This window comes from Streptomyces sp. NPDC016309 (assembly GCF_043077235.1).
GTDB lineage: Bacteria > Actinomycetota > Actinomycetes > Streptomycetales > Streptomycetaceae > Streptomyces.
Window position 1 is genome coordinate 169,781 of sequence record NZ_JBIBSG010000004.1, and the last position, 433,101, is coordinate 602,881.

Annotated in this window: 371 protein-coding genes and 10 pseudogenes (1 of these 381 running past the window's edge); 176 read left to right on the plus strand and 205 right to left on the minus strand. The window is 72.9% G+C overall.

Features of this window, described 5'->3' with window-relative positions; all coding sequences use genetic code 11:
* Window positions 1–292, minus strand: the beginning of a protein-coding gene (locus tag ACF068_RS11610; RefSeq protein ID WP_392274009.1) for a TIGR03086 family metal-binding protein. It extends 296 nt beyond the left edge of the window; only the first 292 of its 588 coding nucleotides appear in the window; its start codon is at window positions 290–292; its stop codon lies off the left edge, out of view.
* 274 nt (window positions 293–566) lie between these two features.
* On the opposite strand from ACF068_RS11610, the gene ACF068_RS11615 reads away from it, so the two are divergent.
* A complete protein-coding gene (locus ACF068_RS11615; protein ID WP_392274010.1) occupies window positions 567–2,075 on the plus strand; it encodes a bifunctional phosphatase PAP2/diacylglycerol kinase family protein in 1,509 nt (502 codons plus the stop codon).
* Between the two features lie 42 nt (window positions 2,076–2,117).
* Here the strand turns inward: ACF068_RS11615 and ACF068_RS11620 are convergent, their stop codons facing one another.
* The 10 genes from ACF068_RS11620 to ligD all read right to left on the minus strand — a co-directional run bounded on the left by ACF068_RS11620 (window position 2,118) and on the right by ligD (window position 7,513).
* The gene (locus ACF068_RS11620; protein ID WP_392274011.1) at window positions 2,118–2,873 is read right to left on the minus strand and encodes a L,D-transpeptidase family protein; all 756 of its coding nucleotides are present in this window, start codon (window positions 2,871–2,873) and stop codon (window positions 2,118–2,120) included.
* Window positions 2,874–3,069: 196 nt separating this feature from the next.
* The gene (locus ACF068_RS11625; RefSeq protein ID WP_392274012.1) at window positions 3,070–3,345 is read right to left on the minus strand and encodes a gas vesicle protein K; all 276 of its coding nucleotides are present in this window, start codon (window positions 3,343–3,345) and stop codon (window positions 3,070–3,072) included.
* Window positions 3,342–3,566 (minus strand): gas vesicle protein, encoded by a 225-nt coding sequence (locus tag ACF068_RS11630; protein ID WP_392274369.1) that lies wholly within the window; start codon window positions 3,564–3,566, stop codon window positions 3,342–3,344. The genes ACF068_RS11625 and ACF068_RS11630 overlap by 4 nt, the downstream gene beginning before the upstream one ends.
* A 5-nt stretch (window positions 3,567–3,571) precedes the next feature.
* Window positions 3,572–4,408, minus strand: a complete 837-nt coding sequence (locus ACF068_RS11635; protein WP_392274013.1) for a GvpL/GvpF family gas vesicle protein — start codon at window positions 4,406–4,408, stop codon at window positions 3,572–3,574.
* The gene (locus ACF068_RS11640) at window positions 4,405–4,725 is read right to left on the minus strand and encodes a gas vesicle protein (RefSeq protein ID WP_392274014.1); all 321 of its coding nucleotides are present in this window, start codon (window positions 4,723–4,725) and stop codon (window positions 4,405–4,407) included. The genes ACF068_RS11635 and ACF068_RS11640 overlap by 4 nt, the downstream gene beginning before the upstream one ends.
* Window positions 4,722–4,958 (minus strand): gas vesicle protein GvpG, encoded by a 237-nt coding sequence (locus ACF068_RS11645; RefSeq protein ID WP_392274015.1) that lies wholly within the window; start codon window positions 4,956–4,958, stop codon window positions 4,722–4,724. The genes ACF068_RS11640 and ACF068_RS11645 overlap by 4 nt, the downstream gene beginning before the upstream one ends.
* Window positions 4,959–5,046: 88 nt before the next feature.
* Window positions 5,047–5,763, minus strand: coding sequence for a GvpL/GvpF family gas vesicle protein (locus ACF068_RS11650; protein ID WP_392274016.1), 717 nt, complete (start codon window positions 5,761–5,763; stop codon window positions 5,047–5,049).
* Complete coding sequence (locus tag ACF068_RS11655) at window positions 5,760–6,170, minus strand: gas vesicle structural protein GvpA (protein WP_392274017.1); 411 nt, start codon at window positions 6,168–6,170, stop codon at window positions 5,760–5,762. The genes ACF068_RS11650 and ACF068_RS11655 overlap by 4 nt, the downstream gene beginning before the upstream one ends.
* Before the next feature lie 18 nt (window positions 6,171–6,188).
* A complete protein-coding gene (locus ACF068_RS11660; RefSeq protein WP_392274018.1) occupies window positions 6,189–6,530 on the minus strand; it encodes a gas vesicle protein in 342 nt (113 codons plus the stop codon).
* A gap of 71 nt (window positions 6,531–6,601) precedes the next feature.
* Window positions 6,602–7,513: a non-homologous end-joining DNA ligase gene (ligD, locus tag ACF068_RS11665; protein WP_392274019.1), complete on the minus strand. Its 912-nt coding sequence runs from the start codon at window positions 7,511–7,513 to the stop codon at window positions 6,602–6,604.
* Window positions 7,514–7,596: 83 nt separating this feature from the next.
* Here ligD and ACF068_RS11670 point away from each other — a divergent pair, with 83 nt between their 5' ends.
* On the plus strand, window positions 7,597–8,169 hold the full coding sequence (locus ACF068_RS11670) for a GNAT family N-acetyltransferase (RefSeq protein WP_392274020.1): 573 nt from the start codon (window positions 7,597–7,599) through the stop codon (window positions 8,167–8,169).
* A 111-nt stretch (window positions 8,170–8,280) separates the two neighbouring features.
* On the opposite strand, the gene ACF068_RS11675 is transcribed toward ACF068_RS11670, so the two are convergent.
* Entirely contained in the window at window positions 8,281–10,143 is a 1,863-nt protein-coding gene (locus ACF068_RS11675) for a transketolase (RefSeq protein ID WP_392274021.1), read from the minus strand.
* Window position 10,144: 1 nt separating this feature from the next.
* Window positions 10,145–11,491: an NAD(P)/FAD-dependent oxidoreductase gene (locus ACF068_RS11680; RefSeq protein ID WP_392274370.1), complete on the minus strand. Its 1,347-nt coding sequence runs from the start codon at window positions 11,489–11,491 to the stop codon at window positions 10,145–10,147.
* A gap of 348 nt (window positions 11,492–11,839) precedes the next feature.
* Between ACF068_RS11680 and ACF068_RS11685 the strand changes: the two genes are divergently transcribed.
* The 13 genes from ACF068_RS11685 (at window position 11,840) to ACF068_RS11745 (ending at window position 19,253) form a co-directional block, all read left to right on the plus strand.
* The gene (locus tag ACF068_RS11685) at window positions 11,840–12,646 is read left to right on the plus strand and encodes a methyltransferase domain-containing protein (RefSeq protein WP_392274022.1); all 807 of its coding nucleotides are present in this window, start codon (window positions 11,840–11,842) and stop codon (window positions 12,644–12,646) included.
* A 116-nt stretch (window positions 12,647–12,762) separates the two neighbouring features.
* Window positions 12,763–13,110 (plus strand): VOC family protein, encoded by a 348-nt coding sequence (locus ACF068_RS11690; RefSeq protein WP_392274023.1) that lies wholly within the window; start codon window positions 12,763–12,765, stop codon window positions 13,108–13,110.
* Window positions 13,111–13,205: 95 nt separating this feature from the next.
* Entirely contained in the window at window positions 13,206–13,535 is a 330-nt protein-coding gene (locus ACF068_RS11695; protein ID WP_392274024.1) for a gas vesicle protein, read from the plus strand.
* Between the two features lie 46 nt (window positions 13,536–13,581).
* A complete protein-coding gene (locus tag ACF068_RS11700; protein WP_392274025.1) occupies window positions 13,582–14,040 on the plus strand; it encodes a gas vesicle structural protein GvpA in 459 nt (152 codons plus the stop codon).
* Window positions 14,041–14,043: 3 nt separating this feature from the next.
* Window positions 14,044–14,757 carry a GvpL/GvpF family gas vesicle protein gene (locus tag ACF068_RS11705; RefSeq protein WP_392274026.1) on the plus strand — a complete coding sequence of 238 codons (714 nt, stop codon included), beginning with the start codon at window positions 14,044–14,046 and terminating at the stop codon, window positions 14,755–14,757.
* 13 nt (window positions 14,758–14,770) lie between these two features.
* Window positions 14,771–15,022 (plus strand): gas vesicle protein GvpG, encoded by a 252-nt coding sequence (locus tag ACF068_RS11710; protein ID WP_392274027.1) that lies wholly within the window; start codon window positions 14,771–14,773, stop codon window positions 15,020–15,022.
* A 36-nt stretch (window positions 15,023–15,058) separates the two neighbouring features.
* Complete coding sequence (locus ACF068_RS11715) at window positions 15,059–15,745, plus strand: hypothetical protein (RefSeq protein ID WP_392274028.1); 687 nt, start codon at window positions 15,059–15,061, stop codon at window positions 15,743–15,745.
* Entirely contained in the window at window positions 15,742–16,947 is a 1,206-nt protein-coding gene (locus ACF068_RS11720; protein WP_392274029.1) for an SRPBCC family protein, read from the plus strand. Before ACF068_RS11715 ends, ACF068_RS11720 begins: the two co-directional genes overlap by 4 nt.
* 27 nt (window positions 16,948–16,974) lie before the next feature.
* Window positions 16,975–17,421, plus strand: a complete 447-nt coding sequence (gvpJ, locus tag ACF068_RS11725; protein ID WP_392274030.1) for a gas vesicle protein GvpJ — start codon at window positions 16,975–16,977, stop codon at window positions 17,419–17,421.
* On the plus strand, window positions 17,418–18,311 hold the full coding sequence (locus ACF068_RS11730; protein WP_392274031.1) for a GvpL/GvpF family gas vesicle protein: 894 nt from the start codon (window positions 17,418–17,420) through the stop codon (window positions 18,309–18,311). Before gvpJ ends, ACF068_RS11730 begins: the two co-directional genes overlap by 4 nt.
* Window positions 18,308–18,559 (plus strand): gas vesicle protein, encoded by a 252-nt coding sequence (locus tag ACF068_RS11735; RefSeq protein WP_392274032.1) that lies wholly within the window; start codon window positions 18,308–18,310, stop codon window positions 18,557–18,559. The genes ACF068_RS11730 and ACF068_RS11735 overlap by 4 nt, the downstream gene beginning before the upstream one ends.
* A complete protein-coding gene (locus ACF068_RS11740; protein WP_392274033.1) occupies window positions 18,549–18,950 on the plus strand; it encodes a gas vesicle protein K in 402 nt (133 codons plus the stop codon). The genes ACF068_RS11735 and ACF068_RS11740 overlap by 11 nt, the downstream gene beginning before the upstream one ends.
* A 129-nt stretch (window positions 18,951–19,079) precedes the next feature.
* Entirely contained in the window at window positions 19,080–19,253 is a 174-nt protein-coding gene (locus ACF068_RS11745; protein ID WP_392274371.1) for a CsbD family protein, read from the plus strand.
* A gap of 9 nt (window positions 19,254–19,262) precedes the next feature.
* Here the strand turns inward: ACF068_RS11745 and ACF068_RS11750 are convergent, their stop codons facing one another.
* From ACF068_RS11750 to ACF068_RS11760, 3 genes are all read right to left on the minus strand, one after another.
* Window positions 19,263–19,829 carry a GNAT family N-acetyltransferase gene (locus ACF068_RS11750; RefSeq protein WP_392274034.1) on the minus strand — a complete coding sequence of 189 codons (567 nt, stop codon included), beginning with the start codon at window positions 19,827–19,829 and terminating at the stop codon, window positions 19,263–19,265.
* Between the two features lie 171 nt (window positions 19,830–20,000).
* The gene (locus ACF068_RS11755; RefSeq protein ID WP_392274035.1) at window positions 20,001–20,603 is read right to left on the minus strand and encodes a hypothetical protein; all 603 of its coding nucleotides are present in this window, start codon (window positions 20,601–20,603) and stop codon (window positions 20,001–20,003) included.
* 170 nt (window positions 20,604–20,773) lie between these two features.
* Window positions 20,774–22,231, minus strand: a complete 1,458-nt coding sequence (locus ACF068_RS11760; protein ID WP_392274036.1) for an MFS transporter — start codon at window positions 22,229–22,231, stop codon at window positions 20,774–20,776.
* A gap of 241 nt (window positions 22,232–22,472) precedes the next feature.
* On the opposite strand from ACF068_RS11760, the gene ACF068_RS11765 reads away from it, so the two are divergent.
* From ACF068_RS11765 to ACF068_RS11780, 4 genes are all read left to right on the plus strand, one after another.
* Window positions 22,473–23,234, plus strand: coding sequence for a GntR family transcriptional regulator (locus ACF068_RS11765; protein WP_392274037.1), 762 nt, complete (start codon window positions 22,473–22,475; stop codon window positions 23,232–23,234).
* A 180-nt stretch (window positions 23,235–23,414) separates the two neighbouring features.
* The gene (locus tag ACF068_RS11770; RefSeq protein WP_392274038.1) at window positions 23,415–24,512 is read left to right on the plus strand and encodes an adenosine deaminase; all 1,098 of its coding nucleotides are present in this window, start codon (window positions 23,415–23,417) and stop codon (window positions 24,510–24,512) included.
* A 180-nt stretch (window positions 24,513–24,692) separates the two neighbouring features.
* The gene (locus ACF068_RS11775) at window positions 24,693–25,769 is read left to right on the plus strand and encodes an AI-2E family transporter (protein ID WP_392274039.1); all 1,077 of its coding nucleotides are present in this window, start codon (window positions 24,693–24,695) and stop codon (window positions 25,767–25,769) included.
* A 200-nt stretch (window positions 25,770–25,969) separates the two neighbouring features.
* Window positions 25,970–27,343, plus strand: a complete 1,374-nt coding sequence (locus ACF068_RS11780; RefSeq protein WP_392274040.1) for a serine/threonine-protein kinase — start codon at window positions 25,970–25,972, stop codon at window positions 27,341–27,343.
* A gap of 52 nt (window positions 27,344–27,395) precedes the next feature.
* Here ACF068_RS11780 and ACF068_RS11785 read toward each other — a convergent pair whose 3' ends face one another.
* Genes ACF068_RS11785 through ACF068_RS11800 form a run of 4 tightly spaced genes read right to left on the minus strand, consistent with a single transcriptional unit; the run spans window position 27,396 to window position 32,487 of the window.
* A complete protein-coding gene (locus ACF068_RS11785; protein ID WP_392274041.1) occupies window positions 27,396–28,328 on the minus strand; it encodes an LD-carboxypeptidase in 933 nt (310 codons plus the stop codon).
* Entirely contained in the window at window positions 28,325–30,307 is a 1,983-nt protein-coding gene (locus ACF068_RS11790) for a prolyl oligopeptidase family serine peptidase (RefSeq protein WP_392274042.1), read from the minus strand. The genes ACF068_RS11785 and ACF068_RS11790 overlap by 4 nt, the downstream gene beginning before the upstream one ends.
* A 13-nt stretch (window positions 30,308–30,320) precedes the next feature.
* Complete coding sequence (locus ACF068_RS11795; RefSeq protein WP_392274043.1) at window positions 30,321–31,661, minus strand: M20/M25/M40 family metallo-hydrolase; 1,341 nt, start codon at window positions 31,659–31,661, stop codon at window positions 30,321–30,323.
* A complete protein-coding gene (locus tag ACF068_RS11800; protein WP_392274044.1) occupies window positions 31,654–32,487 on the minus strand; it encodes a M55 family metallopeptidase in 834 nt (277 codons plus the stop codon). Before ACF068_RS11800 ends, ACF068_RS11795 begins: the two co-directional genes overlap by 8 nt.
* A 161-nt stretch (window positions 32,488–32,648) precedes the next feature.
* On the opposite strand from ACF068_RS11800, the gene ACF068_RS11805 reads away from it, so the two are divergent.
* Window positions 32,649–33,392: a 2OG-Fe dioxygenase family protein gene (locus tag ACF068_RS11805; RefSeq protein WP_392274045.1), complete on the plus strand. Its 744-nt coding sequence runs from the start codon at window positions 32,649–32,651 to the stop codon at window positions 33,390–33,392.
* On the opposite strand, the gene ACF068_RS11810 is transcribed toward ACF068_RS11805, so the two are convergent.
* Both ACF068_RS11810 and ACF068_RS11815 read right to left on the minus strand, forming a co-directional pair.
* Window positions 33,379–34,512 (minus strand): glutamate--cysteine ligase, encoded by a 1,134-nt coding sequence (locus ACF068_RS11810; RefSeq protein WP_392274046.1) that lies wholly within the window; start codon window positions 34,510–34,512, stop codon window positions 33,379–33,381. The genes ACF068_RS11805 and ACF068_RS11810 overlap by 14 nt on opposite strands.
* Window positions 34,513–34,576: 64 nt before the next feature.
* A complete protein-coding gene (locus ACF068_RS11815; protein ID WP_392274047.1) occupies window positions 34,577–35,107 on the minus strand; it encodes a hypothetical protein in 531 nt (176 codons plus the stop codon).
* A 197-nt stretch (window positions 35,108–35,304) separates the two neighbouring features.
* On the opposite strand from ACF068_RS11815, the gene ACF068_RS11820 reads away from it, so the two are divergent.
* On the plus strand, window positions 35,305–35,868 hold the full coding sequence (locus ACF068_RS11820) for a hemerythrin domain-containing protein (protein WP_392274048.1): 564 nt from the start codon (window positions 35,305–35,307) through the stop codon (window positions 35,866–35,868).
* A gap of 306 nt (window positions 35,869–36,174) precedes the next feature.
* Here ACF068_RS11820 and ACF068_RS11825 read toward each other — a convergent pair whose 3' ends face one another.
* Together ACF068_RS11825 and ACF068_RS11830 are read right to left on the minus strand one after the other, a co-directional pair.
* On the minus strand, window positions 36,175–38,523 hold the full coding sequence (locus tag ACF068_RS11825; RefSeq protein WP_392274049.1) for an MFS transporter: 2,349 nt from the start codon (window positions 38,521–38,523) through the stop codon (window positions 36,175–36,177).
* A gap of 818 nt (window positions 38,524–39,341) precedes the next feature.
* Window positions 39,342–39,785 carry an SRPBCC family protein gene (locus ACF068_RS11830; RefSeq protein WP_392274050.1) on the minus strand — a complete coding sequence of 148 codons (444 nt, stop codon included), beginning with the start codon at window positions 39,783–39,785 and terminating at the stop codon, window positions 39,342–39,344.
* A 141-nt stretch (window positions 39,786–39,926) separates the two neighbouring features.
* On the opposite strand from ACF068_RS11830, the gene ACF068_RS11835 reads away from it, so the two are divergent.
* From ACF068_RS11835 to ACF068_RS11850, 4 genes are all read left to right on the plus strand, one after another.
* Entirely contained in the window at window positions 39,927–40,979 is a 1,053-nt protein-coding gene (locus tag ACF068_RS11835) for an Rv2578c family radical SAM protein (RefSeq protein ID WP_392274051.1), read from the plus strand.
* Window positions 40,980–41,087: 108 nt separating this feature from the next.
* The gene (locus ACF068_RS11840) at window positions 41,088–42,680 is read left to right on the plus strand and encodes an alpha/beta hydrolase (protein ID WP_392274052.1); all 1,593 of its coding nucleotides are present in this window, start codon (window positions 41,088–41,090) and stop codon (window positions 42,678–42,680) included.
* Window positions 42,681–42,710: 30 nt separating this feature from the next.
* A complete protein-coding gene (locus tag ACF068_RS11845) occupies window positions 42,711–43,124 on the plus strand; it encodes a RidA family protein (RefSeq protein ID WP_392274053.1) in 414 nt (137 codons plus the stop codon).
* On the plus strand, window positions 43,121–43,666 hold the full coding sequence (locus tag ACF068_RS11850) for a GNAT family N-acetyltransferase (protein WP_392274054.1): 546 nt from the start codon (window positions 43,121–43,123) through the stop codon (window positions 43,664–43,666). The genes ACF068_RS11845 and ACF068_RS11850 overlap by 4 nt, the downstream gene beginning before the upstream one ends.
* A 4-nt stretch (window positions 43,667–43,670) precedes the next feature.
* On the opposite strand, the gene ACF068_RS11855 is transcribed toward ACF068_RS11850, so the two are convergent.
* Entirely contained in the window at window positions 43,671–44,300 is a 630-nt protein-coding gene (locus ACF068_RS11855; RefSeq protein ID WP_392274055.1) for an adenylosuccinate lyase, read from the minus strand.
* A 384-nt stretch (window positions 44,301–44,684) separates the two neighbouring features.
* Here ACF068_RS11855 and ACF068_RS11860 point away from each other — a divergent pair, with 384 nt between their 5' ends.
* The 9 genes from ACF068_RS11860 (at window position 44,685) to pssA (ending at window position 55,614) form a co-directional block, all read left to right on the plus strand.
* Window positions 44,685–46,466: a 3-hydroxyacyl-CoA dehydrogenase family protein gene (locus ACF068_RS11860; RefSeq protein ID WP_392274056.1), complete on the plus strand. Its 1,782-nt coding sequence runs from the start codon at window positions 44,685–44,687 to the stop codon at window positions 46,464–46,466.
* 103 nt (window positions 46,467–46,569) lie between these two features.
* A complete protein-coding gene (locus tag ACF068_RS11865) occupies window positions 46,570–47,400 on the plus strand; it encodes a TetR family transcriptional regulator (RefSeq protein WP_392274057.1) in 831 nt (276 codons plus the stop codon).
* Window positions 47,401–47,881: 481 nt separating this feature from the next.
* Entirely contained in the window at window positions 47,882–49,219 is a 1,338-nt protein-coding gene (gene ccrA, locus ACF068_RS11870) for a crotonyl-CoA carboxylase/reductase (protein WP_392274058.1), read from the plus strand.
* Window positions 49,219–51,240, plus strand: a complete 2,022-nt coding sequence (locus ACF068_RS11875; RefSeq protein ID WP_392274059.1) for a protein meaA — start codon at window positions 49,219–49,221, stop codon at window positions 51,238–51,240. Before ccrA ends, ACF068_RS11875 begins: the two co-directional genes overlap by 1 nt.
* Window positions 51,237–52,199 carry an HpcH/HpaI aldolase/citrate lyase family protein gene (locus tag ACF068_RS11880; protein ID WP_392274060.1) on the plus strand — a complete coding sequence of 321 codons (963 nt, stop codon included), beginning with the start codon at window positions 51,237–51,239 and terminating at the stop codon, window positions 52,197–52,199. Before ACF068_RS11875 ends, ACF068_RS11880 begins: the two co-directional genes overlap by 4 nt.
* 5 nt (window positions 52,200–52,204) lie before the next feature.
* The gene (locus ACF068_RS11885; RefSeq protein WP_064072293.1) at window positions 52,205–52,717 is read left to right on the plus strand and encodes a MaoC family dehydratase; all 513 of its coding nucleotides are present in this window, start codon (window positions 52,205–52,207) and stop codon (window positions 52,715–52,717) included.
* A gap of 2 nt (window positions 52,718–52,719) precedes the next feature.
* On the plus strand, window positions 52,720–53,934 hold the full coding sequence (locus ACF068_RS11890; RefSeq protein ID WP_392274061.1) for an acyl-CoA dehydrogenase family protein: 1,215 nt from the start codon (window positions 52,720–52,722) through the stop codon (window positions 53,932–53,934).
* A 167-nt stretch (window positions 53,935–54,101) separates the two neighbouring features.
* Window positions 54,102–54,758, plus strand: coding sequence for a phosphatidylserine decarboxylase (locus tag ACF068_RS11895; RefSeq protein WP_392274062.1), 657 nt, complete (start codon window positions 54,102–54,104; stop codon window positions 54,756–54,758).
* Window positions 54,751–55,614, plus strand: coding sequence for a CDP-diacylglycerol--serine O-phosphatidyltransferase (gene pssA / locus ACF068_RS11900; RefSeq protein WP_392274063.1), 864 nt, complete (start codon window positions 54,751–54,753; stop codon window positions 55,612–55,614). The genes ACF068_RS11895 and pssA overlap by 8 nt, the downstream gene beginning before the upstream one ends.
* A gap of 80 nt (window positions 55,615–55,694) precedes the next feature.
* Here pssA and ACF068_RS11905 read toward each other — a convergent pair whose 3' ends face one another.
* The 6 genes from ACF068_RS11905 to ACF068_RS11930 are packed head-to-tail and all read right to left on the minus strand — an operon-like array spanning window position 55,695 to window position 61,083.
* The gene (locus ACF068_RS11905) at window positions 55,695–56,246 is read right to left on the minus strand and encodes a GNAT family N-acetyltransferase (RefSeq protein ID WP_392274064.1); all 552 of its coding nucleotides are present in this window, start codon (window positions 56,244–56,246) and stop codon (window positions 55,695–55,697) included.
* Window positions 56,247–56,300: 54 nt separating this feature from the next.
* Window positions 56,301–57,572, minus strand: coding sequence for an ABC transporter substrate-binding protein (locus ACF068_RS11910; RefSeq protein ID WP_392274065.1), 1,272 nt, complete (start codon window positions 57,570–57,572; stop codon window positions 56,301–56,303).
* The gene (locus ACF068_RS11915) at window positions 57,569–58,639 is read right to left on the minus strand and encodes a branched-chain amino acid ABC transporter permease (protein WP_392274066.1); all 1,071 of its coding nucleotides are present in this window, start codon (window positions 58,637–58,639) and stop codon (window positions 57,569–57,571) included. The genes ACF068_RS11910 and ACF068_RS11915 overlap by 4 nt, the downstream gene beginning before the upstream one ends.
* Window positions 58,632–59,522, minus strand: a complete 891-nt coding sequence (locus ACF068_RS11920; RefSeq protein WP_392274067.1) for a branched-chain amino acid ABC transporter permease — start codon at window positions 59,520–59,522, stop codon at window positions 58,632–58,634. Before ACF068_RS11920 ends, ACF068_RS11915 begins: the two co-directional genes overlap by 8 nt.
* Window positions 59,519–60,289: an ABC transporter ATP-binding protein gene (locus tag ACF068_RS11925; RefSeq protein WP_392274068.1), complete on the minus strand. Its 771-nt coding sequence runs from the start codon at window positions 60,287–60,289 to the stop codon at window positions 59,519–59,521. Before ACF068_RS11925 ends, ACF068_RS11920 begins: the two co-directional genes overlap by 4 nt.
* Window positions 60,286–61,083, minus strand: coding sequence for an ABC transporter ATP-binding protein (locus tag ACF068_RS11930; protein ID WP_392274069.1), 798 nt, complete (start codon window positions 61,081–61,083; stop codon window positions 60,286–60,288). Before ACF068_RS11930 ends, ACF068_RS11925 begins: the two co-directional genes overlap by 4 nt.
* Before the next feature lie 182 nt (window positions 61,084–61,265).
* Here ACF068_RS11930 and ACF068_RS11935 point away from each other — a divergent pair, with 182 nt between their 5' ends.
* Both ACF068_RS11935 and ACF068_RS11940 read left to right on the plus strand, forming a co-directional pair.
* A complete protein-coding gene (locus tag ACF068_RS11935) occupies window positions 61,266–62,453 on the plus strand; it encodes a PucR family transcriptional regulator (protein WP_392274070.1) in 1,188 nt (395 codons plus the stop codon).
* Between the two features lie 262 nt (window positions 62,454–62,715).
* Window positions 62,716–63,006, plus strand: a complete 291-nt coding sequence (locus ACF068_RS11940) for a hypothetical protein (RefSeq protein ID WP_392274071.1) — start codon at window positions 62,716–62,718, stop codon at window positions 63,004–63,006.
* Between the two features lie 138 nt (window positions 63,007–63,144).
* Here the strand turns inward: ACF068_RS11940 and ACF068_RS11945 are convergent, their stop codons facing one another.
* A complete protein-coding gene (locus tag ACF068_RS11945; RefSeq protein ID WP_392274072.1) occupies window positions 63,145–64,299 on the minus strand; it encodes a glycerate kinase in 1,155 nt (384 codons plus the stop codon).
* A gap of 137 nt (window positions 64,300–64,436) precedes the next feature.
* A complete protein-coding gene (locus tag ACF068_RS11950) occupies window positions 64,437–66,029 on the minus strand; it encodes a TROVE domain-containing protein (RefSeq protein WP_392274073.1) in 1,593 nt (530 codons plus the stop codon).
* Between the two features lie 528 nt (window positions 66,030–66,557).
* On the opposite strand from ACF068_RS11950, the gene ACF068_RS11955 reads away from it, so the two are divergent.
* From ACF068_RS11955 to ACF068_RS11970, 4 genes are all read left to right on the plus strand, one after another.
* Complete coding sequence (locus ACF068_RS11955) at window positions 66,558–66,848, plus strand: hypothetical protein (RefSeq protein ID WP_392274074.1); 291 nt, start codon at window positions 66,558–66,560, stop codon at window positions 66,846–66,848.
* The gene (locus ACF068_RS11960) at window positions 66,845–67,939 is read left to right on the plus strand and encodes an ADP-ribosylglycohydrolase family protein (protein WP_392274075.1); all 1,095 of its coding nucleotides are present in this window, start codon (window positions 66,845–66,847) and stop codon (window positions 67,937–67,939) included. Before ACF068_RS11955 ends, ACF068_RS11960 begins: the two co-directional genes overlap by 4 nt.
* 4 nt (window positions 67,940–67,943) lie before the next feature.
* A complete protein-coding gene (locus tag ACF068_RS11965; RefSeq protein WP_392274076.1) occupies window positions 67,944–68,435 on the plus strand; it encodes an NUDIX domain-containing protein in 492 nt (163 codons plus the stop codon).
* A 106-nt stretch (window positions 68,436–68,541) separates the two neighbouring features.
* Window positions 68,542–69,261 (plus strand): NAD-dependent deacetylase, encoded by a 720-nt coding sequence (locus ACF068_RS11970; RefSeq protein WP_392274077.1) that lies wholly within the window; start codon window positions 68,542–68,544, stop codon window positions 69,259–69,261.
* Window positions 69,262–69,286: 25 nt separating this feature from the next.
* On the opposite strand, the gene ACF068_RS11975 is transcribed toward ACF068_RS11970, so the two are convergent.
* Together ACF068_RS11975 and ACF068_RS11980 are read right to left on the minus strand one after the other, a co-directional pair.
* On the minus strand, window positions 69,287–69,841 hold the full coding sequence (locus tag ACF068_RS11975) for a methylated-DNA--[protein]-cysteine S-methyltransferase (RefSeq protein ID WP_392274078.1): 555 nt from the start codon (window positions 69,839–69,841) through the stop codon (window positions 69,287–69,289).
* A gap of 12 nt (window positions 69,842–69,853) precedes the next feature.
* Window positions 69,854–71,329 (minus strand): AlkA N-terminal domain-containing protein, encoded by a 1,476-nt coding sequence (locus tag ACF068_RS11980; RefSeq protein WP_392274079.1) that lies wholly within the window; start codon window positions 71,327–71,329, stop codon window positions 69,854–69,856.
* Window positions 71,330–71,487: 158 nt separating this feature from the next.
* On the opposite strand from ACF068_RS11980, the gene ACF068_RS11985 reads away from it, so the two are divergent.
* Window positions 71,488–72,702, plus strand: a complete 1,215-nt coding sequence (locus tag ACF068_RS11985) for a cytochrome P450 (RefSeq protein WP_392274080.1) — start codon at window positions 71,488–71,490, stop codon at window positions 72,700–72,702.
* A 307-nt stretch (window positions 72,703–73,009) separates the two neighbouring features.
* On the opposite strand, the gene ACF068_RS11990 is transcribed toward ACF068_RS11985, so the two are convergent.
* The 6 genes and pseudogenes from ACF068_RS11990 to ACF068_RS12015 form a co-directional block, all read right to left on the minus strand.
* Entirely contained in the window at window positions 73,010–73,516 is a 507-nt protein-coding gene (locus ACF068_RS11990) for an O-acetyl-ADP-ribose deacetylase (RefSeq protein WP_392274081.1), read from the minus strand.
* Window positions 73,513–74,934, minus strand: a complete 1,422-nt coding sequence (locus tag ACF068_RS11995; RefSeq protein WP_392274082.1) for a phytoene desaturase family protein — start codon at window positions 74,932–74,934, stop codon at window positions 73,513–73,515. Before ACF068_RS11995 ends, ACF068_RS11990 begins: the two co-directional genes overlap by 4 nt.
* A 119-nt stretch (window positions 74,935–75,053) precedes the next feature.
* Entirely contained in the window at window positions 75,054–75,899 is an 846-nt protein-coding gene (locus ACF068_RS12000) for an inositol monophosphatase family protein (protein ID WP_392274083.1), read from the minus strand.
* A gap of 64 nt (window positions 75,900–75,963) precedes the next feature.
* A complete protein-coding gene (locus tag ACF068_RS12005) occupies window positions 75,964–76,980 on the minus strand; it encodes a gamma-glutamyltransferase (RefSeq protein ID WP_392274084.1) in 1,017 nt (338 codons plus the stop codon).
* Window positions 76,981–77,006: 26 nt separating this feature from the next.
* Window positions 77,007–77,795: pseudogene (locus tag ACF068_RS12010) on the minus strand (gamma-glutamyltransferase); the annotation flags it as partial.
* A 156-nt stretch (window positions 77,796–77,951) separates the two neighbouring features.
* Window positions 77,952–78,305 carry a MerR family transcriptional regulator gene (locus tag ACF068_RS12015; RefSeq protein WP_392274085.1) on the minus strand — a complete coding sequence of 118 codons (354 nt, stop codon included), beginning with the start codon at window positions 78,303–78,305 and terminating at the stop codon, window positions 77,952–77,954.
* A gap of 698 nt (window positions 78,306–79,003) precedes the next feature.
* Here ACF068_RS12015 and ACF068_RS12020 point away from each other — a divergent pair.
* The 5 genes from ACF068_RS12020 (at window position 79,004) to ACF068_RS12040 (ending at window position 83,538) form a co-directional block, all read left to right on the plus strand.
* Window positions 79,004–79,207 (plus strand): cold-shock protein, encoded by a 204-nt coding sequence (locus ACF068_RS12020; RefSeq protein WP_385391974.1) that lies wholly within the window; start codon window positions 79,004–79,006, stop codon window positions 79,205–79,207.
* 285 nt (window positions 79,208–79,492) lie between these two features.
* The gene (locus tag ACF068_RS12025) at window positions 79,493–80,974 is read left to right on the plus strand and encodes a DEAD/DEAH box helicase (protein ID WP_392274086.1); all 1,482 of its coding nucleotides are present in this window, start codon (window positions 79,493–79,495) and stop codon (window positions 80,972–80,974) included.
* Window positions 80,975–81,024: 50 nt separating this feature from the next.
* On the plus strand, window positions 81,025–81,336 hold the full coding sequence (locus ACF068_RS12030) for an SCO5918 family protein (protein WP_392274087.1): 312 nt from the start codon (window positions 81,025–81,027) through the stop codon (window positions 81,334–81,336).
* A 158-nt stretch (window positions 81,337–81,494) separates the two neighbouring features.
* Window positions 81,495–82,550, plus strand: a complete 1,056-nt coding sequence (locus tag ACF068_RS12035; protein WP_392274088.1) for a biotin/lipoate A/B protein ligase family protein — start codon at window positions 81,495–81,497, stop codon at window positions 82,548–82,550.
* A 292-nt stretch (window positions 82,551–82,842) separates the two neighbouring features.
* On the plus strand, window positions 82,843–83,538 hold the full coding sequence (locus ACF068_RS12040; protein WP_392274089.1) for an esterase/lipase family protein: 696 nt from the start codon (window positions 82,843–82,845) through the stop codon (window positions 83,536–83,538).
* 77 nt (window positions 83,539–83,615) lie between these two features.
* Here the strand turns inward: ACF068_RS12040 and ACF068_RS12045 are convergent, their stop codons facing one another.
* The 5 genes from ACF068_RS12045 to ACF068_RS12065 form a co-directional block, all read right to left on the minus strand.
* Entirely contained in the window at window positions 83,616–84,617 is a 1,002-nt protein-coding gene (locus ACF068_RS12045) for a TIGR03842 family LLM class F420-dependent oxidoreductase (RefSeq protein WP_392274090.1), read from the minus strand.
* 9 nt (window positions 84,618–84,626) lie between these two features.
* Window positions 84,627–86,036 carry a dihydropyrimidinase gene (gene hydA / locus ACF068_RS12050; RefSeq protein ID WP_392274091.1) on the minus strand — a complete coding sequence of 470 codons (1,410 nt, stop codon included), beginning with the start codon at window positions 86,034–86,036 and terminating at the stop codon, window positions 84,627–84,629.
* A 27-nt stretch (window positions 86,037–86,063) separates the two neighbouring features.
* Window positions 86,064–87,362 carry an aspartate aminotransferase family protein gene (locus ACF068_RS12055; protein ID WP_392274092.1) on the minus strand — a complete coding sequence of 433 codons (1,299 nt, stop codon included), beginning with the start codon at window positions 87,360–87,362 and terminating at the stop codon, window positions 86,064–86,066.
* Window positions 87,359–88,201 (minus strand): nitrilase-related carbon-nitrogen hydrolase, encoded by an 843-nt coding sequence (locus tag ACF068_RS12060; RefSeq protein WP_392274093.1) that lies wholly within the window; start codon window positions 88,199–88,201, stop codon window positions 87,359–87,361. The genes ACF068_RS12055 and ACF068_RS12060 overlap by 4 nt, the downstream gene beginning before the upstream one ends.
* Before the next feature lie 180 nt (window positions 88,202–88,381).
* Window positions 88,382–88,771, minus strand: a complete 390-nt coding sequence (locus ACF068_RS12065; protein WP_392274372.1) for a PPOX class F420-dependent oxidoreductase — start codon at window positions 88,769–88,771, stop codon at window positions 88,382–88,384.
* 132 nt (window positions 88,772–88,903) lie between these two features.
* Here ACF068_RS12065 and ACF068_RS12070 point away from each other — a divergent pair, with 132 nt between their 5' ends.
* The gene (locus ACF068_RS12070; RefSeq protein WP_392274094.1) at window positions 88,904–89,269 is read left to right on the plus strand and encodes a hypothetical protein; all 366 of its coding nucleotides are present in this window, start codon (window positions 88,904–88,906) and stop codon (window positions 89,267–89,269) included.
* Between the two features lie 163 nt (window positions 89,270–89,432).
* Here the strand turns inward: ACF068_RS12070 and ACF068_RS12075 are convergent, their stop codons facing one another.
* Together ACF068_RS12075 and ggt are read right to left on the minus strand one after the other, a co-directional pair.
* Entirely contained in the window at window positions 89,433–90,290 is an 858-nt protein-coding gene (locus tag ACF068_RS12075; RefSeq protein ID WP_392274095.1) for a GNAT family N-acetyltransferase, read from the minus strand.
* A 378-nt stretch (window positions 90,291–90,668) separates the two neighbouring features.
* Window positions 90,669–92,471, minus strand: a complete 1,803-nt coding sequence (gene ggt, locus ACF068_RS12080; protein WP_392274096.1) for a gamma-glutamyltransferase — start codon at window positions 92,469–92,471, stop codon at window positions 90,669–90,671.
* A 104-nt stretch (window positions 92,472–92,575) separates the two neighbouring features.
* Between ggt and ACF068_RS12085 the strand changes: the two genes are divergently transcribed.
* Window positions 92,576–93,355 (plus strand): hypothetical protein, encoded by a 780-nt coding sequence (locus ACF068_RS12085; RefSeq protein ID WP_392274097.1) that lies wholly within the window; start codon window positions 92,576–92,578, stop codon window positions 93,353–93,355.
* Window positions 93,356–93,412: 57 nt separating this feature from the next.
* Here the strand turns inward: ACF068_RS12085 and ACF068_RS12090 are convergent, their stop codons facing one another.
* Window positions 93,413–93,928, minus strand: a complete 516-nt coding sequence (locus ACF068_RS12090) for a DinB family protein (RefSeq protein ID WP_392274098.1) — start codon at window positions 93,926–93,928, stop codon at window positions 93,413–93,415.
* Between the two features lie 170 nt (window positions 93,929–94,098).
* Here ACF068_RS12090 and ACF068_RS12095 point away from each other — a divergent pair, with 170 nt between their 5' ends.
* Both ACF068_RS12095 and ACF068_RS12100 read left to right on the plus strand, forming a co-directional pair.
* Window positions 94,099–95,283, plus strand: coding sequence for an Ig-like domain-containing protein (locus ACF068_RS12095; RefSeq protein WP_392274099.1), 1,185 nt, complete (start codon window positions 94,099–94,101; stop codon window positions 95,281–95,283).
* Window positions 95,284–95,415: 132 nt separating this feature from the next.
* Window positions 95,416–97,086: an alpha/beta fold hydrolase gene (locus ACF068_RS12100; RefSeq protein WP_392274100.1), complete on the plus strand. Its 1,671-nt coding sequence runs from the start codon at window positions 95,416–95,418 to the stop codon at window positions 97,084–97,086.
* Window positions 97,087–97,250: 164 nt separating this feature from the next.
* Here the strand turns inward: ACF068_RS12100 and ACF068_RS12105 are convergent, their stop codons facing one another.
* The 10 genes from ACF068_RS12105 to ACF068_RS12150 form a co-directional block, all read right to left on the minus strand.
* Window positions 97,251–97,682, minus strand: a complete 432-nt coding sequence (locus tag ACF068_RS12105; protein WP_392274101.1) for a DUF6278 family protein — start codon at window positions 97,680–97,682, stop codon at window positions 97,251–97,253.
* Between the two features lie 48 nt (window positions 97,683–97,730).
* Window positions 97,731–98,510 carry an exodeoxyribonuclease III gene (locus tag ACF068_RS12110; RefSeq protein WP_392274102.1) on the minus strand — a complete coding sequence of 260 codons (780 nt, stop codon included), beginning with the start codon at window positions 98,508–98,510 and terminating at the stop codon, window positions 97,731–97,733.
* A 79-nt stretch (window positions 98,511–98,589) separates the two neighbouring features.
* The gene (locus ACF068_RS12115) at window positions 98,590–99,222 is read right to left on the minus strand and encodes an MBL fold metallo-hydrolase (RefSeq protein WP_392274103.1); all 633 of its coding nucleotides are present in this window, start codon (window positions 99,220–99,222) and stop codon (window positions 98,590–98,592) included.
* A 78-nt stretch (window positions 99,223–99,300) separates the two neighbouring features.
* The gene (gene pcaC, locus ACF068_RS12120) at window positions 99,301–101,001 is read right to left on the minus strand and encodes a 4-carboxymuconolactone decarboxylase (RefSeq protein WP_392274104.1); all 1,701 of its coding nucleotides are present in this window, start codon (window positions 100,999–101,001) and stop codon (window positions 99,301–99,303) included.
* Between the two features lie 36 nt (window positions 101,002–101,037).
* Window positions 101,038–101,601 carry a hypothetical protein gene (locus tag ACF068_RS12125; protein WP_392274373.1) on the minus strand — a complete coding sequence of 188 codons (564 nt, stop codon included), beginning with the start codon at window positions 101,599–101,601 and terminating at the stop codon, window positions 101,038–101,040.
* A gap of 11 nt (window positions 101,602–101,612) precedes the next feature.
* A complete protein-coding gene (locus ACF068_RS12130; protein WP_392274105.1) occupies window positions 101,613–102,785 on the minus strand; it encodes an ROK family glucokinase in 1,173 nt (390 codons plus the stop codon).
* A 184-nt stretch (window positions 102,786–102,969) separates the two neighbouring features.
* On the minus strand, window positions 102,970–103,749 hold the full coding sequence (locus ACF068_RS12135; RefSeq protein ID WP_392274106.1) for an ATP-binding cassette domain-containing protein: 780 nt from the start codon (window positions 103,747–103,749) through the stop codon (window positions 102,970–102,972).
* Window positions 103,746–104,801: an ABC transporter permease gene (locus ACF068_RS12140; RefSeq protein WP_392274107.1), complete on the minus strand. Its 1,056-nt coding sequence runs from the start codon at window positions 104,799–104,801 to the stop codon at window positions 103,746–103,748. Before ACF068_RS12140 ends, ACF068_RS12135 begins: the two co-directional genes overlap by 4 nt.
* A complete protein-coding gene (locus tag ACF068_RS12145) occupies window positions 104,798–105,823 on the minus strand; it encodes a sugar ABC transporter substrate-binding protein (protein ID WP_392274108.1) in 1,026 nt (341 codons plus the stop codon). Before ACF068_RS12145 ends, ACF068_RS12140 begins: the two co-directional genes overlap by 4 nt.
* A 287-nt stretch (window positions 105,824–106,110) precedes the next feature.
* The gene (locus ACF068_RS12150) at window positions 106,111–106,830 is read right to left on the minus strand and encodes a GntR family transcriptional regulator (protein ID WP_392274374.1); all 720 of its coding nucleotides are present in this window, start codon (window positions 106,828–106,830) and stop codon (window positions 106,111–106,113) included.
* A gap of 165 nt (window positions 106,831–106,995) precedes the next feature.
* Between ACF068_RS12150 and ACF068_RS12155 the strand changes: the two genes are divergently transcribed.
* Entirely contained in the window at window positions 106,996–108,003 is a 1,008-nt protein-coding gene (locus ACF068_RS12155; RefSeq protein ID WP_392274109.1) for a Gfo/Idh/MocA family oxidoreductase, read from the plus strand.
* Here the strand turns inward: ACF068_RS12155 and ACF068_RS12160 are convergent.
* The 4 genes from ACF068_RS12160 to ACF068_RS12175 are packed head-to-tail and all read right to left on the minus strand — an operon-like array spanning window position 107,992 to window position 111,552.
* Window positions 107,992–108,420 (minus strand): PaaI family thioesterase, encoded by a 429-nt coding sequence (locus ACF068_RS12160; RefSeq protein WP_392274110.1) that lies wholly within the window; start codon window positions 108,418–108,420, stop codon window positions 107,992–107,994. The two genes, ACF068_RS12155 and ACF068_RS12160, sit on opposite strands and share 12 nt — an antisense overlap.
* A gap of 4 nt (window positions 108,421–108,424) precedes the next feature.
* Window positions 108,425–109,603 (minus strand): cytochrome P450, encoded by a 1,179-nt coding sequence (locus tag ACF068_RS12165; RefSeq protein WP_392274111.1) that lies wholly within the window; start codon window positions 109,601–109,603, stop codon window positions 108,425–108,427.
* A 9-nt stretch (window positions 109,604–109,612) separates the two neighbouring features.
* Window positions 109,613–110,293 (minus strand): response regulator, encoded by a 681-nt coding sequence (locus tag ACF068_RS12170; protein WP_392274112.1) that lies wholly within the window; start codon window positions 110,291–110,293, stop codon window positions 109,613–109,615.
* Window positions 110,290–111,552 (minus strand): sensor histidine kinase, encoded by a 1,263-nt coding sequence (locus ACF068_RS12175; RefSeq protein WP_392274113.1) that lies wholly within the window; start codon window positions 111,550–111,552, stop codon window positions 110,290–110,292. Before ACF068_RS12175 ends, ACF068_RS12170 begins: the two co-directional genes overlap by 4 nt.
* A gap of 146 nt (window positions 111,553–111,698) precedes the next feature.
* On the opposite strand from ACF068_RS12175, the gene ACF068_RS12180 reads away from it, so the two are divergent.
* The gene (locus ACF068_RS12180) at window positions 111,699–111,917 is read left to right on the plus strand and encodes a hypothetical protein (protein WP_392274114.1); all 219 of its coding nucleotides are present in this window, start codon (window positions 111,699–111,701) and stop codon (window positions 111,915–111,917) included.
* A gap of 67 nt (window positions 111,918–111,984) precedes the next feature.
* Here the strand turns inward: ACF068_RS12180 and ACF068_RS12185 are convergent, their stop codons facing one another.
* A complete protein-coding gene (locus ACF068_RS12185) occupies window positions 111,985–112,605 on the minus strand; it encodes a dihydrofolate reductase family protein (RefSeq protein WP_392274115.1) in 621 nt (206 codons plus the stop codon).
* A gap of 201 nt (window positions 112,606–112,806) precedes the next feature.
* On the opposite strand from ACF068_RS12185, the gene ACF068_RS12190 reads away from it, so the two are divergent.
* Complete coding sequence (locus ACF068_RS12190) at window positions 112,807–113,541, plus strand: SDR family oxidoreductase (RefSeq protein ID WP_392274116.1); 735 nt, start codon at window positions 112,807–112,809, stop codon at window positions 113,539–113,541.
* A gap of 99 nt (window positions 113,542–113,640) precedes the next feature.
* On the opposite strand, the gene alc is transcribed toward ACF068_RS12190, so the two are convergent.
* Together alc and allB are read right to left on the minus strand one after the other, a co-directional pair.
* Window positions 113,641–114,753 carry an allantoicase gene (gene alc, locus ACF068_RS12195; RefSeq protein ID WP_392274117.1) on the minus strand — a complete coding sequence of 371 codons (1,113 nt, stop codon included), beginning with the start codon at window positions 114,751–114,753 and terminating at the stop codon, window positions 113,641–113,643.
* A gap of 5 nt (window positions 114,754–114,758) precedes the next feature.
* Window positions 114,759–116,087 (minus strand): allantoinase AllB, encoded by a 1,329-nt coding sequence (gene allB / locus ACF068_RS12200; protein ID WP_392274375.1) that lies wholly within the window; start codon window positions 116,085–116,087, stop codon window positions 114,759–114,761.
* 420 nt (window positions 116,088–116,507) lie between these two features.
* Here allB and ACF068_RS12205 point away from each other — a divergent pair, with 420 nt between their 5' ends.
* Complete coding sequence (locus ACF068_RS12205) at window positions 116,508–117,317, plus strand: IclR family transcriptional regulator (RefSeq protein WP_392274118.1); 810 nt, start codon at window positions 116,508–116,510, stop codon at window positions 117,315–117,317.
* A 103-nt stretch (window positions 117,318–117,420) separates the two neighbouring features.
* On the opposite strand, the gene ACF068_RS12210 is transcribed toward ACF068_RS12205, so the two are convergent.
* Window positions 117,421–118,098, minus strand: coding sequence for an ABC transporter ATP-binding protein (locus tag ACF068_RS12210; protein ID WP_392274119.1), 678 nt, complete (start codon window positions 118,096–118,098; stop codon window positions 117,421–117,423).
* Window positions 118,095–119,159, minus strand: coding sequence for an FtsX-like permease family protein (locus ACF068_RS12215; RefSeq protein ID WP_392274120.1), 1,065 nt, complete (start codon window positions 119,157–119,159; stop codon window positions 118,095–118,097). The genes ACF068_RS12210 and ACF068_RS12215 overlap by 4 nt, the downstream gene beginning before the upstream one ends.
* Window positions 119,160–119,270: 111 nt before the next feature.
* On the opposite strand from ACF068_RS12215, the gene ACF068_RS12220 reads away from it, so the two are divergent.
* Window positions 119,271–120,449 carry a sensor histidine kinase gene (locus tag ACF068_RS12220; protein ID WP_392274121.1) on the plus strand — a complete coding sequence of 393 codons (1,179 nt, stop codon included), beginning with the start codon at window positions 119,271–119,273 and terminating at the stop codon, window positions 120,447–120,449.
* Window positions 120,446–121,066 (plus strand): response regulator, encoded by a 621-nt coding sequence (locus ACF068_RS12225; RefSeq protein WP_392274122.1) that lies wholly within the window; start codon window positions 120,446–120,448, stop codon window positions 121,064–121,066. The genes ACF068_RS12220 and ACF068_RS12225 overlap by 4 nt, the downstream gene beginning before the upstream one ends.
* A gap of 237 nt (window positions 121,067–121,303) precedes the next feature.
* Here the strand turns inward: ACF068_RS12225 and ACF068_RS12230 are convergent, their stop codons facing one another.
* Together ACF068_RS12230 and ACF068_RS12235 are read right to left on the minus strand one after the other, a co-directional pair.
* Window positions 121,304–121,615, minus strand: coding sequence for a DUF5955 family protein (locus tag ACF068_RS12230; protein WP_392274123.1), 312 nt, complete (start codon window positions 121,613–121,615; stop codon window positions 121,304–121,306).
* Window positions 121,616–121,707: 92 nt separating this feature from the next.
* A complete protein-coding gene (locus ACF068_RS12235) occupies window positions 121,708–123,684 on the minus strand; it encodes a serine/threonine-protein kinase (RefSeq protein WP_392274124.1) in 1,977 nt (658 codons plus the stop codon).
* A 153-nt stretch (window positions 123,685–123,837) separates the two neighbouring features.
* Between ACF068_RS12235 and ACF068_RS12240 the strand changes: the two genes are divergently transcribed.
* Complete coding sequence (locus ACF068_RS12240) at window positions 123,838–124,464, plus strand: NTP transferase domain-containing protein (protein ID WP_392274125.1); 627 nt, start codon at window positions 123,838–123,840, stop codon at window positions 124,462–124,464.
* A 229-nt stretch (window positions 124,465–124,693) separates the two neighbouring features.
* Window positions 124,694–126,316, plus strand: coding sequence for a malate synthase A (aceB, locus tag ACF068_RS12245; RefSeq protein WP_392274126.1), 1,623 nt, complete (start codon window positions 124,694–124,696; stop codon window positions 126,314–126,316).
* Between the two features lie 69 nt (window positions 126,317–126,385).
* Here the strand turns inward: aceB and ACF068_RS12250 are convergent, their stop codons facing one another.
* Both ACF068_RS12250 and ACF068_RS12255 read right to left on the minus strand, forming a co-directional pair.
* Window positions 126,386–127,348 carry a fibronectin type III domain-containing protein gene (locus ACF068_RS12250; RefSeq protein WP_392274127.1) on the minus strand — a complete coding sequence of 321 codons (963 nt, stop codon included), beginning with the start codon at window positions 127,346–127,348 and terminating at the stop codon, window positions 126,386–126,388.
* A 66-nt stretch (window positions 127,349–127,414) separates the two neighbouring features.
* A complete protein-coding gene (locus tag ACF068_RS12255) occupies window positions 127,415–129,607 on the minus strand; it encodes a hypothetical protein (protein WP_392274128.1) in 2,193 nt (730 codons plus the stop codon).
* 157 nt (window positions 129,608–129,764) lie between these two features.
* Here ACF068_RS12255 and ACF068_RS12260 point away from each other — a divergent pair, with 157 nt between their 5' ends.
* The 3 genes from ACF068_RS12260 to ACF068_RS12270 all read left to right on the plus strand — a co-directional run bounded on the left by ACF068_RS12260 (window position 129,765) and on the right by ACF068_RS12270 (window position 131,802).
* A complete protein-coding gene (locus ACF068_RS12260) occupies window positions 129,765–130,508 on the plus strand; it encodes a hypothetical protein (protein ID WP_392274129.1) in 744 nt (247 codons plus the stop codon).
* Window positions 130,509–130,575: 67 nt separating this feature from the next.
* A complete protein-coding gene (locus tag ACF068_RS12265) occupies window positions 130,576–131,181 on the plus strand; it encodes a TIGR03086 family metal-binding protein (protein WP_392274130.1) in 606 nt (201 codons plus the stop codon).
* Window positions 131,182–131,214: 33 nt separating this feature from the next.
* Entirely contained in the window at window positions 131,215–131,802 is a 588-nt protein-coding gene (locus ACF068_RS12270; RefSeq protein WP_392274131.1) for a 3'-5' exoribonuclease domain-containing protein, read from the plus strand.
* A 63-nt stretch (window positions 131,803–131,865) separates the two neighbouring features.
* On the opposite strand, the gene ACF068_RS12275 is transcribed toward ACF068_RS12270, so the two are convergent.
* The 8 genes from ACF068_RS12275 to ACF068_RS12310 all read right to left on the minus strand — a co-directional run bounded on the left by ACF068_RS12275 (window position 131,866) and on the right by ACF068_RS12310 (window position 139,248).
* The gene (locus ACF068_RS12275) at window positions 131,866–133,341 is read right to left on the minus strand and encodes a nucleobase:cation symporter-2 family protein (protein ID WP_392274132.1); all 1,476 of its coding nucleotides are present in this window, start codon (window positions 133,339–133,341) and stop codon (window positions 131,866–131,868) included.
* A 274-nt stretch (window positions 133,342–133,615) separates the two neighbouring features.
* The gene (locus tag ACF068_RS12280) at window positions 133,616–135,016 is read right to left on the minus strand and encodes an 8-oxoguanine deaminase (RefSeq protein WP_392274133.1); all 1,401 of its coding nucleotides are present in this window, start codon (window positions 135,014–135,016) and stop codon (window positions 133,616–133,618) included.
* A 75-nt stretch (window positions 135,017–135,091) separates the two neighbouring features.
* On the minus strand, window positions 135,092–136,492 hold the full coding sequence (locus ACF068_RS12285; RefSeq protein ID WP_392274134.1) for a nucleobase:cation symporter-2 family protein: 1,401 nt from the start codon (window positions 136,490–136,492) through the stop codon (window positions 135,092–135,094).
* A 70-nt stretch (window positions 136,493–136,562) separates the two neighbouring features.
* Complete coding sequence (gene pucL, locus ACF068_RS12290) at window positions 136,563–137,486, minus strand: factor-independent urate hydroxylase (RefSeq protein WP_392274135.1); 924 nt, start codon at window positions 137,484–137,486, stop codon at window positions 136,563–136,565.
* Between the two features lie 7 nt (window positions 137,487–137,493).
* Window positions 137,494–137,898 carry a hydroxyisourate hydrolase gene (uraH, locus tag ACF068_RS12295; RefSeq protein ID WP_392274136.1) on the minus strand — a complete coding sequence of 135 codons (405 nt, stop codon included), beginning with the start codon at window positions 137,896–137,898 and terminating at the stop codon, window positions 137,494–137,496.
* Complete coding sequence (uraD, locus tag ACF068_RS12300; protein ID WP_392274137.1) at window positions 137,895–138,440, minus strand: 2-oxo-4-hydroxy-4-carboxy-5-ureidoimidazoline decarboxylase; 546 nt, start codon at window positions 138,438–138,440, stop codon at window positions 137,895–137,897. Before uraD ends, uraH begins: the two co-directional genes overlap by 4 nt.
* A 152-nt stretch (window positions 138,441–138,592) precedes the next feature.
* The gene (locus ACF068_RS12305) at window positions 138,593–138,970 is read right to left on the minus strand and encodes a helix-turn-helix domain-containing protein (protein ID WP_392274138.1); all 378 of its coding nucleotides are present in this window, start codon (window positions 138,968–138,970) and stop codon (window positions 138,593–138,595) included.
* The gene (locus ACF068_RS12310; RefSeq protein ID WP_392274139.1) at window positions 138,967–139,248 is read right to left on the minus strand and encodes a hypothetical protein; all 282 of its coding nucleotides are present in this window, start codon (window positions 139,246–139,248) and stop codon (window positions 138,967–138,969) included. The genes ACF068_RS12305 and ACF068_RS12310 overlap by 4 nt, the downstream gene beginning before the upstream one ends.
* Window positions 139,249–139,642: 394 nt before the next feature.
* On the opposite strand from ACF068_RS12310, the gene ACF068_RS12315 reads away from it, so the two are divergent.
* From ACF068_RS12315 to ACF068_RS12325, 3 genes are all read left to right on the plus strand, one after another.
* Entirely contained in the window at window positions 139,643–140,482 is an 840-nt protein-coding gene (locus ACF068_RS12315; RefSeq protein WP_392274140.1) for a TIM barrel protein, read from the plus strand.
* A 34-nt stretch (window positions 140,483–140,516) separates the two neighbouring features.
* Entirely contained in the window at window positions 140,517–141,407 is an 891-nt protein-coding gene (locus tag ACF068_RS12320) for a 2-hydroxy-3-oxopropionate reductase (RefSeq protein ID WP_392274141.1), read from the plus strand.
* A 180-nt stretch (window positions 141,408–141,587) separates the two neighbouring features.
* Window positions 141,588–143,045 (plus strand): catalase, encoded by a 1,458-nt coding sequence (locus ACF068_RS12325; protein ID WP_392274142.1) that lies wholly within the window; start codon window positions 141,588–141,590, stop codon window positions 143,043–143,045.
* 593 nt (window positions 143,046–143,638) lie between these two features.
* On the opposite strand, the pseudogene ACF068_RS12330 reads toward ACF068_RS12325, so the two are convergent.
* A pseudogene (locus ACF068_RS12330) lies at window positions 143,639–144,014 on the minus strand (flavoprotein); the annotation flags it as partial.
* Between the two features lie 202 nt (window positions 144,015–144,216).
* Here ACF068_RS12330 and ACF068_RS12335 point away from each other — a divergent pair.
* From ACF068_RS12335 to ACF068_RS12345, 3 genes are all read left to right on the plus strand, one after another.
* Complete coding sequence (locus ACF068_RS12335) at window positions 144,217–144,573, plus strand: hypothetical protein (protein WP_392274143.1); 357 nt, start codon at window positions 144,217–144,219, stop codon at window positions 144,571–144,573.
* Window positions 144,574–144,826: 253 nt separating this feature from the next.
* Window positions 144,827–145,180 (plus strand): hypothetical protein, encoded by a 354-nt coding sequence (locus ACF068_RS12340; protein ID WP_392274144.1) that lies wholly within the window; start codon window positions 144,827–144,829, stop codon window positions 145,178–145,180.
* A 47-nt stretch (window positions 145,181–145,227) separates the two neighbouring features.
* Window positions 145,228–145,704 carry a hypothetical protein gene (locus ACF068_RS12345; RefSeq protein WP_392274145.1) on the plus strand — a complete coding sequence of 159 codons (477 nt, stop codon included), beginning with the start codon at window positions 145,228–145,230 and terminating at the stop codon, window positions 145,702–145,704.
* 177 nt (window positions 145,705–145,881) lie between these two features.
* Here the strand turns inward: ACF068_RS12345 and ACF068_RS12350 are convergent, their stop codons facing one another.
* Entirely contained in the window at window positions 145,882–146,043 is a 162-nt protein-coding gene (locus ACF068_RS12350) for a hypothetical protein (RefSeq protein WP_392274146.1), read from the minus strand.
* Window positions 146,044–146,323: 280 nt separating this feature from the next.
* Complete coding sequence (locus tag ACF068_RS12355; protein ID WP_392274147.1) at window positions 146,324–146,944, minus strand: endonuclease VII domain-containing protein; 621 nt, start codon at window positions 146,942–146,944, stop codon at window positions 146,324–146,326.
* 119 nt (window positions 146,945–147,063) lie between these two features.
* On the opposite strand from ACF068_RS12355, the gene ACF068_RS12360 reads away from it, so the two are divergent.
* Window positions 147,064–147,984 carry an N-acetylmuramoyl-L-alanine amidase gene (locus tag ACF068_RS12360; RefSeq protein WP_392274148.1) on the plus strand — a complete coding sequence of 307 codons (921 nt, stop codon included), beginning with the start codon at window positions 147,064–147,066 and terminating at the stop codon, window positions 147,982–147,984.
* A gap of 75 nt (window positions 147,985–148,059) precedes the next feature.
* Here ACF068_RS12360 and gcl read toward each other — a convergent pair whose 3' ends face one another.
* Window positions 148,060–149,844 carry a glyoxylate carboligase gene (gene gcl, locus ACF068_RS12365; RefSeq protein ID WP_392274149.1) on the minus strand — a complete coding sequence of 595 codons (1,785 nt, stop codon included), beginning with the start codon at window positions 149,842–149,844 and terminating at the stop codon, window positions 148,060–148,062.
* Window positions 149,845–150,041: 197 nt separating this feature from the next.
* Between gcl and ACF068_RS12370 the strand changes: the two genes are divergently transcribed.
* Window positions 150,042–150,848, plus strand: a complete 807-nt coding sequence (locus ACF068_RS12370; RefSeq protein ID WP_392274150.1) for a hypothetical protein — start codon at window positions 150,042–150,044, stop codon at window positions 150,846–150,848.
* Between the two features lie 126 nt (window positions 150,849–150,974).
* On the opposite strand, the gene ACF068_RS12375 is transcribed toward ACF068_RS12370, so the two are convergent.
* Both ACF068_RS12375 and ACF068_RS12380 read right to left on the minus strand, forming a co-directional pair.
* On the minus strand, window positions 150,975–152,579 hold the full coding sequence (locus tag ACF068_RS12375) for an AMP-binding protein (RefSeq protein WP_392274151.1): 1,605 nt from the start codon (window positions 152,577–152,579) through the stop codon (window positions 150,975–150,977).
* Window positions 152,576–154,255, minus strand: coding sequence for an AMP-binding protein (locus tag ACF068_RS12380; protein WP_392274152.1), 1,680 nt, complete (start codon window positions 154,253–154,255; stop codon window positions 152,576–152,578). Before ACF068_RS12380 ends, ACF068_RS12375 begins: the two co-directional genes overlap by 4 nt.
* Before the next feature lie 110 nt (window positions 154,256–154,365).
* On the opposite strand from ACF068_RS12380, the gene ACF068_RS12385 reads away from it, so the two are divergent.
* From ACF068_RS12385 to ACF068_RS12395, 3 genes are all read left to right on the plus strand, one after another.
* Window positions 154,366–155,232 (plus strand): response regulator transcription factor, encoded by an 867-nt coding sequence (locus tag ACF068_RS12385; RefSeq protein ID WP_392274153.1) that lies wholly within the window; start codon window positions 154,366–154,368, stop codon window positions 155,230–155,232.
* Between the two features lie 258 nt (window positions 155,233–155,490).
* Window positions 155,491–156,141, plus strand: a complete 651-nt coding sequence (locus tag ACF068_RS12390; RefSeq protein ID WP_392274154.1) for a LysE family translocator — start codon at window positions 155,491–155,493, stop codon at window positions 156,139–156,141.
* A gap of 114 nt (window positions 156,142–156,255) precedes the next feature.
* Complete coding sequence (locus ACF068_RS12395; protein ID WP_392274155.1) at window positions 156,256–156,780, plus strand: VOC family protein; 525 nt, start codon at window positions 156,256–156,258, stop codon at window positions 156,778–156,780.
* A gap of 89 nt (window positions 156,781–156,869) precedes the next feature.
* Here the strand turns inward: ACF068_RS12395 and ACF068_RS12400 are convergent, their stop codons facing one another.
* Window positions 156,870–157,970 carry a winged helix DNA-binding domain-containing protein gene (locus ACF068_RS12400; RefSeq protein WP_392274156.1) on the minus strand — a complete coding sequence of 367 codons (1,101 nt, stop codon included), beginning with the start codon at window positions 157,968–157,970 and terminating at the stop codon, window positions 156,870–156,872.
* Between the two features lie 113 nt (window positions 157,971–158,083).
* Here ACF068_RS12400 and ACF068_RS12405 point away from each other — a divergent pair, with 113 nt between their 5' ends.
* Entirely contained in the window at window positions 158,084–159,220 is a 1,137-nt protein-coding gene (locus tag ACF068_RS12405; protein WP_392274157.1) for a magnesium and cobalt transport protein CorA, read from the plus strand.
* A gap of 416 nt (window positions 159,221–159,636) precedes the next feature.
* Window positions 159,637–159,780: a hypothetical protein gene (locus tag ACF068_RS12410; RefSeq protein WP_392274158.1), complete on the plus strand. Its 144-nt coding sequence runs from the start codon at window positions 159,637–159,639 to the stop codon at window positions 159,778–159,780.
* Window positions 159,781–160,756: 976 nt separating this feature from the next.
* Here the strand turns inward: ACF068_RS12410 and ACF068_RS12415 are convergent.
* The 4 genes from ACF068_RS12415 to ACF068_RS12430 form a co-directional block, all read right to left on the minus strand.
* Entirely contained in the window at window positions 160,757–161,164 is a 408-nt protein-coding gene (locus ACF068_RS12415; protein ID WP_392274159.1) for a hypothetical protein, read from the minus strand.
* Complete coding sequence (locus tag ACF068_RS12420) at window positions 161,149–161,322, minus strand: hypothetical protein (RefSeq protein ID WP_392274160.1); 174 nt, start codon at window positions 161,320–161,322, stop codon at window positions 161,149–161,151. Before ACF068_RS12420 ends, ACF068_RS12415 begins: the two co-directional genes overlap by 16 nt.
* Window positions 161,323–161,425: 103 nt before the next feature.
* Window positions 161,426–161,725, minus strand: coding sequence for a hypothetical protein (locus ACF068_RS12425; RefSeq protein ID WP_392274161.1), 300 nt, complete (start codon window positions 161,723–161,725; stop codon window positions 161,426–161,428).
* Window positions 161,726–161,813: 88 nt separating this feature from the next.
* Window positions 161,814–162,068 (minus strand): hypothetical protein, encoded by a 255-nt coding sequence (locus ACF068_RS12430; protein WP_392274162.1) that lies wholly within the window; start codon window positions 162,066–162,068, stop codon window positions 161,814–161,816.
* 922 nt (window positions 162,069–162,990) lie between these two features.
* Here ACF068_RS12430 and ACF068_RS12435 point away from each other — a divergent pair.
* From ACF068_RS12435 to ACF068_RS12455, 5 genes and pseudogenes are all read left to right on the plus strand, one after another.
* The gene (locus ACF068_RS12435) at window positions 162,991–163,542 is read left to right on the plus strand and encodes a hypothetical protein (protein WP_392274376.1); all 552 of its coding nucleotides are present in this window, start codon (window positions 162,991–162,993) and stop codon (window positions 163,540–163,542) included.
* 159 nt (window positions 163,543–163,701) lie between these two features.
* Window positions 163,702–165,765, plus strand: coding sequence for an FG-GAP-like repeat-containing protein (locus ACF068_RS12440; protein WP_392274163.1), 2,064 nt, complete (start codon window positions 163,702–163,704; stop codon window positions 165,763–165,765).
* Window positions 165,766–166,503: 738 nt separating this feature from the next.
* A complete protein-coding gene (locus ACF068_RS12445) occupies window positions 166,504–170,346 on the plus strand; it encodes a polymorphic toxin-type HINT domain-containing protein (RefSeq protein WP_392274164.1) in 3,843 nt (1,280 codons plus the stop codon).
* Window positions 170,343–170,723 carry a hypothetical protein gene (locus ACF068_RS12450; protein WP_392274165.1) on the plus strand — a complete coding sequence of 127 codons (381 nt, stop codon included), beginning with the start codon at window positions 170,343–170,345 and terminating at the stop codon, window positions 170,721–170,723. The genes ACF068_RS12445 and ACF068_RS12450 overlap by 4 nt, the downstream gene beginning before the upstream one ends.
* Window positions 170,724–171,965: 1,242 nt before the next feature.
* Window positions 171,966–172,151 (plus strand): annotated as a pseudogene (locus ACF068_RS12455) (CorA family divalent cation transporter); the annotation flags it as partial.
* Window positions 172,152–172,209: 58 nt separating this feature from the next.
* Here the strand turns inward: ACF068_RS12455 and ACF068_RS12460 are convergent.
* The 4 genes and pseudogenes from ACF068_RS12460 to ACF068_RS12475 form a co-directional block, all read right to left on the minus strand.
* Entirely contained in the window at window positions 172,210–172,767 is a 558-nt protein-coding gene (locus tag ACF068_RS12460; RefSeq protein WP_392274166.1) for a hemerythrin domain-containing protein, read from the minus strand.
* Between the two features lie 244 nt (window positions 172,768–173,011).
* Window positions 173,012–173,504: pseudogene (locus ACF068_RS12465) on the minus strand (hypothetical protein).
* A 191-nt stretch (window positions 173,505–173,695) separates the two neighbouring features.
* On the minus strand, window positions 173,696–174,421 hold the full coding sequence (locus ACF068_RS12470; protein ID WP_392274167.1) for a DUF6766 family protein: 726 nt from the start codon (window positions 174,419–174,421) through the stop codon (window positions 173,696–173,698).
* A gap of 87 nt (window positions 174,422–174,508) precedes the next feature.
* Window positions 174,509–174,931, minus strand: a complete 423-nt coding sequence (locus ACF068_RS12475) for a hypothetical protein (protein WP_392274168.1) — start codon at window positions 174,929–174,931, stop codon at window positions 174,509–174,511.
* A gap of 225 nt (window positions 174,932–175,156) precedes the next feature.
* On the opposite strand from ACF068_RS12475, the gene ACF068_RS12480 reads away from it, so the two are divergent.
* Both ACF068_RS12480 and ACF068_RS12485 read left to right on the plus strand, forming a co-directional pair.
* Entirely contained in the window at window positions 175,157–175,708 is a 552-nt protein-coding gene (locus ACF068_RS12480; protein WP_392274169.1) for a phosphatase PAP2 family protein, read from the plus strand.
* A gap of 127 nt (window positions 175,709–175,835) precedes the next feature.
* Window positions 175,836–176,096 carry a GlsB/YeaQ/YmgE family stress response membrane protein gene (locus tag ACF068_RS12485; RefSeq protein ID WP_392274170.1) on the plus strand — a complete coding sequence of 87 codons (261 nt, stop codon included), beginning with the start codon at window positions 175,836–175,838 and terminating at the stop codon, window positions 176,094–176,096.
* 79 nt (window positions 176,097–176,175) lie between these two features.
* On the opposite strand, the gene ACF068_RS12490 is transcribed toward ACF068_RS12485, so the two are convergent.
* From ACF068_RS12490 to ACF068_RS12505, 4 genes are all read right to left on the minus strand, one after another.
* Window positions 176,176–176,373, minus strand: coding sequence for a hypothetical protein (locus tag ACF068_RS12490; protein ID WP_392274171.1), 198 nt, complete (start codon window positions 176,371–176,373; stop codon window positions 176,176–176,178).
* A 5-nt stretch (window positions 176,374–176,378) separates the two neighbouring features.
* Window positions 176,379–176,579 (minus strand): hypothetical protein, encoded by a 201-nt coding sequence (locus ACF068_RS12495; RefSeq protein WP_392274172.1) that lies wholly within the window; start codon window positions 176,577–176,579, stop codon window positions 176,379–176,381.
* A 132-nt stretch (window positions 176,580–176,711) separates the two neighbouring features.
* Window positions 176,712–177,017 carry a hypothetical protein gene (locus tag ACF068_RS12500; RefSeq protein ID WP_392274173.1) on the minus strand — a complete coding sequence of 102 codons (306 nt, stop codon included), beginning with the start codon at window positions 177,015–177,017 and terminating at the stop codon, window positions 176,712–176,714.
* Window positions 177,014–177,592: an RNA polymerase sigma factor gene (locus tag ACF068_RS12505; RefSeq protein ID WP_392274174.1), complete on the minus strand. Its 579-nt coding sequence runs from the start codon at window positions 177,590–177,592 to the stop codon at window positions 177,014–177,016. The genes ACF068_RS12500 and ACF068_RS12505 overlap by 4 nt, the downstream gene beginning before the upstream one ends.
* A 399-nt stretch (window positions 177,593–177,991) precedes the next feature.
* On the opposite strand from ACF068_RS12505, the gene ACF068_RS12510 reads away from it, so the two are divergent.
* From ACF068_RS12510 to ACF068_RS12520, 3 genes are all read left to right on the plus strand, one after another.
* Window positions 177,992–178,795 carry an ABC transporter ATP-binding protein gene (locus ACF068_RS12510; protein WP_392274175.1) on the plus strand — a complete coding sequence of 268 codons (804 nt, stop codon included), beginning with the start codon at window positions 177,992–177,994 and terminating at the stop codon, window positions 178,793–178,795.
* Window positions 178,796–178,891: 96 nt separating this feature from the next.
* Window positions 178,892–179,884, plus strand: coding sequence for an ABC transporter substrate-binding protein (locus tag ACF068_RS12515; protein WP_392274176.1), 993 nt, complete (start codon window positions 178,892–178,894; stop codon window positions 179,882–179,884).
* Window positions 179,884–181,956 carry an iron ABC transporter permease gene (locus tag ACF068_RS12520; RefSeq protein ID WP_392274177.1) on the plus strand — a complete coding sequence of 691 codons (2,073 nt, stop codon included), beginning with the start codon at window positions 179,884–179,886 and terminating at the stop codon, window positions 181,954–181,956. The genes ACF068_RS12515 and ACF068_RS12520 overlap by 1 nt, the downstream gene beginning before the upstream one ends.
* A 132-nt stretch (window positions 181,957–182,088) precedes the next feature.
* Here the strand turns inward: ACF068_RS12520 and ACF068_RS12525 are convergent, their stop codons facing one another.
* Window positions 182,089–183,603, minus strand: coding sequence for an MFS transporter (locus ACF068_RS12525; protein WP_392274178.1), 1,515 nt, complete (start codon window positions 183,601–183,603; stop codon window positions 182,089–182,091).
* Window positions 183,604–183,815: 212 nt separating this feature from the next.
* On the opposite strand from ACF068_RS12525, the gene ACF068_RS12530 reads away from it, so the two are divergent.
* From ACF068_RS12530 to ACF068_RS12600, 15 genes and pseudogenes are all read left to right on the plus strand, one after another.
* The gene (locus ACF068_RS12530) at window positions 183,816–185,642 is read left to right on the plus strand and encodes an IucA/IucC family protein (protein WP_392274179.1); all 1,827 of its coding nucleotides are present in this window, start codon (window positions 183,816–183,818) and stop codon (window positions 185,640–185,642) included.
* On the plus strand, window positions 185,639–187,177 hold the full coding sequence (locus ACF068_RS12535; RefSeq protein WP_392274180.1) for a pyridoxal phosphate-dependent decarboxylase family protein: 1,539 nt from the start codon (window positions 185,639–185,641) through the stop codon (window positions 187,175–187,177). Before ACF068_RS12530 ends, ACF068_RS12535 begins: the two co-directional genes overlap by 4 nt.
* Window positions 187,174–188,970, plus strand: a complete 1,797-nt coding sequence (locus tag ACF068_RS12540; RefSeq protein WP_392274181.1) for an IucA/IucC family protein — start codon at window positions 187,174–187,176, stop codon at window positions 188,968–188,970. Before ACF068_RS12535 ends, ACF068_RS12540 begins: the two co-directional genes overlap by 4 nt.
* Entirely contained in the window at window positions 188,967–189,554 is a 588-nt protein-coding gene (locus tag ACF068_RS12545; RefSeq protein ID WP_392274182.1) for a GNAT family N-acetyltransferase, read from the plus strand. The genes ACF068_RS12540 and ACF068_RS12545 overlap by 4 nt, the downstream gene beginning before the upstream one ends.
* Window positions 189,551–190,876 carry a lysine N(6)-hydroxylase/L-ornithine N(5)-oxygenase family protein gene (locus tag ACF068_RS12550; protein ID WP_392274183.1) on the plus strand — a complete coding sequence of 442 codons (1,326 nt, stop codon included), beginning with the start codon at window positions 189,551–189,553 and terminating at the stop codon, window positions 190,874–190,876. Before ACF068_RS12545 ends, ACF068_RS12550 begins: the two co-directional genes overlap by 4 nt.
* A gap of 231 nt (window positions 190,877–191,107) precedes the next feature.
* The gene (locus ACF068_RS12555) at window positions 191,108–191,611 is read left to right on the plus strand and encodes a GNAT family N-acetyltransferase (protein ID WP_392274184.1); all 504 of its coding nucleotides are present in this window, start codon (window positions 191,108–191,110) and stop codon (window positions 191,609–191,611) included.
* 587 nt (window positions 191,612–192,198) lie between these two features.
* Window positions 192,199–193,026 (plus strand): helix-turn-helix domain-containing protein, encoded by an 828-nt coding sequence (locus ACF068_RS12560; RefSeq protein ID WP_392274185.1) that lies wholly within the window; start codon window positions 192,199–192,201, stop codon window positions 193,024–193,026.
* Between the two features lie 47 nt (window positions 193,027–193,073).
* A complete protein-coding gene (locus ACF068_RS12565) occupies window positions 193,074–193,958 on the plus strand; it encodes a sterol desaturase family protein (protein ID WP_392274186.1) in 885 nt (294 codons plus the stop codon).
* Between the two features lie 324 nt (window positions 193,959–194,282).
* Window positions 194,283–194,822, plus strand: a pseudogene (locus tag ACF068_RS12570) (sensor domain-containing protein); the annotation flags it as partial.
* Between the two features lie 16 nt (window positions 194,823–194,838).
* Window positions 194,839–195,567: a sensor histidine kinase gene (locus ACF068_RS12575; RefSeq protein ID WP_392274187.1), complete on the plus strand. Its 729-nt coding sequence runs from the start codon at window positions 194,839–194,841 to the stop codon at window positions 195,565–195,567.
* Entirely contained in the window at window positions 195,558–196,205 is a 648-nt protein-coding gene (locus ACF068_RS12580; protein ID WP_392274188.1) for a response regulator, read from the plus strand. Before ACF068_RS12575 ends, ACF068_RS12580 begins: the two co-directional genes overlap by 10 nt.
* An 82-nt stretch (window positions 196,206–196,287) precedes the next feature.
* Entirely contained in the window at window positions 196,288–196,977 is a 690-nt protein-coding gene (locus ACF068_RS12585; protein ID WP_392274189.1) for a hypothetical protein, read from the plus strand.
* A gap of 85 nt (window positions 196,978–197,062) precedes the next feature.
* Window positions 197,063–197,806 carry an ABC transporter ATP-binding protein gene (locus ACF068_RS12590; protein ID WP_392274190.1) on the plus strand — a complete coding sequence of 248 codons (744 nt, stop codon included), beginning with the start codon at window positions 197,063–197,065 and terminating at the stop codon, window positions 197,804–197,806.
* Complete coding sequence (locus tag ACF068_RS12595) at window positions 197,800–200,340, plus strand: FtsX-like permease family protein (protein ID WP_392274191.1); 2,541 nt, start codon at window positions 197,800–197,802, stop codon at window positions 200,338–200,340. Before ACF068_RS12590 ends, ACF068_RS12595 begins: the two co-directional genes overlap by 7 nt.
* A 136-nt stretch (window positions 200,341–200,476) precedes the next feature.
* Window positions 200,477–201,127 carry a phosphoribosyltransferase gene (locus tag ACF068_RS12600; protein ID WP_392274192.1) on the plus strand — a complete coding sequence of 217 codons (651 nt, stop codon included), beginning with the start codon at window positions 200,477–200,479 and terminating at the stop codon, window positions 201,125–201,127.
* Between the two features lie 58 nt (window positions 201,128–201,185).
* Here ACF068_RS12600 and ctaD read toward each other — a convergent pair whose 3' ends face one another.
* The 15 genes from ctaD to ACF068_RS12675 all read right to left on the minus strand — a co-directional run bounded on the left by ctaD (window position 201,186) and on the right by ACF068_RS12675 (window position 219,206).
* On the minus strand, window positions 201,186–202,928 hold the full coding sequence (gene ctaD / locus ACF068_RS12605; protein ID WP_392274193.1) for a cytochrome c oxidase subunit I: 1,743 nt from the start codon (window positions 202,926–202,928) through the stop codon (window positions 201,186–201,188).
* Window positions 202,929–203,155: 227 nt separating this feature from the next.
* Entirely contained in the window at window positions 203,156–204,091 is a 936-nt protein-coding gene (locus tag ACF068_RS12610; protein WP_392274194.1) for a glutaminase, read from the minus strand.
* An 18-nt stretch (window positions 204,092–204,109) separates the two neighbouring features.
* Complete coding sequence (locus ACF068_RS12615; protein ID WP_392274195.1) at window positions 204,110–206,272, minus strand: xanthine dehydrogenase family protein molybdopterin-binding subunit; 2,163 nt, start codon at window positions 206,270–206,272, stop codon at window positions 204,110–204,112.
* A 114-nt stretch (window positions 206,273–206,386) separates the two neighbouring features.
* Entirely contained in the window at window positions 206,387–207,403 is a 1,017-nt protein-coding gene (locus tag ACF068_RS12620) for an FAD binding domain-containing protein (protein WP_392274196.1), read from the minus strand.
* Window positions 207,400–208,059: a (2Fe-2S)-binding protein gene (locus ACF068_RS12625; protein ID WP_392274197.1), complete on the minus strand. Its 660-nt coding sequence runs from the start codon at window positions 208,057–208,059 to the stop codon at window positions 207,400–207,402. The genes ACF068_RS12620 and ACF068_RS12625 overlap by 4 nt, the downstream gene beginning before the upstream one ends.
* Complete coding sequence (locus ACF068_RS12630) at window positions 208,059–208,538, minus strand: DUF5709 domain-containing protein (protein WP_392274198.1); 480 nt, start codon at window positions 208,536–208,538, stop codon at window positions 208,059–208,061. Before ACF068_RS12630 ends, ACF068_RS12625 begins: the two co-directional genes overlap by 1 nt.
* A gap of 173 nt (window positions 208,539–208,711) precedes the next feature.
* Window positions 208,712–208,879: a hypothetical protein gene (locus tag ACF068_RS12635; protein ID WP_392274199.1), complete on the minus strand. Its 168-nt coding sequence runs from the start codon at window positions 208,877–208,879 to the stop codon at window positions 208,712–208,714.
* Window positions 208,876–209,661 (minus strand): phosphodiesterase, encoded by a 786-nt coding sequence (locus tag ACF068_RS12640; protein WP_392274200.1) that lies wholly within the window; start codon window positions 209,659–209,661, stop codon window positions 208,876–208,878. Before ACF068_RS12640 ends, ACF068_RS12635 begins: the two co-directional genes overlap by 4 nt.
* Window positions 209,662–209,765: 104 nt before the next feature.
* Window positions 209,766–210,863, minus strand: coding sequence for a glutamate--cysteine ligase (locus tag ACF068_RS12645; protein ID WP_392274201.1), 1,098 nt, complete (start codon window positions 210,861–210,863; stop codon window positions 209,766–209,768).
* 173 nt (window positions 210,864–211,036) lie between these two features.
* Complete coding sequence (locus tag ACF068_RS12650) at window positions 211,037–212,251, minus strand: GNAT family N-acetyltransferase (protein ID WP_392274202.1); 1,215 nt, start codon at window positions 212,249–212,251, stop codon at window positions 211,037–211,039.
* 142 nt (window positions 212,252–212,393) lie between these two features.
* Window positions 212,394–213,533 carry an XdhC family protein gene (locus ACF068_RS12655; RefSeq protein WP_392274203.1) on the minus strand — a complete coding sequence of 380 codons (1,140 nt, stop codon included), beginning with the start codon at window positions 213,531–213,533 and terminating at the stop codon, window positions 212,394–212,396.
* A 48-nt stretch (window positions 213,534–213,581) separates the two neighbouring features.
* Window positions 213,582–215,024, minus strand: coding sequence for an NCS2 family permease (locus ACF068_RS12660; RefSeq protein WP_392274204.1), 1,443 nt, complete (start codon window positions 215,022–215,024; stop codon window positions 213,582–213,584).
* A gap of 266 nt (window positions 215,025–215,290) precedes the next feature.
* Window positions 215,291–217,699: a xanthine dehydrogenase subunit D gene (gene pucD / locus ACF068_RS12665; protein WP_392274205.1), complete on the minus strand. Its 2,409-nt coding sequence runs from the start codon at window positions 217,697–217,699 to the stop codon at window positions 215,291–215,293.
* Window positions 217,700–217,701: 2 nt separating this feature from the next.
* Window positions 217,702–218,313, minus strand: coding sequence for a (2Fe-2S)-binding protein (locus ACF068_RS12670; RefSeq protein ID WP_392274206.1), 612 nt, complete (start codon window positions 218,311–218,313; stop codon window positions 217,702–217,704).
* Between the two features lie 2 nt (window positions 218,314–218,315).
* The gene (locus tag ACF068_RS12675) at window positions 218,316–219,206 is read right to left on the minus strand and encodes an FAD binding domain-containing protein (RefSeq protein ID WP_392274207.1); all 891 of its coding nucleotides are present in this window, start codon (window positions 219,204–219,206) and stop codon (window positions 218,316–218,318) included.
* A gap of 350 nt (window positions 219,207–219,556) precedes the next feature.
* Here ACF068_RS12675 and ACF068_RS12680 point away from each other — a divergent pair, with 350 nt between their 5' ends.
* Window positions 219,557–221,290: a PucR family transcriptional regulator ligand-binding domain-containing protein gene (locus ACF068_RS12680; RefSeq protein WP_392274208.1), complete on the plus strand. Its 1,734-nt coding sequence runs from the start codon at window positions 219,557–219,559 to the stop codon at window positions 221,288–221,290.
* Between the two features lie 65 nt (window positions 221,291–221,355).
* Window positions 221,356–222,207, plus strand: a complete 852-nt coding sequence (locus ACF068_RS12685) for a pentapeptide repeat-containing protein (protein ID WP_392274209.1) — start codon at window positions 221,356–221,358, stop codon at window positions 222,205–222,207.
* On the opposite strand, the gene ACF068_RS12690 is transcribed toward ACF068_RS12685, so the two are convergent.
* The 4 genes and pseudogenes from ACF068_RS12690 to ACF068_RS12705 all read right to left on the minus strand — a co-directional run bounded on the left by ACF068_RS12690 (window position 222,173) and on the right by ACF068_RS12705 (window position 224,877).
* On the minus strand, window positions 222,173–222,634 hold the full coding sequence (locus tag ACF068_RS12690; protein WP_392274210.1) for a lasso peptide biosynthesis B2 protein: 462 nt from the start codon (window positions 222,632–222,634) through the stop codon (window positions 222,173–222,175). The genes ACF068_RS12685 and ACF068_RS12690 overlap by 35 nt on opposite strands.
* Window positions 222,631–222,885: a lasso peptide biosynthesis PqqD family chaperone gene (locus tag ACF068_RS12695; protein ID WP_392274211.1), complete on the minus strand. Its 255-nt coding sequence runs from the start codon at window positions 222,883–222,885 to the stop codon at window positions 222,631–222,633. Before ACF068_RS12695 ends, ACF068_RS12690 begins: the two co-directional genes overlap by 4 nt.
* Window positions 222,886–222,920: 35 nt before the next feature.
* Window positions 222,921–224,741, minus strand: a pseudogene (locus ACF068_RS12700) (asparagine synthase-related protein); the annotation flags it as partial.
* A 25-nt stretch (window positions 224,742–224,766) separates the two neighbouring features.
* Window positions 224,767–224,877, minus strand: coding sequence for a keywimysin-related RiPP (locus tag ACF068_RS12705; RefSeq protein ID WP_392274212.1), 111 nt, complete (start codon window positions 224,875–224,877; stop codon window positions 224,767–224,769).
* A gap of 638 nt (window positions 224,878–225,515) precedes the next feature.
* Between ACF068_RS12705 and ACF068_RS12710 the strand changes: the two genes are divergently transcribed.
* Window positions 225,516–226,277, plus strand: coding sequence for a hypothetical protein (locus ACF068_RS12710; protein ID WP_392274213.1), 762 nt, complete (start codon window positions 225,516–225,518; stop codon window positions 226,275–226,277).
* Between the two features lie 127 nt (window positions 226,278–226,404).
* Here the strand turns inward: ACF068_RS12710 and ACF068_RS12715 are convergent, their stop codons facing one another.
* Complete coding sequence (locus ACF068_RS12715) at window positions 226,405–227,799, minus strand: WD40 repeat domain-containing protein (protein WP_392274214.1); 1,395 nt, start codon at window positions 227,797–227,799, stop codon at window positions 226,405–226,407.
* Between the two features lie 305 nt (window positions 227,800–228,104).
* The gene (locus ACF068_RS12720; RefSeq protein WP_392274215.1) at window positions 228,105–228,893 is read right to left on the minus strand and encodes a GntR family transcriptional regulator; all 789 of its coding nucleotides are present in this window, start codon (window positions 228,891–228,893) and stop codon (window positions 228,105–228,107) included.
* Window positions 228,894–229,044: 151 nt separating this feature from the next.
* Here ACF068_RS12720 and ACF068_RS12725 point away from each other — a divergent pair, with 151 nt between their 5' ends.
* Together ACF068_RS12725 and ACF068_RS12730 are read left to right on the plus strand one after the other, a co-directional pair.
* Window positions 229,045–229,908, plus strand: coding sequence for a (2Fe-2S)-binding protein (locus ACF068_RS12725; protein ID WP_392274216.1), 864 nt, complete (start codon window positions 229,045–229,047; stop codon window positions 229,906–229,908).
* Window positions 229,909–230,115: 207 nt separating this feature from the next.
* Window positions 230,116–231,216 (plus strand): DUF2637 domain-containing protein, encoded by a 1,101-nt coding sequence (locus ACF068_RS12730; protein WP_392274217.1) that lies wholly within the window; start codon window positions 230,116–230,118, stop codon window positions 231,214–231,216.
* A 60-nt stretch (window positions 231,217–231,276) separates the two neighbouring features.
* Here ACF068_RS12730 and ACF068_RS12735 read toward each other — a convergent pair whose 3' ends face one another.
* The 3 genes from ACF068_RS12735 to ACF068_RS12745 form a co-directional block, all read right to left on the minus strand.
* The gene (locus ACF068_RS12735; RefSeq protein WP_392274218.1) at window positions 231,277–231,747 is read right to left on the minus strand and encodes an ATP-binding protein; all 471 of its coding nucleotides are present in this window, start codon (window positions 231,745–231,747) and stop codon (window positions 231,277–231,279) included.
* A 339-nt stretch (window positions 231,748–232,086) separates the two neighbouring features.
* Window positions 232,087–233,829 carry a pyruvate dehydrogenase gene (locus ACF068_RS12740; RefSeq protein ID WP_392274219.1) on the minus strand — a complete coding sequence of 581 codons (1,743 nt, stop codon included), beginning with the start codon at window positions 233,827–233,829 and terminating at the stop codon, window positions 232,087–232,089.
* A gap of 27 nt (window positions 233,830–233,856) precedes the next feature.
* Window positions 233,857–235,101 carry a protein phosphatase 2C domain-containing protein gene (locus tag ACF068_RS12745; protein ID WP_392274220.1) on the minus strand — a complete coding sequence of 415 codons (1,245 nt, stop codon included), beginning with the start codon at window positions 235,099–235,101 and terminating at the stop codon, window positions 233,857–233,859.
* A 280-nt stretch (window positions 235,102–235,381) separates the two neighbouring features.
* On the opposite strand from ACF068_RS12745, the gene ACF068_RS12750 reads away from it, so the two are divergent.
* Window positions 235,382–236,380 carry a helix-turn-helix domain-containing protein gene (locus tag ACF068_RS12750; RefSeq protein ID WP_392274377.1) on the plus strand — a complete coding sequence of 333 codons (999 nt, stop codon included), beginning with the start codon at window positions 235,382–235,384 and terminating at the stop codon, window positions 236,378–236,380.
* 120 nt (window positions 236,381–236,500) lie between these two features.
* On the plus strand, window positions 236,501–236,983 hold the full coding sequence (locus tag ACF068_RS12755; RefSeq protein WP_392274221.1) for a DUF456 domain-containing protein: 483 nt from the start codon (window positions 236,501–236,503) through the stop codon (window positions 236,981–236,983).
* Window positions 236,984–236,997: 14 nt separating this feature from the next.
* Here ACF068_RS12755 and ACF068_RS12760 read toward each other — a convergent pair.
* Both ACF068_RS12760 and rsgA read right to left on the minus strand, forming a co-directional pair.
* A pseudogene (locus ACF068_RS12760) lies at window positions 236,998–238,314 on the minus strand (DNA-3-methyladenine glycosylase 2 family protein); the annotation flags it as partial.
* A 149-nt stretch (window positions 238,315–238,463) separates the two neighbouring features.
* Window positions 238,464–239,567 carry a ribosome small subunit-dependent GTPase A gene (rsgA, locus tag ACF068_RS12765; RefSeq protein ID WP_392274222.1) on the minus strand — a complete coding sequence of 368 codons (1,104 nt, stop codon included), beginning with the start codon at window positions 239,565–239,567 and terminating at the stop codon, window positions 238,464–238,466.
* A 406-nt stretch (window positions 239,568–239,973) separates the two neighbouring features.
* On the opposite strand from rsgA, the gene ACF068_RS12770 reads away from it, so the two are divergent.
* A complete protein-coding gene (locus ACF068_RS12770) occupies window positions 239,974–240,387 on the plus strand; it encodes a VOC family protein (RefSeq protein ID WP_392274223.1) in 414 nt (137 codons plus the stop codon).
* Here the strand turns inward: ACF068_RS12770 and ACF068_RS12775 are convergent.
* Both ACF068_RS12775 and ACF068_RS12780 read right to left on the minus strand, forming a co-directional pair.
* On the minus strand, window positions 240,312–241,064 hold the full coding sequence (locus tag ACF068_RS12775) for a helix-turn-helix domain-containing protein (RefSeq protein WP_392274378.1): 753 nt from the start codon (window positions 241,062–241,064) through the stop codon (window positions 240,312–240,314). The two genes, ACF068_RS12770 and ACF068_RS12775, sit on opposite strands and share 76 nt — an antisense overlap.
* A gap of 1 nt (window position 241,065) precedes the next feature.
* Window positions 241,066–242,304 carry a YihY/virulence factor BrkB family protein gene (locus tag ACF068_RS12780; protein WP_392274224.1) on the minus strand — a complete coding sequence of 413 codons (1,239 nt, stop codon included), beginning with the start codon at window positions 242,302–242,304 and terminating at the stop codon, window positions 241,066–241,068.
* Window positions 242,305–242,321: 17 nt separating this feature from the next.
* Between ACF068_RS12780 and ACF068_RS12785 the strand changes: the two genes are divergently transcribed.
* From ACF068_RS12785 to ACF068_RS12850, 14 genes are all read left to right on the plus strand, one after another.
* On the plus strand, window positions 242,322–243,962 hold the full coding sequence (locus ACF068_RS12785; RefSeq protein ID WP_392274225.1) for an acyl-CoA dehydrogenase family protein: 1,641 nt from the start codon (window positions 242,322–242,324) through the stop codon (window positions 243,960–243,962).
* Between the two features lie 607 nt (window positions 243,963–244,569).
* Window positions 244,570–245,850: a GAF domain-containing protein gene (locus ACF068_RS12790; protein WP_392274379.1), complete on the plus strand. Its 1,281-nt coding sequence runs from the start codon at window positions 244,570–244,572 to the stop codon at window positions 245,848–245,850.
* A 38-nt stretch (window positions 245,851–245,888) separates the two neighbouring features.
* The gene (locus ACF068_RS12795) at window positions 245,889–246,458 is read left to right on the plus strand and encodes a GNAT family N-acetyltransferase (protein WP_392274226.1); all 570 of its coding nucleotides are present in this window, start codon (window positions 245,889–245,891) and stop codon (window positions 246,456–246,458) included.
* Window positions 246,459–246,581: 123 nt separating this feature from the next.
* Window positions 246,582–246,665: a putative leader peptide gene (locus ACF068_RS12800; RefSeq protein ID WP_312846103.1), complete on the plus strand. Its 84-nt coding sequence runs from the start codon at window positions 246,582–246,584 to the stop codon at window positions 246,663–246,665.
* A gap of 126 nt (window positions 246,666–246,791) precedes the next feature.
* Entirely contained in the window at window positions 246,792–248,489 is a 1,698-nt protein-coding gene (locus ACF068_RS12805) for a nitrite/sulfite reductase (protein ID WP_392274227.1), read from the plus strand.
* Window positions 248,486–248,665, plus strand: coding sequence for a hypothetical protein (locus ACF068_RS12810; protein WP_079136917.1), 180 nt, complete (start codon window positions 248,486–248,488; stop codon window positions 248,663–248,665). The genes ACF068_RS12805 and ACF068_RS12810 overlap by 4 nt, the downstream gene beginning before the upstream one ends.
* Window positions 248,662–249,363 carry a phosphoadenylyl-sulfate reductase gene (locus ACF068_RS12815; RefSeq protein ID WP_392274228.1) on the plus strand — a complete coding sequence of 234 codons (702 nt, stop codon included), beginning with the start codon at window positions 248,662–248,664 and terminating at the stop codon, window positions 249,361–249,363. The genes ACF068_RS12810 and ACF068_RS12815 overlap by 4 nt, the downstream gene beginning before the upstream one ends.
* Window positions 249,363–249,920 carry an adenylyl-sulfate kinase gene (gene cysC / locus ACF068_RS12820; protein ID WP_392274229.1) on the plus strand — a complete coding sequence of 186 codons (558 nt, stop codon included), beginning with the start codon at window positions 249,363–249,365 and terminating at the stop codon, window positions 249,918–249,920. Before ACF068_RS12815 ends, cysC begins: the two co-directional genes overlap by 1 nt.
* The gene (gene cysD, locus ACF068_RS12825) at window positions 249,917–250,852 is read left to right on the plus strand and encodes a sulfate adenylyltransferase subunit CysD (protein WP_392274230.1); all 936 of its coding nucleotides are present in this window, start codon (window positions 249,917–249,919) and stop codon (window positions 250,850–250,852) included. Before cysC ends, cysD begins: the two co-directional genes overlap by 4 nt.
* A gap of 2 nt (window positions 250,853–250,854) precedes the next feature.
* Entirely contained in the window at window positions 250,855–252,198 is a 1,344-nt protein-coding gene (locus tag ACF068_RS12830) for a sulfate adenylyltransferase subunit 1 (protein ID WP_392274231.1), read from the plus strand.
* 200 nt (window positions 252,199–252,398) lie between these two features.
* Window positions 252,399–253,505, plus strand: a complete 1,107-nt coding sequence (locus ACF068_RS12835; RefSeq protein ID WP_392274232.1) for an aliphatic sulfonate ABC transporter substrate-binding protein — start codon at window positions 252,399–252,401, stop codon at window positions 253,503–253,505.
* A gap of 47 nt (window positions 253,506–253,552) precedes the next feature.
* Window positions 253,553–254,341, plus strand: coding sequence for an ABC transporter ATP-binding protein (locus ACF068_RS12840; RefSeq protein ID WP_392274233.1), 789 nt, complete (start codon window positions 253,553–253,555; stop codon window positions 254,339–254,341).
* Complete coding sequence (locus ACF068_RS12845; protein ID WP_392274234.1) at window positions 254,328–255,221, plus strand: ABC transporter permease; 894 nt, start codon at window positions 254,328–254,330, stop codon at window positions 255,219–255,221. Before ACF068_RS12840 ends, ACF068_RS12845 begins: the two co-directional genes overlap by 14 nt.
* Before the next feature lie 10 nt (window positions 255,222–255,231).
* Window positions 255,232–256,011: a sirohydrochlorin chelatase gene (locus ACF068_RS12850; protein WP_392274235.1), complete on the plus strand. Its 780-nt coding sequence runs from the start codon at window positions 255,232–255,234 to the stop codon at window positions 256,009–256,011.
* Between the two features lie 20 nt (window positions 256,012–256,031).
* On the opposite strand, the gene ACF068_RS12855 is transcribed toward ACF068_RS12850, so the two are convergent.
* The 6 genes and pseudogenes from ACF068_RS12855 to ACF068_RS12880 form a co-directional block, all read right to left on the minus strand.
* The gene (locus ACF068_RS12855) at window positions 256,032–256,583 is read right to left on the minus strand and encodes a DUF1697 domain-containing protein (protein ID WP_392274236.1); all 552 of its coding nucleotides are present in this window, start codon (window positions 256,581–256,583) and stop codon (window positions 256,032–256,034) included.
* A gap of 73 nt (window positions 256,584–256,656) precedes the next feature.
* Complete coding sequence (locus ACF068_RS12860) at window positions 256,657–257,856, minus strand: S8 family peptidase (RefSeq protein WP_392274237.1); 1,200 nt, start codon at window positions 257,854–257,856, stop codon at window positions 256,657–256,659.
* Window positions 257,857–258,112: 256 nt separating this feature from the next.
* Window positions 258,113–259,364 (minus strand): annotated as a pseudogene (mgt, locus tag ACF068_RS12865) (macrolide-inactivating glycosyltransferase).
* A 20-nt stretch (window positions 259,365–259,384) separates the two neighbouring features.
* A complete protein-coding gene (locus tag ACF068_RS12870) occupies window positions 259,385–260,740 on the minus strand; it encodes an ABC transporter substrate-binding protein (protein ID WP_392274238.1) in 1,356 nt (451 codons plus the stop codon).
* Window positions 260,740–261,603, minus strand: coding sequence for a carbohydrate ABC transporter permease (locus tag ACF068_RS12875; protein ID WP_392274239.1), 864 nt, complete (start codon window positions 261,601–261,603; stop codon window positions 260,740–260,742). Before ACF068_RS12875 ends, ACF068_RS12870 begins: the two co-directional genes overlap by 1 nt.
* Window positions 261,600–262,535, minus strand: a complete 936-nt coding sequence (locus ACF068_RS12880; protein WP_392274240.1) for a carbohydrate ABC transporter permease — start codon at window positions 262,533–262,535, stop codon at window positions 261,600–261,602. The genes ACF068_RS12875 and ACF068_RS12880 overlap by 4 nt, the downstream gene beginning before the upstream one ends.
* A gap of 131 nt (window positions 262,536–262,666) precedes the next feature.
* On the opposite strand from ACF068_RS12880, the gene ACF068_RS12885 reads away from it, so the two are divergent.
* Entirely contained in the window at window positions 262,667–263,518 is an 852-nt protein-coding gene (locus tag ACF068_RS12885) for a phosphotransferase enzyme family protein (protein WP_392274380.1), read from the plus strand.
* Between the two features lie 118 nt (window positions 263,519–263,636).
* On the opposite strand, the gene ACF068_RS12890 is transcribed toward ACF068_RS12885, so the two are convergent.
* A complete protein-coding gene (locus ACF068_RS12890; RefSeq protein ID WP_392274241.1) occupies window positions 263,637–264,359 on the minus strand; it encodes a 3'-5' exonuclease in 723 nt (240 codons plus the stop codon).
* Window positions 264,360–264,464: 105 nt separating this feature from the next.
* Window positions 264,465–265,706: an SAV2148 family HEPN domain-containing protein gene (locus ACF068_RS12895; RefSeq protein ID WP_392274242.1), complete on the minus strand. Its 1,242-nt coding sequence runs from the start codon at window positions 265,704–265,706 to the stop codon at window positions 264,465–264,467.
* A gap of 478 nt (window positions 265,707–266,184) precedes the next feature.
* Between ACF068_RS12895 and glgX the strand changes: the two genes are divergently transcribed.
* From glgX to ACF068_RS12920, 5 genes and pseudogenes are all read left to right on the plus strand, one after another.
* Window positions 266,185–268,308, plus strand: coding sequence for a glycogen debranching protein GlgX (gene glgX / locus ACF068_RS12900; RefSeq protein ID WP_392274243.1), 2,124 nt, complete (start codon window positions 266,185–266,187; stop codon window positions 268,306–268,308).
* 115 nt (window positions 268,309–268,423) lie between these two features.
* Entirely contained in the window at window positions 268,424–270,769 is a 2,346-nt protein-coding gene (gene treY, locus ACF068_RS12905) for a malto-oligosyltrehalose synthase (RefSeq protein WP_392274244.1), read from the plus strand.
* A gap of 22 nt (window positions 270,770–270,791) precedes the next feature.
* Window positions 270,792–271,120, plus strand: a pseudogene (locus ACF068_RS12910) (transposase); the annotation flags it as partial.
* A gap of 188 nt (window positions 271,121–271,308) precedes the next feature.
* Window positions 271,309–271,485 (plus strand): helix-turn-helix domain-containing protein, encoded by a 177-nt coding sequence (locus ACF068_RS12915; RefSeq protein WP_392274245.1) that lies wholly within the window; start codon window positions 271,309–271,311, stop codon window positions 271,483–271,485.
* Window positions 271,482–272,754: pseudogene (locus tag ACF068_RS12920) on the plus strand (tyrosine-type recombinase/integrase). The gene ACF068_RS12915 and the pseudogene ACF068_RS12920 overlap by 4 nt, the downstream one beginning before the upstream one ends.
* 108 nt (window positions 272,755–272,862) lie before the next feature.
* Here the strand turns inward: ACF068_RS12920 and ACF068_RS12925 are convergent.
* The 4 genes from ACF068_RS12925 to ACF068_RS12940 all read right to left on the minus strand — a co-directional run bounded on the left by ACF068_RS12925 (window position 272,863) and on the right by ACF068_RS12940 (window position 285,340).
* Entirely contained in the window at window positions 272,863–273,300 is a 438-nt protein-coding gene (locus ACF068_RS12925) for a DUF4259 domain-containing protein (protein WP_392274246.1), read from the minus strand.
* Between the two features lie 19 nt (window positions 273,301–273,319).
* Window positions 273,320–280,294, minus strand: a complete 6,975-nt coding sequence (locus tag ACF068_RS12930; protein WP_392274247.1) for a polymorphic toxin-type HINT domain-containing protein — start codon at window positions 280,292–280,294, stop codon at window positions 273,320–273,322.
* Window positions 280,295–280,436: 142 nt separating this feature from the next.
* Entirely contained in the window at window positions 280,437–283,988 is a 3,552-nt protein-coding gene (locus ACF068_RS12935; RefSeq protein WP_392274248.1) for a LamG domain-containing protein, read from the minus strand.
* 803 nt (window positions 283,989–284,791) lie between these two features.
* Entirely contained in the window at window positions 284,792–285,340 is a 549-nt protein-coding gene (locus tag ACF068_RS12940; protein ID WP_392274249.1) for an FHA domain-containing protein, read from the minus strand.
* A 195-nt stretch (window positions 285,341–285,535) separates the two neighbouring features.
* Here ACF068_RS12940 and treZ point away from each other — a divergent pair, with 195 nt between their 5' ends.
* Entirely contained in the window at window positions 285,536–287,281 is a 1,746-nt protein-coding gene (treZ, locus tag ACF068_RS12945; protein ID WP_392274250.1) for a malto-oligosyltrehalose trehalohydrolase, read from the plus strand.
* An 86-nt stretch (window positions 287,282–287,367) separates the two neighbouring features.
* On the opposite strand, the gene ACF068_RS12950 is transcribed toward treZ, so the two are convergent.
* Window positions 287,368–288,507 (minus strand): M24 family metallopeptidase, encoded by a 1,140-nt coding sequence (locus ACF068_RS12950; protein ID WP_392274251.1) that lies wholly within the window; start codon window positions 288,505–288,507, stop codon window positions 287,368–287,370.
* Window positions 288,508–288,611: 104 nt separating this feature from the next.
* A complete protein-coding gene (locus ACF068_RS12955) occupies window positions 288,612–289,238 on the minus strand; it encodes a nucleoside/nucleotide kinase family protein (RefSeq protein ID WP_392274252.1) in 627 nt (208 codons plus the stop codon).
* A 65-nt stretch (window positions 289,239–289,303) separates the two neighbouring features.
* Here ACF068_RS12955 and ACF068_RS12960 point away from each other — a divergent pair, with 65 nt between their 5' ends.
* Both ACF068_RS12960 and ACF068_RS12965 read left to right on the plus strand, forming a co-directional pair.
* Window positions 289,304–289,693, plus strand: coding sequence for a VOC family protein (locus tag ACF068_RS12960; protein WP_392274253.1), 390 nt, complete (start codon window positions 289,304–289,306; stop codon window positions 289,691–289,693).
* 53 nt (window positions 289,694–289,746) lie between these two features.
* The gene (locus ACF068_RS12965; protein ID WP_392274254.1) at window positions 289,747–290,301 is read left to right on the plus strand and encodes a GNAT family N-acetyltransferase; all 555 of its coding nucleotides are present in this window, start codon (window positions 289,747–289,749) and stop codon (window positions 290,299–290,301) included.
* Here the strand turns inward: ACF068_RS12965 and msrB are convergent.
* The 4 genes from msrB to ACF068_RS12985 form a co-directional block, all read right to left on the minus strand.
* Window positions 290,253–290,660: a peptide-methionine (R)-S-oxide reductase MsrB gene (gene msrB / locus ACF068_RS12970; RefSeq protein ID WP_392274255.1), complete on the minus strand. Its 408-nt coding sequence runs from the start codon at window positions 290,658–290,660 to the stop codon at window positions 290,253–290,255. The genes ACF068_RS12965 and msrB overlap by 49 nt on opposite strands.
* 9 nt (window positions 290,661–290,669) lie before the next feature.
* Window positions 290,670–292,082, minus strand: coding sequence for a UDP-N-acetylmuramate--L-alanine ligase (gene murC / locus ACF068_RS12975; protein ID WP_392274256.1), 1,413 nt, complete (start codon window positions 292,080–292,082; stop codon window positions 290,670–290,672).
* Between the two features lie 42 nt (window positions 292,083–292,124).
* Window positions 292,125–292,610: an indole-3-glycerol phosphate synthase gene (locus tag ACF068_RS12980; protein ID WP_392274257.1), complete on the minus strand. Its 486-nt coding sequence runs from the start codon at window positions 292,608–292,610 to the stop codon at window positions 292,125–292,127.
* Between the two features lie 106 nt (window positions 292,611–292,716).
* Window positions 292,717–293,490 carry a pyrimidine reductase family protein gene (locus ACF068_RS12985; protein ID WP_392274258.1) on the minus strand — a complete coding sequence of 258 codons (774 nt, stop codon included), beginning with the start codon at window positions 293,488–293,490 and terminating at the stop codon, window positions 292,717–292,719.
* A gap of 58 nt (window positions 293,491–293,548) precedes the next feature.
* On the opposite strand from ACF068_RS12985, the gene zapE reads away from it, so the two are divergent.
* The 3 genes from zapE (at window position 293,549) to ACF068_RS13000 (ending at window position 296,596) form a co-directional block, all read left to right on the plus strand.
* Window positions 293,549–294,604 carry a cell division protein ZapE gene (gene zapE, locus ACF068_RS12990; RefSeq protein ID WP_392274259.1) on the plus strand — a complete coding sequence of 352 codons (1,056 nt, stop codon included), beginning with the start codon at window positions 293,549–293,551 and terminating at the stop codon, window positions 294,602–294,604.
* A 53-nt stretch (window positions 294,605–294,657) separates the two neighbouring features.
* Window positions 294,658–295,083, plus strand: coding sequence for an OsmC family protein (locus ACF068_RS12995; RefSeq protein WP_392274260.1), 426 nt, complete (start codon window positions 294,658–294,660; stop codon window positions 295,081–295,083).
* A 154-nt stretch (window positions 295,084–295,237) separates the two neighbouring features.
* Window positions 295,238–296,596 carry an alkaline phosphatase PhoX gene (locus ACF068_RS13000; protein WP_392274381.1) on the plus strand — a complete coding sequence of 453 codons (1,359 nt, stop codon included), beginning with the start codon at window positions 295,238–295,240 and terminating at the stop codon, window positions 296,594–296,596.
* A gap of 79 nt (window positions 296,597–296,675) precedes the next feature.
* Here the strand turns inward: ACF068_RS13000 and ACF068_RS13005 are convergent, their stop codons facing one another.
* Window positions 296,676–297,899, minus strand: a complete 1,224-nt coding sequence (locus ACF068_RS13005) for a cytochrome P450 (protein ID WP_392274261.1) — start codon at window positions 297,897–297,899, stop codon at window positions 296,676–296,678.
* A 112-nt stretch (window positions 297,900–298,011) separates the two neighbouring features.
* Here ACF068_RS13005 and ACF068_RS13010 point away from each other — a divergent pair, with 112 nt between their 5' ends.
* Window positions 298,012–298,968, plus strand: a complete 957-nt coding sequence (locus ACF068_RS13010) for a polysaccharide deacetylase family protein (RefSeq protein WP_392274262.1) — start codon at window positions 298,012–298,014, stop codon at window positions 298,966–298,968.
* 51 nt (window positions 298,969–299,019) lie between these two features.
* The gene (locus ACF068_RS13015) at window positions 299,020–300,048 is read left to right on the plus strand and encodes an aldo/keto reductase (protein WP_392274263.1); all 1,029 of its coding nucleotides are present in this window, start codon (window positions 299,020–299,022) and stop codon (window positions 300,046–300,048) included.
* A 31-nt stretch (window positions 300,049–300,079) separates the two neighbouring features.
* Here ACF068_RS13015 and ACF068_RS13020 read toward each other — a convergent pair whose 3' ends face one another.
* From ACF068_RS13020 to ACF068_RS13035, 4 genes are read right to left on the minus strand one after another with little or no spacing between them, the layout of a single operon-like run.
* A complete protein-coding gene (locus tag ACF068_RS13020) occupies window positions 300,080–300,271 on the minus strand; it encodes a hypothetical protein (RefSeq protein ID WP_392274264.1) in 192 nt (63 codons plus the stop codon).
* Between the two features lie 14 nt (window positions 300,272–300,285).
* The gene (locus ACF068_RS13025) at window positions 300,286–300,954 is read right to left on the minus strand and encodes an ABC transporter (RefSeq protein ID WP_392274265.1); all 669 of its coding nucleotides are present in this window, start codon (window positions 300,952–300,954) and stop codon (window positions 300,286–300,288) included.
* Window positions 300,951–301,775 carry an ATP-binding cassette domain-containing protein gene (locus ACF068_RS13030; RefSeq protein WP_392274266.1) on the minus strand — a complete coding sequence of 275 codons (825 nt, stop codon included), beginning with the start codon at window positions 301,773–301,775 and terminating at the stop codon, window positions 300,951–300,953. The genes ACF068_RS13025 and ACF068_RS13030 overlap by 4 nt, the downstream gene beginning before the upstream one ends.
* A 44-nt stretch (window positions 301,776–301,819) precedes the next feature.
* A complete protein-coding gene (locus ACF068_RS13035; RefSeq protein WP_392274267.1) occupies window positions 301,820–302,497 on the minus strand; it encodes an AIM24 family protein in 678 nt (225 codons plus the stop codon).
* Between the two features lie 70 nt (window positions 302,498–302,567).
* On the opposite strand from ACF068_RS13035, the gene ACF068_RS13040 reads away from it, so the two are divergent.
* The 6 genes from ACF068_RS13040 (at window position 302,568) to ACF068_RS13065 (ending at window position 308,194) form a co-directional block, all read left to right on the plus strand.
* Window positions 302,568–303,236 carry a peptidyl-tRNA hydrolase gene (locus tag ACF068_RS13040; protein ID WP_392274268.1) on the plus strand — a complete coding sequence of 223 codons (669 nt, stop codon included), beginning with the start codon at window positions 302,568–302,570 and terminating at the stop codon, window positions 303,234–303,236.
* Window positions 303,237–303,302: 66 nt separating this feature from the next.
* Window positions 303,303–304,067, plus strand: a complete 765-nt coding sequence (locus ACF068_RS13045) for a DUF4142 domain-containing protein (RefSeq protein ID WP_392274382.1) — start codon at window positions 303,303–303,305, stop codon at window positions 304,065–304,067.
* Window positions 304,068–304,198: 131 nt separating this feature from the next.
* Window positions 304,199–305,680 carry a DUF692 domain-containing protein gene (locus ACF068_RS13050; protein ID WP_392274269.1) on the plus strand — a complete coding sequence of 494 codons (1,482 nt, stop codon included), beginning with the start codon at window positions 304,199–304,201 and terminating at the stop codon, window positions 305,678–305,680.
* Complete coding sequence (locus ACF068_RS13055) at window positions 305,680–306,681, plus strand: TIGR04222 domain-containing membrane protein (RefSeq protein WP_392274270.1); 1,002 nt, start codon at window positions 305,680–305,682, stop codon at window positions 306,679–306,681. The genes ACF068_RS13050 and ACF068_RS13055 overlap by 1 nt, the downstream gene beginning before the upstream one ends.
* A gap of 104 nt (window positions 306,682–306,785) precedes the next feature.
* Window positions 306,786–307,385: a DUF4142 domain-containing protein gene (locus ACF068_RS13060; protein WP_392274271.1), complete on the plus strand. Its 600-nt coding sequence runs from the start codon at window positions 306,786–306,788 to the stop codon at window positions 307,383–307,385.
* Window positions 307,386–307,429: 44 nt separating this feature from the next.
* A complete protein-coding gene (locus tag ACF068_RS13065; protein ID WP_392274272.1) occupies window positions 307,430–308,194 on the plus strand; it encodes a TIGR04222 domain-containing membrane protein in 765 nt (254 codons plus the stop codon).
* 182 nt (window positions 308,195–308,376) lie between these two features.
* Here ACF068_RS13065 and hemQ read toward each other — a convergent pair whose 3' ends face one another.
* Both hemQ and hemG read right to left on the minus strand, forming a co-directional pair.
* Window positions 308,377–309,090, minus strand: a complete 714-nt coding sequence (hemQ, locus tag ACF068_RS13070; protein ID WP_392274273.1) for a hydrogen peroxide-dependent heme synthase — start codon at window positions 309,088–309,090, stop codon at window positions 308,377–308,379.
* 4 nt (window positions 309,091–309,094) lie between these two features.
* Window positions 309,095–310,540, minus strand: a complete 1,446-nt coding sequence (gene hemG / locus ACF068_RS13075; RefSeq protein WP_392274274.1) for a protoporphyrinogen oxidase — start codon at window positions 310,538–310,540, stop codon at window positions 309,095–309,097.
* Window positions 310,541–310,619: 79 nt separating this feature from the next.
* Between hemG and ACF068_RS13080 the strand changes: the two genes are divergently transcribed.
* The gene (locus ACF068_RS13080; protein WP_392274275.1) at window positions 310,620–312,008 is read left to right on the plus strand and encodes an FAD-dependent oxidoreductase; all 1,389 of its coding nucleotides are present in this window, start codon (window positions 310,620–310,622) and stop codon (window positions 312,006–312,008) included.
* Between the two features lie 62 nt (window positions 312,009–312,070).
* Here the strand turns inward: ACF068_RS13080 and hemE are convergent, their stop codons facing one another.
* Window positions 312,071–313,135 (minus strand): uroporphyrinogen decarboxylase, encoded by a 1,065-nt coding sequence (gene hemE, locus ACF068_RS13085; protein ID WP_392274276.1) that lies wholly within the window; start codon window positions 313,133–313,135, stop codon window positions 312,071–312,073.
* A gap of 91 nt (window positions 313,136–313,226) precedes the next feature.
* Here hemE and ACF068_RS13090 point away from each other — a divergent pair, with 91 nt between their 5' ends.
* The 5 genes from ACF068_RS13090 (at window position 313,227) to ACF068_RS13110 (ending at window position 319,988) form a co-directional block, all read left to right on the plus strand.
* On the plus strand, window positions 313,227–313,901 hold the full coding sequence (locus tag ACF068_RS13090) for a DUF3000 domain-containing protein (RefSeq protein ID WP_392274277.1): 675 nt from the start codon (window positions 313,227–313,229) through the stop codon (window positions 313,899–313,901).
* A gap of 430 nt (window positions 313,902–314,331) precedes the next feature.
* Window positions 314,332–314,997: a response regulator transcription factor gene (locus tag ACF068_RS13095; protein WP_064068756.1), complete on the plus strand. Its 666-nt coding sequence runs from the start codon at window positions 314,332–314,334 to the stop codon at window positions 314,995–314,997.
* Between the two features lie 78 nt (window positions 314,998–315,075).
* Window positions 315,076–316,371 carry an HRDC domain-containing protein gene (locus tag ACF068_RS13100; protein WP_392274278.1) on the plus strand — a complete coding sequence of 432 codons (1,296 nt, stop codon included), beginning with the start codon at window positions 315,076–315,078 and terminating at the stop codon, window positions 316,369–316,371.
* Between the two features lie 276 nt (window positions 316,372–316,647).
* A complete protein-coding gene (locus ACF068_RS13105) occupies window positions 316,648–317,862 on the plus strand; it encodes a thiolase family protein (protein ID WP_392274279.1) in 1,215 nt (404 codons plus the stop codon).
* A complete protein-coding gene (locus ACF068_RS13110) occupies window positions 317,859–319,988 on the plus strand; it encodes a 3-hydroxyacyl-CoA dehydrogenase NAD-binding domain-containing protein (protein WP_392274280.1) in 2,130 nt (709 codons plus the stop codon). Before ACF068_RS13105 ends, ACF068_RS13110 begins: the two co-directional genes overlap by 4 nt.
* A 111-nt stretch (window positions 319,989–320,099) precedes the next feature.
* On the opposite strand, the gene recQ is transcribed toward ACF068_RS13110, so the two are convergent.
* From recQ to ngcE, 10 genes are all read right to left on the minus strand, one after another.
* Complete coding sequence (gene recQ, locus ACF068_RS13115; protein WP_392274281.1) at window positions 320,100–321,950, minus strand: DNA helicase RecQ; 1,851 nt, start codon at window positions 321,948–321,950, stop codon at window positions 320,100–320,102.
* Between the two features lie 84 nt (window positions 321,951–322,034).
* Window positions 322,035–323,546: an amino acid permease gene (locus tag ACF068_RS13120; RefSeq protein ID WP_392274282.1), complete on the minus strand. Its 1,512-nt coding sequence runs from the start codon at window positions 323,544–323,546 to the stop codon at window positions 322,035–322,037.
* 158 nt (window positions 323,547–323,704) lie between these two features.
* Complete coding sequence (gene dxs, locus ACF068_RS13125) at window positions 323,705–325,618, minus strand: 1-deoxy-D-xylulose-5-phosphate synthase (protein WP_392274283.1); 1,914 nt, start codon at window positions 325,616–325,618, stop codon at window positions 323,705–323,707.
* Between the two features lie 163 nt (window positions 325,619–325,781).
* Window positions 325,782–327,068 (minus strand): sugar ABC transporter permease, encoded by a 1,287-nt coding sequence (locus ACF068_RS13130; protein WP_392274284.1) that lies wholly within the window; start codon window positions 327,066–327,068, stop codon window positions 325,782–325,784.
* Window positions 327,065–327,859, minus strand: coding sequence for an ATP-binding cassette domain-containing protein (locus tag ACF068_RS13135; RefSeq protein ID WP_392274285.1), 795 nt, complete (start codon window positions 327,857–327,859; stop codon window positions 327,065–327,067). Before ACF068_RS13135 ends, ACF068_RS13130 begins: the two co-directional genes overlap by 4 nt.
* Window positions 327,860–328,135: 276 nt before the next feature.
* Window positions 328,136–329,230, minus strand: a complete 1,095-nt coding sequence (locus ACF068_RS13140; protein WP_392274286.1) for a substrate-binding domain-containing protein — start codon at window positions 329,228–329,230, stop codon at window positions 328,136–328,138.
* Window positions 329,231–329,351: 121 nt separating this feature from the next.
* Window positions 329,352–330,551: an ROK family protein gene (locus ACF068_RS13145; RefSeq protein ID WP_392274287.1), complete on the minus strand. Its 1,200-nt coding sequence runs from the start codon at window positions 330,549–330,551 to the stop codon at window positions 329,352–329,354.
* A 206-nt stretch (window positions 330,552–330,757) separates the two neighbouring features.
* Entirely contained in the window at window positions 330,758–331,687 is a 930-nt protein-coding gene (locus ACF068_RS13150; protein ID WP_392274288.1) for a carbohydrate ABC transporter permease, read from the minus strand.
* 10 nt (window positions 331,688–331,697) lie between these two features.
* On the minus strand, window positions 331,698–332,621 hold the full coding sequence (locus tag ACF068_RS13155) for a carbohydrate ABC transporter permease (RefSeq protein ID WP_392274289.1): 924 nt from the start codon (window positions 332,619–332,621) through the stop codon (window positions 331,698–331,700).
* Window positions 332,622–332,686: 65 nt separating this feature from the next.
* Entirely contained in the window at window positions 332,687–334,165 is a 1,479-nt protein-coding gene (gene ngcE, locus ACF068_RS13160; RefSeq protein ID WP_392274290.1) for an N-acetylglucosamine/diacetylchitobiose ABC transporter substrate-binding protein, read from the minus strand.
* A gap of 418 nt (window positions 334,166–334,583) precedes the next feature.
* Between ngcE and ACF068_RS13165 the strand changes: the two genes are divergently transcribed.
* Window positions 334,584–338,426 (plus strand): GH92 family glycosyl hydrolase, encoded by a 3,843-nt coding sequence (locus tag ACF068_RS13165; RefSeq protein WP_392274291.1) that lies wholly within the window; start codon window positions 334,584–334,586, stop codon window positions 338,424–338,426.
* 69 nt (window positions 338,427–338,495) lie between these two features.
* On the opposite strand, the gene ACF068_RS13170 is transcribed toward ACF068_RS13165, so the two are convergent.
* Both ACF068_RS13170 and ACF068_RS13175 read right to left on the minus strand, forming a co-directional pair.
* Window positions 338,496–341,291, minus strand: a complete 2,796-nt coding sequence (locus tag ACF068_RS13170) for an aconitate hydratase (protein WP_392274292.1) — start codon at window positions 341,289–341,291, stop codon at window positions 338,496–338,498.
* A 202-nt stretch (window positions 341,292–341,493) separates the two neighbouring features.
* Complete coding sequence (locus ACF068_RS13175; protein WP_392274293.1) at window positions 341,494–341,925, minus strand: protein-tyrosine phosphatase family protein; 432 nt, start codon at window positions 341,923–341,925, stop codon at window positions 341,494–341,496.
* Window positions 341,926–342,281: 356 nt separating this feature from the next.
* On the opposite strand from ACF068_RS13175, the gene ACF068_RS13180 reads away from it, so the two are divergent.
* Window positions 342,282–343,811 (plus strand): helix-turn-helix domain-containing protein, encoded by a 1,530-nt coding sequence (locus tag ACF068_RS13180; RefSeq protein ID WP_392274294.1) that lies wholly within the window; start codon window positions 342,282–342,284, stop codon window positions 343,809–343,811.
* Between the two features lie 111 nt (window positions 343,812–343,922).
* Here ACF068_RS13180 and ACF068_RS13185 read toward each other — a convergent pair whose 3' ends face one another.
* Window positions 343,923–345,176, minus strand: coding sequence for an McrC family protein (locus ACF068_RS13185; protein WP_392274295.1), 1,254 nt, complete (start codon window positions 345,174–345,176; stop codon window positions 343,923–343,925).
* Complete coding sequence (locus tag ACF068_RS13190; RefSeq protein ID WP_392274296.1) at window positions 345,173–347,026, minus strand: DUF4357 domain-containing protein; 1,854 nt, start codon at window positions 347,024–347,026, stop codon at window positions 345,173–345,175. The genes ACF068_RS13185 and ACF068_RS13190 overlap by 4 nt, the downstream gene beginning before the upstream one ends.
* Window positions 347,027–347,213: 187 nt before the next feature.
* On the opposite strand from ACF068_RS13190, the gene ACF068_RS13195 reads away from it, so the two are divergent.
* The 4 genes from ACF068_RS13195 (at window position 347,214) to ACF068_RS13210 (ending at window position 357,535) form a co-directional block, all read left to right on the plus strand.
* Complete coding sequence (locus ACF068_RS13195) at window positions 347,214–347,903, plus strand: hypothetical protein (protein WP_392274297.1); 690 nt, start codon at window positions 347,214–347,216, stop codon at window positions 347,901–347,903.
* 107 nt (window positions 347,904–348,010) lie between these two features.
* On the plus strand, window positions 348,011–349,300 hold the full coding sequence (locus ACF068_RS13200) for a protein kinase (protein WP_392274298.1): 1,290 nt from the start codon (window positions 348,011–348,013) through the stop codon (window positions 349,298–349,300).
* Window positions 349,301–349,383: 83 nt separating this feature from the next.
* Window positions 349,384–352,338: an SNF2-related protein gene (locus tag ACF068_RS13205; protein WP_392274299.1), complete on the plus strand. Its 2,955-nt coding sequence runs from the start codon at window positions 349,384–349,386 to the stop codon at window positions 352,336–352,338.
* Between the two features lie 13 nt (window positions 352,339–352,351).
* Window positions 352,352–357,535 (plus strand): class I SAM-dependent DNA methyltransferase, encoded by a 5,184-nt coding sequence (locus tag ACF068_RS13210; protein ID WP_392274300.1) that lies wholly within the window; start codon window positions 352,352–352,354, stop codon window positions 357,533–357,535.
* A 50-nt stretch (window positions 357,536–357,585) separates the two neighbouring features.
* Here the strand turns inward: ACF068_RS13210 and ACF068_RS13215 are convergent, their stop codons facing one another.
* Window positions 357,586–357,789 (minus strand): DUF397 domain-containing protein, encoded by a 204-nt coding sequence (locus tag ACF068_RS13215; RefSeq protein WP_392274301.1) that lies wholly within the window; start codon window positions 357,787–357,789, stop codon window positions 357,586–357,588.
* On the minus strand, window positions 357,755–358,657 hold the full coding sequence (locus tag ACF068_RS13220) for a helix-turn-helix domain-containing protein (RefSeq protein ID WP_392274383.1): 903 nt from the start codon (window positions 358,655–358,657) through the stop codon (window positions 357,755–357,757). Before ACF068_RS13220 ends, ACF068_RS13215 begins: the two co-directional genes overlap by 35 nt.
* 140 nt (window positions 358,658–358,797) lie before the next feature.
* On the opposite strand from ACF068_RS13220, the gene ACF068_RS13225 reads away from it, so the two are divergent.
* From ACF068_RS13225 to ACF068_RS13235, 3 genes are all read left to right on the plus strand, one after another.
* Entirely contained in the window at window positions 358,798–359,238 is a 441-nt protein-coding gene (locus tag ACF068_RS13225) for an ATP-binding protein (RefSeq protein ID WP_392274302.1), read from the plus strand.
* 104 nt (window positions 359,239–359,342) lie between these two features.
* Window positions 359,343–359,768, plus strand: coding sequence for a hypothetical protein (locus tag ACF068_RS13230; RefSeq protein WP_392274303.1), 426 nt, complete (start codon window positions 359,343–359,345; stop codon window positions 359,766–359,768).
* Window positions 359,765–363,640: an AAA domain-containing protein gene (locus tag ACF068_RS13235; protein ID WP_392274304.1), complete on the plus strand. Its 3,876-nt coding sequence runs from the start codon at window positions 359,765–359,767 to the stop codon at window positions 363,638–363,640. The genes ACF068_RS13230 and ACF068_RS13235 overlap by 4 nt, the downstream gene beginning before the upstream one ends.
* Window positions 363,641–363,659: 19 nt before the next feature.
* Here the strand turns inward: ACF068_RS13235 and ACF068_RS13240 are convergent, their stop codons facing one another.
* Window positions 363,660–364,700: a hypothetical protein gene (locus ACF068_RS13240; RefSeq protein ID WP_392274305.1), complete on the minus strand. Its 1,041-nt coding sequence runs from the start codon at window positions 364,698–364,700 to the stop codon at window positions 363,660–363,662.
* A 214-nt stretch (window positions 364,701–364,914) separates the two neighbouring features.
* Between ACF068_RS13240 and ACF068_RS13245 the strand changes: the two genes are divergently transcribed.
* Together ACF068_RS13245 and ACF068_RS13250 are read left to right on the plus strand one after the other, a co-directional pair.
* Complete coding sequence (locus tag ACF068_RS13245; RefSeq protein WP_392274384.1) at window positions 364,915–371,883, plus strand: DEAD/DEAH box helicase; 6,969 nt, start codon at window positions 364,915–364,917, stop codon at window positions 371,881–371,883.
* On the plus strand, window positions 371,880–374,153 hold the full coding sequence (locus ACF068_RS13250; RefSeq protein ID WP_392274306.1) for a UvrD-helicase domain-containing protein: 2,274 nt from the start codon (window positions 371,880–371,882) through the stop codon (window positions 374,151–374,153). The genes ACF068_RS13245 and ACF068_RS13250 overlap by 4 nt, the downstream gene beginning before the upstream one ends.
* A 277-nt stretch (window positions 374,154–374,430) precedes the next feature.
* Here the strand turns inward: ACF068_RS13250 and ACF068_RS13255 are convergent, their stop codons facing one another.
* A complete protein-coding gene (locus tag ACF068_RS13255) occupies window positions 374,431–375,303 on the minus strand; it encodes an SGNH/GDSL hydrolase family protein (RefSeq protein ID WP_392274307.1) in 873 nt (290 codons plus the stop codon).
* Between the two features lie 359 nt (window positions 375,304–375,662).
* On the opposite strand from ACF068_RS13255, the gene ACF068_RS13260 reads away from it, so the two are divergent.
* The 3 genes from ACF068_RS13260 to ACF068_RS13270 all read left to right on the plus strand — a co-directional run bounded on the left by ACF068_RS13260 (window position 375,663) and on the right by ACF068_RS13270 (window position 377,330).
* Window positions 375,663–376,085 (plus strand): cupin domain-containing protein, encoded by a 423-nt coding sequence (locus tag ACF068_RS13260; RefSeq protein WP_392274308.1) that lies wholly within the window; start codon window positions 375,663–375,665, stop codon window positions 376,083–376,085.
* Between the two features lie 54 nt (window positions 376,086–376,139).
* The gene (locus ACF068_RS13265; protein WP_392274309.1) at window positions 376,140–376,694 is read left to right on the plus strand and encodes a TetR family transcriptional regulator; all 555 of its coding nucleotides are present in this window, start codon (window positions 376,140–376,142) and stop codon (window positions 376,692–376,694) included.
* A 315-nt stretch (window positions 376,695–377,009) separates the two neighbouring features.
* On the plus strand, window positions 377,010–377,330 hold the full coding sequence (locus ACF068_RS13270; protein ID WP_392274310.1) for an alpha-amylase: 321 nt from the start codon (window positions 377,010–377,012) through the stop codon (window positions 377,328–377,330).
* A 42-nt stretch (window positions 377,331–377,372) separates the two neighbouring features.
* Here ACF068_RS13270 and ACF068_RS13275 read toward each other — a convergent pair whose 3' ends face one another.
* The 13 genes from ACF068_RS13275 to ACF068_RS13335 form a co-directional block, all read right to left on the minus strand.
* Entirely contained in the window at window positions 377,373–379,679 is a 2,307-nt protein-coding gene (locus ACF068_RS13275; RefSeq protein ID WP_392274385.1) for a bifunctional polysaccharide deacetylase/glycosyltransferase family 2 protein, read from the minus strand.
* A gap of 2 nt (window positions 379,680–379,681) precedes the next feature.
* Window positions 379,682–379,867, minus strand: coding sequence for a hypothetical protein (locus ACF068_RS13280; protein ID WP_392274311.1), 186 nt, complete (start codon window positions 379,865–379,867; stop codon window positions 379,682–379,684).
* A 58-nt stretch (window positions 379,868–379,925) separates the two neighbouring features.
* Window positions 379,926–380,993, minus strand: a complete 1,068-nt coding sequence (locus ACF068_RS13285; RefSeq protein ID WP_392274312.1) for a chitinase — start codon at window positions 380,991–380,993, stop codon at window positions 379,926–379,928.
* Window positions 380,994–381,628: 635 nt separating this feature from the next.
* On the minus strand, window positions 381,629–382,318 hold the full coding sequence (locus ACF068_RS13290; RefSeq protein ID WP_392274313.1) for a GntR family transcriptional regulator: 690 nt from the start codon (window positions 382,316–382,318) through the stop codon (window positions 381,629–381,631).
* Between the two features lie 39 nt (window positions 382,319–382,357).
* Window positions 382,358–383,359 carry a proline racemase family protein gene (locus tag ACF068_RS13295; RefSeq protein ID WP_392274314.1) on the minus strand — a complete coding sequence of 334 codons (1,002 nt, stop codon included), beginning with the start codon at window positions 383,357–383,359 and terminating at the stop codon, window positions 382,358–382,360.
* Between the two features lies 1 nt (window position 383,360).
* The gene (locus tag ACF068_RS13300; protein ID WP_392274315.1) at window positions 383,361–384,269 is read right to left on the minus strand and encodes a dihydrodipicolinate synthase family protein; all 909 of its coding nucleotides are present in this window, start codon (window positions 384,267–384,269) and stop codon (window positions 383,361–383,363) included.
* A complete protein-coding gene (locus ACF068_RS13305) occupies window positions 384,269–385,996 on the minus strand; it encodes an NAD(P)/FAD-dependent oxidoreductase (RefSeq protein WP_392274316.1) in 1,728 nt (575 codons plus the stop codon). Before ACF068_RS13305 ends, ACF068_RS13300 begins: the two co-directional genes overlap by 1 nt.
* Window positions 385,983–386,279, minus strand: a complete 297-nt coding sequence (locus ACF068_RS13310; RefSeq protein WP_392274317.1) for a (2Fe-2S)-binding protein — start codon at window positions 386,277–386,279, stop codon at window positions 385,983–385,985. The genes ACF068_RS13305 and ACF068_RS13310 overlap by 14 nt, the downstream gene beginning before the upstream one ends.
* A gap of 26 nt (window positions 386,280–386,305) precedes the next feature.
* On the minus strand, window positions 386,306–387,478 hold the full coding sequence (locus ACF068_RS13315) for an NAD(P)/FAD-dependent oxidoreductase (protein WP_392274318.1): 1,173 nt from the start codon (window positions 387,476–387,478) through the stop codon (window positions 386,306–386,308).
* 77 nt (window positions 387,479–387,555) lie between these two features.
* Complete coding sequence (locus ACF068_RS13320; RefSeq protein WP_392274319.1) at window positions 387,556–390,018, minus strand: collagenase; 2,463 nt, start codon at window positions 390,016–390,018, stop codon at window positions 387,556–387,558.
* A gap of 103 nt (window positions 390,019–390,121) precedes the next feature.
* Entirely contained in the window at window positions 390,122–390,892 is a 771-nt protein-coding gene (locus tag ACF068_RS13325; RefSeq protein ID WP_392274320.1) for a class I SAM-dependent methyltransferase, read from the minus strand.
* Window positions 390,893–391,008: 116 nt separating this feature from the next.
* Complete coding sequence (locus ACF068_RS13330; protein ID WP_392274321.1) at window positions 391,009–391,407, minus strand: RidA family protein; 399 nt, start codon at window positions 391,405–391,407, stop codon at window positions 391,009–391,011.
* Window positions 391,404–392,516, minus strand: coding sequence for an acyl-CoA dehydrogenase family protein (locus ACF068_RS13335; RefSeq protein ID WP_392274322.1), 1,113 nt, complete (start codon window positions 392,514–392,516; stop codon window positions 391,404–391,406). The genes ACF068_RS13330 and ACF068_RS13335 overlap by 4 nt, the downstream gene beginning before the upstream one ends.
* Before the next feature lie 97 nt (window positions 392,517–392,613).
* Between ACF068_RS13335 and ACF068_RS13340 the strand changes: the two genes are divergently transcribed.
* Window positions 392,614–394,251: an AMP-binding protein gene (locus ACF068_RS13340; protein ID WP_392274323.1), complete on the plus strand. Its 1,638-nt coding sequence runs from the start codon at window positions 392,614–392,616 to the stop codon at window positions 394,249–394,251.
* A 4-nt stretch (window positions 394,252–394,255) separates the two neighbouring features.
* Entirely contained in the window at window positions 394,256–395,068 is an 813-nt protein-coding gene (locus ACF068_RS13345) for a PaaX family transcriptional regulator C-terminal domain-containing protein (protein WP_392274324.1), read from the plus strand.
* Here ACF068_RS13345 and ACF068_RS13350 read toward each other — a convergent pair.
* The gene (locus ACF068_RS13350) at window positions 395,052–397,382 is read right to left on the minus strand and encodes a bifunctional salicylyl-CoA 5-hydroxylase/oxidoreductase (protein WP_392274325.1); all 2,331 of its coding nucleotides are present in this window, start codon (window positions 397,380–397,382) and stop codon (window positions 395,052–395,054) included. The two genes, ACF068_RS13345 and ACF068_RS13350, sit on opposite strands and share 17 nt — an antisense overlap.
* 6 nt (window positions 397,383–397,388) lie before the next feature.
* Window positions 397,389–398,216, minus strand: a complete 828-nt coding sequence (locus ACF068_RS13355; protein WP_392274326.1) for an enoyl-CoA hydratase family protein — start codon at window positions 398,214–398,216, stop codon at window positions 397,389–397,391.
* Between the two features lie 403 nt (window positions 398,217–398,619).
* Between ACF068_RS13355 and ACF068_RS13360 the strand changes: the two genes are divergently transcribed.
* Window positions 398,620–399,042, plus strand: coding sequence for an ATP-binding protein (locus tag ACF068_RS13360; protein ID WP_392274327.1), 423 nt, complete (start codon window positions 398,620–398,622; stop codon window positions 399,040–399,042).
* On the opposite strand, the gene ACF068_RS13365 is transcribed toward ACF068_RS13360, so the two are convergent.
* From ACF068_RS13365 to ACF068_RS13415, 11 genes are all read right to left on the minus strand, one after another.
* Window positions 399,014–400,486, minus strand: a complete 1,473-nt coding sequence (locus ACF068_RS13365) for an amino acid permease (RefSeq protein ID WP_392274328.1) — start codon at window positions 400,484–400,486, stop codon at window positions 399,014–399,016. The two genes, ACF068_RS13360 and ACF068_RS13365, sit on opposite strands and share 29 nt — an antisense overlap.
* 130 nt (window positions 400,487–400,616) lie before the next feature.
* Window positions 400,617–401,678 carry an ornithine carbamoyltransferase gene (gene argF / locus ACF068_RS13370; protein WP_392274329.1) on the minus strand — a complete coding sequence of 354 codons (1,062 nt, stop codon included), beginning with the start codon at window positions 401,676–401,678 and terminating at the stop codon, window positions 400,617–400,619.
* 105 nt (window positions 401,679–401,783) lie between these two features.
* Entirely contained in the window at window positions 401,784–403,022 is a 1,239-nt protein-coding gene (locus tag ACF068_RS13375) for an arginine deiminase (RefSeq protein WP_392274330.1), read from the minus strand.
* A 78-nt stretch (window positions 403,023–403,100) separates the two neighbouring features.
* Complete coding sequence (locus ACF068_RS13380; protein ID WP_392274331.1) at window positions 403,101–403,844, minus strand: class I SAM-dependent methyltransferase; 744 nt, start codon at window positions 403,842–403,844, stop codon at window positions 403,101–403,103.
* 226 nt (window positions 403,845–404,070) lie between these two features.
* Window positions 404,071–406,629: a polynucleotide kinase-phosphatase gene (locus ACF068_RS13385; RefSeq protein ID WP_392274332.1), complete on the minus strand. Its 2,559-nt coding sequence runs from the start codon at window positions 406,627–406,629 to the stop codon at window positions 404,071–404,073.
* Window positions 406,626–408,161, minus strand: a complete 1,536-nt coding sequence (locus ACF068_RS13390; RefSeq protein ID WP_392274333.1) for a 3' terminal RNA ribose 2'-O-methyltransferase Hen1 — start codon at window positions 408,159–408,161, stop codon at window positions 406,626–406,628. The genes ACF068_RS13385 and ACF068_RS13390 overlap by 4 nt, the downstream gene beginning before the upstream one ends.
* Window positions 408,162–408,226: 65 nt before the next feature.
* Window positions 408,227–409,150 (minus strand): LLM class F420-dependent oxidoreductase, encoded by a 924-nt coding sequence (locus ACF068_RS13395; RefSeq protein ID WP_392274334.1) that lies wholly within the window; start codon window positions 409,148–409,150, stop codon window positions 408,227–408,229.
* A gap of 161 nt (window positions 409,151–409,311) precedes the next feature.
* Window positions 409,312–409,779: a DUF6099 family protein gene (locus tag ACF068_RS13400; protein WP_392274335.1), complete on the minus strand. Its 468-nt coding sequence runs from the start codon at window positions 409,777–409,779 to the stop codon at window positions 409,312–409,314.
* 125 nt (window positions 409,780–409,904) lie between these two features.
* The gene (locus ACF068_RS13405) at window positions 409,905–410,285 is read right to left on the minus strand and encodes a nucleotide pyrophosphohydrolase (protein WP_392274336.1); all 381 of its coding nucleotides are present in this window, start codon (window positions 410,283–410,285) and stop codon (window positions 409,905–409,907) included.
* Complete coding sequence (locus ACF068_RS13410) at window positions 410,282–411,448, minus strand: AAA family ATPase (RefSeq protein WP_392274337.1); 1,167 nt, start codon at window positions 411,446–411,448, stop codon at window positions 410,282–410,284. The genes ACF068_RS13405 and ACF068_RS13410 overlap by 4 nt, the downstream gene beginning before the upstream one ends.
* A gap of 75 nt (window positions 411,449–411,523) precedes the next feature.
* Window positions 411,524–411,922: a cell division protein SepF gene (locus ACF068_RS13415; protein WP_392274338.1), complete on the minus strand. Its 399-nt coding sequence runs from the start codon at window positions 411,920–411,922 to the stop codon at window positions 411,524–411,526.
* A gap of 341 nt (window positions 411,923–412,263) precedes the next feature.
* Between ACF068_RS13415 and ACF068_RS13420 the strand changes: the two genes are divergently transcribed.
* The 8 genes from ACF068_RS13420 (at window position 412,264) to ACF068_RS13455 (ending at window position 420,332) form a co-directional block, all read left to right on the plus strand.
* The gene (locus ACF068_RS13420; protein ID WP_392274339.1) at window positions 412,264–413,529 is read left to right on the plus strand and encodes an ABC transporter substrate-binding protein; all 1,266 of its coding nucleotides are present in this window, start codon (window positions 412,264–412,266) and stop codon (window positions 413,527–413,529) included.
* Entirely contained in the window at window positions 413,526–414,710 is a 1,185-nt protein-coding gene (locus tag ACF068_RS13425) for an ABC transporter permease subunit (RefSeq protein ID WP_392274340.1), read from the plus strand. Before ACF068_RS13420 ends, ACF068_RS13425 begins: the two co-directional genes overlap by 4 nt.
* Window positions 414,710–415,513, plus strand: a complete 804-nt coding sequence (locus tag ACF068_RS13430) for a carbohydrate ABC transporter permease (protein WP_392274341.1) — start codon at window positions 414,710–414,712, stop codon at window positions 415,511–415,513. Before ACF068_RS13425 ends, ACF068_RS13430 begins: the two co-directional genes overlap by 1 nt.
* On the plus strand, window positions 415,510–416,217 hold the full coding sequence (locus tag ACF068_RS13435; protein ID WP_392274342.1) for an amidohydrolase family protein: 708 nt from the start codon (window positions 415,510–415,512) through the stop codon (window positions 416,215–416,217). The genes ACF068_RS13430 and ACF068_RS13435 overlap by 4 nt, the downstream gene beginning before the upstream one ends.
* Before the next feature lie 8 nt (window positions 416,218–416,225).
* Window positions 416,226–416,978 carry an amidohydrolase family protein gene (locus ACF068_RS13440; protein ID WP_392274343.1) on the plus strand — a complete coding sequence of 251 codons (753 nt, stop codon included), beginning with the start codon at window positions 416,226–416,228 and terminating at the stop codon, window positions 416,976–416,978.
* Entirely contained in the window at window positions 416,975–418,114 is a 1,140-nt protein-coding gene (locus ACF068_RS13445; protein WP_392274344.1) for a DegT/DnrJ/EryC1/StrS family aminotransferase, read from the plus strand. Before ACF068_RS13440 ends, ACF068_RS13445 begins: the two co-directional genes overlap by 4 nt.
* Window positions 418,115–418,341: 227 nt before the next feature.
* Window positions 418,342–418,977 carry an ArsR/SmtB family transcription factor gene (locus ACF068_RS13450; RefSeq protein WP_392274345.1) on the plus strand — a complete coding sequence of 212 codons (636 nt, stop codon included), beginning with the start codon at window positions 418,342–418,344 and terminating at the stop codon, window positions 418,975–418,977.
* Complete coding sequence (locus ACF068_RS13455) at window positions 418,974–420,332, plus strand: MFS transporter (RefSeq protein ID WP_392274346.1); 1,359 nt, start codon at window positions 418,974–418,976, stop codon at window positions 420,330–420,332. Before ACF068_RS13450 ends, ACF068_RS13455 begins: the two co-directional genes overlap by 4 nt.
* Window positions 420,333–420,338: 6 nt before the next feature.
* Here the strand turns inward: ACF068_RS13455 and ACF068_RS13460 are convergent, their stop codons facing one another.
* Complete coding sequence (locus tag ACF068_RS13460; RefSeq protein WP_392274347.1) at window positions 420,339–421,307, minus strand: LLM class flavin-dependent oxidoreductase; 969 nt, start codon at window positions 421,305–421,307, stop codon at window positions 420,339–420,341.
* Between the two features lie 97 nt (window positions 421,308–421,404).
* On the opposite strand from ACF068_RS13460, the gene ACF068_RS13465 reads away from it, so the two are divergent.
* The gene (locus ACF068_RS13465; RefSeq protein WP_392274348.1) at window positions 421,405–422,367 is read left to right on the plus strand and encodes a dihydrodipicolinate synthase family protein; all 963 of its coding nucleotides are present in this window, start codon (window positions 421,405–421,407) and stop codon (window positions 422,365–422,367) included.
* A 380-nt stretch (window positions 422,368–422,747) separates the two neighbouring features.
* Here ACF068_RS13465 and ACF068_RS13470 read toward each other — a convergent pair whose 3' ends face one another.
* Genes ACF068_RS13470 through ACF068_RS13485 form a run of 4 tightly spaced genes read right to left on the minus strand, consistent with a single transcriptional unit; the run spans window position 422,748 to window position 427,522 of the window.
* Window positions 422,748–424,850 (minus strand): hypothetical protein, encoded by a 2,103-nt coding sequence (locus tag ACF068_RS13470; protein ID WP_392274349.1) that lies wholly within the window; start codon window positions 424,848–424,850, stop codon window positions 422,748–422,750.
* Window positions 424,851–424,884: 34 nt separating this feature from the next.
* Window positions 424,885–425,643 (minus strand): amidohydrolase family protein, encoded by a 759-nt coding sequence (locus ACF068_RS13475; RefSeq protein ID WP_392274350.1) that lies wholly within the window; start codon window positions 425,641–425,643, stop codon window positions 424,885–424,887.
* Window positions 425,643–426,401 carry a hypothetical protein gene (locus ACF068_RS13480; protein WP_392274351.1) on the minus strand — a complete coding sequence of 253 codons (759 nt, stop codon included), beginning with the start codon at window positions 426,399–426,401 and terminating at the stop codon, window positions 425,643–425,645. Before ACF068_RS13480 ends, ACF068_RS13475 begins: the two co-directional genes overlap by 1 nt.
* Entirely contained in the window at window positions 426,398–427,522 is a 1,125-nt protein-coding gene (locus tag ACF068_RS13485; RefSeq protein ID WP_392274352.1) for a DegT/DnrJ/EryC1/StrS family aminotransferase, read from the minus strand. The genes ACF068_RS13480 and ACF068_RS13485 overlap by 4 nt, the downstream gene beginning before the upstream one ends.
* A gap of 156 nt (window positions 427,523–427,678) precedes the next feature.
* Between ACF068_RS13485 and ACF068_RS13490 the strand changes: the two genes are divergently transcribed.
* The 3 genes from ACF068_RS13490 (at window position 427,679) to ACF068_RS13500 (ending at window position 431,753) form a co-directional block, all read left to right on the plus strand.
* Window positions 427,679–428,956 carry a hypothetical protein gene (locus ACF068_RS13490; RefSeq protein WP_392274353.1) on the plus strand — a complete coding sequence of 426 codons (1,278 nt, stop codon included), beginning with the start codon at window positions 427,679–427,681 and terminating at the stop codon, window positions 428,954–428,956.
* 159 nt (window positions 428,957–429,115) lie between these two features.
* Window positions 429,116–430,210, plus strand: coding sequence for a mandelate racemase/muconate lactonizing enzyme family protein (locus ACF068_RS13495; RefSeq protein WP_392274354.1), 1,095 nt, complete (start codon window positions 429,116–429,118; stop codon window positions 430,208–430,210).
* A 208-nt stretch (window positions 430,211–430,418) separates the two neighbouring features.
* Window positions 430,419–431,753, plus strand: coding sequence for a heparan-alpha-glucosaminide N-acetyltransferase domain-containing protein (locus tag ACF068_RS13500; protein WP_392274355.1), 1,335 nt, complete (start codon window positions 430,419–430,421; stop codon window positions 431,751–431,753).
* A gap of 73 nt (window positions 431,754–431,826) precedes the next feature.
* Here ACF068_RS13500 and speB read toward each other — a convergent pair whose 3' ends face one another.
* Both speB and ACF068_RS13510 read right to left on the minus strand, forming a co-directional pair.
* Window positions 431,827–432,816 carry an agmatinase gene (speB, locus tag ACF068_RS13505; protein WP_392274356.1) on the minus strand — a complete coding sequence of 330 codons (990 nt, stop codon included), beginning with the start codon at window positions 432,814–432,816 and terminating at the stop codon, window positions 431,827–431,829.
* 136 nt (window positions 432,817–432,952) lie between these two features.
* On the minus strand, window positions 432,953–433,101 hold a 149-nt coding region (locus ACF068_RS13510; protein ID WP_392274386.1), incomplete at its 5' end, for a carboxyl transferase domain-containing protein.

The following is a 433,101-nucleotide window of genomic DNA, read 5'->3' on the forward strand; positions in this document are numbered from 1 at the left end:
CGGCGCGCGACTCCGCCGCCGCCCGGTCCCACACGGCGATTGGGTCGTCGCCCAGGACGTCACCCGCGAAGGCGTCGCCGACCTCCTCGCTGGTGCGCCGTTCCCGCACCAGCGGGGCCACCCACAACTGCTCGACGGTCAGATGGTTGACGAGGTCCCGTACCGACCAATCGGTGCAGGGGGTCGGGGCGTCCCACTGGTCGGGGCGGACGGCGTGCACCCGCTCGCCGAAGAAGTCGAGCGCCTCGCCGTGCCGGGTGAGGAGCGTGCTGGGCACATGGGGGTTCGGCACCGTGGGTCACCTCCGTGGATGGGTCGGCGTCACCCGCCCACTCTTCCCGGCCCCGGCGAAGGACGCCAGGCGAGTGACCCGGCCGGGAACGGGTGCCCCCGGAGCCGGGCCGTCCCGGGAGCCCCCGAGCGGTGCTTCGGAGCGGGTGACCCGGAGCCGTGGCCCGGAGCGCTGTCGCGTACGGTCGGCGGTACGCCCGGCCGGGGAGCCGCCCCCGCACCGCCGACCGGGGGGTCTACGCGTGGGGGACGACCGGAAAGGGTACGCGCGCAGCATGTTCGATACTTCCGCCCCGCCGGCCGCCGAGACCGTACGTGGCCGGGTCACCGCCCGGTTCAGCGCCTGGGACCGGGAGGTCTTCCACCGTGTCGCGACCCGGCACTGGCCGGGGGGCGACCAGGTGCTGCCCCGGCTGAGCCATGCGGCCAACCACGGACTGCTGTGGTTCGGCGCGGCGGCCGGCATGGCCGTCCTCGGGCGCGGCGCCCGGTCGCGCCGGGCGGCGGTGCGCGGCGTGGCGTCCCTGGCGCTGGCGTCGGCGGCGATCAACACGGTGGGCAAGCGGTCCGTGCGCCGGGCCCGCCCGGTGCTGGACGCGGTGCCCGTGGTGCGGCGGCTCAAGAAGCAGCCGTTCACGACGTCGTTCCCGTCCGGTCACTCCGCGTCCGCCGCCGCCTTCGCGGCCGGCGTGCTGCTGGAGTCGAAGGGCTGGGGCGCGGCCGTGGTCCCGGTGGCCGGCGCGGTGGCGCTGTCCCGGGTCTACACGGGCGTCCACTACCCCAGCGACGTGCTCGTGGGCGCCGCGCTCGGCGTGGGCGCCGCCTTCGCCGTACGCGGGATCGTGCCGACCCGGTCGCAGTTGCCGGCCCCGGGGCGGCCGCACGCCGACGCGCCCGCGCTGGCCGGCGGTGAGGGCCTGGTGGTCGTCGCCAACCGGGGCTCGGGCTCCGGCGACACGACCGCCCTGGTGCGGGACGCGCTGCCGGGCGCCGAGGTGCTGGAGTGCGACCCGGAGGACATGGCGGCGGCGCTGGAGAAGGTCACCTCGTCCGGGCGGTGCCGGGCGCTGGGGGTCCTGGGCGGGGACGGCACGGTCAACCGGGCCGCGGCGACGGCCGCCCGGCACGGCCTGCCGCTCGCGGTGTTCCCCGGCGGCACCCTCAATCACTTCGCGTACGACCTCGGCATCGAGTCGGTGGACGACACGTGCCGCGCGCTGGCCTCGGGGGACGCGGTCCGCGTCGACCTGGGACGGTTCACCCCCGGCCCGGACGGCGCCCCGCACGGCTACTTCGTCAACACCTTCAGCCTGGGTGTCTACCCGGAGCTGGTGCGGCTGCGGGAGCGCTGGTCGCCCCGGATCGGCGGCTGGCCCGCGGGGGTCCTGGCCGCGTGGAAGGTGCTGCGCGGGGAGCATCCGCTGGAGGCGGAGGTGCACGGCCGGCGGCGCCCGATGTGGCTGCTGTTCGCCGGGAACTGCGTCTACCGGCGCATGGGGCCCACCCCGGGCCGCCGCTCCGACCTGGCGGACGGCCTGCTGGACGTGCGGGTGGTGCACGGCGGCCGACTGCCCGGGCTGCGGCTGCTGGCGGCGGCGCTGGCCGGGCCGCTCAGCAAGTCCCCGGTGCACGCGGCCGAGCAGTTGCGGCGGGTGCGGATCTCGGGCCTGGCGCCCGGGACGCCGCTGGCCTACGACGGCGAGGTGACCGGGGCACCGCCGGAGCTGTACGTCGACAAGGAGGACGAGGCCCTGACGGTCTACCGTCCCCAGCAGGGCCGCTGAGGCTCCCGGCCGGGGCCGCCCCGGGGGGCGTGCCTGCCGGGCTCACCGCCCGAGCGTCCCCGCGTCCCCCATCACGATCACCGGCTTCTTCGCCGGGTCCAGGGCGCGCAGTAGCTGCCGCATGTCGTCGCGCCGCAGGGCGATGCACGCGCGCGTGGGCCCGCCGTGGTCGACGTGGATCCACACGCCGCCGCCCTTGCCGGGCCCGAGGGGCCGGACCTTGTCGAGCGGCGACGTGCCGGGGACGCGGTTGTAGTCGATGGCCACCACGTGGTCGAAGGATCCCTCCAGCGGTTCGCCCAGGAAGCCGGTGCCGGGCATGTCGAACTCGTCGCTGCGGTCGTAGGGCAGCAGGGTGCCCGGGTCGGGCAGGCGTCCTCCGGCGTCCCCGAGGGTGAACACCCCGATGGGCGTACGGAGGTCACCGGCGCGGTGGTGGGCCGTCCAGCCGCGGAGCGCGTTGTGGGCGGGCCACGGCTGGCTGACGGTCTTCCACCCGGTCGCCGGGTCGCGCTCGTACAGGACGGCGGTCGACTGGTAGGCGTGCGGCCCGTCGCCCTTGACCACGAGCGCCTGGGACGTGGTGGCGGGAATGCGGGCGCGGGTGGCGGGGCCCAGGCCGGGGATCCGGGCCGGCGGGGCGGGTGCGGGCGCGCCGTGCGCGGTGCCGGCGGTCGCCGAGCCGGGCCGGCCGGCGGGTTCCGGTGCCGTGCGGGCGCCGGCGCATCCCGTGAGGAGAAGCCCGGCGCACATCGCGCCGATGAGCGTGCGGCGTCCCGTTCGGTTGACGACGGACATCTCGGAACCTTTCCCTCATCGCCGGGGCCGTACGGCGTGGACTGCGGCCACCAGGCGATGATCTGCTGATCCGGTCGTCCGGGCGCGGTGATGAGGGGGCGACGCGCGTGAAGTTCCCCCGGTCCACCTAGGGCGTGCGGCGAAAGCGGCGCCGTCCGCCCGGGGCGGGTCCGGGGCGGGGCTCGGGCGGACCGGGTCAGAGGAGGGGCCCGAGGGGTCCCAGATCGAGGTTGAGGTCCTCCGGTTCGAGTCCGAAGCGCGTGCGGAGGAGCTCCATGCGGTCCTCCAGCAGCATCAGGGTGAGCCCGATGCGCTCCTCCTGGTCCTCGGTGAGGTCGCCGCCCTCCACCCGCCGCAGCGCCTGGCGCTCCATGAGCTGGCGCAGCAGTTCCACCACGGTGAGGACCAGCCGGGCCAGGTCGCGTTCGACGGTGTCGGGGTCGAGCTCCACCTTGCGGTGCGACGCGGTCACAGGCGCACCTCCCGTGCCGCCGGCCGCGGGAGCGCCTCCCCGGGCCCCCAGGGTGAGGGCACGTCCTCGTTCACCGAGCTGATGAGGGCCTTGAGGTCGACGCGTACGAGATCGACGTCGGCGATCCGGAGGGTGAGGTCACCGGTGAGCACCACGCCGCCCGCCAGCAGCCGGTCGAGCAGGTCGACCAGGGCGATACGGCGTTCGGACAGGGGTTCCACGGCGGTCACCGGCCGGCCTCCTGGCTCTCCCGGACGCCGTCGGGGGCGGGCGCGGGGGCGTCACCGTGCGCCTCCTCGTCGGCGATGCCGGCGAAGGAATAGGGGGCCCAGGGTCCGGTGAGCTCGACGCGGACACCCGGTTCGGGGGTCTCGTCGACCAGGGCGACGAACCGCTGGCTGAGCGCGCGGTCCACCAGGTAGGCGGCGTTCAGCACGTTGACGCCGGACGCTCCGGAGAGCCGGGCGTCCTGCGGCCGGTGGACGGTGGTGGCCTCCGCGTACCGGGACAGCTCGTCGTGGAGCCGCCGGCACAGCGCGTCGGCGCGCTGCCAGTCGCCGTCGCGGGTGCGGCGGGCCTGGAGCCGGCGGCGCAGGTAGTCGCGGCCGGCGGCCCCGGTGGCGGGCGCCTCGGGGGCGGGCTCGGGTGCCGTTCCGGCGCCGGGCTCGGCGTAGACCTTGACGCCCCATTCGACCCGGCCGTCCAGCCGCTCCAGGGCCCGTACGAAGCGGTCGTGGCCGTCCTCCAGGAGGCGGCGCACCCCGCTGTCGTCGCGGCAGACGGTGGCGAGCCGCAGCGGGAGCGGGCAGGTGACGGTGGACAGGGCGGCGACCACCGCGTCGTGGGCGCGCGCGGTGGCGGCGAGCCAGTCGAGGTCCTCCAGCCGGGCGCGCAGCGGTCCCTCGTCGAACTCCTCGGGGGCGACGGAGCCGGTGACGGCGACCAGGTCGCCGTGGCGCAGCAGCCGGGGCGGTTCGCCGCCGATGCCGTGGGTGCCCTCGGGGAGGACGCCGTCGAAGGGGCGCGTGACGGCGTAGACGTAACGCAGCCGGTCGGTGCTCATGCGGTGCGTCCCTCCAGTTCGGCGATGCGGCGCCGCAGTTCGGCGTTCTCCTGGGACAGTTCGCCGCCGCGGGCGCGGGAGGAGAGCGCCGGGTCGCTCTCCCACCAGTCGATGCCCATCTCCTTGGCCCGGTCGACGGAGGCGACGACGAGGCGCAGCTTGATGGTGAGCAGTTCGATGTCGAGCAGGTTGATCTTGATGTCGCCGGCGATGACGACGCCCTTGTCCAGGACGCGTTCCAGGATGTCGGCGAGGTTGGCGCTGCTGCCCTCGGAGGCGTACGGGCTGGGCAGGCCGCTGGGGCGTGGGGTGCTCATGACGTTCTCGGGCCCTTCTCCAGGCGGTCGAGGAGCTCGTCCTCCCGGCGGTCGAATTCCTCTTCGTCGATCTCGCCCGCCTCGAGCTGTTCGTTGAGCCGGGCGAGTTCGCGTTGTACGGCGGCGGGGTCGTAGTACTGCCGCTCTGCCTCCGTCACCACCTGGCGCAGCACCCAGGCGGTGCCGCGCAGGGGCGCCGCCGGCAGGAGCAGCAGCTCTCCCAGCAGGCCCATGCCCGGTCCTCCCTCTCCGTCGTTCCTCCGGCGCGTCCCGCGCCGCGTTGTGCCACGTGACCGGTCGTACGGCCCGTGACGGGGTGGGTCACTCCACGAAGCTGTAGGGCGGCAGCGGCCCGTTCACCTGGAGCACGAGGTGGTGGTGGGCCTGCTGGAGCTTGTCGATCGCGGCGACGAAGGCGTCGGCCCGGTCGCGCTCCACCAGGAAGGAGATGTTGGCCAGCCAGCCGCCGCTCTCCGGGCCGGGGCGGACGTCGGCGGCCTCGGTCTCCAGCGACTGCTGGATGTGGACCGCGTCGCTCGACTCGCGCTGCTGGACGGCCGCCGCGACGCGTTCGCCGAGAGCCAGCTTCTGCTCGTAGGTGCCGCCGCCCGCCGCGCGGTTGGCCTCGCTGAGCTTGCGCAGCTCGGGGTTGTCGGCGAGGACGCGGTGCAGGACGGCCTCCTCGTCGTGGCTGGCCTTCACGTTGTACTCGACCTTGTCGTCGAGGGTGCGCAGCCGTTCGAGGTAGTGCTCCTCGCGCTCGCCGAGGACGGCGAGGACGGCGTCGTCGTCGGGCGAGACGCCGCCGAAGCGCATGGGCAGGACCGCGCCGGCCGCGCCCGCCTCGGCGAGGACGTTCTGGTGGGCCATCAGGTCGCGCCGCTTGGGCCTGAGGTCGTCGGGGGCGTCGCTGACGAGCGCGGCGAGCGCGCCGTGCTTGAGCACCCGTACCGGCTGGGCCGGTTCGCCGATGCCGCCCATCTTCTCGGGGAGGCCTGGATGTGAGCTCCGGGCGATTCCGTAGACGTACGTGCTCACTCCGTTTCCTCCTTCTTACGGGACGACGAGCGGCTGCTGGACGAGCCGCTGGACGAACTGCCGGACGAGCCCTTGAGGGCGTCGGATATGGTCTCGGCGGCGCCGGACAGCGCCCCCTTGGACTTGCCGCGGGCACCGGACTCGGTGATGTCGCCGACGAGGTCGGGCAGTCCGGGGTTCTTGCGGGGGCCGGCCTCCAGGTCGAGGCGGTTGCAGGCCTCGGCGAAGCGGAGGTAGGTGTCGACGCTGGCGACGACGACCCGGACGTCGATCTTCAGGATCTCGATGCCGACCAGGGACACTCGGACGAACGCGTCGATGACGAGTCCGCGGTCCAGGACGAGTTCGAGGACGTCGTACAGGCCACTGCTGCCGCCGCCGCTCTGCTGTGCCGGAACTACGGTCATGGTGGGGTGCCTCCCTCCCTAGGAACGGTCGGACCTGCCGCGCTCGTAGCGGCGGACGCGCCGGTAGCCGCTGAGCTCGCCGTTGGCGTCGAGTTCGACCTCGTACGAGGCGAGCAGGCTCATCGTGTCGGGGACACGTGCCAGTTCGAGCACTTCGACGTTGAGCGTCCAGCCGTCCTCGGTGCGTTCGAACGACGACACCGACTCGGTCTCCATGCCGGTGAGTTCGGCGAGCTGGGCGCATGCGCCGCGCAGTACCTGCATGGGGCTCGGCGACTGTTCCTGGGGCTGTTGTCGTGCCCGGGCGCTTGTCGCCCGGGCGCTGCTGTTCTTCTCTGTGTTCTCTGATGTGTTCGCCATGGATGCCTCGCTCTCCTGGTTGCCGTGACTCGGATCCGCAAACCCTTGGCCCGTGGTGGGTTGAGGCCGGATCAGCGCAGTGCGTCCAGACGCCGCCGCGCCGGCCCGAGGGCGCGCGGGCGGGCCGCCGCACCGTCCCACGGGGTGCTGCGGGCCTGTTCGAGGACGTTGGTGACGGTCCAGCGGCGGGCGTGCGTGGCCGGGTCGTCGAGCTGGTCCCAGCGCAGCGGGGTGGCGACGGGGGCGCCCGGCCGGGCGCGTACGGAGTAGGGCGCCACGGCGGTCTGGGCGTAGCCGTTGCGCTGGACGTCGAGATAGAGGCGGTCGCCGCGGGGCTGTTTGCGGGCCTCAGTGGTGAGTTCGCGGGGGTGGGCGGCGGCCAGGGCCTCGGCGACGTCGTGGGCGAAGGCGCGTACCTCGTCGAACTCGCTGTGCCCGTCGAGCGGGACGATGACGTGCAGGCCCCTGGAGCCGGTGGTCATCAGGGCGGAGGGCAGCCTGAGGGCGTCGAGGAGTTCGCCGAGGAGGTGCGCGGCCCGGCGTACGGCGTCGAAGTCGTCCTCCGCGGGGTCGAGGTCGAACACCATGCGGTCGGGCGTCGTGGGCCGGTCGGCCCTGGACTGCCAGCGGTGCAGCGTGACGCAAGCCTGGTCGGCGAGGTGGACCAGCGTCGCGGTGTCGTCGCACACGGTGTGGGTGACGGTGCCGCCCTCCTTGGGGAGTTCGGCGCGGTGGACCCAGTCGGGGTAGCCGGCGGGCGTCTCCTTCTGCATGAAGCGGGGGCCGCCGATGCCGTCGGGGAGCCGTTCGAGCATCAGGGGCCTGCCGCGCAGGTGGGGCAGCATGAAGGGCGCGACGGAGCGGTAGTGGTCCACCAGGCCGGCCTTGGTGATGCCGTCGTCGGGGAAGAGGACCTTGTCCGGGCGGTGGATGTCGACGGTCCGGCGGCCGGCCCGGACGGCCCGGGTGCTGCTCGTACTCATCGCGTGCGTCTACCCGGGCGGGCCACCGCCACACGCCGTAATCCCGTTGCGGGAGCGGGGCGGGCGGGCGCAGCATCCGGGCCATGAGTGTCTTCCTGCGAACGCCCCGGCTGGTCCTGCGCCCCGTGACGGAGAACGATCTGGACGAGGTGTGGGCGCTGGACAACGATCCCGAGGTGATGCGGTACCTCAACGGCGGGCGGCCGGTGTCGCGCGAGGAGGTGCGGTCGGGGGCGCTGCGGCGGCTGCGGGGGCCGGGGTTCTGGGCCGCCGAGGCCCGTGACTCGGGCGAGTGGCTGGGGTGGTTCTCGCTGGAGCCCGACCCCGTGCGGGAGGCGGGCCGGTGGGAGGTGGTGGAGCTGGGCTATCGGCTGCGCCGGTCGGCCTGGGGCCGCGGGTACGCGACCGAGGGGGCCCGGGCGCTGGTCGACAAGGGCTTCCGGGAGCTGGGGGTGCGGCGGGTGGTCGCGCGGACGATGACGGTCAACGCGGGCTCGCGGCGCGTGATGGAGAAGTGCGGGCTGCGGTTCGTGCGGACGTTCTTCGAGGAGTGGCCGGAGGTGATCGAGGGGTCCGAGCAGGGCGATGTGGAGTACGCGTTGTCCCTCGAGGAGTGGCCGGGCGGCCGCGGGCGGGAAGCCGGAGCGGGCGGGTGACCCCGCCGGGGTGCCGCTCCTGGCCGCGCCGGGGTCCGGTCACGGGGCGCGCGCGGCCGCCGGCCCCGGGGCGCGGGCCCCGGGGCCGGTCGTGGGCCGCGGCCGGGCCGTTCAGGGGGTGACGGCCCGCTCCACCAGGAGCTGGACGGCCGCCACGATCGCCTCGGCGTCGATGCCCGCCTTCCGGAGCTGTTCCTCGGGGGTGGCGGAGGCCGGCATGTCGCGGACCGCGAGCCGTGCCGTGCGCGGGGCGGGGCGCCCGTCGGAGAAGGCCTCCGCGACGGCGTCGCCCAGCCCGCCCTCCGGGTGGTGGTCCTCCACAGTGAGGAGGCAGCCGGTGGCGGCGGCCGCGTCGGCGAGCGTGTCGGTGTCCACCGGCTTGAGCGAGTACAGGTCGATCACCCGCACCGGGATGCCCTGCTCGTCGAGCAGGTCGGCGGCCTTGAGCGCCTCGTGGACCGTCACTCCGGCGGCGACGACGGTCGCCCGGTCGTCGTCGCCGTGGGTGCGCAGCACCTTGGACCCGCCGACCGGGAACGTCTCGTCCGGCCCGTACAGGACGGGCATGTCGGCGCGCGAGGTGCGCAGGTAGCGGACGCCCTTGAGGTCGGCCATGGTGGCGACCAGCCGGGCGGTCTGGTTGGCGTCGCACGGGTACAGCACGGTGCTGTCGTGGACCGAGCGGAACATGGCCAGGTCCTCCAGGCCCATCTGGGAGGGCCCGTCCTGGCCGATGGCGACGCCCGCGTGCGAGCCGACGAGGTTGATGCCGGCCCGGCTGACGGCGGCCATGCGGACGAAGTCGTACGCCCGGCTGAGGAAGGCCGCGAAGGTCGAGGCGTACGGCACGTAGCCGCGGGTCTGGAGGCCGACCGCGGCGGCCACGAGCTGCTGCTCGGCGATGTAGCACTCGAAGTACCGGTCGGGGTGGGCCTTGGCGAAGAACTCGCTCCGGGTGGAGTCGCCGACCTCCGCGTCCAGCGCGACGACATCGGCGCGGGCGGATCCGAGGGCCTCCAGGGCGTGTCCGAAGGCGGTGCGGGTGGCGACGGTGTCGCCGATGTCGAAGCGGGGAAGCTGGGGCTCGGGCGGCTCGCCGTCGCTGTTGAGGGTGGCCTTGCGCCCGGTGGCCGCCGCCGGCTTCTGGACGTCGACGTGCAGGGAGCGGGGCCCGCCCAGTTCCGCGATGGCGGCCTCCGGGTCCTTGAGGGGCTTGCCGTGGAATCCCTCCAGGTCCTCCACCGCGGTGGCGCCCCGTCCCTTGCGGGTGGCGGCCAGGATGACGGTGGGCTGCCGGATGGTGGACCGGGCCTCGGCGAACGCCCGGTCGAGGGCCTGGACGTCGTGGCCGTCGACCTCGATGGTGTGCCACCCGAAGGCGTGCAGCCGCCGTTCGTACGCGGCGAGGTCGTGCCCGTGGCGGGTGGGGCCGCGCTGTCCGAGCCGGTTGACGTCGACGATCAGGGTGAGGTTGTCGAGGTGGTTGTACGCCGCGTGCTCGACGGCCTCCCACACCGAGCCTTCCGCCATCTCGCTGTCGCCGGACAGGACATACACGCGGTAGGGCACCTCGTCGAGGCGTTTGCCGGCCAGGGCGATGCCGACGCCGACGGGCAGGCCCTGGCCGAGGGAGCCGGTGGCGACGTCCACCCACGGCAGCCGGGGCGTCGGGTGCCCTTCGAGGCGGCTGCCGAGCTTGCGGAAGGTGAGCAGTTCGTCGTCGTCGACCGCCCCGGCGGCCTTGTACATGGCGTACAGCAGCGGTGAGGCGTGCCCCTTGGAGACCACGAACCGGTCGTTGCCGGGGTGTTCGGGGTGGTCGAAGTCGAACTTCAGGTGGTGGGCGAGGAGGACGGCGGCGATGTCGGCCGCCGACATGGACGAGGTGGGGTGGCCGGAGCCGGCGGCGTCGGCGGCGCGTACCGCGTCGACGCGCAACTGCTGTCCGAGAGTGGCCAGTTGTTCGTGGTGCATGTCACTCCTTGCCGTCGCGGCCGTGGTCGCCGCCGTAGCTGCCTCGTCCGCCGCCCGGTCCTGCCGGGATGCGGGCCAGCTCGGGCGAGGCGGTGTCGAGCGGTACCTGCCAGGACCGGAGCAGGCCGAGCTGCACGGCCTGCCGCGGCAGAGCGGCGTCCAGCAGCCAGTCGGCGGCGACCCGCACCCGGTTGCCGGGCATCGCGGCGAGGTGGTAGCCGCGGGTGACGGCGCCCGCGACGGGGCCGGACAGCTTGACGCCCATGGGGTTGGCGGCCGCCTTGACCCCGCCGAGGTCCACGGCGAAGCCCAGGTCGTTGTGCTTGTACGGGGCGGCCTCGCCGAACCCGAGGGAGGCGGCGACGTTGCGGGCGGCGACCTTGCCCTGCCGGGCGGCGTGCTGCGCCGTCATGGGCGTGAACTCGCCGGGCCGGGTGAGGTCCGGTACGGCGGCGGCGTCACCGCACGCGAAGACGTCGGGGTGGCCGGGGACGCCGAGCTGCGGGGTGACGACCAGGCGGCCGCGTTCGACGGGCAGGCCGAGCTGGGACACGAGCGGGTCGGGGCGTACGCCGACGCACCAGATCAGCGACCGGGTCTTCACGAACTCGCCGTCGTCGAGCAGCACCCCCTCCGCCGTGGACTCCTTGACGGACGTCTTGGTGCGCACGTCGACGCCGCGGGCGCGCAGCACCTCGTCGGCGGTGCGGGAGAGCTTCTCGTCGAGGCCCGGCAGGACGCGGTCGGCGACGTCGAGGAGCATCCAGCGGGGCTTCACCCCGGTGGGCCAGGCGGGCTGCTTGCGGACGAGGGCGTCGGTGAACATCTTGCCGTGCGCGGCCAGTTCCGTACCGGTGTAGCCGGCGCCGACCACCACGAAGGTGCAGCGCGAGGTGCACTCGGCGGGGTTGCCGGCGGCGGAGGCCAGCTCGATCTGGCGGGTGATGTGGTCGCGCAGGTACAGCGCCTCGGGCAGGCCGCGGAAGCCGGTGGCGTTCTCGGCGACGCCCGGGATGGGCAGCAGCTTGCTGACGCTGCCGACGGCGAGCACGAGCCGGTCGTAGGTGAGGGTGCCCTCGGTCCCCTCGGGGTCCGTGTAGTGGACGGCGCGCGCGTCGAGGTCGACGTGGTCGGCCTGGCCGAGCACCAGCCGTACGTGGCGGAGGGTGCCGGGGAGCGAGACGGTGATCCGGCGCGGTTCCAGGACACCGGCGGTGACCTGGGGCAGCAGCGGCAGGTAGAGGAAGTAGTCGGTCGGGTTCAGCAGCACGATCTCCGCGCGGCCGCGCAGGCTGCGGGAGAGGTTTCGGGCGGTCTGGTACCCGGCGAAGCCGGCGCCGACGATCACGACGCGCGGCAGGGCGCGGGAGCCGTCGGGGCGGCCGGGGTGGCCGGCGGGGCCGGGGCCGGGGAACGGGCCGGACGGGCTGACGGACGGGGTCACAGGGCCTCCAGCGTCATGTCTGCGTGCGTGCACGGCCGCGTGATGCGGACGGACCTTCCCGGTGCCCCGGAGCCTGCCGCCCAAACGCGGCATTCCGGTCGCCGCACGGGTCCACGGCGGGTCACTCGCGATCGGGCGGATGTCGCCGCACCGCACCCGCGTGTCTCATTTGGTGAGAACCGCGTATCACTATGCGACACGGTCGCGTACGGTGGCGGGACCAACGACCGCTGGACCAGAGGGAGTACGGCCATGGCCGACGCTGTCTACACGCACGGGCACCACGAGTCGGTGCTGCGCTCGCACCGCTGGCGGACGGCCGCCAACTCCGCGGCGTACCTGGTCGGCGAGTTGCGGCCCGGGCTCGACGTCCTGGACGTGGGCTGCGGCCCCGGCACCATCACGGCGGACCTGGCCGCGCTGGTCGCTCCGGGCGGCCGCGTGACGGCGGTCGACGCGGCCGGTGACGTCCTGGAGCAGGCCCGCGCCACCGTCCGCGAACGGGGCCTGAACAACGTCCGCTTCGCGGTCGCCGACGTCCACGCGCTGGACTTCCCGGACGACTCCTTCGACGTCGTCCACGCCCACCAGGTCCTCCAGCACGTGACCGACCCCGTACGGGCGCTGCGCGAGATGCGGCGGGTGTGCCGCCCCGGTGGCGTCGTGGCCGCCCGCGACAGCGATTACGCGGCGTTCGCGTGGTACCCGGAGGTACCGGTGCTGGACGACTGGCGGCGGCTGTACCGGCGGGTGGCGCGCGCCAACGGCGGCGAACCGGACGCGGGCCGCCGGCTGCTGTCCTGGGCGAGGCGGGCCGGGTTCACGGACGTCACCGCCTCCGGCTCCACCTGGTGTTACGCCACCCCCGAGGAGCGCGCGTGGTGGAGCGGGCTGTGGGCGGACCGCACGACCGCCTCGGTGTACGCGCGGCTCGCGGTCGACGGCGGACACGCCACGGAGCGGGACCTCGCCGCGATCGCCGAGGGCTGGCGGGAGTGGGGCCGGCGCGAGGACGGCTGGTTCCTGGTCCCGCACGGCGAGGTGCTGTGCCGGGTGTGACGCGGCGGGGCGCGGGCCCGGAGCTCCGGGGACGGCGGCGGCAGGGCGCGGGCCCGGAGCTCCGGGGACGGCCGAACCGATCTCACTCCCCCGCGCCGTCAACTACCCTCCCCCGTATGGAGATCCTCGGCACCACGCTGCGTGTCTGCGTCGACGACCTGGAGACCTCGGTGGTCTTCTACGAACGGCTCACCGGCAGCCGCGCGCTCCGTTTCGAGCGCGGCGGCGTGTCCGTGGCGGCCATCGGCTGCTTCCTGCTGATGAGCGGCCCCGAGAGCGAGCTGGAGATCCTCCGCAAGGTGGCGGCGACGATCGCCGTCGAGGACGTGGACGCCGCGCACGCCACGCTCACCGAGGCGGGCGCGAAGGTGCTCGCGGGCCCCGTGCCGACGCCCGTGGGGCGCAACCTGATCGCGGTGCACCCCGACGGATCCGTCTTCGAGTACGTCGACCAGCGCCGCTGACACCGTGCCCGCAGGACACCGAGCACCAGTCCGATATGCTTAGTTAGACGGTTTATAACGCCTTTGTCTGTTATGGCAGCAGGTGAGTATCGACGATGCCTTCGGAACGACAGAACGACGGACCACGGCGCGCGCCCCGCGGTGGCGGGGACGACCGCCCGCGACGCCTGTCGGCGCCGAAGGCCATGCGCTCCGCCTCCCAGCAGTTGCAAGAGCTGCTGGGCAGGCCGCCGGAGTCGATTTCCGCGCTCCGGCCCACCGATGACGGGTGGGAGGCCGAGGTGGAAGTGCTCGAACTCGAGCGGATCCCCGAGACGACCAGTGTGCTGGCCAGCTACCGGGTGACGCTCGACGCGGAGGGTGAGCTCATGGCGTACGAACGGATCCGGCGCTACACGCGCGGGCAGATCGACCGGCGCGCCTGAGCATCGGATCCGGACCGCGCAGAGGCGGTCCGTGAGAGGAGGCACCATGACGGTGGTGCCGCAAGGAGGCGGAGGCCCCGTCGCCCGTGGCGGAGGCGGCGGCGGGTCCTCGTCATCGTTGTACGACGTGCTGGAACTGATTCTCGATCGCGGGCTGGTCATCGACGTCTTCGTCCGCGTCTCCCTGGTGGGCATCGAGATCCTGAAGGTCGACGCCCGCATCGTGGTGGCCAGTGTGGACACCTATCTGCGTTTCGCCGAGGCGTGCAACCGACTCGACCTCGAAAGCGGGCGCAAGGCCCCGACGCAGTTGCCCGAGCTGGTGGGCGAGATGACGGAGGGCGGGGCCCGGGGCAAGAGCAAGGGAGCGCTCACGGGGGCGGTGGAGGCCTTCTCCGATTCGTTCCGGAAGGGACGCGACGACGAGTCCGAGGAAGAGCCAGAACCGGTAGAGGAGCGGGAGAGGTCACGGCCGCGCCGTCCTCCCCGGCGCCGGGAAGAGTGAGTCATGGCGGTCTACGTCTATGCGATCACAGCGGCGAGCCACCCCCTGGGGCTGGACGGGGTCACGGGCGTCGGTGAGCCGGCCGAGGAGCTGCGCGTCGTGACGGAGGGCGACCTCGCCGCCGTCGTCAGTGACGCCCCCGACGGTCTGCGCGCCAAACGCCGCGACGTCCTCGCGCACCAGACCGTCCTCCAGGAACTGCTGGGCCAGGCCGGTGTGCTCCCCCTGCGCTTCGGCGCCCTGGCACCCGACGACGACGCGGTGCGTGACGCCCTGAAGGAACGGGCCGACAACTACCGTGAGCGGCTCGCGGCCCTGGACGGCTGTGCGGAGTTCCACCTGAAGGCGTCCTGCGACGAGGACCTCCTGCTGCGGCAGGTGCTGCGGGAGTCCGAGGAGGCCCGGCGCCTGAACGAGGAGATCCGCAGCGGGCAGGGCGGTCAGGACCTGAAGATCTCCCTCGGCGAGCTGATCGCGACCGAGGTCACGGCCCGGCGCGCGGCCCTGGCGTCCGCCGTCACCGACGCGCTGCTCCCGCTGGCCCGGGAGATCCGGGAGTCGGAGGCCGCCGGCGACGACTTCATCAGCACGTCGTTCCTCGTGGAGCGGGCCCGTGAGAGCGCCTTCCTGGAACGGCAGGCGGACCTCACCGCGGAGTACGGCGAGGACTTCGAATTCCGGCTGCACGGACCGCTCCCGCCGTACAGCTTCGTCTAGGGGGTGCGCGGACATGGGCCTCATCACCCAGTTGATCACCCTGCCCCTCGCCCCCGTCCGGGGTGTCGGGTGGGTCGTGCAGAGAGTCACCGAAGCGGCGGAGGAGGAGTACTACGACGCCCGGCCGGTCGTGCGGGCGCTCGCGGATCTGGAGCAGGAACTGATGTCCGGAGAGATCGACCAGGAGACCTTCGACCGGCGCGAGGACGAGCTACTGGACCGGCTCGAGGAGATCCAGAGCTTCTGGGACGGCCGCCAACCATGACGGCGCAGAAATGACGGGCGAGGAGGACTCCCCACGATGAATCACGCGACGACCGGTGCGGCACTGCTCAGCGGCTATGTGCTGGGCCGGACCAAGAAGGGCAAGCTCGCCATCAGCGTGGCGACCTGGATGCTCAGGAAGAAGATCAATCCCAAGGAGATCGCGTCGGCGGTCACCGGGTCACCGGCCATGGACGCCCTCAGTGAGCGGGTACGCAACGAGCTCCTCACCGCCGGCAAGGAGGCCGCGGCCACGGCCGTCGCCGCCCGCGCGGACAAGCTCGCCGACACCCTGCACTCGCGGACGACCGGGCTCCGGCAGACCCTCCCCGACGTTCCCGGTGCTCCGGGCGGCGAGGACGGGGACGGCGAGGGCGAGGGGGCCGAGGAAGCCGAGGAGAAGCCGTCCCGCAAGGGCCGCAAGGCCAAGAAGCAGCAGGAGGACGAAGGCGCCGAGGACCGGGACGAGGAGACGGACGAAGAGACGGACGAGGACGAGGACACGGCGGAGGACACGGACGGCGACCGGGGCGGCGGGGACGGCGACGAACCGGCCGCGGAGAAGCCGGCCGGCAAGGCGAGGAAGCCCAAGGGCGAGTCCGGCCGGGCAGGCCGCGCGCCCGCCCGCAAGGGAGGCGGAGCGGCCCGCGAGAAGAAGGGCGACACGTCCACGTCACGGCGTGAGGGGCGTGGCACCGGCACGGCGAGGAGGTCCGGGTCATGACCGACACCACCAAGGGCACGGGCGCGGTGGCCGGTGTGGGTGACCGGCTCAAGGACGAGCTGCGCCAGTACGTGGAGGCCCGGGCCGAGCGGGCGGTCAGCACCATCGGCGAACGCCTGGGAGAGGCCACCAAGCAGCTCGGCGAAGGCGGCGGGTCCCTGGGCAACGTCATGGGCACGCTCGCCAAGGGCGGTGAGGCACTCGGGCAGGGCAAGTCGCCAGGCGGCGCCGCCAGGTCGATGGCCATGCACCAGGTGACCGGGGGCATCAAGGACAAGATGAAAGGCCTGGTCGGCAAGATCACCGGTAAGGGAGGCAAGGGCGGCAAGGGTGAGACGCGGGGCAAGAGCGTCGTCATCATCGAGGACGTGGACGTGGGTGTCCCCGTACGCCAGGCGTACGACCAGTGGACGCAGTTCCAGGAGTTCTCCCGCTTCGCCAAGGGTGTGGTGAACGTCGAGAAGTCCGACGAGACGACCTCCTCCTGGCAGACGAAGGTCGCCAAGTCCAACCGGAGCTGGAAGGCGCAGACCGTCGAGCAGCTTCCGGACGAGCGCATCGTCTGGAGCTCCGAGGGCCCCAAGGGCACCACCAAGGGTGTGGTGACCTTTCACCCCCTGGGCGACAACCTCACCAAGGTGCTGCTGGTCCTGGAGTACTTCCCCAAGGGCCTGTTCGAGAAGACCGGCAACATCTGGCGCGCGCAAGGCAGGCGGGCCCGGCTGGACCTGAAGCTCTTCCGGAAGTTCGTCACGATGAAGGGCGAGCCCGCCGAGGGCTGGCGCGGTGAGATCCGCGACGGCGAAGTGGTGCGCGAGCACGACGACGCGGTGAAGGAGGAGGAGGAACAGAAGGCCAAGGAGGACCAGGAGGACCAGGAGGGCCAGGAGAGCGACGAGGACGAGGGCGGGCCCGAGGACGAGGAGGGCTCGGAGGACTCGTACGACGAGGAGGAGGACGTGGAGGAACCCGAGGACGAGGACGAGGAGGACGAGGACCGCGCCCCCGCGAAGGGCGGCCGCGGCAGGCAGGCCGACCGCTACGAGGACGACGACGAGGGCTACGAGCGGGACGCGGACGACGCGGAGGACTGGGACGAGGAGGACGACGAGGCCCGGGACGACGAGGAAGGCTGGGACGACGAGGAGGAAGAAGCCGCCGAGGAGCAACGCCCAAGCCGCCGGGCCGGAACCCGGGGCTGACCGACGCCGAATCGAGGTCGACCCGCCGTGACCGAACCCGTCTCCAGCAACCCCGGCTCGTTCCCGTCCCGGGCGGCGCCCGCGTACGGCCAGGGCTCGTCGGCGAACCTCGCCGACATCCTTGAGCGCGTGCTCGACAAGGGCATCGTCATCGCGGGTGACATCCAGATCAACCTCCTCGACATCGAACTGCTGACCATCAAGCTGCGGCTGCTGGTGGCGTCGGTGGACAAGGCGAAGGAGATGGGCATCGACTGGTGGGAGCACGACCCGTCGTTGTCCTCCCGCGCGGACGACCGGCCCAGCCTCGCCGAGGAGAACCGGCGCCTGCGCGAGGAGGTCGAGACCCTGCGCCGCGACGGTACGCGGGCGCTCGACCGGGCCGAGCCCACCCGCGAGGCGGCCGAGGGCCGGCGCCGTCCCTCGTCCCGCTCCGGCCCCACCCGGCGGCGGCCCCCCGAGGACGACCGATGAGCGGGAGCGTCAGCTACCTGTACGGCGTCGCGGAGACGGCCCCCGCGCTGCACGAGGCGGTGAGCGGCCTCCGGGGCGTCGCCGGGGCGCCGGTGCGCGTGGTGGCCGACGGGGAGGTGGCCGCGTTGGTGAGCAGCGTGCCCGCCGCGGACTTCGAGGAAGGGCCGCTGGCCGCTCACCTGGAGGACCTGGACTGGCTGGAGGCCGTCGCCCGGGCCCACCACGGGGTCGTCGACGCCGTGGCGGCCCGGTCCACCGTGCTGCCGCTGCGGCTGGCCACCATCTACCGGGACGACGAGCGCGTGCGGGCCATGCTCCTGGCGGGCCGGGCCGCGTTCCGCTCCCGCCTCGCGCGGCTGAGCGGGCACGTCGAGTGGGGCGTCAAGGTCTACGCGGAGCCCTCCGCGGCGGCGGAGGCGCGGGCGGACGGAACCCCCGGTGACGCGGGGGCGGCCGCGCCGGAGCTGACCCCGGGGCGGGCCTACCTCCGCGGCCGGAGGCATGAGCGCACGGCCAGGGACGAGGCGCACCGGGCGGCCGCCGAGGCGGCGCTGCGCATCCAGGAGGCGGCCCGCGCCCATTCCGTGGAGCACGTGCGGCACCGGGTCCAGCAGGGCCCGCTGGTACGGGGTACCGGCGAGAACGTCAGCAATGACGCGTTCCTGGTCCCCTCCTCGGGGTCCGAGGCCTTCCTGGCGGCCGTCCGGGAGGCGGAGGCGGCCGGCGGCGCACTGGTGCGGGCCCAGATCACGGGCCCCTGGGCGCCCTACTCGTTCGCCGCCGACGCGGTTCCGGACGCCGCCGACGCGGTCCCGGACCAGGAGGCGGTTCCGGCACCGGGCCAGGAGGGGGCTCCCGCACCGGGCCAGGAGGGGGCGAGGCCGGGATGACGCGTCCAGCACCGCCCCCGGAGCCGGGCTCCGCCGAGCTGCCGCAGCGGCAGGTGGCCCTGATCGACCTGCTGGACCGGCTGCTGACCGGTGGGGTCGTCCTCACGGGCGACGTCGTCCTGTCGATCGCCGACATCGATCTCGTACGGATCTCCCTGCGGGCACTGATCGTGTCCATCAGCGCCGAGAATCCCGCCCCCTGGGGGAACTCCGGCACGGCATCCGCACCCGGTCGTCATGGCGCCTGACCGGGACCGGTACGAGGAGGTCGCCGACGCGGCGGCCCGGGCGTTCCGGCTCCTCCCGGCCGCCCCGGGCGAGCTGCCCCGGCCGGGCGGCTCTCCCGCGTCCCGCCCGGCGCGGCGGATCAACGCCGACCCGGACACCGTGGAGCGGGACCTGATGAAGCTGGTGCTGACGCTGGTGGAACTGCTGCGGCAGCTCATGGAGCGGCAGGCCCTGCACCGGGCCGACGCCGGGGACCTCACCGAGGAGGAGGAAGAGCGGCTCGGCTCCACCCTGATGGTGCTGCACGACCGGATGACCGGGTTGTGCGCGCGGTACGGACTGACCATGGCGGACCTCAACCTGGACCTCGGCCCGCTGGGCACACTGCTCCCGCCCGACGAAGCACCCTGATCGTACAAACCTCCAATATCCCAATTCTTCCCGCTTCGCCCCCTTTCCAGGCGGGTAGAGCTTGTCATGAGGCGGGTTCCGCACCCGGCGCACCGGCCGCTGCGGGCGACCGCCCAGGAGGTGACGCACATGGCCATGAGCAAGAAGGCCAAGAACGTTGCGCGGACCGCCAAGGGCAAGGCGAAGGAAGCCACCGGAAGGGCGTCCGGCAACGAGAGCCTGGAGGCGAAGGGGCGGGCCGAACAGATCAAGGGCGACGCCAAGCAGACGGTGCAGAAGGGCAAGGACACGCTCAAGCACTGACCCGCCGCGTCAGACCGGTCGGGCGATCACCTCTCCGGAGGTGATCGCCCACCGTTCGTGGTCGCGCCAGTCGCCGTCGACGAGGAGGAACGCCGGGGAGTAACCCTCGTGACGGAAGCCGGCGCGGCGCACGAGCGCCAGGGACGCCTCGTTGCCCGGCTGGATGTTGGCCTCCAGCCGGTGCAGGCCGAGCGGGCCGAAGGCGTGGCGGACGACGAGACCGAGGCCCTCGCCCATCAGACCGCGTCCCGCGGCGTGGGCGAAGGCGCCGTAGCCCAGGGTGCCGTTGAGGAAGCCTCCGCGAACGATGTTGTTGATGTTGATGAACCCGGCGATCGCGCCGCCCGCTCCGCGCTCGCAGACCAGGAACGGCTCGGTGGCCGGGCTTTCGATGCGGGGGCGGGCGTAGGCGTCGTACGCCTCGGCGGTCTCGGGAGGGAAGAGCCACGGCCGGTGCAGGTCCCTGCTCTCCCGCGCCCGTGCGGTGAACTCCTCGGCGTCCTCGGGGGTGAAGTGCCGGATGCCGACGCGCGGCCCCTCGGCGAGGTACGGGACGTGGGAATCGTTCGCGCGCATCCGCTCAGGCTAGGGCCTGTCTTTCGGATCAGGCCGGAGCAGGGAGCGGGGTCTGGTGCGTGCGGATGCAAGGCGGAGGAGAGAGCCACTGCGGAGCATTGGCGACCGACGACAACGCGGCAGACGCGCGTGCCAGGGCACGCGAGCCCGGCTAGATCCGGAAGACAGGCCCTAGGTCGTGGGGTTCGGGGCGCCCGGTGGGACGTGGGGGCTCACGGCGCCCTCCTGGGGCACCCGCTCCCCCCGGTCCCGCGCGTTCTCGCGGTCGCGCGTGTCCGGCCGGTCCCGTACGTCCCGCCGGTCCCACGCGTCTTCCCGGTCGCGCGTCTCCTCCCGGTCGCGCGTGTCCTTCGGGCCCCGGGAGTCCTTGGGTCCCGGCGAGCCCTCCGGACCGAGTGCCTCCCTCGGCCCTCCGGATCGTCCGGCGTTCCGGGTGGTCTCGGGGCGGCGGGGGCACTTCTCCCCCTTCTTCATCACGTCCACCGAGAAGGTGCGGCCGCCGAGGTCCGTGCCGGGGGCGGGGTGCTGGGAGCAGACCTTCCAGTTCGACGGCCACAGCACCGTGCGGCCGTACCCGCTGGCGTCGTACACCTCCACCTTGGTGCGGTGGTCCAGCGTGGTGAAGACGGTCATGAGTCCCTTGCCGGTGAAGTCCGGCACGGGCCGGCCGGCGGCCGCGCCGGCCGTGGCGCCCGCCGCCGTGCCGCCCATGGCCGTCAGGGCGAGGACCAGCCCGATCGCCGGTCCCGCCGTCACCGTGGCCACACGCTTCACTTCTGCCTCCTGGGGGTGGAAAACGCCGCCGCCCCCGGCGACCAGGATGGGGGGTTCCTGGCCACCGGGGGCGGTGAGGCGGTCCGTACGGGTGAGGCTCCCCCGTCCGGCGGCACGCTCGGCGTGCTCGGCGTGCTCGGCGGGTCCGCGTGCTCGGCGGGTCCGCGTGCTCAGTGGTGGGCGACGACCGGCTGCGGCTCGTCGGTGGCGACCTCGGCCGGGTCGGGCCGCTGGATGAGCAGGGCCGTCACGACGCCGATGCCGAGCAGCGCGAGCGCGGCGTACATCGCGTGCTGGTAACCGGCCTCGGTGACGCCCCCGGCGTCACTGCCCGCGGTGATCATGGCGGAGGCGAGGGCGATGCCGAGCGAGGCGCCGATGCCGAAGCAGGCTCCGTTGAGGCCGGAGAGGGAGCCCGGCTTGTCCTTGGGGGCAGTGGTGACGGCGAGGCCGTTGAGGCCGGTGAGCATGAAGCCGCCGTAGGTGACGCCGAGCGCCGCGAGGGCGGCGACGAGGATCCACTCGTTGTGCAGGAACAGCGTGGCGAAGACGAAGATCGCGAAGTTGGCGACGGCTCCGGTCACCACGACCGTGCGCCAGCCGACCTTCGGGCCGATGCGGCCGGTGAGGGGCGCGGAGATCACACCGATGAGCTGGATCGGGGTGAGGAAGAGGACCGCGGCGGTGACGGCGCTGAGGCCGAGGCCCACCCGGGCGTCCTGGGAGAACAGCGGGATGGTCAGCGCGATGGCGCCGAAGGCGCCGCCGAGGGTGCAGACCGTGGTGAGCAGCAGCGGCCAGGCGCGGCGGGAGGCGAGGACGTCGAGGTCGATGACCGGGTTGGGGGCGCTCTTCTGCGAGACGACGAAGAAGACGAGGGAGGCGAGGCCGCCGAGCAGGAAGAGCAGCGTCAGGGCGGAGGTCCAGCCCCAGGCGCCGCCCTGGGCCAGGCCGACGAGGACACCGGTGAGGCCGAGGGCGAGGGCGGCGATGCCCCGGGAGTCGAAGCGGGCGCCGGCGTCGGTGGTGGGCGGCACGTCGGGGACGTACCGGCGCACGCCGATGAGGCCGGCCACCGCGATCAGGGTGGAGCACACGAAGATGCCGCGGAAACCGATGGTGTCGGCGATCTGACCGCCCGCGATGGCGTCGACACCGGCGAGGCCGCCGTTGACGGCGGTGATGATGCCGGCCGCCTTGCCGAAGCCGGCCGGCGTGAGGAGCTGGTTCAGGGTGAGGAAGGCGAGGGTGAACATCGCGGCCGAGATGCCCTGGAGGATGCGGCCCGCGATGAAGACCTCGATGCTGGGCGCGAAGACGCACAGCAGGTTGCCCGCGATCAGCACGACGGCGCAGACGAGCATCATCGGCTTGCGGCCCCGCTGGTCGCTGAGGCGGGCGAGGGTGACCTGGCCGATGGCGGCCATCAGGAAGAACAGGGTCTGCGACAGACCGGCGGCGGCGGTGGTCGTGCCCAGGCGCTCGATGACGTCCGGCAGGGCGGGGCTGAGCATGGTCGCGTTGATCTGGTAGCCGAGGACGGCCAGCACCATCGCCAGCAGCATGGGGCCGCGGCCCGCGAGATCGGATCCGGCTCCGGAACGTGTCCGGCCGAGCGAAATGGACATGTCGGCCCCTTTGCCTTGGATGTCATGCCGTGTTCGTGGACAACGGGCCCTTGCTTGTCAGACAAGTGCCGCTGAGACAGATTGGAATCTACGCGCGTAAACGTCAATACCTTCCCGCCAACTTTTCCGTTGCGGCTGGATCTGTGCAGCTCAGCGCGGCTGAATCGAGACCTCGGCACCGTTGCCCGGCCCTCCGAGGTGGGCAACACTTGCCGACAAGTGAGCGGACGGAGGGGCAGTGGTGGTCAGCAGCAGCGCACAGCAGCGGAGACCGGTGGTGGTGCTGTACGAGCGGATCGTGGACGCCATCCACGCCGGCACCTACCCGCCCGGGTCGACCCTCCCCTCCGAGCCCCGGCTCGCCACCGAACTGGGCGTGAGCCGCCCGGCGCTGCGCGAGGCCCTGCTGCTGCTCCAGGAGGACGGCCTGCTGTCGGTGCGCCGGGGCGTCGGCCGGACCGTCGCCGACCGCCCGCCGCGCCGCGGGTTCGAGCACATCCAGCCGCTGGAGGAGCTGATCGGCGCGGGTGTCCCGGTCCGCGTGCGCGCCCTGCTGCGGACGGTCGAGGAGCCGACCGACTTCACCGCCCAGCACCTGCTCGCGGCCTCCCGCGCCCGGCTGCGGTTCTGGGAGTCGCTGCTGGCGGCGGACGGCACGGCGGCGGCGCTCAGTCAGGAGTGGGCCGCCGCGGAGGACGTCCTGGAGGCCGCCCACCCGGCGTTCGCGCGGGCGCTGAACGCGGTCGCGGACCGGCCGGAGGCGGGCCGTACGTCGATGCTCGCTGTCCTGGCCGGGGCCTCGCGCGGAGTGCCGCTGAGCGCACACAGCGGCGTGACCGCCACGCTGGTGGGGCAGCGGCGCGGCGAGCAGCTCGGCCGGCCGGCCGACACCCCGGCCGTGCTGGTCACCCAGGTCGTCCGGGCCGGGGACACCCCCGTCCTGGCGGCCAAGCACATGCTGCCGACGGGCGCCGCGGCCCTGCCGGTCCTCCAGTCCAACTAGGTCGTGTTTCGAAAGTGGCGCCGTCCGCCCGGAGGGCGGGGCCGGGGGCGTCCGGTGCGCGGTGCCGGGCCTGCGTGCGGGAGGCCCGTCCGGCGGGGATCACCGCCGGCAGCGGCCCTCCGGAAGGGCTGTCGTCTGCGTCACGGCGCCGCCCCACGGCGTGGCGTACACTCCCGCAGCATGCACTTGTCTGACAACGTCCCCGCCGACGCTCCCGCCACCGCCGACTGGATCCGCCGCGCCCCGAAGGCGGTCCTCCACGACCACCTGGACGGCGGTCTGCGTCCCGCCACGATCATCGAGCTGGCCCGTGAGTGCGGCTACACCGGACTGCCGACCGAGGAACCGGCCGCCCTCGGTGAGTGGTTCCGCGACGCCGCCGACTCGGGTTCGCTGGAGCGCTACCTGGAGACGTTCGCCCACACCTGTGCGGTGATGCAGACCCGCGAGGCGCTGTTCCGCGTCGCGGCCGAGTGCGCCGAGGACCTGGCGGCGGACGGGGTCGTCTACGCCGAGGTGCGGTACGCCCCGGAGCAGCACCTGGCGGCGGGCCTCACCCTCGACGAGGTCGTCGAGGCCGTCAACGACGGCTTCCGGGAGGGCGAGCGCCGTGCGGGCGGCCGGATCACGGTCGGCACGCTGCTGACGGGCATGCGCCACACGGACCGCTCACTGGAGATAGCCGAGCTGACCGTCGCCCACCGCGAGCGCGGCGTGGCCGGGTTCGACATCGCGGGCGGCGAGATCGGCAACCCGCCCTCCCGTCACCTGCCGGCCTTCCAGCACCTCAAGCGGCACAACTGCCACTTCACCATCCACGCGGGTGAGGCGGTCGGCGCGGAGTCGATCCACGAGGCCGTGCAGGTGTGCGGTGCCGAGCGGATCGGCCACGGCGTGCGGATCACCGATGACATCCAGGTGCACGAGGACGGGACGGCCACGCTCGGCCACCTGGCCGCGTACGTGCGCGACAACCGGATCGCGCTGGAGGTCTGCCCGACCTCCAACCTCCAGACGGGCGCCGCGAAGGACTACGCGACGCACCCGATCGACCAGCTTCGCCGCCTCGGCTTCCGCATCACCCTCAACACCGACAACCGCCTGGTGTCCGGCACGACCATGAGCCGGGAGTTCCAGCACATGGTGGACGCGTTCGGCTACGGCCCCGAGGTCTTCGAGGAGTTCACCGTGGCCGCCGTCGAGGCCGCGTTCCTGCCGCTGCCGGAGCGCCGCCGGATCATCGACGAGGTCATCCGCCCGGGCTACGCGGCGCTCTAGGTCCGGACACTCCCTAGCCGCACGGCGCCCCGGGGCCGCACGGCGCGGTCGGCACCGGGGCGACGACGGGAGGCGTCTCCGCGGCCGCGGAGGCGCCTTTCGTCGTCGCGCCGGTACGGCCCCCGGGCGGGCGAACGTCCGGCCCCGGGCGTGGCGGGGCGGCCGTGCGGTGGTACCTCGATGGGCATGGAGCCCCAGGTGTCCCCGTTCCTCCGCACGGCCGCGGCCCACGCGTGGCGCCTGCTGGTCGTCGGCGCGGCCGTGTACGGCGTCTTCGCCGTACTGGGCCGCTTCCACGAGATCGGGGTCGGGCTCTTCCTGGGCCTGGTGGTCACCGCGATGCTGCGGCCCGTCGCCGATCTCCTGGCCCGCCGGCTGCCCCGCGGGGTCGCCGTGGCGCTCACCCTGCTCGCCGGGATCGCGCTGGTCCTCGGGGTGCTGGCGTTCGTCGGTGAGGCGGTGGCCGGCGAGACGACCACCCTGGTGCGGGAGTTCCGCCAGGGGGTGGACCGCATCGAGGGGTGGCTGGAGAAGCCGCCGTTCCGGCTGCGTCCGGACACGCTGTCCGACCTGCACTCCCGGATCGCCGAGTTCCTCTCCAGCCATCGCTCGGCCCTCCTCAGCAAGGCGGTCAGCGGGGCGAGCGAGGCGGTGCACGTGCTGACCGCCCTGGCGCTCGGCCTGTTCTCCTCGGTGTTCTTCATCCACTCGGGCGACCGTCAGTGGAGCTGGTTCTGCGCCCAGCTCCCGGAACGGCTGCGGCCGCGCTGGACCCTGACGGGCCGTGCGGCGTGGCGTACGTTCACCGGCTACACGCACGGGATCGTGCTGGTCGCCGCGACCAACGCGATCCTGGTCGGGATGGCGCTGTACTTCCTCGGGGTACCGCTCGCCGTGCCGCTGGCACTGCTGGAGTTCGTCGCCGCGTTCGTCCCGCTGGTGGGTTCCCCGGTGGCGCTCGCGGTGGCGGCGGTGGTCGCCCTGGCGGCGAAGGGGCCGCTGACGGCTGCCGTCGTCGTCGCGCTGATCGTGGTCATCGGACAGATCGAGGGGCATCTGCTGCACCCCCTGGTGATGAGCTGGGCGGTCCGTCTGCACCCCCTGGTGGTGGCGGTGTCGGTGATCGCGGGAGCCGTCGCGGCCGGTGTCGTCGGCGCGGTGGTGGCCGTGCCCCTGGTGTCGGTGGCGTGGGCGGTGTTCACCGCGCTGCGGGACGCCCGGCGGGCCCGGCCCGTGGAGGCTCCGGGCACCTCCTGAGCCCGTTCCCGGCCCGCCGCCGGTGGCCGGGATGCGCCGGTACGGCACGTGGCACGGATGTCCGGCCGCTGACGGGGCAGGCGTACACAATCCGTGCGTGCGGCGATCCGGTCGTATCCGTGCCGGGTGGGTGCGCGGATGAACACGCGGACGTGCACAGGCGACGTGGACAGGCGGCGACAGGAATGCGGGGAGTGCTGATGAGGGTCCGCCCGTGGTCGGTTCGACCGGACTTCCGGCTCACGGCCCATGTGGTGGCCGGCCGCTACCGGCTCGACGATCCGCTGGGCCGCGGGGGCGCGGCCGATGTGTACGGAGGCCTGGACCTGCGGCTGCGGCGGCCCGTCGCGGTGAAGGTGTTCCGCCCGGAGGGGGACGCCGAGGCGGAGGACCGCTTCGACGGCGAGGCCCGGCTGCTGGCGCAGCTCCAGCACCCCGGCCTGGTCACCGTGTACGACTGCGGCCGGGACGACGGCCGGCCGTTCCTGGTGATGCAGCTCGTCAAGGGCACCACCCTGCGCCGGCGCATAGCCCGGGGTCCCCTCACGCCCGCCGAGGCCTGCCGGATCGGCTCCGCCCTGGCGTCGGCGCTCGGGCACGTGCACGCGGCGGGAGTGGTCCACCGTGACATCAAGCCGTCGAACATCCTGGTGGACGAGACGGGGGTCCCCTACCTGACCGACTTCGGCATCTCCCGGCTGCTCGACAGCACCGTCCACACCGCCACCGGCGCGCTGATGGGAACCGCCGCGTACATGGCGCCCGAGCAGGTGATGGGCAGGGGCGCGGGGCCGGCCGCCGACGTGTACAGCCTCGGGCTGGTCCTCATCGAGTGCCTGAAGGGCGAACTGGAGTACGGCGGTCCCCCGCTGGAGTCCGCGATAGCCCGCCTCCACCGGGAACCGGTGATACCGCCGGACCTGCCGCCGGAGCTGGTCGAGCTGCTGGTGGCCATGACGGCCGCCGACGAGAACGACCGGCCGGACGCCATGACCTGCTGCCGGGCGCTGGCCGCCCTGGCGCCGGGCGGCGACTCCGGCCCGCCGGTGGCCCGCCCGGCCGACGCCCACGTCCCCCCGCACGACACCCTGTCCTACCAGGCCGGGCACCGGGCCGAGCACGTCGGCCCCGCGGACACCGGAACGCCGGCCGAGGGGCCCGCGGCGCCCGGACGCGCCCCCCGTCGCACCGGCCGGGCCCTGCTCACGGCGGGCACGGCGCTGGCCGCGCTCGGCGTCGCGCTGACCGGTTCCACCGTGCCCCCGGGCGACGGGCAGAACGTGGCCTCCCGTCCCCCGCACCCGGCCCCGACGGACCGCGCCCCCGCAGCCCCCGCGGCCCCGGCCGCTTCCGCCCCTCCGGCGAGCCCGGCCTCCGCCACCGCGCCGCCCGCCGGCGCCCGCGGGAGCGCGGTGAGGGTGAACCCGGTCGCCGAACGCGCCGAGGCGCACAACCCGGCTCCCTCCCCGGAGGCGCCGGCCGCCTCGCGGGGCCGGTCCGGCCAGGAGCCGGGCCACGGCAAGGCGAAGGGCCGTCCGGCGCACGCGAAGCCGAAGAAGAACCACCACCGCTGACCTGACGGGCTCCGTGCCCCGCCCGACCGCGCCGCCCGGAGCCGGGGTCCGGTCAGCGCAGGGCGGGTGCGTCCAGGGTGAGGGTGCGGGCGTCGGCGTCCAGCGTGGCGGGCAGGCCGAGCGGGACGGTCAGGTTGGTGGGGCCGTGCCCGAAACCGAGCTGTTCGACCACCGGTATGCCCAGCGGGGCCAGGCGGTCCAGCAGGGTGGCGCGGACCTCGGCGTAGGGGCCGCACTCCTCCCAGGAGCCGAGGGCGATGCCCGCGACGCCGTCGAGGTGACCGGCACGGAGGAGGTGGGTGAGGATGCGGTCCAGCCGGTACGGCTCCTCACCGACGTCCTCCAGCAGGAGCAGGCCCCCGCGCGCGGAGGGGCGGGCGTACGGCGTGGCGAGCTCGGCGGCGAGCAGGGCCAGGCAGCCGCCGAAGGTGACCCCCCGCGCCCGGCCGGGGACCATGGTGCGGGCGTCCGGGAGGCCGAGGGTGAGCACCGTCTCGGGTTCGAGGAGGGTGGCCCGCAACGACTCCTGGGTGGCGGCGTCCTGGAGGAAGGTGACCGCCCCGGCCATCGGGCCGTGCAGCGTGGCCAGGCCCACCCGTACGGCGAACGCCTCGTGGAGCGCCGTCACGTCGCTGTAGCCGACGAACACCTTGGGCCCGGCGTCCCGTATGGCCGTCCAGTCGAGCAGATCGGCCATCCGCTGCACCCCGTACCCACCGCGGGCGCAGACCACCGCGGCGACGGACGGGTCGCACCACGCCTCCGTGAAGTCGCGGGCGCGGTCCTCGTCCCTCCCGGCCAGGTACGGCAGTTCCGGGTGGACGTCCAGGACGTGCGGCATGGCCACGGGGTCGAGGCCCCAGCCGCGCAGGACGTCCAGGCCGGCCTTCAGGCGATCCTCGGGAACGGGGCCGCTGGGGGCGACGACGGCGACCCGGTCGCCCGGCCGCAGACGCCGGGGCCGGGTCAGCGGGGTCACTGTCATTTCCTCAGCTCCAGTGGGGGGACGTCGTCCCGGGTGATGCCGAAGACCCGCACGTAAAGGCCCAGTTCGGCTTCCAGGGCCCGCACCAGGGTGTCCGCCCGCCGGAAGCCGTGACCCTCGCCCTCGAAGGCGAGGTACGCGTGCGGGACGCCGCGGCCCGCCATCGCCGCGAGGAACCGCTCGCACTGGGCGGGCGGGCAGATCACGTCGTCGAGTCCTTGCAGCAGCAGGAAAGGGGAGGTGATCCGGTCGACCTGGGCGAGCGGGGCGCGGTCCCGGTAGCGGCCGGGGACGTCCGCGAGCGGTCCGATGAGGGACTCCAGGTAGCGGGACTCGAAGTCGTGCGTCTCCTCGGGCCACGCGGTCAGGTCCAGGACCGGGTAGAGGAGGGTGCCGCAGGCGTACACGTCGGTGGCGGCGAGCGACGCTGCGGCGGTCCAGCCGCCCGCGCTGTCGCCGCGGATCGCCAGGCGGTCCGGGTCGGCGGTGCCCTCGGCGGCAAGCGCCTCCGCGACGGCGGCGCAGTCCTCGACGTCCACGACGCCCCACTGCTCCCGCAGCCGGTCGCGGTAGTGCCGGCCGTAGCCGGTGGAGCCGCCGTAGTTGACCTCGGCGACGCCGATGCCGCGCGAGGTGAAGTAGGCGATCGCCAGGTCCAGGACCAGGGGGGCGTGCCCGGTGGGTCCGCCGTGCGCCCACACCACGTAGGGCGGCAGTTCGTCGTCGGGGGCGATCCGGTCGGGGTTGTGCGGCGGGTAGACGTGGGCGTGGATCTCCCGGTTGTCGGGGCCGGTGAAGGTGCGGATGTGCGGCTCCGGGTAGTACGCCGGGTCCACCTGGTCGTCGTGGGCGGCGCCGACGACCCGGGTGCGTCCGGTGCTGGTGTCCAGCTCCACGACCTCGTAGCCGCTGCGGGGGCTGGCCGCCACCCCGATGACGCGCGTTCCGTGGCCGGCGAGGGTGGGAGCCCATTCGGTCCAGGGGCCGGGGGCGTCGACCACCTCGCCGGTCTCCGGGTCGAGTATGCCGAGGCTGGTGGTGCCCTTGCCGTGGATGACGGCGATGGTCCCGTCGTCCAGCGGCTGGAACCACTTCAGTCCGATCTTCCACAGCGGCCCGCCGAACTCCTCGGACCGCCCGGTGCACAGGGGGGCGGTCACGCCGTCCGGCCCCGTCCGCCGCAGCTCCCACCAGCCGCCCGCGTCGGAGACGTACAGCAGGGAGCCGTCCAGCGCCCAGTCGGCCTGGCAGACCGACTCCTCGGTGCCGCCGGCGACGGCGCGGACACCGGTGAACGGTCCGTCGTCCGTGACGTCGCCGGTCATCACGACCGTGCCGTCCCACGGCATCCGGGGGTGGTCCCAGGCGAGCCACACGGCCCGCCGGCCGTCCGGCGAGAGCCGGGGGCCGGTGACGAACCGGTGCCGGTCGTCGGTCAGCTCCCGCACCGCCCGCCGGTCCCCGGCCGCCGACCCGTCGAGGGGCACGGCGGCGACGACCCGGCGCACGTCGCCCGGGCCGGGGCCGGTGAACTCCTCCAGGACGCACCACACCTCGTCCCGGTCCGGGTGGATCACGGGGTCCACCCAGCGCAGCCCGCCGCCCACGCCCGACACCGGGGTGAGCGGCACCGGGTCACCCGCGCGGTCCGGCTCGTAGGCGTACAGCCGCTGGTCGGGGAAGTGGCTGAAGACGACGAGCGGCCCGCCGCCCCGCTCGCGCACCGCGCCCGCCCACGGCTGCCCGCCGTACTCGACGACCCTGCTGCGGACGTTCCACGGGGTGGGCAGCACCTGGTCCTCGGTGCCGTCGGGGCGACGGCGCACCAGGGCGCGTCTGCCTCCCTCGGCGGGGCGTGGCTCGGTCCACCAGACCTCGTCGCCGACCACACCGACGTACTCCGGGCGTCCACCGTGCGCGGCGGCGAGACGCGCGCCGATCGGTGACGGCCAGGTTCCGTATGCCCCCGTGGGTACCATCGCGGATTCCCCCCTACGCGGTCTGAAGGTAGTGGTCGAGGACGCGGATGCCGAAGTGCAGCGCCTCGACCGGGACGCGCTCGTCGACGCCGTGGAACAGCGCCTGGTAGTCGAAGCCGATGGGCAGCCGCAGTGGCGAGAAGCCGTAGCCGGTGATGCCGAGCCGGGCGAAGTGCTTGGCGTCGGTGCCGCCGGACATGCAGAACGGCACGACGTGGGCGTCCGGTTCGAAGTGCTCCAGCGCGGCCCGGAGTTTGGCGTACGTCGGTGAGTCGACGGGTGCCTGGAGGGCGATCTCCTGGTGCGCGAACTCCCAGTCGACGTCCGGCCCGGTGAGCATGTCCATGGTTTCGGCGAACTCCAGGTCCGAGCCCGGCAGCACCCGTCCGTCGATGTGGGCGGTGGCGACGCCGGGGATCACGTTGACCTTGTAACCGGCGTGCAGCATGGTCGGGTTGGAGCTGTTGCGGACCGTCGGCTCGACGAGCGCGGCGGCGCGGCCGAGCTTCGACAGCAGGACGTCGGCGTCGAAGTCGTCCGCGTCCAGGTCGGGCTGGAGGCCGTGCAGCGCGGCCAGTTCGGTGAGCGCGGCGCGCACCGTCGGCGTCAGGCGCACCGGCCATTCGTGCGCGCCGATGCGGGAGACGGCGTGGGCCAGCCGGCTCACCGCGTTCTCCCGGTTGACCTTGGAGCCGTGGCCCGCGCGGCCCTCGGCGGTCAGCTTGAGCCAGGCCGTGCCACGTTCACCGGCGCCGATCGGGTAGATCTCCAGGTCGGGTCCGGCGTGGAAGGTGTAGGCGCCGGACTCGCCGATCCCTTCCGTGCAGCCCTCGAAGAGGTCCCGGTGGCGGCGCACCAGGAAAGCGGCGCCGTCGGCGGCGCTGGCCTCCTCGTCGGCGGTGTAGGCGATGACGATGTCGCGCCGCGGCCGGATCCCGTGGCGGGCCCACTCGCGGACGACGGCCAGGACCATCGCGTCCATGTTCTTCATGTCGACGGCGCCCCGGCCCCACACCAGCCCGTCGCGCACCTCCCCGGAGAAGGGGTGGACATCCCAGTCGGCGGGGTCGGCCGGCACCACGTCGAGGTGGCCGTGCACCAGCAGGGCGTCGGCCGAGGGGTCGGTGCCCTCGATACGGGCGACCACGTTGGTGCGGCCCGGGGTGCGCTCCAGCATCGCCGGTTCCAGCCCGGCCTCGGCGAGCCGCTCGGCCACGTACTCGGCGGCGGGGCGCTCCCGGCAGTCACCGCTGCCGTGGTTGGTGGTGTCGATGCGGATGAGCTCGGAGGTGAAAGTGACCACCTCGTCGAGCGCCTGCGAGTCCGTGTCGAACGGTGCCGTCACGTCAGCCATACTGCTCCTCCACTGCGGCCGAGACGATCGTGGTGACCGCCTTGAAGGCGCGGATGGCTTCGTACATCGTCTCGCTGGTGTACGCGACGCGCCGTTCCCCGCTGGGCGCCACGCCGGGGACGACGGTGGCGGCCGCCGCGAGGTGCTCCGCGTCGAACTCCAGCTCCACGGTGAACGGTCCGCCCCGCACCGGTTCGTACCGTACGGCGAGAGCGGTCGCGTCCTTGGCTGCGGCGCGGATGTCGGCGGCCGTCCGGGTGGGGGTGCGGCACACGGCCGCGTACCGCGACACATGGTCCTTGACGGCGACCTTGCGGGCCTCGGGGGCGTACCCGAGGGCGTCCTCGCAGGTCAGGTCGTCGCCGGTGACGAGGATGACGGGCACGCCGTGCTCGGCGACGACATGGGCGTTGAGCATGCCCTCGCTCGCCCGGACCCCGTTGAGCCACACGCCGGTGATGGAGTTGGCGAGGTAGGTGTGGGCGAGGACCCCTTCGCTGCCCGCGCCCGTGTGATACCCGACGAACGCGATGCCGTCCACGTCCCCGTGCTGGACGCCCTCGACCATGGAGAGGGACTTGTGTCTGCCGGTGAGCATCTCGACGCGCTCGTCGAGTTGCTCCAGCAGCAGGTTGCGCATGGTCCAGTGCGCCTCGTTGACGAGGACCTCGTCGGCGCCGCCGTCGAAGAAACCCAGCACGGCCGCGTTCACGTCGGAGGTGAACATGGACCGGCACCGCTCCCACTGGGGCGTGCCGGGCAGCACGTCGGCCGGCCAGGTCACACCGGTGGCGCCTTCCATGTCGGCGCTGACAAGGATCTTCATGCCTCGAAACCGTACGCGGTCCCGCCCCGCCTGCCCAGGCCTGTGGATAACGGTCGGCCGGGGGGCGGGCGGGCGGCCCCGGAACATGCCCCGGCGTGCGCCGGTCATGCGCCTGCCATGCGCCGGATGCGGAGCGCGGGCCGCCGCCGGACCATGGACCCATGGAAGACCTGGCCGATGACAGGACCGCGGCGCACGCCACCCCGGTCGCCGCCGCCCACCGTGCCCTCACCTCCGAGGGCGTCCACCTGATGTCCCCGGCGGCCCTCTCGGAGTGCCTCGGCACGGACGAGCACGACTGGGCCGCCTTCGCCGCCCATTGGGAGGACCTCGTACCCGACGCGTACGCGGCCGAACGGGGCACGCGCCGGCTGCGCCGCTACGGGCACTTCTCGCTGTCGCGCACCGGGGAACTGACGCCCCGGCCGCACGACACGTTCGTGCAGCCCGAGGACTCCAATCCGCTGTACGTGGACGTGGACCGGCACTTCGAGCCCCTGACGGACACCTTCGTGGCCGACCCGCTCCTGACGCCGCTGCTGCGGATGCTGGGCGACGTGGCGGCCTGCCTGGACGGCACGGACGAGTGGAGCGTCAAGGTCCACCCGTTCCGGGTGATCGCCACGGCCGGCGGTCAGGGCGCGCCCACCCCGGAGGGCCGGCACCGCGACGGCGTCACCCTGGTGACCTCGCTGCTGATCGGCAGGGAGAACGCCACCGGCGGCGAGAGCACCGTGTACGACGCGGACGGCCGGGAGTTGCTGACCACCACGCTCGACGCGCGCGGGACGCTGCTCCTGGGCGACGACCGCTCCACCCTGCACGGCGTGTCGCCCATCCGGCCGCTCGACGCCGGCGGGCCCGCCCGCCGGGACGTGCTGGTGACCACGCTCACGGCCCGCTGACCCGGCCGGTGGCGCGTACCAGCGCGTCGACCACCCCGGCCGGGCCGGCTCCGTCGCGGGCCCAGGCGCGCTGCCGCTCGGCGCCGGTGCCCCGGGCCGCCAGGCGCCGCAGGAACGCCGACACCTCGCCCATGTCCCCGTACGCCTCCAGCACCGGCCGGACGTGCCGCACCAGGCGCTCGGCCTGCTCCGGCACGGGCAGGACCCGCCCGCTGAGCGCGTCCACGCCGCTGCCGGGCCAGCCGTCCCGGGCGGCGCGCCAGTAGGCGGCGCGCAGCACTTCGGCGTCCGGGCGGGGTCCGGGGTCGCCCCGGACGACCCGGTCCGCACTGGTCACGACGAGCGCCCTGACCAGTGCCGTCAGGGCCACCGTGTCGTCGACGTCCGCCAGGACGTCCATGGAGCGGACCTCCAGCGTCGGCAGGCGCGGGTTGGGCCGCAGGTCCCAGAAGGGCATGCCGGGCTCCAGCATCGCCTCCGACTCGGCCATGGCGACGGCCACCCGCTCGTGGTGGTCGAGGGACTCGGCGTACGGCGGCGGGCCCAGGCAGGGGAAGCGTGACCGGATGATGGACCGCCAGCTTGCGTAACCCGTGTCGTACCCCTCGTGGAACGGCGAGTTCGCGCTGAGCGCCACCAGGAGCGGCAGCCAGGGCCGCAGGTGGTTGCCCGCCATGACGGCGAGCTCGCGGTCGGGCAGGTGCACATGGACGTGGAGGGCGCTGATGGAGAAGTCGTCGAGCATGGCCCGGTACTGGTCGGCCCCGGCCCGGTAGCGCGGGTGGTCGCCGATCTCGGTGCGGGAGGAGGCGTCCCGGGGGGCGCCCAGGACGGGTGTGCCGGACGCGCACAGGTGGAGGCCCTCCGCCCGGGCGGCGGCGACGGCTGCCGCCCGAACCCGGTGGAGCTCCCGGCGGAGGTCCTCGGTGCCGGGGCAGGGCGGGGTCTTCCCCTCGATCTGGTACTCGGTGAACTCGCCGCACACGAGGTCCCCGACCATGGCGCGGGCCCTGGCCACCACCTGGGTGCCGGCGGGTTCCACGCCGCGGGTCTCCGGGTGGACGAGGAAGTACTCCTCCTCGACGCCGACCGTGGGCGCGCTGTTCTCCCAACCGTTCACCGCTACAGCATCACGCCCCCGGCGGGCCGTGTCTCGGGGAACGGCGGTGCGAGGGTGCCCGGGCTCAGGCGGTCAGCGGTGCCGGTCCGGCGGCGAGCCGGTCGAGGAGCAGGTCGCGGTGGAGCTCCGCCACGGGCGCGAGCAGGTCCGGGTGGCGCAGCAGCGCGGCGGCCCGGCGGTCGCGCTCGTCCGGGTCCACCAGGCGCCGGAAGTCGACGGGGGCGCCCGCGGTGTGCGCGGATCCGGTGAGGGCCTCCGCGGCGGTGGCGGCCAGCTCGGGCGCGCCGAGCAGGGCGGCGGCCCAGCTCGCGACGACCTCGTCGACCCAGGTCCGCCACGCCTCACCGTCCTCGTCCCCGGCCGCGTCGGCCCCGGTCACCCCGTCGAGCCGGGCGGCCCCGCCCGGTCCGGCGACGGCGACGAGCGCCGCGTCCATCGCGGTCGGGTAGCGCAGCCACGCGGCGACCGTGACGGCCTGCCGCGCCTGGGCCTCGGCCAGGGCGTGGTCGAGTGCGCCGCCGCCCGCCGGATAGGCGCGGGTCAGCCACCGCGCGGTCGCCGCTATGAGCGGGGAGAGCGAGAAGTCTGCGGGCACGGCTGGTCCATTCCGGATGTACGGGTGCGAGCGGACGGAAAACGTACCCCTGGAGCCCGAGGACCGAAATGACGCAGCTCACGCACGGCCGCACATGGGGCCGGGCCCGACACGCTGGGCGGACGGCAATACGCCCGGCACCGGCGCGGCGGCGTTTCATGGGGGATCCGTACAGCACGCGCGTGAGGAGCGACGGCATGGCACACGGTGGAGACGTCGTCACCGAACTGAGCAACGACCACCAGGAGGTGGAGGAGCTCTTCACCACCATCGAGGAGCTGCCGCCCGGCGACGGCCGGCGCAAGCAGTACGCCGACCAGGTCACCATCGAGCTGGTCCGGCACGCGGTCGCGGAGGAGACCTACCTGTACCCGGCGGTGCGCGAGCACGTGCCGGGCGGTGACGCGCTCGCCGACAAGGAGCTGGGCGATCACGCGGCCGCCGAGCGCGTCATGAAGGACCTGGAGGGCTGCGAGGCGGCGGACCCGCGGTTCGACGTGCTGGTCGACCGGCTCATGGCGGAGATCCGGTCGCACATCACCGACGAGGAGAACAACCTCTTCCCGCGTCTGAGGGAAGCGTGCTCCGCCGAGGTGCTGGCGGAGCTGGGCGACAAGGTGCGGCAGGCCAAGCGGACGGCGCCGACCCGCCCCCACCCCTCGGCCCCGGACCGGCCCCCGGCCGACAAGCTGCTCGCCCCGGGCGTCGGCATGATCGACCGCCTGCGCGACGCGATGACGGGCCGCGGCAAGGACGCCTGACGGGAGCGGCGGCCCGGCCCACGGAGGGGAGGCCCTCCGCCGTCACCCCGGCCGGCCGGCGACCCGCCAGGGCGGAGGGCAGGTCGATACGCGTGCCGTCCGGCGCCTGCTCGGTGGCGGGCAGCGGCATCCTGCCGGAGGCGAGCACGTCGGGGCCCGCCGTACGGAAGTGCTCCGGCAGCTCGGCGCCGGCGACCGGGGCCGGGGCGATGCCGTGGCGGAGGACCGGCAGGACCTTGGGCGGCGGGCCGCCGGGGCCGCTCCCGTGCGCCGTTGCGCGCCGGGCATCCACCGGACCGACCGCCGTCAGTCCTCGTGGCCCAGACGGAGATCCCGCTCGGTGCGTCCGCCCCCCGCGACCTGGAAGACGGTGGCCACCGGCGCGTACCCGGCGGCGATGACGGTGTACTCGCCGGACGCGAGGTCCACGAAGCGGAACGTGCCGTCGGGGCCGGTGGTGAGCGTGTCGACGACCGTGCCGGCGGCGTCGAGCAGGGTCACGCGCGCGTCCTCCACGGGCCGTCCGCCGGGCGCCCGCACCGTCCCGCGCAGCACCGCTGTCCCGGCCAGCTCGATGTCCCGCCGGGTCTCACGGGCCGCCTGGACGCTCACGGGCAGGGCGGCGGGCCGGAAGCCCGGGGCGCTCGCGGCCAGGGTGCACTCCCCCGCGACCGGCGCGGTGAGGAGGTACCCCCCGTCGGGGCCCGTGCGGGTGCTCGCGACGACTTCTCCGCAGGCGTCGGTGAGGGTGACCGACGCCTCGCGCACGGGCGTGCCGTCGGCGGTGCGCACGGTCCCGGCCAGCCGGCCCGCGCAGCCGAGGACGACGTCGAGCTCGACGGGCCCTTCGCCGACGGTGACGGGTACGGCCCGGGGCTGGTGCCCGCCGGCCGCCGCGATCAGCACGTACGACCCGGTACCGGGCACGCCGAGCGCGTACCGCCCGTCGTCGCCGCTCGCCGCGCGTCCGATCTGCCGCCCCTGGTCGTCGACGAGGGTGAGGGCGGCGCGCGGCACGCACGCCCCGTCGTGCTGCCGGACGGTCCCCCCGACCGGTACGTCGCCCCGCCGGCCCGGCTCGGTGCGGGGCGGGGGCACGGCGGCCGTGGTGGCGGCGCCGGCCGTCAGCGGCTTCTCCCTGAGGAAGAAGGCGATGACCAGGCCGAGCCCGAGGACCGGCACCAGATGGAGGAAGGTCCGGGGCATCGCCTGGGAGCACGCCTCCAGGTACGCGTCCCGGAGGGTGGCCGGCAGGGCGTGCAGGGTGTGGGCCGTGTCCGCCCAAGGGCCCGGCAGGCCGGAACCGGCGGGGGGCCGGCCGGTGAGGGCCCGGTCGAGGCGGTGGGTGAACAGGGCGCCGAGGGCGGCGGTGCCGAGACAGGTGCCGACCAGCCGGAGGTGGAAGTGGGCGCCGGTGGCGGTGCCCAGGGCGGCGGGCTGCGCGGCGTTCTGGACGGCGAGGACGAGGGCGGGCAGGACGAGTCCGATGCCCACACCGAGGACGGCCTGCCAGACGCCGTGGGTGAGGCGCGGTGTGTCGGGTCCGAGGCGGGACAGCAGCCACATGCCCACCACCGACACGGCGCCGCCGAGCACCGGGTGGACCGTGTGGCGGCCGGTGCGGGTCATGAGGTGTCCGGAGACGAGGGAGGCGACGGCGATGCCGCCCGCCAGCGGCAGCACCAGCAGCGCGGCCCCGGCCGCGTCCGTACCGGCGGTCAGCCGGAAGTAGGCGGGCAGGCAGCCGGCGACGACGTGGAGGGCGACGCCGGTGGTCACGCCCACGAGGCCGCTGACGGCGAAGGCGGGGTCGCGGAACAGCGCGAGCGGGAGGATCGGCTCGGGCGCGTAGTTCTCCACCACGACGAACAGCAGGGCGGCGCCGGCCGCCCCGCAGGCGAGGCCCAGGACGACGCGCGAGTTCCAGGCGTGCTCGGTGCCGCCCCAGTCGGCCAGCAGCACCAGGAAGGTGGTGGCGGCCGCCACCAGGACCGCACCCAGGACGTCCAGGCGCCCCCGGGCCGCGGGGGCGAGCGGGGTGAGGGCGGCGCCGACCAGGAGCAGGGCCAGCAGCCCGGGAGGCACGGTGAGCCAGAAGCACCAGCGCCAGGAGAGGTGGGCGGTGACGAGTCCGCCGAGCAGCGGGCCCGCCAGGGTGGCGAGGCCGAACACGGCGCCGAGCACCCCCATGAAGCGCCCGCGCCGGGTGGCGGGGACCAGGGCGGCCGTGATCGCCGGGGCGCCCGCCAGCAGGCCGCCGGCACCGGCGCCCTGGAGCGCGCGGAAGGCGATGAGCTGGTCCATGCCGCGCGACCAGCCGGACAACGCCGAGCCGGCGAGGAAGACGACCAGGGCGAGCAGGAAGAGCCCCTTGCGGCCGCGGAGGTCGCCGAGCCTGCCGTGCAGGGGCAGGGTCACGGCGGCGGCCAGGAGGTAGGCGGTCGCCACCCAGGGGGCCCGGCCCTCGCCCTGGAGGTCGCGGGTGACGGAGGGGAGGGCCATGGCGGTGACGAACTGTTCCAGCACGGCGAGCAGCAGTGCCAGGACGAGCCCGCAGAAGACGACGCGCACGCGCGCGGGGCTGTGGCCGGCGTCCGTCGGAGCGCCACCGCCCGGGGCTCCGGACTCGCCGACCTGCTCCGCTCCCCGTGCCATGTCCGGCCCCGGATCCTTGGGGACGCTGTCCCCGGGAGAGGCCTCGGGCACCCGGCGCGCGGCGACCCGTGCGCCGGGCAGGGACGTGGCGGCGGCGCCTTCCCAGGTGACGGTGTCGGGCCCCCACCCCCCGTCCGTCCCGGGGACCGCTCCCCGGCCCGGCCCGGGAGCGCCCTCCTGGTGGAGCCCCGCGCCACCGCCGGGTTCCCCATCGCCCGGTCCCGCACCATCGGGCCCTACGCCGCCCGGCCCCAGGGAAACCGGCCCCATGACGCCCGGCCGGGCAGCCGTACGGCCCGTGGCGCCGGACGCGGAGACGCCGTGCGCCGGAACACCGGGACCGGACGCGGCGACGTCGTACGCCGGGACACCGGAACCGGACGCCTCTCCCCCGGCCGCTCCGCTCCCGAACCCCTCACCGCCCGAGGCGGGCCGGCCGGCCCGTCCGGGGCTCACCGGCCCCGGGCCGGCGGCGGGGTCCGGGGGCGGGCCGGCCGCCGCGTTCCGCCAGGTGGCCGGGCCGGACCGGCCGCGGGCGGGTGGTGTGGTGTAGCCGTCGTTCGCCAGCGTGTTCCCACCCACGAACCTGCTCCCCTCGGTCGCGCCAACGCGGGGCGCCATTCTTCGCATTGCGCGCCGAGGGGGAGCAAGCGGGGCAATGCGAGGTCACGAGGGTGGGCGCCCGTTGCGCGCCGGGGCGCCCCGGCGCTCACCAGCGGCTTTTCCGTGGCCTACGGTGCGCCGGGCCGCCCTCACGCGCCGGGGAGCCGACGGGAAGACCACCCGAACCAGTGACCATGGCCGGGCGGCCGCGGGTCCTACTTCTCGACCTCGGCGGCGAGGTTGGCGAGCATCTGGTCGTAGATGCGGCCGAGCCCCTTGGGCGCGAAGGTCTTCTCGAAGAACCCGCCGATGCCGCCCGCCCCGTTCCACACGGTGGTGACGACGGCCTTGGAGCGGCCCTCACCGGCCGGGGTGACCGTCCAGGTGGTGACCATGGACGAGTTGCGGTCCTTCTCGACGAGCCGGCCGTCGGTCGGCTCGGTGACCTCCAGCAGGCAGTCGCGGATGCGCTTGCTGGTGGCCTGGAGCTTCCAGTGGACGAGGGTGCCCTCGCCGTCGCCGCCCTCCCGGACCTCGTACTCGCTGAAGTGCTCGGGCAGCAGCTTCTCGCGGGTCTCCTTGTAATCGGCCAGCGCGTCGAACACCGTCTCCGCGTCCGCCGCGATGACCCGCTCCGTCGTGGCCTCGACCTGCGCCATGCCATGTCCTCCAGCACTCGTTCCTAAGGGGGCACCAGCCAACCACTTGCGCCGTGACCGCCCAAATCCGCGGGAGTGGCCCGAGGCGATCATGGGAACACTTGTTCTATTGTGTGGGCGAGTACTACCGAGGAGGCGTCCATGCGCTGGGACAACCTGAGCGACCGGCCCGCCGGGGCCACCAGGGACACCGTGCTGTTCGGTACGGACGCCGTGACCACGCGAACGTTCGACACCCCCGAGTTCCGCGGGATCACCTTCCACGAGGTGCGCGCCCGCACCGCCCTGAACCGGGTCCCGGGTGCGTCGCGCATGCCGTTCGAATGGACCGTCAACCCCTACCGGGGCTGCACGCACGCGTGCGTCTACTGCTTCGCCCGCAAGACCCACAGCTACCTGGACCTCGACACCGGCCTGGACTTCGACTCCCAGATCGTCGTCAAGACCAACGCGCCGGAGCTGCTGCGCCGGCAGCTCGCGTCGCCGCGCTGGCAGGGCGCCCACATCGCCATGGGGACGAACGTCGACTGCTACCAGCGCGCCGAGGGCCGCTACCGGCTGATGCCGGGCATCATCGCCGCGCTGCGCGACCACGCCAACCCGTTCTCCATCCTGACCAAGGGGACGCTGATCCTCCGGGACCTCGACCTGCTGGTGCAGACGGCCGAGGTGACGGACGTCGGCATCTCCGTCTCGGTGGGCTTCACCGACCGCGAGCTGTGGCGGACCGTCGAGCCGGGCACCCCGTCCCCGGAGCGCCGCCTCGACGTCGTCCGGACCCTGACCGACCACGGCATCGGCTGCGGGGTGCTCATGGCCCCGGTGATCCCGTTCCTCGGCGACCACCCCGACCAGTTGCGCGCCACCGTGCGTGCCGTCGCGGCCTCCGGGGCGACGTCGGTGACCCCGCTCGTGCTGCACCTGCGGCCGGGGGCGCGCGAATGGTTCATGGCCTGGCTGGGCCGGCACCACCCCCACCTGGTGCGGCGCTACGAGCGGTTGTACGCGGAGGGCGCCTACGCCCCGAAGTGGTACCAGCGCCGGATCACCCGTCAGGTGCACGAGCTGGCCGACGAGTTCGGCATGGGACCCGCCCGGCGGGGAACGCCCCGCCGTGTTCCGGCGCCGCCCGTACCGCCGGAGCACCGCCCCACCGGCCCGGGCTCCGGCCCCGAACAGCTCACCCTCCTCTGATCGGGTCAAGTCTCACCCGTACGTGCCCCACCCGGCCGGATTGCGGGGACGATCCGCCGAGGGCCCCCGCGCCCTCGCCGCCATCGTTCCGCTCGCTCGGGAGGCCGTATGCAGAAACGCGCAGGAGTGCTGATCGCCACCGGGGCGCTGGTGGCGGGCGCGGTCGCCGCCGCCCCGTCGGCGGCGCGGCCGGCCGTGCGGGACCCGGCCGCCGCTCTCGTGTGGAAGGCGTGCGCCACCAAGGCGTACCCCAGCCTCCAGTGCGCGACCGTGCGGGTGCCGCTGGACCACGACGATCCGGACGGCGAGCGGATCACCCTCGCGCTCTCCCGGGTCCCGCACACCGCCAAGGCCTTCCAGGGTCCCCTCCTCGTCAACCCGGGCGGTCCGGGCGCCGGCGGGCGCTCGATGGCCGGGTTCGTCGCGGCGTCGCTGCCGGAGCGGGTGGCGGCGCAGTACGACGTCATCGGCTTCGACCCGCGGGGCGTCGGGGCGAGCCGGCCCGCCCTCGACTGCAAGCCGGGCCACTTCACCCCCGTACGGCCGGACTCCGTCCCCCGCGACCAGCGGGACGAGCGGGTCAATCTGGCCAGGGCCGCGTCGTTCGCCAAGGCCTGCGGCGACAAGTACGGCGGCCTGCTGCGGCACATGAGCACGGTGAGCGCCGCCCGGGACCTGGACGCCATCCGCCGGGCGCTGGGCGCCCGGCGGATCAACTACTTCGGCTACTCGTACGGGACCTACCTCGGCGCCGTCTACGCCAAGCTGTTCCCGCACCGGGTGCGGCGGGTGGTGCTGGACTCGGTGGTCGACCCGAACGGCGTCTGGTACCGGCTCAACCTGGAGCAGGACCTGGCCTTCGACGCCCGCCACAAGGCCTTCATGGCCTGGGTGGCCAAGCACCACCGGACGTACCGGCTGGGGACCGGCCCGGCGGAGGTCGAGGCGCGCTGGTACGCGATGCGCGAGGCGCTGCGGAAGAAGCCGGCGGGCCACAAGGTCGGTCCGGCCGAGCTGGAGGACACCTTCCTTCCCGGCGGGTACTTCAACGGCTTCTGGCCCACGCTCGCCGGGGCGTTCTCGGCGTACGTGAACGACCGGGACGCAAAACCCCTGGTCGCGGCCCACCGGACGCTGGCGGCGTCCGACGCGGCGGACGACAACAGCTACTCGGTCTACGCGGCCGTCCAGTGCCGCGACGCGCCCTGGCCGAGGGACTGGGGGACCTGGCACCGGGACAACTGGACGGTCTACGGCAAGGCCCCCTTCTCCACCTGGAACAACGCCTGGTACAACGCGCCGTGCGCCTTCTGGCCGGTCCCGTCGGCGGCGGCGCCGGACCTGGCGAACGACGCGGTGCCGCCGGTGCTGCTGTTCCAGGCGACGGAGGACGCGGCCACCCCGTACGAGGGCGGCGTCGCCGTCCACCGCAAGCTGCGGGACTCCCGCCTGGTGGTCGAGCGCGGCGGCGGCAACCATGCGGTCACCCTGGGCGGCAACGCCTGCCTGGACGCGCATCTGGTGCGCTACCTGGAGACGGGTGCGCTCCCGCGGGGCGGCGGGCAGAGCGAGGCGGACGCGGTCTGCCCGGCGGTGCCCGACCCGCGGCCGGCCGGGACGGCGGGTGGAGCGGGGGCGGCGGCCCGGGTCGGCGGAATCGCGCTGCACGGGCTGCTGGGTCACGGGGGGACCCGGCACTGACTGTCAGTGGCGTGCGCGAGGATGAGGCGCATGAGCAACCACCTCACCCACGTACACGCCCCGGACGGGGTCGCCCCCGGTTCCGGTTACAGCCATGTCGTCTGGGGCAGCGGCCGGTTCATCGCTATATCCGGCCAGTGCGCCTTCGACGCGGACGGCTCCGTGGTCGGTGAGGGGGACGCCGGTGCCCAGGCCCGCCAGGTCTTCCGCAACCTGCGGCGTTGCCTGGCCGCGGCGGGCGCCGGCTTCGACGACGTACTGAAGCTGACGTACTACGTCACGGACGTGGCGCACCTGCCGGCGGTGCGGGCCGCCCGGGACGAGGTGATCGACACCGCGCGGCCGCCGGCCAGCTCGGCGGTGCAGGTGGCGTCGCTGGTCCGGCCCGAGCTGCTGGTCGAGATCGAGGCGTTCGCGGTCCTCCCGGAGGGCCCCCGGCCGTGACGGACGCCGTGCGCGTGCGCGAGATGACGGAGGCCGACTGCGAGGCCGTCGCCGAGGTGCGGGTGCGCGGCTGGCGGTTCGCCTACGACGGCCTGCTGCCGGCGTGGTACCTGAAGGCGATGAGCGTCGAGGCGGACGCGGAGACCCGGCGCCGGCACTTCGCCCGGGACGCGGCCCGCCACGTCAACCTCGTCGCGGAGCGCGCCGGTGAGGTGGTCGGCTGGGCCTGCTACGGGCCGTACCGGACCGGGCAGGGCGGGACCGGCGGGCAGGGGACGACGGGTGAGGGGGAGCTGTACGCGCTGTACGCCCGGCCGGACCAGGTCGCGACCGGGGTGGGGCGTGCGCTGATGACCGAGGTGGTGGCCCGCGCGGCGGCCGACGGGTACCCGGTGCTGCGGCTCTGGGTGCTGCGGGACAACACCCGGGCGCGGCGCTTCTACGAGCGGGCCGGTTTCGTGCCGGACGGCCTGGAGGAGCCGTGGCACGTGGCGGGCGTCACGCTCTCCGAGGTGCGCTGCACCCGGCGCCCGGCCGCCTGACGGTTCAGCCGGGCGGCGCCGGGGCCGGCGCCAGCCGTGCCAGGGCCGCCGCGGCCGCCCGGGCGAGGCGCGGGTGGGCGAGGGCGGCCTCCAGGACCGGGCGGGCCCGGGGGTCGCCCAGGGCGCCGAGCCCTTCCGCGCAGGCCACGCCGACCCGCCAGTGCGGGTCGCCCACCGCCAGGCGCCGCTCCAGGACGGTAACCAGCGCCGGGACGGACTCCGGGGCGCGCAGTTCGGCGAGCAGGCGGACCGGCATCAGGGCGTAGGCGACGCGCAGCTCGTTGGTGGCGAGCGCCGCCGCTGCCCTCGGTGTGCGCGGGTCGCCCAGCCGGGCCAGGGCGTGGGCGGCGGAGACGCAGCGCTCGGGGTCACGGTGGTTCAGCAGCAGGACCAGCGCCTCGAAGGCGCGCCGGTCTCCGGCGAGCCCGAGCCGGAAGGCGGCGGTCTCCCTGGCCCACAGCTCCTGCCCGGGCCGGGTGAGCACGCCCGCCAGTTCCTCCGCGTCCCGGGTGGTGACCAGCCGCTCGAAGGCGGCCGCTCCCCCGGCCTCCCCGCGCAACCGGTGCACGAGCGACCGGAACTCCTCGTCCGCCTCCGTGCCGCGCCGTCCGCCCATGGCACCCGCCCCCTCCATGCCCTCACCGGACCCCTCGCCGCGGCCCGCCCCCGCACGGCGGGCACCGGCCACCGCCAGTATCCGGTCCGGGCGCGATCCACATCACACGTTCCACCCACTTCCCAGGACTGGCGCGCTCGTTACCCGCCGGTTAATCTCAGGTGAGCGGGTCACATCCCGCACTTCTCACGGCGGCCTGGTGACGCAGCCGCCGCGAGTGCCTTGTCGGTTCGGCACTTATACGGCGTGACTCCGGGACAGAGTCGGCCGGTTCTCCTCCACCGCGACAGCACGGCCGCGCAGCACGCCTGCGCGCGATCCGCTCGCACCGCGTACACCGCCTCCCGGTCGTACCCCCGCGCGCGCCCCTCATCAGTCGTCACTCATCCCTGGAGTCCCGTGATGGACACCCCTCTCTCCACCATCGCCGTCGTCGGTCTCGGCACGATGGGCACCGGCATCGCCGAGGTCCTGGCCCGGGCCGGGCGCGAGGTCATCGGCATCGACATCAGCGAGGCCGCCGCCGCCCGCGCGTCCACCGCCCTGGAGGCCGCCACCGCCCGTTCCGTGGCGCGGGAGCGGATCACCGAGAAGGAGCGGCGCGACATCCTCGCCCGTTTCCGTACCTTCTCCGACCTCCAGGCCGCGGCCGAGGCCGACCTGGTCATCGAGGTCGTGCCCGAGTCGTACGAGGTCAAGCAGCAGGTCTTCCGCGCGCTGGACGGGATCGTGCGCCCGGAGGCGATCCTGGCCACCGGCACCAACGCCCTGTCGGTGACCCGGCTGGCCGCCGACTCGGCGCGTCCCGAGCGCGTCCTCGGTCTGCACTTCTTCAACCCGGCGCCGGCGATGAAGCTCGTCGAGGTGGTCTCCTCGGTGCTGACCTCCCCGCAGGCCGTCGCCGCCGTCACCGACCTCGCGCAGGCGCTCGGCAAGGAGCCGGTCGCGGTCGGCGACCGGCCCGGTTTCGTCGCGGACGGCCTGCTCTTCGGCTACCTGAACCAGGCCGCCGCGATGTACGAGGCGAAGTACGCCTCCCGCGAGGACATCGACGCCGCGATGAGGCTGGGCTGCGGCCTGCCGATGGGCCCGCTCGCGCTGCTGGACCTGATCGGCATCGACACCGCCCGCACCGTCCTGGACGCGATGTACACCGAGTCCCGTGACCGGCTGCACGCGCCCGCGCCGATCCTGAAGCAGCTCAGCGAGGCGGGGCTGACCGGCCGCAAGTCGGGGCGGGGCTTCTACACCTACGAGGCGCCGGGCAGCGGCACGGTCGTGCGGGACGCGCTGACCCCGCTGGAGGCGGCCGCCACGGGCGCGTCCCGGGAGGTCCGCTCGGTGGGTGTGGCCGGTTCGGGCACCATGGCGAGCGGCATCGCGGAGGTGTTCGCGAAGGCCGGGTACGACGTGGTCCTCGCGGCCCGCTCGCCGGAGAAGGCGGAGACGGCCAAGGCGCGGATCGCGAAGTCCCTGGCGCGCTCGGTCGACAAGGGCCGGATGACCGCCGAGGCGCGGGACGAGGCGCTGGCCCGGGTGACGCCCGCCGGTTCCCTGGACGCGTTCGCCGAGGTCGACCTGGCGGTCGAGGCGGTCGCCGAGGACCTGGAGGTCAAGCAGCAGCTCTTCGCGACCCTGGACAAGGTCTGCAAGCCGGGCGCGGTGCTGGCCACCACGACCTCGTCGCTGCCCGTCGTCGCCTGCGCCCGGGCCACCTCGCGCCCGCAGGACGTGATCGGGATGCACTTCTTCAACCCGGCCCCCGCCATGAAGCTGGTGGAGATCGTCCGTACGGTGCTGACGGCGGACGACGTCCACGCCACCGTCCGCGAGGTCACCGCGAAGATCCGCAAGCACCCGGTGGACTGCGGCGACCGGGCCGGTTTCATCGTGAACGCGCTGCTGTTCCCGTACCTGAACAACGCGATCAAGATGGTCGAGCAGCACTACGCCTCGCTCGACGACATAGACGCCGCGATGAAGCTGGGCGGCGGGTACCCGATGGGGCCGTTCGAGCTCCTCGACGTGGTCGGGCTGGACGTCTCGCTGGCCATCGAGCGGGTCCTGCACCGCGAGTTCCGCGACCCGGGCCTGGCGCCGGCGCCCCTCCTGGAGCACTTGGTGGCGGCGGGCTGCCTGGGCCGGAAGACGGGACGTGGCTTCCGCGAATATGCCCGGCGCTGAGCCGTACGGGGAGTGGGGCGGGTTGCTCGACCGGGCCGGCGGCCCGGCGGGCGACCCCGCCCCACAGGCGCGGTCTCCTGCACGGATGCAGTACGTTCAGGTCATGTCCCAGCCCGCTGACCCCGCCCGACGGCCTCCCCGTGCCACCGCCACGCCCGACGCCCCCGAGAGTTCCGCGGGCAGCCGCGCCGCCGCGCAGCGGCTCAAGATGCGCCGCGAGCTGGCGGCAGCGGCCATGGAACTGTTCGCCACCAAGGGGTACGAAGCGACGACGGTCGACGAGATCGCGGCCGCGGCCGGGGTCGCCCGGCGCACCTTCTTCCGCCACTTCCGCTCCAAGGAGGAGGCGATCTTCCCGGACCACGACGACACCCTGGTGCGGGCGGAGGCGGTGCTGAACGCGGCGCCGGCGCACGAGCACCCGCTCGACACGGTCTGCCGGGGCATCAAGGAAGTCATGAAGATGTACGCGGCCTCGCCGGCGGTCTCGGTGGAGCGCTATCGCCTCACCCGCGAGGTGCCGACGCTGCGGGAGCGGGAGATCGCCTCGGTGGCCCGTTACGAGCGGCTGTTCACCCGCTACCTGCTGGGCCACTTCGACGAGCGCGACCACCACGACGGCAATGACGACCCGCTCCTGGCCGAGGTGGCCGCGTCGGCGGTCGTCACGGCGCACAACCACGTGCTGCGGCGCTGGCTGCGGGCGGGCGGGCAGGGGGACGTGGAGGCCCAGCTGGACCACGCCTTCGCGATCGTCCGGGACACCTTCGGCACGGGGATAGGCGCGGGGCGCGCCGCCGGTGCGACGGCCCCCTCCAAGTCCCCCGCCGTGGCGGCGAGCACCTCCGGTGACGTGCTGGTCACGGTGGCCCGTACGGACGCGCCGCTGGACGAGATCATGCGGACCATCGAACGGACCCTCAAGGCCCGCTGACCCCGCGGACACCGCCGGCCCGGAGCCCCGCCGGCCCCCGCCCGGCGCGGCGGCGCCCGCGCCCGTCGCCACCGCCCGTCGACGCCCGCCGACCTGACGAATTCGCCAGCGATTCGCCGGGATCGGCGGGCGTTTCGTCGTGTTCGGGGGTCTACTCGATCGATCATCGCTCATGTGTGAACGGCGGATTGCATTTGAGAAAAATTGTTGGCACTCAGTGCCTTGCGGCCTGACACGCGGTGTCATACGTTGATGTCGTCCGGGCGGCCGGCGTGCAGAGACATCTCGTACGCCGGCTGTCCCCGCAAGGCCGATCGCGCCGCGCGCGCCCGGACGCCTGCGTCACAGGCAACCCCCGCGCTCCACCCAGCGCTGCCAGCACCACCCGGCCGAACCGACGGCACACCTCCACACCAGCAGCACTTCCCCGACGTTCCCCTCAACGTCTGCCCTGAAGACGTATTTCGCCGGAGGCAACACCGTGAAGGAAATCCTGGACGCGATTCAGTCGTCGGACACCACGTCCGCGGACTTCGCCGCCCTGCCGCTCCCCGAGTCCTACCGCGCGGTCACCGTGCACAAGGACGAGACCGAGATGTTCGCCGGTCTCACCACGCGCGAGAAGGACCCGCGCAAGTCGCTGCACCTCGACGAGGTGGCGCTGCCCGAGCTGGGCCCGGGCGAGGCGCTGGTGGCCGTGATGGCGTCCTCGGTCAACTACAACTCCGTGTGGACCTCGATCTTCGAGCCGGTCTCGACCTTCAGCTTCCTGGAGCGGTACGGCAAGCTCTCCGAGCTCACCAAGCGCCACGACCTGCCGTACCACATCATCGGCTCCGACCTGGCGGGCGTCGTCCTGCGCACCGGCCCGGGCGTCAACGCCTGGCAGCCCGGCGACGAGGTCGTCGCGCACTGCTTGTCGGTCGAGCTGGAGTCCTCCGACGGCCACAACGACACGATGCTCGACCCCGAGCAGCGCATCTGGGGCTTCGAGACCAACTTCGGCGGCCTGGCGGAGATCGCGCTCGTCAAGTCCAACCAGCTCATGCCGAAGCCGGACCACCTGAGCTGGGAGGAGGCGGCGGCCCCCGGCCTGGTGAACTCCACCGCGTACCGCCAGCTCGTCTCCCGCAACGGCGCCGGCATGAAGCAGGGCGACAACGTGCTCATCTGGGGCGCGAGCGGCGGCCTCGGCTCCTACGCGACGCAGTTCGCCCTGGCCGGCGGCGCCAACCCGATCTGTGTCGTCTCCAGCGAGCAGAAGGCGGACATCTGCCGGTCCATGGGCGCCGAGGCGATCATCGACCGCAGTGCCGAGGGCTACAAGTTCTGGAAGGACGAGCGGACCCAGGACCCGAAGGAGTGGAAGCGCTTCGGCAAGCGCATCCGCGAGTTCACCGGCGGCGAGGACATCGACATCGTCTTCGAGCACCCGGGCCGTGAGACCTTCGGCGCGAGCGTCTACGTCACCCGCAAGGGCGGCACCATCACCACCTGCGCCTCGACCTCGGGCTACATGCACGAGTACGACAACCGCTACCTGTGGATGTCGCTGAAGCGCATCATCGGCTCGCACTTCGCGAACTACCGCGAGGCGTGGGAGGCCAACCGCCTGATCGCCAAGGGCAAGATCCACCCGACGCTGTCGAAGACGTACGCGCTGGAGGACACCGGCCAGGCCGCGTACGACGTGCACCGCAACCTGCACCAGGGCAAGGTCGGCGTCCTGTGCCTGGCCCCCGAGGAGGGCCTGGGCGTGAAGAACCAGGAGATGCGCGACAAGCACATCGACGCGATCAACCGCTTCCGGAACATCTGATGACCCAGCGGAAGAAGGACCGCCCCTGGCTCATGCGGACGTACGCCGGTCACTCGACCGCCGAGGCGTCCAACGAGCTGTACCGGCGCAACCTCGCCAAGGGCCAGACCGGTCTGTCGGTCGCCTTCGACCTGCCGACGCAGACGGGCTACGACCCGGACCACATCCTCGCCCGCGGCGAGGTGGGCCGGGTCGGGGTCCCCGTCTCGCACCTCGGTGACATGCGCCGGCTGTTCCAGGACATCCCCCTGGAGCAGATGAACACCTCCATGACCATCAACGCCACCGCCATGTGGCTGCTGGCGCTGTACCAGGTGGTCGCGGAGGAGCAGGGCGCGGACATCACCAGGCTCCAGGGGACGACGCAGAACGACATCGTCAAGGAGTACCTGTCGCGCGGGACGCACGTCTTCCCGCCCGGTCCGTCGCTGCGGCTGACCACCGACATGATCACCTACACGGTGAACCACATCCCCAAGTGGAACCCGATCAACATCTGCAGCTACCACCTGCAGGAGGCGGGCGCCACTCCGGTCCAGGAGATCTCGTACGCCATGTCGACGGCCATCGCGGTCCTCGACGCGGTATTCGCCTCCGGACAGGTGCCCGAGGAGCGCAAGGGCGAGGTGGTCGCGCGCATCTCCTTCTTCGTGAACGCGGGTGTCCGCTTCGTCGAGGAGATGTGCAAGATGCGGGCCTTCGGCCGCATCTGGGACAAGATCACACGGGAGCGATACGGGATCGAGGACCCCAAGCACCGCCGGTTCCGCTACGGCGTGCAGGTCAACTCCCTCGGCCTCACCGAGGCGCAGCCGGAGAACAACGTCCAGCGCATCGTCCTGGAGATGCTCGCCGTGACGCTGTCGAAGGACGCACGCGCGCGTGCCGTCCAGCTCCCGGCCTGGAACGAGGCCCTCGGCCTCCCCCGGCCGTGGGACCAGCAGTGGTCGCTGCGCATCCAGCAGGTCCTGGCGCACGAGAGCGACCTGCTGGAGTACGAGGACATCTTCGCGGGCTCGCACGTCGTCGAGGCCAAGGTGGACTCCCTGGTCCAGGAGTGCCTGGCGGAGATCGACCGGATCCAGGAGATGGGCGGCGCGATGGCCGCCGTCGAGTCGGGCTACCTCAAGTCGCAGCTCGTGTCCTCGCACGCCGAGCGGCGGGCCCGCATCGAGGCCGGCGAGGAGAAGATCGTCGGCGTCAACATCTTCGAGACGACCGAGCCCAACCCGCTCACCGCGGACCTGGACACCGCCATCATGACGGTGGACCCGGCCAACGAGGCGCGAGTGGTGGCGAAGCTCCACGAGTGGCGGGACAACCGTGACGAGACCCGCGCCCAGGAGGCGCTGGCCCGTCTGAAGGCGACCGCGGCCGGGGACGGGAACCTCTTCGAGTCGACCCTGGAGTGCGCCCGCGCGGGCGTCACCACCGGCGAGTGGTCCTGGGCGCTGCGCGACGTGTTCGGCGAGTTCCGGGCGCCGACGGGCGTCTCGTCCGCGCCGGTCGCCGTCGCCGCCGAGGAGGGCACCCCGCTGGCCGTCGTGCGCGAGAAGGTGGCGCGCACGGCCGAGGAGCTGGGTGCCGGGCGGCTGCGGCTGCTGGTGGGCAAGCCGGGCCTGGACGGGCACTCCAACGGGGCCGAGCAGATCGCGGTGCGCGCGCGTGACGCCGGGTTCGAGGTGGTCTACCAGGGCATCCGGCTGACCCCTGAGCAGATCGTGAACGCCGCGCTGGCGGAGGACGTGCACTGCGTGGGCCTGTCGATCCTGTCCGGTTCGCACGCCGAGCTGGTGCCGGACGTGCTCGCCCGGCTCCGCGAGGCGGGCGCCTCGGACATTCCGGTCATCGTCGGCGGGATCATCCCGAGCGCCGACGCCGCCGAACTGAAGCGCGCGGGTGTGGCCGCCGTCTTCACCCCGAAGGACTTCGGTATCACGGAGATCATCGGCCGTATCGTCGACGAGATCCGTAAAGCCAACAAGCTCAACGCTGTAGAAAGCACGGAGGTCCCCGCATGACGACCGTCAACCGTCTCCGCCCGCGCCGCTCCTGCCTGGCGGTCCCCGGCTCCAACCCGCGCTTCCTGGAGAAGGCCCAGGGCCTGCCGGCCGACCAGGTCTTCCTGGACCTGGAGGACGCGTGCGCGCCGCTGGCCAAGCCCGAGGCGCGGCACACCATCGTGAAGTTCCTCAACGAGGGCGACTGGACGGGCAAGACCCGGGTCGTGCGGGTGAACGACTGGACCACCCAGTGGACGTACCGCGACGTCGTCACCGTCGTCGAGGGCGCGGGTCCGAACCTGGACTGCATCATGCTGCCGAAGGTGCAGACCGCCGAGCAGGTCGTGGCGCTGGACCTGCTGCTGACCCAGATCGAGAAGACGATGGGCTTCGAGGTCGGCCGGATCGGCATCGAGGCGCAGATCGAGAACGCCCAGGGCCTGAACAACGTCAACGCGATCGCCCAGGCCTCGCCGCGCATCGAGACGATCATCTTCGGCCCGGCCGACTTCATGGCGTCGATCAACATGAAGTCGCTGGTCGTCGGCGAGCAGCCGCCCGGCTACCCGGCGGACGCGTACCACTACATCCTGATGAAGATCCTGATGGCGGCCCGCGCCAACGACCTCCAGGCGATCGACGGACCCTACCTCCAGATCAAGAACGTGGACGGCTTCCGCGCGGTCGCCGGCCGTGCCGCCGCGCTCGGCTTCGACGGCAAGTGGGTGCTGCACCCGGGTCAGGTGGACGCCGCCAACGAGGTGTTCTCGCCCTCGCAGGAGGACTTCGACCACGCCGAGCTGATCCTGGACGCGTACGAGTACTACACGTCCGAGGCGGGTGGCAAGAAGGGCTCCGCGATGCTCGGCGACGAGATGATCGACGAGGCCAGCCGCAAGATGGCGCTCGTCATCTCCGGCAAGGGCCGCGCCGCCGGCATGACCCGTACCTCCAAGTTCGAAGCCCCGGAGGCCTGATCACCATGCAGTTCGGACGCACTTACGAGGAGTTCGAGGTCGGCGCGGTCTACAAGCACTGGCCCGGGAAGACGGTCACCGAGTACGACGACCACCTCTTCTGTCTGCTCACCATGAACCACCACCCCCTCCACATGGACACCAACTATGCGGAGAAGACGACGGACTTCGGCCGGAACGTCGTCGTGGGGAACTACATCTACTCCCTGCTGCTGGGCATGTCCGTGCCGGACGTCTCCGGCAAGGCGATCGCCAACCTGGAGATCGAGTCGCTGCGCCACGTGGCGCCGACCTTCCACGGCGACACCATCTACGGCGAGACCACCGTCCTCGACAAGACCCCCTCGAAGTCGAAGAACGACCGCGGGATCGTGTACGTCGAGACCAAGGGCTACAAGCAGGACGGCACGCTGGTGTGCGTGTTCCGCCGCAAGGTGATGGTCCCGACCGAGACGTACATCAAGGAGCGCGGCGGCGAGCAGCCCGGCCGCCCGGAACTGAAGGCGCAGGAGAAGTAGTCATGGCCCGACTCGCGCAGACCCACGGTCTGACGGACGTCCAGCAGGAGATCCTGTCCACGGTCCGGGACTTCGTCGACAAGGAGATCATCCCGGTCGCGACCGAGCTGGAGCACCGCGACGAGTACCCGCAGGACATCGTCGACGGGCTCAAGGAACTGGGCGTCTTCGGACTGATGATCCCGGAGGAGTACGGGGGTCTGGGCGAGTCCCTGCTCACGTACGCGCTGTGCGTGGAGGAGATCGCGCGCGGCTGGATGTCGGTGTCCGGCATCATCAACACGCACTTCATCGTCGCGTACATGCTCAAGCAGCACGGCACGCAGGAGCAGAAGGACACCTTCCTGCCCCGGATGGCGGCCGGCGAGGTGCGGGGCGCGTTCTCGATGTCGGAGCCGGCGCTCGGCTCGGATGTGTCGGCCATCACGTCCAAGGCGGTCAAGGACGGCGACGAGTACGTCCTGAACGGCCAGAAGATGTGGCTGACGAACGGCGGGACGTCAACGCTCGTCGCCGTTCTCGTCCGAAGTGACGAAGGACTCACTCCCGAAGAAGCAGCCGCCAAGCCCCACAAGTCGATGACGACCTTCCTGGTGGAGAAGGAGCCCGGCTTCGGCGAGGTCCGTCCCGGCCTGACCATCCCCGGGAAGATCGACAAGATGGGTTACAAGGGGGTCGACACCACCGAACTCATCATGGACGGACTGCGCATTCCGGCCAATCGTGTCCTCGGCGGGGTCACCGGCCGAGGGTTTTACCAAATGATGGACGGTGTCGAGGTCGGCCGCGTGAACGTAGCGGCCCGTGGTTGCGGCGTGGCGCAGCGTGCGTTCGAGCTGGGTGTCTCGTATGCCCAGCAACGCCACACTTTCGGCAAGGCGATCGCTCAGCACCAGGCGATCCAGTTCAAGCTGGCCGAAATGGCTACCAAGGTCGAGGCCGCTCATGCGATGATGGTCAACGCAGCACGCAAAAAGGACTCCGGGGAGCGAAACGACCTGGAAGCAGGGATGGCGAAGTACCTCGCCTCCGAATACTGCAAGGAGGTCGTCGAGGACGCCTTCCGTATCCATGGCGGCTACGGGTTCTCGAAGGAGTACGAGATCGAGCGTCTCTACCGGGAGGCGCCGATGCTGCTGATCGGCGAAGGTACCGCCGAGATCCAGAAAATGATCATTGGGCGTCGGTTGCTCGAGGAGTACCGATTCCAGGGGTGATTGTCGCTTTTGAGCCGGTTCGGCCGCGAAGAAGATCACACCCTGTCATCGTCTTCCGGCCGCCGACTCGGCTTCTGGCTTGCCCAGTTGCGGCCCGCAACCGATAGCATCGCCAAAAAGCCGCCGTCCCCCGCACTCGCGCGGCATCACCGCTACGAAGGTCATCCATGCCCCACAGCCAAACCTCTGCACCTCGCGACAGCCTCCTTGGCGTACGTATCGCTCGCGGAGCATCGCCGTGGCTTCTGCCGACCGTCGCCACCGCTGCACTCAGTCTTGCCCGCTCGCGCCGTTCCAAGCGCGCCGCGGCCATCGCTGTGCCCACCACCGCTCTGGCGGCGGGCATGCTGTGGTTCTTCCGCGACCCCGAGCGCGAGATCGCGCCGGGCAGGGTCATCTCGCCCGCGGACGGGGTGGTGCAGAGCATCATGCCGTGGAAGGACGGACGTACCCGGGTCGCCATCTTCATGAGCCCGCTGAACGTCCACGTCAACCGCGCCCCGCTGGCGGGCACGGTGACGTCCGTCGAGCACGTCCCGGGTGGGTTCGTGCCGGCGTTCAACAAGGAGAGCGAGAACAACGAGCGCGTTGTCTGGCACTTCGACACCGAGCTCGGTGACATCGAGATGGTGCAGATCGCGGGTGCGGTCGCCCGCCGCATCGTGCCGTACATCCCCCAGGGGACCAAGGTCGAGCAGGGCGAGCGCATCGGTCTGATCCGCTTCGGATCGCGCGTTGACATCTACCTTCCGGAAGGTGTCGACGTCGCTGTCGAGGTCGGTCAGACCACGACCGCGGGGGTGACTCGAATTGACCGTGATTGATCCTGACACACGCGCCGACTGGGTCGCCGACGCCGAGGTGGACATCGTCGAGGAAGCCGAGGAGATGCCGCTGTCGCTGCGTCTCTCGATAGCGGACACCCTCACGCTGGGTAACGCCACGTGCGGCTTCATGGCGGTGTACTTCACCACCACCGGCATCCTGATCCCGCACCTCACGGGCAGCCAGGAGACCGGCATGGCCCGGCACAGCGCCGCCACGGCGGTCATCCTGATGCTCCTCGCGGCCATCTTCGACCTCTGCGACGGGCTCGTGGCGCGCAAGCTGCGCAGCTCGCCGATGGGCGCGGAGCTGGACAACCTGTCGGACCTGATCAGCTTCGGACTCGCCCCGGCGTACTTCGTCCTGGTGTACGGCATGGTCGCCGACGACGCGCACCAGAAGGTGTCGGCGGTGGCCGCGATCGTGGTGCTGCTGGCGGTGGTGCTGCGGCTCGCCAGATTCAGTTGCGTGACCATGAAGGACGGCATGTTCCAGGGCATGCCGAGCCCCTTCGGAGCGCTGACGGTCGTCTCGATCGTGCTGCTGGAGCTGCCGTTCATCCCGACGCTGCTGGCGATCATCGGTACGGCGTGGCTGATGGTGAGCCGCGTGGAGTACCCGAAGCCGCGGGGCGTCCTCGCGGTGGCGATGCTGAGCTGGATCGTCGGGGCGATGGGCCTGCTGGCGGCCTGGGCGTTCGACGCCCCCGGCGGTCAGCTCCTGCTCCAGACCGGGTGCGCCCTCCAGGTGGTACTGGGCGCCGTGATCCCCCTCTTCGCGACGGCCCGCCGGGTGAACACCTTCCGTGACAACCGGCGCGAGAGCCGGGAGGCGCGGGCGGCACAGCTCCCGTAGGCCTCAGGCCTCGGTGCAGGCATGGATGTCGACAAGGGCCCGGGTGCGGGAAACGCACCCGGGCCCTTGTCCATGCGCGATCACGCTCCGCCGAGGAGCTTGTAGTAGTAGGTCGTGGCGTGGGAGGCGCCCGTCGGGGTGAGCGCGTAGTGCGGGATCGTGCCGGCGCGGGTCCAGCCCGCCCGGCGGTACAGGGCCTCGGCCGCGCTGCCCGTCTCGGTGTCCAGCACCAGCAGGGTCAGCCCCTCCCCCGCCGCGGCCTCCTCCGCCGTCGCGAGCAGCCGGGCCCCCAGGCCGCGGCCGCGGGCGTCGCGGTGCACCAGGAGCTTGGCGATCTCACCGCGGTGCGGCTGGTTCGGCATGGCCGCCCGGACGAGGGTGACCACGCCCGCCACCCGGCCGCCGGGACCGTACGCCGCCCAGACGCTCCGTGCACCGGTGGCCGTCTGCTCGGCCGCCCCCCGCCACCAGGCCGCCGCCTCGGCGGGGTCCAGCGGGGCGAGGAAGCCGACGGAGGCGCCGCCGTCGACGGCGTCCACGAGCAACGGGGCGAGCCCCTCGGCCGCCAGGTCGTGGACCCGCCGGGCGGTGAGGGGCTCGATCCGGTGGCCGGTGCGGAGGTCTTCGCTCATGCACGGAGCTTCACACGGCGGCGTTACGCCGGGATGACGGGGCCGTCCCCGCGGTCAGCCGCCGGGTGTGAAGGCCTTCGCGGCGTCGGAGACCTGCGGCCCGCGGACCACGCGGGAGCCTCCGGGGGCGGACGCGGCGGGCTGGATGATCGCGCTCTGCCGGGACGAGGGCGCCTGGGGGTCGGAGAAGTCGTGCGTCATGCCGAAGCCCGCGTCGTGGGCGTTCAGCGTCAGCAGCGCCTTGCCGACGCCCTCGCGGGTCAGGTCCTTGTCCGCGCACGCCTTCTTCAGCGCCTCGCCGAAGACCTGGGCGGCCGTCCACCCGGCGACGACGCCGTTGTCGAGGGCGTCCTTCGGATAGGCGGCGCGGTAGTCCGCGACGAGTTTCCTGGCGGCCGGGGTGTCGGCGCCGATCGGCAGGCTGGGCGTGGCCACGTAGTACATGCGTTCCAGCGCCGGGCCCGCCTGGGTGGCCAGCAGTTGCGGGGCGTACGCCGAGTTGTTGCCGATCACCGGGACGGTGAGCTTCACCGCGGCGGCCACGCCGACGAGCGAGGCCGCCTGGCGCGGTCCGGCGCTGACGACGATCGCCTTGACCCCGGCCTGCTTGAGGGCCGCCACCTGCGCCGTCATGTCGTTGTCGGTCGGTTTGATCTTCTGCTCGACGACCGTGAGGCCGGCCTTCCCGGCCGCGTACTTCGCCCCCTTCAGCGCGTTCTCGCCGTAGTCGCCCTCGAAGTAGACGTGGCCGAGCTTGTCGCCCTTGCGCAGACCCTTCTCCTTCAGCAGGAAGTCGACCGCGTTGATGGTCTCGATGTCGTACGTGGAGCCGATCACCCGGATGTGCCGGCTGCCCAGCAGCGACGCCGACCAGGCCTGCGGCAGGACGAGGCCCTTGTCCCGGCCGTCGATGCGCTGCTTGACGGCCGCCACGAAGGGCGAGCCGATGAACTGCGGGAAGCCCAGGACGTCGGGTTCCAGCTCGGTGTAGGCGGCGAGCGCCTTCTGCGGGTCGTAGCCGTGGTCGCGGACCGTGAGCTCCACCGTGCGGCCGCACACGCCGCCGGCGGCGTTGAGCTGCTCGACGTACAGCCGCTGGGCCTGGGTGACGCTCTTGCCGAGGGTGGCGTACACCCCGGTCATGTCGGTGAGGACGCCGAGCCGGATCGTCTTGGCGTCGACGCCGGTGCCGGTCTTCACCCCGTCCGCGCCCTGGCCGCCGGAGTCGTCGCCGGACTTCGCCTTGGAGCTGCAGCCGGCCGCCGCCGTCAGGGCGACGAGCGCGGCGAGGGTGGCGGCGAGCCGCCGGTGTCTGCGCATGGTCATCGTTCCTCCGCTGTGGTACCTGAGGGTTGTGCGGGACGCCGGGCGGCCGACCGGACCAGGCCGCCGGGCAGGAAGAGCACGACGGCCACGACCGCGGCGCCGTACAGGTAGCGCGACGCCTCGCCCGGTGCGATGCCGCCCGTGCCGGGGGCGGACACCAGGGGCAGCGCGTCGCTGTACCGGCCGAGGACCTGCGGCAGCAGGGAGACGAAGACGCCCCCCACCACCGCGCCCGCCACCGAGCCCAGCCCGCCGATGACGATCATGGCGAGGTACTCGAGGGAGAGCAGCATGCCGAAGTACTCCGGCACGGTCCGCTGGAACACCAGCGCCAGCAGGACGCCGGCGAGGCCCGCGTACATCGAGGACAGGACGAACGCGGCGGCGCGGTAGCGGGCCACCGGGATGCCCAGGACGCCCGCCGCCACGCGGTGGTCGCGGATGGCGTTCAGGGCCCGCCCCGGCCGCCCGCGCAGCACCCCGCGGGCGAACAGGGCGGAGGCGAGGAGCAGGGCCAGACCCAGGTACCAGAGCTTCTCGGCGGCGCCGAACGGCACCTGGGCCACCAGCAGCTCGCTGTCGTCGAAGGTGACGCCGAGCAGGCTCAGCGGCGGGACGGCCCGGCCGTTGAAGCCGCCGGTCAGGTCGTGCGCGTTGAACAGCACGTGCTGGCCGATGAAGATCAGCGCCAGGGTGGCGATGCCGAGATACGCCCCGCGCAGCCGGCCCGCGATCGGGCTGAACAGCCCGCCGGCGGCGCCCGCCAGGGCCACGGCGCCCACGGCGGCGAGCCAGCCGGGCAGGCCGAGGCCGGCCAGTCCGTCGCTCCCGTCGCCGGCGAACGCGCAGTAGCCGTAGGCACCGACGGCGAGGAAGAAGGCGTGGCCCATGGAGAGCTGGCCGGTGGCGCCGGTGAGCAGGTTGATGCCGATCGCCCCGACGGCGGCGGCCATGGCGAACAGCCCGGCCTGGAGCCAGAAGCGTTCGAGGTAGAACGGCAGGGCGAGGAGCAGCACCGCGCCGAGGGCCCAGAGGTACGCGCGGGGGCGGGTGAGCGTGTCAGACACGGGCGAGCTCCTTCGTACCGAAGAGCCCGGCGGGGCGGACCAGCAGGACCGCGACCATCACCAGGTAGGGCGCCAGGTCACCGATGCCCCGGCCGAGGAAGGTGAGGTCGCCCTGGTAGCCGGTGGCGAGGGACTCGGTGATCCCGACGAGCAGTCCGCCGACGAGCGCGCCGGTGGTGGAGTCCAGGCCGCCGAGGATCGCGGCGGGAAAGGCCTTGAGCGCGGCGAGGGAGGTGGAGCGTTCCAGGCCCGGGGTCGGGAAGACGGTGAGGAAGAGGGCCGCGACGGCGGCGAGGCCGCCCGCGACGGCCCACGCCCCCAGCGAGACGCGGCCGAGCCGCACCCCCATCAGTGCGGCGGTGGACGGGCTCTCGGCGGCGGCGCGCATCGCGACGCCCCAGGAGGTGAACCGGAAGGCCAGCAGGAACGCGGTGATCAGCAGGGCGGCGGCGAGGAACGCGGCGATGCGCGTCTGCGCCAGGGTGACGGAGCCGATCGTGACGACCGCGTCGCCCCACGGGTCGCCCGGCGAGAGCACGTCGGTGCCGATCCTGCGGGCGAGTTCGGTGGTCAGCAGGATGTCCACGCCGATCGTCACGATGGCGAGCACGCTGTGGTCCCGGCCGCGGTAACGGCGCATGACCAGGAACTCGACGGCCGCGCCCACGAGGGCGGCCCCGGCGACGCCCGCCGCGAGCGCCGGCCAGAAGCCGATGTCGTCGTGCAGGACGGCGGTGACGTACCCGCCCGCGAGGAGCAGGGAGGCGTGGGCGAAGTTGACGACCTCGGTGGCGCGGAAGATGACGACGAAGCCGAGGGCGATGAGGGCGTAGACGGAGCCGAGGGACACTCCGCCCAGGAGGAGTTCGGCGAAGGTGGTCACTCGGGGGTCTCCTGTCCGAGGTAGGCGCGGACGACCGCCGGGTCGTTCTGTACGTCGGCGGGTGTGCCGTCGGCGATGCGGCGGCCGAAGTCGAGGACGGTGACGTGGTCGGCGAGCCGCATCACCACGCCCATGTCGTGTTCGACCAGGACGACGGAGATGCCGAGGCTGTCGCGGACGCCCGCGATGACGGCCGCGGTGCGGCGGCGCTCGTCGCCGGTCATCCCGGCGACGGGTTCGTCGAGCAGCAGCAGCTTCGGCTCCATGCACAGGGCGCGGGCCAGTTCGGCGAGCTTCTGCTGCCCGTACGGGAGGGAGGCCGCCGGGTGGTCCAGCTTGTCGGCGAGGCCCACGAAGTCGGCGATCTCCCGCACCCGGGCGCGGTGGCGGGCCTCCTCGCGCGCGGCGGACGGCAGGCGCAGCCCGGTGGCGAGGAACCCGGCGCGGGTGAGGCGGTGGCGGCCGAGCATCAGCGCCTCGGCGACGGTGGCGTACGGCGGCAGGGCCAGGTTCTGGAAGATCCGGGCGACGCCGAGGGCGGCGATGCGGTGCGGGGGCAGACCGGTCAGTTCCCGGCCGTCGAACCGTACGCTGCCGGAGGTGGCGCGGTAGACGCCGGACAGCACGTTGAAGGTGGTGGACTTGCCGGCGCCGTTGGGGCCGATGACGGCGTGGACGGTGCCGGGGCGGACGGTGAAGCCGACGCCGTCGAGGGCGGTGAGGCCGGCGAAGCGGACGGTGAGGTCGCGTACGTCGAGGGTGGTCACGCGTCCTCCCAGCGGGCCAGGCGGGGCACCTCGGCGGGAGCCGCGTCGGCGGCCGCCTCCTCGTCGACGACGCCGAGGTAGCGGCGGCGCACCTCGTCGGAGGCGGCCAGCTCCTCGGCGGATCCCTCGGTGGCGACCTCGCCGACTTCCAGGACGTAGGCGTACGAGGCGAGGCGCAGCGCGAGGGCGGCGTTCTGCTCGACGAGCAGGACCGAGGTGCCCTGGGCGTTGATCTCCCGGACGGTGTCGGCGATCCGGGCGGCCATCAGCGGGGCGAGGCCGAGGGACGGTTCGTCCAGCAGCAGCAGGCGGGGGGAGGCCATCAGAGCCCGGCCGACGGCGAGCATCTGCTGTTCGCCGCCGGACAGCAGGCCGGCGTGCTGGCGGGCGCGTTCGGCGAGGACGGGGAACAGCTCGTGGACGCGGCGGAGGGCGGCGGCCCGGCCCGGCCGGGCGGCGGTGAGCGCGCCGGCGCGGAGGTTGTCCTCGACCGTCATCCGGGCGAACACCTCGCGCCCCTCGGGGACGTGGCACACCCCGGCCGCGACGACCCGGTCGGGCGGTACGCCGTGCAGCGGCCGGCCGGCGAAGGTGACCGTGCCGGCGGTGGCGGCGCCGCCGTGGAAGGCGAGTGTGCGCGAAAGGGCGCGCAGCAGCGTGGACTTGCCGGCGCCGTTGCCGCCGAGGACGGCGACGCAGGCGCCTTCCGGTACGTCCAGCGAGACGTCGCGGAGGGCGGTGACGGGCCCGTACCCGGCTGTCAGCCCCCGCACGTGCAGGGCGGCAGCGCTCATGTGTTTCCCCTCGTCCGTCTGTTCGGTGGCGCTCACCCCAGCACCGGTTCCGGCCGCCCGTCCACGCCGCCGCCGGGAATCGCTGCCGGTGCCCAGCGGGCGTGCCGGCGGGTTGTGCACCCGCACAACACCGCGTGTCAGGGGCGTGCACGCGGGGCCCGGGCGGTGGCATCCTCCGGGCCATGGGAGCGCGACGACCGCGTACGGGGGACGACTGGAAACTGCTCGCTCAGGCGTGCGCGGCGCTGCTGGAGCGGCTGCCGGAGCTGGTGGACGAGCACGTGCGGGAGCTGCACGCCCACTCCCCCGCGTACGGCCGGGTCATCGGCTACGACCAGCACTGGCAGGAGGCGCGGGAGGCGATGCGGATCGGCATCGAGACGATCTCGGCGCCGAGGGCGTCGCCGCGCCGCGACCTGGAGCACGCCGAGTGGCTGGGGCGGCGGCGGGCGGAGCAGGGGCTGCCGCTGGAACTGGTGGTCCACGCCTACCGGCTCGCCGGGCACCAGGTGTGGGACGCGCTCCTGGAGGGCGCGACGGCGGACGCGCGGCGGCTGGCGGTGCTGATGCAGTCGGCGACCATGGTGTGGTCGGCGGTGGACGCGCAGGCGGACACGGCGTCGGAGGCGTACCGGGCGACGGAGCTGGAGCTGCGGCGCCGGACGGACGAGCAGCTCCAGGCGCTGCTGGACGCGCTGCTGGAGGGCGGCCGCTCGGCGGAGGTCGCGGCGCGGGCGGCGGCGGGGCTGGACCTGCCGGAGCGGGGCCGCTACGCGGTGGTGGTGCTGCGCACCGCCCGGCGGGACCTGACGCACCGGCGGCTGCGGGCGGAGGGGCTGCGGTTCGTGTGGCGGATGCGCACGGACTGCGAGGTGGGCGTGGTGTCGCTGGACGAGGACACGGGTCTCGACGCGCTGGCGGAGCTCATGGAGGGGCGGTGCCCGGGGCCGGGCGGGATCAGCCCGGTGGTGGTGGGTCTGACGGAGCTGGGGCGGGCGCGGCGGCTGGCGGAGCTGGCGCTGCGTACGTGCCCGGCGGACGCGCCCGCGATCGTGCGGCTGGACCGCCGGATGCCCGGCGCCCTGGTGGTGAGCCAGCCGGAGCTGTCGTCCCTGCTGGTCTCGGAGGTGCTGGGGGCCCTTCTGGAACTGGACCCGGCGGACCGGGCGGTCCTGCTGGAGACCCTGGACGTCTGGCTGGACTGCGAGGGGTCGGCGGGCCGGGCGGCGGGCCGTCTGTACTGCCACCGGAACACGGTCTTCAACCGGCTGCGCCGCCTGGAGCAGCTCACGTCCCGGTCCCTGTCCCGCCCCCGGGACCTGACCGAGATGACGCTCGCCCTGGACGCCTTCCGGCTGACGGCGAGCTGACGGGGCGGGCCGCCCGCCGGCGCCTGTGGCTGCTGCGGGAGCCCGTCCGGCGGCCGGGCCTCGGTTCCGGTTCCGGTTCTGGTTCCGGTTCTGGTTCCGGTTCTGGTTCCGGTTCCCCCGAACGGGTGCAGTCGCCCGGAGCCCCGGTGGCGTTGAACCGGTGCGGCCCCCGCGCACCGTGGGGAGCCGCACCGGCACGGTACGCCCCTGACGGGGCATACGGGGCCCGACGGCCGCCACTCATCGATCGGGGGATCCGCCCATGACGTCCGACCTGCTGCTCGCCCTGTCCGTCCCGGCCCTGGTGGGCGTCTCGGGGCTGTACGCGCTGGGCGAGGCGTGGTGGCGCCGCCGCCACCCCGGTCCGCGTCCTGTGCCGTACCTGCCCGGACGCGGGCCGGTCGCCGGGCACGAGCAGGTCGCCGTGGCGGAGGCCATCGTGGCCGAGGCCTACGCCCGCTACGGCGCCCTGTACGACACCCCGGCACCCGGTGGGGACGGGGAGCGGGGCGCCCTGGCGGGCCCGGCCCGCGGAGGCGGCGCCGCCGGGTGACGCGCCCGGACGGCCGCGCCGCCACGGGAGGACGGCGCGGGCGCGACGGCGAGGGAGCGACGGGCGCGGGTGGCGCGGGCGCGGGTGGCGACGCGCCGTCGCCGAACCGGGCCGTCGCCGAACCGGGCCGGGCCGGGCCTACGACAGGAAGTCGCGGGCGATGTTCGCCGCCTGGCGCTCCAGCAGCGGGCCGGCCTCGGCCATGCACCTGGCCGGGTCCGGCTCCAGCTCCAGCAGCGGGTAGGCGCGGCGGATGCCCGCCCGGCCCAGTGCCTCGGGCGGCAGGGCGAGGCGACCGCAGACCGCGACGACCTCGATGCCCGCCGCTCGGGCCGCCGCCGCGACACCGGCCGGGGCCTTGCCGTGCAGGGTCTGCTCGTCGAGGGAGCCCTCGCCGGTGATGACCAGGGTCGCGCGGGACAGGGCGGGGCCGAAGCCCAGGACGTCGAGCATCACCTCGATGCCCGGGCGGAAGCTCGCGCCCAGGGCGACCAGCGCCCCGTACCCGATGCCGCCGGCGGCGCCGGCGCCCGGGGACTCGGCCAGCTCGGCGGCCCGGGGGCCGATCGCGCCGGCGAGGACGGCGGCGAAGTGCGCCAGCGCGGCGTCCAGCTCCGCGACGTCCTCCGGCGAGGCGCCCTTCTGCGGCCCGTACACGGCGGGCGCGCCCTTCGGGCCGGTCAGCGGGTTGTCGACGTCGCTGGCGAGGACCAGGTCCACGTCCGCGAAGCGGGCGTCCAGGCCCGACAGGTCGGCGGTGGCGAGGTCCGGCAGCCCGCCGCCGCCCGGTCCGACGGGCTCGCCGTCCTTGTCGAGGAAGCGGGCGCCGAGCGCGGCCAGCATGCCGGCGCCGCCGTCCGTGGTGGCGCTGCCGCCCACGCCGAAGACGATGCTGCGCGCCCCCGCGTCCAGCGCGGCGCGCAGCAGCTCGCCGGAGCCGTACGTGGTGGACGTCAGCGGCGCGAAGACGCCCTCGGGGAGGAGCTGAAGGCCCGAGGCCTCCGCCATCTCCACCACGGCCGTCCCGTCGCGCAGCGCGTACGCGGCGGTCACGGGCGCGCCGAGCGGGCCGGTGACCCGTACCTCACGCCGTTCGAACCCGGCCGCCACCGCGGCGGCGACCGTGCCGTCGCCGCCGTCGGCCACGGGCAGGGTCTCCACCTCGAGTCCCGGGACGACGTGCCGGAGCCCCGCCGTCACCCGCTCCGCGACCTGTACGGCCGTGAGCGACCCCTTGAACTTGTCAGCCGCGACGAGCACGCGCGCGGCCGTAGTTACTGCTCCGTCCGTCACCTTGCATCCCTTGCTATCGAACAGGCAGTCGCGCCGGGGCCGACCCTATCCGGAGGGTGAGACGCTGTGCCACCCCTGTCCGGCGTGCGGACCCGCTGGTCAGCACGCCGGTGGGGTACGCCGGCGCGGGACGCGACTCAGGCCGCCCAGGGCCAGTCCGCGGCCCGCCCGGCCTCCAGCAGCGGCACCATCCGGAACGCCGCGTCCGTCAGGCCGCCGAACGTGTGCCGGCCGGCGCCGCCGGAGGGGGCGTGGCCCGGGCGGTAGCCGGCGAGGTTCCAGGTGTAGACCGGAACGTGCGCCGGGACCTGCTGTGCCGGGTCGCCGTGGTGGCTGTACGCGGCCTGCTCGTCGGTGACGATCAGAACCCGGTCGTGGCCGCGGTAGTGGGCGCGTACCGCCTCGGTGGTGTGGGTGCCGCCCAGGCTGTGGAAGCGGTCCAGGACCTTCAGCACCGACTCGCCCGCCCGGTAGGGGACGGGCGCGCTGCTGGTGCCGAACTCGACCAGGTCGGCGTCGGCGGCCCGCAGGGCCAGCGCGGCACCGAAGACGGCCGCCGCGTCGGCCCGGTTGAGCTGGGAGCGCTGGGAGAGGGGCGCCCACATGGAACCGGAGCGGTCGACCAGGACCAGGGTCCGGCCGGACAGGGCGGGCACGTTCGCCAGCGAGTGGCCGAGCGCCCGCTCCAGCGGGTAGGACCAGCGCAGCGACGGCGCGTGCTGGTACGCGGCCAGGTAGCGGAACGGGAACTGGCGGGAGGCGGCCACGGCCTCCGGGTCGGAGATCCGCGCGGCGACGCGGGCGGCGGCCTCGTCGCTCACACCGGCCTCGTCGAAGTTGCGGAGGTTGCGCAGCAGGGCCATGGCGCCCATGGACGGGATGACCGCCTCCCAGGCGGCCGCGTCGAGCGGCCCCTGGAGCCAGCCGGCCAGGGATTCCCAGGTCATGCCCGCCTCGGCCAGCCGCTCGGCGCCGTCCGGACCGGTGACCACGGCGCGCCGTTCGGCGACCGGGAGCTCCATCAGCACCCGGTGGGCGGTGAGCATCCGGTTCGAGGCGGGCGGCAGCGCGGTGCCGGGGCGGTGGCGGCGGTCCAGGGCGTACCGGAAGAGCTCGCCCTGCCAGGGCTGCTTCGCCGGGTCGGGGGCGGCGTGCACCAGGTTGAGGACGTCGCCGAAGCGGTAGCCCTTGCCGGCCGCGTCGTACTTCAGGAGGGACCGGGCGGTGTAGAGCCGCTGGACGGCGTCCGCGATGCCCCGCTTGACCGGCTTGGGCACGTTGCGGCCGTACCGGGAGGTCCAGTAGCCGAGGAGCTCGCCGGGTTCGTCCGCGCGCTGGAGGACGGAGGCGATGACCCGGCGGTTGGCGGGGCCGTCGGTGGCGGAGGCGGCCAGGCGGGCGTGGACGTACTCGGCGGCGCCGACCAGGGAGGCGGTGCGCATGCCGCCCTCGCCGCGGAGCCAGCCCAGCAGGCCGGCGGTCCACTCGGGGTCCTCGACGGCGAGCTCGCGCACCAGAGCGGCGAACCGGTCGTCGCGGTCGCCGGCCGACTCGTGGAAGGTCGACTGGGTGACGAAGTTGGCGACGGCGAGGAGGAAGAGCTCGGAGCGCGGGTCGCGCAGCACACCGGTGCCGCCCAGGTGGGTGGTGGTGCGGCCGGTCGACCGGACCGGCGAGACCGCGCGGCCGACGGCGGTGGCGGCGGTCCGGCGGATGTTGAAGCGTGCCATGTGAATTCCCCCCGAATTCGGTGGGGACGCACGGCGGAGGGGGTGCCCGAGGTCGCATGCCGGCGACGGCCGTCATAACAGCCGCTCCACCTCGCTGAGCCACACCGGCGCGGGGCCGGTGGCGGGATTCGAACCCGCGCCCTGCTGTCCCCTGAGAAGTACCCGTCACCTTCGCACCGGGCACCCCGTCCGCCGCGCCTCCCGAGATCAAGGTGGCGGCGGCGTGATTTCGTGGGAAGGAAGTAGCCGCGGCCGGCGCACCGGGAGGTGCGTTCCGTACAGGTGTCCAGAGTTCAAGGCCGGCGGAACCGACAAGGTGCTCTACCGACTGAGCTACACCGACCCGAAGTCGATGACGGGACTCGAACCCGCGACCGCCCCATTAGCAGTGGAAGTAGGTCCTGCCTTCGCACCTGGACGACGTTCACTCTAGGGAGGCGAACTGTCCTGCCGCCACGGATTATTCGCGTCCCCGGGTGGCTATGCGCCCGAGTCGCGGGTGTCGGCCATTCGTGTGACGCTCGCATCATGACATGGGCATCGTGGACGACAACGGAGGTGTACACGGGTCGTGGCGGGGTTCGTACCGACGAGCTCGGGATCGTCACGGGCAATGTCTCCGTGCACACCACATGGGCGGGCGGCGAGGCACAGATCGCCGTCCAGTACACCGGGGCATCCGACTGGTTCACCATGACGGGCAGCCCCGTGGCGTGCCGTTCGGAGAGGGACAGCAGGGATCTGCACGAGGCCGTGGTGGAGGCCGTGCGGGCGGGCGGCGGTGCCGTCGTGCCGTCCCCCTCGCTGCCGTCTGCGTGACGGTGACCGTGACCGCGCGGGAGGCGTCGGTGCCGGCCCCGGGCCCGGACCTGGCGGACCGGATCCTCGGCGGCTGGTCCGGGCGCATCGCCGGGAACATGCTCGGCAAACCCGTCGAGCGTGGCGACTACTGGACACGCGACCGGATCGACCGCTACCTGCGGGCCACCGGCGCCCTCCCCCTGACCGACTACCTCCCCGGGCCGCCACCGGACGGTGACGCCGCCGGGTTCGAGCTGCGGCCCGAGTGGCGCGACTGCGTGCGGGGCCGCATCCACGGCAGTTGCCGGGACGACGACGTCGACTACGCGATCCTGGCCCTGCACCTGCTGGAGACCCACGGGCCGGACTTCACCACCGAGCAGGTCGGCGAGCTGTGGCTGCTGCGCCTGCCCTACCTCCAGACGTTCACCGCCGAACGGGCCGCCTACCGCAACCTCGCGAACGGTGTGCGGCCCCCGTTCACCGCCACCCGCGACAATCCGTACCAGGAGTGGATCGGGGCCCTGATCCGCGCGGACGTCTTCGGCTGGACGTCCCCCGGCGACCCGGCCCGCGCGGCAGCGCTGGCGCGCCGCGACGCGGTGCTGTCCCACACCGGCAACGGCGTGTACGCGGCGATGTGGGCGGCGGCCCTGGTCGCCGCGGCCTTCACGGCGCCCGGTCCGCGTGCCGCGGTCGAGTCGGCCCTGGGGCGCGTCCCCGCGAACAGCCGCCTCGCGCGCGTGGTGCGGTACATGTGCGCGCTCTACGACGCGGGGGTGACCTGGGACGACGCGCTGACGGAGGTGGAGCGGGAGCTGGCCGGGCTGCACTGGATCCACGCCGTGCCCAACGCGGCCGTCCTCACGGCGGGTCTGCTGTACGGGGGCGGCGACTTCACCCGCACCATCGCCTTCACGGTCCGGGGCGGCCTCGACACCGACTCCAACGGCGCCACCGCCGGGTCGGTCGCGGGCGTGCTGTGCGGGGCGTCGGGCATCCCGCGCCACTGGACGGACCCGCTGGAGGACCGGGTGCGCAGCGCGGTGTTCGGCTTCGACGGCGTACGGATCGGTGAGCTGGCCGCGCGGACCCTCGCACTAGGCTGACGCCGTGACCACCACCGATTACGCCACGTACATCGCGGGCCTCCCCCGCGTCCTGGCCGGCGCCGCCGCGCTCTTCCGCGACGGGGAGGGCCGGGTCCTGCTGGTCGAGCCCAACTACCGGGAGGGCTGGGCCCTGCCCGGCGGGACCATCGAGTCGGACGCCGGGGAGACCCCGCGGCAGGCGGCCCGGCGCGAGACACTCGAGGAGATCGGCCTCGACGTGGAGCCCGGCCCGTTGCTCGCGGTCGACTGGGTGCACGGGGCGGGACGTCCGCCGATCGTGGCGTACATCTACGACGGTGGCGTGCTGAGCGGCGAGCGGTTCCGGGAGATCCGGCTCCAGGAGGAGGAACTGGTCTCCTGGAAGCTGGTGGAGCCCGAGGACCTGCCCACGTACCTGCTGGGTTCGCTGGGTCCGCGCGTGGCGGCCGCGCTGGACGCCCTGGCGGCCGGCCGGGGTGCGGTGGAGCTGGAGAACGGCCGGCCGGTCGGCTGAGGCGGACGGGCGGGCGGCGGGTACGGCGGGCGGCACGGGGCGGGCGGCGGGCGGCGGGCGGCAACTCGTTCGCGTGTGCGGGCGGACGCTGCGTAACCTCGGCCGCATGACTCTCGTCGCGTTCCTCACCGGTGCCGGCATCTCCACGGACTCCGGCATCAGTGACTACCGGGGACCCAGCGGCCTGTGGCGGCGCGACCCGGAGGCCGAGAAGCTGGTCACCTACGCGTACTACATGGCCGACCCGGAGATCCGGCGCCGGGCGTGGCTGATGCGGCGCGACGCCGCGACACCGCGGCCGGAGCCGAACGCGGCGCACCGGGCGATCGCCGCGCTGGAGCGGAGGCCGGGTTTCGCGGTCCGGGTGATCACCCAGAACGTGGACGGACTGCACCAGCTTGCCGGGACCCCGGTGCGCAAGGTGCTGGAACTGCACGGCACCGCCCGGGCGGTGGTGTGCACCGGGTGCCACACCCGCTCCTCGATGGAGGACGCGCTGGCCCGGGTGGAGGCGGGTGAGGCCGACCCGGCGTGCGAGGCGTGCGGGGGGATCCTGAAGCCGGCGACGGTGATGTTCGGGCAGCGGCTGGACCCGGTGGTCCTGGGCGAGGCCCTGTCGATCGCCAAGGCCGCCGAGGTGTTCGTCGCGGTCGGCTCGTCGCTCCAGGTGCAGCCCGCCGCGTCCCTCGCCGGTACGGCGGCGGAGCACGGAGCCCGGCTGATCGTCGTGAACGCCGAGCCGACGCCCTACGACGAGCTGGCCGACGAGGTCGTGCGCGAGCCGATCGGCACGGCGCTCCCGGAACTGCTCCAGCGGCTGGAGTGACCGGGCGCCGGCCTCGGCGGCCGGGCTAGAACAAGGTTTCCGCCACGGGGCCGGCCGGGGGCGCGCTCGCGGGGCCGCCGTCGCGGGCCCCGTGGAGGGCTCCGTGGAGGGCGCCTTCGAAGGCCAGCAGCCGCTGCTTGCGCTCCAGGCCGCCGCCGTATCCCGTGAGCCCGCCGCCCGCGCCGATGACCCGGTGGCACGGGACGATGATCCCCACCGGGTTCTTGCCGTTGGCGAGCCCGACGGCCCGGGAGGCGCCGGGTTTGCCCAGGAGCTCGGCGAGTTCCCCGTACGAGCGGGTCTCGCCGTAGGGGATCTTCCGCAGCAGCTCCCAGACGCTGCGCTGGAACGGTGTCCCGGCCAGGTGCAACGGCAGGTCGAACTCGGTCAGTTCACGGGCGTGGTAGGCGTCGAGCAGGCGGACGACCTCGGTGAAGGGGCGCGGGTCGCGGTCGCCGAAGGTCTCCTCCGGCGGGCGGTGGCGCTGTCCGGTCATGTAGAGCCCGCTGAGGACGCCGTCGGTGGCGACGAGGGTGAGCGGGCCGTAGGGGCTGTCGGTGACGGTGTGCCGGCGGTTCATCGGCGGACTCCCTTACGCGGGCAGGTGGTTGACGGGGTGGCTGTCGGTGGCCCACAGGTACTGGACGGCGTAGGCGCGCCAGGGCCGCCAGGCGGCGGCGCGGGCGGTCAGCGCGGCGGGGGTCGCCGGCAGCCCGAGGCCGGCGGCGGCGCGCCGGACGCCGAGGTCGGTGGGGAGGAAGGCGTCGGGGTCGCCGAGGGCGCGCATCGCGATCACCTCCACGGTCCACGGGCCGAAGCCGGGGAGCTCACGGAGGCGGGCGCGGGCCTCGTCCCAGTCGCTGTCCGGGCCGAGCGTGAGCGTGCCGTCCGCGAGGGCGCCGACCAGGGTGGTGAGGGTGGTGCGGCGGCTGCGCGGCAGGGCGAGCGACCCGGGGTCGAGGGCGGCGAGTGCCGCGGGGGCGGGGAAGAGATGGGTCAGCCCGCCCTCCGGGTCGTCGACGGGCGTGCCGTACGCGGTGACCAGGCGGCCCGCGTGGGTGCGGGCGGCGGCGGTGGAGACCTGCTGGCCGAGGACCGCGCGGACGGCGAACTCGGCGGCGTCGGCGGTACGCGGGACGCGCCGGCCGGGCGCCTCGCCGACGAGCGGCGCGAGGAGCGGGTCGCCGCGGAGCTGGTCGTCGACGGCCACCGGGTCGGCGTCCAGGTCGAGCATCCAGCGGCAGCGGCTGATCGCCAGGGTGAGGTCGCGCGGGTCGGTGAGGGAGAGCCGGCAGGCGATGTGGTCGGGGCGCGGGGAGAGCGCGACGACGCCGTGGCCGTGCGGGAGCGCGAGGGTGCGCCGGTAGGCGCCGTCCCGCCATTCCTCGACGCCGGGCACGGCGGTCGCGGCCAGGTGTCCGAAGAGGTTGGAGGGGTTGAGGGGTGCGCGGTACGGCAGCCGGAGGGTGAGCACGCCGGGGGTGGGCGGGGTCTTCTCGGCGGTGCGCGCGGCGCGGGCGCGCAGTGCTCCGGGGGTGAGGGCGAAGACCTCGCGGACGGTGTCGTTGAAGGTGCGTACGGAGGAGAAGCCGGCGGCGAAGGCGACGTCGGCCATCGGCAGCGCGGTGGTCTCGATGAGCAGGCGGGCGGTCTGGGCGCGCTGGGCGCGGGCCAGGGCAAGCGGGCCGGCGCCGAGTTCGGCGAGCAGTTGGCGTTCGATCTGGCGGGTCGAGTAACCGAGCCGGGCGGCGAGCCCGGGCACCCCTTCGCGGTCGACGATTCCGTCGCGGATCAGGCGCATCGCGCGGGCGACGGTGTCGGCGCGGGCGTTCCACTCGGGCGAGCCGGGGCTGGTGTCGGGGCGGCACCGCTTGCAGGCGCGGAAGCCGGCCTGCTGGCAGGCGGCGGCACTCGGGTAGAACACCATGTTCTCGGGCTTGGGCGGCACGACCGGGCAGCTGGGCCGGCAGTAGATGCGGGTGGTGAGGACGGCGGTGAAGAACCATCCGTCGAAGCGGGCGTCCTTCGACCGGACGGCCCGCACGCAGCGCTCGGTGTCGGTGTGCATGGCTCCAGCATCGGGGAGCGGGGGCGGGGGCCGCTGGCGAGAATGCGACATCAGCCTCGCGCTGCCTGCGCTGCCCCGATTCCCCGGCGCCGCGCGGTGACGGTGTGGGAGCATCTGGTCACGTCACGTCGTGGTTCCAGGACCTCCCAGGGGGACGCATGATGACCGAGCGGGTGCTGCTCGACCCTCACAGCCCGGACCTGCGGGCCCAGGCGGAGGAGTTGCGGAGGTGGGGCCCGGTCGCGCCGGCGGAGTGGCCGGGCGGGGTCCCCTGCTGGGCGGTCGTGGGCCACGCCGAGCTGGAGACCGTGCTGACCGACGGGCGCTTCGCCCGCTCCCCCGCGCACTGGCGGGCCCTGCGGGAGGGCGAGGTGCCGCCGGACTGGCCGATGCTGGCGCACCTGACGCGGAAGTGGATGCTGACCGCCGACGGCGCCGACCACCGGCGGCTGCGGCGGGTGGTGGCCGCCGCGTTCACCCCCCGTCGGGTCGAGGGCCTCGCGCCGGCGATCACGCGGACCGTCGGCGCGCTGCTGGACGCCATGGAGGACGCGGCCGGTGCCGGGGCGCCGGCCGGTCGCCGGCCGGTCGACCTCCGCCCGGCCTTCGCGCTGCCGCTTCCGCTGCGCACGCTGTCCGACCTGTTCGGGGTGCCCGCCGAGGACCGGCCGGCGGTCGTGGAACTCGTCGGCCGGGCGTTCTCGCGGGCGGCGCTCGGTCCGCGGGAGTCGGCCCGGCTGACCCGCGACATCAACGCCTACCTGCGGAAGCTGGTGGAGAGCCGGTCGGCCGCGCCCGGCGACGACCTCGTCACCGACCTGATCCACGGGGACGGCGAGCGCCTGACGGACGGCGAACTCGTCGACATGCTGTGGCTGTTCCTGGGCGCGGGGTTCGAGACCACGGCCGGCGCCCTGGTCAACACGGTCGGCGCCCTGCTGGCGCACCCCGGGGAGCTGCGCCTCGTCCTGGACGGGCGGGCCGACTGGGACGAGGTCGTGGAGGAGGGCCTCCGCCACGATTCGAGCGTGTACGCCCTGCCCTTCGCGTTCCCCACCGAGGACGTGGAGCTGGGCGGCCGGCCGCTGCGCGCGGGGGACGCCCTGCTGCTGTGCTTCGCGGCGGCCAACCGCGACCCGCGGCACGGCCCGGGCCGGTTCACGCTCGGCGCGGGCGGGCAGCGCCCGCGGCAGCTCGGGTTCGGGCAGGGGCCGCACTTCTGCGTGGGCGCCCCGCTCGCCCGGCTCCAGTTGCGCATCGCGCTGGCCGCGTTGTTCGAGCGGTTCCCGGGCCTCCGGCCGGCCGGTCCGCCCGGCCCGCCGGTCCCGTCGCTGATCGCCAGCACGCCCAGCGCCCTGCCCGTCACCTGGTAGCGGGCGGGGGTGCGGGCGCCGGGCCGGCGCGGGTGCCGCCCGGCCCGGAGGGGGTGCCCGCCGGGCCCGTGCGGCCACCCGAAGGAAGTCCTGATTCCGCAGGTGTGAGTCCGCGGAACCCGGGCAGATGATGATCAGGGCCCCGTCGTGTCTCCCCCGTCGCGACGGGGCCTCCCCCTTTCCGGTGCCGGGTGGCGCACGCGTCGGCGACCGGTGGGCCGGTTACCGCGGAGGAAGGCGGCGGAGTACCGCGGCCGGTTCCGCCGCTCCGGCCGGGGCCGAGCGGGCGGAGTCGCGGTGGACCGCGTCAGCCGAGCCGTTCGGCGAAGGCCCGGTACGCCCGCTCGTCGAAGAGCACGAAGCGGACCTCCTCCACCGACGTGGTCGCCGCCCGTACGGCCTCGACGGCGATGCGGGCGGCGTCCTCCACCGGCCATCCGTAGACGCCCGTCGAGATGGCGGGGAACGCGACGGTGCGGGCGCCCAGTTCGTCGGCGACGCGCAGGGACTCGCGGTGGCAGGAGGCGAGCAGCCCGGAGCGGTCCTCCTGCTCGGAGTGGACCGGCCCGACGGTGTGGATCACCCATCGGGCGTGCAGGCGGCCGGCGGTGGTGGCGACGGCCCGTCCGGTGGGCAGGCCGCGACCGTACCGGGAGGCGCGGAGTTCGCGGCACGCGGCGAGGATGGCGGGGCCGCCCTTGCGGTGGATGGCGCCGTCGACCCCTCCGCCGCCCAGCAGGGAGGAGTTGGCGGCGTTGACGAGGGCGTCCGCGTGCTGCTCGGTGATGTCTCCGCGTACGAGCGTGATGTTCACCGGCGGGTCTTCCTCAGGTGCCGCCACACGGCCTTCGCCGCGTTGTGCCCGGACATGCCGTGGACGCCGGGGCCGGGCGGGGTCGCGGAGGAGCAGAGGAAGACGGCCGGGTGCGGGGTGTGGTACGGGAAGAGGGACAGGCGGGGCCGCAGCAGCAGTTGGAGGCCGCTGGCGGCGCCGCAGGCGATGTCGCCCCCGACGTAGTTGGCGTTGCGGGAGGCGAGTTGCGGCGGGCCGGCCGTGGCGCGGGCGAGGACCAGGTCGCGGAAGCCGGGGGCGAACCGCTCGATCTGGCGCTCCATGGCCTCGGTGAGGTCCCCCTCCCAGGCGTGCGGGACGTGGCCGTAGGCCCAGAAGACGTGCTTGCCCTCCGGCGCACGGGACGGGTCGACGAGGCTCGGCTGGGCGGTGATCAGGAAGGGCGTACGGGGAGGGGTGCCGCGGTACACCTGGTTCAGGGCGGTGCCGATCTCGTGGCTGCTGGGGCCGATCTGGACGGTGCCGGCGCGGCGCGGAGCCTCGGCGGTCCAGGGGACGGGCCCGTCCAGCGCGTAGTCGATCTTGAAGACGGAGGCGCCGTAGCGGTAGCCGTCGTAGTGGGAACCGAAGCCCGCGATGCGGGCGAGGGCGGTCGGTGAGGTGTCGAAGACGTACGCGCGGGCGGGCGGCAGGTCGTCGAGCCGCTTGACCTCGTAGGAGGTGTGGACGACGCCGCCGAGGTCCTTCACGTACGCGGCCAGGGCGTCGGAGATCGCCTGGGAGCCGCCGCGCGGGAGCGGCCAGCCGCCGGCGTGGGCGGCGAGCGCGAAGACGAGGCCGATGGCGCCGGTGGCCAGTCCGCCGAGCGGGGCGATGACATGGGCGACCAGTCCGGCGAACAGGGCGCGGGCCCGGTCGTCGCGGAAGCGGCGCATCAGCCAGGTGGAGGGCGGCAGCCCGTCTACGCCGAAGCGGGCGAGCGTGACCGGGTCGCGCGGCAGGGCGGTCAGCGGCAGCGACATGAAGTCCCGCACGAGGGTGTCCCACTTGCCGAGGTAGGGCGCGACCAGCCGGCGGTACGCGCCGGCGTCGCGGGGCCCGAAGGAGGCGGCCGTCTCGGCGACGGAGCGGGACAGGACGGCGGCGGTGCCGTCGTCGAAGGGGTGCGCCATGGGGAGCTCGGCGTGCAGCCACTCCAGGCCGTACCGGTCGAGGGGCATGGCCTTGAAGGCGGGCGAGCCGATGCCCAGCGGGTGCACGGCGGAGCACGGGTCGTGCCGGAAGCCGGGCAGGGTGAGTTCCTCGGTCCGGGCCCCGCCACCGACCGTGTCGAGTGCCTCGAACACCGCCACGGAGAGGCCGCGGCGGGCCAGTTCGGCGGCGGCGGTCAGTCCGTTGGGCCCCGCTCCCACGACGACGGCATCGAACATCGACGGCACCTTCGGACTCCTTCGTCAGCCGACGGCCAGGTCACTTAAGGATATTGAACCGGTGGGCGGCTCCGGGCGGGGGGTGGGGCGATGTCCGGACCCGCCCGCACCCGCCGTCCGAAAACCGTCTACCGGGTGGCCAGCAGGGCCCGGACGCGGTCGGCCGTGGCCCGGTCGCGGGCGGCGGTGAAGGGCAGGGCGTTGGCCCCGGTGACGCGGAAGGGGTCGCCCGCCAGGGTGGTGTGGGCGCCGCCCGCCTCCTCGACCAGGAGCAGGCCCGCGGCATGGTCCCAGGCGTACTCCCAGGAGAACGCGACCGCGTCCAGCTCGCCCTTGGCCACGGCCAGGTACTCCAGGCCCGCCGAGCCGCAGGGGCGGGCCTCGACGCCCTCGGTGTACAGGCCCAGGAGCGCGGCCTTCTGCTCCTCGGTGGTGTAGTCGGGGTGGGAGGTGGCGACCTTGAGCGCCGCGCCCGGCGCGGGCGCCCCCGCCCGTATCGCCTCGCCGTTCAGCCGGGCGCCCCCGCCGCGCACCGCCACGGCCATCTCGTCCCGTGCCGGGGCGAACGTCCAGGACGCCAGGACCTCGCCGCGCAGCGCCAGCGCGACGAGCGTGCAGAAGCCGGGGTCGCCGTGCGCGAAGTGCCAGGTGCCGTCGACCGGGTCGACGATCCAGACCGGCGCGTCGCCCTTGATCTCCTCGTACACCGCGGGGTCGGCGTGGACGGACTCCTCGCCGACCACCACGGAACCGGGGAGCAGTCGGGTGAGCGAGGCGGTGAGGTGGGCCTCGGCGGCCCGGTCGGCGACCGTGACGAGATCGTGGGGTCCGCTCTTCTCGACGATCTCGTGCGTGGCGAGCTGCCGCCAGCGCGGCACGATCTCGGCGGCGGCCGCCGCGCGCACCGCCTCCTCGACCGCGGCGGAGGCCGTGGTGGACAGGGACCCGGAACCGTCGAGAAGTTCATCGATCATGCGTCCAGCTAAGCATGACCCGCTGACAGCGCGGCCCCCCGCCGGGTGAACCGGTGGGGCCGGGTCAGCGGCCGACCGCGTAACCCTGCGCTCCGCGCGGGTCGGCCGCCGCCGAGAGGATCCCGGTGCGCGGGTCGCGGGCCACCGCGCACAGCCGTCCCTCGGACCAGGGCCCGGCGACCGTGACGTCATGGCCGCGGCGGCGCAGTGCGGCGATGACGGCCGGGTCCGTCCGGGACTCGACGGTGAGGGAGCCGGGCCGCATGCCGCGGGGGTGGAAGGAACCGGGGAAGGCGTCGTGGTGCCAGTTCGGGGCGTCGACGGCCTCCTGGAGGTCCAGTCCGCCATGGGTGACGGCGAGGAAGAAGTGCAGTTGCCACTGGTCCTGGTGGTCGCCGCCCGGTGTGCCGAAGGCCATGACGGGCACGCCGTCGCGCAGCGCCAGCGACGGACTGAGCGTGGTGCGGGGGCGCCGGCCGGGCGTCAGCGTGTTCGGCAGGCCGGGGTCCAGCCAGGCCATCTGGAGCCGGGTGCCCAGCGGGAAGCCCAGTTCGGGGACCACGGGGTTGGACTGGAGCCAGCCGCCGCTGGGCGTGGCGGCGACCATGTTGCCCCACCGGTCGACGACGTCGATGTGGCAGGTGTCGCCCCGGGTGGACCCGTCGGTGGCGACCGTCGGTTCACCGGCCCCGGGGGCGTACGGCTCCCCCGCCGCTCCCGGCCCCTGCCCGCTCCCGCTCCTGCTCCTGCTCCTGCTCCTGCTCCGGGCGGCGACGGCGAGGGCGTGGGCGTGGGCACTCAGGCGCGGCGTACGGCCGCCGGGGCTGCCGGGGCGCAGTTCGCGGGAGGCCGTGTCCCCGACGAGCGCGCGCCGTCCGGCGTTGTACGGCCCGGAGAGCAGGGCGTCGAGCGGGACGTCGGCGGCGTCCCCGTACCAGGCCTCGCGGTCCGCCATGGCGAGCTTGCCGCCCTCGACGAGGAGGTGGACGTAGTCGGCCGAGCCGTGGGCGGGCAACCGGTCGGGCAGCAGGGCGAGTTGCTGGAGGAACACGGGCCCTGGCTCCAGCCGCCCGGCTTGCACACGGTCCAGCCGTCGTGGTCGTACCTGACGGGGTCCTCGTAGGTCGCGGACCAGCCGGCCAGGTCGGCGGCGGTGAGGGTGCCGGTGTGGCGGGCGCCGCTGGTGTCCGTGGTGGGGCGCCCGGACTGCCGTACGAGCGCTTCGGCGATGAAGCCGGTGCGCCAGACGCGGCGGGCCTCCTCGATCTGGCCGGTCCGGTCGTCACCGGCGGCGGTGACCGCCTCGTCGACCAGGCGGCGCCAGGTCCGGGCGAGGGCGGGGTTGCGCAGCAGCCGCGCGGGGGACGGGGGCCGGCCGTCCGGGAGGTAGACGTCGGCGGAGGAGGTCCACTCGTCCTCGAAGAGCGCGCGTACGGTGCCGACGGTCTCGGCGATCCGCTTCACGGGCGGGTGCCCGTCCTCCGCGTACGCGATGGCGTACCGCAGCACCTGGGCGAGGGTCATGGTGCCGTGGTCGCGCAGCAGGAGCATCCAGGCGTCGAACGCGCCCGGCACGGCGGCGGCCAGCGGGCCGGTGCCGGGGACCAGGTCGAGGCCGAGGGCCCGGTAGTGCGCGACGGTCGCCCCGGCGGGCGCGGGGCCCTGGCCGCACAGCACCCGCACCCGGCCCCCGGCGGGCGCCAGGAGGACGGGGACCTCCCCCGCGGGCCCGTTGAGGTGCGGCTCGACGACGTGGAGGACGAACCCGGCGGCGACGGCGGCGTCGAAGGCGTTGCCGCCGTCCTCCAGGACGGCCATGGCCGACTGGGAGGCCAGCCAGTGCGTGGACGAGACCATGCCGAAGGTGCCGCGGAGGGTCGGCCGGGTGGTGGACATGCGCCCTGTCACCTCACGGTTCGGATGCGGTGGGGATCCCGGGCGGGTGCGGCCGGGTCGGCCGGGCGGGTGCGGCCGGGCCGGGTGCGGCCGGTCGCCGGGCCGGGTGCGGCCGGTTCGCCGGGCCGGTGCGGCCGGTCGCCGGGCCGGGTGCGGTCAGGATCCGGCGGACGGGGCGGAGCCGGTCGACGAGCGGCGCAGTTGCTCGTTGAGGCGCAGGGCCTCCTGGAGCTGGTCCTCGAGGATGATGATGCGGCAGGCGGCGTCGATCGGCGTGCCCTGGTCGACGAGTTCGCGGGCGCGGGCGGCGATGCGCAACTGGTAGCGGGAGTAGCGGCGGTGGCCGCCCTCGGACCGCAGCGGGGTGATGAGGCGGGCGTCGCCGAGGGCCCTGAGGAACGCGGGTGTGGTGCCGGTCAGTTCGGCGGCGCGGCCCATGGTGAAGGCGGGGTAGTCGTCGTCGTCGAGCCTGTCGGCGGTGGGGTGCGGGGTCTCCCGGGTCACTGGCACCTCTTCTTCCTTTGCCGGACGCGTCGCTCGTCGGACGCGCGTCGAGGGGCCCTGGCGCCGTACGGCACCAGGGCCCCGAGGGGTTTCAACACCATCTACCGGCGCTCGGCGCCGTTCTTCGGTTTCCGCACGCCCGACCGGGTGGAGGGGGATGCGGGGATCGTTGCTGCGTGACCGGGGACCACCTTCCCATCCGGGGCCGGCGAGTCCGGGCGGAGTCGTTCCTCGCCCGGGCGATCCTGATGGCGTCTGCTCCTCTCTCGTGCTTCTGGGTACGACTGAACCCTAGCTCCGTTATGAGCCAATGTCTATAGCGGCGAGGACAGGTTTCCCTCGTTCGGAGGAGCAGCTTCCCGGCGAGTCCTCCGCCCCTCCCCGGGCGCCGCACCGGCGGGCCGCCGGGGAGCGGAATCGGGGTGTCGCCCTGCCGATGGCGAATACCTGCCCCCGCAACAGGAGAATTTCCGGCTCGGCATTTCGCGCGCCGCAAACAATCCGCGCACACCTGACCGTTCCGTGCTACTGTCGATTTCAGTTGCAGTTGTGGTTCCCAAAGACTTCAAGTGCCCTCGCCGGATCCAACGTCGGCGGGAGCACTTTTGTATTTCCGGTGCTTTTTTCCGGACGGGGCGATCATCGCGGCGACTCGGGGTCCGCACAGTGCGGGCCCCAGGGCACTGCCCCGAAGGAGATATGACATGGCTACTGGCACCGTGAAGTGGTTCAACGCGGAAAAGGGCTTCGGTTTCATCGAGCAGGACGGCGGCGGCCCCGACGTCTTCGCCCACTACTCGAACATCGCCTCTTCCGGCTTCCGTGAGCTCCAGGAAGGCCAGAAGGTGTCCTTCGACATCGCGCAGGGCCAGAAGGGCCCGACCGCCGAGAACATCGTCTCGGCCTGACGTCGCAGACGCAGCGCACCATCACGTAGCTGGGGCCCGCACCTTGGGGTGCGGGCCCCGGCTCGTTGGTTTTCCGTACGGCTCTGCCGCACGGTTCCACGATTTCGACCACGACGCGCGCCGCGCCGGCCGATGCCGGACGCACGGCCCGCCGCGTCCCGCACCGGCCGCGCCGAATTCACGGCCCGCCCGGTCCGCATTTCCCTACGGCTCGATCTTGCGATTCTCTCCGGGCCGCGGCCCGGGAATTTTCCTCGATACGTGCCGCATCGAGGAAGGTTCCGCATGAACCGCACGTCCCGCTCGAACGACCGCTACTCCCGCAGCCGCACCGCCGGCTCCGCCCCCTCGGGGGGCAACGCCTTCCGCTCCGGCGCGCCGAAGCGGTCCGCCGCTCCCGGCCGCGTCCGCGGCCACGGTCGTCCCGCGGCACCTCGGGGCGAGTTCGCCCTGCCCGTCACCCTGACCCCGGCCCTCCCGCCGGTGGAGGCCTTCGCCGGGATGGACCTGCCGGCGCCCCTGCTCGCGGCGCTCGCGGCCGAGGGTATGACCGTGCCCTTCCCGATCCAGGCGGCGACCCTGCCGAACTCGCTGGCCGGCCGGGACGTCCTGGGCCGTGGCCGCACCGGCTCCGGGAAGACCCTGGCCTTCGGTCTCGCGCTCCTGGCCCGCACCGCCGGGCGGCGTGCCGAGCCCCGTCGGCCGCTGGCCCTCGTCCTCGTACCCACCCGGGAACTGGCCCAGCAGGTGTCCGACGCGCTCACCCCGTACGCCCGCTCGCTGCGCCTGCGCCTGACCACGGTGGTCGGCGGCCTGCCGATCGGCCGCCAGGCGGGGGCGCTGCGCTCCGGCGCCGAGGTCGTCGTCGCCACGCCCGGCCGGCTCAAGGACCTCATCGACCGGGACGCCTGCCGGCTGGACGACGTCGTCACCACCGTCCTGGACGAGGCCGACCAGATGACCGACATGGGCTTCATGCCACAGGTCACCGCGCTGCTGGACCAGGTGCAGTCCGGCGGCCAGCGGATGCTGTTCTCCGCCACCCTGGACCGCAACGTCGACCTGCTCGTCCGCCGCTACCTGCACGACCCGGTGGTCCACTCCGTCGACCCCTCCGCCGGGGCGGTCACCACGATGGAGCACCACGTCCTGCACGTGCACGGCGCCGACAAGCACGCCACCGTGACGGAGATCGCCGCCCGCGACGGCCGGGTGATCATGTTCCTCGACACCAAGCACGCCGTGGACCGGCTCACCAAGGACCTGCTGGCCAGCGGAGTGCGCGCGTCCGCCCTGCACGGCGGCAAGACCCAGCCCCAGCGCACCCGCACCCTGGAGCACTTCAAGACCGGGCACGTCACGGTGCTGGTGGCGACCAACGTCGCGGCGCGCGGCATCCACGTCGACAATCTCGACCTGGTCGTGAACGTCGACCCGCCGACCGACCACAAGGACTACCTGCACCGGGGCGGCCGCACCGCCCGCGCGGGCGAGTCCGGCAGCGTGGTGACCCTGGTGCTGCCCAACCAGCGGCGTACCGTGACCCGGCTGATGGCCGACGCCGGGATCACCCCGCGGACCACCACCGTGCGCTCCGGCGAGGCCGAGCTGAGCCGCATCACCGGGGCCCAGGCGCCCACGGGCGTCCCCGTCACCATCACGGCGCCCGTCGGCGAGCGGACCAGGACCGGCGGTGCGCCCTCCGGCCGCCGTGGCCGCCCGGGCCGGGCACGCCGCCGCCCGGTGCGCAACGGCACCGCCGCCTGACCGGCGTCCCGCCCGTCCCGTCCCGCCCCCTCCTACCCAGCCGAGGCCCCATGCGCTGCGTCATCGCCCGTTTCCCGTTCGACCTCGACAAGCACCAGGTGCAGCAGTCGATGAAGGGCGTGAAGCCCGAGCCCATCACCGGCGGGTCCGTGCTCATCGGGCGCCGTCACTACCCGGTCAAGCAGGTCGGCGAGGTCATCACGCGGCAGGACCGCCGTGACTTCACCGCCGCCGAGGTGACCCGGGCGCTCACCCGCCTGGGGTTCACCTGCACCACGGCCACGGCCGCCCCGGCCGCCGCCCTCAGCCCGGTCCAGGCGGCGTCGGCGATGCTCGGCGCACCGGACGGCGTCGCGGTCTGACGGAGGAGCGGTGGCCGGGGCACCGTCACCGGCCGCCCCGGCCACCCTCCGGCTCCTCCCGCCGTGATCCGGCTCCTCCCGCCGTGATCCGGCTCCTCCCGCCGTGATCCGGGCATAGGCTGACATGACGGTCGGTTCGGGGACGGGAGGCGGCGGACGTGCACGGTGAGTACAAGGTTCCGGGCGGCAAGCTCGTGGTGGTGGACCTCGACGCGGAGGACGGGGTGCTGCGGCGGGTGCGGGTCGGCGGGGACTTCTTCCTGGAGCCCGACGAGGCCCTGGTCGCCATCGACCGTGCCCTGGAGGGCGCGCCGGCGGACACCGACGCGTCGGGGCTGGCGGCCAGGATCGACGCGGCGCTGCCGCCCGGGACGCAGATGTTCGGCCTCACCACCGAGGGGATCGGGGTCGCCGTACGGCGTGCCCTGGCGCACGCCACCGACTGGACCGACTACGACTGGCAGCTCGTCCACGACGGGCCCCAGCCGCCCGCCCTGCACATGGCGCTCGACGAGGTGCTCACCGGTGAGGTGGCCGCCGGGCGCCGGCCGCCGACGTTGCGGGTGTGGGAGTGGGGCGCGCCGGCGGTGGTGATCGGCAGCTTCCAGTCGCTGGGCAACGAGGTGGACCCGGAGGCCGCCGAGCGGCACGGCATCACCGTGGTGCGCCGGATCAGCGGCGGCGGGGCCATGTTCATCGAGCCCGGCAACACCATCACGTACTCGCTGTCCGTGCCGGAAGCACTGGTCCAGGGCCTGTCGTTCACCGACAGCTACGCCTATCTGGACGACTGGGTGCTGGGGGCGCTGGGCGACATGGGCATCAAGGCCTGGTACCAGCCGCTCAACGACATCGCCACCGAGGCGGGCAAGATCGCCGGGGCGGCGCAGAAGCGGGTGGTGGGCGGGGCGGGGGCCGTCCTGCACCACGTGACCATGGCGTACGACATCGACGCCGACAAGATGACGGACGTCCTGCGCATCGGCCGGGAGAAGCTCTCGGACAAGGGGACGAAGAGCGCCAGGAAGCGGGTCGACCCGCTGCGCCGCCAGACGGGGCTGCCGCGCACGACGGTGATCGAGAAGATGATCGGCTCGTTCCGCGAGCGGTACGGGCTGTCCGAGGGCGCGGTCACGGACGACGAGATGGCCCGCGCGCGTGAGCTGGCCCGGACGAAGTTCGGCTCCCCGGAGTGGACCGCACGGGTCCCGTGACCCGGGTGCCCCGCCGGGGCCGCTGACAGGGGCGGGCCGCCGGTGGCGGGCCGCCTTCCGCTTTTTTCGCGCACACCTCTTGCCCTTCGCCGTCTACCAGGCAGTAACCTCCTCGCACCCTCATCCGGTACCGGTGCCGCGTTCCTCCCGTGCCCGCGGTCTCCCGGTCCGCCGGCCGCTTCCTCGTGCCCTCCCGCGATCCGGGACGAGCGACACGACGCTCCCGAGCCCCCCTCCGGCGTTGCCGCGCCGTTCGTCCCCTCCGCTCCGCACGACTCGTGAGGTCATCATCGTGAGAAGACACCTGACCGTGGCCGTCATGGCCGCCCTCCTGCTGTCCCCGCAGGTCCTGTCCCCCGCCGGCGCCGCCGACCCGGCCGCGGCGGCCCCGGGCTTCGGCGCGGGCAGCCACCCGGTCCTGTTCGTGCACGGCTACAACGGCAGCGCCGCCAACTGGGACACCATGGCGGGCCGGTTCCGGGCCGACGGATGGCCGGCCTCGCACCTCGACCAGTGGGCGTACGACTCGCGGCAGTCCAACGCCACCACCGCCGAGCGGCTCTCCGTCGAGGTGGACCGGCTGCTGGCCGCGACCGGGGCGTCGAAGGTCGACGTCGTCACGCACTCGATGGGCGGGCTGTCCTCGCGCCACTACGCCAAGAACCTCGGCGGCGACGCGAGGATCGACGCCTGGGTGTCGCTCGGCGGCCCCAACCACGGCACGGACTGGGCGAACAACTGCTTCGACACCTCCTGTTACGAGATGCGCGCCGGTTCCGCCTTCCTGACCGCCCTCAACTCCGGTGACGAGACCCCGGGGGCGCCGCGCTACGCGACCTGGTGGTCGCCCTGCGACACGATCATCAACCCGGACAGCAGTGTCGCCCTGTCCGGGGCCACCAACACCCAGACCTCGTGCCTGAGCCACAACGGACTGCTGACCGACGCGACGGTCTACGCGAAGGTGCGCGACACGATCAACCGCTGACGGGACCGTGCGGGGGCGGCCGCCGGCCCTCCGTCCGGCGCCCGCCGCCCGGGCGCACGCCCCGCGAGGATTCGTCCCTAGGAGTTCAGCGCGGGAATGATCTCGGCGCCGTACGCGTCGATCGTCGCCTCCTTGGCGTCGTGCATGTCGTAGAGCGCGAACTGGTCGACGCCCAGGTCGCGCAGCGCCTCCAGCTTGGCGATGTGGGCGGCCGGCGGGCCCAGCAAGCAGAAGCGGTCGACGATCTCGTCGGGCACGAACGCGGTGGACGGGTTCCCGGCGCGGCCGTGGTGGCTGTAGTCGTAGCCCTCGCGGGTCTTGATGTACGAGGTGAGGGCCTCGGGCACCAGGCCGGAGTGCTCGCCGTAGCGGCCGACCAGGTCGGCCACGTGGTTGCCGACCATGCCGCCGAACCAGCGGCACTGGTCGCGCGCGTGCTCCAGGTCGTCCCCGACGTAGGCGGGCGCGGCCACGCAGACGGTCAGCGAGGCCGGGTCGCGGCCCGCCTCCTCGGCCGCCCTGCGCACCGCCTTGACCATCCACTCGGTCAGGAACGGGTCGGCGAGCTGGAGGATGAAGCCGTCCGCCTTCCGCCCGGCGAGCGCCAGGGCCTTCGGCCCGTACGCCGCCATCCAGACGGGCAGTTTCCCGTCGCGTACCCAGGGGATGCGCAGCGGCTGTCCGTCGACGACCGCCTCGCGCCCCTCCGCGAGGTCCCGGATGACCTCGATGGCCTCGCCGAGCCGGGCGAGGGTGTTGGGCTTGCGGCCGGCGACGCGCATCGCGGAGTCGCCGCGTCCGATGCCGCACACGGTCCGGTTGCCGTACATGTCGTTGAGGGTGGCGAAGGTGGAGGCGGTGACCTCCCAGGTCCTGGTGCCGGGGTTGGTGACCATGGGGCCGACGGTCAGCTTGCTGGTGTGCTCCAGGATCCGGCTGTAGATGACGAAGGGTTCCTGCCACAGCACGGCGGAGTCGAAGGTCCAGCCGTAGCGGAAGCCGTTGCGTTCCGCCCGCCGCATCAGACCGACCACGGCGGAGCCCGGTGGGTCGGTCTGGAGGACGAGTCCGAAGTCCATGACGGGCTCCTAGTTCAGGTACTGGCAGGTGGAGCGGGGGGTGTAGACGCCGTGACCGGCCCGGCCGGTGTAGGTGCCGCGGTCGATCACGACCTGGCCGCGCGACAGGACGGTCTCGACCCGCCCGGTGACGGTCTTCCCCTCGTACGCGGAGTAGTCGACGTTCATGTGGTGGGTGGCCGCGGAGATGGTCTGCACGGTGTGCGGGTCGTAGACGACGACGTCGGCGTCGGCGCCCGGCGCGAGGGTGCCCTTCTTGGGGTGGAGCCCGAACATCCGGGCCGGGGCCGTGCAGGCGATCTCGATCCAGCGGCGGCGGCTGATGTGTCCGTCGACGACCGCCTGGTGGAGCAGGTCCATGCGGTTCTCCACGCCGGGCAGGCCGTTGGGGATCTTGGAGAAGTCGCCGCGGCCCAGCTCCTTCTGCCCGCTGTAGCAGAAGGGGCAGTGGTCGGTGGAGACCACCTGGAGGTCGTTGGTGCGCAGGCCGCGCCAGAGCGCCGCCTGGTGCTCGCGCGGCCGCAGCGGTGTGCTGCACACGTACTTGGCTCCCTCGAAGCCCGGCTCGGCGAGGTTGTCGGTGGACAGGAAGAGGTACTGGGGGCAGGTCTCGCCGAACACGTCGAGGCCCTTGTCCCGGGCGGCGGCGATCTCGGCCACGGCCTCCTCGGCGGAGACGTGCACCACGTACAGCGGAGTGCCGCCGGCGACCCGGGCGAGCTGGACGGCGCGGTGCGTGGCCTCCGCCTCCAGCAGCACCTTGCGCACCTCGCCGTGGTGGCGGGGGTCGGTCTCGCCGCGGGCGAGCGCCTGTTCGACGAGGACGTCGATCGCGATGCCGTTCTCCGCGTGCATCATGACCAGTCCGCCGTTGACGGAGGCGCGCTGCATCGCACGGAGGATCCGGCCGTCGTCGCTGTAGAACACGCCGGGGTAGGCCATGAACAGCTTGAAGGAGGTGACGCCCTCCTCGACCAGCAGGTCCATCTCCTTGAGGGAGGCTTCGTTCACGTCGGAGAGGATCATGTGGAAGCCGTAGTCGACGGCGCACTTGCCGTCGGCCTTGGCGTGCCAGGCGTCCAGTCCGTCGCGCAGCGCGTGCCCCATCGACTGGACGGCGAAGTCGACGATGGTGGTGGTGCCGCCCCACGCGGCGGCGCGGGTGCCGCTCTCGAAGTCGTCGGAGGCGAAGGTCCCGCCGAAGGGCAGTTCCATGTGGGTGTGGGCGTCGACGCCGCCCGGGATGACGTACTTGCCGGTGGCGTCGATGGTCCGCCCGGCCGTCCAGGACTCGCTGATGCCGGAGCCGTGGGCGGCGAGGGCGGCGATGCGGCCGTCCTCGATGAGGACGTCGGCGTGGGTCTCGTCGGTGGCGGTGATGACGAGGCCGCCGCGAATGAGGGTGCGCGTGCTGGTCATGGTGGTTCGGCCCCCTTCGGCCAAGTCCTAGATGGAGCGCAGGGCCCGTTCGAGGATCGCGGCGCCTTCCTCGGCCTCGGCGACGGTCAGGGAGAGGGGCGGGGCGATCCGGAGGGCGCTGGTGTTGTGGCCGCCGCCCTTGCCGATGAGCAGTCCACCGTCACGGGCGGCCTCCAGGACGGCCGCGGCCGCCCGCGGGTCGGCCTCGTCGGAGCCGGGCCGCACCAGTTCGATGCCGAGCATCAGGCCCCGGCCGCGGACCTCGCGCACGTGGTCGAGGCCCGCCCCGATGGCGCGGAGCCGCTCGGCGAGCAGTCCGCCGACGCGCCGGGCGTTGCCCTGGAGGTCGTGTTCCAGGAGGTACGACAGGTTGGCGAGGCCGGCGGCCATGGTGACGGGTGAACCGCCGAAGGTGGAGATGGAGTTGGCGTCCAGGCAGTTCATGACCTCGGCCCGGGCGACGACCCCGCCGATGGACATGCCGTTGCCGATGCCCTTGGCGAAGGTGAGCACGTCGGGCGGGCCGCTCGCGGCGTGCGCCTGCCAGCCCCAGAAGTGCTCGCCGGTGCGGCCCCAGCCGGTCTGCACCTCGTCGGTGATCCACAGGATGCCCCGGGGTGCGAGGACCTCGCGGAAGGCCGCGTACAGCCCGTCGGGCGGGGAGGTGAAGCCGCCGACGCCCTGGATGGGTTCGGCGATCAGCGCGGCGACGTCCCCGGTGTGCCCGAGCAGGTCCTCCAGGTCGGCGACGCACGCCTCGATGAACCGGGCGTCGGACAGGTGGGCGTAGGGGCCCCGGGAGCGGACGCCGCCGTGGACGTACAGCGTCTGGAGCGGGGAGAGGGTGGTCGGGGTCCAGGCGCGGTTCCCGGTGATGGAGACGGTGGAGAAGGACCGGCCGTGGTAGCTGTTGCGCATCGCCAGGATCTGGTTGGTGCGGCGGTGGGCCGTGGCCAGCAGCAGCGCGGTGTCGTTCGCCTCCGTACCGGAGGTGGTGAAGAAGACCCGGGCGTCGGGGATGCCGGAGAGGCGCGCGATGCGCTCGGCGAGCTCCACCATGGGGCGGTTGAGGTAGAGGGTGGAGGAGTGGATGATCCGCCCGGCCTGTTCGGTGACCGCCTTGGTGACCTCGGGGAGGGCGTGGGCGGTCATGGTGGTGAGGATGCCGCCGAAGAAGTCGAGGTAGCGCTTGCCGGTGGCGTCCCAGACGTACCGTCCCTCGCCGTGGGTGATCTCGATGGGGTCCTGGTAGTAGAGGGAGACCCAGTCGGGGATGACGGCCCGGTGGCGGGCGAGCAGGTCGGCCGCGTGGAGGTCGTGGGTCATGGCTTCATCAGTCCCTCGTACGCGTCGGGGCGGCGGTCGCGGTAGAAGGCCCAGGTCTGCCGGACGTCGTCGATGAGCCGGAAGTCGAGGTCGCGGACGAGCAGTTCCTCCTGCTTGTCGGAGGCCACGTCACCGACGAACTGCCCGCGGGGGTCCACGAAGTAGCTGGTGCCGTAGAAGTCGTTGTCGCCGTACTCCTCCTGTCCGACGCGGTTGATCGCGGCGACGTAGTAGAGGTTGGCGACCGCGGCGGCGGGCTGTTCGAGCTGCCAGAGGTGGGAGGACAGGCCGCGGTGGGTCGCCGAGGGGTTGTACACGAGCTGGGCGCCGTTGAGGCCGAGTTGGCGCCATCCCTCGGGGAAGTGGCGGTCGTAGCAGATGTAGACGCCGACGCGGCCGACGGCGGTGTCGAAGACCGGCCAGCCGAGGTTGCCCGGCCTGAAGTAGTACTTCTCCCAGAAGCCCCTGACCTGGGGGATGTGGTGCTTGCGGTACTTGCCGAGGTAGGAGCCGTCGGCGTCGATCACGGCGGCGGTGTTGTAGTAGAAGCCGGGGCCGTCGACCTCGAACACCGGGACGACGATCACCATGCCGGTCTCGCGCGCGAGGTCCCGCATCCGCCGGACGGTCGGGCCGTCGGGGACGGGTTCGGCCCAGCGGTGGTGCTCGGGGTCCTGCACCTGGCAGAAGTAGGGGGCGTTGAACACCTCTTGGAAGCCGATGACCTGGGCGCCCTGCCGGGCCGCCTCGCGGGCGTGCTCCTCATGCTTGGCGATCATGGATTCGGTGTCGCCCGTCCAGGTCGCCTGGACGAGGGCGGCGCGCACGATGTGGGACATGAGCTGCTCCTTCGGCACGGCGTCAGAGCCTCTACGCACGTAGACGAGGTGCGTAGAAAGCGAACGTAAGCCTCGTCACACCCCTGGGCAAGACCGCCGCCAGCAACCGCCGGAGTCGATCATGTTTCGTACCCGAGTGGTCCACACCGGGCAGGGAAGCGGCCCGGACCGGACAGCGGATTACCGGGGACTTTCGTCCGGGAACCGCACCGCTATCCCGACGTGCGGCCGCCTGCCCCGCCGCACCAGCGCGGCCGGCAGGTCGACGAGCCAGAACTGCACGCCGTACTTGCGGGCCAGCAGCCTGCGCACGCCTTTGACGTCGTCCAGCAGCCGCGCCGTGCCCTCGGCGCCCGCCGCGCCGTCCGCCACCCGGCCGCGCACGTCGCAGGGGGTGACGACGACCCGGCTGTCCCGGCGCAGCCGTTTGACCTTCCAGGAGTCCTCGCGGGTCCAGACGTACAGTTCACCCCCGTCCACCGCGTACCAGACCGGTGTGGCGACCGGCGTCCCGTCCTTGCGGAAGGTGGTCAGGCTGACGTAGCGGCCGTGCCGCAACCCCTCGGGCATCACGGCCGCGAGCCTACGGGACCGGCGCGCCGCGCCACAGCGGGTCCGGCGAAGAAGCCGGGGCGTCGCCGGGCGCTGTCCACTTCACGACGGGCCGGTTCCCGGACGGCTCCGGGCGGGCACCCCGCGGGCATGACACCACCGTGCCGCATCCCTCCCGACCGGGACCCCGAGGTCACCAGGACGGTGTACGCCGTGGGCCGCGACCTCGGCGTCTCGGAGAAGGTCATGCCGGCCGCCTTCGAGGCCGGCTGGGTCGAGTCGCACATGAACAACCTGGACTGCGGCGACAAGGACTCGCTGGGCGTGTTCCAGCAGCGCCCCAGCCAGGGCTGGGGAACCCCCGAGCAGATCATGCGCGTGCCGTACGCGGCGGAGCGGTTCTTCCGGCGGGCGGTCGACGTCGAGCGGCGCGCGCCCCACCTCACCGCGGGCGGCACGGCGCAGGAGGTGCAGCGCTCCGGACACCCCGACCGCTACGACGCGGCGGAGGCGTAGGCGCGGGCCCTGCTGGAGGAGGCGATGGCCCCGCCCGGCGGCCGCTAGGGAGTGTCCGGAAAGTATCGGCGTCCGCCCGGAGGGCGGGGGCCGCGGTGTACGGACGGGGGCCCGCGCGTGCTGACGGCCCTGTGAGCCCGTCGTACGGCGTGGGCGCGGGCCGTCAGTAGAGGATGGACGGCAGGTAGGCCCCGGCCGGCTCGTTGTAGAGGCCGACGGTCATCAGGCTCATGAGCTGCTGGACCTTCAGTCCCTTGCCGAGGCACCACTGCAACAGGGCGCTGTCCCGCGCCGGTACGAGGATGCCGGGACCGCCGAAGGAGGGCGCGGCCGCGATGAGCGCCCGGACGTCCTCGGTGGTCTCGCCGACCGCGTGGGCGAAGAACGACAGGTCCGTGGCGTACCCGGTGATCCGGCCGCCATGCTCGGTCACCCGTGCCGTGCCCGCCGTGACGGCGTCGGCCAGTTCACCGCCCCGGTCGACGCCGTGGACGCGGCGGCACAGGTCGTCGCAGGCCGCCAGGTCCGCCTCGGTGGCCGCGCGCACCTCGTAGCCGGGCACCACCCCGCCGATCGGCGGGCCCTGGAGGCAGGCCACCGTCTCGCGGAACACGAACCCGAGCCCGGCGTACAGCGCGAACGAGCGGCAGTGGTAGCCGCTCTGCAACAGCCGGATGCCCGGCGCCCGGCGCTCGGTCGCCCGCCGCAGGACGTCCAGCATCAGCCGGCGCCCGATGCCCCCGTCCTGGACGACCGGGTCCACGGTGATCGGCCCGACGCCGGCCACGGGGGACCGTTCGTCGAGGCAGTTGCTGCCGACGATCCGGCCGCCGGACTCGGCGACGACGGTGTAGAAGCCGGGGTGGCCGAGCACCGTACGGAACATGTCGGTGGCCGGTCGGGCGCCCGGCATGTCGGACGCGAAACCGTGCGCGCGGGCGATGCCGTCGAAGGCCTCGAAGCAGATCCTGCCGCACTCCTCGGCGTCGCCCGGCCGTCCGGGCCGCAGTACCACGTCCATGACCACCGCTCCTCCCGCCCGCCGACGGCCCGGTGGGCTCTCCTTCCATCCAACGGGTCCCTCACCGCTCCGGCAAGACGACCATGAGCCGACGAGACGCACGCGGTGCTCCGGGGCGTGGGGGCCGGTGGTCCGGGACACCGCGGACCGGTGGTCCGGGGTACGGGCCGGCGGAACCGGACCGTACGCCTCGCTCGGCGCGATGGCTTGCTCCCCGCCCACCTCCGCGAGCGGGGCGCCCGGCACCCGGCCTGCTCATCGGCGCCGGATCACGGCACTCGGCCGTCGGCGCCCGCACCTCGCCGCGGCCACGTCGGCGATCGCGGCGAGGCGCGGTGCCGGGCGTCGAGAGCCCGGCAGGATCGGCCGGATCACCCCCTACGGGCGGCCGGCCGGGTGGACGACCATGGCCGAGCCGCCGCCGCGGCGGGTCTTCTCGGCGGCGGCGAGCCACCGGCCGTCGGGGAGGCGCTGGACGCCGGTGGCGGCGCCGATCTCGGGGTTCTCGCGGAAGGCGTGGCCCAGGGCCTCCAGCCGGGCGCGCACCGGGCCGGCGTAGAGCGCCGGTTCGAGTTCCGTGGTCGGCTGGTTGCGCTGGCTGGCGCGCGGGGCGGCGATGGCCTCGACGAGCGGGAGGTCACGGTCCAGGACGCCCGTCAGGGTCTGGAGGACGGTGGTGATGATGGTCGCGCCGCCCGGGGAGCCGAGGGCCAGCACGGGCCGGGCGTGGTCGTCGAGGACGATGGTGGGCGACATGGAGGAGCGGGGCCGCTTGCCGGGACCGGGGAGGTTCGGGTCGTGGACGGCCGGGTTCGCCGGGGCGAAGGAGAAGTCGGTCAGCTCGTTGTTGAGCAGGAAGCCGCGCCCGGGCACGGTGATGCCGCTGCCGCCGGTGGACTCGATGGTCAGGGTGTACGCGACGACGTTGCCCCACTTGTCGGCCACCGTCAGGTGCGTGGTGTTCTCCCCCTCGTACGTCGTCGGCGCCGCCGTCCCGCCCGTGGCGCACGGCTCGGGGTGGCGGGGGTCGCCGGGGGCGAGCGGGCTGGTGAGCGCCGCGTCGTCGCGGACCAGGCAGGCGCGCGAGTCGGCGAACCGCTGGGAGAGCAGCCCCTTGACGGGGACGTCCTCGAAGGCGGGGTCGCCGACCCAGCGGCCCCGGTCGGCGAAGGCGATGCGGCTGGCCTCGATGAACCGGTGCAGGTACTGGGCCTCGGTGAGGGACGACAGGTCGGTGCGTTCGAGGATGTTGAGCGCCTCGCCCACGGTCGTGCCGCCCGACGAGGAGGGCGCCATGCCGTACACGTCCAGGCCGCGGTAGGAGAGCTTGGTGGGCTTGCGCCGCACCGTGTCGTACCGGGCGAGGTCACGCTCCGTCAGGTCACCGGGGCGGACCTTGCGGGTGGCGCCCTGCCGGACGGGCGGCTCCTGGACGGTGCGGACGATGGCACGGGCCAGCTCGCCCCGGTACAGCGCCCCGGAGCCCTGGCGGCCGAGCTTCTCGTACGTCCGCGCGAGGTCGGGGTTCTTGAAGACGGAGCCGACGGCGGGCAGCCGGCCGCCCGGCAGGAACAGCTCCGAGGAGGCGGGGAAGTCCCGGAACCGGGCCTCGTTGGCCTGGGTCTGCGCGCGGAAAGTGGCGTCGACGGTGAACCCGTCGCGCGCCAGCCGTTCGGCGGGCTTGAGCAGTTCCCGCAGCGACTTGCTGCCCCAGGCGTCGAGCGCGGCCTCCCATGTCGCGGGCGTGCCCGGGGTGCCGACGGACCGTCCGCTGGTCATGGCCTCGTCGAAGGGGATGGGCTTGCCGTTCTCCACGAAGAGCGAGGCGTCCGCGGACAGCGGGGCCGTCTCGCGGCCGTCGATGGTCCGCACGGTGCGGGTCCTGGCGTCGTAGTGGACGAAGTAGCCACCGCCGCCGATGCCCGCCGAGTAGGGCTCGGTGACGCCGAGGGCCGCCGCGGTGGCGACCGCCGCGTCGACGGCGTTGCCGCCGCGCCGCAGCACCTCGATGCCGGCGGCGGAGGCGTCCGGGTCCACGCTGGAGACGGCCCCTCCGTAACCGGCCGCCACGGGTTGCTTGACGGGAGCGGTGCTCTCCGTCGGCGGTGCCGCGGCACCGACCGACAGGACCGTGGCGGCGACAGTGGCGAGCGAGACGTTACGTACGTGGGACCGACGCATCCGTACCTCCAGTCAACGACCGTCCGGGCAGCCTAACTTCGCGGACAGCCCGTCGCCAGGACCGCCTCGAACGACGTTTCGCTCCCCCGCTACCATGCGCGCCCATGTATGAAGACCTGCTCAACATCCTGCTCGGCGTCATCGCCACCGGGGTCAGCGCGTCGCTCGGCTGGATCGCCCGCACCGCGCTGTGGCGCCGCAAACTCCGCCGTAAGCAGGCCTTCTACGGGCTGCCGGGGAACGCCGAGTGCCTGCTGGTGGTCAACCGCGACTCGGGCAGCGACGGCGCCGTGCGCCGCTTTGACGTGTTCGCGCTGCTGGAGCTGTCGGCCCTCATCAAGGACTGCGGCGCGCACGCGCGGATCGTCCCGCACGACGTGGCGCAGCAGGGCTTCGGCGAGCGCACCGAATTCTGCCTCGGGGGGCCGGCCTCGAACAGACGCATGGCCGCGCACCTGGCGACCCTGCTCCCCGGTGTGCAGGTCAACGTGGACGTGGAGCCGAGCCCCGAGCGCGGCGCGTTCAGGATCGGCCCGGACCTGTACCCGGTGGACGGGGGGACGACGGAGTACGCCATCGTGGCCCGGCTCACCGCCGGGGAGGGCGCCCGGCCGGTGTTCCTCTTCTGCGGCCAGCGCGCGATCACCAACCAGGCGGCCAGCCGCTACCTGGTCCGCCACCAGGAGAAGCTGGCCCGGAAGTACGGGACCGACGGCGCCTTCGTCCTGCTGCTGAAGGTCGTCAATTCCGAGGCGTACGGTCCCGACGTCGTCGAGCTGGTCGCCGACGTGACCCGGGCGGCGCGGTCGGCGCCCACGCCCACGGCCACGCCCGCGTCGGCAACGGCACCGCTGCCGGACGCCGGTGAGCGGCGGCGCGGTTAGCGGCGGGCGCGGGCGGTCGGCCGGGCGGGGCCGAACGGGCGGGGGCGGGGGCGGGGGTCAGACGCCCGTGCGGCCGTCGAGGAGTTCCCGGAGGACGTCGAGGTGGCCGTTGTGGCGGGAGGTCTCCTCGATGAGGTGGAGGAGGATCCAGCGGAGGTTCGGGTGGCGGCCGTCGCGGATGGAGCGCCGGGCCGTCGCGTCCAGGTCGTGTTCGGCCACGAGGCGGCGGTAGCGGGCGCTCTGCTCCTCGTACTCGGCCAGCAGCGTGGGCAGCGGGATGTCGACCGCTGTCCGCATCTCGGGGTCCGGGTCGTCGTCCGTGGCCTCCGTGAGCGGCCCCTCGGGCTCCTCGCCGAGGAACACCACCTGGATCCAGTGGTGCTCCACCCAGCGGAGGTGGCTGATCAGCCCGCACAGCGTCATCAGCGGTGAGCCGGGGAGCGGAGCCTTGCGGGCGTCCTCGGCACGGACGCCCTCGCACTTGGCGAGCGCCGTGGCACGGGCGTAGTCGAGGAAGGTGGCCAGCTGCGTACGCTCGTCCCACGCGGGAGGCGTATCGGTTCGTGGTGTCATCGCGGGAAGTGTCCAGCACCCGCACGGGGGTGTCGAGCGATTAAGCGCGGGAGCGGGCCGGGCGGCGCGCAATACGGCACGAGGGGAAATTTCCGGCACCCTCCGGGCAACCCGCGGCCTCCGATCACCCTCTCAGCAGGGGACGAGCAATCGCATCGGAGGTTTTCCAGGTGACCCGCACACGCCCGCGCAGCCCCTTCCGCACCGCCGCCCTGTCCGGCACCGCGGTCCTCGCCGCGGCCGCCCTGACCGCGTGCTCGGGCGGCTCCGGGACGGCGGAGGCCGACGGCAAGGACGCCCGGCCGGAGACCCGGATCTCGGTGAACCTGTCCGGCAAGCAGGCCAGGGCGGGCGAGCCGGTGAAGGTGACCCTCGCCGAGGGCCGGCTCCAGCAGGTCACCGTCACCGACTCGAAGGGGGCCACGCTCAGCGGCTCGGTCTCCGCCGACGGGCGGACCTGGACCTCTGCCCGCGCGGCCGCGCCCGGCACCGGGTACACGGTGGAGGCGCGGGACGCGGAGGGCGGCAGCGCGAAGGCGGAGTTCGCGACGGCCGCGCCCGCCAAGGTGAACAAGCTGACGCTGGCGCCCGGCAAGAACAGCACGGTCGGCATCGCGCACCCGCTGTCGGTGGTCTTCGACCACCCGGTGAAGAACAAGGCGGAGGTGGAGAAGCACCTCAAGGTGACCACGTCGGACAACACGGCCGGCTCGTGGGGCTGGATGGAGGACTGGTCCGGCAAGGACCGGGTCGACTGGCGGCCCCGCGCGTACTGGAAGCCCGGCACCAAGGTGACCCTCCGGGCGGAGCTGAACGGCGTCGACTCGGGGGAGGCGGGCGGCTGGTTCGTCCGCGACTACACGACCACCATGACGATAGGGAAGAACCAGGTGGTCAAGGCCGACCTCGACACGCACCGGCTGACGCTGCTGCGCGACGGCCGGGAGATCAGGGACATCCCGATGTCGGGCGGCACCCCGGGCGGCGACAAGGCCTCCTGGCGCGGGAAGACGGTGCTGATGTCCAAGGAGGGCACGATCAACATGCGCTCCGAGACCGTGGGCCTGGGCGACGCGTACGACAAGATGGTCGACTATTCGATGCGCCTGACCTGGTCCGGGATGTACGCGCACGCCGCGCCCTGGAACGCCCGTTACATGGGCAGCGCCAACAAGAGCTCCGGCTGCCTGGGCATGGACACCCCGGACGCGCGCTGGGTGTACGAGCAGGTGCAGGTGGGCGACCCGTTCGAGGTCACCGGGGGCGACGCCAAGGGCACCCAGGCGCTCAACAACGGCTACGGCGAGTGGAACCTGTCGTGGGCGGAATGGCAGGCGAAGAGCGCGCTCCGCTGACATCTCGTCCCACGACCACGCGACCCACAATCGTTACCGGCGCGTAACTTACCCATGGGTTACCTCCGGTAAGTCCCCTGTGTTTTCCTTCGGTTGACCATTCAAGCGATCACCGCGACGGGGGAACGAACCGTGGGCAAGCAGCGCGCATTCCTGCGTACGACGACGACCGGCGCCGTTTCGGCCGCCCTGCTGGCCGGGACGGCCCTGGGGTTCGCCCCCGCCGCCGCGGCCGGAGAGTCCGGCGCCACGACGGCGACGGGCGCCACGACGGGCGGCGCCACGACGGCGGCGGGCGCCACGACGGGCGGCGCCACGGTGGCCGGCGTCACCGGGACGACCGGCGGGATCCGGTTCGTCGACATCCTCGGCGACGGCGGCACCGTACTGAAGGCCAACGTCGTCACCCCCGCGGACGCCGACGGGACCCGGCGGTACCCGGTGATCGTGCTGCCCACCAGTTGGTCGATGCCGCAGATCGAATACGCCGCCCAGGCCAGGAAGCTCGCCGACGCCGGCTACGTCGTCGTCAGCTACAACTCCCGTGGCTTCTGGCAGTCGGGCGGGAACGTCGAGGTCGCCGGTCCGCCGGACGTCGCCGACGCCTCCAAGGTCATCGACTGGGCACTGGCCCACACCCCCGCCGACCCCGAGCGGATCGGCATGGCCGGCGTCAGCTACGGCGCCGGCATCAGCCTGCTCGCCGCCGCCCACGACCCGCGCGTCAAGGCGGTCGTGGCGATGAGCGGCTGGGCCGACCTGATCGAATCGATCTACAGCGGCCGTACACAGCACCTCCAGGCGGCGGCGATGCTGGGCGGCACCGGCTACCTCACCGGGCGGCCGAGCCCCGAACTCCAGCAGACCCTCAAGGACTTCCTCGCCTCCAACCTCGACAAGGAGGAGGAGATGATCGCGTGGGGCGCCAAGCGCTCCCCCGCCTTCCAGCTCGACCGGATCAACGCCAACGGCACGGCGGTCATGCTGGGCAACGCCTGGGGCGACACCATCTTCCCCCCCAACCAGTACGCCTCCTTCTACGAGAAGCTGACCGGCCCCAAGCGCCTGGAGCTGCGGCCCGGCGACCACGCCACCGCCGAGGCGACCGGTCTGCTCGGCCTGCCCAACGACACCTGGACCAGCGCCCACCGCTGGTTCGACCACCACCTCAAGGGCGTCGACAACGGCATCGACCGCGAGCAGCCGGTCCAGCTCGCCCCACGGACCGCCGGCGGCTACGAGGGGTATCCCGACTGGAAGTCGGTCGGCGCGGCCGAACGCAAGATCGCGCTGGGCGGGACGAAGAAGGTGTACGCCAACGTCGACTCGGGCGCCAACGGCGGCATCGTGATGCTCTCCAGCATCCTCGACCAGTTCCTGAAGCTCCCGCCCACCGCCTCCATCCCCCTCCTCCCCCGGCCCTTCGCCGCCGTGTGGCAGTCCGAGCGGTACGGCTCCGCGCAGCGGGTGCGGGGAACGGCGAAGCTGCACACCACCGTCACCAGCACCGACTCCAGCGGGACCCTGGTCGCGTACCTCTACGACGTGGGCCCGCTGGGCATCGGCAAGCTGGTGAGCAATGCGCCGTACACCTTCCACGGCAAGACGCCGGGCCGGCCGTTCGCCGTGGACCTGGAGCTGTTCTCCACCGCCTACGACGTCCCGGCCGGGCACCGGCTCGCCCTGGTCGTCGACACCGTCGACCCGCTGTACATCGAGCACAACCCGTCCGGCGCGCGGCTGACCTTCTCCTCGCCGGCGTCCGACCCGTCGTACGTGTCGGTCCCGCTGCGCGAGGAGTGATCTCCGGCCGCCACCGGGCGGGCCCGGCCCATCGGGTCCGCCGGCGCCGCCCTGCCCCCTTCTCCGCTGTGTCGAGGTCAGCGCAAACTATCCAGCCCGAAAAGGGACTTAACCTCTCGACACGCATAAAGGCGGCATAAGCCGTATAACCACCCTGTCACGGGTCAGCCCTCGGCGGCCTCCCCGTACATCTGGGACAGCTCCGGAGAACCGCTGATCGCCCAGTCCAGACCGGCCTCGACGACATGGATCTCCCGGCCGGAGACCAGCCGGACGACGGGGTGGCCGCTCGGCCGCAGGTGCCACTGCGCGCCCGGCACCGTCCGTACGATGACCGTACCGAGGTACAGGCCCGCGTCGTTGCCCAGCCAGGGCAACTCCTCCGGGTCGTCCCGCCAGCGGGGCAGGAGCTGGTCGATGGCCTCCAAGGAGCGGGGCGTGTCGTCCAGTTCGACCCCGAACGCCTGCATCCGCGCGCGCAGCAGGTCGCACTCGGCGAGCATGTCGGCCACCGCCTCCGGGTCGCGCTCCACCGCGGAGGGGGCGTGCCCACCGCCGTACCGCTTGCGCCAGGCGTCCAGGAAGGGGATGTTCATACCGCCCAGCGTCGCACCGAACCCACCGGGCGCACTACAGGACACCCCCTAGACGTCGAGGTCGACGACGACCGGGGCGTGGTCGGAGGCACCCTTGCCCTTGCGCTCCTCGCGGTCGACGTAGCTGTCCTTGACCGCGTCGGCGAAGGGCTTGTTGCCGTAGACCAGGTCGATGCGCATGCCCCGGTTCTTGGGGAAGCAGAGCTGGCGGTAGTCCCAGTAGGTGAACGGGTGGTCGTACTTCAGCGGACGCGGCACCACGTCGGCCAGCCCGGTGTCCCGCAGCCCGGCGAGCGCTGCGCGCTCCGGATCGGTGACGTGCGTGGAGCCCTCGAAGAAGGCGCGGTCGAAGACGTCGTCGTCGGTCGGGGCGATGTTGAAGTCGCCCAGCACCGCGAAGGGGCGGGGCCCGGCCGCGTCCTCGGCGACGGCCGTCTTCAGCGCCTCCAGCCAGCGCAGTTTGTAGGCGTAGTGCTCATGGGCCACTTCACGTCCGTTGGGCACGTACACCGACCAGGCCCTGAGGGGGCCGCAGGTCGCGGAGATGGCCCGCGGCTCGGCCACGCCGTCGTACTCGGGACCGCCGGGCAGGCCGTGGACGACGTCCTCAAGGCCGACGCGGGAGACCAGGGCCACGCCGTTCCACCGGCCGGTGGCGTGCACCGACGAGGCGTACCCCAGCTCGCGCAGCTCGTCCGTGGGGAACTGCTCCGCGGTGCACTTGGTCTCCTGGATGCACAGCACGTCCGTGCCGCTGCTCTCCAGCCAGGCCAGCAGCCGCGGCAGCCGGGCGGTGATCGAATTGACGTTCCAGGTGGCGATGCGCATGCCCCACAGCCTAATGCGGCCCTGTGACAACCACGGGCCGTACGTCCGGCGCGGCCGGGGCTCCCGGAGGGCCGGGGCGTCAGACGTCGCGGGAGTCCCCGGGGGTGAGCCGGCCGTGGTCGGCGCCGCCCAGTGCGCCGATCTGGCGGTCGTAGATCGGCCGGGCGAGGTCGGTGAGCAGCGCGTCGTGGATGTCGATGGCGCGCCGCGGCTTCACCTCGCGCACGTAGTCGATGACCTCGGAGATCTTGTTCCAGGGGGCCATCACCGGGAGCATCAGGGTCTCGACCGGGTGGTCGGGGACGGTGAGCGCGTCACCGGGGTGGAAGAGGGAGCCGTCGACCAGGAAGCCGATGTTGGTGATCCGGGGGATGTCCGGGTGGATCACCGCGTGCAGTTCGCCGTGCACCTGGACGTCGAAGCCGGCCGCCGAGAAGGTGTCGCCGTGGCCGACCGTGTGGACCCGGCCGGGGAACGCCGCCGAGAGCTGCTCCGCGACGCTGCGCAGCGTCCAGACCTCGACGGCGGGGTCGGCCTCCAGGGCGGCCCGCAGCCGCCCCTCGTCGAAGTGGTCGGGGTGCTCGTGGGTGACCAGGACGGCGTCGGCGCCCAGGGCCGCGTCCTGTTCGCTGAACCCCCCGGGGTCCACGACGAGGGTGCGCCCGTCCTTCTCCAGCCGGATGCAGGCGTGGGACTTCTTGGTCAGCTTCATGGGGCGTCCTCTCGTCAGGGAGTGTCCGCGAAGTGTCGGCGTCCGCCCGGAGGGCCGGCGAGACTGTGCGGGCACCCCCTAGGCCTCGGGGGTGGTCTCCTCCAGGATCACCTTCCGGGCGACCGCGAACGCCGAGTTGGCGGCCGGGACCCCGCAGTAGACCGCCGTCTGGAGGAGGACTTCCTTGATCTCGGCGGGTGACAGGCCGTTGCGCAGAGCGGCGCGGGTGTGGAAGGCGAGTTCGTCCAGGTGGCCGCCGGCGACCAGGGCGGTCAGGGTGACGGCGCTGCGGGTCCGCCGGTCCAGGCCGTCGCGGGTCCACACCTCGCCCCAGGCGTAGCGCGTGATCAGCTCCTGGAAGTCCCCGGTGAAGTCGTCGGCGGCGGCCAGGGCGCGGTCGACGTGGGCGTCGCCCAGCACTTCGCGCCGGACCTTCATCCCGGCGTCGTACGGGTCGGGCCGCCCGCCCGGGACGGGCCCGCCCGCGCCGGTGGCGGGCGGTACGACACCGGTGGCGGGACCCGGCGGTACGGCACCTGTGGCGGGGCCCGGCGGCACGGTACCGGCAACGGGGCCCGGCAGGACGGCGCCGCTCGGGACGGGGATCCGGGGTACGGGGATCCGGGGTACGGGGCCGTGCGGGGCGTGGGCGTCGGACACGGCGCCGTGCGGGACGTGGCCGTTGGACACGGCGCCGTGCGGGACGTGGCCGTTGGACACGGCGCCGTGCGGGACGTGGCCGTTGGACACGGCGCCGTGCGGGGCGTGGGCGCCCGGGACCGGGCCGGGCGCGGTGGGGTCGGCGGACGGGCCCGGCGGCACCGCGACCGGCGCGACGGGATGCGCGGCGGGGGCGGCGGGGCCCGGGGCGACCACGGCCGGAGCGGCGGGCCCCTGCGGGACCGCGGCGGCGATGGCGGGGACCACGGGCGGCGCGGCGAGGGCGGCCATCCCGGTCGAGGAGTCGGACACGGCCTGCCAGGAGGTGGTGAAGTGCCGTACCAGCAGGTCGGTGACGGCCCCGGGCTGCTCCACCGGCGCGAGGTGGGACGCCCCCGGCACCACGGCGAGGCGGGCGTCGGGGATGCCGGCCACCAGGTGGCGGGCCTCGGCGGGGCCGGTGACGCGGTCCTCGGAGCCGACCAGGACGAGGGTGGGGACGCCCACGCGGCCGAGGTCGGCCCGGACGTCGAAGGCGGCGAGCGCCTCGCAGGCGGCGACATAGGCGCCCGCGTCCGTCGTGCGGACCATCTGCACGGCCCATTCGACGATGGCGGGCTGCGCGGCGGCGAACCCGGGGGTGAACCAGCGCTCGGGCGCGGTGCGGGCCATCGGGTCCAGCCCGTTGGTGCGGACGATCACGCCGCGCTGGCGGAACTCGTCGGCGGTGCCGAAGCGGGGCGAGGAGGCGATCAGGGCGAGCGAGGCGAGCCGGTGCGGGGCGCGCAGCGCCAGGTCGGTGCCGATGGCGCCGCCGATGGAGCAGCCGGCGTACCCGAAGCGGTGGACGCCGAGGTCGTCGAGGGTGGCGAGGAGCCGGTCGGTGAGCTCGGCGACGGAGGTCGCCGGGTGGGCCGGGGCGCCGCCGTGGCCGGGGAGGTCGAAACGGATGACCCGCCACTGCCGGACGAGTTCGGGTATCTGGCGGTCCCACATGTGCCAGGTGGTCCCGAGCGACGGGCCGAGGATGAGGACGGGTGCGTCGTCGGGGCCGTCGGACCGGTACTGGAGGGTGAGGGGGCCGGCGGGCTGCGGGTCGGTCGTCTGCGTCTGGCTCACTCGCTCCAGGGTAGCGAGCGGAATGACCCCCTCCGGTCAGGGGGTCGCGGTCGAGACGACGTACACGCGCGGGGCCGCGGGGTCGCTGAGGTCGACGGTGATGTCCTGGGTGGGGCGGGGGTCCTTCTGCCGGTGCGTGGTGGCGGACCAGTCGCGACCGGCCGGGAACTCCCAGCCCACGGTGCGGGCGTCGCGGTGGCTGATGCTGACGTCCCGGGCGTCCAGGGCGGCCCGGGACGTGCCGACGTCGTTGAGGAAGTCGTCCAGCCCCGTGCCGCTGGTGGTGAACTCGACGTACAGCCGGCTGGACTTCCAGTTGCTCGTCTCGAAGTAGGCGACCTCGGTGGAGCCGCCCGGGATGGGGACCTCGAAGACCCGGCGCTTCATCTTGGACGGCCAGCTGTCCTGGAGGCCGGTGACGGAGGACTCGGCCTCCTTGTCCCGGCCGCTGGCACGGCTCTGCTGGGCGGAGATCACCAGGTAGCCGGCCGGGATGCCGATCAGCAGGACGATGACGACGGCGGTCAGGACGCGCCGGCGGATCATGCGCCTGCGCTCCTCCGGGGACGCCGGGCGGTTCAGTACGGACATCGCTGACATCACTGGCATGACTAGGGTTCCTGGGGGGGTCGGGTACCGCGGCCGGTGACGCCGCCGTTGCGGATGGCCTGCGCGTACCGCTCGTACTTCTCGTAGCGCTCCAGACGGCGGCGGTTGGCGCGGCGGAAGCGGCGCGCGACGAGCCGGGCGAGGTCGGCGGCGCCGACCATGCCGGCCTCGGGGCCGAGCTGGGCCTTGGCGATACGGGCCTCGGGGCGGTAGCCGCGGCCGGTGAGATGGCGGCGGAAGGCGTCCCGGGCCGGGCCGATGAGCAGGTCGTCGGCGGCGCTGACGCCTCCGCCGACGACGAAGCAGGACGGGTCGAGGGCGGCGGCCAGGTTGGCGATGCCGACGCCGAGCCACTGGCCGATGTCCTGGAACAGTTCGATGCACATGGCGTCGCCCTCACGGGCGAGCTCGGTGATCAGCGGGCCGGTGATGTCCGGGACGCTGCCCTTGACGCGCTCGATGATGTTGTACGCCACCGGCGAGTCGGCCGCCGCCAGCTCGCGGGCCTCGCGCACGAGGGCGTTGCCCGAGCTGTACTGCTCCCAGCAGCCGCGGTTGCCGCACGGGCAGCGGTGGCCGCCCGGGACGACCTGCATATGGCCGAACTCGCCGGCGACGCCGTACTTGCCCCGCTTGACCTGGCCGTCCTCCAGGATGGCGCCGCCGATGCCGGTACCGAGGGTGATCATGACGAGGTGGTCCTCGCCCCGGCCGGCGCCGAAGCGCCACTCGGCCCAGGCGGCGGTGTTGGCGTCGTTGTCGACCATGACCGGGACGGCGAGCCGGGCCTGGAGCGAGTCGCGCAGCGGCTCGTTGCGCCAGGCCAGGTGCGGGGCGAACAGGACGCGGCTGCGGTCGGCGTCCACCCAGCCGGCCGCTCCGATGCCCACGGCGTGCACGTCGTGCCGGTCGGAGAGGTCCAGGACCAGCTCCGTGATGGTGTCCTCGACGACCTTGGCGCTCTTGGACTTGTCGGGCGTCTCGGTCTTGATCTGCTCCAGGATCTGTCCGTCGGCGTCGACGACGCCCGCCATCACCTTCGTCCCGCCGATGTCGATGCCGACGGTCGGGACGCGGGGCGCGGTCAGGTGCGAGCGGCGCTCGCGGGCCGAGACGGTCCGCAGGACGGTGGCGCGGGCGGAGCCCCGGTGGGGGTAGTCGCGGTACGTGCTCACGAGTCCTGTCGTCCCTGGTGGTGGGGGGCCGGGGGGTGGGGCTCCGGCGGCGGACGGCGCCCGCCGCCCTCGATTCTGCCAGGTACGGGGCGGGCGGCGGTGGCGCGGCGGGGTCGGGTGGCCGGGTCCGGCCGCCCCGGGGGGCCGCCGGCCGGTGCGGGGGCGCGGCGGTCCCGGGAGGTGCTCAGCCGGATCTTTCCAGCTCGTGGCGGAGGTCCTCCAGCTCGCTGCCGCCCGCCATCTGGCGGGTGAGTTCGTCGAGCGTGACGGAGTCCTTGGTGTGGCTCGCCGCCATCACGCCGCGCTTCAGCAGCACGAACCGGTCGCCGACCAGATAGGCGTGGTGCGGGTTGTGGGTGATGAGCACCACCCCCAGGCCGGCGTCGCGGGCGGCCGCGACGTACTTGAGGACCACCCCGGACTGCTTGACGCCGAGGGCGGCGGTGGGCTCGTCGAGGACGAGGACCTTGGCGCCGAAGTGGACGGCCCGGGCGATCGCCACGCACTGGCGCTCGCCGCCGGACAGGGTGCCGATCGGCTGGTCGACGTCCCGCAGGTCGATGCCCATGCGCAGCAGCTCGGCGCGGGTGGTCTCGCGCATCAGGTCGACGTCGAGGCGCTTGAAGGGGCCCGCGCCCTTGGTGGGCTCCGAGCCGAGGAAGAAGTTGCGCCACACCGGCATGAGCGGGACCACGGCCAGGTCCTGGTAGACGGTGGCGATCCCGCGGTCCAGGGCCTCGCGCGGGGAGGAGAGGGAGGTCTCCTCGCCGTCGACGCGGAAGGTGCCGCCGTCGTGGGCGTGCAGCCCGGCGATGATCTTGATGAGGGTGGACTTGCCGGCGCCGTTGTCGCCCAGGACGCAGGTGATCTCCCCCGCCCGGACCTCCAGGGAGACGCCCTCCAGGGCGCGGATGTTGCCGTAGTACTTGCTGACGTCGTCGAGCTCGACCAGTGGCTCGCTCATGTCGTTGCCTCCGCGCGCTTGCGGACCCAGGCGTTGAGCAGGGTCGCGAGAAGGAGCATCGCCCCGAGGAAGAACTTGAACCAGTCGGGGTTCCACTCGGCGTACACGATGCCCTTGCTGGTCATGCCGAAGATGAACGCGCCGACCGCCGAGCCGATCGCCGAGCCGTAGCCGCCGGTGATCAGGCAGCCGCCGATCACCGCCGCGATGATGTAGATCAGTTCGTTGCCGACGCCCTCGCCGGACTGGACGACGTCGAACGAGAACAGCAGGTGCTGTCCCGAGACCCAGGCGCAGAACGCGACGCCCATGTAGAGGCCGATCTTCGTGCCGCGGACCGGGACGCCGACCGCGCGGGCCGCGTCCGCCCCGCCGCCCACCGCGAAGATCCAGTTGCCGAAGCGGGTGCGCAGCAGGATCCAGGTGGCGACGGCCACCAGGGCGAACCACCACAGGATGGTGACCTTGATGTCGATGCCGCCCAGGGAGAACTGGGAGGCGAACAGGGTCCGGGCCGAGGAGAAGCCCTCCATGTCGGCGATGGTCTTGGTCGACACGGTGCCGCTGATCAGCTTGGTCAGACCCAGGTTGAGGCCGGTCAGCATCAGGAACGTGCCGAGCGTGATGATGAAGCTGGGGAGCTTGGTACGGGTGAGCATGACGCCGTTGAAGGCGCCGATGGCCAGCGTGACGAGCAGCGAGACCAGGACGCCGACCCAGGCGTTGGCGGTCATCTGGAAGCTGAACATCGAGGAGACGAGCGCCGCGCTCGTCACCATCACACCGGCCGACAGGTCGAACTCGCCGCCGATCATCAGCAGGGCGACGGGGACGGCCATGATGCCGATCGTCGAGGCGGCGTACAGGACGGTGCCGAAGCTGGAGGCCCGCAGGAAGCCGTCGGCGACGACCGCGAAGAAGAGGAAGACGGCGGCGGCCCCGACGACGGACCCGAGTTCCGGGCGGCCGAGCAGCTTGCGCAGCGGCGAGGTGCGCAGCAGACGCTCGTCGCCGGGGGCGCCGTCCTTGGCGGGTGGTGCGGTCGTGGTCACCGGGTACCCCGCTCCGTGAATTCCGCGAGGGCGGCGGCGTCCTTCTCGGTGATGATCTGCGGCCCGGTGAGGACGGGCCGGCCGCCGCCGAGTACGTCGGCGTTGTAGCGGTACAGCCACAGCAGGTCGACGGCCTCGTAGCCCTGGAGGTAGGGCTGCTGGTCGACGGCGAAGCCGAGCTGCTTGCCCTTGAGGCCGGCGGCGACCTTGGCGTTGAGGTCGAAGGTGTCGACCTCCGCGTCGGACCCGGCGGTCTTCCTGGCCTGGACCGCCGCGTCGGCGAACGGCGCGCCGAGGGTGACGACGGCGTCGATGGCGGGGTCGGTCTGGAGCTTCGCCTCGATCGAGGCCTGGACGTCGGGCATGTTGGTCCCGTCGACGTACAGGTTCTGGAGGGTTCCGCCGAAGGTCTTCTTCACCCCGGCGCAGCGCTGCTCGTGGCCGACGTTGCCCTGTTCGTGCAGCACGCACAGGGCCTTCTTGCGGCCCCTTCGGTCCAGCTCGTCGCCGACCGCCTCGCCGGCGATCGTCTCGTCCTGCCCGATGTGCGTGAGGGCGCCGAAGGCCTTGGACTGATCGGATCCGGAGTTGACGGTGATCACCGGGATGCCGGCCTTGACGGCCCTGGCGACGGCGGCCTTCATGGCGTCGGGCTTGGCGAGGGTGACGATCAGCCCGTCGACCTTCTTGTCGACGTAGGAGTCGACGAGCTGCGCCTGCTGCTGGCCCTCGTCGCTGTGGGCGTACAGGAAGTTGATGTTGTCCTTGACGGCGGCCTGCTTGGCGCCGTTCTGGACGATGTCCCAGAAGGTGTCGCCGTCACCGGAGTGGGTGACCATCGCGATCGTCCACTTCGGGGTGTTCACCGCCGCCCGGCCCTCGGCGGCGGCGGCCTTGCGGGCGTCCTCGGCCCGCTTGCCGCCCGTGGCGCTGCATCCCGCCACGGCTCCCGCGAGGGAGATACCGAGCACCGTCGCCAGCACCGCGCGGAACGCGCGTGCCCCTGTCCGAACCCTTGCCACGACGCCGTGCCCCTCTTGATCTGCCGGTGTGCCTGCTGTGGTCGCTGTGCCTGCCGGTCGTGCTCGCGCACGACCGGCCCAGTATCGGTCATGGTGATGTGCCCGGTTTTCACCGGGTACCGGCGGGCCGCCGGACGGGCCGCCCGCGGCCGTTTCTACGGGGGCGGGGCGGCCACGTCAATGGTTTGTCCGAACATCCTTACGCAATGACGTGAAGACGTAAGGGCATTGGCGGGATGCCGTCGCGGTGACATCGCCGCGCCACGGCCCTTCGGGTTTTACGGGCGCTACGGCCGGACGAGGAGCTGGAACTCGAACGCGTACCGCGACGCCCGGTAGACGTGGGAACCGAACTCCACCGCGCGGCCGGTGTCGTCGAACGTGGTCCGTTCCATCGTCAGCAGGGGGGCGCCCTGCGCCTCGGTGAGCAGCTCCGCGTCCAGCCCCGTCGCGGCGCGGGCCCCGACCTTCTGGCGGGCGCTGTGCAGGGTGATGCCCGCGCCGCGCATCAGCCGGTACAGGCCGGTGCCCTCCAGCAGCTCGGTGTCCAGGTCCAGCAGGCCGAGCGGGAGGTGGTTGCGCAGCCGCGCCATCGGCTCGTCGTGGGCGAACCGGAGCCGTTCCACGTACCGCACGTCGGTGCCCTCCGGGAGGCCCAGCGCGGCGGCGACCTCGGCGGGGGCCGGCTCGACGCGGTTGGCGAGGACGAGGGTGGCGGGGCGCTGGCCGGCCGCCTCCAGGTCGTCGTAGAGGCTGCTGAGCTCCAGGGGGCGCTTGACCTGGCTGTGCACCACCTGCGTACCGACGCCCCGGCGGCGCACCAGCAGGCCCTTCTCGACGAGGGCCTGGATGGCCTGGCGGACGGTCGGCCGGGACAGGCCCAGGCGGCCCGCCAGCTCGATCTCGTTGCCGAGGAGGCTGCCGGGGGTGAGCGTGCCGCGCTCGATCGCGGCCTCCAGCTGCTGGGAGAGCTGGAAGTAGAGCGGGACCGGGCTGGTGCGGTCCACGCTCAGCGGCAGGCGCACGACGGAACCGGTCTCTTCTCTGGCTGCTCGGGTCTGCTTGGGCACGGGCCGAGCCTATCCACCGGGAATGATGACGGGAAGTTGTGAAGTCCTGTTGTCAGGACAAAAGCTTGACATGATGACGGCCCCGGCATCACCTTGGGGGCCATGCGCATCGGACTCATCGGAACGGGACGTATCGGGAGCTTCCACTCGGGCGTGCTCAGCCGCCACCCGGAGGTGGGGGCCCTCGTGGTCGCCGACGCCGACCCCGGCCGGGCGGCCCAGGTCGCCCGTCTCACCGGCGCCACGGCCGCGCCGACCGTCGACGACGTCTTCGCCTGGGGCGTGGACGCGCTGGTCATCGCCTCGGCGACCGCCTCCCACGCCGAGCTCATCGGCCGCGCCGCCCGCGCCGGGCTGCCCACCTTCTGCGAGAAACCCATCGCCCTCGACCTGCCGGGCACCCTCGGCGCGCTCCGCGAGGTGGAGGCGGCCGGCACCCCACTCCAGCTCGGCTTCATGCGCCGCTTCGACGCCGGCTACCGGGCGGCCCGTGACGCCGTCCGCTCCGGGCGCATCGGCCGGCTGCACACCGTCCGGACCATCACCTCCGACCCGGCACCGCCGCCCGCCGCCTACCTCCCGCTCTCCGGCGGCCTCTACCGCGACTGCCTGGTGCACGACTTCGACATCCTCCGCTGGGTCACCGGCCGCGAGATCACCGAGGTGTACGCGACCGGCGCGGACGCCGGCCCCGCGATGTTCCGCGAGGCCGGCGACGTCGACACGGCCGCCGCGCTCCTCACCCTCGACGACGGCACCCTCGCCACCGCGACCGCCACCCGCTGCAACGGCGCCGGCTACGACGTACGGATGGAACTGGCGGGCGAGCGCGACCAGATCGCGGTGGGCCTCGACGACCGGACGCCCCTCACCTCCACCGAACCGCTGGGCCCGCCCGCCGCCGACAAGCCGTGGCCCGGCTTCCTGGAGCGGTTCGCCCCGGCGTACGAGGCGGAGCTGGACGCCTTCGTGCGCCTCGCCCGCGGCGAGCAGGCCAACCCCTGCGACGGCCGGGAGGCCCTCCAGGCGCTGCGCGTGGCCGAGGCGTGCGAACGATCACGCCGTGAGCGCCGCCCCGTCCGGCTGGACGAGGTGCCGTCAGCCCTCTGAGGCGCCCGGCGCCGACAGGACCGTGCCCTGGGCGACCGCGCACAGGGTCTCGGTCCCGTCGGCGTCCACGGTCAGCAGATCGCAGCGCACCACGGCCTGCCGCCGGCCCGCGTGGACCACCGACGCGCGGGCCCGCAGCGCGAGGCCGGTCGCGGGGCGGACGTACTGGATGGAGAACCCGGCCGTCAGCACCGCCGGCCCGAGGGCGCTGCCAGCGGCGAAGGTGATCGCGTTGTCGGCGGCGTACGAGAGGACCCCGCCGTGCAGGAAGCCGTTCTGCTGGCGCAGGTCGTCGCGGACGTCCACCTCCAGGACGGCGCCGCCGTCACCGAAGGCGGCGAGGCGGGCGCCGACGAGCCGGCTGAAGGGCTGGTCGTCGAGGACCGCGCGGGCGCGCGCGAGGTCGAGGCCGGTCATCGGGTCACCACCTGACGGGAAGGCGGCGGACGCCGCGGATGAGGAGGCCGGGCAGCCAGTCCAGCGGGCCGGCCGAGGGGTCGAGGGACAGGCCGGGGAAGCGTTCCAGCAGGGAGCGCACCGCGACGCGGCCCTCCAGGCGGGCCAGCGGGGCGCCGAGGCAGTAGTGGATGCCGTGCCCGAAGGCCAGGTGCCCGCCGGTGTCGCGGCGGATGTCGAACCGGTCGGGGTCCGGGAACCTGGCCGAATCCCGGTCGCCCGCACCCAGCCCGGCCAGCACGGCGGCACCCCGCGGGATCACCGTGTCGCCCACCGGGACCGGTTCGAGGGCGAACCGCACGGTGGCGGTCTCGACGGGGCCGTCGTAGCGCAGCATCTCCTCGACCGCGCCGTCGAGCAGGCCGAAGTCGGCTCGCAGGGCGGCAAGTTGGTCCGGGTGGGTGAGCAGGGCGCGGACGCCGTTGGAGATCAGGTTGACCGTCGTCTCGTGCCCGGCGATCAGCAGCAGGTAGGCCATGGCGCACAGTTCCGCGGCCGACAGGCGGTCGCCGTCCTCCGCCCGGGTGCGCAGCAGGGCGGAGAGCAGGTCGTCGGCGGGCCCGGCCCGGCGTTTGTCCTCGACGAGGGCTTCCAGGTAGCCGCCGAGCGCGTACACGGCGGCGTTCCCCGCCTCGGTGCTCGTCGGCGCGACGATCTCGGTGGACCAGGTGCGGAAGGTGTCCCGGTCGGCGGTGGGGACGCCCAGCAGCTCGCAGATCACCGTGATCGGCAGCGGGAAGGCCAGCGCCTCCACGAGGTCGGCGTGGCCGTGCGGTTCCATGGCGTCGAGCAGTTCGTCCGTGATGGCCTGGACGCGCGGGCGGAGGGCCTCCACGCGCCGGCCGGTGAACTCGCGGGCGACGAGCTTGCGCAGCCGGGTGTGGTCGGGCGGGTCGACGACCAGCAGGTTGGGGCCGATGACCTCCTCGTCGAGCATCTGGACTCCGGCCGCCGCGGGCGACTTGGACAGCCGCGGGTCGGCGAGCGCCGCGCGCGCCTCGGCGTGACCGACGACGATCCAGAGCTCGTCCCCGAGGGGGGTGCGTACGTGGTGGACGGGTCCGCTCTCGCGGAGCTTGGCGTAGTACGGGTAGGGGTCGGCGGTGAAGTCCTCGCCGTACTCGCTCAGTTCGACCGTGATCATCGGCTCAGCCTAAGCTCCTTCCTCCCCGTCGAGCAGCCCCGAGTCCTGTACCAGGAGGGCTATCTGGACACGGTTGTTGAGGCCGAATCCGGCCAGGATGCGTGAGACGTGCGTCTTGACGGTCGGCACGCTCATGTACAGGTTCGCGGCGATCTCGGCGTTGGACAGGCCCCGGCCGACGGCGAGGGCCACCTCCCGCTCGCGCGCGCCGAGTCCGGCGAGCCGGGCGGCCGCCGACGCCCGCCGGCCGGTGCGGTGGTCGTCCGCGTGGTGTGCCACATGGGTCATCAACTGGCGGGTGACGGCCGGGGAGAGCACCGGGTCGCCGGCCGCCACCCGGCGTACGGCGTCGACGATCCGGTCCGGCGGGGTGTCCTTCAGGACGAACCCGGCGGCACCGGCCCGCAGCGCCCGCAGCACCTGTTCGTCGGCGTGGAACGTGGTGAGGACGACGACCTCGGGGGCCCCGGGGCGGGCGCGGAGCCGTTCGGTGGCGGTGAGTCCGTCGACGTGCGGCATACGGATGTCCATGAGGACGACGTCGGGGGCGGTACGGGCCACGAGCGCGGGGACGTCGGCGCCGTCGGCGGCCTCCCCGACGATCTCGATGTCGTCGGCGCCGCCGAGCATGAAGGTGAGTCCCGCGCGGACGAGGGGGTCGTCGTCGACGAGGAGCAGCCGGATGGTCATGAGGGCCACGGTAGCCAGGCGTGGAGCCCGAACCCGCCGCCGGGCAGGTGCCCGTGGGTGAGGCGGCCGCCGGCGAGGGTGGCCCGTTCGGTCAGCCCGATGAGTCCCTGGCCGGATCCGGGCACGTGGGGGACGGGGCCGGTGGGGGCGGGGTTGCGGACGTCGACGGTCAGCCCGTCCCCGGGGCGGCCGCGGACGGTGACGGTGACCCGTGTGCCGGGGGCGTGCTTGCGGGCGTTGGTCAGGCCCTCCTGGGCGATGCGGTAGACGGTGCGGCCGGTGGCGGCGGGGACGCCGGCCGGGTCGTCGACGGTGGTGTCGAGCGTGACGTCCATGCCGCCCCGGCGGGACTCGCCGACCAGGGTGCCGAGGGTGGCGAGGGTGGGCTGCGGGCGGTCGCCGTCCTCGCGGTCGCCGGGGGCGCGCAGTACGCCGATGATCTCGCGCAGGTCCTGGAGCGCCTCGTGGGCGCTGTCGCGGATGACCCCGGCGGCACGGGCGACCTGGGGCGGGGGCGCGTCCGGCCGGAACTCCAGGGCACCGGCGTGGACGCTGAGCAGGGTGAGGCGGTGGGCCAGGACGTCGTGCATCTCGCGGGCGATGGCCTCGCGGGCGGCCCGCTGGGCGCGTTCGGCGCGGAGCCCGGCCTCGGCCTCGGCGCGCCGGGCGCGTTCCCGCAGGGCGACGACGAGTTGGCGCCGCGAGCGGACGAGCATGCCCCAGGCGGTGACCAGCAGGACCAGGACGACACCGACGGCGATCCCCGCGACGGGGTGCAGGGTCGGGTCGGGGCGCACGAACACCTGGACGACGCCGCAGACGAGGGCCAGACCGCCGACGTACGCGAGGCGCCGGAACGGCACCCGTACGGCGACGCCGAACAGGGCCACCAGCAGGGCCCCGCCGGCGGTGGGCGCGACCGTGCTCAGTACGGACAGGGCGACGGCCAGGCCCACGGGCCACCGGCGGCGCAGCCAGAGCGCGCAGCAGGCGGCGGCGCCGAGGAGCTGGTCGGCGACGACGGCGGCGGGCGCGTTGCCCAGCGCGCTGGAGGCCTCGGCGGCGAGGACCCCGACGAACGCGGCGAAGAGGAAGGCGGTCGTGTCGACGACCCAGTCCCGTACGGTACGCCGGTGCCGCGCCGGGCGGCCCTGCCCGCCGCCGGGGCCCTCCGGGCCGCCGGGCCCGTCCGTGAGCGCCGGGCCGGCGGGTTCGGCCAGGTCGGAGGGGAGCAGCCAGGGGTAGTCCGCACGCGTCATGCCGCCCAAGTTATGCGGGCGCCGGGCGCCGCGCGGCCCGGGAGGGGCGGTCCGCTACCGAAGTCGCCGAGACCGATACTTCCGGACCCGGCGCCCATACCGAGGGGGGAGGCGGTGGTCCGGCGGCGGGGCCGAGGCTTCCCGGTATGAAGAAGATCCTGGAAGTCATCGGCACCCTGTCCCTCGTCGTCGGCGTGTGCGGGGTGCTGCGTGAGCTGACCGGCTGGTTCCGGTTCCTGGGGTTCACGCGGTACCTGACGGACCGTGTGGGGATCCTGCACGGGCGGGAGCTGTTCGCCCACATCGTGCTCGCGGTGACCGGGTTCGCCGTCCTGATGATCGCGGACCGGCTGCGGCGGGCGTAGGGGGTGGGCGGACGTCCCGGGCCGGGGGGTGCCCGGCCGCCCGGGGCCGGTCGGGTGCCCCGGGTCGTCAGTCGCCGGGGGCGAAGGTGCCGAACCGGGCGGGGCCGGCGACGCGGTAGGTCTGGATGGTGACGCCGGTGGTCGTGGCGCGGTGGCCGGTCAGCTCGAAGGCGGTGGGCGCGCCGCCGTCGGGGAAGAGGCGGCGTCCCTTGCCCAGGAAGACCGGGTAGACCAGCAGGTTCAGCTCGTCGACCAGGCCCAGGGCGATGAGGCTCCGGGCGAGCCGGGCGCTGCCGTGGACCTGGATCTCGCGGCCGGGCAGCCGCTTGAGGCGGTCGACCTCCTCGGCCAGGTCGCCCGTGAGGACGGTGGAGTTGTGCCACTCGGCCGTGCCGAGGGTACGGGACACCACGTACTTGGGCAGGGAGTTGAGCCGGCCGGCGACCGGATCGTCCTCGTCGGTGACGTGGGGCCAGTACGCGGCGAAGATCTCGTACGTCCGGCGGCCGAGCAGGAAGCCGTCCACCCGGCCGAACACCTCGTCCATGAACCGGCCGAACTCCTCGTCCACGTAGGGGACGCTCCAGCCGCCGTACGCGAAGCCGTCGGTCCGGTCCTCGTCGGGGCCGCCCGGAGCCTGCATGACTCCGTCGAGCGTCATGAAGGTGGTGACGGTGAGCTCGGCCATGGCCGGCGCCTTCCTCCTGGAGCGGTCGGTCCTTCATCGTGTGCCATGACGACGGACCGTGCCTCCGCACGGAACGCACCCGGGCGCGGGCCTCCCGGTCTCGGGGTCCGATTCCCGCCAGCGCCCCGGCCGCCCCTCCGATGTCATTGAACCCGCAACCACTTTGGACGTACCACGGTGGACGAAGGCTCGGAGGGGCACATGAACGGCAGGACAGCTCTGGTCACCGGCGGCAGCCGCGGCATCGGGGCGGCGGTCGCGCTGCGGCTGGCCCAGGAGGGCGCGGACGTCGCGATCACCTACGTGCGGGGCGAGGAGCGGGCCCGGGAGGTCGTCGCCAAGATCGAGGCGACCGGGCGGCGCGGGGTCGCGCTGCGCGCCGATTCCGCGGACGCGGCCGAGGCGGCGGGCGCCGTGGAGCGCGCGGCGGGCGCCCTGGGCGGGCGGCTGGACGTGCTCGTCAACAACGCCGGCATCGGGGTGCTCGCCCCGCTGGAGGACCTGACGGACGGCGATGTGGACCGGGTGCTGGCGGTGAACGTGCGCGGCGTGTTCGTGGCGTCGCGGGCGGCCGCGGCGCGCATGGGGCGGGGCGGGCGGATCATCACCGTCGGCTCGTGCATGACGCAGCGCGTGCCGGGCCCCGGCGGGACGCTCTACACGATGAGCAAGTCGGCGCTGACCGGCCTGACCAAGGCACTCGCCCGGGAGCTGGGCGGGCGCGGCATCACGGCGAACATCGTCCACCCGGGGCCGGTCGACACCGACATGAACCCGGCGGACGGCCCGTACGCGGACGGGCAGCGCGCGCTGACGGCACTGGGCCGCTTCGGCGTGCCGGACGAGGTGGCGTCGATGGTGGCGTTCCTGGCCGGTGAGGAGGCGGCGTTCGTGACGGGCGCCGAGTTCGCGGTGGACGGCGGGCACGCCGCGTAGGGCGTGCGCGGACACGCGGGGGGAGGGCGCGAGGGCGCACCGGTGCTGTCGGGCCGGGGCGCCCCCGCGTACGGGCAGGTGTCGTACTGCCCGGGTCGGTCAGCCCAGCTCGTCGTGGCGGGCGGCGAGGCGCTTGGCGCCCAGTGCCGTCAGCGAGCCGAACAGGCGGAGGCGGGAGATGCCGCCGTCCGGGTAGATGTCGACGCGGACGTGCGTGCCGACCGCCGGCTCCGGCAGGACGAACCGGTGGTTGGTGTCCGGCTGGAGGCGGGTGCGCGGCAGGACCTCGGTCCACTCGCCGCCCTCGCCGTCGCGTACCGAGAGGGCGGCCCAGCCGGCGCTGTTGCCCTTCAGGTAGGCCGTGTCGATCTCGACCGCGCGGACGGCGGACTGCTCGACGAGCCGGTAGCGGATCCAGTCGTTGCCCTTGTCGCGGCGGCGGCGGGTCTCCCAGCCGTCGTCCATCTTGCGGGAGCGGCCCGGCTGGATGGTGTTGGTGGCCGGGGAGTAGAACCGGTCGGAGGCGTCCTCGACGTGGCCGCCGTTCTCCAGCGCCACGACGTCGAAGGTGCCGAGCACGCCGAGCCAGGCCGGGTCGGGGGCGACGTCGCCGTACACGCGGAGGCGGGCGATGCCGCCGTCCGGGTGCTGCTTGACCCGCAGGTGCGTGAAGCGCCGCTCGACGTCGACGGCGAAGCCGTTGGCCGCGTGGCCGCCGATGGCGGTGCGCGGGACGAGGGTCGTCCACTCGACGTCGTCGGCGAGGAGCTGTTCGGGCGACGGGGAGCCGGCCGCCGCGGTCGCCTCGACGGAGACGGCCTGCGGGTAGTTGCCGCGGAAGTGGGCGGTGTCGACGACGATGCCGCGGACGACGCCGGGCGCGCCGAGGCGCACCAGGGCCCAGTCGTGGTCCTCGTCCGTCGGGTGGGGCTCGGTGGCGGAGACGCCGCGGCGGCGGCGCGTCTCCCAGCCGTCCATGATCTTGCCCTTGTGGCCGAAGTGCTCGGGGTCGAACTCGGCGGGCTCGGGCTTGAGCATGTTCTCGCGCTCGGCGAAGAACTCGTCGTTGGCGGCGATGACGCCCGCGCCGAGGCGGCGGTCGGCCAGGTCGACCAGGCCGGTGAAGGGGAAGTCCGCGGTGCGGTAGTCGGCGTAGGGGTCACCGCCGCCGTACGGGCTGGCGTCGCCGGTGAAGGACGGTATGGCGGTCACGGGTGTCACTTGTTCCTTTCGAGCAGCCGGCCGGTGGGCTCGGCCGGGATGCCGTTGTCGGCGATGCGCACGCCGCGCAGCCAGGTGGACCTGACGACGCCGTGCAGGGTCTTGCCGGCGTACGCGGTGACCCGGTTGCGGTGGTGCAGCTCGGCCGGGTCGACGGTGAAGCTCTCGTCCGGGTCGAGGACGGCGAAGTCGGCGTCGCGGCCGGCTTCGATGGCGCCCTTGCGGTCGAGGCCGGCGAGGCGGGCCGGGCCGGCGGACATCCAGCGGACGACGTCCTCCAGGGTGTGTCCGCGGCGGCGGGCCTCGGTCCAGACGGCGGGCAGGCCGAGCTGGAGGGAGGAGATGCCGCCCCAGGCGGTGGAGAAGTCGGGGGTCTTGAGGTCGGCGGTGGAGGGCGAGTGGTCGGACACGATGGCGTCGATCGTCCCGTCGGCGAGGCCCTCCCACAGCGCGTCCTGGTTGGACGCCTCACGGATGGGCGGGCAGCACTTGAACTCCGTGGCGCCGTCCGGGACCTCCTCGGCCGTGAGGGTGAGGAAGTGCGGGCAGCTCTCGACGGTGATCCGCACGCCCTCGCGACGGGCGGCGGCGATCATCGGCAGCGCGTCGGCGGAGGACAGGTGGAGCACGTGCACGCGCGCGTCGAGCCGCCTGGCCTGGTTGATGAGGTTCTCGATGGCGGTGTTCTCGGCGTCGCGCGGCCGGGAGGCGAGGAAGTCGGCGTACTTCGGCGAGCTCTTCTGCGGGGCGGCGTCCAGGTGGTGCGGGTCCTCGGCGTGCACGATCAGCAGGCCGCCGAAGCCCGCGATCTCGGCGAGGGACGCGGTGAGCTGCTCCTGGTCGAGCGAGGGGAACTCGTCGACGCCGGAGGGCGACAGGAAGCACTTGAAACCGAAGACGCCCGCGTCGTGCAGCGGCCGGAGGTCCTTGACGTTGTCCGGCAGGGCGCCACCCCAGAAGCCGACGTCGATGTGCGCCTTGGCGCGGGCCACGTCCTGCTTGGTGCGCAGGTTGCCGACCGTGGTCGTGGGCGGCAGCGAGTTGAGCGGCATGTCGATGAGGGTGGTGATGCCGCCGGCGGCGGCCGCGCGGGTTGCGGTCCAGAAGCCCTCCCACTCGGTGCGGCCGGGGTCGTTCACATGGACGTGGGTGTCGACGAGGCCGGGGAGGACGACGTGGTCGCCGACGTCCTCCAGCCGGGCGCCGGCGGGCACCTCGGCGTCGTGGGGCAGCACCGCCGCGATGCGGCCGCCGGCGACGGCGACCGAGGCGGGGCGGGTGCCCTCGGGGGTGATCACGCGCGTCGAGCGCAGTACCAGCGTCACCTCCGCGTCCGTGTCGACGCCGGCGACGTCGACGTCGCCACCCTGTTGCGCGTTGCCGTTCAGGTCCACGTTCCCGTCCACATCGCCTTCCACATCGCCGGTCGGATCATCGTTTTCACGAGTTTTTCAACGAACTGTTGAAGGAGTCTTCACTCCGGACCCCACCTCGTCAAGGGTCCCCCGGTTCCTCGCCGGGTGGCGGACGGGCGACTTGGATGTTTCCATGAAGTGGAAACATAATTTCACCCAGGAGAACGTAGCTCTCCACATGAGGAGCACCGGCAGACCTTCGCGCACCCCCGCGGACACCCGGACAAACAGCGCCTGACCGGCCAAGACGTCCCACCGAGGGCGATGTGCCCGGAGGAAGGGCCCGGTAGGCTGCTGACTTGCCGCATCCGCCTCGAAAGGACCGTTGACGTGCCGACGTCCAGCGCCAGCACCACCGACGCCGCCAAACCCGCCGCCGCGACCGGCGGTGTCCAGTCCCTGGAGCGTGCCTTCGACCTTCTGGAGCGGATGGCCGATGCCGGGGGCGAGGTCGGGCTGAGCGAGCTCTCGTCCAGCAGCGGACTGCCGCTGCCCACCATCCACCGCCTGATGCGCACGCTGGTGGCCTGCGGTTACGTACGCCAGCAGCCCAACCGCCGGTACGCGCTGGGCCCCCGCCTCATCCGGCTCGGCGAGTCCGCCGCCCGGCTGCTGGGCACCTGGGCCCGCCCCTACCTGGCCCGGCTGGTCGAGGAGACCGGCGAGACCGCGAACATGGCGCTGCTCGACGGCGACGAGATCGTGTACGTGGCCCAGGTGCCGTCCAAGCACTCGATGCGGATGTTCACCGAGGTCGGCCGGCGCGTGCTGCCGCACTCCACGGGCGTGGGCAAGGCGCTGCTGGCGCACACCCCGCCCGAGGAGGTCCGGGCGCTGCTCGCCCGCACCGGCATGCCGGCCGCGACGGAGAAGACGATCACCACGCCCGACGGCTTCCTGCACGCCCTGGAGCAGGTGCGTTCGGCGGGGTACGCCGTGGACGACAGCGAGCAGGAGATCGGCGTCCGCTGCATCGCGGTGTCGGTGCCCGACTCCCCCACCGCCGCCGCCATCTCCATCTCCGGCCCGGCCGGCCGGGTCACCGAGGCCGCGACGGAGCGGATCGTCCCGATCCTCCAGGGCATCGCCAAGGAACTGTCCACGGCGCTGGCGAACCCCGCCAACAACGGCCAGGCCTGACCCGGACCCGGACCCGCCGGTACCGCCAGCTCCTCCCGGCCTCGCCCCGGGCCGGACCCGGGGCAGCCGGGGGCGCGCGCCCGGAAGCCGGCGGGCCGGCGGGTCAGGGTGCCGGGCGGGGGGCCGAGAGCTTGCCGTCCTGGACGGTGACCGTGCGGTCCGCCCGGTCCGGATGGGCGCGGTCGTGGGTGACCAGCACCGTGGCCGTGCCGCGCTCCCTGGTCAGCACCGCCAGCAGGTCGAGGACCGCCGCCCCGCGCTCGTGGTCCAGCGCGCTGGTCGGCTCGTCGACCAGCAGCACGGCCGGGTCGTTCATCAGCGCCCGCGCGATGTTGACGCGCTGGCGCTGACCGCCGGAGAGCTGGTGCGGGCGCCGCCCGGCGAGGTCCGCCAGGCCGACCGCGTCGAGCAGGTCCATGACCCGCCCTCCGGCCTGCCGGCGGCCCGACAGGTGCGCCATCACCCCGAGCTGCTCGGCGGCCGTCAGCGACGGCAACAGGTTCGGCTGCTGGAAGACGATCCCGATCCGCTCGCGCCGCAGCGCCGCCCGCCCCGCCGCGTCCAGCGCGCCGGTGTCCGTACCGGCCACCACGACCCGTCCCCGCTCGGGCGTCACCAGGGTCGCCGCCACGGCGAGCAGGCTGGACTTGCCGGAGCCGGAAGGGCCGACGACCGCCGTGAGAGTGCCCGGCGGGACCGTCAGGGAGACGGCGTCCAGCGCGGTCAGCCGCCCGTCACCGTCCGGGTAGGTCAGGGTGACGTCGTCGAGGTGCAGGCTCATCGGACGCTCCCGAGCGCGGTGAGGGGGTCGACGGCGGTGATCCGCCGGATGGACAGGGCCGCGCCGAGCATCCCCAGCACGACCATCACGGCGGCCGGGACCAGCACGGTCGGCGGTTCGAGGACGAACGGCACGTCACCACCGCCCACCAGCGCGCCGACACCGACCGCGAGACCGCTGCCGAGCAGGATCCCGCCGCCCAGCATCAGCGCCGCCTGCCCCAGCGCGTCCCCGAGCAGGTAGGGCGTCGAGGCGCCGAGCGCCTTGAGCACCGCCACGTCGGCGCTCCGCTGGATCGTCCACACCGTGAAGAAGGCCCCGATGACCAGCGCCGAGATCACGAAAAGGAAGCCCCGCATCAGTTGCAGGCTGCCGTTCTCGGCCCGGTAGGACCCGATCGCCGTGAGGGCCCCGTCGACGGTCGTGCTCCGCGTCCCGGCGGCCCGGTCCCCCGCCGCCGCGTCGATGCCCTCGCCCCGCAGCACGACGACCGTCGCCCCGGTGTGCCCGAGCGCGCGCCAGTCGGCCAGCGTCGTCCACACCACCGGGGTGTGGCTGTACGAGGCGTCGCCGGCGACCGCGGCGACCGTGACCTCCAGCCGGCCCAGCCGCAGCCGGTCGCCGGCCCGGACGCCCAGGTCATCGGCGGCCGGGCCGGCGAGCACCACCTTCCCGGGGCGCAGTTCCGCGCTGCGCGGGCCGATCCCGGCGCCCGGCTCGGCGGCGAACACCGAGAGCGCCGCCGTACGGTCGCCGGCCACCGCGTCGAGCGTGCCGATGCCGAGCGGCCGGGCGGCGGTCACGCCCGGTTGCCGCGCCCAGGTCCGCCACGCCTCCTCGGGCAGCACCGAGTCGGTGAACGACACCGGCCGGCCGGGCGGCAGGGCGGCGAAGGCCAGCCGGTCGGCGGGCAGACCGGTGACCGCCGAGACGTTCTCCCGCGCCAGCCCGGCCGTCAGCCCCGACAGCAGTCCCACCAGCAGGGTGATCAGCACGATCACCATGCCCATCAGCGCGAACCGCCCTCGGGCGAACCGCAGGTCTCTCCATGCGACGAACATGCGGCCAGCCTGCCGAGGGGCGGCCCGCCGGGGCATCGCACGCCGGATGGGCCCGTCATCCAACTTTCGGTTGAGTCCCCGGACGCCGGGCCCGCCTACGCTGGACGCGACATGGATCCACGCTCGCTCACCCCCGCCCTGCGCGTCCTGCGCGTCTGCCTGCACCTGCTGGTGGCCGGACTGCTGGTGCTGGCCGCGCTGCGCTCCCCCAGCCCGGCCGCCGTCGCCGCGGCGGTCGCGACGGGCGGGGTGTACGCGGCCGGGTCGGCCCTCCGGGCGGTGCGGGAGTCCCGGACCGCCGCCGCGGTCTGGCTGGGCGCCCTGTCCGCCTCCTGGCTGGTCCTGCTGGCCCTGACGCCCGACGGACTGTGGCTCGCCTTCCCGCTGTACTTCCTGCTCCTGCACCTGCTGCCCGCCCGCTGGGCCCTGCCGGCCGTCGCGGCCACGGCGGCCGCCGCGATCATGTCGTACGTACGCCATGGCGCACCGCTGAACCCAGGCGCCGTCATCGGCCCGCTGCTGGGCGCGGCCGTCGCCGTGGCGACCGTCCTGGGCTACCAGGCGCTGTACCGGGAGAGCGAGCGGCACCGGAGGCTGGCCGAGGAGCTGACCTCGACGCGGGCGGAGCTGGCCGCCGCGGAGCGGCACGCGGGGACGCTGGCCGAGCGGGAGCGGCTGGCCCGGGAGATCCACGACACGCTCGCGCAGGGCCTGTCGTCCATCCAGTTGCTGCTGCGGGCCGCCGGGCGGGCCCTGCCGGACGGCTCCCCGGTGGCGGCCGGCCACATCGAGCGGGCCCGGTGGACCGCCCAGGACAACCTCGCGGAGGCGCGGCGGTTCGTCCGGGCGCTGGCGCCGGCCGACCTGGAGCGCGGTTCGCTGGCGGCGGCGCTGGAGCGGCTGTGCGACACCGGTGGGCCAGGCCCGAGGGCACGGTTCTCGGTGAGCGGCACGCCGGTGCCGCTGCCCACCCCGTACGAGGTGGCGCTGCTGCGGATCGCCCAGTCGGCGCTGGCCAACACCGTGCGGCACGCGGAGGCCGCGCGGGTCGAGATCACCCTGACCTTCATGGACGCGTCCGTCAGCCTGGACGTGGTGGACGACGGCAAGGGCTTCGACCCCGGCTCCCCGGCACCCTCGCCGGGCAGTGGCTTCGGGCTCCGGGCGATGCGCTCGCGCGCACGGTCCCTGGGCGGGACGTTCACCGTCGAGTCGTCGCCCGGCCAGGGGACCGCCGTCGCGGCGGCCCTTCCGCTGCGTACGCTCCGGACGGAGGACCAGCCGCTGTGACCATCCGTCTGCTGCTCGCCGACGACCATCCCGTCGTACGGGCCGGGTTGCGCGCCGTCCTGGATACCGAGCCGGACTTCACGGTGGTCGCCGAGGCCGCCACCGCGGAGCGCGCGGTGGAACTCGCGCACGGCGTGGACGTGGTGCTGATGGACCTCCAGTTCGTCTCCGGCATGCACGGCTCGGAGGCGACGGCCGCGATCACCGCCCGCCCGGGAGGACCGCGGGTGCTGGTGCTCACCACGTACGACACGGACGCCGACATCCTGGCGGCCGTGGAGGCGGGCGCGAGCGGCTACCTGCTCAAGGACGCCCCGCCGGAGGAGCTGTCGGCGGCGGTCCGGACGGCCGCGGCCGGCCGGTCGGCGCTCGCCCCGGCGGTGGCGCACCGGCTGATGGACCGGATGCGGACGCCGGCCGAGGCGCTGACCAAACGGGAGCTGGAGGTGCTCCAGCTTGTCGGCGAGGGGCTGTCGAACCAGCAGATCAGCAAGCGGCTGTTCCTCAGTCAGGCGACGGTGAAGTCCCATCTGGTGCACGTGTTCGCGAAGCTGGGCGTGGACTCGCGGACGGCGGCGGTGGCGGCGGCGACGGCCCGCCGTCTGATCCGCCGCTGACCGCCCCTCCTGTCCGGCCCGTACCGCTAGGGAGTGTCCGGAAAGTATCGGCGTCCGCCCGGCGGGCGGGCGGGGGCCGCGGTGTCCGGTGCGTGCGATCGCAAGGCGGAGGGTGGGGGCACCTCCCGCGCCGCCAGGCGCAGGGGGAGAGAGCGCAGCGGGCTGCGCCGACGACCGACAACGCGGCGAGCGAGCGTGCCGGACGCCCCCGGCCAGACGGGAATTTCGACACACGCCCTAGCGGGGCTGTTCGGCGAACAGCTCCACCGCGTGGCGCAGGCCGGTGAGCGCGGCGCCCAGTGCGCTCACCGAGCCGATCGCGCCCGCGATGAGCAGTAACGACCGGCGCAGCCGGCGCACTTCGGGCACGCCGGTGAGGGTCATCGCGGCGAGCGCGGCCAGTTCGTCGTCGGCTATGCCCCGGTCCGCGAAGTCGGCCGGATGACCGGCGAGTTCGCGGCGGAGGCGGGCGACGGCGGCGCGCAGCTCCGTCACCCTGGGGTCCTCGCCGCCGTCGGCCGCGTGCCTTCGTCCGATGCTTCGCAACAAAAGCTCTCCCGCCCCTCACCCGCACTACGTTGTGCGCCCGCCCCTGTACTTAACGCCATCACGGGCGGGGAGCGCCACTCCTCCGACGAAAGTCAGGAGGTGCCTTCCGGGGCGATCGCGCCCCGCCATACGGTCACGTCGAGCGTGACGTAGTGACTGGGGTCGGACTCCGGCGACTTGCCCTGGTACGTGACGAGGCCGACGTGGCCCCCGTTCGTCAGGACGCAGAGCTGGGACCCCTTGGACAGGGAGTCGAGGTCGACCCGGTCGGCGTACCGGGTCTCGGTGCGGCAGGTCTCCAGGTCGCCCTTCTGACCCGCCCGGAGGAGGATGAGGCGGCCGTCCTCGACGTGGATCTTCTCCAGGTTCCAGTCGTAGGCGATGTCCACGTTGGCGTCGTCGGCGAGCGGCTTGACGGGATCGTCCGCCAGCGTCAGGTGGTAGCCGTCCGTGAGGTCGATGCCCTGGTAGGTGGCGGGTTCGGGGTTGGCGACCGGCTCCGGGGGCCGCTCGGAGGAGGGCGTGTCGGGCGACGCGGTGGCCTGGTCCTGGCCCTGGTTCTGGTCCTGGGTGCCGTCCGCGGAGCCCTCGGGCGCGGGCGTGGAGCCGCTCGTGGTCCGGCCGCCGCCCTGCGCCCGGCTGCCGCCCTTGTCGTCGTCGCCCGACATCAGGACGTACACCCCGCCGCCGGCGAGGGCGGCCACGAGGAGCGCGGCGGTGAGGCCGAGCAGCAGGTTCCGCCTGGTCTTCCGGCGGGGCTGCGGGGTGGGCACGGAGGCGGTGACCGGGGCCGGTCCGGCGTGCGGGGGCGGGGTCGCGTGCGGGGGCGGGGTCGCGTGCGCCTGCGGGTAGCCGTACCCCGGGGTGGGCGCGGGGACGGGCGCCGGGGTGTGGGCGGCGCTCTGGGTGGGCGGCGGGCCGAAGCCGGGCGGCGGGGTCGACGGAGCCGCGTGGGCGGTCGGGGGGTGGGGCGCCGGGGCGGGCTGCTGCGGGTACGCGGCCGGTGCCTGGGCGGGCGGCGTGTGGCCGGGCGCGTGGGGGTGGGCGGCGGCCTGGCCGTGCGCCTGCGCCGGGAAGGGCGGGGGCGTCGCCGGGGCGGCCGGGGCGGCCGGGGGCTGTGCGGGCGGCGGGGGCGTGGTGGCCGCCGCCGGGGCGGGCGCGGCGGCGCGGGTGGTGATGTCCGCGGCGACGGCGCCGGGCAGCCACTCCTCCGGGCGGCGCAGCGCCGTCTGGTCGCTGGCCGTCTGACACAGGGTCAGGATGTCGGCGACGGAGGGCCGGCCGGCCGGGTCCTTGGTCAGGCAGCGGGTCACCAGCTCCCGCAGCCGGTCGGGGAGCCCGTCGAGCCGCGGCTCCTCGTGGACGATCCGGTACAGCACGCCGTGGGAGGTGCCCTCGCCGAACGCCGGGCTGCCGAGGGCCGCGTACGCGGTGACCTGGCCCAGCGCGAAGATGTCGGTGGCCGCGGTGACCGTGCGGCCGGCCGCCTGCTCGGGGGACATGAAGGACGGGGTGCCGATGGTCACGCCGCTGCCGGTGAGCGAGGTGGCGTCGGCGGCGCGCGCGATGCCGAAGTCGATCACGCGCGGTCCGTCCGCGGCGAGCAGGACGTTGGCGGGCTTGAGGTCGCGGTGCACGATGCCGGCGCCGTGGATGACCTGGAGGGCCTCGGCGATGCCGGCGACGAGCAGCAGCACCGTGTCGACGGGCAGCCCGCCGTGCGCCTGCACGGCGTCGGCGAGGGAGGGGCCGGGGACGTACGCGGTGGCCAGCCAGGGCTGGCGGGCGTCGGTGTCGGAGTCGATGACGGGCGCCGTGTACAGGCCCTGGACGCGCTGCGCGGCCTGGACCTCCTGGGCGAACCGCCGCCGGAACTCGGCGTCTTCGGCGAAGTCGGGACGGATCACCTTGATGGCGACCGGCCGGCCGCCCGGGGTGTACGACAGGTACACCTTGCCCATGCCACCGGCGCCGAGCCGGGCGGCGAGCCGGTAACCGGCCACCGAGCGCGGATCGTCGTCCTCGAGCGGCTGGAAGACCGTTCCCTGGCGTGCCGGACCACCACTCATCAACCCATGTCCCCCGTAACGGACTTCATACTGTCCTTGCTGATCACCGCGGATCACCGTCGGATCGCTTCGATCCCGGACCCGCACCTTATCCAAGGCGGAGCCCCGTCTTCACCCGCGCGCGGGAGTCCGCGCATGCGGTATGCACTCCACATGGGACATACGACGACAGACGCACCACGGATCGCCGGACTCCTCCTGGCGGCGGGCGGCGGGCGGCGGCTCGGCGGCCGCCCGAAGGCGCTGCTGGAGCACCGGGGCCGCCCGCTGGTCGAGCACGCGGTGGGCGTGCTGCGGGCAGGCGGCTGCGCGGTGGTGCACGTGGTGCTGGGCGCCGCCGCCGGGGCCGTCCGCGAGCGGGCCGCGCTGGAGGGGTGCGTCCTGGTGGACAACCCGGACTGGGAGGAGGGCATGGGGTCGTCGCTGCGCGCGGGCCTGGCGTCCCTCGCCCCGTCGGGCGGCGCGGACGCGAGCGGCGCGGACGCGGTCGTCGTGGCGCTGGTGGACCAGCCCGGGATCGGGCCGGAGGCGGTACGGCGGGTGGCCGCCGCGTACCGCTCGCGCGACGCGCTGGCGGCCGCCGCGTACGACGGGAGGCGCGGCCATCCGGTGCTGATCGGGGCGGACCGCTGGGCGGACGTGGCGCGGAGTGCGGAGGGCGACCGGGGGGCACGCGCCTATCTGAGGGAGCACGAAGGGGCGATCGTCCTCGTCGAGTGCGGGGACGTGGCCGAGGCGTACGACATCGACCGGCCGGAGGACCTGGCGCACCTGGAGTGAACGGCGTGGCACCGAGCGCCATGTTCTGTCGACCCGGAGAATCTCGACATCAACAAACCATTGAACTTCCACCATGAGGAAACTAGTATCCACTGTTCAGAAGCACCCGATCGTCAGAAGGCGCCCGTGACCGTATCTCGGCTCCCGCGGCACTCAGTGCCGCGCGCGTACGCCCGGCGGCCGCTGCACGGCGCCGTGCCACAGTCCCCGCTGAAGGAAGTGACAGCTCATGTCCGCACCAGCGCCGTCCCCGCTGGCCATCGTCGAAGCCGAGCCCCTGCCCCGGCAGGACGAGGTCCTCACCGACGCGGCCCTGGCCTTCGTGGCCGAGCTGCACCGGCGCTTCACGCCGCGACGTGACGAACTCCTCGCCCGCCGCGCCGAGCGCCGTGCCGAGATCGCCCGCACCAGCACGCTCGACTTCCTCCCGGAGACCGCACAGCTCCGCGAGGACGACGGCTGGAAGGTCGCGCCGGCTCCGGCCGCGCTGAACGACCGCCGCGTGGAGATCACCGGTCCGACCGACCGGAAGATGACCATCAACGCCCTCAACTCGGGCGCCAGGATCTGGCTCGCAGACTTCGAAGACGCGTCCGCCCCCACCTGGGAGAACGTCGTCCTCGGCCAGCTCAACCTGATCGACGCGTACGAGCGGAAGATCGACTTCACCGACCCGCGCACCGGCAAGTCGTACGCGCTCAGGCCCGCCGACCAGCTCGCCACCGTCGTCATGCGCCCTCGCGGCTGGCACCTGGAGGAGCGCCACCTGCGCTTCGACGGCCGCCCGGTCCCCGGCGCCCTGGTCGACTTCGGCCTGTACTTCTTCCACAACGCGCGGCGCCTCATCGACCTCGGCAAGGGCCCGTACTTCTACCTCCCGAAGACGGAGTCGCACCTGGAGGCCCGCCTCTGGAACGACATCTTCGTCTTCGCCCAGGACTACGTCGGCATCCCGCAGGGCACCGTCCGCGCGACCGTCCTGATCGAGACGATCACCGCCGCGTACGAGATGGAGGAGATCCTCTACGAGCTGCGCGACCACGCCTCGGGCCTGAACGCCGGCCGCTGGGACTACCTCTTCTCCATCGTCAAGAACTTCCGCGACGGCGGCCGCAAGTTCGTCCTCCCGGACCGCAACGCGGTCACGATGACGGCGCCGTTCATGCGCGCGTACACCGAACTGCTGGTGCGCACCTGCCACAAGCGCGGCGCCCACGCGATCGGCGGCATGGCGGCCTTCATCCCGTCCCGCAAGGACGCCGAGGTCAACAAGGTCGCCTTCGAGAAGGTCAAGGCGGACAAGGACCGCGAGGCGAACGACGGCTTCGACGGCTCCTGGGTCGCCCATCCCGACCTGGTCCCGATCGCGACGGCCTCCTTCGACGCCGTGCTGGGCGACAAGCCGAACCAGAAGGACCGCCTCCGCGAGGACGTCTCGGTGGCCCCCGGCGACCTGATCGCCATCGACTCGCTCGACGCCGAGCCGACGTACGAGGGTCTCCGCAACGCCGTCCAGGTCGGCATCCGCTACATCGAGGCCTGGCTGCGCGGCCTCGGCGCCGTCGCCATCTTCAACCTGATGGAGGACGCGGCCACCGCCGAGATCTCCCGCTCGCAGATCTGGCAGTGGATCAACGCCGGTGTCGTCTTCGAGAACGGCGAGCGGGCCACCCCGGAGCTGGCCCGCGAGGTCGCGGCCCGTGAACTGGCCGCCATCCGCGCCGAGATCGGCGAGGAGGCCTTCGCCGCCGGCCGGTGGCAGCAGGCCCACGACCTGCTCCTGAAGGTCTCGCTGGACGCCGACTACGCGGACTTCCTCACCCTCCCCGCGTACGAGCAGCTCGTCGGCTGACCCGCCCCGCACCCTCCCCGCGGACCACCCCCGCCCCCGGCGTCGCACTGCGCCGGGGGCGGGGGCGTCTCAGCGGGTCACCACGGTGCGCTGGGCGGAGAAGTCGCCCCAGGTGCCGTCCGGGAGCCTGGCGCGGAGCTTGACGGTGTAGCGGGTGCCGGGGCGGTCGGTGACGGTGAAGGTGTAGTGCACCGGGCCGGGAGGTGGCTGGGCACCCCAGACGATGGTGGTGGCGAGGGCGCCGTCGAGGAAAAGCTGGTGCTCCTTCACGGGGGCGCCGGTGGCGGGCGGGGTCCAGGACAGGGCGACGCCGCCCGGGCGGGCCGTGGCGGTCAGGCCGGTGGGGGCGGTGCTGGGGCCGGAGCCGGCGGCCGGGGCGGTGGTGAGGTCCACGGAGGGGCTGTCGGGCGAGGAGTTGTCCGCCGCGTCCCGGGCGCGGACCGTGAAGGTGTAGACCGTGCCCGGCCGGAGGTGGGTGACCCGGGCGGTGGTGGCCCTGCCCGGGACGCTGTGGACGCGGGAGTCGGCCTGGTAGACGTCGTAGGCGGTGACGCCCGCCGCGTCGGCGGCCCGCCCCCAGGTGAGGGTGACCGCCCCGGTGCCCTCCACCATGCCGCGGAGGGCCGGCGGGCGGGTGGGCGGGGTGCGGTCGTCCCGCACGGACGGGGGTGTGGTGACGGACACGGCGGCGCTGGGCGCGGACAGGTTGCCGGCGGCGTCCCTGGCGCGGACCGTGAAGCGGTACGCGGTCGAGGGGGCGAGCCGCTCGACGTCGACCATGTTCCGGGCGGCCGGCACCGACGCGACCCGCCGCCCGTCGTGGAGCACCTCGTACCCGGTGACCGCCGTGTCGTCCGTCGAGCGCTCCCACATGACGTGCGCGGACGTGGCGCTGCCGGCCTGGGCGGTCACCCCGGTGGGGGTCGTGGGGCGCGCGGTGTCCTTGGCCCGGTCCGCGTCCGGGCCGCCGCACGCGGTGAGCAGGAGGGCGGCGGTCACGCTCAACGCGGCGGCGGTCGGGGGACGGTGCACGATCGGCCTCCACACGGACGGCTGGGAATTGGTCCAGACCTGTATGGCACACCGGGAGGGGACGCTTCAAGAGTGGGGACGATCCCGGCTGGTGCGGTTCCGGCGGAGGCGGTTTCCGGAGGATCCCCGCGGGGCCGTCCGTGCGGCCCCTTTCGCCGCGGCCCGCGCGGCCCGTGAGGCGAGGGCCGCCGTCCCCGGGTCCGGGTGGTGGCCGGCGAGGGACTGGAGGACCCGCAGGGCGGTGGCACGGTCGGTCCCGGTCAGGGCCCGGACCAGAGCGGGCGCGCCGCCGGGCCAGGCCGAGGAGGCGGCGTCGAAGGCGCCGGGGAGCGCCGGGACGCCCGCGTCCCCGTGCTCGGCGGTCGTGCGCCGGTCCCGGGCCCGGAGCTCCTCCAGCGTCTCCAGGGTGAGGACCGCGCGGGCGCTCTCGGGGACCCGGTCGGCGTCGGCGGGGGTGGCCTCGCCCCGGGCCGTCAGCAGCCGGTGGGCGTGGGCGCCGACGGCCGGGTGGGTGAGGGCGGCCCGCAGGGCCTCGGCCGGTACGGAGGCCAGGTCGAGACGGGCGAGGAGCGCGGCGGTGTCGAGCCCCTGGAAGTCGGCGGCCTTGGCCGCGCCCGCGGCGTCGAGGAGCTCGCTCCAGGCGGCGACGCCCCGGCCGGCCGTCCACCGGGTCAGGGTGCCGGCGGCGGTGTCGGCGGGCCAGCTCTGGACGGCGGTGACGACCTCGGCGGCCTCCCACTCGGAGACCTCCTCGTCCCCGGGGGCCGCGACATGACCGGCGGTCAGGACGTGGCGGAGCACGGCACGGCCGAGCGGGGTGAGGCCGTACGCGTCGCCCGCGCGGAAGACGCAGCCCGTCGCGGCCAGCCGGTCGACGACCTCCGCCAGGGCGTGGGCGTGCGTCTCCAGTCCGGCCCGGTCCTCCTCGGTGAGGGAGGGCATGCCCAGGAGGGCGGGGAGCCGGTCCGGGGACGGCATGGCGTACGGCCGGTACGAGGTGTCCTCCGGTAGCGGTACGGGCGCGTCCTCCAGGTCCGGGTCGACCGGCAGGCCTCCGCTCTCGGCCGCCTTGCGGACGACGGAGTCGGCCGTGCCGCCCCGCTCGTACAGCGCGTAGAGCAGGTGGGCGGCGTCCTGCGCGTACTCCGATGCGGAGGTGAAGCCGATGCTGTCGACGACCGCCGCCAGGACGTCCGCGGCGAGTTCGGTGAGTTCGGCCGGCGTCCCGTCGGCCCAGACGGCGGCCGCCGGGCCGGGGAAGCAGCGTTCGGCCAGTTCGGGCGGGACGTCCGCGGAGCCCGCGGCGAGGGCGGCGGGGAGCGGGGCGGCGTGCAGCAGTTCCTTGATCGCCTCGGGGGCGGGCAGTGCGGGCGGCGGGGGGAGGGGACGTGCGGCGTCGCCGTAGTAGTCCAGGTGTTCGCCGAGCAGCCGGTCCGCGAGGGCGAAGTGCGGGATCGACTCCGGTCCGGGCGCGAGGGAGGCGTGCGGGCCGTCCGGCTCGGCGAGCGCGGCGGCCAGGCCGGCGGCCGTCCAGCGGTCGACGAGCTCGTCGGCGAGCCGCTCCAGCCCGGCGGGCACGTCCTCGTCCGGGCGGCCGGCGGGCCGTGGCGGGACGGGCAGCAGGGGGCCGGCCGGCGAGGGGGCCTCGGCGTCCCGGGCGGAGGCGGCCAGCAGCAGCTCGTCCAGCCGCGCCCGGACGGCGAAGGTGCGGGCGGCGACGTCGGAGCGGTGCAGCGGCGCCGGGAGGGCGGGGCGCTCGGCGCGCGGGGTGTTCTCGTGGGCGGCGAGCCAGGCCCGTACGGCGCCGGGGTCGTCGGCGTCGACGCCGTCGGAGCGCAGCAGGGAGGCGTACCAGCGCGGCCAGGTCAGGTTCCACGGGTCGGCCATGGCCCGGCGGTGTTCCGGCACCGCCTCGTCGAGCGCGGCGAGCAGCCGGGCGTGCCGCTTGGCGTTCAGGCGGCCGGACGCCCGCGCGAGGTCGGCGAGCGCGGCGACGACCTCGGGCACGGCGTCGGCCTCCGGCGGGGAGCCCCACAGCAGTACCGGCAGGTCCTCGTGGAGCACCGGGCCCAGCAGCCGCGCGGTCGGCTCGGGCACCCCGGTCCGGCGGTCGGCCCCGTGCAGGGCGAACAGGGTCAGGACGGCGTCCGCGGTACGCACGGGGAGGGGGGCCTTCCCGCGGGCCTCGCGTTCCTTGCCGGCCCAGGCCAGGAAGGTGTCGAGTCCGGTGTTGGGGGCGGGGGTACGGATCACGGTCACTCGGGGAGCGTATGGGCCGCGCCCGGGGTGCGCGGGGGTCGGCGCGGCTCGCGCCCGGGCGGGTAGCCCGATCAGGGGACGCCGGGGCGGGGCGCCGTTGTCAGTGGGGTGCGCTTCACTGGTTCCATCACTCTCCGTGACGAGTGCTGGGGGGATCATGACGGAGCGTTTGACGTACCTGACGCCGACCGGGCTGCGGCAGCGCGGGTGGACCGACGCGATGGTGCGGCAGTTGCTGGGTGAGCCGGACGTGCAGGGGCGGGACCCGCGGCGGTGGTCAGTGGCGCCGGTCCGGCTGTACCTGCTGGCCAGGGTGGAGGCGGTGGAGCGGACACCGGAGTTCGCGGCGTGCTCCGCCTCGGCGGGGCGCAGCCCGGCGGCCGTGCGGGCCGGGGCGGAGCGGCGGCGGGCGGCCGTGCTGGCGGCGATCCGGGCGGAGCCGATCCGGGTGCCGCTGCTGCCGGAGGCGGAGCTGGAGCGTCGCGCGGTCCGGCACCGGCGGTCGACGGGCGCCGGTGCGGGCGGGGGCGGCGGGCCGGGGAGCGCGGGTTCGGGCGCGGGAGGTCCGGGGGCCGGCCGCCCGGTGGGGGCCGGCCGCCCGGGCGCGGAGGCACGGGGCCAGGAGGCGCCGGGCCCGGAGGCACCGGGCCAGGAGGCGCCGGGCCCGGGGGCGCCGAGGGCGGGGGCGCCGGGCCCGGAGGCGCCGAGGGCGGGGGCGCTGGTGCGGTGGCAGGTGGACTACCTGCGGTACACCCTGCGCCGGTACGACGCGCTGCTGGACGGGCTGTACGGGGCGACCGGGCGGGCGGAGGCCGAGCGGCTGCTGCGCGAGCGGGTGTACGGGGCGATCGCGCGGGCGTACCCGCGGCTGGCCGACGAGTGCGCGCGGCGGCGGAAGTGAGGGGGCACGATGAGTTTCCGGGCCGCCGGCGGTCTGCCCCCCCATGGACGTACACACGGAGGAGCGCATGCTCGATCTGGGACCCGCGACCCGCGGTGTGGCCCGGCTGCTGGACGGGATCGGTGACGACCGGCTCGGCGACCGGACGCCCTGCCCCGAGTACGCGGTACGGGACCTGCTGGCCCACCTGCTGGGACTGGCGGTCGCGTTCCGGGACGCCGGGCGGAAGGACCTCGGGCCCACCACGGACACGGACCCGCGGGCGGGGCTGCCGCCGCTCGCCGAGGACTGGCGGGCCGCGCTCCCCCGCCGGCTGGACGAGCTCGCGGCCGCCTGGCGGGACCCGGCGGCGTGGCAGGGCACCACCCGGGCCGGGGGTGTCACCCTGCCGGGCGAGGTGGCCGGGCTGGTCGCGCTGAACGAGGTGCTGCTGCACGGGTGGGACCTGGCGCGGGCGACCGGCCAGGAGTACGCGCCGGACGAGGCGTCGCTGGAGGCCTCGTACGCACTGCTGGCCCCCACCGCCGACGACCCGGACCAGCGGGGGCCGTTCGGCCCGCCGGTGCCGGTCCCGGAGGACGCGCTCCTGCTCGACCGGGTGATCGGCCTCAGCGGTCGCCGCCCCGGCTGGCGTCCGGACGGCGGGCCGGGGGCCGGTGGGAAATCCGGGTGACCGGCGGGAGGTGGTGTGCGATGCTCCCGGGCCATGGCCCGCAGACTCCGCCCCAGCGTGTACATCTCCGTCGACATCGAGGCCGACGGCCCCATCCCGGGGCCGTACTCGATGCTCAGCGTCGGCGCAGCCGTGGCCGGGCGACAGGACGCCGACGCGTACGAGCCGGCCGACCCGGAGGCGGACACCTTCTACCGCGAACTGCGGCCGATCAGTGACGCGTTCGACCCTGAGGCGCTCGCGGTCAGTGGACTGGACCGGGAAGTGCTGCTCAGGGACGGCGCGGACCCGGTGGTCGCCCTGGCCGAGTTCAGCACCTGGGTGAGGGAGGTGAGCAGGGGCGCGCAGCCGGTGATGTGCGGATATCCGGCCTCGTACGACTGGACGTTCCTGTACTGGTACCTGATGCGTTACACGGGCGCGAGCCCGTTCGGACATTCGGGGTGCATGGACATGAAGACGCTGTACGCGACCAAGGCGCGGCTGCCGCTGCGGGCGGTCGCCAAGGGCACGATGCCCCGCGAGCTGCTCTCCCGGCGGCGTCACACGCACCACGCCCTGGACGACGCGATCGAACAGGCGGAGCTGTTCAGCAATCTGATGGCCTGGCAGGGGGCCTGAACACGGCACGGCGGGCGCGCACGGCACCCGCCGGTGCCGTACGCGCCCGGTCGGCCCGGTGCGTCAGTGGGCCGGGGCCGCCTTGGTGGCCCTGGTCCCGGAGATCTCCTCGCCCGGTTCCATGGGGGCGGTGACCTCGTCGGCGTCGCGTCCGCCGTTGCCCAGGTGGTTGAAGACCAGGTTGAGCAGGACGGCGGCGACACAGCCGGTGGAGATGCCGGAGTCCAGGATAATCTTCGCGGTCTCCGGGAAGGCGTGGTAGAACTCCGGCGCCGTGATCGGGATGATGCCGACGGCCAGCGAGACGGCGACGATCAGGACGTTGTTGTCCTTCTCCAGGCCGGCCTTGACCAGGGTCTGGATGCCGCTGGCCGCGACCGACCCGAAGAGCACGACGCCCGCGCCGCCCAGGACCGGGCGGGGCACCACCGAGATCAGCGAGGCGGCGACCGGGGAGAGGCCCATCAGGACCAGGAACCCGCCGCCGCAGGCGACCACGAACCGGCTGCGGATCCTGGTCATGGCGACCAGCCCGATGTTCTGGGCGAAGGCGCTGCACATGAAGCCGTTGAAGAGGGGGCTGAGGGCCGAGCCGAGGGTGTCGGCGCGGAGTCCCGCCGCGATGGTCCTTTCGTCGGCCGGCCGCTCGACGATCTCGCCGAGCGCCAGCATGTCGGCGGTCGACTCGGTCATCGACACCAGCATCACCACGCACATCGAGACGATCGCGGCGAGGGCGAACTGCGGGGCGCCGAAGTGGAACGGCGCCGGGAAGCCGACCACGTCCGCCTCGGTGACCGGGCTGAAGTCGGTGACGCCGAACGGTACGGCGACGAGGGTGCCCAGCACCAGGCCTATGAGGACGGCGATCTGCTTGACGAAGCCCCGGGTGAACCGCCGCAGCACCAGGACCAGGACCAGCGTGATCGCGGCCAGGGTGAGGTAGGTGGTCGAGCCGTAGTCGTCGGCGGCGGGGTTCGGCCCCTGGGCCCATCCGAAGGCGACGGGCAGGAGGGAGACGCCGATCAGGGTGATGACGGTGCCGGTGACGACGGGCGGGAAGAAGCGGACCAGTTTGCTGAAGTAGGGGGCGGCGATGAAGCCCAGCAGACCGGCGACGATGATCGCGCCGAAGATGACCGGCAGGGCGTCGGCCTTGTCGTCGGTGGTGTCGACGATGGCGAGCATGGGGGCGACCCCGGCGAAGGTCACGCCGTTGACGAACGGCAGCCTGGCGCCGATCTTCCAGACGCCGAGGGTCTGGAGGAAGGTGGCGAGCCCCGCGGTGAACAGGCTGGCCCCGGTGAGGAAGGTCAGTTCGGTGCCGGACAGCCCCACGGCCGCGCCGACGATGAGCGGCGGGGCCACGACGCCCGCGTACATGGCGGCCACGTGCTGGAGGCCGCTGGTGAACATCTTGAAGGGCGGGAGCTTCTCGTCGACCGGGTGCTTACGGTCGTCGGGCGCGGCTCCTGCGTCGGCGACGTCGGTGGCGTCGGTGGCATCTGGGTCGTTGCGAAACCTGGGCTTGGCGGCCACGTGGGTTCCTCCGGTCGGTTACACGTGCTCGGGGACGTGGGTTTCATGGAGGTGTTGCAGGTGTTGCGCCCGGGGGGTGTGTCGTCAGGGTGGGGGTGCCGACATCCTTCACCGTTCCGGGGGGCGCGGTACCTCCTTGCGGTACGGCGCCCCCCGGTCCGGCTGCCGCGGGCCCCGCTCGGGTCCGCGGCGACCGGTCGAGGGCCGTCCCCCTCGACCGGACTTCGTGGATCGCCCGGCCGCGGCGTGCGCGGCCGGCGATGTGGCCCGGGGGTCAGCCCTGGGCGGCGATCCGGGCGAGGCGCTGGGCCTCTTCCCGGGTGGTACGGGCGATGGCGTCCTCGTCGACCGTCAGCAGGCGGTTGTCCTCGACGATCTGCTTGCCGTTGACGAACGAGGCCGTGACCGGGGCCGCCGCGCCGAAGACGAGGGCGGTCACCGGGTCGGCGATGGAGGCGTGGGCGAGCGTGTCCAGCTTCCACAGCACCAGGTCGGCGAGCTTGCCCGGCTCCAGGGAGCCGATCTGCCCGGCGCGGCCGAGGACCTGGGCGCCGCCGTAGGTCCCGAGGCGCAGGGCCTGGCGGGCGTTGAGGGCGGCCTCGCGGTGCTCGCGGTTGAGGCGGTTGATCAGCAGGGCGTTGCGCAGCTCGGTGTGGAGCTCACCGGACTCGTTGGAGGCGGTGCCGTCGACGCCCAGGCCGACGGGGACGCCCGCCTTGAGCATGTCGGGGACGCGGGCGATGCCGGCGGCGAGGCGGGCGTTGGACGACGGGCAGTGCGCGACGCCGGTCCTGGTACGGGCGAAGGCCTCGATGTCGGAGTCGTTCATGTGGACGCAGTGCGCCATCCACACGTCCTCGCCGAGCCAGCCGGTCGACTCGAAGTAGTCGGTCGGGCCCATGCCGAACAGTTCCTTGCAGAACTGCTCCTCCTCCACGGTCTCCGAGCCGTGCGTGTGCAGGCGCACCCCGAGGCGGCGGGCCAGTTCGGCGCCCTGCTTGAGCAGTTCGGTGGAGACGGAGAACGGGGAGCAGGGCGCCACGGCGACCTGGGTCATGGCGTCGAAGGAGGCGTCGTGGTGCTTCTTGACGGTCTCCTCGGTGGCGGCGAGGGCGCCGTCGAGGGTCTCGACGGCGAAGTCCGGCGGCAGGCCGCCGTCCTTCTCGCTGCGGTCCATGGAGCCGCGGGCCAGGGTGAAGCGGACACCCATCTCGGACGCGGCCCTGATGATGGCGCCGGACAGGTCGCCGGAGCCCTTCGGGTAGACGTAGTGGTGGTCCATGGCGGTGGTGACACCGCCACGGGCCATCATGGCGAGGGAGCCCTGGGCCGCCGTGTAGCCCATCCGCTCGTCGATGCGCGCCCAGGTCGGGTAAAGGGCGACGAGCCAGTTGAAGAGGTTGTGGTCGGTGGCCAGGCCCCGGGTGATCCACTGGTAGAAGTGGTGGTGCGTGTTGACCAGGCCGGGGGTGACGAGGTGGCCGGTGGCGTCGATGCGCCGTACGACACCGTCCAGGCCCTCGGGGGCCTTGCCCGCTCCGATGGACTCGATCCTGTTGTCCGCGATGACCAGGTGACCCGAGGCGTACTCGGTGTCGTCGGCGTCGACGGTCGCGATCGCGCAGTTCTCGATCACGATGCGCCGGGGGGCGCTCTGGGCTGCCGAAGGTGCCATGGTGCTTCCTTCTTCTTTCGGTGGTGGCTTCGGGTTCCCCTGGACGGAGTCCGTGGGGGAGGGCACGGCAGGACCCTAGGAGGATTTGAGTGCCGGGACCGTGTGACGGCTCCGGGTGCCGAGATGGTGGAAGAACAGGTTGAGCAGGACCGCCACGAGTGCTCCGGCGCTGATGCCGGAGCCGAGCACGGTCTGTGCCCAGGCCGGGAACTCCGCGTAGAAGGTGGGAGCGGCGAGCGGGATGATGCCCGCTCCGAGGGCGACGGCCACCAGGATGATGTTGGAGCTGTCGTCGAGGCCCGCCTCGGAGAGCGTACGGATGCCGCTGACCGCGATCGAGCCGAACAGAACGATACCGGCGCCGCCCAGGACGGGCATCGGGACGAGGGAGACGACCGCTCCGAGCGCCGGGAAGACCCCGAGCACCAGGAGCACGCCGCCGGCGACCGCGACGACGTACCGGCTGCGCACCCGGGTGAGGGAGACGACGCCGACGTTCTGGGCGAAGGCCGAGGTGGGGAAGCCGCCGAAGACGGGGCCGACCAGGGTGGCGATGCCGTCCGTGCGGAGGCCACGGGTGATGGTCCTGCCGTCGGTGCGGCGCTCGCAGATCTCGCCGAGGGCGAGCATGCCGGCGCTGGACTCGGTCATCAGCACCAGCATCACGATGCACAGGGAGAGGATCGCGGCGGGCTGGAACTCGGGGGCGCCGAAGGCGAAGGGCGAGGGCAGCGCGGCGAGGGGCGCCTCCCGCAGGCCGGCGAAGTCGGCCATCCCGAAGGGGATCGCGGCGAGGGTGCCGATGAGGAGGCCCAGCAGCAGGGCGATCTGCTTGACGAAGCCCTTGCCGAAGCGCTGGAAGAGCAGGATCACCACGAGGGTGAAGGCGGCGAGCGCGAGGTACCGCATGGCGCCGAAGTCGGCGGCGTCCTTGTCACCGCCCTGGGCCCAGCTCACCGGCACGGGCATCAGGGTCACCCCGATCAGGGTGATGACGACTCCGGTGACGAGGGGCGGGAAGAAGCGCAGCAGCCGGCCGAAGAAGGGACCGACGGCGAGGCAGAAGACTCCGGCGACCATCACCGCGCCGTAGATGGCGGGCAGTTGCCGGCCGGGCGCGCTGGTCTCGGCGATGGCGAGCATCGGCGCGATGCCGGCGGAGGAGGCCGCGTTGACGAACGGCAGCCGGTTCCCGGCGACGCCGGAGACGCCGAGGGTCTGGAGGAGGGTGGCGAGGCCCGCGATGAGCAGGCTCGCCGCGATCAGCCGGGTCATCCCGGCCGCGTCCAGGCCGACGGCCTGGCCGATGATGAGCGGAGGGGTGACGACGCCCGCGTACATGGCGGCGATGTGCTGGAGTGCGGCGGGGACGAGCCGCGAGAAGGGGAGCTTTTCGTCCACCGGGTGACAGGGGATCTTCTCCGGTGGGGTGGAACACGGGCCTTCTGGTGCCGGCCCCGATGCAGGCTGTGCCATTGCTGGTCCCTCCGGTCCGGTGCCGCCCCGTCCTCCGTGAGGGCGGGCGGGGCGGTCATCGGCCTGGCAATCAGAGGTTGGTCATGTCGACCGGGATCTTGGGCTCCACACCGTCCCGGAGGATGGTGGCCTCGATGAGGCCGTAGGGGCGGTCGGCCGCGAAGTAGACCTCGTTGTCGTTCTTCAGCCCGAACGGTTCGAGGTCGACCAGGAAGTGGTGCTTGTTCGGCAGGGAGAAGCGCACCTCGTCGATCTCCGACCGGTTGTTGATGATGCGCGAGCCCATCTGGTACAGCGTCTGCTGGAGCGACAGGGAGTACGTCTCGGCGAAGGCCTGGAGCATGTGCTTGCGCACCTGCTCGTAGGACTTCTCCCAGTTGGGCATCCGCTGCTCGTCGTCGGTCCAGTTGAACCGCCAGCGGCCGGAGACCTGGGTGGCCAGGATGCGGTCGTACGCCTCCTGGAGGGTGGTGTACTTGTCCTTCACGTACCCCCAGAACTCGGAGTTCGTGGAGTTCATGACGACCAGGTCCTTCAGGCCGGATATGACCTGCCAGGCCTCACCGTCGTAGGTGATCTCCGTGACGCGGGTCTCCTGGCCCTTGCGGACGAAGGAGTGCTTGACCTCGTCGGCGCCGATGAACTTGGAGTTGGCGTCGGAGGTCTCGATGCGCTCCCAGGCGTACTCCTCGATGCGGATGCGCGCCCGGTGGATCGGCTCCTGCGAGGTCACGAAGTGACGGGCGAGGTGGATGCCGAACTGCTCGGCGGACTCGATGCCGTACTCCTTGGCGAACGCGTACACCGTGTTCTTGGTGGTGTCGGTCGGCAGGACGTTGGCGTTCGAGCCGGAGTAGTGGACGTCGTCCATGTCGCCGGAGAGGGCGACCGAGACGTTCAGGTCCTTGATGTGGTGGGTGTCGCCGTCCCGCGTGATCTTGACGACGCGGTTCTCTGCTTTGCCGTACTGGTTCTGGCCGAGAATCGTGGGCATGTGTCTGCTAGCTCCCTCGGTAAACGGAGTAGCCGAACGGGTTGAGCAGCAGCGGTACGTGGTAGTGCTCGCCCGGGACGACGGCGAAAGTGATCGCCACCTCCGGGAAGAACGCGCCGCTGTCCCTTACGCGGGGGGCGTCCTGCTGCGCCTCGGCTTGCTTCACTGTGGTGTTCGAACGCGTGAAGTACGCCTCGGTCTCGAAGCCGAGGCGTACGTGTGTGGTGCCTTCCGGCAGGGCCGGCAGGTCCTTGCAACGCCCGTCCGCGTCGGTCGCCGAAGCCCCGAGCGCCACCCATTCCGCGCCGGACCCGCTGCGGGCCGACAGGGAGACGGCGACGCCCTCGGCGGGGCGTCCGATGCTGGTGTCCAGGATGTGCGTGGACACCGACGCGGTGGTCTCGGTGCTCATGCGGCGCTCTCTTCCTCTACGAGACGGGTCAGCCGGATGCGGTTGATCTTGCCCAGTTCGGTGCGGACGATCTCCCGCTCCCGCTCGGGCGAGTTCCCGATCCGGGTCCGGACCGCGTCGCGCATCTGCTCGCCGGTCCTGCCGGTGGCGCAGATCAGAAAGACGTGGCCGAACTTCTCCTGGTAGGCCAGGTTCAGTTCGAGCATCTCCGCCTTGAGGTCCTCGGAGGCGCCGGCCATCCCGCTCTGTTCGCGGGACGACGTCGGATCACCGGGCTTGGGGCGGCCGATCGGCGGGTGGCCCGCCATCGCCTCGGCCAGGTCCTCCGCCGTCAGTTCGGCCATGGCGGCGTCGCTGGCGAGAAGGAGGGCCTCGGTGGTGGCGTACGGGCGCCGGGCGAGCAGCTTGCTCCCCCACGCCGAGCTGGCGCACACCTCGTGCAGGGCGGCGAGCGCGTCGCCGTCCGCCGAGGTGTTGAACCGGGTGAGGCCCGTGGTGGGTTCGGGGGTCTCCCCCGAAAGGCGCTGTGTACTCGAAGTCACGGGAGCCTCCGTGGCTGTTTTCCTGTGCTTGGACGGGCTGCGGATAGCTAACGCCCTGGCGCGACGCCCCGTCAACAGTTTGTTGAAACTTCGGGGACACAAAAGCCGCCGTCCCGACATGCGGACGGCGGCCGGCTGCGCACTGTGCTCAGCTACTCACCCTTCGCGGCATTCTCCCTGTTCAGGTAGTTGTAGACGGTGAACCGGCTGACACCGAGGGCGCCCGCGACCGTCTCGACGCCATGCCGGACGGAGAACGCACCACGCGCTTCCAGCGTACGCACGACGGCCTGTTTGGTCTTGCGGTCCAGCTCCGAGAGCGGCTTGCCGTGGCGCCGCTCCATCGCCACCAGGATGTGGTCCAGCGAGTCGGCGAGCTGCGGCAGCCGTACGGCGAGGACGTCCTCGCCCTCCCAGGCGAGGACGACGTCGTCGTCGGTGGCCTGCTCCGGCCCCAGGATCTGTGCGCCCATCGCGTCCACCAGCGGCTTCACCGCGGTGACCAGGGGGTGGTCCGCCGGCTCGGTCACTTGTCGCCCTCCTGGGTCGTCGCCGCCGCGCCGGTCCCGCCGATCACGTTGACCTGCAACGACACGCGGGTGGCGCCCGCACCGAGGGCCTGCCGGAGAAGGGCGTCGACCGCGGTGAGCACCGCGTCCGCGCCGCCTTCGGCCGTGTTGCCGAACGGGCCCACGTCCACGGCGTCCAGATCGGCCGCCCGGAGGACCTCGCGGGCCACCACCGCGTGGGCGGGTGCCTCGTCGAGATCGAAGGGCTCTGTCGTGAACTCCACTCTCAGTCGCTGCATGCCCCCACGGTAAGCAATGCCGGCTCCGGCCCGCGACGGACGCCCGCCCTTCCCGCGCGGGGGAAGGGCGGCCGGGAGGGCGGGTCGCCCGGGCCGGTCGCCCGGCGGGCCCCGGCACGGACACCGGAGGACGAGCCGGGGGTGGAGGGCAGGGCCCTGGTCCTGGACGCGGACCCGGGCGACCCCGCGCACGGAGCGAGGCGAACGCGCAGGTCACGGAGGTGGTGGGCGGCGGGCGACTGTAGCGCCGTACGAGCGCGCCGGGTGCGTTTCGGGGCATCGCCCGGAAGGCGCCTTTTTTGAGCGGCGCTCTTGACAGCCTTCCCCGGCGCCAGGCAATCTTCCGTTAAGCAGAAACGAACTTCCGCAATACGGAAGGAGCGCCGAACCCCTCATGGGATACACGGACCAGCGCTTCAATGTGAACCTGTCGATCCTCTTCACCGAACTCCCGCTCCTGGAGCGTCCCGCGGCCGCCGCCGCGGCGGGCTTCACCGCGGTCGAGCTGTGGTGGCCCTGGATCGAGACGCCGACGCCCGACCGGAGCGAGCTCGACGCCCTCAAGAAGGCCCTGGACGACGCCGGCACCCGGCTGGTCGGCCTGAACTTCTACGCCGGACAGTTGCCCGGCCCGGACCGCGGCGCCCTGTCCGTCCCCGGCGAGGAGTCGGAACGCTTCCGCGCCAACATCGACGTGGCCGCGGACTTCGCCGCCTCCGTCGGCTGCAAGGCGCTCAACGCCCTGTACGGCAACCGCGTCGACGGCGTCGACCCGGCCGCCCAGGACGAGCTGGCCCTGGAGAACCTGGTCCTGGCGGCCCGCGCGGCCGACCGGATCGGCGCGATCCTGCTGATCGAGGCCCTCAACAAGCCGGAGTCGCCGCGCTACCCGCTGGTGAGCGCCCCGGCCGCGATCGAGGTCGTCGACAGGGTCAACGAGGCCACGGGACTCGGCAACGCCAAGTTCCTGCTGGACCTCTACCACCTGTCGATGAACGGCGAGGACCTGCCCGAGGTCATCGCGAAGTACACCGCCAAAACCGGTCACGTCCAGATCGCCGACAACCCGGGCCGCGGCGCGCCGGGCACCGGCGACCTCGACCTCGCCGACCTGCTCGGCCGCCTGAAGAAGGCCGGATACGAGGGCTGGGTGGGCCTGGAGTACAAGGCCGGCGACCGCCCGAGCGCGGAGAGCTTCGAGTGGCTCCCGCGGCCGCAGCGCGCGGCCAACTGACTTCACGTACAACAGTTTTGAGAGAGGTACCCTCATGAGCACGCTCCCCAGGATCGCGTGGATCGGTCTCGGCATCATGGGCTCGCCCATGTCCGAGAACCTGCTGAAGGCCGGCTACCCGGTCACCGGCTACACGCTGGAGCAGGACAAGCTGGACCGGCTGGCGAAGGCCGGCGGCACGGCCGCGGGGTCGATCGCCGAGGCGGTCGCCGACGCGGACGTGGTCATCACCATGGTCCCCGCGTCCCCGCAGGTCGAGGCCATCGCCTACGGACCCGAGGGCATCCTCGAGAACGCCAAGCGGGGCGCCCTGCTGATCGACATGTCCTCGATCACCCCGCAGACCTCCGTCGACCTCGCCAAGGCCGCGGCGGACAAGGGCATCCGGGTGCTCGACGCCCCGGTGTCCGGCGGTGAGTCCGGCGCGATCGAGGCCGTCCTGTCCATCATGGTGGGCGGCGAGCAGGCCGACTTCGACGCGGCGCTGCCGATCCTGGAGGCGCTCGGCAAGACCATCGTCCTGTGCGGTCCGCACGGCTCGGGCCAGACGGTCAAGGCCGCCAACCAGCTCATCGTGGCGGTCAACATCCAGGCGTGCGCCGAGGCCGTGGTCTTCCTGGAGAAGTCGGGCGTGGACCTCACGGCGGCGCTGGACGTCCTCAACGGCGGTCTGGCCGGCTCGACCGTGCTGACCCGCAAGAAGGACAACTTCCTGAACCGGGACTTCGCCCCCGGCTTCCGGATCGACCTGCACCACAAGGACATGGGCATCGTGACCGACGCCGCCCGCAACGTCGGCGCGGCCCTTCCGGTCGGAGCGGTGGTCGCCCAGCTCGTCGCCTCCCTGCGCGCCCAGGGTGACGGCGGCCTGGACCACTCCGCGCTGCTGCGCGCCGTCGAGCGCCTCTCCGGTTCGCAGGTCTGAGCCTGCCGGCTCCCCAGATCTCCGGGCGGTGTCGTCGCTGACACCTGTCCTGTCGCGCCCAGGCGACGGCGCCGCCCGGAACACCACAGCTTCACTTTCAACAAACTGTTGACGTGAGCTCGAGGGCCTCCTTACGCTCCTCGCACCGCCAGCAGCTCCCGTACGTATCGGAAGGTCACGATGTCGAAGCGCGTGCTTACGACCGAGTCCGGCGCCCCTGTCGCCGACAACCAGAACTCCGCCACCGCCGGCGTCGGTGGCCCGCTCCTCCTCCAGGACCAGCACCTGCTGGAGAAGCTCGCCCGCTTCAACCGTGAGCGCATCCCGGAGCGCGTGGTGCACGCCCGCGGTTCCGGTGCGTACGGCTACTTCGAGGTCACGGACGACGTCACCGCCTACACCAAGGCGGACTTCCTGAGCGAGATCGGCAAGCGCACCGACCTGTTCCTCCGCTTCTCGACCGTCGCCGACTCGCTGGGTGGCGCGGACGCGGTCCGCGACCCGCGCGGCTTCGCGGTGAAGTTCTATACCGAGGAGGGCAACTACGACCTCGTCGGCAACAACACCCCGGTGTTCTTCATCAAGGACCCGATCAAGTTCCCCGACTTCATCCACTCCCAGAAGCGCGACCCGTTCACGGGCAAGCAGGAGCCGGACAACGTCTGGGACTTCTGGGCGCACGCCCCCGAGGCCACGCACCAGATCACCTGGCTGATGGGCGACCGCGGCATACCCGCCTCGTACCGCCACATGAACGGCTACGGCTCGCACACCTACCAGTGGACCAACGAGGCGGGCGAGGCCTTCTTCGTCAAGTACCACTTCAAGACGAACCAGGGCATCCGCTGCCTGTCGTCCGAGCAGGCCGCCGAGGTCGTCGGCAAGGACGCCAACTCGCACCAGACCGACCTGCTCCAGGCCATCGAGCGCGGTGTGAACCCCTCGTGGACCCTGTACGTGCAGATCATGCCGGCGCACGAGGCGGCGGACTACCGCTTCAACCCGTTCGACCTCACCAAGGTGTGGCCGCACGCCGACTACCCGCTCCAGCGCGTCGGCCGCCTGGTCCTCGACCGCAACCCGGACAACGTCTTCGCCGAGGTCGAGCAGGCCGCGTTCTCGCCGAACAACTTCGTCCCCGGCATCGGCCCCTCCCCGGACAAGATGCTCCAGGGCCGCCTCTTCGCCTACGCGGACGCCCACCGCTACCGCCTCGGCGTCAACCACACCCAGCTCCCGGTGAACGCCCCGAAGGCCACCGTGGCGGACAACTACGGCCGCGACGGCTTCATGGCCACCCGCAACGGCTCGCGCCACGACAAGAACTACGAGCCCAACTCGTACTCCGGCCCGGCGCAGACCGACGCGGCGCTCTCCGCCCCGCTGGCCGTCGCCGGCTACACCGGCGCCCACGCGGCGCCGCTGCACGTCAAGGACGACGACTTCTTCCAGGCGGGCGAGCTCTACCGCCTGATGTCGGAGGAGGAGAAGTCCCGCCTCGTGGCGAACATCGCCGGCGGCCTGTCCCAGGTATCCCGCGAGGACGTCGTCGAAAAGAACCTCGCTCACTTCCACGCCGCCGACCCGGACTACGGCAAGCGCGTCGAGGAAGCCGTCCGCGCGCTCCGCGAGGACTGAGCACCAGACCGCGTACGGCTCCGACGGGAGGTCGGCAGCCGTACGCAGTCCGTACCGCGGGCCCGGATGAGGGGTGGCCAACGGTACGGACGGCGTGAGGACCGCGGCGGCGAGCGTGCCAGTGCGGTGGTGAGGACTTCCGGCCCCCTTCTTGACCTGAAGGAAGGCCGGGCCGGAACTCCGTCGCCCGCCGCCGCGGTCCCAGCGCGACACCTCCCCCACAGACCCCCGTCCGGCGGCGCGAACGTCCTGTCGCGCCAGCCTCGCGCCGTCGGACGGCCACAACCGCACACCGAGGAATGAGCCAGAGCGCGGAGTCGGGGTTTACGGTCCCCCGACTCCGCGCTCTTCTTTATAAGCCGTGATCTGCATGTGTGGTGTTCTCCGCGGGCTCCTGAATTTAATGGGAACACGATGGGAACCGAAGCCATGCCCGCCGGGCGAGCAGGGACCCCCGGGCCCGTCGGCCCGACGGGCGAGGATGGCGAGGACGGGCGGAGCCACCCACCCGGCTACTCCTGGCAGGCACCGATCGACGACCCGGACGCGCTGATCTGCCGTCAGGCCGGGAGGGGGCTTTCGTTACGTCCGGGTCAGTCCCGAGGCGGCCGGACGGCACGGTCCACGGCGTCCAGGGCGAGGCCCCACGGATACTCCGCCGGCTTCCCCTGGCCCGGCTGGTTCGGCACGAACCCGCCCTCGCCGTACAGCATCGTCACACCGAGCCCGCGGAGCGTCTCCACGGACCGGTCCAGCGCCGAGTGCCGCGCGTAGGCGGCATTCACAGCACGGCATGGCGACGATCGGAATGCCCTTGCCGATGCCCTCGGCCACGACGCCGATAGCCCACTTCGAGGTCAGCCCAAGCGCCCACTCGTTGACCGAGTTGAAGGTCATCGGCGCGAACAGGACGGCGTCCGCCCTGGGCCACACGTCCGGCTCCCCAGGCATCCCGTACTCGGAGCGCACCTCCTCGTCATGGCCCCATCCGATCACAAGCGATCGCCCCCATCCCGGGTGGGACAGGGGCGGTCAAGGGTCCGCCGCGGGTGTCCGCCGGTACCGTTCCGGATGACGAGTCAGGAACTGGAGACGAGGATGTCCAACCGGGACGACGACCACACGGGTGCCCGCATCAAGGAGCAGCGGAAGCTCGCCCGCCTGGCACCGAGTGACCGACGCTCACGTCGACCCGCGCGGGCTCCTGACGCTGGGCTTCGCGCTGTACGCCGACACCCGGCTGCCGGGCGTGCGGATGTGGCACGCCAACCGGCCGGGCGGCGCCGAGGTGTGGCTCCAAGACCCGGACGGCTCCGCGGCATCGGCCGCCACCGGTGAGGCCGCGCACGAGTACGGCGCGCGGAGTCTCTGGCAGGAGGTCGAGCGGGTGCACGACGAGTACGCCGCCCTCGGCTCGCCCGAGTCCCGGGACTTCGGGCTGACGGTGACGGCCCGCCGGCACCAGACGTGGCTGCACCACCCCGAGCGGATCATCGAGCCCGCGCCGGTCCGCGAGGCCGCCCGGTGAGACCGCCCCGGCAGGCCATGACCGCCCCCGCCGCGGCCGGTCCCTGATGGGCCCCTCCGGTACCTCCACCGGGTGCCTGACCGGCCGGGATGCATCTGGACAGCGTTCACGCACGTCCCATCAGGCCGAGCGACAGCGATCGGTTCGGATGACACGTTCAGGGGACGAACGCCGTGAACGCCCGTAGCCGGCAACTGTCGAGCGGTACGTTCGCCGCCCCCGTACACCGCCGACCCACAAGGGGGCCACCCGCATGACCAGCCCGTACGATCCCCACCCGTACATCAGCACACCCGTCGCCACCGGCGGTCGGCCCCGGATGTTCCACAGCACCGCAGCGAAGGTGCTGTGGCTCCTCGTCCCGATCGTCACCGTCAGCATCGCCGCCGCCGTCCCGTTCGTCGTGGCGGCGGTCAAGGGCGTGATCAAACCGTGGGTAGCCGTCGTGTACGTCGTCGTCGAAGTTCTGATCCTCGGCGTCGGCACCGTCGTCGTCGGTCCGGACGAGGAAAGCCCCTTCGTGGGCTTCCTCATCGTCATGCTGATCGTCACCGCCGCCACCCACACCGCGCTGCTCGACAACGAGAGGGTCACCATCGGCAAGTAGAGGCCCATGCCGTGCGCGCCGCGGCGGCCACTGGGCAGGATGGGCGCATGGTCGACGACGAGCGCACGGGATGCGCGCTGCCGCGGGGGGCGACGGGTTTCCTCCGGCCCGGGGACGGGGCCCTCCCCGACACCGATGTGCGGGGCTTCCGCACCGCGCTGTACGAGGCCGCGCGGGTCGCCGGGGGCAGGGTGGGCGAGGTGGAGGAGCGGACGTACCCGCTCACCTTCCACACCGCGTCGGTCATCGACCGGGCGGGCGAGCACGTCGTCCTGTGCCACGCCCACCTGCCCTGGGTCGCGTTCGGCCGGGACCGCCGGAACTGGTACGACGAGGAGTTCCTGGACCCGCCGGCCTGGGCCTCCGCCTTCACCCACGTGGGGTTCACCGTCCTCGACCGCGAGCGGCTCGCCACACCGCTCACCGACGTGGACACCTCGGGCTTCACGCGGGACGAGTGGCGTGCCGTCCGCCTCTACCGCGTCACCACGCTGGGCGGTGTGCTCTTCAACACGTGGGCCTGAAGAGCGCTGGACGGGGCGGCACCGGCCGGCGTTGTCAGTGGTGCCCCCTACCGTGGAACACGTCCTTACCCGCGCTGCTGGCTGCCGCGTGCTGCGGACCGCGATCGGCCCCGCCCGGAACAGCGCCCGGGCGGGGCCGTCGGCGAGCCGTCCCGGCCGCCAGGTCGTGTCCGCGACCTAGCCCGACGACGGGTCGATCAGCTTGTCCAGGGACCTCCTCACCGCCTCGTACGCCGCTGCCGTCATCTCGTCCGGTGCCTGCTGCTCCTGCCGGTGCGCCCAGTCCCGGGTGACCCGGATGCGGCGGAGCAGTTCGTCGGCGTCCACTACATCTGCCATGGGGGCCGGGTACCCCGATTCGGGCGTTGCGCGCATGGGTGTTCGTCACTATCCGTGGGTATCACCTCACTGGACGTACACCACGTGCACGTACGAGAGCTCCGGAAAGGGGGGCCATGGCGTGGTATCCCGCTGCGACGCGCATGGAGTTGCAGCCAGAGTCGGACGCCCAGGCGGCTATCCGGCCCACCCAGTTCATCCTGCACAGCATCGCCGCTCCCTGGACCGCACGCCCGATGTACGCATACGGAGGCGTAGGCCAGGGTTGCTCCTCACAGGGCTACCGGGAGGCGTGGCGCTCCAGGTACGCCGCTGCGGCACGCAGCAGTTCGGGGCTGTCGCGGAACTTCCCCAGTCCGTGGTTGCACGCGCTGCACACCAGACCCCGGACACATCTCCCGCAGGTCCGCGCAGCGTCCGGGCAGCAGCCATGATCGTGGTCGACGCACAGGGCGAGCCCGTTGCCGTCGGGCTGCTCGCAGATGGCACAAACGCCTCCTTGGGTCGCCAGCATCTCGGCATAGCGGCCCGGCGCCAGCCGGTACAGCGCCTTGCGCTGCGCGTCCCGTGCGCAGGTTCGGCAGCTTCCCTGCAACCCATCCTTGGTCCTGGCATTGCGGTTGAACATGTCCGGGCGAAGCCAGAGGAGGCAGGTACGACACTGCTTCTCGCCACGCGAGTTCCGGTCATGCGGCTTGGCGAGCCGCCGGTCCGGCAGCGCAGTCAGTTCGCGCCCCGCATTGCGCTGCCAATTGTGGCTCGCGCACAGGCCCTTGCTGACGTACGTCCGCGTGCAACCGGGAAATTCGCATCGCCGGGTCTCCGTCGCCGTAGTGCCGTGCATACGATGCGCGGCCCCAGGACCGGTGTCTCCCTTGCGCTGCCACCGCTGGTAGTGCATGGCGCACCACCCTCGGGAGCGTACGCGTACAGGGCGACCACACCCCTCGACCCCACAGGTGAGTTCGTTCATGCCGATGTCCCCCGAAAGGACGTTCCCGAGGCAAAGGAGGCACCCTGATGGCCTGGTGCCCGTTCGCGAGAAAAATGGAGCTACAGCCTGAGAGCGATCAGCAACCCGCCATCCGGCCCACACAGTTCATCCTGCACAGCCTTGCCGCACCATGGACCGCCCAGAGGATCTACGAGTACTGGCAGACTAGCTCACTCGAGTCGCACTTCGGCCTCGGGTACGAGGGCGACCTCGGGCAGTACGTCGGCACCGAGACCCGCGCGGACGCCAACTACCAGGCCAACCGCCGCCCGGACGGCACCGGGGCGGTGTCCATCGAGACGGCGTCCAACCTCCAGCACACCGACCCCTGGACCGACCGGCAGGTCGAGCAGCTCATCCGGCTCGGGGTGTGGCTGCACCAGCGGCACGGCATCCCGCTGCGGATCTGCCGCAGCGCCTCCGATCCGGGGTACGGCTACCACCGGCTGCACGCCGCGTGGTCGAGCGGTGGTACGGCGTGCCCCGGTGACGCGCGGGTGCGCCAGTTCAGGAACGTCGTCTTCCCGGGGATCGTCGCCCGGGCCAACGGCCAGTCACAGGAGGACCCCATGCCGACCGTCATCAACGAGACACAGGAGGGCGGCCCCGCCCTGGAGGCCGGCACGTACAAGCAGTTGGCCATGGCCAACGACGCCGCGCTGCTCCAGGGCCCGTGCGCCTACTCCGCGACCACGTACGCCACGGTCAAGGGCCAGGCGGGCACGCGCATCACCATGCGGTTCTACGACTACCACCTGGGCACCAAGCACCGCTCCTACGACCTGCCCATGGACTGCGGCACCGTCGGCGCGAACGGGGTCCTGAACGTCGCCGTGACCCGCAACGGCCTCCTGGACACCAACGAGGTGTTACGGGTGGAGATCCTGGCCGACCGGCCGGCGACGGTCACCTGGCGGGTGCTGCGCGCCCTGCGCTGGTCCTCCTGAGGACACGGGACGGCCCCCGTCCCGGGGTTCCGGGGCGGGGGCCGTCCGGTGGTACGCGCCGGACGCGGGGCCGGGTCAGACGAGCGGGCGGATCGCCGTCGGGGCGTGGCCCGGCTCGGTGGCGAGCTCCTCGAACTCGGTGACGTTGCTCATGTCGACCGTCTTGCTCATCGAGATGTTGGTGACGCGCTCCAGGATGGCCTCGACGACCACCGGGACGCTGTACTCGGCGGCGAGCTTCTTCGCCTCCTCCAGCGCGGCGCCCAGCTCGTTGGGGTCGGTGACCCGGATGGCCTTGACGCCCAGGCCCTCGGCGACCTTGACGTGGTCGACGCCGTAGACGCCCAGTTCCGGGGTGTTGATGTTCTCGAACTCCAGGTTGACCTGGAAGTTGATGTCGAGGTTGATCTGCGCCTGGCGGATCAGGCCCAGGTAGGCGTTGTTCACCAGGACGTGGACGTAGGGGACCTTGTGCTGGGCCGCGACGGCCAGTTCCTCGATCATGAACTGGAAGTCGTAGTCGCCCGAGAGCGCGACGATCGGGGTCTCGGGGTCGGCCACGGCGGCGCCGATCGCGGCCGGGATGGTCCAGCCGAGCGGGCCGGCCTGGCCGCAGTTGATCCAGTTGCGCGGCCGGTAGACGTGCAGGAACTGCGCGGCGGCGATCTGGGAGAGGCCGATGGTGGTGACGTAGCGCGTCTCGGGGCCGAAGGCCTTGTTCATCTCCTCGTACACGCGCTGCGGCTTGATCGGGATGTTGTCGAAGTGCGTGCGGCGCTGGAGGGTGGCCTTGCGCTCCTGGGCGGAGGCGGCCCAGGCGCCGAAGTCCGGCAGCTCGCCCGCGGCCTTGAGCTCCTTGGCGATCTCGATGAAGAGCTCCAGGGCGGCCCGGGCGTCGGAGGCGATGCCGTAGTCCGGGGCGAAGATCTTGCCGATCTGGGTCGGCTCGACGTCGACGTGGACGAACTTCCGGCCCTTGGTGTAGGCCTCCATGTTGTAACCGGTGTGACGGTTGGCCCAGCGGTTGCCGATGCCGAGGACGAAGTCCGACTCCAGGAAGGTCGCGTTGCCGTAGCGGTGCGCGGTCTGGACGCCGACCATGCCGGCGCTCAGCTCGTGGTCGTCGGGGATGGTGCCCCAGCCCATCAGGGTGGAGATGACGGGGACGCCGGTCAGCTCGGCGAACTCGACCAGCAGGTCGGAGGCGTCGGCGTTGATGATGCCGCCGCCGGCGACGATCAGCGGGCGCTCGGACTCCAGCAGGAACCGGAGGGCCTTCTCGGCCTGGGCGCGGGTGGCCCGCGGCTTGTGGACCGGCAGCGGCTCGTACGTCTCCGGGTCGAACTCGATCTCGGTCTGCTGGACGTCGATCGGCAGGTCGATGAGGACCGGGCCGGGACGGCCGGAGCGCATCAGGTGGAAGGCCTGCTGGAAGACGCCCGGGACCTGCGCGGCTTCCAGGACGGTGGTCGCGGCCTTGGTGACCGGCTTCGCGATCGAGGCGATGTCGACGGCCTGGAAGTCCTCCTTGTGGAGCTTCGAGACCGGGGCCTGGCCGGTGATGCACAGGATCGGGATCGAGTCCGCGATCGCCGAGTACAGACCGGTGATCATGTCGGTGCCGGCCGGGCCGGAGGTGCCGATGCAGACACCGATGTTGCCGGCTTTGGCGCGGGTGTAGCCCTCCGCCATGTGGGACGCGCCCTCGACGTGGCGGGCGAGCGTGTGGTTGATCCCGCCGCCCTCCTTGAGGGCCTTGTAGAAGGGGTTGATCGCCGCGCCCGGCACACCGAACGCGTTGGTGACGCCTTCGCGCTTGAGGATCTCAACTGCCGCTCGGGCGGCGGTCATACGAGGCATTGGGTGCTCCTGCTTCGGCCAGCGGATTCGGCTCTGTCGCGCCACCTGAGAGCTTCGATTCCGTAATGCGGAAGTTTAGTTCTGCTATACGGAAGCAATGTAGGGTGTGGCAGAGATGCAGTCAAGGGATGGCCGAAGTCCCTCCCCAAGAGGGCGCCCTTCATGGACCATGGGTCACGGAACGAAGGGGGTCATACGTGGGAGAGAACGTCCCGGTACGCTGCCCGGCCTGCCGCCGGACCCACGGCTACGTGCCACCCGTCTACCCCTGCCCGTGCGGCGCCTGTGTCGTCCCGCCGCTGCTCAGGGGCGCGCCCGCCGAGCCGATCACCCACCGCACCTGGACCGACGAGTGGGTCACCGTCCGCTGCGCCGCGTGCGGGCGCCAGGACCAGTGGCCGCAGCCCGAGCTGGGGTGCCCCTGCGGGACGGTGCTGCGCGTCCCGGTGCGGCCGGTGACCGCCGTACCGCCGCCGGTGGCCGACCCCGGCGACACGGGCCCGCCGGCCCCGCCGCCCGGACCGACCACGGCCATCACCGGGGTCTCCACGGTGCCCGCCCACATCCCGCTGCCCCGCACCGCCGCCGTACCGCGCCCGTCCTTCCGTCCGGTCACCATCCGGACGGCCCGCGACGCGGTCACCACCGCCGCGCTCTACCTCCGCTGGCTCGGCTTCCGCGACGTCGTGCAGCCCGAGGAGAACGCGGGAGCCGGGTCCGGCACGGGCGCCGGGTCCGGCTTCGGGGTGGACCTGCGCGGTCCCGGCCTGGTCGCCCAGGTCGACCCGACCACCCGGCCCACGTCCCTGCGCGCCGTCGAGTGCCTGTGGCTGACCGGGCTGGCGGCGTCGGCGACCAGCGTGTCGTTCTCCCTCGCGGGGTACGAGCAGCGGGCGCGCGCCCGCGCCGACCGGCTGCGGCTGCCGCTGTTCGTCATGGACCTCACCGGCACCCCGCAGCCCGTCAACGGCGCCGCGGACGAACTCGTCGCCCGCGGCGCCTGACCCGGCACCCCCGGCCGTCCCGGCACCGGGCCGTCCGGCTGGCGGGTGCGCCGACACGCGGGCGGCGCCCGGCCGTCCGGCGGGCGGGGCCCCGGAGGCCCGGCGGCCGGTCCCCGTAAGCGCGCGCTAGCCGCCGTACGTCCGGCGCAGTTCCACCTTGCGCACCTTGCCGCTGACCGTCATGGGGAAGGCGTCGAGGACCTCGACCCGGCGCGGGACCTTGTAATGCGCCAGCCGGTCGCGGCAGTACGCGGTGATGTCCTCCAGCGTCGGCGGGTCGGCCGGGTCGCGGGGGACCACGCAGGCGAGGATCTCCTCCCCGTACCGCTCGTCGGGAACACCGACCACCTGCACGTCGGCGATCTTGGGGTGGGTGTACAGGAACTCCTCGATCTCGCGCGGGTAGACGTTCTCCCCGCCCCTGATGATCATGTCCTTGATCCGGCCGACGATCCGGACGTACCCGTCCTCCCGCATCTCCGCCAGGTCGCCCGTGTGCATCCAGCGGCCCGCGTCGATCGCCTCGGCGGTCCGCTCCGGCTCGTCCCAGTAGCCGAGCATCACGCCGTAGCCGCGGGTGCACAGCTCGCCCGCCTCGCCGCGCGGCAGGGTGGTGCCGGTCACCGGGTCGACGATCTTCACCTCGACGTGCGGCAGCACCCGCCCCACCGTGCCGGTGCGGCGCTCCAGGTCGTCGTCGCGCCGCGTCTGGGTGGAGACGGGCGAGGTCTCGGTCATGCCGTAACAGATGGACACCTCCGCCATGTGCATCTCGGCCACGACCCTCTTCATCACCTCCACCGGGCACGGCGATCCGGCCATGATCCCGGTGCGCAGCGAGGACAGGTCGTACGTGGCGAAGTCCGGCAGGTCCAGTTCGGCGATGAACATCGTCGGCACGCCGTACAGCGAGGTGCACCGCTCCCGCTGGACGGCGCGCAGGGTGGCGGCCGGCTCGAAGGAGGGGGCGGGGATCACCATGCACGCCCCGTGGGTGGTGGCGGCCAGATTGCCCATGACCATGCCGAAGCAGTGGTAGAAGGGCACGGGCAGACAGATCCGGTCCCGCTCGGTGTAGCCGAGCGTCTCCCCCACGAAGTAGCCGTTGTTGAGGATGTTGTGGTGGGTGAGGGTGGCGCCCTTGGGGAAGCCGGTGGTGCCGGAGGTGTACTGGATGTTCATGGGGTCGTCGCACGACAGCGCCGCCTCCCGGGCGGCGAGTTCGGCGTCCGGGACGGTGCCGGCCAGCAGCTCGTCCCACGAGGCGTCGCCGATGTGGTGAACGGCCCGCAGCCGCGGGCAGTCGCCGCGCACCCGGTCCACCAGGGCCCGGTAGTCGCTGGTCTTGTGGGAGACGGACGCGATGAGCAGGGAGACGCCCGCCTGGTTCAGGACGTACGCCAGCTCGTGCGCCCGGTACGCCGGGTTGATGTTCACCAGCACCGCGCCGATCCGGGCGGTGGCGTACTGGGTGAGCACCCACTCCGGACAGTTCACCGCCCAGATGCCCACCCGGTCGCCCTTGCCGACCCCGGCCGCGAGCAGCGCCCGCGCCAGCCGGTCGACGTCGGCGCCGAACTCGGCGTACGTCCAGCGCCGGCCCGAGACGGCGTCCACCAGCGCCTCGCGGCCCGGGTGACGCGCCACCGTCCGCGCCAGGCCGGCGCCGATGGTGTCACCGAGCAGAGCGGTGGTGCTCACGCCGTGCGCGTACGACAGGTCCGGGCTCATCCCAGGTCCCCCTCGGTGTACTCGGCCGACGACCCGGCCGCCGTGCGCTCACGCAGTTCGATCCGGCGGATCTTGCCGGACACCGTCTTGGGCAGGTCGGCGAACTCGATGCGGCGGATCCGCTTGTACGGCGCCAGCACGGCGCGCGAGTGGGCGAACAGCGCCTTCGCCGTCTCCGGGCCCGGCTCCCAGCCCTCGGCCAGGACGACGTACGCCTTGGGCACCGCGAGCCGCACCGGGTCGGGCGCCGGGACGACCGCCGCCTCGGCCACCGCTTCGTGCTCCAGCAGCGCGCTCTCCAGCTCGAACGGCGAGATCTTGTAGTCGGACGCCTTGAAGACGTCGTCGCCGCGGCCGACGTACGTGACGTACCCGTCGGGGTCGCGCGCGCCGATGTCCCCGGTGCGGTAGTAGCCGCCCGCCATCGCCTCGGCCGTACGCTCCGGGTCGCCGTGGTAGCCGGTCATCACGCCCACCGGGCCGGTCGACAGGTCGACGGCGATCTCGCCCTCGTCCGCGCCCGGCTTGCCCGTCACCGGGTCGAGCAGTTCGATGCGGAAGCCGGGGCTCGGCCGCCCCATGGAGCCCGCCTTCAGCAACTGGCCCGGGCTGTTGGAGACCTGGACGGCCGTCTCCGTCTGACCGAAACCGTCCCGGACGGTCACGCCCCACTCGCGCCGGACCGTCTCGATCACCTCGGGGTTCAGCGGCTCGCCGGCGGCGACGACCTCCCTGGGCGGGGTGCGCAGGGCGGACAGGTCCGCCTGGATGAGCATCCGCCACACGGTGGGCGGGGCGCAGAAGCTGGTGACCCCGTGCCGGTCCATCTCCGTCATCAGGCGGGCGGCGTCGAACCGCGTGTAGTTGTGGATGAAGACGGTCGCCTCCGCGTTCCAGGGCGCGAAGAGGTTGGACCAGGCGTGCTTGGCCCAGCCGGGCGAGGAGATGTTGAGGTGGACGTCGCCCGGCCGCAGCCCGATCCAGTACATCGTCGACAGATGACCGATGGGGTACGAGGTGTGGGTGTGCTCGACGAGCTTGGGGCGGGCGGTGGTGCCGGAGGTGAAGTACAGCATCAGTGGGTCGTCCGCCCGGGTCTCCCCGTCGGGCGTGAAGCCGGCCGGGGCGTCGCGGGCGTCCTCGTACCGCAGCCAGCCGTCCGCCGCCGCGCCGCCGACCGCGATGCGGGTGTACTCCCCCGGTACGTCGTCGAACTTGGCCGTGTCCTCCGCCCGTACCAGCACATGGCGGACCCGCCCGCGCTCGACCCGGTCCCGCAGGTCGGCGGCGCCGAGCAGCGGGGTGGCGGGGATGACGACGGCGCGCAGCTTCATCGCCGCCAGGGCCGTCTCCCACAGCTCGGCCTGGTTGCCCAGCATGACCAGCAGCCGGTCGCCGGCCCCGACGCCCTGGGCGCGCAGCCAGTTGGCGGCCCGGTCGGAGCGGTCGGACATCTCCGCGAAGGACAGCCGGGTCCCGGTGCCGTCCTCCTCGACGATGTGCAGCGCGGTGGCGTCGTTGCCCGCCGCGATGACGTCGAACCAGTCGAGCGCCCAGTTGAACCGGTCGGGCCTGGGCCAGGTGAAGCCCTCGTACGCCGCCTCGTAGTCCTCCCGGTGCCGGAGCAGGAAGTCCCGGGCCGACCGGAATTCCTCCGTCGCGCCGCTTGCCGCCATGTGTCCTCCTCGTTGCCGCGCGTCGCCGCGCATTGCGGGACCCGTCGCCGACATCGTGTAATCGGTGACCCAGGTCTCACTACCCCCGGACGGGGGTGAAGGAGCGGCGTGTGTCCGAGCGGGTCGAGGAAGCGGTCGACGTACGCGGGGCGTTGCTGCGGCTGCGCCGTACCACCGGGGTGCACACCGCGTTCGGCGGGCTGCTGCTGGACGGGCGGCGGCTGCGGATCGCCGAGCAGACGGGCGCGGTGACCGGTGCCCTGCCGGGCCTGGTGATCGGCGCGGGCAGCGGGCTGGGCGGCAAGGCCATCGCGCTGGCCCGCCCTTGCGCGGTGACGGACTACCCGGTGGCGCGCCACATCAGCCATGAGTACGACGGGCCGGTGGCGGCGGAGGGGTTGCGGTCGGTGCTCGCGGTGCCGGTGGTCGTGCGCCGGCGGGTACGGGGGGTGCTGTACGGGGCGCTGCGCGAGGCGTCGCCGCTGGGCGGGCGGGTCTTCGACGCGGCGGTCGCGGCGGCGCGGGACGTGGAACAGGCGCTGGCGGTACGGGACGAGGCGCGGCGCCTCCCGGCAGCGGGCGCGGGAGGAGGGCCGGCCGGCCGCGCCCCGGCGGGGGCGGCACCGGACGGGGAGGGGCGGGGCGCGTGGGAGGCGGTGCGGGAGGCGCACGGGGAGCTGCGGGCGCTGGCGCCGCGGATCGCGGACCCGGCGCTGCGCGCGGAGCTGCTGGCGGTGTGCGGGCGCATCGCCGCCGCCCAGGCGGGGCCGGGCGCTCCGGTCGTGTCCCTGGCGCCGCGGGAGGTGGACGTGCTGGGGGCGGTGGCGTCGGGCGCGACGAACGCCGGGGCGGCGGAGCTGCTGGGGCTCCGGCCCGAGACGGTGAAGGGCTACCTGCGGTCGGCGATGCGGAAGCTGGGCGCCCACACCCGGGGGCAGGCGGTCGTCGCGGCCCGCCGGGCGGGGCTGCTGCCCTGAGGTGCGCCGGGTGCCGGGTGCCCGGCGGGGGCGGCGGGGTGCGGCGGGGTGCCGGGTGCTCGCCGGGGCCGGCCGGGGGCGGCGGGGGCCCGGGTGCTCGGCGGGGCGGGGGCGGCGGAGAGCGGCGGGGTGCCGGGTGCTCGCCGGGGCGGGTGCTCGCCGGGGGCGGCGGGGTGCCGGTGGAGGGCCGCTCGGGGGCGGGCGGGTGGGGGTGGCCGGGCCTGTCGCGCGGGTCCTCGCGTGCGTAGGGTGTGGGCCATGGTGTCCACCGACCGTGTGCTGGCCTTCGCGGCCATGTCCGTGCTCGTGATCGTGATTCCGGGCCCGAGCGTCCTGTTCGTGATCGGCCGCGCTCTCGCCCACGGCCGCCGTACCGCGCTGGCGACGGTCCTCGGCAACGTGCTGGGCTCCTACGTCCTGGTGGTGGCCGTGGCCCTGGGCGTGGGGGCGGCCGTGGAGCGGTCGGTGGCCGTCTTCCTGGCGGTCAAGCTGGCGGGCGCGGCGTACCTGGTCCTCCTGGGGGTGCAGGCGTTCCGGCACCGCAAGGAGATGAAGGCCGCCCTGCTGGACGCACCTCCCCCGGCCGCGGCGGCCCGCGGTGACCTGCGCACGGTGGTGGACGGTGTCGTCGTGGGCGTCACCAACCCCAAGGGCATCGTCTTCTTCGCGGCGGTGCTGCCCCAGTTCGTGGACCACGCGGCCGGCGGGGTGGCGGCGCAGATGCTGCTGCTGGGCCTGGTCCCCATCTGCATCGGCCTGATCACCGACACCCTGTGGGGCCTGGGCGCGGCCGCCGCCCGCGGCTGGTTCGCCCGCTCGGACCGCCGGCTGTCGATGGTGGGCGGCGCGGGCGGCTTCGCGATGATCGGCCTGGGCGTCACCGTGGCGGCGACGGGACGGGCCGACTAGGCGTGCCCCGGTCGGCCGTCCGGTGCTGATCTCGCGGCGATACAGGACCGTACTCGTCCTGATTCGGTCCTAGGCTCGGCACCTCGCGAAGGACCGGACGAGGGGACGAGACCGATGAGTCACACCGCACCCGAGGGCTACACCAGCGTCGCACCGTGGGTGGTCACCGACGACACCGGCGCACTGCTCGACTTCATCACCGCCGCGTTCCACGGCGAGGAACTCGCCCGGGTGCCGGTCGAGGACGGCACCATCGGCCACGGCGAGATCCGCGTCGGCGACACGGTCGTGCTGGCCTTCGACCGACGGCCCGACTGGCCGGTGATGCCCTCCCTGCTGCGGGTCTACGTCCCGGACGCGGACGCCGCCATGGCGGCCGCGGTCAGGCACGGGGCGCAGGTGATCACCGAGGCCGCTGACAGCGCGTGGGGGGATCGCGGCGGCCGGGTGCGGGATCCGTTCGGCAACATCTGGTGGGTGATGAGCCGGGTCGAGGACGTCGCACCGGACCGGGCCTGGGAGCGCATGTCCGAGCCGAGGTACGCCGAGGCGATGCGTATGGCCCAGGAAACGCTGGATGCCGCGCTGAGCGGCCGGAAGTCAGGGGTGGCGAGTGCCCCGCGGCGTCCGGCCCACTGAGACCGGCCCGGCTTCATGGGCATGTTGCCCGCCCCTCATCCCCGCCCCGCGCCAGGCCCGGCCAGGGCTGCGCGTCCTCGTACCGGCTACTAAAGAGTTCCGAACCGGACGTCGCACGGCTTGCCCGGGGCCAGCACCGTCATGGTGTGCTCGGTCTCCTCGGCCACGGCGGTGCGCTGCTCGCGGGTGAGGTTCCCGAACGGCTGCACGGTCACCGTCACCGCGTCCTTCGTTTCGTCCGGCCGCCAGATCCCGGCGAGGAAGCCGTCGACGAGGAAGGTGCGGTACGCCTGGTTGCCCTTCCAGGTGCGGTCCTTGTACTCCGCCGGGACGACCCGGGTGCGGTCGGCGTGCGAGAGCAGCAGGTTGTCGAACTCGGGCAGGAGTCGGGGCGGGGCCGGGGTGTCCGGGTCGGGGCGGGGCGCGTCGGGCAGGTCGAAGAGCTCGGTGCCGTCCTCGTCCCGGAAGGTGAGCAGCCCGGGCCGCAGCCGCTCGAATGCGTCCCGCAGCCGGGTGAGGCCGGACCAGGTCTGCATGTCCTTGACGGAGGCCGGCCCGAAGGCGGCGAGGTAGCGCAGGACGGTCTCCTCCCGGCCGGCCGGGTCGGCGGTCCGCCCCAGCCAGGCCTCGGCGGTGGTGAGGGCCACCTGCCCGCTGCGTCCCCAGAGGCCGCGCGGGGTGACCTGGACCAGCGGCAGCAGGCACCGGGCGGCGACGGTGAGGGCGAGCGGATCGGCGTCGGGCCACTCCGCCAGCAGCGCCTCGCGGATCTCCTTGGGCGTACGGGGCCGCTCCTCCACCAGGTCGCGGGCCAGTGCCGCCAGCCGCTCCAGGTCCACGCCCGCCAGGCCCTTGCGGAAGGCGGTGACCTCCCGGTCGCGCGCGGCCTGGACGAGTGGCCGCAGTGCCAGGACGTCGTCGGCGGTGTGGGTGTGGATGGTGGACCGCATGGTGACGATCCGTGCCACCGCGCGGGTCTCCATCAGCGCGGACAGTTCCTCGGGGCGGAAGTCCGCGAGGCGGGCGGCGAGCGCGACGTAGGGCGGCTTGGTGTTCTGCGCCTGGAGGCCGACGAGGTGGGCGACGGCGTGTTCCGCCGGCATCGGGGTACGACGCAGCAGGAGCTGCCGCGCCAGGGTGGCTCGGTTCAGGGCGCGGGTGGAGAGGACGGGCTTCGTGACGGAGACCATGCCCGGCACGCTACGCACCCTTGAGGACAGCGGCTGTCCTCAAAACGTTCCGCCGGCCGCCATGCCGGGGCAAACCGGGACGTATATCGTTCGACCCGGGAGGTGAGCCCCGCATGACCCTGCCCTCGAAGAAGCCGAACCGGCGCCGGCGGCCCTTCGGCGCCGCACCCGCCGCCGATCCCCCGCCCGCGCTCGCGGCAACCCCGGCCCCTGCCCCGGCGTCCGACCGGGGCAGCGTGGTCCAGGCCTCCCTCTACCGCGACGGCCGTGAGGTCTCCTCCCCCGCCACCCTCGCCGAGACCTTCCGCCGGCTGCGCGACACACCGGACGGCATGGCCTGGATAGGGCTGCACCGCCCGTCCGAGGCGGAACTCCTCTCCCTCGCCGCCGAGTTCGACCTCCATGAGCTGGCCGTCGAGGACGCCATGGAGGCCCACCAGCGCCCGAAGCTGGAGCGGTACGGCGACACGCTCTTCGTCGTCCTGCGGGCCGCCCGGTACCTCGACGCCCAGGAGGAGGTCGACTTCGGGGAGCTGCACGTGTTCCTCGGCCCCGACTTCCTGATCACCGTCCGCCACGGCGCCGCCCCGGACCTCTCCGCGGTGCGCCGCCGCATGGAGGAGACCCCGGAGCTCCTGGCCCTGGGCCCCGAAGCGGTGCTGTACGCGATCCTCGACGCGGTCGTCGACGGCTACGCCCCGGTGGTGGCCGGCGTCCAGAACGACATCGACGAGATCGAGACCGAGGTCTTCCGGGGCGACCCGGAGGTGTCCCGCCGGATCTACGAACTCTCCCGCGAGATGGTCGAGTTCCAGCGCGCCACCCGCCCTCTCGTCGGCATGCTGCACAACCTGATGGCCGGCTTCGCCAAGTACGGCACGGACGAGGAACTCCAGCGCCATCTGCGGGACGTCGCCGACCACGTCACCCACACCAGCGAACGCGTCGACGGCTTCCGCCAGGCCCTCACCGAGATCCTGACGGTCAACGCGACCCTGGTCACCCAGCAGCAGAACGCGGAGATGCGCGCGCTGGCGGAGGCGGGTTTCGAGCAGAACGAGGAGATCAAGAAGATCTCCTCCTGGGCCGCCATCCTCTTCGCCCCCACCCTGGTCGGCACCATCTACGGCATGAACTTCGACCACATGCCGGAGCTGCACTGGGTGTACGGCTACCCCTTCGCGATCCTGCTAATGGCGGTGGTGTGCACGAGCCTGTACGTGATCTTCAAGAAGCGCGACTGGCTGTAACCAACAGACTGGGAATATTGATCGACTTCACGAGTGCGAATGGCCCCAGAGGGTCGTTTCATGGTCCTGGGGAGAATCTGGGGAGAATGCGCCGGGCTGGCTGGAGTGTCCGAGCCACCGGGCAGGCGTGACGACGGACTCACCCGCTTCGAGGACGACGCTTCCCTGCAGCGGGACCTGGTCGCCCGGCCGAAGTGAGTGATCGACGGGAACTACAACTCGACCCTGCAGATCCGGCTCAATGCCTGCGACACGGTGGTCCTGACGGACGTCTCGACCGTGGCCGCACTGTACGGGATCGTCTCCCGGCAGATCCGGCACGGGGCTGGGCACAAGGGCAACGGAGTGCACAACCGTATCTACTGGGGCGTGACAGGTACGTGGCGACGTACCACCGCACGATGCGCCCGCGAGTCATGGCGAAGATCGAGGAATTCACCTCGGGCCGTGTCGACGTGGTGCTGCTGTCCAACCGGCGGCAGACGCGCCACTGGCTGCGGAAGGTCTCCGCCGCGCCACAGCTGAGCGCTCCACGCCGCCGAGGCGAAGGTGCGGCATGAGCCGCGCAGCCGACCCGCGATCTCCCTGTCACTGCTGACGCGGCCGGCACAGACGATGGCGTGACTGCCGCACTCAGAACGCAGTTCGTCCTGATGAGCCGGCCACGGAGTGTCCCAGCGGTCCTCGGAAGGGGCCGGGAAGCATGATGAGGCATGACGTACGACGGTCACCAATGGTGTGAAACGGCCATCCGGAGCTCCATGTGCGCGACGCCAACGGGACGGCCGCAAGGCGGCTACTGGGCTGGCAGGGGGTTCTGCCACTTCCCGTGATCTGGTCCGTCATCCTCCCAGTACCGGCACAGCAACCACCACCGTCGAGTGTGTCGCCTGGCCGCGCCCGACGCTCCGCTCGCGGTTCCTCCGGCCGGGCTAGCCACGGCTAATCGCGGTGTCCGACCGTGCCAGCAGCGCGCCGAAGCCAGTAAGCACTTGCCGGTCGACCTCGTGCTGGATCAGGGCGGTCTTCTTCATCGGCGAAAACCCTGAACTTGATTTAACCCGCGCATCGCCGCGGCGATCGCCAAGGGAGTCGAGGTCGGTGAACTGCCGACCGTCCCACGGCTGAACCACAACGCCCCTCGCCGCTGAGCACTCAGCCACATAGACGCGGAAGCGGACCGCTCGCAGCGAGCCGCGAGGGCAGTTCAGTCGCCGCTCGTCCTGATCTGCGCTCCGCGTGCGTTGCGCTCGTACGTACGCCGATCTTCTGGGCGACCTCCCGTTCCAGGTCCAGCCCGTTCATCTCCGCCACGGCGGTCAGGTAGAGGAAAATGTCGGCCAGCTCTTCTCCGAGGTCGGGAAGGCCCTTCCGCCAGGCGGTAAAGGCTTTTCCGATTTCGGCCGTCAGGAGTCCGAATCCAGGGCCACGTCGGTGGTGTTGCAGCCTTCTACGAGCTTGTTCTCCCAGGCGAGCTTCTGGGCGGATGAGATGTCCACGACTCCTCCGGGGCGGTACAGCGGGAGCTGCCGCAGCCTAGCGGGCCAGGCTGGCGGCTTTCCCGTCGCGGGCGAGGAGTCGCTGACGGATGACGGGCGGGGGCGCGGTCAAGTGGACAAACAGGCCCACGCGGTCGATCACGCTCTCGGCCAGGTCGAAAGCCTCGCTCCAGGTAATGCGTGACCTGCCGCGATGCAGCGGTCCGTAGACCAGGTCAGTCACGAAGCAGCGGTCGAAGAGGATACGGCCGGCACCGTCGAGGATCTCGCGGTACCAGTTGGCCCGGTCGAGACGATCCGGCGTTCGGGAGGAGTCGATCACCCGGAAGCCGTGCTGTGCTGATAGGCGCTCCGCGAGCGTGCTCTTGCCGACCCCGTCAGGACCTTCGAGGACGAGGGTGTCGTGGGCGGTGGCCATCTCGTCGAGGTTCACATCGCCAGCCATGCCTGCACCGCCTCCATGTCGTCGAGATGAGCGTGGACGGCGCACTGGATCATGAGGTTGCGCCAGTTCGGCTCGCGGCCGGAGGCGTGGGTATACGTCGGGCGAAAGTGGACAGCGGCGATCCCCACGCCGGACGCGAGGGCGGCACCGATCAGCAAAGCGGTACCGGGAGGGGCCCACGGGCGGGGGACGTCCGCCAGGAGCCGCGACGCTCTGCACGCCGCGGAGAGATCGTCGAGGGCGCCGATGATCGGGTCGGTGTCAGTGAACCGCCGGGACAGCACCACCTCGTGGCCGGCGTCCAAGCAGGGGGCGGGCCAGGTAGTCGTGGCCCGGCGCCGCGTACGGCGACCCCTCGACATAGACGAGTCCGCCATCACTGTCGGCGTGGAGATCGGAGATCGGCAGCCCCGCATTCATCAGGATGGTCAGCATCTCCACCGCCAGTGGGCGGCGCCCGTCCGGTACCCCCGAGGTCGTAATCACCGCCCGCTTCAGAGCGTTTGCGGCCTTCGCCTGCCACAGGTCATCGGTCGGGTTGCTGGCGTACGATTCGGTCACGGTGGTGCTCCTGGCGCTGGGGATTGCCTTTCGTACGCCAGCTTGCCCAGGGGTCTCGCGTCAAGACCGTTCCGTAGCCCGTTCGGCCTCACCTTGGCGATACCCGTGCAACGGGCGGGGCGTCAGACCGCAGTCCGGTGCAGGCCCCCTCCGGTGCGGTGGCGTAGGAGGGACTGAGGTTGTACTCGAGGGTCTGGATGTAGTCGGCCACGTACGGCGCGAGCGAGAGCACGTCGCCGGTGAGAGTGGCCGGATGGCGCCAGGTCGTCGTTCGTTCACAGCGCCGACAGCGGCGGGCGGCCAGTTCCACCGCGCGGTCGCGGATCTCATGGTCTTCTTCCACGGGCCCGGGCCCTATCCACGCCGTTGAGTGTGCTGTCCTCACTTTCCATGGCTGGGGTGCCGAAGAAGGGATGGTCCGGTTTCTGAGTGCTCGGGCCTGCAGTTGGATGGTGGGCCATGCCGGAGGCAGTCGGGAAGATCGGAAACGTCAGCCAGTCCCGTTACGAGTAGATCACGGCCGACTGCGGCACGTGATCGAACAGCAGACCCGCTGGCAGTTCACGATCGGCGACCGCTCCTTGGAGATCGAGCCGATGCGGATCCGCAGCGGACGGTCGCGGAGTCGCTGCGGCGGCTGGTCGAGGACATCGACCTGAGGGCCAGCAGAACGGTGAAAACGGCCAGGTAGGTGGCCTCCCGGAAAGACAACGGCTTCTGAGCGCCGTGCTGGCGTCCCGCTGCTGCCGTGCCACTGCCGCGCTTCCGCCAACGCTTGCTGCGGTTGTGGCCCGTTGGGGTGTCGTCCCGCTGGCTTTGAGGGCCCGGCCGTTGGTGCAGGCGCTTCGAAAACTGCGGCAATGCTCGGGGTTCGCGGTGAGGTGAGACATCCGCACGTGGGCGGCGAGGCGGTAGGTGATCACGGGTGGATGGTGTGATGTAGATCACTGAACCAGTGAGCCGTTTCTGTGCGAAGTCGTACAACCTTTTGGGCGAGTGGCGAAGATCACGGCGGAATACCATATTCCGCCCGTTTCCGGGTGATTGGCGGGTGGACAGTGATCCGTCGAACGAGGTTCGATTTCCGAGGCCGGAGCAGCTCCAATCGAAGCACTCCCTCTGCGCAACGCCGAAGGTGGAAGCCGTCGGAGACGGCAATGTTCCGGCCGGGCAGTGGGGGACTGCACTCGCATTCCGGTCACCTTCACGCCCGTCTTGAACCACGTTCCGGTCAGCTGGCCGGTACTGACGACCCTAGGACTGTGATGAAGGCACGTACCGCCCACGTGGCGAAGCCGCAGCGGAAACGATTCATGGCGCGTACGCTCGGCGCCGCAGCCGCCGCTGGCGCCTTGGTGTGGCTCGCGCTCGCGGGCAGTGTGCCCACCGAGAGTGGAACGAAGACCCAGGCGATCGCGCCTGTCGCGGTCGAGGGACCCGGCTACGCGATCGAGGACTTCAACTACCCGGGGGCCGACAAGATCCTGGCGGAGAAGAACATCGTTCTTAAGCGCGGCGACGGCCACATCACCCTCGTCGACTGTTCCAGCGGCCCTGGACTTCTGGAGGTCTGGGCCCGCGAGCAGGCGGGGGCGAAGTTCTGCTTCGAGGTCGTGGGCAACTCCGGCTGGCTGACCCTGGAGATTCCCTCGGTCGCCCTCATCAAAGGCAACGATTACACGACCGAGGTCGACATGACCGTGGGCGCGGAGGAGAAGACGTTCGACATCGCCAAGAACGCGTGGACCTCGGTGGGTGAGAGCGCGGAGGAGCAGGGCCGCCAGCACATGCTCGTGGAGATCAGGTCCACTAAGTAACACTCGGTCAGCTCACCCACTGTCCACACCTGCGCCCCGCTGAAACGGAAGCGCGAACCTCCCACCAAGGAAACCAACATCTTGCGACACCCCAGACCCCACCGCCTCGCCACACTCACCACGGCCCTCGCAGCGGCACCTCTGGTGGTGTTGGCCACCATGCCCGCCCACGCTGTCACCGGCCCTGCCGCCACGGACAATGCCTACGCGTTCGCCGCCAAGGTGGAGATCGGTGAGGGAGACAGCAAGCGTGCTTGCTCCGGTGCCCTGATCGACACCCGCTGGGTGCTGACCGCTGCCTCATGTTTCTCCGGCGGGCTCACCGAGCTCGCGCCCGGCAAGCCGGCCGAGAAGACGGTCGTCACCATCGGCCGCACCGACCTGACTGCCGCCACAGGGGGTCATGTCAGCGAGGTCGTCGATCTCGTACCGCGGGCGGGCCGTGATCTGGTCATGGCTCGGCTGGCCCAGCCTGCCACCGGTATCGCACCGGTCAAGATATCCACGACCCCGGCAGCTCCGGGCGACACTGTCACGGTCGCCGGATACGGTCGCACCAAGGACGAGTGGTCGCCGCTCAAGCTCCACACCACCATGTTCGCGGTGGGCTCCGTCACCGACGCAGATGCGAACATCGCCGGCAAGACGGCGAGCGATGCGATCTGCAAGGGCGACACCGGCGCTCCCCTCCTGCGCGTAAGCAACGGCAAGCCGGAACTCGTCGCCGTCGCCAGCCGCTCCCAGCAGGGCGGATGCTTCGGCACCGACACGGCCGAGACCCGCACCGACGCGATCGCTGCACGAGCCGACAACATCAACCTCGGCAACCGCATGGCCGCCGGCCACCAGCTCCTGCCCGGTGACAGCCTCACCTCCGCTGCGGCACGCCTGACCATGCAGACCGACGGAAATCTCGTCATCGCTTCAAACGCCGGCAAGGCCCTGTGGTCCACCGCCACCAGCGGCAACCCGGGGGCCACTGCCAAGTTCGACACCAGCGGCAACCTGATTATCCGTAATGCCGCCGACACCGCGACCCTGTGGGAGACCAAGACGACGGCGGCCGGTGGCCACGTCGTCCTGCAGGACCGCGGCAACCTGGTCCTCTACAACGCCAAGAACGAGTCCCTGTGGTCCAGCAACACTGTCGTCCGCAACGACATCAACGGCGACGGGCGCAGCGACATCGGCACCTGGTACACCTTCAGCGCCGGAACTGACGCCACGTACACGTTCTTCGGCCAGGGCGACAATGGGGCACTCAGTGCGCCCTTCAAGTCATACGCCGCCCCGGTGGGCGAGTGGGACGCGAAGTACATGAAGTTCGTCTCCGGCGACTTCAACGGTGACGGCCGCGGCGACATGGCGATGATCCGCGGCTACGGCGACACCAGCGTGAAGGCCTTCGTCGCCCTCGGCAAGGTCGATGGAGGCTTCGCAACCCCCGTCCAGGCGTGGAGCTCGCCCGCGAACGGTCCGTTCCACTACAGCTACATGACGCCACAGGCCGGTGATTTTAACGGCGACGGCCGCGACGATATGGCGGTCTGGTACGCCGGCGCCGACGGAACCACCAAGCTGTGGACGTTCACCACCAAGGCCAACGGCACCTTCAACACACCCATCGCCTCGTGGTCCGCACCCAAGGACACGTGGCTCCGCACGAACACGAAGTTCGTCACCGGCGACTTCAACGGCGACGGACGCGAGGAACTGGGCGTCTACTACGACCAGGGCGGTACCGGAATGAAGACCTACGTCTTCACTACTCAGCCCAACGGCACCTTCGCCAACCCCACGCCTTGGTGGGAGACCACGCTCAAGTGGGACCAGGCCACCCCGCAGGCCGGTGACTTCAACGGCGACGGACACGACGACACCCTGATCTGGTACGACTACGCCGACGGCAGCGACAAGACCAGCACCATGCTGTTCGAGAAGGTGGACGGCAAGAACAAGTTCGGCTCCGCCAAGATCACCCTCAACAGCTCCGGCAGCCTCGACGTCAAGCGCCTGCAAATGGCAACCGGCGACTACAACGGCGACGGCCGCGACGACCTCGCCATCATGAACCACCAGAACGACAACGTCGTGAAGATGTGGACCTGGACCGCCCGGCCCGACGCCCAGTTCAACGGCGCCCAAGCCGGCTGGGCATCCGCACCCGGCGCCTGGAGCTACGCCTCCACCAAGCTGGTCAGCATCTACCACACCGGCAACTGACCATCACACCAGCAGCGGGGGTGCCCGTGCCGCCGAGCGACCGGACACCCCCGCTCACACGAAAGCGCATGGGCCGCTAAGGGCCGCCAACGACGGAATCTCGGAGTCGGCCCCAGACAGGGGGAGCAACGACGGACAGACAGTTGATCACCATGCTGACAGGCGCTCGGAGCAAGACATTGCAGCGGACCGGTGAGGGGGCGCTTCGGCGGCACTCGGCCCAAGCGGGTGCTTTGGAATCGGCCCTTGAAGGGGAGACCCATGGTGCGGGTACAGACCCAATCCGGTTTCAATGCCCGTAGCAGGCCATTTCTTCAGCGTAACGAGCGAGTGACCTGAAGCGGACCCAAAAGGCGTCTGCACCTATCCGTGATCACGACGACCACGAGAAGCACGACCTCACCGCCATGAATCACGGCAGTAGCCGCGACGCCCCAGGAGGATCCCCTCCCCGTTCCAGACCGGCGTTCGGCCCGTCGGAGTGCAAGGCGACGCACGACTCCGGCAGGCCCATGTACCCCCGGATTGTCTGCAAGCGGCACCTGCGCACGACCGAAGCCGGAGCGAGCCACCCCTGAAAGAGATCACGGCCAATCTCGACGGGTGATACGCACGAGGCGTCCGGGCAGAAATCTCCGTCGCTGGGGTGGGGTTGAGAGAGTTTCTTGAATGACAGTCAAGTAGGGAAGTGACAACTTGAATGCCAGATTGCGAGCCGCGCCTGGATGGCGCGGTGTCGTGGCAGCGCTTGTAGCCCTGGGGATGGTCCTGGGGGTCGATCTGAGTCCTGCCAAGGCCGAGGACAAGGCGCGGGTGTACTACAGATCCGATGTTCTCCTGGAATGGGAGTACGGAGGTCCGGGCGTGCGCCGGGCGGCCGAGGCTGCCCTGGCGGGGTCGGACGAGGACGTCCAGACATTCATGGTCCAGGACCTACCCAACCTTTCCCTGGATGATCTGCGGGTGCAGGTCGCCCAGGTCATGGCCATGGGCGGTCCGGGCGTGCGCAAGGCTGCAAACGCGGCCCTCGACGGTGGTAAGGAGGAGCTGCAGGCCTTCCTGAACAAGGACTTCGTCCCTGCCTACGAAGACGATCTCCGCGTCCAGGTGGCGCAGATCATGGCCTTCGGTGGACCGGGGGTGAAGAAGGCGGCCGGCAAGGCGCTGGACGGCACGCCGGACGACTGGCGTGCGTTCGTGCAGGAGGGCCAGCACCGGGCCCGGGAAGACGACAACATGGTGCGTGTCGGCCAGTTGATGTTCTCCGGCGGCCCGAATATCAAGAAGCTCGCCGGACAGGCCCTGGACGGCACGGCCGAGGACGTCCAGGAGTTCTTGGACGACGGATGGGCGATCGCCGCCGCGCGTGATCAGGAAACGCTCAGCGTCGCACAACTGGCCGACCTCGCCGATGCTGCGCAGAAGCGGGCGCATGAGCTGACCGAGACCGCCAAGGAGGAAGCGGCCAAGGCGGAGAGCGCCACAAAGGCAGCCAAGGAAGCGGCGCTGCTCGCGGCCAGCGAGGCTTCGAAGTCGAAGGCATCAGCAGGGAAGGCAGCGGCGGCAGCGTCCCGGGCGGCGGCTGCCGCCGATCGTGCAGCCCAGTCGGCCCGTACGGCGGTGTCCGCGGCTGCGGCCGCGAACGCGACGGCACGTGTGGCCGCGACTGCGGCAGCGCAGGCTGCTTATGCCGCCAGCCGGGCCGGTAGCGCAGCCTCCTCGGCGAGGTTTGCCGCCGCTGCCGCGGCCAAGGATGCCTCTCGGGCGCAGCAGGCCCGGTTGGCCGCGCAGCAGGCCCGTGACGCCGCGAAGGGGGCCAAGAAGGCGGCGGCCGCCGCTGAACAGGCCGGTGTGGCAGCCGACAATGCCGCGAAGGCGGCCGGAGCCGCGGCGAGCGCGGGTGCCAACGCCGCTGCTGCCGCCGCGGCGGCAGCTGACGCCGGGCGCTGGGCGGGCGAGGCGGGGTCCAAGAGCAATGAAGCGGCCGCAGCGGCGGCGCGGGCCAAGCGGCTCGCTGGCCAGGCTACGCGCGCGGCGGGTGCCGCGCAGGCCAACGCCAGTCAGGCCGCCACTGCCGCCAGGCAGTCGCGACAGGCGGCCAACGACGCCGCCGCTCACGCCGAAGCCGCAGCGGCGGCCGCGGACAAAGCCGCCGACGAGGCAGGCAAGGCGGTCGACGCTGCCAAGCAGTCGACCGCCGCGGCGAACGCCGCCACCCAGGCCGCCAACAACGCGCTGACGGCAGCCGAGCAGGCCTCGAGTGTGGCGGGCCTGGCTCGTAAGGCCGACGCAGAGCGTCTGGCTCAGCAGCAGGACAACGCTGTTCTGGCTGCGGAAGAGGCCAATCGTGCCCATGACACCCGCGTGGCCGCTGCCCAGTGGGAGGTCGGCCGCCTCCAGAAGCTCAGCATCCAGACCGAAGAACTACTGGCACAGGCCGCAGCATCAACGGACCCAGCGGTCACGACCGCCAAGGGCCGGCAGGCTGCCGTCAACCTGCTGGGCAGCGGCGGAACCTGGGTACGCGTCGCCGCCCAGGAGGCTCTGGCCGGTACTGACGCAGACATCGCCGAGTTCGTGCGCACCAGGCTCACGGTGGCCATGGAGCAGGACGACCGCGCCAGCGCGGCACACATCGCCGCAACCACCAGCATTCCCGCGCAGCAGCAGGCTGCCCTGGACGTTGTCGACAAGCCGATCGTCCAGGTGCGGGAGTTCCTGCGCACCCGCGCCTACCCGGGCAAGGCGGACGACGACCGGGTCACCGTCGGCAAGATCATGGCCAAGGGCGGTCCGGGGGTGAAGGCTGCCGCCAGCAAGGCGCTGGACGGGACCGCGGCCGACCTGCACCAGTTCCTGGAGGTCGGACAGTACAAGGCCCGTGAGGACGACGACCGCGTGGCGGTCGCCCAAGCCCTCGCCACCGGCGGCGCTGAAGTCCAGGCCGCGGCGCAGGCCGCGCTGTCAGGGCCTCCGTCCGGGCTGCGTACCTTCCTGGAGATCGGGCTGCACAAGGCGCGCCAGCGTGACGCCAACGCCGCCGCCCACATCGCCGAGATCAACATCCTGCTCCAGGCCGCCTACAAGTCGGCAGCGCTCGCCCACAAGGACGCCGCGGAAGCCCAGAGGGTAGCCGCGGATGCCCGCGACGACGCCACCGAGGCCCTCAGGTGGGCGGAAGCGGCTAGAAAATCAGCCCGCGAGGCGGACCAGTACGCCGAGCAGGCGAACAACTCGGCCAGTCAAGCGGCCCAGTCCGCCAACCGCGCCGCCGAGTCCGCGAAGACGGCCAGAAACGCAGCTGCGGCCGCCCAGCAGGACGCCCAATCCGCCGCCCGATCCGCCGAACGCGCCCAACGCTCAGCCAGTAGCGCCAGCCACTACGCCCACCAGGCTAACGTGGCCGCCTATCGGGCCGGCATATCCGCTGAGGCCGCGGGCAAGGACGCCGCAGCAGCCGCCAAGGCCTCGACCGAAGCCCTGAAGGTCGCCGCGGACAAGCTCGTGGCGGAACTCAAAACACAGATTCAGAAGGAAGCCCAGGAGGCCAGCAAGCCGCTGTCCGACGATGAGCTCCGAAAGTCTCTGGAAAAGCGACTGGTCGAGTACCGCAGCAAGTACATCATGGGCAACCCAGACTGGTCCGGCGACCTGCTGGTCTGCGGCGGCGACGGAGCCGGCGGCATGGCATGCATCACCAGCACCTACCTCGACCGCCTGATCGCCTGGTACATCGGCGCCGACGAGATCGAGAAGTGCCTCACCGGCAAGTCGAACTCATGCCTCGGCGACCTCGCCTTGGCCGCCCTCAAGCTCAAAGTGCTCAGGAAGGCGCCGTGCGAGAAAAACAGCTTCGTCCCGGGAACCCGGGTCCTGATGGCCGACCGTCGTGCCAAGGTGATCGAAGACATCCGCGTCGGCGACCAAGTCTTCGCCACCGACCCGCAGACCGGCCGCACGGAGGCCAAGGCTGTTCAGGCGACCATCGTCGGCGCCGGATCGAAGAACCTGGTCGAGATCGGCGTCGGCGGATCCGGTACCTCCCGCAAGGGTGCGGTGGTTTCCACCGACGGGCACCCGTTCTGGGTGGCGGGCACGAGTAATACCTGGAAGAAGGCCGCCGACGTCAAGGACGGCATGCCGCTGCGGACCGCCGCCGGCGAGAACGTGCCGGTCACCTCGATCCGGGCGTGGACCGTCCCCGAGCAGCGCGTCTACAACCTGACGGTCGCCGACCTCCACACCTACTACGTCCTCGTGGGGACCACTCCGGTACTGGTCCACAACAGCAATGAAGCTTGCGGTGTAACGGGCATCTCCAACCTCCATGGGAAGAGTTTGGCTGAGGCTGAGCAAGAGATACTCGGTCGAGGTTTTACCTTCACGTCGGAAACCAAGGGTGGATACCGCCGCTATGATCACTCGGACGGCAGTCAGATCTGGATCAGGCCGAACGGAGAAGTGATGAGGCTCGGCCCCACAATTGATCCTGGTCCGAATCAAAAGAACTACCGTCCTAGGTATGCCCCGGATGGTCAGGTTACGCAGCAGCACTCGACTGGTGAGATGGTGAATCGGTGAGTTCACTTCGCAAGTTCCTCGAAGTCGCCCCTCGTTGTCAGGGATACTTCCTGGATCGGCTATCGCTAGAGCGGATCGACGGCTCCGACGCGCTCGAGCTCGGGCTACACTGGGGACCGGAGAAGCCGGATATTACGCTCGCCTTTCGTGACGTCTACTTCTGTGCGATCGAACGACCGGCGGACCCTGGTGACGCGCCACTGGATCAGGTCGCGGCAACGCTTCTGGAGCCGAGTGATTCGCCATGGCCGGAAGAGTTGTCACTGGAGCTGATCCGCTCATCGTCGCTTCCGACATTGATCTGGTTCAGAACAGAAGGGCCAGTTCAGGTCAGCGTCCTTGCTGCGATTGCAAGCGTGTCACTTGAGGTCATATAGCCTCGATCTTTCGTGACGGGTCGTCGGGTTAGCCGGCGGCCCGTTTCGGTTCCTTGGACGGTTCGCGGGCTGGCGAGGTCCCAGATGTCGCGTCTGGTGTGTGCCGGGTCCCACGGTTCCGGCGGGTCGTGTTTGCTCGCAGGGGCGGGAAGTGCTGCTCAGCGACGCTGCCTCCGCCAGTGCCGCCCGCCCGGGTGTTCGCCGCCTGTCCCCTGCCGCCGTGGCGGGGCGGCCTGGACGCCGCCCCGCAACTGGCGCCGGCGCCGCTCCCGTTCCCGTCGCCCTCGCAGCCCGCGGCCGCCCGCGCCCCGTTTCACGGACTGATGTCGACCCGGGCCCACCACCGGGGCGCCTTTGCCAGCGAGGCCCTCGTGCTGCGCGTCCTGCTAGAACGGCAGGCTCTCCGCGAGGACCATCCTGAGCCGCGCTGGGCTGTGCGGGACCCGCGGCCGGTGGTGGGATTCGGGCAGATGGCGCTTCACCTCGGAGACGGCCCTCCGGGGCCCGATGGAGGGGTCGCCGAGGACCTGAGCGGCGTGGGCCGACTAGGACCTGTCCGGTCGATCGGGTTGCTGGTTACTAGGGTGCGAGCGTGTCCAAGACGAGCGTGAGCCACGAGACCAGCAGCATGGTGTGCCCGTGGGGTCGAGCCGTGGGGAACCGATCACTGGATGCGTCCGGGTGAGGAGTTCACTGTGGTGACCGAGGCTGAGCCGGAGCAGTCGCCGTTCAACGTGGTCATGCATGATCAAGGCATCACGGTGTGGGTGAACTCGGGTCATGACGCCGAGTCTTCGACAAAGACGGTGACGTGGTGCCGTGCGGGCACCAGCGGCCGCCGAGGGCGGTCTCTGAGCTGCGTCGATCGTCAGGTCATGAGCCAGACGACCAGGGCTGCCGCACCATGGGCCAGGCTGGTGACTGCGGCTCGAGGTCGCAGCCACCTCCGCGCTGGGCACTGCGAAGCCGTCGAGGCGGGCGCCAGTAACGTGCCCGCTCGGTCTCGGAACGCTATGTAGTCGACGTTCGCACGGCAGGACGACGGCCCCACCAGTGGCTGCTCCCTCTCAGCGCAGCTCTCGCTGGGGAGAATCTGGGGAGAATGACCACCGCTGGGGAGCGTCTGGGGAGAATCGACCGCGCAAATCTGCGGCACGGTGCAAGCCCCGGAAAGATGCAAAGCCGCAGCTCAGGATGCCTTCCGTAGCTATCTGCGCAGGTCAGCGCCCCGAGGACGACAACTTCAAGAAGATCTCCGCTTGGGCCGCCATCCTCTTCGCCCCCACCCTGGTCGGCACCATCTACGGCATGAACTTCGACCACATGCCGGAGCTGCACTGGGCGGGCGGGTATCCGTTCGCGGTGGTGCTGATGGCGGTGGTGTGCACGAGTCTGTACGTGGTCTTCAAGAAGAAGGACTGGCTGTAGGCGGCGGCCGGTGACGTGGGGGCCCGGCCCCGCGGGGGGCCGGGCCGTGGGGTGGGGGTCAGCGGCCGCGGCCGCTGAGCATGTCGCGGAGGCGGTCGACCATGCCGGCGCCCGGGGCGAGAAGCTTGTTCGCGGGGGGAGTGTCCGGGGCGGACGGGTGGGGGCGGGTGGGGGCGGTCTTCTTGGCCGCGCGGACCTTGTCGCCGAGCTGCGCCAGGGCGTCGGCGGAGCAGGACTCGGCCAGCAGCGGGAACAGCCGGTTCTCCTCGTCGGCGACGTGCTCGGTGACGGACGCCTTCAGCCGGGTGATCAGGCCGTCGAAGCGACCGTCGCCGGGCTCGCAGCCCTCGAGTTCCTTGAGCATGCGCTCGACCTCGGCGTGGTCGGCGATCTCCTTGTCGGCGATGTCGTCGCCCCCGTCGACGTACCGGCGCACCGTCGGGTAGAGGTACTCCTCCTCCGCGACCGAGTGGCGGATCAGCTCCATGGTGAGCTGGTCGGCCAGGTCGCGGCGCTGCTCGTCGCCGGGCGGGAGCGCTTCGATCCGTGCGAAGAGTTCGTCGACCTCGCGGTGGTCCGTGGTCAGTTCCTGAATGACGTTTCCGCCGTGTCCCATGGTGTGTCTGCTCCTTTTCGTTGGTGGACGGGTGCCCGCCGGCCGGGTCCGCACACCGGGGACGCGGGAGCGCCCGGGGGCCTCGGGGCGGGTGCGGCGGGCGGTGACACCGCTGTACGCCCTGCACCGGCCCGCGTCCTGGTCCGAACGTGCTCGGATATGTCCCCCGCCACTCGCCCCCGGGCTCGTACCGGCCCGGCACTTCACTCCGGTGGCCGACAGCCGGTGCCGGCCGCGCGGCGGCTCAGAGGCCGGTCAGGATCTGCGGGGCGAGGTTCTTGATCATGGAGTTGGTCCAGCGCATCTGGCGCAGGGTCTCCGGATGGCAGTCGAAGGCGAGGGCGAGGAGCCGGTCGTCCCGGCCCGCCTGGGCGGCCTGCGCCAGCATCTCCCAGTGCAGGCTGTTCTCCGTGGCGGCCAGGTGCAGTTCCCTGAGGTCGCACAGGAAGAGCAGGCCGGGTTCGGGGCGGTGGCCGGCCGCTTCGGCCGCCTTCTCCCTCAGGGTGCCCAGCGGCCCGTGGGAGTCGCCGTCGGGGGGGTGCGCCGAGGTGCAGGCCGTGGGCCCGGGCGGTGTCGGCCAGCCGCTGGACGTGGGTGCGGGACCAGCGGGCGAGGTCGGTGGCCACGTGGTGGACCTCGTGGTCGGTGCGGTGCCGCTGGGAGACCACCGTGAGCTCCCTGACCAGGTGCTTCTCCCCGTGGTGGAGGGCGCGGAGAACAAGGGTGACGCCGTTCATCCCGCACGCTCCTGGTGGTCGTCCCAGGTACGTGTCCACGCGCACCGGCCACGGCGCGTGCCGGGCGTAGGGGGTGCGTCCGCCCCAGGGCTGCGCGATCCGGTCGACCGAAGCGTCCATGCGTGCCTCCGGGGGCGATGGGGACGGTGGCGGGGGTGGGGACGGTGGGCAGGGAGGCGGGGCGCGGGGGCTCAGCCTTCGACGCCGGTGGCGCCGTGGGCCGCGCCGACCGGCTTCGACTCCGGGGAACCACGCTGCCGGAGGTAGATGGACAGGACGGCCATGGAGGCGACCGCCAGCATCTCGGACTGCCAGTTCTGGAGGGTGCGGCTCCAGAAGTCCGCCGAGGAGAGGTAGCCGGCCCAGGTGACGGGCGCCTCGAGCCCGCGCAACCGCTGCTCGTTGTAGGCCGCGACCCCGGTGATCGACTGGGACAGCCAGGACAGCAGGAAGATGGTGCCCATCACCAGGCCCAGCGAGCGGGAGAAGAGCACCCCGCGCCAGTCGGTGTACGCGGCCCAGCGGGGCGAGTCGCCCTTGGCGTGCTCCCCCACCTTCTGGTCCTCGTCGGACTCCGGGCCCTCCTTGCCGGGCTCCTTGGACTCCGGCGAACCGCGTTGCAGCAGCCACACGGTGCCGAAGATGTAGAGGAAGAACTGGAGGTACTCCGACTGCCAGTTCTCCGTGACGTCGACGGCGAAGTCCGACGTGGTCAGGTACGTGCCGAAGCCGATCGGGGGCATCCCGTCGGCGACGAGCTGGTTGGTGAACTCCGCGTGACCGGCGATGGCCTGACCGATCAGGGAGACGAGGAAGGCGCCCAGGAAGAACAGGCCCAGGCCGTTGTGCCGGAGGAAGCGCCGCGCGCGGTGCCCGGCGGGTGCGGCGGTGCCGCCCGTCCGCTTCGCGGCGCTCACCGGTGCATCAGTCCCAGCGTCGTGAAGTACGCCAGACCGCAGCCGATGATGAGCAGGGTCACGGTGAACAGGGTCTTCATGGTGTCCTCACCCGCCCTTGATCCCGCACGCGTACGGCCGCTGGGGCCGTGGCCGGCAGCCGGCGGCCGTCACCTTCCACCCGCCGGGGAAGCGGGCGAGGAACACGGTGTCCCGTTCCAGCACCACCCGCGCCTGGTCGCCGTACACGTCCACGTCCCGTACGGCCCCGGCGGCGGGCAGGTCGTGTTCCTCGACCGCCCGGGCGACCGCCGCGTCGCAGCCGCTCTTGGCGGACTGCTCCAGTTCCTCCCTGGTGGCGGGGGCGAGGGCGGCGCACAGCCGCTCCCGCTCGCCGGCGTCCAGCGCCCGCTCGAAACGGGTGACTTCCGCGGTGACGTCGTCGCGCCTCTCGGCGGGAGTGCCGCAGGCGCTCGCCGTGGCGAGAAGGGCCGGCACGGTGACCCAGGGGACGTACCACCGTCCTCGCATCCTGCCTCCCGATGGCCTGGGCAGGGCGACCACCCGGCGATCATGTGGACCTGCGGTTACCCGCCCATGGGACATCCACGCCCGGCGGCCCGCAACCGGGGGCAGGGGCGGCCGGGGCGGCGGGTGTGCGGGCGCCCGGGGCAGCGGATGTGCGGGGCCGGGGTGGCGGATGCGCGGGGCCGGGGTGGCGGGTGTGCGGGCGGCCGGGGTGGGAAACCGCTGATCATGGGTGGTGTGACTGATCTGAAGCGAGTGGACCGCGACCTCACCCGCCGGGCGGCGGCCTGGCGGACGCCCTTCGCCCGCCGGCTCCTGCCGGCGGCGCAGTCGGCGGCCGAACGCACCAAGCTGTGGTGGGCGGTGGCCGGGGTGATGGCCGTGGCCGGGGGCGGCCGGGGCCGGGCCGCCGCCGTCGCGGGACTCGCCGGCATGGGGCTGGCGGAGCTGCTGTCCAACGCGGTGTGCAAGCAGTTGTACGAGCGCCGCCGGCCGCCCGAGGAGCTGATCCCGCACGACGACGTGCACGACCGGCCGGACAGTTCGTCGTTCCCGTCCGGGCACACGGCGGCCGCCGTCGGCTTCGCGGTCGCCGCCGCGGGGCCCTGGCCCCGGGCGGGCGCGGCGTGTGTGCTCCCGGCGGGGTGCGTGGCGGTCGGACGGGTCCACTCGGGCGCCCACTACCCGAGCGACGTCGCCGTCGGGGCCGCCATCGGCGCGGCCGCCGCGTTGCTGGTCCGCCACTCGCCGCGGATCGTGCTGCGGCGGCTGGTCGGCTGAAGCAGCGGGCACGGACCGGGACACGGGCGCCGGGACGCGGGTGTACGGCACACGATGCTTATGGCCGGCCGGCGGGGGCATGCGGAGCGGTACCCGAAGGTCGGGGCAAAGAACGGAAGGAGTTGCCGTGTCGTTCCTCTGGGCCATCATCGCGGGACTCATCATCGGTCTGCTCGCGAAGCTCGTCCTGCCCGGACGCCAGCCCATCCCCCTGTGGCTCACCGTCGTCCTGGGCATCGTCGGCGCCGTGGCGGGCAACGCGCTGGCCACCGCCTTCGGCGTCCGTGACACCGGCGGCATCGACTGGATCCGTCATGTCTTCCAGATCGGCATCGCCGCCGTGCTCATCGCCTTCGTCACCCCGGTGTGGGCACGACGGCACGCGTGAGGGCCCGTCGCCCCGACGCTCGCACTTCCGAAGCCCCGCCCGGCCACCGGCCCGGCGGGGCTTCGGTGTGTGTACGGGTTCAGCGGCCGGTGCCGGAGCGGGGTCCGTGGCCCAGGTGGCGGCGCCCGGCGGGCTGCGGTGCGGGGGCGTCCCGGCCGGTGGCGGCGGCCAGTTCGGCCGCGAGCTCGGCGACGGTGCGGCCGCGGTCGGCCCTCGGGTCCGTCGTGGTGGCGTCGGGGCGGGGTCCGGTGCCCAGCGGGCGGCGCGTCGTACTCACGGGCGTCAGTCTGTCAGGGGGTGCGCGTCCAGGACGCCCCGGTCCCGCAGCTCGTCCAGATCGGGGAGGTTGAGGCGGTGGAGGGGGCCGTTGTCGAGGTCGGCCTGGGAGGCCACGATGCGGGGCCTGTGGGCGGCGGTCGCCCCGGTCTCCCGGGCCGTCGCGCCGGGCCCCCGTCCGAGGAGGCGGCGTCTGTCAGAGGTCACGAATGATCATCGTAAGGCGGTACGGGCGCGGGATCGAGTGACTTTCGCCTCGCCGGGACGGGCGTTCCCCAGGGTGGCGTGAGGACGGGCACGGTGGGGGCATGCCCGTCCCCGGGGCGGGCCGGCAGGCCGTCAGGGCACCGGTTCGTGGAGCCCTCGCCCGGTCCGGCCGGCGGGAGCGAGGGTGCACCGGCCGTCCTCGCAGGAGCGCTCCAGGCGTCCTCGCGTCACGGTCTGGACCAGGCCGATCGTCCAGCACATCGGGCAGCCGCGCAGCGCCAGCACGCCGGCCGGCAGCAGGAGCAGGCTCCATGGCCCGACGACCGGCAGCAGGGCGAACGCGCCGATCAGGGCGCCGAACCCGGCCGCGCCGCGGGCCAGGTGCCGGGGCAGCGACGCACTGGCGAAATCGGGGGTCCCTGTACTCGTCACCGTCATCGGTTCCTTCCGTGGTCCGGGCCGGACGGGTCCGGCAGTGCGTGCTGGAGGGCCGCGCGGGCCCGGTGCAGCCGTGACTTCATGGCGGCCGTGCTGAGGCCCAGGGCGTCGGCGACCGTCCGGCCGCTGTGGCCCTGGACGTCCCGCATGATCAGCACCCGGCGCTGGTCGTCCGGCAGCGCGGCGATGGCGGCCGCCACCCGGCCGGCTTCCAGGCGCTGGAGCACCTCCTCCTCGGCCGACCGCACGGTGGCGGCCTCCGGCAGGGCGTGGTCCAGCGGCTGCGCCTGGTCCCGCAGCACCGTTCGGGCGCGCCGCAGGCACTCGTTGCGGACGATGCGGAACATCCAGGACGCCAGGGCGCCGGACGCCCGCAGCATCCCGATCTTGCGGTACAGGATGATCAGCGCCTCCTGTGCCGCGTCCTCGGCGTCCTCCGGAGTGGCGCACAGGGAGCGGGCGAAGCGCCGCACGTTCGGGTGGGCGCCGGACACCAGCGCGGTGAGCGAGGCGACGTCACCGCGCTGGGCGGCGGCGACCAGCCGTTCGCCGGGCCAGCGCGTCGTCTCAGCCACGGGTCCGCCCCCGTCTGCGCAGTACGGCCAGTGTGCACGCGCAGAGCAGGACGGCTCCGACGGCGACGGCGATTGCGGTGATCACGGCGACCTCCCTTGTCCGGCCCGGCGCGGTCGCCGGGACACGTATAAGAGGCGCGGACCTCCCGAAAGGATTCTCCCCGTACCGTCCTCATGCCGTCCCCGCCCCGCCCACGGTGTGCGGGACGTGTGTCAGTACTCCTCAACAACCATGACGCACAAGGGCCTTGAGTGTGCGCGGAGGGGGCGTGGGGTAGTGAGGGAGATCTCGACATGGTCACAAGGGAGCCGATCGACGCCGGACATCTAAGGTGTGCCTTACCTAAGTTGTAGGGTGGCGCCGTCGGAACGGCGGTGGGGGAAGGGAAGTTGGTGTCCATGGGCGACGTCCGCCTGGTGGCGAAGGACCTCGACGTGGGGCACGGCGGTCGCCCGGTGCTGAAGCAGGTCGACCTGTCGTTACGGGCGGGGGCGATCACCGTGCTGGTCGGCCCCAACGGCTGCGGCAAGTCCACCCTGTTGCGTACGGTGGCGGGGCTGCTGCCGCCGCTCGCCGGGGAGGTCCGGGTCGACGGCGCCCCGCTCGCGTCGTTCGCCCGCCGCACGTTGTCGCAGCGGCTGGCGTTCCTCCCCCAGACCTCGCAGGCCCCGGCCGGGGTGACGGTCCGTGAGCTGGTACGGCACGGCAGGTACGCCCATCGCGGCGCGCTCGCCCCGCACACGGGCGAGGACACGGAGGCGATCGACTGGGCGCTCGACGTCACCGACGCCGCCCCCCTGGTCGAGCGGCGCCTCGACGAGCTGTCGGGCGGCGAGCGCCAGCGCGCCTGGCTGGCCATGGTGCTGGCGCAGCGGGCCGGGGTGCTGCTGCTGGACGAGCCCACCACGTACCTCGACATGCGCCACCAGTTCGAAGTCCTCGACGTGGTGCGGCGGCTGGCGCGGGAGCACGACATCGCCGTGGGCGTGGTGCTGCACGACCTGATGCAGGCCGCCGCCTACGCCGACGACGTCGTGGTGGTCGCCGACGGCGGCATCGCCGCCTCGGGAGCGGCCGACGACGTGCTCACCCCGGACGTCATCGAGCGAGCCTTCGGCCTGCGCGTCAGCGTCGTCCGTGATCCGGCCACCGGCTACCTCGCCTGTTTCCCCCGGCGGTCCCAGGCCCCCGCCGCGTCCTGAACCCGGCGGTCCCGGCCCCCGCCGCGTCCCGGACCCGGCGCCGCGCCGGCGGTCCGCCCGCGCTCCGCACCACCAGCACACAAGGAGAGATGCACCATGCAGAGAATGCTGCGCGCCCTCGCGACGGGCGGTACCGCCGTGGCCCTGGCCCTCGTCACCGGATGCGGCTCCGGCACTGTCGGGGAGACCACGGGCGACGGGAAGAGCGGCGGCGGGCCCGCGAAGGGGCGTATCACCGTCGACACCGCCCAGGGCAAGGTGAGCCTGGACAAGCCCGCGACCAAGGTCGTGGCGCTGGAGTGGACGTACACCGAGGAACTGGTCGCCCTCGGCGTCACCCCGGTCGGCAACGCCGACAACAAGGGGTACGGCACCTGGATCACCGCCAAGGGGGCCGGCCTGCCCGGCGGGGTGACCGACGTGGGCGACCGCAACGAGCCCAGCCTGGAGAAGATCCGGGCCCTCCAGCCGGACCTGATCGTGATCGACAACGACCGGTCGAAGGCCAACCTCAAGCAGCTCCGGGCCATCGCGCCGGTGCTGTCGTTCACGTACACCACCAAGCCGCAACTGGAGACGATGAAGAAGAACTTCGGCGAGCTGGCGAAGGCGGTCGGCAAGGGGGACAAGGCAGCGGAGGTCACCGGCCGGATCGACACCGCGGCCGCCGACCTGAAGGGCAGGCTGGACAAGGCGGGCAAGGGCGGCCTGAAGTACGCGCTCGCACAGGGCTTCACCGCCAACGGCACCGCGTCCATCCGGATGCTCACCGACGACGCCATCGCCCCGCAGGTGCTGGGCCTCGCCGGGCTGAAGAACGGCTGGAAGGGCCAGTCCGACGCGTGGGGCATGACGACGGTCGGTGTCGAGGGCCTGACCAAGGTCGAGAAGGACGCCACGTTCCTGTACGTCGCCGCCGACAACGACAACCCGTTCACCGGCGACCTGGCGGGCAACGCCGTGTGGAAGGGCCTGGACTTCGTCGCGAAGGACCGGGCGCTGCCGCTCGACCCGGGCACCTGGCTCTTCGGGGGGCCGCTGTCCGCGATCCACATCCTCGACGAGACCGGCAAGGCCCTGAAGGTCTGATGGCCCGGGAACTGACGACGGCCGCACCCACCGCCCGTCCGCTCGGCCACCGCCCACGAGCCGTGCTCGTGGGCGGTGGCCTGTCCCTCGCCCTGTGCCTGGTCGTCGTGGTCCACCTCGGGCTGGGCGCGTCGGGCGTGGGCACCGGCGACATCCTGGACCTGCTCCTCGGCCACGGCGACGCGCGCACCGAGGACGTCCTGCTCGGCAGCCGGCTGCCGCGCACGCTCACCGGGCTGGTCGTCGGCGTCGCGCTCGGCGTGTCCGGGGTCCTCGTCCAGGGCGCGACCCGCAACCCGCTGGCGGCGCCCGACACGCTGGGCGTCAACGCCGGGGCGTACTTCGCGGTGGTGCTCGTGGCCTTCGCCGGGATCGACCTGGGGCCACTGCCGGCCGGCGGGGCGGCGTTCCTGGGCGGGCTCGTCGCGGTCGCAGTGGTGTACCTGCTCAGCCGCAGCGGTGTGATGACGCCCGGGCGGGTGCTGCTCGCCGGTGCGACCGTGGCGCTGGCGGGGACGTCGGCGGCCGAGTTCCTCCAGATGCTCGACGTGCAGGCGACCCGCGGGCTGTTCTTCTGGGGCAACGGCACCCTGATGCAGTCTGGCCTGGAGCGGCCGCTGGTGCTGGGCGCGGTCGTCGCCGCCGGCGCGCTGCTGGCCCCGCTGCTGGCCCGGCCGCTGGACCTGCTGGCGCTGGGGGACGAGACGGCCGAGGCCATGGGTGTACGGGTGGAGAAGGTGCGCCCGGCCGCCTTCCTGGTCGCCGTGCTGCTGTCGGCCGCGGCCGTGTCGCTGGCCGGGCCGATCGGCTTCGTGGGGCTCATCGGGCCGGTGATCGTCCGTCAGCTCGGCATCCGCGCGCACGCCGCGCTCATCCCGATGGCGGCGCTGCTGGCCTCCGCGCTGGTGCTGGGCGCCGACGCGGCCGCGCAGTTGATCGTCACGCCGTCCGCCACGCAGCCCGCCGAGATCCCGGTGGGTGTGGTGACGGCGCTGATCGGCGGCCCGGTGTTCATGGCGCTGGCCCGCCGGGTGAGCACCGGTGACGCCGACACGGGCGCCGCGGTGGTCGTGTCCGGCCGGCGGCGCGCCCCCGCCTACGTGGTGGCCCTGGGCGGCGGGCTGGTGGCGCTGGCCGTCGCGATGGCCGTCTCGCTGCGCGTGGGGGACGTCGAGATCACCTGGAGCCGGCTGGGGGCGGCGCTGTTCGGTTCGGCGGAGGGGATCACCGAGGCGGTGGTGGACTACCGGCTGCCCCGCGTCCTGGTGGCCGCGCTGGCCGGGGCGTGCCTCGCGGTGGCGGGGGCGGCGGTGCAGGCGGTGGTGCGCAACCCGCTGGCCGAGCCCGGGCTCGTCGGGGTGACCGGCGGGGCGTCGCTCGGCGCGATCGCGGTCATCCTGGTGGTGCCCTCGGCGCCGCTGGTGGCCCTGCCGGCGGCCGCGGGGACGGGCGGCGTGCTGATGCTGGCGCTGGTGGTGCTGGTCGCCCGGGGCGGCACCGGGGGCGTCCGGACCGGGCTGGACCCGACCCGGGTGGTGCTGGTGGGCCTCGGGGCCGCCGCCACCTCGATGGCGCTGGTCAACATCATGGTCGTGGGCGCGCAGATGAACGTCTCGTCGGCGCTCGGCTGGCTGGCGGGCAGCACCTACGCCCGGGACTACTCCGCGCTGGGCTGGCTGGCCCTGCCCGCGGTGGTGGCGGTGCTGCTGGTGGTCGCCGCGCGGCCGGTGAACCTGCTGTCGCTCGGCGACGAACTGCCGCGCGCCCTGGGGCTGGAGCTGGGCCGGGCCCGGCTGCTCGTGCTGGGCGCGGGCGCGGTGCTGGCGGCGGGTACGGCGGCGGCGGTGGGCGCGGTGGGCTTCGTGGGCCTGGTGGCGCCGCACCTGGCGCGGCGGATCGTGGGCAACGGCACGGCGCGGATGGTACCGATGGCCGCCGTGCTGGGGGCGGTGCTGGTGGTGTCCTCGGACGCGCTGGGGCGCTGGCTGCTGGCACCGACCGAGATCCCGGTGGGCATCGTCACGGCGCTGGTCGGCGCCCCGTACCTGGTGTGGCTGCTGCGGCGGCTGTGACGGGGTGGGCCGGCCGGTGGGGCGCCCCGGAAGGCCCGGGCCGCCAAGGCTCGGGTGGAGCGCCCCGGGAGGCCCCGGCGACCGGGGACCGGGTGGGGCGCCCCACGAGGCCCCGGCGACCGGTCGGGCGGCTCAGGAGGCCCGGGCGATCCGGGACCGGGGGCGCTCCGCGCGGCCGCCCGCGGCCTCCGTCCCGGCCCTGAGCGTCCGGGCGGCCAGCACGCCGACCAGGCACACCAGCGCCGAGGCCAGGCACACGGTGCTGAACGCCCCCGCGAAGGCGGTGCGCGCGACGGGCAGGAGCGCGGGGTCGAGGAGCTCGAACCTTCCGGTCTCGACGGCCTCGCGCACCGGCCCGGTGGCTCCCGGCCCCGTACCGAGGCCGTCGCTCAGCCGGGCGGAGAACAGGGCGCCGAAGACGGCGACGCCGGTGGCGGTGCCGAGCGGGTAGCAGGCGTTGGTCAGCCCGCTGGCCATACCGGCCCGGTCGGCGGGCGCGGCACCCACCGCGATGCCCATCAGGGGCGGGAAGATGACGGCCCCTCCGGTGCCCAGGAGCACCAGCGCGGCCACCGTGAGGGCGCGGTCGCCGCCCGCCCCGGCGGCGGCGAGCCCGAGCAGCCCCAGGCCCTGTGCCGCGAAGCCGCCGGCGACCAGCAGGTCGGCGGGCAGGGCCCGTTGGAGGCGGGCGACGAACAGCCCGGCCACCAGCAGGCTGCCGGTCAGCGGGAGCAGGTGCAGTCCGACCTCCAGGGGCGAGTACGCGTGGGCGCTCTGGAGCCAGAGCGTGACGAAGGCGAGGACGCCGAGGCTGGAGAGCCGGGCGAGGAAGCCCAGCAGGGCGGCGCCGGAGAAGGCCCTGATCCGCAGCAGGGTCATGTCGAGCAGGCCGTCGCCCCGGCGCTGGCTGACCACCAGGGCGGCGGCGAGAACGACCCCGAGGGCGGCCGGGAGCAGCACCCGCGGTGCCGTCCAGCCGGCCTCGGGGCCGGTGACCAGTGGGTAGTGCAGCGCGAGGAGCGCCCCCACGCCGAGGGCGGCGCCCAGCGGGTCCAGCCGGCGCCGGGTGCCCGGCGGGGCCGTCGACTCGGGCATGCGGCTGAGCGCGCCCGCCACGACCAGGATGCCGATGGGCACGTTGACCAGGAAGATCCAGCGCCAGCCGAGCAGTTGGACGAAGAGTCCGCCGACGATGGGGCCGAGCGCGCCGGCGGCGGAGGCGATGGCGGCGAAGGCGGCTATCGCGGCCTGGCGGCGGGCCCCGGCGTACGCGGCGGCCAGCAGGGCGAGGGTGGGGGCGAACACCATGGCGCCGCCCAGCCCCTGGGCTGCGCGGGCGGCGATGAGGGTGCCGGCGCCGGGCGCCAGTCCGCAGGCGGCGGACGCGAGGGTGAACAGGGCCATGCCGGCGGTGAAGACGGTGCGGCGCCCCAGGCGGTCGGAGAGCGCGCCGGCGGTGAGGAGCAGGGCGCCGAAGGCCAGGGAGTAGGCCGACACGGTCCACTGCGCCTTGCCCAGGCCCGTTTCCAGGTCCTGGGCGATGCCGGACAGCGCGACGTTCACCACCGTGACGTCCAGGGTCATCATCACGCCACCGGCGCTGACGAGGGCGAAGGTCCAGCGCGGGGTCCGAGGCCGTGGTGGCACCGCTGATCACCTCCTTGGAGAGCGGGGGCTGGGGCCCTTCCCCGCCCGGGTCCAGCCGACGGTCCGTCATGGCTGACGTTGCGTCAGGCGTCAACTGGCCTGGGGTGGCTGAAAGTTGACCTTGTCCATTAGGTAAGCCTAACCTAATCTAAGCCCGCTTGGACGTCCAGGCGTTCGAGCGCACTGATCCGGACAGACATCGGAGCCGCCTGATGCCCACCCCCGCCGACCATCCCGTTCCCGCGCTGCCCGATGTGGCCCTCGCGGCCTGGCGCGAGGCCAACCGGCGCCTCCTCGCCAAAGCGATCGGTGAATGGTGCTTCGAGGACATGCTCAAGGCGGTCGGGACCGGCGACGGCGGGTACCGCGTCGACCTCGACAGCGGCACCACCTACGCGTTCGAGGCCACCCCCGGGGCCTTCGGCTGGCTGCGGGTCGACCCGGCGTCCATCACCCGCACCGCCACCAGCATGCTCGGGAACGCCATCGCCCAACCCGCCTGGGACGCCCAGCAGTTCCTCGTCGAGGCCGCCTCCACCCTCGGCACCGACCCCTCGACCGTCGCCACCTACTTCACCGAGCTGTCCGCCACCCTGGCCGTCGACGCCGCCCGCATCACCCACGGCGGCGAGACCGTGGCGGAACTGCGCGCCCTGGACCACACCGAGCTGGAATGCCGGATGACCGGGCACAACCTGCTCGTCGCCAACAAGGGCCGCATCGGCTTCTCCGCCACCGACGTCCGCGCCTACGCCCCCGAGTCCGCGCGGTCGCTGGCGCTCCTGTGGGTGGCCGTGCACCGCGGCCTGGCCGAGTTCCGGGGCACCTCCGAACTGTCCGAGAGCGACGTCCTGGCCCGCGAACTGGACGAGGAGACCCGCGCCCGGTTCACGGCCGTGCTCCAGGCGGCGGGCGTCGACCCCCAGGGCTACGTCTGGATGCCCGTGCACCCCTGGCAGTGGGACCACGCCGTCCAGGTCCTGCACGCCGCCGACGTGGCGCAGCGCCGCGTCATCCCGCTGGGCGAGAGCCCGGACGCGTACCTGCCCGGCCAGTCCATCCGGACGATGGCCAACGTCACCACCCCCGAGCGGTACGACGTCAAACTCCCCCTGAAGATCCTCAACACCCTGGTCTGGCGCGGCATCCCGCCGCACTGCACCATGGGCGCGCCCGTGGTCACCCAGTGGCTGCGCGGGCTCGTGGAGCGGGACGCCTTCCTGACCGAGGAGTGCCGCACCGTCTTCCTCGGCGAGGTGGCCTCGGTGACCGTCCGGCACCCCTACCTCACCCGGCTGGAGGACACGCCCTACCAGCACCTGGAGACGCTCGGCTGCATCTGGCGCGAGTCGGTGTCATCGCGCAAGGACCCCGGCGAGCGGGTGCGCACCTTCGCGTCCCTGCTCCACGTCGACAGTGCCGGTGACGCGTTCGTCGCCGAACTCGTCCGCGCCTCCGGGCTCGACCCGCGGGAGTGGCTGCGGCGCCTCTTCGACACCCTCCTGGTGCCGGTGATGCACGTGCTGTACCGCTACGGCGTCACCTTCAACCCGCACGGGCAGAACACCCTGATCGGGTACGACGGGGACGACGTGCCGGTCCGCCTGTACCTGAAGGACTTCGTGGACGACGTGTGCGTGTCGTTCACCGACGTGCCCGAGCGCGGTCCCGAACCGGACGGCCACGACCACGTGCTTCCCCGCAAACACCCCTCGATCATCAAACAGCACGTCGTCGACCAGGTCTTCGTCGGCCACTTCCGCTACCTCGCGCCCCTGTGCGCCGACGGCCTCGGCGTGCCGGAGAAGGAGTTCTGGGGCCTGGTGCGGCGGACGATCCTCGACTTCCAGAAGCGGTTCCCCGAGCTGTCCGAGCGGTTCGCCGAGTACGACCTGCTCACCCCCGAGATCCCCCGCTACGGCCTCAACCGCGACCGGATCGTGGTCACCCGCTACACCGACCGGGCGCTGCGGCACGCGCTGTACCCGAACGGCACGCACCCCAACCCGCTGGCCGAGCACCGAGGAGACCGGGCGTGACCCCGCTGACCAGGACGCGACCCCCGCAGTCCCCCTTCGCACCGGCCCTGCTCGCCGGCTCCCGCGACGGGCTCGCCGAGGTCCTCGCCACGCTCGCCGAGGCGGTCGACACCGCGTCGCACGCGCGCCGGCCGGACGGCCCCGTCCCGGCGGGCGCCCCCGCCGACGTCCTCGCCGCGGCCGCGCGGGCGCTCGGCCCCGCCGAACTGCCCGCGGAGGGGCTCGGCCCCAAGGCCGCGCTCCAGTTGCTGACCACGGTGCTGGTCGAGCACGGCATCGACCTGTCCCACCCGCGCGCCGCCGCGCATCTGCAACCGCCGGCGCTGGCGGTCGCGGTCGCCGCGGACGCCCTGGCCGGCGCCGGCAACGCCTCCCTGGACACCTACGACTCCGGCGCCTCCGCCCTGGCGGTCGAACGCTGGCTCATCGACGCCCTGATCCGGCTGGCCGGGCTCGGGGAGCGGGCCGATGGCGTCCTCACGCCCGGCGGGTCCCTGTCCAACCTGATGGGCCTGCTGCTCGCCCGGGACTCCGCCGCGCTGCGGCGCGGCGTCGACGCCCGCGCGCACGGGGTGGCCGCGCTGCCGGGCCCCGTGGTGTTCTGCTCCGAGCTCGCCCACTTCTCCACCCACCGCGCCTGCGCCGCCCTCGGGCTGGGCGAGGCCGCCGTACGCCCCGTACCGGTCGACGCGCACCGGCGGATGCGGCCCGACGCGCTCGCCGCCGCCCTGGCCGCGCTGGGCCCGGACCGGACCCCGATCGCGGTGGTCGCCACCGCCGGCACCACGGACTTCGGCTCGGTCGACCCCCTGCCGGAGATCGCCGAGATCGCCGCGGAGCAGGGGCTGTGGATGCACGTCGACGCCGCGTACGGGTTCGGCGCGCTGTTCTCCGAGCGGCTGGCCGGACGCCTGGCGGGGCTGGAGCTGGCCGACTCGGTCACCCTGGACCTGCACAAGATCGGCTGGCAGCCGGCCGCCACCAGTGTGCTGCTGGTCTCCGACACGACCGCGTTCGCCTCCCTGGACCGGCAGGTCGCCTACCTCAACCCGGCCGACGACGCCGATGCCGGGTACGACGGCCTCCTCGGCCGCAGCCTCCAGACCACCCGCCGGCCCGACGCGGTGAAGGCCGCCGCCACCCTGCTGGCGTACGGCCGCACCGGCCTGGGCCGCATGGTCGACACCTGCCACGACCTGGCCCGCCACGCCGAGCGGCGCGTCCGCGCGGAGCCCCGGCTGGAACTGGTCGCCCCGGCCGAGCTGACCACGGTGGTCTTCCGCTACCGCAGCGCCGACCCGGCCTCGTCGGACCGGCTCAACGGGGCGCTGCGGCGCACCCTGCTGGAGTCCGGCACCGCCCTGGTCGGGCGCACCGAGGCGGCCACCGGCGGACCGGGCTCGCCGGCCCGGGTGTGCCTGAAGTTCACCCTGCTCAACCCCACCGCCACCACCGACGACATCGACGGGCTCGTGGACACCGTCCTCGACGCCGGCCGCACCTGTGAACGACTCTTCGAGGAGGGCGCCGCATGAGCATCACCACCACGGCGGCAACCACCACCCCGGCCGGCGCGGCCGACCCGCTGCACACGCTCGACCCCCGGGGCGCCGCCGAGCACGCCCACGTCGAGGCCCTGCTCCGGTGCTGGCTGCGCGAGACGGGGACGCCCGTGGCACCCGGCCCGCTCCGGGTGGAGCTGCCCACCGCCGGGCTCGCCCTGGTCACGGAGGTGACGCACCGCTCCCCCACCGGCTGGCACCGTTTCGCGCCGACCCGTCTGGAGGGCCCCGGCGGACCGCTCGGCCCGGTCGCCGACCCGGTGACGGCCGTCGCCCTGCTGTCCACCGAGGCCTCGGTGCGCGGCGGCGGCCGGCCCGGCGGGGTCCCGGCCGGTGAGGTCGCCGACCTGGTGGAGCGCACCGCCGAGTCCGTACGCCGGGTCGCCGCGTTCCTCACCGACCGGCGGGCCCACCCGCAGCCGCCGCCCGGGGTCGACGGCTTCCTCGACGCCGAACAGGCGCTGCTGCTCGGCCATCTGCACCACCCCGCGCCCAAGAGCCGTGACGGGATCTCCGACCACGAGGCCGCCGCCTTCTCGCCCGAGCTGCGCGGCTCCTTCCGGCTGCACTGGTTCGCCGCCGACGCCTCGGTCGTCTCCCACGACGCGGTCGAGGGGGCGCCCTCCCTGGCCGGCCGGGACACCGTCGCGCTCCTCGCCGACCTGGCCGGACGGCGCCCGGACGACGGCCGGGTCCTGGTGCCCGCCCACCCATGGCAGGCCCGGGACCTGCTCCACCGGCCCCGGATCGCGGCGCTCGTCGCCTCGGGGGCGCTGGAGCCGCTCGGCGAGCTGGGCCCGGAGTGGTGGCCGACGTCCAGCGTGCGGACGGTGTACCGGCCGGGCGCCGAGGTGATGCTGAAGCTCTCCCTCGGGCTGCGGCTGACCAACTCCCGCCGGGAATCGACGCGCACCGAGCTGCGGCGCGGCCTGGAGGTCAACCGGCTCCTCGACGCCGGATACGCCGACAGCACCTTCCTGGCGCACCCCGGGTTCGCCATCACCCGCGACCCCGCCTGGCTCGCGGTGGACGAGCCGGGCCGCCCGGAGGGCCCGGAGGTGACCGGCCTGGACGTCGCCGTGCGCGAGGTCCCGGACGGCGTCGGCGGACTGCGCTGCCTGGTGGGTCTGGTCGCCCCGCGCCCCGGTCTCGGCCGCAGCCTCCTCGGCGAGCTGGTCGCGGCGCTCGGCCCCGGCGCCGCCGAGCGGTGGACGGCCGACTACGCCGACACGGTCCTGGTGCCGATGCTGCACCTGTACGCCGCGACCGGCATCGGGCTGGAGGCCCACCAGCAGAACACCCTGGTCCGGCTGGACGGGCGGGGCCGGGTCACGGGCGCCACGTTCCGCGACAACCAGGGCTATTACCTGGCGGCGTCCCGTCTGCCCGGGCTGCTGGAGCGGCTCGGCGTGGACTCCTCCACGCTGGCCGTGGTCGACGACGCGCTGGTCGACGACCGGCTCTCGTACTACCTGCTGCGCAACCAGGCGCTGTCGGTCGTCGGCTGCCTCGCCGTCGACGGCCTGGCGGACGAGCGCGACCTGCTCGCCGTACTCGCCGGCCGGCTGCGGGCGGCACTGCCCGCGCTCGCGGAAGCCGGGCCGGACGGCGACCGGCTGGCGCGCCGCTGGCTGGAGGCGGACACCCTGCCGTGCAAGGGCAACCTGCTGACCCGGCTGCACGGCATCGACGAGGTCCTCGCCCCCCTGGACGCCCAGTCCGTCTACCTGGACGCCCCCAACCCCTTCCGGGAGGCCACGGCATGACGTCCGCGCACCAGCACCCGGCCACCACCGTGCCCGGTCCCCCGCTGCCGCTGCTCAGCGCCCCCTGGTCGGCCCGTGTCGCCCGCCCGGAGGGGGCCGACCTGGACCTGGTGCACGGGTGGATGCGGTCCCCGCACATCGACGCCTTCTGGCACCAGGCGTGGCCCCGCGAGCGCTGGTACGAGGAGATCGCCGGGCACCTCGCGGGCGACGCGATCCTGCCGCTGCTCATCGACCTGGACGGCCGGCCGCTCGCGTACGTCGAGGTGTACCGGGTGGCACGGGACCGGCTCGCCGGACACTACGCCGAACTCCCGCACGACCTGGGCGTCCACATCGCCATCGGGGACGCGGACCGCACCGGCCGGGGCCTGGGCCGGACCCTGCTGCGGGTCCTGGCCCGGGGTCTGCTGGCCGCCGACCCGGCGTGCGTCCGGGTGGTCGCCGAGCCGGACGTCACCAACGTGCCCTCGCTGCGGGCGTTCGGGGCGGCGGGCTTCCGCCCCGCCGGGGAGGTCACCTTCCCCGAGAAGACGGCCGCCCTGCTCGTCCACCCGCGCACGGAGGAGGACATGCCCCGATGACCGACACCGTCCGGACCGCCGAGCACGACGTGGTGGCCATCGGCTGCGGCCCGTTCAACCTGGGCCTGGCGGCACTGGCGTCGACCGTGGACGACGTGGACCTCGTCGTCCTGGAGGAGCGGCCCGAGCTGACCTGGCACCGGGGGATGATGTTCGGCGACGCCTCGATGCAGGTGAACTTCCTCGCCGACCTGGTCACCCTGGTCGCCCCGTGGCACCCCCTGTCGTTCCTCGCCTACCTGCACGACATGGACCGGCTCTACACGTTCACCGTGCGGGAGAACTTCTTCCCGTCGCGCCGGGAGTACGAGGACTACCTGCGCTGGGCCGCGGCCAGGCTGCCCTCGGTGCGTTTCTCCCACCGGGTCGAGGAGGTGCGCTGGGACGCGGCGGCCGAGCGCTTCACCGTGGAGGTGGTACGCGGTGACGGCACCCGGCTGCGGATGCGCGCCCGCGACCTGGTGGTGGGCATCGGCACCGCGCCGTACGTCCCGGACGCGCTGGCCGGCCTGCCCGGGCCGGTGCTGCTGCACACCTCCGACTACCTGTACCGGACCGCCGACGTGGCCGCCGCCGGGAAGGTGACGGTCGTCGGTTCCGGCCAGTCGGGCGCCGAGGTGGTGGTGGACCTGCTCGGGCGGAACGTCGAGGGCGGCCCGGCCGTGAGCTGGCTGACCCGCACCTCGTCGTTCGCCCCGCTCGACTACACCAAGATGAACCTGGAGCTGACGACCCCGGCGTACATGGAGTACTTCCACTCGCTGCCCCAGGAGGTCCGCGACCGGCTGGTGGGCGAGCAGTGGCAGTTCTACAAGGGCGTCTCCACCGACACCCTGGAGGAGATCCACGAGCTGCTCTACCGGCGCCAGTTGGAGCACGGCCTGGCGGACGTGGAGCTGCGGTTCGGGATCACCGTCGAGTCGGCGTCCATGGAGGAGGGGTCCCGGGGGGTGGTGCTGACGTGCCGTCACCGGGACACGGGCGAGCGCTTCGAGCACACCACCGACCTGGTGGTGGCGGCGACGGGCTACCGCAACCGCACCCCCGGCTTCCTGGCGCCGGTGGACGGACTTGTGCGCAGGGACGGGCGGGGCCGTCCCCGGGTGCGCCTGGACCACTCCGTGGAGCTCGACGGGGCCGTCGGCGGGCGGGTGTTCGTGGCGAACGCCGAGATCCACAGCCATGGTGTCTCGGCGCCGAACCTGGACATCGGGGCGGTGCGCAACGCGACCATCCTCAACGCGATCACCGGCCGGGAGGCCTACCGCCTGCCGAAGCGCTCCGCGTTCACCCGCTTCGACGTGCCCCGGCGCGCCTCCTGACCACGGGCCCGCCACGGCGGCCCGTCCGACGGCCCGCCGGACCGGCGACCTGACCACCCTCCGGTCCGGCGGGCACCTTGGTAAGATCATCGCTCCACCGGCACCGGCGAGGGAGGTTGATGAATATGGCCCGCCAGACGCCTCATCAGCATGCCCGGATCCGGGTCGCCGCGCGGCGCTAGCCGACGGAAGCGCGACCCGGCCCTTCTCCCGAACGACCAGGAGTGCCGCGTGTCTTCCCTTTCCCACCCCATCGATCCGACCACCGACCGCCTCGTGCTGCGGACGTGGACCCCCGACGACCTCGCAGCCGTGGCGGCCGGGGCGCACCCGCCGCACTGGGCGGAGGACTTCCCCGCCGAGGGCGACCGCGTCATCGCGGGCTTCATCGGCGAGCACCCCGAGAGCCTGGGCGCCTACGGCCAGCGCCTGGTCGTCGAGCGGGCCGGCGGCCTGGTCGTCGGCTCCATCGGCCTGTTCTGGCCGCCCGACGACGGCGTCCTGGAGATCGGTTACGGCATCGTCCCCTCCCGGCGCGGCCGTGGGTACGCCGCCGAGGCCACCCGCGCCCTGGTGGCGCACGCGCTGACCGCGCCGGGCGTGCACACGGTGTGCGCGACGGTCGAGCGGTCCAACCCCGCGTCCGCGCGCGTGCTGGAAAAGGCCGGATTCGCCCGCTGGAGCGAGGACGCCACGACGGCCCGCTTCCGCGTGACCGTGTCCGGTACGCGCTAGGGAGTGTCCGCCACGTCTCGCCTGGCCCGCGGTGTCCGGGCGGACGCCGATACGTTCCGGACACTCCCTAGGGAGCGTCCGATGGGTCGTATGAGCTGATCAGGGACGTGCGTGGCCTACTGTTCGCTGGAACGAAGGGGGCCGCATGGCGCGCGATACAGCCCCGAGGCAGAGGCGGGGATGAAGGGGATCACGTTTCCTGCCTGGCACGGAAAGCACTACGTGACGCCGGCTGAGCTACTGGTTCGCCTCGGCGGCTTCGGCCTCCGGCAAGGCTCGGCAGGTGGGCCGGTCACGGGCGGACGAGGACAGGTGGAGAGGATCACGCACATGAGCTTGGCAAAGGACCTCAGCCGTCCGCGTCGGCCCGACGCGTCAGGCCCCGTTCGGCGCCCGCGGATCGGCGGGAGCGACGGCGTCCCGCGGTCGCTCCGTCCGCCCGTGGCCCGCCGTACGCGCGCCGCCGCAGGTGGTGGCGGACGGGTACCCGCCGGGGTCCTGCGGTCGGTCGGGGTTCCGGCGACCGCGCCGAAGCCCGTCACGGCCGGCCGGGTGGTACCGCCGGTGTCCACGCCGGCGCGGCAGCCTTGAGCACGAGCACCGTGGGGTCCTCGTCGTCGTCCGGGGGTGGTGCCGACGCGTGGCGGGTCGAGGTCGATGCGGCGCCGGGCCGCCTGGTCGTGGCCGGCGTGATCGGCAAGGCCCGGGAGCACGCGCACGCCGCCGTACAAGTACTGGCGTGCGGGTCCGGCAGAGTGCTGCTGAGCGACGGGCGGGACGAACTGCCCGTACGAGCCGCCGTCATCCCCGCCGGGCACGCGCATCGCGTGCGTCCGGCACCGGGGCCGCCGCCGATGGGGGTGATGGTCTACCTCGACGCGGACACCACCGCCGGACGCGCCCTGCACTCCACCGCGGCCCGTGGCGGGGTGGCCTGCTGGGCCGCCGCGGCGTCCGTGTTCACCGAGGCCGACCCGCCGCCGTCCGCCGTGTCTGCGGCGGGCGTGCTGCGGGCGCTGGACCGGCTCGGCGCCGCCGCCCCCGGCCGGCCCCGGCACCCGGCCCTCGCGGCGGCGCTGGCGGCGCTGCCGGGCGCGGTGGCGGACGGACCGGTGCGGGTGGGCGAGGTCGCCGCCCGGGCCGGGGTGTCCGCGAGCCGGCTGGGGCACCTGTTCGCCGAGCAGTTGGGCTGGTCGTTCCCGGCGGCGGTGCGGTGGGCACGGCTGCACGCCGCGATCGTCTCGGTGCGTGGTGGGGCGAACGCCACCGAGGCCGCGCACGCCGCCGGGTTCTCGGACAGTGCTCACCTGACCCGCGTGTGCAAGGCCATGTTCGGCATCACCCCCTCCCAGGCCCTGGCCGCCGCCCACTGGGCGCCGGCGGCCGACGGCCCTGATACGCGGCGGGGCCGGTAGCGGATCCGTTCAAGCCAGCCGGCCACCGCGGCCGCGAGGCTGCCGGTATGCCTGCAACGACCGCCGCGGCGCCCGCTGTCGCCCTCGCTCGATTCCTGGTCCGGTACGCGTACGTGCCCTTCATGCTGCTCGGCGTCAACGGTGCCGCCATCTGGCTGGTGAGCGCCGGAGCCCCGAAACTGTGGCTGCTGGTGCTGTTGGCGTTCGCGGTGGGCTGCTCGTTCGCCGCCGAACGCGTGCTCCCGTACCTGCCCGCGTGGAACACCCCGCGTGGGGACGGCCGCCGTGACACCGTCCACGCGTTCGTCAACGAGGTGTTCACCCTTGCCGGACTCGCCGTCGTGCCCGCGGCCGCCGCGCTCGCGCCGGCCCCGCGAGCGTGGCCGGACAACTGGCCGCTGTGGTGCCAGGTGCTGCTCGCCGTCGCCGTCGCCGACCTCGGCATCACCCTCGTACACCGCGCCAGCCACCACGTCGGCTGGTTGTGGCGGCTGCACGCCGTCCACCACAGCGTCACGCGCTTCTACGGCTTCAACGGTCTGATGAAGCACCCCCTCCACCAGAGCCTCGAAACCCTCGGGGGCGTCACCCCGCTGCTGCTGCTCGGCATGCCCCTCGACGTCGCCTCCGTCCTGGCCTTCGCCGTCGCCGTCCAGCTACTGCTCCAGCACTCCAACGCCGATTACCGCACCGGCCCGCTTACCAAGGTCCTCGCCCTCAACCAGGGTCACCGGTTCCACCACCTGAAATGGGCCGGCATCGGAGACGTCAACTTCGGCCTGTTCACCCTCGTCTGGGACCACGCCATGCGCACCTACACCTACGACCCGGACCGGCGGTTCACCTCCGAAGACCTGGGCATGGCCGCCAAACCCGACTACCCGGCCTCCTACCTCGCCCAGCTGGCCGAACCGTTCCGGCCCGGTCCTTGATCACGGCATGTGGCCACCGCCACCCACCACGCCTTCGTAATTCCTCTGGCGTCGCTGGTCCACCTTCGCCGACGGCGAGCCGATCCCGGCCGGGTACGTGGTGCGGTTACGCGACCGCGGTCTGGCGGCGGCGGTCGATGTGGACCGGCGGGCCGGTGATGTCATGGTGATCGACAAGATCCCGGTCGGTCACGGCCGCCGGCCGTACACCGGTCCGCGCCGGCTGCTGGCCGCCATGTCGGACTCTGCGACCGGGCCGGCCGGGCGGACCGGGCAGCGGCGCGGGACGCCGGACGACCGCAGGAAGAGATGGGGTGAGGGCGGATGGCGACGGCCGGGGTGAGCGGCGCGATACCGCGGCAGCCGTGGCGGGCGCTTCGGTCGGGCGCTCTGTGGGGCGGCTGCGCGCATCTCGCGGCCGACGGGGCGATCGCCCTGGCGGCCGCGGCCCTCCTGCTCGCGCTGGTGGCGGGAATCGTCCTGCTGCCCGTCGCGTTGTCCGGCGTACCCGTCGTGGTCGCCGCGGGCTGGGCGCTGGGCCGGCTCGCGGCTCTGGAACGCCGCCGCTTCGCCGCGACCTGCCGGGTGGAGATCCCGGCGCCGCCCCGCGTCCGGCGGGTCGGGCCGTTGCTGCCCGCGTTGCGCTCGCTGGCCCGCGACCGCTGCGCGTGGCGGGAGCTCGGGTACTTCGTGGCGCTGATCCCGGTGTCGGTGGTGACCGGGGCGGGGGTCGCGCTGGCCTGGGCCGTGCCGCTCACGCTCGTGGCGCTGCCCGGCTACTACGACCGGCTGCCGCGTGGCGGGGCGGTCCTCGGCCCGGTCGCCGTGGACAGGGTCGGCGAGTCCCTCGTGGTCTCCGTGGCCGCTGTGCTGTTCGGGGATGTTCGTGTCGCCCGTCCTGGTGCGGGCCCTGGTGGCGCTCGACGCGGCGCTCGGGCGGGCCCTGCTGGCGCCGCCCCGGGATCTCGAGCTCACCGAGCGGGTGGTGCAACTGACGTCGAGTCGCGATCTGTTGCTCGCGGCCGTCGAGGCGGAACGCAAGAGGATAGAGCGCGATCTGCACGACGGGGCGCAGCAGCGGCTGGTGGCCGTGGCGATGACGCTGGGCCGGGTGGTCTCCCGTCTGCGCAAGTCGGGTGACGAGGCGACGCGGGAGATCGTGGAGGGCGCCCGCGAGGACGCCCGTGCGGCCATCACGGAGCTGCGGGAACTGGCCCGGGGTCTGCACCCTCCCGTGCTCGGCGACCGGGGCCTGGGCGCAGCGCTCACCGCCGTCGCGGCCCGCGCACCCGTACCGGTCACCGTGGACGTGGAGGCGGAGCCGCGGCCCCCGGCCGCCGTCGAGTCCGCGGCCTACTTCGTGGTGACGGAGGCGCTGACCAACGTCGCCAAGCACGCCGGAGCTTCCCGGGCGTGGGTGGAGATCCGCCGGGACGCCGACCGGCTCCGTGTGATCATCGGTGACGACGGTGCGGGCGGGGCGGATCCGGCCCGCGGCAGTGGGCTGGCCGGGCTGGCCGGGCGGGTCGCGGGGATCGACGGCACGCTGACGGTGACCAGCCCGCCGGGCGGCCCGACTCTTATCGAAGTGGATGTGCAATGCGGGTAGTGATCGCGGAGGATTCCGCCCTGTTGCGGCACGGCATGGTGCTGCTGCTGGGAGAGGAGGGTTTCGAAGTGGCGGCGGCGGTCGGCGACGGTGAGGCCCTTCTGGCCGCCGTGGCGGAACACCGCCCGGACGTCTGCGTCGTCGACGTCAGGATGCCTCCGACCTTCGTCGACGAGGGGCTGCGCGCGGCCCTGGTGATCCGCAGCCGCTGGCCGGGGACCGGGGTCCTGGTGCTCTCCCAGTACGTGGAGGAGCGGTACGCCTTCGACCTCGTGGGCGAGAACACCGGCGGGATCGGCTACCTTCTCAAGGACCGTATCTCCGACGTGGACGACTTCGTCCAGACGCTGGAACGGGTGCGGGCGGGCGAGACGGTGCTCGACCCGGAGGTCGTCAAGCAGTTGCTGACACGCAGCCGCCGGCAGGACCCGCTGACGGCGCTGACGGCCCGGGAGCGCGAAGTACTGGCGCTGATGGCCGAGGGCGAGTCCAACGCGACCATCGCGACGGCCCTGACGATCACGCACAGCGCGGTGGGCAAGCACATCAACAACATCTTCGCGAAGCTGGACCTGCCCAAGGAGGACGGCGGCGGGCACCGGCGCGTCCTCGCCGTCCTGCGCTACCTGGGAGCCTGAGATCCGTACGTCAGCACGTCCGGCGTCGGCACGGGAACGCGGGTGGGCCGTCGGCGGCGGCCTCGCGCTGCTGGTCGTCACCGTGGCCTGCGCCTGCCTGGGCATCGTCGCCCTGCTCGCGGCCCCCCGCGGATTCGAGCAGGAGCTTCACGCCGATGCCGTGGGCAGTTCCCTGCTGGAGGTCGAGACCGAGGGCACCGCCGTCTCGCTGCGACCGGGCACCGATTCCGCTATACGGGTCACGGCGACGGGCACGTGGTCGGGCCCCCGGCCCGAGGTATCGGTCGGCGCGGGGGACGGCCGGGTCTCCGTGCGGGCCACGTGCCGCACGGGCTGCTCCCTGCGGCTGGACATCGCGGTCCCGGCGGGCCTGGCCGCCCGGGTCGGCGCGGGCTCCGGTGCGATCTCCGCCAGTGGTCTCGCCAGCCCGCTCGATCTGCGGACGGGCAGCGGGACCATCGACGTACGCGGTGCGGCCGGTCCCGTCGGGCTGCGCACCGACTCGGGCACCGCCACCCTCACCGACAGCCGTTCCTCCCGGGTGTCCGTGGAAACCCACCGGGGCGCGGTGCGGGGGGACTTCGCCGAACCGCCCGTCACTCTCGAGGTGTTCACGGACACCGGCGCGGTCGATCTCTCCCTGCCCGCCGGCACGGAGTACGCCGTCGAGACGCACAGCGACACGGCCCCGATGATCTCCCTCCCGGTCAACCGCACGGCCCGGCACGCCGTGACCGTGCGCACCGGCAAGGGCGGAATCCGCATCCACTGAACCCCTGGGGGTGGTGCAGGCACCACCCCCACAACTGATCCGCAGTTCATTGTTCCGCGATGGGCCGGAAGGTGTACTTGCCAACATGACCGCTACACGATTCGGTGTCGAACTCCGCTCCGTCGCGAAGACCTACCGTTCCGGACCCGAGCCCGTCGTGGGACTCGACCGGGTGAGCCTCGGCTTTCCGGTCGGCACCTTCACCGCCATCATGGGGCCGTCCGGATCCGGCAAGTCGACGCTGCTGCGCTCGGCCGCGGGACTGGAGGCCATCGACAGCGGAACCGTGCTCGTCGGCGGCACCGAGCTGGGCGGTCTGGGCGACCGGGAACTGACCGTGCTGCGCCGCGAGAAGATCGGTTTCGTCTTCCAGTCGTTCAACCTCCTGCCGTCCCTGACGGCCGCTCAGAACGTCATGCTTCCCCTCAAGCTGTCGGGCCGACGGCCCAAGAAGTCCGAGGTGCTGGCGGCGCTCGATTCGGTCGGCCTGGCCGACCGGGCCCGGCACCGGCCCGGCGAGCTGTCCGGCGGCCAGCAGCAGCGCGTCGCCATCGCGCGGGCGCTGATCAGCCGCCCCGCGGTCGTCCTCGCCGACGAACCGACGGGCGCCCTGGACACCAGGAGCGGGCGCGAGGTGCTCGGTCGGCTGCGCGCCCTCGCGGACGACGGCGACCGCGCGGTGGTCATGGTGACGCACGACCCGGTCGCCGCCTCGTACGCGGACCGCGTCGTCTTCCTCACCGACGGCAGGCTCGCCGGCTCTCTCGAGGCCCCGGCGGCCGAGCAGGTGGCCGCCCGTATGACCGGTCTGGAGGCCGTCGCATGCTGAGCGTCGCCTTCGCCACCCTGCGCGTGCGCTGGGTGTCCTTCGTCGGCACCTTCGTCGCACTCGCCTTCGGTGTCGGGCTGATGGCGACGGCGATCCCGGTGATCGCCGCGACCGGCAGCGTCGTGGACTCCGCCCGGCAGCGCTGGTCGGAGGCGCCGGTCGTCATCGTCCCGAACAGCACGATCGACGTCGTCGGCACGTCCGGTCGGACCCAGAGCACGGCACTGCCCCAGCAGCCGGGCCTGACCCCGCAACTCGTGGCGGCCGTCGCCGCGACCGGTCGGGTCATCGAGGACCACAGCTTCTACGCCCAGCTCAAGGGCGGGCCCAAGGATCAGGTGGGGCGCGGCTGGTCGGCGCATGAGGCCGGTGGTTACCGCCTGGCGGGCGGCCGGCCGCCCGCCGCGGACGACGAGCTCGTGGTGGGCGGCGGTGACACCGCGCTCATCGGCAAGCGGCTGCGCCTGACGACCGGTACCGGACCGCGCACCGCCACCGTCACCGGTGTCACCGACGAAGTCCCCTTCGAGCACGCGCTGTTCTTCTCGGACGGCACGGCGACACGACTCTCCCCCGCCGTCGACGCCCTGGCCGCCTACGGACCGGCCGAAGAGGTGCGCAAGGCCGTGGCCGCGGCCGGCGGCGCCCGCGTCTCCGTCCTGACCGGCAGCGAGCGCGCCGTCGCCGACCCCCACCACCTCGTCCTGCTGGCCCAGAAGGACAGCGTGGACACGCCGCTCGGTCTGGCGGCCGGGGTGGCCGGTTTCGTCGCCGTCTTCGTCGTCGCCGGAACCTTCGCGCTGTCGATCGCGCAGCGCCGCCGGGAACTGGCCCTGCTGCGGCTGGTCGGATCCACTCGGCGTCAGCTCCGCCGCGTGATCTGGTGCGAGGCCGTGCTCGTCGGCGTGCTCGCCTCGGCCGCGGGCGCCCTGATGGGCCTGGCCGGTGCCCCGCTGGCCCGGGACTGGCTGGTGGACCACTCCCTCGTCACCCCGGACTTCACGGTGCCGGTGCCCTGGTGGTCGCCGCTGAGCGCCGCGGGCATCGGCATGTTCACGGCGCTGGCCGGCGTCATGGTCTCCTCCGTACGGGCGGGCCGGGTCGCCCCCGGCGAGGCGCTGCGGGACGCGGCGGTCGAACGGACCTCCCGGGCCGGGAACCTGGTGCGCTGGGTTCTCGGTGGGCTGGCCCTGGCCGCGGGCGTCGCCGCCGTCTCCGGTACGGCCGCCGTGCAGCCGGAGGCCGGCTCGAACGCCGCCGCGTCGGCCTCCCTGTGCCTGCTGATCGTCGGCGCTTGCGTCACCCTCGCCGGCGTGGTCGCCGGCCCGCTGATCAAGTTTCTGACGGCGCTGCCCACCGCGGCCGCCCGGCGCCGCGACCCCGACGCCGAGGAGGCGGGCGGCGTCGTGTGGACGACCGCCCGGCAGAGCGCGCTGACCGCGTTCCGCCGCACGGCCGCCACCAGCACCCCGGTGGTGATCATCATCAGCCTCGCCGGCTGCCTGCTGGGCACGATCAACACCATCAACGCCGCTGCGGCCGGCAATGTCCGCCGGCAGCTCTCCCGTGCGGACTTCGTCGTCTCGCCGGCCGGTACGCCGGGCCTGAGCCGGGCCGTGGTCCAGCGGGTGCGGTCCGTACCCGGGGTCACGACGCTGGTCAGCACGCCCACGACGCTGCTCGTCGACCGCGGCCCCAAGCCCGCGGTCGCCCGCTCGGCGGCAGCCGTCGACGCGGCGGCGCTGGAGTCCCTGTCCGCGCTGAAGGTGTCCGAGGGCTCGCTCTCCGCCCTCGGCCCCGAATCCGTCGTGGTGAGCAGCGTCTGGCCGGGTTCACCGCACGCCGGTGACACGGTCAAGCTCCGGCTGGCGGACGGCTCCCCCAAGGAGCTGCGGGTCGCCGCCGTGCTGGCACCGGGCAACGACAGCGTTCGGGCGTACGTGGACTCCGCGTACGCGGGCTCCGGCCTGCCGGGCAGGATCACCGTACGAGTGCGGGACGGCGCGGACCGCGCGGCGGCCGCGGCCGCCCTGGAAGCGGCGGTGCACGGTCTGGGGGCCAAGGTGAGCACCCCCGACGAGGTCTCGGCCGCGGCCACCGACGCCAACGCGGAGAGCTCCCGCATCGGCATGCTGATGATCCTCGGCCTGTCGGTCCTGTACGCGCTGCTCGCGCTGGCCAACACCCTCGTGATGACGGTCAGCGACCGTCGCCGCGAGCTGGCGATGCTGCGGCTCGCCGGCGCCACCAAGGGGCAGGTACTCCGGGCGGTGACGGTGGAGACGCTGATGTGCGTCGCGGCGGGCGCCGTGATCGGCGCGGCCGCCTCGGCCATCAGCATCACCGGCTCGTGGGCGGCACTGACCCGGCTGGTCGGCGAGACCCCGGCGATGGTGCCGTGGGTCCCGCTCGGCGAACTGCTCGCCGTGAGCGCCGCCATCGCGCTGACGGCAGCCGTGCTCCCCGCGGCCCTGGCCCTCCGTGGCGGCGACGGGCGCAGTATCCTCGCCGGGATCAGCGGCGAGGCCGGTTGATCCGCCGGTCCCCGCACGGCGGGTACCCCACCCGGCCGGGCGGCGGCCTCCCTCGGGGAGGTGGCGCCCCGGCCGGGTGGGGTACCCGGCCGGTGCGGGCGGGTCCACCCGCGGGCGACGGAAGGGAGGCGGCACCATGCGCTTCCAGGACCGCAGACAGGCCGGCCGGGAACTGGCCGCCCTCCTCGTCGAGCGGCAGCGGCGGGGCCGGCTGGACGACCCCGTCGTCCTGGCGCTGCCCCGTGGCGGCGTGCCGGTCGCGGACGAGGTCGCCGGGGCGCTCGGGGCGCCCCTGGACGTGCTGGTCGTCCGCAAGATCGGCGCTCCGTACAACCCGGAGGTGGGGATCGGGGCCCTGGTCGGGGACCAGCCGCCGGTCTTCGACGAGCGGGCGCTCTCGGTGCTCGGGCTGACGCCGGAGCGGCTGGGCGTCCAGGTCCGGGCGGAGCGGGACGAGTTGCACCGCCGGGAGCGGTTGTACCGTGCCGGCCGGCCGGCCCCGGAGCTGGGCGGGCGGGCGGTGGTGGTCGTCGACGACGGGCTGGCCACCGGGGTCACCGCGCGGGCCGCGCTGCGGGCGGTGCGCGCCGCCGCCCCCGGCCGGCTGCTGCTGGCGGTGCCGGTGTGTTCCCACCAGGCGGTCATGGCGCTGGAGGGTGAGGCGGACGAGATCGTGTACGCGTACCTGCCGCCCCACTTCGATGCGGTGGGCCAGTGGTACGACGACTTCGCCCAGCTCACCGATGACGAGGTCGTCCGGACGCTGGGCGCGGCGCGCGGCGGCTGAGGTCCGGCGGGCGCCCGGGCCGGCCGGGTGCCGGCGCCCGGCGGGGCGGTCGGGGCCGTCAGGCGTGGCCCTCGTCCCGGTCGTCCGGCCGGCCGGGCGGGGAGGCGATGCCCCGGCCGGGTTCGACGATGTCGCGGCGGCCGCCGGTGCGGGCCTTCTCCAGGTCGGCGATGACCGGGTGGTGCAGGTCGAAGGCGGGTGACTCGGAGCGGATGCGGGGCAGCGTGGTGAAGTTGTGGCGCGGCGGCGGGCAGGAGGTCGCCCATTCCAGGGAGCGGCCGTACCCCCAGGGGTCGTCCACCTCGACGCGCTCGCCGTACCTGGCGGTCTTCCACACGTTGTAGAGGAACGGCAGGGTGGACAGGCCGAGCAGGAAGGAGCCCAGGGACGACAGGGTGTTGAGCGCGGTGAAGCCGTCGGCGGCGAGGTAGTCGGCGTACCGGCGGGGCATGCCTTCCGCGCCGAGCCAGTGCTGGACGAGGAACGTCAGGTGGAAGCCTGTGAACAGGGTCCAGAAGTGGATTTTGCCAAGGCGTTCGTCGAGCATCCGGCCGGTCATCTTGGGCCACCAGAAGTGGAAGCCGGCGAACATCGCGAACACGATCGTCCCGAAGAGGACGTAGTGGAAGTGGGCGACCACGAAGTACGAGTCGGTGACGTGGAAGTCCATCGGCGGGGAGGCGAGGATGACCCCGGTCAGCCCGCCGAACAGGAAGGTGACGAGGAACCCGATGGCCCACAGCATCGGGGTCTCGAAGGTGAGGGAGCCCTTCCACAGCGTTCCGGCCCAGTTGAAGAACTTCACGCCGGTCGGCACGGCGATGAGGAAGCTCATGAAGGAGAAGAAGGGCAGGAGGACCGCGCCGGTGGCGAACATGTGGTGGGCCCACACCACCACCGACAGGCCGGTGATGGCGATGGTGGCGCCGACGAGGCCGATGTAGCCGAAGAGCGGCTTGCGCGAGAAGACCGGGAGGACCTCGGTGACCACGCCGAAGAACGGCAGCGCGAGGATGTACACCTCGGGGTGGCCGAAGAACCAGAAGAGGTGCTGCCACAGCAGTGCCCCGCCGTTGGCCGCGTCGAAGACGTGGGAGCCGAATTGGCGGTCGGCCTCCAGGCACAGCAGCGCGGCGGCGAGGACCGGGAACGCCAGCAGCACCAGGACCGAGGTGAGCAGCACGTTCCAGGTGAAGATCGGCATGCGGAACATCGTCATCCCGGGGGCCCGCATCCCGACGATGGTGGTGATGAAGTTGACCGCGCCGAGGATCGTCCCGAAGCCGGAGAGCGCCAGCCCCATGATCCACAGGTCCGCGCCGAGGCTCGGGGTGCGTGCGTCGCTGTTGAGCGGGGCGTAGGCCGTCCAGCCGAAGTCGGCGCTCCCCTCGGGGGTGAGCAGACTGCCGAGGACGATCAGGCCGCCGAAGAGGAACAGCCAGTACGAGAACATGTTGAGGCGCGGGAAGGCGACGTCGGGCGAGCCGATCTGCAAGGGCATGACGGCGTTGGCGAATCCGGCGAAGGTGGGGGTGGCGAACAGCAGCAGCATCACCGTGCCGTGCAGCGTGAACGCCTGGTTGTACTGCTCGGCGGAGATCAGCTGGAGGCCCGGGCGGGCGAGTTCGGCCCGCATCAGCATGGCGAGCGCGCCCGCGACGAGGAAGAACGCGAAGGACGTGACCAGGTACAGGTGCCCGATCTTCTTGTGGTCCGTCGTGGTCAGCCAGGTCACCAGGACCCGGCCGATGCCGCGTCCCGCCACCGGTACCGGGGTGACCGGCTCCGTCGTCGTCACCATACGAATCCTCGTCAACGCACACGCACGGGCAGGACGCGCGGCAAGTACCCCCTCACCGCCCTCCGGCACGCTACGCAGGTCCCCCCGGGTGCCGCCCGTTTTGCGCCCGTACGGCGCTGGCGACGTCACTCGTATTGGCCAGTACGGCCCTGTCGGCCGGTGCGGTCCGGGCCCGTGCGCGGCGGGCGGTGACCGGGCGGTGGCGCGTCGGCGATCCGCCGCCGCGGTCAGAAGACGGAGAGGCCGGTGAGCGTGGTGAAGCGGTCCAGGGCCGCCACACCCGCCACCGAGTTGCCGCGCCGGTCCAGCCCCGGGCTCCACACGCACAGGGTGCAGCGGCCGGGTACGACGGCGATGATGCCGCCGCCGACGCCGCTCTTGCCGGGCAGGCCCACGCGGTAGGCGAAGTCACCGGCCGCGTCGTACGTCCCGCAGGTCAGCATGACCGCGTTGATCTGCTTGGCCTGGCTGCGGGTGAGCAGCGTGGAGCCGTCCGCCCGGATGCCGTGCCGGGCGAGGAATCCGGCGGCCAGGGCCAGGTCGGCGCACGAGGCCTCCACCGAGCACTGGCGGAAGTACTGGTCGAGCAGCTCCGGCACCGGGTTGCCGATGTTGCCGTACGACGCCATGAAGTGCGCCAGGGCGGCGTTGCGGTCGCCGTGGGCGGTCTCGGAGGCGGCGACCTCGTCGTCGAAGTCCAGGGCCGGGTTGCCGCTCTCGGCACGGAGGAAGTCCAGCAGGCTGCCGGAGGCGTCGCCGGTCAGGGTCTGGAGGCGGTCGGTGACGACGAGGGCGCCCGCGTTGATGAACGGGTTGCGCGGGATGCCGTTCTCGTACTCGAGCTGCACCAGCGAGTTGAACGGGTTGCCGGACGGTTCGCGCCCGACGCCCTCCCACAGCGCCCCGCCGTCCATCGACAGGACCAGCGCCAGCGTGAAGACCTTGGTGATGGACTGGGCGGAGAAGGGCTCGCGCCACTCCCCCACCCCGTACACCGTGCCGTCCAGCTCCGCCACGGCCATGCCGAAGCGGTGGGGGTCGGCCTCGGCGAGCAGCGGGATGTAGTCGGCGGGGCGGCCGCGGCCGGGGGTGGCGGCGATGTCGGCGGCGATGCTGTCGAGCACGGGCCGGAAGTCCGTGACGGGCTGGGAGGAGCGTGGCACGGTCACCCACCCTACGGGTCACCGCAAGGCCGGCAGCACCCGGTCGGGCGTCAGCGGCAGCTCGCGGAAGCGGACGCCGGTGGCGTGGTGGACGGCGTTGCCGATGGCGGCCGGGGTGCCGACGATGCCGATCTCGCCGATGCCCTTGCTGCCCATCGGGTTGAGGTGGGGGTCGTCCTCGTCGATCCAGTGCGCGTCGACGTCGGGGACGTCGGCGTGGCTCGGCACGTGGTAGGAGGCGAGGTCCCGTTCGGCGAAGTCGCCGAAGGCGGCGTCCATGGTGCTGTGCTCGGTCAGGGCCATGCCCAGTCCCATGGTCATCCCGCCGATGAACTGGGAGCGGGCGGTTCGCGGGTTGAGGATCCGTCCGGCGGCGTACACGCCGAGCAGCCGTCGCACCCGCACCTCCCCCGTGACGGTGTCGACCCGGACCTCGGCGAAGTGGGCGCCGAAGGCGTGGCGGGCGAACGGCCGGGTGCGCCCGGTCACCTCGGTGGTGTCGGCGACGGCCGTGACGCCCTCCGCCGGCAGCGGGCCGGTGTGCCGGGCGAGCCGCTCGGCCAGCCGCGTGCAGGCCTGGTGGACGGCCCAGCCCCAGGAGGCGGTGCCGGACGACCCGCCGGCGAGCGGGGCGTGCGGCAGCCGGGTGCTGCCGATGCCGATCGTCACGGAGCCGAGGGCGACGCCCAGCACGTCGGCGGCGATCTGGGCGAGCACGGTGCGGGCGCCGGTGCCGATGTCGGTGGCGTTGACGCGGATGTCGTAGCCGCCGTCGTGGAGCGCGGTGGCGGTGGCGGTGGACGGTGAGACGAGCACCGGGTAGGTGGCGGCGGCGACCCCGGTGCCGGTGAGGTACGGCCCCTCGCGGCGGACGCCGGGGCGCGGGTCGCGGTCGGACCAGCCGAACCGGCGGGCGCCCTCGCGCAGGCAGGCGACGAGGTTGCGGCTGCTGAAGGGCAGGCCGCTGTCCGGTTCGGTGGCGGGTTCGTTGCGTACGCGCAGCTCCACCGGGTCGAGGCCGAGGGCGTCGGCGAGTTCGTCCATGGCCGACTCCAGCGCGTACATGCCGGGTGCCTCGCCGGGTGCGCGCATCCAGGAGGGGCTGGGGACGTCGAGGGGGACGACGCGGTGGTCGGTCAGGCTGTGCGGCGACGCGTACATCACCCGTGCGGGGACGCCGGCCTGCTCCACGAACTCCTTGACGCGGGAGGTGTGGGTGGTGACCTCGTGGCCGACGCCGACGAGGGTGCCGTCGTGCCCGGCGGCGAGCCGGACGCGCTGGATGGTGGGCGCGCGGTGGCCGACCACGGCGGCCAGGTGGTTGCGGGGCAGGGCGAGCTTGACCGGCCGGCCGGTGTGGCGGGCGGCCATCGCGGCGAGCACCACGTGCGGGCGCGGGGTGCCCTTGGCGCCGAACCCGCCGCCCACGTGCTCGGAGACCACCGTCACCCGGTCCTCGGGGAGGCGGAACAGGGCGGCGAGGGTGCGGCGGACGGGGCTCGCGCCCTGGCTGGAGTCGTACACCGTCAGGTGCGCCCCGTCGCCCTCGCCGTCCCAGCGGGCGAAGGCGGCGTGGGGCTCCATGGGGTGGTTGTGCAGCGGCGGGACGCGGTACGTGACGTCCACCCGGACGGGCGCGGCGGCGAAGGCCCCCTCGGCGTCCCCGCGCTCGGTGCGGGCGGGCTGGCCGCCGTTGGCCGTGTCGGGGCGGTAGGCGCGCGGGTGGTCCTCGGTGAGGGTCACGTCGTGCGGTTCGGTGGCGTACGTGACGTGGACCGCGCGGGCGGCGGCGCGGGCGTCCTCCAGCGTCTCGGCCACCGCGAGGGCGACGTACCAGCCGCGGTGCGGCACGGCGGTGTCCTGGAGGACCGCGAGCGTCGGGTCGTCGGCCTCGCCGAGCCGGGGTGCCGTGTCGGGGGTGAGGACCGCGAGGGTGCCGGGCAGGGCCAGAGCGGCCGCGGTGTCCACGGCGGTGACCCGGCCGCGGGCGACGGTCGCGGGGACGGGCCAGGCGTAGGCGCAGTCGGGCGGGGTGTGGGCGTGCTCGGTGGCGTAGTGGGCGGTGCCGGTGACCTTGTCGCGGCCCTCGAGGCGCTCGGCGCCGGTGCCGAGGGCGGGAGCGGGCGCGGCGGGCACCCGGGCGTGGCTGCGGCTGCGCGTGGAGGGCGCGGTGGGGGGCATCGCTGGTCTCCGGTTCTCCGGTTCTCCGGTTCTGCGGGGGCGGCGGGGCGGGGGGCCCGGGAGGGGCGGTCGGGGCGGAGGGGCGGGCCGGGGCGGTCGGGGCCGCCGGGGGCGTCACCCGGGGGGTGGCGGGGTTCCCGGGGCGGGGTGGGCGGCCAGTTCGGCCAGGACGCGGCAGGCCAGGTTGTGGGCGAGCGGCACCTTGAAGGCGTTGTCCCTCAGCGGCTGCGCCACCCCCAGTTCGGCCTGGACCGCGTGCGCGATGGCGTGTTCGGTGGGCCTGGCGCCGAGCAGCGCGGTCTCCGCCAGGCGCGCCCGCCACGGGCGGTGGGCGAGGCCCCCGAAGGCCAGCCCCACCCGCCGTACGGTCCCGTCCCCGGCGAGGTCGAGGACGGCGGCGACGGAGGCGAGCGCGAAGGCGTACGAGGCCCGGTCGCGGGCCTTGCGGTACGCGGACGGGAGCCCCGCCGCGGCGGCCGGGAGGACGACCGAGGTGATCAGTTCGCCGGGCCCGACCACGGTGTCCCGTTCGGGGTGGTCGCCGGGCAGCCGGTGGAACTCGGTCACCGGGACGGTCCGGGCCCCGTCCGGGCCGTGCAGTTCGACGGTGGCGTCGAGGGCGGCGAGCGCGACGGCCATGTCGGACGGGTGGGTCGCCACGCAGTGCGCCGAGTGGCCGAGCACCGCGTGGTCCCGGTGGACGCCGTCGCGGGCGCCGCAGCCGCTGCCGGGCACGCGTTTGTTGCACGGCTTGGAGGTGTCCTGGAAGTAGGGGCACCGGGTCCGCTGGAGCAGGTTGCCCCCGGTGGTGGCGACGTTCCGAAGCTGGCCGGACGCTCCGGCGAGCAGCGCCTGCGACAGGACGGGGTACCGGTCGCGTACCAGCGGGTGGGCGGCCAGGTCGCTGTTGCGCACGGTCGCGCCGACGCGCAGGGCCCCGTCGGGCAGCTCCTCGACGGTGTCGAGCGGCAGCCTGCTGACGTCGACGAGCGTGTCGGGGGTCTCGACCCCGAGCTTCATCAGGTCGACCAGGTTGGTGCCGCCGGCGAGGTAGCGGGCGCCGGGCCGGGCCGCGTGGGCGGCGGCGGCCTCCTCGACGCTCCTGGCGCGTACGTAGGCGTAGGGCTTCACCGGGTCACGTCCTCGACGGCGGCGACGATGTTGGGGTAGGCACCGCAGCGGCAGAGGTTGCCGCTCATCCGTTCGCGGATCTCGTCGGGCGTCAGCTCCACGGGGCCCTGCCCGGCCGGCCGGTCCGGATCGGTGACATGGGAGGGGTGCCCGGCGGCCGCCTCGGCGAACACGCCCACGGCCGAGCAGAGCTGTCCGGGGGTGCAGTAGCCGCACTGGAAGGCGTCCCGGTCGAGGAAGGCCCGCTGGAGGGGGTGGAGCTCCCCACCGGCGGCCAGCCCCTCCACGGTGATCACCTCGGCCTCGTCCTGGGCGACCGCGAGGAGCAGGCAACTGTTGGCGCGCCGCCCGTCGACCAGCACGGTGCAGGCACCGCACTGCCCGTGGTCACAGCCCTTCTTGGCGCCGGTGAGGCCGAGGCGCTCGCGCAGGAGGTCCAGCAGCGTCGTCCGGTGGTCGACGGTGAGGCTCCTGGGCTCGCCGTTCACCTGGAGGGTGATGGCCGACCGGGTGGCGGGGGCGGTCCCGGGGGCGGCGGCGGGCCCGGGAGCGGCGGCGCCGGTGTCCGTCCCCGCCGCCGGGGCCGCCTCCGCTCCCGCTCCCGCATCCGTCCCCGCCGGATGCCGGTCGTCCTGCGGCTGGTGCGCGGCGCCCATCAGAGGGTCTCGTCGCCCTCGTCGGGGACGGTGTGCATGGCGGCCTCCTCGGCGGACGCCGCGGCTCCGGCGATGCCGACGTCCCGGGCGACGACGTCCTTCTCCTCGTCCGGGCGGGCGCCCTCGTCGGGGGCGACGAGCCGGCCCGAGCGCTCCCGGCCGACCTGGTCGTCGATGGGTTCGCCGTCACCACCGGGGAGGTCGCCGATCCCGTTGGAGTCGTCGGGCTCCTGGAGGGCGGGGTCAGGCACCTCTTCCGACAGCCGCTGGTCGAGCGTCTCGCCCTCACGCTGCTCCCGGGCGGTGGTGCCGACGTGGTTGACGGCGAGGGGCCGTTCGGGCGGGGACCAGCCCTCGTCGTACGGGTCGGCCTCACGGTCCGACAGGGTGTCCTCGGGGTCGAGGATCCCGTCGTCCTCCCTCCCCTCGGCGTCGTCCGGCTGGTAGACCTCGTCGCCCATCGCGTTCTCGGTTCCCATGGTGCGGCTCCCGTGTACGGCTCCTGGTGCTGTATGCCTGATCGCGTATCCAGACTGGATCAGGTCACACATCCCGGCATTCCGGGCGGGGCGGGCCGGGCGCGCCGGAGGTTGCCGGGCGCGGCGCGGCGCGGGGCACGGGCAGGCGCGGCCCGGGAGCGGGAGCGGGCGCGCTACTCGGCCTGGTCCCGGCCGGTGTGGGCCAGGTCCCAGGACAGCATCCGCTCGGCCTGCCGGTGGGTGAGCTCCGCGAGCTTTCTCGCCTCGTCGAGCACGTCGCCGTGCTCCTCGACGAGACGGTCGTAGATCGGCGATGCGGCGGCGGTGTGGCGGGCTATCACGGGCGGTCGCTCCTCGGGCCTGGCGTGCCGGGGCGGTCCCGGCGCCCCGGCATCTGCCCCGGGGCGGGCGGATCATGCGGATCCGGGGGCCGGTCGGAGCGGCCGTGGCGGGATCCGCTGTAGGCGGCGGCGCGCAGGCCGTGCAGCCGACGGGTGGGGTGCAGCCCGGGCAGGCCGTGGCGGTACGGGTCGTAGGTGGGTGTCGTCCGCTCCGGGTACGGCTCCGCGGCACGGACGGTGAGGGTGGCGAGGGCCCGCCAGGGCTCGTCCGGGGCGGCCGCCCGCAGCTCGAGGCGGACGGGGCCGTGGTCCAGGGCCCGGCGCAGCGCGGCCGGTTCCCCGCGCACCCGGTGCCCGTGGGGTAGGGGGAAGGCCGCGACCACCCGCTCCCGGTCGCCCACCCGGTAGGCCAGGAGGGTGGAGTACGGGCCGCCCAGGGCGTCGCGCCGGGGGCGGGGCACATGGCGGCCCAGCCGGCCCGCGCCGCTGGTGGTCAGCAGCAGGTCCAGCGGGGCGTCGGGGCCGCCCGCCGCCTCGACGCGCAGCGCCAGGCCGAGTCCGTCGGGCCAGCCCGCCGGCAGCCCCGCCGCGCGCGACCAGCGCATGGTCACGCCGTAGCGCCCCGGCCGGTCGAGGAACGGCACGTTCCACGGGGCGGCGGCGCCGGTTCCGGGTACGTCCAGGGTTCCCGCGCAGGTCAGGCCCTGGGGATGGAGGGCCGGTGCGGAGCGCCGCCGGGCGATGCGCCGCGCCGCGCCGAAGGCCTGCCTCTCGATCGCCACACCGGCTCCTTCCGTGTCGGGGAGGCCCGGGTACCCCGTCCGGCGAGACGCAAAGGGGACGCCCCGCGGCGGCGACGGCCGGCCGAAGAAGCCGTCCCGGGCGCCTAACGGCCCTCCTGGGTGCGGCGGACGCACGCGGCGACGACGTCGCGGAGGCTGCCGGTGCGGCGCAGCAGCTCGCGCTGGACGCGGGCCCCGTTGCCGCCGGCGAGCAGTTCGGCGATGCCCTGGCGGGCGTGCGCGAGGTCGCCGTTGTCGTCGAGGGCCTGCTCGATGTGGCCGAGCAGGGCGTGGACGACCCGGTCGGCGGGAGCGGGGCGCATGGTGAGCGGGTGGATCAGTTCGTCGTCCAGGCCGGAGCGGGCGGCCCGCCAGGCGGCGGCGCGCAGCAGGCCGACGCCGTGGCGGCCGGGTGGTTCGCCCTCGCGCCACTCGCGGGCGGCGGTGTCCACCAGGCCGCGGGTGAGGGTGGCGAGCAGGACGGTGGTCGAGGCGTCGAGGCAGACGTCGGCGGCGCGGACCTCGACGGTCGGGTAGTGGCGGGACAGCCGGGCGTCGAAGTAGATCATGCCCTCGTCGTGCAGGATCCCGGTGGCGAGGAGGTCCCGCACCTGCTGGTGGTACCGGTGGGCGGAGCCGAAGACCTCGACGGGGCCGGCGGAGGGCCAGCGGCCCCACACCCGGCTGCGGTAGCTGCTGTAGGCGCTGTCGTAGCCCTGCCAGAAGGGCGAATTGGTGCTGAGCGCCAGCAGGACGGACAGCCAGGGCCGTATCCGGTCCAGGACGCCGACGCCCTCTTCGTCGGACTCGACCGAGACGTGGACGTGGCAGCCGCAGGTGAGCTGTTCCAGCGCGGTGAGGCCGAACTGCCGCTGGATCCAGCGGTAGCGGTCGCCCTCGGTGAGGGCGGGGCCGGCGGGCAGCGGCGAGGTGGCGAGGGCCGCGACCGCCGCGCCCGCCTCGGCCGCGTGCCGCGCCGCCTCGGCCCGCCGGCGCTCGATCTCGGCGCCCAGCTCCTTCATACCGGTCTGGGGGTACGTGGCGAACTCCAACTGCTGGCCCTGAAGTTCCTTGGTGAAGGCGTGGGCCCTGCCGCGGCTCTCCCTGGCGGCGGCGGCCAGCACGGCGGTGGACAGGGCACACGGCTCGCCGGTCCGCGGGTCCACCAGGAGGAGTTCCTCTTCCACTCCGACAGTGCGCAACGGAAACCACCTTTCCGATCGCATCCAGCGGGGACTGCGCGGGACGCACCATCATCCCTGCCGGACGGGTTCCGCGCACCGGTCCACCGCTCCTGTGCGGGGGATGTGGCGGGTTCCCGACGCCGTCGGCCTGAACCGCATCGCGTCCCGCGTCCCACCGGTCGCCGGGCGGCTCAGAACTCGTCGCCCGTGTTCGGCAGCAGGTCGGTGCGCAGGGCGGTGTCGAGCCGGGCCGCGGCGCCGGGGGTGTGCTCCGTCACCAGTCCGGCGCGCACCAGATGCCGCACTTCCGCGCCGCCCAGGTAGCAGGCGGCCAGGTCCCGGACGTCCAGGGTCAGGTCGGGGGCGTCGGTGCTCGGCCGGTACGAGCGGGCGCCCGGCCCGGCGGTGAGGCGGAACCTCCCGGCGTTGGCCGGGAGGTGCTGGTCGAGGACCTCCAGGACGAGGTCGACGGGCGCGGCCCAGGACCGGCCGGTGAGCGCCGCCCGTACGTCGACCAGCCGGAGCCAGAGGCCGGGGAACCGGCCCGTGATCCGGACCTGGTCGCGGTCGGCGGCGAACAGCGGCAGCGGGTCGTCCAGGGGGCGGCCCCAGGCGCGGACGGTGCCGGTGAGGTCGATGGAGGCCACGTACCGCCAGAGGGCGGCGGCCGCGGCGGCGTCGTCGGCCTCCAGTTCGTCGACCCGGACCACGCCGGGTGTTCCGGTGCCGTCGTCGCCCGGTTTGGTGCGGTAGACGGCGTACCCGGCGAGGGGGTCGCCGAGGGCGACGATCCGGGGCGGGGACAGCGCGTCGTCCTCCTCGTCCTCCTCGGCCAGCCATTCGCCGCGCCACCGCTCGGCGTCCCGGGCGATCCGGCCGGCGCGGGCGGCCCGGGTGGCGTCGTGGTACGGGCCGAGGAGGGCGGGGGCGTCGGCCGGGTCGACCAGCCGCAGGGGGCGCGGGTCGGGCTCCACGCGGAGGGCGAGGGGGCGCCGGGAGTCGATCTCGACGGAGAGGATCTCCATCGCGGGGCCGAAGCCGAAGCGGCCGTAGATGGCGTCCTCGGAGGCCCAGAGCGCGGCGAGCGGCCGGCCCTGCCGCGCGCCGCGGCGGAACAGCTCGGCGATCATCGCGGTGAGCACGCCGCGCCGGCGGTGGGTGGGCGCGACGGAGACGAACGTCAGCCCGGGGCAGGGCAGGTCGCCGCCGGGGACGGAGAGGGTGAAGCGGTGGGCGGCGAGGAACCCGACCAGGGTGTCGCCGTCGTACGCCCCGATGCGCTCGCACTGGAGCACCAGCTCCCGGTGGTGCTTGCGCCGCTCCTCCTCCGGCTTGTCGTGGAAGACCAGGTACACGAGTTCCATGGCCCGGTCCACATGGGCCTCGGGCACATCGCGGATGTCCATCCCTGGACTCTAGGGCGTGATAACGAACAGGTCACGGGGGTTTTCCGCCGCTTTGCCCGGGGGCCTTCCCCCGGCTGGGCGATCCGCGGGCCGGCGGGCGCTGCCGGCGGCCCGGGCCGGCGGCAGCGCTCGCCGGTGTGGTTCAGGCGACCGAGCCGATGCGGCCGGCCGGGGCGGCGTCGGGACCGTCGTGGTGGATCGGGGTGTGGGCGCCCGTCAGGGACGCCCCGCTGCCCCCGCGCCGGGCCGCGACGATCTCGGCGCCGATGGACAGCGCGGTCTCCTCGGGCGTACGGGCCCCGAGGTCGAGGCCGATCGGGGAGCGCAGCCGGGCCAGTTCCAGCTCGGTCACCCCGACGTCGCGGAGGCGCTTGTTGCGGTCCTGGTGGGTGCGGCGGGAGCCCATCGCGCCGATGTAGGCGACGGGAAGCTTGAGGGCCAGTTCGAGCAGGGGGACGTCGAACTTGGCGTCGTGGGTGAGGACGCACAGCACGGTGCGGCCGTCGACCTCGGTGCCCGCCAGGTACTCGTGCGGCCAGGCGACGACCACCTCGTCCGCCTCGGGGAAGCGGGCGGGCGTGGCGAACACCGGGCGGGCGTCGCAGACGGTGACGTGGTGACCGAGGAACTTCCCCACCCGGACCAGCGCGGCCGCGAAGTCGATCGCCCCGAAGACGATCATGCGCGGGGCGGGGACGCTGGACTCGACGAGCAGGGTGAGCGGCTGCCCGCAGCGGGAGCCGTCCTCGCCGATGGTGACGGTGCCGGTGCGCCCGGCGTCCAGCATGGCGCGGGCCTCGCCGGCGGCCGTCCGGTCGAGCTCGGGGTGGCCGCCGAGGCCGCCCTCGTACGTGCCGTCGGGGCGGACCAGGAGGGCGCGGCCCATGAGCCCGGACGGGCCGTCGGTGATCCGGGCCAGAGCCGCCGCCTCCCCTCCGGCGGCGGCTCGGAGCACGGCGGGGTAGACCCCGCCGCGGACCGGGGTGACGAGGATGTCGATGACGCCGCCGCAGGTCAGTCCGACCGCGAAGGCGTCCTCGTCGCTGTAGCCGAAGCGCTCGAGGACGGTTTCGCCGTCCTGGAGCGCCTGCCGGCAGAGTTCGTAGACCGCGCCCTCCACACATCCGCCGGAGACCGACCCGATCGCGTTGCCCTCGCCGTCGACGGCGAGCGCGGCGCCCGGTTGCCGGGGCGCGCTGCCGCCGACCGCCACCACGGTGGCGACGGCGACGTCACGTCCCTGCTCGACCCACCGGTGGAGCTCCTCGGCGATGTCCAGCATGTCGGCCTCCTTGGGAAGGTTCAGGTGTGTGGAGGGCCCGGCCCCGCGTCAGTGACCGGTACCCGTGGCGAAGTAGAAGATGAACACCGCCGAGAGGACCCACATCAGGATGCTCGGCTCGCGCCACTTGCCCTGGGCGGCCTTGATGGCGCAGTACGCGATGACACCCGCGCCGACACCGGTGGTGATGGTGTACGTGAACGGCATCAGCACGACCGTGAGGAACACCGGGACGGCGATGGACCAGTCGGTCCAGTCCACGTGCCGGGCGTTCTGGAGCATCATCGCGCCGATGACGACCAGGGCGGCGGAGGCCACCTGGCCCGGCACGAGCTGCGTCAGCGGCGTGAAGAACAGGCACGCGGCGAAGAACAGGCCGGTGACGGTGGCCGACAGGCCCGTACGGGCACCTTCGCCGACACCCGTGGCGGACTCGATGAAGACGGTCTGGCCGGAGGCTCCGGAGACACCGCCGATCGCACCGCCGGCGCCGTCGATGAACAGCGCCTTGCTCAGGCCCGGCATGCGGCCCTGGGCATCGGCCAGCTTGGCCTCCTGGCCGACGGCGATGATGGTCGCCATGGCGTCGAAGAAGCCGGCCAGCACCAGGGTGAAGACGATCATGCTGACGGTGGCGTAGCCGAGCTTCTCCCAGCCGCCGAACTCGACCATGCCCAAGAGCGAGAAGTCCGGCATCGAGACGACGCTGCCGTGCAGGACGGGGGCCTTGCCGCCCCACTCCGCCTCGCTGATGAGGCCGGTGGCGGTGCCGACGACGGAGATGATCGTGCCGGCGACGATGCCGAGGAGGATCGCCCCGGGCACCTTGCGGGCCTGGAGCATGAAGATCAGCAGCAGGGTGAAGGAGAACAGCACGACCGGCCAGCCGGTGAGCGATCCTCCGACGCCGAGGGTGACCGGGCCGCCGCCCTCGCCCTTGCCGACGAACCCGGCGTTGACGAAGCCGATCAGCGCGATGAAGAGGCCGATGCCCATCGTGATGCCGTGCTTCAGCGCCAGCGGTATGGCGTTCATGATGACTTCACGGACACCGGTGACCACCAGCAGGCAGATCACGGCGCCGTAGATGACACACATGCCCATGGCCTGCGGCCAGGTCATGTCCGGGGCGACCTGCGTGGAGATGACGCCCGCGACACTCAGTCCGGCCGCGAGGGCGAGCGGGACCTTGCCGATGAAACCCATCGCCAGAGTGGTGACCGCTGCTGCCAGGGCGGTCGCGGTGATCAGCGCGGGCTGGCTCAGCTTGTCGCCGAGCGAGTCCTCACCGCCGAGCAGCAAGGGGTTGAGCAGGAGGATGTAGGCCATCGCCATGAAGGTGGTGATGCCGCCGCGCACCTCTCGCGCGACCGTGGATCCTCTGTGGGTGATGTGAAAGTACCGGTCGAGCCAAGACCGTCCGGCGGGGACGCGGGAACCGGGTCCCGCGTCTTCGGCGACGGTCTTCGGCTCCACTGACGACTGGGTCATGGTGCCTACTCCCAAGGTTCAAAGGGGCACCCGCATGCCCGGGGGCAAAGACTGCGGGATTTGGGATGCTGCGTGGGCTGCACGACCCGGGGGACGGCCCGAGACGAACGGGGATGAGCGGTGCTGCGGGGATGTGGTGCGCGGGGGGTTGGTGCGTGGGGGTGAGCGGGGATCGGGACGGACGGGGACGGTGGGGGGGGGATGCTCCGGGCGGTGCGGGCGGTGGAAGTGTGACGTTCCCGGGAGGCCGGCACCGCCCGGAGGGTCTACAGGGTGCCGGTGAGGTGCTCGGGGCGTACCGGCGTCTTGTTGAGCTCCAGACCCGTCGCGTTCCGGATCGCCGCGAGGACGGCCGGGGTGGACGAGAGGGTCGGGGCCTCGCCGATGCCGCGCAGGCCGTAGGGCGCGTGGTCGTCGGCGAGTTCGAGCACGTCGACCGGGATGGTCGGGGTGTCGAGGATGGTGGGGATCAGGTAGTCCGTGAAGGAGGGGTTGCGCACCTTCGCGGTCTTGGGGTCGACGATGATCTCCTCCATGACCGCCACGCCCAGGCCCTGGGTGGTGCCACCCTGGATCTGGCCGACGACGGACAGCGGGTTGAGCGCCTTGCCGACGTCCTGGGCGCAGGCCAGCTCGATGACCTTGACCAGGCCGAGCTCGGTGTCCACCTCGACGACCGCGCGATGCGCGGCGAAGGAGTACTGGACGTGTCCGTTGCCCTGGCCGGTGCGGAGGTCGAAGGCCTCGGTGGGGCGGTGGCGCCACTCGGCCTCGATCTCGACGGCCTCGTCCTCCAGGACGTCCACCAGGTCGGCGAGGACCTCGCCGCCGTCGGTGACGACCTTGCCGCCTTCGAGCAGCAGCTCGGCGGTGGCCCAGGCGGGGTGGTAGGTGCCGAGCTTGCGGCGGCCGATCTCCAGGACCTTCTCGCGGACGAGCTCGCAGGAGTTCTTCACCGCGCCGCCGGTGACGTACGTCTGCCGGGAGGCGGAGGTGGAGCCGGCGGAGCCGACCTGGGTGTCGGCCGGGTTGATGGTCACCTGGGTGACGCCCAGCTCGGTGCGGGCGATCTGCGCGTGGACGGTGATGCCGCCCTGGCCGACCTCCGCCATCGCGGTGTGGACGGTGGCGACCGCCTCACCGTTGATGACCTCCATGCGCACCTTGGCGGTGGAGTAGTCGTCGAAGCCCTCGGAGAAGCCGACGTTCTTGATGCCGACCGCGTAGCCGACGCCCCGGACGACGCCCTCGCCGTGCGTGGTGTTGGACAGGCCGCCGGGCAGCGCGCGCACGTCGGCGCCCTCGGTGGACTCCCACTGGCGCTCCGGCGGCAGCGGGCGGGCCTTGACGCGGCGCAGCAGCTCGGCGACCGGGGCGGGCGAGTCGACCGGCTGGCCGGTCGGCATCAGGGTGCCCTGCTCCATGGCGTTGAGCTGCCGGAATTCCACCGGGTCCATGCCCAGCTCCTTGGCGAGCTTGTCCATCTGGGCCTCGTACGCGAAGCACGCCTGGACCGCGCCGAAGCCGCGCATGGCGCCGCAGGGCGGGTTGTTGGTGTAGAGCGCGACGGCCTCGATGTCGACGTCGTCGATGACGTACGGGCCGACGGCGAGCGAGGAGGCGTTGCCGACGACGGCCGGGGAGGCCGAGGCGTAGGCGCCGCCGTCCAGCACGATCCGGCACTTCATGTGCGTGATCTTGCCGTCCTTGGTGGCGCCGTGCTCGTACCAGAGCTTCGCCGGGTGGCGGTGGACGTGGCCGAAGAAGGACTCGAACCGGTTGTAGACGATCTTGACCGGCTTGCCGGTGCGCAGCGCCAGCAGGCAGGCGTGGATCTGCATCGACAGGTCCTCGCGGCCGCCGAAGGCGCCGCCGACGCCGGAGAGCGTCATCCGGACCTTGTCCTCGGGCAGGCCGAGGACGGGGGCGATCTGGCGGAGGTCGGAGTGCAGCCACTGGGTGGCGACGTACAGGTCGACGCCACCGTCCTCGGCCGGCACGGCCAGGCCGGACTCGGGGCCGAGGAAGGCCTGGTCCTGCATGCCGAAGACGTACTCGCCGGAGACGATCACGTCGGCCCTCTTGGCGGCCTCGTCGGCGTCGCCGCGGACGATCGGCTGGCGGTGCACGATGTTCGGGTGCGGTACGTGGCCGGCGTGGTGGTCGTCGCGGCCCGGGTGCAGCAGCGGCGCGCCGGGGGCGGTCGCGGAGGCCTCGTCGGTGACGACGGGCAGCTCCTTGTACTCGACCTTGATCTTGGCGGCCGCGCGGCGGGCGGTCTCCGGGTGGTCGGCGGCGACCAGGGCGACCGGCTCGCCGTGGTGGCGGACCCGGCCGTTGGCGAGGACCGGGGTGTCCTGGATCTCCAGGCCGTAGTTCTTGACCTCGGTGGGCAGGTCCTCGTAGGTGAGGACGGCGTAGACGCCGGCCTGGGCGAGGGCCTCGGAGGTGTCGATGGAGACGATCTCGGCGTGCGCGACCGTGGAGCGGAGGATCTGGCCCCACAGCATGTCCTCGTGCCACATGTCCGAGGAGTAGGCGAACTCGCCGGTGACCTTGAGGGTGCCGTCGGGGCGGAGCGTGGATTCGCCGATGCCGCCCTTCGTCCGGGAGCCCTGCGTGACCTTGGTGGGGGTGCCGGCGGGGGCGGCGGCGACTCGGGTGTGCTGCGACATGGTCAGACCGCGCCTTCCTGAAGCCCTTGACGCTCCTGGCGGGCGGCCGCGAGGCGGACGGCGTCCAGGATCTTCTCGTAACCGGTGCAGCGGCAGAGGTTGCCGGAGAGCGCCTCGCGGATGTCCTCGTCGGACGGGGAGGGGTTGCGCTCCAGCATCTCGTCGGCCGCGACGAGCAGGCCCGGGGTGCAGAAACCGCACTGCACGGCGCCCGCGTCGATGAAGGCCTGCTGGATCGGGGAGAGCTCGGTGCCCTCACCGGTCTGGGAGTCGGTTCCCTTGGCGGACCACTGCTGGGCGGCCTGGAGGGAGGTGCCGTCGCCGCACGCGCCGGTGCCGCACGCGCCGCTGTGCTCGGCACGCTGCTTGGCGAAGTCGGCGAGGCCCTCGACGGTGACGACCTCGCGGCCCTCGACCTGGCCGGCGGCCACGAGGCAGGAACAGACCGGGACGCCGTCCAGGCGGACCGTGCAGGAGCCGCACTCGCCCTGCTCGCAGGCGTTCTTGGAACCGGGCAGGCCCAGACGCTCACGAAGGACGTAGAGGAGGGACTCGCCCTCCCAGACGTCGTCGGCCTCCTGGGGGCGTCCGTTGACCGTGAAATTGACGCGCATCGTTATGCAGCTCCTTCAAGGGTGCGGCCGGTGCCGCGGTACTGCTCCCAGGTCCAGCCGAGCGTGCGGCGGGCCATGATGCCGACGGCGTGACGGCGGTACTTGGCCGTGCCCCGTACGTCGTCGATCGGGTTGCAGGCCCCGGAGGCGAGCTCCGCGAACTGCTTGGCGATCGAGGGAGTGATGATCTTGCCGCTCTCCCAGAAGCCGCCCTCCTCGAGCGCGGCGTTCAGGAATTCCTCGGCCTCCTTCGCCCGGACGGGTGTCGGGGCGGCCGAGCCGATGCCGGTCCGCACGGTCCGGCTCTCGGGGTGCAGGGCCAGACCGAACGCGCACACCGCGATCACCATCGCGTTGCGGGTACCCACCTTGGAGTACTGCTGCGGCCCGTCGGCCTTTTTGATGTGGACGGTCTTGATGAGCTCGTCCGGCTGGAGCGCGTTGCGCTTCACGCCCGTGTAGAACGCGTCGATCGGGATGAAGCGGGAGCCGCGCACGGACTCCACCTCCACCTCGGCACCGGCCGCCAGCAGGGCGGGGTGCGCGTCGCCGGCCGGGGACGCCGTACCCAGGTTGCCGCCGACACCGCCGCGGTTGCGGATCTGCGGCGAGGCCACGGTGTGCGAGGCGAGCGCCAGGCCGGGCAGCTCGGCCCGCAGGTGCTCCATGATCTGGGTGTACGGAACGGAGGCGCCCAGCCGGACGTTCTCCTCGCCGACCTCCCACTCGCGGAGCAGCTCGATGCGGTTCAGGTCCAGCAGGTACTCGGGCCGCCGGTGGTCGAAGTTGATCTCGACCATGACATCGGTGCCACCCGCGATGGGTACAGCCGTGGGGTGCTCGGCCTTCGCGGCGAGCGCCTCCTCCCAGCTGGCGGGGCGAAGGAAGTCCATGAGTGGCTCTCTTCTACGTGATCCGGTGATCAGGGTCCGGCGGTCGTGATCCTGGCGATCGACGTGTCCGGTTCCGCGTGATCAAGTGGTTCGCTGGGACTCGGGGACGGCCGGCCCATGTCGTCGTCTGGTGTTCATGTGCTGTTGACGCGTTGTGGCTTCAGTACACCCAGCGGTGCTCCGCCCGGTGCAGTCACCGAAACCATGAAGGAGTTGGCTGGCCGCCCCGTTCGTCTTGTAGATTCGAACGAAAGGCGAGGAGCAGTAGCCTCTCCGTTTCCCCCTGGAAACGGTGGCCACGGGTCACCGGCAACAACGAGACACCCACGAGACAGATCGGCGGCGATCACATGCGGCTGCGCGCACTGCTGGAAACCGATGCGCTGGGGCTGCGGCTGCTCGGCGGCGAGGACGAGCTCGACCGCACGGTCCGCGGCGTGATGACGACGGACCTGCGGGACCCCAGCCGGTACCTCTCCGGCGGCGAACTGGTGCTCACCGGCCTGGCCTGGCGGCGGGACGCGGACGACTCCGAGCCCTTCGTCCGGATCCTCTCCGGCGCCGGTGTCGCGGGCCTGGCGGCCGGCGAGGCGGAACTGGGGGCGATTCCGGACGATCTGGTCCAGGCGTGTTTGCGCCACCGGCTCCCCCTGTTCGCGGTGAACGAATCCGTTGCGTTCGCAACCATTACCGAGCATGTTGTTCGACAGGTGTCGGGCGAGCGGGCCGGGGACCTCGCCGCTGTCGTCGATCGCCACAGAAGGTTGATGACGTCCGGGCCGGCGGGTGGCGGACCGGAGGTGGTCCTGGACCTGCTCGGCTCCGACCTGGGCCTTCACGCCTGGGTGCTGTCGCCGACCGGGCGGCAGATCGCCGGCGCCGGAGCCCCGCTGCCGCCGGGGATCGGTGCCGCCCTGGCCGGTGAGCACCTGTCCGCCACGCGCACCGGGCGGCGCGGCCCGCACCGGGCGGTCGCGCGGGGAACGACGTACTCGCTCTTCCCGATCCGGAACACCGGGCGCGGTGCCGCCCCGGCGTCACGGGACGTGCGCGAGACCGTGCTCTCCGACTGGCTGCTGGCCGTCGAGGCGGACGCCGGCGACTGGCCGGCCGCCCGGCTGGACCTGTTGCAGGGCGTCACCCAGCTCATCGCCGTGGAGCGGGACCGGCGGGACGCGGCGCGTACGGTACGGCGCCGGCTGGCCCAGGAGGTCCTGGAGCTGGTGCAGACGGGCGCCGCCCCCGCCGAGATCGCCGCCCGGCTGCGGGTGGCCGCGCCGGTGCTGCTGCCGGGGCTCGGGGCCGCGCCGCACTGGCAGGTCGTGGTGGCCCGGGTCGAGTGGGGCGAGGAGGGCGCGGGGGCGCCGGGCATCGAGGGCGGACCGGTGGCCCAGTCGCTGCTGGAGGAGATCCTGGTGGACCCGGGGACGGCCGGCCCCGACTCGGCCGACCGCATCGCGGTGGCCCACACCGGGGACGAGGCCATCGCCCTGGTGCCGCTGCCGGCGGTGCCGGAGCCCGAGCCGGAGGCGGACGGCGATACCGCGCCGGAGGAGGAGGGGGCGGCCCCCGCCGACGGCACCGGCGGTGGACTGCACGCCGACGCCCTGCTCGCCACGGTACGGGGCCCCCTCTCGGCGGGCCTGGCCGACGACGGGCGCCTCACCCTGGGCGTGAGCGCCGCCGTGCACTCGGCCGAGGGGCTGCGCGGCGCCCTGGAGGAGGCGCGGCACGCCCGGCGCGTGGCGGCGGCGCGGCCGGGGCGGGTGTGCGCGGCCGGGCACCACGAGCTGGCGTCGCACGTGCTGCTGCTGCCGTTCGTGCCGGACGACGTGCGGCGGGCTTTCACGGCCCGGCTGCTGGACCCGCTGCGCGACTACGACCGGCGCCACCGCGCGGAATTGATCCCCACGCTGGAGGCGTTCCTGGACTGCGACGGGTCGTGGACCCGCTGCGCCGGCCGGCTCCACCTGCACGTCAACACCCTCCGGTACCGGGTGGGCAGGATCGAGCAGCTCACGGGACGCGACCTGTCGCGGCTGGAGGACAAGCTGGACTTCTTCCTGGCGCTGCGCATGTCCTGACACCGCGCCACCATCCTTGCCCCCTTCCCCTCCCCCACCTCCTACGGAAAGCGGAACATCACGTGATGTCCGGACGATCGGACACCCGGGCGGACGCCGGCGCGGACACCCTGCGCGGCGACTGCGCCAACTGCTTCGGCCTGTGCTGCGTCGCCCTGCCCTTCGCGGCCTCGGCGGACTTCGCCGTCGACAAGCCCGCCGGCACGCCCTGCGCCAACCTGGCCGCCGACTTCCGGTGCGGCATCCACGAGCGGCTGCGCGACCGCGGGTTCACCGGCTGCACCGTGTACGACTGCTTCGGCGCGGGCCAGAAGGTCTCCATGATCACCTTCGGCGGCCGGGACTGGCGGCAGGACCCGGACACGGCCCGGCGGATGTTCGCCGCCTTCCCCGTCGTACGGCACCTGCACGAACTGCTGACGTACCTCACCGAGGCACTGACGGTGGAGCCCGCCCGGTCCCTGCACGGCGAGCTGCGCCGCGTGCTGGAGGAGACCGAGCGGCTGACGCTCCTGACCCCCGAGGAGCTCACCGCCCTCGACCTGGACGCACACCGCCGGATCGTCGGGGACCTGCTGCTGCGGGTGGGCGAGCTGGTGCGCGCGGGCGTCCCGGGCGCGAAGGGGAGGAAGAAGAACCGCCGGGGCGCCGACCTCATGGGCGCCCGCCTCACGGGGACCGACCTGCGGGGCGCGAGCCTGCGCGGCGCCTACCTGATCGGGGCCGACCTCAGCGGCGCCGACCTGCGCCAGGCCGACCTCCTGGGCGCCGACCTGCGCGACGCGAAGCTGGCGGGCGCCGACCTCACCGGTGCGCTCTTCCTCACCCAGCCGCAGCTCAACGCGGCGCGCGGCGACGCCCGCACGGTGCTCCCGGCACGGCTCACCCGCCCCTCCCACTGGACTCCGGAGTCGTAGGCGCCGGGCGCGCGGGGCCCACCGCGAGCAGGCGGGCGAAGTAGCCGTCGGGCATCGGCTCCCCCACGGGCCGGCCGTCCGCCTCGACCCAGGCGTGGGCGTTGAAGGGCGGCACCACGCTCACCCCGGTGCACCACGTCGGCCAGCTCCCGGTGAGGCGGCACAGCAGCGCGGTGCCCAGCGAGCGGGGCAGGCACCCCTGCGGCCCGGCGCACCGCAGGCTCACCGCGCACACGGCGTCGCGGGCGGCCCGGGTCCGGGCGGCGGAGGCGGGCCGCGCCCCGCGCCGCACCACTTCCAGCACCGCGCGGATGCGGCGCGGCGGCAGCAGGGACAGCAGCACCGCGGGGACCAGCACCAGCCGGGCGGCCAGCCGTCGGGCGAAGGGCACCCCGACGGGGACCTCCAGGGCGCTCGGTGTGGTCATGCGACCAGCCCCGAGGCGCGCAGTTCGGCCACCAGCGCGGCGACGTCCTCGCGGGCCCCGGCCGGGTCGATGTCGTACGCCTCGGCCAGCGCGGCGGCGGCGGCCGCCTCGTCGCCGCCGTCCATCAGCACACGGACGATCAGCGTCCCGGTGGGGTTCAACTCCCAGTAGTGTCCGCTGCGTTGGTCCAGGAGGACGGTGCCGTACCCGGTTTCGGTGGTGGAGACGTCGGCTCCGAAGCGCAGTGCCATGGTGACTTCCCTTCCGTGGAGGGCCCCGTCCGGCGCGCCAGGGCGCGCAGCCAGACCTCGCAGGCGATCGTCGAGTAGAGGATGGCGTCGCGCAGCCCCGGCGCCGAGGGCCGCTCGGCGAGCCGGCGCAACGCCCCGCCGTCCACCAGGCCGAGGCGTTCGAGGTACGGTTCCTCCCACAGGGCCATCAGTTCGGCGCGGTGTTCGCGCAGGCCGTCGGCGGCGTCCATGGAGGCGGCCGCCTTGGTGGCGCGCCGCAGGCAGACCTCCGGCACGATGCCGCGCATGGCGGTGGTGAGGAGCGGCTTGTACGCCCAGGGGGTGACGCGTTCCTCGGGACGGACCGTGAGGCACGCCTCGATCACCCGGTCGTCGAGGAACGGCGAGGCCATCGGCACCCCGGCCCCGGCCGCCATGCCGTCCCACTGCCGGATGACGCGGGTGCAGGAGCGGATCTGTGCCAGGTCGGCGTGCAGGCCCCGGTCCGGGTGCAGCGGGGTCGCGGTGCGGGCGGCCTCGTGCAGGGCCCGCCGCGCCGTGTGCACCGCGTCGGGGGTCACCCAGTCGAAGAGGCGTGGGGGCACGCCCCAGCCGAGGCCGGTGGTCACCGAGTCGGGCAGCGGGTCGTGCAGGTGGCCGGCCGTGTCGGCGAGCCAGGCGCGGTAGGGCCGGGAGTCGGCGAGGGCCCGCAGGGTGCCGCCGAGCGGCCACCGCCACAGCGCCTTGAACCCGCGCAGTTGCCGGAGGGCCAGCAGCGGGCGCCGGCGGGCGAGCCGGTGGTAGTAGGCCTCGGAGCACCAGGCCACGTGGTCTCCGCCGATGCCGGTCAGGTGCACCCGGCTGCCCCGCGCCGCCATGGCGGGCAGGTGGTGGAGCACCCGTGCGCGGTCCATGACGCCGATGGTGGGCTCGTCCAGTACGTCGTCGATGTCGAGCAGCCCGCTGTAGACGAGCGGGGAGTCCTCGGCGTCCCAGACGACGTGCTCGGCGCCGGGGAGGAACCGGGCGGCCCGTTCGGCCCACTGGAGGTCGGTGTCGGCGGGGTCGCGGCCGGGCCAGGTGCTGGCCACCAGCCGGGCGGGCGAGCGGTCGGCGAGGAAGCAGACGGTGGTGGAGTCCAGTCCGCCGGAGAGGTCGCAGCTCACCACGCCGCCGCGGCGGGTGCGGGCGTCGACGGCCTCGGTGAGGGCTTCGCGGACCCGCGGCGCGCCGGCGGCGAGCGGCCGGACCGGCTCGGGCGGCCGCCACCAGCGCGAGTGGCGCACGGTGCGCCCGTCGGCGGCGACGACGAGGGCGTGCCCGGGCGGTACGGCGGTGACGCCGCGCCACATCGACGCCTCGCCGAGCGGGTGCGGGACGGGCCACAGCAGGCGGGCGGCGAGCTGCTCCTCGTCCGGGGCGAGGCCGAGCGCGGCGGCGAGCACGTCGGCCCGGGTGGCGGCCACGGGCACGCCGTCGATCCGGGCGTGGAAGAGCAGCCGGAGGCCGGACGCGGTGCCCTGGGCGCGGAGGCGTCCGTCCAGCGTGGCCAGCAGGTGGAAGCTGCCGGGAAGCGTACGGGCCGGTGCGTCGAGCTGGGTGAGGTCGCGCAGCCGGGTCGCGTGGCGGTGGAGTTCCTCCGGTCCGGCAGGGCAGCAGCCGATGAGGGCGACGGCGGCGGAGCCCGCCCGGGCGGTCACCATCTCCTCGTCGTGCCAGTGGCCGACGATCCAGGGGCGTCCCGAGGGGTGCGGCAGGCTGCGCGTGCCGGGGCGGGTGAAGAGCCGGGCCACGGCGGCCGCGGCGTCGTGGTCGGGAAAGGCCACGACATGCGCGTCGCCGGGGCCCGGGCCCGCACTTTCGTGCGCTTCGGTCATGAGGCCGGTCGATCGCCGTCGGCCGTCAGTTCTTGCTCAGGATGAGCCGGTCGTTGCCCGAATGCCCCAGCAGTCCGGTCTTCCGTCGGAACGTTCCCAGCCGGACGAGCGTCGGCGCCTCGTAGGCCTTCTTCATGACGTCTCCTTCTGCTCGGTTCACCACCCGCCCCGCAATGGCGGGTGGCCGTGCTTCGGAAGGTAGACGGGGGTCACGGGGACACCGCAACCGTTGATCGGTTGCTCATATCGTATGTTTTTACAGGGGTGTTGAGCCGATACGGAGCACCGCACTCCGCGGCTGGAATCCGCCTGTCGCCGCCCCGTCGGCCCGCCCGCTCCCAGGAGAATCGTTTCCATCTGCACGCTTGTTGGCGCGAGCGGCGGCCGTATCCCGTGGCAGCGCACGTCGGCGCCCGGCGCGGGAACCGGTGCCCGCGCGCCGTTCCCGTACCTCACCCTTCCACGGCGAGCGCCCTCCCCGACACCCCGTCGCACCAGGCCGAAAGTGCACCGGTCGGCGGCCGCGGAGCCGTCCGGCCGTGTGCCGGACCACCGCGATGAGGTCGCCATTCACTCGTTCGGGTGGAGCGGCGGACCCTTCGGGGAGGTGTCCGGAAGTACCTCCCGGGCGCCGTGCGACTGGCCGGCGCGGCGCCCGGGGATTGTGAATGAATTCACCTGACCCTCTTGGCCGGACGTCGGTTCCGTGCTGAGATTCTCCGGACCCAACAGCTCAATGGCGCGCTCGGGGAGGGCAATGTGGCGCATACCGCCATGTCTGGTTCCGGAACGACCGCAAGCGACGATCCCCTCCAGACCGCGGTATGGCGGCTGCGCTCGCGCGGCTGTTGGACCGACGCGGCCGCCCTCCTCGCGCCCGGCGCGGACGACCCCGCCGTCGCCCTCCAGCGCGCCGCCCTGCTGATCGAGCGGTGCCTCTACACCGAGCAGGGATGGGCCGAGGCGGAGGACGCCCTGCGTGTCGCGGAGGCCATCGCACAGGACGACGAGGAGCGAGGCGCGGCCGCCTGCGAACGCGGCCATCTGGCCTACGCGTCGACCCTGCTGGGCGTACGGGACCGGGCCGACGAGGCACGGGCGGCGCTCGGCCGGGCGGCCGCGCTCATCGCCCCCTCCGCGCCCGGCCGCCCCCTGCTGGACTTCCGGCGCGGTCTGGTCGCCCAGAACCTCGGGGACTCGCCGCAGGCCGCCCGCGCCGCGTACCGGCGCGCCCACGCGGGCGCCACCACCCAGGGCGACGCCCTGCTGCTGTCCGCCACCTGGCGGCACCTGGCCGGACTGGCGCTGCGCGAGGGCGAGTTGACGGAGGCCCGGCACGGGTTCGCCGAGTCGCTGCGGCTGCGCGAGGAGCTGGGTTACCTGGTCGGTACGGCGCCCGCGCTGGTGGCCCTGGCGGACGCCGAACCCGAACCCGAGGCGGCCCGGCTGCGCGCGGAGGCCCGGCGGCTGTTCCAGTTGCTCGGCGGCGTCCCGACCTGGCTGGCGGCGCGGCTGGCGCCGACCGCGGCCGCCTGACGACCGCGGCGCGCGGCACACCGGCACGCGGCACGCCGGCACGGCAGCCGGCGAACCGCCGCCGCCGAGGCGCCGGTCGGCGTGGGGCGTACGCCACGAACACCGGTCAGCGGTCAGCGGTCAGCGGTCAGCGTCGGGGCGCGAGGCACAGCAGCGCCTCGTCCATGCCGACGACCAGCGCGCAGTCCTCGCCGTCCGCGCCGTCCGCCGTGAGCGCCACCGCGCGGACAGGCGGCCCGGGTCGGAATTCCGCGCGCCGGCCATCCGGCCCGTACAGCTCCACCAGTCCGTCGCCCCAGGCGACCGCGAGCGCCGGTCCGCCGGGGGTGTCCGCCGCGTGCAGGGCGACGACCGGGCAGGGGCGTTCGGCGAGCGGCGCGGGCCGCGGGCCGGCGCCCGGGGTCCAGGACCGCACGGTGCCGTCCGCGCCGCCGCTGTACACCCGCGGTCCGGGCGACGCGACGGCGGCCACGGCCGTGACCCGGCCGCTGTGCGCCGCCGCCTGGTGGACGCCGGTCAGGCCGAACGCGTGGAGGGAGCCGACCCGGTCCCCGACGACCACCGTGCCGCCCGCCGCGGCGAGCGCGGTGCCCGGGTGGGCCGCCAGGGTCGCCGCGACGGCGTCGGCGAGCGGGTCCGGGCGCGGGACGTGCAGCCGCCCCCGCTCGTCCAGCAGCAGGAGGGTTCCGCCCGGGAGGCACGCGAGCGCCGTCGCTGGGCGCCCCCCGGGATGCGCCGGGGTCCCGGCGGGCGACCCGTCGGCGGTGTGCAGCGCCCGTACGGTGCCGGGGCGGACGGCGACCAGGAGTCGCCCGGGCTCCGGGGCGGCGCAGATCGCCAGGGCGGTGACCGGACCGGGCCACGGCGGGCTCACGTCGCCCCGGGCGCGGGTCCAGCGCACGCGCCAGGGCTCGAGGGCGGCGAGCCGTTCCAGGGCGGGCCGCAGCCGGGGGTCGGCGGCGTCGTCGAGGGCGGCCAGCAGGACGAGGGCGCGCCGGGACGGCGCCTGCTCGCGGCACAGCGACTGGCCGGCGCGCAGCCACGCGGGGCGCAGCCCGCCGTGATGGTCCCCGCCCGCGTCCCCGGCGCCGTAGCGCGCGGTGACCCGCCAGGGGTCGGCCGCGCAGACGGCACCCGGGTCGTCGGGGTCGAAGCCCCCGGCCACCCCTCCCCCTTCCGACGGGCGCCGGGCGCCGGGGGGCGGGGTCGGGGACGGGGGCCGCTCGGGCCAGGAGGCCGGCGCCGCGTCCGGGCGGGCGCACAGCCGCACGTGGGCGGGCGAACCGTCGCCGACGCCGACCACCAGGTGGAAGCCGTCCAGGTCGGCCAGCCACTCGATCAGGTCGGCCACCCGTTCCGGCTCGTGCGCGGCGTCCAGGTCCGGGAGGACGAGCACCACGCGCCGGATGCCGGCCGTCAGCACCTGGACCAGCTCGCCCGGGGTACGGGCCACCACGCCGAGCCGGTCGGCGATCGCCCACGCCGCACCGAGCGCGCTCCGCCCCGCCAGCGGCACCCTCACGCACCCGTCCGGCAGGGGCGTGGCCGGGCCGCCGCCGCCGGTCACTAGCACCAACCGCGGCAGCCCCGGACCACCCGGCCCCACCGGTCCGCGCAGTTCCACGAGACCGCCGGGTCCCACGAAACCACCCGGGTCGCCCGGCCCCACCGGTCCGCCCGGACCCACCCGGCCACCCGGCCCCGCCGACCCGCCGGACCCCACGGAACCGCTCGGCCCCACCGGCCCGCCGGGGCCTTCGGGTCGCGCGGTTGCGGCGCCGGAGGGCCGACTGCCGGGTCGCGGGGTGCGGCCCGGGGAGGCGTCCGTCACCCGCGGGCGCCCGTGAAGTGCTCGCGCACCAGCGACTGGACGACGGCGAGGTCCTGGGCCACCAGGGCGTCCAGGAGCGCCGAGTGCTCGGCCGCGTCGGCGACCAGGTCGGCCCGCCGGGTCGCCGGGCCGGACACGAGGGGCCACTGGGAGCGGCGGTGCAGGTCCTCCGCGAGGGCGACGAGCTGCTGGTTCCCGGCCAGGGAGAGGACGGCGCGGTGGAAGGCGCGGTCGGACTCGGCGTAGTGGGCGCGGTCGCCGCGGGCCGCCGCGGCCGAGGTGGCCTCGGCGAGGGGCCGCAGCTCGCGCCAGCGCGCGGCCGGCACGGTGCGGGCCAGCCGCAGCATGACGGGCACCTCCAGCAGGGCGCGCACCTCGGCGAGTTCGGCCAGTTCGCGCGGGGAGCGCTCGGAGACGCGGAAGCCCCGGTTGGGCACGACCTCGACGGCGCCCTCGACGGCGAGCTGCTGCATGGCCTCGCGCACGGGGGTGGCCGAGACGCCGAGACGGGCCCCGAGGGCGGGGGCCGAGTACACCTCGCCGGGGACCAGCTCGCCGCCCACGAGGGCGGTCCGCAGGGCGTCGAGCACCTGCCCGCGCACGGAGTGGCGCTGGACGGGACGGGGGGCGGAGGGCTCGGCGTGGGTGTGTTCGCCACGGGTCTGCTCGGGTACCCGGACTGCGGCGTGCGGCTCCGGGCCCCGCGCCTGCTCCGGGGCCCGGTCCCGCGCCTGATCCGGCGCCGGGTGCGACGGCGCGGTGTCGCGCGTTCTGCCCTGCTCCACTCGGGTCCTCCTGGCGATGCGTACCGAAGCCCCGGCTCGCGGTGGACGGGGCCCCGTGCACGATAGGCGCACCGGCTCACCGTTCACACATCGATCACATCGGGTAAGGTAAGGCTAACCTGCTAACGATCGCGATTCGGTGGTCCCCCGCATGTCCGCTCCCGCGCTTCTCTCCGCTCCTCCCGCCGCTCCGGCGTCGCCCGTCACGGCCGCGTACACCCGCCTGACGGAGGTCTTCCCCGGGCTGCGCGTGCACGAGCTGGCGGACGGCGAGGCGGTCCCCCGGGGCGGCGGCTGGGTGGGCGCGGACGAGCTGGCGGCCGGCGGCGCGGCCCTGGAGGCGTTCCTCGCCTGGGACAACGCGCAGGTGCTGCGGGACTACGGCCAGCAGGCCCGCCCCGACGTCGTCGCCAGCTTCGGTCTCCACCGGTACGCCTGGCCGGCCTGCCTGCTCGTCACCGTGCCGTGGTTCCTGCACCGCCGGGTGCCCCGGCTGCCGGTCGGGGACGTGGCCTTCCAGCGGGCGCTCGGCCGGATGACGGTACGGGTGCGGGAGTTCGCCTGCCTGCCGGACGACCCGGCGGCCGCGCTGCCCGGGGCCCGGGTCGTACCGGACGAGGAGGCGCTGCGCGGCGAGGTGCGGGCCGCCGTCGCCGAGCACCTGGGGCCGGTGCTGGACGGATTCGGTCCGAGGATGCGGCGGGGCAAGCGCGCCCTGTGGGGCATGGCGACCGACGAGATCGTCGAGGGCCTGTGGTACATCGGGCACCTGCTGGGCGAGGAGTCCCGGGCCATGGCGGAACTGGGGCTGCTGCTGCCGGGGCCGGGCGGAGCCAAGCCGTACGTGGGGACCGCCGGCTTCCGGGAGCTGACGGGTCCGGACGGTACGCCGCTGCCGACCCGCGACCGGGCGAGCTGCTGCCTCTTCTACACCCTCCGCCCCGAGGACACCTGTGTCACCTGTCCGCGTACGTGTGACGCCGACCGTGTCGCCAGGTTGAGCGCATCCGCGTGACCTCCGGGCGGGTCCACGCCACCCGCCCGGGTGGCAATAATCGAACACAACTCCCTTCTCGCATAAGGCCGTTCGAGTAGATCGCACCTATTCGTATGCCCTGCGGCCCCAATGGCGTTCTCTTGCCCCGAAACCCCGTGTGGCTCCTCGGGCTTCGGCCACTATGGCGCCGAAACGCCCTACCGCGAGCGATGCAAGGGACACCGCATGAGACTGACCGACATATCGCAGGACTGGCTGCTTCCGGGCGGCGTGATGCTGGTGGGAGTCCTCGTGGCGGTGGCGGTGCTCACGCGCGGCAAGCGCGTCGGCGGCAAGGCCGTGGCCGAGGACTCCTGGGAGCGCAGCGAGGAGCGCCGCCGGCGCAAGGAAGCGGTCTACGGCACCGCCTCCTACCTGTTGCTCTTCTGCTGTGCGGCGGTCGCCGCCGCGCTCTCCTTCCACGGACTGGTCGGCTTCGGCCGGCAGAACCTCAACCTGTCGGGGGGCTGGGAGTACCTGGTCCCGTTCGGCCTCGACGGTGCCGCCATGTTCTGCTCGGTCCTCGCGGTGCGCGAGGCCAGCCACGGTGACGCGGCGCTCGGCTCCCGTCTGCTGGTGTGGACGTTCGCGGGCGCGGCGGCCTGGTTCAACTGGGTGCACGCGCCGCGCGGGCTGGGCCACGCGGGCGCCCCGCACTTCTTCGCGGGCATGTCGCTCTCGGCGGCCGTGCTCTTCGACCGGGCGCTGAAGCAGACCCGCCGCTCCGCGCTGCGGGAGCAGGGCCTGGTGCCCCGGCCGCTTCCGCAGATCCGCATCGTCCGGTGGCTGAGGGCACCCCGCGAGACGTTCGGCGCCTGGTCGCTGATGCTCCTGGAGGGCGTGCGTACCCTGGACGAGGCGGTCGACGAGGTGCGCGAGGACCGGCGCCAGAAGGAGCAGGCCCGGGAACGGCGGCGCGAGCAGCAGAAGTTGGAGCGCGCCCGCCTCAAGGCGTTCAACCGCCAGCACCGGGCCTGGGGAGCCGGGCGCGGCGGCCGCCAGGTCGACGCCCGGACGATGAGCGCCGCACAGGTCGACGTACCGGCCGTGAGCTCCGGGGGCGGCATGGGGGGCTCGGCCCCGGCCGCCGTGGGGGCGTCCGTCGCGGAGCCCGCCATATCCGACCGGGGACACCAGCCTCTTCGGTCCCGGCCCTCCCTCCAGGCCGTGAAGGGCGCTGATCCGCCCCGCACGGTCGACCTCACCGCGGAGGACGACACCCAGGCGCTGCCCCGGCTGGACTCGCTGGAGCGGAAGCTCAAGGACCTGGAGCAGCAGTTCGGCTGACGGCGGTGGCCGGACCGGTCGGCGCATCACGGGGCCCGCGTCTTACGCGGGCCCCTTCCGCTACGCCACGGCGGAGGCGGCGGGGCCGCCGGACAGCTCGAACCAGACGACCTTCCCCACGCCGTGGGTGAGCACCCCCCAGGCGTCGGCGAGCGCCTGCACCAGGACGAGGCCGCGGCCGTGCGTACCGTCGTCGCACGCGGTCGCGTACGGGGTGGGGAGGACGGCGGTGAAGTCCCGCACCTCCACCCGCAGCGTCCTCGGGGTCATGGTGGCCGTGACCACCGCGCCGTGCTCGGTGTGTATCAGCGCGTTGGTCACCAGCTCGCTGGTGAGCAGCTCCGCGACGTCCGACGCCCCCGATTCGCCCCAGTGCCGCAGCAGCCCGCGCAGGGCGCTGCGCACCTCGGGCACCGCCGCCAGGTCCGCACCCCCCACATGCCGGCGCCACCGCACGAGCTGTCCGTGCCGCTCGACCCCGGGAACCCGCCCGTCCGTTACGGGTCCGGCTCCTCCCTGACGTCCCATCATTTCCCCCACCCGCACGTCGTCGGCCCTTTCCCCTCGAACAGGTTCACGGGATGCATGCCCCCGCCTACACGCCGTCACGCCTGGGATTCGTTTGTGCGGGGGGCGCCAGGGGGGCGCATCGGGGTAAGTCCGCGGCGGGCCGTCCGGAGCGGGGACCGTCCGGCGTGCGGGCGGAGGCCGCCCGGCGGCGCGCGGCGACCGTCACCTGCCGGAAGGGCGCTTCGAACGGCCCGTGCGCCAGTCCGTGCGCCCCGCGCGGCTCCGGCACCGGCCCGACCGCCCGCGCGGCACGGACCGCCCGCGCGGCACCGGCACCGGCACCGGAACTCCGTCGGCCCGTCAGGGCCTGGGGACGTTGCGGAGGTTGGAGCGGGCCATCTGGAGCATCCGGCCCACTCCCCCGTCCAGGACGATCTTGCTCGCGGACAGGGCGAACCCGGTCACCATCTCCGCCTTGATCTTCGGCGGGATGGACAGCGCGTTGGGGTCGGTGACCACGTCGACGAGAGCCGGACCCTTGTGCCGGAAGGCGTCCTTCAGCGCGCCCGCCAGGTCCTTGGGCTTCTCCACCCGCACGCCGTACGCGCCGGCCGCGCGGGCGATCGCCGCGAAGTCGGGGTTGTGGTTGGCGGTGCCGTACGAGGGCAGGCCCGCCACCAGCATCTCCAGCTCGACCATGCCCAGGGAGGAGTTGTTGAACAGCACCACCTTCACCGGGAGGTCGTGCTGGACGAGGCTGAGGAAGTCCCCCATCAGCATGGAGAAGCCGCCGTCGCCGGACATGGAGACGACCTGCCGCCCCCGGTCGGTGAACTGCGCGCCGATCGCCTGCGGCAGGGCGTTGGCCATCGAGCCGTGGCTGAACGAACCGATGATCCGCCGGCGCCCGTTGGGGGTGAGGTACCGGGCGGCCCACACGTTGCACATGCCGGTGTCGACGGTGAACACGGCGTCGTCGTCGGCGATCTCGTCGAGGACGGACGCCACGTACTCGGGGTGGATCGGGGTGTGCTTCTCCACCTTGCGGGTGTACGCCTTGACGACCCCCTCCAGGGCGTCGGCGTGCTTCTTAAGCATCCTGTCGAGGAACCGGCGGTCCGTCTTGGCGCGCACGCGCGGGATCAGGCAGCGCAGCGTCTCGCGCACGTCGCCCCAGACGGCCAGGTCGAGCTTGGAGCGGCGGCCGAGGTGCTCGGGCCGCACGTCCACCTGGACGATCTTCACGTCGTCGGGCAGGAAGGCGCGGTAGGGGAAGTCGGTGCCGAGGAGGATCAGCAGGTCGCACTCGTGGGTGGCCTCGTAGGCGGCGCCGTACCCGAGGAGGCCGCTCATGCCGACGTCGTAGGGGTTGTCGAACTGGATCCATTCCTTGCCGCGCAGCGCGTGCCCCACCGGCGACTTGATCCGCTCGGCGAACTGCATGACCTCCGCATGCGCGCCCTTGGTGCCGCTGCCGCAGAAGAGCGTGACCCGGTCGGCCTCGTCGACGAGCCGCACCAGGGCGTCGATCTCCGCGTCGCCGGGGCGGACGGTGGGCCGCGAAGTGACGAGCGCCTGCTCCGCCGTCCTCTCCGGGGCCTGCTCGGAGGCGATGTCGCCGGGCAGGGACACCACGCTCACCCCGCCGCGGCCGACCGCGTGCTGGATGGCCGTCTGGAGGAGGCGGGGCATCTGCTTGGGGCTGGAGATCAGTTCGCTGTAGTGGCTGCACTCCTGGAACAGCCGGTCGGGGTGGGTCTCCTGGAAGTAGCCGAGCCCGATCTCGCTCGACGGGATGTGGGAGGCCAGGGCGAGGACCGGGGCCATCGAACGGTGGGCGTCGTAGAGACCGTTGATGAGGTGGAGGTTGCCCGGTCCGCAGGAACCGGCGCAGGCCGCCAGACTGCCGGTGATCTGTGCCTCGGCACCGGCCGCGAACGCGGCGGTCTCCTCGTGCCGGACCTGGATCCAGTCGATCCCGGGCGAACGGCGGATGGCGTCGACGACGGGGTTCAGGCTGTCCCCGACGACCCCGTAGAGCCGCCGCACACCGGCACGGACGAGGGTGTCGACGAACTGTTCTGCCACATTCTGTTTGGCCATGCCTCCATCCATTCACGGGGCGGACGGTTACGCCTCCCAGATGGCCACACTCGTACGGTCATCGGCGTACCCCTTCACCCGGAGCTGGGTGTCCGCCAGGAACTGTGCCAGCCCGGGCGGTTCGCCGGCCGCCCAGCGGGCGGCCAGCTCCCGTGCCAGGGCGGGCTCGTCGCGCAGCGGCTCGGCCAGTCCGGGGCCGGCGAGCAGCAGGGTGTCGCCGGGCCGGGCCACCGAGGCGCGGAAGCGGAACGGCTCGGGCGGCGGGGCGGGGGGCTCGACGAGCGGGGACGGCGGGGTGGCGATCTGGAGGTCCATGGTCAGCCGGTCGCCCTCGGCCGTCTCGGCGGGCGGCGATCCGTAGCCGATGACGGGCTCGCCGGTGAGGGTGCCCGGTTCGGGCACGGCCGGTTCGATGTCCTGCCAGACGCCGTCGCGGAGGCGGAACAGCCCGCCGTCGCCGACGCCGAAGAACACCCGGGTGCGGCAGCCGGGGTCGGCGGTCAGGAGCAGGCAGCGCAGCCCGGCCGTGTACGCGCCGGGCGGCACGCCCAGGTCGGCGGCGCGGGCCCGGAGCCTGCCGTGGGACCGGTCGGTGAGGCGGTGCAGCCCGGACTTGAGGTCGCCGCGCCGGCCGGCCCGGATGTCCTGGGCGAGCCGGGCGTGGCTGCGCCCGACGGCCTCGCCGATCCAGCGGCAGGCGTCGGCGGCGGCGAGGTGCGCGGCGTCGGTGCCGCGGGCGCCGGTGGCGAGGGCGACCAGGACCAGTGCGGCCTCCCCGGTGCCGAAGCGGGCGGTGAGCACCGCGTCGCGGCGCGGTTCGCCCCGGTAGCGCGCCGAGTCGCCGCGTACGGAGGCGGCGCGGAGGGTGTACGTCCCGTACCGGGCGCCGTCCAGCACGGTGTCGGCGACGAGCTCGCCCAGTCGGTCGGCGTGGGCCTCCGGCAGTGCGGTCGGCTCGGGTTCGTAGGTGGGCGGCCCGTCGCCGAGGTGCTCCACGCGGGGGCGCGGCAGCCGGGGCGGGGGCGGGGTGTGGGCGAAGGTGCGGGGCGGGGTGCGGGGCAGGGTGAGGGGCCCGTCCGCCGGGTCCTGGGGCTCCCAGGGGGCGCGGTCCCGGCCCGGCGGTCCGGCGGTGGCGGGTCCGGTCGCGGTTCCGGGGCGGGTGTCCGTCCTCCCGCGCGGCCCCACCGGTGCCGTGTCCGCCGCCGTGCCGTCGTACAGCTTGTCCCACCAGTCGTCCTCGCCGGTGGTGGGAGTCTCCCCCTGTGGGCTCATGCCCTTCATTGTCGACCGCGCGGGGCGTACGGAAACGGTCATCGGGAAAAGTGGTCCGCCGGGCGACCCCACCCCCCACGGGAAGGACGCCCGGCGGACCCGCGTGATCGACGCGCGGGATACGCGCGGACCACGGTCTGGGGTGGGGGCAGGTGTCGAGCGTAAATCGCTTTCGTCGAATCGTGAACGGTATGTCCACCTGGTGAGAGCGGCCGGTCCGTACCCCAGGTGGGAGCGGTCGGGGATGATGGGCGCGGCGGGCGACGAGGGGGTACCAGGGGTGCTGGCGGCGATAGGGCTGGACGAGCGGCAGGAGGCGGTGTACCGCGCGCTGGTGGCGCGGGGCGCGGCCGAGGCGGCGGACCTGGGGCACCGGCTGGGCCTGGCGGAGCCGGAGACGGAGCGGGCGCTGCGGCGGCTGGAGGCGCACGGACTGGCCGCCCGGTCGTCGGCGGGCACCGGGCGGTGGGTGGCGGCGCCGCCGGCGGTGGCGCTCGGAGCGCTGCTGACGCGGCAGCGGCAGGAGCTGGAGCGGGCGGAGCGCGCGGCGGCGCGGCTCACGGAGGAGTACCGCGCGGAGGCGGCGGAGCCCACGGGCGCGGACCTGGTGGAGGTGGTGACCGGGGCGAGCGCGGTACGGCACCGGCTGGAGCAGCTACGGACGGGCGCGGGCGGCGGGGTGTGCGCGCTGGTCACGGCCGGCCCGGGGGCGGCCCGGGAGGTGTCGGAGCTGGTCACGGGCGGTCCGGTTGCGGGGCACGGGCCCGGGGCGGGGTGTCGGGTGGTGGTGGAACGGGAGGTGCTGGCGCTGCCGGACGCGGTGGCCGGGCTGTCGGCACTGCCCGGCCCCGGCGTGCTGGTGCGGGTGGCCGACCGGGTGCCGGCGCGGCTGGTGGTCGCCGGCCGGTCGTCCGCGCTGGTTCCGCTGACGGGCCGGGGCCGGGAGCCGGGCCCGGAGCCGGTGGCGCTGGTGGTGCGGCCGAGCGGGCTGCTGGACTCGCTGGCCGCGCTGTTCGAGTCCGTGTGGCGTGACGCGCTGCCCCTGCGCCTGGGCGGCGGGGCCGGGGAGCCGGAGCCGGCGGGCCCGGACGCGACGGACCTGGAGATCCTGTCGCTGCTGCTGGCGGGCCTGACGGACGCGAGCGTCGCCAAGCAGCTTGACCTGGGGCACCGGACGGTGCAGCGCCGGGTGCGGGGCCTGATGGAACGCGCGGGCGTCACGACCCGGCTCCAGCTCGGCTGGCACGCCCATGAGCGGGGCTGGGTGACGCGCTCCTGAGTCGCTCCCGCCCCGGCCGCCGGCTCCCGGCCCGGGCCCCGCGGGCCCCGTACCGCCGGGCTTCCCTGGCGCCGGGTCCCCTGACCTGCGGGGGCGGCGCGGGTCCGGCAGGCTGATCACATGGGTGCGTGGCAGCTCCTCCTGGCCGGGCTGGTGATGCTGCTCGGGCTGTTCGGCGTGCTCGTACCCGGCGTACCGGGCGCCTGGCTGGTGTGGGCGTCGGTGATGTGGTGGTCGCTGCACGTGCGGACCGGTGCCGCGTGGTGGCTGCTGGTGGCCTCCACCGCGCTGCTGCTGGTGACCCAGGTCGTCGTCTGGCAGCTCCCGGCCCGGCGGCTGCGGGGGGTGGGTGTGACCCGGCGGATGGTGGCGTACGCGGGTGTCGGCGCGCTGCTCGGGTTCATCCTGGTGCCGGTCGTGGGGGCGGTGCCGGGGTACGTCGGCGGGATCTACCTGTCCGAGCGGCTCCGGCTGGGCGGACACGGGCAGGCCATGACGTCCACCCGGACCGTCATGCGGGCGATCGGCACGAGCGTGCTGGTGGAGCTGTTCGGGTGCCTGCTGATCGTCGGCGCGTGGGTGGGGGCCGTGCTGGCCGGGTGACCGTGCGGTCAGGCGAGAAGGCGGGTGGCGTACGAGCGCCAGGGCCGCCACTCCTCCCGGTCCGCCTCGGCGCCGGGTGCCACGTCCGGGTCGCCGAGCGCCCGCATCCGGATGAGCGCGGCGGTCCGGGCGCCCACCCCCGGCACGGCGCGCAGCGCCCGCTCGGACTCGCCCCGGTCGGCGCCCGGGTCGAGCCGTACCCGGCCGGTCGCGAGGGCCTCGGCGAGCGGGCCGGCGACCGGGTGGTCCACCAGCTCCGCGGGCTCGGGGAACAGATGGGTGAGCCCGCCGCAGGGGGCGTCCAGCGGCGTGCCGTACTCCTCGACCAGCCGCGCCGCCTCCGCCGGACCCACCAGCGCCCTGACCGCGCATTCCTCGGGCTCGGCGGCGCCGGGCGAGCGCACCCCGGGCCGGGCGGCCACCAGCGGCCCGAGCACCGGGTCGGCGCCGAACCGTTCGGCCACCGCGTACGGGTCGGCGTCCAGGTCGAACAGGCGGCGCAGCCGCTGGACGGCCGTGCCGAGGTCCCGCAGGTCGGCCAGGTGGAGGCGGGCCTCCAGCCACCGGCCGGCGGACCGTTCGTCGACGGCGACGATCCCGGGGCCGTAGGGCAGCCGCAGCGTGCGGCGGTAGGTCCGGGCGCCGGACGCCCCGGTGACCTCCTCGATCCCGGCGACGGCCTCGCCCGCGAGGTGGTCGAAGACCTCGCGCCCCGCGTAGGGCCCCCGGTGGGCGAGCCGCAGCGGGATGCCCCCGGTGCCCGCGCCCGCGGGTCCCCGGGCCTCGGCGCGGAGGTCGCTGGGCGTGCGGGCGTAGACGTCCCGGACGGTGTCGTTGAACTGGCGTACGCTCGCGAACCCGGCCGCGAACGCGATCTCCGTCACGGGCAGCCGGGTGGTCTGCAACAGCACCCGGGCGGTGTGGGCGCGCCGGGCGCGGGCCAGGGCGACGGGCCCGGCGCCGAGTTCGGCGTTGAGCTGCCGCCGCACCTGCCGGGCGCTGTAGCCGAGCCGCCCCGCGAGCCCGGGGACGCCCTCGCGGTCCACCACCCCGTCGCCGATCATGCGCATAGCCCGGCCCACGACGTCGGCGCGCACGTTCCAGGCGGCGGAGCCGGGCACGGCGTCGGGCCGGCACCGCCGGCATGCCCGGAACCCGTGCCGCTGCGCGGCGGCCGCGGTCGGGAAGAACCTGACGTTGCGCCGCTTGGGCGTGACGGCCGGGCAACTGGGCCGGCAGTAGATGCCGGTGGTCGCCACGGCGAAGAAGAACTCGCCGTCGAACCGCGCGTCACGGCTGCTGACCGCCTGGTACCTGGTGTCCTCGTCCATCACGGGTCCAGTGTCGGACGGGGCGGTGGGCGCCGCTGGCGGTTTTCGGACACCGTGTCCGCCCCACACCCGCCACCGCGTCCGTCCCCACGCCCGACACCGCCCCGCCCGGCCGGGGGCGCCCCCGTCGGGGCGCCCCGGGGCCGCCGTCAGCGTCCGTCGCGGCCGCGCTTGGCGTACAGCGCCGCCCGTCCCGCCGCCGACTTGCGCTTCCAGTCCTTGAGGATCTCGGTGCGCAGCCGGGCGTCGGTCTTGGCGACGATCCGCTGGTTCTCACGCAGCAGCTTGCGGTAGCTCTCCAGGCGCCGCTCGGGCAGCGAGCCGTCCTCGATGGCGGCGAGCACCGCGCAGCCGGGCTCCGCCTGGTGGGCGCAGTCGTGGAAGCGGCAGCCCCCGGCCAGGTCCTCGATCTCCGAGAAGACCTGGCCGACCCCCGCCTCGGCGTCCCACAGCCCGACGCCCCGCAGCCCGGGGGTGTCGATCAGGACGCCCCCGCCCGGCAGGGCGAGGAGGTTGCGGGTGGTGGTGGTGTGCCGGCCCTTGCCGTCGACGTCACGGATGGCCTGGACGGCCATGACGTCGTCGCCCAGCAGGGCGTTGGCGAGGGTCGACTTGCCGGCTCCGGAGATGCCGAGCAGCACGCTGGTGCCGCTGCCGACGACGGCGGCGAGCACGTCGACGCCCTCCCCCGTCGCGGCGCTGACGGGCAGCACCTGCACGCCCGGCGCGACCGTTTCGACGTCCTCCACGAGGTAGGACAGGCCGACCGGGTCGGGCACCAGGTCCGCCTTGGTGAGGACGACGAGCGGCTGGGCGCCCGATTCCCAGGCGAGGGCCAGGAACCGTTCGATCCGGCCGAGGTCCAGCTCGACGGAGAGCGGGACGGCGATGATCGCGTGGTCGACGTTCGCGGCGAGGATCTGGCCCTCGGACCGCTGGGAGGAGGTGGAGCGCACGAACGCGGTGCGGCGCGGCAAGTACGTCCGTACGTAACGGGGGTGGCCGTCGGCCTCGACGGCGGCCCAGTCACCGGTGCAGATGACGCGCAGGGGGTCGTGCGGGGTCACGAAGGCGGTGTCGGCGCGGACGAGGCCGTCCGCGGTGACGATGTCGCACTGGCCGCGGTCGACCCGTACGACCCGCCCGGGGATCAGCCCCTGGTCGGCGTAGCGGATGAACTCGGCCTCCCAGCCGGCGTCCCAGCCGTACGGGGAGAGGGCGTGCGAGGAGGAGGAAGCGGAAGCGAGGGACAAGGGGGGAACCCTTCGAAGGGTGGCCCCGGGCGGCGCCCGCTGCGGGCGATGTGTCAGCCGGTGACCACGGAGGTGGAGTGGGGATGGGTCGTGATGTGGGCAGCGCCCGTCGCAATGACAGCCATCGGTCACACCTCCAGGTCGTGTTGGGCCCGCGGTCCCGCGGAACGCCCTCACTTTATCCGGGCCGCCGAGGAACGCGCCAAGTGTTTTTCCGGCCCGTACGGACGGGGTCCGCGCGGGCCCGGCCGGGGTGCTGCGCCGGAGGACCGGACGTGCGGGACGTGCCCGGCGGACGCGGCGGACGCGGCGGTCCCCCGGCGGGCCCGGTGCCGCGGCCCGGCGGGCCGTCGCCGTGTCCGATCCGTTCAAGACCCGGTCGCGCCTGCCCGCCTAGCGTCGGGGCATGACCCACGCACCCCGTCTCGACGCCATCGGCCTGGTCGTCTCCGACATGGCCGCCTCGCTCGCCTTCTACCGCCTCCTCGGTCTGGACGTTCCGGCCGGGGCCGATTCCGCCCCGCACGTCGAGGTGACCCTGCCCGGGGGCCTGCGCGTGCTGTGGGACACCGAGGAGGTGATCCGCTCCTTCGACCCGGAGTGGACCCGCCCGCGCGGCGGCGACCGGCTGGGGCTCGCGTTCCGCTGCGCGGACCCCGCCGGGGTCGACGCGACCTACGGCGCCCTGGTGGCGGCCGGTCACCGGGGGCACCTGGAGCCCTGGGACGCGGTGTGGGGCCAGCGCTACGCGGTGGTGCTGGACCCGGACGGCTGCGGGGTCTCGCTGTTCGCCGACGCCACGGGCGCGGAGGCGGAGTAGGCGCCGAGGGTGGTGCCGGCCAGGGCCCGCACCTCCCGGGCGAGGTGCGCCTGGTCGGCGCAGCCCGCTTCGGCGGCGGCCCGCGCGTACGGCACGCCCGACCGTACGAGCGCGAGGGCGCGCTGGAGGCGCAGCACCCGGGCGAGCGTCTTGGGCCCGTACCCGAAGGAGTGCAGGGACCGGCGGTGGAGCTGCCGGGGGCCGAGCCCGACGGCCTCGGCGGCCCGGGCGACCGGCCACCCGGCGTTCAGCCCGGCGACGACCGCCCGCAGCAGGGGGTCGGGGCGCGGGGCGTCGGCGGCGTGCCGCAGGGCCAGGTCCTCCAGGGCGGCGGCCGGGTCGGCGGCCTCCCCGATCCGTTCGGCCAGCCGCCGCACCCGGCCGCCCGGCCACAGGGCGGCGAGGTCCACGCGCCGGTCGCGCAGTTCGTGGGCGGGCACGCCGAGCAGCGTCGGGGCGTCCCCGGGCGCGAAGCGGACGCCGGCGTAGGCGGCGGTAGAGTCGTCGGGGACGTACGCCCGGGTGTCGGGCCCCGCGACGTACAGCCGTCCCCCGCTCCACAGCAGGTCCATGCAGCCGTCGGGCAGCACGGAGAAGGGGGCGGCCGGGCCGGCGGTCCGGGTCCAGACGACGGCGCCGTCGAGGCGTGCGGGCCGTTCCTCGTACACGCGTCCCAGGTTAGGGGTGATCGCCCCGGCCGTGCTCCCCGTCCTGGCGGGGGTGGGGCCCGCCGTTGCGGCCGGTGTCCCGGCCGCGTTCGCCGTCCCGGTCCTTGGCGCGCTCCCGCTCCCGCTCGCGCTCCTTCTCCCTGGCCGAGTGCAGACGGGACTTCACGTCGTCCGGCGGCAGGAACCTGGACCAGCGCTCGGGGAACTCCGACGGCATGTCGGGGTCGTCGTCGTCCAGGCCCTCGACGGCCGCCTTGGCCCGCGCGACGAGGGCGGCGGCCTCGGCGGTGCGGGCGCGCTCGTTCTCGGCGCGCGCGGCGGCGGTGGCGACCGACGGCCAGACGCGGTCGATGGCCGCGTTGACCGCCGCGCCGACCAGCACCGCGAAGGCGGAGATGCCGATCCACAGCAGGACGGCGATGGGCGCGGCGAGCGAGCCGTAGATCGTCGGCCCCTCGACGGTGCTGGTCAGGTAGATGCGCAGCAGGAAGCTGCCCAGTACCCACATGGCGAGGGCCACCAGGGCACCGGGGACGTCCTCGATCCACGGGGACCGCACGGGGACGGACACGTGGTAGAGGGTCGTCAGGAAGGCGATGGACAGCAGGATGACGACCGGCCAGTACAGGATGGAGACGACCTCGGTGCCCCAGGGGACGAGCTCCACCACCCGGTCGGGGCCGACGACCGCGAGCGGCAGGACGACGGCGCCGATGAGCAGGGCGACGATGTAGAGCAGGAAGGCCAGCAGCCGGGTGGCGACGATGCCGCGGTGGCCGTCCAGGCCGTACATCACGGTGATGGTGTCGATGAAGACGTTCACCGCCCGCGAGCCGGACCAGAGCGCGATGGCGAAGCCGATCGAGATGAGGTCGGGGCGGCCGCCGTGGGTGACGTCGGCCAGCAGCGGTTTCGCGATGTCGTTGACGCCCCGGTCGGACAGGACCGTGCCGACCGCGCCGAGGATGTTGCGCTCGATGGAGGCGACGGTGGTGGTGTTGGTCCAGTCGTCGATGTAGCCGAGCAGGCCGATGAGGCCGAGCATCAGCGGCGGCAGCGACAGCAGGGTGAAGAAGGCCGCCTCGGCGGCGAGACCGAGGATCCGGTACTCGATGCACGAGTTGACGGTGTCCTTCAGGAGCAGCCAGGCCATCCTCCGCTTCGACACGTTGCGGTAGAGGGCCCGGGCCCGGTGGAGTCTGCCCTGGGACCGAGGAGGCCCCGGGGGTGTTTCATTTGCTGCCTGCACCTCCTTACCGTATCCGCATGGCGACCACCACCCACACAGTGACCAACCAGCCTCCGCCCCTGGTCGGGTACGACGTCTTCACCGCCGATCATGCGCTGACCGAGGCTGTGGAACGTCACCTTCCGCTCGAACTCCTCGACGAGGCGTCTCAGGAGCTCTCCTCGCTCGGCACCACCGCCGGGTCCGCCCAGGCGCAGGAGTGGGGGTTTCTCGCCAACGAGAACCCGCCGAAGCTGCGCACCCATGACCGGTACGGCCACCGGATCGACCACGTCGACTTCCATCCGGCCTGGCACCGGCTGCTCGGGCACGCGGTGACGAACGGCCTCACCGACGCCTGGGGCCGGCCGGGCGGCCACGTCCGGCGCGCCGCCGGGTTCCTGGTGTGGACGCAGGCCGAGGCCGGGCACGGCTGCCCGCTGTCGATGACGCACGCCGCCGTGCCCGCGCTGCGCGCGGACCCGTCGCTCGCGGCCGTGTGGGAGCCCAAGCTGACCTCGCGCATCTACGAGGGCGAGGAGCTGCGCCCGGCCGCCGAGAAGACCGGTGTGCTCTTCGGGATGGGCATGACGGAGAAGCAGGGCGGCAGTGACGTACGGGCGAACACGACGACCGCGACGCCGCTGGACGCGGCGGGCGAGTACGTCCTGACCGGCCACAAGTGGTTCTGCTCGGCGCCGATGAGCGACGCCTTCCTGGTGCTCGCGCAGGCGCCGGACGGTCTGACGTGCTTCCTGGTGCCGCGCGTCCTGGAGGACGGCACCCGGAACGTGTTCCGGATCCAGCGGCTGAAGGACAAGCTGGGCAACCGGTCGAACGCGTCGAGCGAGGTGGAGTTCGACGGGACGTGGGCGCGCCGGGTGGGTGAGGAGGGGCGCGGGGTGCGCACCATCATCGAGATGGTGGCGGCGACCCGACTGGACTGCGTGGTCGGCTCGGCGGCGCTGATGCGGCAGGCGGTGGCGCAGGCGGCGCACCACGCGGCGCACCGCAGCGCGTTCGGCGGCGTCCTGATCGAGAAGCCGCTGATGCGCAACGTCCTGGCCGACCTGGCGCTGGAGTCGGAGGCGGCGACGACGCTGGCGATGCGGCTGGCCGCCGCCTACGACACGGACAGCGAGCAGGAGCGGGCGTTCCTGCGGCTGGCGGTGCCGGCGGCCAAGTACTGGGTGACGAAGCGGTGTACGCCGGTGACGGCGGAGGCGCTGGAGTGCCTGGGCGGCAACGGGTACGTGGAGGAGTCCGGGATGCCCCGGCTGCTGCGGGAGTCGCCACTGAACTCCATCTGGGAGGGTTCGGGCAATGTCCAGGCGCTGGACGTGCTGCGGGCGCTCCAGCGGGAGCCGATGGCGCTGAACGCGTTCCTGGAGGAGGTCGGCAAGGCGCGGGGCGCGGACCACCGGCTGGACGCGGCGATCAAGGACCTGCTGGCGGAGCTGGCCGACCTGGAGGGTGTCGAGGCCCGGGCGCGGCGGCTGGTGGAGCGGATGGCGCTGGTGCTCCAGGGTTCACTGCTGGTGCGGTGGGCGCCGTCGGCGGTGGCGGACGCGTTCTGCGCCTCGCGGCTGGGCGGCGACTGGGGAGCGGCCTTCGGCACGCTGCCCCACACCCTGGACCTGGCGTCGGTGGTGGAGCGGGCGCGGCCGGAGGCCCAGTGAGGTGAAGGGGCGCCGACGGTGTCGAGAGGGAGAACGCGCGGAGGCCCCGAGGGACGAGGGGTCGAGCACGATCGACCGTCGACACCGGCCCGGGCGCGGGAAGGGGCCGAGTGAGGTGAAGGGGCGCCGACGGTGTCGAGAGGGAGAACGCGCGGAGGCCCCGAGGAACGAGGGGTCGAGCACGATCGACCGTCGACACCGGCCCGGGCGCGGGAAGGGGCCGAGTGAGGTGAAGGGGCGCCGACGGTGTCGAAAGGGAGAACGCGCGGAGGCCCCGAGGGACGAGGGGTCGAGCACGATCGACCGTCGACACCGGCCGAGGCGCCCCGGAACCGAACCGAGGCCGAAGAGGGGAGTGGGCGCGGGCCGTGTGTCCATACGGCCCGCGCCCGGAGAGCGGCTGGGTTGGTGCTGCGCCGACACGGCACCAGCCCGTCGCCGTACCACTGTCGTACGGGGGCGGGGTGGTGCGCGAGAGTTGCAAAGGGTTGCAGGGTCGTGGGCGTACGGGGTGGTCCGCCGGCGGGCAGGGGAGGACGGGGTGACACGTACCAGCCACCAGGTGGGGCGGCAGCGGGGAGGACCGGCGCGTCAGGCCACCGTGGACATGGCGCGGCTCGCGGCCATGGACACGCGCGAGGCGGCGTTGCTGCTCAGGGGGGTGCGGGAGGCGACGCTGAGGGGTGGCCGCGCGCCGCTGGCGCCGCGTGCGGACATCGGCGAGTCGTGGAAGCGGATGCTGCGCAAGGGGGTGGATCCGGACAGGGACCATCGTTCGGGGCTGCTTCCGCGGGGGGAGCTGGAGCGCCGTCGGGCGGCTTCGCCGCTGGCGGAGGTGTTGCCGGTGCTGCGGGAGGGCCTGGTGTCCCGTCCGGACGCGTCGGACGTGGTGGGGCACATCATGGTCGTGGCGGACGCGGAGGGCCGGGTGCTGTGGCGCGAGGGGAGCGCGGCGGTGCTGCGTATGGCGGACGGGCACGGTTTCGAGCCGGGTGCGGACTGGGCGGAGTCGACGGTCGGGACGAACGGGGTGGGTACGGCGCTGGTGACCCGCCGCCCGGTGCAGGTGCACTCGGCGGAGCATTTCGTGTCGACGCACCATGCGTGGACGTGTGCGGGTGCGCCGATCACCGATCCGCGGGACGGGACGCTGTTGGGCGCGGTCGATGTGAGCGGGCCGCTGGCGACGATGCACCCGGCGACGCTGATGCTGGTGAGTTCGGTGGCGCGGCTGGCGGAGGCGGAGCTGCGCAACCGGCACTTCGCGGATCTGGCGCGGTTGCGGGCCGTGGCGGCGCCGGTGCTGTGCCGGGTGGGGGGCCGCGCGCTGGCGGTGGACGGGCATGGCTGGCTGGCGGGGGTGACGGGGATGCCGCCGGTGGACCGGCTGGCGCTGCCGGCGTCGTTCCGGGCGGGACGGGTGTGGTTGCCGTCGCTGGGGATGTGCGAGGTGGAGCCGTTGCCGGGCGGGTGGCTGCTGCGGCTGGTGGACGACGGGGTGGGGGCGGCGGCGCCGAGCCGGGTGGTGCTGGACGTGAGCCGGCCGCGCCGCTGGTCGCTGGAGGTGTCGGGGGCGGCGGGGAGCTGGACGCAGGAGCTGAGTCCGCGCCATACGGAGTTGTTGTACGTGCTGGCCCTGCACCGGGAGGGGCGTACGGCGGCGGAGCTGGCGTACGACGTGTTCGGTGACGCCACGCGGACGGTGACGGTCCGGGCGGAGATGTCGCGGGTGCGCCGGACGCTGGCGGGGGTGCTGGAGCACCGCCCGTACCGCTTCCGTGAGGAGGTGGAGGTGGAGGTGGTCCGCCCGGAGGACCCGGCGGACCTGCTCCCCCATTCGACCGCTCCGGCGGTGCGGGCCGGCGGGGGCGGGGGGACGGCGGGGTAGCCGGTCGCCGGCGGGCGGGCTCGTGGTTCGCTTGGCGTATGAGCATCACCGTGACCACCTGGTCCCTCGAGCAGACCTCACCCGACGACCTGCGGCCCGCGGCCGCGCCCTCCGGTGACGTGCGGATCGTCCGCGCGGAGGTGCCGTCGCCGGAGTTCAGCCGCTTCCTCTATACGGCGGTGGGCGGTGACATCCGGTGGACGGACCGGCTGGGGCTGACGTACGCCCAGTGGCGGGAGATCGTCGAGCGGCCGGGGGCGGAGACGTGGGTGGCGTACGACCGGGGGACGCCGGCGGGGTACGTGGAGCTGGACCCGCAGGAGGACGGGGCCGTGGAGATCGTCTATTTCGGGCTGGTGCCGGCGTTCCGGGGGCGGGGCATCGGGGGGCACCTGCTGGCGTACGGCACGGCGCGCGCCTGGGACCTGGCCGACCGCTGGCCGGGGCGGGCCCCGACGAAGCGGGTGTGGCTGCACACCTGCTCGCTGGACGGGGAGCACGCGATGGGGAACTATCAGCGGCGCGGCTTCAGGCTCTTCGACACCACGGTGGCCGAGGAGCCGGAGACGGCGAACCCGGGGCCGTGGCCGGGCGCGGACGCGTACTGAGTTCCAGGGGGCCACCGCCCCTCCTGACGTGACCCACACCACAGTGTCCACGATGCGGGACACCTATGTCCATATCGCGGACGAACCTGGACTGGGTCCAAAGTCCCATGGCACGCTTCCGTCATGTCTCGAGCTGGAATTGCCTTGGTGAGTCGGCGGCACGTCGACCTCGGCCGCATGTCCAGCGCCATCTGTCCGGTGAGCTGACCAGCCCAGCACCACCGCGATCCCCGAAACTTCTGAATCCCCAGCGCACCGCCGCGCCATCCCCTGCTCAGCGCGCGAGTGTGCAGGTCAGAGCCGCCCTCCTGCTGTCCCGAAGGACGTATCGTCATGGCCGCCACCCCGGAAAAGCCCGCCTCCGCCACCGCCCGTCGCAAGACCGGGCGGCACCGTGGCGAAGGCCAGTGGGCCGTGGGCCACTTCACGCCCCTCAATGGCAACGAGCAGTTCAAGAAGGACGACGACGGTCTCAACGTACGGACACGTATTGAGACGATCTACTCCAAGGCCGGCTTCGACTCGATCGACCCCAACGACCTGCGCGGCCGGATGCGCTGGTGGGGGCTCTACACCCAGCGCAAGCCCGGGATCGACGGCGGCAAGACGGCGATCCTGGAGCCGGAGGAGCTGGACGACGAGTACTTCATGCTGCGGGTCCGCATCGACGGTGGCCGGCTGACCACCGAGCAGCTGCGGGTCATCGGGGAGATCTCGCAGGAGTTCGCGCGCGGCACCGCGGACATCACGGACCGGCAGAACGTCCAGTACCACTGGATCCGGATCGAGGACGTGCCCGAGATCTGGAACCGGCTGGAAGCCGTGGGGCTGTCCACGACCGAGGCGTGCGGCGACACCCCGCGCGTCATCCTCGGCTCCCCCGTCGCCGGGATCGCCGAGGACGAGATCATCGACGGCACCCCCGCCATCGACGAGATCCAGCGCAGGATCATCGGCAACAAGGACTTCTCCAACCTGCCCCGCAAGTTCAAGTCGGCGATCTCCGGCTCCCCGCTGCTCGACGTGGCGCACGAGATCAACGACATCGCGTTCGTCGGGGTGGAGCACCCCGAGCACGGCCCCGGCTTCGACCTGTGGGTCGGCGGCGGGCTGTCCACCAACCCCAAGCTCGGTGTGCGGCTGGGCGCGTGGGTCCCGCTGGACGAGGTCCCGGAGGTGTACGAGGGCGTCATCTCCATCTTCCGCGACTACGGCTACCGCCGGCTGCGCAACCGCGCCCGTCTGAAGTTCCTGGTCGCGGACTGGGGTCCGGAGAAGTTCCGTACGGTGCTGGAGGACGAGTACCTGAAGCGCCCGCTCCTGGACGGCCCGGCCCCCGCGCAGCCCGTCCAGCAGTGGCGCGACCACGTGGGCGTGCACCGGCAGAAGGACGGCCGGTACTACATCGGCTTCGCCCCGCGTGTCGGCCGGGTCGACGGCGCCACGCTCACCAAGATCGCCGAGGTGGCGGAGGCGCACGGCTCCGGCCGGCTGCGCACCACCGCCGAGCAGAAGATGCTCGTCCTGGACGTCGAGGAGGCGCAGGTCGAGTCGCTGGTGGCGGGGCTGGAGTCGCTGGACCTCCAGGTCAAGCCGTCCCCGTTCCGGCGCGGCACCATGGCCTGCACCGGTATCGAGTTCTGCAAGCTGGCCATCGTGGAGACCAAGGCGCGCGGCGCGTCGCTGATCGACGAACTGGAGCGCCGCATCCCCGACTTCGACGAGCCGATCACCATCAACATCAACGGCTGCCCCAACGCCTGCGCCCGCATCCAGGTGGCGGACATCGGCCTCAAGGGCCAGCTCATGCTCGACGACGAGGGCAACCAGGTGGAGGGCTACCAGGTCCACCTGGGCGGCGCGCTCGGCCTGGAGGCCGGCTTCGGCCGCAAGGTGCGCGGACTGAAGGTCACCGCCGCCGAACTGCCCGACTACGTCGAGCGGGTCCTCACGCGCTTCCAGGAGCAGCGCGAGGACGGCGAGCGCTTCGCCACCTGGACGGCCCGCGCCTCCGAGGAGGCGCTGTCATGAGTGAGCGTGCGGCACCGTTCCACTGCCCCTACTGCGGTGACGAGGACCTGCGCCCCGGTGAGCAGGGGCACGGAGCCTGGGAGTGCGGGGCGTGCAACCGGGCCTTCCAGCTCAAGTTCCTCGGGCTGCTGGCCCGGGGGCTCCGGCGCAACGACGGTGGAGGGGAAGCGATATGACCGCGGTCCAGAGCACGGAAGAACTGAAGGCGCTCGCCGAGCGGGCGGGCCGGGACCTCGAAGAGGCGTCGGCGCTGGAGATCCTGACGTGGGCCGCCGACACCTTCGGCCCGCGGTTCTGCGTCACCTCCTCCATGGAGGACGCGGTCGTCGCCCACCTCTCCTCGCGGGTCATGCCCGGCGTGGACGTCGTCTTCCTCGACACCGGCTACCACTTCCCCGAGACCATCGGCACCCGTGACGCGGTGGACGCGGTGATGGACGTCAACGTCATCACGCTCACCCCGCGGCAGACGGTGGCCGAGCAGGACGCCGAGTACGGGCCGAAGCTGCACGACCGCGACCCCGACCTGTGCTGCGCGCTGCGCAAGGTCAAGCCCCTGGAGGAGGGCCTGACCCGGTACGCCGCCTGGGCGACCGGGCTGCGCCGCGACGAGTCCCCGACCCGGGCGAACACCCCGGTGGTCGGCTGGGACGAGAAGCGCCGCAAGGTGAAGGTCTCGCCGATCGCCCGCTGGACGCAGGACGACGTCGACGCGTACGTCGCCGAGCACGGCGTGCTGACCAACCCGCTGCTGATGGACGGCTACGCCTCCGTCGGCTGCGCGCCCTGCACGCGCCGGGTGCTGGAGGGCGAGGACGCGCGGGCCGGACGCTGGGCGGGCCGGACGAAGACCGAGTGCGGGCTGCACGGCTGATGACGACTGTGGGAGAAGAGAACGTGACTGGGGCCACCATCTGGCTCACCGGGCTGCCGAGCGCCGGAAAGACCACCATCGCCTACGAGCTGGCGGACCGGCTGCGCGCCGGGGGCCGCCGGGTAGAGGTGCTCGACGGCGACGAGATCCGCGAGTTCCTGTCGGCGGGCCTCGGGTTCAGCCGCGAGGACCGGCACACCAACGTGCAGCGGATCGGCTTCGTCGCCGAGCTGCTGGCGTCCAACGGCGTGCACGTCCTGGTGCCGGTCATCGCCCCGTACGCGGACAGCCGTGAGGCCGTGCGCAAGCGCCACCAGCGGGAGGGCACCCCGTACGTGGAGGTGCACGTCGCCACTCCGGTGGAGGTGTGCTCCGTACGCGACGTGAAGGGGCTGTACGCCAAGCAGGCCGCGGGCGAGATCAGCGGCCTGACCGGTGTGGACGACCCGTACGAGGAGCCGGAGGACCCGGACCTGCGGATCGAGTCCCAGAACCAGACCGTGCAGGAGTCCGCCGCGGCGGTCCACGCCTTGCTCACCCAGAAGGGACTGGCATGACGACCACCGTCACCGACATCCACGACACCGACAGCCCGTTCGCGCTGTCGCACCTGGACTCCCTGGAGTCCGAGGCGGTGCACATCTTCCGTGAGGTGGCGGGCGAGTTCGAGCGGCCGGTGATCCTGTTCTCCGGCGGCAAGGACTCGATCGTCATGCTGCACCTGGCGCTGAAGGCCTTCGCGCCCGCCGCGGTCCCCTTCTCGCTGCTGCACGTCGACACCGGGCACAACTTCCCCGAGGTCATCGAGTACCGCGACCGTACGGTCGAGAAGTACGGTCTGCGGCTGCACGTCGCCTCCGTGCAGGACTACATCGACCGCGGGGTCCTCAAGGAGCGCCCGGACGGCACCCGCAACCCGTTGCAGACCGTGCCGCTGACCGAGGCCATCCAGGAGCACCGTTTCGACGCCGTGTTCGGCGGCGGGCGGCGCGACGAGGAGAAGGCCCGGGCCAAGGAGCGGGTGTTCTCGCTGCGGGACGAGTTCTCCCAGTGGGACCCGCGGCGGCAGCGGCCCGAGCTGTGGCAGCTTTACAACGGCCGGCACGCGCCCGGCGAGCACGTGCGGGTCTTCCCGCTGTCCAACTGGACCGAGCTCGACGTGTGGCAGTACATCGAGCGCGAGGGCATCGAGCTGCCGCAGATCTACTTCGCGCACGAGCGTGAGGTGTTCTCCCGCAACGGCATGTGGCTGACGGCCGGCGAGTGGGGCGGGCCGAAGGACACCGAGCCGGTGGAGAAGCGGCTGATCCGCTACCGCACGGTCGGTGACATGTCCTGCACCGGTGCCGTCGACTCCGACGCCACCACCCTGGAGGCCGTGATCGCCGAGATCGCCGCGTCCCGGCTCACCGAGCGGGGCGCCACCCGCGCCGACGACAAGCTGTCCGAGGCCGCGATGGAAGACCGCAAGCGCGAAGGGTATTTCTAGAGATGAGCACCACGAGCGAGCAGCTCGCCGACCTCTCGGCCACCACCCTGCTGCGTTTCGCGACCGCCGGTTCCGTCGACGACGGCAAGTCCACCCTGGTGGGCCGGCTCCTGCACGACTCCAAGTCGGTGCTGGCCGACCAGCTGGAGGCCGTCGAGGCCGCGTCCCTGAGCCGCGGCCAGGACGCCCCGGACCTGGCGCTGCTGACGGACGGTCTGCGGGCCGAGCGGGAACAGGGCATCACCATCGACGTCGCCTACCGCTACTTCGCCACGCCGCGCCGCCGGTTCATCCTGGCCGACACGCCCGGCCATGTGCAGTACACCCGCAACATGGTGACCGGCGCCTCGACCGCGGAGCTGGCCGTGGTGCTGGTCGACGCCCGCAACGGGGTCGTCGAGCAGACCCGCCGGCACGCCGCGGTGGCCGCGCTGCTGCGCGTCCCGCACGTGGTGCTCGCCGTGAACAAGATGGACCTGGTGGACTACGCGGAGCCGGTGTTCGCGTCGATCGCCGAGGAGTTCACCACGTACGCCTCCGAGCTGGGCGTCCCGGAGATCACCGCGATCCCCATCTCGGCGCTGGCCGGCGACAACGTGGTGGAGCCGTCCGCGAACATGGACTGGTACGGCGGCCCGACGGTCCTGGAGCACCTGGAGACCGTCCCGGTCAGCCATGACCTGACCGCCTGCCACGCCCGCTTCCCGGTGCAGTACGTGATCCGTCCGCAGACCGCCGAGCACCCCGACTACCGGGGGTACGCCGGCCAGATCGCGGCCGGTGCCTTCCGGGTCGGCGAGCAGGTCACGGTGCTGCCGTCCGGGCGCACCAGCACCATCACGGCGATCGACGCGCTCGGGGAGAGCGTCGACATCGCGTGGGCCCCGCAGTCGGTGACGATCCGGCTCGCCGACGACATCGACATCTCGCGCGGCGACCTGATCGCCCCGGCCGGTGACGCCCCGGCGACCACGCAGGACGTCGTGGCGACCGTGTGCCACGTGGCGGACCAGCCGCTGGCCGTCGGGCAGCGGGTGCTGCTGAAGCACACCACCCGTACGGTCAAGGCGATCGTCAAGGACATCCCGTCCAGGCTGACGCTGGACGACCTGTCCCAGCACCCGGCGCCCGGGCGGCTGGTCGCCAATGACATCGGCCGGGTCGTGGTCCGCACCGCCGAGCCGCTGGCGCTGGACGCGTACGCCGACTCCCGCCGTACCGGCTCGTTCCTCCTGATCGACCCGGCCGACGGCACCACGCTCGCGGCCGGCATGGCGGGCGACGCGTTCGCCTCCGACGCCGGGCCCGCCGCCGCCGAGCAGGACGACGAGGGCTGGGACTTCTGACGATGACCGATGTCTACGCGACCTTCGCGAAGGAGGGCGGCCGGGTCGGCAGCGGCGCCCTCGGCGCGGGGACCGGGGGTGTGGCGCGATGTGCCGGCTGACGCCCGCGCACCCGGCGTGCGCCTCCACCCGGCGGTACCCGTTCCACGCGCACCACAGACGACGATTCCGAAGACCCTGAACCGAGGGGAAACACCTCCGTGCCTGCCTCCCGTACCACCTTGCGCCGCTCCCTCGCCGCCGCCGCGGCCCTGCCGCTGCTGATCGGCGCGCTGGCCTCCTGCGGCTACGGCTCCAAGGCCACGAACGACGAGAAGAAGGTGGCGGCCGAGGGCGAGAAGCTCTCCGCCGGCCAGGTGAGGCTGGGGTACTTCCCCAATCTCACCCACGCCACCGCCCTGGTGGGCGACCAGGAAGGCATCATCCAGAAGGAACTGGGCGGCACCGAGCTGAAGGTGTCGACCTTCAACGCCGGCCCGTCCGAGATCGAGGCGCTCAACGCCGACTCGATCGACATCGGCTTCATCGGCCCCTCCCCCGCCATCAACGGCTACGTCAAGTCCAAGGGGAAGAACCTGCGGATCGTCGGCGGCTCCGCCTCCGGTGGCGTGAAGCTGGTCGTGAACCCGGACAGGATCAAGACCCTGGACGACCTCAAGGGCAAGAGGATCGCCACCCCGCAGCACGGCAACACCCAGGACGTCGCGTTCCTCAACTGGATCAAGGAGCGCGGCTGGAAGGTCGACGCCCAGAGCGGCAAGGGTGACGTCTCGGTGGTCCGCACCGAGAACAAGGTCGCCCCGGACGCCTACAAGTCCGGTTCCATCGACGGGGCATGGGCCCCCGAGCCGACCGCGTCGAAGCTGGTCAGCGAGGGCGCCAAGGTGCTCCTGGACGAGTCGACCCTGTGGCCGGACAACAAGTTCGTGATCACGAACATCCTCGTGTCGCAGAAGTTCCTGAAGGAGCACCCGGACGTCGTCGAGGCGGTGCTGCGCGGTTCGGTGAAGACCAACGCCTGGATCAACGCCAACCCGGAGAAGGCGAAGGACTCGGCCAACGCCAAGCTGAAGGCGCTGACCGGAAAGGCGCTGGGTGACAAGGTCATCGACCCGGCGTGGCCGTCGATCCGGTTCACCGACGACCCGCTGGCCGCGACGCTCCAGGCGCAGGCAGACCACGCCGTGGCCGCCGGCCTCCTGGAGGAGCCGGACCTGAAGGGCATCTACGACCTGGCGCCGCTCAACAAGGTCCTCAAGGCCGAGGGCAAGCCCGCGGTCGCCGACGCCGGTCTCGGCGTCAAGTAGCCCTCCCAGCAGCCCCGTTCCGTTCCCGTTCCCAGGAGGTGACGACCATGGCCACGACCTTCGCCAAGGCCGAGGACCGCGTCGCGGTGAGCCACGCGGCCCGGATCGAGCACGTCTCGAAGTCCTACCCCGGACCGACCGGACAGCAGCTCGTGCTCGACGACATCACGCTCGATGTCGCCCCCGGCGAGTTCGTCACCCTCCTGGGGGCCTCGGGGTGCGGCAAGTCCACGCTCCTCAATCTGGTCGCGGGGCTCGACCGGCCGACCGCGGGGTCCATCGAGACCCCCGGCGGCCGGCCGTCCCTGATGTTCCAGGAGCACGCCCTGTTCCCGTGGCTGACGGCGGGCAAGAACATCGAGCTGGCGCTGCGGCTGCGCGGCGTGCCCAAGACCGAGCGGCGCGGCGAGGCGGAGCGGCTGCTGGAGCTGGTCCGGCTCGGCGGCGCGTACGGCAAGCGGGTGCACGAGCTGTCCGGCGGCATGCGCCAGCGGGTGGCCCTGGCGCGGGCGCTGGCCCAGGACAGCGACCTGCTGCTGATGGACGAGCCGTTCGCGGCGCTGGACGCGATCACCCGTGACGTGCTGCACGACGAGCTGACGCGCATCTGGCGCGAGACGCGGCTGTCGGTGCTGTTCGTCACCCACAACGTGCGCGAGGCCGTGCGGCTGGCCGAGCGCGTGGTCCTGCTGTCCTCGCGGCCGGGGCGGATCGCCCGCGAGTGGCGCATCGACATCCCTCAGCCGCGCCGCATCGAGGACGCCGCGGTGGCGGAGCTGTCCCTCGAGATCACCGAAGAACTGCGTGGGGAGATCCGCCGTCATGGCCAGCACTGATACCGCGACCGGAGTCACCAAGACGGACGACCTGGCCGGTCTGGAGGCGGGTCTCGACGCGCTCGACGCGGTGCAGGTGCGCCGCACCCCGGTGCGCGAGGTCCTGGTCCGGAAGGTCCTGCCGCCGCTGGTCGCCGTCGCCCTGGTGCTGGCGGTGTGGCAGGTGCTGGTCTGGGCGAAGGTCACCGACGAGTACAAGCTCCCGCCGCCGGCCGCCGTGTGGGACAGCCTGTCCACCATGTGGCTGGAGGGCACGCTGCTGGACGTGCTGTGGACCAGTGTGTCCCGCGCGCTGCTCGGGTTCGTGATGGCGCTGGCCATCGGCACGCCGCTGGGTCTGCTGGTGGCCCGGGTGAAGTTCGTGCGGGCGGCGATCGGCCCGATCCTCTCCGGTCTCCAGTCGCTGCCGTCGGTGGCCTGGGTGGCGCCCGCCGTGCTGTGGCTGGGTCTCAACGACTCGATGATGTACGCGGTGATCCTGCTGGGCGCCGTGCCCTCGATCGCCAACGGGCTGGTGGCCGGCGTGGACCAGGTGCCGCCGCTGTTCCTCCGGGCCGGCCGTACGCTGGGCGCGACCGGGCTGCGGGGGGCCTGGCACGTCGTGATGCCGGCCGCGCTGCCAGGGTACCTGGCGGGCCTGAAGCAGGGGTGGGCCTTCTCGTGGCGCTCCCTGATGGCCGCCGAGATCATCGCCTCGTCGCCCGACCTGGGCCTGGGGCTCGGCCAGTTGCTGGAGAACGGCCGCAACAACATCGACATGCCCGGCATCTTCCTGGCGATCCTGCTGATCCTGATCGTCGGTATCGCCGTCGACCTGCTGGTCTTCAGCCCCCTGGAGCGGGCGGTGCTGCGCCGCCGCGGTCTCCTCGTCAAGAGCTGAGCGTCCCGTCATGAACCGTTCCGCCCTCCCGTCGCCCCCCACCGCCCTGGTGAGGAAGCGCGTGGCGCCCGTCCTGCTCGTGGTCGCCCACGGCAGCCGCGACCCGCGGCACGCCGCGACCGTGCACGCCCTGGTGCGGCGCGCGGGCTGCTTGCGGCCCGGCGTCCGGGTGGAGACGGCGTTCCTGGACTTCACCGTCCCCTCGGTGACGGGCGTCCTGGAGCGGCTGGCGGCGGAGGGCGTGCGTGACGTGGTGGCCCTGCCGCTGCTGCTGACCCGTGCCTTCCACGCCAAGGCGGACATCCCGGCCGTCCTGCGGGAGGCACCTCCGTCGCTGCGGATCCGGCAGGCGCCGGTCCTCGGCCCCTCGCCGCTGCTGATCGCGGCGCTGGAGCGGCGGCTGTACGAGGCGGGTCTGACGCCCGCCGACAAGGGCTCGACCGGGGTCGTCCTGGCCTCGGCGGGCTCCACCGACCCGGAGGCGATCGCAGTGATCGCTGAAATGGCGCGGGAGCTGCGGCACACCGGTTGGTGCGCCGTGCGGCCTGCGTTCGCCTCCGCATCCCTTCCCCGCACCGAGGACGCGGTGCGCGCCCTCCGGGAGGGCGGGGCGCGCCGGGTGGCGGTCGCGCCGTACGTGATCGCTCCCGGCCGGCTGCCGGACCGCATCGCGGCCGGTGCCGCCGGCGCGGACGTCCTCGCGGACGTGCTGGGCCCGTCGCCGGAGCTGGCGCGGCTGTTGCTGGAGCGGTACGACGAGGCGGGTGTCGCCCTGTCGGCGGCGGCCTGAGGCGTCCGCCCCGCGCCCGCTCAGTCGCGGGTCAGCTCCACCAGCTTGACGACTGTGTTCCAGTTGCGGGTGGTGGTGGTGACGCCCTTGAGCAGGGCGGGCCGGGCGAGTGCCTCGGCGAGCTTGGAGCGGCCCAGCCCCTCGGGGGCGTACAGGTACAGGGCCCGGTCGCCGAGCCGGAACTCCTCGGGGAGGAACGCCGCGTGGTCCAGGCCCGCGAACCGGTCGGCGGTGACGGGGCCGGAGAAGTAGGTGACGTGGAGCTGCCTGCCCTCCAGCTCGGCGGCGGGAAAGGGGCACTCCTCGGCGACGGCGCGCAGATAGGGGCCGCCGCGGACCAGGCAGTCGACGGTGAAGCCGAAGTGCTCCTCGAGCGCCGCCCCGAGTTCGGCGGCCAGGGTGTCCTCGTCGGCGCCGGACGCGCTGGTGAAGGCCGCGTTGCCGCTCTGGAGGTAGGTGGTGACGTCGGTGTGTCCCAGTCCGGCCAGCAGGGTGCGCAGCTCGGCCATGGGGACCTTCTTGTGGCCGCTGACATTGATCCCGCGCAGCAGGGCGGCGTACCTCGTCGTCATGGTGACAGGATAGGCGGCCGCCGTGCCCCGGGGGGGAGGGCACGGCGGCCGCCGGTCGGGTTGCCGGGGGCGGTTACTCCACTATCTTGAGCAGCTTGTTCGCGGTGCCCTGGGTGGCGTTGGAGATCTTGTCGGGCGTGGCGCCGTCGGTGAGGGCCTTGGCGACCTGCTCCGGGGTGGCGTCCTTGTGGCCCGCCAGGTAGACGGCGGCGGCGCCGACCACGTGGGGCGTCGCCATGGACGTGCCGGAGATGGTCTTGGTGCCCTCGTCGCTGTCGTTCCACGCCGAGGTGATGTCGGAGCCGGGGGCGTAGATGTCGACGACCGAGCCGAAGTTGGAGAAGTCGGACTGCTGGTCGTCCTTGGTGGAGGAGGCCACGGTGATGGCCTCCGGGACGCGTGCCGGGGAGCCCTGTCCGGCGTCGGCCGACTCGTTGCCGGCGGCGACACCGAAGGTGACGCCGGAGGCGATGGCCTTGCTGACGGCCTCGTCGAGGGCCGGGTCGGCGCCGCCGCCCAGGCTCATGTTGGCGACGGACGGGCCCTGGTGGTTCTTGGTGACCCAGTCGATGCCCGCGACGACCTGCTCGGTGGTGCCGGAGCCGTTGTCGTCGAGCACGCGGACGGCGACGATCTTCGCCTTCTTGGCGATGCCGTGCGAGGCGCCCGCGATGGTGCCGGCGACGTGGGTGCCGTGGCCGTTGCCGTCGTTGGCGTCGTTGTCGTTGTCGACGGCGTCGAACCCGGAGACGGCACGGCCCTCGAAGTCCTTGTGCCCGATACGTACGCCGGTGTCGATGACGTACGCGGTCACGCCCTCACCCGCGCCGTCGGGGTAGGTGTACTTGCTGTCGCCGGCGGTGTCGGCCTGGTCGACGCGGTCGAGACCCCAGGACGGCGGGTTCTCCTGGGTGGCGTTGACGCTGAACTTCTTGTTCTGGACGACCTTGGCGACGGCCGGGTCGGCCGCGAGGCGCTTGGCCTCGGTCTGGGTGAGGCCGCTGGCCGAGAAGCCGTTGACGGCCGAGCTGTAGCTGCGCTTGAGCGTGCCGCCGTACTCCTGGGCCAGCTTCGCCTTGTCCGCCTTCTCGTCCAGCAGCACGATGTAGCTGCCGGAGACGGCGCCTTCGGCGCCGAGGCCGTAGACGGTTCCCTCGGCGGGAGCGGGGGCGGCGGTGGTGCCCGCGTGGGCCGTGCCGAAGGCGGTGAGGCCGACGACGACGGCGGTGGCGGCGGCGATCCTGACTCCACGGGCGCGCTTGAGAGTTGCCATGAAGAGCGGACTCCTCGTCATCAAATTGTGTGGGGGGTTGGCCTCCGGACGGGAAGTCTTCCGGGGGCTGTTCGAAACCCTGGTCGATTGATGAGCGCAGATCAAGGCCTTCACATAGTCATGACTTACTCAACAAACTTCCTTAATAACAAATCACCCAGGCGGGAAGGATCACGGCAACCCGGCGTGGCACGACCCAAATGGCCATGCCCCGTGACGTTCCGCGGCGCGGGGAACCGGAGGGGTGAGGGGCGCCCTACCGCCTGGTCCGGTTCCCGGCCTGGAGCTCCGCCTCGATGAGATCGGCGGCCCGCCGCGCACCGCCCTCGGCCGCCATGCCCCGCCTGATCTCCTCGGCGCGCCGGGCCACTTCGGGGTCGTCCACGAGGTCCAGGACGGCCGCCCGCAGGGCGTCGGCGGTGGCGTCGGCCATGGGGAGGTGGCGGGCGACGCCGAGGGAGGCCAGCGTGTCGGCGTTGCCGAACTGGTCGACGGCCTGCGGGACGGCGACCATCGGCGTCCCGGTGGCGAGCCCCTCCTGGCTGCCGCCGGCGCCCGCGTGCGTGACGAACGCGTCGGCCTGCCGGAGCACCGAGAGCTGCGGCACCCAGGGGTGGACCTCGATGTTGCCAGGCAGCGCGCCCAGTTCGGCGGGGTCGACGTGCGCGCCGATCTGGAGCACGACGTGCCAGCCGGGCAGGCCCCCGAACGCCTGGACGCAACGGCGGTAGAACTCGGGCTGTTTGGTGAAGGCGGAGCCCAGCGAGACGAGCAGCACCTTCCCGGCGCCGGCCGGCCGCCGCCACTCCCCCTGCTCGGCGCGGGCGCCCTGGCAGGCACCGACGAAGGTGAAGACCGACTCGTCGACGCGGTCGGCATGGGGCTGGAGGACCCTGGGGATGAGGACGAGAGCCTTGCGGGGGCGGGCGACCAGCCGGTCGGGGTGGGTGTCGACGCCGTTCGCGGTCAGCCACTCCGTGAAGCGCGCGTAGTACGCCTTGCCGCGCTCGGACGCCTTGAGGCCGGCGAACATCGGCTCGGCGACCTCCTCCTCGTACCCCTCCCAGGGAACGAGGTTGGGCCACAGGGAGACGGCGGGGACGCCCCAGCGGTGGGCGAGGACGGGCGCCGGGTAGGCCGTGATGTCGTGGAGGACGAGGTCGGGCTCGTCGCCCTCGAACGCCCCGGCGAGCTGGGGCAGTGCCTGGACGGCGTCGTCCAGGAACGGTTCGAGGTTGTCGATCAGCTCCGTCCCCCATGCCTCCGGGTCCTCGTCGGTGGGCAGCGTGGAGGTGTAGACGACGGGCTTCGCGCCGGTGGCGGCGACCTGGTCCGCGAAGGAGGCGGGGATCGCGTAGCTGACGCGGTGGCCACGGGCGACCAGTTCACGGATCACTTCGAGACTCGGGTAGACGTGCCCGTGGGCGGCTATGGAGAACATGGCGATGTGGGCACGCTCGGTGGAGGTCATACCGGCGAGCATATGCGAGACGAGACGTCTCGTCCAGTCAAAAGGGAGGATCCCTTCTCAGCGCTGGTAGCGCGCCAGCACCAGGTTGCCGTCCCCGACCAGACGCTCCTTCAGTTCGGCGGCGTCGATGGCGCCGCTGTAGTACTCCTGGTAGGCAGGGGTGGCGACCTTGTCCTTCCACTCCGGGTAGCCCCGCACCGACTGGGCCGGCGCCGGGCGAAGGGCCCCGGCCAGCGCGGTCCCGGTCGCCCAGCCGTCCTCCGCGGTGCGCAGCGACGGGTCCTTCAGCGCCTCCGTGCCGGTCGGCAGCATCCAGTCGCCCCGCGCGAGGCGCACCATGTTGGGCGGCTGGAGGAGGAAGTCGATGAACCGGGCGGCTTCCTCCTTGTGCGGGCTGTCCTGGGCGATCGACAGGGTCTGCGGGCTCACCCCCTGGGCCAGGCCGCCGTCGCCCGCGGGCGCGGGCAGCACGGTCCACTCGAACCCCTCCGGCGCCTGCCGGGCGATCTGCTGACGGTAGGAGAAGCCGAGCGGGACCATCGCGTACATGCCGCCGAAGAACCCGGGGAGCGTGTCGGAGCCGCCCATGCCGAGCGTGCTGCGCGGCGCGCTGCGGTCGGTGTTGACCTGGGCGTGGACGATGCCGGGCACGACCGAGTCGGCGCCGGTGAAACGGACTTCGGCCCTGCCGTCCCCGCCCCGGTGGAAGAGCCGTCCGCCCGCGGACAGGCCGAGGTTCAGGGAGACGGAGACCGGTTCCTTCAGCGGCCAGGCGACGGCGTACCTCCCCTCCCCCATCGTCGCCGTCAGCTCCCGCGCGACCTGGCGGAACTCGGGCCAGGTCCACGGCTTCCGGGGGGTGGGGACGCGCACCCCGGAGGACCGGAGGATCTTCGCGTTGGCCATGATGACCCGCGGTTCCTGGAGGAACGGCACCCCGTAGACGCCCTCGCCGAAGGTGGTCGTCGCCCAGCTCGCCGCCGGGATGGCGGCCTTGAGCCGCTCGGGCAGCCAGGGGCGCAGGTCGGCGAGGTAGCCCCCGTACGCGAAGTCGGCGAGGTCGTCGGAGGCATCGTGGATGACGTCGGGCGCCTCACCGCCCTCGAAGGAGGTCAGAAGCTGGTCGTGGACGCTGTCCCAGCTTCCCTGGACGTACTCCACCCGGACGTCGGGGTGGGCGGCGTTCCACTCGGCGACGAGTTCCTTGTTGGCGTCGACCGACTCCTTCTGCCAGGCCAGGGACTGGAAGCGCAGCACGGTCCGCGCCCCGCCCCGGCCGTCGCCGTCGCCGGTGGAGCAGCCGGCCAGCAGCAGGGCGAGGGCGGCGGCCACGGCGGCGTACCGCCGTGCGACGCGCGCGCGGGTGAGCGCCCCGGAGGGAAACCGAGCCCCCGACAAGGCCCGCCGGGCCATCAGGACTTCACCGCCCCGGACAGCATGCCGCCGGTGATCCGCTTCTGGATCACCGCGAACACGACGAGGGAGGGCAGCGTGGCCAGGAACGCGGCGGCGGCGAGGGGGCCGAGGTCGGCGACGCCCTCGGCGCCGAGGAAGTGGGTGAGGACGACCGGCAAGGTCTGTTTCTCCGGGGTCTTGAGGAGGACGAGCGCGAAGAAGAACTCGTTCCACGCGGTGACGAAGGCGAACAGGCCGGTGGCGACGATGCCCGGCGCGAGCAGCGGCGCGGTGACGGAGACGAGCGTGCGGACCCGGCCCGCCCCGTCGACCGCGGCGGCCTCCTCCAGCTCCGCCGGCACGGCCCGTACGTACCCGGTCAGCATCCACAGCGCGAACGGCAGCGACCACACCACGTACACCAGGACCAAGCCGCCCAGGGTGTTGATCAGGTGCAGGTTCTTCAGGACCAGGAACAGCGGGATGATCACCAGGACGAACGGGAACGCCTGGCTGACGACGACCCAGCCCGTGGCGGCGGCCGCGAGCCGGCCGCGGTTGCGGGCAATCACGTAGGCCATGGGCGTGGCGACGGCGACGGCGATCAGGGCGGCGCCGAGCGCGGCCGCCAGGCTGTTGGCACCGGCCCGGAGGAGGGGCTGTTCGCCGAACGCCTGCCGGAAGTTGGCGAGGGTGGGGTCGTCGGGGAGCCAGGTGGGGTGCAGGGAGCCGAGCTCCCGGGCCGGTTTGAAGGCGGTGGAGACCAGCCACAGGAAGGGCAGCGCCAGGAAGACCAGGTACGCGAGGAGCGCGAGGTACTGGCCGGCCCGCGCGGGGCCACGGGTGCGGAGGCCGCTCGTTCCACCCCTGTCGGTGTTCATTCCTCCCCTTTCAGCCGGCTCACCAGATGGACGGCGAGGAGTACGGAGACGACGGCGACCAGGACGCAGCCCATCGCGGCGGCGTAGCCGAACTGCCCGTAGCGGAACGCCTCCTCGTACGCGAACAGCATCGGCAGGCGGGTACGGCCGCCGGGCCCGCCGCCCGTGAGCACGTACACCAGGGCGAAGGAGTTGAGGTTCCAGATCAGGTTGAGCGCCGTGATGGCGAGGGCGACCGGCTTGAGGGCGGGCCAGGTGACCGTACGGAACCGGCGCCAGGCGCCGGCGCCGTCCAGGGCCGCGGCCTCGTGGAGCTCCCGCGGGGTGTTCTGGAGCCCGGCGAGCAGCGCCACCGTGGTCTGGGGCATGCCGGCCCAGACGCCCACCAGGACCACCGCGGGCAGCGCGGTGGCCAGGCCGCTGAGCCAGTCCCGTCCGTCGCCGAGCCCCAGGTCGCGGAGGGTCTCGTTGAGGATGCCCGCGTCCGAGTGGTAGAAGAGCCGCCACATGATGCCGACGACCACCTCGGGCATCGCCCACGGAACGATCGCGAGGGCTCGCGCCAGCCGGCGGAACCGGAGGTTCTGGTCGAGCAGCAGGGCGAGCCCGAGCGCCAGCAGGAAGTGGGGCACGGTGACGCCCACCGCCCACAGCAGACCGATCCGGAACGACTCCCAGAACAGGGTGTCGTGCAGCAGGTCCTGGAAGTTGAGCGTGCCGACCCACTGGGTGGCCCGGGTGCGCCCGGACTGGGCGTCGGTGAAGGCCAGGACGAGTCCGTAGAGCAGCGGGCCGACACTGAGCAGCAGGATGGGGATCAGCGCGGGCAGGACGAGGAACCAGGCCCCGTGGTCCTTCGGCCGGGGCTCGGGCCGCCGTGCCGGTCCTCCGGCTCTCCCGCCGGGCCGCTCCGTCGCCCTCACCAGTGTCACGGACAGTCCCCTCGGTGGAGTCGGGCCGGCCTGGCCGTCATCGTCCTGACGGGCCGTCGGTTCGTCAAGGCGGCCCGCGCGGATGCGAGACTTGCCGCCGGATCGGCACGGGTACGGGAGGGACGGACGTGATGGACGAGGTGCGGGCGCGGGAGGTGCTGGCCGCCGCCGGGCTGGACGGCGGGGCGGAGTTGCTGGCGCTGGGCGAGAACGCCGTGTTCGCCGTCGGTGACCTGGTGGTGAAGATCGGCCGGGACGCGGAGTTGCTGGAGCGGGCCGGACGGGAGGTGGCCGTGGCCTCCTGGCTGGCCGGGGCCGGTGTGCCGGCGGTCCGGGCGGCCGAGCCGGAGGCCCGGCTGGTGGCGGGGCACCCGGTCACCCTCTGGCACCGGCTGCCCGCCGCCGTGCGCCCGCCGGAGCCCCGCGACCTCGCCCCGCTGCTGCGCCGGGTCCACGCGCTGGGCGCGCCGCCGTTCCCGCTGCCGCCCCGTGACCTGCTGGGCGGGGTGGAGCGCTGGCTGCGGCTCGCGGGTGACGCGATCGACCCGGAGGACGCCGCGTTCCTGCGCGAGCGCCGGGACGGGTTCGCCGGGGCGGCGGCCGCGCTGACGCCGCGTCTGGCCCCGGGCCCCATCCACGGCGACGCGCTGCCGCGCAATGTGCACATCGGCCCGGACGGTCCGGTCCTGGTCGACCTGGAGACCTTCTCGGCCGATCTGCGCGAGCACGACCTGGTGGTCCTCGTGCTGGCCCGGGACCGCTACGGCCTGGACCCGGCGGCCCATGACGCGTTCACCGAGGCGTACGGCTGGGACGTGCGCGACTGGGAGGGCTGCGGGGTGCTGCGGGGCGCCCGGGAGACGGCGAGCTGCGCCTGGGTGGCCCAGCACGCCCCGTCGAACCCCGGGGCCCTGGCCGAGTTCCGCCGCCGGGTGGGGTCGCTGCGCACCGGTGACACGGAGGTCCGCTGGTACCCGTTCTGACCCGCACGGCCCGGCACGCACGGGCTGGGTCTCCCCTCCGGGCCCGGGCGCTGCCCCCGGCTCCTTCGCCGGGCCGGCCCGCCCGGCGCGCCGGTCGTCCCGCCGGACCCGGCCCGGGTCAGCCGGCCGCCGGGGCGAGCTCCCGCAGCGGCCAGGCCGGGTCTATGACGGCGTCGGGGGTGCCCTTGCGGCGCAGGAAGGACTGGAAGTCCTCCGCCCACCGGGCGTACCACCCCACCTGCCGCTGGTGCAGCTCCACCGGGGTGAGCGCCGCCACCGAGGCGTGCCGCTCCGCTATCGCGCGGGCCACCAGGACGGCGGCCAGCGCGTCGGCGGCCGCCTGGTGGGCGCCGTCGAGCACCACGCCGTACTCGGCGCAGACCGCCTCCAGGTTCCGCTTGCCCCGGCGGTACCGGTCGACGGCGCGGTCGATGGTGTAGGGGTCGACGACGGGGCCGACCGGCGCGCCGCCCAGCCTCTCCCCGAGGTCCGGCAGTCCGTGCCGCCGCAACTCGGCGGTCAGCAGGGTGAGGTCGAACCCGGCGTTGTACGCCACGACCGGCACGCCGCGCCTCCAGTACCCGACGAGGGTGTCGGCGAGCTCGTCGGCGACCTCGCGGACCGGCCTGCCCTCCGCCACGGCCCGCTCGTTGGTGATGCCGTGGATGGCCGAGGCCTGGGCGGGGATCCTGATGCCGGGGTCGGCCAGCCACTCGCGGCGCGCCAGCGCCTCCCCGCCCCGCACCTCGACCACCGCGGCCGTCACGATGCGCGCTTCGAGCGGCTCCGTGCCGGTCGTCTCCAGATCGAAGCCGACGAGCGTCTCCCCGTGCCAGCCCATGCTGCTCCTCCTCGCGATGCCGTGGTGCGCCCCCCTGCGGTGCACTCCCCCTCGTGGGTCCTCACCCTCCCACGCGCCACTGACAACGCCGCTCGGCTCCCGCTCTCACGACACCGGACGGGAGTCGGCCCAGACCGACTCGAACTCCTCGCGGTAGGTCGCGAAGAGCCCGTGCTCGCTCTCCGCGCCGGACGTGACGACCGCTCGTCTGGCACCGCGCAGCACCAGCACCGGTGCCTCCATGCCGCGCGCCCGGCGCAGGTAGGACTGGACGACGCCCACCCCGTCCGGCCCGTCGCCGTCGACGAGGTAGGCGGTGAAGCGCGGCGTCTCGTCGAAGACCTGGATCTGGAAGGCGCCCGGGTCGCGCAGCCTGGAGCGCACCCGCCGCATGTGGAGGATGTTCATCTCCACCGAGCGGCTGAGCTCGCCCTTCTTGATGCCCAGTTCCCTCTCGCGCCGTTTCACGGCGCTGCTCGCCGGGTTGAGGAACAGCAGGCGTATGCGGCAGCCGGACTCGGCGAGCCGCACCAGCCGCCGTCCGGAGAAGTTCTGCACGAGGAGGTTCAGGCCTATGCCGATCGCGTCGAGGCGCCGCGCCCCGCCGAACAGGTCCTCGGCGGGCAGTTGCCGCTGGAGCCGCACGCGGTCGGGGTGGACGGAGACGACGTCCGCATACCGGTCCCCGACGAGGTCCTCCACCGCGTCGACCGGCAGCCGGTGCGCGGACGGGGCGCCGGCGCCGCCGCCGAGGATCTCCAGCAGCCGGGCGGAGGCCCGCTCGGACTGGTCGAGCACGGTGCGCGACAGGGCCCGGTTGCGGGAGACGACGTTGCGGGTGACCTCCAGCTCGTCCAGGGCCAGCTCCACCTCGCGCCGATCGTCGAAGTACGGCTCGAAGCACGGCCAGTGCTGGACCATCAGCTCACGGAGCTGGGGCAGGGTGAGGAAGCTGAGCACGTTGTCGTCGGCCGGGTCCAGGAGGTAGCCCTTGCGGCGCGAGACCTCGCGGACGGCGACGGCGCGCTGCACCCACTCCTGGCCGGCGGGTCCGGCCGCCGCCACCACCCAGTCGTCGCCGTGGACCGGCTCGTAGACGGGCCGCAGTACGGCTGCCACCACGGCACGCAGCCGCTGTTCGACCAGATTCAGCCAGATATAGGCGCGTCCGGCGCGCTGGGCGCGGGTCCGCACCTCGCTCCAGGCCTCCGCGCCCCAGTCCAGTTCCGCTCCGATCTCCATCGGCCGGGCGAGTGAGACCGCGCCGGGCGGGACATCAGCGGGGTCTGCGGAGTTCCCCTCATGACCTGAGTCACCTGGGGGCAGCTCCAGCCCTCCCGAGCTCACCCGCGCACCGCCTTCTGCTCCTGGACACCCGTCTCCAACGATCAAGGAAGGGTACTCCGCGAGCGGGAGGCGGTGCAGCCCGATGCACGGGCTCCTTCGTCAACGGCCATGATTTTCGGGCGCGTTCCCCGGCCGGGGACGTCCCGGAGTGAGCGGATTCATAATGGTCGGACCGGCGCCCCCGGCCCGGTCGCCCGGCCGTGGGGGCCCTCGCCCCCACCGGGGCGGGCCCGCCCCGGGGGGGGCGACGCCGGGGAACGCCACGTTGACCCGGGGGCCGGGTGGCGCCGGCCCGGGCCGGGTGGTGTGCTGATCGGACGAATCCGGCCCAGGGGTCGATTTCCGGCCAGGTCGCCCGTTCCCTCCCCCGGTCACCCGGTAGGACCGGCCGAAGTCCTAGGACGTCGTCCCACTTTCGGGGAGGATTCTGGCTCAAGTGACCCCCATCAGCCGGATCAGAAGTGGAAGAGTCTTATCTATGCAGGTCTGGCCGGGACAGGCGTATCCCCTCGGCGCCACGTACGACGGCGCCGGTACCAACTTCGCGGTCTTCTCGGAGGCCGCCGACCGAATCGAGCTGTGTCTGCTCCACGACGACGGCTCGGAGACCGCGGTGGAGCTGCGCGAGACCGACGCGTTCGTCCGGCACGCGTACCTGCCCGGCGTGATGCCGGGCCAGCGGTACGGGTTCCGGGTCCACGGACCGTACGCGCCGGACCAGGGACAGCGCTGCAACTCCGCGAAGCTGCTGCTCGATCCGTACGCGCGGGCGGTCGCCGGCGCCGTCGACTGGGGCGAGGCGGTGTACGGCTACCACTTCGGCAAGCCGGACTCCCGCAACGACCTCGACTCGGCGCCGCACACGATGACGTCCGTCGTCGTCAACCCGTACTTCGACTGGGGCGACGACCGCCCGCCGCGCACCGACTACCACCGGACGGTGATCTACGAGGCGCATGTCAAGGGGCTGACCATGCTCCATCCGGCCCTGCCGGAGGAGCTGCGCGGCACGTACGCGGGACTCGCCCACCCCGCGGTGATCGAGCACCTGACCGAACTGGGGGTCACGGCGCTCGAATTGATGCCGGTGCACCAGTTCGTCAACGACCACCGGCTGGTGGACGCCGGGATGGCCAACTACTGGGGCTACAACACCATCGGGTTCTTCGCCCCGCACAACGCGTACGCCTCCTGGGGCGACCGCGGCCAGCAGGTGCTGGAGTTCAAGTCCGCGGTGCGCGCGCTGCACCAGGCGGGCATCGAGGTCATCCTGGACGTGGTCTACAACCACACGGCCGAGGGCAACCACCTGGGCCCGACGCTCTCCTTCCGGGGCCTGGACAACCCCTCGTACTACCGGCTCATGGAGGACGACCCCCGGTACTACATGGACACCACCGGCACCGGCAACTCGCTGCTGATGCGCTCGCCGCACGTCCTCCAGCTCATCATGGACTCACTGCGGTACTGGGTCACGGAGATGCACGTCGACGGGTTCCGGTTCGACCTGGCCGCCACCCTGGCACGCCAGTTCCACGAGGTGGACCGGCTGTCGTCGTTCTTCGACCTGGTGCAGCAGGACCCGGTGGTCAGCCAGGTCAAGCTGATCGCCGAGCCGTGGGACGTCGGCGAGGGCGGCTACCAGGTGGGCAACTTCCCGCCACTGTGGACGGAGTGGAACGGCAAGTACCGCGACACGGTCCGCGACCTGTGGCGCGGCGAGCCGCGCACGCTCGCCGAGTTCGCGTCCCGGCTGACCGGTTCCTCGGACCTGTACCAGGACGACGGCCGGCGGCCGCTGGCCTCCGTCAACTTCGTGACCTGCCACGACGGCTTCACGCTGCGCGACCTGGTGTCGTACAACGAGAAGCACAACGAGGCGAACGGCGAGGGCAACCGGGACGGCGAGAGCCACAACCGCTCCTGGAACTGCGGCGCCGAGGGCGAGACCGACGACGAGCCGATCGGGGAGCTGCGGCTGCGCCAGATGCGCAACTTCATCGCCACCCTGATGCTGTCGCAGGGCGTGCCGATGCTGAGCCACGGCGACGAGTTCGGCCGTACGCAGGGCGGCAACAACAACGCGTACTGCCAGGACAACGAGGTCGCGTGGGTGCACTGGCCGGACGAGGACTCCGAGGCGGCCCGGTCGCTGCTGGAGTTCACCCGTTCGATGGTCTGGCTGCGGCGTGACCACGCGGTCTTCCGGCGGCGGCGCTTCTTCCACGGCCGTCCGGTGGAGGGCACCCACGACGAGCTCTCGGACATCAATTGGTTCACCCCCGAGGGTGAGGAGATGACCGCCCAGGACTGGCAGGTCGCGCACGCCAAGGCCCTGTCGGTGTTCCTGAACGGCAGCGCGATCTCCGAGCCCGGACCTCGCGGGGAGCGGATCGCGGACGACTCGTTCCTGCTGATGTTCAACGCAAGCGCCGAGGAGCTGGAGTTCGTGGTGCCGGTCAACCACGGCCGCCAGTGGCAGGTGGTGGTCGACACGGCCCTGCCGCAAGGGGTCGAGCCGGGGCAGGGCGCGAAGGTCGCCGCCGGTGACCGTCTCACCCTGATCGGACGCAGTCTGACCGTGCTGCGGCGCCCCGCCTGAGAGGGTGGTTCGCGGCCCGTCGGGGACGGGCCGCGAACCGGGCGGAACGTGGCGTCGGGCGTAAATCGCATCACCGGATGACACATGAGCCGCCCGAGCGGGTACGTACGTTCGCATGACGCCCAACTCGACCTACCGGCTCCAGATCCAGCCGGACTTCCCCTTCGCCGCCGCCGGGGAAGCGGTGCCGTACCTCGCCTCGCTCGGGGTCTCGCACCTGCACCTGTCGCCGGTCCTGGAGGCGGTCCCCGGCTCGACCCACGGGTACGACGTCACCGACCACGGCCGGGTGCGCGAGGAGCTGGGCGGCGAGGCCGGTCTGCGGGCCCTCGCCCGCACCGCTCGGGCGCACGGCCTGGGCCTGGTGGTGGACCTCGTTCCCAACCACATGGCGGCCTCCCCGCGCCACAACCGGGCCCTGTGGGAGGTGCTGCGGGAGGGCCCCTCCTCCCCGTACGCCCGCTGGTTCGACATCGACTGGGCCGCCGGCGGCGGGAAGCTGCTGCTGCCGGTGCTGCCGGGCCGGATCGGTGACGAGCTGGAGCGGCTGGAGGTCGCGGACGGCCGGCTGCGCCACGGCGAGCAGGAGTTCCCGCTGCGGCCCGGCACGGAGGGGCTGGCGCTGCCGGAGCTGCTGGACGCCCAGTGGTACCGGCTGGGCTGGTGGCGGCTGGCCCGTACGGAGCTGAACTACCGGCGGTTCTTCACCATCTCCGACCTGATCGGGGTGCGGGTGGAGGACCCGGAGGTGTTCGAGGCCACCCATGCCAAGATCGTCGAGCTGGTGCGGGACGGCGTGGTCGACGGGCTGCGCATCGACCACCCGGACGGGCTCGCGGACCCCGAGGCGTACCTCCACGAGCTCCGGCGGGCGACGGGCGGGGACTGCTGGATCGTGGTCGAGAAGATCCTCACCGGCGAGGAGCACCTGCCCGGCGGCTGGCCGGTCGCCGGCACGACCGGCTACGACGCCCTGCGGCGGGTCGACGGGCTCTTCGTGGACGAGGCGGGCGCGGCGGAGCTGGCGGAGCACTACCGGCGCTTCGCGAACCCCGCCGGGGACCGGGGCGGCCACTGGGAGGCGACCGAGCACCGGGCTGCGTACAAGGTGGTGACGCACGAGCTGGCCTCGGAGGTCGCCCACCTCACCCGGACGGCGGCGGCCGTCTGCGCGACCGCTCCGGCGCTGCGGGACCACGCCCTGTGGGCGCTGCGCGCGGCGGTGCGGGAGCTGCTGATCCGGGTGCCGGTCTACCGGCCGTACGGGACGGACGCGGTGGACGTCCTGACCGAGGAGGCGGCCCGGGAGGCCCGGGAGACGTTCACGGTCCCCGAGGAGGCGGCGGCCGTCGACGTGGTCCGGGACCTGGCGCTGGGCCGGCTCGGGGACGGGCCGGAGCAGCGGGCGTTCCGGATCCGGTTCGCGCAGACGTCGTCGGCGCTGCGCGCCAAGTCCGTCGAGGACACGGCGTTCTACCGGTACACGCCGCTGGTCTCGGCGAACGAGGTGGGCGGCGACCCGGGCAGGCCGGCGGTGGGCCCAGCGGAGTTCCACGCGTACTGCGAGCGCCTGGCCCGGGACTGGCCGGCCACCGGGACGGTGCTGTCCACGCACGACACCAAGCGCAGCGCCGACGTGCGGGCCCGGATCGCGGTGCTGTCGGAGTGCCCGCAGCGGTGGGTGAAGCTGCTGGACGACGTGGCGCGGACGCCCGCGCCGGACGGTCAGGTGGCGTGGGCGGCCTGGCAGACGGCGCTCGGCTTCGGGTACCCGTACGGGGACCGGCTGGCCCCCGCGCTGCTGAAGGCGGTACGGGAGGCGGGGCTGCACACAAGCTGGACGGAGCCGGACCCGGCCTACGAGCAGGCGGTGCTGGACTTCGTGGACGCGGGCCCCGCCGGGCCGGGCCTGTACACGGTGTCGCTGCTGGCCCGCGAACTGGACCCGCACGTCCGGGCGAACGTCCTGGGCGCGGCGCTGCTGCACCTCACCATGCCGGGCGTCCCGGACCTGTACCAGGAGACGGAGCGGGTGTACCTGGCGCTGGTCGACCCGGACAACCGGCGGCCGTTCCGGGAGGGGCCGCCGGACGAGAAGACCACCGTCACGCGCGCGGCGCTGCGGCTGCGGCAGCGCCACCCGGACGTGTTCGGGCCGTCGGGGACGTACCGACCGCTGACGGCGAGCGGCCCGGCGGCCGGGCACTGCGTGGCCTTCGCCCGGTCGGACGAGGCGGTCACGGCGGTCACCCGGCTGTCGCTGCGCCTCGCGGAGGGCGGCGGCTGGGGGGACACGTCCCTGACGCTGCCGGAGGGGCGGTGGTTCGACGCGGTGGACACGGGGAGGGAGTTCCCCGGCGGCGGGCCGGTGCCCCTGGCGGACCTGTTCGCGACCCGGCCGGTGGCCCTGCTCTCGCGCCGCCCCGTGCCGGAGGACGGCGCCCGCGAGGACACGACCTAGGTCGTGTCCTGAAAGTCGGTCGATCGTTGGTTTGTTCGTGGTGCGTCGTCATGTACTGACCGATGAGTCGTGGGCAGTGATCGAGCCGTTGCTGACTCCGCCACGGATGGGCAGACCGGTGCCGGACCGCCGCCAGGTCGTCAACGGCATCCTGGGGAAGCTGTCCACCGGGGCGGCCTGGCTGGACCCGCCGGCACGGTACGGGCCATGGAAGAGACGGTCTACGAACGCTTCCGCCGCTGGTCGGCCGACGGCAGCTGGGAACGGCTCCTGGCCCACGTCCAGCAGCACTGCGATGCCGTCGGCGCCGTCGACTGGACGATCGCTTCCGCGGCCACTTCTCCACCAAGACCCGCGCCTACTCCACCACCCTCGGCGCGCTCCGGGCCGCCTGGCACCGCCGCCACACCCCTCCAACCTCCCCGACCACCTCGTCGCCGCCCGCTGGGCCTACGACGGCACCGGTCTCACCCCCGACCTCGAACGCCTCGCCGCACTCATCGGTGGCGGCCCGACACGCGAACAGGAGGTAGCGACTCGTGCGTGACGACGAACTCCTCACCGTTCCCGAGGCCATGGCCCTCCTCAAGATCGGCCGCTCCGCCCTCTACGACCTGATGCGCACCCGCCGCCTGGCCTCGCTGACCATCGGCCGCGTCCCCGCCCACGCCCTCGCTGACTACGTCCAGCCCCACCTGGAAGAGGCCGCCCGATGACCGCTCCCAAGCGCAAGAAGGCCCGCGCCAACGGCGAAGGCACCCACTACAGCGCAAGGACGGCCGCTGGGAAGCCGCCGGCTACGTCCTCGCCGCCAATGGCACCCGCAAACGCGTCCGGGTCTACGACACCACCCGTAGGAACGCGGCCGACTAACTCGCCGAGAAGATCGCCGACAGCAACCGCGGCCTGCCCGCCGCCACCGCAGACAGCACCGTTGGCGAGTACCTCACCCATTGGCTGGGCAGCGTCGCCGTCCACCGGCTCCGCGAGAACACCCACACCCGATACGCCGCCTGCGTCCGCCTCCACCTCATCCCGGCCTCGGCCTCGGCACCAAGAAGATCGCTTGCCTCACGGCTAAGGACGTCCGCACCTTCCTCGACCGGCTCCGCACCACCTGCCGGTGCTGCACCCAGGGCCTGGACACCGAACGGAAGAAGTGCTGCGCGGTCGGCGAGTGCTGCAAGAAGCGGCTGTCCGCCTTGACCGTTACTTACGTGCACTCGGTACTCAAGTCGGCACTGGAACACGCCGTCCGCGAAGAGGAGCTGCCCCGCAACGTCGCCCGCAATGTCAAGACCACGACGCACCAGCCCAGACGCTTCCATCCGCTCACTGCGGCAGAGGCCCGTCAGTTCCTCGACGCGGCCCTCGCCGACCGGCTCCACGCCCTGTACGAACTCGCCCTGCGCACCGGACTGCGCAAGGGCGAACTCCTCGGCCTCCCTGGGAAGACCTCGACCTCAACGCCGGAACAGCCAGCATCCGCCGCTCGCTCCAGAGCACCCGCACCGGCGGCCTCACCCACCTGCCCACCAAGCCCCGGGCATCCGAACGCCGTATCGCGCTCCCAACCGAATGCCTCCCCTCCCTTAAGAAGCACCAGGAGCGCCAGGACAAGGAGCGAGAGACAGCAGGATCGGACTGGAGCGACAGCGGGCTCGTATTCACCACGCCCACAGGACGGCCTCTCGACCCGGCCAACCTCACCCGCCGCTTCCGCAACTTCCATCAAACCGGGCCGGACTTCGACGCATCCGCTTCCACGACCTCCGCCACTCGACCGCCTCCCTGCTCCTCGAACAGGGCGTCGACCTCGTCGTCATCAAAGACCTGTTGGTCACGCCCACATCGGCGTAACCGCCGGCGTTTACGCCCACGTGAGACTCCGACTCCAACGACAAGCCATCGACACCCTCGGCAACACCCTCAGCGGCCAGGACGAAGACCTCGACGACCCACCCGTCGCAGCTGTCGTCCACTGACGTTGCCGTCAGCGTTGCCGTCAAACCGCTGAGGAGCCCCACCGAATCCCGCGCCTCGGTGGGGCTCCTCGCATGCAGCCGACCCTCAGGTCGATATCGGCCAGCGGACTACGTAGATTCGCCTTCGCTGACGTAGCGCAGGACAGATCTCAAACTGTCGATTGCAGCCTGAGCCTCTTCCCTCTCGCCAGCGTCAACCCAGCTCCTCCAGAACCAGCCGTCTGCGGGCAATGTCACTTCCAGCGCCTGAATCGCAGACGAGGCGAGGGCGGGCATAATCGGCTTCGCCAGCCATTCCGTAATACTCGGGTATTCCTCGTTCCAGGCCAATGCGCGCCCGGCCGGAATATTGGCCGCAACCACAGTGGCAGCAGCCATGACTTCCTCAGGCAGCACAGAGGAATTGGACCCACCTCCTGCCCCGATGGCAGAGCGGAAGGTTTTCTCGACGACTGCCAGCCGCTGCGATACAGACTTTTCTTCCAGCTCATCGAGGTAGTCCTCGGCCGTGTCGCTGTCGAGCGGGCCTGATCCCCAGGTTCCCATCACAAACTCCAGTCGAGACTTACGGCAGGTACCCGCCGAATGGGACTTGAATCTCTGGATCTCTCCGGTTCAAGAGAGTCCAGCCTCTCTCCTTTACCCCTTCCATCATCGACTGTTCCATGCGGCGAATCGCAACCCCGTCTGTACCGCGCGGCAGAGTGAGGTATGTGACGTTGACCACGTCGTCTGCTGTATATCCGGCCTTGCGTACCGCATGCTTCGACCGCATCGATTTATTGACGCGCTCCCTGATGCTTGTGGTGGAGCTTCCTACGTACTTCGTCCCGTCATTCAGGTGAATGGTATAGATACCCGGCTCGGTCGGCACGTCGAATTTTGTTCCGGGCAGCGTCCCGGGCGCGCAATTCGCATTATGAACCAGGACCGGAGTCTCGCCCGCCAGCACATAGTACGTGTGCAGGTCATCGACGGTGAGGTTGTAGGTACGGGCGTGCCTGGTAAAGGTCTCGTTGCCGGTGACGATGACGGTGTCGCCGTCGTCGGTAAGCAGCGTCATCCCGGCACGGAGCTCCCCAGCTTCGACCCAGGCTCGTTCGGAGGGAGACCAGAAGGGGTGCTCGTGTGTGGCGGTGAGTTCCTCGATGCCGCCCTCAGTGGCGATGGAGAGCTTGTTGAACTGCTTGTCGTCCTCGGTGCGGATGAGGCGTGTGACTTTGCGGGGGCCTTGCTTGCCGGTCTCCGGATCGGTGGCGAGTACTTCGTCACCGAGTTCCACATCTTCGATGTCTCTGGTGGTGCCGTCGGCCATGAGGACGTCGGTGCCGGCCAAGAAGCACTTGCAGCCGCCCTTGGGGGCCTTGCCGGTCACACCTGGAGCGGCACCGGGAGCGGCACCAGGGCCTTCCGATCCATTGGCCATCACAACCTTGGTGTATTCGATGGACAGGTCTCTCAAGCTGTTCATGAACTTCGTGGGACACGATTTCATGGCCCAGCAGACGTTGAGCCCGTACCAACCGAGCCGCCCTTGTGCCGCGGAGTTTTCGATGTCGGAGTAGACCGGGTGTATTTGACCTTGGCTGTACTTGGATTCGTCGTCGAGATATGCCCAGAACCGCTTGGTGAATTCGCTGCTTCCGCTCCAGGCTGTCGGCACGATGACGCTTCCGTAAACGACCGACGACGTGCCGTTCGAAGTGGCACCGTTGCCGAGAGGACCACTGTTCTCGTGGCTACCCGTGCCGCCGTCCGACTTGACGTATTCGATGTCCTCTGGTGCACCACCGGTGGTGCCACCGACCGGATAGCCGATGCCGCAGACGTCAGCGAAGCAGAGGCCGGTCGGGTCGGAAGAGGTGGCAGGCCTGTTGCCGGCGTAGGCATAGCCGTTGAGGGTCTGGGAATCTGCCAGGTCCATGAGTGGGTCGACGCTGATGAACTGGCCGATACGGGGGTCATATTCCCGGGCGCCGATGTGGGTGAGCCCAGTGATGGAGTCAGTGGGCTTGCCCAGGAAGGCCTTGTCGTCGGGCCAATTGCCAGGGGCAACGCCGCGGGGGGCACCGAAGGGGGTGGTGTACCGCTTGGTGAGGGCCAGGGTGGTGGCGTCCAGGGCAAGGCTGCTGGTGCCGTGATGGTCGGGGGCCAGGAAGCTGAGTTTGGTGCCGGTAACACCTGTGGTTGCGGTACGGACCGCGATGGTCTGGCCTGCGGCGGTGTAGTAGCGGGTGCCGCTGAGGGTCTTGGTGGTGCCCTTGGTGGTGAGGCGAACTTCGTTGCCACCAAGGTAGAGGACGGTGTCACCATCGCCGGACGCGCGTCGGATCAGGAGTTCACCGGAGGCGTCGTACAAGTAGCTGGTGTTCAGTGCGGGCTTGGTGCCCACGGCAGGTTCGGTGGTGCCGACCAGCTTGCCCTCGGTGTTCCAGGTCAACGTTTGTTGAGCCTGGGTTCCGGGGCGGCTGGTGGTGTTGCCTGCTGCGTCGTATCCGTAGGTCGCAGCCTTCGCACCCGTGGTGTTGGCAAGCGGGTGAGGCTGGCCCTTGGGGGTGCCGTAGGTGTAGGTCGTGGCTTTCGCGCCCGAGGGGGTGTTCTCGGTCTCCGTGGCGCGCTGGCCGGCGGCGTTGTAGGTGTAGCTGGTCCAGTAGGGGGCGGCGCCGTCGAGGTTGGCGGTGGTGCGGCCGGTGGCGGCGCAGTCGGTGGTCCTGGGGGTCCAGGCTTCGGTCATGCGGCGGTGGCCGTCGTAGGTGAAGCACTGGTAGTCGGGCTTTGCGGTGCCGCCCTGGGTGGTGCCGTCGAAGATGGAGGTGACGTTTCCGGCTTGGTCCTGGGTGAACTTCAGCTCCTGCGGCATGTAGCCGTGAACGTCGTCGGTGACGTAGGAGCGGGTGAGCCGGCGGGTGCCGTCCTCGTAGTCGTAGCCGAGGTAGGTCTTCTTGGCGGTTGAACTGGTGCCAAGGGTCAGTTGGCGCAGGTCGCCCAGCGGGGAGTACTGGGCGTCCTGGAGGTACTGGGTGGTGCCGTGGGCAGTGAGCTGCTGGCCGAGGTCGCCGTAGGTGTGGGCGACGGTTTCCGCGGGCAGGCCGCCGAGGGCGGGGTTGCTGGCCTGTCGGACCGTTCCGTCGAGGTTGTAGGCGGCGGTGGCCGAGAGTGTCTGCGGGACGCCGGCGGTGACGAGCGGGTCGCTGGCGGGAAGGATCAGCTGGCTGCCGGTGGGCTGGTAGAGCGGGTCGTAGCTGGTGACTTTTTGTGTGTAGGCCTTGCTCGTGGTCTGGTTGATGCCGTTCTCGTAGCGGACGGCCGTGTCCTGTTGTCCCTTGGCGAGCGTATCGAAGGTCCAGGCCGCGAGTTTGCCGGCGTCGGTCTTGGTGGTGCCCTCCCACAAGCCCGTCCTGCGGCCGAGGATGTCGTACTCAGTGGTAAGTGTCTTGTTCTGGGTGACGTCGGTGGACGCAGTGGCCTGGTCGAGTTCGTTGTAGGTAGTGGTGGACTTCCCCTTGTCCGGGTCGGTCACGCTCGTCTTGCGGCCGAAGAGGTCATATTCGTAGAGCCACTTGGCCTTGTCGGGACCCTCGATGGTGGCCTGCTCGCCTGTCGGGGTGTAGGTGAAGGCGGTGGTGGTGTAGTCCTCACCAGTGGCCTGCGGGCCACCATAGGCACGGCGCTGTGTGGTCTGCCCGAGGGCATTGGTGACTACAGCCGTGGCCTGGCCGCCCGCTGGGGCGGTGGTGGTGACGGTGTCGCCGGTGTAGGTGGTTCCGGTCGTCCAGCGCAGGACGTTCTTCACCTTGGTCTCGGCCTTGATGGCGCGGCCGGCACCGTCGTAGGTGGTGTCGATCTGCATGGGCGCCTGGCCACCGTCCGTGGCCACGAGCTGGCCGGACGGAGCGCCGGTCTCGTCCCAGATGTCCGCGAGCGATGAGGAGGCGAGGCCTCGCTCGTCGTACAGCGTCTCCGCGATGAGGCGTCCGCCGTTGGGGGACGGTGCCTGGGTCTGGCGGGGACGCAGTAGGGAGTCGTAGATCTCGTAGGTGGTGTTGTAGCCGCTGGCGTTGCCCTTGAGCACGCTGGTGGCCACCCAGGAGGGTGCGGAGGAGGTGATGTTGTAGGTATAGGTGTAGTTGGGGGCTTGGGCCAGCGAGGTCAGCCGGTTCGGCAACCAGACCTTGGTGACGCGGCCGAGGCTGTCGTACTGGCTTTCGGTGATTTTGCCGTTCGGGTCGGTCACCTTGAGCGTGGCACCCGAGGTGAAGTCCAGGAGCCTCGTGGTCTTGTGCGCTTTGGCGTTGGTGGTGCTGGCCGCGGTGAGCGGCCCGTTCGCCGTGGGGGTGTAGGTCGTGGTGGCGGTGGTGGCCCCGCTCGTGTCCTGGACCGTCAGTGGCCGGCCAAGTACGTCGTAGGTGGTGGTGGCTACCTTCTGCCACACGGGCTGGTCGTCAGTTCCGTACGCCTTCGCGCGGCCAGCCCACTGCGCTTCGCCCTTGGTGGGCTTCTGGGCGGCAGTCCAGGTCAGCGTGTCGTAAGCGATGGCTGTGTCGGAGATGACGTCGCCGGGGCGGGTGGAGTCCGCGGGCAGGTCGAGGGCGGTGTCGAGGGTGGCGCATGGTTTGGCCGTTGTCCGGGTGCGGGCGACAAGGTTGTTGATGCCGACGGCGTCGTTGCGGGCGTACCAGTTACGGGTGCACGTTTCGTCACCGGGAAGGGCGTCATCCCCCTTGTCCTCGACGGTCTGGGCCATGCCATAGGCGTCGTAGGTGGTCGCGGTCGAGCGGACGCGGTCCCGGGGCGGGCTGATGGTGGTGACGTTGGTGCGGGAGTGGTTGGCCGCGGTGCGGACGTAGTACGCCTCGGTGTCGGCGTAGGACTTGTGCTGGGTGGCGGTGCGCTTGGACCACGGGTCGTTGACCGTGCCGCCGACCTCGGGGCCGGTCACGCCGTTGTAGGTGACGGATTCGCGGGTGAAGCCGGCGTACTGGTCGGCGTCCGTTATCTCCGGGGCCTTGATGCCAGTGATGGTGGTGGTTTTGCGCTGGTCTGGGTGTGGGGTCTTGCCGTCTGTCCCGAGGACGCGGTCGCCGTTCATGCCGCGCAGGTAGACGGTGACGGTCTTGGACTGGGTCTTGCCGGCGAGGCCTGTGAGGTGGGTGACCTTTTCGAAGCCGCGCCAGATCGACCAGGTGCGTTCCTTCTCCTTGACCAGCGGGTCCTCGTTGTAGTGCCAGGCGCCGCCACCGGAGTAGGTGTAGGTGTGCTCGACGGCCTCGGAGCCGCCCTTGGCGTCGATGGTGGAGACGCCCTGTACGGGGTACTTGTGGAACCAGTCGAGGATGGGTTCCTTTTCGCCGTTGGGTGACCAGTAGACCGGGTAGCAGCGGCGGGTGTTGGTGTCGACCTTGGGCATGGTCTGGCCGGCGAGACAATCGGCCTGCATGTAGCTGACGATCGTCTGCGCGCCGGCCTCCGAGACGATGGTGCGCAGGCGCGGCTTTTCCAGGGAGAGGATGTCGTCGGTCGCGCCGTCAACCCGGTTGGGGCGGAACTCGTGGGTCAGCTTGACCGGGTCAAGGCTGAGGTCGGTGCCGCGCTTGCCGGTGTGCTTGATCTCTGAGAGCCACAGGGCCTGGTCGGTGGAGTCGCCGGTGTCGCCGGGGTCGAGGTACTGCTGGGTCAGGGCCCAGGCGTCCACCGAAGCGTAAGCGGGAGTGGTGGCCGCCGCGTCCCAGGCCTGAGTGGAGATGCCGGTCATGCGCTTACGGGTGTAGAAGCTAGGGCCGGTGTTGCCAGTGCATTTCACATCCGCCTTGCACTCCGCATCGAAGGGCACGTCGGGCCAGTTGTCGCGGGTGGCGTCGGTCAGGGAGCCGCAGTCGGTGCCGATGCAACGCTCGGCGTAGCCGAAGACGACCTTGTTCGAGGCAGCGGGAGTGGCGGAGAACAGAGCGCCGGCGCGCTGGCCATAGCGGATCTCGTTGAGGTGGCCGCCGCGGGTGTAGGGGGTGCCGTTGTTGTCGTCGCCGAGTTTGTCGTAGTGGTTGGTCTCGGCCGTGTACCAGTAGGACATGGCGTTGCCGTGGGTGTCCTCGACGTAGTCGAGGTTCCACCGCCAGGCCTGCTTCTTGTCACGGGTGGAAAAGGAGGAGCCGTCCGCGTAGCCCGGTTCGCCCGCGTCATCGCCGAAGACGGGTACGGTCCACACCGAGTTGGTGCGGTCGGTGGCACCGGCACCGGCGAGTTTGTTGAGGCCGAAGACGTACCTGGTTCCGTCGCCGGTGGTGATGGTCCAATGCTCGCCGTTGTCGTCGCCGTTCTCAGCACCGGTGGTCACGGTGACGATGGAGGCGTCGTCCTTCTTCAGCCGCCACTTGCCTGTGGTGTCGTCCTTGACGAGCTCGGAGGCCTTGCCATTGAGGACGAGGGAGGCGTTGTCGTACTTCCAGCACAGGTCGAACTTGTCGGTCTGGCCGTCATCGTCACAGGAGCCGTACTTGCGTTCGACGTAGGAGGAGGTGATGTCGAAGCCCTCGCCGATGACCGTGCTCTGGTTGTTGGTCGAGGCGGTGCGGCCGTCAACATCACCTGAGTTGTAGGAGATGCCTAGACTCGGCTTCGGGCCGGCCGCAGACGGCGGGACACTGAGCGGGTAGGACCAAGTGAAGCTGCCGGATGAGCTGCCGGCCTCCCAGGTGGAGGATGCTGACAGCGGCGTGGCCTTGTAGTCGCCGCTGCCCGACTTGGTGCCCGCCGCCAGGGCCAGGACCATCGTCTGGGTGGCGGCCGGTGCGGACGAGGCACGGGCGCCGGGCGTCAGTGCGGGTGCCTGAGCCGTCCGGAACGTCACCTCGGTGTTGAGCTGTTCGGTCGCGCGGTCGTTGGTGAACTCCAACGGGGTGCGTGTTCGACACTTGCTGCTGGCGGGGTCGTTCAGCGCACAGTCCGGCAGCCGCAGAACCTGTAGACGCCCTGCCCAGTCACCGCCGTAGGCTGCGGCGAAAGCGCTGTAGTCCAGGCCCAGGGCAGCGCCCCCGCCGGTGGCGGGTGCGGACACCGTGAGTACGACGCCTTTGACGCCGAGCTTGGCTGCCTGCGTCTGATCCAGGACGTTGACCGTCACCGGGCCGGCAGCCTTGACCGCCACGCGCGCCTTGGCCCGCTTCGGCGGCGCGACAGTGATCGGCAGCGTGCCGGGGGCGGCCTTCGCCGAGCCGGTGGCAGGAACGGTGATCGTGGCGGTCCCGGCCTTGGGCCAGACGGCCTTCTTGCCCTGGTCCGCCTTGGCCCGCGCCGCGTCCGCGCGGAGGGTCTCGGCGCCCTTCTTCATTATGGCCGCGCTCTGCTTGTTCACCCGCGCGGTGAACGGTGACACGTCAACCGACTGAGGGGCGGCCAGTTTCGGCTTGCCCAGCGGATCGACTTCGGCGGCGAAGGCCACCGGGGTGAGGAGGCCCGGAATCATGGAAAATCCGAGGACTGCCGCGATCGGGAGGTGTTTTCTGCTCCGGCTGCTTCGCAGGGCAGCCGGTATGGACCGGTTCATGCCTCTTCTTCCATCTGGCTGAAGCCGCGTGCCCCGCGGCGTGATCCGGTGGTCCGCAGCTCGCTGCTGCGGGGAAGTGACAGGGGTGCCTTGGCCCGGCGGCTTGGTGGGCTTGGAGGTGGCCGCCGGGCACATGACATGGCTATTCGGCGCCTGGGGTTCCCATGACCTTGGTCATGACCTGGTCTTCTGTCATGGCGCCGGCCCAGACCCGAAGCTCGTCCAGGGCGCCGGGGAGATAGTGGCCGTTGGCGCCGCCGGAGGGGCCCCGTCCGGCTGCGATGTCGCCACGGCCCTGCTGGCTTGCGTTGAAGGCTGAGTCGTCTACCGGCATTTGCTTGGTGGGGCCGACATAAAGGTGTGTGACTCCGTTGCCGGTGAGGGTTTCCTCGGTGGCGTCGAAGACGCCAGTGACCTGTACCCAGGTGTCCGTGTCCGCCGGCATCTCGGACGGGACGGACCCGCTGGCGATCACCCTGCCGGTGGCGTCGGTGGCCGTGCGACCGAAGCGCCACAGGTAGCCACTGGCGGACACTTTCTCCACCCACAGCGCCCAGGACGATTCCTTCCCATCAGGGGTGGCCTGTCCGAAGACGTGCGCGCGTGCTCCGATGGGCAGCGTCGCGAACTTCGCTCCGTCGAGCTTGACAGCGGCGGTCACCGTGAAGGAGCCGGTCTCGTCCAGCACCGGGCCGGCGGTGGACATGTAGCCCGTGGTGCCGTCCAAGCGCAGCTCGTGTTGTTCGGGGTCAGCGGTGGCACCGGTGGCCGAGATGGTCATCGGGCCGGCCGCGTAGGAGGTGAACTCGGTGACCTTGCCGTTCGCTGCCGAGGCGGCATCCCAGTAGGCGACGAGTTCGGTAGCAGGAATGCCATCTACCTCGAGCTTGGTGTCGAGACGTACCTCATCGCCGGTCAGTGCCCGCTGCCACAGGGTCATCTCATCGATTCGGCCCATGAAGTGCTCCCCGACCTTGGAGGCGCCCACCATGATGCCCGCCGACGAGGTCCAGGGGGTGTACGCGGAATTTGCGGTGGCGAGGGTGAGGGGTGTGCCTTGGGGGCGGCCGTTGACGTAGAGCTGGATGGTGTCGTTGGCCTTGTTGGTGTCGTTCTTCGTGTCGAAGACGCCCGCCAGGTGGGTCCACACGTTCAGCGGCGGGTTCGCGGCGTCTGCGACCGAGCTGACATAGGCGGGTGTGGCCGAGTCGGAGACGGCCCGGTTGAAGACCCACTTTTTGGAGGAGGCGGAGTAGAAGAGGTTGAAGGCGGCCGACGCGGCTGTGCCCGGCGCGGAAGCGACCACCCGCGTCTTTTCTCCGTCGCTGAGCAGGACCCAGGTGGAGATGGTGAAGGAATCCTTGGTGTTGACCGGAGCACTGCTGGTGGAGGCGTAGCCGAGCTGCTTGGCCGGATCGGCCACGTCGTCGTTCAGCCGCAGCGAGTGGTCGCTCGTGCCTCGTCGGCCCAGTGTCGACCAGGTGGCGGCGGTGCCGGCCTGCTGGTGCAGGGTGAGATCGTGCCGGAGGGTGCCCTCGGTAGTAGCACTGTCGGTAGCTGTGGTCACCGTCGAGCCTGGTGTGCCGTCATTGAAGTGCCACAGACCGGTCGGCCCCTGAGCGGGTGCGACCTTGAAGTGGAACTCCGCCGGGGTTCCGACGCGGTTGCGCACATCGATCGCTTCCACGATCAGCACTTGCGTCCCGGCGGTGGTGGGCACGGGCGCGACGGTGGCCAAGGGCCCGGTCGAGCGATGGGTGTCCGCGGCTCGCTCGGTCAGCAGGCGCCAGCGATAGGCGGTGATGTCCTTGTCCAGGGCGTTGGGGGCGATGGCGAACGATCCAGCAACCCCAGGACCGCCCTTGCCCTCGCAGAGGGTGGCCGTGCACTCGGCGTAAGGGCCCTTGGAGGTGACGGTCGGTGCCTTGGGCGCTGTGGAATCGATCTTGAAGTAGCACCAGCGCTTGAAGCCCGACGAGATGGCCGTGGTCACGCCCTCGTACGTCCAGAAGGTCTGCGTCAAAGACCTCACCCGGTACAGCGATCCGTCCACGCCGCCGGTCAGACGCAGCTTGGCGAGGGTGTCGTCCACGTAATAGCCGCTGGAAGGGACATTGGTGCGCGCTGCACTCCAGGTGCCATCGGGCATCTTCCGTTCGACCCAGAAGTGGGCGCGCAGTGAACCCTGCTCCTCATCGGTGGCCGGCTTGACCAGCGTCTGAACACGCGCCTGCATCAAGGGGTCCGGACGCGTGACAGTGATCGGGTCGGCAGCGTTGACGCTGCACTGCTCCACAGTGCCGTTGCCGGGAATGACCCCATCATTGGTCACAGCGCCGGGCTTGATGACGTACACGACCTTGAGTTCGGCGTTGTCGTCAAAGCGCTTCCACGCGTCCGCATTGCCCTCGTCCGCGGCCTGAAGCATCAAGGTAAGACGGGAGAACCTGCCGTCGGCAAAGTTGCGCACCGTTTTGGTGAGGTTCTCGTCCGCTTCACTGGCCGCATCGTTGAACTCAACCCACGCATCGGGCTGGTCGGGGTCACAGTACGTACCACGGCCGGCCGAGATCGTACGGTCGCCCATGAGATCGAGCTTCGCCGGGCCGGGCCAGCGGCTGCCCTCGGAAATATTGTCCGTACGCCACAGCTGCAGCGCATGGGGGCTGCAGGAAAACGACCACGTCTCGTAGGCGCGGAACGTCGCGTCGATCACGTGCCGTCCGGACAGTTTGGCCGGTGAGAATTCGAAGTACATCCGGTTGGTATGGTCGGCATCGCAGTAATACGGGCCCACCCGGTAGCAGCGGCCGACACCGAGGTCACCGTCGAAGTTCCAGAACCGGTCCCCATCCGAAGACAGAACGGTGCGCTCCGAGACGCCCAGACCCATGGTCGGGTCGATGTAGACGGGGTAGACCGTCTCCGCGCCGCGCAGCAGCTGCAGGTCTGGCTTGATCGAAATAGACCCCTCCGCGACCTGGACGGGCAGCTCCGCGGTTGCGTCCCCTCCGTCCGGAGAAGCGGCCTCCGGTGCTTCAGCCTCACCTGCGGCGACGCCGATGGGTGCGCTGTGAAGCAGCTGGGTCTGCGTGCCGCCGTCGCCGGCGGAGTCCCACATCAGACCGGCCGGACCCTTGAAAACAGTGTTGCCGTCCTCGTCGATGGCGCGAAGCCCGCCGCCATGCCCGGGAGCTATCGTCAACCCCTGACCGGTCGCAGACAGCTCCACCTGGTTCAGAGCCGGGTTCGCCGCCGCCTCAGCGGTCTTGACCACCAGGACTTCCCGGTATCCCTCTGCCGTTGCCGTCAATTGCAGGTCGACACCGGTGAGGACTTCGGGGTAGGTAGCCGTGGCACCCTCGAGAACGGGCTTGGGAAGTTGCTGCGGCCAGCCCAGCGTGACCGATCCCTGCCCGGTTGCCAGCCGGATCATGTCCTTGCCGCTGCCGCCACCGGAGAACGCCAGGTCCACCACAGAGGACTTCGGACCGACTGAGCCGTCGGCCCGCCGCTCCAGCGTGACATCCACATCTCGCCACGAGCCGTCTTTCCCCTTGACCCTCTGCGGTGTCGTTGACTGTCGCAGGGTGAAGGTGCCATCCGGGTTCGCTACGCTCGTGGAGTACTCCGTCCGTTCCGACACCACCTCGACCGGCTCACCTGTCTGCGCAGCAAGCGCCGAGGCGTCCACTGCCGTGGTCGGACCTGATTTCGGTACCTGCGCTACCGCAGTGCCTGTTAGCGGGCCGAGTACTGAAGCGATCACTGATACGGCCGCCAGCGCGCCCGTTCTGTGGCGTGCATGACGCCACCCCCTACCCCTCACGACCCCACCCCTGAGCTACATGTTTGCTACACAGATTCGCCACATCCTCAGGTTTCGCCATGCACCAGTCAAGGGCCCACCCTGATGCCGCACAGTCAGAAAGCCGCAGGCCAGAGCTGGTTAAGCTCCACTTGGCAAGGCCACATTCGGCCACTGGAAGTAGCATGGTCCGCCGGGTCCTATCCGCACCCACCTGGACCGTTACCCGCCGACTACGCCGCCCCATCAGCCCCATCCGGCCAGGCGCAGCAGCGACCCACCCCGGTCACCCCCCGTACCGCCGGCAGAACCTCCGCGAACAGCAATAGCGATCGTTGCCATTCCGATACCCCGGGCAGGCATGCAAGCTCTTCCCGGCCTGCTTGTGCGACGGGCCGCCCCCGATGTGCAGAGGCGGGCGTCATGCTCGACCTCCACATCTGACGGGGCGTGCATGGCTCGGAGCGACGGCGTTGAGGAGAGAGATCTCTTCGGCCCAGGCATCACCCAGACGGTCGACGGTCCCCTGAGCCCAAAGCGGTTCACTCAGCGACCGCTGCAGCTCAACGAGAGAGAGGGAGGTACTCAAACCATGCCCACAAGCATGGGTGCGCACCCCGACCCCACAGGGCGGGACATCGCTCAGGTCGCGTCCCGCGCCTACCTTCACACAACCATACGAACGACGTTTAGGGGCCGGCGAGCCGGAAGCTCATGCGGCCGAAGGCCACCAGGTCACCGGCCTGGACGACGACCGGGCCGGTGACGCGCTGCCCGTTGACGGCGGTGCCGTTGGTGGAGCCGAGGTCGCGCAGCACCCACAGGCCGTCCTGGAGGCGCAGTTCGGCGTGCAGGCGGGAGACCGTCTCATGGCTGAGCCGCAACCCGTTGGCGGGGTCCCGCCCTATGCGCAGGGGGTACGGTCCGGGCTCCGGCAGCAGCAGTTTGGGCAGCCGCTCCGCCTGCCACGCCCGGCGCAGCCGCAGCGTGAAGGCGGACATCCGCTCCACCGAGCCGAACAGCCGCCTGGACCAGCGCCCTTCGGTGCGCAGGTCGGCGGTGAGCACGGCCAGCTCGTCGGGGCGCCGGGCGACCAGAGCCAGTTCCATGCGCCGCAGGAACGTGTCGTGCGACAGCTTGCCCTGCGCGGCGCCTTCCCTCAGCAGTCCCAGCGCACGGTCCCGTTCGGCGTCGGAGAGCCGAGCGGGGTACGTGTGGGACTCGAAAGCGGACGTCACGGACGTGATTGTCCGTCCGAGCGGGCCGGGGTGTCCAGACGGACCGCGTTGTCGGACCCCGTTGGTACGGTCTTGGTACGTGATCAGCGGGGGCGGGTCCGGGCGGCGACGCGTGCGGTCCGTTCGGCCAAGTGTCGTGCTTCCCGTTCTCGATCTTGCCAGGATTGGGGCGTTACGACGACGAGGGGATCACCAGTGCTGTTCGAGGTGTGGGCACCGCAGGCAGAGGACCGGGTCGAACTCCAACTTGAGGGTTCGGCGCACCGGTTGGAGCGCGATCCGGAGCGGGACGGCTGGTGGGTGGCCGAGGTCGAGGCCGGTGACGGCGCGCGGTACGGGTACGCGCTGGACGGCGGCCCGGTGCTGCCGGACCCGCGGTCGCGGCGCCAGCCGGACGGGCCCGACGGCCCGAGCGCGGTCGTCGACCACGCCGCGTACGCCTGGCGGCACGGGTCCCCGGCGCGCGGGCTGCGCGGGGCCGTGCTGTACGAGATGCACATCGGCACGTACACGCCCGAGGGCACCCTGGACGCGGCGGCGGCCCGGCTGGACCACCTCGTGGACCTGGGCGTCACCCATGTGGAGCTGATGCCGCTGTGCCCCTTCCCCGGGACCAACGGGTGGGGGTACGAGGGCGTGTCCCTGTGGGCCGTCCATGAGCCGTACGGCGGCCCGGAGGCGCTGAAGCGGTTCGTCGACACGGCGCACGGCCTGGGCCTGGGCGTGGTGCTGGACGTGGTGCACAACCACCTGGGCCCGTCGGGCAACTACCTGCCGGCCTTCGGCCCGTACTTCACCGACACCCACCACACCCCGTGGGGCGCCGCCGTGAACCTGGACGCGCCGGGCTCGGACGAGGTCCGGGCGTTCCTGCTGGGCAGCGCGCTGTCCTGGCTGCGCGACTACCGCGTCGACGGGCTGCGGCTGGACGCCGTGCACGCGCTGGCCGACACCCGGGCGCTGACGTTCCTGGAGGAGCTGACGGCGGCCGTGGACGAGCTGGGCGCCGAGCAGGGCAGGGAGCTGTTCCTCATCGCCGAGTCGGACCTGGCCGACCCGCGCACCACGGCCCCGCGCGAGGAGCGCGGCCTCGGCCTGCACGCCCAGTGGAACGACGACTTCCACCACGCCCTGCACACCGCGCTGACCGGCGAGTCCCAGGGCTACTACGGGGACTTCGCCCGTGCGCCGCTCGCCGCCCTGGCCAAAACGCTGAGCCACGTCTTCTTCCACGACGGGACGTACTCCACCTTCCGCGGCCGTACGCACGGCCGTCCGGTCGACCGGTCGCGGACCCCGGCGCACCGCTTCCTGGGCTACACCCAGACCCATGACCAGGTCGGCAACCGGGCCACGGGCGACCGGCTGTCGGCGTCGTGCTCCCCCGGGCTGCTGGCGTGCGCGGCGGCGCTGATGCTGACCGGGCCGTTCACGCCGATGCTCTTCATGGGCGAGGAATGGGGGGCGAGCACCCCGTGGCAGTTCTTCACCGACCACACCGACCCGGAACTGGCGGAGGCGGTGCGCAACGGACGGCGGCGGGAGTTCGCCGCGCACGGCTGGGCCGAGGAGGACGTTCCGGACCCGCAGGACCCGGCCACCCGGGACCGCTCCTGCCTGGACTGGACGGAGCGCGACCGGCAGCCGCACGCCCGGCTGCTGGCCTGGTACCGGGACCTGATCGGCCTGCGGGCCGCGCAGCCGGACCTGACCGACCCGGACCTGGCCGCGGTGCGGGTGGCGTACGACGAGGAGGCCCGCTGGCTGGCGTACCGGCGGGGGGACCTGCGGATCGCGGTCAACTTCGCCAAGGAGCCCGTCCGGATCCCGCTCGGCACGCGCGGGCGGGTCCTGGCGGCCTGGGAGCCGGTGGAGATGCCGAACGGGGACGGGATGATGACGCTGCCGGCGGAATCGTGCGTGGTGCTGGCGGACGTCTGAGCCCGCGCCCCGGGACCGGCGCCACGTCCCGGGCGGACCCCCATGCCCCGGTCCGGTGCGGGTCCGGGGCGGGTCCGGACCCGGGGCTAGTCCACGAGCGCGAGTTCGCGCGGGGTGGTGTTGAGGCGGCGGCCGCGGCCGTCCTCGGTGACCGTGACGATGTCCTCGATGCGGACGCCGAAGCGGCCCGGCAGGTAGATTCCCGGCTCGACGGAGAAGCACATGCCGGGGACGAGGGGCAGCTCCTCCCCCTCGATCATGTACGGCGGCTCGTGCGTGGTGACGCCGATGCCGTGGCCGGTGCGGTGGATGAAGTAGGCGCCGTGCCCGGCCGCGTCGATCACCGAGCGGGCCGCCCGGTCGACGTCCTGGCACGTCGCACCGGGCCGGACCGCCTCGACGCCGGCCTGCTGCGCCTCGCGCACCACGTCGTGGACGCGCCGCTCCTCCGGCGTCGGCTCGCCGACGTGGACGGTGCGGCTGGTATCGGAGCCGTAACCGTGCTTGAGGCCGCCGAAGTCGAGGACGACCATGTCGCCCCGCTCGATGACGCGGTCGCCCGCCTCGTGGTGCGGGTTGGCGCCGTTGGGCCCGGACCCGACGACGGTGAAGTCCACCTGTGAGTGGCCGGTCTGCTTGAGCAGCGCGGCCAGGTCGGCGGCGACGTCCGTCTCGCGGCGCCCCGCGAACCGTACGCCGAGGATCTGGCGGTACGCCTCGTCCGCGGCGGCACCGGCCGCTTCCAGACGGGCCAGTTCGGCGGCGTCCTTGACCGCGCGGAGCATGGGCAGGGCCTGGGTGAGCGCGGCGTACGAGGTGCCCGGCAACCGCTGCTGGAGGCCCAGGAGGTGCATGGACCAGGCGTTGTCGCTGATCCCGTAGCGGCCCTCGGGGTCGAGGAGCGGGGCGGTGAGCGCGTACGGGTCGATGCCGTCGGTCCAGTCCCGGAGGGTGAGGGCGGCGGCGCCCGCGGCCCGTTCGGCGTCAGGGGCTTCCAGGGCCGGCACCACGAGCACGGGGTCCCGGCCGGGCGCGAGGACGAGCAGCGTCAGGCGCTCGGTCTCGGCGGTGGGGCGGTAGCCGGTGAGGTACACCAGGTCGGGGCCGGGTGCGACGAGGAGCCCGGCCAGCCCGGCGGAGGCGGCGGCCCCGGTGGCGCGGGCCATGCGGGCGCGGTGGTCGTCGGCGGTGAAGGGGGCGGGAGCGCTGCCGCTGCGGCTGTCCATGACGGTCATCCTCGCCGGGTGCCGGGACCGGCGCGAGCGGGTATCCGGTCGGGTGGCCGGGGCATCGGGTCAGGCGGCCGGGGCATCCGGTCCGGCGGCGGGACTCAGGTCATGGGGACGACGAGGTCGGCCCGGTCGCGTCCGGCGGCGACCAGCCGGGCGTTGCGCTCGTCGGACTCGGCGACCCAGCGCTCGGCGTGGGCGCGGTCCTTGCCGAACCTGACGTGCCGTTCGACGAGGCGCTGGACGCGGTGGTGGTCGTCCAGCTCCAGGAACCAGACCTCGTCGAGGAGCGGGCGGACCGGCGCCCAGGGGCCGTCGTCGTGGAGCAGGTAGTTGCCCTCGGTGATGACGAGCGGCACCTCCGGCCCGACCGGGACGCTGCCCGCGACCGGCTCCTCCAGGGACCGGTCGAAGGCGGGCGCGTAGACGACGGTGCCGGGTTCGGGGGTGCGGAGGCGGGCGAGCAGGGCGGCGTACCCGGCGGCGTCGAACGTGTCGGGGGCGCCCTTGCGCCCGGCGCGCCCCAGGCGGCGCAGCTCGGCCTGGGCTAGGTGGAAGCCGTCCATGGGGACGAGGGCGGCGAGTGGGCCGAGGCGGTCGGCCAGCCGGGCCGCGAGGGTCGACTTGCCGGCGCCCGGCGCTCCGGCCAGGCCGAGGACGCGCCGGGTGCCGGGGACGGCGAGGCGGCGGGCGCGGGCGGTGAGCTCGGCGAGCTGCTGCGGGTCCATGGGAGCAGTGTGGCAGTCGGCCCGGCTGCTGGTCAGCCCCTTGTCATACGTATAACGTCTTCCTCATGTCGCACATCGCCCTCATCACCCTGGTCGTCCGTGACTACGACGACGCCCTCGCCTTCTACACCGGCGCCCTCGGCTTCGAGCTGGTCGAGGACACCGACCGCGGGGACGGCTCGCGCTGGGTCGTGGTCCGGCCGAGGGGGGCCGGGGCGGGTACGGGGTTGCTGCTGGCCCGGGCCGCCGGTTCGGCGCAGGAGGCGAGCGTGGGGGCGCAGACCGGCGGGCGGGTGGGGTTCTTCCTGCACACCGAGGACTTCGCCGCCGACCACGCGCGGATGCGGGAGGCGGGCGTGCGCTTCCTGGAGGAGCCGCGGTACGAGCCGTACGGGACGGTCGCCGTCTTCGAGGACCTGTACGGCAACCGCTGGGACCTCCTCCAGCCGGCCTGACCGTCCGGCGGCGGCCGCCCCGGCGCCGGGGTCCGGCCGCGTACGATCGCCGGATGCCCCTGCTCCAGCGCCTCCGCGCCGACCACGCCCCGGCCCTCCTCGCGTTCGAGCGGGAGAACCGCGCCTACTTCGCCGCCTCGGTGCCCGACCGCGGCGACGACTACTTCACGCGCTTCGACGACCGCCACCGCGAGCTTCTGGCCGAGCAGGCCCGGGGGCTGCACTTCTTCCACCTCGTGGTGGGCGACGGCGGCGAGGTGCTGGGACGCGTCAACCTGATCGACGTGGCGGACGGCTCCGCCGAGCTGGGGTACCGGGTGGCGCGGCGGGCGGCGGGACGGGGGCTGGCCACGGCCGCCGTCCGGGAGGTCTGCGAGCTGGCCGCCGGGGAGTACGGGCTGACCACCCTGCGGGCGGTCACGACGCCGGACAACGCCGGCTCGCGCGCCGTCCTGGCCCGTACGGGCTTCACCCCCACCGGGGAGGTCGACCTGGACGGCCGCCCGGGCCTCGCCTTCGTCCGCCGGTGCGCGGCGGACGGGCGGGCCGGGCGGAGTGCTCAGTCCTCGTCGGGGGTCAGCCTCAGCGAGACGGAGTTGATGCAGTAGCGCTGGTCCGTCGGCGTCGGGTAGCCCTCCCCCTCGAACACATGGCCGAGGTGGGAGCCGCACCGGGCGCAGCGCACCTCGGTGCGGACCATGCCGTGGGACCGGTCCTGGATCAGCTCGACCGCGTCGGAGTCCTTCGGGTCGTAGAAGGACGGCCAGCCGCAATGGGACGCGAACTTGGTCGTGGAGGTGAACAGCTCGGCGCCGCAGGCACGGCAGGAGTAGACGCCCCGGGTCGTGGTGTCGGTGTACTCACCGGTGAAGGCGCGCTCCGTGCCGGCCTCGCGGAGCACGTGGTACTCCTCGGGGGACAGCTCCGCGCGCCACTGCTCGTCCGGCTTCTCGACGTCGTACGCCATGTGCTCTCCTCAGTCGCGGCCCGACAGGCGGGCCAGGATCCTGGGGCCGAGGTCGGTCACGTCCCCGGCGCCCATGGTGAGAACGAGATCGCCGGGCCGGGCCATTCCCGCGACGACGTCCGGGACGGCGTCCTTGTCGGAGACGGCGGTGACCTCGGCGCCGGCGGCACGGGCCGCGTCGACGATCAGCGCGCTGGTGACGCCGGGGATCGGGTCCTCGCGCGCCGGGTAGATCTCCAGGACGGCCGAGGCGTCGGCGAGGGCCAGGGCCTGGCCCATCTCCTTGCCCAGTTCCTGGGTGCGGGAGAAGAGGTGGGGCTGGAAGACGACGAGGAGACGGGAGTCGCCCGCCGCGCCGCGCATGGCCTCCAGATCGGCGGTCATCTCGGTGGGGTGGTGCGCGTACGAGTCGATGACCTGGACGCCCGCGGCCTCGCCCTTGAGCTGGAGCCGGCGGCCCACGCCGGTGTACGCGGTGAGGGCCTGGGCCAGGGCGGCGGGGTCGATGCCGACGCGGGCGCCGGCGGCGAGGGCGGCGGCGGCGTTGTGGGCGTAGTGGCGGCCGGGCACCGAGACGGTGAAGGTGTGCTCGGTGCCGTCGAGGACGACGGTGACCTCGCTGGTCATGCCCTTGGGGGTGATCGCGAGGATCCGGGCGTCGGCGTCGTCCGCCTCGCCGACGCGGACGATCGTCAGGTCCTCGCGTCCGGCGACCCGGCGGGCCAGCTCGCGGGCGCCGGAGTGCTCGCCGACGACCAGGGTGCCGCCCGGGCGGATCTTGGCGACGAAGGCCTCGAAGGACTCGTAGATCTCGTCCATCGACGCGTAGTTGGCGTGGTGGTCCAGCTCGACGTTGAGGACGATCGCGACCTCGGGGTCGTACTTCTGGAAGCTGCGGTCGCTCTCATCGGCCTCGGCGACGAAGATCGCGCCGTCGCCGTGCAGGGCGTTGGTTCCGGGACCGGCGAGGTCGCCGCCGATGGCGTACGAGGGGGCGAGGCCCAGCTCGGTGAGGGCGACGGCGAGCATCGAGGTCGTGGTGGTCTTGCCGTGCGTGCCGGCCACGGCGATCGCGCGCAGCCCGGTCATCAGGGCGGCCAGCGCGTCGGAGCGGTGGACGACGGGGATGCCCAGCTCGGTGGCGCGGGCCAGCTCGGGGTTGTCGGCGCGGATGGCGCTGGAGACGACGACGCAGGTGGTGCCGTCGGCCAGGTTGCCGGCGTCGTGCCCGATGTGGACGGTCGCCCCGAGGGCCCGCAGGGACGCGGCGGTCTCCGACTCGCGCGCGTCACTGCCGGCGACCTCGGCCCCGCGCTGGGCGAGGATCCTGGCGATGCCCGACATTCCGGCGCCGCCGATGCCGATGAAGTGCGGCCGCTCCATGGCGGCGGGAATCGTGGCGGCGGGAACGGCGGGTGCCATGGGCGTCTCTCCCCGGGGTGCGGCGTCGTTGAGAGGCCCAGCCTATGCGGTGTCCGGCTCGTCGTTGTGCGCGAAGAGCTTCAGCACCGGCACGCCGACCTTGTGGCGGGCCCGGGAGGCCCAGTCCCGGTGGAAGAACTCCTCGACGTAGTGGGGCTTGGTCAGCACGATCACCTCGTCCGCGCCGGCCTCCTCCACGACGGCCTTCAGCTTGTCCAGCGGATGGTCCTCCACGACCTCGCCGACCGCTTCGCAGCCCGCTTCCCGCAGGGCGAGCAATGAGTGCTCCAGGCCCTGCCGGGCGGGGAGTCTGGCGGCTCTGCCCTCGGGCTCCTCGCCCTCCTTGACGGCTTCTCTCAGCTCCCCGAGGGCGACGTCGTCGATGGCCCGGAGCAGGACGACGGCCTGGTCGCCGCGGGGCTGCATCAGGACGATGAAGGACAGCGTCTCGTCCTCGTGGAGGGTGGTGACGAACTCCACGTCCACGGACGACAGCGGCTTCTCGATCATCAGAACGCTTGTGAACACTTCGGAGCCCTTCTGCGGAAACCATCCTTCCCCGTGTCCGCACGGGGACTGCGTGAGTAAGTCTGCCCACCGGAAGCTAACCGGAACGGAATATTCCGCTGTTTGGTCAGCTCCGGACGTAGCGCGTGAAGAGGAACCCGTCCTCCTCCAGGAGGGACGCCAGCGCGTACCGCTCCGGCACCTTCAGCGAAGGTCCGCCCGCGATCCGCTGCGCCCCGCCGGCCGTCAGCAGCGGCGACACCGTCAGACACAGTTCGTCCAGCACCCCCTCCGCCACCAGCTGCCCGAGCAGCCGTGGACCGCCCTCGGTGAGCTGGCGGGTCAGTCCCCGCCCGGCCAGCGCCCGCACCGCCCGCGCCGGCTCCACGCCCGGTCCGTCCCCGGCGACGATCACCTCGGCGCCGGCCTCCCGAGCCGCGCTTACCCGGTCCGGGGCGGCTGATGCGCCGGTGAGCACCAGCGTCGGCACGAGCGGCCCGGTGAACAGCGGAGCGGAGAAGTCCAGCTCCAGCGAGGCGCTGACCACGGCGATGGCGGGGGCCGGGCCCTGACCGGCCGCCGCCCGCCGCGCGGCGAAGGCCTCCCGCGCGCGTGCCGGGCGGTACCCCTCCTTGCGTACCGTCTCGGCGCCGACGATCACCACGTCGGCCAGCCCGCGCAGGGTGCCGAAGATCCGCATGTCGGTGTCGGACGAGATGGGCTGGGAACGCCCCTCGTGCTGGGCCGCCCCGTCCAGGGACGACACCATGTTGGCGCGCAGCCAGGGGGTGCCGGGCGGCCCCTGGTCGGGGTACGCGTAGGCCTCGGCCAGCTCGTCGAGGGACCACTCGCCCTCCGTGGGAGGGACGGTCCGGTCGGTCACGGGGAACAGGCGTCGCATGCCGTGCAGTCTGGCACGGCGATTAGAGTGAGGGATTGTGTCGACCAGTGCCAGTGCCATGACCGAAGCGGCCCCGCTGTCCTTGTGCGCCCGCGAGCCGCACGTCCCGGCAGACCGTCTGGTCGCCGAGATGGTGCCGCCGCCGCGCTTCGACGCGGTCCGCTTCGACACGTACATACCGGACCCGAACCAGCCGAGCCAGATACAGGCGGTCGAGGTCCTCAGCTCCTTCGCGGCCGGGCTCGGCGGCGCGCACGCGACCGGCGCCGGGCGGCGCCGCTGGTTCCAGAAGAAGCCGGCCGCGCCCACCGGGCCGCGCGGGGTGTACCTGGACGGCGGGTACGGCGTCGGCAAGACCCACCTGCTGGCCTCCCTCTGGCACGCCACCCCCGCCGAACCGGCCCTCAAGGCGTTCGGCACGTTCGTGGAGCTGACCAACCTGGTCGGCGCGCTCGGCTTCCAGCAGACGGTGGCCACCCTCAGCGGGCACCGGCTGCTGTGCATCGACGAGTTCGAGCTGGACGACCCGGGCGACACCGTCCTGGTGTCCACCCTGCTGGGCAAGCTGGTCGACGCGGGTGTGGCGCTGGCCGCCACGTCCAACACGCTGCCGGGCAAGCTCGGCGAGGGCCGGTTCGCCGCCGCCGACTTCCTGCGGGAGATCCAGGGTCTGTCCGCCCACTTCCGGCCGCTGCGCATCGACGGCGAGGACTACCGCCACCGCGGGCTGCCCGAGGCCCCGGCCCCGTACGCGGACGAGCAGGTGACCAGGGCGGCGTACGCCACGCCGGGCGCGTCGCTCGACGACTTCCCGCACCTGCTGGAGCACCTGGCCCGGGTCCACCCGAGCCGGTACGGCGCGCTGACCGACGACGTCCGGGCGGTCTGCCTGACGGGCGTGACGGCCGTGCCGGACCAGTCGACGGCGCTGCGCCTGGTGGTGCTGGCCGACCGGCTGTACGACCGGGAGGTCCCGGTCCTCGCCTCGGGGCTGCCGTTCGACAAGCTGTTCAGTGACGAGATGCTGAACGGCGGATACCGCAAGAAGTACTTCCGGGCGATCTCGCGGCTCACCGCGCTGGCGCGCGACGCCAAGGGGCTGGTCGCGCAGTAGGTTTGGGTGGCATGGCCCGTCCGGGGTCTGCATCGTTCCGAAGGGAATCCGGCATGGCCACCACGCGTCACGCGCACACCGTCTGGGAAGGCAACCTCGCCGAGGGCTCGGGCACCGTGTCCCTCGACTCCTCCGGCATCGGCCAGTACCCGGTCTCCTGGCCGGCCCGCGCCGAGGAGCCGAACGGCATGACCAGCCCGGAGGAGCTGATCGCGGCCGCCCACTCAAGCTGCTTCTCGATGTTCCTGTCCGGTTCGCTCACGAAGGCGGGCAACCCGCCGGCCCGGCTCACCACCAAGGCCGACGTGACCTTCCAGCCGGGCAAGGGCATCACCGGCATCCACATCACCGTGGAGGGCGAGGTCCCGGGACTGGACGAGGCCGGTTTCGGCAAGGCCGCCGAGGAGGCCAAGGCCGGCTGCCCGGTCAGCCAGGCGCTCACCGGCACCGAGATCACCCTCACCGCCAAGCTGGTCTGACACCGGGCGACACACGAGGCGACGTGGCTCGCACTGTTCACGTGTCACCACACTGCGTGATACACACGTGCGGGTCACGTCACACCTGTCCTGCCCCGGGGCCCCGGCCCCCGGGGTGCCGTCAGCAGGGAGTTGTTGCCTCGTGTCCGAACGGCTGTCCGCAACACGACGTCAGATCCTGGCCCGCACCGGCGCGTCCGTCGCCGGCATCGCCTTCGCCGGCGCCTTCTCGGAGCTCTTCGCCGGCTCCGCCGCCGCCCACGGCCGGGCCGGCTACGGCCCCCTCGTCGCCGACCCCGCCGGTCTGCTGGACCTGCCGAAGGGCTTCCGCTACGAGGTCCTCTCCCGCTCGGGCGACCCCCTCCGTTCCGGCGAGGGCAGGGTGCCGGGCAACTGCGACGGCATGGGCGCCTTCGCCGGCCGGCGCGGCCGCGTCCACCTCGTCCGCAACCACGAGAACCGCGCCTCCGCCCCCCTCGGCGTGCCGGCGGTCCGGGGCCTGACCTACGACACCGGCGCCAAGGGCGGCTGTACGGCGCTGGAGCTGGACGGGCGCAACAACGTCCTCGGGGAGCGCGTCGCCGTCGCGGGCACCGCCGTCAACTGCGCGGGCGGCCGGACGCCCTGGGGGACCTGGCTCACCTGCGAGGAGACCGAGGACCGGGCGGGCACCAACGGGTACGCCAAGGACCACGGATACGTCTTCGAGGTGCACCCCGGCGACCCGCTGCGCACCGGCGCCGTGCCGCTGACGGCGATGGGACGCTTCCAGCACGAGGCCGTGGCGGTCGACCCGTACAACGGGATCGTGTACGAGACCGAGGACGCCTTCACCAAGCCGTTCGGGCTCTTCTACCGCTTCCTGCCCCACCGGCCGCTCGGCGGCACCGGTTCGCTGCGTGCCGGCGGCGAGCTGGAGGCGATGCGCGTCCCGGGCGTGCCGGACCTGTCGGCCGTGCGGGAGCCGGGCACGGTGTTCGAGGGCGTCGAGTGGGTCCCCGTACCGGACAGCCAGGCGCGGGAGACGCCGATCCGGCTCCAGGACTTCGGCCCCAAGGGCATCACCCACGCCCAGAAGCTGGAGGGCTGCTACTGGGGCGGGCGCTGCGTCTACTTCGTCTCCAGCTTCGCCCGGTCCGCCGACGGGTCGGCCGCCGACCACTACGGGCAGGTGTGGAAGTACGACCCGCACCGGCGCCGGCTGACGCTGGTGGTCGTGTTCGGGCCGAGCAGTGACGTCCGGCTGCCGGGCGAGTCGCCCGACAACATCTGCCTGGCCCCCGGCGGCGGCCTGATGGTGTGCGAGGACGGCAACGGCGCCCAGCACGTGTACGGGCTGACCCGGCGGGGCGAGGTGTACGCGGTGGCGCGAGGCGCGCAGAACATCGGCACCCCGGAGCGACCGGAGTGGGGCGAGTTCGCGGGCGTCACCTTCTCCCCGGACGGCGGGACGATGTACGTCAACTGCTACACCCCGGGGACGACGTTCGCGGTGACCGGCCCCTGGAGCTGATCCGCCACGCCGGCGGGGGCGCGTTCACCGCCCCCGCCGGCGGCCGGTGCGGGGCCCGGCCGGGCGGGCCCCGCCGGACTCACCAGGTGACCGGCAGGGCCTCCGGGCCGCGGATCAGCGTGCTGCGCCGCCACGGCACCTTCCCGGGCGGCACCGCCAGGCGCGGCTCCGGGAGGCGGTCGAGCAGGGTGTCGACCAGCAGCTCGGTCTGCATCCGCGCGAGCAGCCCGCCCATGCAGTAGTGCGGGCCGTGCCCGAAGGCGAGGTGCGGGTTGGGGGTGCGGTCGACGTCGATCCGCTCGGGGTCGGGGAACACCCCCGGGTCGCGGTTGGCGGCGAGGTACGAGACGTAGACCGGCTCTCCCGCGCTGATCCGGACGCCCCGGATTTCCACGTCCTCCTGGGCGATCCGGGCCAGCCCGACGGCGGCCCGGTGCGGGATGTAGCGCAGCAGTTCGTCGATGGCGCGCGGCCGGACGGCGGGCTCGGCACGGAGCCGTTCGAGGAGGGCGGGCCGGGTCAGCAGGAGGAAGAACATCTGGCCGGTGTTGGCGGTGACGGCCTCCCCGCCGATCTGGAGGGGCCCCACGAGGCCGATCGCCTCCTCCTCGGTGATGTCGCCCCGCCCGACCGCCGCGCCCAGCAGCGAGACGACGTCCTCCTCCGTGCTGCCGCCGCGCGAGCGGATCGCCTCGGCGAACCAGCCGTACATGCCGTCCTTGGCCGCGGCGCTGGCGGCGGCGCCGCCCGAGGAGGAGACGATCTGCCGGGTCCAGGCGCTCATCCGCTCCCGGTCGGCGGCGGGCACGCCCATGACCTCGCAGACCACGGCGATGGGGAAGGGTTCCAGGATCCGCGCGGTGAGGTCCGCCGGGGGGCCGTCCGCGAGCAGCACGTCCACCAGTCCGTCGAGGACCTCCTGGGCGCGGGGGCGCAGCCGCTCCACTCCGCGCTGGGTGAAGGCGGGCGCCACGGCGGCCCGCAGCCGGTTGTGGTCGGGCTGGTCGGCGAAGGCGAGCGAGCCCCGCTTGGGCTTGAAGTGGGGCGCGAGCCGGGTGACCTGGCGGTCGGCGACGGGGGCGCGGGTGAAGCGGGGGTCGTTGGTGACCGCCCTGACGTCGTCGTAGCGGGTCACCAGCCAGGCCCAGCCCTCGCCGTGGGGCAGTTGGACGCGGCTGACCGGCCCCTCCCGCATCAGCTCCGCGAGCACCGGGTCGAACTCGGTGCCGCTGATGTCCAGGGCGGGCCAGTGCCGCACGGGTGGCGGACCCAGGATGGGCCGTGTCGCGGTGTCCTCGGTCATGGGTCCGTCCGTCCCTTCGGTGGCTGCGGTTCCCCCTCACGATCACCCGGGCGGGGCGGGACATCGCGCTGGACTACTCCGGACGGAAGCGGGATGCACACCCATTCCCACGATGATCATATATTTTCCGCCTGTGATCTCTTTTGTACGCAGGGTGTCGGCCGCTGTCGTTCTGTGCCCCCTTCTCGCGGGCTGCGGCGAGGCCGCCGTCTCCCGCCCCGCCCCGCCCGGGCGACCGCCCGCCGCCGTGAGCCCCTCTCCCGCCGGGACACCGCCGAGGGCCGCGCCGGACACCGCGCCAGGCACCCCGCCGGGCTCCGCCCCCCGGGGCACCGCGCCGAGGACACCGCCCACCATGGCCCCCGGCCCCGGCGGCCTCACGCCCGTCTTCGAACGGGGCCCCGCGACGGCCGGCCGGACCGTGGCGCTCACGTTCGACGCCGACATGACCGCGGACCAGGGCCCCCGGGCGGCGAACGGCGAACGGTTCGACAATCCCCCGCTGATCGACACGCTCCGCCGCCTGGATGTCGACGCGACCGTCTTCATGACCGGGCGCTGGGCCGAGCAGTACCCCGACCAGGCCAGGGCCATCGGCAACGACCCGCGCTTCGAGATCGCCAACCACTCCTACAGCCACCACGCCTTCACGACACCCTGCTACGGGCTGCCCACGCTGGACCGGCAGGACATGGCCACCGACGTGCGCCGCGCCTTCGACGCGTTCCGCGCGGCAGGAGCGCGCAACGTCGTCCCCTACTTCCGCTTCCCCGGGGGCTGTTACGACGAGGGGGCGCTGCGCGCGCTGACCTCCGCGCGGGTGACGGCCGTGCAGTGGGACGTGGTCAGCGGCGACGCCTTCGCCACCGACGCCGACGCGGTCGCCGAGCAGGTGCTGGCCGGGGTACGGCCCGGGTCGCTGGTGGTGATGCACTGCACCCGCAGCGCCGCGCCCGTCACCGAGCGGGCGGTCCGGCGCATCGTCCCGGAGCTGCGCCGGCGCGGCTACCGCTTCGTCAAGGTCTCGGAGCTGATGGGCGCCGGGCGGGAGGGCACGGACTTGCCTTAGGGCGCACTCCAACCCCTAGCGTCGGGACCACCACTGACGAGGGGACACATCGTGCGCTACACACTCTTCGGCCGGACCGGTCTGCGCGTGAGCGAACTGGCGCTCGGCGCCATGGTCATGGGCGACGACGACACCAGCGGCCGCATCCTCGACGCGTACGCGGAGGCGGGCGGCAACTTCGTCGACACGGCCGATGTCTACGGCGGCGGCGCCTCCGAGACCGTCCTCGGCAAGCTGCTCGACGGCCGCCGGGACCGGTTCGTGCTGGCGTCCAAGTACACCTGCGCGACCCGCGAGGGCGACGTGAACTCCGGCGGCAACCACCGCAAGAATCTGGTGCGGTCCGTCGAGGAGAGCCTCGCCCGGCTGCGCACCGACCGTCTCGACGTGCTGTGGGTGCACGCGCGCGACGTGTACACGCCGGTCGAGGAGGTGATGCGGGCGCTGGACGACCTCGTACGCGCCGGGAAGGTGCTCTACCTCGGGGTGTCCGACTGGCCCGCCTGGGAGATCGCCCAGGCGAGCACCCTGGCCGAGCTGCGCGGCTGGACCTCCTTCGCCGGTTCCCAGCTCCGCTACAACCTGCTGGAACGCACCGTCGAGCGGGAGCTGCTGCCGCAGGCACGCGCCTACGACCAGACCGTCATGGCCTGGGCGCCGCTGGCGGCCGGGAAGCTCACCGGCAAGTACCGGCGCGGCGAGCCGGGGCGGCTGTCGGCGGACGGGATGCGGGAGGACGACCGGGAGGCCGGGGTGATCACCGCCGTCCTGGACATCGCGGAGCAGGGCGGCTGGACCCCGGCGCAGGTGGCGCTGGCCTGGCTGCGCGGCCGCCCCGGCAACATCGTGCCCCTGGTCGCCGCCAGCCGGCCCGGCCAGCTCGCCGACAACCTCGGTTGCCTGGACGTACGGCTGGACGCGGACGCCGTGGCACGGCTCGACCGGGTGAGCGCGGTGCCGCTGGGCTTCCCGCACGACTTCCTGGCCGAACCGGGCATCGTGCGCAACGTCTACGGCGACCGGCACGCGGACATCGACGACCGGCGCACCTGGCGCGCGTCCCGGTCGGTCCGCGGCTAGGGCGTGTTCCGAGCCGGGCGGGGCGGCCTCGTCAGCCGGAGCAGGCGGTGCGCTCCGCCTCCCGCCACTCGCACACCGGGCACAGGGTGATGCCCTTCGTCGACTCCGGGTACTCGGTCGGCTCCTGGCACAGCACGCACGCGGCGTACGGCTGCCCGTCCTGCGCCCGCTCCCGGGGCTCGGCGTCCCGGGCGGCCGGCGTCTCACCGTACGAATCGTCCATACGTCCGAGCGTACTCACTCCCGGACGGCGGTGAGCCGGCAGGCGAGCGCGACCGCGCCCGCCGCCAGCGCCGCCGCGGCCGCCAGCGGGAGCAGCGGCACCGCGACCCTGCCGGTGAGGTTGCCGGTCACCAGGCCGGTCACGGCGGTGTTGGCGGGCGAGCCGGTGGTCACCAGGGCCAGCAGGGCGGCCGCCGTGATCGCGGCGAAGGACCAGCCCGGGGCGGGCAGCAGCGGGCGGGTCAGCAGGGCGCCCACGGCCGCGCCGAGCAGCACGCAGACCGCCCCGGTGAGCAGGCCCGCGGCGGTGGCGGGCAGCAGCGGCACGGCGGTCCGCCCGTCGGCGGCCACCGGCGCGGCCGCCACCGGCACCACCAGCAGCGCGGCCGCTCCCGGCACGGCCGCGCCCAGGGTGCCGGTGAGGACCGCCGCGAGGTGGACGCGGACGCGGCCGGCCGCCGCCGCGGTGACGTTCCGGGCGGCCGGGGGCTCCTGGTTCAGGCAGATCCGTACGAGCCAGGCGGTGACCGGCAGCAGGGGGGCGGAGGCGTAGCCGAGGGCGCCGAGGAGCGGTTCCCCGACGCGTATGCCGACGGCGAGGAACGCCACGTACAGCAGGAGCGGCGGGAGCCAGCGCTGGGAGCGCAACAGCAGGGCGGTCCGGTAGCGGAGGAGCGCGGTCATGTGGTCCTGCTCGTGATCGTCCCGGGGCTCACCCGGTGGATGTGCCACGCGGGGCGGGCCGTCAGCAGCTCCCGCAGCAGCGCGTCGGACTGGGCGGCCGGCACGGTGAACGTCACGTCCCCGCCGGGGCCCGTGGTGTACACGGGCGAGCCGGGAAGCCGGTCGGCCCGCAGCTCCGCGAGACGGCCGCCCGACGCCACCACCCGCACCGGCGGCTGCGCCCCGGCGGTCGGTGAGGGACCGGGCCGGGCGGTGCGCGGACGGGTCTCGAGGCGGCCGCCGCGTACCGCGTACACCGCGTCCGCCGCGCCTTCGAGCCGCCGCGGGTCGTGGTCGACGAACACCACCGTCCCGCCCGCCGCGACCCGCTCCTCCACCGCCCGGTCCAGTTCCGCGCGGGCCGCCGCGTCCAGACCGGTCCACGCCTCGTCCAGGACCAGCAGGCCGGGTTCGGCGAGCAGCGCCTGGGCGACGGCGACCTTCTGGCTGGTGCCCTTGGACAGTTCGGCCAGCGGGGTGCGGGCGTGGGCCGCGGCCCCGAACCGCTCCAGCCACGCGGCTGCCCGCTCCGCCGCGGTACGCCGCCGGAGCCCGTGGACGCGCCCGAGGTGGACGAGGTAGCCGGTGGCGGTGAACGGCAGGGCGGCGGGGAAGCGCTCGGGGACGTACGCCGTGCGTCGGGGCCGGCCGGTGACGCGGCCCTCGGTCGGGGCGTCGATCCCGGCGATCAGCCGCAGCAGCGTCGACTTGCCGCTGCCGTTGCCGCCCTCGATCCGGACCAGGGCGCCCGCGGGCAGCCCGAGGTCGGCTCCCCGCAGCACCCATGGTCCGGTCAGGCCGTAACGGCGGCCGACGTGGTGGAGGTTCAGCTCTGCTTCGCCTTCTCGGGGGTCAGCTCGCTGGGGCGTACCACCACGAAGCCCTCGCCCTGGAGCATGAGCTGTACGGCCTCGCCGGAGCCGCCGCGCAGCATCGAGCCCAGGGACTGCGAGCGGTGCAGCGACGTGTCGAGCTGGGCGCTCCAGCCGACGACGGCGTCGGTGTCGACGTACACCGGCTGGTGGGTGGTGACCGGGATGACCACGGGGTTGCCCTCGCAGATGACGGCGAGCTTGCCGTACCCGGTGAAGACGCTGTTGAACAGGCCGCCGCCGGTCATCCCGGCGCCCTTCACGGTCTTGATGTCGTACGAGAGGGTGGCGTCGAAGCACAGGACGTTGCGGCCGTTGACCGTGAGCGCGTCGCCCTGCTCGATGTCGACGATGAAGCAGTTCTGCGCCTCGTGCGCGAACCACGCCTCGCCCTGGCCGCGGACGGCCATCAACGGCAGGCCCTCGCCGGTGACGGCCCGCTTGAGCATGCCGCCCAGGCCCTGGCCCTTGCGCTCGAACTGGAGGTTGCCGCGGTAGGCGATCATCGATCCCTGCCGGGCGTGCATCTCGCCGTTGACCACGTACTTGACCGACTTCGCGTTCTGGAGGGTCATGCCGGGCACTGCCGCCTGCTGCGCCATGTTCTCGGACGCGAAAAGATCGCTCTTCATGCGGGCATGGTGTCCCGGAACCCCTTGTTCCGCCAAGAACGGCTGTCCGGCGGGCTGGCAGACTGTGCGGGTGAGCAGTGATGACGCCCCCCAGTTCGTCCTTCCCCTCGTCGTCCGCGTCGAGCGTTCCGAGCCCCCCGCGCGCACCGACGCGCTGGAGACCGCGGCCCGCGCGGTGCTCGTGCTGCTGTCGGACGAGCGGGCGCACGGCGACGGGGAGTGGGCCGGGGCCGTGCGCGGCTGGGAGGACGCCCGCATCCGCAAGGTGGTGCGCCGGGCGCGCGGCGCGGAGTGGCGCAAGGCGGCGGAGTTGCCGGGCATCACGGTCACGGGCGGCACCGCGGAGGTACGGGTCTTCCCGCCGGTCCCGCTGGACGGCTGGCCCAAGGAGCTGGCCAAGCTCCAGGTGTCGGGCACCGAGCTGGACGACGACGGCGAGCCGGGGACGCCCGCTCCCGGGCGGGCACTGCTGTGGCTCAACCCGGACCTGCGCATGTCGACCGGCAAGGAGATGGCGCAGGTCGGCCATGGCGCGCAGCTTCTGTGGCGGGCGATGGCGGAGGAGGACCGCGCGGCCTGGCGGCAGGCCGGGTTCCCGCTCGCCGTGCGCACCGCGCACCCCGACCGGTGGGCCCGACTCAGCACGAGCGGACGGCCGTTGGTGCGGGACGCGGGCTTCACCGAGATCGCTCCCGGGTCGTGCACGGTGGTCGCCGACTTTCCTCCCCGGGGCGACTGAACGTTCCCTTCCCTGTATACGTACCTCCCAGTAATGCCATCAGGTTCGGGAGGCACCACCTTGTTGTTGCGACGCATCAACGGCTCGGCACTCATCATCGCGGCCCTCGTCGCCACGGTCGGCGCGCTGGCGTTCCCGGTCTGGTCGTACGCCGACCGCTCGGGAACCGGCCAGGCCAACCTCAACGCGTCGACCGTGGCGACCCAGTGGGGACCGCTGTCGGCGACCGACCGTGACTTCCTGGTGAAGGTCCGGCTGGCGGGGCTCTGGGAGCTGCCCGCCGGCCAGCAGGCGATCGAGCGGGCGCCGAGCCAGGCCATCAAGGACACGGGCGACCACCTCGTCGTCGGCCACACCGACCTCGACCAGCGGGCGCGCGACGTGGCGGCGAAGCTGGGCGTCGAGCTGCCGAACCAGCCGACGGAGCAGCAGCAGGGCTGGCTGCGCGAGCTGTCGGCGGCGAGCGGCGAGGAGTACGAGCGGAAGTTCGCCAACCTGCTGCGCAACGCGCACGGCAAGGTCTTCGCGCTGGTCGCCCAGGTGCGGCACACCACGCGCAACACCCTGATACGGCAGCTCGCGTCCGACGCCAACCAGACGGTGCTGGACCACATCACGATGCTGGAGGCGACCGGCAGGGTCGACTTCGACGCGATCGCCAACGAGGCGGCGGGCGGCGCGACGGCGAGCCCGTCCGGTCCGCCGGCGCCCAACGGCAACCTGCCCCCGGCGCCGTCACCGGCCGTGCCGACGGGGACGGACCAGTCCTTCACCTCCCGGCCGTCGACGCAGCCCGGTCCGCCGACCGCGATCAACACCAACCGGCCCTGACGGCCCGCCTCCGACGCCCGGTCGCAAGCCCCGGCCGTAACCTCAAATGAAGCTCTGAACTGCGGTTCTCCCGTTTCGGGCTTCCACCGCCGGGGCCATTACCCTTCCGACCGACGCAGAAGGAGGGGGACATGAGGGAACTGGGTACCGGCATCGGCTGGCGTCCGGAGATCGCGGACGCGGTGGAGGGGCTGGCCGGCGTGGACTGGGTGGAGGTGGTGGCGGAGAACATCTGCGCCGGCCACCTCCCCGACCCCCTGCTGCGGCTGCGCGAGCGGGGCGTCACCGTCGTCCCGCACGGCGTGTCACTGGGTCTGGGCGGTGCGGACCGGCCGGACGAGGGGCGGCTCGCGGAGCTGGCGGCGAAGGCCACCGCGCTGGGGGCACCGCTGGTCACCGAGCACATCGCCTTCGTACGGGCCGGGGGGCCGCTCACCGCCTCTCCCGCGCTGGAGGCGGGGCACCTGCTGCCGGTGCCGCGCACCCGGGACGCGCTGGACGTGCTGTGCGAGAACGTGCGCATCGCCCAGGACGCGCTGCCGGTCCCGCTGGCGCTGGAGAACATAGCGGCGCTGTTCTCCTGGCCCGGCGAGGAGCTGTCGGAGGGGCGGTTCCTGGCCGAGCTGGTGGAACGCACGGGCGTCCGCCTCCTGATCGACGTGGCGAACCTGCACACCAACCACGTCAACCGGGGCGAGGACCCGGCGAAGGCCCTGGCGGAGCTGCCGGTCGAGGCCATCGCCTACGTGCACGTGGCGGGCGGGATCGAGCGGGACGGCGTCTGGCACGACACCCACGCCCACCCGGTCCCCCGGGCCGTCCTGGACGTCCTCGCGGACCTCTCCTCGCGGGCGGCCCCGCCGGGCGTCCTGCTGGAGCGGGACGACGACTTCCCGCCGGCCGAGGAGCTGGCGGCCGAACTCACCGCCATCCGCGAGACGGTCCGGGCGGCGGCCCCCGCCAAGGCGGCCGTGACCCCTGCCGCGGGCCGCGCGCGGGAGACGCTCCCCGCGAAGGTGCCGGCCCTGGTCGGCGCGGGCGAGGACACGGGCCGGGACCTCCACCGGGACCCGGCGGGCCCGGCGCTCACCACGCACCCCCCGCAGTCCCCGCACCCGGCCGGTACGGCGCACGGGGCCGGTCCCCGGCCGCGGCCCGTTCCGCCACGGCTCACGGCGACCGGGAGCGGCGGGACCGGGGCCCGGGAGCGGCTGGGGATCGCCCAGGCCGCCCTGCTGTCGGCACTGGTCGCCGGGACGCCCGCGCCCGAGGGCTTCGACCACGCGCGGCTGCGGGTGCAGAACAGGGCGCTGGCCGCCAAGCGCGCCGGTGTCGTCGCCAAGGTCGCGCCCGAGCTGCCGGAGATCCTCGGCGGCGGGTACCGCGCCGCGTTCCTGGCCTACGCCGGTTCCCGCCCCATGCGCGGCGGTTACCGGCGCGACGCGCTGGACTTCGCGGAGCACCTGCTGGTCGCCGGGCGGCCGGAGGACCCCGTCGCCCGCCGGAGGCTCACCGCCTGGTGGCAGGACCGGGCCGGGGCACGGCCACCGGGCCGGGCCGGCCGGCTGGTGCGTGCCGCCCGCGCCGCGTTCGTGGGGAGGCGGGCCGCGTGATGAACATCCTCGCACTCCTGCTGTACGTCGCCGTCGCCGTCTCCTCGGCCCTGCTCATCGGCGGGGTGGCCGCCTCCCGACGCGGGCCCGGCGGCTCCGTCCACTACCGGGTGGAGGCCGCGTTCCTCAACGGCGGGCCCGCCCGGGTCGTCGACTCTGCCCTCGCCTCGCTGGCCGCGGACGGCCGCGTGGCCGTCGGCGGGCCGGGCATCGTCCACGTCGTACGCCCCGTCGGGCAGGACCCCGTCGAGCGCGCGGTGCTGGACACCATCGCCGCCGCGCCCAGCGGCGCGCTGCACACGGTACGGCTCGCGGCCATGCGCCACCCCGCCGTCCAGGAGGTGGGCGACCGGCTCGCCGCCCGGGGGCTGATCGTGCCGCTCGGGGCGGGACGCGTCTGGCGCCGCCGGAGCGCCGCCCAGGCGGCGGGCTGCGTGCTGCTCTTCATCGCCTCCGTCGCCGGGACGATCGCCGAGTACGCCACCGCCGACGTGAGCGACCTGCCGTTCCCGTTCGTGGTGAAGGTGCTGCCCGCGCTGATCGCCGGTGTGGTGATCGGGATCATCTGCGGGGCCGTCGCCCGGCGCCGGCTCACCGGGGCGGGCCGCCGTGCGCTCGCCGCGTACCGCCGGGCGCACGCCCACCTGACCGGGCCGGGGGACCTGGTGGCGGTGCACGGGCTGCGCGCGCTGCCCGACCTCGCGCTCCGCGAGCAGTTGGTCACGGCCGCGCGGACACCCGCCCGGAGGAGCGACGGCGGCGGCACGGAGCAGGACGGTCTCTTCGCGGCCACCACGGTCACCGTGTGGTGCGCGAGCGCCGACACGGGCGGCTCCGGTTGCGGGGGCGGCTGCGGGGGCGGCGGGGGCGGCGGCTCCGCGTGCAGCGGCGGATCGGGCTGCGGCAGCGGCTCCGGCGGCGGTTCCGGCTGCGGGGGCTCCAGCGGTGGTTCGAGCTGCGGTGGCGGTGGCGGTTGCGGCGGGGGTGGCGGCGGCGACTGACCGGACCGACAACCCCCCAACGTACCAATTGCGCACGGGAGTTGACCGGATGTCCGGCAACCGCACGTACGCCCCGGGTGCCGCCCGCTAGCGTGCACAACACCATGCGACCCCACCCCGGCACCGGCCTGGTCGTCGTCGCCCTGACGGCGACCCTCGCCGCCCTCGTGTTCCCCGTCTGGTCCTACGGCGACCGCGCCGGCACCGGCGCCGCCCGCTCGGCGGCCGGTGCCGTGCCGACCCGGTGGGGCCCCTTGTCCACCGCCGACCGCGACTTCGTCGTCCGGGTGCGGCTGGCCGGGCTCTGGGCGCTGCCGGCCGCCCAGCAGGCCACCGGCCGCGCCCCCAGCCGCGTCACCGAGGCCGCCGGGCGGCACCTCGCGGACGACCACACGTACCTCGGCGTCCGCGTCCGTGACGTCGCCGCCCGGCTCCGGATGCCGCTGCCGAGCCAGCCCACCGAGGAACAGCGGGGCTGGCTGGAGCGGTTGACCGAGGCGCACGGGCCCGCCTACGAGCCGGTGTTCGCCGGCCTGCTGCGCCGGGCGCACGGCGGGCTGTTCTCGGCGGCCGCCGAGGTCCGCGCCACCACCCGCAACACCCTGGTCCGCGCGCTCGCCGACGACACGGTGCGCCTGCTCCTCGGGGACCTGACCGCCCTGGAGGCCATCGCCGCGCCCGGGCACGCCGTGTCCACATCGTGAAAACCCGGTGGCGCCGCGTTCACCCTCTCGCGTAGAACTCGGGCATGTTCTGGGTGCCCTTCCTGGTGGTGACATGGGCCGTGGCGGCCGTCAGCTGCGCGCGGCTGTGCCTGGCAGCCGTCGAGGCCGCCCAGCCGGTCCCCGCCGTCACCGCGGTGGACCGGGAGCGTGAACTGAGCCTGTACGAGGCGGCGTTCCTGGCCGGCGGGCCGCAGCGGGTCACCGATCTGACGCTGGTGTCGCTGCACCGGAGGCGGCGGCTGTGGCTCGCCCACACCGGGTGGGCCACCGTCGTGGACCCGGACCCCGAGGGCGCGGACGACCTGGAGAGGTCGGTGATCGGGGCGATAGGGCCGGAGGGCCAGTCGCGGATAGCGGCGGTCCGTGCCACTGCCTCCGCCGCCGACGCGGTGCGGGCGCTCGCCGACCGGCTGGTCGCGGCGGGGCTGGCGGTGCCCGACGGCGCCAGGTCCGCCATCGTCTCGGCGCTGCGGGCGGTGCGGCTGGCGGCCCTGCTGACGGTCGTGCTCGCGGCGGGTACCGCGCTGCTGCTCCCCGCGGGACAGGGGCCGGACGCGCGGGGGCTGACCTGGTTCGGGCTCCCGCTCGTGCTCACGCTCGGCTGTCTGGTCATCGCGCGCGTCGAGGTCCGCCCGTACACCCGCTGGGCCTCCCCCACCGGGCAGCGGCTGCTGACGAGGGTGCGCGCGGGCGATCCGCTCGCCGCCGTCGCCATCGGCGGGGTCCATGCCCTGGACGACCCGGCGCTGCGGGCGGCGCTGGCCCCGGAACCGCGGCGGGGCCGGTGAGGACGCCGGTGCGGACGCCGGTGCGGCGCGCTGGCCGCGCGCCGCACCCGGTGCCGGACCCGGTGTCGCTGGAGCGGCGGGCGAAGTGGCCGGCCGTCTGATCTTCCGGGTCGGTGGGGTGACGTGCGGGGGCGTCCGGGACACCGTGCCCGCCCGTCACCGGGTCGGTCAGGTCGAGGCCGTCAGGCGAGACCCGCGACCAGATCGGCGACCGACTTGCGCCGGCCGGTGTAGAACGGGACCTCTTCGCGGACGTGCATCCGGGCTTCGGAGGCACGCAGGTGGCGCATCAGGTCCACGATCCGGTAGAGCTCGTCCGCCTCGAAGGCGAGGATCCACTCGTAGTCGCCCAGCGAGAACGAGGCGACCGTGTTGGCGCGGACGTCCGGGTAGCCGCGGGCCATCTTGCCGTGGTCGGCGAGCATCCGGCGACGGTCCTCGTCCGGCAGCAGGTACCAGTCGTAGGAGCGGACGAAGGGGTACACCGAGACGTAGTCGCGGGGCGTCTCGTCGGCGAGGAACGCCGGGATGTGCGACCGGTTGAACTCGGCGGGGCGGTGCAGTGCCATGTTCGACCAGACCGGCTCCAGCGCGCGGCCGAGCTTCGTGCGGCGGAAGAGGTTGTACGCCTCCTGGAGCGCGTCCGAGGTCTCGGCGTGCCACCAGATCATCAGGTCGGCGTCGGCCCGCAGACCGGACACGTCGTACGTGCCACGGACGGTGATGTCCTTGGCGGCGAGCTGGTCGAAGAGTTCCTGGACCTCGTCGGCGAAGCCGGTCCGGTCCTCGGGCAGGACGTCGCGCAGCTTGAAGACGGACCACAGGGTGTAGCGGATGACCTCGTTGAGGTCCTTCGCCTTCTTACCGGCGTTCGGGATCTTTTCGGGCGCACTCATGGGGCTATTCTCGCTCGTCGCTCAGGGTGCCGTGCGCCAGGGTCGGCGTGGCGAGGATCTCGTCGGCCGCACGCCGGGCGCTCGCGATGGTCGCGGGGATGCCGACGCCGTCGTACACGGCTCCGCAGACGCGCAGGGCGGGCAGCCGGGCGACCGCCTCGCGGATGCGCGCGACCCGGGCGAGGTGCCCGACGGGGTACTGCGGCAGGCCGCCGATCCAGCGGGTGACCTCGGTGGCGACGGGCCGGGCGGCCAGGCCGGTGGCGTCGCCGAGGTCCTTGAGGGACACGGCAACCAGGTCGGCGTCCTCCCGGTGCAGGTGGTCCTCCTCGCCGTGGCGGCCCACGGAGGTGCGGAGCACGACCAGGTCGCGGGAGCCCTCGTCGGTCCACTTCCACTTCTGCGACGAGAAGGTGGACGCCTTGATGGTGCGGCCGTCGACGGGCGGGACGAGGAAGCCGGAGCCCGGGGGGAGGACACCCGCCACGTCCGCGCGCCGGAAGGCGAGGGTGACCAGGGCCATGGAGGCGTATTCGACGGCGGCGAGTTCCGCGGCGGCCGCCGGGGCCTGGCCGGCGAGGAGTTCGGCGGCGGACCAGGCGGGGGTGGCGACGACCACCGCGTCGGCGTGGCGGACGCGGTCGCCGGTACGGACGTCCCAGCCACCCCCGGGGGACGGGGTGAGGGCGTGGACGGGCGTGTCGGTGAGGACCTCGCCGCCCCGCGCGGTGATGGCGTCCGCGACGGCCCCGGGCAGGGTGCCGATGCCGCCCTCGATCCCCATGAAGGCGGGCCCGGTGGGCTGCCGCGCCTGCTGGAGGGACCGGACGGCTTCGGTGAGGGTGCCGTGGGTACGGGCGGCGTCGAAGAGCTTGGGCACGGCGGCGCGCATGGAGATGGCGTAGGCGTCCCCCGCGTACACCCCGCCGAGGAGGGGTTCGACGAGCCGGTCGACGACCTCGCGGCCGAGGCGGTCGGCGACGAAGCGGCCGACGGCGATGTCGTCCCCGAGGGCGGCCGGGTCGGCGGGGGGCAGGTCCGCCTCGTGCGCGATGCGGGCGAGGCCCTCGGACGACAGGAGTCCGGCGAGGGCGGCCGCGTCGCCGGGGACGCCCATGACGTGGCCCTTGGGCATCGGCCGGAGCGCGTCCCGGGTCCACACGGCGGCGGTCGCGGTGGCCGGCGGCTGGAGGCGGTCGCCGAGGCCCACGGCGCGGGCCAGGTCGACGGCCTCGGGGCGGCGGGCGAGCATCGACTCGGCGCCCAGGTCCACCGGGGCGCCCTCGATCTCGCCGGCGTGCAGCTTGCCCCCGAGCCGGGTGGTGGCCTCCAGCAGGGTCACGCGCTGTCCGGCGGTGCTCAGCCGGTGGGCCGCGGCGAGGCCCGCGATGCCGCCGCCGATGACGACGACGTGGCCGCTGCTGGGGGTGTCACCCGTGTCCGCGTTCATGACCCCACTCTCTCAAACGCCGTTGCCGGTCCCGACGGTGACCGGTCGGGTCGGGGTCGCACGTCGTAGCGTGTCCCGCATGGGAAAGCTGGGACGAGAACGACTGGTGGTCATCGGCGGGGACGCGGCGGGCATGTCGGCCGCGTCGCAGGCCCGCCGGCTGAAGGGCCCGGACGAGCTGGAGATCGTCGCGTTCGAACGCGGCACCTTCACCTCGTACTCGGCGTGCGGCATTCCGTACTGGGTCGGTGGTGACGTCGACGGGCCGGACCGGCTCATCGCCCGTACGCCGGAGGCGCACCGCGAACGCGGCATCGACCTGCGGCTGCGCACCGAGGTGACCGCCCTCGACCCGGACGGCGGGCGGGTGCGGGTGCGGGACGCCGAGTCGGGCGCCGAGTCGTGGGAGGGCTACGACAAGCTGGTGATCGCCACCGGCGCCCGCCCGGTGCGGCCGCCGCTGCCGGGGATCGACGCGGCCGGTGTGCACGGGGTGCAGACCCTGGACGACGGCCAGGCGCTGCTGGACACGCTGGACGCCTCCGGGGGGTCGCACGCCGTCGTGGTCGGCGCCGGTTACATCGGCGTGGAGATGGCGGAGGCGCTGCTGAAGCGCGGCTACGAGGTGACCGTCCTCAACCGGGGCGAGCAGCCGATGTCGACGCTCGACCCCGACATGGGCCGGCTGGTGCACGAGGCGATGGACGGGCTCGGCATCACCACGGTCGGCGGCGCGGAGGTCACCAAGATCCTCACCGGGGACGACGGCCGGGTGCGGGCGGTGGCGACGGAGTCCGCCGAGTACCCGGCGGACGTGGTCGTCCTGGGCATGGGGGTGGCGCCCGAGACGGGGCTGGCGCGGGAGGCCGGGCTGCCGGTCGGCGTGTACGGCGGGCTGCTCACCGACCTGTCGATGCGGGTGCGCGGCCGGGAGGAGATCTGGGCGGGCGGTGACTGCGTGGAGGTGCTGGACCTGGTGTCCGGCCGGGAGCGGCACGTACCGCTGGGCACGCACGCCAACAAGCACGGCCAGGTCATCGGCTCCAACGTGGCCGGCGGGTACGGCACGTTCCCGGGGGTCGTCGGGACGGCGGTCAGCAAGGTGTGCTCGCTGGAGATCGCCCGTACGGGCCTGCGCGAGAAGGACGCGGCGGCGGTGGGGCTGCGGTTCGTGACGGTGACCGTGGAGTCGACCAGCAGGGCCGGGTACTACCCGGGGGCTGCGCCGATGACGGTCAAGATGCTGGCCGAGCGCCGTACGGGCCGGCTGCTGGGCTGTCAGATCGTGGGACGGGAAGGCGCGGCCAAGCGCGTGGACATCGCGGCGGTTGCGCTGACGGCCGGGATGACGGTCGAGCAGATCACCGCGCTGGACCTGGGCTACGCGCCGCCGTTCTCCCCGGTCTGGGACCCGGTGCAGGTCGCCGCCCGCAAGGCGGTGGCGGCGGTACGGAAGGCGGGCGCGTAACGGGGCCGGCCGCGGTGGTGGGCGGGTGCTCCGCCCACCACCGCGGCCGGTCGGCCCGCGCGTCAGCGGGCGGTGCGCGTGTGGACGTACTCGACCAGGCGGGTCAGGGCGTCCGGGTCGGTGGTCGGCAGGACCCCGTGGCCCAGGTTGAAGACGTGCCCCTCCAGCCCGGCGGCGGCGTCCAGCACCTCGCGGGTCTTGGTCTCGACGGCCTCGGGGGTGGAGAAGAGGACGGCCGGGTCGAGGTTGCCCTGGAGCGCCTTGCCGGGGCCGACGCGGCGGGCGGCCTCGTCCAGCGGGACGCGCCAGTCGACACCCACGACGTCGGCGCCCGCCTCGCCCATGAGGCCGAGGAGTTCACCGGTGCCGACACCGAAGTGGATGCGCGGTACGCCGTACTGCTCGACCGCCCGGAACACCTTCGTGGAGGCGGGCATGACCGAGCGGCGGTAGTCGGCGGGGGCGAGGGCGCCGACCCAGGAGTCGAAGAGCTGGACGGCGGAGGCGCCGGCCTCGATCTGCACCTTCAGGAAGGCGGCGGTGATGTCGGCGAGGCGGTCCAGCAGGTCGGCCCACAGCTCGGGGTCGCCGTACATGAGCGCCTTGGTGTGCTCGTGGTTGCGGGACGGGCCGCCCTCGACGAGGTAGCTCGCGAGGGTGAAGGGCGCGCCGGCGAAGCCGATCAGCGGGGTGGTGCCCAGCTCGCCGGTGAGCATCCCGATGGCCTCGGTGACGTAACGGACGTCGTCGGGGGTGAGGGCGCGCAGCCGGTCCAGGTCCTCGCGGCGGCGGATCGGCTCGGCGACGACCGGGCCGACGCCGGGCTTGATGTCGAGGTCGATGCCGACGGCCTTGAGGGGCACGACGATGTCGCTGAAGAAGATCGCGGCGTCGACCTTGTGCCGCCGTACCGGCTGGAGGGTGATCTCGGTGACCAGCTCGGGCCGCATGCACGACTCCAGCATGGGGATGCCTTCGCGGACCTTCAGGTACTCGGGCAGCGACCGTCCCGCCTGCCGCATGAACCACACGGGCGTGTGCGGCACCGGCTCACGCCTGCACGCCTTCAGGAACGCGGAGTCGTAGGTCTTCGTCTGCTGGCCCGAAGGGCTGTCAATGGCACTCACGCCCAGAATCTTCGCATGTACGGCCAAGCGGCTGGCGTGGTGAGGGTGTCCCTCCCTGCGCGAGGCCGTCCTTCCGCCTACTCTTCCCCGCATGGCTGCGGCTCAGGGACAGTTCTCCGATCACTCCGACGATGCCGAGGGAACCGACGACAAGGAGGGTACGTCCGTTCCGCCCGCTTTCCGGCAGGCGGTCGACGCGCTGCGCGGGGCGCGGCTGCGCCCGGAGATCGAGGTGGACCCGTCCCGCCCCCCGCAGCGGCTGGCCCCCTACGCGTACGCCCTGGAGGCGGCGGTCGTCGACGGTGACGAGGACCTGGCGGACGGCCGCCTGGTGCTGCTGCACGACCCGGCCGGCCACGAGGCCTGGCAGGGCACCTTCCGGCTGGTGACGCTGGTGCGGGCGGAGCTGGAGCCGGAGATGGCGGCCGACCCGCTGCTGCCGGAGGTGTCCTGGTCGTGGCTGACGGGCGCTCTGGAGGCGCGGGGCCTGTCGTACGAAGAGGCTTCGGGCACCGTCACCCGTGCGGGTTCTCATTACTTCGGCGGACTCGCCGAACGCCGCCCGGCCACGCAGATCGAGATCAGGGCGTCCTGGACGCCTCGCGAGGGGCGCGGCGGGGTGCCGGACACGGGGGCGCACCTGGCCGCGTGGTGCGACCTGCTGTGCCAGATCGGCGGCCTGCCGCCGTCCGTGCCGACGCCCCTGGACCCGGGCACGGCGGCGGTGGTGTCCCTCCCCCAGCGCCGCGGCCCGCAGCACCCGTAGGCCCTGCTTCTCCTGCCGCTCCCGGGCCCGGTGGCCCGTCCGGGCGGTCCGCCGGGCGCGCCCGCGCCGGTCCGCCCGCGCCGGGGTCCGCTCCGCGGGCGGGCGCGGGCCCGCCCGCCCCCACCCACCCCGCCTCCCCCCGCCTCCCGTAGGCTGCACGCCTTCGCGCCCGGCGGAGGGGACACCGTTCCCGGCCCGAAACGGCGCACGGGGGTGTGACCCATGGGGCCGGTGAGCGCCCCGCGCGGGACGGGGCGCTCGTAGGATGATCGATCGCCCGTCCGAATTGCCCCAATTGTTACTCACTAAATCGTGATCTTCCCCTAAAGGCGGGCGCCCGGGCTGCCGAAGAGGTCTGTGACCCTTCAAACACGGTTCGCCCGGCTTCTTCCCCGAGCCGGCTGTGTCCCGCACCTTCCCAGGAGGCCTGGTGTCCGTTCTCCTCGAGCAGCCCGCAAGCCTGGTCGCCTACCGCCCGAACAAGCCGACGGCCATGGTCGTCGTGGCCGACCCGCGCGTCCGTTCCACCGTGACCCGCCACCTGTGGGCTCTCGGAGTGCGTGACGTCATCGAGGCGTCGTCCATCGCGGAGGCCCGTCCCCGCGTCGGCAGCCCGCGCGACATCTGCGTTGCCGACGTCCACCTGCCCGATGGCTCCGGGCTCACCCTGCTGTCCGAGACCCGTGCCGCCGGCTGGCCCAACGGACTCGCCCTCTCGGCGGCCGACGACATCGGCGCCGTGCGCAACGCGCTCGCCGGCGGCGTCAAGGGCTACGTCGTCACCGGTACGCGTACCAACATCGGCCACCCGACCCGGCCCGGCGCCGCCCCCATCGGCGCCGCGGCCGCTCGGCTCGGCCACCGCCGCCCCCCGGGTGCCCCGAGTCACCCGGGCGGCTACCGGGAGCTCTCCGGCCGTGAGGTCGAGGTGCTCCGGCTCGTCGCCGAGGGCCAGTCCAACAAGGCCATCGGCGTGTCCATGGGCCTGTCCGCGCTGACCGTCAAGAGCCACCTCGCCCGCATCGCCCGCAAGCTCGGTACCGGTGACCGGGCCGGAATGGTCGCCGTCGCACTCCGTACGGGAATCATCCACTGACCGGTTCACACCACCCCCGCGCCCGTCGACGGAACGTTCCGTCGGCGGGCGCCCGCCGTTCACGGATACCCTTGACAGGTGACCGACGCCCAAGAGACCGCAGCAGAGACAGCACTGCGAACCACCGGGGGCGGCCCTCCGGACGACGGCGACGCTGACGGCGTGGTCGACGGGGTGCCGATCCCCCTGCTCGAACCCCGTGAGGGCATCCCGCCCGTGGTGGCCGACGAGCACGCCCTCGCCGAGGTGATCGCCGCCTTCGCGCGCGGCACCGGCCCCGTCGCCGTCGACGCCGAGCGCGCCTCGGGTTACCGCTACGGCCAGCGGGCCTACCTGGTGCAGCTCCGCCGGGAAGGCGCGGGCAGCGCCCTGATCGACCCGGTGGGCTGCCCCGACCTGTCCGGCCTGGGCGAGGCCCTGGCCGGAGCCGAGTGGATCCTGCACGCCGCCACCCAGGACCTGCCGTGCCTGCGCGAAATAGGCATGGTGCCGACCCGGCTGTTCGACACGGAGCTGGCCGGCCGTCTCGCGGGGTTCCCCCGCGTCGGCCTGGGCGCGATGGTCGAGTCGGTGCTGGGCTTCGCCCTGGAGAAGGGCCACTCCGCCGTGGACTGGTCCACCCGTCCACTGCCCGAGCCCTGGCTCCGGTACGCCGCGCTGGACGTCGAGCTGCTCGTCGACCTGCGTGACGCGCTGGAGAAGGAGCTGGACCGGCAGGGCAAGCTGGAGTGGGCGTACCAGGAGTTCGACGCCATCGCCGCCGCACCGCCGCCCCCGCCCCGCAAGGACCCCTGGCGCCGGACCTCCGGCATGCACAAGGTCCGCCGGCGCCGCCAGATGGCGGTCGTACGGGAGCTGTGGACCGCCCGCGACCGGATCGCCCAGCGGCGGGACGTGTCGCCCGGCAAGGTGCTCAGCGACGCCGCGATCGTGGAGGCCGCGCTCGCCCTGCCGCCCAACGTCCAGGCGCTCACCGCGCTGCCCGGCTTCGGGAACCGGATGGGACGCCGCCAGCTCGAACAGTGGCAGGCGGCGGTGGACCGGGCGAAGGCCCTGCCGGAAGCCGAGCTCCCGCAGCCCGGCCAGCCCTTGCAGGGGCCGCCCCCACCGCGGGCCTGGGCGGACAAGGACCCGGTCGCGGCGGCGCGCCTGTCCGCGGCGCGAACGGCCGTCTCGGCGCTCGCCGAGTCGCTGAACCTGCCGCCGGAGAACCTGATCACGCCGGACACGGTGCGCCGGGTCTGCTGGGAGCCGCCCGCCGAGCTCACGGCCGAGACGGTCGCGGGGGCGCTCGCCGGGTACGGGGCGCGGCCGTGGCAGATCGAGCAGGTCACCCCGGTGCTGCTGGCGGCGCTGGCGGCGGCGAAGGCCTGACGCGAGGGAGCCCCCGGCCGTTCGCGGCCGGGGGCTCCGCGCTTCCCGCGGGGCCAGGGGTATCTCGCCGCTCCGGGGCGCCACACCCCGGCCGGGCCAGGCTGTGCGCACGGGCCCGCCGCGCCTCAGAAGGGCGGCCGGGGGTGTGACCTTCAACGCTCCGGGCGGGGGGACTGTGCAGTCTGGTTACCCGTAAGTAGCATGGGGCGTACAAGCGCGCGCTTAGCCGCGTGCAGCAGCAGTGCAGTGCCATCCCGCACCTGGAGGAGAGCCATCGTGCCTCGTACCGTCAGGGACGTCGTCTTCGTCGACGGCGTCCGCACCCCGTTCGGCAAGGCGGGCCCGAAGGGCATCTACCACGAGACCCGCGCCGACGATCTCGTCGTGAAGGCCATCCGGGAGCTGCTGCGCCGCAACCCGGCCCTGGACCCCAAGAAGATCGACGAGGTCGCCATCGCGGCGACCACGCAGATCGGTGACCAGGGCCTGACCCTGGGCCGCACCGCCGGCATCCTCGCGGGCCTGCCGCAGTCGGTGCCCGGTTACTCCATCGACCGGATGTGCGCGGGCGCGCTGACCGCCGTGACCTCGGTCGCCGGTTCGATCGCCTTCGGCGCGTACGACGCCGTGATCGCCGGTGGTGTCGAGCACATGGGCCGCCACCCGATGGGCGAGGGCGTCGACCCGAACCCGCGCTTCGTCAGCGAGAAGCTGGTCGACGAGTCGGCCCTGTTCATGGGCATGACGGCGGAGAACCTGCACGACCGCTACCCGCACATCACCAAGCAGCGCGCCGACGAGTACGCCGTGCGCAGCCAGGAGAAGGCCGCCAAGGCGTACGCCAACGGCAAGATCCAGCAGGACCTGGTGCCGATCTCGGTGCGCCGCACCAACGCCGAGGCCGGCGAGACCGGCTGGGGCCTGGTCACCGCCGACGAGCCGATGCGTCCGGGCACCACCCTGGAGAGCCTGGCCGGGCTGAAGACGCCGTTCCGTACGCACGGCCGCGTCACCGCCGGCAACGCGGCGGGTCTCAACGACGGCGCCACCGCCTCCATCATCGCGTCCGAGGACTTCGCCCGCGAGAACGGCCTGCCGGTCAAGATGCGCCTCGTCTCGTACGCCTTCGCCGGCGTCGAGCCGGAGGTCATGGGCTACGGCCCGATCCCGGCGACCGAGAAGGCCCTGGCCAAGGCCGGCCTGTCGATCGAGGACATCAACCTCTTCGAGATCAACGAGGCCTTCGCCGTCCAGGTGCTGGCCTTCCTCGACCACTACGGCATCGCGGACGACGACGCGCGCGTCAACCAGTACGGCGGCGCCATCGCCTTCGGCCACCCGCTCGCCTCCTCCGGCGTGCGTCTGATGACGCAGCTCGCGCGGCAGTTCGAGGAGCAGCCGGAGGTCCGTTACGGCCTCACCACCATGTGCGTCGGCTTCGGCATGGGCGCCACGGTCATCTGGGAAAACCCCCACTGGGAGGGCAAGTGAGCACCACCGCTGAGCTTCTGAAGGGTGCGGCCGAGCTGTTCCCGGACGAGGTCGTCACCACCGCCCACGTACGGCACTTCGACCTGCCGTTCGGGGCGGGCCGGTTCGCGCTGATCACGCTGGACAACGGCTTCGACCACACCAAGCCGACCACCTTCGGCCCGCAGTCGCTGGCGAACCTCAACACCGCCATCGACCAGGTCGAGAAGGAGGCCGGCGAGGGCACCATCGTCGGTGCCGGCATCACCGGCAAGCCCTTCATCTTCGCCGTCGGCGCCGACCTCAAGGGCGTCGAGCTGCTGAAGCGCCACGAGGACGCGCTGGCCATCGGCAAGGGCGGCCACGACGTCTTCAAGCGGCTGTCGTCGCTGGGCGTGCCGACCTTCGCGTACTACAACGGCGCGGCGATGGGCGGCGGTGTCGAGGTCGGTCTGCACTGCACGTACCGCACCGTGTCGGCGGCCCTCCCGGCGTTCTCGCTGCCCGAGGTCTTCCTGGGCCTGGTCCCGGGCTGGGGCGGCTGCGCGATCCTGCCGAACCTGATCGGCGCGGACCGCGCGGTCTCGGTGATCATCGAGAACTCGCTCAACCAGAACAAGCAGCTCAAGGGCCAGCAGGTCTACGAGCTCGGGATCGCCGACGCGATCTTCGAGGGCGCGGACTTCCTGGAGCAGTCGCTGCTGTGGACCGCCTCGGTCCTCAAGGGCGAGATCGTCGTCGAGCGCGCCGACGTGGACCGTGGCGAGGGCTGGGACGCCGCCGTGGCCCGCGGCCGGTTCATCGCGGACGCCAAGGTGCACGGTGCGGCCCCGGCCGCCTACCGGGCGCTGGAGATCATCGAGGCGGCCAAGGACGGCGACCTCCAGAAGGGCTTCGACGCCGAGGACACCGCGCTGGCCGACCTGATCATGGGTGGCGAGCTGCGGTCCGGCATCTACGCCTTCAACCTGGTGCAGAAGCGTGCCAAGCGCCCGGCCGGCGCGCCGGACAAGAGCCTGGCCCGCCCGGTCACCAAGGTCGGCGTCGTGGGCGCGGGCCTGATGGCCTCGCAGCTCGCGCTGCTGTTCCTGCGCCGCCTGGAGGTGCCGGTCGTCCTGACCGACATCGACCAGGAGCGCGTCGACAAGGGCGTGGGCTACGTCCACGGCGAGATCGACAAGCTGCTCGCCAAGGGCCGCGTCAACCAGGACAAGGCCAACCGCCTCAAGGGTCTGGTGTCGGGCGTCCTGGACAAGGCCGAGGGCTTCGCGGACGCGGACTTCATCATCGAGGCCGTGTTCGAGGAGATGTCGGTCAAGCAGAAGGTGTTCGCGGAGGTCGAGGCGGTCGCCCCGGCGCACGCGATTCTCGCCACCAACACCTCCTCGCTGTCGGTGTCGGAGATGGCCTCCAAGCTCCAGCACCCGGAGCGGGTCGTCGGCTTCCACTTCTTCAACCCGGTCGCGATCCTCCCGCTGCTGGAGATCGTGCGCGGCGAGAAGACGGACGACGCGTCGCTGGCCACCGCGTTCGGTGTCGCGAAGAAGCTGAAGAAGACGGCCGTCCTGACGAAGGACGCCCCGGCGTTCGTCGTGAACCGCATCCTCACCCGCTTCATGGGCGAGATCCAGAACGTCATCGACGAGGGCACGCCGGTCGAGACCGCGGAGAAGGCCATCGAGCCGCTCGGTCTGCCGATGTCCCCGCTGGTGCTGCTGGAGCTGGTCGGTCCGGCGATCGGTCTGCACGTGTCCGAGACCCTGAACCGCTCCTTCCCGGACCGCTTCACGGTGTCCCCGAACCTCGCCGCCGTCGTCAAGGCCGGCAAGCGCGGCTTCTACGTCTACGATTCGGGCAAGCCCGAGCTGGACCCCGAGGTCGCGGCGCTGCTGAAGCAGGGCGACGTCGTCCTGACCGAGCAGCAGGTGCGGGACCGCGTCCTGGACGCGGTGGCGCAGGAGATCGGCCTGATGCTGGACGAGGGCGTCGTCGCCGAGGCCCAGGACATCGACCTGTGCCTGATCACGGGCGCCGGCTGGCCCTTCCACCTGGGCGGCATCACGCCGTACCTGGACCGCGAGGGCGTCTCGGAGCGCGTGAACGGCAAGCGTTTCCTGGAGCAGGGAGTGGCGAGCGTCCCCGCCTGACGCGTCGCCGCACGAACCGGCCGGACGGGCCGCGGGGAACCTCCCCCGCGGCCCGTCCGCCGTTTCCGGCCGCTCCCCCGGCGGCCGGCCGGGGCGGGGCGGCGGGCTGGGTCAGGCGTCGGTGAGGGCGGCGAGCAGCCCTTCGCCGTACTTGGCGAGCTTGTTCTCGCCGACCCCGCTGACGGTGCCCAGCTCTTCGAGGGTCGAGGGCGGGGCGGCGGCGATCTGGCGGAGGGTGGCGTCGTGGAAGACGACGTACGCCGGGACGCCCTGCTCCTTGGCGGTGGCCGCGCGCCAGGCGCGGAGCCGTTCGAAGACGGGGAGCGCCTCCTCGGGCAGGTCGGCGACGGCGGCGCGCTTGGCGGCGGGGCCGGACCTCGCCGCCCGGGCCGGGCGTTCGGGTTCGCTGCGCAGCAGGACCTCGCGGCCGCCGCCGAGGACCTCGGCGGAGGTGTCCGTCAGGACGAGGGTGCCGTAGTCGCCCTCGACCGCCAGGAGGCCCTGGGCGAGGAGCTGGCGCACGACGCCGCGCCACTGGGACTCGTTGAGCTCGGTGCCGATGCCGAAGACGCTCAGGGCGTCGTGGTCGAATTGGATGACCTTCGCCGTCTTGCGGCCGAGGAGGATGTCGATGATCTGGCCGGCGCCGAACTTCTGGTTGCGTTCCCGCTTGAGCCGGACGACGGCCGACAGCAGCTTCTGGGCGGCGATCGTGCCGTCCCACGACTTCGGCGGCGCGAGGCAGGTGTCGCAGTTGCCGCAGGGGGTCGACTCCTGACCGAAGTAGGCCAGCAGCCGCACCCGGCGGCACTCGACCGTCTCGCACAGGGCGAGCATGGCGTCGAGGTGCGCGGCGAGGCGGCGGCGGTGCTCGGCGTCGCCCTCGCTGCCGTCGATCATCTTGCGCTGCTGCACGACGTCCTGGAGGCCGTAGGCCAGCCAGGCGGTGGACGGCAGGCCGTCACGGCCGGCGCGGCCGGTCTCCTGGTAGTAACCCTCGACCGACTTGGGCAGGTCGAGGTGGGCGACGAAGCGGACGTCGGGCTTGTCGATGCCCATGCCGAACGCGATCGTCGCGACGACGACCAGGCCGTCCTCGCGCAGGAAGCGGGACTGGTTCTCGGCCCGGGTGCGGGCGTCCAGGCCCGCGTGGTACGGGACGGCGTCGATGCCGTTCTCCACCAGGAACGCCGCCGTCTTCTCGACGGACGCCCGGGACAGGCAGTACACGATGCCCGCGTCGCCGGGGTGCTCGCTGCGGATCAGCTCCAGGAGCTGCCGCTTGGGCTCGTTCTTCGGGGCGATGCGGTACTGGATGTTGGGGCGGTCGAAGCTCGCCACGAAGTGCCGGGCGCCGGTCAGGTCCAGCCGGGTGGCGATCTCCGCGTGGGTGGCACGGGTGGCCGTCGCCGTCAGGGCGATGCGCGGTACGTCGGGCCACCGCTCGTGGAGCGTGGAGAGCTGGAGGTAGTCGGGCCGGAAGTCGTGGCCCCACTGGGCGACGCAGTGCGCCTCGTCGATGGCGAACAGCGAGATGCTGCCGCGGTGCAGGAGCTGGAGCGTGGACTCGACGCGCAGCCGCTCCGGTGCCAGGTACAGCAGGTCCAGCTCACCGGCGGCGAACTCGGCCTCCACCAGCCGCCGCTCGTCGAGGTCCTGGGTGGAGTTGAGGAACCCGGCCCGGACCCCGAGCGCCCGCAGCGCGTCGACCTGGTCCTGCATGAGGGCGATCAGCGGTGAGACGACGACGCCGACGCCGGGGCGCACCAGGGCGGGGATCTGGTAGCACAGCGACTTGCCGCCGCCGGTGGGCATGAGGACCAGGGCGTCACCGCCGCCCACCACGTGGTCGATGATCTCCCGCTGCTCGCCGCGGAAGGAGTCGTAGCCGAAGACCTTGCCCAGCACCCGCAGGGCGTCGTCGGTCTCGTGGTCCGCGGGGGCGTCGCCGGGGGAAGTCATCCGCCGATTCTACGAGCGGCCGCCCCGATCGGCCCAAACGGCGGACGGGGCGGCCGGCGGTGCGGTAGTGCCGGTGGCCGGGGTTTACGGGGCGTCGGTGGCCGCCGGGCGGCGGCCGGCGCTCAGGCGGCTGTGGCCGCGCCCGTACAGGAAGTACACGACGATGCCGATGACCATCCAGACGGCGAAGCGGAACCATGTCTCGCCCGGCAGGTTGAGCATCAGCCAGACCGACGCGGCGACCGAAAGGATCGGGATGACCGGCACCCAGGGGGTGCGGAAGGCACGGTGCAGGTCGGGGCGGGTGCGGCGGAGGATGATCACGCCGAGGGCGACGACGACGAAGGCGAAGAGCGTGCCGATGTTCACCAGGGTCGCCAGTTCGTTGATGCTGGTGAAGCCGGCGATGATGGCGATGATCACGCCGAGGAGGATGGTCGGGCGGTACGGGGTGCGGAACCTCGGGTGCGTGATGGAGAAGAACCGCGGCAGCAGCCCGTCCCGGCTCATGGCGAAGAACACGCGGGTTTGTCCGAGCAGCAGGATCAGGCACACGGTGGTGAGGCCGACGGCGGCGCCGAAGCTGATGATGCCGGCGTAGAAGGGGTGGCCGGTCGCCTTGAACGCGTCGGCGAGGGGAGCGCTCACGGACAGCTTGCTGTAGTGCTGCATGCCGGTCACCACGAGCGAGACGGCCACGTACAGCACGGTGCAGATGAGCAGGGAGCCGAGGATGCCGCGCGGCATGTCGCGCTGCGGGAGCTTGGTCTCCTCGGCGGCGGTGGCCACCACGTCGAAGCCGATGAAGGCGAAGAAGACGACGGACGCGGCGGTGAAGATGCCCATGACGCCGAAGTTCGTCGGCTCGTAGCCGAAGATCGTCTGGACGAGCGGCGCGTCCCAGCCGGAGGAGGTCGGCGGGGTCACCGCGGGGGGGATGAAGGGCGAGTAGTTGTCGCCGACGATGAAGAACAGCCCCGCGATGATCACGATCATGACGACGGTGACCTTGATGGCCACGACCAGCGCCGTGATGTTGGCGGACAGCTTCATGCCGAGCACCAGGATCACCGTCAGCACCAGGACCAGCAGGAACGCCAGGATGTCGAAGGTGCCGCCGGCCACGTCCGGGCCTTGCAGCGAGGCGGGCAGGTGCCAGTCGATGTTGTCCATCAGCGAGCGGACGTAGCCGGACCAGCCGACCGCGACGACCGCGGTGCCGAGGGCGAACTCCAGGACCAGGTCCCAGCCGATGATCCAGGCCGGCAGCTCGCCCAGGGAGGCGTACGCGAAGGTGTACGCCGATCCGGCCACCGGCACGGTCGAGGCGAACTCGGCGTAGCACAGCGCGGCGAGCGCGCAGACGACGCCGGCGGTGACGAACGCCAGGGCCGTGGCCGGTCCGGCGGTCTCCTTCGCCACCTTTCCGGTGAGGACGAAGATGCCGGTGCCGATGATGACGCCGACGCCGAAGACCGTCAGGTCCCAGGCGGACAGGGACTTCTTCAGTGCGTGTTCGGGCTCCTCGGTATCCCGAATCGACTGCTCGATACTTTTCGTCCGGAACAACCCGGTGTCACGTGACTGCTGGCCCATACTCACCGGCGTACCTCCGTAGCCATCGGCCTCTACCGCCCATGATCGAGAGGGGGACGGGGCGGCGCCCGCCCTGGAGAGCCCATTCACACGAAAGGACCGGCCGGAAACCCCTCGGGGTGCTCCGACCGGCCCAATGCGCGGTGGTACGGGTGCCGTCAGTCGCGGGCGGTCTCGACGGCCGCCTCCTCGTACCGGCCGTCCAGCGTGGAGACGAGGCCGGTGACCTGGCGGGCGATGTCCGGGGCGGTCAGCCCGATCTCCGCCATGACCTCCTTGCGGGAAGCGTGGTCCAGGAAGCGTGGCGGGATGCCGAAGTCGCGCAGCGGTACGTCGACGCCCGCGTCGCGCAGCGCCTGGGCGACCGCGCAGCCGACGCCGCCGACGCGCCCGTTGTCCTCGACGGTGACCACGACGCGGTGACGGGCCGCGAGCGGCGGGAGGGCCTCGTCGACCGGCTTGACCCAGCGCGGGTCGACGACGGTGGTGGAGATGCCCTGCTGGTCGAGCAGGCCGGCGATCTCCAGGCACATCGGCGCGAGCGCGCCGACGGACACCAGCAGCACGTCCGGCGTGTCGGTGCCGGCCTCGCGCAGCACGTCCATGCCGCCGACGCGGCCCACGGCCTCGACGGCCGGGCCGACGGCGCCCTTGGAGTAGCGCACGACGGTCGGCGCGTCGTCGACCTCGACGGCCTCGCGGAGCTGGGCGCGGACCTGGTCGGCGTCGCGCGGGGCGGCGATCCGGAGGCCGGGGACGACCTGGAGGATCGACATGTCCCACATGCCGTTGTGGGAGGCGCCGTCGGTGCCGGTGATGCCGGCCCGGTCCAGGACGAAGGTCACTCCGCACTTGTGCAGGGCGACATCCATCAGGACCTGGTCGAAGGCGCGGTTGAGGAAGGTGGCGTAGACGGCGAAGACGGGGTGGAGGCCGCCGGTGGCCAGGCCGGCCGCGGAGACGGCGCCGTGCTGCTCGGCGATGCCGACGTCGTACACCCGGTCGGGGAAGGCCTTGGCGAACTTGTCGAGGCCGACCGGCTGGAGCATGGCCGCGGTGATGGCGACGATGTCCTCGCGCTCGCGGCCGAGCTCGACCATCTCGTCGGCGAACACACCGGTCCAGTCGGCGCCGGAGGAGGAGATCGGCAGGCCGGTGTCCGGGTGGATCCTGCCGACGGCGTGGAAGCGGTCGGCCTCGTCGGCGAGGGCGGGCTGGTAGCCGCGGCCCTTCTCGGTGAGGCAGTGCACGATGACCGGGCCGCCGAACCGCTTGGCGCGGGTCAGCGCCGACTCCAGGGCCTCGATGTCGTGGCCGTCGATGGGGCCGACGTACTTCAGGCCGAGGTCCTCGAACATGCCCTGCGGGGCGATGAAGTCCTTCAGGCCCTTCTTGGCGCCGTGCAGCGTCTCGTACAGCGGCTTGCCGACGACCGGGGTGCGGTCGAGGATCTCCTTGGTACGGGCGAGGAAGCGCTCGTAGCCGTCGGTGGTGCGCAGGGTGGCGAGGTGGTTGGCGAGGCCGCCGATGGTCGGGGCGTAGGAGCGCTCGTTGTCGTTGACGACGATGACGAGCGGGCGGTCCTTGGCCTCCGCGATGTTGTTGAGCGCCTCCCAGGCCATGCCGCCGGTGAGGGCGCCGTCACCGATGACGGCGACGACGTGGTCGTTCCTGCCCAGCACCTCGTTGGCCTTGGCCAGGCCGTCGGCCCAGCCGAGGACGGTGGAGGCGTGGCTGTTCTCGATGACGTCGTGCTCGGACTCCGCGCGAGCCGGGTAGCCGGACAGGCCGCCCTTCATCTTCAGCTTGGAGAAGTCCTGGCGGCCGGTGAGCAGCTTGTGGACGTAGGACTGGTGGCCGGTGTCCCAGAGGATCTTGTCCTTGGGGGACTCGAAGACGCGGTGCAGGGCGATGGTCAGCTCGACCACGCCGAGGTTCGGCCCGAGGTGGCCGCCCGTCTTGGAGACGGCGTCCACCAGGAAGGACCGGATCTCCGCGGCCAGCTGGTCCAGCTGCTCCGGGGCGAGCCGGTCGAGGTCGCGCGGGCCCGTGATACGGGTCAGCAGAGCCACCCGTGCCTCCTTGCGTGTTGAGCTGGTCGAGCTGCCGATTTGGTCGAGTCTAATGTTCCGCCTCCGACGGTGGTCATCGGGCGGTCCGTAAAGTGCCGGGCATTGGCTCAGACGCAGCAATGCCCGGCGCCGGTTGACGGCGCCGGGCATCGCGGTGGTCACACTAGGCGCGACCTGCGGTCTTCTGGGTGCGGCGGGAGATCGAGTCGATCACGACGGCGGCGAGGAGCACCGCGCCGGTGATCATGTACTGGATCTCGGAGGCCATTCCGAGCATGTTGAGGCCCTGCTGGATCGACTGGATCACGATCATGCCGAGCAGCGCGGACCACACCTTGCCGCGGCCGCCGAAGAGGCTGGTGCCGCCGATGACGGCCGCCGCGATGACGAGCATCAGGGTGTTGCCACCGCCCAGGCTCTTGGTGGCGCCGCCGGAGAGGCTGGCCACGAAGAGGCCGCCGAAGGCGGCGAGCAGGCCGGAGAGGCCGAAGACCATGATCCGGACCCGGTCGACGTTGATGCCGGCGCGGCGGGCCGCCTCGGCGTTGCCGCCGACCGCGAAGACCTGGCGGCCGAAGGTGGTGCGGCGGGCGACGAAGTCGGCGACGACCAGGACGGCGAGGAAGAGCACCAGCGCGAGCGGCAGGCCGCGGGCGCCGGCGGGCTCGTTGAGGACGTACGCGACGACGAAGCACAGGACGGCGACGAAGCCGGCGCGCAGGACGATCTCGCTGGCCGGGCGGGCGGGCAGCGCGGCGGCCTTGCGGCGCTTGCTGTCCAGCAGCAGGGACCCGGCGTAGGCGAGGACGGCCACCAGGGCGAGGCCGTACGCGGCGGCCTTGTCCTCGAAGTAGTAGCCGGTCAGGTGCTCGACGACGCTCCCGGTGGGGGCGTTGATGGAGCCTTCCTGGCCCATGAGCCAGATCTGGAGGCCGCTCCAGCCGAGGAAGCCGGCCAGGGTGACGACGAACGCCGGTACGCCGATCTTGGCGAAGAAGAAGCCGTGCAGCAGGCCCAGCGCCAGGCCGGAGAGGACGGCGAGGGCGACGGCGAGCCAGTCGTTCATCCCGTTGCTCACATTGAGCACGGCCCATACGGCGGCGCCGACACCCGCGACGGAGCCGACCGACAGGTCGATCTCGCCGAGGATCAGCACGAAGACGATGCCGACCGCCATGATGCCGAGGCCCGAGGTGTAGACCGCGATGTTGGCGACGGAGCTGGCGGAGAGGAAGTTGCTGTTCTGGAGCTGGAAGACGACCGCGATGACGATCAGGCCGATGAACACGGGCAGGGAGCCCAGCTCACCGCCGCGCACCTTGCGGGTGAACTCGGTCCAGTAGCCCTTGAGGCCCTCCTCGCGCACCAGGAGGCGCGGGTCGACGGCCGGGATCGGCGCGGCGGACTGCTCGGCGGCGTCGGGGGCGGGGGTCTTGGTGAGGTCGCTCACTTCGCGTCCTCCTTCGTGGCCGTGCGCGCCTGGCGGCGGGTGACGGCGTTGTCCGTGGCGCCGGTGATCGCGGCGATGATCTCTTCGTGCGTGGTGTCCTTGACGTCGAAGACACCGTTGTTGCGGCCGAGGCGGAGCACCGCGACCTTGTCGGCGACGGCGCGCACATCGGCCATGTTGTGGCTGATGAGGATGACGCCGTGGCCCCGCTCGCGCAGCCGCTCGACCAGGTCGAGGACCTGGGCGGTCTGCTCGACGCCGAGGGCGGCGGTGGGCTCGTCGAGGATGACGATCTTGGGGTCGCCGATCAGGGCGCGCGCGATGGCGACGACCTGGCGCTGTCCGCCGGAGAGGGCAGCGACGGGGATGCGCACGCTGGGGATGCGGATGGACAGGGTGTCCAGCAGCTCCTTGGCGCGCTTCTCCATCGCGATCTCGTCGAGGACGGAGAGGCTCTTCAGCTCGCTGCCGAGGAAGAGGTTGGCGACGACGTCGAGGTTGTCGCAGAGGGCCAGGTCCTGGTAGACGGTGGCGACCCCGAGGTCCTGGGCGTCGTTCGGCCGGCTGATGCGGACCGTGTTGCCCTCCCACTCGATGGCGCCTTCGTCGATGGGGTGGACCCCCGAGATGGTCTTGACGAGCGTCGATTTGCCGGCGCCGTTGTCGCCGACCAGGGCGACGACCTCACCGGCGTGGATCTCCAGGTCTACGTCGGTGAGCGCCTGGACGGCGCCGAACCGCTTGGAGACTCCGCGCAACGCCAGCACGGGCGTAGCGAACACGTGAATCATCTCCTTCGCCGCCTGTCCGGCGGGGATGGTGGTACGTGGAGCTTGAGGGGGACCGGGTCCGCGGGGCCCGGGTGCGGGCCGCGCCGCCGGGCGGGCGTCCGTCCGGGGGCGGCGCGGGGCGCCGGGGGCGGACGGTGCGGGGGCGGGGTCGCGGTGCGCCGTGGGAGGGCGGGTGCGGCGGGTGCCCGGCCGGTCCGGGAGGGGGTGAGTCCGGCGCCCGTCCGTGCTTGCGGGGCGTGGAGGGCGGGCGCCGGACCGGTTCGGGAGGCCGCCCGGTTACTTGATGCCGGCGGCGGCGCAGGCCGCCTTGTACTCGGCGGTGCAGATGTCGGCGGCCTTGTAGACCTTGTCCGCGATGATCGTGGAGCCGATGTTCTCCTTGGTCACGACCTGCGCGTCGTACAGCTTGGCCGGGATGTCCTTGAACTCACCGGTGAGGCTGGTGACCTTGGTGGTGGCCAGGTCGTCGATCTTCTCGCCCTTGAGCAGGCGGACCGCGATCTCGGCGGTGGTCTCGGCCTCCGGCTTGATCTGCTTGTAGATCGTGAAGGCCTGCTCGCCCGCGAGGATGCGCTGGAGACCGGCGAGCTCGGCGTCCTGACCGCCGACCGGGACCTTGATGCCCTGCTTCTTCAGGGCGGTGATGATGCCGCCGGCCATGCCGTCGTTGGCGGAGTACACGCCCTGGAAGCCGCTCTTGCCCAGGGAGTCGATGGCGGCGCCCATCTTCTTGTTGGCCTCGTCCGGGGACCAGTCCGGGATGTCCTGCTCGTACACGACCTTCTTGACGCCGCCGTCGAGGACGCTGTGGGCGCCCTTCTTGAACAGCGGGGCGTTGGGGTCGGTCGGCGAGCCGTTGATCATCACGACGTTGCTGTCCTTGGCCTTGGCGCCCAGCGCCTTGACCAGGCCCTCGCCCTGGAGGCGGCCGATCTTCTCGTTGTCGTAGCTGACGTACGCGGAGATCGGGCCCTCGGCGAGACGGTCGTACGCGACGACCTTGACGCCCTTCTTCTCGGCCTGCTGCACCCAGGACTTGGTGGCCTTGTAGTCGACCGAGTCGAGGATGATCACCTTGACGCCCTGGGTGACCAGCGCGTCGAACTGCTTCTTCTGGGTCTCGGTGTCCTGCGCGGCGTTGTTGTACTTGACCTCGCAGTCGCCGCACAGCGCCTTGATCTTCGCCTCGATGATGGGGCGGTCGAACGTCTCGTACCGGGTCGTCTTGTTCTCCGGCAGCAGCAGGCCGATGGTCTTGCTGTCGCCGCCGCCGGCGGTGTCACCGTCGCCCGCCTTGCCACAAGCGGCGAGGGAAGCGGCCATCGATACCGCTGCCGTGCCTATGACGATGCGTCGCGTCATTGCGTTCATGTGGGTTGCCTCCCTGACGAGGCCGCGACGTTGCGGCCGAGGTGGCTGGAAGTCAACTCGGCCGCAAGGTCGTCGTCAAGGAGTAAATTGACAACGAGATGACAACGGTGCCATCCGTTATCTAAGTGAACGCAGGAGTGACCGGGGTGAGCGCACTCTCAAGCAGGGTCGAATCGCCCATCTCGCTCAGGACGAGGGCCAGCGCGCCGAGCACCTCGGCCCGGCCGCCGAGGGCGCCGGGAGCCACCGAGAGCTGCCGGGCGGCACTGGGGATGGCGTAGCGGGAGACCGAGTCGCGGATGGGCCCCAGCACCAGTTCCCCGGCCTCGGCGAGGTCGCCGCCCAGCACGACACGGCTGGGGTTCAGCAGGTTGCAGAGGTTGGCGACACCGCTGCCGATGTGGCGTCCGACGTCCGCGATCACCCGGCGGCAGCCGGGGTCGCCCTCGCGGGCGAGCTGCACCACCCGCTCCATGGTCAGGTCGGGCCCGTGACTGGGCTGGAGCAGGGGCAGGACGTAGCGGGCCGCGGTGAACGTCTCCAGGCAGCCGCGATTGCCGCAGCGGCAGACGGGGCCGGACTCGTCCAGGGTGATGTGGCCGATCTCGCCGGCGGTGCCGCCGGGGCCCCGGTAGATCTGCCCGTCGATCACCAGGCCGGCGCCGACACCGCTGGCGACCTTGATGTACGCCAGGTCCTTGACCCCGCGCCCGCCGCCCCAGACCAGCTCGCCGAGCGCGCCGAGGTTGGCGTCGTTGTCCACGTACACCGGGACCCCGAGCCGGCCCGAGAGCTCCTCGCTCGGGTTGATGCCCTTCCAGCCCGGCAGGATCGAGGTGGAGCCGAGCGTGCCGGAGGAGACGTCGATGGGGCCGGGGACGCCGAGGCCGACGCCGACCACCTTGTCCTGGCCGATCCCGGTCGCCGCGATCAGCCGTTTGACCAGGGCTTCCGCCCGTCCGAAGCCTTCCTCGGACGACGCGTCGACGTCCAGCGGCTCGGCCTCCTCGGCGAGCACCTGGTGGGCCAGGTTACCCACGGCGACGCGGAGGTGCGTATGGCCGAAGTCCACGCCGATGACGATGCCGGCGTCACCGCTGAGCGAGACGCTGCGGGCCCGGCGGCCGCCCGCGGAGGTGGGGGTCACCTCGACGGTGCCGCCGTCCTTGAGCTCCCGGACGATGTTGGAGACCGTGGCGGCGGAGAGGCCGGTCGTTCTGGCGATCTCCGCCTGGGTGAGCGACCCGGCCATGCGCACCGCGCGCACGACCCGCTCGAGATTGGCCCGATGCAGAGATGTCTGCGACCCCGGAGTCTCCATCGACTCACTCACTCCTGCCGTTTTCTCCAACATGTGAACTCTAAGCTGAGCCTTTTGGGTTGGTCCCCGTCAAGACCTTGAGCGTCGAAGGCCTCCGATGAGCGAATTAGATGCGGAGGAAAAGGACATTTACCTGCATGTCGCAGAGAAACGGCCCGTCGGGAGCGTCCGCTCCACCGACGAGCCGTTTCGGATCGTGATGTGAACTACTTCAGGGCACCCGCCGTGAGACCGGACTGCACCTGGCGCTGGAAGACCGAGTACACGATCAGGACCGGCAGCATGGCGATCATCATTCCCGCCATCAGCGCGCCCCAGTCGTTCTCATAACCCTGCTGCAACGCGATCATCGCCAGGCCCTGGGTGAGGACGTACTTGTCCTCCTGCTGATTGAGCACCATCGGCAGCAGGTACTGGTTCCACTGCCCCAGGAAGTTGAAGATGCCGATGCTGATCAGGCCCGGCTTGGCCATGGGCACCATCACCTGGAAGAACGTCCGCGTGTGCGAGGCGCCGTCGATCATCGCGGCCTCGGCCACCGAGGTCGGCAGGGTCCGGAAGAAGGCCGTCATGAAGAAGACGGTGAACGGCAGCGAGTACGCGATGTAGACCAGGATCAGTCCGTGGTACGTCGCCAGCAGCGAGCTGCCCGGGAAGTCCCGCATGACGAAGAAGAGCGGAATGACCAGCATGAAGACCGGGAAGGACATGCCGGCGACGAACAGGTAGTAGAGGAAGCGGTTGCCGGGGAAGGTGAAGCGGGCCAGGACGTACGCGGCCATCGACCCCAGCACCATCGTGCCCACCACGGACCCGCCGACCACGATCGCGGTGTTGATGAAGTACCGGCCCATGTTCGCGTCGTTCCACGCGTTGGACCAGTTCTCCCAGTGCAGGACGGTCGGCAGGCCCCACGGGTCGGTCAGGATCCCGTTGCTGTCCTTGAAGGCGCTCCACAGCACCCACAGCAGCGGCACGCCCACCATCAGCGCCCACAGGACGAGGATGCCGTGGGAGAAGACGTTGAGGGCCCCGCCCTCCGAGGTGCGGCCGGTCGTGGGGCCGAGCCGGCGGGTGACCCCGGCGGGCGCGGCGGTGTCCTGCTTGGTCACCGCTTCGATCTCTTCGGTCGTCATCGCCGTACCCCTAGTACTCGATCCGCTCACGGCGCCCGAAGCGCAACGCGAGCACTGCGAAGGTCATGGTGACGACGAGCATCGCGACGCCCATGGCGGAGGCGTAGCCGAACTGGCTGTCGCGGAAGGCCGTCAGGTACAGCCGCAGCGGCATGACGTCCGTGGCACCGTCGGGCCCGCCCATGTTCACCGACATGATCTGGACGAGCGCGAACGCGTCCAGCGCGATGATCCCCATGTACACCCAGCCGGTCTGGACCGTGTCCCACAGCAGCGGGAGGGTGATCCGGAAGAAGGTGTGCGAGCGGCCGGCGCCGTCGAGCAGTGCGGCCTCGTAGATGTCGCGCGGGATGGAGGCCATCGCGGCGGAGAACAGCACCACGTAGAAACCGACGTGGCCCCAGACCATGACCGCGCCGATGCACCACAGGGCGAGGCTCTTCTCGCCCAGCCAGGCGTTCTGGAGGCCGTCCAGGCCGACCGTGCCGAGCAGGGAGTTGAGCATGCCGTCGTCCGGATCGGGGTTGTAGATGTTGAACCAGATGACGGCGATGATCGTGATGGAGATGACCTGCGGGAAGAAGAAGACGAACTTGTAGAACCGGGAGCCCGCCACACCGGTGACGACCTCGTTCTTCCGTCGGCGGCCGCCGACATTGAGCATGAAGGCGAAGAAGAGGCCCAGCGCGAGCGTCACCACCGGTACGAGCGCCAGCATGTAGACGTTGTGGCGCAGCGCGTTCCAGAACTCGTCGCTCTCCCACAGCTTGACGAAGTTGTCCGGGCCCACGAATTCCGCGGTGCCCACCAGGCCCGACCAGTCGGTCATCGAGATCTGGAAGGCCTGGACGAACGGCGAGATGACGAAGACGCCGTAGATGAGCAGAGGCAGGGCCAGGAAGCCCACGATGAATCGGTATTTGCCGTGTTGCATGGTGCTCCCCGGCCCTTCCCCTCGTTTCCGGCGACCGGCAGGTCAGGCGGTCCGCCTTTTCCCTTTCAGGCCGTGCGCGTGAACTTGGTGACGGAGTCGTCCTTGGCCACCTTGTCGCATTCCGCCTGGGTCTTCTTGATCCAGTCGGCGGCCTTCAGCTCACCGGCGAGCAGCTGGCCGGTCAGGCCGCCGATCTTCTCGTCGGTGAGCGCCGGGTACCACTCCTGGAGCTGAAGACTGATCAGGTTGTCCCCGGCCTCCTTGAAGACCTTGCTGGCGGAGGCGAGGCCGGGTGAGAGGGTCATGCCCTCGGTGGCGTCCATGACACAGGTCAGGGACTTCACCTTCGTGGCGAAGTTCTGCGCGTGTTTTTTGGAGAGCATGATGCGCAGCAGTTCCATGCCGCCGGCCGGGTTCCTGCCCTTGCTCGCGACGATGTACGGCTCGCTCGGCTCGCCGCGCAGCGTGCCGTGCGGCATCTTGTCGCCGGTGCCGTCGAAGAGGGCTCCGACGGCCATGCCGAAGTCGGCGGGCGTGGTGGGGGCGGCCTCGTTCTCGACCCAGGAGCCGTTGGGGATGAACACCGCCTTGCCCTTGGTCCAGGCGGTCTGGGACTGGATGTGGGTGAGGCCCTGGCTGCCTTCGAGGAAGTACTTCTTGGCCGCGAGCTCCTCGTAGTGCTCGACGACCTCCTTGACCGCGTCGTTGGAGGACCAGGCGTTCGGCTCCAGGTTGTCGATCGCGATCCACTTCTCCATGCCGCCGATCTTGGCGATCTGGGCGAAGAGGTTGAAGTGCACGTAGTAGGGGAATTTGCCCGCGTACGTCCATGGGGCGACGCCGGCCTTCTTGATCTCCCCGCACAGCGTGACCATCTCGGACAGGCTCTTGGGGTACGTCCAGCCCTTGTCGGCGAGCAGCTTCCGCGAGTACCAGGTGCCGTAGATGGTGAAGGCGTAGTAGAGCACGTCGAAGGTGTCGCCGTGCTTGCCCTTCTCGATGGTGCTGGGGTGGATGGTGTCCCGGACCTTCTTCGCCGGGTCGTCCATCGAGGCGGCGTCGAGCAGGGCGGCGAGGTCCTGGAGCTGGCCCTGGGTGGAGAGCTTGTTCATGTCGAGGTGGTCGGCGCCGGAGTTGTCGATGACGTCCGGCGGGTTGCCGCCCGCGAAGCGCGGGGTGAGCTTGGGCCCGACCTGCTGGGTGCCGGTGTGCTTGACGCCGGCGCCGTAGGTGGCCTTGTAGTCGGTCTCGGCGTCCTTGGCGTACTGGTCGCCGAGGCCGCCCTTGAAGATGAACGCCTCCAGCGGGGCACCCTTGGCCACGCCGAGCGGGTTCTTCTCGGACTTCGGGCCGCCGGGGGCCTTGGTCCGCCCCTCGTTGCCGCCACCACCACCGGTGGCGCAGGCGGACAGGACGCCCATGGTCGGTACGGTGATCAGGCCGAGCGCGGCGGACCGCCTGATCAGATCGCGACGACCGAGGCCCTCGTCGACCGGGCCCCCGTGGACGGGGCCCCCTTTGGTGCGGCCGGAGGTGGATCCCATGCTCAAGTCCTCGCCTTCTCCAGGACTCAGGCGGTGTACCGGTCGCCCGTCCTGCTCGCCTGAGGCGAAGGGCCCCGCCACCGCGGTCGTTTGCTGGGTCGTGCAGGTGCTGGGTGTGCGTGCGGTGCTGAATGCTGCCATGCCACTCGGACGCCGACAGGTATAGTCCACTTCGCGTCAGATGAGCAAGATCGAAAACAACTTTGGTCAGGAGTCTTTCCCGAGTTGAGACCTCGGGGAAACGCCGGACCCGCCGGTCCGCGATAACCGGTCACCTCGTTCGGCGGAACGGCTGAATCGGATCTTTCCGCACCGTCAACACCCTTGACACCGGCCGCCACTCAGCTCCCTACTGGTTCCTGCGCAGATCGCCTGACAACGTTGTCCAACGCGCTTTCGGCAGGAGGCAGGACGCGGGATGCAGCCCAGACACCCCAGCACGTCCGGACCCGGAACCCGTCACCGATTCCCCCGAACGGCCGCCCTCGTGGCGGCCGCTTCGCTGCTCGTGGCGGCCGCGCCGCCGGCCGCGGCCCAGGCCCGCCCGGCACGACCGTCCCAACCCGCTTCCGCCGAGCAGGAGTTCCGCTCGTCCTTCGAGGCGGACGAGCGCCCGCCGGACTGGCGCGACACCGTCGAGGTGGGCGCCGACGGCCGCAAGCGGGCCTCCGGGGTGGACGGCGCCTTCACGGCGGGGATACCGGGCAACGTCACGGACAAGGTCTCCGCGCTGCGCGCCAGCGGCGAGAACGGCGGCGCCGGTGAGACCAAGGAGAACCTGACCGACCTTCAGCCGGGCACCAAGTGGCTCACGTTCTCCGCCACCGCCTGGGTGGAATTCGACCTGGACGAACCCGTCGAGGTGGTCACGTACGCGCTGACGTCCGCGAACGACCACGCCGAGCGCGACCCCCGGAACTGGACGCTTTCCGGCTCGGCCGACGGCAGGGAGTGGAAGGTCCTGGACACCCGCGAGGGCCAGACGTTCGAAAAGCGATTCGAAACGCGGACCTACGAGTTCGACAATGCAACGGAGTACGCGCATTACCGGCTGGAGATCACGCGGAACAACGGCGCCCCCGGCATCACCCAGCTCGCCGACGTCCAGTTCTCGAACGGCGACACCTCCACCCCCGTCCCGCCCGACATGCGCACCCACGTCGACCGCGGCCCCGGCGGCTCTCCCACCGCCAAGGCGAACGCCGGGTTCACCGGGGTGCGGGCCCTGCGGTACGCGGGCACCCACAGGCCGGCCGGCCGGGCCTACTCGTACAACAAGGTCTTCGACGTGAACACGGTGGTACGGCGGGACACCGAGCTGTCGTACCGGATCTTCCCGTCGCTGCCGGAGACGGACCTGAACTACCCGGCCACCAACGTGGCCGTGGACCTCGCCTTCACGGACGGCACCTACCTGAGCGAGCTGCGCGCCGTCGACAGCCACGGCGGGGCGCTCACCCCGCGGGGCCAGGGCGCGGCCAAGCGGCTCTACGTCAACCAGTGGAACCAGGTGACGGCCGGGATCGGGACGGTGGCGGCCGGCCGGACCGTGGACCGGATCCTGGTGGCGTACGACTCCGCAGGGGGCGCCGCGAGGTTCCAGGGCTGGATCGACGACATCACGATCGGCCGCGCCGCACCCGCGCCGCGGCACGCCCGGCCGTCCGACCACGTCTCGACCGTCCGCGGCACCCACTCCAGCGGTTCCTTCTCGCGCGGCAACGCCTTTCCGGCCACGGCCGTTCCCCATGGCTTCAACTTCTGGACGCCGGTGACCAACGCCGCGTCCAAGAGCTGGCTGTACGAGTACGCGCGCGGGAACAACGCCGACAACCTGCCCACGGTGCAGGCGTTCGCCGCCAGCCACGAGCCGAGCCCCTGGATGGGTGACCGGCAGACGTTCCAGCTCCTGCCGTCGGCGGCCGCCAGGACGCCCGAGACCGACCGCGTCCGGCGCGCGCTGCCCTTCCGGCACGAGAAGGAGACGGCCCGGCCGCACTACTACGGCGTCACCTTCGAGAACGGCCTCAGGGCCGAGATCACCCCGTCCGACCACGCGGCGATGATGCGGTTCACCTATCCGGGCGCGGACGCGTCGGTCGTGTTCGACAACGTCACGGAGGAGGGCGGTCTCACCCTCGACCCGGCGACCCGCTCCTTCACCGGCTTCTCGGACGTCAGGAGCGGGCTGTCGGCCGGCGCCACCCGGATGTTCGTGTACGGCGTCTTCGACGCGCCGGTCACCGGCTCGGCGTCGGCGGGCGTCAGGGGGCACCTGCGGTTCGACGCGGGCGCGGACCGGACGGTGACGCTGCGGATGGCGACGTCGCTGATCGGCGTGGAGCAGGCCAGGCGGAACCTGGAGGCCGAGATCCCGGCCGGCACCCGTTTCGAGCGGGTCCGGGAGCAGGCCCAGGGCGCCTGGGACCGGCTGCTCGGCCGGGTGACGGTCGAGGGCGCGACCCGCGACCAGCTCGTCACCCTGTACTCCAGCCTCTACCGGCTGTACCTGTACCCGAACTCCGGCTTCGAGCGGGTCGACGGCGAGGACCGGTACGCGAGCCCCTTCTCGCCGCGGACCGGGCCGGACACCCCGACGCGTACGGGTGCGAAGATCGTCGACGGCAGGGTGTACGTCAACAACGGCTTCTGGGACACCTACCGCACCACCTGGCCCGCGTACTCCTTCCTCACCCCGCGCAAGGCGGGCGAGCTGGTGGACGGCTTCGTCCAGCAGTACAAGGACGGCGGGTGGATCTCCCGCTGGTCGTCTCCGGGCTACGCGGACCTGATGACCGGCACGTCGTCGGACGTGGCGTTCGCCGACGCGTACGTCAAGGGGGTCGACTTCGACGCGGAGGCGGCCTACGAGGCGGCGCTGAAGAACGCCACGGTGGTGCCGCCGTCGTCGGGCGTCGGCCGCAAGGGCATGGACACGTCCCCGTTCCTCGGCTACGCCTCCACCGCGACGCACGAGGGCCTGTCCTGGTCGCTGGAGGGGTACCTCAACGACTACGGCCTGGCTAGGATGGCGGAGGCGCTGCACGCGAAGACCGGGAAGGCCCGCTACGAGGAGGAGGCGGCCTACTTCCGCAACCGGGCCCGCAACTACGTCACCCTCTTCGACAAGGAGGCCGGTTTCTTCCAGGGGCGGGACCTCAAGGGCGGCTGGCGGGTGCCCTCGGCCTCGTACGACCCCCGGGTGTGGGGTCACGACTACACGGAGACCAACGGCTGGGGTTACGCCTTCACCGCCCCGCAGGACAGCCGGGGCCTGGCGAACCTGTACGGGGGACGGGCCGGCCTGGCGAAGAAGCTGGACGCCTACTTCTCCACGCCCGAGACCGCCTCGCCCGAGTTCGTCGGCTCCTACGGCAGCGTCATCCACGAGATGACGGAGGCGCGGGACGTGCGGATGGGCATGTACGGGCACTCCAACCAGGTCGCCCACCACGTGCCGTACATGTACGACGCGGCCGGGCAGCCGTGGAAGACGCAGCAGAAGGTGCGCGAGGTGCTGTCGCGGCTGTACACGGGCAGCGAGATCGGGCAGGGCTACCACGGCGACGAGGACAACGGCGAGCAGTCGGCCTGGTGGCTGTTCTCGGCGCTGGGCTTCTACCCGCTGGTGATGGGCAGCGGCGAGTACGCGATCGGCTCGCCGCTCTTCACCAGGGCGACCGTGCGGATGGACAACGGCCGCACGCTGGTGGTGAAGGCCCCGGAGAACAGCGCGCGCAACATCTACGTGCAGGGGCTGGAGGTCAACGGCGAGCGCTGGACGTCGACGGCGCTGCCGCACCGGCTGCTGGCGCGGGGCGGGACGCTGGAGTTCGCGATGGGGCCGGAGCCTTCCGCATGGGGCACGGGCCGGGGCGCGGCGCCGGTCTCCCTCACCCGGGGCGACGCGGTGCCCTCGCCGCGGCGGGACGTGCTGGCGGGGCCGGGTGAGCTGTTCGACGACACGTCGGCGACGGCCGCGTCGGTGGAGGCGGTGGAGCTGCCGGTGCCGGCGGGCGGGGTGCGGGCGGCGCAGTACACGCTGACCTCGGCGGCGCGGGGGGCCGCCCCCTCGGGGTGGGTGCTCCAGGGGTCGCGGGACGGTACGGCGTGGGCCGACCTGGACCGGCGGTCGGGCGAGTCGTTCGCGTGGGACCGGCAGACGCGGGTGTTCACGGTGGCGCGGCCCGGCCGGTACGCGACCTACCGGCTGGTGCCGGACGCGGTGGCGACGCTGGCGGAGGTGGAGCTGCTGCGCTGACGCGGGACGCGGCGAGGGCCGCACCCCCGTTGCCGGGGGTGCGGCCCTCGCCGTGTGAGCGCTGTCCGGTCAGCCGCGGATCAGGTTGCGCAGCACGTACTGCATGATGCCGCCGTTGCGGTAGTAGTCCGCCTCGCCGGGGGTGTCGATGCGGACGACCGCGTCGAACTCGACGCCCGTGTCGGTGGTGACCTTCACCGTGCGGGGCGTGGTGCCCTCGTTGAGCTCGGTGACACCGGCGAAGGAGAAGGTCTCCTCGCCGGTCAGGCCCAGCGACTCGGCCGACTGGCCCTCGGGGAACTGGAGCGGGAGGACGCCCATGCCGATGAGGTTCGAGCGGTGGATGCGCTCGTAGGACTCGGCGATGACGGCCTTGACGCCCAGCAGCGCGGTGCCCTTGGCGGCCCAGTCGCGGGACGAGCCGGAGCCGTACTCCTTGCCCGCGAGGACGACGAGCGGGATGCCCTGCTCGATGTAGTTGCGGGAGGCGTCGTAGATGAACGACACCGGACCGCCGTCCTGGGTGAAGTCGCGGGTGTAGCCGCCCTCGGTGCCCGGCGCGATCTGGTTGCGCAGGCGGATGTTGGCGAACGTACCGCGGATCATGACCTCGTGGTTGCCGCGGCGGGAGCCGTAGCTGTTGAAGTCGCGGCGCTCGACGCCGTGCTCCGTGAGGTACTGGCCGGCCGGGGTGTCGGCCTTGATGGCACCGGCCGGGGAGATGTGGTCGGTGGTGACCGAGTCGCCCAGCTTGGCCAGCACGCGGGCGCCGGTGATGTCGGAGACCGGGGTGGTCTCCATCGTCATGCCCTCGAAGTACGGGGGCTTGCGGACGTAGGTGGACTCGGTGTCCCACTCGAAGGTGTTGCCGGTGGGGATCGGCAGCGCCTGCCACTGGGCGTCGCCCGCGAAGACGTCCTGGTAGGACTTGTTGAACATGTCCTCGCCGATGGCGTTCGCCACGACGTCGTTGACCTCGGCCTCGGAGGGCCAGATGTCCTTCAGGAAGACCGGGTTGCCGTCCTGGTCGGTGCCCAGGGCGTCCTTGGTGATGTCCACCTTCATGGAGCCCGCCAGGGCGTACGCGACGACCAGCGGCGGGGAGGCCAGGTAGTTCATCTTGACGTCGGGGTTGATCCGGCCCTCGAAGTTGCGGTTGCCGGAGAGGACCGAGGTGACCGCGAGGTCGTGCTCGTTGACGGCCTTGGAGACCTCCTCCGGCAGCGGGCCGGAGTTGCCGATGCAGGTGGTGCAGCCGTAGCCGACGAGGTTGAAGCCGACCTTGTCGAGGTACGGGGTGAGGCCCGCCTTGTCGAAGTAGTCGGTGACGACCTTGGAGCCCGGGGCGAGGGTGGTCTTGACCCACGGCTTGCGGGTCAGGCCCTTCTCCACGGCCTTCTTCGCGACGAGCGCGGCGGCGACCATGACGTACGGGTTCGAGGTGTTGGTGCAGGAGGTGATCGCGGCGACGGTGACGGCGCCGTGGTCGATCTCGTAGGTCGAGCCGTCGGGGGCGGTGACGGTGACCGGGTTCGACGGGACGGCGGCACCGGTGCCCTCGGCGTGGTGCGGGGCGCCCGCGCCGTTCTCCTGGCTGCCGTAGGCCGGGGCGTCGGAGGCCGGGAAGGACTCGTCGCTCGCCTCGTCCACCGGGGAGGCGGCGGTGCCGGCCTGCGCGGTCGGGATCTCGACGTAGTTGAGGACGTCCTTGGCGAACTGCTGGGCCGCCTCGGCGAGGACGATGCGGTCCTGCGGGCGCTTCGGGCCGGCGATGGAGGGGACGACCGTGGAGAGGTCCAGCTCCAGCTTCTCGGAGAAGTCCGGCTCGGCGGCCGGGTCCAGCCAGAGGCCCTGCTCCTTGGCGTACGCCTCGACCAGCGCGACCTGCTGCGGGGAGCGGCCGGTGAGCTTGAGGTAGTTCAGGGTCTCGTCGTCGATCGGGAAGATCGCGGCGGTGGAGCCGAACTCGGGCGACATGTTGCCGATGGTGGCGCGGTTCGCGAGGGAGGTGGCGGCGACGCCCTCACCGTAGAACTCGACGAACTTGCCGACGACGCCGTGCTTGCGCAGCATCTCGGTGATGGTGAGCACCAGGTCGGTGGCGGTGGTGCCGGTGGGCAGCTCGCCGGTCAGCTTGAAGCCGACGACGCGCGGGATCAGCATGGAGACCGGCTGGCCGAGCATGGCGGCCTCGGCCTCGATGCCGCCGACGCCCCAGCCGAGCACACCGAGGCCGTTGACCATGGTGGTGTGGGAGTCGGTGCCGACGAGGGTGTCGGGGTACGCCTGGCCGTTGCGCACCATGACGGTGCGGGCCAGGTGCTCGATGTTCACCTGGTGGACGATGCCGGTGCCGGGCGGGACGACCTTGAACTCGTCGAAGGCGGTCTGGCCCCAGCGCAGGAACTGGTAGCGCTCCTTGTTGCGGCCGTACTCCAGCTCGACGTTCTGGCCGAAGGCCTCCGCGGTGCCGAACTTGTCGGCGATGACGGAGTGGTCGATGACCAGCTCGGCCGGGGCCAGCGGGTTGATCTTCGCCGGGTCGCCGCCGAGCTCCTTGACGGCCTCGCGCATGGTGGCGAGGTCGACGACACACGGCACACCGGTGAAGTCCTGCATGATCACGCGGGCCGGGGTGAACTGGATCTCCTGGCTCGGCTGAGCCTGCGAGTCCCAGTCGCCGAGGGCCCGGATGTGGTCGGCGGTGATGTTCGCGCCGTCCTCGGTGCGGAGCAGGTTCTCCAGGAGCACCTTCAGGCTGTAAGGGAGGCGCGCGGAGCCCTCGACCTTGTCCAGCCGGAAGATCTCGTACGACTCGTCGCCCACGCGCAGCGTGCTGCGGGCGTCGAAGCTGTTCGCCGACACGACAGTCTCCTTCATCAATGTGCGCGTTCTTACCGCATCCTGCCGCGATGGCTCCTCGCCGATCCGCTAAGGTAAGACTTAGTTAGGTAACCCTTACCGGCTGGCGCGGCTGCGGTGCGTCTTTCGGCAGATATCTCGATGTCGAGATAACTCTAGTACATGACCCCGCCGCGCGACGAGGCGCGCCCGGCGGGCCGTCGCGTCAGTCGCCGAACCGGCGGACGAAACGTCTCTGCCAGGGGGTCTCGACGGCGTGCCGGTCGTACTCCCGGCGCACGAAACGCACCGCTTCGTCCGCCGGGACGCCGTCGAGGACGGCCAGGCAGGCGAGGGCCGTGCCGGTGCGGCCGCGTCCGCCGCCGCAGGCGATCTCGACCCGCTCGGCGGCGGCGCGCTCCCAGGCCTCACGGAGGACGGCGCGGGCGTCCGCCGGGCTGCTCGGCAGCCGGAAGTCGGGCCACCGCAGCCAGCGGGCCTCCCACGGGACTCCGGGCGGCTCCTTGCCGAGCAGGTACACGGCGTAGTCGGGGACCGGCCCGGCCGGCAGCGGGCGCCGGAGGGCACGGCCCCTGACCGTGCGCCCCGAGGGGAGTCGCAGCACGCCGGGGTCCGCGGCGTTCCAGGTCCGGGTCATCCGCCCACGGTAGCGGCGGCGCCCCGCGGCCGGGGCGGGTCCACGGCGGGTCGGCGTCCTCCAAATCCGGGCATACGAAACCAACCACCCATGTCGCCGCGCGCGGTGCCGCCGGAGCGCCCGGACGGGCGTACCACGCCGACGGGAACGGGCGACGGCACCGGGCACCGGGCATGCCCGGTGGCGTGCATCGCCCCCCTCCGCCAAGGACGCCGACGAGGACCGGGAGTTCGCCGCGCGACGGCATCGGATGAACCGCCGCCCGACTGGCCGCGTCACCCCACCGGCCGCGGTCCGTCACCCTGATGGCGGACCCCGACACCGGCGCCATCTCATATCTGAGATAGCCTGCCCCCATGGCAGACGACTACCTCGTACGCATCGGCAAGCTCATCCGTGACGCCCGGCAGCACCGCGGCTGGACGCAGACGCAGCTCGCCGAGGCGCTGGCCACAAGTCAGAGCGCCGTCAACCGCATTGAGCGCGGCAACCAGAACATCAGCCTTGAGATGATCGCCCGGATCGGCGAGGCGCTCGACAGTGAAATCGTGTCACTCGGGTACGCGGGTCCCATGCACCTGCGTGTCGTGGGCGGCCGCCGGCTGTCCGGCTCCATCGACGTCAAGACGAGCAAGAACGCGTGCGTGGCGCTGCTGTGCGCCTCGCTCCTCAACAAGGGCCGCACCACGCTGAGGCGGGTCGCCCGGATCGAGGAGGTCTACCGGCTGCTGGAGGTCCTCAACTCCATCGGGGTGCGCACCCGTTGGATCAACGACGGGATGGACCTGGAGATCGTCCCGCCCGCGCACCTGGACATGGCCGCCATCGACGCCGACGCGGCCCGTCGCACCCGCTCCATCATCATGTTCCTCGGCCCGCTGCTGCACCGGCTGCGGCAGTTCAAGCTCCCGTACGCGGGCGGCTGCGACCTCGGCACGCGCACGATCGAGCCGCACATGATCGCGCTGCGCCGCTTCGGCCTGGACATCACGGCCACCGAGGGGCTTTACCACGCGGAGGTGGACCGGCGGGTCACCCCCGACCGCCCGATCGTGCTGACCGAGCGCGGCGACACCGTGACCGAGAACGCGCTGCTCGCGGCCGCCCGTCATGACGGCGTCACCGTCATCCGCAACGCCTCCTCCAACTACATGGTCCAGGACCTGTGCTTCTTCCTGGAGGCGCTGGGCGTCCGGGTCGAGGGGATCGGCACGACGACCCTGACCGTGCACGGCATCCCCTCCATCGACGTGGACGTCGACTACTCGCCCTCCGAGGACCCGGTCGAGGCGATGAGCCTGCTGGCCGCGGCGGTCGTCACCGAGTCGGAGCTGACGATCCGTCGCGTACCGATCGAGTTCCTGGAGATCGAGCTCGCGGTCCTGGAGGAGATGGGCCTCGACCACGACCGGACCGCGGAGTACCCCGCCGACAACGGCCGGACCCGGCTGGTGGACCTGACGGTACGGCCCTCCAAGCTGGAGGCGCCGATCGACAAGATCCACCCGATGCCGTTCCCGGGCCTGAACATCGACAACGTGCCGTTCTTCGCGGCCATCGCGGCCTCCGCCCAGGGGCAGACCCTCATCCACGACTGGGTCTACGACAACCGGGCCATCTACCTCACCGACCTCAACCGCCTCGGCGGCCGGCTCCAGCTCCTGGACCCGCACCGCGTCCTGGTGGAGGGCCCCACCCGCTGGCGCGCCGCCGAGATGATGTGCCCGCCGGCGCTGCGGCCCGCGGTGGTCGTCCTCCTCGCCATGATGGCGGCGGAGGGGACGTCGGTGCTGCGCAACGTCTACGTCATCAACCGCGGTTACGAGGACCTGGCGGAGCGCCTCAACTCGGTGGGCGCGCAGATCGAGATCTTCCGGGACATCTGAGCAGCTTCAAATGCAACGCCGCTAATTCCCTCCTGACCTGCATGTATGTGAGCCAGGAGGGAATTCGTCGGCGCCTGTGGGACTTGTCTGGGACTTTGGGTCGGGATCGGCTCAGGTATTCGAGAAACTCCCAGAGGGCGCGCTGCCCTGACGTGACATTGCTGAGCCGTGAAGCATGCGCCGAGCCATCGTGTCGATCTCGGCAAGCAATCCCGCGGACTGCTGTTCCAAGTCAATGGCGTGCTGGTGGAGGACTGTACCGGCATGTCGCACACGGTGGCTGATGTGTGGAGCGTTTCCCTTCGCGTACACCAGGTGCCCCTCCGGCAGCCCCAGGGCAGTGCAGTAGGCCAGCATTTGGTACAGGTCCTCATTGGGAAAGCCGCGTTTTCTGCGGGCCTTGTACTTGGCGTCCGCGACGATCAGCGGGGTGCCGGACTCTCCATACCAGACGAAATCGGGTCGCAGGCGGATCGCATTCCCTTCGTCCATGTGGATGTTCCGGGCCTGGAGGACACTTCTGCCACCGTAGGGGCGCATGGCCTCCCGTAGTGCCGTACAGATGAAGTCCTCGTAGATGCCGTTCATGTCGAACAGGAATCCGTTCATACGCAGCTGCCCGGGCAGGTGCTCGGCCGACCATCCCCTCAGCACCGCCTCGGAGAGGTGGAGTGCCGGGTGATAGCGGGTGTTGAGCCGCGTCGGATACCAGCCGAGTGGTGTCTGCCCCCGGGTGAGCGGTGTGATGTCCACCAGCCGGGACCGCTGGTGCATCAGGCGCGTACGTACGGTCCGGGAGACACCGGGGAGGCGCAGAAGCCGGTCGACAGCCGCGCGGAGAATGCGGTTCTCGATGATGTCCGTGGTGAATTCGTCGTACGTCACCTCCGCGGGCACGGGCATGCCGAACCGGCGGCGGATCTGTTCGGACTCGCGGAGCCGGCCGCGTACGACGGGGGACGACTCCTCGGCCGTCCGGTAGCCCTGGAGCAGGCCCTGCCGCAGTGCGCGGTCGATCTGGCGCTCGACGGCGTGCGCGAACGCCGGGAGGAGGTCGTCGTGCGCGGCAAGGTCCACGGCGCCGTCCCGCCAGCCCCGGGGGTCGCTGCTGTAGCCGAGCAGGAAGAGCAGGCGGGCGATCGGCACCTTGGGGGTTATCCGCACCGTGACGCCTTCGCCGCCGGGGACGGTGAGTGTGACGGCGCCTACCCTGCTGCCGGCGCGCAGTCGCCAGGCGCCCGGGTCGTAGGGGTCCGGACCGGCCTCTTCCAGGATTCTGGAGGCGGCCAGTGCGCGGCCCACGGCGTCGGGGAGCCGGACCGAGCGCGCGGGTCCGTGTTCGACAAGCGTGACGTCGGAGGTCACTGCGCGTCGGTCCCGTCGCCCGGTTCGGGCGAGGTGGCACGTGACGCGAGCGCCCTGCGGAGTGCCGGCAGGCCGTAGCGGCCCTCGATGTCGACGCCTTCGCCGTAGTGGTGCTCCTCCAGGAGCGGGAGGATCTTGGTCCGCCAGGTCCGTTCCAGTCCGCCCTCGCGGTAGACGCCTGGCTTCATCAGGTACGACGGTCCGATCTTGAAGTCGGGGTCGTCGATGCGGGTGTTGAGGGCGTCGAGCAGGTCCGCGGGTTCGGGGCCCTTCTCCTCGGACTCCAGCCAGGAACGCAGCAGCCCTCGGGTGGGATCGGTGCGCGGGGACAGCTCGACGAACGCGAAGCGCCGGCGCATCGCCGCGTCGACGAGGGCGATCGAGCGGTCGGCCGTGTTCATGGTGCCCATGACGAAGAGGTTGCGGGGCAGGAAGAAGTCCTCGTCCGAGTAGGTCAGCCGCACCGACAGGTCGCGGTATTCGAGGAGGAAGTACAGCTCTCCGAAGACCTTCGCGAGGTTGGCCCGGTTGATCTCGTCGATGACCAGGAAGTGCGGGATGTGCCGGTTGCCCTCCCTGCGGGCCAGTTCGGCGAACTCCCGCAGCGGGCCGGCCGTGAGCCGGAAGGCGACCTCGCGCGTGCCGGGGTCCTCGCGAGGGCGGAAGCCCTCGAAGAAGTCCTCGTAGGAGTACGACGGGTGGAACTGGACCAGCTCGACCTGCTCCCGTCCGCCGCCGAAGAACTCGGCGAGCTTCTGCGCGAGGAAGGTCTTGCCCGTCCCGGGAGGGCCGTAGAAGATCAGCTGCTTCTCGTCGTGGAGCAGTTGCCTGATCTCCTGCAGCCATTCGAGGTGGTGCACGTGGAGCTCCTTCCGCAGCTCCTCGGTGGGCTCGGGCAGCTCCACGTCGCGGCGGGCGGTGACGGCCAGGGGCTCGGCGCTGATCCCGGTGCCGTCGGCCAGGGCCTCCTCCACGAGTTCCTCGTCGCTGACCCCGAGGCCGTCGACGATGGCCTTGACGGTGGTGAGGTCGACCACGTCGTGGCGCGACGAGAGCTTCTGACGCAGTTCCTGCGGCAGTTCGTCCAAGGGGAAGCCGTCGCCTCCCCACTCCACGGGGCGCCAGAGGACGCGGCTTCCGTCGTCGGCGACGAGGTGCTCGACGTTGCCCGTGATCTTCCCAGTGTGGAGCCGGCCGTCGGAGAGTGCGCACACCGTGTCGCCGGGCCGCATCCGGGAGAGGAAGGCGTGCAGCTCCTCGACGAGCTGCGGCTTCTCGGTGTACGTCGCCGTCGACCCGTAGTCTTCGTCGACGAAGGTGCGCAACTGTTCCTTGCTGATGCCCTGGGTGGCGGCGGGACGCAGGTGGGCGGCGGTCAGGGACACCCTGCCTTCGGGGAGCCACGCGCGCCGGAACAAATCGGGGCCGGCCAAGTGCGGCCCCCGCACCAGCCAGGCGCGGCTGGGACCCGACCACACCTGGCCGAGGAAGTCGGCGAGCGGCCGGCCGTCCTCGGTCTTCCACTCCATCCACCCGTTGGAGCTGCGGCCCACGAGGATCTCCGCCGCCGCGGAGGGCGAATTGCACTCCACGTCCTCGACCACTTCGAGCCAGCCCGGCCACGTGGACGTTTCGCGTATCACCCCTTCCGCGATGAGCCGTTCGCGCAGGCGGTACGAGGAAGGCGTCTTCTCCGGGAACGACGGGACGACGTCGGGTCTCGCCGGGGAGCCCGCGAGCACCACCATCTTCTGGCTGCCGTTGGTCCCGCTCTCGGTCAGCAGCCGGCCTCTGGCCGTGGGCCCGCCGTACGGCAGGCGCAGCTGGAACTCCGGGTACGAATCGAGCATCGGTGTCCTTGGGTCGGAGGGTAGGGCCGGGTGCATTGTGGGGCGCTCGTGATCCACTTCGGTGTCGCTTCGCGTATTTCCGGCCAACTCCGATGCCTCGGCCGGCACAGATCCGGCCGCGCGTTGCCGTGCAGGGCGGCCGACGTCCATGATCGGGAGCGGAGCACAGGCACGGCGAGGGGGAACGGTGGGCACCGGAACGACGAGCGGACCGACCAGGCAGCGGCACACCGAGGAGCTGCTGGCTGCGGTGTCCATGACGTCGGCGCAGCTCGCCCAGGCGGTCGGCCGGTTCGACGGTGACACCCTGACCATGGTGACGGCCGCGATCCGCACGGCGGAGCGCGCCTTCGAGGAGCTCGACGCCTGCTACGACGTCATCGACGACGCCTCGGCCACGGGCCGGGCGATCGCCGCCCGGCTGAGCGCCCTGCTCGCGGCGGAGGACGAGCCGGGCGTCGGTCGGGAGCTGGACGCCCTGGACGCGGTCTCCGCTCGCGTCCGCGGCACGGACCGCGCCCGAGAGCTGCTGCACCGTGTCCTCGGACGGGAGGAGGCGGCCGAGCGCGCCCTGCCGGCGGTGCGCCGTCTCACCGGGGCGGACCTGCCCGCTCTCCCTTCCGCGTACGCGGACGACGCGGGTTTCGACGACCTGATGGCCTTTGCCGCCCGCGAGGAGGAGCTGGCGCCACGGCTGCGTGAGGCGCACGCCGAACGCATCCGCAAGGTGGCCGCGCACCTCGTCCACGTGGTGGAGCAGGTCGCGGCCGTGGGATTCGCCGACGAGGCCTTCGCCGGGGAATCGGCGCACGAGGCACGCCGGGCCCGCGAGCTGTGGGTCCGCTGCCTCGCGGAGCGCAGGCGCGACCTCGGATAGCAGGCCATCTCCGCGCCCGTACGGCACCGGTCTCCGGCCGGATACCGTGTGCGGTGCGACCGGACACGTCAGCTCCGTCCTCCCGCTCACGAGCAGAAAGGCCCCTCGTGCACATCGCCCCCCTGAGCCCGCATGACCCCGTCGAGCTGGGGGGCTACGAGCTGCTCGGCCGCATCGGGCACGGCGGCATGGGACAGGTGTACCTGGGCGAGTCACCCGGCGGGGAGCCCGCAGCCGTCAAGGTGATCAAGCCGTCGGTCGTGGACTCCGAGACCCGGCAGCGCTTCGCCCAGGAAGTGGAGATCCTCAAGACGATCTGGGGTGCGCGGATCGCGGCGCTGCTCGACGCCGACGCGGAGGCCGATCCGCCGTGGCTGGCCACCGAGTACATCGAGGGCCCCGACCTGAGTCGGCACGTGGCCTTGCACGGCCCGCTTCCCTCGCTGCTCGCCGCCTCCCTCGGGGCGACGCTGGCCGAAGCGCTCGCCACCGTGCACAAGCAGGGTCTGCTGCACCGTGACCTCAAGCCCGCGAACGTGCTGCTCGGCCCCAACGGGCCGAAGGTCATCGACTTCGGCCTCGCGGTGTTCGCCGAGTCGAGCGTGTCCCTGACCGCGCCCAACGCCGTGGTCGGCACCCCGGCCTGCATGGCGCCCGAACAGGCACGAGGCGACCGGCCGCTGACCCCCGCGGTCGACGTGCACGCGCTCGGCGCCGTGATGCTGTTCGCCGTCTCTGGTCACCTCCCGTACCAGGCCCCGAACATCCACGTCCTCTTCCACCAGGTCACGGACCCAGAGACGGCTCCCGACCTGTCGGGGGTCCCCGACGAGCTGGTGCCCCTGCTGACGGCGATGCTCGCGCACCGGGCCGAGGACCGGCCGGCGCTGAGCGACGTTGTCCAGCAGTGCCGGGCGGTCATCGAAGCGCAGGGCTGCAAGGTCGCCCAGGCACGGCGCCGGCTCACGACGCACACGGCGGTTCCTTCGCATGCGCTGGACAGCCTGCCGCCCACGGTCGCCCTCCCCCTACCGCCCACCGTCCCGGCGGCCCCGGCGGTTCCCGGGACAAACACGTCGCCGACGGCAGGGCCGACCGTGGCGCTCTCCCCGGACTCCACCCCGTCGGCCGCCCCCGCGCCTGACGTCGACGAGCCGGCCGCCCCCGAGCCGACCCCTACGCTCGTCGACCGTCCCGCGCCGCGGTCCGGAACCGACGCGCCTTCGTCCGCACCCGCCGCCCCGGAACCCGCCACGAGCACGGACAGCCCGTCGCCCACGCCGCCAGCGGCTTCCCGCGCTCCCCGCGGCCGCTCCGGGCAGCGACTGCATTCCGCCCAGGCCCGGATCACCGCGCAGCGGCTCCGCGAGGTGTACGCGGCCCAAGCCGCGTTCTGACACCGGCGGGCTCACGATGCCGGTGGACCCGCGATACTGAGGGGCCTGCCACAACCGTCACGAAACACCACAGGAGGACACGGGTGACCGCCGTCCAGACCAGCCCCGAGCAGCACGGCGACGCGTCGGACGCGGCGGGGCAGGAGCAGTTCCCGGCAGGCGCGCAGGTGCTCGTACGCGACGAGGTGTGGCTGGTCCGGAACGCGGTGCCGACCGCCGACGACGGCACCCGGGTCGAGGTGGTCGGGGTGTCCGACTTCGTACGGGATCAGGAGGCCGTGTTCTTCACCGGCCTGGACACCGTCGAGCTCATCGACCCGCGCGACACCCGCCTGATCGCGGACGACTCCCCCACCTACCGGCGCTCCCGACTGTTCCTGGAGGCCGTGCTGCGCCGCACGGCACTGCCCCAGTCCGAGCGGCGGCTCGCGCTCGCCGACTCCTTCCTCCTGGACCCGCTCCCCTATCAGCGCCGCCCCGCCGAACTCGCGCTCTCCGGCGCCAATCTGCGTCCCCGGCTGCTGATCGCGGACGTGGTGGGCCTGGGCAAGACGCTGGAGATCGGTCTGACGCTCGCGGAGCTCATCCGGCGCGGCCGGGGCGAGCGCATCCTCGTCGTCACGCCGCAGCACGTCCTGGAGCAGTTCCAGCACGAGCTATGGACGCGGTTCGCCATTCCGCTGGTCCGGCTGGACTCGGTGGGCATCGAGCGGATCCAGCGCGAGATCCCCGCGGGACGGAATCCGTTCACGTTCTTCAAGCGCGTGATCGTCTCGATCGACACGTTGAAGAACACCGATCAGTACCGCCACCACCTGGAGCAGATCCGCTGGGACGCGGTCGTCATCGACGAGTCGCACAACCTGATCAACCGCGGCTCCCTGCGCAACCAGCTCGCCCAGACCCTGGCGCCGCGCACCGACGCCCTGATCCTCGCCTCCGCCACGCCGCACAACGGCGACGCGAGGTCGTTCGCCGAGCTGATCGCCCTGCTGGACCCGGCGGCGATCCGCGACCCGGAGAACTACCGTGCCGAGGACATCGAGCACCTCTTCATCCGCCGTACGAAGGTCAGCACCGAGGTCCGCGAGCAGATGAAGGGCCAGTGGGCGGATCGCGGCCCGTCCCAGGCCGTACACTGCCCGGCCACCCCGGCCGAGGAGCGGATCTTCGAGGAGCTGGCGGCCGTCTGGCTGCCGCGCGACGGCAGCCCGTCCGTGAGCCCCGTCCCGCTCTTCCCGTACACGCTCCTCAAGTCCTTCCTCTCCTCGCACGCGGCGCTCAAGGCCACCGTGAGCGCCCGCATCAAGACCCTGGAGAAGAAGGACGACCCCCGCGCAACGGGCGCGGAGCTCGCCGCACTGCGCCGGCTCGCGGAACTGACCGCGGACCTGACGGAGGCGGACTCGGCGAAGTTCGCCGCGCTCGTGGAGCAGCTGGAGGGCATCGGCGTCGGCCCGTCTTCCGACACCCGCGTCGTGGTCTTCTCGGAGCGCGTCCAGACGCTGGAGTGGCTCGCGACCGCCCTACCCGCCGCTCTTGGCTTCCGGGGCAGGACCGCGAAGGACTGCCTGCGCGTCATGCACGGCGGTCTCTCCGACGAGCAGCAGATGCGGGTCGTGGAGGAGTTCGGGCTGGCCGGCGCTCCTGTACGGATCCTGCTGACGGGGGACGTGGCCTCCGAGGGCGTCAACCTGCACCGCCAGTGCCACCAGCTGGTCCACTACGACGTGCCGTGGTCGCTGATCCGCATCGAGCAGCGCAACGGCCGCATCGACCGCTACGGGCAGGCCCAGCCGCCGCAGTTCCGCGCCCTGATCCTCACCAGCGGCACCGAGGGTGCGAAGGACGACACCCTTGTCTCCGAACGGCTCCTGGAGCGCGAGGACCAGGCGCACCGTTCGCTCGGCACTGCGGAGGCCGTCACCGGCCTCTACCGCGCGGAGGCCGAGGAGAAGTCCCTCATCCAGGATCTGCTGCGCGGCAGGACCGTGGACGAGTCCCTCGACGGGCGCCGATCCGGCGAGGACGCCGGAACGGATGCCATGGACGACTTCCTGGCGGACTTCTTCGGCGCGGTCGGCGACGAGCCTCAGGCGGAGGACGGCGCCGCGGCCGGAGAGTCCGCCCCCGAGACGGCCGGAGGCGCCACCGGTACGGAAGTGGCCACGGGCTCCGTCCTCCCTCGCCTCTTCGACTCGACCGCCCACTTCCTGGACGAGGCGCTGCGCGAGGTGTACCCGGACGCCCGCGACCGCCTGGACCTCGACCGTGACGAGCAGGGGCTGCTGTCCTTCCGTCCCCCGGCCGACCTCCTCCACCGCCTCAAGGCGCTGCCCGTGGACTACCTGCGCGAACAGCGGCTGCGCGAGCGGCTGTTGGTCACCTTCAACCGGCGGCTCGCCCAGCAGTCGCTCCAGCGGGCCCGCGAGGCGGGTTCGACCTCCAGCTGGCCGGAGATCTCGCTGCTGACCGATCTGCACCCGGTCGTCGAGTGGCTGACGGACAAGGTCCTCGTCCGGCTCGGGCGCCAGGAGGCGCCGATGATCACGGCCGAGGTGGCGGAGCCCACCTATCTCGTCCAGGGCGTGTACTCGAACGCCCTGGGCCGGCCGACGGTCGTGAAGTGGATGGGGGTGACGCGCGGCGGGGCCGTGGACGACGACATGGTGTCGCTGCTGCGCCGCTCCGGGGTCGGCCCGACGATGGCGAACAAGCTCCGCCACCGGGATCCCGCCCCGCTCGCCGCCGGCATCCCCGCTGTCCTTGAGGCAGCCGAGGCCTTCATGGAGCGGCACCGGGACGCCTGGGACCAGCCGCTGCGCGAGTCGATCGAGCGCCACAAGCTGCGCCTCGGCGACTGGGAGCAGCCCACACTGGCGGGCGAGCGCACCAAGCGGCGGCTCACCGACCTCGCCGACGACCTGCTGACCACCGGGCAGCGCCCGATGCTCCGCGTCCTCGCGGTGCTGCTGCCCGACCCCGACGCACCACCGGCCGCGTCCGCGCCCCTGTCCGCCACGCCCGCCGCCCTCTGAGAGAGCCACTGTCATGACGTACGACTCCCTGGTCAACCGCGGCGACTACTTCTCGGCCCACTACCTCGCCGAGGTGCTGCCCAAGGACCTCAAGACGGGCCTGCTCCAGACCTGGAAGGAGCGGGAGGAGGCCGCCAAGCCCCCGGCCGGTACGGGAGAGGCGGCGCCCTCCGAGGGCCCCGACATCGTGCGCGAGGACGCCAAGCAGGCCCTGCCCATCACCCCGCGAGCCGGTCTCCGGGCACTGCGCCGCGACTACTTCCGTGCCCGCTCGTTCTTCGCCCTCCCCGAGGACGCGGAGGGCACCGCGTCCACGCCCGATACCGGCGACGACGCGCTGACGTACGCCGCCCCCGCCTGGCGGGAGCGGGTACAGGCGCTGAACGCCGAGGTCCTGCGCGCACTGGGCTACGACGCGAAGCCCGGCAACCTCACCGTCTGGCGGGCGGGCCAGAGCCACGAGATCACGGTCGCGCACGCCGAGAAGGGCCTCGTCGCCGTCGACTGCGGCTGGGCCGCCGAAGCGGACGCCGCTCTGGACCCCGACGGCCCGGGCCGCCTCCTCGACCCCGTCGTCCTCGACGGCTCGAACAGCCTGACCACCGGCTCCAAGCTGGCCTTGTTCCTGTTCGCCTGCGACGACGCCCCGCGCTATGTCCTGCTGCTCGTCGGCGGCGTCGTCGTCCTCGCCGACCGTATGGTCTGGGGCGAGGGCCGCTACCTCGCCGTCTCCCTCGACCTCGCGCTCCAGCGCAACGACACCCGCCCGGGCGGCGAACTGGACACCGTCGCCGCGCTGTTCGGCGCCGACTCGCTCCGCACCCCTGAGGAGGGCGGCGAGAACCCGCTCGCCGAGCTCGTCGGCAAGTCCACCAAGCACGCGGTGGGCGTCTCCAGCGAGCTGCGCGACGGCCTGCGGCTGAGCGTCGAGCTGATCGCCAACGAGGTCCTGGAACGCCTCCGCGAGCAGGGCGTACGCCCCCAGGACATCGGCGAACTCCCCGAACTCGGACGCCAGCTGACCCGCGAGTCGCTGCGCTACCTCTACCGCATCCTGTTCCTGCTGTACGCCGAGGCCCGCCCCGAGCTGGGCATCCTGCCGTCCGACTATCCCGAGTACCAGCTCGGCTACGGCCTCGGTCGGCTCGGCGAACTCGTCGCGGAGCGGGACCTCGTCGATGAGAAGTCCCGCCGCGGCTTCTACCTGTACGAGTCCCTGGACCTGCTGTTCCGCAAGGTCCAGGACGGCTACCGGCCGCGCCGCATCCACGGCGAGGCGGCGGAGACGGCGGAGACCGCCGACGCGGTCGGCGCCGTCGGCGCGAAGAGCAGCGAGGACCTAGGCCTGCGCTTCGAGCCCCTGCACTCCACGCTCTTCGAGCGGGACTCGATCAAGCTGATCGGCGCGGACGCCGTCGTCGACCCCCGTCACGACGCCGACGAGGCCCTCGCCCGCGGCGAGCGCGTCCGCTACCTCGACACCCGGCTCCGCAACGCCACCCTGTACGAGGTCCTGCACAAGCTCATGCTCACCAAGGGCAAGAAGGGTGAGCGCGGCGGCTTCATCTCATACGCCCAGCTGGGCATCAACCAGCTCGGCGCCGTGTACGAGGGCCTGATGTCGTACTCAGGCTTCATCGCGGGCGAGGAGCTGTACGAGGTCGCCAAGGGCGGCGACCCGAAGGACGGCTCCTGGCTGGTTCCCAAGTCGAAGGCTGAAGAATACGACGCCTCGGACTTCGTCCCACGCCCCGAGGCGCACACCGGCGAGGAGGTCCGAGTCCGGTACGCCCCCGGCTCGTTCGTCTACCGGCTCTCCGGCCGCGACCGCCAGACCTCGGCCTCCTACTACACGCCGGAATCCCTCACCAAGGTCACCGTGCAGCTGGCCCTCCAGCACCGCCTCGACCCGGACGGCACGGTCACCGAGGCCCGCGAGCTGCTCGACTGGAAGATCTGCGAACCAGCCCTCGGCTCCGGCGCGTTCCTCAACGAGGCCATCAACCAGGTCGCCGCCGAGTACCTCCGCCGCCGCCAGAAGGAACTCGGCCACTCCATCGACACCGAGCAGTACGCCGTCGAACTCCAGAAGGCCAAGGCGTACATCGCCCTCCACAACTCGTACGGCGTCGACCTCAACGAGACGGCGGTCGAGCTGGCCGAGGTGTCGTTGTGGCTCAACACCATGCACCCCGGCATGGAGGCCCCCTGGTTCGGCCTCCACCTGCGGCGCGGCAACTCCCTCATCGGCGGCCGGCGCGAGATGTACGGCCCCGAGCGTCTGAAGAAGGGCGGCTGGCTGGGCACGACCCCGGAGCGCTATCCGCTGGCGGACGCGCAGGCGGGCGTCCCGCTGCCCGAGGGCGCGGTGCACCACTTCCTGCTCCCTGCGAAGGAGTGGGGCGCGGTCGCCGCCGAGAAGGAGGCGAAGGCGCTGGCGCCGGAGGCCGCGAAGGCGCTCGGCGCGTGGCGCAAGGCCGTCACCAAGTCCCCGACGGCCAAGCAGACAGCCCGGTTGCAGGGCCTGGCCCGGCGCGCCGAGTACCTGTGGGACCTGGTGGTGCAGCGGCTGACGATCTCCGAGCGGGAGATCTCCCGGCGGGTGGACGTGTGGGAGGCGGAGCCGGAGTGGCTGCGCCGACCCAAGGAGGCCGTGCCCCGGGAGAAGGTGCTGGCCGACCTCACGGCGGTGGACACCCCGTACTGGCGGCTGAAGAAGCTCATGGACACGTGGTGCGCGCTCTGGTTCTGGCCCGTGCAGGAGGCCGCGCTGCTGGACGGAACTGACGCGCGGTACCAGCGGGCGGAGGTCGTGCCCGTGCCGCAGGGCGGGGCCGTTGCGGAGTCCGGGGCGTCGGACGTGATCCGTACGTACGAGGAGGTCGACCTCCTCGGCAACGTCACGGTGAAGGAGGTCAGGCGCGGCGACATCGACAAGCGGCGCAAGGGCACGCGCAAGGGCGAGCAGTCCTTCGTGGGCCAGCGCCGCGAGGTCATTCCCCTGGCGAATCTGGACGACTGGCTGGACTTCGCGGAGGCACTGCTGGGCACGCACGATGTGCCGGCGGAGTCGCTGGTGGCGTCTTTCGATTCGCTCGGTGACCTGGAGCGGTACGAGGACGAGCTGCCAGACTGGATGGGCATGGACCGGTCGTACTGGCTGGAGGGTCGGTTCCCGTGGGTGTCGGTTGCGGGGGACGTGGCCAAGCGGCAGGGGTTCTTCCATTGGGAGCTGGAGTACGCCCAAGTGTTTGCGGGGCGCGGCGGGTTTGATCTGCAGGTGGGGAATCCGCCGTGGGTGAGACCGGACTGGAAGGAGGACTCGGTTCTCGCCGAGTTGGATCCCTTGTTCGTGTTCAGTGACAAGCTCGATGCAGCAGAGTTGAACCTCCGAAAGGCCGAGACCCTTGAGATCGAGGAGAACCGCAAATACCTCCTTGATGAGCTGGCAACCACCACCGGAGTCGCCACCTACCTCTCTTCTGGCGCAACCTATAAGCTCCTTGCCAAAACACGCCCAGACCTCTACCGGGCCTTCATGGCGCACACATGGAAAAGCAGCGCCTCAACCGGAGTCGCAGGGCTGATCCACCCCGATACCCACTTCAGCGGCACGAAGGAGGGGGAGCTCCGAGAGGCGACATATCAGCACCTACGGGTTCACGCACACTTCTCAAATCGACTGCAGATTTTCGAGGAGGTACAGGGAACCCGCCAGTTCAGCCTCAACATCTACGGCAGCGCCCGGCCGGCCAATTTCACTCACACGAGCTGGCTCTTCTCCCCCGATACCCTGACATCGTCCCTCTCCCACGATGGAACTGGCCCCCTGCCCGGAATCAAGCATGCAGGAGCATGGGAGACCCGCCCCCATGCGGCTCGTCTAATTCAGGTCGACATCGAACGTCTATGCGAGTGGAACCAGCTGACGGGCGGAGGGGGTAAGCCAGACGCACAGGCCCCCATGCTGTACCCCGTCACCAGCGAGGAACAGGGCGCAATTAGCAGGCTGACCGAACAGAGCTACCGACTTGTGGAGCACGAAGAATACTCTCCGAGCGATGGCTTCAACGAAAAAATTGACAGGGACGTCAAGAAGCTGATCAAGAAGGCAACAGGAGAGGTTGACTCCACGGCGGATCTCATCCTCCAGGGGTCACATCTTCTGATCGGCACGCCATTCGCACAGAACCCGAAGATCCCGTGCAATTCCCCCCGGGACTGGTTTGAGACTCCGCCCCACACACTGAGCCCTGACCACCTCCCACGCGTAAACTATGTTCGCGCTTGCACGAGCGAGACCTATCGACAGGCACAAGACAAATGGGACGGGAGGCCCTACACCGACTACTTCCGACTGGCATGGCGCGTCATGATCGATTTCGATGGAAACCGCAGCCTCTTCGCTGCGCTCGTCCCGCCGGGCCCTGCACATGTCGACGCTGTGAACTCGATGGCACTCAAGGACAATAGACTGACGGCCTTGAATGCGGGGTTTTGGGCATCCCTCCCCCTGGATTATCTATTGCGCATCACAGGGCGTAGGCACTTGCGCGCTGCCGAGGCTCGCAAGATGCCCGCCCCCGACCCCAGGCACCCCCTTTCCTCCGCCCTCCTTCTGCGCTCCCTTCGCTTGAACGCCATTACAAGTGCATATGCCCCCCTCTGGGCGGAACTGTTCAACCCTCAATGGGCGGGTTACGAGGATTGGGCCAATCCCGCTTGGTTGAATCTTGAACCAATTGCGGCAGGCCTCACATCCGCCTGGGATTTCGAGACAGCCCTCCGCACGGAGCACGAGCGCCGGGCTGCACTGGTCGAGCTGGACGCGCTCGTCGCCGTTTGGCTCGGCATGACCGCCGACCAACTAGTTGCCGTGTACAGGTCGCGCTACCCCGTTCTGTCAGATTTCGAGATGGCAATGTGGTTCGACGCTAACGGTCGCAAAATCGCCCAGAACCACAACACCTACGGCCACGGCCAGACTAAGCAGGACTGGCTCGACTTCGAAGCCCACCTCGCCGACCCCGCCAACACCCCGCCCCCCGCCGGCTACGTCGGGCCCTTCTACAAGGCCGACCGTGAAGCCGAGATGCGGGCCGCGCACGCCCACTTCCAGGCGCGGCTGGACAAGGAGAGCGAGCTCGGGCGTTGGTCGCCTCCGGCGCGCAAGGCGGCCGTCGAGAGCGCAGCATGACATGCGGCTGCCCCGGACCTTTCGCGGCCCGGGGCAGCCACGCCTTGGTACTACCGGCTCGCGAAGCCGACGAAGGCGGTCCATGCAGATCCGTCGACCTCAAGCCCGGGACGGCGCGTGTCCTTGGAGTCGCGGACGTGGACGCTGCCTCGGCGTTCAGCCACCTCCACGCACTCCCCGCCGGAGCCCGTGCTGTAACTGCTCTTGAACCACGCCAACTCATCCGTGGTCCCGGGGGGCTTTTCGGTGTTCATGACTCTCCCAGCAACTTCTCTCGACGAAGACCAGCGATGCCCGCGGAGTGAGCGCCTGGGCCCTGAGGATGCCGTACTGCTCCTCCAACTCACGAACCGGCTTGCGATCGGTGTGCGACCGACTGTCCTTGTATCCCTCCACGTAGGCGATCCTCCGTCCGTCACCCGTCTCGATCAAGGTGAAGGGGCCTTCGAGTCCAGCGTGCTCCTCCAGTTCGGTGGGCACCACCTGAATCTCGACGTTTCGGCGCTGGCCGATCAGCAGGACTTGTTCGAGCTGGCCCCGCATCACCATCCGGCCCCCCAAGGGACGCCGCAGGACCGCTTCCTCAATGACGAAGCTGATCGTCGGCAGCGGCACCCTGGCCAGAATCTCCTGCCGCGCGAGCCGCGCTGCTACCCGTTGCTCCACCGTCTCCTCAGGCAGCAGAGGACGCGACATGGTGAACACTGCTCGGGCGTAGTCCTCGGTCTGGAGGAGGCCCGGCACGGCCTTGGTCCCGTACACATGAAGCTCAACCGCCTCCGCCTCCAACTTCGCCGCATCCCGGAAGAACGCCGGGTACTGCGCCCGCGCCACCTCCTCCTTCATCTCCTTCAGGACCTCGCCCGCGTCCAGCAGCTCGTCCGCCTGGTCGATGAAGCGCGGCGGCGGGACCCTCCGCCCCTGCTCGTACGCCGCGATCGTCGACGCCGAGTACCCAAGCCGCGCCCCGAACTCCGTCCGCTCCACCCCGGCCCGTACCCGGAACCGTTTCAGCTGGCGGCCGAAGACGCGCAGGATGCCCGAGCCCGGGTCCGGGGCGGCGGCGTCGCTGGCCGGGTCGTCGTCCTCTGCCCGCTGGGTGGATTCGTTCACGCCCGCCATCACCTCCACCGGCCAACGCCGCTCCGCGTCGGCCGTCACGCTCCGCGCCGCCTACAGGTACCGACACCGCGCCCACCACCGCCCCCTGTACGCGCGTCGAGCCTTACTCAGCGTAGGCGGCAGGCGCCAGCCTGTGTCCCATGAACAGCGAACCTTCCCCTGCATCCACCGCCCTTGAGTTCGCGATGCGCTTCACGTCCTCACCGCGCGGGGCCCGCCTCGCCCGGCGGCTCGTCTCCCACTGTCTGGACAGCTGGGGCCACCCCTACACCTCCACCGACAACGAGACGATGACGCTCATCGCCGCCGAGTTGACCGGCAACGCCGTGCGTCACGGGCACGTGCCCGGGCGGGATTTCCACCTCCGGCTCACCGATTCGGCGGACACCCTGCGTATCGAGGTCACCGACACCCGTACTGAGCGCGTACCGCTGCTCTCCTCCCACGAGCCGCCCGGAGACGCCGAGTCGGGGCGCGGGCTGCTGGTCGTGGCGCGGCTGGCGAGTCGGTGGGCGGTGGCGCCGCGCGTGGGCGCTCCGGGGAAGACCGTGTGGGCCGAACTGCACCTTTCACGCCAATGACCAGCGGGTTTTCGGAAATTGGCCTACGGTCTGTCCGTGCATGTCGCTAGGGTCGTGCGTCCGTGTGTGCACTGCACGGGGGAGCCCAAGGGGGAACAGCGCACGTGAGCAGCACCCATCACACCGACCCGGCCGCCGGTTACCGCATCTCCATCGTCGACGAGGATCCGCTGCGCGCGCGGCGCGAGGCCCGCGAGTTGCTCGCTGCCCTCGCCGAGACAGACCCGCAGGCCGCGCTCGACGTTCCGGCCGGGCCCGCGGCCACCGGCACCACCAACGACAAGGGCGGACCGGTCGCGGAGCTCCTCGGTCTGGTGTTCGGCGGCGGCTCCCTGGTCGCCGCCGCCCTTCAGATCTGGCTGGCGCGCGTGCCGCAGCGGACGATCGTCGTGACGCGGCCCGACGGGGCGACGCTGACGATCTCCGGGAAGCAGGCCCGCGCGGACGACGCGCAGATCGAGCGGTTCCTCAACGGCGGTGAGGGTTCGGCGGACGAGGGCAGCGCGCAGGGCGGGCCGGGCGCGGCGTGAGTGACAACGACCGGTACGCCATGCTGATCGGCGTATCCACGTACGACAGCGAGCGGTACCACGCTCTGCCGGCGGTGCGGGCGGACCTGCACTACATGCAGGCGGTGCTGGAGAGCACCGAGATCGGCATGTACAACGACTGCGCGATGGTCGCGGAGCCGACGCGCGCCGAGATGCTGCACGCCGTCGAGACGTTCCTGGAGGAGCGGCAGGCCAGCGAGACGGCGCTGCTCTACTTCAGCGGGCACGGGGAGTTCTGCGAGGCGGACGGGCAGCTGTACTTCCTGACCCGGGACGCCGATCCGGACGACCTGCCAGGTACCGCCGTACCGGCCGAGTTCCTGGAGCGGATGCTCACGTCGTGCCGGGCCTCCTCGAAGGTCGTGCTGCTCGACTGCTGCTCCAGTGGCTCCGTCGTCCAGGGCTGGACGGCCAAGGGAGCGGCCGACGGCGGTGAACGGCCCGCGCCCAGCACGCTGCTGCGGCCGACCGGCGTGTACTTCATCACCGCCTCGGACGCCCTCCAGGCCGCCTCGGCACTGGCTCCGGCCGGTTCCTCGCTCGGCACGTCGCGGTTCACCGGGGAGATCGTCGAGGGGCTGCGCAGCGGGCGGATCAAGGACAGTGGCTGGATCACGCCGGACGACCTGTTCGAGTACCTGACCGCGCAGATGGTCCGCATCGGCGTGCCCGAGGAGCAGCGGCCCACGAAGTCCACCATCCGTGCGACGCGTTCCCTGCCGTTGGCCCGTTCGGTGGCGCGGTCCGTCCGGCTTCCCGAGCCGCCGCCGGAGGCCGGTGGCGGTCTGCCGGTCTCCTCGGCGCTGTCGAAGGCCCGGGGCCTTGTCGCGCAGGACGCGCGGGACGGCGTCGACCGGGAGCGTCTGCTGCGCTACTACGCGCACTGCCTGCGGGCGCAGGCCGAGTCGAAGATGCTGCCCGACCGGGACAGTGGCCGGGGCTCCGACTACTTCCTGCTGGGGCAGGGGGCGGAGACGATCCAGTCGGGACTGGGGTCCGGTCTTCCCGCGCCCGGTGGGCTGCCCAGGGCGAAGAGCACCGGGGCGAAGGTCGACGAGGCCGGGCTGCAGGAGTACTGGTACGGGTACCCGGCCGTGACGCTGCCCGAGCGCGGCGGTAACGGCGGCCGGCGGGCCGCCGTGCGCATCGCGCCGCTGCTGGTCCAGCCGATGGAGCTGGCGCCCGACGAGAACGGGCGGGACCGGCTGCGGCCGAGCGGGGTGCCTTCGCTGCACAGCGGTGTGCTCGCGGAGCTGCTGGAGGACGAGGAGGCGGCCGAGTTGCTCGGCCGCTGGCAGCCGACCTGGCAGGAGGGCAACGCCGCCCAGATGGTCAAGGCGGTGCGGGAACTCCTGACGCGGCTCGAACTCCCGGAGCTGGAGCCGCTCGACCTGTCCGCGCTCAGCGAGCGGTCCGTCATGGACTCGCTGCGATCCGGCGCCCACAACGCCGCCGTCCTCCTCACGCCCTCGGGTCTGGAGCGGGCCGCGTCCGAAGGGCTCGTGGAGAACCTGCTCCAGATGTCCACGCGCGCCGACCGGATCCCCGGCACCGCCCTGGACGCGCTCCTCACCGGGGGTGGCGACGGCGGGCCGGGCGGGAGCGGCGCGCCGCCCGTCCTGGTCTCCCCCGGACCGTGCAACGAGAGCCAGGCTCGGGTGATCACGTCGGCGATGACCCGGCCGCTCACCGTCTCCACCGGGCCGCCCGGCACCGGGAAGAGCGAGGTGGTGGCGGCGGTGGTCGCCACCGCGGTGGCCGCCGGGCAGTCCGTCCTCGTCGCTTCCACGAATAACGAGGCCGTGAACGTGGTGGCCGAGCGCTGCGACGCCATCTCCCCCGGGCTGCTCATGCGGACGGGGAACTCCGAGGCTCTGGAGGCCGAGGCCGCGAAGCTGGAGCGGCTGCTCGCCGAGCCGGTCGAGGCCCCGGCACGGGGTGCGGCGACCGTGGCGGGTGACCTCAGGAACCGGCACGCTCGGGCCGCCGTGCACGAGGCCGAGGCGGCGCGGCTGGTCGGCGAGGAGGCGCGGCTGCTGGAACTGCTGCGGGAGCGTGAGCGCCGTGCGGACGAGCTCGGGCTGCCGGTGGAGCTGCTGGAGCGGGCGTGGTCCGAGGGCGGGAGCGCGGCGCTCGCCGCCTGGGAGGACCGGGCGCAGAGGGCCGTCGTCGCCCGCTGGTACTCCTTCGGCCGGTGGCGCAGGGGGCGGGCGCTGTCCGCGTTCGTCGCCTCCGCCGGGGAGGGCGGTACGGGCGCGTGGCCGGACTGGGCCGCGGAACGGCCCGTACCGCCCGAGCTGCTGCTCGCCCTCGCCGAGGCCGCCGGAGTGGAAAGCGCGCTCAGGAGCCTCGTGCCGGGGCATCTCGCCCTGGACGAGGAGGCGCTGAAGCAGGCGCGGCTGGAGAGCCGGGCGGGTCTGTCGGAGGTGTCGGGCGAGCTGGCCCGGGCCGTGTCCGCCGAGGCGATGACGCGGGGGCGGTCGCTGATGGCCCAGCGGCTCCAGGCCCTGCGCCGGCGCTCCGGCTTCTGGAAGAGCCAGCGCAATCTGATGGCGCACCTGAAGGGCTGGGCCATCAGCACGCACTCGGTGCGTCAGCTCGAACTCGTCCCGGAGCTCTTCGACCTCGTCGTGATCGACGAGGCCAGCCAGTGCTCGATCCCGGCGGTGCTGCCGCTGCTGTTCCGGGCCAAGCGGGCGCTGATCATCGGGGATCCGATGCAGCTCGGGCACATTCCCGGGATCACGGCGCAGCAGGAGCGGCAGGCCCGCGTGCGGGCCGGGCTGAGCGCGGCGCAGCTGGAGGATCACCGGCTCGCTTACCACGTGTATTCCGCGTACCATGCCGCGGCACAGCACGGCGAGGAGACGCTGCTGCTCGACGAGCACTACCGGTGCCATCCGGCGATCGCCGATGTCGTCAACGGTCACTGCTACGCGGGTCAGTTGCAGGTACTCACTGACGTGAGGAGGCAGGTTCCGGCGCTCGATCCGGTGGGGTCGGGCGGTCCTGCTCCTGCCCTCGGCTGGGTCGACGTGCGGGACGGCGCGTCCGCGCTGGGCGCGGGTGGCCGGTCCTCGCGGAACGCGGCGGAGGCCGCCCGGGTGCGGGAGACGGTGGACGAGCTGCTCGCGCGGCTTCCCGAGGACGCGACGGTGGGCGTGGTGACGCCGTTCCGCGCGCAGAAGGACGCTTTGGCGCGGGTGTGGGCGGACGACGACCGCGTGCGGGTCGGCACGGTGCACGCCTTCCAGGGTGGGCAGCGGGACGTCATGGTCCTCAGCCCGGTGGCCACCGTCAACACCCCGCCCCGTACGACGCACTGGGTGTCGAGCCAGGTCAACCTGTGGAACGTCGCTGTCACCCGGGCGAAGTCGCAGCTGATCACGGTGGGCAGCCATGCCTTCTGGCAGGGGCAGTCGGGGCTTCCGGCGCTCCTTGCGGGGCGGTCGGAGGTGCTGGGGACGGGAGCGTCGGCGGACGGGCCCGGCGCGGGCTTCGGCGCGAGGCCCCGGAGCGCCTTCCGGGAGGAGCTCACGGACCGGCTCCAGGACTTCCTCGGGCGCTGTGGTGTGACTGACCTGGAGCGCGAGGCGGTGGTCGGCGGGCACGTCGTCGACCTGCTGTTCACGGTGGACGGCGCCAACACCGCCGTTCTCGTCGACACCGGGCCCGAGCACGGGCAGGACCCCGCCCGCCATCTGCGTCTGACGCACGCGCGCGGCGACCTGCTGCCCGGGCTGCCGTCCGGCGGTTTCGGCGCGAAGCCCGGACCGGTGGCGCGGACGGTCCGGGTGCCGGCGTGGCGGATCCTGGCGGGTGACGTGACGCTGGAGCCGCTCTTCGCCTGAGCCGCGCACCCCGGCGGGGTCAGGGCCGCAGGCTCCGGACGACGTGCGTGATGTGCTGGATGTTGCCGACGCGCAGCCATACTCCGGCGTTTCCGGTGCCTTCGGGGCCGTGCCCGCGTGCGCAGTCGCGCAGCCAGGTCTCGCCCGCGCTCGCCGCCGGACCCCGGAAGTCCGGCAGGGCGAGGATGTCCCGCGCGGCGGCGCGGACGGAAGCGGCCCGGTCGTGGCCGCGCGTCGGCACCCTCATGAGGACGTACGACTCGTCGGTGGTGTACCGCAGCACGCCCCAGGGCGGGCCGCCGCCGTTGTCGGAGGAGGGTCCGCGGGCGATCGCCTGGGTGGAGTCGATGCCGTAGTCGCCGTACGCGAGGGCGGGGACGAACTCCCTTCCGGCGCGGTGCAGATCGCGCCACACCCGCCAGTCCCAGCGGGGCACCACGGCCGTGCCGTCTTCCGGAAGCCCGGCCGGGAAGGCACCGCCCAGGACGGCGGCCGTTCGCCAGGGAGTGAGCGGCATCAGGGCTTCGAGTGCGCGCAGCGACTCCTTCGCCGTGTCGGTCCGGTCGGCCCGGACGGCGTCCAGGTCCAGCAGGAGGTCCGTCTCCACGGCGGGACCGGCGCGGACGACGAGTTCGCGGACGCCCTGGCCGACGGCGTCGTTCCACTCGCCGGGCAGCAGGACGCGTATGCCGAGTCCGCTCCGCGTGGACCGGGCGTGCTCCAGCATCGCGGCCTGGTGAGCCTCGGAGCGGTCGGGACCCGTCACCGGGCGCAGCGGACTCACGTCGGCGTCCGCGGACAGCGCCTCGGCCAGCGCCGACTGCTGCGCCTCGTCAGCGAACGGGCAGTCGACCCAGGCCGGATGATGGCGATGGGCCTTCCGCACGCGCCACAGGTCGTCCCGTACGCCCACGGCGAGTGCGTCGGGGTGCGCGCCCGCGCGGGGCGGAAGGTTCCACAGCGGCACGACGGCCGCCTGCACCGCCGGGATCAGCTGCCGGTACGCCTGGCAGGCGTGCTGCTTGGCCGGCAGGACGGGAACGTACAGCGGTCCGGACATGGCGGCTCCCCCTCGGCTCTGCCCGCGTCCTCTTCGCCGCGCCTGTCCTCGTCCGTCCCGTTGTCCGTTCCAGGATCCGCCGCGTCACCGCCACACGAAATGGCGTCTTTTCAGCCTTCATGACTGAAACATCGATGCATCTGGAAGCGCTGTGATCACCGAGGTACTGTTCGTGAGGCTCGGCAGCGGTATCGGCAAGGTGAAAGGGACCGTCGTGAAGCCCACCATGGCCGCCGCCCAGTTGCGCGGCAGTCTGACGCAGTACCTCACGACGACGTACGCCCTCGCCGACGAGGGCACCCGGCGTGCCCTGGAGCGCTTCCTCGGGCATCCCGAGACGGGGATCTTCCGGGGGCCGTACCTCCGGATCCGGACACCGTTCCACGTGGCCGACGACGGCTGGCAGCGGGAGCTGGAGTGGACGGCCGGGTTCCCCGGCTTCGCCCCGTACCGGCACCAGGCCCGGGCGTGGGCGCGGCTGTCCACGCTGCACGGTCCGGCCCGGCCGACCCTGGTGACCACCGGGACGGGCTCCGGCAAGACGGAGTCGTTCCTGATCCCGGTGCTCGACCACTGCCGCCGCGAGCGAGCACGCGGCAACCGGGGTGTCAAGGCCGTCCTGCTATACCCGATGAACGCGCTCGCCACCGACCAGGCCGGCCGCATCGGCGACTACCTGGCCCGGCCCGAACTGGCGCAGGTGACGGCCGGCCTGTACATCGGCGACCGGCCCGACACGGACTTCCGCCGGGTGATGACCCGGCGCGAGGAGATGCGCGTGTCGCCGCCGGACGTGCTGATCACCAACTACAAGATGCTCGACCTGCTGCTCCAGCGCGGCGAGGACCGTTCCCTGTGGGAGGGCGCCGACCTCACGTACATCGTGCTGGACGAGTTCCACACGTACGACGGGGCGCAGGGCACCGACGTGGCCATGCTGCTGCGGCGGCTGGCCGCGGCGACCGGTGCGTCACGGCCGGGCCGGCCGCTCGGGTCGATCTGTCCGGTCGCGACCTCGGCGACCCTGGGCGAGGGCCCGGCGGGCGCCGCGGGCAAGGAAACGGGCGGCATCCTCGACGTGGCGTCGCGGGTGTTCGGGATGCCGTTCCCGGCGGACGCGGTGGTCGGCGAGGAGCGGATGACGGCCGAGGAGTTCACGGGTGCCGTGGACTACGAGCTGCCCGAGCCGCCGACGCCTCAGGAGGTCATCGCGTGTTCGGGCGGTCCGGGTGTGGAGGCCCAGCCCGATCTGCTGGACCTGGACGGGCTGGCGCAGCGGCTGCTCGGCCGCTCCGGCCTCGATGCCTTCCGCATCGGGCGGCTGCTCAAGCGCCACGACTTCACCCACGGAGTGCTGTCGCTGCTCGGCGGGGAGCCGCTGGACGAGTGGGGGCTGCGGGACCGGCTGGCTCGCTTCGGGTACGCGTGGGGGCGCACCGCGCGGGAGAACCCGCAGCTCGTGCTCCAGGCGCTGTCGCGGTTCGTCGCCCTGCTGTCGGCGGCGCGCGACCCGGAGTCCGACGAGCGCCGGCCCCGGCCGCTGCTGCACATCGAGGCCCACCTGTGGATCCGGCCCGTCACCCGTGTGCTGCGCGGTGTGGGGGCGGCACCGGAGTTCCGGTGGTACGAGGACGACCGCACCGCGGCGCGCCGGGCCGCCCTGCACGCCGCCCCGGCCGGTGACGAGGAGTCCGACGGCTCGTCCGCCGGCTGGCCGTCGGCCTCTGCACGGCCGCAGCCGCTGCCCGGGGCGGACACCGCGGTCCGGCCCGCCGAGGTGCATCTGCCAGCGGTGTACTGCCGCAACTGCGGCCGTTCCGGCTGGGCCGCGCTGTCGCCCGAGGCGGACCCGCAGCGGTTGGTCATGGCGCAGGACCGGATCTGGCGGGCATCCGTGGGCCGGGACAGGCGGCGCTTGCGCTACTTCATCGCCGCCACGCAGGGCGAGCGGCAGCAGACGCTGGACGCGCTGACCGGTGCGCGGCCGTCGGACGGCGGCGGCGTCGACCCGCTGTCGGTGGTGGTGCTCGACGGCGGGCAGGGCACCTACCGGCTGCCGACGTCGTCGGACGCGGGCGACCTGATCGACGCCTGGTTCGCCCTGGCCGTGCTCGACAAGAAGTCGGCCGACCGGGCCGCCAAGGACGACCGCTGCCCGGCCTGCCACACCGACAACAGCATCCGCTTCCTCGGCACCGCGCAGGCGGCGCTCGCCTCGGCGACCGTCACCCAGCTGTTCACGGGCGGCGACATCGCGCTCGTACCGGAGGAGCGCAAGACGCTGCTCTTCAACGACTCCACGCAGGACGCCGCCCACCGGGCCGGATACGTCGCCAACGCCTCGTACAAGTTCTCGCTGCGCTCGCTGCTCGCCCACAACCTGGACGAGTCGGGCGCGCCGACCGCGCTCAACGACCTGATCGGGCACGTCCTGGAGTCGGTGGACGACCCCGAGGCACTGGCCGCCGTCGTGCCGCCCGACCTGCACGACGAGCCCGGAGTCGACCGACTCCTCTCGGGACGCGGCACCGGCGACGCACGGACGTGGAAGCTGATCGGCGAGCGTCTCGCCTTCGCCACCGTCATGGAGTTCGGGCTGCGCAGCCGCATGGGCCGCACCCTGGAGCTGACGCGGACCGCCGCGGCGGAAGTGGTCGTCGCGGAGCCCGAGCGCGTCACGGCGCTCGCCCGCGACATCCACCTGTCCCTTCCGGGCCAGCTCCTCGTCACCGGCGGACTGCCCACGCCCGACCGCTACCTTGCCTACGTCCGCGGCCTGCTGGAGCGCCTGCGGCTGCGGGGCGCGGTGCACCACCGGTGGCTCGACACCTGGATGAAGGAAGCCGGCACCAACCGGTACCTCATCTCCGGCCGCAGGCCCGAAGGCATGCCCGCGTTCCCCGAAGGCGTGGCGCCGCCCCGCTTCCTGCTGGACGGGCAGAAGGACAGGTCGGAGTTCGACGCGATCACCGGCCGGCTGGGCTGGTACCAGGACTGGACCCGCCGCTGTCTCGGCCTGGACGCCGCCGGTGCCACCGAGTACCTGCGGCGGCTGCTGCCCGCCCTCGCCGACGAACGGGTGGTCGCGGTGCGCACCGCCCGGGACCGGCAGACACGGCTCTACGGACTGCAGCCGGGGCACATCGAGGCGCGACTGCTCGATGACGCCGTCGTCAACAAGGCATTCGTCAGCTGCGAGGACTGCGGCTGGCAGCAGGTCGTGGCACCGGAGCGCCGCACCCGCTGGTACGGGCACCCGTGCCCGCGCTACCGGTGCAAGGGACTGCTGGCCCCGCCCCAGCCGGGCATGCCGCGCAGCGGGTCCAGCACATCCGGTTCGGGCTCGGCGGTCCGCGAGCGGGACTACACCGGCGACTACTACCGCCGGCTCTACCTGACCGGCGGGACGTTCCGCGTGGTCACCGCGGAGCACACGGGCATGCTCACCAGGCCGGAGCGCGAGCGCGTCGAGCGCAGCTTCAAGGCGGGCACGCACTACACCGACCCGAACGTGCTGTCGTGCACGCCCACGCTGGAACTCGGCATCGACATCGGCGAGTTGTCCGCCGTGCTGCTCGGCTCCCTGCCCAAGGGCCCCGCCAACTACGTGCAGCGGGCCGGCCGTGCGGGACGCCGTACGGGCAACGCGCTGGTGGTCGCCTTCGGCGGGCGCCGCGCCCGCGACCTGTACTACCTGGACGAGCCGTCGGAGATGATCGCGGGGACAATCCTGCCTCCCGGCTGCTACCTGTCGGCCGTGGAGATCCTGCGCCGCCAGTACACGGCCCGGCTCCTCGATCTCGCGGCGAGCGGCGGGCTGCGGACATCCGACGGCGAACTCCTGCCGCCGATGCCCCGACTGTCCTCCGCGCTGTTCGGCACCACGGGCTGGTGCCAGGACCTGGCGGACGCCGCGCAGACCCACGGCGCCACGCTGGTCGAGGAGTTCCTCGCCCTGTTCCCGGGTGGCGACGATGCCGACGGTGGCGTGTCGCCGTACGCGGCGGACGAGCTCAGGGCGTACGCCACCGGCGGCATCGTCCGGGCTCTGCAGGAGGCGGAGGAGGACTGGACCGGCCGGCGCGAGGAGCTCCGGCGCAGGATCGCCGCGATCGACGAGGCCGCCGAGCACCTGGTCCGCACGGACGCCGTCCAGGACCGCGAACGCCGGGAACTGCTCGCCGAACGGCGCAGCGCGGGCGACCTGCTGCGGGAACTCAGCCAGTCGAGCGCGCACGGCACCCTGGTGGATCTCGGACTGCTGCCGAACTACAGCCTCACCGACACCACCACGCAGCTGGAAGCGGCGCTGTACTGGACGGAGACCCCGGACGACGAGGAGGACACCCGGTCGGAGAACCCCGCGGGGGACCCGGCCAAGAGGGTGTACCGCAGTGAGACGCGGGACTACGAGCGCTCCCGCAAGCTCGCCCTGACCGAACTGGCGCCCGGGAACAGCTTCTACGTCAACGGCTACCGGCACGTGGTGCGCGCGCTCGACGTCGGCACGCCGGACCGCCGCGCCTGGGCCGAGTGGCGGCTCTGCCCGGCGTGCGGGTACGTCCGTACGCACGACGCCAGGAAGGACACCAGCCCGTGTCCCCGCTGCGGAGGGCGGGAGATCGCAGACGCTGGCTGCGTGCAGTACGTGCTCCAGCCGCGGCGCGTCGTCTCCCGTGACAAGCGGGACGACGCCCGGGTGCGGGACGACCGCGACGAGCGGGACCGCCGGCACTACGCGGTGCTGACGACGGTCGACGTCGACCCGGAGCGGATCTCCCCCGGGTCGTGGCGGCACGAGACGGCCGTCTTCGGCGTGGACTTCACCCGGCACGCGAAGATCCGCACGCTCAACCTGGGTCTCGACCGGGAGGAGGGCAGCAGCACCGTGCCGCTCGCCGGCGCGGACGTGCGGCTCAACCCCTTCTACGTGTGTACCAGTTGCGGCGGCGCGACGGCCGAGGGCCGTCCGGTCGTGGACGTGCCCCAGCACGCGCTGACGGACTCCGGCGCGGCGAGCACCGCGACCGCCGCCCACCACCTGCTGTGGTGTCCGCGCCGCCGGACCAGGGAAACCCCGGCGGCCGGACCGGCCGAGCAGCAGGGCAAGGGTGAGGACGTGCCGCTGCTGCTCGCGCACGAGCTCACCACGGAGGCGGTGCGCATCCTGCTGCCCGCGTCCGTGGCCCGCGCCAAGGAGCGCCTCGCGTCGTTCACGGCGGCGCTGTTCGCAGGCATCGCGGCCCAGTACGGCGGCGATCCCGATCACATCGACATCGCCGAGGCGACGATGCCCGACCACCTGGGCGCCGACGGCTCCGACTGGCCGCGGCGCTTCCTCGTGGTCTACGACCGCCTCCCCGGAGGCACCGGCTATCTGCACCGGCTCGCGTCCGCCGACGGCTTCCGGGACGTGCTGCTCAAGGCGCGGGACGTCATCGAGGACTGCGGGTGCCGCGAGAAGGGTCTCGACGGCTGCCACCAGTGCCTGCTGCGGCGCGTGCCGGCGGCCGACTACGACAAGGTCAGCCGCAACGAGGTGCGGCAGATGCTGGAGGACCTCCTCGGTGAGGACGGTTCGCGCTGGCGTACCTCACCCGTCGCGACAACCCGGCACATCCCGCTGGAGCGGCAGGCCGAGAGCGATCTGGAGATCCTGTTCATCGAGACGCTTCAGGAGTGGGCGAGGCTCGCCGATTCCGGGGCCACCGCCGACGCGTACACCACGTCGGCCGGCACCTACGCGCTCGACCTGCGGCTGACGGGTGACGACGGGGCGACGGTGAGCTGGCGTGTCTCGCAGCAGCGCGCGCTGGACGGCACCCGGCCCGACATACTCCTCGAACGCCTCGACGCGCCCAGCCCCCGCGTCGCCGTGTACCTCGACGGCTACGCCTACCACGCGACCCCCGAGCACAACCGGCTGGCCGACGACGCGAGGAAGCGCACCGGTCTGCGCAGCGAGGGACTGCGGGTGTTCCAGCTGTCGTACGACGACGTCAAGGAATGGCGCGAGCGCGTACGGGACACCGGATACGCGGCGGCGGGCCCGGCCGACCCGGTCTGGCGGCCTTACCCGGCGGACGCGCAGAACCGGGCACGCGACTACTACAGCCGCATCGGCGGAGGACTGCCCGGCGAGCTGTCCGACGCCGTCTGGGTCAACCCCGCCCGGCTCCTGCTCGCCTACCTGCGGAGGCCCGACGCCGCACGCTGGCAGCGGCGGGCCGAAGCCGCCGCCGCGGGGCTCATCGGCGCGGCCGGCGTCCGCGCCGCCGCCCTCGGGACGGACGGCCTCGGGCCGGCCCTGCTGTCGGCGCTGGGCGGCGGGACGGTCACGGGTCCGGCGGGACCGGTCCGGCTGGTGTACGGGACCGACGCCTCCGGCTGCCGGCTCGTCCTGGCCGCGGACGGCCGGCGCACACCGCCGGTGTGGACGGGCCTGACGGTGCTCGACGACAGCGCCGAGGCCATGGCCGACGCGCGGGCCCACCGGAGGCGCTGGCGGGCCTGGTTGTACTGGAGCAACGTGCTGCAGTTCCTGGACCACGGGGGCGGCGACAGCGCCCAGCTCACCACGAGCCTCGTCGACGGCTTCGCCACCGAAGCGCTGACCGTGACCGGCGGCGAGGGATGGCTGCAGTCCGCCCGGACCGAGATTCCCCGGGAGGAGTCGGCACCGGTCGCGGCCGAGGCGGCGGCGGTCGAGGTCGGCGCCGTCCGGGACGGCGCACCGGCGGCCGCGGTCGCCGCGGCCGCGGCCTCCGCCGGAGTGACGGCAGCGGCCGCCGATCCGGTCGCGGCGACGGCGACCGGACGGGACCCGGGCTGGGACCCGGTGCTCGAATTTCTCGATCCCGACGAGGCGGGCCTGGCCGAGCTGGCCCTGGCCCTGGCGGAGGCCGGGGTGCCAGCGCCCGAGGACGGTTACGAGCTCGACGAGCGGGGCTGGCAGGCCGAACTTGCCTGGCCCGCAGCCCGCGTCGGCGTGGTCCTCGCCGCCCGCGACGACGGCCCGGAACCCGACCACGAGGCCGCGGACCGGGACAAGGCCTTCACGGCGGCCGACTGGGACGTCCGTACGGCGACGGCCTGGGACGCCGCCGAACTGGCCGCCCGGCTGCTCGGGCGGGGCCGGGACACGAACCACGACAGCACCAGTGACGGGGAGCACACACGATGACCGCCTCGGGCGTGACGCTGCGCCTGCTCGACAAGGCCGACAAGGAGATCCTCAAGCTCCCCCGTACGGTCAAGGGCGCCTTCTTCGACTTCCAGCACAAGTTCAAGACGAACCCGCACACCACCGGCCTCAAGCTCCAGCAGCTCAAGGGAGACAGCCGGCTGTGGTCGGCGCGCGTCAGCGACGACTACCGGGCGCTGCTGATCCGGCTCGCCGAGGACGACTGGCTGATCGTCTCCGTCAAGCACCGCAAGGACGTCTACGACCGGCTGTCGGCGCAGGTCAACCAGGTCACGGGTGGTATCGAGTACGTCGACCTGGAGGTCGTGGAGGAGAGCGTCCTCCGCCGGATTCCCGCCCCGCCCGCCCCGGCGCCGGCCGTACCCGAAGCCACCGCGCCCGAGGCTCCCGCGCCCGAAGCGGCCCAGCCGCAGGAGCTCTTCGCGGCCTGGACCGACGCCCAGCTGTCGGAGCTCGGCGTCGCCGAGCCGCTGCTCCCGGTCATCCGGACGCTCACCACCGAGGACCAGCTCCTCGGCCTCGTCGAGTACGCGCCCCAGCTCACCGGCGAGGTCCTGCTCGCCCTCGTCGACGGCAAGTCGTACGACGAGGTCCTCGACCAGGTGACGACGCCCGTCGCCGTCGCCGAACCGGTCGACCCCGAGGACTTCCAGGCCGCGGCGCAGCGCCCGGCCACGGTCGTCACCACCTCCGACGAGGCTCTCCGCGAGGCCCTGGAGGGCGGCGACTTCAGCCGCTGGAAGGTCTTCCTCCACCCCACCCAGGCCAAGCTCGTGGAACGGCGCTACTCGGGTCCGGCCCGGGTCGGCGGCGGTCCCGGCACGGGCAAGACCATCGTCGCCCTGCACCGGGTGCGTCATCTGGTGCGGCAGCTACCGCCCGGACGCGACAAGCCGGTCCTCCTCACCACGTACAACAAGAACCTCGCCGCGGACCTGCGCTCCCGTCTGCTGGAACTGGGCGGCGAGGAACTGCTGGCCCGGGTCGAGGTCAGCCACGTCGACCAGCTGGCGCTGCGCATCGTGCGCGAGGCCGAACCGGGCAGCGGCAAGCAGGTGATGGACGACAGTCAGGCCGTACGGGAATGGCGGGCGCTGCTCGACGAGCTGGGCGAGGAGAGCTGGGACCCCGAGTTCCTGCACGACGAATGGACCCAGGTGATCCTGGGGCAAGCCGTCGCCACACGCACCGACTACTTCCGCGCCCGGCGGGCCGGCCGCGGCCGGAACGTCACCCGGGGCGAGCGCGCCGAGATCTGGCAGCTCGCGGAACGCTTCACCCAGCGCCTGGACCGGCTCGGACGCCAGACCTGGGACCAGGTCGCCGAGCGCGCCGCTCGACTGGAGATGGGCCGCGAACAGCGGATCCTCTCCCTCGCACGGCAGCGGGAGGAGGCCGGCGGCCTCGACAACATCCACGTCGCGGACGGCTCCGGCGGCTGGCTGCGCTACCGGTACCGGCACATCGTGGTGGACGAGGCCCAGGACCTGCGCCCGGCGCACTGGAAGATGCTGCGCGCGATGGCGCCCCGGGAGGCGGACGACCTGTTCCTGGTCGGCGACACCCATCAGCGCATCTACAAGAACCAGGTAACGCTGGGCAGCCTGGGCGTCAACATCCGGGGCCGGTCGTCGAAGCTGAGCCTGAGCTACCGCACGACGCGGCAGATCCTCCGCTCCGCGCTCGACGTGCTCGGCGAGACGGACTACGACGACCTCGACGGCGACAAGGAGACGCTGGCGGGCTACCGGTCCGTGCTCAGCGGACGGCAGCCGTCAGGGCACTCCTACCCGGACTGGGCCGCCGAGCGGGAAGGCATCGCGGCCCTCATCGCGGGCTGGGACGCCGACCCCGATCTGGCCATTCCGCACGCGCAGATCGCCATCTGCGTGCCGACGAACCAGATGGCCGCCGAGATCGGCTACACGCTCGGCACGCACGGCATCCGGCCGGTGGAGATCCGTGCCGACGGCCCGCAGGGCGACGGCGGCGTGCACATCGGCACGATGTTCCGGTTCAAGGGACTCGAATACCAGCGGATGATCATCGCGGGCGTGTCGGACGGGCTGGTGCCGCGCGAGGCGGTGAGCCGACTGCGCACGAGCGATCCGGTGCGGTACCGCCACGAGATGCAGCGGGCCCGGTCGCTGCTGTTCGTGGCGGCCACCCGGGCCCGGGACAGCGTGGATGTCTTCTGGCATGGCAACCCCAGTCCTTTCCTGGGCCCCGGGCTGACGCAACAGGAGTAGAGCGGGGCTGGGCGAGAGCCCACGAACACTCCCGCTGGGAGCCCTCTGGGACTTCTCTGGGACTTTCGGCCGCGTCAACGGGCACGACCGTGAAACAGCAGAAAGACGATCTGCCCAGGTCAGTCACTCAGGGAGATGGATCGCGGCAGGTCACAGAACCGCCCATTCTTTTCCGGGACATCCGACCGGAGGTCCGCCTCGGGTGCGGTCCGGTCGCCGGCGGGCGGGAGGGGTCCCGTTCGCCGGCGTCCGGCGGGTGCGGGGCGGTCGGCGCGGGTCAGTCGAGGCCGAGGGTGGTCATGGCCCGTTCGGCCATGCGCCGCTCGCCGAGGGCGTTGGGGTGGACGGGGACGACGCTGGTGCCGAACAGCAGGGGTTCGATCCAGCGGGTGCCGCCGGGCCGGCAGGCGTCATGGCCCTCGGAGGCCTGGGAGAGGTCGACGTAGGTGGCGCCGGTGTCCTCGGCGGCCCGTTCGACGGCCGAGTTGAGGTGGGCCTGGATGCCGCGCAGGTAGGGCACGTCGCCGGGGGCGATGGGCATCTTGGCGAAGCAGGCCGGGTCGGCCGTGGCCGGCAGGATCCAGGGGTAGCCCAGGATCGCCACGCGGGCGTGCGGGGCCTTGCTCCGGACGGTGGCGAGGGCGGCCTTGAGCGCGGGGTAGGTGTTCGCCTCGATCCGGTCGTCGAAGGAACTGCCGTGCTTGTCCTGGCAGGGGCTGCCCTTGCCGCCACTGAGGATGCCGGCCGTGCCGCAGGCGAGCATGGCGCCGATGAAGGTGTTGTCGTCGTTGCCGCCGATCGTCATGGTCACCAGGTCGGTGGCCGGTCCCAGCGCGTCGGCCTGGGGGGCGACCCCGGGGTACTGGCCGCGGGTGAAGTGCGCGGTCTGGGCGGCGCCGCAGGTGACGTCGGTGAGGCGGGCGCCGGTGCGGTCGGCGATCACATGGGGGTAGTTGGCCGTGGAGCGCAGGCAGAGCAGGGCGCCGGTGTCCACCGGGAGGACGCCGGAGCCGGCGCTGTAACTGTCGCCGAGGGCCACGTAGTCCAGCGGGGTCGTGGCGTGCGAGGCCGGAGCGGTGAGGCCGAGGGCCAGGGCTCCGAGGGCGGCTGCGGTCGCGGTCATGACACGCATGGAGGCATGCAGGGGCATGGTCCCTCTTCTCGAGGTGCGCGGGGCGGCGGAGGGGCACGACCGTGCCCCCGAGGATGCGGACGTGCTGACGTGCGGTGCGGCGGCTCGAATGGGGACGGCACCGGCGGCGGCGCCGATGGGGGGAGCGCGCCTGTGGCACCGGGGAGCGAGGAGGACCCGAGCGGGGTTACCACGCGGTTCTACCGCTAGGTAATGTGCAGCCGCCGCGACGCCGCGTCAACATTGTTGACCGGACTTCTCCCGGCGACCCGGTTCCGCCGTTTTGCGGTTTCCGCAAAGGATCTTGTCGGGCCGCACGCGGCCGTCCGAGCCTGATGGACGACCGAAGCACGTCGATCCCGCCAGGAGGCCCTGCCATGCCCACCCCTGACACCACGTCACCCAACGACCGCGTCCACCTCGTGCGCGCCGGGGAGCTGAGCGGCACCACCGCTCTCAGCGGCGGCACCACCGGCTCGAAGAGGCTCTGGATGGGCCTGGTGGAGACCCCGCCGCTGAGCGCGACGGGCAACCACCACCACGGCGACTCGGAGGCGGGGATCTACGTGGTCAGCGGGCACCCCGTGTTCGTCCACCACGACGGCACCCGGGAGGTGCGGACCGCCGCCGGCCCCGGCGACTTCGTGCTCGTCCCCCCGCACGTCCCCCACCGCGAGGAGAACCCATCCCCGGACGAGCCCGTGGTCGTCGTCATCGCCCGGACCACCCAGGAGCCGATCACGGTCCCGGTCCCGGAGCTCTACCGCATGGGCGGCACGGAGCCGGACACCACCCCCTGACCACGGCGGCGCCTACCCCGGCCGGCGCCGCCGGGCCGGACCTATGCTGGCCGCATGGCACGGTCCGGATCCGGCGGCACGACACGCGAGGCCATCCACGGGGCCGCCGCGCGCCTGTTCCGGGAGCAGGGGTTCGCGGGGACCACCGTGCGGCACATCGCGGCGGCGGCCGGGGCGGATCCGGCACTGGTCATCCGGCACTTCGGGAGCAAGGAGACGCTGTTCCTGAAGACGATGCACCTGACGCTCGACGACGAGCCGCTGCTGGACGTACCGATCGAGCGGCTGGGGGAAAGGCTCGTCGAGCTGCTCATCGACCTCGACGGGGCCGCCCGGGGGATATTCCTGGCGCTGGTGCGCGCGAGCAGCGAGACCCGGATCTCGGAGCGGCTGAGGGCCACGCACGAGGCGCTGTTCATCGCGCCGTTGCGCGCCCGGCTGGCCGGGCCCGACGCAGACCTGCGCTCGCGCATGGCGGGGGCGCTCGCCGGGGGGCTGCTGTACGCGCTCTGGGTGGCCGGGGACGAGGGGCTGCTGCGGACGGACCGGGACGAACTGGTGGCCCGGTACGGGGCGTTGCTCCAGAGCGTGCTGACGCCCGAGACATGAGGATGCCGGGCCCGCCCCCGGCCCGGTGCCATCACTTGTCGAACGCCTCGTCACCTCGCGTACGGGGGCGATTTCCGAGCGTTCCGGCCGGTGTCGCCGAACCGGTGGCGGCCGTGGGCCCGTTGGCCCCGCACGCTGGGGTGGAGTGACGTACCGGACGGTCGGCGGTCGCGGCGATCGTACGCAATCGGCGGCCCGTCAGGGCGGACGACACATCCAGGAAACACGCCGGGATGGCGAGATCTCGGCGGCGGTGTTCCCCACCCTGCCTAGGCTCACTGCGCAATCGTTCGAGAAGTGAAGGGATGATCACCGTTGCGCCCGATATCGCGTTCAACCATTCGTGTCGCTGCCGCCGGACTCCTCGCCATCGCCGCGGGCTTCGCCCAGGCCCCCGGCGCGGTGGCGGCCACGTCGGCGGAGGTGGCGCCGTCGTGCGTGGAGTACACGACGAGCTGGCGCTACACGTTCGTCACCAACGGCTGCGACGCCCCCCAGCACGTCACCGTCGAGTACCGGGACGGCTCCAGCGTGCCCTGCCGGACGGCGGAACCGGGTGACACGGTGACGTTCCCGGGCTACGGGACCGGGGACAACCGCGTCGTCGGGGTCGTCCTCTGCCCCACCCCGTCCTGACGCCCCGCCCGGCGCCCGGCGCGGCTGTGCCCCCGGCGCGGTTCAGGAGCCGCGGCGGGCGGGGGCCCGGGGCGGTACGGGTTCCGCCGGGGGCGGTCCCGCCAGGGGGTGCGCTCCGGCCGAGGGGTGCGCTCCGGCCGGGGCGGGCGGCCCCGTCGCCGGGCGCGGTCCGGCCGGCTCCACGGGCGTGGTCAGCGGGACGTCGCCGGTGCGGCGGATCTTCTGCCAGCGCAGTCGCCCGCCGGTGGCCGCGGTGACGAGGGCGTGCAGGAGGACCAGGTACATGAGCTGGCGGTAGACGAATTGCTGGAGGGGCAGCATCACCAAGTAGCCGTACCGCTCCTTGTCGAGGTGGAAGGCGTACAGCGCGCACAGGAACTGCAGCACGAGCACCGCGCTCCACGCGGCGATGGACTTCCAGGGTGAGATCGCGATGATGCCGTAGATGGTGAAGATGTCGATGAGCGGGGACAGCAGCGGCGCGACGACGGTGAACAGCACGACCAGGGGCATGCCGACGCGGCCGAACCGGCCGGACGGCCCGCGTTCGATGACGCACCGGCGGTGCTTCCACAGCGCCTGCATGGTGCCGTAGCTCCACCGGTAGCGCTGGCGCCACAACTGGCGGAGGGTGCCCGGCGCTTCGGTCCAGGCGATGGCGGTGTCCTGGTAGACCACGCGCCAGCCGTCGCGGTGCATGGCGATGGTGACGTCGGTGTCCTCGGCGAGGGTGTCCGTGCTCATCCCGCCGGTCCGCCGCAGGGCCCGGCGGCGGAAGGCGCCGACCGCGCCGGGGATGACGGGGATGCAGCCCAGGACGTCGTACATGCGGCGGTCCAGGCTGAAGCCCATCACGTACTCGATGTGCTGCCAGGCGCCGAGGACCGACCCGCGGTTGCCGACCTTGGCGTTGCCGGAGACCGCGCCGACGCGAGCGTCGGCGAAGGGCTGGACGAGTTCGTGGACGGTGGAGGGTTCGAAGACGGTGTCGCCGTCCATCATGACGATGAGGTCGTGACGGGCGTGGCGGATACCCGTGTTGAGCGCCGCCGACTTGCCGGCGTTGCGCTGCCGGACGACCCGGACGCCGGGCAGTACCGCCGCGAGCGCCTCGGCGATGTCGGCGGTGTCGTCGGTCGAACCGTCGTCGACGACGATCACCTCGACGGGGTGCGTGCCGGCGGCCAGTGACCTGAGGGTCTTGGCGATGCACTTGCCCTCGTTGTACGCGGGGACGAGGACGGACACCGGTTCGGTGACCTCCCGGCCCCAGGAGAACGGCGGCCGTCCGGTCTTGGGGTGGTGCCTCCGGTGGTGGCGGTGGGCGAGGATCAGCATCATGACGAAGCGGAGGATGACCAGGGCGCCGACGGTGTAGAGCAGGTAGGTCAGGACGGGCGTGAAGATCATGGTCACCGTGCTGACGGCCATCATCGCCTTGCCCTTCCAGAGGAGCCAGCCCGTCGCCTCCTGGACGGCCTTGTCCGTGTGCAGGACGTCGCTGATGGTGGTGAAGGTGTAGCCCTCGGACTTCATCTTGGCGATGTAGCCGTCGAGCGCCAGGACGGTCTGAGTGCGGTCGCCGCCCGCGTCGTGGAAGAGCACCACCGCGCCCTGGCCGTTCCTGGGGGTGGCCTGGCGGATGATGCTGCTGATGCCGGGCTTCCTCCAGTCGTTGCTGTCGGTGTTCACGAAGACCGTGATGTACCCCTTGGCGGCCAGCGAGCGGAGGATCGGCTGGGTGTCGTTCCCGATGGCTCCGACCTCGGAGGAGTAGGGCGTGCGCATGAGCGAGGTGGTCCTGTCCACCGCTCCGGCGAAGGCCAGTTGCGTCTCGGCCAGTTCACGGTTCACGCGCTCGCGGCTCTGGTAGGTCAGATCGATGTGGGTGAAGGTGTGCGCGCCGATCTCATGGCCCTCGTCGACCATGCGGCGCACGAGGTCGCTCTCGCGGACGACGCTCTGGCCGATCAGGAAGAAGGTCGCCGGGACGTCGTGCTTCTCCAGGATCCTGAGGACCTTGGGTGTCCATCGGGCGTCCGGGCCGTCGTCGAAGGTGAGGACCACCGTCTTCCGGGGGACGTCGCGGCTGACGAGCCTTCCGTCCTGCTCGAAGATGATGGGGCCGCCCTCCCTGACGGAGATCGGTACCTGGTCCGCCGGGGCGCGTTTGCGGGGCCCCGGGTCGCTCTTCGTCGTCCCGCTCAGATGGCTGTTGAGCAGCAGCATGCAGGTCATGGCGAGGAGGCAGAGCAGGCCGAGCACGACCCGGGGGCGGGGCACGATGTGCGGGACGCGCCGCGCGTCGCGCCGGTGGCGGTTGCGGTGGCGGTGGCGGTGGCGGGGCATGGTCACCGGACGGCCACGGTGCGGGTGTCCGCCGCCGGCAGCAGGACACCGCTGGGGGCGAGGTCGGCGTCACCGGTGGCGACCAGGGCGAGGGCGAGCAGGGCCGCGAAGGCGATGCAGGCGAGGGCGACGAGGATCCCGACGGCCCAGACGAAGCGGGCCCGGCGTCCCGACTCGTCCACGAACACGGGGTGTGATTCCGTCTGCCGAGTGCGCGCTTTCATGATCAGTGCCGCAATCTGGGGGTCAGCCGAAGGCCCGGATGAAGGCCATGTCCTTCTGTGGCACGCCGGAACAGGAGTCGTGGGGCGTGTCCACGGGGGTCCCTTCCGGGCACTGCCGGTCGCGGTTGACCGACCAGACGGACAACCACGCGAGACCTTTGTCGTCGGCGAAGCGTCGCAGTTGTGCGGCGTCCTCGAGGGTGAAGACCTCGCCGGAGCCGTCGTTGACGCCGATCATGGCGGTGACGGCGAGCCTGCCCCACGCCTTGTCGTCGTCCTTGATGCCGAGGACGCGTTTCACCTGGCGGTGACTGGCGGTCGCCGCCTGCTCGGCGTACGTCCCCATGTCCCCGCGGTACGAGGGGCCGTAGTGCATCGCCATGATGTTGACCGCCGACACGGAGACGCCCTGCCGCTCGGCCTCGGCCAGGAGTTCCACGTTCTCCGGAGGCATGCCCCGGGGGGTCACGGAGAGGGTGAGGGTGACGTCCAGGCCGGGGTGGCTCTTCTGGAGCCGGGCGATGGCCTGGGAGCGGCGGGTGTTGGCGGCGGTGTCGGACACGACGTCGGTGCCCTCGATGTCGAAGTCGACGTCGGTGAGCCCGTAGATGTCGATGACCTGGCGGTAGGCGTCCTCCAGGGCGTCGACCGACCGGCAGGCCAGAGCCAGTTCCGTACCGGCCTGCCCGCCGAAGGAGGCACGGACCTCGCCGCCGCTCACCCGCAGGTCGTCGACCTGCCGGGCGATGGGAGCGGCGTCCAGGGCGGTGCGGCCGCCCCACTTGGGCTCGCAGCGGCCGTCTGCGGCGATGACGAACCCGATGTGGAACCGCTTGACACCCGTCTTCTCGGCCAGGCCGGTCAGGTCGGGGACGGTGTTCCGCTGGGTCTGGACGTAGGGCGCGAACGGGGTGTGGCCGGTGTCGCCGGTGAGGGCGAGGGTGGCGAAGGCGCCGCCGGCGACCAGGGCGGCCACGGTGGCGAGGACGACGGCCCGCTTCCGGCGGGAGGCACCGGGGCGGGTGCGGTTGCGTCCGCGGTCGGGTCCGGGGCGGGTGCCGGGGGGCGGGGCGGGGCCGGGGGCGGTCACGACGGCCCGCCCGGGGACGCGTCATGCCCTGTCCGGCGCGACGCCGGGACAGGGCATGGGAAGGGGTCGGTGACGTGGGGGAACCGCCTGCCGGGGCCGTCCGGCCCCGCCGGACCGCCGTCGCGGCGCCCGCCGGGCCGGCGCGGTGCGGCGGACCGGGTCCGCCGGCGTCGCCGTGCGGCGGCCGGGCGGTACGGGACGGTGACGCGGCGTACGGGGGCCGGGGCGGACGTCAGACGGTCGGAGGCCCGCCGGGCGGGGTGGGAGCGGGGGGTGCGGCGCCGGTCGTCGGGGCCGTGGGTCCGCAGCGTGGCGGGCCAGTCCGTCGCGCGCCGCAGCGGGTGCGGCACGGGCACGGACGCCCTGCTGGTGCGGAAGGCCATCGCGCTTCCCTTCCCGATCGACCGGTCCCGGAGGCGGGCGGTGCGTGGCCCTCGTGGTCCGGGTCGCTCTGCTTCCCACCCTCATCACACCTCCGCGTGGCCGTCAAGGTGTGAAGCATGATTTTTCGTACTTTTATGGACGATTTTCAGTGATCAGGCAGGAAAACGGCGGTTCCGGTACGGGCCCGGTGGATCCGGACGGGTGTCGTCCTGCGGGTGGGGCCGGCCGTCCTACGGGTGGGTCCGGCCGTCCTACGGGTGGGTCCGGCCGGGCCGGTCGCCGGACTCGGCCCACAGCGAGCGCACGTGACCCAGGTGCCGGGCCATGCAGGCCTCGGCCTTGACCGCGTCGCCCGCCAGCATCAGGTCGAGCAGCTCGTGGTGCTCCTCGGCGGAGGCGACCAGCAGGCCGCGCTCGGCCAGGGCGGTCAGCCCGTAGAGGCGGGCGCGCTTGCGCAGGTCCCCGACGGTTTCGACGAGCCGGTCGTTGCCGGAGAGGGCGAGCAGGGAGAGGTGGAAGCGCCGGTCGGCGTCGAGGTAGCGGATGAGGTCGTTCTCCCGGGCGCTGGTCACGATCTCCTCGGCGACCGGCCGCAGCGCCTCCAGCCGCTCGCGGTCGGCGCGGGCGGTGATGGCGCCGACGGTGGGCACCTCGATCAGCGCCCGCAGTTCCGTGTACTGGTCGAGGTCGCGCTCGCTGACCTCGGTGATGCGGAAGCCCTTGTTGCGTACGGGCTCGACGAGGCCCTCGCCGGCCAGGTCCAGCATCGCCTCGCGCACGGGCGTGGCGGAGATGCCGAAGTCGGCGGCGAGGGCGGGGGCGGAGTAGACCGTGCCCGGTTGCAGCTCACCGGCGATCAGGGCGGCGCGCAGCGCGTGCGCCACCTGGTCGCGCAGGCGTTCCTGGCTGGTGAGGAGGTTCTTCAGGTGCTGGCCGGCCATGGGGCTGCCTCCGGGAGTCGTCGTCGGGATCGTAGGGGATCAGAGGAGGAAGCCCCCGGGGAAGGGGTCGGCCGGGTCGAGGTAGTACTGGGCGGTGCCGGTGATCCAGGCGCGGCCGCTGACGGTCGGTACGACGGCGGGCAGGCCGCCGACCGTCGTCTCCCCGGTGAGGCGTCCGGTGAACCGCGTACCGATGAACGACTCGTTGACGAAGTCGCGGCCGAGCGGCAGTTCGCCGCGCGCGTGAAGCTGGGCCATGCGGGCGGAGGTGCCGGTGCCGCACGGTGAACGGTCGAACCACCCCGGGTGGATGGCCATGGCGTGCCGGGAGTGGACGGCGTCGGACCCCGGGGCGGCCAGGTAGACGTGTTTGACGCCGCCGATGGACGGGTCCTCGGGGTGGACGGGCCGGTCGGTGGCGTTGATGGCGTCCATGACCGCGAGCCCGGCCGCGAGGAGGTCGTCCTTGCGGGCGCGGTCGAAGGGGAGCCCGAGGGCGTCCAGGCCCACGAAGGCGTAGAAGTTGCCGCCGTAGGCGAGGTCGTAGGTGACGGTGCCGTGTCCGGGCACCTGGACCTTGCGGTCGAGGGCGGCGCAGAAGGCGGGGACGTTGGTGAGCGTGACGGAGGTCGCGGCGCCGGCCTCGACCCGGACGTCGACGGAGACCAGCCCGGCCGGGGTGTCGAGGCGGACGGTGGTGACCGGTTCGGTGACGGGCACCATGCCGGTCTCGACCAGGACGGTGGCGACGCCGATGGTGCCGTGCCCGCACATCGGCAGAAGCCCGGACACCTCGATGAACAGGACGCCGAAGTCGGCGTCGGGCCGGGTCGGCGGTTGCAGGATCGCGCCGCTCATGGCGGCGTGGCCGCGCGGTTCGTACATCAGCAGGGTGCGTACGTGGTCGAGGTGCTCCATGAAGTGCAGGCGCCGCTCGGCCATGGTGGCGCCGGGGACGGTGCCGATCCCGCCGGTGATGACGCGGGTGGGCATGCCCTCGGTGTGCGAGTCGACGGCGTGGTAGGCGTGCCGGGTCCGCATGTCAGGCGAGTCCTTCCGCGAGCGCCTTCTCCGTGGCGGCGCGGACGGTGCCCGCTCGCGCCTCGTCCAGTGGGGTGCGCGGGGGGCGGCACGGTCCCCCGTGGTATCCGGCGACGTCCATGGACAGCTTGATGGCCTGGACGAACTCGGGCCTGGAGTCCCAGCGCAGCAGGGGGTGGAGGGCCCGGTAGAGCGGCAGGGCGGTGTCCAGGTCGTGGGCGACGGCGGCGCGGTAGAGGGCCACGGACGCGGCGGGCAGCGCGTTGGGGTAGCCGGCGATCCAGCCGGCGGCGCCGGCCAGCGCGAGTTCCAGCAGCACGTCGTCCGCGCCGATCAGCAGGTCGAGATCGGGGGCGAGTTCGGCGATCTCGTAGGCGCGGCGCACATCGCCACTGAACTCCTTGACGGCGACGATGCTGCCGTCGCCGTGCAGGTCGGCCAGGAGGGACGGGGACAGGTCGACCTTGGTATCGAAGGGGTTGTTGTACGCCACGACGGGAAGGCCCGCCCGGGCGACCTCGGCGTAGTGGGCGCGTACGGCGGCGGCGTCGGCGCGGTACGCGTTGGGCGGCAGCAGCAGGACGGAGCCGCAGCCGGCCTCGGCGGCGCGGTCGGCCCACCGGCGGGCCTCGGCACTGCCGTACGCGGCGACGCCGGGCATCACCCGGGCCCCGTCGCCGGCCGCCTCGACGGCCACCCGTACGACCCGGTCCCGCTCGTCGTCGGTGAGGGTCTGGTACTCGCCGAGCGAGCCGTTGGGGACGACGCCGTCGCAGCCCTGGGCGACGAGCCGGGCGACGTGCTCGGCGTAGGCGTCGTAGTCGACGGTGAGGTCGTCGCGCAGCGGCAGGGCGGTGGCGACCATGACGCCGTGCCAGGGGGAGGTGCGGTGGTCGGGGGTGCGGTCCATCATTCGGCTCCTGGTGGTTGTGCCAGTCGGCTGAGCGGTACGGGGCAGGACAGCGGGCGCCGGTCCGGCGCCGGGTCCCCGCCCGCGAGGCGGGCGACGGCCTGGCCGCATGTGCGGCCCTGGCACCAGCCCATTCCGGCGCGGGTGAGCAGCTTGACGGTGCGGGCGTCCCGGGCGCCCAGGTCGGTGACGGCCGTGCGGATCTCGTCGGCGGTGACCTCCTCGCAGCGGCACACCTCGGTGGTGCCGTCCAGCCAGTCGGTCCAGCCGGGGCCGGGCCGGTGGGCGGCGGCCATGGCGTCGGCGAAGGCGCGGAGGCGGTCGCGGCGGCGCTTTTGCCGGAGGACGGCCGCGGTCCGGGCGCCGGCGACGGAGTGCGCGGCGATCTCCCCCTCGGCGGCCGCGAGTTCGGCGCCGCCGACGCCGCAGGTCTCGCCGGCCGCCCAGACGCCCGGTACGGAGGTGCGCTGTTCGGCGTCCACCTCCAGGGCCGGGGTCCCGTCGGGCGTGCGCCGGGTGGCGCAGCCGAGTGCGGTGGCGAGTTCGAGCTGTGGGACGAGGCCGTGGCCGACGGCGAGGGCGTCGCACGGGACGCGGCGGCCGGTGCCGGGGACGGGGCGCCAGTCGGCGTCGAGCCGCGCGACGGTCACCGCCTCGACGCGGGTGGTGCCGTGGGCGGCGGTGACCGCGTGCCGGGTGAGGAGGCGGGTGCCGCGGCCGAGGAGGGCACCGCCGTGCAGGGCGCCCTGGACGAGCTTGGCCGGGTTGCGCGCGAGGACGGGGACGTGCCGGGCGTACGCGGTGTAGTCGGCCGCCTCGACGAGGGCCGGCACGCGGGCTCCGGCGGCGGCCAGGGTGGTGGCGACGGCGAGCAGCAGGGGCCCGCTGCCCGCGACGACGATCCTCCTCCGGGCTCCCGGCTCCGGGCGCGCGGGGAACGCCCCCGCGCCGGGGAGGGCGAGGCCGCCCTTGAGCATCGCCTGGGCGCCGCCCGCCCCGACGACCCCGGGCAGCGTCCAGCCGGGGAAGGGGAGCTGGCGTTCGTACGCGCCGGTGGAGAGGAGGACGGCGCGGGCGCGGACGGTGGCGGGGGCCTCCTCGGGGCCCGCGACGGCGTGCAGGAGCCAGGTGTCCGTGTCCCCGTCGCGCACGACGGTCCAGACGTGGTGACCGGGCAGGTGGGTGACCCCGCGTACGCCCCGGGTCAGGCGGCGGACGGCCCGTGGGGCGGCGCCGAGCCCGGGGGCGGGGTGCCGGTGGATCTGCCCGCCCGGCCGCTCGGCCGCGTCCAGCAGGGCCACCTCCAGCCCCAGTCCGGCGGCCGTCACGGCGGCGGCGAGCCCGGCGGGCCCGGCCCCGACCACGGCGAGGTCGACGACGCCGGGGCGTGCGGCGGGTGTCGGGGGTGCGGACGTGGCGGGGGCGGCGGAGGCGGGCGTTCCGGTGATGGGCCTTCCGGGGGCGGCGGAGGCGGACCCTCCGGGGATGGGCCTTCCGGGGGCGGGCGTGGCGGGGGCGGCGGAGGCGGGCGTTCCGGTGATGGGCCTATCGGGGGCGGGCGTGGCGGGGGCGGGTGTGGCGGGCCGGGGCGTGGCGGGGGCGGGCGTGGCGGGGGCGGGTGTGGCGGGCCGGGGCGTGGCGGGGGCCGGCGTGGCGGGCCGGGGCGTGTCGGGGGCCGGCGTGGCGGGCACGCGGCGGGCACGGCCCGCCGGGTCAGTGGGGGGCATGGCCCGTGCCCTCCTGGGTGGTGACGGTGTCGCCGGGGCGGACGGGCAGGAGGCAGGCGCGCTGGTTGGGGCGGCCGTTGACGGTGGCGAGGCAGTCGTAGCAGGTGCCGATCCCGCAGAACGCGCCGCGCGGGGCGCCGCCACGCCGGGTGGTGCGCCAGGAGAGGATGCCCGCCGACCACAGCGCGGCGGCGAGGGACTGGCCGGGCAGGGCGGTGACGGGGCGCCCGTCGAAGGTGAACGGGAACGGGGCGGGTGTCGCGCGGGACGTGCGGACCTTCACCGGGCGGTTCCTCAACCGGCGGACCTTCACCGGGCGGCTCCTTCCGTGTCGTCGAAGCGGTCGGGGCGGAACGGCCGGACGTCCAGGGCCGGTCGCCCGCCGGACAGGGCGGCCGCGACGAGCAGTCCGGTCGCGGGGGCGAGGCCGATGCCCGCGCCCTCGTGTCCGCAGGCGTGGTACAGGCCGGGGACGCGCGGGTCGGGGCCGATGGCCGGGAGGTGGTCGGGCAGATAGGGGCGGAAGCCGTGGTAGGCGCGGATGGCCCGGACGCGGCCGAGGAACGGGAACAGGGCGATGGCCTGTGCGGCGAGTCGCCGCAGTGCCTCGGTGGACAGTGTCCGGTCGAAGCCGACGCGTTCGCGGGTGGCGCCGATGAGGACCGTCCCGGCGGGGGTGCCCTCGACCACGGCGGAGGACTGGAGGCCGGCCGAGTCGCTGGCGACGTCGGCGACGTAGTCCGCCGCGTACACCTTGTGGCGCACCAGGCGCGGCGGCAGGGGTTCGGTGACGAGGACGAAGCCGCGCCGGGGCAGGACGGGCAGGTGCGTACCGGCCAGTGCGGCGAGCGCGCCGCCCCAGGTGCCGGTGGCGTTGACCACGGCGGGGGTGTGGTGGTCGCCGTGCGCGGTGCGGACGCCCCGGACGGCGCCCGAGGGGGCGGTGAGCACGGCGGTGACCTCTTCTCCGAGCCTGACGTCGGCGCCGGAGGCCCGGAGGAGCTGGGCGGCGGCCATGGCCGGCTGGACCTGGGCGTCCTGGGGGTAGTGGAACCCCCCGGCGGGGCCGGGGCCGAGGTGCGGTTCCAGGTCGCGCAGCCCGTCGGCGGGGACCTCGTGCGCCTCGACGCCCGCCTTCACCTGCCCGTCCGCGAAGCTCCGCAGTGCGGTGAGGGCGGTCTCGTCCGATGCGACGACGAGACCGCCCTTGGGCTCGTACTCGGTCTCCGGTGGGAGTGTGTCGGCGAGTTCGCGCCACAGTCGGGTGGACAGCAGCGCGAGGTCGAGCTCGGGGCCCGCCCCCTTGTCGGAGACGAGCAGGTTGCCTTCTCCGGCACCTGTGGTGCCGCCCGCGACGGGACCGCGGTCGAGGACGGTGACGCGGAGGCCGGCGCGGCCGGCGTAGTACGCGCAGGCCGCTCCGACGACCCCGGCACCGATGATCACGGCGTCCGGCGAATGACTCACGTGTCTCGTGGGCACGGCAGTAATATTTCACATGTTACTGCCGCTGTACAGACCGGTGCACGGGGCCGAATCCGCGTCCGTTCAGGGCCTGTTCAGCTTCGGAGCGGCCCTTCGCAGACATAGTCGGAGGTCCCGGCCGACCGGTCGGACCAGATCTCCACCTCCCCGAAGGAGCAGTTCATGTCGGCGAGGTTGGTGGAGGCGGTGGCGGACCGGTCGAGCAGGAAGTGGTCGACCGTCTCGGACATGTCCCGGAAGACCCGGTCCGCGTCACCGGCGTCGCCGAGGCGGGCGGTGACCCGGCCGGTGCACACGAACCGCCGCGTCCCCGGGTCGCCGTTGTCGACGCAGCGGGGGGTGGCCGCGGTGGCCGCCGCGAAGGAGGCGCGTACGCCCTCGGCGGTGGCGTCCCGCAGCCGGTCGTTGGGGGTGTACCGGGTGTCGGGGACGAACAGGTCGTCGACCTCGGCGATCCGGGCGTCCAGGAAGGCGTCGTACGCGCGCTGCACCGCCGCGTCCCGGCCCAGCCGGTCGCGCCAGGCGTCGAAAGCGGCCGGGTCGTCGGCGCGCAGGTGCCGGTACATCTCCCGCAGCAGGGTGGGCCGTTCCGTCCACAGGTAGGTGAAGAACGTGCCGGCGTACGCGTAGAAACGGAAGCCGTCGCCCTCGTAGGTGGCGTGCAGCAACTGGTCCACGCTCATCCGGGGGCGGCCGTTCGCGGTGTCGGCGATGACGCTCCGGACCAGGGACTTGCGGGCGGCGACCCCGTCGTCACGGGTCGCGCCGGCGAAGAACTCGGCCGTTCCCTCGTCCATGGCGGTGGTGCGGTCCGCCTCGTACCAGGGTCCCTCGCCGAAGTAACCGGGCACGGCGAAGCGGCCGTTGAGGTAGTGCGTGTACTCGTGCCGGAACAGTTCCTCCAGCGTGAGCGAGGAGTCCTGGGGGACGCGGCGCTGGTAGGTGTAGAAGGTGGCGCCGCGCTCGATGTAGACACCGCCGTTGTTGGTGTCCATGCCGGTCAGCAGCGGATGGTAGTTCTCGTAGTCCGCGCGGGAGGCGTACAGGACGATGGTGAGGGCGGTGTTGGTGTCGCCCGCGAGCGGCCGGTCGGTGCCCAGCACCCGGTGGAACTGCGCCTTGACCTGCTTGCCCGCGTAGTAGAGCTGGTCGACGGTGGCCCGGTCGAGGCCGGTGCGGACCTTGACGGCCGCGTTGTCGTAGCGGTACGTGCCGGGGAAGATCTCCCGCTCGATGTCGTCCTTGCAGACGGCGTAGGGCTTGCACGCATCGTAGAAGTTCAGCCAGGACGCCAGCCGGGCCCAGGGGGCGCCGCCCCGGCCGAAGTCGCGGGCGACGGGGGCGAGGAGCGCGCCGAGGTCGGGTATGACGGTGCCGGTCAGCGGCGCGATCTGCCCGAAGCGGCCGTACTCGGCGAGGGCGTCGCGCACCACCCACTCGTTGGGCGTGCCCTTGAGGTGGGTGTAGGTCGAGAACTTCCGGAAGGCGTCGCGGTACGCGGTGTTGCGCGCGACGAGCGTGTGGAAGGCGGTGTCCTTGTTGCCCGGGTAGACGCCCAGGTAGTTGACGGACAGCGCGGCGAGGGCGGCGCCGCCCCAGGCCGGGTCCTTGTACGTGGTGGTGTGGTACCGGTCCATGGTGGCCAGCACCTTGCGGATCAGGTCGAGCTGGGAGTGGCGCAGCCCGGGGGCGCTGCCCGCGTAGAGCGCCTCGCGCAGCGACTCGGCGTTGGTGCGGGTCACGTCGAAGGAGCGGGGTGCGGTGCCGTAGGCGTACGTCGCGCGGCGCATCGCCTCGGTGGTGGGCGGGTCGGTGACGTCGATCTCGCCGCGGGAGAAGTCGTGGTAGGCCACGGCGTGAAGGTAGGTGAGCATCTCCAGCAGGTGGCTGCCGTTCCTGCCGTCGTGGGTGGCGGCGAGGGTGGTCACGCGGCGGGAGACGGCCTGGACGTGGGCGTCGGACATGACCGGGGCGAGCCGGGCGTCCCAGGTCCAGATGAGGTCGCGCAGGCAGCCGTCCGCGGTGACGGCCGGGTCGGCGAGGAAGTCGGCGAACCGCTCGGCTCCCAGGCGGGTGACATGGTCGAGGGTGCAGGCAGCGGTGTCGGCGACCGCCGAGGACGCCGGGCCGGCCGGCGTCTGCGGGCCCGGTGTCCGGAAGGCGGTCCGGCCGCCGGGGGCGGGGGCCGGGGGCACGGCCCGCCTGGGGGCCCTGGCGAGGCGTTCGACCTCGTCGTGCGGGCCGCCGGCGGTGGCCGGCGAGGCGGCGAGCGCGGTGGTGGCCGGGGCGGTGGTGGTGGCGGCCGGGCGCGGTTGCGGCGTGGACGCCCGGGCCGCCGGGGCGAGCTGGCTCGTCGCGCCGAGCGCCGTCACGGTGACGACGGCCGCCGCGAGGGCTCTGCGCAGGGGATGACTGATGGATCGCTGGGACACCTGGGCTCCTGTGTGGGAGGTGGGGAGTGGTCCGTGCAGCGGTGCGTGAACGGCGCGGTCGCGCCCCTTGAAGGGTGCATGCCACTGCCGTGTGACGTGCAACATAGTAATGTGACATTGCACTGACAACCCTTCGCGCACACCGGAGTTGGAGCCCGCCCCGGCCCCGGCGGCCGTCGGAGCGCACGACCGCCGGGGTGCCGCCGCGTCAGACGTCCGCGATCAGCGCGTACCGCTCGTCGTCCACCGGCCCTCCCCACAAGTCCGGCTCCCCGTCGAGCGGTTGCACCCGCACCTCCCCGCCGACCAGCGGCCGCACCGCCGCCACCAGCGCCTCGGCACCGATCCCGCCGCGCCAGGGCAGCCTCTCGGCACCGGCCACGTACGGCACCGCGCCCCCCGCCGCCTCGCGCCAGCGTCCCTCGACCAGCACCAGCCGCCCGCCCGGCCGCAGCCGGCCCACCCAGTCCCGCAGGGCCGCCTCCGGGTCGGGCAGGGTCCACACGAGGTGGCGGCAGAGCACGACGTCGAACCGCTCCTCCCCCGTGGGCGGGTGCGTGGCGTCGCCGGTGAGGAAACGGCCCGCCAGGCCGGCGGCGGCGAACTTGGCGCGCGCCCGCCCGGTCATGCGCGGCGCCAGGTCCACGCCGGTCACCCGGTGCCCGCGCTCCGCCAGCAGCAGCGACATCGACCCCGTACCGCAGCCCACGTCGAGGACGTCGGCCGGACCGGACGGTATCCAGGAGCGCACCAGCCGGGCCCAGGCCGCGCGCGTGGGGGCGGCGCGCATGCCGTGGTCGGGTTCGTCGTCGAAGGACTCCGCGGCGGTGTCCCAGTAGGTGGTGACGGCGGCGGTGACGGCGGCGGTGGTCGCCGTGGGGGTGGTGGCGGTGGTGGCGGTGGTGGCGTCGGCGGTGCTCGCCGCGGGGGGGGCGGCGGTGGTCGCCGCGTCGGCGGCTGCGGTGCGTGCGATGGTCATGCTCCGATGGTGCCGGATGCCACTGACAACGCCGGTCCCCCACCGGCCCGTTCCGTCCGGCCCCCGGCCCTCCGGCCGCCCTCCCCGCCGCCGCACCCGCCCGGCCCGGCCCGGGGTCAGTCCAGGACGGCGATCCCGTCGAGTTCGACCAGGGCCCGCTCGTCCCAGAGGCGGACGGCGCCGACCACCGCCATGGCCGGGTAGTCACGGCCCGCCAGGCGGCGCCAGACGCGGCCCAGTTCGGCGGCCCGCGCCCGGTAGTCGGCGACGTCCGTGGCGTAGACCGTGACGCGGGCGAGGTCGGCGGGGGTGCCGCCGGCCGCCTCCAGGGCGGCCAGAAGGTTGCCGAGGGCGGTCGCGAACTGGTCCGGCAGGGTCTCCCCCACCACCCGCCCGTCCCCGTCGAGGGCGGTCTGCCCGGCGAGGAGGACCAGCCGGGAGCCGGTGGCCACGACGGCGTGGGAGAACCCCGTGGGCGGGGACAGGTCCGCCGGGTTGACGCGTTCGAGGCTCATGTGGCGTACAGCTCCTTCGCGATGACGGTCCGCTGGACCTCGGTGGCGCCCTCGTAGATGCGCGGCGCCCGCACCTCCCGGTACAGGTGCTCCAGCAGGTGGCCGCGTTGCAGGGCGCGGGCGCCGTGGAGCTGGACGGCGGCGTCGACGACGTACTGGGCGGTCTCGGTGGCCAGCAGCTTGGCCATGGCGGCCCGCTTGGGCACGTCGGGGGCGCCGGCGTCGTGGGCGGCGGCCGCCGCGTACACCAGGAGGCGGGCCGCCTCGGTACGGGTGGCCATCTCGGCGACCTGGTGGGACACGGCCTGGAGGTCCTTCAGTACGCCCCCGAAGGCCTGCCGTTCGGCCGTGTGGGCGAGCGTGGCGTCCAGGGCGGCCTGGGCCATGCCGACCGCGAACGCCCCGACGCTGGGGCGGAAGAGGTTGAGCGTGGTCATGGCCACGCGGAAGCCCCGGTCCACCTCGCCGAGGACGTCGTCGGGGCCCACCGCTACGCCGTCGAGGTGGAGAGCGCCGATGGGGTGCGGGGACAGCATGTCGAGCCGGCTGCCGGTGAGCCCGGGACGGTCGGCGGGGACGAGGAAGGCGGTGACGCCGCGCGCCCCGGCACCCGGGGTGGTGCGGGCGAAGACGGTGTAGAAGTCGGCTTCGGGGGCGTTGGAGATCCACCGCTTCTCCCCGGCCAGCCGCCATCCGTCGCCCTCCCGCACCGCCTCCAGCGCCAGCGCGGCCGCGTCGGAGCCGGCGCCGGGCTCGCTGAGCGCGAACGCCGCGACCGCCCGGCCCGCCGTCACCTCCGGCAGCCAGCGCGCCCGCTGCCCCGGGGTGCCGGACGTGGCCACCGGGTGGGCCCCCAGGCCCTGGAGGGCGAGGGCCGTCTCCGCCTCCGTACAGGCCCGGGCCAGCGACTCGCGCATCAGGCACAGCTCCAGCGCCCCGGCGCCGAAGAGGCGCTCCAGCAGCCCCAGCTCGCCGAGCGCGGCGACCAGCGGGCGGTTGACCCGGCCCGGTTCGCCCTTCTCGGCGAGGGGCCGCAGCCGTTCGGCGGCCAGGGCACGCAGCTCGGCACACCAGGCGATCTGTGCCGGTTCGAGCGAGAATACGGGCATTCATGCCCCCTCAAAAGACATCTATCGCGGGCCGTTGACTGTCGTCACATGAACGATACGCTCGATGAGCGTTCCCACCACGCCAAGGGGGCGAACCATGGAGCTCACGCCGTCGGCCCACCGTGACACCTTCGCCAGGGACCACCTGCCGCCGCGCGAGCAGTGGCCGGACCTCGTCTTCGACCTCCCCGAGCTGCGCTACCCCGACCGGCTCAACTGCGGCACCGAACTGCTGGACCGCACGATCGAGCGCTTCGGCGCGGACCGGCCCGTCTTCCGGGACGGCGCCGGCCGGGTCTGGAGCTACGGCGAGCTGCGCGGCCGGGTCGACCGCATCGCGCACGCCCTCACCCACGACCTGGGCGTGGTGCCCGGCAACCGGGTCCTGCTGCGCGGTCCCACCACGCCCTGGCTCGCGGCCTGCTGGCTGGCCGTGATGAAGGCGGGCGCCGTCGCCGTCACCGTCCTCGCCCAGACCCGCGCCGGCGAGCTGGCCGTCATGTGCGAGATGGCCCGGATCGGCCACGCCCTGTGCGACGTACGGTCGGTGGACGACCTGGTGAAGGCGGAGGTGCCCGGGCTGCGGATCACCGCGTACGGGGGTGAGGCGCCCGACGACCTGCTGCGCCTGGCGGCCCGGCACCCGGAACCCTACGAGGCGGTCGCCACGGCCGCCGACGACGTCGCCCTGATCGCCTTCACCTCCGGGACCACCGGACGCCCCAAGGGGTGCGCGCACTTCCACCGCGACGTACTGGCCGTCGCCGACACGTTCTCCGCGCATGTGCTGCGGCCCGGGCCGGACGACCTGTTCGCGGGCAGTCCCCCGCTGGGGTTCACCTTCGGGCTCGGCGGGCTGGTGATCTTCCCGATGCGGGCCGGCGCCTCGGCGCTGCTGCTGGAACAGGCGGGCCCCGGGCAACTGCTGCCCGCCATCGCCCGGCACCGGCCCACGGTGCTCTTCACCGCGCCGACCGCCTACCGGGTGATGCTCGACGGCCTCGACGGCCATGACACCAGTTCGCTGCGCCGCTGCGTGTCGGCCGGCGAGAACCTCCCGGCGGCCACCTGGCGGGCCTGGTACGAGCGCACCGGGCTGCGCCTGATCAACGGCATCGGCGCCACCGAGCTGCTGCACATCTTCGTCTCGGCGGCCGACGACGCCATCCGCCCCGGCACCACGGGCGTGCCCGTTCCCGGCTGGCACGCGCGCGTGGTGGACGGTTCCGGCGAGCCGGTCCCGGACGGGCAGGAGGGGCTGCTGGCGGTGCGCGGACCGGTGGGCTGCCGCTACCTGGCCGATCCGCGCCAGGGCGAGTACGTCCGGCACGGCTGGAACGTCACGGGCGACACCTACGTACGCGAGCCGGACGGCTACCTGCGCTACGTCGCCCGCGCGGACGACATGATCATCTCGGCCGGCTACAACATCGCCGGCCCCCAGGTCGAGGAGGCCCTGCTGGCCCACCCCGACGTGGTGGAAGCCGCCGTGGTGGGCCACCCGGACGAGGTGCGCGGCCGGATCGTGGTGGCGTACGCGGTGCTGCGCGACGGGCTGCCGCGCGACGACACCACGGCCCAGACGCTGCGCGCGTTCGTCAAGGACCGGCTCGCCCCGTACAAGTGCCCGCGCCGGATCGTGTTCCTGGACGCGCTCCCGCGCACGGCCACCGGGAAGCTGCAACGGTTCCGGCTGCGCGCCCAGGACACGCCCGGGGACCCGCCCGTACAGTGATCACGTGGCCGAGCAGCACACCCCGCGTTCCCTGATCGTCTCCCTGTACGGCGCGTACGGGCGGACACCCGACAACGCCCCGCTGCCGGTGGCCGAGCTGATCCGGCTGCTGGCGGTGCTGGGCGTGGACGCGCCGTCCGTCCGCTCCTCCGTCTCCCGGCTCAAGCGCCGCGGGCTCCTCCAGCCGCGCCGCACGCCCGGCGGGGCGGCCGGGTACGCGCTGTCGGACGACGCGCGCCAGCTTCTGGACGACGGTGACCGGCGGATCTACGCGGCGGGCGAGCCGCACGAGGACGACGGCTGGGTGCTCGCCGTCTTCTCGGTGCCCGAGGTGGAGCGGCACAAGCGGCACCTGCTGCGCTCGCGGCTGGGCCGGCTGGGGTTCGGGACGGCGGCCCCCGGGGTGTGGATCGCGCCCGGCGCCCTGTACGAGGAGACCCGGCACACCCTCCAGCGGCTCCAGCTCGACCCGTACGTGGACCTGTTCCGCGGCGAGCACCTGGGGTTCGCCGCGACCGCGGAGGCGGTCGGCCGGTGGTGGGACCTGGCGGCGATCGCCAAGCTGTACGAGGAGTTCCTCGACCTCCACGAGCCGGTGCTGCGCGCCTGGTCGACCCGCGAGCCGTCCCCGGAGGAGGCCTACCGGGACTACCTGCTCGTCCTGGACTCCTGGCGCCGCCTGCCGTACGCCGACCCGGGCCTGCCGGCGGAGCTGCTCCCGGCGGGCTGGCCGGGCGGCCGGGCGGCGGCGGTGTTCGGCGGGCTGCACGGGCTGCTGCGGGACACCGGCGAGGGGTTCGTCAGGCGCGGGGCGTGAGCGAGAGCCGGGGTTTGGGCGCGTCGGTCCGGCCCGTCGGGGGCGTGCGGCTGCCGGCGCGGTACGGGGCCGGCCAGGGCGCGGCGGGGCCCTCGTAGCCCTGTTCGGCGGCGGCGTGCAGGGTCCAGTGCGGGTCGTACAGATGGGGGCGGGCCAGGGCGCACAGGTCGGCGCGGCCGGCCAGCAGCAGCGAGTTGACGTCGTCCCACGAGGAGATCGCGCCGACCGCGATGACCGGGACCTTCAGCGCGTTGCGGATCCGGTCGGCGTACGGCGTCTGGTACGAGCGGCCGTACTCGGGGCGCTCGTCGGGCACGACCTGGCCGGTGGAGACGTCGATGGCGTCGGCGCCGTGCTCGGCGAACGCGCGGGCGATCTCGACGGCCTCCTCGGCGGTGGTGCCGCCGGGCGCCCAGTCGGTGGCGGAGATGCGGACGGTCATGGGCCGCTCGCCGGGCCAGGCGGCGCGTACCGCGTCGAAGACCTCCAGCGGGAAGCGCAGCCGCCCGGCCAGGGAGCCGCCGTAGGCGTCGGTGCGCCGGTTGGTGAGCGGGGAGAGGAAGCCGGACAGCAGGTAGCCGTGGGCGCAGTGCAGTTCGAGCAGGTCGAAGCCGGCGCGGGCGGCGCGCCGGGCGGCGGCCGCGAACTCCTCCCTTATGTCGGTGAGCGCGGCCCGGTGCAGTGCGTGCGGGACCTGGTTGACGCCGGGGCGGTACGGGAGCGGGGAGGCGGCGACCACGGGCCAGTTGCCGGAGTCGAGGGGCCGGTCGATGCCCTCCCACATGACCTTGGTGGAGCCCTTGCGCCCGGAGTGGCCGAGCTGGACGCCGATGGCGGTGCCGGGCGACTGCTGGTGGACGAAGTCGGTGACACGGCGCCAGGCGGCCGCCTGGGCGGGGGTCCACAGTCCCGCGCAGCCGGGGGTGATGCGCCCCTCGGGGCTGACGCAGACCATCTCGGTCATGACGAGCCCGGCGCCGCCGAGGGCGCGGGCGCCGAGGTGGACGAGGTGGAAGTCGCCGGGGACGCCGTCGACGGCCGAGTACATGTCCATGGGCGAGACGACGACCCGGTTGCGCAGGGTCAGGCCGCGCAGCCGGAACGGGGTGAACATCGGCGGGGTGCCGGGCGGGCAGCCGAAGTCGCGTTCGACGGCGTCGGTGAAGCGGGCGTCGCGCAGCCGCAGGTTGTCGTGGGTGACGCGGCGGCTGCGGGTGAGCAGGTTGAAGGCGAACTGGCGGGGCGGCTGGTCGAGGTAGCCCGCCAGGTCCTCGAACCAGCGGAGGCTGGCGGCGGCCGCGCGCTGGGTGGACTCGACGACCGGGCGGCGTTCGGCCTCGTACGCGGCCAGCGCCCGGTCCAGGCTTGGCTGCTCCTCGACGCAGGCGGCCAGCGCGAGGGCGTCCTCGACGGCGAGCTTGGTGCCGGAGCCGATGGAGAAGTGGGCGGTGTGGGCGGCGTCTCCGAGGAGCACGATGTTGCGGTGGGACCAGCGGCCGGTCACGACGGTGCGGAAGGCGGTCCACGACGAGTTGTTGGACGTGAGCGGCCGGCCCTGGAGCGCCTCGGAGAAGATCTTGGCGCAGCGGGCGATGGACTCCTCCTCGCCGGCTTCGTCGAAACCGGCGGCCCGCCACACCTCCTCGCGCATCTCGATGATGACGGTGGAGGCGCCGGAGTGATGCGGCGGCCCGGAGGGCCTCGTCGAGGGGTGGTGGTCGGGCGACGGGCGGGCGTAGGGGTAGCCGTGCAGCTGCATCACCCCGTGCTCGGTCTCCGCGATCTCGAAGCGGAAGGCGTCGAAGGCGAAGTCGGCGGCGAGCCAGATGTAGCGGCAGCGGTGCCCGGTCACGTGGGGTTCGAAGACGTCGGCGTGGGCCTCGCGGGTCCTGCTGTGCACGCCGTCGGCGGCGACGACCAGGTCGTGGGTGCGGGCCAGCTCGGCCGCGGGCGGGGCCTGCTCGCGGAAACGGAGCCGTACGCCGAGCTCGGCGCAGCGCTCGTGGAGGATCTCCAGCAGCCGGCGGCGGCCGAGCGCGGCGAAGCCGTGGCCGCCGGAGGTCAGGACGTGGCCGCGGTGGACGATGTCGATGTCGTCCCAGCGGACGAACTCGGCCTGGAGGGCGGCGTGGACGGCGGGGTCGGCGTGCTCGATGCCGCCGAGGGTCTCGTCGGAGAGGACGACGCCGAAGCCGAAGGTGTCGTCCGGGGCGTTCCGTTCCCAGACGGTGACGTCACGGGTGGGGTCGAGCCGCTTGAGCAGGGCGGCGGCGTACAGTCCGCCGGGCCCGCCGCCGATGACGGCCACGCGCACGGCCGGTCACCGCCCCCGCCACTTGGGCGGCCGCTTCTCGGTGAAGGCCGCGTGGAACTCGGCGTAGTCCTCCCCGTTCATCAGGAGGGCCTGGGTGGCCGCGTCCAGTTCGACGGAGGCGGCGAGCGGCATGTCGAGCTCGGCCGTCAGCAGCGCCTTGGTCTGGGCGTGCGCGAGGGCGGGGCCGTCGGCGAGCCGGCGGGCCAGCTCGGCGGCGCGGGCGTCGGCGCCGCCTTCCCCGGTCAGTTCGCTGATCAGGCCGATGCGCTCGGCCTCGGGGGCGCGGACGGGTTCGCCGAGCATCAGCAGCCGGGTGGCGTGCCCGAGCCCGACGACGCGCGGGAGCAGGTAGGCGGCGCCCATGTCGCCGCCGGAGAGGCCGACCCGGGTGAACAGGAACGCGAACCGGGCGGAGGGGTCGGCGATCCGGAAGTCGGCGGCCAGCGCGAGGACGGCGCCGGCGCCGGCGGCGACCCCGTGGACGGCGGCGATCACGGGGAAGGGCGCCTCGCGCAGCGCCCGGACGACCTGGCCGGTCATCCGGTTGAAGTCGAGGAGCTGGGCGGTGTCCATGGCGAGCGTGGCACCGATGATGTCGTCGACGTCGCCGCCGGAGCAGAAGCCCTTCCCCTCGCCGGCGAGGACGAGGGCGCGGACGGCCCGCTCCCGGGACAGCTCGGCGAGCAGGTCGCGCAGGTCGGCGTAGGCGCCGAAGGTGAGCGCGTTGAGCTTCGCCGGCCGGGCGAGGGTGACGGTGGCGACCCCGTCGTCGACGGAGAGCCGCACATGGCGCCACTGCTCGGTGCGGGGCGCGGAGCTGGAGAACGGGCTCATGAGGTGCGGCCTCCCTCGGTCTGCCTGCGCGGATGCCTGCCTCTCGAAGCTATCACTTGTACGTGACTTCCGTCACGTAGGCGCGATACGCTGAGCGGTGACCATGTAACAGCCGTCCGTGACCGACGCAGGTCCTGTACCAGCTGTGGCACAGGTCTCCCCACGGGTGGGCGGGGGCCTCTGGTGCGGTTGGCCGCCCTACGTAAGGTGGTGGGCAGACCTCACGGGTCTCAGACGTCCCGCCGCTCCCCTCACCCCGCTCCGCACCGCCCTGCCCCCGCCGTACCCCGCTCCCCTCCCCCGCCGTGCCGCGGTCCCCGCCGCGGACCCGGCGCCCGCTTCCCCCGTCCCCGCCCCTTCCCTGCTCCCGAATGGAACCGGCTTCACCGATCGGATTCCGGCCTTGCTCGAAGCTCCCGACCCTTCCTCCTGGCGCATCGCGCTGCCGCACACCACGGCCGCGGTGCCCATCGCCCGCGCCCTGATACGGACGGCACTCGCGGATCTGGACGCGGCGGCCTACCGGGACACGGCGGAGCTGCTGACGGCCGAGCTGGTGGCGAACGCGGTGGAACACACGGCCGGCAAGGGGCCGATAGAGCTGGTGGTCCGCCTGCTGCCGAGCGGCTGCCGGGTGGAGGTCCACGACCGGGACCCCGAACCGCCGGGCGACCTGGTGCCGGAGCACGACACCCCGCCCGACCCCTGGCAGGAGCACGGGCGGGGCCTGCTGCTGATCCGTACGCTCAGCGGCGCCTGCGGGCACCGGCGCACCGACCGGGGCAAGGCCGTCTGGTTCACGCTCCCGGGGCTCCAGACCCCGTGACGGACCCGCCCGGCCCGCCCGCGGCACCGGGGCCGTCCACCGCCGCCCCGAGCCGCGAGTTGCGGCGCCCGTACAGCGCGTACACCAGCGCGCCGACGACCAGGAAGACGGCGAACTGCACCCAGGTCGTCCAGCCGGTGCCCCACATGAGGTAGAGGCACATGGCGACGCCCAGCACCGGGCTGAGCGGGTAGAGCGGCACCCGGAAGCCGCCCGGGGTGCCCGGGTAGCGGCGGCGCAGGGCGACGACCGCGATGTTGACCACGACCATGACGGCGAGCGTGCCGATGGTGGTCAGGTTCAGCACCACGTCGAGGGGGACGACGGCGGCCGGAATGGCGAAGACGCCGGCGACGATCCAGGTGTTGGCCACCGGGGTGGCCGTCTTCGGGGAGACCTTCTCGAAGACGTGCGGGATCAGTCCGTCGCGGGACATCGACATCAGGATGCGGGTCTGGCCGTACATCACCGCCAGGACGACGGAGGCGATGGCGACCACGGCGCCGAAGGCGATGACGCCCCCGCCCACGGCCGACTCGGTCACCCGGTCGACGATCAGGGAGAGCGCGGCCGGCTGGTCGGCGACCTTGTCGGCGGAGAGTGCGCCGATGGCGGCGACGGCGACGAGGCAGTAGAGCAGCGTCACGATGCCGATGCAGATCATGATCGCCAGGGGGATGTTCTTGCGCGGGTTCTTCACCTCTTCACCGGCCGTGGTGATCGCGTCGAAGCCGATGTAGGAGAAGAACGCCACCGAGGCGCCCGAGGTGACCCCGGCCAGGCCGTGGGTGGCGAAGGGCGCGAGGTTGCCCCCCTCGTAGGCGCGGAGGGCGATGGCGCAGAAGAGGACCAGGATGGCGATCTTCACGACGGCCATGACGGCGGTGGCACGGGCGCTCTCCCGGATACCCCGCACCAGGAGCACCGCGGCGAGGCCGATCACGACCACGGCCGGAATGTTGACGACGCCGCCGTCGCCGGGCGGGCTGGACAGCGCGGCGGGCAGTTGCCACCCGACCAGGCTGTCGAGGAGTTCGTTGAGGTACTGGCCCCAGCCGACCGCGACGGCCGAGACAGACACCCCGTACTCGAGCAGCAGGCACCAGCCGACGAGGAAGGCCACCCGCTCGCCGAGGGTGGCGTAGGCGAAGGAATAGGAGCTGCCGGAGACGGGAATGGCGCTGCCCAGCTCGGCGAAGGAGAAGGCGGTGAAGATACAGGTGATCGCGGCGAGGACGAAGGAGACGACGACCGCCGGGCCGGCCTCGGCGACGCTGTCGGAGAGCCCGACGAAGATGCCGGTGCCGACGATGGCGCCGACGCCGAAGCACACGAGCTGGAAGAGGCCCATGGTGCGCTTGAGGCCGTGCCCCTCGAGGTCCGCACCGGACTCGGCGATCAACTGGCTGGGGCTCTTGAGGCGGAGCGGTCCGCTGGGACGCATGGGGTGGTTCTCTTCTCTGGGCCGTGGCGTGGAACACATGCGAAGTGGGGTTCGAGCGTGCGAGCCCGAACCCCACCATGTGTCCCGATATTAACCGCCACACCGCATATACACCCAATCAGGCGTATCGCTATTCCGCTCCGGCACCCGCCCCGGCGCCGGCGGCACCGGGGCCGCTCCCGGGGGTACCGGCGCCGGCCAGTGTGGCCACCATGACGGCCTTGATGGTGTGCATCCGGTTCTCGGCCTCGTCGAAGACCACGGAGTGCTCCGACTCGAAGACCTCGTCGGTGACCTCCAGCTCGGTCAGCCCGTGGCGCTCGTGGATCTCCCGGCCGACGGAGGTGCCCAGGTCATGGAAGGCCGGCAGGCAGTGCAGGAACTTCACCCCCGGGTTACCGGTGGCCTTCAGCACCTCCATGGTCACGGCGTACGGGGCGAGGGCCGCGATCCGCTCGTCCCACACCTCCTGGGGCTCACCCATGGAGACCCAGACGTCGGTGCCGACGAAGTCGGCGCCGTGGACGCCCTCGGCGATGTCCTCGGTGAGCGTGAGGCGGGCACCGCTGGCGCCGGCCAGCTCGCGGGCGCGGGCCACGACGGCGTCGGCCGGCCAGTACGCCCGGGGCGCCACGATCCGGACGTCCATGCCCAGCAGCGCGCCGGTGACCAGGTAGGAGTTGCCCATGTTGTAGCGGCCGTCACCCAGGTACGCGAAGGCGACGTCCTCCAGCGGCTTGTCGGTGTGCTCGGTCATCGTGAGCACGTCGGCGAGCATCTGGGTGGGGTGCCAGTCGTCGGTGAGCCCGTTGTAGACGGGGACGCCCGCGTGGGCGGCGAGCTCCTCGACGATCTCCTGGGCGTCGCCCCGGAACTCGATGGCGTCGAACATCCGGCCGAGGACGCGGGCGGTGTCCTTGGCGGACTCCTTCTTGCCGATGTGCGACCCGGCGGCGTCGAGGTAGGTGGTGGAGGCACCCTGGTCGGCCGCGGCGACCTCGAACGCGCAGCGGGTCCGGGTCGACGACTTCTCGAAGATCAGCGCGATGTTCTTGCCGCGCAGCCGCTGGACCTCGGTGCCCGACTTCTTGGCGGCCTTCAGTTCCGCGGCCAGGTGGAGCAGGCCGCGGAACTCCTCGGCGGTGAAGTCCAGCTCCTTGACGAAGTGGCGGCCGGTGAGGTCGGTGGCCATGGGGCGCTCCTGGGGGTCCGGGGACGGCGACCGTGGAAGTCTATACGAATCTTCACATTAATATACGGGCGCCCTGGGGACGGACGCTGGGGCGCTGCCTCCGGTCTAGCCGGGATCGGCGTCGCGCACCACCGGGCAGCTCATGCACCGGGGGCCGCCCCGGCCTCGGCCCAGCTCACTGCCGGGGATCTCGATCACCTCGATGCCCTCCTTGCGCAGGTGGGTGTTGGTGGTGACGTTGCGCTCGTAGGCGACGACGACGCCCGGCTCCACCGCCAGCACGTTGCACCCGTCGTCCCACTGCTCCCGCTCGGCCGCGTGCACGTCCTGCGTGGCGGTCAGCACCCGGATCGCGGGCAGCTCCAGCGCCGCGGCGATGGCGCTGTGCATGTGCTGCGGCGGATGGTCGGTGACCTTGAGCGCCCGGTGCCCGTCACCGGGCTCGATGGTGTACGAGCGGAGCATGCCGAGCCCGGCGTACTGGGTGAACGTGTCGTGCGCGACCATCGTCATCACCGTGTCCAGGTGCATGAACGCCCGGCGCTTCGGCATGTCCAGCGCCACGATCGTACGGGCGGAGCCGGCCGCGAACAGCCCGCGCGCCAGCATCTCCACCGCCTGCGGGGTGGTGCGCTCGCTCATCCCGATCAGTACCGCGCCCCGGCCGATGACCAGGACGTCACCGCCCTCGATGGTGGACGGGTAGTCGTCCTGCCCCTCCGACCAGTGGTGGAAGGAGCCCGCGTCGGAGCCGGTGAAGAGCGGATGGTGCTTGTAGATGGCCTCGAAGTGGACGGTCTCGCGCTGCCGGGCCGGCCAGCGCATGGCGTTGATGGAGACACCGTCGTAGATCCACGCCGAGGTGTCGCGGGTGAACAGGTGGTTCGGCAGCGGCGGCAGCAGGAAGTCGTCCAGATCCATCACATGGAAGCGGACGGACACCGGCTCGGAGTGACCCGCCAGGAAGTCACGTTTCGTCATCCCGCCGATCAGCGCCTCGACGAGCGCGCCGGTGTCCATGCCGTCGAACACCGCTCTGATGTGGTCGGTCGCGAGCGGCCCGTACTCCTTCTCGTCGAAGACCCGGTCCAGGACGAGCTTCCTCGCCGCCGGGACCTCCAGCGCCTCACGCAGCAGGTCCCCGACGAGGTGCACCTCCACACCCCGGTCCCGCAACACGTCGGCGAACCCGTCGTGCTCCTGACGCGCCCGTCGCACCCACAGCACGTCGTCGAACAGCAGCGCGTCCTTGTTGGACGGCGTCAGGCGCTTCAGCTCGAGATCGGGCCGGTGCAGGATGACGCGGCGGAGCCGCCCGGTCTCGGAATCGACATGGAATCCCATGACTCCATCCTCACCGCGCGAGCCCCGGTTCACCCGTGCACGGCCCGACATCCCTCGTACCCCACCGGTTTCCCGGGGTCAGGCGCGGCAGCGCAGCATCTCCAGCGGCGGGTTGGCGTGGAAGTCCGCCCAGTGGTCCGCGCCGAACGCGCGCAGGCCCGCGTCGGACACCTCCAGCGGAACCCAGGCCAGCTCACGGAACCCGGCCGCCCTTAGACAGGTCTCGTAGACCTCGCGGCGCGGCCGGTTGGCGACGAACGAGACGGGCGGGTCGAGCAGGGCGGTGGTCCGCACCCGCGGTCCGGTCTCGACCTCCTCGCCGGTGAGCTCGCTGCGGAAGCCGTAGCGCTCCGGGGTCGGCCCGTCGAAGCGGAAGTCGGGCGACTGGTTGAGCAGGAACAGCTCGGCACCGGGCTTCAGACTCCGGTGGATGTTGCGGCACATCAGCTCGGTGGTGGCGATGTCCGGCGCGTAGTTGAGCAACTGGACCGCCAGGCCCACGTCGAAGGGCCGCTCGAAGGTCCGCAGCGCGGACACGTCGCCGACCTCGTAGCGCACACCCAGCGGGTCGCGCTCCTCCAGCTTCCGCGCCACGGCCACCATCTCGCCGGAGATGTCGATGCCGAGCACGTGTGCGGCGCCGCGCCGCCGGAACTCCCGGCTGTAGAAGCCGGTGCCGGAGGCGAGGTCGAGGACCGACTTCCCGCGCACGTCCCCGACCATGCGCAAGAAGCTGGGCACCACCGCGTACTGCTCCAACGGCAGCCCCTTGAAGCCCTCGTACGCCTCACCGATCTCGTCGTACTGCTGCTGCGCACTCACGTGTGCCGTCCTCCCGTGTGCGTGGTCATGCCCTCGCGACGGCCCACCGCCCCCCGGGACGGGCGGTGATCCGTGCTTGGCAGTCTCTACGCATCCGGCCGGGCCGCCGTACTGGTGGAAAGCACGAAGATCCGGGCCGCATCCCGGCCGTGTGTACGGGCCGGGGCGGACGCACGGGTGGCGGCCCGGGCGCCCCGGTCCGGGCGGACCGGGGGCCGGCCGCGCGTCACAGGCGGGGGTCGACCGGCTCCGACTCCAGGGCCAGCACCGCGAACACCGCCTCGTGGACGCGCCACAGCGGTTCACCGTCGGCGAGGCGGGCGAGGGCCTCCAGGCCGAGGGCGTACTCGCGCAGCGCGAGCGACCGCTTGTGGCCGAGGTGGCGCTCCCGCAGCCGCGTCAGGTTCTCGGGGCGGGTGTACTCCGGGCCGTAGATGATCCGCAGGTACTCCCGGCCGCGCACCTTCACGCCCGGCTGGACCAGCCGTCCCTTGCCGTCGCGCACCAGCGCCCGCAGCGGCTTGACGACCATGCCCTCGCCGCCCGCGCCGGTCAGTTCCAGCCACCAGTCGACGCCCGCCCGGACGGAGGCCTCGTCACCGGTGTCGACGACCAGCCGGCGGGTGGTCCGGAGCAGACCGGTCGGGTCGTGCTCCACCAGCCGGTCGAGCCGTGCGAGCTGCTCGTCGTGCGGCACGTCCGCCAGCGACCGGCCCCGGACCGCCAGGATCTGGAACGGCGCGAACCGCACGCCCTCCAGCCCCTCCGTGTCCCAGCAGTAGCGCCGGTACGCCTCGGTGAACGCGGCCGCGTCCGCCGCCCGCTCCCGCTGCCGGTCCAGCAGCCCGGCCACGTCGACGCCCCGGCCCACCGCCGCCTCCAGCGCCGCCACCGCGCCGGGGAACACCGCGCCGGAGACGGCGCCGACCGCCGCGTACTGGGAGCGCAGCAGACCGGCCGCCTTGAGCGACCACGGCATCAGTTCGCCGTCCAGCAGCAGCCAGTCGGTCTCCAGGTCGTCCCACAGCCCCGCCGCGCCGGCGGCCGCGCGCAGCCGCTCCAGGACCTGCTCGGTCATCGCCGGGTCGTCGAAGAACGGCCGCCCGGTCCGCGTGTGCAGCGCGCCGGTGGCCCCCTCCACGCCGAAGCGCGTCCGCGCCGCGTCCGCGTCCCGGCACACCAGCGCCACCGCGCGCGACCCCATGTGCTTCTCCTCGCACACGACCCGGTCGACGCCCTCGGACCGGTACTGCGCGAAGGCCTCCGCCGGGTGCTCCAGGTAGCCGTCCTCCCGGGACGTGGCCGTCGGCGCCATCGTCGGCGGGAGGTACGCCAGCAGCCGCGGGTCCACCGCGAAGCGGCTCATGACCTCCAGCGCGGCCGCCGCGTTCTCCTCGCGCACGCCGACGTTGCCCGCGTACCGCGTCTCGACGACCCGGCGCCCGTGCACGTCCGCCAGGTCCAGCGGCCGGCCCTGGTGCCCGCCGGGCGCCTCCGTCACGAGCGGCTTGACCGGCTCGTACCAGACCTTCTCGGCGGGTACGTCGACGAGTTCCCGCTCCGGCCAGCGCAGCGCGGTCATCCTCCCGCCGAACACCGCGCCGGTGTCGAGGCAGAGGGTGTTGTTGACCCAGGAGGTGGTGGGCACCGGGGTGTGGCCATACACCACCGCGGCCCGGCCCCGGTAGTCCTCCGCCCACGGGTAGCGCACCGGCAGTCCGAACTCGTCGGTCTCACCGGTGGTGTCGCCGTACAGGGCGTGCGAGCGCACCCGGCCCGACGTGCGGCCGTGGTACTTCTCCGGCAGTCCGGCGTGGCAGACCACGAGCCGGCCCCCGTCCAGGACGTAGTGGCTGACGAGCCCGTCGATGAAGGTCCGCACCTGCTCGCGGAACTCCTCGCTCTCCCCCTCAAGCTGGGCGATCGTCTCGGCGAGGCCGTGGGTCCGCTGCACCTGCCGGCCCTTGAGCCAGCGCCCGAGCTTGTTCTCGTGGTTGCCGGGCACGCACAGGGCGTTGCCGGCCGCGACCATGCCCATGACGCGGCGGAGTACACCGGGGCTGTCCGGGCCGCGGTCGACGAGGTCGCCGACGAAGACCGCTGTGCGCCCCTCGGGGTGCGCCCCGTCCTCGTACCCGAGCTTGGTGAGCAGGGTCTCCAGTTCGGAGCTGCACCCGTGGATGTCACCGATGATGTCGAAGGGACCGGTGAGGTGACGGAGGTCGTTGAACCGCCGCTCCAGGACGACCTCGGCGGTCTCCGCCTCCTCCACGCCGCGCAGGACGTGCACCTTGCGGAAGCCCTCGCGCTCCAGGCCGCGCAGTGAGCGCCGCAGCTCGCGGCGGTGCCGCTGGATGACGTGACGGGGCAGGCCGGCGCGGTCGGGCCGGCCGGCGTTGCGCGCGGCGCAGACCTCCTCGGGCATGTCGAGGACGATGGCGATCGGCAGGACGTCGTGCTCCCGTGCCAGCCGTACGAGCTGCCGGCGGCTCTCCTGCTGCACGTTGGTGGCGTCGACGACGGTCAGGCGCCCGGCGGCGAGGCGCTTGCCGACGATGTAGTGCAGGACGTCGAAGGCGTCACCGCTGGCGCTCTGGTCGTTCTCGTCGTCGGCGACGAGCCCCCGGCAGAAGTCCGAGGAGACGACCTCGGTGGGCTTGAAGTGCCGGCGCGCGAAGGTCGACTTGCCGGAGCCGGTCGCCCCGATGAGCACGACGAGGGACAGGTCGGTGACCGGCAGCCGGCGGCCGCGCGTCGCGGTGGTGTGGGTGGTGGTCTCGGTCATGCGGCCTTCTCCTCGTCGGCGGCCCCGGCGGTGCCGGTGGTGCCGGTGGTGCTGTCGGCACCCGGGGTGCCGGCGGCGCCGGCAGTGCCGGCGGTGTCCAGGGTGAACACGGCCATCTGCGTGGGCGGCCCGACTTCCGGGTCGTCCGGCCCGACGGGGACGAACTCCACGCCGTACCCGTGCCGCTCCCCCACCTCGTGCGCCCAGGCGCGGAACTCCGCGCGGGTCCACTCGAACCGGTGGTCCCCGTGGCGGACGTGCCCGGCGGGCAGCGTCTCCCAGCGGACGTTGTACTCGACGTTCGGCGTCGTCACGATCACGGTCGTGGGCCGCGCCGACCCGAACACCGCGTACTCCAGCGCCGGCAGCCGCGGCAGGTCGAGGTGCTCGATCACCTCACTGAGCACGGCGGCGTCATAGCCCGCGAGCCGCTTGTCGGTGTACGTGAGCGATCCCTGGAACAGGGTCACGCGCCCGGCCTGCCGCTCGCCCATGCGCTCCAGCCGCAGCCGGCGCGCGGCGACGGTCAGCGCCCGGACGGACACGTCGACGCCCACGACGTCGGTGAACCGGACGTCCTCGAGCAGCGCCTGCACGAGCCGGCCCTGTCCGCAGCCCAGGTCGAGCACCCGGGCGGCGCCCGCCGCGCGGAGCGCCCGGAGGATGGCCTCGCGGCGCTGCTCGGCGAGCGGCACGGGCCGGTCCTCGGTGTCGGTCGTCTCGTCGACGGCGTTGTCGATCTCCTCGACGTCCACACCGTCGGCCTCGGCCAGCCGGACCAGTTCCAGCCGCTCCATCGCCTGCCGTGTGAGGTTCCAGCGGCGCGCGAGGTAGCGGCGGGTGATCAGCTCGTGCTCAGGGTGGTCGGCGAGCCAGCCCTCACCGGCCCGCAGCAGCTTGTCGACCTCGTCGGGCGCCACCCAGTAGTGCTTGGCGTCGTCGAGGACCGGCAGCAGCACGTACAGGTGCCGCAGGGCGTCGGCGAGCCGCAGCTCCCCCTCCAGGACCAGCCGTACGTAGCGGGAGTCGCCCCACCCCGGGAACCGCTCGTCCAGCGCCACCGGCTCGGCCTCGACGGACGTCCAGCCCAGCGGGCCGAAGAGCGCCCGGACCAGCTCGGCACCGCCCCGGGCGGGCATCGCCGGGACCTCGATCCGCAGCGGCAGCGGCTGGTCCGCCCGTCCGGGCAGAGCGGCGCACACCCCGCGCAGCGCGCTCTTGAACACGGTGCTCAGCGCGACGGACAGCAGCGACGACGCCGCGTACGGCCGGTCGTTGACGTACTGGGCAAGCGCCGAGTCGGGCGCGCCGCCCCGGCCCTTGCCCCTGCCGCGCCGGACGAGCGCCACGGGGTCCACCTCCAGCAGCAGCGCCGCCGTGCAGCGCTCGGGGGACGCCTCCGGGTAGAAGACGTGCGCCGTGCCGTGCGCGGTGGAGAACGCCTGCGCCTTGTCGGGATGCTTGTGCAGCAGGAAGCCGAGGTCGGTGGCGGGGCGCTCTGGGGTACCGGTGGTACTGATCGTCAGGAACACGTGTCCGAGTATCGCCCGGCGCGCACCGCCCCTACCAGGGGTTTTCCACCGCCCTCGGCCGGGTGTCAGGGGAGCTGGGACATGACCTGCGAGGAGATCAGCTCCAGGTGGTCGAGGTCGTCCAGGTCGAGGACCTGGAGGTAGACGCGCGAGGAGCCGAGCTCCCCGTACCGGCCGATCTTGTCGACGGCTTCGGCGGGCGAGCCGGCGAGCCCGTTCGCCTTCAGTTCCTCCACCTCCCGTCCGATGGCCGCCGCGCGGCGGGCCACCTCCGTGTCGTCCTTGCCGACGCAGACGACCAGCGCGTTGGAGTACACCAGGTCTCCGGCGGCGCGCCCGGCCTCCTCGGCGGCCGCCCGCACCCGGGCGAACTGCCGCTCGCTGTCCTCCAGGGAGGCGAACGGGATGTTGAACTCGTCCGCGTACCGCGCCGCGAGCCGCGGGGTGCGCTTCGCGCCGTGCCCGCCGATCAGGACGGGCACCTTGGCCTGGGCCGGCTTGGGCAGCGCGGGCGAGTCGGTGAGCTGGTAGTACGTACCGTCGTAGGAGAAGGTGTCGCCCGTCTCCGTGGCCCACAGGCCGGTGACGATCGCCAGCTGCTCCTCCAGGCGGGCGAACTTCTCCTTCGGGAAGGGGATGCCGTACGCCGTGTGCTCCTCCTCGAACCAGCCCGCGCCGAGCCCCAGTTCGACCCGGCCGCCGGACATCTGGTCGACCTGGGCGACCTGGATGGCCAGCACCCCGGGCAGCCGGAACGTCCCCGCCGTCATCAGCGTGCCCAGCCGGATCCGGCTGGTCTCCCGGGCGAGGCCGGCCAGCGTGATCCAGGCGTCCGTCGGGCCGGGCAACCCGTCGGCGGAGCCCATGCGGAGGTAGTGGTCGGACCGGAAGAAGGCGTCGAAGCCGAGGTCCTCCGTGGCCTTCGCGACGGTCAGCAGGGTGTCGTAGCTCGCCCCTTGCTGGGGCTCGGTGAAGATTCGAAGATCCATGCCTCCATCCTGCACCGTCGGCCGCGCGTCAACCGGGCCGTCCCCGCCGGGTGAACCTCGTGGATCCTCCGTTCCCCGAGGCTCCCCGCCAGTGCCCCCGGCCCGCGCGCCGGCGGCGGATACCGGCGCGTCGTCTCTCCGTCGCCCTTCCCCGTCACGCCCTAGGCACCCGCGGAGGAGTCCGCGGGGTCGGGGGGTCTGGCGCGCTCGCGCACGGCGAGCCGGCGGAGCATCACGCGCACCCGGTCACCGGCCTCGTCCGCGGCGTCGATCGCCTCGATGCACTGCCAGTACAGCCCCTCCTCGTCGGTGGCGCAGGCGACGCCCACGAGGGCGAGGCCCACCTCGCCCAGCAGCGCGCCCAGGCTCAGTAACGTGATCCGCACGTCCGCCACCACCGTCAGCCGCAGCGCCCGGGCCGGGTGGTCCGGGGCCGTCCCGCCGCGACTGCCTATCTCGCTGAGGCCGCGTGCCTCGCCCCTCAGCTCGATCGGGCCGCACTGAGCCAGGTGGCTGCCGATCGCCTGCGCCAGCATCTGGGCCTGCCAGGCCTCCCCCACGATGTCCCACGCCACCCGGCTGTCCGCCAGGGCGCGCCGGCCGGTCGCGATGAGCCGCTCCGCTTCCATGTACGCCGCCCCCGTTCGTACGACTGTCCGCCCATCTATTCACTACCCAGAGTGAAGGTGAACGGACCCAAAAGCTAGGGGAATTCGGAAATCTGTGGACAGGAAGCTCAGTGTGGATAAGTGGATCACTCCGTAGAGTGACGATCCGGTGTCGATGTCGCCCGCGCGGCACGTCCGGGCGGCCGTCCGACCGGGAAACGCACCTCATTGCGGTCGATCTTGGCGGACAGCGCGGCCAGCGGATCGACGCCCAGCGCACCGCAGAACTGGAGCAGGTAGGCCAGCACGTCCGCCACCTCGTCGGCCACCCGGTGCGCCGTCTCCGGGTCCTCCATGACCCGGTCGGCCTCCTCGGGCGTCAGCCACTGGAAGATCTCCAGCAGTTCGGCCGCCTCGACGCTCAGCGCCGCCGCCAGGTTCTTCGGCTTGTGGTACGGCTGCCACTCCCGCGAGGCCGCGAACTCGGCGAGCCGGCGCTGCAATCCCTGCACATCCAGTTCCGTCACGGGTTCAGGTCTACCACCGTGACCCCGGCGCGTCCGCGCGCGGCCCTGGCCCCCGCCTCCCCGATCGTCCCCACCAGCCGCATGTGCCCCTCGGCGCAGATCTGTGCGGCCAGGCCGGAGAGTTCGCGGGTCTGGCGCCGGTCGAGGGAGCGGTCGAAGCCGTCGGCGAGGACGGTGAGGGTCTGCATCGCGTGGGGCACCTCGGCGGCCGGGTCCATCGCCAGCACGCCCGGACCGGTGAGCAGCACCAGCGCGAGGGCGAGGTAGCGCAGCTCGCCGTCGCCGAGCCGTCCGAGGGGCGTGCCGCCGGCCGTGTCCCGGCCCAGGACCGCCCGCACCGCCCCGTCGGCGAGCTCCTCGACGGCCAGCTCGCGCACGGGGCCGGCGCAGCCCGCCCGGGCGACCGCGGCCAGCCGGGCGTGGCGGCGGGGGCAGCCGGTGCGGGTGCGGTGGAGGACCTCCGCGAGGTTGTCGCAGCCGCGCCGGAGCCGTCCGTCGCCCGCGGCCACGGGCGCCCGCATCCGCTGGGGCTGCGGATCGCACGGGAAGACGGACCGGAGGGCGACGATGACCTGCTCGGCGGCGGCCAGCACATGGCGCTGCCCCTCGGTCTTGCCCGCCACCCGCAGCGGCAGCAGGGCCGTGCCGAGCCGGTCCCCGGGGAGCGGGGCGCGGGTGACCGGAACCGACCCGGCGGTGTGCCACTCGGCCTGCACGGTGCGCCGGCCCGGGTCGCGCAGCGCGGTGGTGAGCAGGGTGCGCCCGCCGCCGTCGGTGAGCCGCTCGCCGACGACCCGCAGTTCCGGTTCGGCCTGGACGGCGAGGTCGAGGCGCACCGGTCCGGCGGGGCCGTCCACGGTGCAGCCGATCCGGAACCCGCGCCGCCCCTCCGGGTCCGCCTCCGCGCGTTCGGGTACGCAGCCGACGGGGTCCGGGAAGGCGGCGTCGAGCGGGGCGCCGGCGCCGAGCAGGGCGAGCGCTTCGTACGCCTGTAACGCGCTCGACTTGCCGGTGCCGCTCGCCCCCGCGAAGAGGGTCACCGGCGCGAGCCGGAAGGCGGCGGCGCGGTGGGCCTTGAAGGCGGACAGCCGAAGTTCCGTGACGGCGGGGCGGGCCGGCGCGGTGGAGGACGCCGGGGCGATGGCGGTGCTGGTTGCGTGCATGACTCGGACCGTACGAGCACGTGTCCCGCTGAACCGTTCCGCCCGGTCGGCTCTCCTACGATCGGGGGAAACCGCCTAGGAATGCGGAACCGCCGCGGCGGCGACGCCCTCGACCTCCGTGCCCGCCGGCGCCAGCAGGAAGACGTTCCGGTCGACGCGGTGCATGCCGCTGCCGAGGCCGAAGACCACACCGCTGCTGAAGTCCAGGATTCGCTTGGCCACGTCCGTGTCGGCCGCCGTCAGGTCCAGCAGGACGGGCACCTGCGCGACGAGGTACTCGGCGACCTCCCGCGCGTCGGCGAAGACCTGCACCCGCAGTACGACCATGCGGCGCTGCTCGGCGGCCTCGTAGTCCTGCGGGATCGTGCTGTGGTCGACCCTGGACGGCCACTCGTTGCGCCCCCTCAGCGGGACGACCTGCGCCAGGCCCTCCCACTGTTCGTCGGTGACGTCGTACCTCTCGTACCTACTCATACGCCTATCCTCGCCCCCCTCACCCGTTCGGCCCAACTGCGACACGGCGCCGGTCCGAACCGGTCGGTCGTGCGGGTCGTCCGGTCACGCCCGGGCGGTGGGGCGGGCCGGGAGGTGAGGGGCGGTCACGCCGGTCGGCCGGAGGTGGAAGTGCCGCGCGTCGCAACGTCAGGTGACGTGTCGTCCGAAAGAGTGGGGGGCGGGCACCAGGGCCGTCACGGTGGCCTGCCGGGTGGCCCCGGACGGCGCGGCCGCGCAGCATTGACAGTGCAAAACAGCCCAGCTACTTTCGGCCCAGGCCGAAACTGTCCAGGTTTTGACAGGCCTTCCGGAGGCCCAGCATGAAGACAGGGTTCAAGCGCGCCACCGTTCCTCTCGCACTCCTCACCCTCACCGCGCTCACCGCGGCCGGGTGCACCAGCGGTGACAGCGGCTCGGGGTCGAACAAGGTCACCGTCTGGATGTACCCGGTGATCATGGATCCGAAGGCCAACGCCGCCTACTGGGACGGCATCGAGAAGGGCTTCGAGGCCGCCCAGAAGGACCTCGACCTCACCATCGAACAACTGCCCTGGGAGAACCGCGACCAGAAGCTCGCCACCGCCTTCGGCAGCGGCAAGGGCCCCGACGTGGTCCTGCTCGGTCCGGACCAGATCCCGCAGTTCCAGGCGAACGGCGCGGTCCAGCCCGTGGACCGGGCCATCGAGAAGTCCCGTGCCGCCTTCCGCCCGGCCGCCCTCGACGCCATGACCCAGGACGGAAAGGTCTACGCGGCGCCGATCTACCACACCGTCACCAGCACGCTCTACAACAAGAAGCTGCTCGACAAGGCCGGGATAAAGGAACCCCCCGCCACCTGGGACGCCCTGAAGGCCGCCGCGCCGAAACTGAAGCAGGCCGGTGTCGCCACCCTCGACTACTCCGCGAGCAACGAGGCGTCGCTCAACATGAGCTTCTACCCGCTGCTGTGGCAGGCGGGCGGCCGGGTGTTCGACGAGAGCGGCAGGAAGACCGCCTTCAACAGCCCCGAGGGGGTCGAGGCGCTCACCTTCCTCGTGGACCTCTACAAGAGCGGCGCCGTCCCCAGGTCCGCCCTGACCAACGCCAACCTCTTCACCGACCACGCCCTCGGCAAGGAGCAGGTGGCGATGGGCTACACCAACACGCCGTCCGACGCGGCCCTCGCCGAGAAGACCTGGGGGAAGGACAACGTGATCGTCGGTCCCGCCCTCGCGGGGCCCCGCAAACAGGTCTGCTTCGGCATGCCGGGCGGCCTCGGCATCAACGCGCGGACGAAGAACCTGGCCGGGGCGGAGAAGTTCATCGCGTACATGACCGAGCCGGCGCAGATCGCGTCCATGGGCAAGGCTGGCGGCTTCTTCTCCCCGCGCACGGACGTCACCGTGCCCCACGGCGGCCCCTTCGCCAGGGCGTACGAGGCGGCCCTGGCCAACACCTTCCCGGGTGAACCGCACCCGGCCGCGCGCCAGCTCATGGCGCTCATCACGCCGGAGATCCAGGCCGCGCTCACCGGCAAGAAGACACCCGAGCAGGCGCTGGAGGCAGCGGCCAAGGAGGGCGACGACCTGCTGGCGCGGCAGCGTTGAGCAAGGTCGAGCCGCGCGAGGCGTTCCCCGAGGAGCCGGACCCCTCCGAGCCCGGCTCCCCGGCGGGCCGGGACGCGGCCGCGTGCCCCTCCCTTCCGGTCGGCAGCCCCGTGATCGGGGCGCCGGTGGCCGGGGCGGCCGTCGTCGGAGGGCCCGTCGCTCCCCCGGGCGCCGAACCCCGCGCGGGTGCCCCCGTGCGCCCGGCCCGTCCGGTGGGCGTCCCCCCGGACGTGCCGGCGGACGTTCCGGCCGGGCCCGGTGCTCCTTCGCGGGCCGGCCCGCCGGGGAAGGGGCGCGGAGACGGCCGGCGCAGTCCGGCGCGGCGGAGGGAGGCGCTGGTCGGGCTGGCGTTCGTGGGGCCGATGCTGGTGCTCTTCCTGATCTTCCGGTTCGGCCCGACCCTCGGGGCCGCGTTCCTGTCCCTGACGGACTACCGGCTCAGCGGCGAGTGGGACTTCATCGGCGCGGGCAACTACGCCCGCCTCCTCGGCGACGACCTGTTCTGGCAGAGCCTCGGCGTCACCGCCGTCTACACCGCGCTGTATGTGCCGATGACGGTGCTGCTCGCGCTGGGCACGGCGGTGCTGCTGCACCGCACGCTCTGGCTGCGGGGCTTCTTCCGGGGCCTGTTCTTCCTGCCGTACGTGACGAGCATCGTGCTGGCGGCGGTCATCTGGAAGTGGATCTACGAGGTGGAGGACGGTCCGCTCAACGCGGTCCTCGGCGCCCTCGGGACCGGTCCGGTCGACTTCCTGGGCGACGCGTCCCTGGTGCTGCCGTCCATCGCCGCCGCCTCCGCCTGGAAGGGGTTCGGCTACTCGATGCTGATCCTCCTCGCGGGGCTCCAGTCCATCCCCCGGGAGGTCGCCGAGGCGGCCACCATCGACGGTGCGAGCGCCTGGCAGCGCTTCCGCTGGGTGACGCTGCCGCTGCTGCGGCCGGTGCTCTTCTTCGTCCTGGTCATCGAGGCCATCCAGGCCTTCCAGGTCTTCGACGCGATGTACGTGATGACCGCCGGCGGCCCGGTGCGGGCCAGCTATTCCCTGGTGTACTTCCTCTACGACTCCGGCTTCAAGTTCTTCGACTTCGGCTACGCCAGCGCCATCGGCCTGGTCCTCTTCCTCATCGTGCTCGTCTTCTCGCTCGTCCAGCGACGGCTCATCGGAAGGGAGGAGGACTGATGGCGCGGCTGAGGCTGCCGGTCCTGCTGGTCCTGGTCGCGCTGGTGACCGTCACCCCCTTCGTCATCATGGTGCTGGTGGCGTTCGCGCCACCCGGGGGCCGCACCCTGCCGGGGGCCCTGGACATCACCCGTGCCACCCTGCGGAACTTCACCGACGTCCTGGACAGCGCGGACATCACCCGCTGGGCGCTCAACTCGCTGGTCTACTCGCTGGTGTCGGTGCTGCTGATCCTGCTGTTCGCGTCGATGGCCGGGTACGCGTTCGCCAAGAAGCGCTTCCCGGGGCGCGAGGTGCTGTTCTGGTCGTTCCTGGCGACCCTGATGGTGCCGTTCCAGGCGACCCTCATCCCGTACTACATCCTCGTCTCCGAGATGGGCGGCGTGGACACGTACTGGGGGCTGATCGTGCCGACCCTGGCGAACTCGCAGGCGGTCTTCCTGATGCGGCAGTTCATCGTGCAACTGCCCGATGAGCTGTTCGAAGCGGCGAAGATCGACGGGGCGTCGGAGTGGCGGGTCTTCACGACCGTCGTCCTGCCGCTGATCCGGCCGGTCCTCGCCACCCTCGGGGTGTTCGTGTTCCTCTGGCACTGGAACGACTTCCTGTGGCCGCTCGTCATCGGCCAGTCGGAAGGCATGCGCACCCTCACCGTCGGGCTCGCCACCCTGGAGGGGGAAAACGTGACGATCAACCAGATCATGGCCGGCGCCACCATCACCGTGATCCCGTGCCTGCTCGTCTTCGGCCTGCTCCAGCGGTACCTGACCGACTCCATCGCCACCAGCGGCCTCAAGTCATGACCGCGGTCGTCGACGTCAACCGCGTCCTCGGCCCCCTCCCCCACGACGACGTGCCCAGCCGCGACGAGACCGGCCTCGTCGCCGAGCTGGACCGGCTGCGCATCGACACGGCGTGCGTCATCCACTCCTACGCCGTGCACGGCGACCCCCGGGACGGCAACGAGGCGCTGGCCGGGGTCACCCACCCCCGGCTGCTCCCCGTGCCGGTGCTCGTGCCGGGCCCCCTGGGCACCAGCCCGTGGACGGGCGGCGCCCCGCTGGTGCGTCTGTGCCCCCGGCGGCACGGCTGGTCCGTCACCGGCCCGCACGCCCGGCGGCTGTTCGCCGAGCTGGCGGCGGCCGGCACGACCGTACTCCTCCCCTGGGACGAGGTGACGGCCGGTGAGGTGCACGCGCTGGCGTCCGCCGCGCCCGCCCCGCGCACCGTGCTGACCGGCACGGGCTACCGGGCGCTGCGCGAGCTGGCCGAGCTGCTGGAGGCCCACGACTCGCTGTACGTCGACACCTCGACGCTCTGCGGCCACCGTCAGGTGGAGTGGATCGCCGGCCGGTACGGCGCGCACCGGGTGCTGTTCGGGACGGGCGCGCCCGTCACGGACGACGCGGGTCCGCGGTACCTGCTGGACACCCTGGACCTGCCGCCGGACGACGCCGCGCTGATCGCGGGCGGCAACGCGCTGCGGCTCATGGGCGGTGCGGCGTGAGCGGGGCCATGGACGTCGTGGACGCGCACGGGCACATCGGCCGGTGGCCGGCCTTCGCCGTCCCGGACGGGTCGGCGGAGAGCCTGGTCGCCATGATGGACCGCTGCGGTGTCGCCACCGCCTGCGTGTCGCACCTGCTGGCGGTCGGCCCCGACGCCCGCGCCGGGAACGCCCTGCTGCTCGACGCCCTCCGGGCCCATCCCGGCCGCCTCCTCGGCTGGGCCGTGTACCAGCCGCACGACCCGCAGGCCCCCGAGCGGCTGCGGGACCTGCTGGCGGTGCCGGGGGTCATCGGGGTGAAGCTCCACCCGGAGGTGCACGAGACGGCGCTCGACGACCGTGCCTACACACCCGCGTTCGAGGCGGCCGCGGAGCACCGCCGGCTGGTGCTCGCGCACAGCCAGCACGGCAGCGCCTGGTCCGACGCCCGCCATTTCGCCGCCGTCTCGCCCCGCCACCCGGGCGTGCCGCTGCTGATGGGGCACGCGGGGCTGTTCCCGCAGGGGCTCGGCCCGGCCGTGGAGGCCGCGGGGCGCTGCCCGGACCTGGTGCTGGAGACGTGCGGGTCCCGGATGACGGCACGGCACCTCACCCGGATGGTCGCCGGAGTCGGGGCGGACCGGGTGGCGTTCGGCTCGGACGCGGTGTTCCTGGACCTGCGGACCGGGCTCGGCCGGGTGCTCCTGGCCGGACTGCCGGAGGAGGACCGGGAGATGGTCCTGCACGGCACCATGGACCGGCTGCTGAAGGACATCGTGTGAGCGGGCCGCCGCAGCGGCCCGAATGGCCCGAATGGCCGCCGCCCGCGACCGGCGAGCAGCGGCGGGCCCTGTTGCGGGTGCTGGACAGCGGCCGGTGGGGGGCGACGAGCGGCACCCTCACCGAGGACTTCGCCGCCGCGTTCGCCCGGCGTGCCGGTGTGGCCCACGGGGTGTGCACCGTCAACGGCACGGTCGCGCTGTTCCTGGCGCTGCGGGCGCTGGGGGTGGGGCCCGGGGACGAGGTGATCGTGCCCGCGTACACGTTCGTGGCCAGTGCGACGGCGGTGGCGCTGGCGGGGGCGGTACCGGTCGTCGCCGACGTCACCGCGGACACCCTGCACCTGGACCCGGTGGCCGCGCGGGCGCTCATCGGGCCGCGTACGAAGGCGGTGATGGCGGTGCACCTGGCGGGGGCGCCGGCCGACACGGAGGCGTTGCGGGCGCTCGGCCCGCCGGTCGTGGAGGACGCGGCGCAGGCGCACGGCGCGGCCCGGCACGGCCGCCCGGCGGGTTCGCTGGGGGACGTGGCCTGCTTCAGCTTCCAGTCCGGCAAGGCGATGACCGCCGGGGAGGGCGGCATCGTGGTGACCGGTGACCGGGCGCTGTACGAGCGCGTGTGGTCGCTGCACAACGTGGGCCGGACCCGGTCGGGCGGCTGGTACGAGCACCCGGAGCCGGGCTGGAACATGCGGATGACGGAGTTCCAGGCGGCGCTGCTGCACCCCCAGCTCGGCCTCCTGGACAGCGGGATCGACCGTCGTGCGCGGGGCGCGGCGGCGCTCGCCGAGGCCCTCGGCGGGGTGCCGGGCCTGGAACTCGTCCCGGCGCCGCCGGGGACGACGCGCCACACCTGGCACCTGGCGATGCTGCGGTACGACGCCGAGGCCTTCGGCGGCCGGTCCCAGGCCGCGTTCCTGGCGGCGATGGCCGCCGAGGGGGTGCCGCTGGACGCCGGTTACCGGTCGCTGAGCCGCCTGCCGTACGTGGCGACCCGGGCGCCGTGCCCGGTGGCGGAGGCCTCGGAGACGGGGGTGGTGTGGGTGCGGCAGCCGATGCTGATGGCGGACGCGGAGGCGGTGGCGTACGTCGCCCGCGCGGCGCTCGCGGTCCAGCGGCGCCCGGGCCCGCCCATCTGACGCACGCCCGCCTGACGCATGCGCGCGCGACCGGCGACCGCCCGGCCCCGCGCGCCGGACGGCGAGCCGCCCGATCCACAACCCGCCCGGCCCACGAGCCCGCCCGAACCGACAACCCGTCCGGACGGCGAGCCGCTCCACCGTGGCCGGATCGCCCACCACGTTCGCCGAAGAAGTTTTGCAAAAACCTGTTGGCGAAGCGGGAACACCCCCCTACCCTCACCCGCATGACCGACGAAGCCGTCCCCGGCACCGCCGGCCGTCGTGTCCTCGACCCCCAGGAGGACACGGCCGCCCTCAAGGCCCTGACCCACCCGTTGCGCATCCGCCTGCTCGGACTGCTGCGGCAGGACGGTCCGGCCACCGCCAGCGAACTGGCCGCGCGGACGGGCGAGTCGTCCGCCTCGACCAGCTACCACCTGCGCGTCCTCGCCAAGTACGACTTCATCGCCGAGGCGGAGCACCGGGACGGCCGCGAGCGGCGCTGGCGGGCGGTGCACGAGGTCACGTCCTGGAGCAACGCCGCCGTGGCGGGCTCGGACGACACGGGACGGGCGTTCCTCGCGGCGGTCCACCGCGCCCAGGCGGACCACTTCGAGCGGTCCCTGGCGCGGCACCAGCGCGACCTGGACGCCGGGCGGGTCCCGCCGGCCTGGCTGGAGCCGTCCGGTGTGATGGACCTGCTGGTCCGGCTGACGCCCGAGTCCCTGTCCGAGCTGTTCGCGGTGGTCGAGCGCACCGTCGGCGAACTGGCCGCCCGCGACGGGGGCGACCCGCGCGCCGAGCAGGTCGTCCTCTTCCTCGCCGGTCTCCCCCTCGGCACACCGCCCCCCGGGCCCGACCCGGCGGGTGACGCGCCGTGAGGAAGCTCCTGGACCCGGTCACCGCGCGCCGCCGGTTCGCCGCCGTCACCTTCCTCTTCTGGCTGCCGGTGGGGCTCTACCTGCCGTCCCAGGTCCTGCTGCTGACGGAACGCGGTCTCGGCCTCGCCGCCGTCGCCGGCCTGTTCGCGGTCTACTCGGTGACCGTGTCCGTGCTGGAGCTGCCCACCGGTGGCCTGTCGGACGTGGTCGGCCGCCGGGCGGTGCTGGCACTCGCGGGGCTGCTGAACGTCTGCGCCCTGACCCTGCTGGTGCTCGGCACCACGCTGTGGGCCCTGACCGCCGCCATGCTCCTGCTGGGGGCGGGCCGCGCCCTGTCCAGCGGGCCGGCCGAGGCGTGGTACGTCGACACCGTCCAGGCGCATTCCGGGCCCGGTGCCGACCTGCGCGCCGGCCTGGCCCGCGGCGGTACGGCGTGTGCCGTCGCGCTGGCCACCGGAACGCTCGCCGGCGGCGCCCTGCCGCTCCTGCTCGGTCCCGCCACCGGCACCGGCCCGGGCGGCCGGCTCGCCCGCGCCACCGACGGGCTCGTCCTGCCGCTCTCGGCACCCGGGCTCCTCGGCGCGGCCGTCTGCGCCGGGTACGTCGGCTACGTGCTGACCGCCCTGCCCGAGCCGCCCCGGCCGCCCGCGACGCTGCGGACGGTGCTGAGCGGCGTTCCGGCGACGATCGCGGACGGACTGCGGCTGGGCGTACGGCAGCGCCTGGTCCGCCGGGTGCTGCTGACGGCGGCGGCGGCCGGTGCGGCGCTCGCCACCGTCGAACTCCTCGCTCCGGGACGGGCGGCCCGCTTCACCGGTGCGCCGGAGTCGGGGGCCGTGCTGTTCGCCGTGCTGGCCTGCGGGGGGTTCCTGTGCACGGCGGCCGGGAGCCACGGCGCGCCGCTCGTCGCCCGGCTGGCCGGCGGCAGCGCGCCCGCCGCGCTGGTGAGCCTCGCGGTGAGCGGGGCCGGCCTGCTTCTGCTCGGCGTGACGGCCGCCTTCGGCGGTACGGCTCCGGCGGTCCTCGCCGCGGGCGGTTTCGCGCTGGTGTACCTGGGGATGGGCGCCGCCGGCCCGAACGAGAACGACCTGCTGCACCGGTCGGTGGGCAGCGCGACCCGCGCCACCGCCCTGTCCGTGCAGTCCCTCGCGCTCCAGTCGGCCGGCGCCCTGGCGGGCCTGGTCGCGGGGTTCCTGCCGGCCGGTCCGCTGCCATGGCTGGTGGCGGCCCTGGCCCTGCTGGCGGGCGCGGCGCTGTGGGCCGTACGGGTGGAGCCGGTCGCCGCGCCGCCGGCCGGGGCGGGGGCCGGGACCGGGCATCCGCCGCCCTCGGGCGAGGTGCTGCCGGGGCCTTGAGGCCCGCTAGGACGTGAGCGCGCCGAACGCCTCGATGGCGCGGAGCGCGTCGGCCTGCGGCATGCCGGGGGGCTGGACGCGCAGGACGATGCCGTCGGCGCCCATCTCCTCGTACTGCGCGATGCGTTCGGCGCACTCGCGGGTCGAGCCGATGACCGACCGGGCGGTGATGTCCTCCCACGGCTGGGCGTAGCGGGCGGCGTCGGCGGAGGTGCGCTTCCAGTCGCCGTAGGCGTCGTAGAGGCCGCGCAGCGGTACTTCCAGGGCGGCGCGGGCGCGGGCGGTGGTGGGGGCGGCGTAGCCCTCGCGGCAGACGATGACCTCCGAGCCGAGGGAGCGGGGCCCGCGGGGGAAGGAGCGGTATTGGGCGATCTTCTTGGGGAGTTCCTCGTCGGTCTCGTTGAACGAGGTGGTCCAGCCGTCGCAGGTCCAGGCGGTGCGTTCCAGGGCGGCGGGCACGCGTCCGCCGTTCCAGATGCGGGGCCGCGGGCGCTGGACGGGCCGGGGCGACAGGAACGCGCCCTCGACGGTGTGGCGGCGTCCCCGGTGGGTGACCTCGTCCTCGGTCCACAGCCGGGTGATCAGCTCCAGGCCCTCCTCGAAGCGCGACACGCGCTCCTGGGGCCGGGTGCCGTACAGGGCGAACTCCTCGGGGCGGTAGCCCAGGACGAAACCGGCGGTGAGCCGGCCGCCGGAGAGGACGTCGACGTGGGCCAGCGTCTCGGCCAGCATCACCGGGTGGTGGACGGGTGCGATGAGGCCGGCGGTCGCCAGGCCGATCCGGTCGGTGTGGGCGGCGAGGTAGGCCAGTGAGGTGACGGCCTCGTGGTAGCCGGGCCGGTGCAGGTGCCGTTCACCGAGGACCGCCCAGGTGAAGCCGGCCTGTTCGGCGAGGCGCACCTGTTCGACGGCGTCGGCGAGACGTGGCCGGTCGGCCCGGTCCGCGTAGAGGTTGACGTACAGGCCGAGTCGCATCAGAGCGCCGTCCCTTTCCTCGGTGGGCCCTTCCTTTACGGTCCGGACCGTAAAGGCTAGCGTGTCGGCGACGACCGCGACAGACGGGAGCTCACCCATGTCGGCTGCTGAGGACCTGGTACGGCGGTTGCGGGGCACCGTCCTGCCGGCGGTGGCGACTCCGATGGACGCGGCCGGGGTCGTGGACCTCGGGGCGCTGCGGGGGTACGCGGAGCGGATCGCCGCGGAGCCGATCGGCGGGGTGGCGGTGTGGGCCCATACCGGGCGGGGGCTGTATCTGTCGGAGGAGGACCGCCGGCGGGTCCTGGCCGTGTGGCGGGAGGCCGTCGACGGGCCGGTGGTGGCGGGGGCGGGGGTGCCGCGCGCGGCCGGGTCTCCGGACCGGGACGGCGCGGTGGAGGCGACGGTGGCGATGGCGGTGGCGGCCGCGGAGGGCGGCGCGGACGCGGTGATGGTCTATCCGCTGGCGCAGCTCGCCGGGGACGAGGACGCGGCGGTGGAGCTGCACGAACGGGTGGCGGCGGCGAGCGGGCTGCCGGTGGTGGGGTTCTTCCTGCACGGCGAGGCGGGGGGTTACCCCTACCCGCCCCGGCTGGTGGAGCGGCTGCTGGGCCTGCCGTCGGCGGTGGGCCTCAAGCTGGCGACGCTGGACCGGGCGATGGCCTGTCAGGACGCCATCGGGGCGGCCAGGTCGAGCGGGCGGCTGGTCATCACGGGTGAGGACCGGATGTTCGGGCCGTCGCTGATGTGGGGCGCGGACACGGCGCTGGTCGGGATCGCGGCGGCCCGGGTGCCGCTGACGAGCGCGGTGCTGGACGGCTGGCGGGAGGGCGACCACGAGCGGTTCGTGCGGGCGTCCGCGCGGCTGGACCGGTTCGCCGCGGCCACGTTCGTCGCGCCCATCGAAGGCTATGTGCAGCGGATGCTGTGGGCGGCGGTCTGGGAGGGCCTGGTCCCGGAGGAGGCGGCGCACGACCCGTACGGCCCGCGTCTGCCGGAGTCGGAGCGCCGGGCGGTGGTGGACTGCCTGGAGGCGCTCGCCAAGCACCCGGCGCGGTAACCCGCCGGCGAGTGAGGCGAAGGGGCGCGGCGGGTGCCGAAAGGGAGAACGCGCGGAGGCCCCGAGGAACGAGGGGTCGAGCACGATCGACCATCGGCACACGCTTGAGCGCCCCGGAGCCGAACCGAGCCGGATGAGGGGGGCGAGTGAGGCGAAGGGGCGCGGCGGGTGCCGAAAGGGAGAACGCGCGGAGGCCCCGAGGAACGAGGGGTCGAGCACGATCGACCGTCGGCGCACGCTGGAGCGCCCCGGAGCCGAACCGAGCCGGAAAAAGGCCGAGCACGATCGACCGTCGGCACACGCTTGAGCGCCCCGGAGCCGAACCGAGCCCCAAAGAGGCCGAGCGCCCCGGAGCCGAAGCGGCCCCGGGGCAAACGGCGTCAGTTGGCGAGCAGTCCCTTGAGGACGGCCTCGTACTGGGCGGTGATCCGGGAGGGGGTTCCCGACGGGCACAGCGGGTCGAGCCGCAGCCGGGCGAGGGCGCGCGTGGCGACGCCCCAGGCGTGCCAGGTGGCGCGCTCCCAGGCCAGTTGCGGCGGGTTGTACCAGCCGTCGCCCAGGCCGCCGAGGACGAGCTCGGCCTCGCCGTCCTCGCCCTCCAGGGGGCCGAGCCGGTAGACGGAGCCGCCGAAGACGGAGGCGTACACCTGGCCGAAGTGGACGCTGATCTCGCCGTAGCTGGGGAGTTTGCCGGTCCTGAGGACGGTGCGGGACTCGATGTCCATGGCGAACCAGTTGCCCGACTGGCGCTTGTAGACGCCGTACAGGATGCCGTCGTGGACCTCGATGTGCTGGAAGCTGGCGTTGCCCTCGACGGGGGTGACCTCCCACAGCACGGTGCGGCGGCGCAGGTCGTAGGCGACGACGGTGGCGTTGGGCCGGGTCGGGGTGACGCTGCCGCCGCCCCAGGTGTCGCCGGCGAGGTAGGCGGTGCGGTGGCCGATGCGGTCGTCGAGGGCGACGGACATGACGCTCTGGTCGGTGATGACGTCCTTGTGGACGGTGAGCCGGCCGCGTGAGCGCTCCACCAGGGTGAGGGCGCCCTTGAGGCCGCCGGCCGGGGGCGCGCTGGCCACCAGCAGGAGGTCCTGTTCGGGGACGTACGCCATGTCGGTGGGGCGTTGCTGGTCGTTCTCGATGAAGCCCATGGAGCGGACCTTGCCGCGGCGGGGGTCGATCTCCAGGAACTCGGTGCTGGGGTACATCGCCGCGTACACCTTGCCGCCGACCACGCGCAGTTGCTTGGGCTCGCCGGGGATGCGGATGCGCTTGGAGGTGCCGTGGGCGGGCCGGTGGGTCGTCAGGGAGTAGTGGCCGCCGACGTGGACGGTGCCACCGGCCTCGTACGCGACGGACTGGACGGGGTCGGGGCCGGACAGGCCGATGTCGATCAGCTCGACGACTTCGGCCTTGGCGGTGGCCAGGTCGAGCCACCACAGCCGGCCGCTGCCGACGGCGCCGAGCATCCTGCCGTCGGGGAGGGGGACGAGGGCGCGGTGTTCGTCGCCGGTGGCGGGCGCGGCGACCGCGACGAGCCTGTCGCCGTCGCGCCGGTAGACGGTGCCGCTGGGCCGGCCGACGCAGTAGAGGGTGCCGTCGGCGGTCATCGTCATGGCGTCGGCGATGCGTTCCGGGGCCGGGACGGGGATGACCTTGGCGTCACTGCCGTCGGGGGCCAGGTCGACGATGGACCTGCCGAAGGAGCCCAGGACCCGGCCGCCGCGCGCGAGGAGGGCGGAGGCGCCGCCGTACGGTTCGGGGGTGATGTTCCGTTTGACGCCGGTGGTCCGGTCGTACGCGACGATGAAGCCGCGCGGCAGGGTGCCGGCGTACACGTACCGGTCGTCGGCGGCGATGGCGCGGACGTACTGCTCGCCGGCCATGGCGGCGCCGAGGTTGCGGAGGGTGCCGGTCTGGGGCTTGTACTCCCAGACCTCGCCGCGCGGGCTGGTGCCGGCGTAGACGGTGCCGTCGGGGGCGGTGGTGAGGCACCAGACGAAGCCGCCGGCCGGGCCGATGGTGCCGATGCGGGCGACGGTGCCGGTGGCGGGGTCGATGCGGTGGATGTCGGCGAACGGGTAGGTGCCGATGTACACCTGGCCGCCGGAGACGGTGGCCGCCCAGCCGCCGTCGCCGCGGTCGAGCCGGAAGGTTCTGACGAGTTTTCTGGTCGTCAGGTCGATCTCGCCGACGAGGGTGGGGTTCTGGCCCCGGGCGACGACGTAGGCGTGGTCGCCGAGGACGGTCGTGCCGACGATCGCCGCCGTCAGGGACGCGACGCCGTGGGTGGAGACCGGGGTGCCGGAACAGCGGTGTCCGGCCGTGCCCAGGTCGTCGGTCGGTGCTGTTCCGGTTCCGGTTCCGGTTCCGGTTCCGGCCGCGCCTGTCGTGGCGGCGTGCGCCGCGCTGGGGGTGATGGTCTGTCCCGCCACTGCCGCCAGGGTGACCCCGGCTCCGGCGTTGAGCAGTCGCCTGCGTTCCATGCGTCCCTCTCCTGTTCCGGTGGTTCGGATCGCCTCACACGACCGGTGGCAGGGCCGTGCCGACCTTCAGGCCGAACAGCTCCGCCGCGTTGCGCCACAGCACTCGCTCCAGCTCTTCCTCCGTGAACCGCGCGTCCCGGACCACGCCGAGGGACACACAGGGGTCGATCAGTGTCGCGTCGGTGCCGAACAGCATGCGTTCGACCGGGACGCCGGCCTCGCGCGCGTACGCGACGCGTCCCGCGTCGGTGGCCGTGCGGCAGTGCTCCAGGTAGAGGCGGTCGCAGGCGGCCGCTGCGTGCGCCGCCTCGCGCCAGGCGTCACCGCCCGCGTGCCCCATGATCACGCGCAGTCCGGGCCGGGCCTCCACCAGCTCGGGCAGGAGGGTCACCTCCCGTCCCCAGGTGTGCAGGAGGAGCGGTACGCCCGCCTCGGCGACGACGTCGAAGGCCTCGGCCATCTCGCGGGTGCCGGGCATGCGGCCCGGGTAGTGGGTGTGGATCTTGGCGCCGACGAAGCGGCCGGTGTCCAGGCAGCGCCGGAGGTCGGCGGCGCTCTCCTCGACGCGGTTGGGGTTGACGACGGCGTACCCGTGCAGCCGCGGCCGGGTCATCAGGGCCTCGCGCAGGGCGGCGTTGCCGCTGACGGCGTCGTACACCACCGCTTCCGACGACGACACGATCTGGAGGTCGATGCCGTAGCGGTCCATCTGGGCGATGTTGGTGTCCGCGTCACCGGTCGTCAGGTGGAACTGCCAGCGGCCCACATGGGCGTGCACATCGATGATCGGCATCAGGCGAGCAGCTCCTCGACGTTCTTGGTGGCGATGGCGGCGCGGTCGTCGGGCGAGATGTCGGCGTAGCGGAGCTTCAGCGTCTGCGGCGAGATGTCCATGAAGGGGGTGCGGGAGCCGAAGACGAGGTGGCGCGGGCCGACGGCGTCGATGACGCGCTCGATGGAGTCGGGGCCGGACAGCATGCGGGTGGTGGCCTTGAAGCCGGGCTCGTCGCGGGCCATCAGCAGGAAGTCGGCCAGCAGATAGGCGTGCAGGTCGAGGAAGACCACGTCGGCGCCGCGCCCCATGAGGGGCGGCCCGAAGCGGCGCGGGTCGCCGTCGTGGAGGAGCACCATTCCGCGATCGAGGGCCAGCTCGACCACGTGGCGGTAGCCGGGGAAGCCCGGCTCGGCCGCCTGTTCGAGGGTGAACAGCCGCAGGAAGCGGACCCCGGCGGCGGACAGTTCGTCGAGCCGGTCCTCGGCGGTCGGCGCGTCGCGCACGTCGACGGTGCCGACGGGGAGGAGTTCGGGGCAGTCCGCGAGGTCCCGGAGCGTCTCGGCGTTGCCCGCCCCGTCGTCGTAGAGCGGGCCGCGGGTGGACAGCGCCAGGGCGCCCGCGACGGGCGAGGCGCGCAGGTGTGCGCGGACCTCGGCGAGGCCGGTGTCGCGGTGGTGGCGGGGCCACGGGCCGTACAGCACGTCGACGTCCCAGCCGATGTGCTCCTCCGGGGAGGGCCGGAGCCATGCGTAGGTGTCGTACGGTGACTCGCTCATGATGCGGCGACCTTCCCCAGCGCTTGCGCGATCCGGTCCACGTCCTCCTCGCCGTAGGCCTCGTTCCACGGCAGAACCAGCAACGTACGGTCGATGAGCCGCTCGGCGCGAGGACACAGGCCCGGCGGGTACCCGGACAGTGCCGGATTGGCGTACAGCGGGCGTTCCAGATAGCCGGGCAGGGCGGGGACGCCGAGGCCCTCCAGCGCGGCGGCCCAGCGCGCGTTGTCGTCGACGAGCAGCGGGACGACCCACCAGGCGTGGCCCGGGTGGTGCCGGGCCATCGTCACCCCGGGCAGGGCGGCGACGGCGCCGGCGAGGAGCCGGGCGCTCGCCCGGCGGCGGGCGACCACATCGGCGACGCGCGTGAGCTGGACGCGGGCGACCGCGGCGACCAGCTCGGTCATGCGGTAGTTGAGGCCCATGGTGCGGTGGATGCGGCCCTCGGTCCGGTCCCAGCCCTTGTCCATGAACAGCCGCATCCGGGTGGCGAGGCCCGGGTCGTCGGTGACGGCCAGACCGCCGTCGCCCGCCGTGATGTGCTTGTACTGCTGGAGGCTGAAGCAGGCGATGTCGCCGACGGTGCCGAGCAGCCGCCCGTCGCCGTCCTCCCCCAGCCACGCCTGGGCGCAGTCCTCGACGAGGACCAGCCCGTGCCGGTCGCAGATCTCCCGCAGCCGTACGGTGTCGGCTGCGCCGCCGAAGAGGTGCACGGCGATGACGGCCCTGGTGCGGGGGGTGATCGCCGCCTCGACGGCGTCCGGGTCGAGGTTCCCGTCGTCCTCGCGCACATCGGCGAAGACGACGCGGCCGCCCTGGGCGAGGACCGGCGCGACCGTGCCGAAGTCGGAGATGGGTGTGGTGACGACCTCGTCGCCGGGGCCGACACCGGCGGCGGCGACGGCGAGGTGCAGCGCGGCGGTGCCCGAGCTGCACGAGACGGCCTCGGCGCGCCCGTACAGCCGGGCCATCCCGGCCTCCAGCTCCCGTGCCTCGCGGCCGAACGCCCCGCACAGGACGGCCGAGTCGAGAACCCGGAGCACCGCCGCGCGTTCCTCCTCGCCGAACGTCCTTCCCCGGGGATCCAGAACTGTGGGCAGCGGCATTTCCCGTTGCGGCATCGGGGGATTATCCTCTCGGCAGCACGCGATTATGGCCTGGGCCGAAAGTAGAACCCCCGTCGACGGCCGTCAATCAGGCGTCACCGAGCAAGTCGCACCGCACCGCCCGCAGCACCTCCCCCAGCAACTCCCACCCGGCAGAACGGAGACCGGACCATGCCGCTCACGGTCGGCGTGATAGGTCCCGAGGACCTCGTCCAGAAGGTGGTCGCCGTCGCCGGCCGGGCGGGGTCCGCCCGGCTGCTGCCGCTGCCGTACCGTCATGAGGACGAGACCGTCGAGGTGGTGGCGGGCGCGCGGGCGCGGGCGGACGCGCTGCTGTTCACCGGCGTGGTGCCGCACGCGCTGGCCGAGGCGGCGGGCGCGCTGGACCGGCCGGCGGCGTACGTGCCATACAACGGTGCCACGCTGCTGCGGGCGCTGGTCGAGCTGTTGCGGCTCGGGCACGACGTGTCGCGGGTGTCGATCGACACGCTGCGCCGCGACGAGGTGCTGGAGACCATGGCGGAGGCCAAACTCCCCACGGACCGGGTGCGGGTGCTGCCCCACCGGCCGGGGCTGACCTCGCAGGACGTGGTCGACTTCCACCTGGACGCGCGGGACGCGAAGAAGGCGCGGGTGGCCATCACCTGTCTCGGCTCGGCGTTCCACGTGCTGGAGCAGCACACGCACGCGGTACGGCTCGCCCCATCGCGCCACTCGATACTGACGTCCCTCCAGGCGCTGGTCCTGGAGACGGCCGGCCGGCACAGCGGGGACGCGCAGGTGGCGCTGGGCATCGTCGACCTGCCGGGTGCGGCCGGGGACGCGCGGCTGCCGGAGGACATACGGGTGCTCGGCGGCAGCCTGGCCGAGCTGCCGGACGGGCGCCGGCTGGTGGTGACGACGCGCGGGGCGCTGGAGTCGGCGACGGAACGGTTCACCCGGATACCGTTCCTCGGCGGCCTGGCGGCCCGGCACGGTTCCGCGCACGTGGGCTTCGGTCTGGGGCGTACGGCGGCGGAGGCGGAGGCACTCGCCCGACGGGCCGTCAACCGGGCGCGGTCCCTCGGGGCGGCGGCCGGGGTGGTGTCGATGGCGGACGACGTCGACATCGTCATCGGCCCGGATGCCGTCACCGGCCCCGCCACGGCGACCGGGGCGGAGCCCGGTGCGGCCGGGGCCAAGGCCGCCGCGTTCCCGGAGAGCCCCGCGCTGCTGGCCCGCCGGGTCGGGCTGCACCCGCAGACCCTGGACCGGCTGCGGGAGCTGACCGCGGCGGACGGGAACGCGGGGGTCACCGCCCACCGGGTCGCCGAGCACCTGTCCGTGCAGCAGCGCACGGCCCGCCGGATCCTCAAGCGCCTGGAGCGGGCCGGTGTCGCCGTACCGACCGGCAGCCTCCAGGAAGGCCGGACGGGCCGCCCCCCGACCGTCTACCGCGTCCACCTGTAGGACCGCCGCGCCCCGCCGGACCGCCCCGCGCGCGGCCCGTCCTCCCGGCCCCGCCCTCTCGACCCCGCCCGTGGCCCGTGATTGCGGCCCGGGCCGCAATCCCCGACCTCGCAGCCGCCGCGGTGGAGCGCCGTACGGCGGAGACCAAGGAGCTCGCGCGTGAAGATCGCCTCGTTCCACACCCGTGTCGTCCGTGCCCCGTACCGCCGCCCGTTCGTGATCAGCAGCGGCACCAGCCCCGAACTCGTCAGCGTCCTCGTGGAGGTGCGGACGTCCGACGGGACGTCGGGTTTCGGCGAGGCGTCACCGATGACCGCGTACACCGGGGAGACCCTCGCGGGGCTGTGCGCGGCGGTGACCGAGCACGTCGCACCGGCCCTCGTCGGGCGCGACCCGCGGGACCTGGCCGGCGCGCACGCCGCGATGGACGCCGCCATCCGGGGGCAGCACCTGGCCAAGGCGGCGCTGGACCTGGCGCTGCACGACCTCGCGGGCCGGGCGGCCGGGTGGCCGGCGCACCTGCTGCTGGGCGGCGGGCGGGTGGCCGGGCCGGTGCCGACGACCTGGGTGGTGGGGCTCGGCACGCTCGACGAGATGACGGAGGAGGCGGCTCGGTACGCGGCGGCCGGGTTCGGGCACATCAAGCTCAAGGGCGGTGAGGACCCGGCGCTCGACGTGGAGCTGGTGGCCGCCGTGCGCAAGGCGGTGCCCGGGTCGGTGGAGCTGTCGCTGGACGCCAACGAGGGGTACGCGCCGGGGGAGGCGGCCCGTACGGTGGCCCGGCTGGCGGACGCGGGGCTGGACCTGGTGGAGCAGCCGCTGCCGCGCTGGGACCTGGAGGGGCTGGCGGCGCTGCGGGCCCGGGGCGGGGTGCGGGTCATGGCGGACGAGTCGGTGCAGTCGGCGCACGACGCGCTGGAGGTGGTGCGCCGGGGGGCCGCCGACGTGCTGAACATCAAGATCCTGAAGGTGGGCGGGCTGTACCGGGCGCGGCAGATCGCCGCGCTGGCCGAGACGGCGGGGCTCGCGGTGAAGATCGGCACGATGCCGGAGCTGGGGGTGGCGACGCTGGCGGCCGCCCACCTGTCGGCGGCGCTGCCGCACGCCACGGTCCCGCCGGACCTGGTGGGCCCGTTGCTCGTGGCGGAGGAGCCGCTGGCGCCCGCGCCGTTCGCGGGGACGCCCGGGACGGGGCTGGTGGAGCTGCCGGTCACGCCGGGGCTGGGGCACGGTCTGGACGGCTCGGCCGGCTGAGGGGCCGCCGCGTCCGGCCGCGCACCCGTCCGCGCCCACCGCCGCGTCCGGCCGCGCACCCGTCCGCGCACCCGTCCGCGCACCCCGATCGCGCATCCCCGCCGTGCCCGGCCGCGTACCCCCGGCGGAGGGCGTCCCCGTCCATGCGTATACAAATGAACCGACAAGGGGACGAAGAACGCGGGGGCGGATCAGTACGGTGACGCACATGTCCACGGCGGCGCAGACGGCGACGCACATATCCACGACCGGCGAGCCGCCGACCACGGCCGACCCGGCAACGACAACGACAAAGGTGCCGACGGCGGCTGACGCGGCGTCGGCCGCGAGCGCGGCGCCGGCCGCCGAGGGGAGCGCGCCGCCGAGGCGGCGGCTGGTGAGCGTGGACGTGGCGCGGGCCATCGCCGTGTTCGCCATGTTCGCCGCGCACATCGGCCCGCCCGCGAAGCCGGAGGGGGCGGGCCACCTGCTGGTGGCGTTCGACGGGCGCGCGCCCGCCGTCTTCACCCTGATCGCGGGGCTGTCCCTGACGCTCTCGCGGGGCGGCACCCGGCCCCGGCGGCAGCCCGCGGGCGCGTGGCGCGGGACGCTCGTCAAGTGCGCGGTGCTCGCGGCGCTCGGGCTGGCGCTGACGGAGCTGCGGTCGGGGATCGCCGTCATCCTGACGTTCTTCGCGCTGTACTTCCTGGCCGCCGAACCGCTCGCCCGACTCGGCACCCGCGCGCTCACGGCGGTCGCGGCGGTGTCGGTGGTCGCCGGCCCCGTCCTGTCGTACGTCCTGGGACCGTACTTCGGCTACCGCGTCATCGGCCGGGGCCGCTACCCCGGTTTCGAGGCCGTGACGAGCTGGTCCGGGTTCACCGACGCGCTGGACACGCTGCTGCTGTCGGGCGCGTACCCGTGGCTGACGTACTTCCCGTACGTCGTCGTCGGCATGGTCCTGGGGCGGCTCGCGGACCTGCGCCGGTCCGGGACGGCCCGCCGCCTGATCGGCTGGGGAGCTGTCGTCACCCTGGCCGGGCACGGGCTGTCCGCGCTGGCGCTGGGCCCGGGCGGCGGGCGCGAGGCGCTGCTGCGGGCGATCGCCCGGTACCACGCGTACGCGGTGGCCGCGCCCGACCCGGTCGAGGCCGTGCTGGCCCGGCAGGCGGGCGCGATCCCCAGTACCTCGTGGGCGTGGCTGCTGGTCGACGGACCGTACAGTCAGACGCCGTTCGAGACGGTCGCCAACATCGGGGCGGGTCTGCTGCTGATCGGCCTGGCCGTCGCCGTGTGCCGGTGGCGGACCGCGGAACGGCTGCTGTGGCCCCTGGCCGTCGTCGGCACCATGGCCCTGTCGGTGTACGCCGTCCACGTCCTGGCGCGGGCCGAGCTGCGCCCCCATCACGGATGGGCGGCTCTGGGCGCGTTCTGCGGGGTGTCCCTGGTGGCCTGTGCGGTCTGGGCGGTGGTCTTCCGGCGGACGCCGCTGGGGCGGGGGCCGCTGGAGTGGGCGCTGCATCTGCTCATGCCGAAGCCGTCCGGCCGGGTGCGGCGGGGGTGAGGGTCGGCGTGGCGGGGCCGGCGCGGCACGGCGGGTCCGGCCGCCGTGCCGTCGCCGGGCCCCGCGCGGGGCGTTACTGGGTCGCGCCCCAGCGGACCGGGGCGATCTGCTTCGACATGATGCTGATCAGCTCGTAGGCCGCGTGGGACGCGGCCACGGAGGTGATGTCGGCGTGGTCGTACGCCGGGGCGACCTCCACGATGTCGGCGGAGACCAGGTGGCAGTCGGCGAGGCCGCGCAGGATCTCCAGCAGCTCGCGGGAGGTGAGGCCGCCCGCCTCCGGGGTGCCGGTGCCGGGCGCGTGGGCCGGGTCCAGGACGTCGATGTCGATGGAGATGTACAGCGGACGGTTGCCGACGCGCTCGCGGAGCTGCTGGGCCACCTCGTCCACCCCGCGCCGCATCACGTCGGCGGAGGTGACGATGCCGAAGCCCAGCTTCTCGTCGTCGTCGAGGTCCTTCTTGCCGTAGATCGGTCCGCGGGTGCCGACGTGGGACAGGGCGGAGGTGTCGAGGATGCCCTCCTCCACGGCCCGGCGGAAGGGCATGCCGTGGGTGTACTGCTGCCCGAAGTAGTCGTCCCAGGTGTCCAGATGGGCGTCGAAGTGCAGGACGGCGACGGGGCCGTGCTTCTTGGCCACGGCCCGCAGCATCGGCAGGGCGATGGTGTGGTCGCCGCCCAGGGTCATCAGCCGGGCGCCACCGGCGAGGAGGTCGTCCGCGGCGGCTTCGATCGTCTCGACGGCGTCGTTCAGGTCGAAGGGGTTGGCGCTGATGTCACCGGCGTCCGCCACCTGGCTGTAGTGGAACGGGTAGACGTTCTGCGCCGGGTTGTAGGGGCGCAGGGTGCGGGAGGCCTCCCGGATGGCGTTGCCGCCGAAGCGGGCGCCCGGCCGGTAGGTGACGCCGCTGTCGAAAGGCACGCCGACCACGGCGATGTCCGTCTTCTCCACCTGGTCGATCCGCGGCACGCGGCCGAACGTCGCGGGGCCCGCGAAGTGCAGCGTCCGGTCGGTCTCCGTCGGCGGCACCGGCGGGGTCACTCCGTTGGGGTGGGCGGTCATGGTGCGATCAGTGCCTTTCCATGGTGCTGCGGCCCGGCGCCGGCCGGACCGCGAGGACGTTCGGGGCCCGCCCGGCACGCGGACCCGCGCCGGACGGCCGGACGCGGGGCGTGGGCCGTGGGGCGGGCCCGGTGGGTTACTGCGGGGGGTTGCCGTGCTTGCGGTGCGGCAGGTCGGCGTGCTTCGAGCAGAGCATCGCCAGGGAGGCGATGAGGACGGAGCGGGTTTCGGAGGGGTCGATGACGTCGTCGACCAGACCGCGCTCCGCGGCGTAGTACGGGTGCA

Excerpts from the sequence above, each read along its gene's own strand:
- ACF068_RS11615 (WP_392274010.1), top strand. The coding sequence starts at position 567 with ATGTTCGATACTTCCGCCCCGCCGGCCGCCGAGACCGTACGTGGCCGG.
- ACF068_RS11620 (WP_392274011.1), bottom strand. The coding sequence starts at position 2,873 with ATGTCCGTCGTCAACCGAACGGGACGCCGCACGCTCATCGGCGCGATG.
- ACF068_RS11635 (WP_392274013.1), bottom strand. The coding sequence starts at position 4,408 with ATGAGCACCGACCGGCTGCGTTACGTCTACGCCGTCACGCGCCCCTTC.
- ACF068_RS11640 (WP_392274014.1), bottom strand. The coding sequence starts at position 4,725 with ATGAGCACCCCACGCCCCAGCGGCCTGCCCAGCCCGTACGCCTCCGAG.
- ACF068_RS11645 (WP_392274015.1), bottom strand. The coding sequence starts at position 4,958 with ATGGGCCTGCTGGGAGAGCTGCTGCTCCTGCCGGCGGCGCCCCTGCGC.
- ACF068_RS11655 (WP_392274017.1), bottom strand. The coding sequence starts at position 6,170 with ATGACCGTAGTTCCGGCACAGCAGAGCGGCGGCGGCAGCAGTGGCCTG.
- ACF068_RS11660 (WP_392274018.1), bottom strand. The coding sequence starts at position 6,530 with ATGGCGAACACATCAGAGAACACAGAGAAGAACAGCAGCGCCCGGGCG.
- ligD (WP_392274019.1), bottom strand. The coding sequence starts at position 7,513 with ATGAGTACGAGCAGCACCCGGGCCGTCCGGGCCGGCCGCCGGACCGTC.
- ACF068_RS11670 (WP_392274020.1), top strand. The coding sequence starts at position 7,597 with ATGAGTGTCTTCCTGCGAACGCCCCGGCTGGTCCTGCGCCCCGTGACG.
- ACF068_RS11675 (WP_392274021.1), bottom strand. The coding sequence starts at position 10,143 with ATGCACCACGAACAACTGGCCACTCTCGGACAGCAGTTGCGCGTCGAC.
- ACF068_RS11685 (WP_392274022.1), top strand. The coding sequence starts at position 11,840 with ATGGCCGACGCTGTCTACACGCACGGGCACCACGAGTCGGTGCTGCGC.
- ACF068_RS11690 (WP_392274023.1), top strand. The coding sequence starts at position 12,763 with ATGGAGATCCTCGGCACCACGCTGCGTGTCTGCGTCGACGACCTGGAG.
- ACF068_RS11695 (WP_392274024.1), top strand. The coding sequence starts at position 13,206 with ATGCCTTCGGAACGACAGAACGACGGACCACGGCGCGCGCCCCGCGGT.
- ACF068_RS11700 (WP_392274025.1), top strand. The coding sequence starts at position 13,582 with ATGACGGTGGTGCCGCAAGGAGGCGGAGGCCCCGTCGCCCGTGGCGGA.
- ACF068_RS11705 (WP_392274026.1), top strand. The coding sequence starts at position 14,044 with ATGGCGGTCTACGTCTATGCGATCACAGCGGCGAGCCACCCCCTGGGG.
- ACF068_RS11710 (WP_392274027.1), top strand. The coding sequence starts at position 14,771 with ATGGGCCTCATCACCCAGTTGATCACCCTGCCCCTCGCCCCCGTCCGG.
- ACF068_RS11715 (WP_392274028.1), top strand. The coding sequence starts at position 15,059 with ATGAATCACGCGACGACCGGTGCGGCACTGCTCAGCGGCTATGTGCTG.
- ACF068_RS11720 (WP_392274029.1), top strand. The coding sequence starts at position 15,742 with ATGACCGACACCACCAAGGGCACGGGCGCGGTGGCCGGTGTGGGTGAC.
- ACF068_RS11730 (WP_392274031.1), top strand. The coding sequence starts at position 17,418 with ATGAGCGGGAGCGTCAGCTACCTGTACGGCGTCGCGGAGACGGCCCCC.
- ACF068_RS11735 (WP_392274032.1), top strand. The coding sequence starts at position 18,308 with ATGACGCGTCCAGCACCGCCCCCGGAGCCGGGCTCCGCCGAGCTGCCG.
- ACF068_RS11740 (WP_392274033.1), top strand. The coding sequence starts at position 18,549 with ATGGCGCCTGACCGGGACCGGTACGAGGAGGTCGCCGACGCGGCGGCC.
- ACF068_RS11745 (WP_392274371.1), top strand. The coding sequence starts at position 19,080 with ATGGCCATGAGCAAGAAGGCCAAGAACGTTGCGCGGACCGCCAAGGGC.
- ACF068_RS11750 (WP_392274034.1), bottom strand. The coding sequence starts at position 19,829 with ATGCGCGCGAACGATTCCCACGTCCCGTACCTCGCCGAGGGGCCGCGC.
- ACF068_RS11760 (WP_392274036.1), bottom strand. The coding sequence starts at position 22,231 with ATGTCCATTTCGCTCGGCCGGACACGTTCCGGAGCCGGATCCGATCTC.
- ACF068_RS11770 (WP_392274038.1), top strand. The coding sequence starts at position 23,415 with ATGCACTTGTCTGACAACGTCCCCGCCGACGCTCCCGCCACCGCCGAC.
- ACF068_RS11775 (WP_392274039.1), top strand. The coding sequence starts at position 24,693 with ATGGGCATGGAGCCCCAGGTGTCCCCGTTCCTCCGCACGGCCGCGGCC.
- ACF068_RS11780 (WP_392274040.1), top strand. The coding sequence starts at position 25,970 with ATGAGGGTCCGCCCGTGGTCGGTTCGACCGGACTTCCGGCTCACGGCC.
- ACF068_RS11785 (WP_392274041.1), bottom strand. The coding sequence starts at position 28,328 with ATGACAGTGACCCCGCTGACCCGGCCCCGGCGTCTGCGGCCGGGCGAC.
- ACF068_RS11790 (WP_392274042.1), bottom strand. The coding sequence starts at position 30,307 with ATGGTACCCACGGGGGCATACGGAACCTGGCCGTCACCGATCGGCGCG.
- ACF068_RS11795 (WP_392274043.1), bottom strand. The coding sequence starts at position 31,661 with ATGGCTGACGTGACGGCACCGTTCGACACGGACTCGCAGGCGCTCGAC.
- ACF068_RS11800 (WP_392274044.1), bottom strand. The coding sequence starts at position 32,487 with ATGAAGATCCTTGTCAGCGCCGACATGGAAGGCGCCACCGGTGTGACC.
- ACF068_RS11805 (WP_392274045.1), top strand. The coding sequence starts at position 32,649 with ATGGAAGACCTGGCCGATGACAGGACCGCGGCGCACGCCACCCCGGTC.
- ACF068_RS11820 (WP_392274048.1), top strand. The coding sequence starts at position 35,305 with ATGGCACACGGTGGAGACGTCGTCACCGAACTGAGCAACGACCACCAG.
- ACF068_RS11825 (WP_392274049.1), bottom strand. The coding sequence starts at position 38,523 with ATGGCACGGGGAGCGGAGCAGGTCGGCGAGTCCGGAGCCCCGGGCGGT.
- ACF068_RS11830 (WP_392274050.1), bottom strand. The coding sequence starts at position 39,785 with ATGGCGCAGGTCGAGGCCACGACGGAGCGGGTCATCGCGGCGGACGCG.
- ACF068_RS11835 (WP_392274051.1), top strand. The coding sequence starts at position 39,927 with ATGCGCTGGGACAACCTGAGCGACCGGCCCGCCGGGGCCACCAGGGAC.
- ACF068_RS11840 (WP_392274052.1), top strand. The coding sequence starts at position 41,088 with ATGCAGAAACGCGCAGGAGTGCTGATCGCCACCGGGGCGCTGGTGGCG.
- ACF068_RS11845 (WP_392274053.1), top strand. The coding sequence starts at position 42,711 with ATGAGCAACCACCTCACCCACGTACACGCCCCGGACGGGGTCGCCCCC.
- ACF068_RS11855 (WP_392274055.1), bottom strand. The coding sequence starts at position 44,300 with ATGGAGGGGGCGGGTGCCATGGGCGGACGGCGCGGCACGGAGGCGGAC.
- ACF068_RS11860 (WP_392274056.1), top strand. The coding sequence starts at position 44,685 with ATGGACACCCCTCTCTCCACCATCGCCGTCGTCGGTCTCGGCACGATG.
- ACF068_RS11865 (WP_392274057.1), top strand. The coding sequence starts at position 46,570 with ATGTCCCAGCCCGCTGACCCCGCCCGACGGCCTCCCCGTGCCACCGCC.
- ACF068_RS11875 (WP_392274059.1), top strand. The coding sequence starts at position 49,219 with ATGACCCAGCGGAAGAAGGACCGCCCCTGGCTCATGCGGACGTACGCC.
- ACF068_RS11880 (WP_392274060.1), top strand. The coding sequence starts at position 51,237 with ATGACGACCGTCAACCGTCTCCGCCCGCGCCGCTCCTGCCTGGCGGTC.
- ACF068_RS11885 (WP_064072293.1), top strand. The coding sequence starts at position 52,205 with ATGCAGTTCGGACGCACTTACGAGGAGTTCGAGGTCGGCGCGGTCTAC.
- ACF068_RS11890 (WP_392274061.1), top strand. The coding sequence starts at position 52,720 with ATGGCCCGACTCGCGCAGACCCACGGTCTGACGGACGTCCAGCAGGAG.
- ACF068_RS11895 (WP_392274062.1), top strand. The coding sequence starts at position 54,102 with ATGCCCCACAGCCAAACCTCTGCACCTCGCGACAGCCTCCTTGGCGTA.
- ACF068_RS11905 (WP_392274064.1), bottom strand. The coding sequence starts at position 56,246 with ATGAGCGAAGACCTCCGCACCGGCCACCGGATCGAGCCCCTCACCGCC.
- ACF068_RS11910 (WP_392274065.1), bottom strand. The coding sequence starts at position 57,572 with ATGACCATGCGCAGACACCGGCGGCTCGCCGCCACCCTCGCCGCGCTC.
- ACF068_RS11930 (WP_392274069.1), bottom strand. The coding sequence starts at position 61,083 with ATGAGCGCTGCCGCCCTGCACGTGCGGGGGCTGACAGCCGGGTACGGG.
- ACF068_RS11935 (WP_392274070.1), top strand. The coding sequence starts at position 61,266 with ATGGGAGCGCGACGACCGCGTACGGGGGACGACTGGAAACTGCTCGCT.
- ACF068_RS11940 (WP_392274071.1), top strand. The coding sequence starts at position 62,716 with ATGACGTCCGACCTGCTGCTCGCCCTGTCCGTCCCGGCCCTGGTGGGC.
- ACF068_RS11950 (WP_392274073.1), bottom strand. The coding sequence starts at position 66,029 with ATGGCACGCTTCAACATCCGCCGGACCGCCGCCACCGCCGTCGGCCGC.
- ACF068_RS11955 (WP_392274074.1), top strand. The coding sequence starts at position 66,558 with ATGACATGGGCATCGTGGACGACAACGGAGGTGTACACGGGTCGTGGC.
- ACF068_RS11970 (WP_392274077.1), top strand. The coding sequence starts at position 68,542 with ATGACTCTCGTCGCGTTCCTCACCGGTGCCGGCATCTCCACGGACTCC.
- ACF068_RS11975 (WP_392274078.1), bottom strand. The coding sequence starts at position 69,841 with ATGAACCGCCGGCACACCGTCACCGACAGCCCCTACGGCCCGCTCACC.
- ACF068_RS11980 (WP_392274079.1), bottom strand. The coding sequence starts at position 71,329 with ATGCACACCGACACCGAGCGCTGCGTGCGGGCCGTCCGGTCGAAGGAC.
- ACF068_RS11985 (WP_392274080.1), top strand. The coding sequence starts at position 71,488 with ATGATGACCGAGCGGGTGCTGCTCGACCCTCACAGCCCGGACCTGCGG.
- ACF068_RS12000 (WP_392274083.1), bottom strand. The coding sequence starts at position 75,899 with ATGATCGATGAACTTCTCGACGGTTCCGGGTCCCTGTCCACCACGGCC.
- ACF068_RS12020 (WP_385391974.1), top strand. The coding sequence starts at position 79,004 with ATGGCTACTGGCACCGTGAAGTGGTTCAACGCGGAAAAGGGCTTCGGT.
- ACF068_RS12025 (WP_392274086.1), top strand. The coding sequence starts at position 79,493 with ATGAACCGCACGTCCCGCTCGAACGACCGCTACTCCCGCAGCCGCACC.
- ACF068_RS12030 (WP_392274087.1), top strand. The coding sequence starts at position 81,025 with ATGCGCTGCGTCATCGCCCGTTTCCCGTTCGACCTCGACAAGCACCAG.
- ACF068_RS12045 (WP_392274090.1), bottom strand. The coding sequence starts at position 84,617 with ATGGACTTCGGACTCGTCCTCCAGACCGACCCACCGGGCTCCGCCGTG.
- hydA (WP_392274091.1), bottom strand. The coding sequence starts at position 86,036 with ATGACCAGCACGCGCACCCTCATTCGCGGCGGCCTCGTCATCACCGCC.
- ACF068_RS12055 (WP_392274092.1), bottom strand. The coding sequence starts at position 87,362 with ATGACCCACGACCTCCACGCGGCCGACCTGCTCGCCCGCCACCGGGCC.
- ACF068_RS12060 (WP_392274093.1), bottom strand. The coding sequence starts at position 88,201 with ATGTCCCACATCGTGCGCGCCGCCCTCGTCCAGGCGACCTGGACGGGC.
- ACF068_RS12065 (WP_392274372.1), bottom strand. The coding sequence starts at position 88,771 with ATGCCCGAGGGGTTGCGGCACGGCCGCTACGTCAGCCTGACCACCTTC.
- ACF068_RS12070 (WP_392274094.1), top strand. The coding sequence starts at position 88,904 with ATGACACCACCGTGCCGCATCCCTCCCGACCGGGACCCCGAGGTCACC.
- ACF068_RS12075 (WP_392274095.1), bottom strand. The coding sequence starts at position 90,290 with ATGGACGTGGTACTGCGGCCCGGACGGCCGGGCGACGCCGAGGAGTGC.
- ggt (WP_392274096.1), bottom strand. The coding sequence starts at position 92,471 with ATGCGTCGGTCCCACGTACGTAACGTCTCGCTCGCCACTGTCGCCGCC.
- ACF068_RS12085 (WP_392274097.1), top strand. The coding sequence starts at position 92,576 with ATGTATGAAGACCTGCTCAACATCCTGCTCGGCGTCATCGCCACCGGG.
- ACF068_RS12090 (WP_392274098.1), bottom strand. The coding sequence starts at position 93,928 with ATGACACCACGAACCGATACGCCTCCCGCGTGGGACGAGCGTACGCAG.
- ACF068_RS12105 (WP_392274101.1), bottom strand. The coding sequence starts at position 97,682 with ATGAACATCCCCTTCCTGGACGCCTGGCGCAAGCGGTACGGCGGTGGG.
- ACF068_RS12110 (WP_392274102.1), bottom strand. The coding sequence starts at position 98,510 with ATGCGCATCGCCACCTGGAACGTCAATTCGATCACCGCCCGGCTGCCG.
- ACF068_RS12115 (WP_392274103.1), bottom strand. The coding sequence starts at position 99,222 with ATGAAGCTGACCAAGAAGTCCCACGCCTGCATCCGGCTGGAGAAGGAC.
- ACF068_RS12125 (WP_392274373.1), bottom strand. The coding sequence starts at position 101,601 with ATGTCAGCGATGTCCGTACTGAACCGCCCGGCGTCCCCGGAGGAGCGC.
- ACF068_RS12135 (WP_392274106.1), bottom strand. The coding sequence starts at position 103,749 with ATGAGCGAGCCACTGGTCGAGCTCGACGACGTCAGCAAGTACTACGGC.
- ACF068_RS12155 (WP_392274109.1), top strand. The coding sequence starts at position 106,996 with ATGCGCATCGGACTCATCGGAACGGGACGTATCGGGAGCTTCCACTCG.
- ACF068_RS12160 (WP_392274110.1), bottom strand. The coding sequence starts at position 108,420 with ATGACCGGCCTCGACCTCGCGCGCGCCCGCGCGGTCCTCGACGACCAG.
- ACF068_RS12165 (WP_392274111.1), bottom strand. The coding sequence starts at position 109,603 with ATGATCACGGTCGAACTGAGCGAGTACGGCGAGGACTTCACCGCCGAC.
- ACF068_RS12170 (WP_392274112.1), bottom strand. The coding sequence starts at position 110,293 with ATGACCATCCGGCTGCTCCTCGTCGACGACGACCCCCTCGTCCGCGCG.
- ACF068_RS12175 (WP_392274113.1), bottom strand. The coding sequence starts at position 111,552 with ATGACGCGTGCGGACTACCCCTGGCTGCTCCCCTCCGACCTGGCCGAA.
- ACF068_RS12180 (WP_392274114.1), top strand. The coding sequence starts at position 111,699 with ATGAAGAAGATCCTGGAAGTCATCGGCACCCTGTCCCTCGTCGTCGGC.
- ACF068_RS12185 (WP_392274115.1), bottom strand. The coding sequence starts at position 112,605 with ATGGCCGAGCTCACCGTCACCACCTTCATGACGCTCGACGGAGTCATG.
- ACF068_RS12190 (WP_392274116.1), top strand. The coding sequence starts at position 112,807 with ATGAACGGCAGGACAGCTCTGGTCACCGGCGGCAGCCGCGGCATCGGG.
- ACF068_RS12210 (WP_392274119.1), bottom strand. The coding sequence starts at position 118,098 with ATGAGCCTGCACCTCGACGACGTCACCCTGACCTACCCGGACGGTGAC.
- ACF068_RS12215 (WP_392274120.1), bottom strand. The coding sequence starts at position 119,159 with ATGTTCGTCGCATGGAGAGACCTGCGGTTCGCCCGAGGGCGGTTCGCG.
- ACF068_RS12220 (WP_392274121.1), top strand. The coding sequence starts at position 119,271 with ATGGATCCACGCTCGCTCACCCCCGCCCTGCGCGTCCTGCGCGTCTGC.
- ACF068_RS12235 (WP_392274124.1), bottom strand. The coding sequence starts at position 123,684 with ATGAGTGGTGGTCCGGCACGCCAGGGAACGGTCTTCCAGCCGCTCGAG.
- ACF068_RS12240 (WP_392274125.1), top strand. The coding sequence starts at position 123,838 with ATGGGACATACGACGACAGACGCACCACGGATCGCCGGACTCCTCCTG.
- aceB (WP_392274126.1), top strand. The coding sequence starts at position 124,694 with ATGTCCGCACCAGCGCCGTCCCCGCTGGCCATCGTCGAAGCCGAGCCC.
- ACF068_RS12260 (WP_392274129.1), top strand. The coding sequence starts at position 129,765 with ATGACGGAGCGTTTGACGTACCTGACGCCGACCGGGCTGCGGCAGCGC.
- ACF068_RS12265 (WP_392274130.1), top strand. The coding sequence starts at position 130,576 with ATGCTCGATCTGGGACCCGCGACCCGCGGTGTGGCCCGGCTGCTGGAC.
- ACF068_RS12270 (WP_392274131.1), top strand. The coding sequence starts at position 131,215 with ATGGCCCGCAGACTCCGCCCCAGCGTGTACATCTCCGTCGACATCGAG.
- ACF068_RS12280 (WP_392274133.1), bottom strand. The coding sequence starts at position 135,016 with ATGGCACCTTCGGCAGCCCAGAGCGCCCCCCGGCGCATCGTGATCGAG.
- ACF068_RS12285 (WP_392274134.1), bottom strand. The coding sequence starts at position 136,492 with ATGGCACAGCCTGCATCGGGGCCGGCACCAGAAGGCCCGTGTTCCACC.
- pucL (WP_392274135.1), bottom strand. The coding sequence starts at position 137,486 with ATGCCCACGATTCTCGGCCAGAACCAGTACGGCAAAGCAGAGAACCGC.
- uraH (WP_392274136.1), bottom strand. The coding sequence starts at position 137,898 with ATGAGCACCGAGACCACCGCGTCGGTGTCCACGCACATCCTGGACACC.
- ACF068_RS12310 (WP_392274139.1), bottom strand. The coding sequence starts at position 139,248 with ATGCAGCGACTGAGAGTGGAGTTCACGACAGAGCCCTTCGATCTCGAC.
- ACF068_RS12315 (WP_392274140.1), top strand. The coding sequence starts at position 139,643 with ATGGGATACACGGACCAGCGCTTCAATGTGAACCTGTCGATCCTCTTC.
- ACF068_RS12320 (WP_392274141.1), top strand. The coding sequence starts at position 140,517 with ATGAGCACGCTCCCCAGGATCGCGTGGATCGGTCTCGGCATCATGGGC.
- ACF068_RS12325 (WP_392274142.1), top strand. The coding sequence starts at position 141,588 with ATGTCGAAGCGCGTGCTTACGACCGAGTCCGGCGCCCCTGTCGCCGAC.
- ACF068_RS12340 (WP_392274144.1), top strand. The coding sequence starts at position 144,827 with ATGACCAGCCCGTACGATCCCCACCCGTACATCAGCACACCCGTCGCC.
- ACF068_RS12345 (WP_392274145.1), top strand. The coding sequence starts at position 145,228 with ATGGTCGACGACGAGCGCACGGGATGCGCGCTGCCGCGGGGGGCGACG.
- ACF068_RS12350 (WP_392274146.1), bottom strand. The coding sequence starts at position 146,043 with ATGGCAGATGTAGTGGACGCCGACGAACTGCTCCGCCGCATCCGGGTC.
- ACF068_RS12355 (WP_392274147.1), bottom strand. The coding sequence starts at position 146,944 with ATGCACTACCAGCGGTGGCAGCGCAAGGGAGACACCGGTCCTGGGGCC.
- ACF068_RS12360 (WP_392274148.1), top strand. The coding sequence starts at position 147,064 with ATGGCCTGGTGCCCGTTCGCGAGAAAAATGGAGCTACAGCCTGAGAGC.
- gcl (WP_392274149.1), bottom strand. The coding sequence starts at position 149,844 with ATGCCTCGTATGACCGCCGCCCGAGCGGCAGTTGAGATCCTCAAGCGC.
- ACF068_RS12375 (WP_392274151.1), bottom strand. The coding sequence starts at position 152,579 with ATGAGCCCGGACCTGTCGTACGCGCACGGCGTGAGCACCACCGCTCTG.
- ACF068_RS12380 (WP_392274152.1), bottom strand. The coding sequence starts at position 154,255 with ATGGCGGCAAGCGGCGCGACGGAGGAATTCCGGTCGGCCCGGGACTTC.
- ACF068_RS12390 (WP_392274154.1), top strand. The coding sequence starts at position 155,491 with ATGGTGTCCACCGACCGTGTGCTGGCCTTCGCGGCCATGTCCGTGCTC.
- ACF068_RS12395 (WP_392274155.1), top strand. The coding sequence starts at position 156,256 with ATGAGTCACACCGCACCCGAGGGCTACACCAGCGTCGCACCGTGGGTG.
- ACF068_RS12400 (WP_392274156.1), bottom strand. The coding sequence starts at position 157,970 with ATGGTCTCCGTCACGAAGCCCGTCCTCTCCACCCGCGCCCTGAACCGA.
- ACF068_RS12405 (WP_392274157.1), top strand. The coding sequence starts at position 158,084 with ATGACCCTGCCCTCGAAGAAGCCGAACCGGCGCCGGCGGCCCTTCGGC.
- ACF068_RS12410 (WP_392274158.1), top strand. The coding sequence starts at position 159,637 with ATGGCGAAGATCGAGGAATTCACCTCGGGCCGTGTCGACGTGGTGCTG.
- ACF068_RS12415 (WP_392274159.1), bottom strand. The coding sequence starts at position 161,164 with ATGGCTGGCGATGTGAACCTCGACGAGATGGCCACCGCCCACGACACC.
- ACF068_RS12435 (WP_392274376.1), top strand. The coding sequence starts at position 162,991 with ATGAAGGCACGTACCGCCCACGTGGCGAAGCCGCAGCGGAAACGATTC.
- ACF068_RS12440 (WP_392274163.1), top strand. The coding sequence starts at position 163,702 with ATGCCCGCCCACGCTGTCACCGGCCCTGCCGCCACGGACAATGCCTAC.
- ACF068_RS12460 (WP_392274166.1), bottom strand. The coding sequence starts at position 172,767 with ATGGGACACGGCGGAAACGTCATTCAGGAACTGACCACGGACCACCGC.
- ACF068_RS12475 (WP_392274168.1), bottom strand. The coding sequence starts at position 174,931 with ATGCGAGGACGGTGGTACGTCCCCTGGGTCACCGTGCCGGCCCTTCTC.
- ACF068_RS12480 (WP_392274169.1), top strand. The coding sequence starts at position 175,157 with ATGGGTGGTGTGACTGATCTGAAGCGAGTGGACCGCGACCTCACCCGC.
- ACF068_RS12500 (WP_392274173.1), bottom strand. The coding sequence starts at position 177,017 with ATGACGGTGACGAGTACAGGGACCCCCGATTTCGCCAGTGCGTCGCTG.
- ACF068_RS12510 (WP_392274175.1), top strand. The coding sequence starts at position 177,992 with ATGGGCGACGTCCGCCTGGTGGCGAAGGACCTCGACGTGGGGCACGGC.
- ACF068_RS12515 (WP_392274176.1), top strand. The coding sequence starts at position 178,892 with ATGCAGAGAATGCTGCGCGCCCTCGCGACGGGCGGTACCGCCGTGGCC.
- ACF068_RS12520 (WP_392274177.1), top strand. The coding sequence starts at position 179,884 with ATGGCCCGGGAACTGACGACGGCCGCACCCACCGCCCGTCCGCTCGGC.
- ACF068_RS12530 (WP_392274179.1), top strand. The coding sequence starts at position 183,816 with ATGCCCACCCCCGCCGACCATCCCGTTCCCGCGCTGCCCGATGTGGCC.
- ACF068_RS12540 (WP_392274181.1), top strand. The coding sequence starts at position 187,174 with ATGAGCATCACCACCACGGCGGCAACCACCACCCCGGCCGGCGCGGCC.
- ACF068_RS12545 (WP_392274182.1), top strand. The coding sequence starts at position 188,967 with ATGACGTCCGCGCACCAGCACCCGGCCACCACCGTGCCCGGTCCCCCG.
- ACF068_RS12550 (WP_392274183.1), top strand. The coding sequence starts at position 189,551 with ATGACCGACACCGTCCGGACCGCCGAGCACGACGTGGTGGCCATCGGC.
- ACF068_RS12565 (WP_392274186.1), top strand. The coding sequence starts at position 193,074 with ATGCCTGCAACGACCGCCGCGGCGCCCGCTGTCGCCCTCGCTCGATTC.
- ACF068_RS12575 (WP_392274187.1), top strand. The coding sequence starts at position 194,839 with ATGTTCGTGTCGCCCGTCCTGGTGCGGGCCCTGGTGGCGCTCGACGCG.
- ACF068_RS12580 (WP_392274188.1), top strand. The coding sequence starts at position 195,558 with ATGCGGGTAGTGATCGCGGAGGATTCCGCCCTGTTGCGGCACGGCATG.
- ACF068_RS12590 (WP_392274190.1), top strand. The coding sequence starts at position 197,063 with ATGACCGCTACACGATTCGGTGTCGAACTCCGCTCCGTCGCGAAGACC.
- ACF068_RS12595 (WP_392274191.1), top strand. The coding sequence starts at position 197,800 with ATGCTGAGCGTCGCCTTCGCCACCCTGCGCGTGCGCTGGGTGTCCTTC.
- ACF068_RS12600 (WP_392274192.1), top strand. The coding sequence starts at position 200,477 with ATGCGCTTCCAGGACCGCAGACAGGCCGGCCGGGAACTGGCCGCCCTC.
- ctaD (WP_392274193.1), bottom strand. The coding sequence starts at position 202,928 with ATGGTGACGACGACGGAGCCGGTCACCCCGGTACCGGTGGCGGGACGC.
- ACF068_RS12615 (WP_392274195.1), bottom strand. The coding sequence starts at position 206,272 with ATGCCCCCCACCGCGCCCTCCACGCGCAGCCGCAGCCACGCCCGGGTG.
- ACF068_RS12625 (WP_392274197.1), bottom strand. The coding sequence starts at position 208,059 with ATGGGCGCCGCGCACCAGCCGCAGGACGACCGGCATCCGGCGGGGACG.
- ACF068_RS12630 (WP_392274198.1), bottom strand. The coding sequence starts at position 208,538 with ATGGGAACCGAGAACGCGATGGGCGACGAGGTCTACCAGCCGGACGAC.
- ACF068_RS12650 (WP_392274202.1), bottom strand. The coding sequence starts at position 212,251 with ATGGACATCCGCGATGTGCCCGAGGCCCATGTGGACCGGGCCATGGAA.
- ACF068_RS12655 (WP_392274203.1), bottom strand. The coding sequence starts at position 213,533 with ATGCTGGACATCGCCGAGGAGCTCCACCGGTGGGTCGAGCAGGGACGT.
- ACF068_RS12660 (WP_392274204.1), bottom strand. The coding sequence starts at position 215,024 with ATGACCCAGTCGTCAGTGGAGCCGAAGACCGTCGCCGAAGACGCGGGA.
- pucD (WP_392274205.1), bottom strand. The coding sequence starts at position 217,699 with ATGTCGCAGCACACCCGAGTCGCCGCCGCCCCCGCCGGCACCCCCACC.
- ACF068_RS12670 (WP_392274206.1), bottom strand. The coding sequence starts at position 218,313 with ATGCGCGTCAATTTCACGGTCAACGGACGCCCCCAGGAGGCCGACGAC.
- ACF068_RS12675 (WP_392274207.1), bottom strand. The coding sequence starts at position 219,206 with ATGGACTTCCTTCGCCCCGCCAGCTGGGAGGAGGCGCTCGCCGCGAAG.
- ACF068_RS12680 (WP_392274208.1), top strand. The coding sequence starts at position 219,557 with ATGCGGCTGCGCGCACTGCTGGAAACCGATGCGCTGGGGCTGCGGCTG.
- ACF068_RS12685 (WP_392274209.1), top strand. The coding sequence starts at position 221,356 with ATGTCCGGACGATCGGACACCCGGGCGGACGCCGGCGCGGACACCCTG.
- ACF068_RS12690 (WP_392274210.1), bottom strand. The coding sequence starts at position 222,634 with ATGACCACACCGAGCGCCCTGGAGGTCCCCGTCGGGGTGCCCTTCGCC.
- ACF068_RS12695 (WP_392274211.1), bottom strand. The coding sequence starts at position 222,885 with ATGGCACTGCGCTTCGGAGCCGACGTCTCCACCACCGAAACCGGGTAC.
- ACF068_RS12705 (WP_392274212.1), bottom strand. The coding sequence starts at position 224,877 with ATGAAGAAGGCCTACGAGGCGCCGACGCTCGTCCGGCTGGGAACGTTC.
- ACF068_RS12710 (WP_392274213.1), top strand. The coding sequence starts at position 225,516 with ATGTCTGGTTCCGGAACGACCGCAAGCGACGATCCCCTCCAGACCGCG.
- ACF068_RS12725 (WP_392274216.1), top strand. The coding sequence starts at position 229,045 with ATGTCCGCTCCCGCGCTTCTCTCCGCTCCTCCCGCCGCTCCGGCGTCG.
- ACF068_RS12730 (WP_392274217.1), top strand. The coding sequence starts at position 230,116 with ATGAGACTGACCGACATATCGCAGGACTGGCTGCTTCCGGGCGGCGTG.
- ACF068_RS12735 (WP_392274218.1), bottom strand. The coding sequence starts at position 231,747 with ATGATGGGACGTCAGGGAGGAGCCGGACCCGTAACGGACGGGCGGGTT.
- ACF068_RS12740 (WP_392274219.1), bottom strand. The coding sequence starts at position 233,829 with ATGGCCAAACAGAATGTGGCAGAACAGTTCGTCGACACCCTCGTCCGT.
- ACF068_RS12745 (WP_392274220.1), bottom strand. The coding sequence starts at position 235,101 with ATGAGCCCACAGGGGGAGACTCCCACCACCGGCGAGGACGACTGGTGG.
- ACF068_RS12755 (WP_392274221.1), top strand. The coding sequence starts at position 236,501 with ATGGGTGCGTGGCAGCTCCTCCTGGCCGGGCTGGTGATGCTGCTCGGG.
- ACF068_RS12770 (WP_392274223.1), top strand. The coding sequence starts at position 239,974 with ATGACCCACGCACCCCGTCTCGACGCCATCGGCCTGGTCGTCTCCGAC.
- ACF068_RS12785 (WP_392274225.1), top strand. The coding sequence starts at position 242,322 with ATGGCGACCACCACCCACACAGTGACCAACCAGCCTCCGCCCCTGGTC.
- ACF068_RS12790 (WP_392274379.1), top strand. The coding sequence starts at position 244,570 with ATGGCGCGGCTCGCGGCCATGGACACGCGCGAGGCGGCGTTGCTGCTC.
- ACF068_RS12795 (WP_392274226.1), top strand. The coding sequence starts at position 245,889 with ATGAGCATCACCGTGACCACCTGGTCCCTCGAGCAGACCTCACCCGAC.
- ACF068_RS12800 (WP_312846103.1), top strand. The coding sequence starts at position 246,582 with ATGTCTCGAGCTGGAATTGCCTTGGTGAGTCGGCGGCACGTCGACCTC.
- ACF068_RS12805 (WP_392274227.1), top strand. The coding sequence starts at position 246,792 with ATGGCCGCCACCCCGGAAAAGCCCGCCTCCGCCACCGCCCGTCGCAAG.
- ACF068_RS12810 (WP_079136917.1), top strand. The coding sequence starts at position 248,486 with ATGAGTGAGCGTGCGGCACCGTTCCACTGCCCCTACTGCGGTGACGAG.
- ACF068_RS12815 (WP_392274228.1), top strand. The coding sequence starts at position 248,662 with ATGACCGCGGTCCAGAGCACGGAAGAACTGAAGGCGCTCGCCGAGCGG.
- cysC (WP_392274229.1), top strand. The coding sequence starts at position 249,363 with ATGACGACTGTGGGAGAAGAGAACGTGACTGGGGCCACCATCTGGCTC.
- cysD (WP_392274230.1), top strand. The coding sequence starts at position 249,917 with ATGACGACCACCGTCACCGACATCCACGACACCGACAGCCCGTTCGCG.
- ACF068_RS12830 (WP_392274231.1), top strand. The coding sequence starts at position 250,855 with ATGAGCACCACGAGCGAGCAGCTCGCCGACCTCTCGGCCACCACCCTG.
- ACF068_RS12840 (WP_392274233.1), top strand. The coding sequence starts at position 253,553 with ATGGCCACGACCTTCGCCAAGGCCGAGGACCGCGTCGCGGTGAGCCAC.
- ACF068_RS12845 (WP_392274234.1), top strand. The coding sequence starts at position 254,328 with ATGGCCAGCACTGATACCGCGACCGGAGTCACCAAGACGGACGACCTG.
- ACF068_RS12850 (WP_392274235.1), top strand. The coding sequence starts at position 255,232 with ATGAACCGTTCCGCCCTCCCGTCGCCCCCCACCGCCCTGGTGAGGAAG.
- ACF068_RS12855 (WP_392274236.1), bottom strand. The coding sequence starts at position 256,583 with ATGACGACGAGGTACGCCGCCCTGCTGCGCGGGATCAATGTCAGCGGC.
- ACF068_RS12860 (WP_392274237.1), bottom strand. The coding sequence starts at position 257,856 with ATGGCAACTCTCAAGCGCGCCCGTGGAGTCAGGATCGCCGCCGCCACC.
- ACF068_RS12870 (WP_392274238.1), bottom strand. The coding sequence starts at position 260,740 with ATGGCCCGGCGGGCCTTGTCGGGGGCTCGGTTTCCCTCCGGGGCGCTC.
- ACF068_RS12875 (WP_392274239.1), bottom strand. The coding sequence starts at position 261,603 with ATGAACACCGACAGGGGTGGAACGAGCGGCCTCCGCACCCGTGGCCCC.
- ACF068_RS12885 (WP_392274380.1), top strand. The coding sequence starts at position 262,667 with ATGGACGAGGTGCGGGCGCGGGAGGTGCTGGCCGCCGCCGGGCTGGAC.
- ACF068_RS12890 (WP_392274241.1), bottom strand. The coding sequence starts at position 264,359 with ATGGGCTGGCACGGGGAGACGCTCGTCGGCTTCGATCTGGAGACGACC.
- glgX (WP_392274243.1), top strand. The coding sequence starts at position 266,185 with ATGCAGGTCTGGCCGGGACAGGCGTATCCCCTCGGCGCCACGTACGAC.
- treY (WP_392274244.1), top strand. The coding sequence starts at position 268,424 with ATGACGCCCAACTCGACCTACCGGCTCCAGATCCAGCCGGACTTCCCC.
- ACF068_RS12925 (WP_392274246.1), bottom strand. The coding sequence starts at position 273,300 with ATGGGAACCTGGGGATCAGGCCCGCTCGACAGCGACACGGCCGAGGAC.
- ACF068_RS12930 (WP_392274247.1), bottom strand. The coding sequence starts at position 280,294 with ATGAACCGGTCCATACCGGCTGCCCTGCGAAGCAGCCGGAGCAGAAAA.
- ACF068_RS12950 (WP_392274251.1), bottom strand. The coding sequence starts at position 288,507 with ATGGACAGCCGCAGCGGCAGCGCTCCCGCCCCCTTCACCGCCGACGAC.
- ACF068_RS12955 (WP_392274252.1), bottom strand. The coding sequence starts at position 289,238 with ATGGACCCGCAGCAGCTCGCCGAGCTCACCGCCCGCGCCCGCCGCCTC.
- ACF068_RS12960 (WP_392274253.1), top strand. The coding sequence starts at position 289,304 with ATGTCGCACATCGCCCTCATCACCCTGGTCGTCCGTGACTACGACGAC.
- ACF068_RS12965 (WP_392274254.1), top strand. The coding sequence starts at position 289,747 with ATGCCCCTGCTCCAGCGCCTCCGCGCCGACCACGCCCCGGCCCTCCTC.
- msrB (WP_392274255.1), bottom strand. The coding sequence starts at position 290,660 with ATGGCGTACGACGTCGAGAAGCCGGACGAGCAGTGGCGCGCGGAGCTG.
- murC (WP_392274256.1), bottom strand. The coding sequence starts at position 292,082 with ATGGCACCCGCCGTTCCCGCCGCCACGATTCCCGCCGCCATGGAGCGG.
- ACF068_RS12985 (WP_392274258.1), bottom strand. The coding sequence starts at position 293,490 with ATGCGACGCCTGTTCCCCGTGACCGACCGGACCGTCCCTCCCACGGAG.
- zapE (WP_392274259.1), top strand. The coding sequence starts at position 293,549 with ATGACCGAAGCGGCCCCGCTGTCCTTGTGCGCCCGCGAGCCGCACGTC.
- ACF068_RS12995 (WP_392274260.1), top strand. The coding sequence starts at position 294,658 with ATGGCCACCACGCGTCACGCGCACACCGTCTGGGAAGGCAACCTCGCC.
- ACF068_RS13005 (WP_392274261.1), bottom strand. The coding sequence starts at position 297,899 with ATGACCGAGGACACCGCGACACGGCCCATCCTGGGTCCGCCACCCGTG.
- ACF068_RS13010 (WP_392274262.1), top strand. The coding sequence starts at position 298,012 with ATGATCATATATTTTCCGCCTGTGATCTCTTTTGTACGCAGGGTGTCG.
- ACF068_RS13020 (WP_392274264.1), bottom strand. The coding sequence starts at position 300,271 with ATGGACGATTCGTACGGTGAGACGCCGGCCGCCCGGGACGCCGAGCCC.
- ACF068_RS13025 (WP_392274265.1), bottom strand. The coding sequence starts at position 300,954 with ATGACCGCGCTCCTCCGCTACCGGACCGCCCTGCTGTTGCGCTCCCAG.
- ACF068_RS13035 (WP_392274267.1), bottom strand. The coding sequence starts at position 302,497 with ATGAAGAGCGATCTTTTCGCGTCCGAGAACATGGCGCAGCAGGCGGCA.
- ACF068_RS13050 (WP_392274269.1), top strand. The coding sequence starts at position 304,199 with ATGAGGGAACTGGGTACCGGCATCGGCTGGCGTCCGGAGATCGCGGAC.
- ACF068_RS13055 (WP_392274270.1), top strand. The coding sequence starts at position 305,680 with ATGAACATCCTCGCACTCCTGCTGTACGTCGCCGTCGCCGTCTCCTCG.
- ACF068_RS13060 (WP_392274271.1), top strand. The coding sequence starts at position 306,786 with ATGCGACCCCACCCCGGCACCGGCCTGGTCGTCGTCGCCCTGACGGCG.
- ACF068_RS13065 (WP_392274272.1), top strand. The coding sequence starts at position 307,430 with ATGTTCTGGGTGCCCTTCCTGGTGGTGACATGGGCCGTGGCGGCCGTC.
- hemQ (WP_392274273.1), bottom strand. The coding sequence starts at position 309,090 with ATGAGTGCGCCCGAAAAGATCCCGAACGCCGGTAAGAAGGCGAAGGAC.
- hemG (WP_392274274.1), bottom strand. The coding sequence starts at position 310,540 with ATGAACGCGGACACGGGTGACACCCCCAGCAGCGGCCACGTCGTCGTC.
- ACF068_RS13080 (WP_392274275.1), top strand. The coding sequence starts at position 310,620 with ATGGGAAAGCTGGGACGAGAACGACTGGTGGTCATCGGCGGGGACGCG.
- ACF068_RS13090 (WP_392274277.1), top strand. The coding sequence starts at position 313,227 with ATGGCTGCGGCTCAGGGACAGTTCTCCGATCACTCCGACGATGCCGAG.
- recQ (WP_392274281.1), bottom strand. The coding sequence starts at position 321,950 with ATGACTTCCCCCGGCGACGCCCCCGCGGACCACGAGACCGACGACGCC.
- ACF068_RS13120 (WP_392274282.1), bottom strand. The coding sequence starts at position 323,546 with ATGGGCCAGCAGTCACGTGACACCGGGTTGTTCCGGACGAAAAGTATC.
- ACF068_RS13135 (WP_392274285.1), bottom strand. The coding sequence starts at position 327,859 with ATGATTCACGTGTTCGCTACGCCCGTGCTGGCGTTGCGCGGAGTCTCC.
- ACF068_RS13140 (WP_392274286.1), bottom strand. The coding sequence starts at position 329,230 with ATGAACGCAATGACGCGACGCATCGTCATAGGCACGGCAGCGGTATCG.
- ACF068_RS13145 (WP_392274287.1), bottom strand. The coding sequence starts at position 330,551 with ATGGAGACTCCGGGGTCGCAGACATCTCTGCATCGGGCCAATCTCGAG.
- ACF068_RS13150 (WP_392274288.1), bottom strand. The coding sequence starts at position 331,687 with ATGACGACCGAAGAGATCGAAGCGGTGACCAAGCAGGACACCGCCGCG.
- ACF068_RS13155 (WP_392274289.1), bottom strand. The coding sequence starts at position 332,621 with ATGCAACACGGCAAATACCGATTCATCGTGGGCTTCCTGGCCCTGCCT.
- ngcE (WP_392274290.1), bottom strand. The coding sequence starts at position 334,165 with ATGGGATCCACCTCCGGCCGCACCAAAGGGGGCCCCGTCCACGGGGGC.
- ACF068_RS13165 (WP_392274291.1), top strand. The coding sequence starts at position 334,584 with ATGCAGCCCAGACACCCCAGCACGTCCGGACCCGGAACCCGTCACCGA.
- ACF068_RS13175 (WP_392274293.1), bottom strand. The coding sequence starts at position 341,925 with ATGACCCGGACCTGGAACGCCGCGGACCCCGGCGTGCTGCGACTCCCC.
- ACF068_RS13180 (WP_392274294.1), top strand. The coding sequence starts at position 342,282 with ATGGCAGACGACTACCTCGTACGCATCGGCAAGCTCATCCGTGACGCC.
- ACF068_RS13190 (WP_392274296.1), bottom strand. The coding sequence starts at position 347,026 with ATGCTCGATTCGTACCCGGAGTTCCAGCTGCGCCTGCCGTACGGCGGG.
- ACF068_RS13210 (WP_392274300.1), top strand. The coding sequence starts at position 352,352 with ATGACGTACGACTCCCTGGTCAACCGCGGCGACTACTTCTCGGCCCAC.
- ACF068_RS13215 (WP_392274301.1), bottom strand. The coding sequence starts at position 357,789 with ATGAACACCGAAAAGCCCCCCGGGACCACGGATGAGTTGGCGTGGTTC.
- ACF068_RS13220 (WP_392274383.1), bottom strand. The coding sequence starts at position 358,657 with ATGGCGGGCGTGAACGAATCCACCCAGCGGGCAGAGGACGACGACCCG.
- ACF068_RS13225 (WP_392274302.1), top strand. The coding sequence starts at position 358,798 with ATGAACAGCGAACCTTCCCCTGCATCCACCGCCCTTGAGTTCGCGATG.
- ACF068_RS13240 (WP_392274305.1), bottom strand. The coding sequence starts at position 364,700 with ATGTCCGGACCGCTGTACGTTCCCGTCCTGCCGGCCAAGCAGCACGCC.
- ACF068_RS13250 (WP_392274306.1), top strand. The coding sequence starts at position 371,880 with ATGACCGCCTCGGGCGTGACGCTGCGCCTGCTCGACAAGGCCGACAAG.
- ACF068_RS13255 (WP_392274307.1), bottom strand. The coding sequence starts at position 375,303 with ATGCCCCTGCATGCCTCCATGCGTGTCATGACCGCGACCGCAGCCGCC.
- ACF068_RS13260 (WP_392274308.1), top strand. The coding sequence starts at position 375,663 with ATGCCCACCCCTGACACCACGTCACCCAACGACCGCGTCCACCTCGTG.
- ACF068_RS13265 (WP_392274309.1), top strand. The coding sequence starts at position 376,140 with ATGGCACGGTCCGGATCCGGCGGCACGACACGCGAGGCCATCCACGGG.
- ACF068_RS13275 (WP_392274385.1), bottom strand. The coding sequence starts at position 379,679 with ATGCCCCGCCACCGCCACCGCCACCGCAACCGCCACCGGCGCGACGCG.
- ACF068_RS13290 (WP_392274313.1), bottom strand. The coding sequence starts at position 382,318 with ATGGCCGGCCAGCACCTGAAGAACCTCCTCACCAGCCAGGAACGCCTG.
- ACF068_RS13295 (WP_392274314.1), bottom strand. The coding sequence starts at position 383,359 with ATGCGGACCCGGCACGCCTACCACGCCGTCGACTCGCACACCGAGGGC.
- ACF068_RS13300 (WP_392274315.1), bottom strand. The coding sequence starts at position 384,269 with ATGGACCGCACCCCCGACCACCGCACCTCCCCCTGGCACGGCGTCATG.
- ACF068_RS13305 (WP_392274316.1), bottom strand. The coding sequence starts at position 385,996 with ATGCCCCCCACTGACCCGGCGGGCCGTGCCCGCCGCGTGCCCGCCACG.
- ACF068_RS13320 (WP_392274319.1), bottom strand. The coding sequence starts at position 390,018 with ATGTTGCACGTCACACGGCAGTGGCATGCACCCTTCAAGGGGCGCGAC.
- ACF068_RS13325 (WP_392274320.1), bottom strand. The coding sequence starts at position 390,892 with ATGACCATCGCACGCACCGCAGCCGCCGACGCGGCGACCACCGCCGCC.
- ACF068_RS13330 (WP_392274321.1), bottom strand. The coding sequence starts at position 391,407 with ATGAGCCTCGAACGCGTCAACCCGGCGGACCTGTCCCCGCCCACGGGG.
- ACF068_RS13335 (WP_392274322.1), bottom strand. The coding sequence starts at position 392,516 with ATGCCCGTATTCTCGCTCGAACCGGCACAGATCGCCTGGTGTGCCGAG.
- ACF068_RS13340 (WP_392274323.1), top strand. The coding sequence starts at position 392,614 with ATGGAGCTCACGCCGTCGGCCCACCGTGACACCTTCGCCAGGGACCAC.
- ACF068_RS13355 (WP_392274326.1), bottom strand. The coding sequence starts at position 398,216 with ATGAGCCCGTTCTCCAGCTCCGCGCCCCGCACCGAGCAGTGGCGCCAT.
- ACF068_RS13365 (WP_392274328.1), bottom strand. The coding sequence starts at position 400,486 with ATGCGTCCCAGCGGACCGCTCCGCCTCAAGAGCCCCAGCCAGTTGATC.
- argF (WP_392274329.1), bottom strand. The coding sequence starts at position 401,678 with ATGGCCACCGACCTCACCGGCCGCCACTTCGTCAAGGAGCTGGACTTC.
- ACF068_RS13375 (WP_392274330.1), bottom strand. The coding sequence starts at position 403,022 with ATGGGATTCCATGTCGATTCCGAGACCGGGCGGCTCCGCCGCGTCATC.
- ACF068_RS13385 (WP_392274332.1), bottom strand. The coding sequence starts at position 406,629 with ATGACCGAGACCACCACCCACACCACCGCGACGCGCGGCCGCCGGCTG.
- ACF068_RS13395 (WP_392274334.1), bottom strand. The coding sequence starts at position 409,150 with ATGGATCTTCGAATCTTCACCGAGCCCCAGCAAGGGGCGAGCTACGAC.
- ACF068_RS13400 (WP_392274335.1), bottom strand. The coding sequence starts at position 409,779 with ATGGAAGCGGAGCGGCTCATCGCGACCGGCCGGCGCGCCCTGGCGGAC.
- ACF068_RS13410 (WP_392274337.1), bottom strand. The coding sequence starts at position 411,448 with ATGCACGCAACCAGCACCGCCATCGCCCCGGCGTCCTCCACCGCGCCG.
- ACF068_RS13415 (WP_392274338.1), bottom strand. The coding sequence starts at position 411,922 with ATGAGTAGGTACGAGAGGTACGACGTCACCGACGAACAGTGGGAGGGC.
- ACF068_RS13420 (WP_392274339.1), top strand. The coding sequence starts at position 412,264 with ATGAAGACAGGGTTCAAGCGCGCCACCGTTCCTCTCGCACTCCTCACC.
- ACF068_RS13430 (WP_392274341.1), top strand. The coding sequence starts at position 414,710 with ATGGCGCGGCTGAGGCTGCCGGTCCTGCTGGTCCTGGTCGCGCTGGTG.
- ACF068_RS13435 (WP_392274342.1), top strand. The coding sequence starts at position 415,510 with ATGACCGCGGTCGTCGACGTCAACCGCGTCCTCGGCCCCCTCCCCCAC.
- ACF068_RS13440 (WP_392274343.1), top strand. The coding sequence starts at position 416,226 with ATGGACGTCGTGGACGCGCACGGGCACATCGGCCGGTGGCCGGCCTTC.
- ACF068_RS13450 (WP_392274345.1), top strand. The coding sequence starts at position 418,342 with ATGACCGACGAAGCCGTCCCCGGCACCGCCGGCCGTCGTGTCCTCGAC.
- ACF068_RS13460 (WP_392274347.1), bottom strand. The coding sequence starts at position 421,307 with ATGCGACTCGGCCTGTACGTCAACCTCTACGCGGACCGGGCCGACCGG.
- ACF068_RS13465 (WP_392274348.1), top strand. The coding sequence starts at position 421,405 with ATGTCGGCTGCTGAGGACCTGGTACGGCGGTTGCGGGGCACCGTCCTG.
- ACF068_RS13470 (WP_392274349.1), bottom strand. The coding sequence starts at position 424,850 with ATGGAACGCAGGCGACTGCTCAACGCCGGAGCCGGGGTCACCCTGGCG.
- ACF068_RS13475 (WP_392274350.1), bottom strand. The coding sequence starts at position 425,643 with ATGCCGATCATCGATGTGCACGCCCATGTGGGCCGCTGGCAGTTCCAC.
- ACF068_RS13480 (WP_392274351.1), bottom strand. The coding sequence starts at position 426,401 with ATGAGCGAGTCACCGTACGACACCTACGCATGGCTCCGGCCCTCCCCG.
- ACF068_RS13485 (WP_392274352.1), bottom strand. The coding sequence starts at position 427,522 with ATGCCGCAACGGGAAATGCCGCTGCCCACAGTTCTGGATCCCCGGGGA.
- ACF068_RS13490 (WP_392274353.1), top strand. The coding sequence starts at position 427,679 with ATGCCGCTCACGGTCGGCGTGATAGGTCCCGAGGACCTCGTCCAGAAG.
- ACF068_RS13500 (WP_392274355.1), top strand. The coding sequence starts at position 430,419 with ATGTCCACGGCGGCGCAGACGGCGACGCACATATCCACGACCGGCGAG.
- speB (WP_392274356.1), bottom strand. The coding sequence starts at position 432,816 with ATGACCGCCCACCCCAACGGAGTGACCCCGCCGGTGCCGCCGACGGAG.